Source organism: Flavobacterium sp. SORGH_AS_0622 (assembly GCF_030818825.1).
GTDB lineage: Bacteria > Bacteroidota > Bacteroidia > Flavobacteriales > Flavobacteriaceae > Flavobacterium.
The window spans coordinates 4,556,047-5,017,419 of the sequence record NZ_JAUTAX010000001.1 but is presented as its reverse complement, the minus strand read 5'-3'; the positions used below and the strand labels follow the sequence as shown (position 1 = coordinate 5,017,419).

At 33.8% G+C, this 461,373-nt stretch carries 375 protein-coding genes, 5 tRNA genes, 3 rRNA genes and 9 pseudogenes (2 of these 392 cut by a window edge); 219 read left to right on the top strand and 173 right to left on the bottom strand.

The genetic code is table 11. From position 1 onward, the window contains the following. Both QE431_RS21515 and QE431_RS21510 read right to left on the bottom strand, forming a co-directional pair. On the bottom strand, nucleotides 1-1,735 hold the 5' portion of the coding sequence (locus QE431_RS21515; protein ID WP_307300148.1) for an Nramp family divalent metal transporter. The gene continues 134 nt to the left of window position 1, outside the view; 1,735 of the gene's 1,869 nt are visible here — the first part of the coding sequence; it begins with the start codon at nucleotides 1,733-1,735; the stop codon falls past the left edge of the window. Nucleotides 1,736-1,809: 74 nt separating this feature from the next. Continuing rightward, complete coding sequence (locus tag QE431_RS21510; RefSeq protein WP_134138732.1) at nucleotides 1,810-2,202, bottom strand: Fur family transcriptional regulator; 393 nt, start codon at nucleotides 2,200-2,202, stop codon at nucleotides 1,810-1,812. Nucleotides 2,203-2,296: 94 nt separating this feature from the next. Between QE431_RS21510 and QE431_RS21505 the strand changes: the two genes are divergently transcribed. The 7 genes from QE431_RS21505 to QE431_RS21475 all read left to right on the top strand — a co-directional run bounded on the left by QE431_RS21505 (nucleotide 2,297) and on the right by QE431_RS21475 (nucleotide 9,119). Further along, nucleotides 2,297-2,650 carry a MerC domain-containing protein gene (locus QE431_RS21505; protein ID WP_307300145.1) on the top strand — a complete coding sequence of 118 codons (354 nt, stop codon included), beginning with the start codon at nucleotides 2,297-2,299 and terminating at the stop codon, nucleotides 2,648-2,650. A 10-nt stretch (nucleotides 2,651-2,660) separates the two neighbouring features. Beyond that, nucleotides 2,661-3,566: an NAD(P)/FAD-dependent oxidoreductase gene (locus QE431_RS21500; RefSeq protein WP_307300142.1), complete on the top strand. Its 906-nt coding sequence runs from the start codon at nucleotides 2,661-2,663 to the stop codon at nucleotides 3,564-3,566. A 303-nt stretch (nucleotides 3,567-3,869) separates the two neighbouring features. Beyond that, nucleotides 3,870-6,122, top strand: a complete 2,253-nt coding sequence (locus QE431_RS21495) for a TonB-dependent receptor (RefSeq protein WP_307300140.1) — start codon at nucleotides 3,870-3,872, stop codon at nucleotides 6,120-6,122. A 133-nt stretch (nucleotides 6,123-6,255) separates the two neighbouring features. Next, nucleotides 6,256-6,720 carry a thioredoxin family protein gene (locus tag QE431_RS21490; protein WP_307300138.1) on the top strand — a complete coding sequence of 155 codons (465 nt, stop codon included), beginning with the start codon at nucleotides 6,256-6,258 and terminating at the stop codon, nucleotides 6,718-6,720. 18 nt (nucleotides 6,721-6,738) lie between these two features. Then, on the top strand, nucleotides 6,739-7,902 hold the full coding sequence (locus QE431_RS21485; protein ID WP_307300135.1) for a lycopene cyclase family protein: 1,164 nt from the start codon (nucleotides 6,739-6,741) through the stop codon (nucleotides 7,900-7,902). 243 nt (nucleotides 7,903-8,145) lie between these two features. Further along, nucleotides 8,146-8,577, top strand: a complete 432-nt coding sequence (locus QE431_RS21480; RefSeq protein WP_134138724.1) for a helix-turn-helix transcriptional regulator — start codon at nucleotides 8,146-8,148, stop codon at nucleotides 8,575-8,577. Between the two features lie 131 nt (nucleotides 8,578-8,708). Continuing rightward, nucleotides 8,709-9,119: a BrxA/BrxB family bacilliredoxin gene (locus QE431_RS21475; protein ID WP_057115385.1), complete on the top strand. Its 411-nt coding sequence runs from the start codon at nucleotides 8,709-8,711 to the stop codon at nucleotides 9,117-9,119. A 1,284-nt stretch (nucleotides 9,120-10,403) separates the two neighbouring features. Here QE431_RS21475 and QE431_RS21470 read toward each other — a convergent pair. Genes QE431_RS21470 through QE431_RS21460 form a run of 3 tightly spaced genes read right to left on the bottom strand, consistent with a single transcriptional unit; the run spans nucleotide 10,404 to nucleotide 15,970 of the window. After that, complete coding sequence (locus QE431_RS21470) at nucleotides 10,404-11,768, bottom strand: efflux transporter outer membrane subunit (protein ID WP_134138722.1); 1,365 nt, start codon at nucleotides 11,766-11,768, stop codon at nucleotides 10,404-10,406. Continuing rightward, complete coding sequence (locus QE431_RS21465; protein ID WP_307300126.1) at nucleotides 11,765-14,911, bottom strand: efflux RND transporter permease subunit; 3,147 nt, start codon at nucleotides 14,909-14,911, stop codon at nucleotides 11,765-11,767. The genes QE431_RS21470 and QE431_RS21465 overlap by 4 nt, the downstream gene beginning before the upstream one ends. Nucleotides 14,912-14,914: 3 nt before the next feature. Further along, nucleotides 14,915-15,970 (bottom strand): efflux RND transporter periplasmic adaptor subunit, encoded by a 1,056-nt coding sequence (locus tag QE431_RS21460; RefSeq protein ID WP_166669255.1) that lies wholly within the window; start codon nucleotides 15,968-15,970, stop codon nucleotides 14,915-14,917. A 370-nt stretch (nucleotides 15,971-16,340) separates the two neighbouring features. Here QE431_RS21460 and QE431_RS21455 point away from each other — a divergent pair, with 370 nt between their 5' ends. Then, nucleotides 16,341-17,699 (top strand): rhodanese-related sulfurtransferase, encoded by a 1,359-nt coding sequence (locus QE431_RS21455; protein WP_307300122.1) that lies wholly within the window; start codon nucleotides 16,341-16,343, stop codon nucleotides 17,697-17,699. Between the two features lie 101 nt (nucleotides 17,700-17,800). Here the strand turns inward: QE431_RS21455 and QE431_RS21450 are convergent, their stop codons facing one another. The 6 genes from QE431_RS21450 to QE431_RS21425 form a co-directional block, all read right to left on the bottom strand. Further along, entirely contained in the window at nucleotides 17,801-18,343 is a 543-nt protein-coding gene (locus tag QE431_RS21450; RefSeq protein ID WP_134138717.1) for a hypothetical protein, read from the bottom strand. A 19-nt stretch (nucleotides 18,344-18,362) separates the two neighbouring features. Then, nucleotides 18,363-19,700 (bottom strand): ankyrin repeat domain-containing protein, encoded by a 1,338-nt coding sequence (locus tag QE431_RS21445; RefSeq protein WP_307300120.1) that lies wholly within the window; start codon nucleotides 19,698-19,700, stop codon nucleotides 18,363-18,365. Nucleotides 19,701-19,734: 34 nt separating this feature from the next. Next, nucleotides 19,735-20,916 (bottom strand): ankyrin repeat domain-containing protein, encoded by a 1,182-nt coding sequence (locus QE431_RS21440; protein ID WP_307300115.1) that lies wholly within the window; start codon nucleotides 20,914-20,916, stop codon nucleotides 19,735-19,737. Between the two features lie 208 nt (nucleotides 20,917-21,124). After that, on the bottom strand, nucleotides 21,125-21,877 hold the full coding sequence (locus QE431_RS21435) for a hypothetical protein (RefSeq protein WP_307300112.1): 753 nt from the start codon (nucleotides 21,875-21,877) through the stop codon (nucleotides 21,125-21,127). A 69-nt stretch (nucleotides 21,878-21,946) separates the two neighbouring features. Continuing rightward, nucleotides 21,947-22,378 carry a hypothetical protein gene (locus tag QE431_RS21430; protein ID WP_307300109.1) on the bottom strand — a complete coding sequence of 144 codons (432 nt, stop codon included), beginning with the start codon at nucleotides 22,376-22,378 and terminating at the stop codon, nucleotides 21,947-21,949. A gap of 148 nt (nucleotides 22,379-22,526) precedes the next feature. Next, a complete protein-coding gene (locus QE431_RS21425; RefSeq protein ID WP_307300107.1) occupies nucleotides 22,527-23,123 on the bottom strand; it encodes a hypothetical protein in 597 nt (198 codons plus the stop codon). 302 nt (nucleotides 23,124-23,425) lie between these two features. Here QE431_RS21425 and QE431_RS21420 point away from each other — a divergent pair, with 302 nt between their 5' ends. The 6 genes and pseudogenes from QE431_RS21420 (at nucleotide 23,426) to QE431_RS21395 (ending at nucleotide 29,818) form a co-directional block, all read left to right on the top strand. Further along, the gene (locus QE431_RS21420) at nucleotides 23,426-24,817 is read left to right on the top strand and encodes a regulatory iron-sulfur-containing complex subunit RicT (RefSeq protein ID WP_281866951.1); all 1,392 of its coding nucleotides are present in this window, start codon (nucleotides 23,426-23,428) and stop codon (nucleotides 24,815-24,817) included. Then, nucleotides 24,801-25,280, top strand: a complete 480-nt coding sequence (locus QE431_RS21415) for a gliding motility lipoprotein GldH (RefSeq protein ID WP_057115973.1) — start codon at nucleotides 24,801-24,803, stop codon at nucleotides 25,278-25,280. Before QE431_RS21420 ends, QE431_RS21415 begins: the two co-directional genes overlap by 17 nt. A 10-nt stretch (nucleotides 25,281-25,290) precedes the next feature. Beyond that, nucleotides 25,291-27,598, top strand: a pseudogene (locus QE431_RS21410) (penicillin-binding protein 1A). Nucleotides 27,599-27,763: 165 nt separating this feature from the next. Next, nucleotides 27,764-28,465, top strand: coding sequence for a CoA transferase subunit A (locus QE431_RS21405; RefSeq protein ID WP_134138710.1), 702 nt, complete (start codon nucleotides 27,764-27,766; stop codon nucleotides 28,463-28,465). Between the two features lie 94 nt (nucleotides 28,466-28,559). Continuing rightward, a complete protein-coding gene (locus tag QE431_RS21400; RefSeq protein WP_134138709.1) occupies nucleotides 28,560-29,213 on the top strand; it encodes a 3-oxoacid CoA-transferase subunit B in 654 nt (217 codons plus the stop codon). A 173-nt stretch (nucleotides 29,214-29,386) separates the two neighbouring features. Beyond that, on the top strand, nucleotides 29,387-29,818 hold the full coding sequence (locus QE431_RS21395; protein ID WP_307300102.1) for a hypothetical protein: 432 nt from the start codon (nucleotides 29,387-29,389) through the stop codon (nucleotides 29,816-29,818). A 100-nt stretch (nucleotides 29,819-29,918) separates the two neighbouring features. Here QE431_RS21395 and QE431_RS21390 read toward each other — a convergent pair whose 3' ends face one another. After that, the gene (locus QE431_RS21390; RefSeq protein ID WP_057115369.1) at nucleotides 29,919-30,449 is read right to left on the bottom strand and encodes a DUF6646 family protein; all 531 of its coding nucleotides are present in this window, start codon (nucleotides 30,447-30,449) and stop codon (nucleotides 29,919-29,921) included. A 51-nt stretch (nucleotides 30,450-30,500) separates the two neighbouring features. Beyond that, nucleotides 30,501-31,235 (bottom strand): metallophosphoesterase family protein, encoded by a 735-nt coding sequence (locus QE431_RS21385; RefSeq protein WP_057115368.1) that lies wholly within the window; start codon nucleotides 31,233-31,235, stop codon nucleotides 30,501-30,503. Between the two features lie 139 nt (nucleotides 31,236-31,374). On the opposite strand from QE431_RS21385, the gene dinB reads away from it, so the two are divergent. Further along, nucleotides 31,375-32,457, top strand: coding sequence for a DNA polymerase IV (gene dinB / locus QE431_RS21380; RefSeq protein ID WP_134138707.1), 1,083 nt, complete (start codon nucleotides 31,375-31,377; stop codon nucleotides 32,455-32,457). A gap of 98 nt (nucleotides 32,458-32,555) precedes the next feature. Further along, a complete protein-coding gene (locus QE431_RS21375; RefSeq protein ID WP_057115366.1) occupies nucleotides 32,556-33,056 on the top strand; it encodes a PAS domain-containing protein in 501 nt (166 codons plus the stop codon). Nucleotides 33,057-33,169: 113 nt separating this feature from the next. On the opposite strand, the gene QE431_RS21370 is transcribed toward QE431_RS21375, so the two are convergent. The 11 genes from QE431_RS21370 to QE431_RS21320 all read right to left on the bottom strand — a co-directional run bounded on the left by QE431_RS21370 (nucleotide 33,170) and on the right by QE431_RS21320 (nucleotide 45,967). Continuing rightward, nucleotides 33,170-34,774: a fumarate hydratase gene (locus tag QE431_RS21370; RefSeq protein WP_307300095.1), complete on the bottom strand. Its 1,605-nt coding sequence runs from the start codon at nucleotides 34,772-34,774 to the stop codon at nucleotides 33,170-33,172. Between the two features lie 73 nt (nucleotides 34,775-34,847). Next, entirely contained in the window at nucleotides 34,848-35,594 is a 747-nt protein-coding gene (locus QE431_RS21365; protein WP_281866947.1) for a hypothetical protein, read from the bottom strand. A gap of 18 nt (nucleotides 35,595-35,612) precedes the next feature. After that, on the bottom strand, nucleotides 35,613-36,290 hold the full coding sequence (locus tag QE431_RS21360; protein ID WP_307300090.1) for a hypothetical protein: 678 nt from the start codon (nucleotides 36,288-36,290) through the stop codon (nucleotides 35,613-35,615). 25 nt (nucleotides 36,291-36,315) lie between these two features. Continuing rightward, complete coding sequence (locus QE431_RS21355) at nucleotides 36,316-37,755, bottom strand: nucleoside recognition domain-containing protein (RefSeq protein WP_057115362.1); 1,440 nt, start codon at nucleotides 37,753-37,755, stop codon at nucleotides 36,316-36,318. A 348-nt stretch (nucleotides 37,756-38,103) separates the two neighbouring features. Then, on the bottom strand, nucleotides 38,104-39,177 hold the full coding sequence (locus tag QE431_RS21350; protein WP_307300087.1) for a winged helix DNA-binding domain-containing protein: 1,074 nt from the start codon (nucleotides 39,175-39,177) through the stop codon (nucleotides 38,104-38,106). Between the two features lie 89 nt (nucleotides 39,178-39,266). Beyond that, nucleotides 39,267-39,980, bottom strand: coding sequence for a 3'-5' exonuclease (locus tag QE431_RS21345; protein WP_057115360.1), 714 nt, complete (start codon nucleotides 39,978-39,980; stop codon nucleotides 39,267-39,269). A 92-nt stretch (nucleotides 39,981-40,072) separates the two neighbouring features. Next, a complete protein-coding gene (locus QE431_RS21340) occupies nucleotides 40,073-40,549 on the bottom strand; it encodes a methylated-DNA--[protein]-cysteine S-methyltransferase (protein ID WP_307300084.1) in 477 nt (158 codons plus the stop codon). 156 nt (nucleotides 40,550-40,705) lie between these two features. Next, entirely contained in the window at nucleotides 40,706-41,527 is an 822-nt protein-coding gene (locus tag QE431_RS21335) for an SDR family oxidoreductase (protein WP_307300082.1), read from the bottom strand. Nucleotides 41,528-41,686: 159 nt separating this feature from the next. After that, the gene (locus QE431_RS21330) at nucleotides 41,687-44,077 is read right to left on the bottom strand and encodes a M28 family peptidase (protein WP_307300078.1); all 2,391 of its coding nucleotides are present in this window, start codon (nucleotides 44,075-44,077) and stop codon (nucleotides 41,687-41,689) included. 16 nt (nucleotides 44,078-44,093) lie between these two features. Next, nucleotides 44,094-44,441 carry a hypothetical protein gene (locus QE431_RS21325; RefSeq protein ID WP_057115356.1) on the bottom strand — a complete coding sequence of 116 codons (348 nt, stop codon included), beginning with the start codon at nucleotides 44,439-44,441 and terminating at the stop codon, nucleotides 44,094-44,096. Beyond that, nucleotides 44,438-45,967, bottom strand: coding sequence for a bifunctional GNAT family N-acetyltransferase/carbon-nitrogen hydrolase family protein (locus QE431_RS21320; RefSeq protein ID WP_057115355.1), 1,530 nt, complete (start codon nucleotides 45,965-45,967; stop codon nucleotides 44,438-44,440). The genes QE431_RS21325 and QE431_RS21320 overlap by 4 nt, the downstream gene beginning before the upstream one ends. A gap of 177 nt (nucleotides 45,968-46,144) precedes the next feature. Here QE431_RS21320 and QE431_RS21315 point away from each other — a divergent pair, with 177 nt between their 5' ends. Then, nucleotides 46,145-46,477 carry a single-stranded DNA-binding protein gene (locus QE431_RS21315; protein ID WP_057115354.1) on the top strand — a complete coding sequence of 111 codons (333 nt, stop codon included), beginning with the start codon at nucleotides 46,145-46,147 and terminating at the stop codon, nucleotides 46,475-46,477. A gap of 262 nt (nucleotides 46,478-46,739) precedes the next feature. Here QE431_RS21315 and QE431_RS21310 read toward each other — a convergent pair whose 3' ends face one another. From QE431_RS21310 to metG, 10 genes are all read right to left on the bottom strand, one after another. After that, nucleotides 46,740-47,432, bottom strand: coding sequence for a DUF2461 domain-containing protein (locus tag QE431_RS21310; protein WP_307300074.1), 693 nt, complete (start codon nucleotides 47,430-47,432; stop codon nucleotides 46,740-46,742). An 88-nt stretch (nucleotides 47,433-47,520) separates the two neighbouring features. Further along, a complete protein-coding gene (locus tag QE431_RS21305; protein ID WP_029271150.1) occupies nucleotides 47,521-47,706 on the bottom strand; it encodes a hypothetical protein in 186 nt (61 codons plus the stop codon). A 79-nt stretch (nucleotides 47,707-47,785) separates the two neighbouring features. Then, on the bottom strand, nucleotides 47,786-48,304 hold the full coding sequence (locus QE431_RS21300) for a ferritin (RefSeq protein ID WP_057115352.1): 519 nt from the start codon (nucleotides 48,302-48,304) through the stop codon (nucleotides 47,786-47,788). A 213-nt stretch (nucleotides 48,305-48,517) separates the two neighbouring features. Continuing rightward, the gene (locus QE431_RS21295) at nucleotides 48,518-49,642 is read right to left on the bottom strand and encodes an OmpA family protein (protein WP_057115351.1); all 1,125 of its coding nucleotides are present in this window, start codon (nucleotides 49,640-49,642) and stop codon (nucleotides 48,518-48,520) included. 179 nt (nucleotides 49,643-49,821) lie between these two features. Further along, on the bottom strand, nucleotides 49,822-51,216 hold the full coding sequence (locus QE431_RS21290) for a hypothetical protein (protein ID WP_057115350.1): 1,395 nt from the start codon (nucleotides 51,214-51,216) through the stop codon (nucleotides 49,822-49,824). A gap of 32 nt (nucleotides 51,217-51,248) precedes the next feature. Further along, a complete protein-coding gene (locus QE431_RS21285) occupies nucleotides 51,249-51,878 on the bottom strand; it encodes a chloramphenicol acetyltransferase (protein ID WP_134138692.1) in 630 nt (209 codons plus the stop codon). Continuing rightward, on the bottom strand, nucleotides 51,878-52,585 hold the full coding sequence (locus QE431_RS21280) for an HAD family hydrolase (RefSeq protein ID WP_057115348.1): 708 nt from the start codon (nucleotides 52,583-52,585) through the stop codon (nucleotides 51,878-51,880). Before QE431_RS21280 ends, QE431_RS21285 begins: the two co-directional genes overlap by 1 nt. 141 nt (nucleotides 52,586-52,726) lie before the next feature. Further along, nucleotides 52,727-53,614 carry a DMT family transporter gene (locus QE431_RS21275; protein ID WP_057115347.1) on the bottom strand — a complete coding sequence of 296 codons (888 nt, stop codon included), beginning with the start codon at nucleotides 53,612-53,614 and terminating at the stop codon, nucleotides 52,727-52,729. Nucleotides 53,615-53,729: 115 nt separating this feature from the next. Then, a complete protein-coding gene (locus tag QE431_RS21270; RefSeq protein ID WP_057115346.1) occupies nucleotides 53,730-54,005 on the bottom strand; it encodes a hypothetical protein in 276 nt (91 codons plus the stop codon). A 333-nt stretch (nucleotides 54,006-54,338) separates the two neighbouring features. Next, a complete protein-coding gene (metG, locus tag QE431_RS21265) occupies nucleotides 54,339-56,474 on the bottom strand; it encodes a methionine--tRNA ligase (RefSeq protein ID WP_307300062.1) in 2,136 nt (711 codons plus the stop codon). Nucleotides 56,475-57,051: 577 nt separating this feature from the next. Here metG and QE431_RS21260 point away from each other — a divergent pair. The 3 genes from QE431_RS21260 to QE431_RS21250 all read left to right on the top strand — a co-directional run bounded on the left by QE431_RS21260 (nucleotide 57,052) and on the right by QE431_RS21250 (nucleotide 59,270). Further along, nucleotides 57,052-57,279: a CDGSH iron-sulfur domain-containing protein gene (locus QE431_RS21260; protein WP_057115344.1), complete on the top strand. Its 228-nt coding sequence runs from the start codon at nucleotides 57,052-57,054 to the stop codon at nucleotides 57,277-57,279. Nucleotides 57,280-57,414: 135 nt separating this feature from the next. After that, on the top strand, nucleotides 57,415-58,551 hold the full coding sequence (locus tag QE431_RS21255; RefSeq protein WP_057115343.1) for a DinB family protein: 1,137 nt from the start codon (nucleotides 57,415-57,417) through the stop codon (nucleotides 58,549-58,551). Nucleotides 58,552-58,703: 152 nt separating this feature from the next. Then, on the top strand, nucleotides 58,704-59,270 hold the full coding sequence (locus QE431_RS21250) for a hypothetical protein (protein WP_057115342.1): 567 nt from the start codon (nucleotides 58,704-58,706) through the stop codon (nucleotides 59,268-59,270). A gap of 44 nt (nucleotides 59,271-59,314) precedes the next feature. Here the strand turns inward: QE431_RS21250 and QE431_RS21245 are convergent, their stop codons facing one another. Further along, entirely contained in the window at nucleotides 59,315-59,764 is a 450-nt protein-coding gene (locus tag QE431_RS21245) for a protease complex subunit PrcB family protein (RefSeq protein ID WP_057115341.1), read from the bottom strand. A 213-nt stretch (nucleotides 59,765-59,977) separates the two neighbouring features. Further along, a complete protein-coding gene (locus QE431_RS21240; protein ID WP_307300053.1) occupies nucleotides 59,978-60,415 on the bottom strand; it encodes an SMI1/KNR4 family protein in 438 nt (145 codons plus the stop codon). 223 nt (nucleotides 60,416-60,638) lie between these two features. Here QE431_RS21240 and QE431_RS21235 point away from each other — a divergent pair, with 223 nt between their 5' ends. From QE431_RS21235 to proC, 9 genes and pseudogenes are all read left to right on the top strand, one after another. Then, nucleotides 60,639-61,178 (top strand): hypothetical protein, encoded by a 540-nt coding sequence (locus tag QE431_RS21235; protein WP_057115339.1) that lies wholly within the window; start codon nucleotides 60,639-60,641, stop codon nucleotides 61,176-61,178. Between the two features lie 132 nt (nucleotides 61,179-61,310). Next, nucleotides 61,311-62,228 carry a hypothetical protein gene (locus QE431_RS21230; RefSeq protein WP_307300050.1) on the top strand — a complete coding sequence of 306 codons (918 nt, stop codon included), beginning with the start codon at nucleotides 61,311-61,313 and terminating at the stop codon, nucleotides 62,226-62,228. A gap of 158 nt (nucleotides 62,229-62,386) precedes the next feature. After that, nucleotides 62,387-63,658 carry a serine--tRNA ligase gene (gene serS, locus QE431_RS21225; protein ID WP_057115337.1) on the top strand — a complete coding sequence of 424 codons (1,272 nt, stop codon included), beginning with the start codon at nucleotides 62,387-62,389 and terminating at the stop codon, nucleotides 63,656-63,658. A gap of 89 nt (nucleotides 63,659-63,747) precedes the next feature. Continuing rightward, nucleotides 63,748-64,608, top strand: a complete 861-nt coding sequence (lgt, locus tag QE431_RS21220) for a prolipoprotein diacylglyceryl transferase (RefSeq protein WP_307300048.1) — start codon at nucleotides 63,748-63,750, stop codon at nucleotides 64,606-64,608. 139 nt (nucleotides 64,609-64,747) lie between these two features. After that, nucleotides 64,748-66,529, top strand: coding sequence for a tetratricopeptide repeat protein (locus QE431_RS21215; RefSeq protein ID WP_307300046.1), 1,782 nt, complete (start codon nucleotides 64,748-64,750; stop codon nucleotides 66,527-66,529). A gap of 110 nt (nucleotides 66,530-66,639) precedes the next feature. Further along, on the top strand, nucleotides 66,640-66,951 hold the full coding sequence (locus QE431_RS21210) for a DUF4286 family protein (RefSeq protein ID WP_057115334.1): 312 nt from the start codon (nucleotides 66,640-66,642) through the stop codon (nucleotides 66,949-66,951). Between the two features lie 187 nt (nucleotides 66,952-67,138). After that, nucleotides 67,139-67,925: pseudogene (gene rsmA / locus QE431_RS21205) on the top strand (16S rRNA (adenine(1518)-N(6)/adenine(1519)-N(6))-dimethyltransferase RsmA). Next, complete coding sequence (gene mgtE, locus QE431_RS21200) at nucleotides 67,909-69,258, top strand: magnesium transporter (RefSeq protein ID WP_057115332.1); 1,350 nt, start codon at nucleotides 67,909-67,911, stop codon at nucleotides 69,256-69,258. The pseudogene rsmA and the gene mgtE overlap by 17 nt, the downstream one beginning before the upstream one ends. A gap of 112 nt (nucleotides 69,259-69,370) precedes the next feature. Beyond that, entirely contained in the window at nucleotides 69,371-70,147 is a 777-nt protein-coding gene (proC, locus tag QE431_RS21195; protein WP_307300041.1) for a pyrroline-5-carboxylate reductase, read from the top strand. Nucleotides 70,148-70,227: 80 nt separating this feature from the next. Here the strand turns inward: proC and QE431_RS21190 are convergent, their stop codons facing one another. From QE431_RS21190 to nhaA, 3 genes are read right to left on the bottom strand one after another with little or no spacing between them, the layout of a single operon-like run. Beyond that, nucleotides 70,228-70,644 carry a cytochrome c gene (locus QE431_RS21190; protein WP_307300040.1) on the bottom strand — a complete coding sequence of 139 codons (417 nt, stop codon included), beginning with the start codon at nucleotides 70,642-70,644 and terminating at the stop codon, nucleotides 70,228-70,230. Between the two features lie 40 nt (nucleotides 70,645-70,684). After that, on the bottom strand, nucleotides 70,685-71,191 hold the full coding sequence (locus QE431_RS21185) for a hypothetical protein (RefSeq protein ID WP_307300037.1): 507 nt from the start codon (nucleotides 71,189-71,191) through the stop codon (nucleotides 70,685-70,687). 10 nt (nucleotides 71,192-71,201) lie between these two features. Then, nucleotides 71,202-72,347: a Na+/H+ antiporter NhaA gene (gene nhaA, locus QE431_RS21180; RefSeq protein WP_057115328.1), complete on the bottom strand. Its 1,146-nt coding sequence runs from the start codon at nucleotides 72,345-72,347 to the stop codon at nucleotides 71,202-71,204. A 221-nt stretch (nucleotides 72,348-72,568) separates the two neighbouring features. On the opposite strand from nhaA, the gene QE431_RS21175 reads away from it, so the two are divergent. From QE431_RS21175 to QE431_RS21165, 3 genes are all read left to right on the top strand, one after another. Then, nucleotides 72,569-73,519, top strand: a complete 951-nt coding sequence (locus tag QE431_RS21175; RefSeq protein WP_307300033.1) for a 2-hydroxyacid dehydrogenase — start codon at nucleotides 72,569-72,571, stop codon at nucleotides 73,517-73,519. Between the two features lie 170 nt (nucleotides 73,520-73,689). After that, the gene (locus tag QE431_RS21170) at nucleotides 73,690-73,968 is read left to right on the top strand and encodes a TM2 domain-containing protein (RefSeq protein WP_281866923.1); all 279 of its coding nucleotides are present in this window, start codon (nucleotides 73,690-73,692) and stop codon (nucleotides 73,966-73,968) included. A 196-nt stretch (nucleotides 73,969-74,164) separates the two neighbouring features. Then, entirely contained in the window at nucleotides 74,165-74,536 is a 372-nt protein-coding gene (locus tag QE431_RS21165) for a DUF805 domain-containing protein (RefSeq protein WP_307300031.1), read from the top strand. A gap of 290 nt (nucleotides 74,537-74,826) precedes the next feature. On the opposite strand, the gene QE431_RS21160 is transcribed toward QE431_RS21165, so the two are convergent. Further along, nucleotides 74,827-76,629, bottom strand: coding sequence for a lysophospholipid acyltransferase family protein (locus QE431_RS21160; RefSeq protein ID WP_057115322.1), 1,803 nt, complete (start codon nucleotides 76,627-76,629; stop codon nucleotides 74,827-74,829). Nucleotides 76,630-76,747: 118 nt separating this feature from the next. Here QE431_RS21160 and QE431_RS21155 point away from each other — a divergent pair, with 118 nt between their 5' ends. From QE431_RS21155 to QE431_RS21140, 4 genes are all read left to right on the top strand, one after another. Then, nucleotides 76,748-77,509, top strand: coding sequence for an exodeoxyribonuclease III (locus QE431_RS21155; RefSeq protein ID WP_057115321.1), 762 nt, complete (start codon nucleotides 76,748-76,750; stop codon nucleotides 77,507-77,509). A 104-nt stretch (nucleotides 77,510-77,613) separates the two neighbouring features. Then, a complete protein-coding gene (locus QE431_RS21150) occupies nucleotides 77,614-78,558 on the top strand; it encodes an OmpA family protein (protein WP_307300026.1) in 945 nt (314 codons plus the stop codon). Between the two features lie 204 nt (nucleotides 78,559-78,762). After that, on the top strand, nucleotides 78,763-79,014 hold the full coding sequence (locus tag QE431_RS21145; protein WP_307300025.1) for a hypothetical protein: 252 nt from the start codon (nucleotides 78,763-78,765) through the stop codon (nucleotides 79,012-79,014). Between the two features lie 514 nt (nucleotides 79,015-79,528). After that, nucleotides 79,529-80,566 (top strand): aldo/keto reductase, encoded by a 1,038-nt coding sequence (locus tag QE431_RS21140; protein ID WP_307300022.1) that lies wholly within the window; start codon nucleotides 79,529-79,531, stop codon nucleotides 80,564-80,566. A gap of 69 nt (nucleotides 80,567-80,635) precedes the next feature. On the opposite strand, the gene QE431_RS21135 is transcribed toward QE431_RS21140, so the two are convergent. Together QE431_RS21135 and QE431_RS21130 are read right to left on the bottom strand one after the other, a co-directional pair. After that, nucleotides 80,636-81,616 carry an SIMPL domain-containing protein gene (locus tag QE431_RS21135; RefSeq protein ID WP_307300021.1) on the bottom strand — a complete coding sequence of 327 codons (981 nt, stop codon included), beginning with the start codon at nucleotides 81,614-81,616 and terminating at the stop codon, nucleotides 80,636-80,638. Between the two features lie 135 nt (nucleotides 81,617-81,751). Next, nucleotides 81,752-83,716, bottom strand: a complete 1,965-nt coding sequence (locus QE431_RS21130) for a biosynthetic peptidoglycan transglycosylase (RefSeq protein ID WP_307300020.1) — start codon at nucleotides 83,714-83,716, stop codon at nucleotides 81,752-81,754. Nucleotides 83,717-83,983: 267 nt separating this feature from the next. Between QE431_RS21130 and QE431_RS21125 the strand changes: the two genes are divergently transcribed. Beyond that, a complete protein-coding gene (locus tag QE431_RS21125; protein WP_307300017.1) occupies nucleotides 83,984-84,469 on the top strand; it encodes a DUF6252 family protein in 486 nt (161 codons plus the stop codon). 81 nt (nucleotides 84,470-84,550) lie between these two features. Here the strand turns inward: QE431_RS21125 and radA are convergent, their stop codons facing one another. The 4 genes from radA to panC form a co-directional block, all read right to left on the bottom strand. Then, nucleotides 84,551-85,912 carry a DNA repair protein RadA gene (gene radA, locus QE431_RS21120; protein ID WP_307300015.1) on the bottom strand — a complete coding sequence of 454 codons (1,362 nt, stop codon included), beginning with the start codon at nucleotides 85,910-85,912 and terminating at the stop codon, nucleotides 84,551-84,553. Then, nucleotides 85,912-87,066: an alpha/beta hydrolase gene (locus tag QE431_RS21115; RefSeq protein WP_307300013.1), complete on the bottom strand. Its 1,155-nt coding sequence runs from the start codon at nucleotides 87,064-87,066 to the stop codon at nucleotides 85,912-85,914. The genes radA and QE431_RS21115 overlap by 1 nt, the downstream gene beginning before the upstream one ends. A gap of 202 nt (nucleotides 87,067-87,268) precedes the next feature. Continuing rightward, nucleotides 87,269-87,619, bottom strand: a complete 351-nt coding sequence (gene panD / locus QE431_RS21110; RefSeq protein ID WP_008465481.1) for an aspartate 1-decarboxylase — start codon at nucleotides 87,617-87,619, stop codon at nucleotides 87,269-87,271. Nucleotides 87,620-87,633: 14 nt separating this feature from the next. Next, nucleotides 87,634-88,512, bottom strand: a complete 879-nt coding sequence (gene panC, locus QE431_RS21105; protein WP_134138659.1) for a pantoate--beta-alanine ligase — start codon at nucleotides 88,510-88,512, stop codon at nucleotides 87,634-87,636. A gap of 77 nt (nucleotides 88,513-88,589) precedes the next feature. Between panC and QE431_RS21100 the strand changes: the two genes are divergently transcribed. The 13 genes from QE431_RS21100 to QE431_RS21040 all read left to right on the top strand — a co-directional run bounded on the left by QE431_RS21100 (nucleotide 88,590) and on the right by QE431_RS21040 (nucleotide 104,326). Continuing rightward, nucleotides 88,590-89,396: a glycogen/starch synthase gene (locus QE431_RS21100; RefSeq protein ID WP_134138658.1), complete on the top strand. Its 807-nt coding sequence runs from the start codon at nucleotides 88,590-88,592 to the stop codon at nucleotides 89,394-89,396. A 21-nt stretch (nucleotides 89,397-89,417) separates the two neighbouring features. Beyond that, nucleotides 89,418-91,040 (top strand): DUF4270 domain-containing protein, encoded by a 1,623-nt coding sequence (locus QE431_RS21095; RefSeq protein WP_307299990.1) that lies wholly within the window; start codon nucleotides 89,418-89,420, stop codon nucleotides 91,038-91,040. Nucleotides 91,041-91,051: 11 nt separating this feature from the next. Then, complete coding sequence (gene glmS / locus QE431_RS21090) at nucleotides 91,052-92,902, top strand: glutamine--fructose-6-phosphate transaminase (isomerizing) (protein ID WP_307299987.1); 1,851 nt, start codon at nucleotides 91,052-91,054, stop codon at nucleotides 92,900-92,902. 307 nt (nucleotides 92,903-93,209) lie between these two features. Beyond that, nucleotides 93,210-96,041 (top strand): TonB-dependent receptor domain-containing protein, encoded by a 2,832-nt coding sequence (locus QE431_RS21085; RefSeq protein WP_307299985.1) that lies wholly within the window; start codon nucleotides 93,210-93,212, stop codon nucleotides 96,039-96,041. Between the two features lie 83 nt (nucleotides 96,042-96,124). Then, complete coding sequence (locus QE431_RS21080; protein WP_307299984.1) at nucleotides 96,125-97,651, top strand: SGNH/GDSL hydrolase family protein; 1,527 nt, start codon at nucleotides 96,125-96,127, stop codon at nucleotides 97,649-97,651. A gap of 237 nt (nucleotides 97,652-97,888) precedes the next feature. Then, nucleotides 97,889-99,400: a F0F1 ATP synthase subunit beta gene (atpD, locus tag QE431_RS21075; RefSeq protein WP_057115305.1), complete on the top strand. Its 1,512-nt coding sequence runs from the start codon at nucleotides 97,889-97,891 to the stop codon at nucleotides 99,398-99,400. A gap of 82 nt (nucleotides 99,401-99,482) precedes the next feature. Further along, on the top strand, nucleotides 99,483-99,764 hold the full coding sequence (locus QE431_RS21070) for a F0F1 ATP synthase subunit epsilon (RefSeq protein WP_057115304.1): 282 nt from the start codon (nucleotides 99,483-99,485) through the stop codon (nucleotides 99,762-99,764). Nucleotides 99,765-99,972: 208 nt separating this feature from the next. After that, entirely contained in the window at nucleotides 99,973-100,221 is a 249-nt protein-coding gene (locus QE431_RS21065; RefSeq protein ID WP_128414923.1) for a hypothetical protein, read from the top strand. Between the two features lie 201 nt (nucleotides 100,222-100,422). After that, a complete protein-coding gene (locus QE431_RS21060) occupies nucleotides 100,423-101,061 on the top strand; it encodes an NAD(P)-dependent oxidoreductase (RefSeq protein ID WP_307299978.1) in 639 nt (212 codons plus the stop codon). A gap of 77 nt (nucleotides 101,062-101,138) precedes the next feature. Then, nucleotides 101,139-102,275, top strand: coding sequence for a pyridoxal phosphate-dependent aminotransferase family protein (locus tag QE431_RS21055; RefSeq protein WP_307299976.1), 1,137 nt, complete (start codon nucleotides 101,139-101,141; stop codon nucleotides 102,273-102,275). A gap of 72 nt (nucleotides 102,276-102,347) precedes the next feature. After that, nucleotides 102,348-103,211, top strand: coding sequence for a TraB/GumN family protein (locus tag QE431_RS21050; protein WP_307299974.1), 864 nt, complete (start codon nucleotides 102,348-102,350; stop codon nucleotides 103,209-103,211). A gap of 79 nt (nucleotides 103,212-103,290) precedes the next feature. Next, nucleotides 103,291-103,722 carry an RNA polymerase sigma factor gene (locus QE431_RS21045; RefSeq protein WP_373428955.1) on the top strand — a complete coding sequence of 144 codons (432 nt, stop codon included), beginning with the start codon at nucleotides 103,291-103,293 and terminating at the stop codon, nucleotides 103,720-103,722. Further along, nucleotides 103,712-104,326: a DUF2975 domain-containing protein gene (locus QE431_RS21040; protein WP_057115298.1), complete on the top strand. Its 615-nt coding sequence runs from the start codon at nucleotides 103,712-103,714 to the stop codon at nucleotides 104,324-104,326. Before QE431_RS21045 ends, QE431_RS21040 begins: the two co-directional genes overlap by 11 nt. Before the next feature lie 46 nt (nucleotides 104,327-104,372). On the opposite strand, the gene QE431_RS21035 is transcribed toward QE431_RS21040, so the two are convergent. The 3 genes from QE431_RS21035 to QE431_RS21025 form a co-directional block, all read right to left on the bottom strand. Beyond that, on the bottom strand, nucleotides 104,373-107,453 hold the full coding sequence (locus QE431_RS21035; RefSeq protein WP_307299973.1) for a T9SS sorting signal type C domain-containing protein: 3,081 nt from the start codon (nucleotides 107,451-107,453) through the stop codon (nucleotides 104,373-104,375). 129 nt (nucleotides 107,454-107,582) lie between these two features. Next, entirely contained in the window at nucleotides 107,583-111,785 is a 4,203-nt protein-coding gene (locus QE431_RS21030; RefSeq protein ID WP_307299970.1) for an Ig-like domain-containing protein, read from the bottom strand. A gap of 405 nt (nucleotides 111,786-112,190) precedes the next feature. Continuing rightward, nucleotides 112,191-112,673, bottom strand: coding sequence for a regulatory protein RecX (locus QE431_RS21025; protein ID WP_307299968.1), 483 nt, complete (start codon nucleotides 112,671-112,673; stop codon nucleotides 112,191-112,193). Between the two features lie 278 nt (nucleotides 112,674-112,951). Between QE431_RS21025 and QE431_RS21020 the strand changes: the two genes are divergently transcribed. The 3 genes from QE431_RS21020 to QE431_RS21010 all read left to right on the top strand — a co-directional run bounded on the left by QE431_RS21020 (nucleotide 112,952) and on the right by QE431_RS21010 (nucleotide 128,214). Next, the gene (locus tag QE431_RS21020; protein WP_307299966.1) at nucleotides 112,952-117,802 is read left to right on the top strand and encodes a T9SS sorting signal type C domain-containing protein; all 4,851 of its coding nucleotides are present in this window, start codon (nucleotides 112,952-112,954) and stop codon (nucleotides 117,800-117,802) included. 154 nt (nucleotides 117,803-117,956) lie between these two features. Continuing rightward, nucleotides 117,957-121,814 (top strand): T9SS sorting signal type C domain-containing protein, encoded by a 3,858-nt coding sequence (locus QE431_RS21015; protein ID WP_307299963.1) that lies wholly within the window; start codon nucleotides 117,957-117,959, stop codon nucleotides 121,812-121,814. Nucleotides 121,815-122,262: 448 nt separating this feature from the next. After that, on the top strand, nucleotides 122,263-128,214 hold the full coding sequence (locus QE431_RS21010; RefSeq protein ID WP_307299962.1) for a T9SS sorting signal type C domain-containing protein: 5,952 nt from the start codon (nucleotides 122,263-122,265) through the stop codon (nucleotides 128,212-128,214). A gap of 46 nt (nucleotides 128,215-128,260) precedes the next feature. On the opposite strand, the gene QE431_RS21005 is transcribed toward QE431_RS21010, so the two are convergent. The 4 genes from QE431_RS21005 to QE431_RS20990 form a co-directional block, all read right to left on the bottom strand. Further along, nucleotides 128,261-129,127, bottom strand: a complete 867-nt coding sequence (locus tag QE431_RS21005; protein WP_057115287.1) for a cupin-like domain-containing protein — start codon at nucleotides 129,125-129,127, stop codon at nucleotides 128,261-128,263. An 80-nt stretch (nucleotides 129,128-129,207) separates the two neighbouring features. After that, nucleotides 129,208-130,296 carry a biotin synthase BioB gene (gene bioB, locus QE431_RS21000; protein ID WP_307299960.1) on the bottom strand — a complete coding sequence of 363 codons (1,089 nt, stop codon included), beginning with the start codon at nucleotides 130,294-130,296 and terminating at the stop codon, nucleotides 129,208-129,210. Nucleotides 130,297-130,469: 173 nt separating this feature from the next. After that, a complete protein-coding gene (locus QE431_RS20995; protein ID WP_057115285.1) occupies nucleotides 130,470-130,907 on the bottom strand; it encodes a hypothetical protein in 438 nt (145 codons plus the stop codon). A 117-nt stretch (nucleotides 130,908-131,024) separates the two neighbouring features. Then, nucleotides 131,025-131,954: a bifunctional riboflavin kinase/FAD synthetase gene (locus QE431_RS20990; protein ID WP_307299957.1), complete on the bottom strand. Its 930-nt coding sequence runs from the start codon at nucleotides 131,952-131,954 to the stop codon at nucleotides 131,025-131,027. Between the two features lie 243 nt (nucleotides 131,955-132,197). On the opposite strand from QE431_RS20990, the gene QE431_RS20985 reads away from it, so the two are divergent. Further along, nucleotides 132,198-134,831: a reprolysin-like metallopeptidase gene (locus QE431_RS20985; protein WP_307299955.1), complete on the top strand. Its 2,634-nt coding sequence runs from the start codon at nucleotides 132,198-132,200 to the stop codon at nucleotides 134,829-134,831. Between the two features lie 77 nt (nucleotides 134,832-134,908). On the opposite strand, the gene QE431_RS20980 is transcribed toward QE431_RS20985, so the two are convergent. Further along, nucleotides 134,909-135,592 carry a ComF family protein gene (locus QE431_RS20980; protein ID WP_307299954.1) on the bottom strand — a complete coding sequence of 228 codons (684 nt, stop codon included), beginning with the start codon at nucleotides 135,590-135,592 and terminating at the stop codon, nucleotides 134,909-134,911. Between the two features lie 98 nt (nucleotides 135,593-135,690). Here QE431_RS20980 and QE431_RS20975 point away from each other — a divergent pair, with 98 nt between their 5' ends. The 5 genes from QE431_RS20975 to QE431_RS20955 all read left to right on the top strand — a co-directional run bounded on the left by QE431_RS20975 (nucleotide 135,691) and on the right by QE431_RS20955 (nucleotide 141,595). After that, nucleotides 135,691-137,232 (top strand): glycine--tRNA ligase, encoded by a 1,542-nt coding sequence (locus tag QE431_RS20975; protein ID WP_281866897.1) that lies wholly within the window; start codon nucleotides 135,691-135,693, stop codon nucleotides 137,230-137,232. Between the two features lie 277 nt (nucleotides 137,233-137,509). Continuing rightward, the gene (locus QE431_RS20970) at nucleotides 137,510-138,328 is read left to right on the top strand and encodes a LytTR family DNA-binding domain-containing protein (protein WP_307299951.1); all 819 of its coding nucleotides are present in this window, start codon (nucleotides 137,510-137,512) and stop codon (nucleotides 138,326-138,328) included. Between the two features lie 175 nt (nucleotides 138,329-138,503). Further along, the gene (locus tag QE431_RS20965; protein WP_057115279.1) at nucleotides 138,504-138,755 is read left to right on the top strand and encodes a hypothetical protein; all 252 of its coding nucleotides are present in this window, start codon (nucleotides 138,504-138,506) and stop codon (nucleotides 138,753-138,755) included. 94 nt (nucleotides 138,756-138,849) lie between these two features. Continuing rightward, entirely contained in the window at nucleotides 138,850-140,907 is a 2,058-nt protein-coding gene (locus QE431_RS20960; RefSeq protein WP_307299949.1) for an ATP-binding protein, read from the top strand. After that, entirely contained in the window at nucleotides 140,897-141,595 is a 699-nt protein-coding gene (locus QE431_RS20955; RefSeq protein WP_057115277.1) for a response regulator, read from the top strand. The genes QE431_RS20960 and QE431_RS20955 overlap by 11 nt, the downstream gene beginning before the upstream one ends. A gap of 90 nt (nucleotides 141,596-141,685) precedes the next feature. Here the strand turns inward: QE431_RS20955 and thiL are convergent, their stop codons facing one another. Both thiL and QE431_RS20945 read right to left on the bottom strand, forming a co-directional pair. Beyond that, entirely contained in the window at nucleotides 141,686-142,732 is a 1,047-nt protein-coding gene (thiL, locus tag QE431_RS20950; RefSeq protein WP_307299946.1) for a thiamine-phosphate kinase, read from the bottom strand. Between the two features lie 89 nt (nucleotides 142,733-142,821). Next, complete coding sequence (locus QE431_RS20945) at nucleotides 142,822-146,874, bottom strand: T9SS type B sorting domain-containing protein (RefSeq protein WP_307299943.1); 4,053 nt, start codon at nucleotides 146,872-146,874, stop codon at nucleotides 142,822-142,824. 279 nt (nucleotides 146,875-147,153) lie between these two features. On the opposite strand from QE431_RS20945, the gene QE431_RS20940 reads away from it, so the two are divergent. After that, on the top strand, nucleotides 147,154-147,633 hold the full coding sequence (locus QE431_RS20940; protein WP_057115274.1) for a DinB family protein: 480 nt from the start codon (nucleotides 147,154-147,156) through the stop codon (nucleotides 147,631-147,633). A gap of 48 nt (nucleotides 147,634-147,681) precedes the next feature. Here the strand turns inward: QE431_RS20940 and QE431_RS20935 are convergent, their stop codons facing one another. The 5 genes from QE431_RS20935 to QE431_RS20915 form a co-directional block, all read right to left on the bottom strand. Beyond that, nucleotides 147,682-148,641 (bottom strand): YafY family protein, encoded by a 960-nt coding sequence (locus QE431_RS20935; RefSeq protein ID WP_307300587.1) that lies wholly within the window; start codon nucleotides 148,639-148,641, stop codon nucleotides 147,682-147,684. 118 nt (nucleotides 148,642-148,759) lie between these two features. Next, nucleotides 148,760-149,377 carry an outer membrane beta-barrel protein gene (locus QE431_RS20930; protein WP_057115273.1) on the bottom strand — a complete coding sequence of 206 codons (618 nt, stop codon included), beginning with the start codon at nucleotides 149,375-149,377 and terminating at the stop codon, nucleotides 148,760-148,762. A 262-nt stretch (nucleotides 149,378-149,639) separates the two neighbouring features. Further along, the gene (gene lepA, locus QE431_RS20925) at nucleotides 149,640-151,436 is read right to left on the bottom strand and encodes a translation elongation factor 4 (protein WP_057115272.1); all 1,797 of its coding nucleotides are present in this window, start codon (nucleotides 151,434-151,436) and stop codon (nucleotides 149,640-149,642) included. A 162-nt stretch (nucleotides 151,437-151,598) separates the two neighbouring features. Continuing rightward, a complete protein-coding gene (locus QE431_RS20920; protein WP_281866893.1) occupies nucleotides 151,599-152,300 on the bottom strand; it encodes an NUDIX domain-containing protein in 702 nt (233 codons plus the stop codon). A 53-nt stretch (nucleotides 152,301-152,353) separates the two neighbouring features. Further along, nucleotides 152,354-153,070, bottom strand: coding sequence for an NUDIX domain-containing protein (locus QE431_RS20915; RefSeq protein ID WP_057115270.1), 717 nt, complete (start codon nucleotides 153,068-153,070; stop codon nucleotides 152,354-152,356). A gap of 577 nt (nucleotides 153,071-153,647) precedes the next feature. Here QE431_RS20915 and QE431_RS20910 point away from each other — a divergent pair. The 12 genes from QE431_RS20910 (at nucleotide 153,648) to QE431_RS20855 (ending at nucleotide 176,943) form a co-directional block, all read left to right on the top strand. Further along, nucleotides 153,648-156,734: a TonB-dependent receptor gene (locus QE431_RS20910; RefSeq protein ID WP_281866892.1), complete on the top strand. Its 3,087-nt coding sequence runs from the start codon at nucleotides 153,648-153,650 to the stop codon at nucleotides 156,732-156,734. 12 nt (nucleotides 156,735-156,746) lie between these two features. Further along, a complete protein-coding gene (locus tag QE431_RS20905; RefSeq protein WP_307299936.1) occupies nucleotides 156,747-158,327 on the top strand; it encodes a RagB/SusD family nutrient uptake outer membrane protein in 1,581 nt (526 codons plus the stop codon). A 17-nt stretch (nucleotides 158,328-158,344) separates the two neighbouring features. After that, the gene (locus tag QE431_RS20900; protein ID WP_307299934.1) at nucleotides 158,345-159,199 is read left to right on the top strand and encodes a hypothetical protein; all 855 of its coding nucleotides are present in this window, start codon (nucleotides 158,345-158,347) and stop codon (nucleotides 159,197-159,199) included. Between the two features lie 136 nt (nucleotides 159,200-159,335). Further along, entirely contained in the window at nucleotides 159,336-161,834 is a 2,499-nt protein-coding gene (locus tag QE431_RS20895; protein WP_307299932.1) for a glycoside hydrolase family 2 TIM barrel-domain containing protein, read from the top strand. Between the two features lie 130 nt (nucleotides 161,835-161,964). Then, nucleotides 161,965-164,364, top strand: a complete 2,400-nt coding sequence (locus QE431_RS20890) for an alpha-xylosidase (RefSeq protein ID WP_307299930.1) — start codon at nucleotides 161,965-161,967, stop codon at nucleotides 164,362-164,364. Nucleotides 164,365-164,569: 205 nt separating this feature from the next. Further along, nucleotides 164,570-166,576, top strand: a complete 2,007-nt coding sequence (locus QE431_RS20885; protein ID WP_307299927.1) for a glycoside hydrolase family 97 protein — start codon at nucleotides 164,570-164,572, stop codon at nucleotides 166,574-166,576. Nucleotides 166,577-166,713: 137 nt separating this feature from the next. Next, entirely contained in the window at nucleotides 166,714-168,270 is a 1,557-nt protein-coding gene (locus QE431_RS20880) for a glycoside hydrolase (protein WP_307299924.1), read from the top strand. A gap of 88 nt (nucleotides 168,271-168,358) precedes the next feature. After that, entirely contained in the window at nucleotides 168,359-168,499 is a 141-nt protein-coding gene (locus tag QE431_RS20875) for a hypothetical protein (protein ID WP_307299922.1), read from the top strand. A 28-nt stretch (nucleotides 168,500-168,527) separates the two neighbouring features. Next, nucleotides 168,528-170,597: a glycoside hydrolase family 3 C-terminal domain-containing protein gene (locus QE431_RS20870; RefSeq protein ID WP_307299920.1), complete on the top strand. Its 2,070-nt coding sequence runs from the start codon at nucleotides 168,528-168,530 to the stop codon at nucleotides 170,595-170,597. An 87-nt stretch (nucleotides 170,598-170,684) separates the two neighbouring features. Further along, on the top strand, nucleotides 170,685-172,178 hold the full coding sequence (locus QE431_RS20865) for a cellulase family glycosylhydrolase (RefSeq protein ID WP_307299916.1): 1,494 nt from the start codon (nucleotides 170,685-170,687) through the stop codon (nucleotides 172,176-172,178). A gap of 112 nt (nucleotides 172,179-172,290) precedes the next feature. Next, nucleotides 172,291-174,237 carry a sialate O-acetylesterase gene (locus QE431_RS20860; protein ID WP_307299914.1) on the top strand — a complete coding sequence of 649 codons (1,947 nt, stop codon included), beginning with the start codon at nucleotides 172,291-172,293 and terminating at the stop codon, nucleotides 174,235-174,237. 309 nt (nucleotides 174,238-174,546) lie between these two features. Further along, nucleotides 174,547-176,943 carry a glycoside hydrolase family 95 protein gene (locus tag QE431_RS20855; protein ID WP_307299911.1) on the top strand — a complete coding sequence of 799 codons (2,397 nt, stop codon included), beginning with the start codon at nucleotides 174,547-174,549 and terminating at the stop codon, nucleotides 176,941-176,943. Nucleotides 176,944-177,192: 249 nt separating this feature from the next. Here QE431_RS20855 and QE431_RS20850 read toward each other — a convergent pair whose 3' ends face one another. Further along, nucleotides 177,193-177,744: a CvpA family protein gene (locus QE431_RS20850; protein ID WP_307299909.1), complete on the bottom strand. Its 552-nt coding sequence runs from the start codon at nucleotides 177,742-177,744 to the stop codon at nucleotides 177,193-177,195. A gap of 243 nt (nucleotides 177,745-177,987) precedes the next feature. On the opposite strand from QE431_RS20850, the gene QE431_RS20845 reads away from it, so the two are divergent. From QE431_RS20845 to QE431_RS20830, 4 genes and pseudogenes are all read left to right on the top strand, one after another. After that, on the top strand, nucleotides 177,988-178,344 hold the full coding sequence (locus QE431_RS20845) for a hypothetical protein (protein ID WP_057115259.1): 357 nt from the start codon (nucleotides 177,988-177,990) through the stop codon (nucleotides 178,342-178,344). Nucleotides 178,345-178,517: 173 nt separating this feature from the next. Further along, nucleotides 178,518-178,967 carry a hypothetical protein gene (locus QE431_RS20840; RefSeq protein WP_307299907.1) on the top strand — a complete coding sequence of 150 codons (450 nt, stop codon included), beginning with the start codon at nucleotides 178,518-178,520 and terminating at the stop codon, nucleotides 178,965-178,967. 83 nt (nucleotides 178,968-179,050) lie between these two features. Continuing rightward, nucleotides 179,051-180,072: pseudogene (locus QE431_RS20835) on the top strand (phenylalanine--tRNA ligase subunit alpha). 123 nt (nucleotides 180,073-180,195) lie between these two features. Further along, nucleotides 180,196-180,603 (top strand): hypothetical protein, encoded by a 408-nt coding sequence (locus QE431_RS20830; protein WP_057115256.1) that lies wholly within the window; start codon nucleotides 180,196-180,198, stop codon nucleotides 180,601-180,603. Between the two features lie 145 nt (nucleotides 180,604-180,748). On the opposite strand, the gene QE431_RS20825 is transcribed toward QE431_RS20830, so the two are convergent. The 3 genes from QE431_RS20825 to QE431_RS20815 form a co-directional block, all read right to left on the bottom strand. Continuing rightward, nucleotides 180,749-181,744, bottom strand: coding sequence for an NAD(P)H-dependent glycerol-3-phosphate dehydrogenase (locus QE431_RS20825; RefSeq protein ID WP_057115255.1), 996 nt, complete (start codon nucleotides 181,742-181,744; stop codon nucleotides 180,749-180,751). Between the two features lie 509 nt (nucleotides 181,745-182,253). Continuing rightward, nucleotides 182,254-183,411, bottom strand: coding sequence for an iron-containing alcohol dehydrogenase (locus QE431_RS20820; protein WP_307299903.1), 1,158 nt, complete (start codon nucleotides 183,409-183,411; stop codon nucleotides 182,254-182,256). Between the two features lie 171 nt (nucleotides 183,412-183,582). Then, nucleotides 183,583-184,344, bottom strand: coding sequence for a type 1 glutamine amidotransferase domain-containing protein (locus QE431_RS20815; RefSeq protein ID WP_307299902.1), 762 nt, complete (start codon nucleotides 184,342-184,344; stop codon nucleotides 183,583-183,585). An 85-nt stretch (nucleotides 184,345-184,429) separates the two neighbouring features. Between QE431_RS20815 and QE431_RS20810 the strand changes: the two genes are divergently transcribed. From QE431_RS20810 to QE431_RS20770, 9 genes are all read left to right on the top strand, one after another. After that, entirely contained in the window at nucleotides 184,430-185,335 is a 906-nt protein-coding gene (locus QE431_RS20810) for a LysR family transcriptional regulator (protein ID WP_134142760.1), read from the top strand. A gap of 77 nt (nucleotides 185,336-185,412) precedes the next feature. After that, the gene (locus tag QE431_RS20805) at nucleotides 185,413-185,769 is read left to right on the top strand and encodes a PKD domain-containing protein (RefSeq protein ID WP_307299899.1); all 357 of its coding nucleotides are present in this window, start codon (nucleotides 185,413-185,415) and stop codon (nucleotides 185,767-185,769) included. Nucleotides 185,770-185,880: 111 nt separating this feature from the next. Further along, nucleotides 185,881-186,573: an NUDIX domain-containing protein gene (locus QE431_RS20800; RefSeq protein WP_307299898.1), complete on the top strand. Its 693-nt coding sequence runs from the start codon at nucleotides 185,881-185,883 to the stop codon at nucleotides 186,571-186,573. 74 nt (nucleotides 186,574-186,647) lie between these two features. Continuing rightward, nucleotides 186,648-187,481, top strand: a complete 834-nt coding sequence (gene prs / locus QE431_RS20795; RefSeq protein ID WP_307299894.1) for a ribose-phosphate diphosphokinase — start codon at nucleotides 186,648-186,650, stop codon at nucleotides 187,479-187,481. 179 nt (nucleotides 187,482-187,660) lie between these two features. Beyond that, nucleotides 187,661-187,993 (top strand): hypothetical protein, encoded by a 333-nt coding sequence (locus QE431_RS20790; protein ID WP_057115248.1) that lies wholly within the window; start codon nucleotides 187,661-187,663, stop codon nucleotides 187,991-187,993. Nucleotides 187,994-187,995: 2 nt separating this feature from the next. Continuing rightward, nucleotides 187,996-188,865, top strand: a complete 870-nt coding sequence (locus QE431_RS20785; protein ID WP_307299891.1) for a hypothetical protein — start codon at nucleotides 187,996-187,998, stop codon at nucleotides 188,863-188,865. A 40-nt stretch (nucleotides 188,866-188,905) separates the two neighbouring features. After that, nucleotides 188,906-189,988 (top strand): adenylosuccinate synthetase, encoded by a 1,083-nt coding sequence (locus tag QE431_RS20780; protein WP_307299888.1) that lies wholly within the window; start codon nucleotides 188,906-188,908, stop codon nucleotides 189,986-189,988. A gap of 181 nt (nucleotides 189,989-190,169) precedes the next feature. Beyond that, nucleotides 190,170-190,712, top strand: a complete 543-nt coding sequence (locus QE431_RS20775) for an RNA 2'-phosphotransferase (protein WP_307299885.1) — start codon at nucleotides 190,170-190,172, stop codon at nucleotides 190,710-190,712. Nucleotides 190,713-190,747: 35 nt separating this feature from the next. Further along, the gene (locus QE431_RS20770) at nucleotides 190,748-192,217 is read left to right on the top strand and encodes a nicotinate phosphoribosyltransferase (RefSeq protein ID WP_307299882.1); all 1,470 of its coding nucleotides are present in this window, start codon (nucleotides 190,748-190,750) and stop codon (nucleotides 192,215-192,217) included. Nucleotides 192,218-192,509: 292 nt separating this feature from the next. Here QE431_RS20770 and nadD read toward each other — a convergent pair whose 3' ends face one another. From nadD to QE431_RS20750, 4 genes are all read right to left on the bottom strand, one after another. Continuing rightward, nucleotides 192,510-193,091 carry a nicotinate (nicotinamide) nucleotide adenylyltransferase gene (gene nadD, locus QE431_RS20765; RefSeq protein ID WP_307299879.1) on the bottom strand — a complete coding sequence of 194 codons (582 nt, stop codon included), beginning with the start codon at nucleotides 193,089-193,091 and terminating at the stop codon, nucleotides 192,510-192,512. Between the two features lie 110 nt (nucleotides 193,092-193,201). Next, a complete protein-coding gene (gene gmk, locus QE431_RS20760; protein WP_057115241.1) occupies nucleotides 193,202-193,774 on the bottom strand; it encodes a guanylate kinase in 573 nt (190 codons plus the stop codon). Nucleotides 193,775-193,860: 86 nt separating this feature from the next. After that, nucleotides 193,861-194,721, bottom strand: a complete 861-nt coding sequence (locus QE431_RS20755; protein WP_307299877.1) for a YicC/YloC family endoribonuclease — start codon at nucleotides 194,719-194,721, stop codon at nucleotides 193,861-193,863. Between the two features lie 93 nt (nucleotides 194,722-194,814). Beyond that, entirely contained in the window at nucleotides 194,815-195,162 is a 348-nt protein-coding gene (locus tag QE431_RS20750) for an arsenate reductase family protein (RefSeq protein ID WP_134142744.1), read from the bottom strand. 79 nt (nucleotides 195,163-195,241) lie between these two features. On the opposite strand from QE431_RS20750, the gene QE431_RS20745 reads away from it, so the two are divergent. After that, entirely contained in the window at nucleotides 195,242-195,697 is a 456-nt protein-coding gene (locus QE431_RS20745; protein WP_057115238.1) for a DinB family protein, read from the top strand. 31 nt (nucleotides 195,698-195,728) lie between these two features. On the opposite strand, the gene QE431_RS20740 is transcribed toward QE431_RS20745, so the two are convergent. From QE431_RS20740 to uvrC, 16 genes and pseudogenes are all read right to left on the bottom strand, one after another. Then, a complete protein-coding gene (locus QE431_RS20740; RefSeq protein ID WP_307299870.1) occupies nucleotides 195,729-196,220 on the bottom strand; it encodes a septal ring lytic transglycosylase RlpA family protein in 492 nt (163 codons plus the stop codon). 90 nt (nucleotides 196,221-196,310) lie between these two features. After that, complete coding sequence (locus QE431_RS20735; RefSeq protein ID WP_134142743.1) at nucleotides 196,311-196,733, bottom strand: hypothetical protein; 423 nt, start codon at nucleotides 196,731-196,733, stop codon at nucleotides 196,311-196,313. Between the two features lie 104 nt (nucleotides 196,734-196,837). Then, nucleotides 196,838-200,119 carry a carboxypeptidase regulatory-like domain-containing protein gene (locus tag QE431_RS20730; RefSeq protein WP_281866868.1) on the bottom strand — a complete coding sequence of 1,094 codons (3,282 nt, stop codon included), beginning with the start codon at nucleotides 200,117-200,119 and terminating at the stop codon, nucleotides 196,838-196,840. 319 nt (nucleotides 200,120-200,438) lie between these two features. Next, nucleotides 200,439-202,082, bottom strand: coding sequence for a glucose-6-phosphate isomerase (gene pgi / locus QE431_RS20725; protein WP_307299866.1), 1,644 nt, complete (start codon nucleotides 202,080-202,082; stop codon nucleotides 200,439-200,441). A 112-nt stretch (nucleotides 202,083-202,194) separates the two neighbouring features. Beyond that, nucleotides 202,195-202,527, bottom strand: coding sequence for a hypothetical protein (locus tag QE431_RS20720; RefSeq protein WP_281866866.1), 333 nt, complete (start codon nucleotides 202,525-202,527; stop codon nucleotides 202,195-202,197). A 29-nt stretch (nucleotides 202,528-202,556) separates the two neighbouring features. Beyond that, the gene (locus QE431_RS20715; RefSeq protein ID WP_307299864.1) at nucleotides 202,557-203,177 is read right to left on the bottom strand and encodes a hypothetical protein; all 621 of its coding nucleotides are present in this window, start codon (nucleotides 203,175-203,177) and stop codon (nucleotides 202,557-202,559) included. Between the two features lie 10 nt (nucleotides 203,178-203,187). Then, nucleotides 203,188-203,796, bottom strand: a complete 609-nt coding sequence (locus QE431_RS20710; protein WP_307299861.1) for a hypothetical protein — start codon at nucleotides 203,794-203,796, stop codon at nucleotides 203,188-203,190. Between the two features lie 13 nt (nucleotides 203,797-203,809). Continuing rightward, nucleotides 203,810-205,030 (bottom strand): peptidoglycan DD-metalloendopeptidase family protein, encoded by a 1,221-nt coding sequence (locus QE431_RS20705; RefSeq protein ID WP_307299860.1) that lies wholly within the window; start codon nucleotides 205,028-205,030, stop codon nucleotides 203,810-203,812. Between the two features lie 24 nt (nucleotides 205,031-205,054). Next, on the bottom strand, nucleotides 205,055-205,996 hold the full coding sequence (locus QE431_RS20700) for a tryptophan 2,3-dioxygenase family protein (RefSeq protein WP_307299857.1): 942 nt from the start codon (nucleotides 205,994-205,996) through the stop codon (nucleotides 205,055-205,057). Next, nucleotides 205,996-206,766 carry a DUF3108 domain-containing protein gene (locus QE431_RS20695; RefSeq protein WP_057115968.1) on the bottom strand — a complete coding sequence of 257 codons (771 nt, stop codon included), beginning with the start codon at nucleotides 206,764-206,766 and terminating at the stop codon, nucleotides 205,996-205,998. The genes QE431_RS20700 and QE431_RS20695 overlap by 1 nt, the downstream gene beginning before the upstream one ends. Before the next feature lie 298 nt (nucleotides 206,767-207,064). Then, nucleotides 207,065-208,226, bottom strand: a pseudogene (hppD, locus tag QE431_RS20690) (4-hydroxyphenylpyruvate dioxygenase). Nucleotides 208,227-208,311: 85 nt separating this feature from the next. Then, nucleotides 208,312-208,671: a four helix bundle protein gene (locus tag QE431_RS20685; RefSeq protein ID WP_307299853.1), complete on the bottom strand. Its 360-nt coding sequence runs from the start codon at nucleotides 208,669-208,671 to the stop codon at nucleotides 208,312-208,314. 129 nt (nucleotides 208,672-208,800) lie between these two features. Further along, the gene (locus QE431_RS20680; RefSeq protein ID WP_307299851.1) at nucleotides 208,801-209,958 is read right to left on the bottom strand and encodes a homogentisate 1,2-dioxygenase; all 1,158 of its coding nucleotides are present in this window, start codon (nucleotides 209,956-209,958) and stop codon (nucleotides 208,801-208,803) included. A gap of 313 nt (nucleotides 209,959-210,271) precedes the next feature. Continuing rightward, nucleotides 210,272-212,629 (bottom strand): patatin-like phospholipase family protein, encoded by a 2,358-nt coding sequence (locus QE431_RS20675; protein ID WP_307299848.1) that lies wholly within the window; start codon nucleotides 212,627-212,629, stop codon nucleotides 210,272-210,274. A 60-nt stretch (nucleotides 212,630-212,689) separates the two neighbouring features. After that, a complete protein-coding gene (locus QE431_RS20670) occupies nucleotides 212,690-213,157 on the bottom strand; it encodes a hypothetical protein (protein WP_307299846.1) in 468 nt (155 codons plus the stop codon). Between the two features lie 78 nt (nucleotides 213,158-213,235). Then, nucleotides 213,236-215,035, bottom strand: a complete 1,800-nt coding sequence (gene uvrC, locus QE431_RS20665) for an excinuclease ABC subunit UvrC (RefSeq protein WP_307299843.1) — start codon at nucleotides 215,033-215,035, stop codon at nucleotides 213,236-213,238. Nucleotides 215,036-215,170: 135 nt separating this feature from the next. On the opposite strand from uvrC, the gene QE431_RS20660 reads away from it, so the two are divergent. The 3 genes from QE431_RS20660 to QE431_RS20650 all read left to right on the top strand — a co-directional run bounded on the left by QE431_RS20660 (nucleotide 215,171) and on the right by QE431_RS20650 (nucleotide 218,663). Beyond that, entirely contained in the window at nucleotides 215,171-216,151 is a 981-nt protein-coding gene (locus QE431_RS20660) for a succinylglutamate desuccinylase/aspartoacylase family protein (RefSeq protein WP_057115224.1), read from the top strand. After that, on the top strand, nucleotides 216,138-216,707 hold the full coding sequence (locus tag QE431_RS20655) for a 5-formyltetrahydrofolate cyclo-ligase (RefSeq protein WP_307299839.1): 570 nt from the start codon (nucleotides 216,138-216,140) through the stop codon (nucleotides 216,705-216,707). The genes QE431_RS20660 and QE431_RS20655 overlap by 14 nt, the downstream gene beginning before the upstream one ends. 408 nt (nucleotides 216,708-217,115) lie before the next feature. Then, nucleotides 217,116-218,663, top strand: coding sequence for a VWA domain-containing protein (locus QE431_RS20650; protein ID WP_307299836.1), 1,548 nt, complete (start codon nucleotides 217,116-217,118; stop codon nucleotides 218,661-218,663). Nucleotides 218,664-218,744: 81 nt separating this feature from the next. Here QE431_RS20650 and QE431_RS20645 read toward each other — a convergent pair whose 3' ends face one another. From QE431_RS20645 to QE431_RS20610, 8 genes and pseudogenes are all read right to left on the bottom strand, one after another. Then, on the bottom strand, nucleotides 218,745-219,491 hold the full coding sequence (locus QE431_RS20645; RefSeq protein ID WP_307299834.1) for a tetratricopeptide repeat protein: 747 nt from the start codon (nucleotides 219,489-219,491) through the stop codon (nucleotides 218,745-218,747). A 105-nt stretch (nucleotides 219,492-219,596) separates the two neighbouring features. Then, nucleotides 219,597-221,342 (bottom strand): BatD family protein, encoded by a 1,746-nt coding sequence (locus tag QE431_RS20640; protein WP_057115220.1) that lies wholly within the window; start codon nucleotides 221,340-221,342, stop codon nucleotides 219,597-219,599. Between the two features lie 106 nt (nucleotides 221,343-221,448). Further along, nucleotides 221,449-222,222 carry a tetratricopeptide repeat protein gene (locus QE431_RS20635; RefSeq protein ID WP_307299828.1) on the bottom strand — a complete coding sequence of 258 codons (774 nt, stop codon included), beginning with the start codon at nucleotides 222,220-222,222 and terminating at the stop codon, nucleotides 221,449-221,451. Nucleotides 222,223-222,354: 132 nt separating this feature from the next. Beyond that, nucleotides 222,355-223,389: a VWA domain-containing protein gene (locus QE431_RS20630; RefSeq protein ID WP_057115965.1), complete on the bottom strand. Its 1,035-nt coding sequence runs from the start codon at nucleotides 223,387-223,389 to the stop codon at nucleotides 222,355-222,357. A 164-nt stretch (nucleotides 223,390-223,553) separates the two neighbouring features. Then, entirely contained in the window at nucleotides 223,554-224,555 is a 1,002-nt protein-coding gene (locus tag QE431_RS20625; RefSeq protein WP_057115218.1) for a VWA domain-containing protein, read from the bottom strand. Then, nucleotides 224,555-226,189, bottom strand: a complete 1,635-nt coding sequence (locus QE431_RS20620) for a hypothetical protein (protein ID WP_307299825.1) — start codon at nucleotides 226,187-226,189, stop codon at nucleotides 224,555-224,557. Before QE431_RS20620 ends, QE431_RS20625 begins: the two co-directional genes overlap by 1 nt. A gap of 64 nt (nucleotides 226,190-226,253) precedes the next feature. After that, nucleotides 226,254-227,118, bottom strand: a pseudogene (locus tag QE431_RS20615) (DUF58 domain-containing protein). A gap of 80 nt (nucleotides 227,119-227,198) precedes the next feature. Next, on the bottom strand, nucleotides 227,199-228,203 hold the full coding sequence (locus tag QE431_RS20610; protein WP_017497457.1) for a MoxR family ATPase: 1,005 nt from the start codon (nucleotides 228,201-228,203) through the stop codon (nucleotides 227,199-227,201). Between the two features lie 213 nt (nucleotides 228,204-228,416). Between QE431_RS20610 and QE431_RS20605 the strand changes: the two genes are divergently transcribed. The 3 genes from QE431_RS20605 (at nucleotide 228,417) to QE431_RS20595 (ending at nucleotide 231,492) form a co-directional block, all read left to right on the top strand. Further along, nucleotides 228,417-229,292, top strand: coding sequence for an aldo/keto reductase family oxidoreductase (locus QE431_RS20605; RefSeq protein ID WP_307299814.1), 876 nt, complete (start codon nucleotides 228,417-228,419; stop codon nucleotides 229,290-229,292). Nucleotides 229,293-229,484: 192 nt separating this feature from the next. Next, nucleotides 229,485-230,240: an SDR family NAD(P)-dependent oxidoreductase gene (locus QE431_RS20600; RefSeq protein ID WP_307299812.1), complete on the top strand. Its 756-nt coding sequence runs from the start codon at nucleotides 229,485-229,487 to the stop codon at nucleotides 230,238-230,240. Between the two features lie 106 nt (nucleotides 230,241-230,346). After that, nucleotides 230,347-231,492 (top strand): ATP-binding protein, encoded by a 1,146-nt coding sequence (locus QE431_RS20595; RefSeq protein ID WP_134142722.1) that lies wholly within the window; start codon nucleotides 230,347-230,349, stop codon nucleotides 231,490-231,492. A 125-nt stretch (nucleotides 231,493-231,617) separates the two neighbouring features. Here the strand turns inward: QE431_RS20595 and QE431_RS20590 are convergent, their stop codons facing one another. Next, on the bottom strand, nucleotides 231,618-232,361 hold the full coding sequence (locus tag QE431_RS20590; RefSeq protein WP_307299807.1) for a DUF3298 and DUF4163 domain-containing protein: 744 nt from the start codon (nucleotides 232,359-232,361) through the stop codon (nucleotides 231,618-231,620). A gap of 104 nt (nucleotides 232,362-232,465) precedes the next feature. On the opposite strand from QE431_RS20590, the gene QE431_RS20585 reads away from it, so the two are divergent. Beyond that, nucleotides 232,466-233,608: a cystathionine gamma-synthase gene (locus QE431_RS20585; protein ID WP_307299806.1), complete on the top strand. Its 1,143-nt coding sequence runs from the start codon at nucleotides 232,466-232,468 to the stop codon at nucleotides 233,606-233,608. Between the two features lie 87 nt (nucleotides 233,609-233,695). Here the strand turns inward: QE431_RS20585 and QE431_RS20580 are convergent, their stop codons facing one another. After that, the gene (locus QE431_RS20580; protein ID WP_307299803.1) at nucleotides 233,696-234,490 is read right to left on the bottom strand and encodes a glutamate dehydrogenase; all 795 of its coding nucleotides are present in this window, start codon (nucleotides 234,488-234,490) and stop codon (nucleotides 233,696-233,698) included. Between the two features lie 322 nt (nucleotides 234,491-234,812). Here QE431_RS20580 and gdhA point away from each other — a divergent pair, with 322 nt between their 5' ends. From gdhA to QE431_RS20555, 5 genes are all read left to right on the top strand, one after another. After that, nucleotides 234,813-236,156 carry an NADP-specific glutamate dehydrogenase gene (gene gdhA / locus QE431_RS20575; protein ID WP_057115210.1) on the top strand — a complete coding sequence of 448 codons (1,344 nt, stop codon included), beginning with the start codon at nucleotides 234,813-234,815 and terminating at the stop codon, nucleotides 236,154-236,156. A gap of 127 nt (nucleotides 236,157-236,283) precedes the next feature. Next, on the top strand, nucleotides 236,284-238,566 hold the full coding sequence (locus QE431_RS20570) for a T9SS type A sorting domain-containing protein (RefSeq protein WP_307300586.1): 2,283 nt from the start codon (nucleotides 236,284-236,286) through the stop codon (nucleotides 238,564-238,566). 105 nt (nucleotides 238,567-238,671) lie between these two features. Continuing rightward, nucleotides 238,672-239,385 carry a DNA repair protein RecO gene (gene recO / locus QE431_RS20565; protein WP_307299799.1) on the top strand — a complete coding sequence of 238 codons (714 nt, stop codon included), beginning with the start codon at nucleotides 238,672-238,674 and terminating at the stop codon, nucleotides 239,383-239,385. Between the two features lie 130 nt (nucleotides 239,386-239,515). Beyond that, nucleotides 239,516-242,917, top strand: coding sequence for an isoleucine--tRNA ligase (gene ileS, locus QE431_RS20560; RefSeq protein ID WP_307299796.1), 3,402 nt, complete (start codon nucleotides 239,516-239,518; stop codon nucleotides 242,915-242,917). Nucleotides 242,918-242,924: 7 nt separating this feature from the next. Next, nucleotides 242,925-243,305, top strand: a complete 381-nt coding sequence (locus QE431_RS20555; protein WP_057115206.1) for a TraR/DksA C4-type zinc finger protein — start codon at nucleotides 242,925-242,927, stop codon at nucleotides 243,303-243,305. 242 nt (nucleotides 243,306-243,547) lie between these two features. Here the strand turns inward: QE431_RS20555 and QE431_RS20550 are convergent, their stop codons facing one another. Beyond that, complete coding sequence (locus QE431_RS20550) at nucleotides 243,548-243,928, bottom strand: hypothetical protein (RefSeq protein WP_057115205.1); 381 nt, start codon at nucleotides 243,926-243,928, stop codon at nucleotides 243,548-243,550. Nucleotides 243,929-243,961: 33 nt separating this feature from the next. Further along, nucleotides 243,962-244,318 (bottom strand): roadblock/LC7 domain-containing protein, encoded by a 357-nt coding sequence (locus QE431_RS20545; protein ID WP_057115204.1) that lies wholly within the window; start codon nucleotides 244,316-244,318, stop codon nucleotides 243,962-243,964. A 180-nt stretch (nucleotides 244,319-244,498) separates the two neighbouring features. Here QE431_RS20545 and QE431_RS20540 point away from each other — a divergent pair, with 180 nt between their 5' ends. The 7 genes from QE431_RS20540 to QE431_RS20510 all read left to right on the top strand — a co-directional run bounded on the left by QE431_RS20540 (nucleotide 244,499) and on the right by QE431_RS20510 (nucleotide 255,248). Next, a complete protein-coding gene (locus tag QE431_RS20540) occupies nucleotides 244,499-244,714 on the top strand; it encodes a hypothetical protein (protein ID WP_057115203.1) in 216 nt (71 codons plus the stop codon). A gap of 120 nt (nucleotides 244,715-244,834) precedes the next feature. After that, a complete protein-coding gene (locus QE431_RS20535) occupies nucleotides 244,835-245,431 on the top strand; it encodes a lipoprotein signal peptidase (RefSeq protein WP_057115202.1) in 597 nt (198 codons plus the stop codon). A gap of 142 nt (nucleotides 245,432-245,573) precedes the next feature. Then, the gene (locus QE431_RS20530; protein WP_307299789.1) at nucleotides 245,574-248,732 is read left to right on the top strand and encodes an exodeoxyribonuclease V subunit beta; all 3,159 of its coding nucleotides are present in this window, start codon (nucleotides 245,574-245,576) and stop codon (nucleotides 248,730-248,732) included. Nucleotides 248,733-248,814: 82 nt separating this feature from the next. Beyond that, nucleotides 248,815-250,008, top strand: coding sequence for a glycine C-acetyltransferase (gene kbl / locus QE431_RS20525; protein ID WP_307299786.1), 1,194 nt, complete (start codon nucleotides 248,815-248,817; stop codon nucleotides 250,006-250,008). Between the two features lie 113 nt (nucleotides 250,009-250,121). Continuing rightward, the gene (locus QE431_RS20520) at nucleotides 250,122-251,585 is read left to right on the top strand and encodes an OmpA family protein (RefSeq protein ID WP_307299783.1); all 1,464 of its coding nucleotides are present in this window, start codon (nucleotides 250,122-250,124) and stop codon (nucleotides 251,583-251,585) included. 63 nt (nucleotides 251,586-251,648) lie between these two features. Continuing rightward, on the top strand, nucleotides 251,649-254,411 hold the full coding sequence (locus QE431_RS20515; protein WP_307299781.1) for a PD-(D/E)XK nuclease family protein: 2,763 nt from the start codon (nucleotides 251,649-251,651) through the stop codon (nucleotides 254,409-254,411). A gap of 297 nt (nucleotides 254,412-254,708) precedes the next feature. Then, entirely contained in the window at nucleotides 254,709-255,248 is a 540-nt protein-coding gene (locus tag QE431_RS20510; RefSeq protein ID WP_307299778.1) for an ATP-binding cassette domain-containing protein, read from the top strand. Nucleotides 255,249-255,388: 140 nt separating this feature from the next. Here QE431_RS20510 and QE431_RS20505 read toward each other — a convergent pair whose 3' ends face one another. Further along, nucleotides 255,389-255,532 carry a hypothetical protein gene (locus tag QE431_RS20505; protein ID WP_157848493.1) on the bottom strand — a complete coding sequence of 48 codons (144 nt, stop codon included), beginning with the start codon at nucleotides 255,530-255,532 and terminating at the stop codon, nucleotides 255,389-255,391. Nucleotides 255,533-255,819: 287 nt separating this feature from the next. Between QE431_RS20505 and QE431_RS20500 the strand changes: the two genes are divergently transcribed. Then, nucleotides 255,820-256,140: a hypothetical protein gene (locus QE431_RS20500; RefSeq protein WP_307299776.1), complete on the top strand. Its 321-nt coding sequence runs from the start codon at nucleotides 255,820-255,822 to the stop codon at nucleotides 256,138-256,140. A 19-nt stretch (nucleotides 256,141-256,159) separates the two neighbouring features. Continuing rightward, a complete protein-coding gene (locus QE431_RS20495; RefSeq protein WP_057115195.1) occupies nucleotides 256,160-256,534 on the top strand; it encodes a hypothetical protein in 375 nt (124 codons plus the stop codon). 81 nt (nucleotides 256,535-256,615) lie between these two features. On the opposite strand, the gene QE431_RS20490 is transcribed toward QE431_RS20495, so the two are convergent. Next, complete coding sequence (locus QE431_RS20490; protein ID WP_307299775.1) at nucleotides 256,616-257,392, bottom strand: alpha/beta fold hydrolase; 777 nt, start codon at nucleotides 257,390-257,392, stop codon at nucleotides 256,616-256,618. 194 nt (nucleotides 257,393-257,586) lie between these two features. Further along, a complete protein-coding gene (locus QE431_RS20485) occupies nucleotides 257,587-258,879 on the bottom strand; it encodes an aminopeptidase P family protein (protein WP_307299774.1) in 1,293 nt (430 codons plus the stop codon). A gap of 305 nt (nucleotides 258,880-259,184) precedes the next feature. Between QE431_RS20485 and QE431_RS20480 the strand changes: the two genes are divergently transcribed. From QE431_RS20480 to QE431_RS20450, 7 genes are all read left to right on the top strand, one after another. Further along, a complete protein-coding gene (locus QE431_RS20480; protein WP_307299773.1) occupies nucleotides 259,185-260,528 on the top strand; it encodes a polymer-forming cytoskeletal protein in 1,344 nt (447 codons plus the stop codon). Then, nucleotides 260,525-261,115 carry a hypothetical protein gene (locus QE431_RS20475; RefSeq protein WP_307299771.1) on the top strand — a complete coding sequence of 197 codons (591 nt, stop codon included), beginning with the start codon at nucleotides 260,525-260,527 and terminating at the stop codon, nucleotides 261,113-261,115. The genes QE431_RS20480 and QE431_RS20475 overlap by 4 nt, the downstream gene beginning before the upstream one ends. Then, nucleotides 261,084-261,515 carry a nuclear transport factor 2 family protein gene (locus tag QE431_RS20470; protein ID WP_241774310.1) on the top strand — a complete coding sequence of 144 codons (432 nt, stop codon included), beginning with the start codon at nucleotides 261,084-261,086 and terminating at the stop codon, nucleotides 261,513-261,515. The genes QE431_RS20475 and QE431_RS20470 overlap by 32 nt, the downstream gene beginning before the upstream one ends. 4 nt (nucleotides 261,516-261,519) lie before the next feature. Beyond that, nucleotides 261,520-261,960 carry a GNAT family N-acetyltransferase gene (locus QE431_RS20465; protein WP_057115191.1) on the top strand — a complete coding sequence of 147 codons (441 nt, stop codon included), beginning with the start codon at nucleotides 261,520-261,522 and terminating at the stop codon, nucleotides 261,958-261,960. 18 nt (nucleotides 261,961-261,978) lie between these two features. Then, nucleotides 261,979-262,536 (top strand): hypothetical protein, encoded by a 558-nt coding sequence (locus QE431_RS20460; RefSeq protein ID WP_307299769.1) that lies wholly within the window; start codon nucleotides 261,979-261,981, stop codon nucleotides 262,534-262,536. 814 nt (nucleotides 262,537-263,350) lie between these two features. After that, entirely contained in the window at nucleotides 263,351-264,613 is a 1,263-nt protein-coding gene (locus QE431_RS20455) for a hypothetical protein (RefSeq protein WP_307299768.1), read from the top strand. Beyond that, nucleotides 264,610-265,965 (top strand): hypothetical protein, encoded by a 1,356-nt coding sequence (locus tag QE431_RS20450; RefSeq protein WP_307299766.1) that lies wholly within the window; start codon nucleotides 264,610-264,612, stop codon nucleotides 265,963-265,965. Before QE431_RS20455 ends, QE431_RS20450 begins: the two co-directional genes overlap by 4 nt. 273 nt (nucleotides 265,966-266,238) lie before the next feature. Here the strand turns inward: QE431_RS20450 and QE431_RS20445 are convergent, their stop codons facing one another. Beyond that, nucleotides 266,239-267,600, bottom strand: a complete 1,362-nt coding sequence (locus tag QE431_RS20445) for a hydroxymethylglutaryl-CoA synthase family protein (RefSeq protein WP_307299765.1) — start codon at nucleotides 267,598-267,600, stop codon at nucleotides 266,239-266,241. Nucleotides 267,601-267,956: 356 nt separating this feature from the next. On the opposite strand from QE431_RS20445, the gene QE431_RS20440 reads away from it, so the two are divergent. From QE431_RS20440 to QE431_RS20425, 4 genes and pseudogenes are all read left to right on the top strand, one after another. Then, nucleotides 267,957-268,622 (top strand): succinate dehydrogenase cytochrome b subunit, encoded by a 666-nt coding sequence (locus QE431_RS20440; RefSeq protein WP_057115185.1) that lies wholly within the window; start codon nucleotides 267,957-267,959, stop codon nucleotides 268,620-268,622. A gap of 11 nt (nucleotides 268,623-268,633) precedes the next feature. Further along, nucleotides 268,634-270,634: a fumarate reductase/succinate dehydrogenase flavoprotein subunit gene (locus tag QE431_RS20435; RefSeq protein ID WP_307299764.1), complete on the top strand. Its 2,001-nt coding sequence runs from the start codon at nucleotides 268,634-268,636 to the stop codon at nucleotides 270,632-270,634. A 52-nt stretch (nucleotides 270,635-270,686) separates the two neighbouring features. Further along, nucleotides 270,687-271,434 (top strand): annotated as a pseudogene (locus QE431_RS20430) (succinate dehydrogenase/fumarate reductase iron-sulfur subunit). Nucleotides 271,435-271,741: 307 nt separating this feature from the next. After that, nucleotides 271,742-274,174 carry a hypothetical protein gene (locus tag QE431_RS20425; protein ID WP_307299763.1) on the top strand — a complete coding sequence of 811 codons (2,433 nt, stop codon included), beginning with the start codon at nucleotides 271,742-271,744 and terminating at the stop codon, nucleotides 274,172-274,174. A gap of 84 nt (nucleotides 274,175-274,258) precedes the next feature. Here QE431_RS20425 and QE431_RS20420 read toward each other — a convergent pair whose 3' ends face one another. Next, nucleotides 274,259-274,873 (bottom strand): PA14 domain-containing protein, encoded by a 615-nt coding sequence (locus QE431_RS20420; protein WP_307300582.1) that lies wholly within the window; start codon nucleotides 274,871-274,873, stop codon nucleotides 274,259-274,261. Between the two features lie 100 nt (nucleotides 274,874-274,973). After that, the gene (locus QE431_RS20415; RefSeq protein ID WP_307299762.1) at nucleotides 274,974-276,551 is read right to left on the bottom strand and encodes a beta-N-acetylhexosaminidase; all 1,578 of its coding nucleotides are present in this window, start codon (nucleotides 276,549-276,551) and stop codon (nucleotides 274,974-274,976) included. A gap of 158 nt (nucleotides 276,552-276,709) precedes the next feature. Here QE431_RS20415 and QE431_RS20410 point away from each other — a divergent pair, with 158 nt between their 5' ends. Next, nucleotides 276,710-277,486 (top strand): DeoR/GlpR family DNA-binding transcription regulator, encoded by a 777-nt coding sequence (locus QE431_RS20410; RefSeq protein WP_307299760.1) that lies wholly within the window; start codon nucleotides 276,710-276,712, stop codon nucleotides 277,484-277,486. A 91-nt stretch (nucleotides 277,487-277,577) separates the two neighbouring features. Next, nucleotides 277,578-278,345 carry an amidohydrolase gene (locus QE431_RS20405; protein ID WP_307299758.1) on the top strand — a complete coding sequence of 256 codons (768 nt, stop codon included), beginning with the start codon at nucleotides 277,578-277,580 and terminating at the stop codon, nucleotides 278,343-278,345. Here the strand turns inward: QE431_RS20405 and QE431_RS20400 are convergent. After that, nucleotides 278,342-280,030: an Ig-like domain-containing protein gene (locus QE431_RS20400; RefSeq protein ID WP_307299756.1), complete on the bottom strand. Its 1,689-nt coding sequence runs from the start codon at nucleotides 280,028-280,030 to the stop codon at nucleotides 278,342-278,344. The two genes, QE431_RS20405 and QE431_RS20400, sit on opposite strands and share 4 nt — an antisense overlap. A 287-nt stretch (nucleotides 280,031-280,317) precedes the next feature. Between QE431_RS20400 and QE431_RS20395 the strand changes: the two genes are divergently transcribed. The 5 genes from QE431_RS20395 to QE431_RS20375 all read left to right on the top strand — a co-directional run bounded on the left by QE431_RS20395 (nucleotide 280,318) and on the right by QE431_RS20375 (nucleotide 284,740). Then, complete coding sequence (locus QE431_RS20395) at nucleotides 280,318-281,208, top strand: hypothetical protein (protein WP_307299754.1); 891 nt, start codon at nucleotides 280,318-280,320, stop codon at nucleotides 281,206-281,208. Beyond that, nucleotides 281,168-283,525 carry a hypothetical protein gene (locus QE431_RS20390; protein WP_307299753.1) on the top strand — a complete coding sequence of 786 codons (2,358 nt, stop codon included), beginning with the start codon at nucleotides 281,168-281,170 and terminating at the stop codon, nucleotides 283,523-283,525. Before QE431_RS20395 ends, QE431_RS20390 begins: the two co-directional genes overlap by 41 nt. Before the next feature lie 11 nt (nucleotides 283,526-283,536). Then, nucleotides 283,537-283,941, top strand: a complete 405-nt coding sequence (mce, locus tag QE431_RS20385; RefSeq protein WP_307299751.1) for a methylmalonyl-CoA epimerase — start codon at nucleotides 283,537-283,539, stop codon at nucleotides 283,939-283,941. A gap of 146 nt (nucleotides 283,942-284,087) precedes the next feature. Next, nucleotides 284,088-284,161, top strand: a tRNA-Ile gene (locus QE431_RS20380). 159 nt (nucleotides 284,162-284,320) lie between these two features. Beyond that, on the top strand, nucleotides 284,321-284,740 hold the full coding sequence (locus QE431_RS20375) for a very short patch repair endonuclease (protein WP_307299750.1): 420 nt from the start codon (nucleotides 284,321-284,323) through the stop codon (nucleotides 284,738-284,740). On the opposite strand, the gene dcm is transcribed toward QE431_RS20375, so the two are convergent. After that, entirely contained in the window at nucleotides 284,737-285,723 is a 987-nt protein-coding gene (dcm, locus tag QE431_RS20370) for a DNA (cytosine-5-)-methyltransferase (RefSeq protein ID WP_307299748.1), read from the bottom strand. The two genes, QE431_RS20375 and dcm, sit on opposite strands and share 4 nt — an antisense overlap. A gap of 430 nt (nucleotides 285,724-286,153) precedes the next feature. Here dcm and QE431_RS20365 point away from each other — a divergent pair, with 430 nt between their 5' ends. Continuing rightward, nucleotides 286,154-286,420 (top strand): hypothetical protein, encoded by a 267-nt coding sequence (locus QE431_RS20365; protein ID WP_307299747.1) that lies wholly within the window; start codon nucleotides 286,154-286,156, stop codon nucleotides 286,418-286,420. Nucleotides 286,421-286,451: 31 nt separating this feature from the next. Here QE431_RS20365 and QE431_RS20360 read toward each other — a convergent pair whose 3' ends face one another. Beyond that, entirely contained in the window at nucleotides 286,452-287,042 is a 591-nt protein-coding gene (locus QE431_RS20360; RefSeq protein ID WP_057115168.1) for a riboflavin synthase, read from the bottom strand. 57 nt (nucleotides 287,043-287,099) lie between these two features. Between QE431_RS20360 and pdxA the strand changes: the two genes are divergently transcribed. The 12 genes from pdxA to QE431_RS20300 all read left to right on the top strand — a co-directional run bounded on the left by pdxA (nucleotide 287,100) and on the right by QE431_RS20300 (nucleotide 295,589). Further along, complete coding sequence (gene pdxA / locus QE431_RS20355) at nucleotides 287,100-288,149, top strand: 4-hydroxythreonine-4-phosphate dehydrogenase PdxA (RefSeq protein ID WP_134142668.1); 1,050 nt, start codon at nucleotides 287,100-287,102, stop codon at nucleotides 288,147-288,149. Between the two features lie 105 nt (nucleotides 288,150-288,254). Then, on the top strand, nucleotides 288,255-288,797 hold the full coding sequence (locus QE431_RS20350; RefSeq protein ID WP_057115166.1) for a DUF177 domain-containing protein: 543 nt from the start codon (nucleotides 288,255-288,257) through the stop codon (nucleotides 288,795-288,797). Between the two features lie 9 nt (nucleotides 288,798-288,806). Further along, a complete protein-coding gene (gene rpmF / locus QE431_RS20345; protein WP_008465217.1) occupies nucleotides 288,807-289,001 on the top strand; it encodes a 50S ribosomal protein L32 in 195 nt (64 codons plus the stop codon). 172 nt (nucleotides 289,002-289,173) lie between these two features. Next, a complete protein-coding gene (locus QE431_RS20340) occupies nucleotides 289,174-290,172 on the top strand; it encodes a beta-ketoacyl-ACP synthase III (protein ID WP_057115165.1) in 999 nt (332 codons plus the stop codon). Between the two features lie 23 nt (nucleotides 290,173-290,195). Beyond that, nucleotides 290,196-290,681, top strand: coding sequence for an acetyl-CoA carboxylase biotin carboxyl carrier protein (accB, locus tag QE431_RS20335; RefSeq protein ID WP_057115164.1), 486 nt, complete (start codon nucleotides 290,196-290,198; stop codon nucleotides 290,679-290,681). Between the two features lie 110 nt (nucleotides 290,682-290,791). Beyond that, on the top strand, nucleotides 290,792-292,138 hold the full coding sequence (gene accC / locus QE431_RS20330; RefSeq protein ID WP_057115163.1) for an acetyl-CoA carboxylase biotin carboxylase subunit: 1,347 nt from the start codon (nucleotides 290,792-290,794) through the stop codon (nucleotides 292,136-292,138). A gap of 358 nt (nucleotides 292,139-292,496) precedes the next feature. Beyond that, on the top strand, nucleotides 292,497-292,793 hold the full coding sequence (locus tag QE431_RS20325) for a hypothetical protein (protein WP_307299734.1): 297 nt from the start codon (nucleotides 292,497-292,499) through the stop codon (nucleotides 292,791-292,793). Nucleotides 292,794-292,869: 76 nt separating this feature from the next. Continuing rightward, complete coding sequence (locus QE431_RS20320; protein ID WP_057115161.1) at nucleotides 292,870-293,166, top strand: hypothetical protein; 297 nt, start codon at nucleotides 292,870-292,872, stop codon at nucleotides 293,164-293,166. Between the two features lie 29 nt (nucleotides 293,167-293,195). Beyond that, nucleotides 293,196-293,480, top strand: a complete 285-nt coding sequence (locus QE431_RS20315) for a hypothetical protein (protein ID WP_307299733.1) — start codon at nucleotides 293,196-293,198, stop codon at nucleotides 293,478-293,480. A gap of 25 nt (nucleotides 293,481-293,505) precedes the next feature. Beyond that, entirely contained in the window at nucleotides 293,506-293,799 is a 294-nt protein-coding gene (locus QE431_RS20310) for a PepSY-like domain-containing protein (protein ID WP_057115159.1), read from the top strand. 15 nt (nucleotides 293,800-293,814) lie between these two features. After that, nucleotides 293,815-294,111 (top strand): hypothetical protein, encoded by a 297-nt coding sequence (locus QE431_RS20305; protein WP_307299731.1) that lies wholly within the window; start codon nucleotides 293,815-293,817, stop codon nucleotides 294,109-294,111. 128 nt (nucleotides 294,112-294,239) lie between these two features. After that, on the top strand, nucleotides 294,240-295,589 hold the full coding sequence (locus QE431_RS20300; RefSeq protein WP_281866817.1) for a sigma-54 dependent transcriptional regulator: 1,350 nt from the start codon (nucleotides 294,240-294,242) through the stop codon (nucleotides 295,587-295,589). Between the two features lie 26 nt (nucleotides 295,590-295,615). Here the strand turns inward: QE431_RS20300 and QE431_RS20295 are convergent, their stop codons facing one another. Both QE431_RS20295 and QE431_RS20290 read right to left on the bottom strand, forming a co-directional pair. Next, entirely contained in the window at nucleotides 295,616-298,054 is a 2,439-nt protein-coding gene (locus QE431_RS20295) for a hybrid sensor histidine kinase/response regulator (RefSeq protein ID WP_307299730.1), read from the bottom strand. Nucleotides 298,055-298,230: 176 nt separating this feature from the next. Then, entirely contained in the window at nucleotides 298,231-300,132 is a 1,902-nt protein-coding gene (locus QE431_RS20290) for a S9 family peptidase (RefSeq protein WP_307299729.1), read from the bottom strand. Nucleotides 300,133-300,393: 261 nt separating this feature from the next. Here QE431_RS20290 and QE431_RS20285 point away from each other — a divergent pair, with 261 nt between their 5' ends. The 3 genes from QE431_RS20285 to QE431_RS20275 are packed head-to-tail and all read left to right on the top strand — an operon-like array spanning nucleotide 300,394 to nucleotide 303,237. Further along, a complete protein-coding gene (locus QE431_RS20285; protein ID WP_307299727.1) occupies nucleotides 300,394-301,506 on the top strand; it encodes an FAD-binding oxidoreductase in 1,113 nt (370 codons plus the stop codon). Beyond that, nucleotides 301,506-302,291 (top strand): monofunctional biosynthetic peptidoglycan transglycosylase, encoded by a 786-nt coding sequence (gene mtgA / locus QE431_RS20280; RefSeq protein WP_057115154.1) that lies wholly within the window; start codon nucleotides 301,506-301,508, stop codon nucleotides 302,289-302,291. The genes QE431_RS20285 and mtgA overlap by 1 nt, the downstream gene beginning before the upstream one ends. Next, nucleotides 302,278-303,237 carry a lipid A deacylase LpxR family protein gene (locus tag QE431_RS20275; RefSeq protein ID WP_307299723.1) on the top strand — a complete coding sequence of 320 codons (960 nt, stop codon included), beginning with the start codon at nucleotides 302,278-302,280 and terminating at the stop codon, nucleotides 303,235-303,237. The genes mtgA and QE431_RS20275 overlap by 14 nt, the downstream gene beginning before the upstream one ends. A gap of 522 nt (nucleotides 303,238-303,759) precedes the next feature. Here the strand turns inward: QE431_RS20275 and QE431_RS20270 are convergent. Together QE431_RS20270 and QE431_RS20265 are read right to left on the bottom strand one after the other, a co-directional pair. Next, entirely contained in the window at nucleotides 303,760-304,320 is a 561-nt protein-coding gene (locus QE431_RS20270) for a hypothetical protein (RefSeq protein WP_307299721.1), read from the bottom strand. Nucleotides 304,321-304,435: 115 nt separating this feature from the next. Beyond that, nucleotides 304,436-304,888, bottom strand: coding sequence for a hypothetical protein (locus QE431_RS20265; RefSeq protein ID WP_281866813.1), 453 nt, complete (start codon nucleotides 304,886-304,888; stop codon nucleotides 304,436-304,438). A gap of 160 nt (nucleotides 304,889-305,048) precedes the next feature. Between QE431_RS20265 and QE431_RS20260 the strand changes: the two genes are divergently transcribed. Next, the gene (locus QE431_RS20260) at nucleotides 305,049-305,225 is read left to right on the top strand and encodes a hypothetical protein (protein WP_307299720.1); all 177 of its coding nucleotides are present in this window, start codon (nucleotides 305,049-305,051) and stop codon (nucleotides 305,223-305,225) included. Between the two features lie 63 nt (nucleotides 305,226-305,288). Here the strand turns inward: QE431_RS20260 and QE431_RS20255 are convergent, their stop codons facing one another. The 4 genes from QE431_RS20255 to QE431_RS20240 form a co-directional block, all read right to left on the bottom strand. Beyond that, on the bottom strand, nucleotides 305,289-305,696 hold the full coding sequence (locus QE431_RS20255) for a hypothetical protein (RefSeq protein WP_057115150.1): 408 nt from the start codon (nucleotides 305,694-305,696) through the stop codon (nucleotides 305,289-305,291). A 169-nt stretch (nucleotides 305,697-305,865) separates the two neighbouring features. Continuing rightward, nucleotides 305,866-306,219: a hypothetical protein gene (locus QE431_RS20250; RefSeq protein ID WP_057115149.1), complete on the bottom strand. Its 354-nt coding sequence runs from the start codon at nucleotides 306,217-306,219 to the stop codon at nucleotides 305,866-305,868. A gap of 289 nt (nucleotides 306,220-306,508) precedes the next feature. Then, complete coding sequence (locus tag QE431_RS20245) at nucleotides 306,509-306,757, bottom strand: GIY-YIG nuclease family protein (RefSeq protein WP_307299718.1); 249 nt, start codon at nucleotides 306,755-306,757, stop codon at nucleotides 306,509-306,511. 66 nt (nucleotides 306,758-306,823) lie between these two features. Next, nucleotides 306,824-306,897, bottom strand: a tRNA-Ala gene (locus QE431_RS20240). A 441-nt stretch (nucleotides 306,898-307,338) separates the two neighbouring features. Here QE431_RS20240 and QE431_RS20235 point away from each other — a divergent pair. The 3 genes from QE431_RS20235 to QE431_RS20225 all read left to right on the top strand — a co-directional run bounded on the left by QE431_RS20235 (nucleotide 307,339) and on the right by QE431_RS20225 (nucleotide 309,534). Further along, nucleotides 307,339-308,103 (top strand): enoyl-CoA hydratase/isomerase family protein, encoded by a 765-nt coding sequence (locus QE431_RS20235; protein ID WP_307299716.1) that lies wholly within the window; start codon nucleotides 307,339-307,341, stop codon nucleotides 308,101-308,103. A gap of 155 nt (nucleotides 308,104-308,258) precedes the next feature. Further along, a complete protein-coding gene (locus QE431_RS20230; RefSeq protein WP_035653234.1) occupies nucleotides 308,259-308,711 on the top strand; it encodes a 6-carboxytetrahydropterin synthase in 453 nt (150 codons plus the stop codon). A gap of 79 nt (nucleotides 308,712-308,790) precedes the next feature. Continuing rightward, the gene (locus QE431_RS20225; RefSeq protein ID WP_307299711.1) at nucleotides 308,791-309,534 is read left to right on the top strand and encodes a UDP-2,3-diacylglucosamine diphosphatase; all 744 of its coding nucleotides are present in this window, start codon (nucleotides 308,791-308,793) and stop codon (nucleotides 309,532-309,534) included. Here the strand turns inward: QE431_RS20225 and QE431_RS20220 are convergent, their stop codons facing one another. The 7 genes from QE431_RS20220 to QE431_RS20190 form a co-directional block, all read right to left on the bottom strand. Continuing rightward, on the bottom strand, nucleotides 309,535-310,746 hold the full coding sequence (locus QE431_RS20220) for a cytochrome c3 family protein (protein ID WP_307299710.1): 1,212 nt from the start codon (nucleotides 310,744-310,746) through the stop codon (nucleotides 309,535-309,537). An 83-nt stretch (nucleotides 310,747-310,829) separates the two neighbouring features. Next, a complete protein-coding gene (locus QE431_RS20215; protein ID WP_134142652.1) occupies nucleotides 310,830-311,186 on the bottom strand; it encodes a hypothetical protein in 357 nt (118 codons plus the stop codon). A 170-nt stretch (nucleotides 311,187-311,356) separates the two neighbouring features. After that, complete coding sequence (locus QE431_RS20210) at nucleotides 311,357-312,640, bottom strand: MFS transporter (protein ID WP_307299709.1); 1,284 nt, start codon at nucleotides 312,638-312,640, stop codon at nucleotides 311,357-311,359. After that, nucleotides 312,627-314,339, bottom strand: a complete 1,713-nt coding sequence (recJ, locus tag QE431_RS20205) for a single-stranded-DNA-specific exonuclease RecJ (RefSeq protein ID WP_307299708.1) — start codon at nucleotides 314,337-314,339, stop codon at nucleotides 312,627-312,629. The genes QE431_RS20210 and recJ overlap by 14 nt, the downstream gene beginning before the upstream one ends. Nucleotides 314,340-314,421: 82 nt before the next feature. Further along, nucleotides 314,422-314,766, bottom strand: coding sequence for a HopJ type III effector protein (locus QE431_RS20200; RefSeq protein ID WP_134142649.1), 345 nt, complete (start codon nucleotides 314,764-314,766; stop codon nucleotides 314,422-314,424). An 80-nt stretch (nucleotides 314,767-314,846) separates the two neighbouring features. Further along, a complete protein-coding gene (gene rsmI / locus QE431_RS20195) occupies nucleotides 314,847-315,563 on the bottom strand; it encodes a 16S rRNA (cytidine(1402)-2'-O)-methyltransferase (protein ID WP_307299705.1) in 717 nt (238 codons plus the stop codon). A gap of 45 nt (nucleotides 315,564-315,608) precedes the next feature. Then, nucleotides 315,609-316,682, bottom strand: coding sequence for a hypothetical protein (locus QE431_RS20190; RefSeq protein WP_307299704.1), 1,074 nt, complete (start codon nucleotides 316,680-316,682; stop codon nucleotides 315,609-315,611). Nucleotides 316,683-316,917: 235 nt separating this feature from the next. Between QE431_RS20190 and QE431_RS20185 the strand changes: the two genes are divergently transcribed. Together QE431_RS20185 and QE431_RS20180 are read left to right on the top strand one after the other, a co-directional pair. Continuing rightward, nucleotides 316,918-317,508, top strand: coding sequence for a thymidine kinase (locus QE431_RS20185; RefSeq protein ID WP_057115959.1), 591 nt, complete (start codon nucleotides 316,918-316,920; stop codon nucleotides 317,506-317,508). Between the two features lie 44 nt (nucleotides 317,509-317,552). Then, nucleotides 317,553-317,972, top strand: a complete 420-nt coding sequence (locus QE431_RS20180) for a hypothetical protein (RefSeq protein ID WP_307299702.1) — start codon at nucleotides 317,553-317,555, stop codon at nucleotides 317,970-317,972. A gap of 900 nt (nucleotides 317,973-318,872) precedes the next feature. On the opposite strand, the gene rpoN is transcribed toward QE431_RS20180, so the two are convergent. The 4 genes from rpoN to QE431_RS20160 all read right to left on the bottom strand — a co-directional run bounded on the left by rpoN (nucleotide 318,873) and on the right by QE431_RS20160 (nucleotide 324,886). Then, entirely contained in the window at nucleotides 318,873-320,333 is a 1,461-nt protein-coding gene (gene rpoN / locus QE431_RS20175) for an RNA polymerase factor sigma-54 (protein WP_057115138.1), read from the bottom strand. Nucleotides 320,334-320,469: 136 nt separating this feature from the next. Beyond that, nucleotides 320,470-321,915 (bottom strand): asparagine--tRNA ligase, encoded by a 1,446-nt coding sequence (gene asnS / locus QE431_RS20170; protein WP_307299699.1) that lies wholly within the window; start codon nucleotides 321,913-321,915, stop codon nucleotides 320,470-320,472. Between the two features lie 282 nt (nucleotides 321,916-322,197). Continuing rightward, entirely contained in the window at nucleotides 322,198-322,479 is a 282-nt protein-coding gene (locus QE431_RS20165; RefSeq protein WP_134142641.1) for a hypothetical protein, read from the bottom strand. A gap of 40 nt (nucleotides 322,480-322,519) precedes the next feature. Then, a complete protein-coding gene (locus tag QE431_RS20160; RefSeq protein WP_134142640.1) occupies nucleotides 322,520-324,886 on the bottom strand; it encodes an RND family transporter in 2,367 nt (788 codons plus the stop codon). 247 nt (nucleotides 324,887-325,133) lie between these two features. Between QE431_RS20160 and QE431_RS20155 the strand changes: the two genes are divergently transcribed. From QE431_RS20155 to QE431_RS20145, 3 genes are all read left to right on the top strand, one after another. Beyond that, a complete protein-coding gene (locus tag QE431_RS20155; RefSeq protein ID WP_057115958.1) occupies nucleotides 325,134-325,895 on the top strand; it encodes a sensor histidine kinase in 762 nt (253 codons plus the stop codon). Then, nucleotides 325,858-326,577, top strand: coding sequence for a LytTR family DNA-binding domain-containing protein (locus tag QE431_RS20150; RefSeq protein WP_057115135.1), 720 nt, complete (start codon nucleotides 325,858-325,860; stop codon nucleotides 326,575-326,577). The genes QE431_RS20155 and QE431_RS20150 overlap by 38 nt, the downstream gene beginning before the upstream one ends. Before the next feature lie 214 nt (nucleotides 326,578-326,791). After that, complete coding sequence (locus tag QE431_RS20145) at nucleotides 326,792-329,062, top strand: cation:proton antiporter (protein ID WP_057115134.1); 2,271 nt, start codon at nucleotides 326,792-326,794, stop codon at nucleotides 329,060-329,062. Between the two features lie 308 nt (nucleotides 329,063-329,370). On the opposite strand, the gene QE431_RS20140 is transcribed toward QE431_RS20145, so the two are convergent. The 3 genes from QE431_RS20140 to pyrH all read right to left on the bottom strand — a co-directional run bounded on the left by QE431_RS20140 (nucleotide 329,371) and on the right by pyrH (nucleotide 333,335). Continuing rightward, a complete protein-coding gene (locus QE431_RS20140) occupies nucleotides 329,371-331,866 on the bottom strand; it encodes a DUF5686 family protein (protein WP_307299694.1) in 2,496 nt (831 codons plus the stop codon). Nucleotides 331,867-331,985: 119 nt separating this feature from the next. Continuing rightward, complete coding sequence (gene frr, locus QE431_RS20135) at nucleotides 331,986-332,549, bottom strand: ribosome recycling factor (RefSeq protein ID WP_057115132.1); 564 nt, start codon at nucleotides 332,547-332,549, stop codon at nucleotides 331,986-331,988. A gap of 78 nt (nucleotides 332,550-332,627) precedes the next feature. Then, nucleotides 332,628-333,335 carry a UMP kinase gene (gene pyrH, locus QE431_RS20130; RefSeq protein WP_057115131.1) on the bottom strand — a complete coding sequence of 236 codons (708 nt, stop codon included), beginning with the start codon at nucleotides 333,333-333,335 and terminating at the stop codon, nucleotides 332,628-332,630. Between the two features lie 131 nt (nucleotides 333,336-333,466). On the opposite strand from pyrH, the gene QE431_RS20125 reads away from it, so the two are divergent. Together QE431_RS20125 and QE431_RS20120 are read left to right on the top strand one after the other, a co-directional pair. Next, nucleotides 333,467-334,036, top strand: a complete 570-nt coding sequence (locus QE431_RS20125) for an SMI1/KNR4 family protein (protein ID WP_307299691.1) — start codon at nucleotides 333,467-333,469, stop codon at nucleotides 334,034-334,036. A gap of 112 nt (nucleotides 334,037-334,148) precedes the next feature. Next, complete coding sequence (locus QE431_RS20120; protein WP_134142634.1) at nucleotides 334,149-334,766, top strand: thioredoxin family protein; 618 nt, start codon at nucleotides 334,149-334,151, stop codon at nucleotides 334,764-334,766. A gap of 339 nt (nucleotides 334,767-335,105) precedes the next feature. Here QE431_RS20120 and truB read toward each other — a convergent pair whose 3' ends face one another. The 4 genes from truB to QE431_RS20100 all read right to left on the bottom strand — a co-directional run bounded on the left by truB (nucleotide 335,106) and on the right by QE431_RS20100 (nucleotide 337,918). Further along, nucleotides 335,106-335,795, bottom strand: a complete 690-nt coding sequence (truB, locus tag QE431_RS20115) for a tRNA pseudouridine(55) synthase TruB (protein ID WP_307299689.1) — start codon at nucleotides 335,793-335,795, stop codon at nucleotides 335,106-335,108. Beyond that, nucleotides 335,795-336,592, bottom strand: a complete 798-nt coding sequence (locus QE431_RS20110) for an undecaprenyl-diphosphate phosphatase (RefSeq protein ID WP_281866792.1) — start codon at nucleotides 336,590-336,592, stop codon at nucleotides 335,795-335,797. Before QE431_RS20110 ends, truB begins: the two co-directional genes overlap by 1 nt. A gap of 117 nt (nucleotides 336,593-336,709) precedes the next feature. Next, a complete protein-coding gene (locus tag QE431_RS20105) occupies nucleotides 336,710-336,973 on the bottom strand; it encodes a DUF3098 domain-containing protein (protein ID WP_307299686.1) in 264 nt (87 codons plus the stop codon). A gap of 69 nt (nucleotides 336,974-337,042) precedes the next feature. After that, complete coding sequence (locus QE431_RS20100) at nucleotides 337,043-337,918, bottom strand: ABC transporter permease (RefSeq protein ID WP_057115125.1); 876 nt, start codon at nucleotides 337,916-337,918, stop codon at nucleotides 337,043-337,045. Nucleotides 337,919-338,433: 515 nt separating this feature from the next. Here QE431_RS20100 and leuS point away from each other — a divergent pair. The 4 genes from leuS to QE431_RS20080 all read left to right on the top strand — a co-directional run bounded on the left by leuS (nucleotide 338,434) and on the right by QE431_RS20080 (nucleotide 343,608). Beyond that, the gene (leuS, locus tag QE431_RS20095; RefSeq protein WP_307299684.1) at nucleotides 338,434-341,298 is read left to right on the top strand and encodes a leucine--tRNA ligase; all 2,865 of its coding nucleotides are present in this window, start codon (nucleotides 338,434-338,436) and stop codon (nucleotides 341,296-341,298) included. A gap of 406 nt (nucleotides 341,299-341,704) precedes the next feature. Beyond that, a complete protein-coding gene (locus QE431_RS20090) occupies nucleotides 341,705-342,550 on the top strand; it encodes an alpha/beta fold hydrolase (protein ID WP_307299683.1) in 846 nt (281 codons plus the stop codon). Nucleotide 342,551: 1 nt separating this feature from the next. After that, entirely contained in the window at nucleotides 342,552-343,025 is a 474-nt protein-coding gene (locus tag QE431_RS20085; RefSeq protein ID WP_057115121.1) for an RNA polymerase sigma factor, read from the top strand. Beyond that, entirely contained in the window at nucleotides 343,012-343,608 is a 597-nt protein-coding gene (locus QE431_RS20080; RefSeq protein ID WP_307299680.1) for a hypothetical protein, read from the top strand. The genes QE431_RS20085 and QE431_RS20080 overlap by 14 nt, the downstream gene beginning before the upstream one ends. 73 nt (nucleotides 343,609-343,681) lie before the next feature. Here the strand turns inward: QE431_RS20080 and QE431_RS20075 are convergent, their stop codons facing one another. Then, nucleotides 343,682-344,083: an MmpS family transport accessory protein gene (locus QE431_RS20075; protein WP_057115119.1), complete on the bottom strand. Its 402-nt coding sequence runs from the start codon at nucleotides 344,081-344,083 to the stop codon at nucleotides 343,682-343,684. Between the two features lie 165 nt (nucleotides 344,084-344,248). On the opposite strand from QE431_RS20075, the gene QE431_RS20070 reads away from it, so the two are divergent. From QE431_RS20070 to QE431_RS20060, 3 genes are all read left to right on the top strand, one after another. After that, nucleotides 344,249-346,237: an ATP-binding protein gene (locus tag QE431_RS20070; RefSeq protein WP_307299677.1), complete on the top strand. Its 1,989-nt coding sequence runs from the start codon at nucleotides 344,249-344,251 to the stop codon at nucleotides 346,235-346,237. 15 nt (nucleotides 346,238-346,252) lie between these two features. Continuing rightward, the gene (locus QE431_RS20065; RefSeq protein ID WP_307299675.1) at nucleotides 346,253-346,882 is read left to right on the top strand and encodes a response regulator transcription factor; all 630 of its coding nucleotides are present in this window, start codon (nucleotides 346,253-346,255) and stop codon (nucleotides 346,880-346,882) included. 104 nt (nucleotides 346,883-346,986) lie between these two features. Next, nucleotides 346,987-347,673: a zinc metallopeptidase gene (locus tag QE431_RS20060; RefSeq protein ID WP_113676651.1), complete on the top strand. Its 687-nt coding sequence runs from the start codon at nucleotides 346,987-346,989 to the stop codon at nucleotides 347,671-347,673. A 142-nt stretch (nucleotides 347,674-347,815) separates the two neighbouring features. On the opposite strand, the pseudogene QE431_RS20055 reads toward QE431_RS20060, so the two are convergent. From QE431_RS20055 to QE431_RS20045, 3 genes and pseudogenes are all read right to left on the bottom strand, one after another. Next, a pseudogene (locus QE431_RS20055) lies at nucleotides 347,816-348,287 on the bottom strand (Lrp/AsnC family transcriptional regulator). A 242-nt stretch (nucleotides 348,288-348,529) separates the two neighbouring features. Further along, complete coding sequence (locus QE431_RS20050) at nucleotides 348,530-349,279, bottom strand: uroporphyrinogen-III synthase (RefSeq protein WP_012022647.1); 750 nt, start codon at nucleotides 349,277-349,279, stop codon at nucleotides 348,530-348,532. Between the two features lie 14 nt (nucleotides 349,280-349,293). Next, nucleotides 349,294-349,962, bottom strand: a complete 669-nt coding sequence (locus QE431_RS20045; RefSeq protein WP_057115115.1) for a DUF4271 domain-containing protein — start codon at nucleotides 349,960-349,962, stop codon at nucleotides 349,294-349,296. 106 nt (nucleotides 349,963-350,068) lie between these two features. Here QE431_RS20045 and QE431_RS20040 point away from each other — a divergent pair, with 106 nt between their 5' ends. Genes QE431_RS20040 through QE431_RS20030 form a run of 3 tightly spaced genes read left to right on the top strand, consistent with a single transcriptional unit; the run spans nucleotide 350,069 to nucleotide 352,642 of the window. Then, the gene (locus tag QE431_RS20040; protein WP_057115114.1) at nucleotides 350,069-350,794 is read left to right on the top strand and encodes a polyprenol monophosphomannose synthase; all 726 of its coding nucleotides are present in this window, start codon (nucleotides 350,069-350,071) and stop codon (nucleotides 350,792-350,794) included. A gap of 9 nt (nucleotides 350,795-350,803) precedes the next feature. Then, on the top strand, nucleotides 350,804-352,144 hold the full coding sequence (locus tag QE431_RS20035) for a dihydroorotase (protein WP_307299669.1): 1,341 nt from the start codon (nucleotides 350,804-350,806) through the stop codon (nucleotides 352,142-352,144). Between the two features lie 9 nt (nucleotides 352,145-352,153). Continuing rightward, nucleotides 352,154-352,642: a DUF4296 domain-containing protein gene (locus QE431_RS20030; protein ID WP_307299667.1), complete on the top strand. Its 489-nt coding sequence runs from the start codon at nucleotides 352,154-352,156 to the stop codon at nucleotides 352,640-352,642. Here the strand turns inward: QE431_RS20030 and QE431_RS20025 are convergent. Continuing rightward, on the bottom strand, nucleotides 352,637-353,635 hold the full coding sequence (locus QE431_RS20025) for an NAD-dependent epimerase/dehydratase family protein (protein WP_307299665.1): 999 nt from the start codon (nucleotides 353,633-353,635) through the stop codon (nucleotides 352,637-352,639). The two genes, QE431_RS20030 and QE431_RS20025, sit on opposite strands and share 6 nt — an antisense overlap. Nucleotides 353,636-353,834: 199 nt before the next feature. Here QE431_RS20025 and tyrS point away from each other — a divergent pair, with 199 nt between their 5' ends. Together tyrS and QE431_RS20015 are read left to right on the top strand one after the other, a co-directional pair. Continuing rightward, nucleotides 353,835-355,130: a tyrosine--tRNA ligase gene (gene tyrS, locus QE431_RS20020; RefSeq protein ID WP_307299664.1), complete on the top strand. Its 1,296-nt coding sequence runs from the start codon at nucleotides 353,835-353,837 to the stop codon at nucleotides 355,128-355,130. A 477-nt stretch (nucleotides 355,131-355,607) separates the two neighbouring features. Continuing rightward, on the top strand, nucleotides 355,608-355,952 hold the full coding sequence (locus QE431_RS20015; RefSeq protein WP_057115109.1) for a hypothetical protein: 345 nt from the start codon (nucleotides 355,608-355,610) through the stop codon (nucleotides 355,950-355,952). Between the two features lie 71 nt (nucleotides 355,953-356,023). Here the strand turns inward: QE431_RS20015 and QE431_RS20010 are convergent, their stop codons facing one another. The 4 genes from QE431_RS20010 to QE431_RS19995 form a co-directional block, all read right to left on the bottom strand. Then, nucleotides 356,024-357,004 carry an acyl transferase gene (locus QE431_RS20010; RefSeq protein WP_134142616.1) on the bottom strand — a complete coding sequence of 327 codons (981 nt, stop codon included), beginning with the start codon at nucleotides 357,002-357,004 and terminating at the stop codon, nucleotides 356,024-356,026. Between the two features lie 115 nt (nucleotides 357,005-357,119). Continuing rightward, a complete protein-coding gene (locus tag QE431_RS20005) occupies nucleotides 357,120-357,458 on the bottom strand; it encodes a T9SS type A sorting domain-containing protein (RefSeq protein ID WP_057115107.1) in 339 nt (112 codons plus the stop codon). A gap of 202 nt (nucleotides 357,459-357,660) precedes the next feature. Then, entirely contained in the window at nucleotides 357,661-358,788 is a 1,128-nt protein-coding gene (locus tag QE431_RS20000) for a hypothetical protein (protein WP_057115106.1), read from the bottom strand. A 206-nt stretch (nucleotides 358,789-358,994) separates the two neighbouring features. Further along, nucleotides 358,995-361,769, bottom strand: coding sequence for a TonB-dependent receptor (locus QE431_RS19995; protein WP_307299660.1), 2,775 nt, complete (start codon nucleotides 361,767-361,769; stop codon nucleotides 358,995-358,997). A 233-nt stretch (nucleotides 361,770-362,002) separates the two neighbouring features. On the opposite strand from QE431_RS19995, the gene QE431_RS19990 reads away from it, so the two are divergent. The 3 genes from QE431_RS19990 to QE431_RS19980 all read left to right on the top strand — a co-directional run bounded on the left by QE431_RS19990 (nucleotide 362,003) and on the right by QE431_RS19980 (nucleotide 365,474). After that, nucleotides 362,003-362,686 carry a response regulator transcription factor gene (locus QE431_RS19990; protein ID WP_017496206.1) on the top strand — a complete coding sequence of 228 codons (684 nt, stop codon included), beginning with the start codon at nucleotides 362,003-362,005 and terminating at the stop codon, nucleotides 362,684-362,686. A 228-nt stretch (nucleotides 362,687-362,914) separates the two neighbouring features. After that, nucleotides 362,915-364,000: a cell wall metabolism sensor histidine kinase WalK gene (locus QE431_RS19985; protein ID WP_057115103.1), complete on the top strand. Its 1,086-nt coding sequence runs from the start codon at nucleotides 362,915-362,917 to the stop codon at nucleotides 363,998-364,000. Nucleotides 364,001-364,163: 163 nt separating this feature from the next. Beyond that, entirely contained in the window at nucleotides 364,164-365,474 is a 1,311-nt protein-coding gene (locus tag QE431_RS19980) for a porin (RefSeq protein WP_307299657.1), read from the top strand. Between the two features lie 122 nt (nucleotides 365,475-365,596). On the opposite strand, the gene QE431_RS19975 is transcribed toward QE431_RS19980, so the two are convergent. The 5 genes and pseudogenes from QE431_RS19975 to QE431_RS19955 form a co-directional block, all read right to left on the bottom strand. Beyond that, a complete protein-coding gene (locus QE431_RS19975; RefSeq protein ID WP_057115101.1) occupies nucleotides 365,597-366,676 on the bottom strand; it encodes a glycosyltransferase in 1,080 nt (359 codons plus the stop codon). A 235-nt stretch (nucleotides 366,677-366,911) separates the two neighbouring features. Further along, entirely contained in the window at nucleotides 366,912-367,487 is a 576-nt protein-coding gene (locus QE431_RS19970) for a hypothetical protein (RefSeq protein ID WP_307299655.1), read from the bottom strand. 63 nt (nucleotides 367,488-367,550) lie between these two features. Then, nucleotides 367,551-370,986 (bottom strand): annotated as a pseudogene (locus QE431_RS19965) (hypothetical protein). A 417-nt stretch (nucleotides 370,987-371,403) separates the two neighbouring features. After that, nucleotides 371,404-372,663 (bottom strand): aspartate kinase, encoded by a 1,260-nt coding sequence (locus QE431_RS19960; protein ID WP_307299654.1) that lies wholly within the window; start codon nucleotides 372,661-372,663, stop codon nucleotides 371,404-371,406. Nucleotides 372,664-372,864: 201 nt separating this feature from the next. Continuing rightward, nucleotides 372,865-373,353: a GNAT family N-acetyltransferase gene (locus QE431_RS19955; RefSeq protein ID WP_057115096.1), complete on the bottom strand. Its 489-nt coding sequence runs from the start codon at nucleotides 373,351-373,353 to the stop codon at nucleotides 372,865-372,867. A gap of 263 nt (nucleotides 373,354-373,616) precedes the next feature. On the opposite strand from QE431_RS19955, the gene fbp reads away from it, so the two are divergent. Then, complete coding sequence (fbp, locus tag QE431_RS19950) at nucleotides 373,617-374,621, top strand: class 1 fructose-bisphosphatase (RefSeq protein WP_057115095.1); 1,005 nt, start codon at nucleotides 373,617-373,619, stop codon at nucleotides 374,619-374,621. Nucleotides 374,622-374,860: 239 nt separating this feature from the next. Here fbp and QE431_RS19945 read toward each other — a convergent pair whose 3' ends face one another. After that, nucleotides 374,861-375,292, bottom strand: a complete 432-nt coding sequence (locus tag QE431_RS19945) for a TerB family tellurite resistance protein (RefSeq protein ID WP_057115094.1) — start codon at nucleotides 375,290-375,292, stop codon at nucleotides 374,861-374,863. A gap of 169 nt (nucleotides 375,293-375,461) precedes the next feature. On the opposite strand from QE431_RS19945, the gene QE431_RS19940 reads away from it, so the two are divergent. From QE431_RS19940 to QE431_RS19920, 5 genes are all read left to right on the top strand, one after another. Continuing rightward, nucleotides 375,462-376,055: a HupE/UreJ family protein gene (locus QE431_RS19940; RefSeq protein WP_057115093.1), complete on the top strand. Its 594-nt coding sequence runs from the start codon at nucleotides 375,462-375,464 to the stop codon at nucleotides 376,053-376,055. Nucleotides 376,056-376,060: 5 nt separating this feature from the next. Next, nucleotides 376,061-376,492, top strand: coding sequence for a dCMP deaminase family protein (locus tag QE431_RS19935; RefSeq protein WP_008465062.1), 432 nt, complete (start codon nucleotides 376,061-376,063; stop codon nucleotides 376,490-376,492). Next, a complete protein-coding gene (locus QE431_RS19930) occupies nucleotides 376,492-378,069 on the top strand; it encodes a S41 family peptidase (protein WP_134142610.1) in 1,578 nt (525 codons plus the stop codon). The genes QE431_RS19935 and QE431_RS19930 overlap by 1 nt, the downstream gene beginning before the upstream one ends. A 17-nt stretch (nucleotides 378,070-378,086) precedes the next feature. Then, entirely contained in the window at nucleotides 378,087-378,452 is a 366-nt protein-coding gene (locus QE431_RS19925) for a nuclear transport factor 2 family protein (RefSeq protein ID WP_307299647.1), read from the top strand. Nucleotides 378,453-378,528: 76 nt separating this feature from the next. Beyond that, a complete protein-coding gene (locus QE431_RS19920; protein WP_307299645.1) occupies nucleotides 378,529-378,846 on the top strand; it encodes a hypothetical protein in 318 nt (105 codons plus the stop codon). Nucleotides 378,847-378,947: 101 nt separating this feature from the next. Here the strand turns inward: QE431_RS19920 and QE431_RS19915 are convergent, their stop codons facing one another. The 3 genes from QE431_RS19915 to QE431_RS19905 form a co-directional block, all read right to left on the bottom strand. Further along, a complete protein-coding gene (locus QE431_RS19915) occupies nucleotides 378,948-379,553 on the bottom strand; it encodes an FAD-dependent oxidoreductase (RefSeq protein ID WP_057115957.1) in 606 nt (201 codons plus the stop codon). A 1-nt stretch (nucleotide 379,554) separates the two neighbouring features. After that, complete coding sequence (locus tag QE431_RS19910) at nucleotides 379,555-379,758, bottom strand: hypothetical protein (protein WP_057115089.1); 204 nt, start codon at nucleotides 379,756-379,758, stop codon at nucleotides 379,555-379,557. A 107-nt stretch (nucleotides 379,759-379,865) separates the two neighbouring features. Next, entirely contained in the window at nucleotides 379,866-380,444 is a 579-nt protein-coding gene (locus tag QE431_RS19905) for a MarC family protein (protein ID WP_057115088.1), read from the bottom strand. Between the two features lie 371 nt (nucleotides 380,445-380,815). Here QE431_RS19905 and QE431_RS19900 point away from each other — a divergent pair, with 371 nt between their 5' ends. From QE431_RS19900 to QE431_RS19805, 20 genes are all read left to right on the top strand, one after another. Beyond that, the gene (locus tag QE431_RS19900; protein WP_057115087.1) at nucleotides 380,816-381,385 is read left to right on the top strand and encodes a DUF3109 family protein; all 570 of its coding nucleotides are present in this window, start codon (nucleotides 380,816-380,818) and stop codon (nucleotides 381,383-381,385) included. Between the two features lie 336 nt (nucleotides 381,386-381,721). Then, nucleotides 381,722-382,699, top strand: a complete 978-nt coding sequence (locus tag QE431_RS19895; protein ID WP_057115086.1) for a ribonucleotide-diphosphate reductase subunit beta — start codon at nucleotides 381,722-381,724, stop codon at nucleotides 382,697-382,699. Between the two features lie 264 nt (nucleotides 382,700-382,963). Continuing rightward, on the top strand, nucleotides 382,964-385,357 hold the full coding sequence (locus tag QE431_RS19890; protein ID WP_307299643.1) for a ribonucleoside-diphosphate reductase subunit alpha: 2,394 nt from the start codon (nucleotides 382,964-382,966) through the stop codon (nucleotides 385,355-385,357). Between the two features lie 120 nt (nucleotides 385,358-385,477). Next, complete coding sequence (locus QE431_RS19885; RefSeq protein ID WP_307299641.1) at nucleotides 385,478-385,729, top strand: histidine kinase; 252 nt, start codon at nucleotides 385,478-385,480, stop codon at nucleotides 385,727-385,729. 323 nt (nucleotides 385,730-386,052) lie between these two features. Beyond that, nucleotides 386,053-387,450, top strand: a complete 1,398-nt coding sequence (locus QE431_RS19880; protein ID WP_307299639.1) for a DUF1800 domain-containing protein — start codon at nucleotides 386,053-386,055, stop codon at nucleotides 387,448-387,450. 12 nt (nucleotides 387,451-387,462) lie between these two features. Further along, nucleotides 387,463-388,629, top strand: a complete 1,167-nt coding sequence (locus QE431_RS19875; protein ID WP_307299638.1) for a DUF1501 domain-containing protein — start codon at nucleotides 387,463-387,465, stop codon at nucleotides 388,627-388,629. A 544-nt stretch (nucleotides 388,630-389,173) separates the two neighbouring features. Further along, entirely contained in the window at nucleotides 389,174-390,010 is an 837-nt protein-coding gene (locus QE431_RS19870) for a prephenate dehydratase (RefSeq protein ID WP_134142596.1), read from the top strand. Nucleotides 390,011-390,082: 72 nt separating this feature from the next. After that, nucleotides 390,083-391,228, top strand: coding sequence for a pyridoxal phosphate-dependent aminotransferase (locus QE431_RS19865; RefSeq protein ID WP_307299636.1), 1,146 nt, complete (start codon nucleotides 390,083-390,085; stop codon nucleotides 391,226-391,228). 118 nt (nucleotides 391,229-391,346) lie between these two features. Then, the gene (locus QE431_RS19860) at nucleotides 391,347-392,207 is read left to right on the top strand and encodes a prephenate dehydrogenase (RefSeq protein WP_307299634.1); all 861 of its coding nucleotides are present in this window, start codon (nucleotides 391,347-391,349) and stop codon (nucleotides 392,205-392,207) included. Between the two features lie 12 nt (nucleotides 392,208-392,219). After that, a complete protein-coding gene (locus tag QE431_RS19855) occupies nucleotides 392,220-393,302 on the top strand; it encodes a bifunctional 3-deoxy-7-phosphoheptulonate synthase/chorismate mutase type II (protein WP_068842266.1) in 1,083 nt (360 codons plus the stop codon). Between the two features lie 316 nt (nucleotides 393,303-393,618). Further along, a complete protein-coding gene (gene rsgA, locus QE431_RS19850; RefSeq protein WP_057115076.1) occupies nucleotides 393,619-394,596 on the top strand; it encodes a ribosome small subunit-dependent GTPase A in 978 nt (325 codons plus the stop codon). Between the two features lie 119 nt (nucleotides 394,597-394,715). After that, complete coding sequence (gene dtd / locus QE431_RS19845) at nucleotides 394,716-395,168, top strand: D-aminoacyl-tRNA deacylase (RefSeq protein ID WP_307299632.1); 453 nt, start codon at nucleotides 394,716-394,718, stop codon at nucleotides 395,166-395,168. 64 nt (nucleotides 395,169-395,232) lie between these two features. Further along, nucleotides 395,233-397,140: a DUF3857 domain-containing protein gene (locus QE431_RS19840; protein ID WP_307299630.1), complete on the top strand. Its 1,908-nt coding sequence runs from the start codon at nucleotides 395,233-395,235 to the stop codon at nucleotides 397,138-397,140. A 21-nt stretch (nucleotides 397,141-397,161) separates the two neighbouring features. Further along, nucleotides 397,162-399,177 carry a DUF3857 domain-containing protein gene (locus tag QE431_RS19835; protein ID WP_307299628.1) on the top strand — a complete coding sequence of 672 codons (2,016 nt, stop codon included), beginning with the start codon at nucleotides 397,162-397,164 and terminating at the stop codon, nucleotides 399,175-399,177. Between the two features lies 1 nt (nucleotide 399,178). Beyond that, nucleotides 399,179-401,170: a DUF3857 domain-containing protein gene (locus tag QE431_RS19830; protein ID WP_307299626.1), complete on the top strand. Its 1,992-nt coding sequence runs from the start codon at nucleotides 399,179-399,181 to the stop codon at nucleotides 401,168-401,170. Between the two features lie 2 nt (nucleotides 401,171-401,172). Next, entirely contained in the window at nucleotides 401,173-401,499 is a 327-nt protein-coding gene (locus QE431_RS19825) for a nucleotide pyrophosphohydrolase (RefSeq protein WP_012022600.1), read from the top strand. A 134-nt stretch (nucleotides 401,500-401,633) separates the two neighbouring features. After that, complete coding sequence (aroA, locus tag QE431_RS19820; protein WP_307299603.1) at nucleotides 401,634-402,863, top strand: 3-phosphoshikimate 1-carboxyvinyltransferase; 1,230 nt, start codon at nucleotides 401,634-401,636, stop codon at nucleotides 402,861-402,863. A 410-nt stretch (nucleotides 402,864-403,273) separates the two neighbouring features. Then, nucleotides 403,274-404,323, top strand: a complete 1,050-nt coding sequence (queA, locus tag QE431_RS19815; RefSeq protein ID WP_057115071.1) for a tRNA preQ1(34) S-adenosylmethionine ribosyltransferase-isomerase QueA — start codon at nucleotides 403,274-403,276, stop codon at nucleotides 404,321-404,323. Nucleotides 404,324-404,697: 374 nt separating this feature from the next. Next, on the top strand, nucleotides 404,698-405,975 hold the full coding sequence (gene kynU / locus QE431_RS19810) for a kynureninase (protein WP_057115070.1): 1,278 nt from the start codon (nucleotides 404,698-404,700) through the stop codon (nucleotides 405,973-405,975). A 336-nt stretch (nucleotides 405,976-406,311) separates the two neighbouring features. Then, entirely contained in the window at nucleotides 406,312-406,752 is a 441-nt protein-coding gene (locus tag QE431_RS19805; RefSeq protein WP_057115069.1) for a YMGG-like glycine zipper-containing protein, read from the top strand. 56 nt (nucleotides 406,753-406,808) lie between these two features. Here QE431_RS19805 and QE431_RS19800 read toward each other — a convergent pair. Beyond that, nucleotides 406,809-408,621 (bottom strand): annotated as a pseudogene (locus QE431_RS19800) (hypothetical protein). Between the two features lie 165 nt (nucleotides 408,622-408,786). Continuing rightward, entirely contained in the window at nucleotides 408,787-410,343 is a 1,557-nt protein-coding gene (locus tag QE431_RS19795) for a hypothetical protein (RefSeq protein ID WP_307299601.1), read from the bottom strand. A 116-nt stretch (nucleotides 410,344-410,459) separates the two neighbouring features. On the opposite strand from QE431_RS19795, the gene QE431_RS19790 reads away from it, so the two are divergent. Continuing rightward, the gene (locus tag QE431_RS19790) at nucleotides 410,460-412,850 is read left to right on the top strand and encodes a penicillin acylase family protein (protein WP_307299600.1); all 2,391 of its coding nucleotides are present in this window, start codon (nucleotides 410,460-410,462) and stop codon (nucleotides 412,848-412,850) included. A 330-nt stretch (nucleotides 412,851-413,180) separates the two neighbouring features. Here the strand turns inward: QE431_RS19790 and QE431_RS19785 are convergent, their stop codons facing one another. The 4 genes from QE431_RS19785 to QE431_RS19770 form a co-directional block, all read right to left on the bottom strand. Continuing rightward, entirely contained in the window at nucleotides 413,181-413,630 is a 450-nt protein-coding gene (locus QE431_RS19785; RefSeq protein ID WP_134142583.1) for a hypothetical protein, read from the bottom strand. A gap of 150 nt (nucleotides 413,631-413,780) precedes the next feature. After that, nucleotides 413,781-415,241, bottom strand: a complete 1,461-nt coding sequence (locus QE431_RS19780; RefSeq protein ID WP_134142581.1) for a serine hydrolase — start codon at nucleotides 415,239-415,241, stop codon at nucleotides 413,781-413,783. 245 nt (nucleotides 415,242-415,486) lie between these two features. Further along, nucleotides 415,487-416,995, bottom strand: a complete 1,509-nt coding sequence (locus QE431_RS19775) for a serine hydrolase (RefSeq protein WP_307299597.1) — start codon at nucleotides 416,993-416,995, stop codon at nucleotides 415,487-415,489. Between the two features lie 75 nt (nucleotides 416,996-417,070). After that, a complete protein-coding gene (locus QE431_RS19770; RefSeq protein WP_307299595.1) occupies nucleotides 417,071-417,865 on the bottom strand; it encodes an AraC family transcriptional regulator in 795 nt (264 codons plus the stop codon). Between the two features lie 316 nt (nucleotides 417,866-418,181). Between QE431_RS19770 and QE431_RS19765 the strand changes: the two genes are divergently transcribed. After that, complete coding sequence (locus QE431_RS19765; RefSeq protein ID WP_057115061.1) at nucleotides 418,182-419,522, top strand: NAD(P)/FAD-dependent oxidoreductase; 1,341 nt, start codon at nucleotides 418,182-418,184, stop codon at nucleotides 419,520-419,522. Between the two features lie 77 nt (nucleotides 419,523-419,599). Here the strand turns inward: QE431_RS19765 and QE431_RS19760 are convergent, their stop codons facing one another. Beyond that, nucleotides 419,600-421,117 carry a helicase HerA-like domain-containing protein gene (locus QE431_RS19760; RefSeq protein ID WP_307299591.1) on the bottom strand — a complete coding sequence of 506 codons (1,518 nt, stop codon included), beginning with the start codon at nucleotides 421,115-421,117 and terminating at the stop codon, nucleotides 419,600-419,602. Nucleotides 421,118-421,498: 381 nt separating this feature from the next. Here QE431_RS19760 and QE431_RS19755 point away from each other — a divergent pair, with 381 nt between their 5' ends. The 8 genes from QE431_RS19755 (at nucleotide 421,499) to QE431_RS19720 (ending at nucleotide 427,972) form a co-directional block, all read left to right on the top strand. After that, entirely contained in the window at nucleotides 421,499-422,323 is an 825-nt protein-coding gene (locus tag QE431_RS19755; protein ID WP_008464979.1) for a MotA/TolQ/ExbB proton channel family protein, read from the top strand. A 43-nt stretch (nucleotides 422,324-422,366) separates the two neighbouring features. Then, nucleotides 422,367-422,978, top strand: coding sequence for a biopolymer transporter ExbD (locus QE431_RS19750; RefSeq protein ID WP_057115059.1), 612 nt, complete (start codon nucleotides 422,367-422,369; stop codon nucleotides 422,976-422,978). Between the two features lie 18 nt (nucleotides 422,979-422,996). Beyond that, nucleotides 422,997-423,554, top strand: coding sequence for a biopolymer transporter ExbD (locus QE431_RS19745; protein ID WP_057115058.1), 558 nt, complete (start codon nucleotides 422,997-422,999; stop codon nucleotides 423,552-423,554). A 39-nt stretch (nucleotides 423,555-423,593) separates the two neighbouring features. Then, a complete protein-coding gene (locus tag QE431_RS19740; protein ID WP_057115057.1) occupies nucleotides 423,594-424,397 on the top strand; it encodes an energy transducer TonB in 804 nt (267 codons plus the stop codon). Further along, on the top strand, nucleotides 424,397-424,627 hold the full coding sequence (locus QE431_RS19735; RefSeq protein WP_057115056.1) for a hypothetical protein: 231 nt from the start codon (nucleotides 424,397-424,399) through the stop codon (nucleotides 424,625-424,627). Before QE431_RS19740 ends, QE431_RS19735 begins: the two co-directional genes overlap by 1 nt. Nucleotides 424,628-424,629: 2 nt before the next feature. Beyond that, nucleotides 424,630-425,553 (top strand): PstS family phosphate ABC transporter substrate-binding protein, encoded by a 924-nt coding sequence (locus QE431_RS19730; protein WP_057115055.1) that lies wholly within the window; start codon nucleotides 424,630-424,632, stop codon nucleotides 425,551-425,553. Nucleotides 425,554-425,569: 16 nt separating this feature from the next. Beyond that, nucleotides 425,570-427,237, top strand: a complete 1,668-nt coding sequence (locus tag QE431_RS19725) for a tetratricopeptide repeat protein (protein WP_134142572.1) — start codon at nucleotides 425,570-425,572, stop codon at nucleotides 427,235-427,237. A gap of 102 nt (nucleotides 427,238-427,339) precedes the next feature. Next, the gene (locus QE431_RS19720; RefSeq protein ID WP_057115053.1) at nucleotides 427,340-427,972 is read left to right on the top strand and encodes a 7-carboxy-7-deazaguanine synthase QueE; all 633 of its coding nucleotides are present in this window, start codon (nucleotides 427,340-427,342) and stop codon (nucleotides 427,970-427,972) included. 75 nt (nucleotides 427,973-428,047) lie between these two features. Here QE431_RS19720 and QE431_RS19715 read toward each other — a convergent pair whose 3' ends face one another. Both QE431_RS19715 and QE431_RS19710 read right to left on the bottom strand, forming a co-directional pair. Continuing rightward, nucleotides 428,048-428,593: a YfiT family bacillithiol transferase gene (locus QE431_RS19715; protein ID WP_307299585.1), complete on the bottom strand. Its 546-nt coding sequence runs from the start codon at nucleotides 428,591-428,593 to the stop codon at nucleotides 428,048-428,050. A gap of 19 nt (nucleotides 428,594-428,612) precedes the next feature. Continuing rightward, a complete protein-coding gene (locus QE431_RS19710; RefSeq protein WP_307299584.1) occupies nucleotides 428,613-429,320 on the bottom strand; it encodes a bifunctional 2-polyprenyl-6-hydroxyphenol methylase/3-demethylubiquinol 3-O-methyltransferase UbiG in 708 nt (235 codons plus the stop codon). 73 nt (nucleotides 429,321-429,393) lie between these two features. Here QE431_RS19710 and QE431_RS19705 point away from each other — a divergent pair, with 73 nt between their 5' ends. The 9 genes from QE431_RS19705 to QE431_RS19665 all read left to right on the top strand — a co-directional run bounded on the left by QE431_RS19705 (nucleotide 429,394) and on the right by QE431_RS19665 (nucleotide 439,205). Continuing rightward, on the top strand, nucleotides 429,394-429,888 hold the full coding sequence (locus tag QE431_RS19705) for a YkgJ family cysteine cluster protein (protein WP_057115050.1): 495 nt from the start codon (nucleotides 429,394-429,396) through the stop codon (nucleotides 429,886-429,888). A gap of 107 nt (nucleotides 429,889-429,995) precedes the next feature. Then, complete coding sequence (locus QE431_RS19700) at nucleotides 429,996-431,231, top strand: ABC transporter permease (RefSeq protein WP_307299582.1); 1,236 nt, start codon at nucleotides 429,996-429,998, stop codon at nucleotides 431,229-431,231. 775 nt (nucleotides 431,232-432,006) lie between these two features. Continuing rightward, a 16S ribosomal RNA gene (locus QE431_RS19695) occupies nucleotides 432,007-433,520 on the top strand. 125 nt (nucleotides 433,521-433,645) lie between these two features. After that, nucleotides 433,646-433,719: transfer RNA gene (locus QE431_RS19690), tRNA-Ile, on the top strand. Between the two features lie 170 nt (nucleotides 433,720-433,889). After that, a tRNA-Ala gene (locus QE431_RS19685) sits at nucleotides 433,890-433,963 on the top strand. 128 nt (nucleotides 433,964-434,091) lie between these two features. Beyond that, a 23S ribosomal RNA gene (locus tag QE431_RS19680) occupies nucleotides 434,092-436,973 on the top strand. 181 nt (nucleotides 436,974-437,154) lie between these two features. Further along, nucleotides 437,155-437,264, top strand: a 5S ribosomal RNA gene (gene rrf, locus QE431_RS19675). The 16S, 23S and 5S rRNA genes sit together here with 2 tRNA genes alongside, the layout of an rRNA operon. Nucleotides 437,265-437,641: 377 nt before the next feature. Further along, nucleotides 437,642-438,235 (top strand): YdeI family protein, encoded by a 594-nt coding sequence (locus QE431_RS19670; RefSeq protein ID WP_307299580.1) that lies wholly within the window; start codon nucleotides 437,642-437,644, stop codon nucleotides 438,233-438,235. Between the two features lie 607 nt (nucleotides 438,236-438,842). Beyond that, nucleotides 438,843-439,205, top strand: coding sequence for a MerR family transcriptional regulator (locus QE431_RS19665; RefSeq protein WP_307299578.1), 363 nt, complete (start codon nucleotides 438,843-438,845; stop codon nucleotides 439,203-439,205). Nucleotides 439,206-439,534: 329 nt separating this feature from the next. Here QE431_RS19665 and QE431_RS19660 read toward each other — a convergent pair. Together QE431_RS19660 and QE431_RS19655 are read right to left on the bottom strand one after the other, a co-directional pair. Then, a tRNA-Val gene (locus QE431_RS19660) sits at nucleotides 439,535-439,612 on the bottom strand. A gap of 178 nt (nucleotides 439,613-439,790) precedes the next feature. Beyond that, nucleotides 439,791-441,017: a folylpolyglutamate synthase/dihydrofolate synthase family protein gene (locus QE431_RS19655; protein ID WP_307299574.1), complete on the bottom strand. Its 1,227-nt coding sequence runs from the start codon at nucleotides 441,015-441,017 to the stop codon at nucleotides 439,791-439,793. A 131-nt stretch (nucleotides 441,018-441,148) separates the two neighbouring features. Between QE431_RS19655 and QE431_RS19650 the strand changes: the two genes are divergently transcribed. Beyond that, the gene (locus tag QE431_RS19650; RefSeq protein ID WP_057114972.1) at nucleotides 441,149-441,841 is read left to right on the top strand and encodes a MotA/TolQ/ExbB proton channel family protein; all 693 of its coding nucleotides are present in this window, start codon (nucleotides 441,149-441,151) and stop codon (nucleotides 441,839-441,841) included. Nucleotides 441,842-441,844: 3 nt separating this feature from the next. Beyond that, nucleotides 441,845-442,240, top strand: coding sequence for a biopolymer transporter ExbD (locus QE431_RS19645; RefSeq protein WP_008464192.1), 396 nt, complete (start codon nucleotides 441,845-441,847; stop codon nucleotides 442,238-442,240). Nucleotides 442,241-442,602: 362 nt separating this feature from the next. Here the strand turns inward: QE431_RS19645 and QE431_RS19640 are convergent, their stop codons facing one another. From QE431_RS19640 to QE431_RS19630, 3 genes are all read right to left on the bottom strand, one after another. Beyond that, nucleotides 442,603-443,505 (bottom strand): energy transducer TonB, encoded by a 903-nt coding sequence (locus tag QE431_RS19640; protein ID WP_307299569.1) that lies wholly within the window; start codon nucleotides 443,503-443,505, stop codon nucleotides 442,603-442,605. A 704-nt stretch (nucleotides 443,506-444,209) separates the two neighbouring features. Beyond that, nucleotides 444,210-445,436 carry a Glu/Leu/Phe/Val dehydrogenase dimerization domain-containing protein gene (locus QE431_RS19635; protein ID WP_307299568.1) on the bottom strand — a complete coding sequence of 409 codons (1,227 nt, stop codon included), beginning with the start codon at nucleotides 445,434-445,436 and terminating at the stop codon, nucleotides 444,210-444,212. Between the two features lie 141 nt (nucleotides 445,437-445,577). Next, nucleotides 445,578-446,153 carry a chalcone isomerase family protein gene (locus QE431_RS19630; protein WP_057114969.1) on the bottom strand — a complete coding sequence of 192 codons (576 nt, stop codon included), beginning with the start codon at nucleotides 446,151-446,153 and terminating at the stop codon, nucleotides 445,578-445,580. A 487-nt stretch (nucleotides 446,154-446,640) separates the two neighbouring features. On the opposite strand from QE431_RS19630, the gene QE431_RS19625 reads away from it, so the two are divergent. The 4 genes from QE431_RS19625 to QE431_RS19610 all read left to right on the top strand — a co-directional run bounded on the left by QE431_RS19625 (nucleotide 446,641) and on the right by QE431_RS19610 (nucleotide 450,299). Continuing rightward, nucleotides 446,641-447,783, top strand: a complete 1,143-nt coding sequence (locus QE431_RS19625; RefSeq protein ID WP_134142812.1) for an acyl-CoA dehydrogenase — start codon at nucleotides 446,641-446,643, stop codon at nucleotides 447,781-447,783. A gap of 140 nt (nucleotides 447,784-447,923) precedes the next feature. Continuing rightward, a complete protein-coding gene (locus tag QE431_RS19620; RefSeq protein ID WP_307299567.1) occupies nucleotides 447,924-448,901 on the top strand; it encodes a M20/M25/M40 family metallo-hydrolase in 978 nt (325 codons plus the stop codon). Between the two features lie 35 nt (nucleotides 448,902-448,936). Next, nucleotides 448,937-449,614, top strand: a complete 678-nt coding sequence (locus tag QE431_RS19615; protein ID WP_134142815.1) for an SDR family oxidoreductase — start codon at nucleotides 448,937-448,939, stop codon at nucleotides 449,612-449,614. 76 nt (nucleotides 449,615-449,690) lie between these two features. Then, on the top strand, nucleotides 449,691-450,299 hold the full coding sequence (locus QE431_RS19610) for a SprT-like domain-containing protein (protein ID WP_134142816.1): 609 nt from the start codon (nucleotides 449,691-449,693) through the stop codon (nucleotides 450,297-450,299). Between the two features lie 112 nt (nucleotides 450,300-450,411). On the opposite strand, the gene QE431_RS19605 is transcribed toward QE431_RS19610, so the two are convergent. The 6 genes from QE431_RS19605 to gcvP form a co-directional block, all read right to left on the bottom strand. Next, on the bottom strand, nucleotides 450,412-451,173 hold the full coding sequence (locus tag QE431_RS19605) for an ABC transporter ATP-binding protein (protein ID WP_057114964.1): 762 nt from the start codon (nucleotides 451,171-451,173) through the stop codon (nucleotides 450,412-450,414). Beyond that, entirely contained in the window at nucleotides 451,173-451,919 is a 747-nt protein-coding gene (locus QE431_RS19600; RefSeq protein ID WP_053470782.1) for an ABC transporter permease, read from the bottom strand. The genes QE431_RS19605 and QE431_RS19600 overlap by 1 nt, the downstream gene beginning before the upstream one ends. Before the next feature lie 81 nt (nucleotides 451,920-452,000). Next, a complete protein-coding gene (locus tag QE431_RS19595; protein WP_307299565.1) occupies nucleotides 452,001-452,849 on the bottom strand; it encodes a glycosyltransferase family 2 protein in 849 nt (282 codons plus the stop codon). A gap of 126 nt (nucleotides 452,850-452,975) precedes the next feature. Beyond that, nucleotides 452,976-453,500, bottom strand: coding sequence for a methyltransferase (locus QE431_RS19590; protein WP_057114963.1), 525 nt, complete (start codon nucleotides 453,498-453,500; stop codon nucleotides 452,976-452,978). Nucleotides 453,501-453,652: 152 nt separating this feature from the next. After that, a complete protein-coding gene (locus QE431_RS19585; protein WP_057114962.1) occupies nucleotides 453,653-454,711 on the bottom strand; it encodes a 3-oxoacyl-ACP synthase III family protein in 1,059 nt (352 codons plus the stop codon). Between the two features lie 330 nt (nucleotides 454,712-455,041). Continuing rightward, the gene (gene gcvP / locus QE431_RS19580) at nucleotides 455,042-457,891 is read right to left on the bottom strand and encodes an aminomethyl-transferring glycine dehydrogenase (protein ID WP_307299564.1); all 2,850 of its coding nucleotides are present in this window, start codon (nucleotides 457,889-457,891) and stop codon (nucleotides 455,042-455,044) included. 195 nt (nucleotides 457,892-458,086) lie between these two features. On the opposite strand from gcvP, the gene QE431_RS19575 reads away from it, so the two are divergent. Then, the gene (locus tag QE431_RS19575; RefSeq protein ID WP_307299563.1) at nucleotides 458,087-458,893 is read left to right on the top strand and encodes a hypothetical protein; all 807 of its coding nucleotides are present in this window, start codon (nucleotides 458,087-458,089) and stop codon (nucleotides 458,891-458,893) included. Nucleotides 458,894-459,368: 475 nt separating this feature from the next. On the opposite strand, the gene QE431_RS19570 is transcribed toward QE431_RS19575, so the two are convergent. The 3 genes from QE431_RS19570 to QE431_RS19560 all read right to left on the bottom strand — a co-directional run. Then, complete coding sequence (locus QE431_RS19570; protein WP_307299561.1) at nucleotides 459,369-459,824, bottom strand: SRPBCC family protein; 456 nt, start codon at nucleotides 459,822-459,824, stop codon at nucleotides 459,369-459,371. A gap of 32 nt (nucleotides 459,825-459,856) precedes the next feature. Then, complete coding sequence (locus QE431_RS19565; RefSeq protein ID WP_307299559.1) at nucleotides 459,857-460,762, bottom strand: TIGR01777 family oxidoreductase; 906 nt, start codon at nucleotides 460,760-460,762, stop codon at nucleotides 459,857-459,859. Between the two features lie 61 nt (nucleotides 460,763-460,823). After that, on the bottom strand, nucleotides 460,824-461,373 hold the 3' portion of the coding sequence (locus QE431_RS19560; RefSeq protein ID WP_307299558.1) for a hypothetical protein. It continues 269 nt past the right edge of the window; only the last 550 of its 819 coding nucleotides appear in the window; its start codon lies off the right edge, out of view — the gene reads right to left on this strand; it ends in the stop codon at nucleotides 460,824-460,826.

Here is a 461,373-nt window from a genome sequence, read left to right as displayed (position 1 = left end):
TTTTCGGAATTACTTTGTTTGGTTTTCCAAAACCAAGTTCAGTTTTGATCTTGAAACCCTTCTGCGAAAGCATTTCCTGATATTCTAGTAATAATTTCTCATCAATTGTTGTCTCATGATCGTGAACGTGAACGCCGTACATTAATGCGCCAACTGTTTCTACAATGTGAATGAGGGTATATTCGGTGTCAATGCCGCCCAATTCGAAGGCTTTGTTTAATGCGGCTTCATCTGCATGAGAAAAATCTACAGAAACAGCTATGTGTTTAATATTTTGACTTTCTCTTGGAGAAAAATGCAGTTTGAGATTATGAGGAGAATGATTTACTGTTTTGTTTTTTGCTTTGGCAATAAAAGGTTTGAAAATGATATATAATAATAAAGCTGAAAAAGCGAAGGCTAACGGAACTACAGTAAGCCAAAGAATTATTGGATGATTTGAACTTGCAAGCCACGACGTGATTTCGTCATAAACCAATTTTGCGTTTAAAGAGACAATTATAGTCGCAATAATCCAAGAAACCACTTGAGTAAGTTTGGATATATGAAAACCATTCATTTTCGATTTGTCACTCACAAAATGGATTAACGGAATAATTGCAAATCCCAATTGCAGACTTAGAATAACCTGACTTAAAATTAATAGTTTTCCAGTTACGCTTTCGCCATAAATTAGAATTACGATTACAGCAGGAATAATAGCAATTAAACGGGTAATAATACGACGAACCCACGGTTGAATTCTGAAATGCAGATAACCTTCCATTACAATTTGCCCGGCAAGAGTTCCTGTTACTGTAGAACTTTGTCCTGCAGCAATAAGTGCAACTGCAAATAAAATTGGCGCCCATTTGGTTCCGAGCAAAGGTTCAAGAAATTGATGCGCATCTTGAATTTCGGCAACTTCAAACATTCCGTTTCTATGAAAAGTTGCGGCAGCTAGAATCAAGATTGCGGCATTTACAAAAAAGGCAAGGTTTAAAGCGATCGTAGAATCTATTAAATTGTATTTTAAAGCCTGTTTGATTCCCGCTGGAGTGCGATCAAATTTTCTGGTTTGCACCAAAGAAGAGTGCAGATACAGATTGTGCGGCATTACAGTCGCTCCAATTATCCCGATGGCAATATATAAAGCAGCCGAATTTGGAATTGAAGGAATAAGACCCTGCAATACTTTACCCATTTCTGGTTCTGCAAAAATCATTTCGAAAATAAAAGAAAATCCAATTATCGCTACCAAAGCTATAATGAAAGCTTCCATCTTGCGAATTCCTTTATTGATCAGGAAAAGTAGTAAAAAGGTGTCTAGAACGGTAATTAAAACTGCTTCCAGCAACGGAATTCCAAAAAGAAGATTAATTCCGATTGCCATTCCGAGAACCTCTGCCAAATCGCAGGCAGCAATAGCAATTTCGGCCAGAAAATATAAAATGTAGTTGATGTATTTGGAATAAGTTTCTCTCGAAGCCTGAGCCAAATCGCGTTGCGTTACAATGCCCAGACGCGCACTTAAACTTTGCAAAAGCAAAGCCATTAAGTTACTCATTAATAAAACCCATACCAAAGTATAACCAAACTGGCTTCCGCCGGCAATGTCTGTAGCCCAGTTCCCCGGATCCATATAACCAACGCTAACTAAATAGGCTGGGCCCAAAAAAGCTAATATTTTCCTGAAACCAGTTTTTTTATGTTGTGTAGCAACCGATTCGTTTACTTCTTCTAAAGATTTAGTCATTGTAAAAGTATTGTTTTCACAAATATATAGAAAAATTACATTCGCGAAACAATATTTTTAGACGAGTCTAAATGTTAAATGTTAGAATTTAAACATTTTGGACATAATCCTGATAAGGTGAAATTGATCTCGTTGACTTTGTAATTATGCGGCATTATATAACTCGGCTTCACATTCTCCAAACAAGTTATTTCATGACAGTTCTCACAGCTAAAATGAGCATGATTATGAATGTGTACACGCTGGTGTGAATGATTGCATTTTGCATATTTTACAGTTCCATCAAGATTCGAAATTTTATGAACAATATCATCGTTTACCAAGCGGTCTAAAATCCTGTAAATAGTAACTCGATCACACACATCATTCAATTGTTTTTGAATTTCGGCATGAGATAATGCCGTTTTTGATTTCTCAAAAACCTCTAATACAGCTGATTTTGCTGTGGTATTACGTGTAGTTTTCATTTTGTAATGAATTAAAAAATTAAACGCAACAATGTTGCAATTGAATTAAAATTGTATATTTGCAACAAAATTGCATTAAGCAAAATTACAAGAAATGAAGAAAACTACCTCACCCTTTTACGATATTTTAGGAATTTCAAGTGCGACTATCTGCCTGGTTCATTGTTTGATTTTTCCTCTTCTAACAATTTTGCCATTAGGCTTAAGTCATAATCCATTTATCGATTTAGTATTTGCTTCTATCGGTTTATTTGCAATTCTCAAAATTACGAAAAAATCAAGTCTTTTAGTTTCGTCAATTTTGATTGTTTCTATGAGCTTAATTTGGATTAGTATTTTGAGTGAACTCTTTTTAGAAATTCATCTGGATCTCATTTATTTTGGAGGAATCGGTATGATTATCGGGCATTTGATTAATTATAAATTACACAGAAAACAAAATCATTAAAATTATAATTATGGAACAGAAGACTTTTGAGGTGATTATCATTGGCGGAAGCTACAGCGGCTTATCTGCTGCCATGAGCTTAGGACGTTCTCTTCGCCAGGTTTTAGTAATTGACAGCGGTCTGCCTTGTAACAGACAAACGCCTCATTCGCATAATTTTATTACACAAGACGGGGAGAAGCCCGCAGTTATTTCGGCGAAAGCCAAATTACAAGTTGAACTTTATAAAACAGTTCATTTTTATAATGGTCTTGCGACAAAAGCAATCAAAAGTGAAGCTGGTTTTGAAATCTCAACAGAATCAGGTGAAATTTTCACATCCAGAAAAGTTTTATTCGCAACTGGTGTTAAAGATTTAATTCCAAAGATTAATGGTTTTGCAGAGTGCTGGGGAATTTCCGTTTTGCATTGTCCGTATTGTCATGGCTACGAAGTGAAGAATGAAAAAACAGCCATAATTGCAAACGGTGAAATAGCATTTGATTTTGCAAAATTGATTTCGAATTGGACAAAAGATTTGAGATTATGTACCAATGGAAAATCGACTCTGACTTTCGAACAAACTCAAATATTACAGCAGCACAATGTTCAGATTTTCGAGCAAGAAATAGATTCTTTCGAACATACAAAGGGATATATCGAGAACATCATCTTCAAAAATCAGGAAAAAGTTGCCGTAAAAGCCATTTATGCAAGACCGCCTTTTGAACAGCATTGTCATTTGCCTAAAGATTTAGGTTGTGAGATAAACGAACAAGGATTATTAAAAGTAGATGTTATGCAAAAAACAAATATTCCTGGAGTTTATGCAAGCGGCGATTGTACAACACAAATGCGCTCGGTTGCAATTGCAGTTTCTACAGGATCTTTTGCAGGAGCAGTGATTAATAAAGATCTAATTGATGAGGATTTTTAATTCTAAACCCGACAGGTTTTGAAAACCTGTCGGGTTTGCTTGACTTTTTGAATAGCCCCTAGTTTCAGCTAGGGGAAGAAGATTGGATTGAAAAGGACTTTAGCCGAATTAGGTTTGGCGAAAGCACTTTTAGTTTTTCGCCTATCTAGCTAAAGCTGGACGCTATTCAATCTTTTAAATTCATATTTCTATGTTTTTAAATAAATCTAACATATTGAATTAAATCAGTTTAAAAATTTATTCATTAGAATAATTATTTGTCAAATTTAATTTTTAGTTTTGTCTAAATTTAATTTTATAACAATGAAATATTTATTTTTGGCAATATTAATAATTTCAACTAAAAACCTTTATTCACAAAATATATCGGGAAAAGTAATTACAGATGTTCCGACGATTCAGGAAATTAATGTGATACTCGTAAATACAAATTTTAAAACGCAGATAGATTCACTTGGCTTTTACAAATTAGAAAATGTTCCGACCGGTTCTTATAAAATTGCAGTAACCTCGAGTGGATTTAAAACTATAACTCAAAAGATTTCTATAATTGAAAATCAAAACTTAAATCTTGATTTCGAATTAAATGAAGACCAAAACGAATTAAATGAAGTTGTTGTTTCGGGAACTTTAAAAGCTGTAAAACGATTAGAAAGTGCCGTTCCCGTTGAGGTTTACTCGCCTACTTTCTTCAAAAAAAATCCAACAGCGAGTATTTACGATGCGCTTCAAAATATAAATGGCGTTCGGCCACAGCTCAATTGCGGAGTTTGTAACACTGGAGATATTCATATAAATGGTTTGGAAGGTCCGTATACTTTGGTTTTGATTGACGGAATGCCAATTGTAAGCAGTCTTTCGACAGTTTACGGTTTATCTGGAATTCCGAATTCTTTGGTAGAAAGAATCGAAATCGTAAAAGGTCCCGCTTCTTCTCTTTATGGAAGTGAAGCGGTTGGTGGCCTGATCAATATTATCACAAAGAACCCAACAAATGCTCCAGTATTTTCTGCCGATTATTTTACTACTTCTTATTTTGAAAGCAATCTCGATTTGGGAATGAAATTTAATCCGACGAAAAAATCAACAACTCTTTTGGGAATTAATTACTTTAATTACGATCAGGTTATTGATAAAGACAACGACAATTTTACTGATGTGACACTTTCTGAAAGAATTTCGATTTTTAATAAATGGAGTTTTCAGCGAAATCATAAGCGCCTTTTTACGATTGCTGCCCGCGGAATGTACGAAGACCGCTGGGGTGGAGATGTGCGTTGGGAGAAAAAATACCGTGGTGGCAATGAAATTTACGGAGAAAGTATTTACACCAAAAGAGCCGAATTAATTGGAACGTATCAATTACCATTTGAAGAAAAATTGATGCTTTCGTTCTCTGGAAATGTTCATTACCAAGACAGCCGTTACGGAACGACATCTTATATAGCCAATCAAAAAATTGGTTTTCTGCAATTGACCTGGGATAAAAAAATCGGTCGAAATGATTTCCTTGTCGGAATCGCGAATCGATATTCTTATTATGATGATAATACAACCGCAACAAAAGAAGCCGAAAGTACTTGGCTTCCAGGGATTTTTGTTCAGGACGAAATTACATTTTCGCCTAAAAGTCAGGTTTTGCTTGGCGCGCGCTACGATTATAACTCGATTCACGGTTCGATTTTTACGCCGAGAATTGCTTATCGTTTCAAATCAAATGAAAATACGATTTTCAGATTAAACGCCGGAACTGGATTTAGGGTTGTGAATTTATTTACTGAAGATCACGCCGCGCTGACAGGTTCGCGAGATGTTGTGATTCAAAATGATTTAAAACCAGAGAAATCGGTAAACGTCAATCTAAATTATATTCAAAAAATCAATTTCGAAAATGGAACTTTTATGGGAATTGAAACGACGGCTTTTTATACGAGATTCAGCAATAAAATCATTTCAGATTACGAAACAGATCCTAATAAAATCATTTATGATAATATCGATGGTTATGCTATAAGTCAGGGAATCAGCACGAATGTCGACTTAAATTTCACAAACGGATTAAAGTTTATTCTGGGTGCAACAGTTTTAGATAATAAAAATGTTCAAGATGGAATTTCAGAACGACCTTTTCTAACCGAAAAATTTACGGGAACCTGGAGTGTTTCATACAAAATACAACCTTGGAATTTACTGTTGGATTATACCGGAAATGTTTACAGTCCGATGAAACTGCCATTGTTGAACGAATATGATCCAAGAAATCCGAATTCACCTTGGTACAGCATTCAGAATATTCAGTTTACGTATACAGGTTGGAAGAATTTTGAAGTTTATGGTGGAATCAAAAATTTGCTGAACTTTACTCCAAAGCAAAATAATCCGTTTTTGATTTCGAGAACAAATGATCCTTTTGATAAAAATGTACAATACGATTCGGCTGGAAAAGTAATGGTTACGCCAGATAATCCATACGGACTGACGTTTGATACGACTTATGTTTATGGGCAAAACCAGACTATTCGCGGGTTTATTGGATTGCGATATAGTTTGAGGTAAATTTATGAGGGCAAAGATTAAAATAATTATAAGGATTTTTCTTTTGCCACGAATTTCACGAATTTCCGCTAATTTTTAGATGAAGATTTACTATTCAATTCGTGCTAATTCGTGGCAAAAACTGAAAACACAAATGAAAAAGCTATTTCTCTTAATTTTCTGCATCGGAATAACTTCAACAGGATTCTGCCAACTAAAGAGCAGGACTTTTGAAGAAGTAGATAGTTTGCAGCAAATTCAAAAAAGAAAAATTATCGTTTTCATTCATACCGATTGGTGCCAGTTTTGCCAGAGAATGAAAGCAACGACTTTCAAAAATCAAGAAATCATTCAAAAACTAAACTCAGATTTTTATTTTATTGATTTCAATGCTGCCGAAAAACGAGATATTACTTTTAATAATCACACTTTTAAATACAAACCTTCCGGAAATAATGTTGGCGTTCATGAACTGGCTTTACAACTCGGAACAATGAACAATCAAATTGTATATCCGGTTTTGTGTGTTTTGAATGAGAAAAATGAAATTACACTGCAATACAACAGCTATTTAAGTCCGAAAGATTTTAAACTTCTTTTAGAAAAACTGAAAGAATAAAATTTCTTATTTTTGAGAATGAATTCTTCGCAAATCAAACACTTCGATTATATTTTTACCGGGACTGGACTTGCATCTTTGATGACGGTTTACAAAATGGTTATGTCTGGAAAATTTACCGATAAATCTATTTTACTTTTAGATCAGGATTCAAAAAAAGCAAACGACAGAACCTGGTGTTTTTGGGATAAAAACGAAAATGTTTGGAATTCTGTTATTTCTAAAAAATGGGATTTGGCTTTATTTGCTGATGAAAATTTTAAACGCGATTTAGCGTTGAAGCCTTATCAATACAATCAAATTCGGGGAATTGACTTTTATAATTTTGTTTTTGAATCCATTTCAAAACATTCCAATATTACTTTTTTGAATGAAAAAGTAACCGATATCAACGAACTTGAAACTCATGTTTATGTTGGTACAGAAGAAAATCGATATACAACCAATTACTTATTTAATAGCATTTATACAAAGGCTTTCGCCGAAAGTCAAACCAAATATCCGGTTTTACAGCAGCATTTTGTGGGTTGGTTTGTAAAAACAGAAAGAGAAATCTTTAATCCTGAAGAAGTAACTTTCATGGATTTTTCGGTAGAACAAAAAGGAAATACAAGATTTATGTACGTTTTGCCTACTTCTAAAACAGAAGCTTTAGTTGAATACACCTTGTTTTCTGAAAATCTTCTTTCGAAAGAAGAATACGAAAATGAAATCCAAAGTTACTTAAAGAATTTAGGTGCTGATCAATATAAAGTTCTCGAAAAGGAGCAGGGAAGTATTCCAATGACGTGTTATCCGTTTTGGAAAAAAAACACCAAACGCGTTTTAAATATTGGTACTGCTGGCGGATGGACAAAAGCAAGTACGGGTTATACGTTTAAAAATTCAGATAAAAAATCTTCAGAATTAGTGAGTTTTCTTCAAGCTGATTCTTCACCTAAAATGAATTCTTTTCACAAAAAAAACCGATTTTGGTTTTATGATTTGTTGCTTTTAGATATTCTGCATCGTCATAATGAATTGGGAAGTTCTATTTTTTCTTCCTTATTCAAAAAAGGAAATCCTGTTTTGATCTTTAAATTTCTAGATGAAGAAACAAGTCTGCTGGAAGATCTCCAAGTGATCTCAAAATGTCCAAAATTGCCCTTTGTTAAAGCGTTGTTTCGAGTAATATTCAGTTAGTTTTTGTTTCATGCAGATTCATTGTATTTATCTCAAATCTTAAATAAATCTGCACTTATCTGCTTAAATCTGCAAAATCTGCGTGCGATCTTAACCACATAGCTTATTTTACTAATCAGATTTAACAGCCGAAAAAATGTCTTATTCTTTCATTTTAATAATTTTTTGAGGCGGTAACGAAAATCTGCAACATTTAGATTTGCCTAATATAATCGGTTATTTACGATAATGAATTAATGGCAAATGGGAATTACAAAACGCTTAAAATTTGATATAGAGACAGAAGAGGTAGGAAGAATTTGCAAAGCACTTGGACATCCAACGAGAATTCAGATTATGACACTTTTATGGAAAAGAAACTATAGAACTTGTGGTGAGATTGTTGAATTAATTCCGCTGGCACAATCGACAATTTCTAAGCATTTGTTAGAATTAAAAAAAGCAAGTCTAGTTGATATAAAAAATGTCGGTAAAAAAACAATTTACTCTATAGAAGTCGAAAATATACAACTGCTCAAAAAGTACTTAACAAGTTATCTTTCTACCATTGAAATTTCGGAAGAAAAAAAGTCAACAGTATTAACAACAACGAATAAGGTAAGAAGAGGAAATAGTCACTTAAAACAGTATAATTATCAATTTCCTGCTAAAAAGATAAAAGAAACGGTGCTTTGACTTGTGGAAGGCTCGGAATATGCCTAAAAAATTAATATCGAACTATAACAAAACTTTATACTTCAAATTAAGTAGTTGCGAGTAAACTTTGTAACTTTGCAACTCAAAAGTAAAATTTAAAAGACAAGAATATGTATCCACAAGAAATGGTAAAACCTATGGAAGCTGAATTAACAGCTGCTGGTTTTCAAGATTTACATAGTGCTGAAGCTGTAGATAACGCTATCAAAGCTGAGGGTACCACTTTAGTTGTTGTAAACTCTGTTTGCGGGTGCGCTGCAAGAAATGCACGTCCGGGAGCAAAAATGAGTTTAGAAGGAGCTAAAAAACCAGATCACCTTATTACAGTTTTTGCTGGTGTTGACAAAGAAGCTGTTGATGCTGCAAGACAACATATGTTTCCTTTTCCTCCATCATCGCCATCTATGGCTTTGTTCAAAAACGGAGAATTAGTTCACATGTTAGAGCGTCACCACATCGAAGGTCGTCCAGCTGAATTAATCGCTGAGAATTTGCAGGATGCTTTTAATGAGTTTTGCTAATTAAGGAACTAAGGTTCTGAGTTGCTGAGGATCTAAGATTTTAGGTTCAAAGCAGCAAAGGTAAAGAGGTACAAAGATTTAAAAGAGGGCTGTTTCAATTTGAAACAGCCCTCTTTTTGTTATATAATATTTTTCCCTGTTCCGTTGGAACATCTCATTGGCAGCAAAATTGTATTGTTATCATTATTTTACGTTCCAGCGGAACATTTGATCGATGTTATTTTTATAATCCAACCATACCAGACGTTCCTCTGGAACGTAAACTCGGTCGATCGTTATTTTTTTTCTACCAATGAAACATTCCTACGGAATGATAACTCATTTCAAAATTTAAACTTCTCTTTTTTTTATTATATATGGCTTTTCTTGTTCCGTAGGAACATCTCATCGGTAGCAAAAAATTATATTGTTATCATTTTTACGTTCTGTAGGAACGTTTGATTTGCCTCATTTTTGATAATGTAATAACACCAAACGTTCCTACGGAACGTATATACGTGCGTTCGTTGTTTTTCTACCAATGAAACATTCCTACGGAATGATAACTGGTTTCAAAATTTAAACTGCTCTTTTTTTATTATATATGGCTTTTCTTGTTCCGTAGGAACATTTCATCGGTAGCAAAAATATATATTGTTATCATTTTTACGCTCCGTAGGAACGTTTGATTTGCCTCATTTTTGATAATGTAATAACACCAAACGTTCCTGCGGAACGTATATACGTGCGTTCGTTGTTTTTCTACCAATGAAACATTCCTACGGAATGATAACTGGTTTCAAAATTTAAACTGCTCTTTTTTTATTATATATGGCTTTTCTTGTTCCGTAGGAACATCTCATCGGTAGCAAAAATATATATTGTTATCATTTTTACGTTCCGTAGGAACGTTTGATTTGCCTCATTTTTGATAATGTAATAACACCAAACGTTCCTACGGAACGTATATACGTGCGTTCGTTGTTTTTCTACCAATGAAACATTCCGTCGGAATGATAACTCATTTCAAAATCTAAACTTCTCTTTTTTTTATTATATATGGCTTTTCTTGTTCCGTAGGAACATTTCATCGGTAGCAAAAATATATATTGTTATCATTTTTACGCTCCGTAGGAACGTTTGATTTTGATTTTTTATAATCCAATAACACAAACCTTCCTGTCGAACGTACATACGGGCGATCGTTATTGTTTTTTCTACAAACGAAATATTCCTACGGAATGATAACCTGATATAAAAAAAACTTAGAACCTCAGCATCAGAACCTTAGCAACTTAAAAAAAACTAATTCCACCCTCCGCCCAATGCCTTATACAATTGAACCATAGAGCTTAATTGTTTTTGGGTTAATTGAGAGAGACTTAATTGTGCTTCAAACAGCGATCGTTGTGCATCTAGAACTTCTAAATACGAAACATAGCCATTATAATATCTGGCGTTTGAAAGATCATAGTTTTTTTGTGCTGCTACGACCTGTCTGTTTCTTGCTGTCCATTCTTCTTTGTACATTTCCACATTTTGAAGAGAATTTTCTACTTCCGAGATAGCGGTTAAATAGGTTTTTTGGAAATTGAATTTTACTTCTTCCGCAATTTGTCGATTAACATCTACACGACGTTTGTTTTTTCCGAAGTTGAAAATGGGACCTGTAACTCCAGCGCCCGCATTCTGGAAATAAGAACCATCATTAAATAAATCTCCAACCGCAATACTGGTAAAACCTGCAACTGCGGCAATGTTGAATGACGGGTAGCGCATTGCCTGCGCAACGCCGATTCTTTCATAAGCGGCTTTATATAAATATTCCTGACGTTTCACATCTGGTCGATTTTCTAACAAAGCTGATGGAACAGAAGTTGGAAAATTGGTTAAAATCAATAATTCGCTATTTGTTTTTCCACGCGGAATTGGCTGCGGAACTTGTCCGACCAAAATCGAAATTGAATTTTCCAAAGCTGTAATTTGTCGTTTGATTGCGGGAATATTGGCTTCGGCAATGGCAACCTGCTGTTCAATTTGTACTTTGTCTAATTCTGCAACGTAACCGCTTATAAAACGTTCGTTGATAATGTCATATGCTTTTTGTCTCGTTTCTAAAGTATGAATGGTGATTTCCAACTGATTGTCATAATCACGGAGTTCAAAATAAGAAATGGCAATGTTGCTCACAATATCAGAGAGAATTACTTTTCGGGCTTCATCAGTGGCTAAAAGTTCATTTTGCAAAGCTTTATTCTGATGACGGTATTTTCCCCAAAAGTCCAATTCCCAAGACATATTGGCCAATGCAGATGATGGCTGCATAATAGTTTCGGCACTATTCACTTGACCAGAATATTGAAAAGAAGGATATAAATCTGCTTTAGCGATTCCGAGATTGGCTCTTGCTTGTTCTATACGTGCCAGTGCAATTTTGAGATCGTAATTGTTTTGAATTCCTTTTTCGATCAGGCCAATTAAGACATCATCGTTAAATATCGATGACCATTTTATAGTTTTTACAGAGTTTGTCGTATCTCTGCTTTGATCCCCATAACGGAAAGAATCTGCCTGAGGCTGTTCGGGTTTGACATATTTTGGTCCAACCATACATCCATAAGGAAAAACAGCCATCAAAAATAACGCTAAAAGTATTTTTAGATTTTTCATTTTTCTTCCTCTTTAGGTTCATCGATTTCCTCAGATTTTTTCTTTCCGAATGTTTCAATAAATACAAATAACACTGGAATCAGACATACGCCTAAAATAGTAGCAACAAGCATTCCGCTAAAAACCGTCATTCCCATTACTTTTCTGGCTTGTGCTCCAGCGCCGCTCGCCGTTAACAACGGAACAACGCCTAAAATGAAAGCAAAAGCCGTCATTAAAATTGGTCGGAAACGTAATTTAGCGGCATAGAGGGCAGCTTCTTTAGCGGGCATTCCTTTTTCATATTCTTCTTTGGCAAACTCTACGATTAGAATGGCATTTTTCGCCGCGAGCCCAATCAGCATTACCAGTCCAATTTGTGCAAAAACATTATTCACATAATCTGGACTTAATAATCGGCAGAGATATAAGCCAAGAAAAGCACCGAAAACGGCAAAAGGTGTTCCGAGTAAAACGCTGAAAGGCAGTTTCCAGCTTTCGTACTGCGCAGCAAGAATCAAAAACACGAAAAATAGTGCCATGATAAAAACAGTGTTCCCTTTTCCTTCGGCTTGTTTTTCCTGATAACTCATATTCGCCCACTCATAACCCATTCCTGCAGGGAGTACTTTCGCGGCAGTTTCTTGTAAAGCAGTCATGGCTTCTGCCGAAGTAAATCCTGGTGCGGGTGTTCCGCCAATTTCGGCAGCACGATATAAATTAAAACGAGTCGTAAATTCAGGACCACTTTCTTTTCTAATAGTCGCAATACTCGAAATCGGAATCATTTTATTATCACGGCTTCGGACAAAGATTTTATTAATGTCCTCAGGATTAACGGTAAAACTTGGATCTGCCTGAAGCAAAACAATATACTGTCGTCCGAATTTATTGAATTCGTTGATGTATTGTCCTCCCAAGCTGGCGCCAATCGCTAGATTGACATCGGATAAAGAAAGATTTAGTTCTGATACTTTTTCTCTGTCGATATCGAGACTAATCTGCGGCACATTCGGATTAAAGGTCGTTCGGATCGTTCCAATTTCGGGTCGTTTTTTAGCTTCGGCCATAAATTGCTGTGCATTCTGGAAAAGATACTGGGGCGTATTCCCTTCTTTGTCCTGAAGCATCATCGAGAATCCAGCTGCATTTCCAATTCCAGTAATCGGCGGAGGCCCAAAAGCAAAAACAGTAGCTTCGGGAATTCCAAAAACAACTTTTCCGTTTACTTCTTTTAAAATCTGGAAAACATCTTGTTCCCGTTCTTTCCATTCTTTCAAAGCCACAAAGAAAAATCCGTTATTTGTTGCTACTGAGTTTTTGATTAAACTAAAACCAGCAACAGAAGTGTAATATTCAACACCTTGATTTTTAGATAAAATATGTTCTACTTTTTCGATGACTTTGCTGGTTCTTTCTAGCGAAGAAGCGCCGGGAAGTTCAATATTGACAAACATGTAACCTTGATCTTCTTCAGGAACAAAACCGCCTGGAATTTTTGCTCCCAATAGAATAATAACTCCAACGACAATTCCGATAAAAATTAAACTTCGGGCTGTTTTTTTAATTAAAAAACCTGAGAAGCCAGTGTATCTATTGGTAAAAGCGCCAAACTTTACATTAAACCATTTAAAGAATTTCCCGAGCAAGCCTTTTGCTTCCTGATTGGGTTTTAATAAAAGTGAACATAAAGCCGGACTTAAGGTTAATGCACTTAAAGCAGAGAAAATCACAGAAATAGCAATCGTAATGGCAAACTGCTGATACAATCTTCCCGTAATTCCTGGTGTCAAAGCAACTGGAATAAATACTGCAGTTAAAACAATAGCAATGGCAATTACAGGACCTGAAACTTCGCGCATGGCTTGATTTGTAGCTTCTCTGGGTGACATTCCTTGTTCGATGTGATGCATTACAGCTTCTACAACCACAATAGCATCATCGACTACAATTCCGATGGCAAGTACTAATCCTAAAAGGGAAAGTACATTTATCGAAAATCCGAGCAATGGGAAAAGCATAAAAACTCCGACTAATGAAACAGGAACAGTTAAAAGCGGAATTAAAGTCGCGCGCCAGTTTTGGAGAAAGATAAAAACCACAATGATTACCAGAATAATGGCTTCAACTAAAGTGTGCATGATTTCGTTAATTCCTTCAGAAATGGCCAAAGTCGTGTCTAATGAAACAGCATATTTTAAATCTTGAGGAAATCTTTTGCTTAATTGTTCGATAGTGTTTTTTACATTTTCGGCAACTTCAAGAGCGTTTGAACCCGGCATTTGTTTTATTCCGATAGTTCCTGCGGGATTTCCATTTAATTTTGCGACTGAGGCATAACTTTCTGTTCCTAAAGTTACAGTTCCAATATCTTTAAGTCGGACTTGTTGATTGCTAATGTTTGATTTTAAAATGATGTTTTCGAAATCTTCTGGATTCACCAGACGATCTTTAAGCATGACATTGTAGGTGAATTCGTTATTATCTGTTGCTGGCGGAGCGCCAAATTTTCCTCCTGGGGCAATGGCGTTTTGTTCCTGAATTGATTTTATAATATCTGGAACTGTTAAGTTGTACTTTGCCATTATATCGGGCTTGACCCAAATTCGCATTGCATAATTACTTCCTCCGTAAAGGGTAACTTCTCCCACACCTTTGATACGGGCGAGTGCGTCTACAAGATTGATGCTCGCGTAATTGGTCAAAAAGTTATTGTCGAAAGTTTTGTTGGGAGAATACAAGGATAAAATCAACATGGGCATTGATAACGATTTTTTGGTCGTAACTCCAGTTGTCTTTACATCGTTTGGGAGTTTATTGGTGGCTTCGGCAACTCTGTTTTGGGTTAACATCGTCGCGTTGTCCAGATCTGTACCCATATCAAAAGTGATGGATAGCGTCATACTTCCGTCACCAGTATTAGTCGACTGCATGTAAAGCATATTTTCGACTCCATTTACTTTTTGTTCTATGGGCGTTGCAACGGCTTGTTCAACATTCAAGGCATTTGCACCTCGATAACTGGTAGAAACCTGTACTAATGGCGGTGCGATTTCGGGATATTGCGCAATTGGCGTTGACAAGATCGAAAGTCCTCCGATAAGAACAATAAATATCGAAAGTACGATGGCAACGATTGGTCGTCTTACAAAGAAATTATCCATAGCCTAGTCGTTTAGAGATGATGCAATCTGCTTTTTATCTTTATCTGCGACATAGGGAACTGGAACAACTGTCGATCCAGGCTGAATAAACTGATTGCCAATAATGGCAACTTTTTCGTTGGCTTTTAAACCTTTGGTAATAATCCAATCGACACCAATTTTCTGACCCACTTCGACCATTCTGGTTTGAATGGTGTTTTTGTTATCAATAACGGAAACCTGAAAAAGCCCTTGAATTTCGGTAACCGCTTTTTGTGGCACGACAATGGCATCTTTTTGTGTTCTGAGTAAGACACGAACTTTTGCAAATTGACCAGAACGTAAAGTACCGTCTGGATTTGGAAATTGGGCTTCTATAGTTACGGTTCCTGTAGTGGGATCGATTTTAGTGTCTGAGAAGTTCAAGCTTCCTTTGTACGGATGGGTGCTTCCGTCAGAAAGTATGAGTTGTAGGTCCGTAATACGTTCTCCGGCTTTGACCTGCTTTTGATATCTTAAATAATCAGATTCACTCACAGTGAATTGTACTCTTACTTTTTCTAATTTTGAAACAGTATTGAGTTTTGAGGCATTACCGACTTTGGTAATATAATCACCTAATCTAGCGTTCGAAAGCCCGATCACACCGTCAATGGGAGATTTTATATTAGCGTAGCTTCGCTCAATCTGCTGGTTTTTTAAACTTGCCAGCATGCTCGAATAATTAGAACGTGCCGCTTTTTCTTTAGCTACAGCCGCATCCAATTCGCGTTTACTCACGGCATTCATTTCAGCGAGCGGTCGAATTCGTTTTAATTCTTCGTCAGCGTTGGCTAGTGCACTTTGTGATGCCGCAACTTGTCCGCGGACTTGTTCTACTTTTGTATCATATTCCAGCGGATCTATGGTGTAGAGGAGTTGTCCTTTTTTAACCCGTTGTCCTTCTTTAAAGTGAATTCCAGTTAGAATTCCGTCAACTCTTGCGATTAATTCAATGTCTAAATCTCCAAAAGTCTGCCCGGCAAAATCTTTATAAATGGGCACATCTTCACTCTTGACCGTTACAAACGGAGCCTGCATGGGAGGCGGAGCTTTCGGTTGTTCTTTTTTGCAAGAGCAAAAGATTGTTAAAAATAAAAAAATGGGGAAGAGCGGTTTGGGTAGTTTTAAAGCATTCATAAGCATAAATGTTAAAATTGACTATATAAATATAGTGAATTAAATGTAATGCACTGATAAACAGTGTTTGTTTTTTATTAATGCAATTTTGTTGCTAATTAAAAATACTGACGTTTTCAACTAAATTAAATTATCTTATACTTCATATATTGTTTATATTCCATGATTTTTATCATTTTTAAAATTGAAAAGAAAAACCTACCTTTGCGCCCGAATTCACTCAGAAAAATAGAATTCAACTTTATATTCTTAACTTAAAACTGTTTATAGCATGCAACTGTACAACACTTTGAGCGCAGAAGAAAGAGCCATCATGATCGATGATGCGGGTAAACAACGACTAACGTTGTCTTTCTATGCGTATGCCAAAATTGAAGATCCCAAAAAATTTCGCGATGATTTATTTTTAGCCTGGAATAAGCTTGATGCTTTAGGCCGAATTTATGTTGCCCATGAAGGAATAAATGCTCAAATGAGTATTCCTGAAGAAAATTTGGAAGCTTTTAGAGCAACTCTTGAAGTTTATGATTTCATGAAAGGCATTCGTTTGAATGAAGCCGTAGAACATGATGATCATTCCTTTTTGAAATTAACTATTAAAGTGCGTCATAAAATCGTTGCTGACGGTTTGAACGATGAAACTTTTGATGTAACCAATATTGGCGTTCACCTGAAAGCCAAAGAATTCAACGAAATTCTTGATGATCCGAATACAATTGTAGTTGATTTTAGAAATCATTACGAAAGTGAAGTAGGACATTTTAAAAACGCTATTACTCCAGATGTTGAAACATTTAGAGAAAGTTTGCCTATCATCAACGAACAGCTTCAAGACCATAAAGAAGATAAAAATCTGGTAATGTATTGTACGGGCGGAATTCGCTGCGAAAAAGCAAGTGCTTATTTCAAACACCAAGGTTTTAAAAATGTATTTCAATTAGAAGGCGGCATTATTAATTACGCTAAACAATTGAAAGAAGAAGGTTTAGAAAGTAAATTCATTGGTAAAAACTTCGTATTTGATAATCGTCTTGGCGAAAGAATTACAGATGATATTATCTCACAATGTCACCAATGCGGAAAACCTTGCGACAATCACACGAATTGCGAAAACGACGGATGTCATTTGTTGTTTATTCAATGTGATGAATGTAAAGCTGCAATGGAAAACTGCTGTTCTACAGAATGTTTAGAAATCATTCATATGCCTTTGGTGGACCAAGTTCGTTTGAGAACGGGAAAACAAGTTGGAAACAAAGTGTTTAGAAAAGGAAAATCAGAGAATCTAAAATTTAAACATTCAGGCGAATTGCCAGAAACTGCTTTGGCAACTGCCCAAAAACAAGCGGATATTCGTCAGAAAGTAAAAGTAAAAAAAGTACTTCTTGGAAAAGCAGAACATTATTATGTAAAAGCTCAAGTGGCTCAATTTGCTATCGAAAATCAAGAATTAAACGCTGGCGATAAAATCTTAATTTCTGGTCCAACAACTGGAAATCAGGAAATGACTTTAGAAAAACTAATTGTAAACGGTGCAGAAACTCAAACTGCTAAAATTGGGGATAAAGTTACTTTTGAAGTTCGATTCCGTATTCGTTTATCAGATAAATTATATAAGATTTTAAATTAGCGATTTACAAAGCATTTTTAAAAATAAAAATAAACCCTACTTTGTTCATACAAAATAGGGTTTTACTTTTTTATTGAGAGTTAAAAATCAAGGTGTAATATTTAAACACCAATTTTAGCATCGATATTATGTTTTTCAGCATAGGCTTTGGCAGCATTCATCAATCTTGTAAACTTAGCGTCAATTTCATTTAGAGTTGAGGCGTCAAAATCGGCTATTGCTTTTTCGATCTGTTCTGGCGAAGCTTTTTCATCTTTCATTTTAGCAATTGGCAAATAACCTTCTTTTTCTTTAGCAATCGCATAGGTAAACAAGTCTTTTGATGCCTGAAGAAGTTCTCTATTGTCATCATCTTCATTTATCTCCTTAATTTTTTTAAATTGAGTTTCTAAGTTAGCGATGTCAAATTTAAAATAATCGTAATAAGAAGAAGGAATCATTTTCTTTTGAGTTTCATCATAAATCTGAGGCTCAGATTCTAGTTTATAGTTGATGTCCTTACTGCCAAATCGAGAAAGCAAATTTGTATTTAAAGCTGCTATTTCAAAAGTTTTTTCTGGCGAAGGGTTTGTACAAGAAGTGGAAACTATACTTGCAGCGATTAATACGAATGCTATAATTGAATTGTTTAAGATCTTTTTCATTTTTAATTTTGTTTGTTATTTATCCTTTTAAAATTTTAGTTTTCTCTGTTTCAAATTCTTCCGAAGTTAAAATTCCGGCATCCAAAAGCTCTTTCAAGTCTAATAATGCCTTTTTCTTGCCTTCCATTGAATTTCCTGAATCTGATTTTTGCGGTTCTTCTTTGTGAATTGGTGTTACTACAGTTCCCGAAGGAGCATATTTTAAAATCAATTCTGTAATTTCATTAAAGCCTTTTACATTCGAGTAATCGATCGCTTTTTGCTCTTTTACATTGACGATTGAAGCATCGGCTTTATTATCCAATAAATATTTTACGACATCTTTTTTTCCGTTTGCGGCGCTGTAATGTAAAGGCGTGTTTCCAGATTCGTCCTGAATATTGATATTGGCTCCAGCTTCAATCAGCAGTTTTACCATGCTTAGATTGCCTTTTTTGGTTGCAACGTGCAAAAGACTTTCTCCGCCATAGGTATAAGAATTGTTAAGCGTAAAACTAGATTCGTTAGAAATATTGGTTGCGCTCACAATCCAATCCAGATAATCATTCATTGAAGAAGTATCGCTTGCCAAAGGTTTGCTGTAATTCACATCAACACCGTTTTCTAAAAATAATGACACAATTTCCTTTTGATTATTCGCGCAAGCGTACCAAATAGGAGAGTAGCCATTATTGTTGGATGCGAAAACATCTGCACCTTTTTCTACTAATAATTTAGCGAGCATTCTATTTGTTTCATAACACGCAATTAAAAGCGCATTTTCGCCCGAATGATTTACGTGATTGATGCCTGCGCCATTGTCAAGAAGTAAAGTCACCATCGGAATTGATTTGGTGTAACAAGCATAAATCAAAGGTGTATTTCCTTGTTTATCGGTTACATTTATATCGGCTCCTTTATCTAAAAGCAGCTGAATAATTTCTCTGTTTAGTTTTGCAGAAGCCAATAATAGAGGAGTTTCTCCATTGTTATTCAGTAAATTAACATCTGCTCCGGCTTCAAGCAACTTTGTTGCAATTTCGATTTGAGCGGTCTGAGCAACTAAGTGTAACAGACTATTTCCGTATTTATCATTTTTGGTAATTTCCGCACCATTTTCCAACAGATACAAAGCCGTCTGTTTCTGTTTTTGAAGACAAGCAAAGAACAAAGGCGTTTCTCCCTGATGATCTTCGTAATTAATATCGGCTCCGTCTTCGGCTAAGATTTTCACAATATCCAGATAACCTCTGTGTGCGGCATAATGAAGAGCAGTTCTGCCTTTTTCGTCTGTATATTTTACATCTACTTCTTTATTCTGAAGCAGTAATTCGGCTATTTTTCTATTGCCATTTTCACAGGCAATTATAAATGACATTGACATATATGTGGTATTTTGTATAATTCAGTTATTATGATTTCATTAAAAGCTCGACCGTCTTAATTTTCAAATTATCTCCAGAAGCCAACATTAAAGCCGTTTCATCTTTGTCATTTGTGATCGAAATATCTGCACCCTGCTCTAATAATAATTTTACTTTTCGATAGGTTTCTTTGGCCATTTCAGCATCATAGTTCACATTGTAGGCACAGACTTTATGCAAAATAGTATTTCCCTGATTATCCTGTTCATTTACATCCAATGAAACATTTTCTAAAACTGATTTCAAAATATCCGATTTCTTTTCGACAATAAAATCAATTCCTGATTTCGGCTGACCGTAATATTGTGCGCAGAAATTGACATCGGCACCATCAGATAACAATCTTTCAAGGAATTTGATATCGCTTGGAGATCCCGAAACAGAACTTATAAAATTAGTGAATAAGGTTCGCCCGTCTTTGTTGACAATATTAAAATCAGGTGAAGAAACTGCTGCTAGTGCATCGTACATATCATACGAAAACTGTTCGGCAACAGCGTAATAAAAAGCAGTATTGTTGAGGTTGTCGGTTTCGTTGGCATCGGCTCCATTTTCTAGTAAGAAAGGAACAAAATCCTTTTTGCTTCTTTTAACCGCGCACATTAAAGGCGTTGTCCCCACAATATTTTTTTCGTTGATATCGACACCATTATCCAAAAGAATGGAAATATATTCTTTAGTTTTCTCAGTATCTGTGCTGTAGGTATTCAGAACGATGTAAATGAAATTTTCTCCGGCATTGTTTTTATATTGTGTATTCGCTCCAAAGTCATCAATAAGTATTTTTATGACTTTTGGTGAAGCACCTTTTTCAAAAAGATAACCAAGTAAAGTTTTATCGCTGATTTCATCATTGATGTTATCCATTTTTGACATCAATTCTCTGAAAAAAGCCAGTGATTCTTCATCGTCTTTGAGATAAAGTGCCAAAGGAGCAAAAATCGATTTGTCGAAACTGTCCAATTCGTAAATATCCGTTTCAATAAAGCCGGCTTTGATTAATTTTTCAATAAAATCAATTTCTTTGGCATCAATAATCTTTGCTGCTATTTGAGAAAAATTGTTTTTAAGATATTGTTCGTTAAAGGTTTCGCCGTTATTTAGGCATTCTCTGGCCTCGTCAAATTTTCCCTGAAAAAGGAAATTTTCAATCTGGTTTTGTGTTTGCATTTGAAGTGGTATTTATAAATGAAAGATTGTGCTTGATAAAACCAGTATCGATAATTGCTGGCTTCACGAACTATGTTGTAAGATAAAACATAAAATTGAGAAATATATTTTAGGATAAAAAGTAAAAAGTCTTAAAATATTCCCATATAAAAGCAAAACCCTATTCTAGATGCATAGAATAGGGTTTTTAAAATTTTATGGATTGATTTTACATTTCTAAAACTTCAAGTTCATCAAAATCTTTAATTTCAGATAACTTGGTTAGTTTGCTTTTGCTGATTTTGGTTTCGGTTTTCTCGAAAACTTCATCTCCGCCTTCATCCTCTTTGTTTGTGTTTTCGTTTGTTATTTTCTTTCGTGTTAAAAAGTTTATACTGACTTCCGTTTCCACGACAGGACCTCGATTACTGCTAGAATCATAACCAATAAGTTCAAAATCTGAATTTTGAAATCTAAATGTGTATTCCCAATATCCATATCTTCCGTGGCCGTAATGAATATGTAATTTGTTGTTTTTTATTTCAACAGATAATTCGGGAGCAAAATAAACGCCGCCATCTTCATTTTCAGAAGAAAAACAATCGTAGTTTTTAACTGCAAGTTCATAACTGTTATTTTTATTGAAGAGAACAATAATTCCTCTTCTGTTTCGGTCTAATTGGCCTCGATAATCGTCTTTTATAACTTTGCTTTTATCGGTGCCTTTTATAACAATTGCGCAGTCTTCTGCGCCGTCTTTATTCAAATCGCCATAAATGGTGTCAAAAATTACATAACCTTTTGGAACAAAATCTGCGGGATTTTTTTGGCTTTCAACTGTAGAAGCTGAGGTTTCAGCAACTTCTTCGGGGTTGGTTAAAGTTTCTACGGTTGTAGTTGTTTCTTTTTTGTTTTTCTCCGTGCAGCTAAAAATTCCTAGTTGCATTAAAAAAGCTCCAGCAATAATCAAGTATTTGTTCATAATGGCTTATTATTTTTCTAAGTCTAAACTTAGTAAAATAAGTTTATTGGACATACTTGTTGGCATCGATTATGATAAAACCATAAATTTCCAATTTTTAGGATATTCTTTTTCAATCATATTGAATAATAACCTAAAATTATTTGAATGATCTCGTTTTAAGATTGAATAGAAATAATTGTGGCATACACAACATGCTTTCTCTTTTGGAGAAGTAATGCAATAAAATGTTTCATCATCTGAATCCACATAAAACCATTGCCACCCGTATTCTTTTTGAATTATATTTCCAAACAAAGAACCTAACTCATATCCGTATTTTTCTAATTCTTCATAATCATTACCATTATAATTTTCCACAAATTCATTCATTATTTTTAGAATAAAAGAGTTATCATCACTGTAGTCTATTTTTAATGTAATTAATGCATTATTGGCTAATCTGTCTATTTCTTCTTTTTCTTGGTCATTAATGATTCTATAATTTTTTATGTTTTTCATCTTTGGATATATCTAATTTTCTTTGTTATTTTCAAATGTTTAGTACTTAATGTTTTTGAATTTATCATCTTAGATTTCATTAATTCTTTCTTGCAGAAATAGAAGAAAAGCAGTAGCATTAAAATCTAAAATGTCTCTAGTATAAAATTCATCCAAATTGTATTCCATATTGATCTAACATATCATGAAATTCTTGATCAACTTTCTTTCCGCCAAAAGCACCAGACATAAATTTAACCGTTGGCATTTTCATTATAAACTCGAGGTCGTGAGGTTTATGCTGTGTTTCAACTATGGAAAATGCTTCTAGATTTTTAATGTTTTTAATTTTATTGATGTCTTCAAGTTTTTTACAATTGAATAAATTAACTCTTTTTAAATTTTTACAATTAGTTAAATCAGGAAATGAAGTAAATAGTGCTGCATATCCAATACTCAATTTCTCTAAACTATCAAGATGGTTTAAGAAAGAAAAATTGTCATTTTCTTTTTTTACATTATTGATGAACAGTTTTGTTAATTTTTGTAGTTTACAAAGTGCACTAGGATCTTTTATGTCACAACGATAAATTCTCAAGTCTTCTAATTCTTTTAAAGACAATAAAAATTCTAGGTTATCAACTTTCAATCCTCGTAATGATAAAATTTTAGTTTTCTTATATTTTAATAATTGCTTGAGGTCTTCCATATTCATTCTTTCTTCAATGAAGTCTCCAAACTTAACTTTATTGAATCCGATATTCATAATTGTTTATTTTCTTCTCTCTTTTTATTTTTAACAACAAATGTAGTTTTGAAAACTATTGAAAATGACCTCAATAAGGTATAAAATAGATAGAATAAGTCTTTTGTTTAATCCTCATTTTAGAGAAAGAAAAAATATTAATACAGAAAATTTTAAAATGATTATTTTTTAAATCAAGACATTTTTTTATTTAACATCCCTTTAGTTTTAATCCTTAAATAGCCAAATAAAAAAAATACTATCTTTACCGATCAAACGTTTATGAACTTAAGCTGCGTTTTAGCAGCACTACATATATAATTATGGCATGTACAAGTTGTTCAACCTCAGATGGTGGCGCACCAAAAGGTTGTAAAAATAATGGGACTTGCGGCACCGATAGCTGCAATAAATTGACAGTTTTTGACTGGCTCGCAAACATGAGTCCGTCTAATGGAGAGGCGATTTTTGATTGTGTTGAGGTACGTTTTAAAAACGGACGTAAGGAATTTTTTAGAAATTCAGAGAAATTAACTTTAAGTATTGGTGATATTGTTGCAACTGTGGCTTCACCAGGACATGATATTGGAATTGTAACTCTTACAGGCGAATTGGTAAAAATTCAAATGAAGAAAAAAGGGGTGAATTACGAAAGTAATGATGTACCTAAAATCTATAGAAAAGCATCTCAAAAAGATATTGATATTTGGTCTGTAGCGCGTGATCGTGAAGAACCAATGAAGGTTCGTGCCCGTGAATTGGCAATTCAGCATAAATTAGAAATGAAAATTTCTGATATTGAATTTCAAGGAGACGGATCTAAAGCAACTTTTTACTACACAGCCAATGATCGTGTCGACTTTAGAATGCTGATTAAAGATTTTGCTAAAGAATTTAGCACAAGAGTAGAGATGAAACAAGTTGGTTTCCGTCAGGAAGCGGCTCGTTTAGGCGGAGTTGGTTCTTGCGGACGTGAACTTTGCTGTTCGACTTGGCTTACCGATTTTAGAAGTGTGAATACTTCGGCAGCTCGTTATCAGCAGTTATCATTGAATCCGCAGAAATTAGCGGGACAATGCGGAAAATTAAAATGCTGCCTAAACTATGAGTTAGATACTTACATGGACGCATTGAAGGATTTTCCAGATTACGATACCAAACTGGTTACAGAAAAAGGAGATGCTGTCTGCCAAAAACAAGATATTTTTAAAGGATTAATGTGGTTTGCTTACACTAATAATTTTGCAAACTGGCATGTTTTGAAAATCGATCAGGTAAAAGAAATTATTGCTGAAAACAAACAAAAAAACAAAGTTTCTTCTCTTGAAGATTTTGCTGTTGAGGTAGTTTCAGAGCCGGAAAAAGACTTTAATAATGCGATGGGACAAGAGAGTTTAACTCGTTTTGACCAGCCAAAAAGAAAGAAAAAACCAAACCGCAAACGTAAACAAAATACAGAAGCGGCTGGTGTTGCAGCTCCGCCAAAACCGCAGCAGGAAAAAAACAACAATATTATTAAGCCTGCCGGAAACAACAATCAAAATCCGAATAATCAAAACAAGCAGAACAAGCCTAATAACCCAAATAAGCAAAATCATAAGAACAAGCCAAATCCGAATAAACAAAACAATTCGAATAAGCAGCAGTCAAATGATAACAAATCTGCTGAACCTAGAAAACCAATAATTAATGCTAAAAATGAGAATAAAAAATAGCGGAATTCTTCTTTTGGCAGCGATACTTCTTTTTTCGTGTGATAAAAAAAGAGTATTCGACGAGTATAAATCTGTTGGGAGTGCTTGGCACAAAGACAGTATTGTAAGCTTTGATCTGCCAGTTTTAGATTCTACAAAAAAGTACAATTTATTTGTAAATATAAGAGACAACAACAATTATCCGTTTAATAATTTGTTTTTGATTGTCGCTATCGAAACGCCGAGTGGTTTTACAAAAGTAGATACTTTAGAATATCAAATGGCAGCACCGGATGGAACTTTATTAGGAAATGGATTTACTGATATTAAAGAAAGTAAACTGTATTACAAAGAAGACGTAAAGTTTAAAGGAACATACAAAGTTCATATCAAGCAGGCTGTTAGACAATCGGGTAAAATTCCTGGAGTTGAGGCTTTAGAAGGTATTACAGACGTTGGTTTTAGAATAGAACAAAAAGATTAGAAAAATAGTTATGGCTGCTAAAAAAAACAATCAATCAAATAGCGTTAAGGATATTAATTATTATAAAAAGAAATTTTGGAGGGTTTTTGCCTACTCAATGCTTGGCGTTTTAGCTTTCTTTTTATTTGCGTCTTGGGGATTATTTGGATCTATGCCTTCATTTGAAGATTTAGAAAATCCAGATTCTAACCTTGCAACAGAAATTATTTCTTCTGATGGAGTTGTAATTGGTAAATATTTCAAAACCAACAGATCTCAGCTTAAATATTCAGATTTGCCTAAAAATTTAGTGGAAGCACTTGTTGCAACCGAAGATGCACGTTTCTACGAACATTCGGGAATTGACGGGCGCGGAACTTTAAGGGCTGTTTTTAGTTTAGGAACAAATGGAGGAGCGAGTACGCTGACGCAACAGCTGGCGAAACAATTATTTCATGGTGAAGGATCTAAGTTTTTGCCTTTTAGAATTGTACAAAAAATAAAAGAATGGATTATTGCCATTCGTCTGGAAAGACAATATACCAAGAATGAAATTCTGGCGATGTACTGCAATGTTTACGATTTCGGAAATTATTCTGTTGGAGTAAGTTCTGCTGCGCAGACCTATTTTTCTAAAGAGCCAAAAGATCTGACAGTAGACGAATCGGCTATTTTGGTCGGAATGTTTAAAAACTCAGGATTATACAATCCAGTAAGAAATCCAGAAGGAGTAAAAAATCGTCGTAATGTGGTTTTATCACAAATGGCAAAAGCAAAAATGATTTCCGAATCAGAAAAAGAAAGACTTCAAGCTCTGCCTATTACTTTGAAATTTAAACTTGAAAGCCACCGTGAGGGTATGGCAACTTATTTTAGAGAATATCTTCGTGATTACATGAAGAAATGGGTTACAGAAAACAAGAAGCCTGATGGTTCTGAGTACGATATTTACAAAGACGGACTTAAAATCTATACGACTATAGATTCTAGAATGCAGATGTACGCAGAAGAAGCTGTTTCTGAACACATGAAAAACTTACAGCAGCAGTTTTTTATTGAAATGAAAACCAATAAAAATGCTCCGTTCGTAAATATTACGCAGGCTGAAACAGATCGAATCATGATGCAGGCAATGAAGAATTCTGATCGCTGGGCACAAATGAAAGATATGGATAAAAGTGAAGATGATATTATCGCTTCATTTAAAGTAAAAACCAAAATGGCGTGTATTTACTTGGAAAGGAGAGCGTGACACCATCATGACACCGCTGGATTCTATTCGCTATTACAAACACTTTTTACAATCTGGTTTAATGGCTATGGAGCCTCAAACTGGAGCAATTAAAGCTTGGGTTGGAGGAATTAACTACAAATATTTCCAATACGATCACGTAGGACAGGGAGCAAGACAAGTAGGTTCTACTTTTAAACCGTTTGTTTATGCAACTGCAATCGAAGAATTAAATATGTCTCCTTGTGATTCTATTCTTGATGGTCCTTTTATGATTCACAAAGGACGTCACCACGTAACTGAGGATTGGGAACCAAGAAATTCAGATAACAGATACCGTGGAATGGTAACTTTAAAACAAGGTCTTGCGAATTCGATCAATACAGTTTCGGCTAAATTAATTGACAGAACAGGTCCAGAAGCAGTTGTAGAATTGACTAAAAAATTAGGGGTAAAAACAGAAATTCCAGTTCAGCCATCAATTGCATTAGGTGCGGTAGATATTACGGTGGAAGATATGGTTGCGGCTTACAGCACATTTGCCAATCAAGGAGTTTATGTTAAACCTCAGTTTTTAAGCAGAATTGAGAACAAAAGTGGAGAGGTAATTTATGAGCCAATTCCAGAATCTCATGATGTTTTAAATAAAGATATTGCCTTTGCAGTAATTAAATTGCTTCAAGGGGTTACAGAAACTGGTTCTGGAGCACGTTTACGTACGCAGGGCGGTGGAAGCGGAGACAATCGTTGGACTGGTTATCCGTACATGTTTAAAAACCCAATTGCTGGTAAAACAGGAACAACACAAAATCAATCAGACGGTTGGTTTATGGGAATGGTTCCAAACCTAGTAACAGGAGTTTGGGTTGGATGTGAAGATCGTTCGGCACGTTTTAAAAGTTTAACTTACGGACAAGGTGCGACTGCAGCTCTTCCGGTTTGGGCTTACTTTATGAAAAAATGTTACGCAGATCCAGAACTTCAAGTTTCAAAATCTGAATTTGAGCGCCCAGCCAATCTTTCTATAAAAGTAGATTGTTATACTAGGCCGGCTATTGTAAAAGATACTACTCAGACAGAACAAAATACTGATGAATTCGAATTGTAACAATGTTGCATTAAATCCATCTAATTAAAAATCATCCCTTTATCATTCTTTTTTAAAAGAGTTGTAAAGGGATTTTTATTTCGGTTTTATTTTTACGAAATCGTTATAATTTAATCTAAAAATCTTATTTTTATCAAAATTATTCGGCAATAAAGACAGTTTGTTATGATAACAAAAAAAGTAAATAGTGTTCAGGATGCTATCAAAGGAATAGAAAGCGGCATGACCATTATGTTTGGCGGTTTCGGTTTATGCGGTATACCTGAAAATACAATTGCAGCTTTGGTAAATACACCCATTTCAGATTTAACTTGTATTTCTAACAATGCAGGTGTCGACGATTTTGGTTTGGGATTATTGCTTCAGAAAAAGCAGATCAAAAAGATGATTTCTTCTTATGTGGGTGAAAATGCCGAGTTTGAACGTCAGATGCTTTCAGGAGAATTAGAAGTAGAACTTACGCCTCAGGGAACTTTGGCAGAACGCTGTCGTGCGGCTCAGGCAGGAATTCCTGCTTTCTTTACGCCAGCAGGTTACGGAACTGAAGTTGCGGAAGGAAAAGAAGCACGCGAATTCAACGGTAAAATGCATATTATGGAAGAAGCTTTTAAAGCCGATTTTGCGATTGTAAAAGCTTGGAAAGGTGATGAAGCTGGTAATTTGATTTTCAAAGGAACAGCCCGAAACTTTAATGCGTGTATGGCGGGTGCAGGAAAAATAACAATTGCAGAAGTCGAAGAATTAGTGCCGGTTGGTTCATTAGATCCAAATCAAATTCATATTCCAGGAATTATGGTGCAGCGAATCTTTCAAGGAGAAAAATTTGAGAAGAGAATCGAGCAGCGCACAGTTAGACAGAGAGCTTAATTAGATAATTAGAAAATGTGATAATTAGATAATTAATTTAGATTGTGCTTAAGCATTATCTAATTATCTAATTTCCAAATTGACACATTCATTTATGTTAACAAAAGAAGATATAGCAAAGCGAATTGCGAAAGAAGTAAAAGACCGTTATTTCGTAAATCTTGGAATTGGGATTCCAACTTTGGTTGCAAATTACGTTCGAGAAGATATAGCTGTTGAATTTCAAAGTGAAAATGGAGTTCTCGGAATGGGGCCTTTTCCATTTGCCGGCGAAGAAGATGCCGATATAATCAATGCAGGAAAACAAACCATTACAACACTTCCGGGAGCGAGTTTCTTCGATTCGGCTTTTAGTTTTGGAATGATTCGCAGCCAAAAAGTAGATTTAACAATTCTAGGGGCAATGGAAGTTTCTGAAAATGGAGATATCGCGAATTGGAAAATTCCAGGCAAAATGGTAAAAGGAATGGGAGGTGCTATGGATTTAGTGGCTTCCGCCGAAAATATCATCGTTGCCATGATGCACGTAAACAAAGCAGGAGAGTCGAAAATCTTAAAAAGATGTACTTTGCCATTAACAGGCGTAGGCTGCGTTAAAAAGGTTGTAACTGAGCTTGCAGTACTAGAAGTAACTGAAAAAGGTTTTAAGCTCTTAGAACGAGCGCCAGGTGTCTCAGTCGAACACATCATTGCATCAACAGAAGCCGATTTGATTATTGAAGGTGAAATTCCTGAGATGATTGTTTAATTTTAGGTTCAAAGGGGCAAAGGAGCAAAGGTTCAAAGTTTAAGTGCTGAAAATAAATTTATATTAAGAGAACTTTCTTAAAGGAAGGTTCTCTTTTTATTTTCTGCTAGGGTTTGATAATTGAAACGTAATCTTTTTCTTTATATTTGCTGTGATTTTAAATAAAAACACATTTGGAAAAGTTTGAAATAGATATGAAATGGGGAAGTTATTTCTTCATTGTAAATACGTTAAGTTCTATTTTTATAGTTTTAATAATGTATTTAATTAATAGTTACAGCTTAATATATTTAAGTGATATTCTAATACCTGTTTTTATAATTCAATTATTATATTTTGTTATTAAAGCCGTTGCAGAAAATAAAAAACATGATTTAAGCAGAGGTTATCGAAAGTTCTTTGTTTTTATTAGGCTTTTAGTGTTCTATTTCATGTTAGTTTCATTTTCAAATGAAAGCACAAATATTTGGTGTTTTTCCCTATTGCTTCCCTATAGAAGAAAAGACATTTCAGAATTAGTAATAGAAGAGAACTCAAATGAAGATAACGGCATTACATTGAATGAGTTTATTGTTATCTTAAAAAGAAAGTTCAGCAGATTATAAATCAGCAATTATATAAAAAGAAAAAACCGCTTATAGCGGTTTTTTTTATGCAGTAAATCTCTGAACCTTTGTCCCTTTGAACCTTTGCTCCTAGAAAAAGCTATTGCAAATTAAAAGAAGCTCCTAAACTAAAAGTCGCTTGATTATTTAAATGGTAAAAAGGATCATCGTTTGTGCCATATTTTGCAATTGGGAATCCGATTTCTGTGAAAACACCAAATCCGTCAGTAAAGAAATAACGACCACCAACATGAGCTCCGAAATTATGTAAACCTAAACTTAATCCAGGGTAAATGTCTAATTGTTCAACACCAATTACACTTGATAAATTAGCATTAATTCTTGCTTTTGCATCAAAACGATCACCGAAATCTGGTTTTTCATCATTATAAGCGGTAGTGCTTCCGTGGTAGAAACCGTTAAAATTATCAACTCCTAACAAGTAGTTTGCAACAAAACCAAAAGAGAAATTTTCTCCTAAACCAAAATCAATTGATCCCTGAATTCCAGAACCACCATCTTGAAGATTAGCGCCAACGTTTACTCTAGTGTCACCTTTACCAGTGAAGGCTTGTTGTGCATTAATAAATCCGAATGATACTAAAAACAAGAGTGTAATAACCTTTTTCATAAAATTTTAAATATTAATTATTTTGAACGGCAAAAATAAATTTTAAATAAATTAATTCCTACCTTTTTCGTTAAAATAGAGTTCGTTCAATGGTTCGCTTTGCCAGTATTCTTTGGTGTCGACATTCATAATTGTAAGCGGACCTCGAAAGGCTGCCCCAGTGTCGACATTCCAAACACAGGCTTTGTTTACAGGAACTGTCTTTCCTATTCGTGTAACAGGAGTATGCCCTATGTAAACTTCTTTATAAACGCTAAATCTTTTGGGATAGTTTAAATCGTCTTCTTTTAATTTTGGGTCTAATGAAAGAGCTGTTTCCCAAAGTGTTCTATCCCAATAAAATAGTTTCGAAAAATATTCCCATTTTACGCCATTTAAATTGGTGAAGCCAGCGTGGACAAATAAACGATTTTGATCGTCAAGATAATAATCCTGAAGATTTTCTAAAAATTCGATATGTTTTCTCTTCTTATCCGAGGAAATTTTGGAATAGCCTTCAACTGTTGCTTTTCCGCCATGTTTGTACCACATTTCTTCATCAAAATCATCATGTCTGTTTTCCAGCCAGTCCAATGCCAGCTGATCGTGATTTCCTCGTATGCAGATGCAGTTTTGTTTACTTTTTAAATCAATCAAATAGTCGATTACTTCAACAGACTGACTCCAGCCGTCAACATAATCGCCCAAAAAAATTAGAGTATCTTCTGTAGTAACTTCGGCTCTCTTCATCACTTGTTCAAGTGCAAGTAACCCGCCGTGAATGTCACCTATAACAAATGTTCGCATTATTTAATTTTTCGAGTAGAAGAACAAAAATAGAAAGAATAATTGGTTTGAACTCATCGAATCTATATTCTTTAAAGATTGATATTATTTATAACTATTTGAAGCACTTTTTTATTGCTTTCCTTTTTAAATTTGTAGCATGTCTGAAACACCAACATATCGCAAAATTATTCATATCGATATGGATGCATTTTACGCATCGGTCGAGCAGATGGATAATCCGGAATTGCGCGGAAAACCTGTTGCGGTTGGAGGTTCAGAAAATAGAGGCGTCGTTTCGGCGGCAAGTTACGAAGCGAGAAAATTTGGTGTGCGGAGTGCCATAAGCGGCGTTCTGGCCAAGAGATATTGTCCAGAAATTATTTTTGTACGTCCACGATTTGACCGTTACAAAGAGATTTCATCTAAAATTCATAAAATTTTCCATGATTACACCGATTTGGTTGAGCCTCTTTCGCTAGACGAAGCTTATCTGGATGTTACCCAAAATAAAAAAGGAAATCCCAGCGCGAGTTTATTGGCGCAGGAAATTCGAACAAGAATTTTTAATGAAGTTGGTTTAACAGCTTCTGCGGGTATTTCTGTCAATAAATTTGTGGCTAAAATTGCAAGTGATTACAATAAACCAAACGGGCAAAAGACGGTAAATCCAGATGAAGTTGAAGCCTTTTTAGAAGACCTGCCAATACGTAAGTTTTACGGAGTTGGAAAAGTGACTACAGAAAAAATGTACCAGCTTGGCATTTTTACAGGAACTGATTTGAAAAGTAAATCGTTAGAATTTTTGGAGAAACACTTTGGAAAATCTGGAGCGTTTTATTACAATGTAGTTAGAGGTATTCATAACAGCGAAGTAAAATCCTCTCGAATCACCAAATCTGTTGCCGCAGAACACACTTTTGATGTAAATCTTTCTTCTGAAATCTTTATGATGGAGCAATTGGAACGAATTGCAGTTTCACTAGAAAAGCGTTTGAAAAGGCACGATATTTCGGGTAAAACCATAACACTTAAAATTAAATATAGTGATTTTTCGCAGCAGACGAGAAGTAAAACCCTGCCGTATTTTATTTCTGATAAAAGTTTGATTATGGAAAACATAGAAGAATTACTGTATCAGGAAAAAATGAAAGATTCTGTACGCCTCCTCGGAATTTCTCTAAGTAATTTAAATACTGAAATTAAAAAAGCAGTTGCTGTTCAGTTAAAATTTACTTTTTAATAAAAAGTTTAAGTGTATATTAATATAGTACTATAATCCCATACAGGAGTTTTTATCTATCTTTGATAAAGATTTGTCCATACTCTAAATCATTTAATATGAAAAATACAGGCTCTGATGATTTTTTACAACGAAATTCAGTTCCAATTTTAGCTTGGGATTTTCACTATGAATATCTAAATGAACTAAAAGGATTGGCTACAGATTTGGAGAAAGTAAATCAAATTTCAAATCAATATACTTGGGACGAAGAAAAACTCAATATACAAGAAAGGATCAAAGAAGAGGTAGTTGTAGTTACGGATCTAGATTTTAAAATAGTTTTCGCTTCAAGCGGTATCAAAAAAATGACAGGCTATAAACAGGAAGAAATTTTGGGTCAAACGCCAAAAATGTTTCAGGGACCTGCAACCTCTAAAAAAGATTTAAAAGAAATTAGAGAAGCCTTAAAAAAGAAGATTCCTTTTGAAAAAACACTGGAAAATTATAGAAAAAATGGACAGACTTATAAATGTAAAATAGATGCTTTTCCTGTTTTTAATCTAAATGGCGAAGTATCGCATTTTATAGCTTTCGAAAAGCAGGATTTAAGTGCTTGATTTGCCAGTAAGACGAAAAGTTTATAATAAAAAAAAACCGCTGAATTAGCGGTTTTTTTATTACTTAATATAATCTAGAACTTAGTGTCTTAGCGCCTTAGCGGCAAAAAAAGTTATAAGTTCGCAAAAAAATCATTTCCTTTATCGTCGGTGATAATGAATGCAGGGAAATCTTTTACGGTGATTTTACGAACCGCTTCCATTCCTAATTCTTCAAAATCAACTACTTCAACTTTTAAGATATTATCCTGAGCCAAAATCGCAGCTGGACCTCCAATAGAACCTAAATAAAATCCGCCGTATTTGTTGCAGGCATCTGTAACTTGTTTCGTACGGTTTCCTTTGGCCAGCATAATCATGCTTCCTCCATTTTTTTGGAATTCATCAACATAAACGTCCATACGGCCGGCAGTTGTTGGTCCGAAACTTCCAGAAGCCATTCCGTCTGGGGTTTTTGCAGGACCTGCATAATAAACAGGGTGATTTTTGAAATACTCCGGCATTGGTTTTCCAGCGTCTAACAATTCTTTGATTTTTGCGTGTGCAATATCTCGGGCAACAATAACAGTTCCGTTTAATTTTAAACGTGTTTTAACTGGATATTGAGATAATTTTGCCAAAATATCTGCCATTGGCTGATCTAAATCAATTTCTACAGGTGCTTCTAAATGCGGAGCTGTTTCTGGTAAAAATTGTTTTGGATTTATTTCTAACTGTTCAACAAAAATTCCGTCTTTGGTAATTTTTCCTTTAATATTTCTATCGGCAGAACAAGAAACTCCCAATCCAACTGGGCAAGAAGCTGCGTGACGCGGCAAACGAATTACGCGAACGTCATGCGTGAAATATTTTCCTCCAAATTGAGCACCAATCGCACTTTCCTGGCAGATTTTCTGAACACGTTCTTCCCACTCAAAATCACGGAAAGCCTGACCAGCCATGTTTCCTGATGTTGGAAGATTATCATAATATCCTGCAGATGCTTTTTTAACAGCGCTTAAGTTAGCTTCTGCAGAAGTTCCGCCAATAACCAAAGCTAAGTGGTATGGTGGACAAGCAGACGTTCCTAAATCTTTTATTTTTGTGCGGATGAATTCATCTAACGATTTTTCATTCAACAAAGATTTTGTCTGCTGGTATAAATAAGTTTTGTTTGCAGATCCGCCTCCTTTTGCCATAAACAAGAATTCGTAAGAAGTTCCTTTTTTAGCATAGATATCAATTTGAGCCGGAAGATTGGAACCTGAATTCTTCTCTTCGAACATCGAAATCGGGACAATCTGCGAATAACGTAAATTTCTTTTTTGGTACGTATTAAAAATTCCTCGGCTTAACCATTCTGCATCATCAACACCAGTAAAAATACTTTCGCCTTTTTTGGCCATTACAATTGCAGTTCCAGTGTCTTGACAGCTTGGTAACTGACCTTCGGCAGCAACAGATGCATTTTGAAGTAAATTGTACGCTACAAAACGATCGTTATCTGTAGCTTCTGGGTCATCAAGAATTTTTCTTAGTTTTTTCAAATGACTCGTTCGCAGCATAAACGAAACATCTGTTAAAGCTTCTTCAGCCAATAATTCTAAACCTTTTGGATCAACCGTTAAAACTTCACGTTCTCCAAATTGTTCCACTTTCACAAAATCTGAGGTGATTTTGCGGTACTGCGTATCATCCTTTAAGATCGGATAAGGATCTTGGTATATAAAATCAATCATTGTTTTGTTTTTTGACAAATTTAGAAATTATTTACCTAAGAAAGAATTTGAATAAGACTTCTGAGCACTTTTGTTATTGACTGTTAAATTGATCGAAAGTCATCTTTTTTTCAAAGTATGCTTTATCTTTTGCAGATAATAATCTCTTGCTCCATTGGTTTCCTTTTAACTCAAAAGAGATTGAATCTGAGTGTGTAAGGATTCCCATGTCAAGGTTTTCATCTTCATCAGCAGGGACAAATGCAACAGTTTTGCAATAAAAAGATTTTGGGTCAGAATTTTTAGAAGGGTTCGCAATTTCTACCCAGCTTCCCCAGCCGCTGTCGGTCATTGTATTCCATTGATGAACCAACTGCAGAGTATTGTTTTTTAAATAATACAAGTAATTATCGTGCGTATAACCACAAGCAGGATAACCCACTGAGATTTGTACAAATGGTGAATTTTTTGAAGTTTCTGAAGTTAATCCGTAAGAAGCAACCCATTCAGAACCTTTTTCAAAACCTTTGATTGTGATTTTAGATGAGGCAGTTTTATTTTTATTTTGATAGAAATCTAATCGATATTTTACCGTAACAATGCTGTCTTGATCTGCCTGCTGCTCTACAAGATTGGCTAAAATGTAGTCTTTAGAAGATTGTTCTTCATTTACGTAAATCGCAATAGTATCTGTTTTGATAACTTTATCGTTTGCTGAATCATCAGTTTCAACTGAAATTTCTTGAGCTGCAGGTAATTCTGCTACTATTTCTGTTTCTGTAGATTTTGTTTTTTGACATCCGATTAAAAGGATTGAAAAAAGAAGAAGTGGTATTTTCATGGGGATAGATTAATATTATTATTCTACTGATAAAACTAAAAGTTTCTTTTTTTGATATAGTTCGGCTAATGATATTTTTTCTCCGTTGAGATAGAAAAGCTGATCTTCGTACTTTACTTCTTTAGGATCGATTAAAAAGCAGTAATTATCGCGGTCATTTAAAACGCTGAGATTATCATAATTCAACTCTATAACTTTGACATATTTGATGATATTGAGTTTATGAACTTCTTCTAAGGTTACCGGAGTGCTTTCATCATATCTAAAAAAGAATTTTTCGCCGCCGCCCGGCATTCCAAACCAAGGCATGGCTTTTCCAGAAACGAGATCGATATAATCCGGAGCTTCATTGATAACGAATAATTTTTGATCCATAGTTTCAAAAAACTCGGGAAGAGATTTGTTTTCAAAAGCTTCATTCTCTTTCCAGAAATATATTCCTTGATTTTGCCAAGAAGGATTTTGAAGATCTTTCGCAGTAGCAGCATCAGAATAATGCATATACAACTCGCGTGGCATAAAAGTCAAAATAGAATCGTTTATGAGCCAGTCAATCTTATTGGGTTCAAATTTATTTTCTTCAGCTTTAGGCTCTTCAACAGCCGTTTGGTCTTCAGTAAAATGAATTTGTTCTTCAGATTCTTTTATACTTTCAACCTTCTGTTCTTTATTAAAAAGCTTCTTAAATAAATTCATATTTTTTTTTTTTGATTAAAATGAATTAAAAGAACCAAGTCGCAACAAAAATCGCAGTAATTACACAAATCAAATCAACTAAAAGCATTGTTCCTAATGCATAGCGTGTGTTTTTGATGTTTACAGATCCGAAATAAACTGCAATAACATAGAATGTACTTTCGGCACTACACTGAAAAATACTGCTTAATCTTGCTGTCAACGAATCTGCTCCAAAAGTATTCATAGAATCAATCAAAAATCCTCTTGATCCAGCCGAACTAAACGGGCGAAGCATTGCCACAGGAAGCGCATTTGTAATTTCTTTGCTTACACCTAAATTTGAAAATACAAATCCAATTCCGTCACTAATAATTTCGAATAAACCGCTATTTCTGAATAATGAGATTGCGACTAACATTCCTAATACATAAGGGAAAATAGTTACTCCAGTTTTAACTCCATTATTTGCTCCAACTACAAAAGTGTCAAAAACAGTAGTGTTGGCATCTTTAAATTTTTGCTCGTGTCTGAATGAAAAAATCAGCGTAAAAGCAATAATCGCCAAAAGTATTAAACCTGAAAGGTTAGAAGTGAAATAATTTTTTCCGATTAAATCCAAATGATTCACGTACATCAATAAACCAACAATTGCAGCGATTAAACCCATCAACCCAATTAAAAGCGAAGCACTTTTAAAGTTGATTTTTTGTTTGATTCCGACAATTAAGAAAGCGGCAATAGTACCAATGAATGAAGTAATGATACAAGGCAGCATTACATCGGCTGGATTCGTTGCATTTGCAGCCGCGCGGTAACCAATGATTGAAGTTGCAATTAAAGTTAAACCAGACGCGTGAAGGCACATAAACATGATCTGTGCATCGCTTGCTTTGTCTTTATCGGGGTTTATTTCCTGTAAACTTTCCATGGCTTTAAGTCCAAACGGAGTTGCAGCCGAATCTAATCCTAAGAAATTCGCAGCAAAGTTTAAGGTCATATAGGAAATCGAAGGGTGGTTTTTAGGAATAGTCGGGAATACTTTTACAAATACCGGACTCAAAGCTTTAGCTAATTTTCCTGAAGCTCCAGAAATAATCAAAAGTTCCATTAATCCGCAGAAAAAAGCCAAGTAAGCAATAAGCGGTAAGATTAAATCGACCAAAGTGCTTTTACAAGTAGGCAGTAAACCATCTGATTTCTGAAGTCCGCTAAAAATTTTTACAGTTTTGTTTTTATAAACGTAAGTTGTGTCGGCATTCAGCGTATCACGATTGATAATCATGGTTTGATCTGGTGCTTTTTGTATGCTGTCTTTGATAAAAGCAGGAAGTTCTTCAACGTATTTTTCAGATACTAAAACAGGATCATCTTTCTTTCCATTCAAAACAGAATCAATAGTATAAGTATTAGCAGTAAACAAACTGACTACAATAAAAACTATCGAAGAAATAAAAATCGTTAACCAAAATCTACTTAATACCATAATTACATTTTTTTGTAAATGTAATTATTTAGCGATAAAATGCATAAATATTTTATTCAGATGTCGCCCCGATAGGGCTAAAGATTTGGTACGTTTATCGTATTAGAGTAAATTGATGTTGATTAAGATGTTCTTAATAGAGCTTAAAGAAGTCTCAGCGAGGCGAAATATTTATAGAAAAAGAATGGAAAACAAAATTGAAAAAGCTCCAGCGGAGCGATATGATTATTATAATAGCATAAGTAATACGCTGCTAGCAGAACTAAAAAAGCCTCATCGAGGCGAAATATTTATAGAAAAAAGGATGAAAACAAAATAGAAAAAGCTCCAGCGGAGCGAAATAAAAACTTATTCAATAACAACTTTTGTTTCCAGATAATTTTCAAAAGCTTTAATTCCTTCAAATAAAATGGCTTTTTTCGAACTCTCCGTTTCATTAAAAAACTGTGTTTCTATTTTGGCGTGATCTTTTTTAATAGTTCGTTTCCAAGTTCCAATTACTTTTCCGTTCTCAAGAATAATAGGTTTAAAAATGCCATTATTGGTAAAAGCTAAACTTTGATGTTCTTGCAGGATAGAAGCTTCACGGGTTTTGTATGAAATAAGAATCTCATCAAATGCTGGGAGAAAATGCACGCTTTCGCGAAAGGTATCCAGATTTGAATGATCTTTTTTGAACCAATAAGTCTGATTATCAATAGGCATTGAGCTTAATTGCAAATCAATTGCATTTATTGCTTTGTTGCAAATTGTAGGCGGAAAGCCAGACCACCAGGAAAAATCTAATACTGTTGCTGGACCGTGACTTTCAAAATAACGCTGAGCTAATTTTGCCAAACCTTCTTCTTTTGTCAATTTGGTTTTAGATTTTGGAACTCTTTCTTCAAGCAAAGCATATGTAATTTGTTTACCCTTCATTTCTCCATTACACACTAAACCGTCTAGTTCTGCATTCATCATAATGGCCGCGCTAAGGAAATCTTCTTTCGAACTTTTTTTGATATCAAGTTCCTGCATAATTTCGTCGCGCGTTAAATGATTCTTTCCTGCCAATAACTTCTCGATAGAATTGTTAATCTGATCTAGTTTTTTAGCATCGAAACCATATTTTTTAGCCGCCGCCGCAGTAAAACGTTTCACCTGAGGGGCCGAAAGTTCTAACATCCAATAAATATCCTCAGCAGAAACAAAATGCCAGGTCGGACGAAGAATATGTGTTCTAATGATTTTTGCAGAATTTACCGCTTCTTCGATTTCTTTTTCAGTTGCATTGCATCGAGAACCAACAGCCCATTTTGCCATAGCATAATCCTGAGCCTGCATAGCACCCAAATGCTGTACAATTTCCTGCGGCGAAAGATTACTTGTTCTATACAGTTTCTGTGAAACAAGACGATGATGTGAAATCTCAGAATAAATCATTTTAGGAATTATTTTAAACCATAAAAGTTATATCAGTTCATGAAAAAAATCAGCATCTTAGAACCTCAGTACCTAAGCACCTTGAAAAACTACACATGAATAATCTCATCATCAATCAATAAATCTTCGCGTCGCAAACGAAGGAAAATCTGTGCTACAGCAATTGTATCTTTTTCGCAATAAGTTACAATTCGATCAATATCTTTTTCGACATAATAGACATGAGCAACTTGACTTCCGTCAATATCGCCTTTTGGCGATGGGACACCTAAAATCTTGGTTAATAGCTTTAAGGAAGTAAAATGTTTATAATCGCCAAACTTCCATAATTCTAAAGTATCTAAATGTGGAATTTCCCAAGGTTTTTTTCCAAATAAATTCAGTTTATCCGGAATTGGCATTTGGTTAATAATCATTCTTCTTGCAATAAACGGAATATCAAATTCTTTTGAATTATGACCGCACAAAAGATGCTGCGGCTGATTGAAATGATTATTAATGAGATTCGAAAAATCTTTCAAAATCTTCTTTTCTTCACCAAAAAAGGAAGTAACCCTAAAATTTCGAATATCACCTTTAATAGTAAAAAAGCCAACCGAGATACAAATGATTTTTCCAAATTCGGCCCAAATTCCAGCACGTTCGTAAAATTCTTCTGCAGAGAAATCGTCTTTTCGCTGATATTGCGTTTTCAAATCCCATAATGACTGCATTTCTGCGTCAAGCGAATTGAAATTTTCTTCTTCTGGAACGGTTTCTATATCAAGAAATAAAATGTTGTTAAGGTTTATTTTTTCAATCATTTTTAGACTTCTTAGATATTTAGAGGGTTAGACTTTTAGATTTTAGTATTGAAACTTGTACAAAGTTGCACAAAATTCTTACGATATGAAAGTTAGAATAAACTTTGTTGTGCAGATGGTTTTTCGTGTTCCAAAAGCCATTTCTTGCGGGACAATCCGCCGGCGTAGCCTGTTAGCGATCCATTTGTTCCAATAACGCGGTGACAGGGAACAACAATCCATAACGGATTTTTACCATTTGCCGAAGCTACAGCGCGAATCGCCTTTACATCTCCCAATTTTTTGGTTTGGTCCATATAACTTACTGTTTTCCCAAATGGAATTTCTAATAAAGATTTCCAGACTTTCTGCTGAAACTCGGTTCCTTTTGGATTTAGTTTGAGATCAAAATCCGTTCTTTTGCCTTCGAAATATTCATTCAACTGAGAAACGGCTTTTTGTAAAACTTCTGGAATTTCTTTTGAAACTTCATTTGAACCTACATCAGAAACTGAAATTACAGCAATACCATTTTCATCTCCAATAATTTTGGTGATTCCTAGAGGCGAATTGATGTAGACTGTTTCCATTTTTTAACCGCAGAGGTGCTTAGATTTATCGCAAAGTTCGCAAAGTTTTTTTAAACCATATAAGTTATTGAAGTAATTTAAGAATGATTGTCATCCCGAGCGAAGTCGAAGGCTTCTGAAGATGGCTTCAACTTCTCTCAGCCTGACATTCAAGTTTTAATATTCTTTTAAATCAAACTTATAGTTTAAAATAGTTTCGATTTTTTCACTCGAAATGACCTTTTTAATATTTGACTTTTCGGAGCTGAATTTCGGCAAAACTAAGTTTTGTTCTTTTGCTTTTTGTGTATAATATTCCTCTCTTGTTGGATGGAAAGGTGCAGCAGCATTAAAAACTTCATTCCACTTAGACTGTTTTATGATTTCTTCTATGATTGAAATGCAATCATTTTGATGAATTAAATTTACAGGCGCATCTGGATTTTCAAGGTTTTCTTTTCCAGCTAAAAACTTAACTGGATGACGGTCTTCGCCAATCAATCCGCCGAAACGTAGAATTGTAGTTTCGAAGTTTGGATTGTTTTGAAGAATTTTTTCTGCTAAAAGCAGTTGTCTGCCGCTTTCTGTTTCGGGATTTGCTATGGTTTCTTCTGTAATCAATTCGTTATCATCTCCATAAACAGAAGTTGAACTCACAAAAAGTACTTTTGAAACGCTCGATTTTTCTATAAACGGAATTAGATTTTGTATTTTTCTCACGAATGTCATTTCGAGCGTAGTCGAGATATCTTGATTTCCTCGCAATTTTGGTGGAATATCTATAATTAAGATTTCGCTTTCCGCTAAAAAAGTATCGATGTTTTCAGAAACTCCATCGGCTTCAATAGTAACCAAAAATGGATTGATTCCAGCAATTTCTAAAATTGAAAGCTTATTTTCTGAAGTTGTTGACCCTTTGACTGAATTTCCATTTTCAATTAACTTTTTTGCTAAGGGAAATCCGAGCCATCCGCAGCCTAGAATACTAATTTTTGTCATTTTTTCGAGGTTCAAAGGTTCAAAGGTACAGAGGTTTTTGTAACAGATTGAAAGATTAAAAAAAGATTTTTTAATACCATCTGAAGATCTTTGCCCAATAAGATTAGAAATATAAAAAATTGATAAAGAAAAAGGCAGATTTTGAATCTGCCTTAAATTTTATTGTGGTACTGCGACTGGTTTTATGCTGTCTTTTGGAATAGCTAGACTGTCTTTAACAATAACAGGTTCAATAGGTTTTATTGGTGCTACGTATCTTTTTATTTTCTGCTGTATTAAAACGGCATCATTTAAAACAAAAGGAGTCGGCATCATCCAGTTTTCCCTGGGTTTAATATTAAATAATGGATTGCTCATTAAATCAAATGAGCTTTCTATTAAATCCATATCAAAAATAGACGATTTGTTGATGTAAAAATCCATTACAAGCGGTTCATTTCCGACAACATAATAACGTAGAATTTTACTGTCTTCTCGTTGTAAACGATTGCCTTTCTCTCCTAAAGTTGAAACGCCGTTGGCTTTAAAGTTGTAAAAGGTCATTTTAGGGTTAGCATAAATATCGTATCGATTTACTTTTCGGTTAGGAGTAATTTTGATTTTCAAATATCTATTATTTCCAATAACGCTGTCTCTTAAGAATTGAATTGTTGGTTTCGGAATATCGACAACCGGTGCAATTGCACTATGAGTAAAAGTTGTATTGTATTTGCTGGCAAGAGGAAGTCTATTTAAACCAACGGCATTTTTATTCTTTTCGCCCAAATAAGATTTGGTCCATTCGTCTAAATTTGTGTCATAAGTTGTCCATACTGCAGAATTATTATCAGCATTGTAAACGTATAATAAGCTGTTAGATTTGGCTTTTCCGTATTCATAATCAGAATGATATCCTGCGTAAATGAAAAATGAGATCGAAACTAGAAAGAAAACAACTGTCCAAACACCTTTTCTTGCGAAATCTCCAAATATTGGCAGTAGCAATCCGAATAGTAAAACAGTTAAAACAGCACTTCCAAATAGAATTTTAAGTCCTAACCCAACTGGGAACATTACTATAAATGGAGCAACGATTGCTAAAGCAGGAATACTAAAAAGCAGATTGACGCCTAAACTGTAATGTTGTGTAAAAACAAATATTCCGAATAAAAGTACTCCGAAATAAACTGGAATAATTAAGAAACCAGCACCTGTCAAGCTGTTTGCTAAAAATGCATTGATGATAATCCAGAGCAGTAAAGGTGCCACAAAATGATTCATCGTGATTTTGGCCTCGGAGAAATGATGATAGAAAGCAAAACAAATTGCAATGCTCAAAGTTACAAATGCCCCAATATATGCGTGGCCATTGTAGGTAAAACCATTTAAAAGGTCAGAATACTGAGGGTAAATTTCTAAGATCAATTTCCATCCTAAAAATGTCACCAAACCAGCGATTATAATTGAACCTAAAAGCGGTACAAATCCTCTAAAAATTTCTCTAAAAGTGATTATTCTTTTTACTTTTCCAATAAAGATAAATAAAACTAATAATCCGAAAGCAATTAATGTCATTGGCATTACCCAAGCAAATGGGTAACTAATAAATGAAAATGGAGCACTGAAATAAACATCGTCTTGAGTAGATTCTGTCTGATTTAAATCAATATTGGTTAAGTATTTCAGCAAAGGCATTATGTAAGTACCTTGATGTGCTAAAGTCGTTTTGTTTAGATGCTGTACATCGTCTTGCTGTGTGTGATAGTTGAAATGCCCATCGATAAAAGCAAAATTGAAACCTTGAATATTGCCTTGTTCTCTAAAAACAGTTAAGTCAGTATCATTAGGAAGCATTTTGTAGATACTGTACATCAACGAATTGGAAACGGGATGAGAAGTTTTCGCTTTAGAAAATTCTCTAACCAGCGCTTCGTTTCCTTTATTGGTTTCCATTAACATATAACTAGGGCCAGAAGATCCTCGAGCTTCAAAGTTTAAGGCCAAACCAACATCTTTTGCCCAAGGATGCTGATTGACGAATAATGCAGCTCCATTTAAACCTAATTCTTCGGCATCAGAAAATAATATTATGATATCATTTTTTTGAGGATGTTTCGAATATAAAAAAGCACGAACTCCTTCTAAAATTGTGGCAACACCAGAAGCATCGTCACTTGCACCTTTTGAGAAAGAATGCGGTGCACTGTCATAATGTGAAAGCAATAAAAGGGCTTTTGTATTGTTAGTTCCTTTAATTCTGGCCAGAATGTTTTTGGACTTTACTAAAATACCTTTATCATTTAGAGTAAAACCTTCCTGAACGCTAGTTTCTAAGCCTATCCTGTTTAGTTCGAGTTTAAGGTAATTGGCAACTAATTCGTGATTGGTTGACCCGACATAATGAGGTTTCTGTGCAATAATTTCTACTTGGTTAAGCGCTCTCTCGGTTGAGAATTCCGCAAGCGCTTCATCGTCTTTAGAAATTCCTTGAGGCATCATGGTAATGTATATAATGCCTAATAAAGCTAAGACACAGGCTATGGCTAGAATTGAGGTTTGGTTTTTTCTCATGGTTAACAGATACTAACTATATTTCTTTTTTAACAAGCATAAAATAATCATTGTCCAAGGAACGATAACCTTGGTCGTACAAGAAATAATATGTATTTCCTGTTTTGGTTTGCAAAATATTGGTAAAAAACTCAAAATCAAAGCCTTTTGTCAACAATTTGTCTCTAGAAGCCTTTGATTTTCCATCTACATTTAGCTCTGCCAAAATACGGTAATTTTTGCGTAACTTGTTATTTATATTTCGCATGAAATTAGTACTATCTTTATTTATTTTATTATTGTACGCATTACGGCAGCTGTCTGAGCAGAATTTTTTGTCTTCGCGGCCGACAATTTTAGCTGAGCATTCCAGGCAAGTTTTCATGTATTCAATTTTTTAATTTCATAAAGATCTGTTCTACGGTCTTTTAATGTTTTTACGCTTCCATGTTCGTGAAGTTCTTTTAATAAATTCAGATCAACATCTACAATTAAAGTCATTTCTGTGTTTGGAGTTGCTTCTGCTTTAATTCCATTACTTGGAAAAGCAAAATCAGAAGGAGTAAAAACAGAAGACTGCGCATATTGAATGTCCATATTATTCACTTTCGGAAGATTTCCTACGCAACCTGCTATGGCTACATAACATTCATTTTCAATCGCGCGTGCCTGCGAACAATGTTTTACACGTGTATAACCATTTTGTGTATCCGTCAAAAACGGAACAAATAAAATATTCATTCCTTCATCTGCTAACAGCCTGGAAACTTCTGGGAATTCGACATCGTAGCAGATTAAAATTCCAATTTTTCCACAATCGGTATCAAAAGTTTTAAATTGAGAACCACCCTTCATTCCCCAATGAATCACTTCATTTGGCGTGATATGAATTTTAGTATACATTTCTGAAGTTCCGTCTCTTTTACATAAAAAACCAACATTGTAAAGATTTCCGTTTTCTAGATACGGCATACTTCCTGTAATAATATTGATGTTGTATGAAATGGCAAATTCCTGAAAACGCTTTCTAATGGGATCAGAGTGGCGTGCGAGTTCACGAATCGCTTCTGCTTCAGATAAATGATTGTAGTCGGCCATTAAAGGCGCAATGAATAATTCTGGAAACAGTGCAAAGTCAGATCCATATCCCGAAACGGCATCAATAAAAAATTCAGCCTGCTCAAACAATGCCTCAACATTATTTAGCGGACGCATCTGCCACTGAATCAATCCCAAACGAATAATATTCTTCTTCAGATTAATCAGTCTTGGACTTTCATCGTAGTAAATATTATTCCACTCCAGTAAAACAGCAAATTCTTTTGATTCTTCATCGCCTTCCAAGTAATTTTTGATGATTCGTATCACGTGAAAATCATTGCTTAACTGGAAAGAAAGCACTGGGTCATATAATTCTTTGGTGCGTACTTTTTCGATATAAGTTTTAGGAGACATTTTTTTGGCGTGTTCCCTGTAACTTGGAATTCTACCAGCAAAAACAATTGCTTTTAAGTTTAGTTGCTCGCAAAGTTCTTTTCTTGCATCATACAATCGGCGTCCCAAACGCAGACCTCTGTAGTTTGGGTGGATAAAAACATCTATTCCGTATAAGATTTCAGCATTTTTATTATGTGTAGAAAATTTATAATCACCGCTAATCTGCTGGTAATTGTGTTTTTTGTCTACTAATTTTTCATCGACAATAAGCGATAATGCAGAGCCCACAACCTTTCCGTCAACTAAAATTACCAATTGCCCTTCTGGAAAAATAGAAAGCAGTCTTTCAATATCATCAGATCCCCAATACGAATCGGCCATTTCTGGATACGATTCAATCATCGATTTTTTTAGTTGTTTATAGTCTTCAATTTCTAAATTTCGTAACTCGACTTTATTAATTTTTGCCTGCATATAGTAAGATTTATCTCAAATATACAAAAAAGAATTTCCATTTACAAACGCTTACAAATAGTTACAGTCGATAGTAAATAGTTACTAACCGACTGTAATTGTTGAGTTGTATCATCTTTGCACTGTTGAAGTTGACGAACAATTTCAATTTATAATAACAATAAAATAATATACGCCATGAATGCAATGAAAAACAGAGTACAATTAATTGGGAATGTAGGGAATAATCCAGAAATTAAAACATTAGAAAGCGGTAAAAAGCTAGCCCATTTAACAATTGCTACAAACGATGTTTACAGAAATGAGAAAGGGGATAAGGTAGAACAAACCGAATGGCATCGCGTAACTGCGTGGGGAAAAACAGCCGAAATTATCGAAAAGTTTGTTGTAAAAGGAAAAGAAGTTGCTATTGACGGGAAGTTAACGCATAGAAGTTATGACGACAAAAATGGAGAAAAAAGATATATTACAGAAGTTGTAGTAAATGAAATTTTACTGCTAAGTAAATAAGCTTTAGATTGATAATTAATAGAAAATAAACCCGAAAGGTTTTAAAAAACTTTCGGGTTTAAAGTATTTTCATTCCGTAGGAATGTCTCATCGGTAGAAAAAAATGTAGATTGCTCATATACGTTCCATAGGAACGTGTGATTAACGGTGCTATTTTCGTAAAAAACAGATGTCCCTACAGGACACAATGCACAACAAAATATATTTTTTCTACCGATGAGATATTCCTACGGAATATTAAATGTAGAAGTAATTCCCGATTTTATAAGATCGAAACGCCATTAGCATCCGTTGTAAGCACTTCGCTCATATAATCAAAAAAAGGTCTCATGTTTTTAAAAGCATCCAAAGCCTGTTCTAAAAAATTTGGACTCAAGACTTCTTTATCTGTAAATCGTTTGATGACCAAAAATTGTTTGAAACGCAGCAAATCGATCGCAGGATGATCTATATCAAAACCTTTTGGAGCTGTTTTCAATTGTTCGCCCTGTAAAGTTCCAAAGTTGCTGATAAAAGATTTTGAGTGGAGTATGTTCTGAAAAGTTTCAGGATCGTAGGCAAATTCTGTTCGTATTCGTTTTAAATCTGCAGCGTTTGGTCCCCAGAAACCTCCAGCAAAAAAGCTGTTGCCTTTTTCTAGATGAAAATAATAACCGCCGCGTCTTGCCGCTGTGGCACGTGTATAACTGCCGCCCCAAAAAGTTTTAAAGGGAGTTTTATCTTTAGAAAAACGAATGTCGCGGTAAATTCTGTAAACACTTTTTTTGCCTGAAGCATTTTCTAAAACATCGCTTTTAGAGAGTTCTTTAAGTAAAGCGCCTGCAAAATTTTCAATATGATTTAGTTCTATTAAGTATTGTGGCTTATTGATTTCAAACCAAGGTTTGTTATTATTTTCTTTGAGCTGAACCAGAAAATCAAGACTCGATTTCGGTATTGTAACGTGGTTTTCCATAATTGAATTAAAAAAAATCTGAAGAATTGACTGCAATTTAAAACTAAAAAACCCACCAGAGAAATCTAGTGGGTTTTTCTATATTTTGTTAAGCAGTTTTTTTGAATAAATCAAACATAGGACAGCGTGAGCAGCGTTTCTTTTCGCTCTTTTTATATTTCTCACAGCAAGAAGATTTGCAATTTTCAATCTTCTTAATTTTATCAAGGATATCTTTGTTTTTCTTTTTCTTTTTATCCTTTTTCTTGTCCTTGTCTTTTTCTTTCTTGCTCAATTTTCCTCGGTATTAAAAACAGAGGCAAATATAAAAGAAAAAAGTTATTTTTAAATATTCTAAATAAACTTTAACTTTTTTATTTAGGATTAATAGCGATCGAGCTAGTAACTGTTAACTGCTGAATATCACGGTCGAATAAATACAATCCGCCTTTATCTTCACCAATCAAGTTGATTTTATCTAAGATAGATTTAGCTGTAGCTTCTTCTTCAATTTGTTCAGAAACATACCACTGTAAGAAATTATGTGTTGCATAATCTTTTTCTTCAAAAGTTATGTGTACTAATTCGTTGATAGATTGCGAAACAAAAATCTCATGATTGTAAAGCTCCTCAAACATTTCCTTAAATGTAGAATATGTTATTCTAGGTGCTTTTAGGTCTGTAACCTGAGCATGTCCTCCGCGTTCGTTAACATACTTAACCAATTTAAGCATATGTGCGCGCTCTTCATCTGACTGTGTGTACATAAATTGAGCGATTCCCTCTAATCCGTGTACTTCAGCCCAACAAGCCATAGAAAGATAAGTTTGTGAAGATTCTGCTTCTATGCGGATTTGCTTGTTTAAAGCCGATTCAATATTTTTTGATAGCATAATACGTGTCTTTTTTGTAAAATTAAGAAAAAAAGACCAACAAAGAAATTGTTTAAATGCTTTCGGATCTATTCAGATTCAGACTAAATATAGAACAGTAATGCTTTTTACTTTTTTTAGTATTATGTAATGGTTTGAAAATAAGATTGTTGAAATTTTATAAAAATAAAAAGCCCGAATTAGAATTCGGGCTTTATTACTATTCAAAGTTGTTTATTTCACAATAAAAGTAACTCTTCTTGCTAATCTTCTAGCTTCATCAGAATCTTTTTGGATTGATGTATCAGCTCCGTTAGCAATAACATTCAAACGAGATGAAGCAATTCCTGCTTTCTCAAAAATTGTTTTTATATTATTTGCTCTAGCGTTTGATAATCTTTCGTTGTATTCTGCTTTTCCAACTTGATCCGCATAACCTACAAGGTCAAGTGATGCAGATGGATTTTTTCTCAAGTAATTTAAAACAACGTCGATGGCTGCAGTTGAGTTTTCGATTGGAGTTGTTTTGTTGAAATCAAAGTACACACTGTAGTACTTATCATTGATCATTCTTTTGATCAAATCATTATCAACTGGCTGTGCTTGTTTTTCGATAACTACTTCTTTTTGTGCAGGAATCTTTTTGATTTGTGACTCAAGATCTGCTATTTTGTTTTCTAATGCTGAAAGATCAGTATTATCTGTAGTCATTACAGTCCAATCTGCATGCTTAGCATTTTTACCCAAGTAAACATTCAAACCAATAGTACCATTGAAAATTAATCCAGAAAAACCTCTGTTTTGACCAACGTAAGCGCCGTCAAAAGTATGATCTTGTGTTGAATTTAAAATTGTAGAGAAATCTCCCGTTAATGCAACTCTGTTTGATAATCTAATCTGACCTGTAACACCAGCAATAAAGTTTCCAACGATATCTCTTTCAGTAAAATTATCTGATTTTAATTGACCTACACCAAAACCTGCATGCCCTAATAAACCAAATGTATTAGTCCATGTTTCAAAATTCATGATACGTCCTAAGTTTGCAACTGCTTGTAAATCTATTCTATAGTATTTTGAATCAAAATCTATAGAATTACTTTTCGCAGTAAAACTATTGTATCCAAAATCAGCTTTCAAACCAAATTTGTTATTAAACATATAACGAACTCCTAAATCACCAACCCAAGGGCTTGGCGTATCTGTAGAGTAACCCGCTGAGAATGGTCTCTGAGGTTTTGTCAAACCACCGTTTAACTCTATAGACCACTTATTAAATCTAGTAGCGTTGTTTTCAGTTTGAGCATGTAATCCTGTTAATCCAAGAGCAAATGCGAGGGTCATTACAACTTTTTTCATTGTTATTGATATTTTAAATTTGGGGTCAAAACAACGATAAATTGTAAGTAAATACTTCCTCTAAAAGTCAAAAAGATATTAGAATAAGGTATATAATGGTGCTTTTAATCAATTTAAAAAGCTTTTATAAAGCGCAGAAAAAAAAGCCTTTTTGTAGTAAGTAATTGAGATTGATTTGTTTAGTCAAATCCATCTGTGAATTTTCTTAAAACGTATTCTTTTGAAGTAATGTTATAATAACCCAAAATGCTGTAATTGTTTAATTTCAGAATGTTTGGGAGAGAGACTTCTTTATGAGTGTCCATAAAATAATAAATTTTATCTGAGGCGAGAGGTTCATGTTTTTCTGTTGTTAGTTCCAGTTTTTTAGTCCAGACACTTTCAAAAAAAACAGAATAATTACTTTCTATATAATAGTTACGAGGAGGAAAGTCTCCAAAAAAATCATCGAACATATTAAAACCATTCATAGATATGGCCTTTGAATCACTGCCAGTTCCACCTAATGTGATAAAAAGATTCTTTTTGTTTTTAAACACAGAAAGACCAGCATCAACAGAAGCTAATTCTTTTAAAAATTTACTTGTTTTCTTAATTTCTTTAGGCTGTCTATTTTCTATTTGCATTAATAAAGGAGAATTATTAAAGCGGATAGTGTCATTTTTTGAAACAGTAAATGTCTTTATTAATTCGCCAGAATCGTAATCTTTGATATCAAATAGAAGCTCATCAGAATTGACATTAAACTGATAAAGTTTGTTTTCGTGATAAAAAGAATTTGAGGTTCTTGCATTTTTATGACCGAGCGGCTGCATGAATGTCTTCTCTTTGATTTCCAGATTGTCCAAATTGATATCAAACAACTGCGTTTTCCTGAGACTTTGATCTAAAGTCAGAATTAAGCGATTTGGAAGCGTATATAATTTAGTTTTTGCAACCACTTTAAACAGCGGATTGTATTCCCCAGAATCCATTTTCTCAATCGGATTTTCATTCAAAATTTGATTGAATGTCTTTTGCTGTGTTTTTCGATCGCGAAAAATGAAAGGAGAGAAGTCGAGAAACCTTTCTTCGGCCATTCCATTTTTAAAGATATAAGCAGTTAATGCCTGCTTATCTTTATATTTCATCAATAAGTAAAAATTATTGTCTTTTTGATATTGAGTAACAATAGATTGATTGTCAACAGGCAAAGCAAATTTTAAAGCTCTGGTTGTTTTATTTTCAAAGTAGTATTTGATAACTATAATATCTTTTTGTTCAGGCGATAACCAATATACTGTTGGGTTGCCATCTTCACTAAAGCTGTATCCCAATAAAGATCTGTTTTCGACATATTGACGGCTAGTTACAAACTGATCTTTTAAAAAGAAAGCACTATTGTATTTTAGAATCGTAAAATTATTGGGAGATGCTATAAAAGCAAATACATCATGTGTAGTAGTGTTTTCTGCGTTTAAGAGCTCACATTGATCTTGTACATTTTTGAAATCTATAGGATAAGAAGTTAACACTGTTTGACTTATCGAAACAGTGCTAAAAATTATAGACAGAAAAAGAAAGATTTGTTTCATGTGTTTCTAGCGACAAAAATCATTCCATTAATTTATTGATTCATAAGCTCTTGAAAAAGATCTACAAATTGACCTACATGCATTCCGTCCATCAAACCATGATGTACATAAACCGCCATCGAGATGGTTCTTTTACCCGTTTCAGATACCATCATTTTTCCAAATGAAATTTTCGGACAGCTGTCAGGATATGTAAAACTTCGCGCATGCGTAAGTGATGTAAAATTCAACCACGGAATTGCAGAAAAATGTATGAGATTATCATCATCAAATGATCTGGTAAAAAGTCCTGTTGTATTTTGAATGCGTTCGATTTCTTTTAAAGCGATTTGCTCGAAAGTTTTAAAATCGGGATGATATTCGATTAATGAAAATCCGAAAGTTCCGTCTTCGCGTCCAATTGTTGCCGATGCATCTACGCGATCATTAATATAAATCTGCTCTCCTGAAATTCGATATTTAAAATTTTCAACTGCATTAACAGCGGCTAAAGTTTTGTGTAAATAGAAAATGAAAAAAGAAGCGTTCATACTTTTTGCGGTCTCATACGCTTTTGTACAATCGATTTCGACAGTTGCACCAAAAAACGGTTCTTCCATCTGTTTAAAATGAGCAAAATGCTCCTTTCTATTCCAGTTTTCTAAGTCTAAAAGTGTTTTCATTATAGTAAATTAGGAACAACTTCTGCAATAGTATCAAAGGAACTAAAATGCTGGTGTTCTACTTTGTGATTTATTTTTTCGTGTTCCCAAGTGGTGTGAAACGGAATGTGAACGGCATAACCGCCAATTCCCAAAACTGGAAGAACATCTGATTTTAATGAATTTCCGATCATCAAAAATTCATGTGCCTGAATGTCTAAACGGCCCAATAGTTTTTCATAATCAACTTCTTGTTTGTCTGACATTACTTCAATATGGTGAAAATAATGCCCTAAACCAGAACGATGCAATTTGCTGTGCTGATCTTTTAAGTCGCCTTTTGTAGCAACAACTAATTTGTATTTTCCGTGTAAAGCCTGTAATGTTTCTTCGATTCCGTCCAAAAGTTCAATTGGTTTTTCAAGTAATTCTTTTCCGTATTGAATGATTTTTTCGATTACTTCAACTGGAATTGTATTATTTGAAATATTCATTGCAGCTTCAATCATCGAAAGAATGTATCCTTTAATTCCGTATCCGTATAACGGTAAATTGGCAATTTCGATTTTGAATAATTCCTGAGAAATGCCTTGATGCGAAAGATAATCTTCCATCAAAGCACAGAATTTATGTTCGGTTTCCTGAAAGTAAGGTTCGTTTACAAATAAAGTATCATCGGCATCAAATGCGATTACTTTTAAATTTGGTATTTTGCTTTTATGTAACATAGTTTTTTTGTTTCAAGTTTGAGGTTTCTTTTCAAGTTTTTGCCACGAATTCCACTAATTTTCTCGAATTTTTGCCACAGATTATTAAAATGATTCTTTTTAAATCTGCTCAAATCTGCTGAATCTGCGTGAAAACTAAATCTAATTCTTTGAAAACAGTCTTTTTAAAGAAATTGTTTTATCGTAAAAAGTAATTCGGATTCCGAAAAGTAAAACGATTCCGCCGAAAACCATTTGTAAAGTTATTTTTTCTTCTAAAAACAACCAAGCTAAAATGGAGGTAATTACAGCCTGACTCAATAAACTTAAAGAAACGCGGGTTGCGCGCATATGTTGTGTTGCGTAACTTATCGAAAGCCAGGCACACAATTGACAAATTACCGCCTGAAGTATTAATACAAACCAGCCTGTATTGGTAAAACCTGTAAAAGGCTCGTTTAGCGAATAACACAAAATTCCCAAATAAATACTCGAAGCCATCAAACTAATCGTCATAAATGATAAAACATCAACTGTTGAAAGCACATTTTTGCTGACCAAAAGATAAATCGAATATAGAATTCCAGATAAAACGGCAAAAAGGAATGCTTTATCAAAGTTTAAATCGATAAAAAACTCAAATCCAACTAAAGTGATCATTCCGAATAAAGCGACCAATGTTCCGATCCAGAAATTTGTGGCAGGTTTTGCTTTCAGAAAAAAGAAAGAGCCAACACCAACCCAAACTGGAGATAAATTGGTCAACAAAGAAGCCTGAGTCGCGCTTGATTCCTGAATGGCGATATTCCAAACCGCAACATCCGAAGAAAACAAAATCCCGCAAAGCGCTGCTAAAAGTGTAAATTTAAGAGTCGGAAGTTTGAAGTTTTTACTTAAAAGTACGTAAGGCAATAACAGAATCACAGCAAAAAACATTCGGTAAAAAGCCGAAATTAATCCTGGTGTTAAACGTAATTTTACCAATATCGGGAAAATAGATATGCAGAGTATACCGCAGATTAAAGCTAATCTTGGTTTGGTGAGTTTCATTTAATGAATTTTAGTCGTGTATTATTTTTCAAAGATAACTGAGAAAACAACTATTTTGAAAGCAAAAAGCGTGAATCGATTAAAAATAATAATTGATTAACGCTTTTTTGTTGTTTTAAGCAGCTATAAATTTACTGCACGCTTTCTGAATTTGTTTATCCGAAAAAGGTTCGAGTGTTTTGGCAAGCATTTTGCTGATTTTGATGCACTCCATCATTTTTGATCTTAGCTCTTTGTCATCTCCCAAGTCTGTTTCAAGAATTCTCTTGAAAATTTCAGACAGATAATTGGGCTGTTCTCTAAAATCTCCTTCAAACCAAAGGTCTGACAGGAATTTTGCCATCGATGGCATTACATCGTGGTGTGTCGGTTTTTGATTTTCTCTTTGCATATCGAAAATATTAAACGCACGAAACCCTCGCTTTAGATGTGCAAAAATACCCCAGAAGGATAGATTTCCCGAGTTTCCATAGGGCCATCATGGCGAGGGTTCGCTTATTGTTAACTTTTAATAAAGTTCAGAATTACTTCTGAAGTATTTTTGCAAGACAAACTTACAAATATAAATTTATAAAAAGAAAGAAAAATCTTATTTTAATCTGGTGATATTGTCATTTCGAGGAACGAGAAATCGCACTAGAAACTCAACAAACATTGCATGAATCTCGCGTGCGATTTCTCGTTCCTCGAAATGACAAACGATATATTTACTGTCTAAATCAGTTTAATTTACTGTAGCTCCATTCGGCGCATCAGCATCTGGATTTACAAAAACCAATTTTCCTTCAGCATTTGTTGTCATCAAGATCATTCCTTGACTTTCAACGCCGCGTAAAGCTCTTGGCGCTAAGTTTGCTAATACAGAAACACGTTTCCCGATAATTTCTTCTGGAGAAAAACTCTCAGCAATTCCTGAAACAATCGTACGAACGTCAATTCCAGTATCAACTTTTAATACTAAAAGTTTGTTTGCTTTTGGCATTTTTTCAGCTTCCAAAATTGTTCCGATACGAATATCCATTTTCGCAAAATCCTCAAACTGAATTAAATCTTTTTGTGGTTCTGCTTGTTTGTTTTCAGCAATATTTGCGGTTTTTGTCGCTTCCAATTTATCTACTTGTTTTTGTATTTCTTCGTCTTCAATTTTAGCGAAAAGCAATTCTGCTTCACCAATTTTATGTCCTGCCGGAATTAAATCTGAATTCTCAGAAATGTCATTCCAGCCTAATGTTTTCTCAATTACAATGTCTTTTGCATCGCGGTCTTTCTCTTTCAAAAACTTACTGAATCCAGCAAAATGTTCTTTAAGATCACCTAAATTCAAGATTTTAGAAAGTTTAGAAGCTGTAAAAGGTAAAAACGGCTCAGCTAAAACGCTCAACGCAGCAGCAATTTGCAATGCCACATACATTTGAGTTTTTACACGCTCTGGATTGTCTTTCATTACTTTCCAAGGCTCTTCGTCTGCAAGGTATTTATTTCCTAAACGCGCAACATTCATCAATTCGCCTAAAGCTTCACGGAATCTGTAACGCTCAACAGAACTTGAAATTACAGCTGGATACGCTTTTAATTCGGCTAAAGTTTGTTCGTCAACTTCTGTAAATTCATTTGGCGTTGGAATAACACCATCGTAATATTTATTGGTTAAAACCACAACACGATTAATGAAATTTCCGAAAATAGCCACTAATTCGTTGTTATTTCTCGCTTGGAAATCTTTCCATGTAAAATCGTTATCTTTTGTTTCAGGAGCGTTTGATGTTAAAGCATAACGCAAAACATCCTGCTTATCTGGAAACTCTTCTAAATATTCGTGTAACCAAACTGCCCAGTTTTTAGAAGTCGAAAGTTTGTTTCCTTCCAAATTCAAAAACTCATTTGCAGGAACGTTGTCTGGTAAAATATAGCTTCCTTCAGCTTTCAGCATCGCTGGGAAAATGATACAGTGAAAAACAATATTGTCTTTCCCAATAAAGTGAACCAGTTTGGTGTCTTCATCTTTCCAATATGGTTCCCAATCTTTTCCTTCGCGCGCTGCCCATTCTTTCGTAGACGAAATATACCCGATTGGCGCATCAAACCAAACATATAATTTTTTTCCTTCGGCACCTTCAACCGGAACATCAATTCCCCAGTCAAGGTCACGCGTTACGGCACGAGGTTCCAATCCGCCGTCGATCCAAGATTTTACTTGTCCGTAAACGTTAGGTTTCCAGTCGTTTTTATGTCCTTCTAAAATCCATTTGGTTAAGAAATCAGAATAACGGTCTAAAGGTAAAAACCAGTGTTTTGTTTCTTTAAGAATTGGAGTTTCTCCAGTAATTGTCGATTTCGGATTGATTAAATCAGTCGCATTCAAAGTAGATCCGCAATTTTCGCATTGATCACCGTAAGCTCCTTCATTACCGCATCTAGGGCAAGTTCCAACCACAAAACGGTCAGCTAAAAACTGATCTGCTTTTGCATCGTACAATTGCTCTGTTACTTCTTCAATAAAATCACCATTATCATACAGTTTTCTAAAAAATTCCTGAGCCGTATCATGATGAATTTTCGCCGAAGTTCTAGAATAATTGTTGAATGAAATTCCGAAATCTGCAAACGATTTACGGATAATTCCATCATATTTGTCAATAACTTCTTGTGGTGTAATTCCTTCTTTTTTGGCTTTCATCGAAATTGCAACGCCGTGTTCATCGCTTCCGCAAATAAATGCTACATCTTTTCCCTGCAATCTTAAGTATCTCGAATATATATCTGCAGGTACATAAACCCCCGCCAAATGCCCAATATGAATAGGTCCATTGGTGTAAGGTAATGCCGCTGTGATCGTATATCTCTTTGGATTCTGTGTCATAACTCAATTTTATTGAGTGCAAAAATAAGCAATAGATTTGAGATTTTAATATTACATGAAGATTCGCACGTAATTTCGCAGAGTCACGGGAAGAAAAACACAGAGATTCGCTAAGTTTTTTAAAGTAAATCGAATTAATCTCGCAAAGGCGAAGAGTTTTTTTATGCCACAGATTAAAAGGATTATAAAAGATTTTAATTTTAAGTACTAATTGCCTCTAGCTTTAGCTGGAGGTTGTAATTCTATTAATTTATATGGCTTTAGCCAAATGCTTGTTTTGGGCTAAAGCCAATTTAGTGCGTTCTTATTATAATTACATCCAGCTAAAGCTGGACGCAATTCAAAAAAACTTTGCGGGACTTCTCCCCAAGTCTCGGGATCGCTCAGTCTGACAAAAGAATAAAACCTTTGCGACTCTGCGCCTTTGCGAGATTTTTTACCCTAACAATAAAAACCTTTGTGAATCTCTGTGCATCTCTGTGGTAAAACCAATTAAAATAGAACCAGTTTAAACTACGTTTACCACTTATAAATAAAGATATATTTCGCAATCTTTGCACTCGAAAAAAACAAGTTTATGAGCAAGACAAAATTAATCATCAATAAAAACGGATCTATTAAAATCGAAGGGGATTTTGAAATTATGGATCCAGAAGGAGTTCTTTACGGTTTACAAGGAAGATCTGCACTTGGACTTTGCCGCTGCGGATTATCTGCAAACAAACCATTTTGCGATGGAGGACACAGAAATAATTTCGAACACGATTCTGTTGCGTTTGACTTACCGCCAATGAAAACTAACTAAAATTCATTTAGGTTAAAATATCTTAAAACCGCATTCTATTGGGAGTGCGGTTTTTTTGTGCATTATTTTTTATAAAAGTAAGTTATTACTTAAAGAAACAAATATTACATTTACTGCAACTTTAATTTTCCAAAAATGAAAAAACTAATAATACCACTGTTGTTTTTGTTTTTCAGCGCCAGTTACGCTCAAACACAAAAAACGATATCCAGCGATTGGACGTCCTTCAATCAGACCATTGATATTCAGACTGCTGTTACGAAAAAATTTAAGGTAATTGCTTCAGTTAAAGCAGAAACTACAGAGCCAACGGCTTGGGCTGGAGTCTGGGCGAGAGTTGATACTAAAAATGATGAAGAAGGTTTTTTTGATAATATGCAGGACAGACCTGTAAAATCTAAAGAATGGAATTCTTATACCGTAGAAGGAACTTTAGATAAAAACAGCAAATCATTGAGTTTTGGAGGTCTTTGTATCAATAACGGAAAATTCTATTTTGACAAATTCGAATTATGGATTGAAAATGATAAAGGTGTTTTTGAACCTTTAACGGTTTTAAATTCAAGTTTTGAAACTGCTGTAAAGAATGGAGATATTCCGAAATGGAGTTTAGGAACCTCAAAAGATGCTATTGTTAAAGTAAAGGAATATAAAATTACCTCAGATAAATCGAGCGTCGACGGAAAAAGCAGTTTATTATTAGAAGGAAGCGGCATTAAACCAAGACCCGAAGCCAGAATAGGAAATGTTGAAGGAGCTTCACCAAAGATTGCCGACATGATTTCGATGCTGGAAGATCTTAAATCTCGTGTCGAAAGAACGGTTAAAAACATGAGTCAATATGAAATTGATTATCTTCATGATGAAGAGGCGAATCGAATTGGAGCTTTGGTTATGCATTTGGCTGCAGCCGAAAAATACTATCAGGTTTTTACTTTTGAAAACAGGGATTTTAATGAAGAAGAAAAGAAAATTTGGAACAACGCTTTAAATTTAGATCAAGGCGGACGTGACGAATTTAAAGGTCATGATATTCAATATTATTTGGATATTTATAATCAAGTCCGTGCCAAAACTATTGAAGAATTAAAGAAAAGAGACGATGCTTGGTTTGCCCAAGTTCAGTTAAAATATGATATGACCAATCAATATTGCTGGTTTCACGTAATGGAACACCAATCGAGTCATTTAGGTCAGATTTTATTTTTGAAAAAACGAATTCCGCCAGAGAAACCGCAACAAAAAACGCTTCCACAGGAAATTAAGAAGTAAATAGATGAAAGCTGCATTTTTTAAATGCGGCTTTTTTTTATCAAAAGAATTTGGATGAACTGGATAAATCGTTTAGAATAATTTTATTTCTAAACGCATGTTTTTAAATTAATTGATTTAATTTTAGTTCGGTATAAATAATACTGTTATTTATGGAAGAACTAACTCATGTCAAATCAATTATCGGAATCATTCTGGGTTTGAGTTTAACACATCTCATAAAAGGATCCGTAATTTTTATTCAGCATCCGGGACGGAAGAAATTTTACTTTGTACATGCCTTATGGGTGTTTTATGTATTCTTGATGCTGATTCATTTTTGGTGGTGGGAGTTTAATCTGAAATTAATTCACGAATGGTATTTTGTAGATTATTTCTTCATCATCTGCTATATTTTAATTTACTATCTTCTTTGTGCAATTCTTTATCCTGATGATTTGGTTGATTACACAGGTTACGAAGATTATTTTTATTCGAGGAAGAAGTGGTTTTTTTCGATTCTGGCGATAAGTTTTGGAGCCGATATAATCGATACCGCAATTAAAGGAGGAGATTATTTTTTATACAATCAAACCGAATATTTTGTTCGGGTTATAAGTCATATTATTTTATGTTTCGCGGCAATAAAAGTCGATAATAAAAGGTTTCATAGTATTCTAGTAGTACTTTTTATTGCTTACGAACTCTCTTATATTTTGAGATTGTTTAATGTTGAATAACGAACGTTGATGAGCTTCAATAATTAAAGAAATTACGATTTTGATTATTGCTCAAAAACAACTTTTTTGGTTGTTTTGGCCATTTTTACAATGTCATAAGGTCTAGATAATCTCGAACTAAGATCACCGTTTTTTAGTTTTTCGACCTTTACAATTATAGTGTTACGATTCTCAGACATTTCGACAACATCTATAGAATGTCCGCCACCTTTTTGGGTTTTGTCAATAATTGCAATAATTTGATATTTATTGAAATCAATATTAATTTCTTTCAAATCTTGGGTTAAGTTATTAGCAGCATCCATTTCATTGATTAGACTATTCCAAGTTTTAGCATCTTTAATAACTAAATGTCTTTGAGCGACGCTTTTGTCATTCGGAAAAGAATCTCCTTTACCCACCAATGAATATTGCACATCAGACTGCGGCAAATCGTCATTTTCGCAGCTTGTGAGAGCAAATAGAATCATTAAAATAAGTAAAATCTGTTTCATGGTTTTGGCTTTGGCAATAGAGTTTTGCTGTAAAGCTCTATTTATTAAACAGATGATTTTTTTCTAAAATGGTTGCGTTAAAGATGGTTTCTTTTTAAACCTATCACCTTATTTAATATAAATAACGTGAATTTTTGTGAAAGATTGTGTGTTTATCTAAGAATATTAAAATTAGTACAGCATCTCAATCAAAGTTTAAAATTTGAGTATGATCTACAATATATCTTTGCCATTTTCATCCATAAGCATTTGTTCTCTAATATAAGCTTGAAAAGGCTTATTAGTATAATAAAGTTCTCCACTTTCATGCCAAAATTCAACAACATTTCCGTCATTTTTATCAAAGTCAAAACCAGAGAAATCACCAGAATAATTATCTCCAAAGAACCAAACATTAGATTTCAATTCGTAATAATTATTAAGCCCTAAATCTTCTAAATCAAACAAAGATGATGCGATATTAAATTGACATTCTCTAAAACTACCCGAACCAATTTCTTGTAAATAGATCAGGTAATCTTGTGGTAGTTTTGGATATTTTAAAAGAAGATTTTTAATTTGATCTTTGTTTAAGATTTCTCTCTCATTTTGCTTATCGTTATTGTTTTCAACTTTTTTTAAGAATTCTTTTTCTAAAGTATAATTTGCCATCATATCAATTTTAAATAAATCAGTTTTAAGATTAATGCATATCTAAGGCTAATATTTAAATTAATTCTTTTAAAAATTCAAAGTTAGTGTTATTTTTCTTACTTATAATTACTCGGTAGTTTTTCTTAGAATGAAAGTATTTATGTAATTCGGCTGTAAATTATTGCTGTTTCTATTGTTTTTTCTCCGAAATTTGCAAACAATCTTTTAAATACAAACTCAAATGGAATTCGGTAAAATCATCATTTCAGAAACTGCGGCAAACAGTGAAAATCCTCAAGACGTTGTTAATTCGAATATCTCGGTAATCAATTTAATGCGTGAAGAAAAAATAGACGATGATTTGATTCACGAAGATGCATTGATGAGCTATTATTTAGACTTTTATGCTTCAAAATACGCCGAAGGAAATTTTTCTAAATTCGTGCACGATTCAGGCTGGAATAAAGAATTGAACGAATTGATAGAAGAAGGTTTGGCATTAATTGGCGCCGAAAAACATTTGGAATTATTTAAAGAACAATGCCGAAAACTGCGTTTACAAAGCAATATCAAACTGGGTAAATTCTTGCAGGCAAAATTCGATGTCGCAAGTCCGTTTCGTGATTTATTAAACAATAATGCTTATTTTGAGTTGGATGAAAATCTAGTCGAATTAAATGCTGCATTTTTAAAATCGCATCCTGATACAGAAGTACTTTCGGTGGAAGAAATGTTTAAAGTTTTAGAAGAATTTGTAGGGCATGAAATCAAAAGGGATTAAATATTAAAATCCTGTTTAGTTTTTAATATTTTACGGTTTTAGCATTTTGGTTTTGAAATTTTAATTTTCTTATCATCAATTGTAAGAAAATTATATATTTGAAGTGCCCGAAATTTTCTAAATAATTAACCTATGAAAAAAACTATTCTTCCGATTGTAGTTTTGATGTTTTTGCTTTCCTGCGGAAAAAGCGAAAAAAGTTCTAAAGAAGCAGAAATTCAGAATCAGGAGTTGCTTTCTCAAAATGAAACGAACAATGATTTAAACCAAAAGCAGTTTAAAAAACTCGTTTTTAAGAATCTGGATGATATCAAAGATTCAGAAGAATTAAATCTTAATCTGCTTTCTAAAGTCGCTTCTAACTTAAAAATCAAATATTCTAATATTAAAATAGACCAAACAAGTTCTATTAACTACGACGATAAAACTGCATTTTTTGTTCTTACGACTGTTGAACATAAAAAGAATAAGAAATCTGATGAGTTTGAAGATTTAGGAAATTATTTGCAGCGTAAATATTTATTCGTAAATAGAGAAGACGGAAGTATAATCGCAGAAGAATTTGATGATAATTTAGGTTATTATGATAATGAAGCAATTCGGTTTTCGAAATCACATATCTTAAAAGATTTGGTTTATTTAAATGAAAGTACGCCGGCAATTGCCTTTTATACAGAAGCCAGTGCAAGCAGCAGAATCGTACTATATTCTGAACAGAAATTTACATTGGTGACTTTAGCCGACAAAGAAATTAAAAAAGTGTTGTACGAATATCCAATTCGAATGACAAATGGAGATTCTAATGGAGGAGGAACTTATCAAATCGAAACTTTAGAAACAGGAATGAGTTTTGGAGATCATAAAACGAATGGTTTTTATGACTTAATTGTGACCAAAAATTTTTCATATGAAGAAGCTGTAGAAGCTGATTCAGAAAAAGCTTTGCCAGAAGAAATAAATCTGAAAACCAAAAAAGAATCTGAAAAATTAAAGTTTAACGGCAGGGAATATGCTTTTCATAGAGACGAAAGACATCGCTTTCTGGAGTAAAATTTAGAGATTTGAAATAATAACAAGAGCACTTTTATAGTGCTTTTGGTGTTTATAGGCGATTTCAGTTTTCCTTATAAACTTTGTCCTATTGTTAACAAACATTTCCTTAAATTTGCTTCCGTTATAAAAAATACAATAGTTATAAAAATCAAGCTATGTTACAAATTGCATTTATTAGAGAAAATCAAGAGAAAGTAATCAAAGCTTTAGCAAAACGAAATATCGATGCTAAAAGCGTTGTTGAAGAGGTGGTTCAATTAGACGAAAATCGTCGTGCTGCGCAGGTGGAATTAGACAATACTTTATCAGAATCTAATAAATTGTCCAAAGATATTGGTGAATTGATGAAAGCTGGTGAGAAAGCTAAAGCGGCAATCTTAAAGGAAAAAACGGTTTCACTAAAAGAAAAAAGTAAAGAACTGAGCGAAAAAGCAGAAGCTTTGGCTGTTGAGTTAACCAATAAATTATACACATTACCAAATCTACCAGCAGATATCGTTCCTGAAGGAAAAACGCCAGACGACAATTTGAATGTTTTTCAAGAAGGAGATATTCCTGTTTTGCACGAAGGCGCACAGCCGCACTGGGAATTGGTAAAGAAATACGATATTATCGATTTTGAATTGGGTGTAAAAATTACTGGAGCAGGATTTCCTGTTTATAAAGGTAAAGGAGCTCGTTTACAGCGTGCTTTAATCAACTACTTTTTAGATAAAAATACAGCTGCAGGATACAATGAAGTTCAGGTGCCGCATTTGGTAAACGAAGCTTCTGGTTACGGAACTGGACAATTACCAGATAAAGAAGGGCAGATGTATCATTCTACTATTGATGATTTATATTTGATTCCAACCGCTGAGGTTCCGGTTACGAATTTATTTCGAGATGTTCTTTTGACAGAAACAGAATTACCGGTTTTATATACAGCTTACACACCATGTTTCCGTCGTGAAGCAGGTTCTTACGGAGCTCACGTTCGCGGATTAAATCGTTTACACCAATTTGATAAAGTAGAAATCGTTCGTGTTGAACACCCTGAAAAGTCTTATGAAGCCCTTGACGGAATGGTAGAACATGTAAAAGATATTTTAAAAGAATTAAAATTGCCTTACAGAGTTTTACGTCTTTGCGGAGGCGATATGGGCTTTACATCTGCTTTAACGTATGATTTTGAAGTGTTTTCTACAGCACAAGACCGCTGGTTAGAAATTAGTTCTGTCTCTAACTTTGAAACTTTCCAGGCAAATCGTTTGAAACTACGTTTTAAAGACAAAGATGGAAAGAATCAACTGGCACATACACTTAACGGAAGTTCATTGGCGCTTCCTAGAGTTTTGGCCGGAATTATTGAAAATTACCAAACTCCAGAAGGAATCGTAATCCCAGAAGTTTTGCGCCCTTACTGCGGATTTGATATTATAAACTAGTTTTTTAGTTTTCAGTCGCAGTTTTCAGTCACAGTTAGATATTGTTACTGAAAACTGCGACTGTAACTGAAAACTAAAAACTACTACTTATGAAGAACGGAATATTAAACTGGAACGTAGATCCCGTTATTTTCTGGATTACAGATAGTTTCCCATTAAAATATTACGGAGCTCTCTTTGCCACCGGACTTCTTTTAGGTTTCTACATTGTTAGAAATATTTATAAGAAAGAAAATCTTTCGCTAGATAACCTAGATACTTTATTGATTTACGTAATTGTCGGAACCGTTTTAGGAGCAAGATTAGGACATTGCTTTTTTTATGAACCAGAGTATTTCTTCAAACATCCGATAGAAATTCTTTTACCGATTCAGAAAATAAAAGGAGTTTATCAATTTGTGGGTTACCAAGGTTTGGCAAGCCACGGAGGATCAATTGGAGTTATAACGGCAATGATTTTGTACTGCCGAAAATATAAAGTTCAGTTTTTAGGGCTTTTAGATAAAATGGCGGTTGCTGTTCCTGTAACGGGGACTTTTATCAGAATGGGAAATTTTATGAATTCTGAAATCTACGGAAAACCTACCAATGGAAATTGGGGAGTTGTCTTTCAAAGAGATGATTTAATTCCGAGACATCCAACGCAATTGTACGAAGTATTTGCTTATTTATTGATCTTCGGGATTCTATTTTACATGTACAAATCAGAAAAAATTAGAAATGCACAGGGATTAATCTTTGGAACTTTCTTAACTTTATTATTCTCAGCTAGATTCATAATTGAATTTTTCAAAGAAAATCAAGAAGCTTTTGAGAATAGTATGCTTATTAATATGGGACAGATTTTAAGTATTCCATTTATATTAATTGGTTTAGCTCTGATTTTTTGGAAAACTCGAAAAGTCACAGTTGACAATGGCAGTTTACAATTTAATGAGACTGAAAACTAAAAAAGTCACAGTTTACAGTCGCAGTTTACAGTTTACTAGACTGAAAACTTAAAAAAGTCACAGTTGACAGTTACAGTTTACAGTGTCCTAGACTGAAAACTGCGACTGAAAACTAATACAGGCTGAAAATTAAAAAAACATGAAAAACATCTTCATTTATATTGTTTTACTATGGTCTACTTTTTCATTCGCACAAAATGAACAATTAGCCCAATATTATTACGACAAAGGTGATTTCGATAAAGCCAAAATTAGTTACGAAGAGCTTTTAAAAAGTTCTCCTTCCAATACCCAGTATTTTTTAAGATTGGTCGATTGTTACCAGCAATTACAGCAGTTTGCCAATGCCGAAAAAGCAATTCAAGAGCGTTACAATCGCTACAAACAAGGTGTTTTTTTAGTTGAATTAGGCTATAATTTTCAATTGCAGAAAAACGATTCGAAAGCCAAAAATTATTACGAACAGGCAATTGAAAAAATAAAAGTAAATCCAAATGATGTTTACGGAGTTGCCAATTCATTCGAGAAAAAAGTATTGTTAGAATATGCTTTAAAAGCCTATCAAACGGCAATGCAGGTACAGCCGAACTTCAATTTCAATTTTCAAATTGGAATGTTATACGGTCAGTTAGGAAAAACTGATCAAATGATCGATCTTTTGCTGACAGAATCTTTTACAAATCCGCAGAATACCAATTTGATCCAGACGCAATTGTCCCGATTTATGAATGGTGAAACGGATAATACGGCTTTTAAAGATGCCATGCGAAAAGCTTTAATCTTGAAAACCCAAAAAGATCAAGACGTTTTCTGGAACCATTACTTAAGCTGGTTTTATGTACAGCAGAAAGAATTCGGAAAAGCATTTATTCAAGAAAAAGCAATTTACAAACGTGAGCCAGAATCATTGATGAGTATTGTCAATTTGAGTCAGTTTGCGATGAATGAAGACGATGATGAAACGGCTGTAGAAATTCTGAATTTCATTCTTCAAAACACCAAAGATTTAGATTTATTGATTCAATCGAATGCTTATTTGATGCAGATTAAGATTGATAACGCTCAGGAAAAAGATTATCCAGCCATCAATCAGGAATTGCAGCAATTGTTGGCAACTTACGAAATCAATCCTTTTAGTTTATCTTTGCAGCTTATTCAGGCACATTTTCTAGCTTTTAATTTAAAAAAACCTGAAGAAGGAAAGGCAGTTGTCAAAAAGGCTTTAGAATTAAATTTAAACGAATATCAAAAAGCCGATGCCAAAATGGAGCTGGCTGATATTCTGCTTTTGGAAGAAAAATACAATCAGGCGCTTATTTACTATTCGCAGATTCAATTGGATTTAAAGAATGATGTAATGGCGCACGAAGCCAGTTTGAAGGCGGCCAAAACGAGTTATTACAAAGGTGATTTTGAATGGGCTAATAAACAATTTAAAGAACTAAAAGCAGCCAATACGCAGTTAATTGCCAACGACGCTTTAGAATATTTTCTTTTAATTAATGATAATACCGCTGCAGATTCAACTCAAGTAGCATTGAAACAATTTGCAAAAGGAGATTTTTTAATTTATCAGAATAAAAAACAAGAAGCGGTAACGCAGTTTCAGAATATCTTGAAAACTTTTAAAGGACAAGAAATAGAAGCCGTAACATTATTGCGTTTAGGAAAAGTTTACGAAAGTCAGAAAGATTTTGCCTCGGCTTTAAGCCAATATCAGCAGATTATTGACAATCACAGCGACGGAATTTACGTTGATGAAGCGCTATTTTTCTCAGCTGAAATTTATAACGACGAACTAAAAGATACAGAAAAGGCCAAGCCTTTATATGAAAAGGTAATTTTTAACCATCAAGACAGTATTTACTTTGTTGATGCCAGAAAAAAGTACCGCGAGTTAAGAGGGGATAAGAATTTATAAATTCCAATATTTTAAATTCCAAATTCCAAACTGAAAAGAATTAATAATGAGATGATTTTAAGTTTAGAGAAAAAACTCAGAATCTTAGCATCTCAGAACCTTAGAAAAAAATGATTATTTACAACGTTACCACAAACATACACGAAAGCGTTCACGACCAATGGCTAAAATGGATGCAGGAAAAACACATACCAGAAATTCTGGCTACTAATAAATTTTCATCGGCTAGAATTGTAAAAGTTTTGGTTGAAGAAGAAATGGGCGGAATTACTTATTCTGTTCAATATGTAACAGACAGTAAAGAAACTTTAGATAAGTTTTATATCGAAGACGAACCAGAATTTCATAGAGAAGCTTTGGGGTTATTTGCAGATAAAATGCTTTCTTTCAGAACAGAATTAGAAGTTATTTCGGAACACTAGGTTTTAGTTTACAGTCACAGTCGCAGTTTTTAGTATTATAATTTAGAAGAAAAAACTAAATATTTGTGTCTTTGTCCCGATAGCTATCGGGATTGTGGCAAAAAAAGCACAAAAATAAAGCTTTGTTTCTTAGTGCCTTTACAGCAAAAAGAATACTTTTGCGCCCTCGCGGCAAACAAGATATAAAATGGAAAAAGTAAAAGCCAAAAAACATTTAGGACAGCACTTTCTTAAAGACGAAAGCGTAGCAAAAGCTATCGCTGACACTTTAAGTCTGAAAGGGTACGATGAGGTTTTAGAAATAGGACCAGGGATGGGTGTGCTTACTAAGTATTTGCTTGAAAAGCCAATTACGACGCATGTTATAGAAATCGATACCGAATCTGTAGCGTATTTGGACGCACATTATCCAAAATTAAAAGACAAAATTATCTCTCAGGATTTCCTGAAGTACAATATAAATGAAGTTTACCAAGACAAACAGTTTGCTATAATTGGAAACTTTCCGTACAATATTTCTTCACAGATTGGTTTTTAGGACTTTAGATCTTAAACATCAGATTCCAGAGTTTTCTGGAATGTTTCAGAAAGAAGTTGCTGAGCGTATCTGCGAAAAGAAAGGCTCAAAAACGTACGGAATATTATCAGTTTTAGCTCAGGCTTTCTATATTACAGAGTATCTGTTTACGGTTGATGAAAACGTTTTTATTCCTCCGCCCAAGGTTAAGTCGGGTGTGATGAGAATGACCCGAAAGGAAGATTACAGTCTTCCTTGCAGCGAAAGGCTATTTTTTACAGTTGTAAAAACCGCTTTTCAGCAGAGACGAAAAACATTACGTAACAGTTTGAAAACATTAAATTTATCAGACAAATTGCGAGAAGACACTATCTTTGATAAACGTCCGGAGCAGCTTAGCGTCGATGAATTTATTGAACTAACTCTAAAAATAGAAACCGATGGAGTTCAAAGTTAGTAGAGAATTTATACATCAGTTAGAAGAACTAATCAATAAGAAAAACGACAACGAACTTGAAGTTTTACTTAATGATATGCACCACGCTGATATTGCCGAAATCTTAGACGAATTAGATTTCGACGAAGCCACTTATATCTTTAAGGTTTTAGATAGTGATAAAACAGCCGAAATTCTTCTGGAATTAGAAGAAGATCTGCGTGAAAATATCTTAAGCCGACTTTCACCAAAAGAAATTGCAGAAGAGCTTGATGAGCTTGAAACCAACGATGCAGCCGATATTATCGCTGAACTTTCGCAAGAAATAAAAGCAGAGGTAATCTCAGAGCTGAATGACGTTGAACACGCCAAAGACATTGTTGATCTTTTGCGTTACGACGAAAACACGGCTGGTGGTTTGATGGGAAAAGAGCTTGTAAAAGTAAATGAAAACTGGAACGTCTTGACCTGCGTTAAAGAAATGAGAATTCAGGCAGAAAATGTCTCTAGAGTTCATTCTATTTATGTAGTGGATGATGAAAACCGACTGAAAGGAAGACTTTCTCTTAAAGATCTGCTGACTTCTTCTACAAAAACTCAGATTGGGGAAGTTTACATCCGAAAATTAAATTTTGTTAATGTTGATACAGAAGACGTTGAGGTCGCTCGTATCATGCAGAAATATGACTTAGAGGCGATTCCGGTTGTGGACGAATTAGGTCGTTTGGTAGGAAGAATTACTATCGACGATATCGTAGACGTAATTAAGGAAGAAGCTGATAAAGATTACCAATTAGCGGCGGGTATTACGCAAGACGTTGAATCGAATGACAGCGTTTACGAATTGACAAAAGCACGTTTACCTTGGCTTTTAATCGGAATGGTGATTGAAATTGTAGCTTCTTTTGTTTTAAAAGGAAACGAAGCAACGTTTCAAAAATATTCTACATTAATCATTTTTGTGCCTTTGCTTTCGGCAACCGCAGGAAATATCGGAGTTCAGGCTTCGGCAATTGTTGTGCAAGGTTTGGCAAACGGAACTTTAAAAGATTTCAGCCGTGCTTACTTTACAAAAGAAATTACCGTTTCTATGATTTCGGGAAGTATAATCTCATTATTGCTGTTAGGCTATCATTCTGTGATGTATCAGCAGTATTTAGTGGGATTTGCAATTTCGATTTCAATGATTGTAGTGATTTTGTTCGCAGCGACTTTAGGAACTTTGGTGCCGCTTTTCTTGAATAAAAATAAAATTGACCCCGCAATTGCGACTGGTCCATTTATCACAACCACAAACGATGTATTCGGAATTATGCTTTACTTCGGCGTGGCCAATTTGATTCTTGGATTTTAGATTTTTGCCACAAATTAGCCGTTTACAGTGATTTAAGATCTCTAAAAACTGCGTAATTTACAGGCGGAAAATATACTGTTAATCAGTTCATCATAAATTCAAACCAAGAAGAATGAAAGTACACATTATTGGAGGAGGAAACCTTGGGGTTTCTATTGCCTTGGGAATCGCTAAATTTTCAAAAAACAACCAAGTTACCGTTACAAGAAGAAACACAGCAAGTATTCAATATTTGACTGAATACGGAATTACAGTTTCTAACGATAACAAACACAATATTCAAGAAGCTGATGTAGTGATTTTAACCATTAAGCCGTATCAAGTCGATACTGTTTTGGCTGAAATTCTGCCAGTTATTCAAAATAAGACAATTGCTTCGGCAGTAAGCGGATTATCGCTTGATGTTTTACAGTCTAAAACAAATAATGAATATCCTGTTGTTCGAATTATGCCAAATATTGCAGCGCAGTTTGGAGAATCGGCAACTTGTATTTCTTTCCCAGAAAAATACGCAGCAAATGCTTCGCCAATAGTTGATTTATTTCAAGATTTAGGAACAGCTCCTGTTATCGACGAAAAATTAATGGATGCAGCAACTGTTTTAGGTGCGTGCGGTACTGCGTATGCATTACGTTATATTCGTGCTTCTATGCAGGCAGGAATCGAAATTGGATTTGATTCTAATACCGCTCTTGCAATTGCCGCTCAAACGGTAAAAGGCGCTGCGAAAATGCTTTTAGAAGAGAAAGTGCATCCAGAACAATTAATCGATCGTGTAACCACGCCTCAAGGCTGTACAATTGTCGGTTTAAATGAAATGGAGCATAATGGTTTCAGTTCTTCTTTGATTAAAGGGATTAAGACTTCTTTGAAGCAAATCAAAGGGTAGGTTTTAAAGAAATTCCAAATATTTTTAAATTCCAAATTCCAATTTTATCATTGGGGTTTGGGATTTTTTTGCTTTAGATATTAATAGTCTTTTTTCGTTGAACAATATTCTATTATTAAGGCGATTTCTTTTTCTTTTACGTATTCTGTGAATTTTGTTCTGTGATAATCTAATCCCAAATTTTCAATTTTTGCACTATCGATTTTATGATTTTTATTGATTATCCATTTCATAAAAACAATCGAATCTACATTACGTAGTGCTGGTCCAGCACTTCTGACATCAAGTTTATGACAAGCAGCACAGTTCGAATTGAATATTTCTTTTCCTTTTTCTTGATTTTCAGATAAGTTTGCAGTGCCACAAAAAGCAGGAATAGGTGTTTGACAATACCAGTTTTCAGATGCTTTATATGTCTTTATTTCATAGAAGATTATTCCAACCAATACAATTATAGAAGAAATTGAAATAAGTAATATTTGTCGAATTCTATTCACTCGCCTACATTTAAAATTGGAATTTGGAATTTAAAATTATTTACTTCTTAATAAGCTGAATATACTTCAAACTGCATTCAGAAATCTTGGTATACGAATTCATCGCATTCCCATAATTTTGAATCGTTAAAGTATCTTTCACATATAAAGCATCAATTCCAACTGGGATTTCTAATTCTTTCGGTGGAATCGAATCATTTTCGTTTTCATTACTAATGTCGCCTTCATATTCATCCCACTGAATTCCTTCTAGAGTTAAATAGTTTTCACCAGAACTACTATGTGAGTAAGTCGCTTTTCCTTTTAAAGTTCGAATACTTGTTTTAAAAACATATTGATAATCATTTTTAATTTTTGAAATGATCAACGATATATTACAATCGCCAGAATCTGTGTAAGTTCCTTCAATTTCATCTTTAGAATTTACTTTTGATACATTTATTTCTTCTTTCAAATTTTTCTCAGAAGAAATCTTTTCTGTTTTCTGATTGCAGGATAGCAGTCCAAAATAGAAAATCAGCAGGAAAAAAAAGCGAATTTTACTCATAACGATTAGATTAGATTGCTGTGTTTTTATTTAAAATATATTTTAAGTAAACAAAACCCAAAAGTCCAGCTAGAAAAGAGGCAATAAGAATCGCTATTTTAGAAAAAACAATTATTTCAGGATTTTTAAAAGCCAAAACAGTTATAAAGATCGACATAGTAAAACCAATACCGCCGAGCATTCCGGCACCTAAAATATGAGCCCATTTTAAGTTTTTGGGCAAAACACATAACCCCGCCGTTACACCAACAGAAGAGAAAAGTAAAATTCCCAGCGGTTTGCCAATTACAAGTCCAAGAATAATCCCGTAAGTATTCGCATGGTTCAATCCTTCATGCCAATTTTCGGTAATTGTGAGCGCAGTATTGGCTACAGCAAATAAAGGCAAAATAAAAAAGGCTACCGGCTTGTGCAGAAAATGCTGTAGTTTGTATGAAGATGTTTTCTCGCTTCCATCTCCAAACGGAATTACAAATGCTAAAATGACGCCCGTTATCGTAGCATGAACTCCAGAATTGAGCATAAAATACCACATTACAATTCCTCCAATGATATACGGAATCAAATTGTGAATTTTCATTCGGTTTAAAACAAAAAGAAAACCCCAGATTGCAAGAGCGATTCCTAGATTTAGAAATGAGATAGAGGTTGTGTAAAAAATGGCAATTACTATAATAGCGCCCAAGTCATCAATAACAGCAAGCGCCGTTAAAAATACTTTTAAGGAAGCAGGAACTTTATTTCCGAGAAGCGATAAAATCCCAATTGCAAAAGCAATATCTGTTGCCATCGGAATTCCAGCTCCATTTTGGGTTGTAGTTCCGTAATTTAAAACGAGGAAAATTGCAGCCGGAACAAGCATTCCGCCAAAAGCAGCCATTATAGGTAACGAAGCATTCTTTATGTTCGATAATTCACCGTGATAAATTTCGCGTTCCAATTCCAATCCGATTAACAGAAAGAAAATCGTCATTAAGCCGTCGTTAATCCAATCTGTTATTGAATGTCCGGCAATTTCTCTTTCCCAAAATTCTGTATAGTGTATTTGAAAAGAAGAATTGGCCAGATAAAGAGATAAAATCGTGACAAAGAGCAAGATAATTCCTCCTGATTTTTCATTTTCAAAAAAAGCTGTAAAGGTTTTGGTTAATTTCATTTCGGAGAATTCTGAAGATTTAGAGATGGATTTATGCAATCCTTGTATTTTCAAAGTTAGAAAAAATCTGACCAATAAAAAAGTTTAGTCGCCAAGTCACAAAAGACTCCAAGTTTATATTCCGTGTTCCAGAAAGAAATCAGTATAAAAAACTTTGCGCCTTTGGACGTTTGCGATATTAAATTAACCGTATTTTTGTTTAGTATAAAATTGGAAAAATAATGAGTGTAAAAATTCTTCATATCGACAGCAATAATCCAATACTTTGGAATCAATTAGAAGATGCAGGTTTCGAAAATCACGCTGATTTTAAATCTTCAAAAGAAGAAATAGAAGCAAAAATACAAGATTATAACGGTATTGTAATTCGCAGTCGTTTTAAGATTGATAAGACATTTTTGGACAGTGCAACAAAGTTGCAATTTATTGCAAGAGTGGGCGCAGGTTTGGAAAGCATTGATTGTGAGTATGCTTCTTCGAAAGGAATTCATCTTATTGCTGCTCCAGAAGGTAATCGCAACGCTGTTGCAGAACATTCGCTGGGCGTTATTTTATCGCTATTTAATAATCTAAACCAAGCCGATGCAGAAGTTAAAGCGGGTCAATGGAATCGAGAAAGCAACCGAGGTCATGAACTAGATTTAAAAACTGTCGGTATTATTGGTTATGGAAATATGGGAAAAGCTTTTGCTAAAAAGCTGAGAGGTTTCGATACTGAGGTTTTATGTTATGATATTTTGGAGAATGTGGGAGACGAAAATGCCAAACAAGTTTCATTAGCAGAATTACAAGAAAAAGCAGATGTTTTAAGTCTTCATCTTCCATGGACACCAGAAACGGATAAAATGGTCAATACAAATTTTATAAACGCATTTAAAAAGCCATTTTGGATTATTAATACTTCTCGCGGTAAAAATATAGTTACGGCCGATTTAGTTGAAGCTATGAAAGCAAAAAAGGTATTAGGAGCAGGATTAGATGTTTTGGAGTATGAGAAACTTTCTTTTGAAACACTTTTTCAAGATAAAAATACTCCAGAGGCGTTTCAATATCTTCTGGAAGCAAAAAATGTTTTATTGACTCCTCATATTGCAGGATGGACTTTTGAAAGCCACGAACGTTTAGCGCAGGTTATTGTCGATAAAATTAAAGCAGTTTATAAAGTTAAATAATTTGGTTGTTAAGATTAAATAACGAGTCTTTTCCTGTAAATTTTACTTTTGTTATTAGTTTTATTTGCTGATTTTTAATAATATTGTTTCAAACTTTAAAGAATGGATCTAAATTAATTCTTTGAATTTGTAAAAAGTTGGAATTAATAATTAATTAAATACTGTAAACAATGGAAACTACAAAACCAGAAAGTTGGAATACCCCGTCACAACCAAGACAAGAGAATAAAAAAGTATTAGCTGGAATTATGGGAATTATTTTTGGATATCTAGGTATTCACAAATTTATTTTGGGATATACTCAAGAAGGTATTATACAAATAGTAATTAGTGTAGTTACGTGTGGTGTTGGTGGAATAATCGGATTTATCGAAGGAATTATTTACTTAACAAAATCAGATGAAGATTTTTACCAAACTTACCAAGTTGGTAAAAAAGGCTGGTTTTAAGCTAAACATACATATTAAAAAATCCCATTCAGAAATGAGTGGGATTTTTTTATGTCAAAAAATGTCTTTTTCTATCATAAAAAAAACTTTTAGGTCCTGTACATAGATTCTTAAGTAGGTAATCTTGCACTTTGTTAAAATGATTAATGGAGTAACTGAAAATCCTTAAGAGTAGGGGAATTATAAAGATTTTATTATGTTAGAAATGTACAAAAAAGTAGTTCTGCAGAATTACGCAAATTTTAAAGGAAGAGCTAGAAGAAAAGAATATTGGATGTTCTTTTTGGTAAATATTATAATTGCTTCTATTCTTGGTTTTGTAACGGGATTAATCTCTGAAAATTTAAAAATTATTGGTAATATTTATAGTTTGGCAGTTTTAGTTCCTGGAATTGCTGTGGCGGTTAGAAGAGTCCAAGATGTTGGTAAAGAATGGTGGAATATTCTTATTCCATTTTATAATATTTATCTACTTTGTCAAGATGGTACTGTAGGACCGAACCAATATGGAGCAGATCCTAAAAACCGATTAGAAGATATTAGAGAGATTGGTAAAGATCTTAACTAGTTTTTTTAAAAATTGTAATTAAAAAAATCCCATTTGCTTCGGTTAATGGGATTTTTATTTATAAATCCCCTGCAAATGTGAGGATCCCATTGTTGATCAAAAAGATTTCTTGTAGTATTTATTATTGTAGAATGTAATTATAGAAGGTCTGTGGGATTTAAAATATATATTAAAAACTCAGCTATGAGAGGTTTTCCTCCTGTCCGCAAAGTTTTTAGCAAAAACTAAAAAATCCCATTTGCTTTTTAAAAACAAATAGGATTTTTTAATTTTTATATCAAAAGATTAACTTAATCTTCTTTCTCAGATAATTTACGCTCTAATTCAATCTGAAACTCTTCGATAACAGGTTTCATAGTGCTTTCTGGAATATCTGCGATTCTAATATACATTAAACCGTCTACAGCATTATTAAACAAAGGATCGACGTTAAAAGCTACAACACGTGCGTTTTGCTTAATATACTTTTTAATTAAAACCGGCAAACGTAAGTTTCCTGGTTCTAACTCGTCAATGATTTTATCAAACTTGTTTAAGTCAGATTCAGCTTCATCGAAGATAAAGTCTTTATCGGCATCTTTCAGTTTAACTTTATAGGCTTTTTTCGGGTGAATATACTGCGCAATATACGGATCGTAATAATTCGATTTCATAAACTCAATCATCAACGATTTTGAAAAATCAGAAAATTGGTTGCTGATACTTACACCGCCCAATAAATATTTATGTTCAGGATAGCGTAAAGTGGTGTGAATAATACCTTTCCATAACAAGAATAACGGCATTGGTTTCTGCTGGTATTCTTTTACGATAAATGCACGACCCATTTCGATCGATTTGTGCATCATATCGTGTAATTCTGGTTCAAATCTAAAAAGATCTGTCAAGTAGAAACCTTCAATTCCGTATTTCGGATAAATTTCAGCCCCTAATCCCATACGATAAGCACCCGCGATTCGCTTTGTCTCATCATCCCATAAAAACATATGGTGGTAATATTGGTCGTATTCGTCTAAATCTATAGATTCGTTTGTTCCTTCTCCAACTTCACGGAAAGTAATTTCGCGTAAACGTCCTATTTCATGCAAAATATTCGGAATTGATTTCGCTCTAGCGAAAAACACTTCGTAATTTTTACTTTGAAGCAAACGGCAGTCACTGTTTCGAAGAGCCTGAACTTCATCAATCATTTTTGATTCGTTGGCCGGCGTAACAATTTTTTTAGGCGCTTTGGTAATTTTTAAACTAGCAGTGTCGATCAATTTCGTGTCCTTTTCAAAAGGATTTGCCAGCATATAGGTTTTCTTTCTTAAGAATTCTGAATATTCTTCAAAAGATTCGATTTCGTTTTGCTCGTTTACCGAGATTGGTTTTCCAATACGAACTTTAATAACACGGTCTTTTTGAGTCAAAAGCTCAGATGGTAATTTGGCAGTACGTAAAGTATCGTCAATTTTAGAAAGCCAGTAAAATAGTTTACTGTTTTTGGCATGAAAATAAATCGGCACAACCGGAACTTTGGCTTTTCTGATTAATTTCAGCGCGCCTTCTTCCCAAGGTTTGTCAACCACTAATTTTCCGTCTTTATAAGTCGAAACTTCTCCGGCAGGAAAAATTCCTAAAGGTTTTCCGTCACTTAAATGACGTAAAGTTTCTTTAATACCAATTACACTAGATTTAGCATCCTTGTGGTTTTCAAAAGGATTAACCGGCATAATGTATTTTTTCATTGGAACAATTCTGTGTAACAAGAAATTGGCAATGATTTTGAAATTTGGCTCTCTTTCAAGCATCAATTTCAATAATAAAATCCCATCAATCCCACCCAGCGGATGGTTTGAAATAGTAATGTAAGCACCATCTTTTGGCAGACGTTTTAAATCTTCTTCTGGGATTTCGAACTTAATTTCCATTTCGTCCAAAATTCCATTTAAAAACGCAAGGTCTTCCAAATGTTTATTACGGTCATAAATTTTATTAAGGGTAGAGATCTTAAGAACCTTCATAAGAATCCAGCCAGAAAAGGTACCGAAAACTCCGTACTTTTCAACATTTATTGCCTTTGCAACTTCTTTCGCGGTAACTAAACCCATGTACTATTTTTAATTTATTCGAACAGCGAACAAAGATAACAAAAAAGTCTACTTTTCATTGTTTCCAAGATAAACTTTGCACATTTTTATTACATTTGAAATCCTAAAAAAAACACTGATGAAAATTATTTCTTATAATGTAAACGGAATTCGTGCTGCGATAAACAAAGGTTTTATCGAGTGGCTTCAACAAGCAAATCCTGATGTGATCTGTCTTCAGGAAATAAAAGCTACGCAGGATCAAATTCCGGTTGATGATATAACTGCCGCCGGCTATCCTTTTCAATATTACTATCCTGCGACCAAAAAAGGGTACAGCGGAGTAGCTATTTTATCTAAAACAAAACCGAACAATATTGTTTTCGGAACGGGAATTCATCATATGGATTTTGAAGGACGAAACCTTCGTGCCGATTTTGATGATGTTTCAGTAATGAGTTTATATCTTCCGTCTGGAACAAATATCGAAAGACTGGATCATAAATTTATGTTTATGGATGATTTTCAGACGTATGTTAATGAGCTAAAATTGACGATTCCGAATTTGATTATCTGCGGTGATTATAATATCTGTCACGAGGCGATTGACATTCACGATCCAGTTCGTAATAAGACTGTTTCTGGATTTCTTCCTGCAGAACGAGCTTGGTTAGATGGTTTTATGAAATCTGGTTTTATTGATAGTTTCCGTCATTTTAATAAAGATCCGCATCATTATTCGTGGTGGAGTTACCGCGCTGGTGCAAGAGGAAATAATAAAGGCTGGCGTATCGATTATAATCTGGTAAGCGAATCTTTAGAAAACCGATTAAAAAGAGCGGTTATACTTCCAGATGCCATGCATTCAGATCATTGTCCGGTTTTAGTCGAAATTGATTAAAGTTTGGTATTGTTCTTGCGGAAAGGATAGTTGTTTTAAAATTGACATTGAATTTTGAATTCAAAAAGTATTAAACGCCCAAAAATAAAACCAATTAAAGTAAGATGATTAAAAAAGCCTCCATCGGATTGCTAGTATTAGCCTTGTCCGCAACGTCATGCGTTTCGAAGAAAATTTACAATGATCTAGAAACAAAGTATTCAGACTTAAAAAAAGAAAACCGTTCTATTGCTGATGAAAATGAAAATTTGAAAGCAGCAAAAAATCAGTTAGAACTGGATCGCGATAAATTGACTAAAGACCTTGCCAGTACAAAAGACGACTTGGCAAAGCAAAAAGCTGATCTTGCCGCTGAGCAGAAAAAATATAAAGTATTGCAAGATTCGTACAATGCATTAGAGAAAAACAGCAATGATGCATTGGAAAAAAACATGGCTAAGAACCGTGAATTATTGGCACAGTTAGAAGCAAAAGGTAAAGCTCTTGCAGATGAACAAGCTCGTTTAGACAAAACAGGAAATCGTTTGAAAGAACTTGAAGATATGATTGCAGCTAAAGAAGAAGCAATGCGTAAACTAAAAGAAACTTTATCGAAAGCCTTAAACGGATTTGAAGGTAAAGGTTTGACAGTTGAACAGAAAAATGGAAAAGTTTATGTTTCTATGGAAAACAAATTGCTTTTCAACTCAGGAAGCTGGGCTGTTGGAACAGAAGGACGCAAAGCGGTTGTAGAACTTGGTAAAGTTTTGGGCGATAATCCAGATCTTTCGGTTCTTATTGAAGGCCATACAGACGATGATCCGTATGCTGGTTCTGGACCAATTGCAAACAACTGGGATTTATCGACTAAAAGAGCAACTGCAATTGTGAATATTTTGAGCGAAAATGCCAAAATCAACAAACAAAAATTAACGGCAGCGGGAAGAAGCGAATTTTCTCCTTTGGCAAGCAACGCCACTCCAGAAGGAAAAGCTAAGAACCGTAGAATCGAGATCATCTTAACTCCTAGATTAGATGAGATTGCTGAAATGCTTAATAGTATTAACTAAGATGCTAAGGTTCTGAGGAACTAAGTTTCTAAGGTTTTAAAAAGGTTCAAAGTTTTACTTTGAACCTTTTTTGTTTCCTGCAAGGTTTTTAAAACCTTGCAGATTTGTTTTTAGATTTGAAGTTTTAGTTTTGGCATCTTGATTTTTCAAATAGGAGCTTCTGTTTTATTATTTTCGTAACTTTGAATTTCTAAAATTTAAACGATGGGACTTCCAGAATTAAAAGAAAAAATAAGAAATCAACTGGATTTAGCTGATGAAAGAGTGTTGAGAATTGTTTCTTCCGTTTTTGATAATTATTTGAATGAAGTAGTTTCGTATGATTCAGATGGAAATCCTCTGTCATTATCAGAATATCATAATAAAGTTGAAGAAGGATTGGATGATATAAAATACAATCGAATAATTTCAAAAGAAGATTTGTCGAAAGAAACGCAAGATTGGGATAATGAGTAATACTAAATTTGAAATTTTTTGGACTTCAAACGCAAAAGAAGATCTAAAAGAAATTTATATTTCATTAAAAAATAGAATATCGAAAGAAACAGCACTTAAAATCAGAAATGAATTACTGTACCAATGAAATTGTTTTTGCAGAACAGTTTCAATTAGATGAATACAGATTAGATTGTCGAAGAATAGTAATAAGAAACTTTAAGGTTCTTTATCAAATTCGAGAAAATTCAATTTTTGTAATCAGGGTTTTTAATTCTTTTCAAAAACCTGTGAAAAGTTTGAAATAATAAAAGCTCAAAGTTTTATGCTTTGAGCTTTTTTGTTTCCTGCAAGGTTTTTAAAACCTTGTACATTTTAATCTTGATACGAAATGTTGATACCTACAAGGTTTTGGAAACCTTGCAGGAGAAGAAAGAAAGAGAAAATCTTGTGGTTTTTTTAACCTTTAACAAATTTCAATTTGAAAAATCCCTTTGTACCTTTGCCTCTTTGCAACTTTGAACCTTAGAAAAGAATGAAATACACAACATTACCCAACACCGACATAAAAGTTAGTAAAATCTGCCTTGGAACAATGACTTTTGGGCAGCAGAATACAGAAGCTGAAGGACACCAACAAATGGATTATGCTCTTGAAAGAGGCGTTAATTTCTTTGACACAGCCGAAATGTATTCTGTTCCTGCAAGCGAAGCAACTTACGGAAGCACAGAAAAAATTATAGGAACTTGGTTCAAGAAATCAGGAAATCGCGATAAAGTCGTTTTAGCATCAAAAATTGCGGGTCCAAATCCGAATTTTGGATACATGCGTGAGAAATTGGACTTTTCTCCAGCGAGTATTAAATATGCGGTTGAAAACAGCTTAAAAAGACTGCAGACAGATTATATCGATTTGTACCAAATGCACTGGCCAGAAAGAAAAACCAATAATTTTGGACAGCGCGCGTTTCACGGACATGATGATGTTTGGGAAGATAATTTTAGAGAAATCCTAGAAACTTTCGACGGATTAATTAAAGAAGGGAAAATCAAACATATTGGAGTTTCAAATGAAAATTCTTGGGGAATGATGCGCCTTTTAGAAGAAAGTAAATATCAAAATCTGCCAAGAATTAAAACCGTTCAAAATCCGTATTCTTTATTGAATCGTTTGTTTGAAGTGAACTCTGCAGAAGTTTCAAAATATGAAAATGTGGGATTGCTAGGATATTCGCCTTTAGCTTTTGGAGTTTTGACTGGGAAATTCTTAACGGGTGAAAGTCATCCAAAAGCGAGAATTAATCTTTTTCCGCAATACAAACGTTACAATAGCGACCAATGTACCGAAGCAACTAAATTGTATCAGGAAATCGCTAAAAAACACGGTTTAACGTTAACGCAATTAGCAATGGGATTTGTTTTAGCTCAGCCTTTCTTAACAAGTGCCATTATCGGAGCTACAACTTTAGAACAATTAAAAGAAAATATCGACACGATTGATGTGATGCTTTCTAAAGAAATCCTCGCGGAAATCGATGCTGTTCAGGTAATAATTCCTGACCCGGCTCCTTAAAAAAATAATGCCTAACAGATTTTTATTATCTGTTAGGCATTATATAAATTTAGATTAATGAATTAGCTTCTATCTAATAGGCCGCGCAGTTGTGTTTGTGTCTAATGCCTTTAATTCTCCATTAGGAGTTATAAGAACATAATTTTTATCCATCTTTGCTGGTTTGTTTGTTTTGATTGCAATTTTGACTTCATACTGTATCTGAATCGCAGGTTCTAGCAAGGTTGGGTTAATTACAAAATCAAATTCTTTGTTCAAAATGGGTTGATAATAAATTGTTGTAGATTTACTTACTTGATTTATAGCGGCAGTTTTTTTTAAATTTAATGAAGAACTATTGGACGCTTCATAAGATTTGTACATATCTATGGGATAGTTTACTGTATAACCATCAATTATTTTTTTTTCGGAATCTGCTAATGATTGTCCTAATAAAATCTCATAGTTCTTTATTTTTTCCTGAACAAGTAATTTTGCCTTATTCATCATTTCTTTCTTGATTGACTCTAATGAGTCGGAGTAATAATCATTTCTTGCTAAATCATAGATTTCGTTATTTGATAGTATCGAAATAATGTCATTTAACTGATTTGGGTCAGAATATTTGATTAGAATGTTTTTCTTTAGTTCAAAACCTGCCGGTATTTCATTATATGTTTTTCGGCTAAAATTTTTCTTTTCTGTTTCATATTCATAAACAGGAACAAATGAAATCATATCAATAAAAGTTTCAACATTTTTTTTAAGTTTGATTTCGCTTACGGATTGATTAATTCGTTTGTCTATTAGCTCGTTTACTTCTTGTGCAGTTTTTCCATTTTGAGTAACACTAAAAGTGGCGATATAAGTATCTGCTTTTATGTTTGCAAGACCTTTAATGTTTACAAACATATCATTTTCTGAATCTAATTTTACATCAAGAATATTTCTATTGGCATACTCATAATTATCATTATTCCTGTTATAAGATGCATTCGTTCCAACACCAACCTGACCAATCATAGCCTGACAAAAAATTAGGGCTAACAATTGAAAATTTATTCTTTTCATATTCTTATTTATTAAAAATTGGAAGCAAATATATGAAAGAAAAAACTTATATTTATTTGATGTGTTTGAAAATAACAAAGCCACAAAGTTCAATAAAAAAACTTTGTGGCTTTGTGCCGTGGCAAATTTGTAATCTTATAAATCAAATTCATCATCAGTTGCGAGAGAATCCAATTTCACAGCTGTCGAATCCGGAACTTTGATTTTTATAAATGAGCGAGCATTACCAGATATATAAACTGGCAATTGTCCTAATGTATCTTCTGGAACTAAAAGACCGCGGCGGAACATTAGATTTTTCAAGAATTTTTGGTTTTTAATGGCATAATCTTTCAAATTGCCTTGATCGTTAAATTGATACATGAATTTTCTTGGCTTCGGAATAATAGTTGCCAAATACAGACATTCATCAACATTTAGAGCAGAAGGACTTTTTTGGAAATAAAAATGGCTCGCTTCGCCAATTCCATACACGTTTGGTCCCCATTCGATAATATTGAAATATACTTCCAGCATTCTTTCCTTGCTTACAATTCGGTTGTTTTCTAAAATGTAAACTAAAAGGATTTCTTCAAGCTTTCGCGAAAGCGTTTTTTCTCTTGTCAAGAAAACGTTTTTAATCAACTGCATGCTTATTGTGCTGGCACCACGCGAGAATTTTTTGGTTCTGATGTTTTTTAGAATCGATTGTTTGAAGGCTTCATTAATGAATCCGCGATGCGAGAAGAATGACGGATCTTCTGTTGTTAAAACACATTTTCTTAAATAAGGAGAAATTTGGTCCAAAGGCGTATAATTCGGATTTGCATTTCCAACCAAAATTGGTCGCTGTAATACATTTTGAATAATCGCGCGGTACACAAATTCGCCGTTTAATTTATTTAAATCGGCTTCACCATATTTGGTAATTCTTAAATCTTCTTTATTCAGTTTGCTGTCAAAAACAAGTGTATTGGGTTTGTTTTGATTGAATTTGAAATCTAATTTGTAATCGAAATTCCCAGTTGCCTGCATGCCTTGAAAATGTGTAAATAAACCATCTGGAAGCGAAACGATGAAATCCTGCGCTTTCATTTGCGGAATATCAACTTTTAAAGTGTAAACCGTATCTTTTTCAGTATCATAAGAAATGTACGGACGTACTTTTATTTTATTCAACTGCATGGTCGAAGAGCTGTCAATAGAAATAAAACTGTCTCCCAATAAAAAGCGGTAATCAAAACGGGCATTTTTTATAACCACATCTTTACTGGCAATTTTTGGGTGATTGATTTTAAGATTGGCAATAGAAGTGTAGCCGTCTATATGGAGTTCGCTGCCGCTTTTGTCTATGTTTTGAACATTAAGGCGGATAGAATCGAAACTTGCTTTTAAGTTATAACGCTGATCGAGATATGGAACACGAATTGCTCCAGTGTCTAAATTGAAAAAACGAATATCAGCTTTTTTGTTTCTCGGATCAGCAAAACCTTTAATATTCCAGCGTTGATCAAAGTCTTTCGCTTGAACATGAAGATTAGTTTCTAATTGTTTATTATTTAAGATTAGTTTGTTTACTGCAATAGAAGTTTGTTTTCCGTTGTCATCGATTTTAAAATTGAAATTTTTCAAGTCCATGTCGGTCGGAACCAAATTCAAGAGTTTGGAAATGATTCTGTAAGCAAAAGAACCATATTTGCGCTTTTCGTTTGATTCTGTTTCTTCACGGTCTCTTTTTAAAAAAGCATCAAAATTTCGTTTTTTGCCTTTTTTGACCAATTGAATATAACCGTTATCAACTTTTAAAGTGCCAATTTGAACATCTCCGATTAATAAACTGCTTAAGCTAATGCTGGTTTCAACATTTTTAATTTTGCATAAAGTGTCGGCATTTATAGGTGCCAAAACTACATCGGTCAGTTTTATGGTAGACAATCCATCAAACGAAGCCGATTTTACAGAAAAATTACTATTATACTCAACAGCCATTTTATGGGTAACTTTTGCAATTGCCTGCTTTAAAAGTGAATTTCGGAAATAATACAAGCCGATGCAAAGCAAAATCACTACGACGGCTAGTACTTTTAATGCCTTGTATATTTTTTGTTTTGGAAAATTCATAAAATTAGTTTGCTTCGAAATTATTCAGTTTTCAAATTTAAATTTAAAATTACCAGCTTGGAGAGTTTTTCTTTTAAATTTTAAACAATGTGTCTAAAATGTTGATCTAATTCTGTTTGTACTTTAATACGCAATGCTTTTTTGTAAAGACATCATATGGATTAAGCTTGTTGAAGCTGTTTTCTTTTCTTAATTGTGGAAAACCGTATTTTTTTATAGTATTTATCCTATATATTTGTGCTGTTAAATAATAAAAAAACCAGTCAAATGAAAATTTTAAAAAAAATTATGTTTTTGTCTTTTGCAATTTGTGCATTAGTGTTGTCTTCATGTAGTAGTGATAATTCGTCAGATGATACAGATACTCCAAGCAGTCAAGAAGGATTTATGAAATTTAAGTATAATGAAACTGTTTATACTATTTCTGAACCTGCCTTGATAAGTTCAGGAAGTATCAATATAATGGGAAGTACAGGAATTGATAATACCTATAAAAAAATCTCTTTATGGACGCCTTTGAATATTACAACAGGAAGTCATCCCATAGTTTTTGATTTATCAAATCTTACTACTACGTACCACGCGTCCTTTAGTTTTATGCCAGAAATAGAGAATGCCGATGCTACATCTGGAACGATAAATATTACTGTTAATGATGATAAAAAAATTGAAGGTACTTTCAGTTTTTCAGGAACTTCAAAAGGAAAAACATTTACTGTTACTGAGGGAAGCTTTAGAATTATAAAATGGTAAGAACTTAAAAAGTTTAAAAAATCCTGCTCATAAGTATTATACTCGAGAGCAGGATTTTTTTATAGTAGATATTCTAAAAAATCAACCAAAAAGAATGCTTGCAACATCTTCAATTTTAGCAACCAGTTCGATTTTAATTCCAGTGTTTTTTAAAGCAATTTTATTGTATTTAGAAACAAAAATAGTATCAAATCCTAGTTTTTCTGCTTCCTGAATGCGCTGGTCCACACGGTTTACAGGACGAATTTCGCCCGAGAGCCCAACTTCTCCAGCAAAACAAAAACCTTTACCAACCGGAATATCTTCGTTGGAAGATAAAATGGCAGCGACAACCGCTAGATCAATTGCAGGATCATCAACAGAAATTCCGCCTGTAACATTTAAGAAAACGTCTTTTGCGCCTAAACGAAATCCAGCTCTTTTTTCTAAAACTGCCAAAATCATATTTAGCCTTTTGGCGTTGTAACCAGTTGTACTTCGCTGCGGAGTTCCGTAAACTGCGGTACTAACCAAAGATTGTATTTCGATCATTAACGGGCGCATACCTTCAAGAGTTGTGGCAATTGCAGTTCCAGATAATTCTTCGTCTTTGTGCGAAATTAAAATTTCAGAAGGATTGCTTACTTCTCTAAGTCCGCTTCCAAGCATTTCGTAAATTCCCAGCTCGGCAGTAGATCCAAAACGGTTTTTTAAGGAACGTAAAATTCGGTACACATGATTTCGGTCGCCTTCAAATTGCAAAACGGTGTCAACCATGTGTTCTAAGATTTTCGGACCAGCAATATTTCCGTCTTTTGTAATATGTCCGATTAAAATTACGGGAATATTACTTTCTTTAGCAAACTTGATTAGTTCGGCGGTAGTTTCTCGAATCTGAGAAATGCTTCCAGCCGTAGATTCGATATAGTCTGTATGCAAAGTCTGAATCGAGTCAATTATGACAACTTCAGGTTGAATAGTTTCAATTTGTTTGAAAATATTCTGCGTCTTGGTTTCCGTTAAAATATAGCAGTTATCGCTATTTGGCGTTATTCTTTCGGCACGCATTTTTATTTGTTTCTGGCTTTCTTCTCCAGAAACGTATAATGTTTTATAAGGTAATTTTAGCGAAACCTGAAGCAAAAGTGTACTTTTCCCAATGCCGGGTTCTCCGCCCAAAAGCGTTAATGAGCCAGGAACAAGTCCACCGCCTAAAACACGATTTAATTCGCTGTCGGTTGTGTCCATTCGGACTTCCTGTGCAGAGTCAATTTCGTTTATTTTTAAAGGTCTTGGTGCTTTACCAATTGGAGTTGGTTCACTCTTCCAGGCTACTTTTTCCTGTTTTTGAATAATTTCTTCGGCAATCGTATTCCATTCTTTGCAGGCATTACATTGTCCCTGCCATTTGGAATATTGCGTTCCGCAGTTTTGACAAAAAAAGGAAGTTTTAACTTTTGACATTATTTACTTTTTTTCGCGAGCGTATTCATTTCGTCGATTTTCTCATACATCAAATCTTTGTTCAAATCACCAATTGGCTCCATTTGCGAAGCATTTTGGTATTTTTTTGATGCATGTTTAGGATCGCCTTGTTTTTCATACATTAATCCTAACTCATATTCTCCTAACATGGCTTTTGGATAATTTACATTTCCTATTTCAGCCATTTTTCCTAGTTCGCTGTAAGCGTTATTTTTTAAAATTATATTTTCTATTACTTTAAAATCACTCATACGAACAGGAATTTGAACGCCTAAAACTTTAGACATTTCGTTGTATTTGTTCTCTAAATATTCGGCATAACCAGATTGAAGAACGGCAATTTTATTATTGTACTCCGCAGAATTAATTGGTCTGTAAACCTCAAAAATCTGGTACAACGCACTCGGAATCGAATGCAGTACTTCTGTATAATGTGTTGTGCCTTTAAATAATTCGTATTTATAATTTACTAACGGATTATTGGCAATTTTAATATTACTGTCTAATTTTTCTATTGGTTCTTTTATTTTTTTAATATCGCCGTCGGCAGCAGATAAATAATAGAATATAGGTTCTTTAATTTTAGCAAATTTTTCTGGAATACGAACTTCCATTTTTGGTGCCAATTCTGGACTGAAACAGATATAAGCATTAAAAAGTGGATTTTCTTTATATAAATAAAAATTAGCAAAACTGGCTGTTAAATCATGTCCCGCAATTATTCTAAATGGAGATGTTCTGTATTTTTTTTCGATATACGGAATCAATTCTGCTCCTATAAATTCGAAAAATTGTGCTCCTTTTTCAAAAGGAAGTCCGTTGTTTTGATCGATAGTTGTATCATCAAAACGTTCTCCGTCTTTGTTTTGATGAATTCCTATAATAATCATTTCTGGAATATCATCCCAATAAGAACCATAACTTACAGCTCCAGAAAAAGGATCAAATAAGTAATCTCCATCCAATAAATAAAGAACAGGATATTTTTTGTCTTTGTTTGCTTCGTAAGAAGCAGGAAGTCCAATCGTAATTCTGCGTTCTTCTCCCAGTTTTTCTGATTTAATATTATCGAACGTTTTTTGGGCAAACGACGAAAATGAAATCAAAAGTGTTAGTAGGTAAACTTTTTTCATGATTTGTGGCATTTCAGTGAATTAAAAAAGTATTGAAAATAGTGTAGCAATATACTATTTTATTTGCTTCTTTGTTAAGCAGGTTTGAAATTGAAGCACAGCAGTTTAGGCTCAAAATCATTTTTGATTGAGGCAAAAGAAGCTTTTTTTGTACAAAATTTGGGTTTTGACAAAGAAGGGAAATTCTTAGAAAAAGAAAAGATTAGGTTAATGAATTGTCATTTTCATTAGGGAAAATAATCCATGGTTTGAAGGTTTTTGCTTCTTCAAAATCTAAAGTTGCATAAGAAATGATAATAATGATATCATCTTTCTGAACTTTTCTTGCTGCAGGACCATTCAAAGTGATTTCACCTGAATTTTTTTCACCTTTAATAGCGTAGGTTTCAAAACGTTCGCCATTATTAATGTTTACAATTGATACTTTTTCGCCTTCAATAATGTTTGAAGCCTCTAGTAAAGTTTCATCAATAGTAATGCTGCCAATATAATTTAAATCGGCACCCGTTACTTTAACGCGATGAATTTTTGATTTTATAACTTGAATTTGCATGCTGCAAAGTTAGATTAATTTAATGAAATGGTATCAATCAGTCTTATAGAATTAACAAATACCGCTATAAATGCACGATATTTTTTGTCTTTATCTTTCTGATCGATAGGTAAAAGTGTAGATTCGTCAGCAATAACAAAATATTCAAGTTCAAACTCTTTGTTGTCTTTGAAAGAATTTTCTACAAATTCAACAGTTTCTTGTGGAGTATGAGTTTGAAAAATATCTTTTGCCTCAGTCAATGTTTTGTAGATTATAGAAGCATCTTTGCGTTCTTGTGCCGTTAAACGTTCGTTACGAGAACTCATTGCAAGCTGGTTTTCTTCTCTAAAAATTGGACAGCCAACAATATTTACAGGTAAATTTGTTTTCTCGACCATTTTTTTAACAATTTGAAGTTGCTGAAAATCTTTTTCTCCAAAATAAGCATTTGTCGGAGTTACAATTTCGAAAAGTCTTTTTACAATTGTTCCAACTCCATTAAAATGTCCTGGTCTGAATTTTCCTTCCATCTGATTTTCTAATCCATCAAAATCAAAAGTTTGAGAAATGGTATTTCCTTCATAAATATCCTCAACAGAAGGTGCGTATAAAATGATTTTGTCACTTAATGTACGCATTTTCTTAATATCCTCTTCTAAAGTTCGCGGGTATTTTGCTAAATCTTCAGGATTGTTAAATTGTGTTGGATTGACAAAAATGCTCACAACTGTGTCGTCGTTTTCTTTTAACGAACGTTGCATTAAGGCCAAATGTCCTTGGTGTAAAGCGCCCATTGTTGGTACAAATCCGATGGTTGAATTTGCGGTTTTGATAGTTTTAATATAAGCTATCAAAGCTGCTTTACTGTAGAAAATATGCATCGAGGTATTATTAAAATTTAGTGCAAACATAATATATTAGTTATAAACTGCATAAATTTTTGTAATTTTGCGACGTTTTTATTACCAAAATTAAGTAAAATACTATTATGAAAGATAAGAGGATATTATATGTATCATCTGAAGTCGTGCCTTATTTGGCTGAAAATGAGGTTTCTTTAATGTCTTATGACGTTCCGAAAATGATTAATGATCAAGGCGGTCAGATAAGAATTTTCATGCCAAGATACGGGAATATCAACGAGAGAAGACATCAACTGCATGAAGTAATTAGACTTTCTGGGATGAATTTGGTAGTGAATGACTTAGATATGCCATTGATTATCAAAGTAGCATCAATTCCAAAAGAAAGAATTCAGGTTTACTTTATTGATAACGATGAATATTTTAAACGTAAAGCAACTTTCGCAGATGAGGAGGGAGTTTTATACCCTGATAATGATGAGAGAGCAATCTTTTTTGCTAAAGGTGTTGTTGAGACAGTTAAAAAATTAAACTGGGTTCCAGATATTATTCACGTTCATGGCTGGCTGGCTGCAATGCTTCCAATCTACATGAAACATTATTACAAACACGAAGCATTGTTTTCTGAAACTAAAATTATAACTTCTGTTTACGGACAGTCTTTTGATGAAAATTTAGATTTGGAGATGATAAATAAAGTTAAATTTGACGGTGTTCCTCATGAGGCTGTATCAGATTTAGAAGTTCCAAATTACGAGAATGTTTTAAAAGCTAGTATATTACATTCTGATGGAGTAATAATAGCATCAGAAAATGTTTCTCCAAGTTTAACAAAATTTATAGAATCTTCAGGAAAACCTTTTTTACCTTTCGCCACGAAAGATGCATTTGCTGACGCTTATACAAATTTCTACAGAACGTTTGGACTTTAAATTTTAACTTTATTATAAAACATGTATAATACTTCTTTTATTAAGAAAATTCTTTTAGCTTTAATTGTTGTTTTTTTATATTCTTGCGATAAAGATTTTAATGCAATTGGTGATGGTTTAATTGGAGATGATCATTTTGGTCTTGAACCAGAGAAATATAATGTTTTAGCATTTAATCAAGAAGTAACTCCTGTTCAGTCCAATAACTTGGCTATTAATGCTTTAGGAATTTATGATAATCCAGTATTTGGTACTACAACAGCTAACTTTGTTACGCAATTGGCACTTTCTGCTTATGCTCCTACAATTGGTGAAGCCCCAGTTATTGATAGTGTTAAGCTTGCGATTCCTTATTTTAGTCATGTAAAATCAACAGATACAAACGGAAATAATACGTATGTTCTAGATTCTATTTATGGAGATCAAAATGGAAAAATTAAGCTGAGTGTATATGAGTCAAAAATGCAGATGAGAAGCAGCTATTTTAGTGGTGGGTCTCAATTGCCGCAGTTTTATTATACAGATCAAAACACTGATTTTTTTAATCAAAAAGGAGATGTGCTTTTAAATGATGCACAAATTAAAGATAAATCTGGTAATTTGTTAGAAAACGATCAATTCTATTTTGATCCAGCCGAAATTAAAACTAAAACGATTGATCCAGATACTAAAAAAGAAACTGTTACTAGATCAGTTCCACAGATGACTTTGCATCTTAATAAAGATTTTTTCCAAGCGAAAATCCTAAATGCTGCAGCATCAAAACTTTCTACTGAAGATCTTTTTCAAGAATATTTTAGAGGATTGTATTTTAATGTAGAAAAATCAGGATCTTTTCCTAGTAATATGGCCTTGATGGATTTTTCTAAAGGTGTAATTACTATTTATTATAAAGCTAAAACAGCTTCAACAACAGATGGTGATGCTACAGAAAGCAAACAAATTCTTTTAAATCTTAAAAGCAGTATAACTGGTGGTATAGTAAATACAGCCAGCTTCCTGCAGGATGTTAGAAAACCTGATTATGAAAGTGCCATAACTACAAATGTTAATAAAACAGATGGAGATGAAAGGCTTTATTTAAAAGGAGGTCAAGGTGCTCTGGCGGTCATTAGTCTTAATGATTTTGGGGCGCAGCTTGAAACAATTAGAGCTAACAAATGGATGGTAAATGAGGCAAATCTAGTTTTCTATATCGATTCTGATAAGATGACTGGAGCAGATGAGCCGAAAAGAGTTTATTTATACGATTTAGATAATAATACAATTATTACGGATTATTCGGATGGGACTTCTGGAGCATTGAACCCGTTAGATCCTAAAACAACTCGATATATTTATGATGGTATGATAAATGTTGATGCTACCACTAAAAGAGGTAAAACATATAAAATCAGATTAACCAATCATATACGTAATATTATTAAAGACGCAACTGTGAAAAATGTACGATTAGGTTTAGTAGTAACAGAAGATGTAAGCATTATAGCTTCAAATGTACTAAAACTAAAAAACGAAACAATATCACAAGCACCGAGAGCATCGGTTATGAATCCTCTAGGTACAATCTTATATGGCGGAAAAACTTCTGTTCCGGATGATAAAAGATTGAGACTTGAGGTTTACTACACGAAACCAAATTAATAAATATATATATGTGTGGAATTGTTGGATATATCGGCCATAGAGACGCTTATCCTATTGTAATCAAGGGGCTGAAGCGGCTTGAGTACAGAGGGTATGATAGTGCCGGTGTTATGTTATATGACGATGAGTCAGGCATAAAAGTGTGTAAAACAAAAGGTAAAGTGTCAGACCTTGAAGCTAAAGCTAATGAAGGTTTTACAACAAACGGAAATATTGGAATTGGACATACACGCTGGGCAACCCATGGTGTTCCAAATGATGTAAACTCTCATCCGCATCTTTCAAATTCTGGAGATCTTGTAATTATCCATAATGGAATTATAGAGAATTACGCACCTCTAAAAGAAGAATTGATAAAAAGAGGATACACTTTTAAATCAGATACAGATACTGAGGTTTTAGTTAATTTAATTGAAGAAGTTCAAAAGAAAGAAAACATTAAGTTAGGTAAAGCTGTTCAAATTGCATTGAATCAAGTTGTTGGTGCTTATGCAATTGCTGTTTTTGATAAAAAGAATCCAAACGAGATTGTTGCGGCAAGATTAGGAAGTCCGTTGGCAATTGGAGTTGGAGAAGGCGAATATTTTATTGCTTCTGATGCATCACCATTTATTGAATATACTTCTAATGCAGTTTATTTAGAAGATGGAGAAATGGCAAATATCAGACTGCACAAGCCAATCAAAATTAGAAAAATTAAAGATGACTCTTTGGTAGACCCTTATATTCAAGAGCTTCAAATGAATTTGGAGCAAATTGAAAAAGGAGGTTATGACCATTTTATGCTAAAAGAGATTTACGAACAGCCAAGTGTTATTAAAGATACTTATAGAGGTAGACTTAATGCGAATCAAGGAATTGTTCAAATGGCAGGTGTTGAAGATAATATTGAAAAATTCTTAAACGCTAAGCGAATTCTAATTGTAGCTTGTGGAACTTCTTGGCATGCAGGTTTAGTTGCAGAATATATTTTTGAAGAGTTTACTCGTATTCCTGTTGAAGTAGAATATGCTTCTGAGTTTAGATACAGAAATCCAATTATCAATAAAGATGACATTGTTATTGCTATCTCGCAATCTGGTGAGACTGCAGATACCATGGCGGCTATCAAATTGGCTAAAGAAAACGGAGCGTTTGTATTTGGTGTTTGTAACGTTGTTGGATCTTCTATTTCAAGAGAAAGCCATGCAGGTGCTTATACACATGCAGGACCAGAAATCGGAGTTGCTTCAACAAAGGCATTTACTACTCAGATCACAGTTTTAACGATGATTGCTTTAAGATTAGGAAAAGCTAAAGGAACTTTATCAAATACAGATTTCCATACTTATCTTCAAGAATTAGAAATTATTCCTGAAAAAGTAGCTGAAGCATTAGAAACCAATGATAAAGCAAAAGAAATTGCTGCTGCCTTTAAAGATTCGCCAAACTGTCTTTATTTAGGTAGAGGATATAATTTCCCAGTTGCTTTAGAGGGTGCTTTAAAGTTAAAAGAAATTTCATATATCCACGCTGAAGGTTATCCAGCTGCCGAAATGAAACACGGTCCAATTGCTTTAATTGATGAATTTATGCCAGTAATTGTTATTGCGCCTAAACAAGGACATTACGACAAGATTGTAAGTAACATTCAGGAAATTAAATCAAGAAGCGGGAAGATCATTGCGGTTGTTACCAAAGGTGATACTCAAGTTCGTGAATTAGCAGATTATGTAATCGAAATTCCAGAAACTTCAGACGCATTGTCTCCATTAGTTACTACAATTCCATTGCAATTGCTTTCTTATTACATTGCTGTGATGAGAGGTTGTAATGTGGATCAGCCTCGTAACCTAGCGAAGTCAGTTACAGTAGAATAACTTCTATTTAAAATACAAATATGTTAAAAAAGCGAGATTTATGTCTCGCTTTTTTTTATTGTCGAATTTTTTTTTCAACACCTGTATTTTTATGAATTTTTCATTTTTTTAATCAAAAATTGTATGTATGCATAGTAAGTAAGATTTTCTTGTGGTCTTCTTTGATTTTATTTTAATAAAACTCATTGATGAATAGTTAAAATATTGATTAAAATAGTGCTAAATATTAATTTTATTTAACGTTTTTTTATACATATGAAAATATTTATGTATTTTGGCTATATATACTAACGAAAAAACTAACCCAATGAGAGTCTACTTGCTAATTATGTTGTTATTCAGCGGAATATCCTTTGCGCAGAATACAATAACAGGTTCGGTTACAGATGGTAACAAACAATCTATTCCAGGTGCTAATGTTATTGTTGTCGGTGAAAATAGTGGTGCGTCTACTGATTTCGACGGATCATTTAAATTGACAACCAATTCAAAACTTCCTTTTTCTGTAAAAGTTTCTGCAGTAGGATTTGCGTCAAAAACGATTAATGTAACCACGGCTAATCAAAAGTTGAATGTAATTCTAATTGATGAAGAAACTAAATTAGATGAAATTGTAGTTTCAGCATCCAGAACACCAGAAAGAGTTTTGGAATCTCCTGTGACAATTGAAAGAATGGGAATTCAGGAAATAAAAAGGACGGCTTCTCCAACTTTTTATGATGGTCTAGAAAATATGAAAGAGGTACAGATGAATACCAGTAGTATGTCTTTCAAGTCAATCAATACAAGGGGATTTGCGACTGTTGCAAATACTCGTTTTATGCAGTTGGTAGATGGTATGGATAACTCATCTCCGTTATTAAACTTTGTTCTAGGAAACATGATCGGAGTTTCAGAGATTGATGTTCAAAGTGTAGAGTTGCTTCCAGGTGCTTCATCTGCATTATATGGGGCGAATGCATTCAATGGAATTTTGTTTATGACAAGTAAAAGTCCATTTACAAATCAAGGAATTTCTACTTATTTTAAATATGGAGCAACTTCACAAGAAGCTGCAGGCACAAATAGTTATTACGATTTTGGTATTCGCTTCGCGCATGCTTTCAATAAATATTTTGCTGCAAAAGCTAACTTTACCTATATGCAGGCTACAGATTGGTATGCTACAAATTATGATGACAAGACAAGGACGGGCATTGATAGAACGAATCCAAGTTATGATGGAATCAATGTTTATGGTGATGAGGCTTCTACAAACATCAAAGGAGTTGGTCAGAAATTAGAGGCTATGGGATTGATTCCCGCAGGAGCATCAAACCTTCTTCCAAGTACAATTGTAAGTAGAACTGGGTACAATGAAATTGATTTGACCGACAATAAAGCGGCAAATAAAAAAATCGACTTCTCTCTTCACGGAAGACCTTTTGGAGATGAAAGACTAGAAATTATTTGGCAAAGTAAGTTTGGTACTGGTAATGCGGTTTATCAAGGAGCAAATAGATATTATTTGAACGACTTTTTTATGCAGCAGCACAAATTAGAGTTTAAAGGGAAAAACTTTTTCCTAAGAGGTTATATGACTTCAGAAGACGGAGGTCATTCTTATGATATGGTTTTTACAGGTATTAATGTGAATAGAAAATGGAAAGATGATAACACTTGGTTTGGTCAATATGCGGGAGCATATATTCAAGGTACTTTGGCAGGTATGACACCTGAGCAGGCACATGCGGCAGGAAGAGCTACAGCTGACACAGGTCGTTTTTTACCTGGAACTGCTGAATTTAAAAATGCTTTTAGCCAAGTTGTAAACGAAGCAGATGTCCTTTCTGGTTCTAAATTAGTTGATAACTCAAAAATTTACCATTCTGATGCAAACTATAACTTTAGAGATCTAATAAAATTTGCAGAAATTCAAGTGGGAGGTTCTTTTAGGGCTTATGAGCTGAATTCTCATGGAAGAATTTATACGGACGCAAATGGTCCGATTAATTACAATGAGTATGGAGCTTATGCTCAATTGATGAAAAAATTCATGGATGACAGATTGAAGTTTACAGGATCTCTTCGTTATGACAAATCTAAAAACTTTGATGGAAACTTTTCACCGCGTTTATCTTTAGTGTATTCAGGAGGAGAGAAGAGAAATCATAATTTTAGAGGATCTTTCCAAACAGGTTTTAGAAACCCTTCTACTCAAGATCAATATATTGGATTTAATATTGGAAGTGCTGTGTTGATTGGTTCTGCTCCAGATAACTTGACAAGATTTAGTGAAACATTTCCGCTAAGTGCTGAAGGTCAATCTTACAGCAACGGAAGTGCTACTAAAAATATGACTGGTGTTGATGCTTATAATAATTCTTATTTAGCAAGTTCTGTAAATGCTTTTTCAGCTATGGCAGGAAGTAATCCAATTGCTGCAGCAGCTTTATTGAAGAAATCGAGAGCGAACTTAGTAAAACCTGAGGAAGTAAAAGCTTTTGAAATTGGATATCGTTCTATTTTTGAAGGTATGTCTATAGATATCAACGGTTACTATAATATTTATAATAATTTCATTGGTACTTTAAATGTAATTTCTCCTTACTACGGAACAGCACAGGATAATCCAAATCTTGCGGCAGGAACTACAGATGCAGGAGTGCAGTCTGTAAGAGCTATTCAAAATGGAGAATATAGAGTGTATCAATTGTATACCAATTCAGATGTAGAAATACATTCATTAGGATTTGGGGTTGGACTTTCTAGAAAAATAATTTCTGATTTCGAATTAGGGGTGAATTATAACTATGCTCAATTCGATTTTGATCAAGAAAAAGATCCAAGTTTTGAAGCTGGATTTAATACTCCAAAACATAGAGTTAAAATGTCACTTGGAAATGATAAACTGTTCAAGAATTTTGGCTTCAGTGTTAGTGGAAGATGGAACAGTGAATATCTGTGGCAGGCAGGTTTTGCTGATGGTGTGATCAAATCTGCAACTGTAATCGATGCGCAGATAAATTATGGAATTCCAAAATTGAAATCAGTTGTAAAATTAGGAGCGGCTAACATTGGTGGTAAAGAATATTATCAAGTTATTGGAGCGGGATTAATTGGACAGCAGTATTTTGCTTCTTGGACTATCAATCCATAATAGAATATAACTCTAAGTCAAATTCATTATTGATGTTTCTAAAGATATAGTTTAGAAGCAAATAATTATAAAAATTATAAATTATGATAAAAAATTTCAAATGGCTTTTATTGGTTTCGTTAACCTTTATGGCTTGTAATAGTGATGACGATGTGACTGTTCCTGTGGAATCGTCTGATGGGAAGCCTTTGACAGCTGGAAGTGCAGATTTTTCTAAATATGTGGCATTAGGAGATTCTTTTGCGGCAGGTTTTAGTGATAATGCCTTATTTATTAAAGGACAAGAAGGTGCTTATCCAAACATTTTGGCACAGCAATTTGCTTTAGTTGGCGGAGGAGAGTTTAAAACGCCTTTTTCAAATGATAATATTGGGGGGTTGTTATTAGGAGGGAATGTTATTTTTGGGCCTCGTTTATATTTTAAGAGTGCACCAGTTCCAGTCGAGGGAACACCAACGACAGAAGTTACAGCGCATTTGTCTGGGACTTTTGGTAATTTAGGAGTTCCTGGAGCTAAAAGTTTCCATTTGTTAGCGCCTGGTTATGGTAATCCAGCGGGAGTTGTTGCAGGAACAGCAAATCCTTATTTTGCTCGTTTTGCTTCAAGTACAACAACTACAGTTCTGGCCGATGCTTTAAGTCAAAATCCTACTTTCTTCTCTTTGTGGATAGGAGGTAATGATGAGTTGGGCTACGCAACTGCTGGTGGTGATCCGACAGTAAATCCGTTAACGCCGCCGGCTACTTTTGCGGCAGCATATAACGCCTTGGTTACACAGCTTGTTTCTGGTGGAAGAAAAGGAGTTGTGGCTAATTTACCTGTAATTACTACTCTTCCTCATTTTCATGTGATTGCCTACAATCAGTTAACTCAAGCGAATTTAAGTGCTGGAGGAGTGAGTTTGGTTGGTACTTTAAATGCTCAATTATATGGTCCGTTGCATAATGCATTAGCATTTTTAGGTCAGGGAAGCAGAATTAATCTTTTGTCTGCAACAGGAAATAATCCATTATTAATTGTAGACGAGACCCTGCCTGATCTTTCAGCAAATTTAAAAGCAGTATTAATGGGAGGTGGATTAGATGCTACAACTGCTACAGTAATGGGACAGATTTTTGGAAGAGCTAGACAAGCACTGCCTACTGATTTAATTGTTTTGGGCGCTTCATCTAGAATAGGTAAAGTTCCAACAGTTGCCGCTGATGGAATTGCTTCGCCTTCGCCTTCTTTGTCACAATTAGGAGTGACCTTTCCGTTGCCAGACAGATATGTTTTACTGCCTTCTGAAGTTGCTGAAATTGAAACGGCTACGAATGCTTATAATTTAACGATTAAAGCTGTAGCAGATGCGAATGGATTGGCAATTGTTGATGCTAAATCAATTATGGATGATCTAAATAAACCAAACGGAATTACAATGAACAACTTTACACTAAAAGCTACATTTGTTACTGGTGGAATGTTCTCTCTAGATGGAGTTCATCCTTCTCCAAGAGGATATGCTTTTATTGCAAATAAATTTATTGAGGTAATAAATGCTAAATATGGTTCAAATCTAAAAGGGGTGGATATTGGTAACTACCAAGTTTTATTTCCAGCTACATTATAATTGAAAACTATTTTTAACTTCAAAAAACCGCTCATTTTTAGGATGCAGCGGTTTTTTTTCTTTTATTAAAAAAATGCCGATTTTGTGATTTTATAGGTGAGTTTTATGAATCAAACAAAATCATGGTATTTTTTATGAAAAAAAAATTGATTTTATATTTTAAAAAATTATCTTTGCGCTCTGAAAAAAGAGGTATTTTCGATAAACCTAAATAGCTATTTAATAAATACATAAGTAATGTCAAAAGTAATAGGAAAAGTTGCTCAAATCATTGGACCAGTAGTAGACGTAGTTTTCAACGGTAAAGATGTTGAACTTCCAAAAATTTATGATTCACTAGAAATCACTAAAAAAGATGGAACTATTTTAGTTCTAGAAGTACAATCTCATATTGGCGAAAACACTGTTCGTACCATTTCTATGGATTCAACAGATGGTTTAAGCAGAGGATATGAAGTAGTTGGAACTGGAAATCCAATCCAAATGCCAATCGGTCCAGACGTATATGGAAGATTATTTAATGTTGTTGGAGATGCCATTGACGGTTTAGGTGATTTGCCAAAAACTGGAGAAAATGGTCTGCCAATTCACAGACAAGCTCCTAAATTCGAAGATTTATCAACTTCATCTGAAGTTTTATTCACAGGTATCAAAGTAATCGATTTGATCGAGCCTTACGCAAAAGGAGGTAAAATTGGATTGTTTGGTGGTGCTGGTGTTGGTAAAACAGTATTAATTCAGGAGTTGATCAACAATATTGCAAAAGGTCACGGTGGACTTTCAGTATTCGCTGGAGTAGGTGAAAGAACACGTGAAGGGAATGACTTACTTCGTGAGATGTTAGAGTCAGGAATTATTAAATACGGTGATGATTTCATGCACTCTATGGAAAATGGAGGATGGGATTTATCTAAAGTAGATATGCCAGGAATGAGAGAGTCTAAAGCTACTTTCGTTTTCGGACAAATGAATGAGCCACCTGGAGCTCGTGCACGTGTGGCACTTTCAGGATTATCTATCGCTGAGTATTTCCGTGATGGAGCTGGATCTGATCAAGGTAAAGATGTATTATTCTTCGTTGATAATATCTTCCGTTTTACACAAGCAGGTTCTGAGGTATCAGCACTTTTAGGTCGTATGCCATCTGCGGTAGGTTACCAACCAACATTAGCAACTGAAATGGGTGCTATGCAAGAGCGTATTACATCTACAAACAAAGGATCTATTACATCTGTACAGGCGGTTTACGTTCCTGCGGATGACTTAACTGACCCGGCGCCGGCAACAACGTTTGCTCACTTAGATGCTACAACTGTATTGTCTCGTAAAATTGCTGAGTTAGGTATCTATCCTGCGGTTGACCCGTTAGATTCTACTTCAAGAATTTTAACTCCACATATCTTAGGAGATGAGCACTACAACTGTGCACAAAGAGTAAAAGAGATTCTTCAAAAATACAAACAATTACAAGATATCATCGCGATTCTTGGTATGGAGGAGTTATCTGAAGAAGATAAACTTTCAGTATCAAGAGCACGTCGTGTACAACGTTTCTTGTCTCAACCTTTCCACGTTGCGGAGCAATTTACAGGTATCCCAGGTGTATTAGTTGATATTAAAGATACTATCAAAGGTTTCAACATGATTATCGATGGTGAGTTAGATCACCTTCCAGAGGCTGCTTTCAACTTGAAAGGTTCTATTCAAGATGCAATCGAAGCTGGAGAAAAAATGTTAGCTGAAGCATAAAAATAAAGTTAAAAGTTAGAAGTTAAAGGTTATACGTTTCGTAACTTTTAACTTTTAACAAATAACTTCTAACTTAAAAAATATGATTTTAGAAATAGTATCACCAGAAGCTAAATTATTTTCAGGAGAGGTAACTTCGGTTACTTTGCCAGGAGTTGATGGAAGCTTTCAGATTTTAAATCATCACGCACCAATTGTTTCTATCTTAGAAGAAGGAACAATTAAAATTGCAGCTCCTAGCTTTAATTTTTCTAAGGAAGCCGTTGATAAATTCAAGAGAGTAAATGACCAAACTTATACTTTAGAGATTAAGTCAGGAACAATCGAGATGAAAAATAATAAAATTATTGTTTTAGTAGACTAAAACAAATTTTAAAATAAGTAGAAAAACCAGACAGTATTTGTCTGGTTTTTTTTATTTGTAGATAAACGTAATTAAAGTAGCTGTTTGTTTTATTTGTAATAAAAATAATATATTTTAAAAAATAAGTAAGAAAATTACTTAATACAATATATATTTGTAGCTCTATTAACAAATTAAACCACTTATTATGAAAAGATTTTCTGTAGTAATGCTAGTACTAGCATTAGGATTTGGGACAATGTCCCTAACTTCGAGTTCTAATTGTATCAATGAGATTTCAGCTGAAGCAGCAAATGTTGTAGTTGGTCCAACATATACAGCCCCTTGGCTAGGTGTCTGTTGCGAATCGCCACTTACTGCGGTTGAACGTGATATTGCAAAACGTGGCTATCCTGCTACTACTCAATACTTAATTAACAGCACAACAAGTAATACGGTAACTTACACAATTAATTAAATTCTTTAAAAAATTATAGTTTTCGTAAATGTATTTTATGGCCAGATTTAATATCTGGCTTTTTTTATTTTCGTACTTTTGAAATATTAAAATCTCTTTATAAAATATTTGATCATTTGTAAAAGCTCAGTAAGCTTTTATGTTTTGTTTCATCAACGATGAAGCACAATCTTTTATTATCAAATTTTATAAAGAATACTTATGAAAAATATATCAAAAGTTGCCGTTCTTGGAGGCGGAGGAAGAACTGGAAATTATCTTGTGAAGCAGTTATTAAAAAAGGAATTCAGCGTAAAACTTTTGCTGAGAAATCCTGAAAGTTTTGAAATTGTAAATCCCGATATTGAAATTGTCAAAGGTGACTCATTAGATCTTGAAGCGATTAAATCAGTAATGCATGATTGTCAGGCAGTACTTAATACAATTAGTCAGAGAAAAGATGAACCTCTTGTGGCATATGGAACCACCAAGAATGTCTTAAATGCCATGAAAGAATATAATATAGATCGTTATGTTCTTTTAGCTGGTCTTAATATCGATACACCATTCGATAAAAAAAGTCCAAAAACTATTATGGCAACCGACTGGATGAAAACTAATTTTCCGTCAATTCAGATCGATAGGCAAAATACCTATAATCTTTTGACTGAAAGTGATGTAAACTGGACGCAAGTTCGAGTTCCTTTTATTGAATTTAAAAATGAAACTAATGCAATAGATGTAAATCTCGAAGATTGTTTAGGAGATAAAATTACTGCATTAGATATTTCGGATTTTATGATTAATGAAATGGTTGAATCACAATATAGCAGGAAGTCACCTTTCATTAGTGCTAAATAATTAGTAAATTTAAAACAACGGACTTAATACAAGTCCGTTGTTTGTTTACTGTAATTTCAATTTTATACTTTTGTTTTATGAAACTACCTGAAAATCTTGGCGAGAAAATAGAAAATTGTAGGCAGGATAATTCCCTTAAAAAATTGCCTGTATTTAAGAACGTAGTTGATTTTTCTTCCAATGATTATATTGGTTTTTCAAAATCTGAAATAATTTTTAGAAATGTCCATGCTTATTTGGTAGAAAATGAAATTTTTCAAAATGGGGCAACTGGTTCTAGATTGGTTTCTGGGAATCATTCACTTTATCACATTGCAGAAAACTTTATAGCGCAGTTTCATGATGCAGAAGCTGCTTTAATTTTTAATTCGGGTTACGATGCCAATATTGCTTTTTTTAGCGCTGTACCCCAAGAAAATGATGTTGTTTTGTATGATGAGCTATGTCATACTTCAATGAAAGACGGAATTTCGATTTCTAGTGCCAAATCTTTTAAATTTAATCACAATGACTTAGAAGATTTAGAACGTTTAATTCTAGAATTTCCAAATCAATTGGTTTGTATCGTCACAGAAAGTGTTTTTTCAATAGACGGCGACAGCCCAAATCTAGAAGAATTAATTGCGCTTTCAGAAAAATACAATTGCTATGTAATTGTTGATGAATCCAACACGTTAGGGGTTTTTGGCGAAAGAGGAGAAGGTCTTAGTCAGTATCTTCAATTACATGATAAAATTTTTGCACGAATCATGACTTTTGGAAAAGGTTTAGGATGTTATGGTGCGGGGATTCTTGGTTCCGTTGAACTGAAAGAATATCTCATAAATTTTGCAAAAAACTTTATTTACTCAACGGGTTTGTCTCCTCATTCAGTTGCAACTATTTTGATAGCTTATCAACATTTGGAAATTGAAAAAGAGGCTATTGAAAAACTTCGCCAAAACATCATATATTTTAATCAATATAAAAATTTATTAGGCTTAAAACCAATGTTTGTTCGTAGTAAATCTGCTATACATTGTGCGATTGTTCCTGGAAATGAAAATGCCAAAAAGCTGGAGCAGGAACTTCAAGATAAAGGATTTGATGTGCAGTCAATTCTGTCGCCAATTGTACCACAAGGGCAGGAACGTCTTCGTTTTTGTATTCATAATTACAATTCACAAGAACAAATTAATCAAGCTTTAGAGTTGCTAAGAGATTTTATTTTCTGAAAATTTTAAAATTTCTTGTAACGTTTTAATGATTCGATTACTTACCAGTCGTAATCAAATAAACCCATAAACATGAAAACAATATTTCGATTTGCAGGAATACTATTTATATTCTTTTTTTCTTCAACTATTTCAGCACAGGAAAAATCACCTAAACTAGAAAATTCACTTTTGTGGGAAGTTTCAGGAAAAGGACTTGAAAAGCCGTCTTATTTGTATGGAACGATCCATATGATTTGTTCAAAGGATTATTTTTTATCTGAAAAAGCAAAAAAAGCATTTGAAGCCTCAAATAAATTATATTTAGAAATCAATTTTACAGATCCAAATGAAATGAGCCAAATGCAGCAGTTGGCAATGGGAAAAGAACCACTAAGTAAAAAATTAAGTCCAGAACAATTGGCAAAACTAGATTTAATTTTAAAAAAGAGCACAGGAATGAGTGTGCAGCAAGTAGATAGTTTCAGTCTTTTAACAGTCTTAAGTTTGATTAGTATGAAAAGTTTTGGCTGCACAGATCTTAAGTTTTATGAAATGGAGTTTTCTGATGCCGCTAAAAAAAGAAATGTCTCAATTTCTGGTCTTGAAACCGTAAAAGCTCAATTTGAAATTTTGGAAAATGCTTATTCAAATGATGAAATTTTAAAGCTTTTAGAAGAATCAACTTCTGAGGAATCAGAGCAATTAGTTACTGCATACAAAAATGAAAACATTGATAGCATGTATGCTTTAACAACTGATGAAAAATTTACAAGTGAAAAAACAAAGAAGCAGATTCTTGACAATAGAAATTTGAACTGGGTAAAAGCAATGCCAGAGTTAATGAAACAAAATAGAGTTTTCTTCGCTGTTGGCGCTGGGCATTTGGGAGGTGAATTTGGAGTTATTAATTTATTGAGAAAAGAAGGATATACTGTAAAACCGATAATGAACTAAATCTGTTTTGAAAGAGAAAGAACAAGAATTTTTGAATCGGATACAAAGCCATAAAGGAATTTTATATAAAGTTTCTAAAATGTATATGGATAATTCTGATGATCAGCAGGATTTGTTTCAGGAAATCGTCTGCCAGCTTTGGAAATCATATGATTCTTTTCGAAATGAAAGTCAGTTTTCGACTTGGATGTATAGAGTAGCAGTAAATACAGCAATTGTATTTTTAAAGAAAGAAAAGAGAAAGATAGATAAATATGAAATCGATTCGGATAATATTAAAGAAGACGAAAATGATTCTCATATAAAAGAAAGTCAGCTGGATCATTTTTATAAAGCGGTACAAAAGCTGGATAAAATTGATAAAGCCATAATCTTCTATCAATTAGAAGGCTTCTCTCATAAAGAAATTGGTCAGAACCTCGGAATTTCTGAAGGAAATGCCAGAGTAAAATTGAACAGAGCCAAAGAAAAATTAAAAGAAATTATTAAAAATCAGGGATATGGATTTTAACGATATACAAAATGCATGGAATAATGAAAAACCCGAAAATATTATTCTGCCGGAAAATTTAGAGAAGATTCAATCTGCGAATACTCCATTAGATAAAATTAAAAAAAATCTAAAAAACGAATTCATTTATCAAATCCTGTCTATTGTTTTGATAGGGACAGTTCCTTTTATATGTGATTTTCCACCCAAGATGACTTTTCTGTATTATTTGCTGTACAGTCTTTTTGTAGCAGTTTGTGTTTATTATTTGACGAAGCTTTACTTTTTTTATAAGCGGTTGAATAATATAACTCTGAGAACAAAAGACAGTTTGTATGAAACCTATTTTGATATTAGGCTAAATATGGAATTGTATAAAACTTTTGGATTTGCTTTGACGCCGTTTTTAGTTTTATATTTTTTAGGCTTTTATTATTATGCGTTTACCAAGATACCAGGGTTTGTTGATCATGAATTTTCTAGCGGCCAACTCATCGGATTCTTTCTAGTGGTTGTTTTTACGATGCTCTTTATGGGAATTTCTCTAGAATGGTGGGTTCATAAATTTTATGGAAAGTTTGCCAAAGAAATAAAGAAGGTGATTGATGAATTGAAAGAGGAATAAAAAACAAGAAACCCATCATAATTTGATGGGTTTCTTGTTTTAGGAATTAATCCATTATTATTTTTTTTGATGTGCTATGACCATTCTGTAGATTAATCTTTAGCAGTAAAACTTGATTTCCTGTCTGCAAATTCGAAATTTGAAATTCTGTACTATTAATTTTTTTCTTATTGAATATTTCCTGACCCAGTACATTATAAATAATAACATCATTGATAGTTTCTTTTGAAGAAGAAATTCTAACTATTTTATTTTTAACTGAGACTAAAATTCCATCTGAAATATTTTCAAAGTCATCTGTTCCTAAAGTTTTAGAAGTATAACGAAGGACAAAACGGTCTGTAAATGTTCCAATTGCAGTTTTAAAAGTATAATTTTCTTTGCGAAGATCTGTTATTTTTCCTGTTGTTTTATCTTCTAAATAAACAGCCTGCGTGTCGAAGAATCCGTCTGCATGGTCAATTGCAATGGTAAAATCACCTTCAATTGTAGATTTATATCCTACCGGCACTAGGTCGCTGCTGTCAAACGGCAGCCCGCGTCCCTGAATTGACAATTTACTGGTTCCATTAACGGTATAAAAATCTATAAAACTGTTGCCTGAGATTGTTGCCGCATCAAAGTTATAATCAACGTTGTTTGTGGCTCCCTCAATATATCCAAGCAGTGCCTGTTTATAAGCTCCCTGTGTATTTGTTAAAGTGAGCCATAAACGATTCTTTTCTCTTGTGTTTGTTTTGGCAGTTTTATAGAACTGTGTATTATTCCCTCCTACACGCAGATTGTTGTTGAAATTTACCGTAGATGTGGTTGGTTTTGCAATGAATGCCTGTCCCGCTGCAATATAACCTTTAAATGGTCCGCCGACCTGAGGCCCTTCAACCTGTCCAGTTCCGTTAATTACGGCAAAATCATCACTTGCATAATAATAGGTCGTGCTTCCCGGTGCCAGGGCAGGAAGTAAATTATGCGTCCATAAGTAAACGGCGCCCAGATTATTATTAAAAATTAAATCTTCGGCATCAATTGCAGACGGATAAGGGTTGCCGATAAAATTCCACTTGTTTGCTGTAACAGCTACATTTATATCTCCGTTATTCGGCACACCTGTAAAAATACCTGTAAAAGTACTCGGCGTATTGATGTCAAAACTCTGCGGGCCTCTTATGCTGTATCCTTTTCCGACTTCCATATCCATGTTTCCATAAAGACTCGTCTGCCATTTAGCATTGACGGCATCCCAGTAAAAAAACTTATCGTACAATGTCCCCGCTGAAAACTGATTCATTTTAAATCCTGTTTTCGTAACCGGCATTGACCAGTATGTTAAATCATATCGTCGTACTGACGTTTCTCTTTTGTAAATAATATCTCCTGTGTTTATTGCATTTGTTGTTTGTAATAAGCTTGAGCCGCTTTCAAAAGTTAACTGACCGTTTGTTGTAATGCTGTTAGTAACGGTTAAAGTCACTCCACTAGGTATTACAACAGAAGCTCCAGAATTAACAAGCAAAGAACAAATAGTTGTATTGGCTGTAAACGGCTGATTTGGATTTGTGGAGCTAATAATTGCTCTTCGAGTTATAGTCGGAAGACCACTGGACCAACTAGATCCATTCCAAGTAGTTGAAGAATCTTCGCCAATAGCCGTGCTTGATGTTAATGGTGAATTACAGCCTCCGATACTTACCCTGAAAAAATAAGAACCTACAGCTAAATTTGGTACAGTAAACGTAGATCCAGTTCCGCTATAAGTAGCAGAAGCAGTTCCTGTCTGTGTAATCTGCCAAGTTCCTGAAGCAGGTAAATTTGTTAAATCAATACTTCCTAAGCTTGCACAGGTAACAGGATGTACCGCACTAATTGTTGGAGGTGCAAGCAGGATGGTAATTGTTGCATTATTATTGTTATAATCATCCCCAGAAATATCTGTGACAGTATTTAAAGATGGATCAGTTCCTGTAACTGTAGCAGAATTAACAATTCTTCCTGCAGCAACATCTGCTGGTGTAACTGTGTAAGTTGCCGTTATTGTTGCTGTTTGATCGACAGCTAAAGAAGAAATTAGATTACTTGAAAACACCATTCCAGGCATTGGGTCAGAAACACTGATATTTGTAATTGGAACTTGTCCTGTGTTTTTTATATCAAAATTGTAAGTGATGACGTCGCCTGCTTTACCACATGATGATAGTGTTGCTTTTTTAATCATACTCAAATCTGCAATTTTTAAAGATTTTGTATTGAAAGCTATAAAAGCACAATCTGAGCTTCCTGAAAAAACTACTACAAAACGATCGACCTGAGCCGCATTTGCAGAAGTGATGCCAAAAGAACTAGTCTCGATTCCCAGCATTCTAATGTCTCTTGTAGCTGCTGGTGTAAAAGCCGTTACGCCATCTGTCGCTCTAAATAAATCTAAACTGTAAGTTCCAATAACCGAAACAGAATTAAAACTAACGGATATTTGATTACCTACAGTGTTTCCTGCTGCATCAACAAATTTAAATATATCTTCAGTTCCTGTTCCTCCTGGTTCGGCAACTTGGGTAACGAGTAAATCTGGAATATTGTCATTTATGCCTAGTAAATTTAAATTGTTTGTTCCGATTTTAAATTCCGCAGTACCATTTGGAATGTTGGCGATTCCAGTTCCTAAGCTTAATCCATTCTTGCCATCTGTAAGTCTTGAAGCCCTTTCGCTTCCAGTTGATACAGCTCCTGCTAATGGTGGAATTAAGGTGGTTCCCGTTGCTGAGCCATCTATCATCGATCCTTGTAAAAAATAGGTACTTGTGTTTGCTCCTAAAGTTTGAATTTTTAAGGCTCTAAAGTTTTGCGCATTATAAGAAACAGAATTTGTGTTTAATTTATTATCCTCTACACCTGTCGAGAAAGTTTGGCCTCTCCATTCAAATGCTAATAAATTATTGACATTGTCAGGACGATTTCCTACGCCTGTGGCTGCATTTGATGTCCAGTAACCAGTTCCTGTTTTATTCCAGTCAGTATGAATTCTGGTTATTGTATTACTTTGGCCTGTAATTTTTAATGATATCAGAAAAAAGAAAATAATTGTTTTTTTTAATGATAAAGAACGGAAATTCAATAGCTTTTTTGTGCTCATGAAATTTGTGGTTAAGATTGGTTGATAATGGGCTTTTTGGGTATGCTTTTAAATATTTTATATAAATTTTCTAACACGCAAAAATCCGACATTGATTAGGTGTCGGATTTTGTTATGAGTATAATCTCATTAATTAAAAATTATCTTTTTCGTGACTGTATGGTCATTATCTAAAATAACTTTAGCTAATAAAACTTGATTGCCAGACTGTAAATTTGATATCTGGAATTCGTTTAAATCAATTTTGTTTTTAGTATAAATTAATTGACCTCCAATATTATAAATCTGTACTTCTTTTATATTTTCAGTAGTAGAATTTACTTTTATAACTTTTGATTGTACAGAAACTAAAACCCCGCTTTCTGAATTTTCAAAATCATCTGTTCCTAAAGTTTTAGAAGTATAACGAAGGACAAAACGATCTGTAAATGTTCCTATTGCAGTTTTAAAAGTATAGTTTTCTTTGCGTAGATCTGTCATTTTTCCTGTTGTTTTGTCCTCTAAATAAACATTCTGCGTTTCAAAAAAACCGTCGGCACGGTCAATTGCAATAGTAAAATCACCTTCGATTGTAGATTTATATCCCAACGGGACTATATCGCTGTTCTCAAATGGAAGTGCACGTCCCTGAATTGACAATTTACTGGTTCCGTTAACAGTATAAAAATCTACAAAACTGTTGCCCGAGATTGTTGTTGCATCAAAGTTGTAATCAATACCATTTGTTGCTCCCTCAACATATCCAAGCAATGCTTGTTTATAAGCTCCCTGGGTATTAGTTAATGTCAGCCATAAGCGGTTTTTTTCTATTCCGTTTGTTTTGGCAGTTTTATAGAACTGTGTATTATTACCTCCTACACGCAGATTGTTTTTGAAATTTACCGTCGATGTGGTCGGTTTTGCAATGAATGATTGGCCCGCTGCGATATAACCTTTAAATGGTCCGCCAACTTGAGGTCCTTCAACCTGTCCTGTTCCGTTAATTACTGCATAATCATCACTTGCATAATAATATGTCGAGCTTCCTGCTACAGTCTGGGCTGGAAGTAAATTATGCGTCCATAAATAAACAGCGCCCAGGTTATTATTAAAAATTAATTCTTCGGCATCAATTGCAGACGGATAAGGGTTACCGATAAAATTCCACTTGTTTGCTGTAACAGCAACATTTATATCTCCGTTATTTGGGGTACCAATAAATTTTGCTGTATAATCAGAAGGATTAACGGTGTCAAAAGTTTGTGGTGCTCTTATACTGTATCCTTTTCCAACTTCCATAGGCATAGCTCCGTAAAGACTAGTCTGCCATTTTGCAGTATCAGGATTCCAGTAAAAATATTTATCATATAAAGTGTCTGGTGACAAATCATGCATTGTAAAACTAGAATTGGTAACAGGCATTGACCAGTAAGTCAAATCGTAACGACGTACTTTGGTAGTTCTCTGCATTTCAAAAGCAGTTGAATTTCCACTAAACATAGTTTTACTATTAGATGTTTGAATTAACGATCCGCCGCTAAGTATTAGTAATTTTGCTCCTGTCCCTACTGTTATATCTTCATCAACAGTTAGCGTAACATCTTTAGGAACTGTTAAAGTATAATTTGGGTTGACAGTACAAGAACAAACTGTAACATCTGAACTTAATGTTGTGTTTGAATTGATAACTATTGAACTGTTCGTTGCAGGAGTACCTGTTCCGTTGTAGGGTGTAGTTACTCTTAGGAAATTTACAGCAACATTAGCATTTCCACCATCTTCTCTTAAACGAATTTCTACACGAGAATTACTATTTAATGCATAAGTAGTTGGATTATTAATTATAGTAGCAGTATTGGTATATCCAGACTGAGTAAATACTAAATTACCATCAATATATATTTGAGTTGCATCATCAGAATTTACAAGTTGTATTTGATATTGACCACAAGGAAAACCGCGGCGTTTAAATGAAACTGTAAAATTATCATCTGGCATTGGTGCTCCCTGCCAAATTGTTGCTGCAGAAGGCGATTTTGTAACACCCCAGTAAGTTTTTGAGTCAACGTTTAAGTTTGGATCTACATAATTTCCTGCATACACTGTATTTGCAAGGTTTAGATCATTTTTAACGTAACCGTAAACATTCCAAACTTTATCTCCATAAACTGTCGGGTCTCCTTTTATTAAACCAAATGATATAGCTGCTCTAGATGAACCATCAAATTCAAAATATTCAAGAACAAATTGATGTGTACCAGCAGTCAAATTTTGTAAAACAGAATCTACAGTGTAACTATGCTGATTCCATCGTTCCAAAACTTTTGTTCCATCTATATAAAGTCTAATACCGTCATCACTTCCAAGCATGAAGTTATAACTACCAGCTTCAGTTATATTTGCAGTCATTTTGTATCGAACAAAAAACCTGTCAGCTGGTGCTGTTTCACAAGGGATATTAGTTGTAACGCCACTAACGGCCCCTTCTGCAACATTTCTGTCAAAATTTTTATTTTCTGTTACTGTTCCAATGTAAGTTGCTATGCTCGTGTCTGGTGTAGTAGTTGGAGTTGCTGGATTTGGAGCAGTATTTCCTGTCCATTTGTAAACATATCCAATCCAAGACTCATTGCCAAAAGTTGTTTGATCACCAGGAATTGTACAAGGAGGAGCAGTGACATTGACAGTTACAGTTGTAGTAGAATAATTTGTTCCGTTTGAAATAGTGTATTCAAAAGTTGTAGTTCCTACAAATCCAGCAGTTGGTGTAAATGTAACATTTGTTGTACCATTAACGACAACAGATCCTCCAGTAGTAGGCTGTGTTGCTGTGATAGAAGCCAGTGGTGTATAATTTTCATCATTTGCTAAAATTGGAATATTGACAGCAGTATTAGAATTTGTTGATGCAATGTCTGGATTAGCAGTAATTAAGTTTGAAGGCTCTACAACACCCGAAAGAGTTGGTCCAACTTCTCCTCCATAGTTATGTTTTATTTTGAAATATCCATTATATAGATTTTGAACCGCATAAGGATATATTCTGATATAAAATGTTTGATTAGTATTGCTTGAAACAGTTGTTCCAGTTGGAAAATTTAAAATAACCTGAGTGTCAACACCTTTCACTGCTGTTGTTGGACCGGCAAGTACTGTTCCTCCACTAGCGAAAGTAGGATCAGTTGAATAATGCACTTCAAATTTAGAAGCACCTTCAGTTCCTGTTGGAGAATTATATATAAAACTAAATTGTGTAAGAGTTAGTTTATAGTTTGTTTTGGGTGTAACACTTAGTTGAATATATCTATCTAATTTTATTGCCGTTGAACCACCATTTTCCAATTTACTAATATTAAAATAGTTTGGGTTACTGTTCGTAACAAAATTAAGATTATTACCAGTAATATTATTTCCAGTGATATTTGGGTCGGTTACTACTGCTTTTGGTTGGTCTAATGCACCATTCCAAATGATTAATTTGGGAGTAAGATCTGTAACATAAACGACTACAGTTGCAGTAGAAGTTTTGGTTCCATTTGTCAGGGTATAGGTAAATGAAGATGTTCCTTTAAAATTCGTAGAAGGAGTAAATGTGAAAATATTTCCATTTCTGGTAACTGTTCCTTCTGCAACTGATGGTTGCGTAAATGTTATAGTTGTGCCACTTGTATTAGTATCATTCGTTAATGGATTAAATGAAATAGCTCGTTTTTCTTGGGTTGTGATTAGATCGTCATTTGCATTTAGATCTGTTGGGTTATAAGTGGAAACTGTTCCAGTAATAGTTGGAGTTGTATTTCCTGCTTCAGTAGCGGTTCTAAAATTAATTAAAAAAAGAGGAGAATTATTGTCTGTGTTTGATTTTAGTTTATAACCATAAATACGGAGCGTTAATTTTTCTCCTGCATAAATAGTGATTTTAGATAAATCTATTGATTTATTTACTTTACCAGTTTGTGTTGCTTCATCTAGTAATAGAGTACTAGTAGCGAAGTTGTCTTTAGAATAACGTACTTGATATCTTTGTACATAAAGATTTGAATCACCTCTATAGGTGAAATTATAAGCTCCAAGTTTAATTTTGTATCCAGTTTTCGCGGACACTTCAACTTGAAAATATTTATTCTCATCTATGCTGAAAGAAGTTGTCCAAGGGCTTCCTTTGAAACCTTCCCATTCTGACGGGGTTAAAGTTATGCCGCTTCCACCAGTTAAATTTTCAGCTGCGACTGCATTAGTATAAGTAGCATTAACAACAGGAAGTGCATTTGTTGGATTATCCCATTTTACTAGATTGACTTGAGCAAACCCTAAAAAAGGCAACAGTAAAAATAAAAGTAAAGTTTTTTTCATGTTAAATGTTTTCTATCAGTTTGTTATGCTGGCATAGGAGTTTTATGCGTCGCAAAGATATATACATCTACGTGCTGCAAATCAGGACGGTTTTGATAACCTATATATATTCGATGAATTGTTAAAAAAGTCGACGAAATACATATTAAAAAATAACAACTGGCGGGATTTCTTATAAAACAGTAAAAAAAAATATAAGAATAATCGTAAAATTTAACGTTTTTTGAGGTCGTTTTTTGAGATTTTAGACTGAAAAACGTCAGGTTTGGCATAAAATCCGCAAAAACGGAATATTTTACAACCAAAAGTTATTTTGTGTTAAATAAGGAATTTAATACAATTTTTGTGCAAGAGAAGTGATTTTGAAATAGTTGAAAAAATCATTTGTTAGAGGGAAAGACCGTTCTAATTTTCTTCCAATTCTTTTACTTTTTCGTAAACCAAATTACTTTCATATCCTCTTCGAAGCATATAATCACAAAATTTTTTGCGTTTTTTTAAAAGATTACCTTCTGATATATTATTCCAAGATCTTTCGGCTAGATTTTCAAAAGTTTCAAAATATTCTTCTGGAGAAATTTCCTTTAAAGCTAATGTGATATTTGTTGACGAAATATGTCTTGCTTTCAATTCGTTTGTAATCCTAATCTTTCCCCAATGTTTAATACGATGCTTACCACGAGCAAAGCTGCAGGCAAAACGAGTTTCATTAAGAAAGTTTCCTTCAATTAATTGTACGACAATACTGTTAACTTCATCAGAAGTCATTTTTAAGCTGTACAATTTAGCAACAACTTCATCATGACAACGTTCTTGATAAGCGCAAAAATGCTCTAGTTTTTGTAAAGCTTCTTTGATAGTAAAAGTACACTTCGTCGGGTTTTTCATTCTTTTTAACGTTTAAATGTAATAATTGTCAATTAGTTATAAAATAATTCTAAAATTTGTTAATATATTCTGAAAAGAAATAAATTATAACCTTGTGGATTAGGCTAATTTAAATATTTTTGTACGGAAATTTTAACATTTTGATTTCTGATAAAAGTCAGGATTTTAACATTTTAGATTTCAGTAAATACCAAAAGACATTTACTTTTTTTTGAAAAGAATGCCCTTTTTGCTTTAAGCAAACCAAAAACAAATTTAAAACAAATACCTACTGTTATATGATGAGAAAACTACTTTACTCGTTTTTATTATTTATTCTTTCTAAATTTTCTTCCAAGAGAACATTCTCGCCAAGTTTAGGATTGCTTTGTGTTGGGATGTTTTTTGTATTTAGTCCTGGGTTTTCTCAAAGTGCATATATTACACAACGTGGTAATTCAAGTACAAATCAAACTTCGAATACATCATTAACGATTAATAAACCAGCTGGTGTAGTGATAGGAGATGTAATGTTAGTTAACATTGCTCAAATTGGTAGTGGTAATTTGTCTAATCCAACTTCAGCAGGTTGGACTTTGATTGCTGGTGCCAATCTAGGTACCAATGATAGATGGGGAGCAGTATTATACAAAATAGCAACAGCAAGTGAACCAGCATCATATACTTTTACATTAAATTCCAATATTACTGGAGGAGTAGGTTCTATTGTAGCATTTACGGGAGTTGATGTTTCTGGACCGAATCCATTCGATGTTACTTCGCCAACAATTCAGGCTACTAATAACACTACTGTGAATGCCACACAAATTACGACTGTAACAAACAATACAGCAATAATTATGTTTGGACAAGTAGCAAATTCATCTCCTAGTTGGAATGACAATGCTTGGCAAACGGCTAACTCACCAGGAACATTGAGTGAATTGTATGATGATCGCAAAACAACTGGAGGGAATGTTTCCGTTGGTGCAGCTTGGGCTATTAAAACTAATACTGGATCTACAGGAGCGGGTAGAGCAACTTTGAGTTCTTCTCAAAGAAATGGAGGTGTTTTAGTGGCTTTAAAGCCTTATACATACAAAAGTCAAATTATCGGAGTTAATACCGGGTCAACAAATTGGTGTCCTGGAGAAACAAGAAATGTTAGTGTGACAATAAAAAACACAGGAACTGCTGCTTGGTCAGATGGACAATCAAGAGATTTTAATATTGGCATTAAATGGAACACTAATGGAACAAGTTGGACTGATTATAATGTGCGAGTAGATGCTGAAAATTTGACTCCTGGTGATACTAAGACATATAATTTTTCAATAACAGCTTCTAATAATGCAGGATCATATGGAACTCCTTTAGTTGCTGGAACAAACAATCTAACATTTGACGTTGTTTATGAAGCTGTTGCATGGTATGGGAATAATAATAATGGAGTCGGTTCAGGAAATTCTGTTTACACTACTCCAAATCAAACAATATTAGGTTCGCCTGCAATAAATAAAACAATTTCTACGACAGCTTCAACTATTTGTTCAGGCACAGGTACAAATATTACTGTTGCTGCAGCAGAGCTTGGTGTTAGTTATCAATTAAGAAATTCAAGTAATGTTAATATAGGAACTCCAGTTGTTGGAACAGGAGGAAATATTAGTTTGCCCACAGGAAATTTAACTGCAACAACAACTTTTAATGTGTTAGCAACATCTTGTGGAAATTCAGTGCAAATGACGGGAACTTCTACAATAACTGTAAATCCACTCCCAACAGTCTCAAATGCAGGCCCAGATCAAAATGGTAATACTACATTTACATTGGCAGCAAATACCCCGACAGTTGGTACTGGAGTATGGACAATAGCGAGCGGGCCAAGCACTTCATTAAGTCAGTTTAGCAGTACTTCCAGTCCAACCGCTACATTTACTCCTTTTGGAACAGGAACATATGTATTAAACTGGACAATAAGTAATAGCTGTGGAACATCTACAGATCAGGTTGCTCTTGTTACGAATTGTGTAACTAATTTAATAAAAAATGGTGATTTTAAAAATGGAACCGCAGATTGGTCAGTAGCGACAGCAGGAGGATGGAAAACTGAGGTTTTAACTGAAGGCGTATATTTTGGTAATGGTGGTAATGATAATACAGCAGAATTAGATTCAGAAGCATCACTAAGACAACAAGTAACAGTTATTCCAGGGGTTCAATATACCTTAAATTTTCTTTACACTAGAAGACCATCTTCTCCCACTAATGTTGCGGTCGATGTTAGAGTATTGGGTGGAGCAACTACTCCTTCAGTAAATTATACTACTAATAACAATACAAGTACTCCATTTATTGGGACTCTTACATTCACACCAACGACATCTACTATATATATTGAATTTTACAATTCCTTAGGAACAACAACCCTAGGTTCGATCATAGATAATATTGTTTTAGTTCCAAGCTCTCAAGTGACTCCAATGGCTACAACAGTGCCAAAAGGTCCTTTTAAAACCTTAACTGCCTGTGCGGGTGTACCTGTTCAATTAGACGTGGAAAATGTTCCTGCTTCAGGTGTAACTTATTCTTGGTCAAGCACATCTTTAGGTGCAGTATTTTCATCAACTACAATTAAAAATCCTACGGTAACCTTTTCAGCAACAGCAACAGGAGCCCAAGAAGCAACTGTTATAGTAACTTCAACAGGCGGCTGTGCTGGAACTCCTTCAAGTACATATGTTAATTTAATTGCTGCACCAACAGTTTATAATGTTACTGGAGGAGGCTCGTACTGTTTTGGCGGTACCGGACTTGCTGTTGGTTTGGCTAATTCGACTTTAGGTGTGAGCTACCAACTGAAGTTAGGTGGGGTTGATAATGGGGCTGCAGTTTTAGGAACTGGCGGTGCAATTAATTTTGGTACTAAAACGGCAGCGGGTACCTATACGGTAGTTGCTACAAATCCTTCTCCCAATGGCTGTGCTTTAAACATGAACGGAAATGCAGTGATTACAGTGAATCCAACCTCTGTTGGAGGCAGTGTCACAGGAGGAACAGCAGTTTGTACAGGGACTAATAGTACCTTACTAACTCTAAGCGGGCATACAGGATCAGTAACACGCTGGGAATCATCATTGAATAATTTTGCTACAGCAGGTACACCTATTGCTAATACTACTACCACTTATACAGCTACAAATTTAACAGCTACAACATCTTATCGTGCAGTTTTGACTAGTGGAGTTTGTTCTGCGGCTACTAGTAGCTCTACAACAATAACAGTAAATCCAGCTCCAACTGCACCGACAATTACAAAAAATAGTGATTTTACTTGTGGTAGTTCAGGAAGTGTTACACTAACAAATCTCCCATCAGGAAATTGGACAATTAACCAAACAGGAACAGCATCACAAACGATTACTGGCACTGGAAGTTCTCACAACATTACTGGATTAGCAGCAGGAAATTATAATTTTACTGTTACAAATGCTTCAAACTGTACATCCAGTCCAGTAGCAGCAGTTAATATAATAAATCAAACGTCTACAACAACTTGGAACGGTTCAGGATGGTCTAATGGAACTCCAGATGGTAATAAAAGCGTAATAATTGCTTCTGCTTCTGGAAATCCTTTTCCAACAGATATTGTAGCTTGTTCGTTAACGATAAGTGTTTCTAATGGAGCAGCAGACCCATTTGTTACAGTTCCAAAAGGGATAACTTTAACAATTACCAATCAAGTGATCTCTAATGGGAAACTGGTTTTTGAATCTGGAGCAAGTTTAATACAAAAGACAAATATTCAAAATACAGGAGATATTGTTTACAAAAGAGAAACATCAATACGACGATATGACTTAACATACTGGTCAATGCCGGTTACGAAAACAGGATTTAAAATGAATCAGTTTTCAGCGGGGACATTGTACGATAAGTTTTTTTACTGGGATGCCGTCAATGCTAAATGGCAGACGAGTCTTTACGGAAACATGGATATGGAAGTCGGAAAAGGATACAGCATAAGAGGTCCGCAGAGTTTTGACACCACTACGCCGAGTACTTTTACGGGTGTTTTTACAGGTGTGCCGAATAACGGAGATATAAATGTCGCTGTTACAGCAAACAAGTGGAATTTTATCGGCAACCCTTATCCATCTGCAATTGATGCTGAAGATTTAATTTTTAATAATAATCTGGGTGCTGTTTACTTATGGACGCATAATTTACTTCCTGCCCTGGCATCGGGAAGCTCAACATATTATTATGCAAGCGATGATTATGCCGTAATTAACGGAACTGGGCAGGTTGAAGGACCTCAGGTCGGCGGACCGTTTCAGGGGTATATTGCAGCGGGACAGGCATTCATTGCAAAGCCAACCACATCGACAGTAAATTTCAACAACAATCTGCGTGTAGGAGGAAATAATACACAGTTCTATAAAACTGCCAAAACAAACACAAGAGAAAAGAACCGTTTATGGCTCACCTTAACAAATACACAGGGAGCTTATAAACAGGCACTGCTTGGATATATTGAGGGAGCAACAAACAACGTTGATTACAACTTTGATGCGGCAACAATATCGGGCAACAGTTTTATAGATTTTTATACCGTTAATGGAACCAGTAAATTGTCAATCCAAGGACGCGGGCTGCCGTTTGACAGCAGCGACCTAGTGCCGGTAGGATATAAATCTACAATTGCAGGTGATTTTACCATTGCAATTGACCATGCAGACGGATTCTTTGATACCCAGGCTGTTTATTTAGAAGATAAAACAACAGGAAAAATAACAGATCTTCGTAAAGAAAATTATACTTTTAAAACTGCAATTGGAACATTTACAGACCGTTTTGTCCTTCGTTATACTTCTAAAACATTAGGAACAGATGACTTTGAAAATCTTGAAAGCAGCATTTTAGTTTCAGTAAAAAATGGAATTGTACAAATTACCTCTTCAAAAGAATTATTAAAGGAAGTAAATGTTTTTAATATAGGAGCACAGTTGCTTTATACTAAAAATAATGTGAATTCATCAGAAATGCAGATTTCTAGTTTGCATTCTTCTGATCAAGCATTATTAGTTAAAATAACTTTAGAAAACGGATCTACTTTTACTAAGAAAATTATTTATAGCAACTTATAATTTACATTCAATAAAATTTTTAAAAGTCCATTCTTTTTAAAGAATGGACTTTTTTATTACGTTGAAATATCCCTAAATCTTGGTATTGTATGCCTTATTTAAACTTTATAATTTTAGTCCAATTCTTACAAATGCTAACTAAAATTATATTGTTTTGATTAAAAAATTACTTTTAATACCAATTTTGGCTTTTTCATTGTCTACACCTGGAAAAATTTTGGCACAACAAGGTAAAGTAGACAATAGCTTTAATACGCTCGATGATGGACAAATCGGTGATGGATTCAATGCTACCGTTAGAACGCTTCTTTTACAAGAAGATGGAAATTTGATTGTTGGCGGAGATTATCTAAGCTTAAATGGAATTCCTGCTTCATACCTAACTCGTCTAAATCCCGATGGATCAATAGATGAAAGTTTTAATACAGGAACGGGTTTTAATGGTAAAATTTATGCATCTTATCTCCAGTCAGATGGAAAAATTATTGTTGGTGGAAGTTTTACCACTTATAACGGAATCAGTGCTGGAAGACTTATACGTTTAAATCCAGACGGATCTTATGACCCGAGCCTTAATACAACTGTAGGCGCAACAACTGGAATTATCCATGACATCGCAATGCAGTCAGATGGGAAAATAATTATTGTTGGAAGTTTTACGAAATATACTAATAGTACAGTAAATAGAGTGGCACGTTTATTACCAAACGGAACACTCGATTCTTCTTTTTTAACGGGTTACGGATCAGCTTTAAATATTACAGATGTTAAAATTGATTCAAACGAAAAAATAATTCTCACCGGTAATTTTACCGAGTTCAATAGAACTTCGACAAATCATATAGTTCGTTTAAACACTAATGGAAGTATTGATTCGAATTTTAATATTGGAGCTGGATTTGATGACGATGTAAATGCGATTGTTTTGCAGCCTGATGGGAAAATCATTCTAGGAGGCAGTTTTACAAATTACAATAACATGTCTGCCAATAGAATTATTCGTTTAAATGAAGATGGAACTAAGGATGAAAGCTTTATTAATGGATCCGGTTTTACTAAAGAAGGAGTTGAAGTTCTGAAGATTAATGGGGTTGGAGAAATAATGGTTGGCGGATCTTTTACTGGTTTTTACAATAATGTTGAAGTGAATAGATTAGTTTTTCTTAATTCAGACGGAAGTGTTAAACCAAATTTTGACATCGGGTCTGGTCCATCTTCTAATGTCATTTCAACTTTAGAGTTTGATAAAGATGGATCTTGGTTTGTTGGAGGATCATTCTCTATTTTTAATGGACAAAATCAAGGGAGGCTGGCAAAAATTAATAACGAAGGAGAACAAGACATTGCCTATTTAGCTTCTGGAATTGGATTTGATAATTCAGTATTAAGTATTTTACCTTTATCAAATAACAAAATAATTGTTGGAGGTAATTTTAAGAAATTTAACAATACAGCTGCGTCAAAGATTACCTGCCTTTTAGGAAATGGTTCAATTGATCCCTCTTTCAATGTTGGAAATTCTGGAGCTAATAATCTCATAAAAGCGACTGCATTACAACATGATGGAAACATAATCTTAGGAGGAAATTTTACGAAATATAATGATGTTACTACTAACAAAATTGTCAGGATTTTTTCAAATGGTGAGATTGATAATTCTTTTTATACTGGAGAAGGATTTGATGGGCAAATTTACACATTGGCAATTCAGTCTGATCAAAAAATAATTGCAGCAGGTTCATTTACAAGGTATAATAAAATTAATGCTGGAAAAATTATCAGACTGCTTCCAGATGGCTCAAAGGATATGAATTTTAACATTGGTTCAGGTGCTGATTCAACTATTGATGCCATACTTATTCAGCCCGACGGAAAAATTCTAGTAGGAGGGCATTTCAAAACATTTAATGGTTTGCCTTTTGCTGGTTTAGTACGTTTAAATGTTGATGGAAGTATTGACCCCAGTTTTAATATCCTAAAAGGTTTCGATAAATATGTTTATGCGATAGCCTTGCAGTCTGATCAAAAAATTATTGTTGGAGGCTCATTTTTAACCTTTGATGAAATATCTAAAAAAAGGATAGTCCGTCTAAATAGTGACGGAAGCATTGACGCAACATTTGAGTCAGGAACAGGTTTTAGCAAAGGGGATGTTCGTACTATATTAACTCAGCCAGATGGCAGGATTTTAGTTGGAGGTGCCTTTTCTGGAACATATAAAAATATTTCATCTTCCAGACTTATTCGGCTATTAGCCGACGGATCTTATGATAAATCTTTCTCCGCACCATTAAACAATACTCTCTATGCAATGAATTTCACAGAAGATTATAAATTGCTAATAGGAGGAAATTTTAATTCTATTTCTGGAATTTCAAAACATAGAATTGCGCGCTTAAAATTATGTGTAAATACAACAACTTGGAATGGAATTTCATGGTCGAACGGTTTTCCTTCACCTGGAAAAGATGTTTATTTTAAAGAAGATTATCCGAACCTAACCACAACTCAAGTTTGTGGTTGTAATATCGATCAAGATAAGACTGTCACACTATTAGAAAAAAACAATTTGGGAATTGATTTTGCATATACCGGTTCTGGAACTTTGGTTCTAGAAAATTCTGCAAGTTTATATCAAAATGATGACGATATGGTCAATACTGGAATTGTCCAGGTAAAAAGAAAGACAAGTCCTGTGATAAGATTTGATTTGACGTATTGGTCTTCACCTGTTGATAAACAGAAATTGTTTGACTTTTCTCCAGAAACTCTTTCAGATAAATTCTATTGGTTTGATCCCATTTCTGGATGGAACACAAGTTACGCTGGGACAGCCAACATGATTCCAGGACAGGGTTACAGTATTAGAGCCCCCCAAAGTTTTTCAACGACAGAAAGATCAATATTTGAAGGTGTCTTTAAAGGAATTCCTAATAATGGTAAAATAGAAGTAAAATTAGAATTTGCAGACCGTTACTACTTAATAGGAAATCCATATCCATCGGCAATCACTGCAGATGCTTTTTTAATAGGTAATTCTTCAAAGATAAAAGGAGCTCTTTATTTTTGGACACACAATACTCCACCTGCTCAAACTGTGCCAGGAAATGCAACTTATTATTATAATAGTGACGATTTTGTTGTATATAATCTTTTAGGAGGTGTTGCAACAAGTTCTTCATTAAATGGCAATCTTAGTCATTTCATACTAGATGGTACCATATCTTCTGGGCAGGCTTTTTTTGTAAAAAGTAATGTTGTTGGCTCTTTAGAATTTAACAACAGCATGCGTGTTTTAGGTAATAATAGTACTTTTTTGAAACCTGCCATAAAAGAAAGTACAAAACATCGTTTTTGGTTAAATCTTAGTAATGAAAATATATTTAAACAAATTTTGCTAGGGTATACAGATGAAGCTTCTAATTCTCTAGATTTAAATTATGATGCAGAACTTTTAAGTTCAAATTCAACAGCGGATTTTTACAGTATTACTGAAAATAAGCGCTTAGTGATTCAAGGCAGGGGAATGCCGTTTACTGATAATGATTCGATACTGCTAGGATATAGAACTGCGGCTAAATGCACTCTTAAATTAGAGATTGATCATCAGGATAAATTTTTTAATGATATAGAAATTTTTGTAGTAGATAAAACATCAAATGTGGTACACAACCTTACCGAAAGTTCTTATCAGTTTAGTAGCGATGCTGGAACTTTTAATGATCGTTTCTCCATTATTTATGCCAATAAAAACTTAGGAATTAAAACTAATGAAAAAGATTTGAATCAGGTTTTGATAAACGTAAGCCACCATATTATTAACATTGAATCTTTTAAAGAAACTATTAAAAAAGTAGTCATATTTGATATTTCAGGAAATCAATTATTTCAAAAAGATATGTTTGAGACAAAAAAAATTTCCATTCAGAATTTATTTTCCTCACACCAGGTTTTATTGGTTAAAATAGACTTTGAAAATGGCAATTCAATATCCAAAAAAGTAATTTTTTAAACAAAATTAAATATTTAAAAAGCCGTATGCTAAAAATGAGTATAAGGCTTCTTTTGTTTTTAAAAAAATGTAAGTAATTGTTTATTATTGAGTTAAATGGCTAATTAACAGTTTTTTCTTATTTTTTGGTATATTTTATATTTTAGTGTTAAAATTATATGTTTAATACTACAATATTAATTTGTATGTAAATAAAATCGTACCTTGGTGTGGTATTCAATCGATAAAAAGTAATATTTATCGATAATTGTAATTTTTCTACAAGCCTTTTTTGATTTTATCTTTTTTTCAACAAACAGTTTTACTGTATTACTACCTGCCATAAGATTATTGTAAAATTTTTGGGTAATCATTTTTGAGTTTTATTTATTATTAAAGCCTTTGTCATTTTGCAATCAATCTTGTTTGAGTTTGAATTTTATTTTTCAATTATTTAAAATGCCACAAGATGAAGAAAGATCTACTAACAATGCTGAATTTTTTCAGCTTTTTAAAATCACGCAAAAATTCTAAAAGACGATTAAAAATATTTTTGATTTTAATAATATCAATATTTTATACTACTGCAAATGCCCAAACATTTACACATCCGGTAATTACTAGTGGTTCATTCGCTCTTCCAGCAGGTATAGATGAGGTAACTGTGGAAGCTTGGGGAGCTGGAGGAGCTGGAGGTGCTGCTTTAACTGGAGGAGGGCTAGCAAGAGGCGCGGGCGGCGGCGGCGGCGGCGCTTATGCAAAAGGGAAGATTTCTACAATAGGAATACAAAGTCTGCCTGTTGTGGTTGGAGCAACTAATGCAGGAGGAACAGGGAATGGAAATGCTGGGGGCGCATCTTATATAACTGGGTTTACTAGTATATTTAATGCACCTGGGGGACCTGGGGGTATTGCTAATCTTTCATCTGGTTCTGCGCCAAGTGGTGTATCTGGAGCTACAGGTGCAATAGGCAGTATATCTACAGCAAACGGTGGAGCTTCAGGAGGTGGATCAAATTCCTTATTAAGTTTAGGACTTTCATCAGGTAGTGGTGGTAATGGAGCGAATTTCGGAGCTGGAGCTGGAGGAGCTGGGGGAGCTGGAGTTGTTAGTTTGATAGGTGCAAACAATAGTGGAAATCCTGGAAACATATATGGAGGAGGAGGTGCAGGAGCTGCAAGTTCTAGTAATCTACAAAATGGAGGAAGCGGTGCCAGAGGCCATGTAAATATTACTTATACTTGTAAAACTTATAGCTTAACGGGGATATCAGCTGCAAATGTTTGTGCTGCTACAGGAAATACTTCATTAGTACAATTAACAAGTAGTGCCGCTGGTTTACCGATAGGTACATATTCAGTAACTTACAATAGAAGCAGTCCAGCTGGGAATGGTTTGACAGCAACAATGACGGTCACTACTGCAGGATCAGGTCAATTTACTGCCAGTGGTCTTAATGTTGTCGGCAATAGTACAATTACTGTTACTGGTTTAACATCAATAGATTGTTCGACAACAAATTTGAATAACCAGACAACAATTGTAGTTGGTACAACACCAACTATAACATTAGGAGCCACAACCGCTAAATGTTCAAGTTCCAGTGCGCAAAGCACAACATTGCCTTACAGTGCAGTAACTAATGCACCAACTACTTACAGTATTACATGGAATGCATCTCCTTCAAATAGTTTTGTCTCAGTTAATAATGCATCTTTGACTTCTAGTCCAATAAATATATCAATACCTGCAAATACTCAACCAGGGACGTATACGGGAAATCTTACTGTTAGGAATGTTGCAGGTTGCCTATCAAGCGTTTATCCTTTTACAATTCTTATCAATGCTAATCCAACAATTGCAACAACAGGAACTGTAACAGCAGTCTGCCAAGGAACTTCAGCCCAGATTGCTTCTCTTGCATATACAGCGACCACTAATTCACCACTAAGTTACTCAATTGACTGGGCGACATTGACAGATCAGGGAACGACTGCTTTCGCTTTTGCTGCTGGAGGAGGAACTATTAATACGATCAATGTTCCTGCAAACACGGCACCTGGAACTTATACAGGTGTAATGACGATTCTCACATCCAATGGATGTTCTTTTAATCAAAATATATCTTTAACAATTAATGCTCTTCCAACAATTGCAACAACAGGAACTTTAACGGCAGTCTGCCAAAGTGCTTCCGCACAGCTTGCTTCTCTAACATATACCGCAACCACTAATTCACCAATAAGTTATTCAATTGACTGGGCGACATTGACAGATCAGGGAACAACTGCTTTCGCTTTTGCTGCTGGAGGAGGAACTATTAATACGATCAATGTTCCAGCCAATACAGCACCTGGAACTTATACAGGAGTAATGACGATTCTCACATCTAATGGATGTTCTTTTAATCAAAATATATCTTTAACAATTAATGCTAATCCAACAATTACGACTTCAGGAACTTTAACGGCAGTCTGCCAAAGTGCTTCCGCACAGCTTGCTTCTCTAACATATACCGCAACCACTAATTCGCCAATAAGTTATTCAATTGACTGGGCAACATTGACAGATCAGGGAACGACTGCTTTCGCTTTTGCTGCGGGAGGAGGAACTATTAATACGATCAATGTTCCTGCCAATACAGCACCTGGAACTTATACAGGAGTAATGACGATTTTGACATCTAATGGATGTTCTTTTAATCAAAATATATCTTTAACAATCAATGCTAATCCAACAATTGCAACAACAGGAACTTTAACGGCAGTCTGTCAAAGTAATTCTGCACAGCTTGCTTCTCTAACATATACCGCAACCACTAATTCACCAATAAGTTATTCAATTGACTGGGCTACATTGACAGATCAGGGAACAACTGCTTTCGCTTTTGCTGCTGGAGGAGGAACTATTAATACGATCAATGTTCCTGCCAATACAGCACCTGGAACTTATACAGGAGTAATGACGATTCTCACATCCAATGGATGTTCTTTTAATCAAAATATATCTTTAACAATTAATGCTAATCCAACAATTACGACGACAGGAACTTTAACGGCAGTATGCCAAAGAGCTTCCGCACAGCTTGCTTCTCTAACATATACCGCGACCAATAATTCGCCAATAAGTTATTCCATTGACTGGGCTACATTGACAGATCAGGGAACAACTGCTTTTGTTTTTGCTGCTGGAGGAGGAACTATTAATACGATCAATGTTCCTGCAAATACGGCACCTGGAACTTATACAGGTGTAATGACGATTCTCACATCCAATGGATGTTCTTTTAATCAAAATATATCTTTAACAATTAATGCTAATCCAACAATTACTACGACAGGAACTTTAACAGCAGTCTGTCAAATTAATTCTGCACAGCTTGCTTCTCTAACATATACCGCAACCACTAATTCGCCAATAAGTTATTCCATTGACTGGGCTACATTGACAGATCAGGGAACAACTGCTTTTGTTTTTGCTGCTGGAGGAGGAACTATTAATACGATCAATGTTCCTGCAAATACGGCACCTGGAACTTATACAGGTGTAATGACGATTCTCACATCCAATGGATGTTCTTTTAATCAAAATATATCTTTAACAATTAATGCTAATCCAACAATTACTACGACAGGAACTTTAACAGCAGTCTGTCAAAGTAATTCTGCACAGCTTGCTTCTCTAACATATACCGCAACCACTAATTCACCAATAAGTTATTCAATCGATTGGGCGACATTGACAGATCAGGGAACAACTGCTTTCGCTTTTGCTGCTGGAGGAGGAAGTATTAATACCATCAATGTTCCTGCCAATACAGCACCTGGAACTTATACAGGTACAATGACGATTTTGACATCTAATGGATGTTCTTTTAATCAAAATATTTCTTTAACAATTAATGCTCTTCCAACAATTACGACTTCAGGAACTTTAACAGCAGTCTGTCAAAGTAATTCTGCACAGCTTGCTTCTCTAACATATACAGCAACTACTAATTCACCAATAAGTTATTCAATTGACTGGGCAACATTAACAGATCAGGGAACGACTGCTTTTGCTTTTGCTGCGGGAGGAGGAACTATTAATACGATCAATGTTCCAGCAAATACAGCACCTGGAACTTATACAGGTACAATGACGATTCTCACATCTAATGGATGTTCAGCAACTCAATCAGTTTCTTTAACAGTGAATGGTAGTCCAACCATAAGTACATCGGGAATATTTGCTGCTGTTTGCCAAAGTGCATCTGCACAAACAACGACTTTAAATTACAATTCTACAACGGGATCCCCAATTAATTATGCTATAGATTGGATTGCATTAACAGATCAGGGAACAACGCCATTTTCTTTCAGTTCTGGATCCGGAACCGTTATTAATGTTAATGTTCCGGCCAATACAGCAGCAGGGACATATAGTGGTGTGATGACAATTTCTACGGCAAATGGATGTCCAGTAAATCAGGGAGTTTCCTTAACTGTAAATGCAGTTTCTGCACCAACTGCCTCTGCGACACAACAGCCAAGCTGCGAAAATAATACAGGTATAATAACGGTCACTTCGCCTGCACCGGGAACAGGATATTCATATAGTATAAATGGAGTTGATTATAGTAATACTTCTGGTATATTTACAGGTTTGGCTCCTGGGCCTTATAATGTAAAAGTTAAAAATAATACCTCAGGTTGTGAATCTCCATCAACGCCTATTACAATAAATGTGTTAATTACTAAGACTTGGAATGGTAGTGTTAATGCTAATTGGGGAAATGCATCAAACTGGACTCCATCTGGGGTTCCTTTGGCTTCTGATTGTGTTAATATTCCTGCCTTGGCAACAAGTCCAATTATTTCGGGAACTAATGGCAGTTTTTTCGCAAATAGATTAACAATAGAAAATAATGGATCGCTAATTGTACAAAGTTCTAATACAATTACAGTGACAAATGAGGTAAACGTAGTAGGCAATGGGATTTTCATTTTTGAAAATAATTCCAGTTTAGTGCAAGTTTCAAATGCTGTTAATACTGGAAATATTATTTATAGAAGAAATACACAGCCACTAAGACGCTACGATCTTACCTATTGGTCTTCTCCAGTAACACGAGTACCAGCATTTACATTACATGATCTATCTCCACAAACATTAGGAGATAAATATTTTAAATTTGATCCATTAACACGATGGATAACAATTTATAATGGAGCGGAGGAAATGGTTAAAGGAAATGGTTATAGCATTAGAGGACCTCAACCTTATGATACAAATTTAACCCAAGTTTATCCTGGAGAATTTGTTGGAGTTCCTAATAATGGACAAATTACAGGACCAGCTGCCGTTGCTGAGCAGTATAATTTACTTGGTAATCCATATCCGTCAGCAATTTATGCTGACCAGTTTATTCACGATAATGCAACAAATCTTTATGGCACATTATATTTCTGGGTGCATAATGTTGCTCCAGCTCAAACTGTACCTGGAAGTAGTACTTATTATTATAGTAATGATGATTATGCAATTTATAACCTATCGGGAATTACTACAGTTGGCAGTATGACTGGAATTGGAGCCCCAACGCCTGGAAATCAACAGGCGCCTCAAGGTTATATAGCTGCGGGACAAGGATTTCTTGCGAAATCAAAAACAGGTCAAAGTGTAGTTTTTACTAACTCTATGCGAGTGCCTGGTTATAACAGTCAATTTTATAAATCTGCAGCAACTGAAAAACATCGTATATGGTTAAACTTGACAAATACACAAGGAGCTTTTAAACAATTACTAATTGGATATGTAACTGGTGCTACAAATTCTTGGGATAATAACTATGATGCGATTACTATAAACGCAAATCCTTATATCGATTTTTATAGTATAAATGAAGATATAAAACTTGTAATTCAAGGGCGTGCAATTCCTTTCGTTGCATCAGATACAATTCCGTTAGGATATCGATCTGCTTTAGAAGGAGAATTTACAATTGCTATAGATCATACAGATGGGAATTTGGATAATCAGGTAATTTACTTGCAAGATAATGTAACTAAAACGATACACAATCTTAAAACAGGAGGTTATAAATTTACTACAACAATTGGAGTTTTTCCTGATCGCTTTGTGCTTCGATATACAAATCCTAACGATGCTGTTTTAGGTAACGAAAATTTTGAAAACCTTAATGGAAATATTTCTGTCTCAGTTAGAGAAAAAAATATTAAACTGCAGTCTTTTTCAGATAAAGAAAATCTACAAGAAGCAGCTGTTTATGATGTTGGAGGAAAACTACTATATCATAAAAAAGAAATTGATGATAAAGAATGGCTCATTACAAATCTGCATTCTGGACCTCAAGTGCTACTGGTAAAAATTACATTGGATAACGGAAAAACTGTAACGAAAAAAATAGTCTATAACTAAAGTAAAAAATCGGTTGGGAATTAAAACTCAACCGATTTTTTTATTATTAAGCGCTACGGCGTAAATTTTCGTTTGTATTTGTAATCGCCTTTTCGTTTTTATAATCAATCCATTTCTGGCCTTTAATTTTTCGCATCATAATATCAAAGTGACGCATAATAAAAACATTATAGGCGGCTTTAGATAGATTGGCAATATTTTTAGGAAAAGCACGAAGACTCATAGAAAAACCAGGTGTCAAATACTTCATATAATGCCAATATCCTTCTGGCATATATAACATTTCTCCATGTTTTAGATTCGTAATATATCCTTCAGCATTTTTTAGAGCAGGAAATTTTTCATAATCAGGATTATCAAAATCAATATCTTCTCTCGAAATTAAAGCATGAGGTACTTTATACATATATTTTGACTGGTCTGGTGCGAAAATCATACATTGCTTTTCTCCATGAAAATGAAAATGAAGAATATTAGAATAATCAATATCATAATGCATAAAAACCCTTGCATTTTCTCCGCCAAAAAATAACATTGGTAATTGTTTGACCAATTTTAGACCAATATCCGGCCATAAAAAATCATTTTTTAGCGTCGGCACATCTTTCATTAAATTATAAAGAAAAATGCGGTAATTGGTAGGTTTTGATTCTAAAAGATTAATATAATCACTCATTTTCATTTTCATATGAGCTTCATTAAATCCTTCTTCATGGTTTACAGGCCTATCATCGTACAAAGGAACGGTGATATCACCTGCGATATCATTAATATAGGATAATTTCCATTTTTGATAAGCCGGCCAGTCTTCGGTCAGTTCTTCAACAACAACTGGAATTTGTTTTTTTACATATTGGGAAATAAAATCTTCTTTAGAGATTTTCTTAACCCTTTCTATTTCTTTTAATTTCATTTTTATAAATAAAAAAATTGCTTATAACTCTGTGCATAAGCAATTTAATAATATTTATTGAAATTTATTAACTCTTTTAATTATTTTTTTGATCTGATCGAAGCATCAATATTTCTTTCTATTGTATGATTTGGTCGTGACCATTTAGGTTTTTCTCCCAAAGAATTAAATTGAGAATCGGAAGCTTCAACTGTTTTGGGCTGCATTATTTTAATAAAAGGTTTTTGCGCCATCATTCCCAAAGTTTCGAACATTTTCATATCCTCATTTACATCAGGATTTGGAGTAGTAAGTAATTTATCTCCTGCAAATATCGAATTTGCTCCTGCAAAAAAGCACATTGCCTGACCTTCACGTGACATATTTGTTCTTCCTGCAGACAAACGAACTTGTGTTTCTGGCATTACAATTCGTGTAGTGGCAACCATTCGAATCATTTCCCAGATTTCTACTGGTTTTTCATCCTCCATTGGAGTTCCTTCAACAGCGACTAATGCATTAATTGGAACAGATTCTGGCTGTGGATTTAAAGTAGAAAGAGCTACAAGCATTCCAGCTCTGTCTTCAATACTTTCTCCCATTCCGATAATTCCTCCGCTGCAAACTGTAACATTTGTTTTGCGAACATTTTCAATAGTTTGTAAACGGTCCTCAAAACCACGAGTTGAAATTACATCTTTATAATATTCTTCAGATGTATCTAAGTTGTGATTATAAGCATATAAACCTGCTTCTGCCAAACGATGCGCCTGATTTTCTGTAAGCATTCCTAAAGTGCAGCAAACTTCCATATCAAGTTTGTTAATCGTACGGACCATTTCTAAAACCTGATCAAATTCTTCACCATCTTTTACATTTCTCCAAGCTGCTCCCATGCATACACGAGAAGATCCATTAGATTTAGCTCTTAAAGCTTGAGCTTTTACCTGACTTACAGTCATTAGATCATTTCCTTCAACTCCCGTATTGTATCTTGCAGCCTGCGGACAATAGCCACAATCTTCTGGACATCCGCCTGTTTTTATAGAAAGTAAAGTGGAGACTTGAACTACGTTTGGGTCATGTTGCTGTCTATGAATTGTAGCTGCTTCATAAAGCAGATCCATCAAAGGTTTATTGTAGATGGCAATTATTTCGTCTTTTGTCCAGTTGTGTTTTGTAATGCTCATGGATAAATTGTTTTTTGGAGCATTAAAAGTAAGTAAATTATGATAACAGATTTATTAGCTTATTAAAAATGAAGATTTTCAACTTTTTTTCAAAAAAGAAACACCCTAAAGTCATAGAATTAAGAATTTCTATGATTTTTAGAGTGTCAAAGTGTGTTTTTATTTTTGATTATTTAATCAGCAGCATATTTATTATTCCAGTACAGCATCATCATTAAAGTGACGATTACAGATGAAGCAATTCCTTCAAACAATAAACAAATACAATAAGTTGGTACTGATGGATTTCCTCCGAACAGAAATGTTTCAGATAGAGTTCTTACATATGCGTCTCCGCCTCGAGCATAACTGTAAACCAATAAGCCAAATACACTCATCGATACGCCGACTACAGACGTAGCCATTGCAGAAACAGCATTAGATACAAAATTGGTTTCTCCTTCACGAAGGTTCATCTGCATTGTTCTGTTTACACCATAGAATATAAAGAATACGTTAAGTGTTCTTAGATAAAACAAATTTGCTAACCCTAGTACATTCATCAATAAAAAATAAATGCCGATTCCGAGAAAAATCAAAAAACCGTTGGTAATTTCTTTAGGTAGTTTCATAGTGCTTATTTTTAAAGAAGTTAATAGTAAATATTTGAAAAACAGTCTTCTATCAAATTTACTAAAAAAATAACTACGATGATTTAAAAACAGCAAAAACTATAAGATGCGATTTTTTTAAAGAAGATTTATGAAAGCCAAGGCCTCAATTTGATCTTGATGAAGCTGCGCTTTTAACGCATCTACAGAACCAAATTTTTGTTCTTCGCGAATATAATGCAGCAACGAAACTTTAATATTTTGATCGTAAATGTCTTTGTCGAAATTAAAAAGATGAACTTCTATAGTCTGTTTATCACCATTAACCGTAGGGTTAAAGCCAATATTCATCATTCCATAAACAATTTCTTCATTTACTACAGCTTTTACAACATAAACACCAATTTTTGGAATTAGTTTATAATCTTCTTCGATGTAAATATTTGCAGTAGGAAAACCAATAGTTCTTCCCAGTTGTTTTCCTTTTACCACCGTTCCGTTTAAAAAGTAATTGTATCCTAAATATTCGTTGGCCAAAGCCATATTTCCTTCTTTTAAAGCATTTCTGATTTTAGTAGAACTTACCGAAACATCTTGAATTTCTTCGGCAGAGATTTGTTCTACTTCAAAATCATACTCTTTTCCAAAAGCAATTAAATCATCAATGTTAGCAGTTCGATTGCGTCCAAAACGATGATCATGTCCAATAATAATTTTCTGAATCTGGAATTTATCCACCAAAATAGTATGAACAAACTCTTCTGCAGTCAATCTTGAAAAACTTTCGTTAAACGGATGAACAATTAAGTTTTCTATACCAGTTGCCTCAAGGAGTTCGGTTTTTTCGCTAATAGTATTCAGCAATTTGATCTCTGATTTTTCCTGCAGAACCATTCGCGGATGCGGAAAAAAAGTAAGTACAAGACTTTCGTATTTTCCGTTTTCAGTATTTTGTGTAATTCGTTCCAGAATTTTTTTATGACCAATATGCACGCCGTCAAACGTACCAAGAGTTAAAATTGTTTTCTTGGTTGACTGAAAATCGTTTATAGAATGAAAGAGCTTCAAAACAAATTATTTAAGATGCTGCAAATTTATACTATTCTGTTTTAAATTTAATACTCTGATAAATTGAATTTTCGTTGAGTTATGCTTTTCTTTTTGTGAAAATAAGCTGACTCGTCGATTAAATAACATTAATTGTCTTATATATTGTACAATTTAAATTAATTGAAGTAATTTTGATATTATATCTTACAGAGTATGAAAAAACTATTACTTTATATATTTCTTATTTTTTGCTGCGTAAACATGAAAGCTCAAAACAATGTTTTATGGCAAAAAGTAACTTCTTCATCATCGCTTTCGCGAAAGGCAAACGTTTTAGATTCGGGAAAACTGTATTATAAATTAAATGCAGATCTGCTTAGTGCCAAACTTGCCTCAACTACAAGTAAATCGGCTTTAAGCAATACAACCGAAATAACGATTCCTAATACGGAAGGAACTTTAGAACGTTTTTCGGTTTGGGAATCCTCTAATTTTGATCCTGAATTGCAAGCCAAATATCCAGAAATTAGAGCTTATGAAGGAAGAGGAATAGATGATAAAAATGCTAAAATACATTTTAGCGTTGCTCCAATCGGATTGCAGACCATGGTTTTTCGTGTGGCAAAACCAACAGAATATATTGAACAAAATCCAGATGATAAATCAGAATATGTTGTGTTTAAATCTGCAGATAATGCAGATTCGAAAATGCGATTGGATTGTAAAACAGCCAATTTAGTTTCAGAAAATAAAGCATCAAATACAGCAAAAACAACTTCTAATGCCAAACAATTTAAAACATTTCGTTTAGCATTATCGTGTACGGGAGAATATACAGCCTTTTTTGGCGGAACAAAAGCCGGAGCATTAGCAGGTATGAATGCAACCTTAACTAGAGTGAATGGTGTTTTTGATAGAGATCTTTCTGTAAAAGTTGTTTTGATTGCTAATAATGATGCAGTTATTTATACAGATGCTTCTACAGATCCTTATTCTGTTCCATCAGTTGGGGCAGCAGATCCTGGAGGAACTTGGGGGCAAGAAGTTCAGACTACTTTGACGAATGTAATTGGTAATGCCAATTATGATATTGGACATTTGTTCGGAGGTTCGGGCGGAGGCGGTAATGCAAATTGTATTGGCTGTGTGTGCGTAAACCCAACTTCTAGTGTTCCTTTAGGAAAAGGGAGTGCCTATACTTCACCATCTGATGCAAAACCTCAAGGAGATACTTTTGATATCGATTTTGTTGCTCACGAAATGGGGCATCAATTGGGAGGATCGCACACTTTTTCTCATGCCGGAGAAGGAACAGGAACACAATATGAACCAGGAAGCGGTTCTACAATTATGGCCTATGCTGGAGTAACAAGAAATTATGATGTTCAAAGTAATTCTGATGATTATTTTTCTTACGGAAGTATCAATCAAATACAGAATAATTTAGCGGGGAAAACTTGTCCGGTAACTACTGCTATAACTAATAATCCGCCAATAATAAACGCAGGAGCAGATTACACAATTCCTATAAGTACACCTTTTGTTTTAACAGGAACGGGCTCAGATTCCGAAGGTAATTCTATAACCTACACTTGGGAGCAGTTTGACAGTGCAATTACCACTTTTGGATCTAATAGTATTGCTTATCCAACAAAACCAGACGGACCAATGTTTAGATCACTCCCGCCCACAACTTCACCAGTTCGTTATATGCCAGCTTTAAATTCTGTGCTCAATAATCAGTTGACGACAACTTGGGAATCTGTTTCGTCTATAGCAAAAACAATGAATTTTACTTTAACAGGAAGAGATAACGCGCCAGATGGAACAGCTCAAACCAATACAGATGCAATGGTTGTTACAGTAAGTGCTTCTGCAGGACCGTTTGCGGTAACTTCTCAGAATATTGATAATGTTGGCTGGGAAAAAGGATCAACACAAACGGTTACTTGGAGTGTCAATAATACCAATACACTTCCAGGCTCTACAAATGTCAATATAAAATTATCTCTAGATGGAGGTTTGACGTTTCCGATTACACTAGCAGCAAATACTTTAAATGACGGTTCTGAGACTATATTAATTCCATCGAATATTGAAGCGTCTACCAATTGCAGAGTTTTGATAGAACCTGTAAATAATATTTATTATGCTGTAAATAGTAATCCATTTGCAGTTGGTTATACTGTTTCTACAAGTTGTTCTACATATAACTTTGAAGGTGGTTATTCTACTGGAAACGGAAGCACTTTTATTAGCAAGACAGTTGCAGTACCAGCTTCAACAGGAACTATCTCAGATGTAAATGTATCTGTGAATGTTACGCACGCAAGATTTTCAGATCTTGAAATTCAGATTGTAAGTCCAAGTGGAACAGTTGTAAGTTTATTTAATAAAAGCTGCGGCAGTACAAATTCAACTCTAGCACTTCAGTTTGATGACAGCGGAACTGCTTTAAATTGTAATGCGACTACAAGTCAAATTGTAATTCCAGCTAGTTTATTAAGTGCTTTTAATGGAGAAAATCAACAAGGAAATTGGACTTTTAGAGTGCGAGATGCAGTTCTTGGAGCTTTAGGAACAATAAATTCTGCTTCAGTAAACATCTGCAATAGAACGTATACACTTGGAAATTCAGATTTTGAAAATATAGATTTTGCCTTGTATCCAAATCCAAACAAAGGAAATTTTACCATTCAATTTAACCGAGATTCAGTAAAAGAGATAAAAATTTATGTTCATGATATTTTGGGAAAATACGTTTACAGTAATACCTTTCAAGGTTCAGGATATTTTATTCAAGATATTCAATTACCAAATGTACCAAATGGAGTATATCTAGTTACGGTTATTGATGGAGATAAAAGAACAATCAGGAAAATTTTGGTGAATTAAAATTTTAAAAACCAAAGATTTAAAATCCAAATTCCAACTATTATTGGAATTTGGATTTTTTTTATTGAAATTTTACGCTAAGAGTTCGCCATCGCCATGCAGACAATACTGATTTTTGTTCCTGGAATTTTTAGTAATGCTCTAGAACAAGCTTCGAGTGTTGCGCCAGTTGTCAGGACATCATCAACAATTAAAAAATGTTTATTGCGATTTTCTTCTGTCAAAACTGCATCAAAAATATTTTCGATGTTTTCAGATCTTCCCAAAAGATTCTTTTTAGATTGTGTTTTAGAATATTTTTTTCGGTATAAAACCGAATCGTTATAAGGAATTTTTAAACCTTCGGCTAAAGCCTTTCCAAAAGTCGTAACCTGATTATAACCACGTTCCTTAAATTTTTTTGGATGTAAAGGAACTGGAATTACAGCATCAAAAGGAATTTCCAATTGAATTTCTTTTAAATCTCCGGCATACCAGTTTCCTAAAACAGTTCCAATTTCTTCATGACCTTTATATTTTAGGTTGTGAATTAATTCCTGAACCATTCCCTTTTTATTAAAATATAAAAACGTCGACGCAAATTGAATATCAATCTTGCCGTAAAACTTTTTTACAGCTTGATTTTTTGGGTCTAAATGATATTGAGTAAGAGGCATTTCGTGACGGCAGGAAGTACAGAAAACAATTTCATTCTGTAGTAAAATAGCTCGGCATCCATCACAGACTTTAGGGAAAAATAGATTTATTAGGTAATTAATCACAAAAAGAGAGATTTTATTTACAAAAGTAACAAAATCAATACTTCAATCTTTATTATTTTTCTTTTTTTTAAAGGTACTTTTTATATTTTTGCATCACTATGGCAAAACAAGAAGATATATTTAAGAATGTGGTTTCGCACGCAAAAGAGTACGGATTTATTTTTCCGTCAAGCGAAGTTTACGACGGACTGAGTGCTGTTTATGATTATGCACAAAATGGTGTCGAATTAAAAAAGAATATCCGTGAATATTGGTGGAAATCAATGGTTCAGATGAATGAGAATATTGTCGGCCTTGATGCTGCAATATTAATGCATCCAACAACTTGGAAAGCTTCTGGACACGTTGATGCATTCAATGATCCATTAATTGATAATAAAGATTCTAAAAAAAGATATAGAGCTGACGTTTTGGTTGAAGATCATGCTGAAAAAATTCACCAAAAAGCGCAAAAAGAAATTGACAAAGCAAAAGCTCGTTTTGGCGATGCATTCAACGAACAAGAATTTGTAACTACAAATGCTCGTGTAATTGAATATTTAGCTAAAGAAAAAGAAATCAGAGAGCGTTTAGGTCGTTCTTTAGGAAACGGAGATTTAGCTGATGTTAAAGCTTTGATCGAAGAATTAGAAATTGCTGATCCTGAGACTGGTTCTAAAAACTGGACAGAGGTAAAACAATTTAACTTAATGTTCGGAACAAAACTTGGAGCTTCTGCAGAAAACGCAATGGATTTATACTTACGTCCAGAAACGGCGCAGGGTATTTTCGTTAACTTTTTAAATGTTCAGAAATCTGGTCGTATGAAAGTTCCTTTCGGAATTGCTCAAACGGGTAAAGCTTTCAGAAATGAAATTGTGGCAAGACAATTTATTTTCCGCATGCGTGAATTCGAACAAATGGAAATGCAGTTTTTTGTACGTCCAGGAGAAGAAATGAAATCATACGAATACTGGAAAGAAACTCGTTTGAAATGGCATTTATCTTTAGGGCTAGGAAAAGAAAATTACCGTTTTCACGATCACGAAAAATTAGCGCACTACGCAAATGCAGCAGCGGATATCGAATTTAATTTCCCATTCGGATTTAAAGAATTGGAAGGAATTCACTCTCGTACAGATTTCGATTTAAAAGCTCACGAAGAATATTCTGGACGAAAATTACAATATTTCGATCCTGAACTAAACGAAAACTATGTTCCTTATGTAGTAGAAACATCTGTTGGTTTAGATCGTATGTTCCTGGCTGTTTTTGCAACTTCACTAAAAGAAGAAACATTAGAAGACGGTTCTACAAGAACAGTTTTAAAATTGCCGTCAGTTTTAGCGCCAACAAAAGCAGCAGTATTGCCTTTGGTTAAAAAAGATGGTCTGCCAGAAGTTTCAAGAAAAATCATTGAAGATTTGAAATGGGATTTCAATGTGGCGTATGATGAGAAAGATGCTGTAGGACGTCGTTACAGAAGACAAGATGCTTTAGGAACGCCATTCTGTATTACAGTAGATCACCAAACACTTGAAGACGAAACAGTAACAATTCGTCATAGAGATACAATGAAACAAGATCGTGTAAAAATTACTGAATTAAGAGCTATTATTGAAAATGAAGTTTCGATGAAAAACTGGTTAATGAAAATGTAATCTTTACATGTTATACTCTAGATCCCAAATTCCGTCCCGAAACCTCGGGAGAATTTGGGATTTTTGATTTTAAAAAACAGGTATTTTATCGATCTTTTTTGCATTTCAACTTTATGTATCAACATTTTGGCGTAATGTGTTAACAATGAAATGATTAAAATATTTAAATCCGTAATTTTAAATGCGGATAAATGCCAAAACCAAACTTTTCTTCATTACATCAAATTGAATTTTTTTGAGTATGACTGCGAAGTAAGAAAATCAACAAAACCAAAAATTGAAGAAGTATTCGTATATCATAATTGACGATGATGCTGAAAGTGTTTTGAAAACCAAAACAACCGCTGCAGGTTTTTCAGAATTATCTTTTACCGCATCGGCGTCAAATTTTCAAGATGGTTTAAATTTGATTTTAGAACATAAACCTGCTTTGGTTTTCCTAGAAATTGAACCTAAAGATTTATCAAGCCAATTATCTCTTGCTTTTATCAGCGAGCTGCATCGATTTTTTCAAGAAATTCCCAAAATTATCGTTACCACTAATCAAAAAGACAAGGCTTTTGAAGCCATTCAATATAATGTATTTGATTATCTTTTAAAACCTGTTGCCCACCTAGACCTCCTAAAGACAGTTTTGAAGCTTAAAAAAGCAAATTTAGAGTCAAAAACTCCGCCTTTTATAGAAGAACCAACTTCTATTGTAATTGACAATGTAAATAATGTAACGATTCCTCAAAACGTTGAAAAGCCATTAACGATTTGTATTAAATCTTATGGAGATTATCGATATTTAAACGCAGCTGACATCTGTTACTTTCAGGCTGATAATAATTCGACCGATATTTATTTGAATACTGGCGAAATGATTACAGCATTTAAAACGTTAAAGCATTTTGAAAGTGTTTTAACGTATCCTTTTATTCGTATTCATAATAGTTATGTAATTAATAGAAATTATATTTCGAGAATTCATAGCGGAAACTCAATCTGTTACATAAAAAACTCCTCCAAAAAGATTCCTTTTTCTAAAACATACAAAGCAAATGTCGACTTGATAATTGCTGATTTTGCTGCAGGAAATTACTTAGAAATCTAAAAACCAGATGTTTACACAGATTTGCTATCCGTTGACTATCAATTGGGTATGATCTACCACAAACTCAATTTTTTATATAAATTTTTTTCGATTCTGGTGTTAGTTTTACACTCTGATTCACAGCAATTGTGATTCATTCTCCAAAAATTAGACAAACATTAAAAAACCTCAGGTCATGAAAAAAACAGCGTTGACAATCGGATTATTCTCTTTAGTAATGGCAATTGCTTCTTTTGCTAAACCAGAAACTCAAACTTATTTAGCAGTTAAAGATACTATTATTAATTTGCCTATTGATGGTGGTGCAGCAGGTGGAGTACTTAAAAAACCAGATCGTTTTGCTTTGAATACTGAATCATCTAAAACTAGAAATTTAAATTTTGCTAGTGTAAATCAATCTGTTGGAAATGATAAAAAAGTAGATTAAGCTACATTCAAAATAAATATTTAAAGCTGCCAGGATTGGCAGCTTTTTTTTGTGTCTAAAGTTTTAGTATTTTTGGTAAAACTCAAAAATACAATTGAAAGAAATAAGTAAAATAACATTGATAATACTCTTAGTTTTGTTGGGATGTACCAATAAAACAGGTTCAAATGATGATGCAATTTCTTCAATAGATAGTCTTCCTGTCTATCTTTCTCTGGCAAACGAGAATAATATTCCTCTTAAATTCAAACAAAATTATAATCTTAAGGCACTAAATATAATTTTAAGTCAGAAAGATGACTCACTTAATAAAGTAAATCTCTTCAAGGTTGCCAATCGTTATTATAATATGAGTGATTGGAAAGCGTATTTCAATACTACAAAGTTAATTCTTGAACGCTCAGAAAAATCAAAAGATTCAGTAAATATGGCTAAGGCCTATACGTACTTAGGAGATTATTATTTATCTCAATCTATTTCTGATAGTGCTTTTATGAATTATTATAAAGCGGAGAAAACTTATTTAAAAATAAACGATCAATTAAATTTGGCGAAAACATTTTTAAATAAAGCTAATTTACAATACAATGAAGGTGATTTTTTTGAAAGCGAAATAGCCGTTTTTAAGACTTTAAGTATTTTGAAAAAGCAGAAGAATGTAAATGAGCTTTTATATGAGAGTTACAATTTATTGGGAGTATTATACAATGAAAGGGAAGAATATAAAAAGGCTTTAGAGTTTCAGAATAGCGCATTAGAGATTTTGCAAGATAAAACTATACCAGCAGAACTTCAATATAAAGCGGCCTCATTAAATAACATTGGTTTCATATATATGAATATGGGCAATTATAAACAGGCTAAAAGCTTCTTCGAAGATGCATTGAAACAGAAAAATCTTTTTGAAGACAGAGCTAGTTTATATGCAATTTTGCTTGATAATCTAGGGTATACTAAATTCAAATTGAATGATTCGGAACAATTGCCAAACCTGTTTTATGAATCACTTAAAATTAGAGATAGTCTTGATTTAGTTTCTGGTGTCGTGTCCTGTAAAATTCATTTGTCTGAATATTTTGCTTTCCATAAAGACACTGCTAAAGCATTAGAATTATCCAAACAGGCTTTGATACTTTCCCGCACAACTACCAAGTTTGTCAATACACTAGAGGCTCTTAAACAAACTGCAGTCGTTGATCCTAAAAATGCATCCATTTATTCTAAAGAGTACATTCGACTTAACGATCAGATGTTGAAAGCAGAGCGTAAGATGGGAGAAAAATTCTCTCGTATCGAATACGAAACCAACGAGATAAAAGACCAAAACTCCAATCTTCAAGAAAAAAATAAAACCTTGGTTTATGTCTTTAGTATTTGTACATTGCTCGGATTGTTTTTTTACGTTTATAAAACACAGCAGGCTAAAAACCGTGAATTAATTTTTAAACAGCAACAGCAGATTGCGAATGAAGACATTTATAATATGATGATCTCACAGCAAAATGAAATTGAGCTGACTAGAATTAAGGAAAAGAAAAAAGTTGCGCAGGAATTACATGATGGGGTATTAGGCCGTATGTTTGGAATTAGAATTAGTTTGGACAGTTTGGATAAGGTTGATGAAGTTGAAGCGGCGTCTAAAAGAAAAAAGTATTTAGCAGAACTTAAAAATATTGAACAGGATATTCGAGAAATTTCTCATGATTTGAATAGGGAAAAATCAGAATTAATTAATAATTTTGTTGCTATCCTAAATAAACTATTTGAAGATCAGAGAAATACGTATAGCTCAAAATTGATAACTTCTTTTGATCCTAATATCAAATGGGAATTAATAAGCAATATTGTCAAAATCAATTTATACCGAATTATTCAAGAAGGACTTCAAAATTGTAATAAATATGCAAAGGCAGATATTATTAAAGTGGAGTTTGAAATTGAAAATGATAATTTGATTTTAACTATCGCAGATGATGGAGTCGGATTTAATACTAAAAAAACCAAAAATGGAATTGGTTTGCATAATATAGAATATAGAGCAACAGAATGTAAGGGGACAGTTACCATAAAATCTGCCAAATCGGAAGGAACCGTCCTTATTGTAAAAATCCCAATAGATCCAAATAATAACCTGCAATATAATGACATTTGATTTAACAGCTCCAGTTCCGGAATTGGTTCAAAAAAATATTCTAATAGTAGATGATCATCCATTTATTATTGAAGGATACAAAAATGCAATAACGCGTTACAAACCAAAACAATATGAATTTTTAATTTCACAAGCACATGATTGTCGATCAGCTTATGATATAATTGAAAGTAATGACACGCCTGCATTTGATATTGCTTTTTTAGATATCAGCATGCCAGCTTATGAAGAAAAAGAAATTTTTTCGGGCGAGGATCTGGCGAAACTGATTTTAAACAAAATGCCTTCTTGCAAGATTGTTCTGCTTACGATGTATACTGAACTTCTAAAAATTAAAACAATTATTAGAACAATTCAGCCCAATGGTCTAATAATTAAAAACGACCTTACTTTTGAAGAATTGCTTTTGGCATTTGATAAAGTAATGAAGAGCGAAAAATATTACAGTCAATCGGTCGTTAAAATGCTGAATCAGTCGACTCATAATGCTATCGAAATTGATCAGTATGATAAACAGATATTAGTTCATTTATCAAAAGGAGCGAGTATTAATGAGATGCTTCAAAACATTCCAATCTCTTTAAATGCAATTGAAAAAAGAAAAAAACATCTGAAAGAACTGCTCAAAATTAGAAGCGGATCTGATGAAGATTTGATTAAAGAAGCTAGAAGCAAAGGGCTTTTCTAAAAAAATGAAATTCGAAAAATAAAAATTCCAAATTCCATTATGTTGATCGGTAGTGGAATTTGGAATTTTTTATTTGAATTTTTTAAAAATTTATTCGGTCAAAGCATCCCATCCGCGCGCTTTTAAAGGGATTTTGGTATTGGCACGAGTTACAAGATGTATTCCTTCATTTTCCTCCGTCATATGTCCGATAACAGAGAAATTTGGGTTTCCTTTTATTTTGTCAAAGTCATTAATATCAATTGTAAATAAAAGTTCATAATCTTCACCGCCATTTATGGCAACAGTTGTGCTATCGATATTAAACTCTTCGCAGGTAGAAATAAACTGAGGATCCAATGGCAGTTTATCTTCATATAAATTACATCCTACTTTTGATTGTTTACAAATATGAATAATCTCAGACGAAAGCCCATCCGAAATATCGATCATAGAAGTTGGTTTAATATCTAAAGCATGAAGCAGTGTTCGAACATCCTTTCGGGCTTCTGGTTTTAACTGACGTTCTACTAAATAAGTGTAAGGATCTAAATCTGGCTGATTGTTTGGATTAACCTGGAAAACCTGTTTTTCACGTTCCAAAACCTGCAGTCCCATATAAGCGGCACCAAGATCTCCCGTCACAACCAGTAAATCAGTTTGTTTAGCTCCATTTCTGTAAACCAATTCGTTTTCATCAGCTTCGCCAATTGCAGTGATACTGATAATTAAACCTTTTTGAGATGAGGTTGTATCACCTCCAATAACATCCACTTTATATTCTTTTGCAGCATGTGTAATTCCAGCAAACAACTCTTCAAGAGCTTCAAGTGGAAAACGATTTGAAACCGCCACAGAAACAGTAATTTGGGTCGGTTTTGCATTCATGGCGCAAATGTCTGAAACATTTACCACAACAGATTTGTAACCTAAATGTTTTAAAGGCATGTAAGCCAAATCAAAGTGAACGCCTTCTATCAATAAATCGGTCGAAACTACAACTTTTTTGTCTTTAAAATCAAGAACAGCTGCATCATCGCCTATACTCTTTAATGTTGATTCCTGAGTAACATCAAAATTTTTGGTTAAATGTTCAATTAAGCCAAATTCGCCCAATTGAGCTATACTAGTTCTTTGTTGATTTTTATCTTCAATCATTTTTTTAAGGTACAAAGGTTTTTAAGTTGCAAAGGTACAAAGTTGAGGGCTTAATAACTATAAACGAAGTTTTTTTCTCTTTCCAGTAATTATCGTTTCATGCTAAAATGAGCTTTGAATTCTTGAATCATACCATTTTGTGTATAAGTAACCCGAAACCAATAATCAGAAGAAGGAAGTGCACTGCCGTCAAAATTACCATCCCAGCCAGCACCAGAAGGTTTAATCATTTTTAGTAATTTGCCATAACGGTCGTAAATCGTGATGACCGCCTCTGGCTGATAAGCTAGATCTGGAATATTCCAAGTGTCATTGTACCCATCGTTGTTTGGGGTAAAAAATTTAGGATATTTAAGCACTTTGGCAAATAAAATAAGGTTGTCACAATTGGCTTTTATGTCTCTTATTGTAATAGCGTGCTCTCCGGAGTCAACATTCTGAAATATATTACTGGTTTGAAAATCACCATCGTCCAGCTGATATTCATAAGTTCCGAAACCGTTAGTGAGGTTTACAATGATATCAATATTATCTTCAAATTCATCCGACACGGTTACGGTTGCAATTGCCGGACTGGATTTTTCGACAATTACAGTAGCTGGATTATAACCGCAGTCGTTACCAACATTTGGTATGTTTTTAACGGGTACAACGGTATACGTTCCGTCCTGAATAGCGGTATAAGTTGGTCCTGTGCCTACTTTATTTCCGTTAAAATACCACTCTACAGTATAATCGGTTGAAGTGATTCCTGAATTCAATTGTGCCGAATGCTGTAATGTTCCCGTTTGATAATCAACGCAAATGACTGCATTTTGTAAAGAGAAATTTTTTAACGGATAAATAGTAATGTAAAAATCATCCTGAGCAAAACAGCTGGAATTTGTGGCTGAGGCTGCGTAGATATACATTTTTTGACTCATACTTATTTTCTGCCCAGCTGCATATTGAGTTCCCGCCGCGTTGGGTTCACTGTAATAATTTCCCAAAGTTAAAGGAGGCAAAGTATAGCTTTCGCAAATAGCCACATCAGGAGTATTGGCCAATACAGGAGTTTGGGAAATCGTAACTGAAAAATTTTTCTCACTAACGCAGGTCAGACGTGTACCGCTAACAGCATAAACATAAACAGTCTGCGAGGTTGTTAAAATAGTTCCAGCCGGAATAACAGCGCCTTTTCCTCCTGGCTGTGCATAATAATTACCCAATTTTAGCGGAGGCAGAGTATAACTGTCGCAGACATTTATATTGTTGAAACTGCCAACATCAATTCCGTTGTAATTAACTTTAAAAAACGTTTCATTGCTGCAGGAAGTAAAATTGCCCCATTCATTATAAATATAGATGGTCTGTGTGGTGTTGATAACTGTTCCCTCTGCAAGTTGCATTCCCGAACCATTTGGTCCTCCCGTGGCTGTATAATATTTTCCATTTTTTAATTTCGGAAGTTTAAAATCGGTGCAGGTAACTACATCAGTAAAACTGTCAACAAGAGGAAGAGGTCTGATTTCGATAGTAAAACTATGCTCATTTGTACATTCAGGCCCTACCGAAAAAACATATATAGTTTGTGTTGAGGTAATGATGTCACCTGCCTTTAGTCGTGTTCCTCCACCGTTAGTTTTTGTAAAATAGTTACCATTTGTCAATGGAGGCAAAACATATCTTGCACATTCGAGTCTGTTGGCAGGAGTGTCTACCAATGGGAGCGGTTTTATAGTAATAACATATTTGAGATTTTCTGTACAGTTGGGCGAAGTTGTAGTTGCAGCATAATAATATACGGTTTGCGAAGTGGTAATAAAAGTTCCAGCCGGAATGTTTTTTCCTTGGCCCCCAGGGCTTTCGAAATAACCGCCAATGGCAACTGGAGGCAGCGTAAAACTTCCGCATCGTGAAATCGGAACAAAAATTGGAGAATTGACAATATCGATTTTAAAAGAATGTTCATCGGTACATCTCCCGTCATTTGCAAAAACAAATACTGTCTGACTCGAAGTGATTTGGTCACCCGCCTTTAGGGCTCTTCCTAAACCTCCTGATAATGTAAAGTAATTTCCGTTTGACAAAACAGGCAATGTATATGAATCGCAAGTTACTACATTGGCAGGTTTATCTATTGCGGGTAAAGGATAGACTGTAAAAGGTACCGCTATGTCGCGACACACCGCTCCATTAATTACCGCATAATAATAAATAGTCTGACTGCTTGTAAATACAGTGCCTTCGGGAATAGCATTTCCTTGTCCTCCTGGCTGAGTGAAAAAACCACCCGCAGGTAACTGTGGAACAACATATTGACCGCATGCTTCTTTTTTAAAACCAATTTCATAGATTAGGGTTACATTAAAGCTGGTCTCATTAGTACAGTTATTTGTCGTGGGACCTTGATAAATATAGTAACGGCCTCCTTTCGTAATAACATCTCCAGCATTTAATTTAGTTCCCGTTCCATTTGGAGCTGTATTATATGTACCGTTTGAAATTGGAGGTAAAGTATAGCTGTTACAGGCGATAACATTTGGAATGGTATCTACTGGCGGCAGCGGGTTAATAACGATATTGAAATTAACTGTTGTGTAACAAACCGAGCTCGCAATATTCTCAATCCGTACCCAGATAGTTGTCGAAGATTGCGTAGACGTAGTAAATGTTTTAGGTTCAGCAATGTTATTTCTGGCATTGTTAGCGTCTATTTCGCTGTTATAATACCTTATTCTGTATTCGGAAGCATTTAAGCCGTTTAGAATGATTGGTTCCTGAGTAGTTAAATCAACAGTTATATTTTTAGAAATATTATCGCAGACCTTTAAGTCGGGTGGTTTTACAACATTGATTGGAGCGGTTGTCAATAAATTAAATGAAATTATATTTTCACAAAAAAGGGTTTTGTCATAAACAGGCACCACTTTTATGTATATGGTTTGGTTACCAGAACTTATAAAAGATTTTAATTGATTTTCTGGTATCATTGGTCCGTTCGCATTGGCAGAAGCTAAGGAATCAAAATAATAAATAGTGTGTTTAGCCGGATCAATACCTAATGAAGTTAGATTATTCTGGGTTAAATCATATTGATAAGAACCAGTTGCACTGTAACAGGCCGTTAAGTTTTGGGGAGTTTTAATAATTAACTCGTTAACTACAACTTCGTCTTTAACCACACAACCAGAAAGTGTTGCCGTAACTCCATACGTGCCTGCTTTATTGACTGTCAAAGAATTCGTGGTTTCATTAGGAATTACCGTTCCATTTAATGTCCATGTATAAGCAAAATTTTCTGCAAGATCGGATTTGATTGTAATTTTTTCACCTTGACAAAGTGTTCTGTCGGGGCCTAAATCCATTGTTGTCATAAAACTGCCGCCTTTTATAAAAACTGCCGAATCATAATTACTGTCGTTGTAATCGCCAATAGCAAGTTTTATGCGATAAGTTCTGTTTGGAATCACCGTTGAAGAAGCCGTTAGAACTTTCGTCTCGCCTCTCATATTGATGGACGACTGCGAAGGATTTGTGACATTATAACGATCAAATAAATTAGCATTGGCAGATAAACACGACGAATTATACTGCTGATCTCTAATATTTTTAACTGAAACTGGAGTATTTGTTCCCGGCAGAACGGCAAGATTTGTTGAAATTCCTGTTGTTAAATCAGTCAGTATGAAGGCAAATACATCACTGAATCCGCATTGAAATTCACCATATTCATTGGACGCAAAAAGAAAATCAAAACTAAAATTACTTGACAGCGGTGTAAAATCAAATTGAAGAAAACTGACATCTGTTACAGGTACAACTTGTCCGTTATTATCGCTGATAATCTGTAGATCACTATCAGTAGCATTGTTCAGCTGGCTGCTTTCATTAGTACCGCTGTATGATCCTTCTGTATATTTGGCGATTCCGTTTCTTATAATGATTCCGCTTGAAATAGGAAAGTTTGGATTTGTGCTTGTGAATTTACCGATACCTTGATGTGACGAGAATTTAAAATTACTTTCGTTTGAACAGCCATTTTGCATTAATTCTGCTCGTACCAGTTCAGGTATGCCCAAAGTTGTAGTGTCGACTACGATTCCTTGTGATGAAGATAGGGTCGAATACAATAATAAAAGTAGAAGTAGAGCAGATCTCATAATTCATATTCTATTTGTTCGGTTATTAAAGTTACGGAATTATTTCTTTATAAATTTTTGATTGTCAGTATTTTATGGTTATTTGTGAGTGATTGAACAAAAATGTGTGATAATTTTAATTTTTGTTAAATTCCAAAAAAAATAAACAATTGATGAATCTCATTGTATGGTTAAAGAATGAATAATAGAATATTTTTAAAAATATTTTTCCTGCTGACAAACTGTTGTCACCAGCCCATTTTACTTTTGAAGTATTAAAAATATTTAAACTTTAAAACCATGAAAACACTAGAAGCACAAGTTATTACATCAGAAGATTTATTGAAACACTGGCAAGGACACCGCGCTCTTACACGCCGATTAATTGAACTTTTTCCTGAGAAAGATTTCTTTGAATTTTCAATTGGAGGTATGCGCCCTTTTGCCAAATTAGTGGATGAACTTTTGGCTATAGCAGTTCCAGGACTTAAAGGAATTGTAACGAAACAAACCGAAGCATTTTCGGAAGGATCAGAAAAATTGATTTTTAAAGCACAATATCTTCAAAAATGGGACGAAGCGACAGAAGAAATAAATAAATATTGGGAACAATTAGCAGTCGAAGATTTCAGCGAAACTTTTAATTTGTTTGGGCAGTATGAATTTCCAGTCATTCAGAATATTTTGTATTTCATTGATAATGAAGTGCACCACCGTGGACAAGCTTATGTATATTTAAGAGCTTTAAACATTGAACCGCCATTTTTCTGGGAAAGATAAATATTCAAATTAAAAAAACTCCTGATGATAATTCTTTCAGGAGTTTTTTTATAAAAGTCTTTTTTTGTTGATTTCCAAAAGTTCTAGAACTTTAGTCTTTAATATTTGGGGCTCCAGGATTTCTGCATAATCTCCAAACATAAGAAACCATCTTGGAAAACCATTTTCGATATCACGGCACATAAAATGCATTTCGATTTTATCACCTATTTCTTTTTCTGAAACAAAGCCATGATATTTTCTTTCATGGGTCAAATATCTTGCGATTTTTTTTTCAATTAAGATTCTCACTTTTGTCCTAGGACAAGTTTCCGTTTTAGTCAAATAAGTTTCCAATGCATCGTGTTCAATAGTAAAATCAAATTCGGTTTTTTTGATTTCCTGAATGCGATCGGTTCTAAACTGGCGATAATCTTTTCGCAAATGGCAATAACCTAGAAAATACCAATTATTATTATCATGAAAAACCCCAACGGGTTCTAGATTTCGCTGTGTTGTTTCGTCTTTATCAAAAGTTTTGTAGGTTAAGAGAATTTGTTTTTTCTCTGCAATTCCTTCAAAAAGAACAGCTAGTGTATTCGGAGAATTGTCATTAAACATTGGCTCCGCAGTCTGCATAACTACTCTTGATTCAATGTTGGACAGCCAGTCTTTGTCTGCACTTCTTAAAACCGACTTGAGTTTGTACATCGCCGATGCGTGATGTGTTCCCAAAGAAGGATCTGTAAATTTCTGCATTAGTTTTTCGGCAGCAATAAAACTGCTTATTTCTTCTCGCGTAAACATTACGGGCGGAAGTCTATAACCTTCCATCAATGCATAGCCAACTCCTGCTTCACTATAAATAGGAACCCCAGAAGCTTCAAGCGTTCTAATATCCCTGTAAATAGTTCGTAAACTACAGTCAAAACGGTCTGCCAGTTCTTGTGCCTTTACAATCTTTTTTGACTGTAATTGAATAAGAATCGCAACAATTCGGTCAAATCGTTTTGGAGTTTCGTCGAGCATTTTTTCTTTTAAGTTCAAAAGTTTAGATGCTCAAAGTTACAAAGGTTTAGGGTTTAAAGAAATAAAAAAGCTGTCCCAAATTGAGACAGCTTTTTTATAAGTAAATAGCAGGAAAGAATTAAAATCTATATAAAAGACCAAATTGAGGTTGGTCAAAAATATTTTCAAATAAATTAATATTTAATTGGAAAGTATCAGATGAAGGACCATTTTCTGGAGAAACACTGTTGTAAGACAGCATATTTGCTAATACAAAAGTTACAGCAATATTTTTGGTTACAAAATAATTTAATCCCACAGTGATATCAGCAGTTAAACTGTTGTCAGTATCGCTTCCAACATTTGGTATATCTGTTTTGTTTCTTCCAAATCCTAAACCAGCTTCAGCATAAGTTTTTAAACGTTTTTTATCCAATTCCAAGAAATAGTAACGTGCAAAAGCTCCAACCCCAAATACATTAGTTTCTACTTGAGTCGTTTCTACTTTGTTGCTAGAATAGTTTAATTTTGCTCCTACAGCAAATTTATCATTTAATAAGTACCCAAATTTTGGACTAAAACCATAATAATCTGCATCACCGCCTGTGCTAATTTTGATAGAACCTTCTAAGAACATATCACCGCTTTGAAAGGTTACTCCCTTTGCTGAGTTCATTTCCGAATCAACTTCTTCTTGTTGTGCATTAGCAAATGAGAAAGTTAACATCGATAAAAGAATAAAAAATTTAGTTTTCATAATAATAATTTTAAGTTGTAGGATTAAAGTTATATTTTAAAATCTAGAATTTTTAAAATCTAAATCGAATGCATCAATAATGAATCAATAGAGTTAAAAAAGATATAATTTTATAAGTATTTACTTGTTTAATTATGACCTAAAATTTAAGTTTTCAGGTGTCAATCTGAGTGTTTACTGAGAATTAATTCTTAAAAAATAAAAAACCCGATAACTTTTGTTATCGGGTTAATCTATATTCTCTATTCTATTTTCTAAAAAACTAGTCGTTCAGTTTCAAAACAGCCATAAATGCTTCTTGCGGAATCTCAACGTTTCCTACTTGACGCATACGTTTTTTACCTTTTTTCTGTTTTTCTAGCAATTTACGCTTACGCGAAATATCTCCACCGTAACATTTTGCGGTAACGTCTTTACGAAGTGCCTTAATCGTTTCACGAGCAATAATTTTCGCTCCAATTGCAGCTTGAATCGGAATATCAAATTGTTGTCTCGGGATTAACTCACGTAGTTTCTCGGTCATTTTTTTACCGATATTGTAGGCGTTGTCTTCGTGGATTAATGCAGAAAGTGCATCAACGGTTTGTGCATTTAAAAGAACGTCCAGTTTAACTAATTTCGAAGTACGCATCCCGATAGGAGAGTAATCGAAAGAAGCATACCCTTTAGAAACTGTTTTTAAACGATCGTAAAAATCGAATACAATTTCAGCCAAAGGCATGTCAAAGTTTAACTCAACACGCTCTGTTGTTAGGTAAGTTTGATTCGTAATTAAACCGCGTTTTTCAATACATAAACTCATTACGTTTCCTACGAAATCAGCTTTTGTAATAATAGTAGCTTTTATATAGGGTTCTTCAACTCTGTCCAGTTTTGAAGGTTCTGGTAAATCTGATGGGTTGTTTACAATTAAAGGAGTTTCTGGATCTTTTTTGGTGTAAGCCAAATACGAAACGTTAGGAACTGTTGTAATTACAGTCATATCAAACTCACGCTCTAAACGCTCTTGGATAATTTCCATGTGAAGCATTCCTAAGAATCCGCATCGGAAACCAAATCCTAAAGCCGCAGAACTTTCAGGCGTAAAAACAAGCGAAGCATCATTCAATTGCAATTTTTCCATAGAAGAACGCAAATCTTCATAATCTTCTGTATCAACAGGATAAATTCCAGCAAATACCATCGGTTTTACATCTTCAAAACCAGTAATCATATTAGTTGTAGGCAATTTGGCATCAGTCAGCGTGTCACCAACCTTTACTTCTTTTGCTTCTTTAATTCCAGAAATCAAATAACCAACGTCGCCGGTAGAAATTACATTTTTAGGAACTTGATTTAATTTTAAAGTTCCAATTTCATCAGCAAAATATTCATTATCAGTTGCCATGAATTTAATTTTCTGACCTTTCCTGATTTCACCATTTACAACTCTAAAGATTACTTCAATACCACGAAACGGATTGTAAACCGAGTCAAAGATCAAAGCCTGTAAAGGTTCGTCTGGATTTCCTTTAGGAGCAGGAATTTTTTCGATAATAGCAGCAAGAATGTTCTCAACTCCAAAACCAGTTTTTCCAGAAGCATGAATAATATCTTCTAATTTACATCCTAATAAATCGATAATATCATCACTAACTTCTTCTGGATTGGCACTTGGCAAATCGACTTTGTTTAAAACCGGAATAATTTCCAAGTCATTTTCAAGTGCTAAATATAAATTTGAAATCGTTTGTGCCTGAATACTTTGAGCAGCATCAACAATTAATAAAGCTCCTTCGCAGGCTGCGATAGATCTCGAAACTTCATACGAAAAATCTACGTGACCAGGAGTATCAATTAAATTCAAGATGTATTCTTCCCCTTTATAAGTATATTCCATCTGAATGGCATGACTCTTAATGGTAATTCCACGCTCACGCTCCAGGTCCATGTTGTCAAGCAATTGTGCTTTTTCCTCACGAGCTGTAACGGTTTGTGTTGCGCTTAATAATCTGTCCGCCAATGTACTTTTACCGTGGTCAATGTGTGCAATAATGCAAAAGTTACGTATCTTCTTCATTTTTATATATCAGTTCTCTTAACGAGTTTAAGTATTTTTGGGTCATAAATAACACTAAAGCAATAGCTTTAAAGCATGTTATTAAGGCGCAAAGATAGCGCAAAGTTTTGGATTCTGGAATGTTGATCTGCGATAGTTGATAGTTGTGAATTAAAAAGAAGCCTAAAATTCAAAATTGAATCCTTTTTCTGTTAATTTCTTGTACATTTCAGCATCAAATTTATAAAGTTTAGCTGCTCTGTGCGAAACGTCTTTTTGTTTTTCGTCGAGTTCTGTCAGCAGTTTCATGTGAAGAATTTTTCGTCTGAAATTCGATTTATCCAATTCAATTCCTAAAATTTCTTCGTACAAATGCATCAACTGCAATAACGTAAATTTTTCTGGAAGTAAATTGAAACCAATCGGAGCCTGACGAACGCGATTTCGCAGCTGCAGTAAGCTAAAATCTAGAATTTCGTTATGGTCAAAAATCAAATCTGGAATTTCATTTATTTTATACCATTTGGCTTCGATAACTCTTAAACTGGCTTTAATATTATAATCTTCTCGATTGACTAAAGTATAGTAACCAATGGTAACAACACGTCTTTCTAAAACACGTTTCGGATTTGTAAAGGCTTTTAACTGCTCCAAATAAATATTTTCGAGACCCGTAAGTTCTTGTAAAATACGCTGGGCAGCATCATCTGCACTTTCGTCTATTTGAAGCCATCCGCCAAGAAGTCCCCATTTTCCTTTACTTTCACCTTGGGCATGCTGCACCAAGAGAACTTCGAGACTCTCTTTATTAAATCCGAAGAAAACACAGTCAATTGTGATTCCGTCTACGGCTGGTTTGTGATGATTAGTAGTTGTTTCTGTCAATTTTATTGTTGTGTTTCGAAGTGCAAAAAGTATTTTTATATCTCAATTGAAAATCAGAATTCAAAATTGAAACCTTTCTCCGTTAATTTCGTGTAAATTTCTGGATCAAACTTGTACAATTGAGCCGCTCGATGTGAAACGTCTTGTTGTTTTTCGTCTAAAGCTGCCAAAAGTTTCATGTGAAGAATTTTTCTCCTAAAATTCGGTTTGTCCATCTCGATTCCTAAAATTTCCTCATAGAGTTGCATTAACTGTAATAAAGTAAATTTTTCAGGTAATAAATTAAATCCAATTGGAGTCTGGCGAACTTTATTTCGAAGGTGTTTCAAGCTATACGCTAAAATCTCATTATGATCATAAATCAAATCTGGAATACTGTTTATTTTGTACCATTTAGCATCCGAAGCTGTAAAACCTGCTTTAATATTGTAATCTTCTCTTTTGACCAAAGCATAATAACCAATCGTAATTACTCGTCTTAGCGGAAAACGATCTGGATCGCCAAATGCTTTCAGCTGTTCCAAATAGATATTATCCAGTCCAGTAAGTTCGTTCAATAAACGGTGTGCAGCATCATCTGTGCTTTCTTTTTTATAAATCCATCCCCCAGGAAGACCCCATTTTCCCTTACTGATTCCTTCTCCATGCTGTACCAAAAGCACCTCGAGACTGCCTTTGTCAAAACCAAAGATGACACAGTCAATCGTGATCGCATTCATGGCACTTTGTTCGTTTTTTGGAACAGTTCTGTCATCTACATTTTCAACCATATTCGAGATAAATTTTGACAAATTAAATAAATAAAATGATTATTAGCCTTCTTAAAAGCTTTATATTTTTTTTAACGAAACAAGATTTTGATAATCAGTGAATTAAAAATGTGCTAAAAAATGTATTAAAATACTCTAATTCTTAAACGACTGATTGTCAATTTTATAAAACGTTGATTTTTCTATATTTTTTATTTCAATTTTATTTCTCTTTTTACAGCATTGATAAAAATGAAATCGTATTTATTAGAATAGAAAAAAAATAACCCTAATATTTTGTTAATATAGAAAATTTGTTTTACACTTGTAGTCAAATTTACCATAAGATAAATTCAAATTGACTATAAGTAAAAAAGGCAAAGCTACAACTTAACTTAAACTTACCACAAATGTTTTTTTAGAAATTGATTTTTAATCGATTTTGATGTTTAAAAACCTCTGCCTATAGTCTGCAAGTACTAAATGTTGGAGATGAGATTCAGGCCCTCATTTTTGGCATGACCTGCTTGGGAAGTTTTCCAGATTTCTCTTAGGGTAAAAATTACTAACTATAACTTAAACTTAATCAATTCTTACTATGAAAAGCAAAAATTGTATTACAACAAAGCTTCCATATTTTATGGCGGTGCTGCTTAGCGTATTTATGATGCAGTTTGGATTTGCACAAGAATCCAAAACTGTAAGTGGAACAATCACTTCTGCCGAAGACGGATTTGGAGTTCCCGGAGCAACTGTACAAGTACAGGGAACAAAATCGAGTACTGTTACCGATTTTGATGGAAAATATAAAGTAGAAGCTAAAACAGGAGATGTTTTAGTGATCACTTTCGTGGGATTTAAAACACAAAAAATTACTGTTGGCGCTCAGAAAGTTGTCAATTTAGTGCTGCAGCCAGAAACTGCAGAACTTAAAGAAATTGTAGTAATTGGTTATGGTACTCAAAAGAAGAAAGTGAATACAGCTGCAACTTCTTTGGTATCTGGAAAAGACATTCAGCAAGTAGCGAGTCTTGATGTTGTAAATGCTTTGCAAGGTCAGGCTTCTGGAGTTTCTGTAACTTCTTCTTCTGGTCAGCCGGGTGCGAATATGGTGGTAAATATTCGTGGTGCAGGTACAGCAGGAAACAGTGATCCGCTTTATGTTGTTGATGGTGTTGTAGTAGATAACGGAATTGGATACTTAGATCCTTCTGTTATTGAAAGGGTTGACGTTTTAAAAGATGCTTCTGCAGCTTCTATCTACGGAGCAAGAGCAGCAAACGGAGTTATTTTGGTTACAACTAAAAAAGGAAAAGATGGTAAAATGAATGTGTCTTTCAGTTCTTACACAGGTTTTCAGCAGATTGCAAAAAAACTGGATTTGATGAATACACAAGAATATACAACAATTATGAACGAAGCTCGTGTAAATTCTGGATATGCTCCATTATACACGAAAGAGCAAATTGCTGCATTTCCTGATCATGACTGGCAGAAAGATTTGTTTAATGAAGGTGCAATGAAACAAAACCACTCCCTTTTGATTACAGGTGGTGACGAAAAATCTACAATTGCAACTGGTTTATCGTACTACGGACAAGAAGGTATGATTGGCGGAGCAAATAATCAGTCTCAATACGATCGTGTTACTTTTACAGTAAACTCTACTTCAGAAGTTATTAAAGGATATTTGAAAATTGGTGAAAACTTCACTTTATCAAACATTAAATCAAGCGGTGTTGCAGATGATGGAATTTACAGCAACGCAATTAGAAGCTTCTTAAATGCTGCTCCAATTGATGCAGCGTATGATGCAAATGGAGATTTTGCCAGCTCAATTATCTCTGCAGATATTAGTAATCCAGTTGGATCTTTATACTATAACAACTTCAATCAAACAAAAACAAACCGTTATGTAGGTAATATTTTTGCTGAATTGAAATTTGCCAAAAACTTTACTTTCAGAACCAGTTATGGTGTTGATATGACAGATAGTAACTACCGTTCTTTCAGACCTGTTTATTCTCTTTCTTCAAATGATAATAATACAGTTTCTAGTGTTACTCAAAGCTCAACAAAATCAATGGGATGGATTTTTGAGAATACACTTCAATACAAATTCAACATTGCTTCTGCTCATAATTTTGATGTGTTAGTGGGTACTTCTGCTAAAAAGAACACGGCAGATTACATGGAAGGACAAGGAAGAAACTTAATTTTTGATGATTTTGAACATGCTTATTTGGATAATGCAAAAGATCCAACATCAAATGTGGTAAAAGGAAACCGTAGAGATTACGCTATTCAATCGTACTTCGGACGTTTATTGTACGATTATGATAATAAATATTTATTCTCAGCTACAGTGCGTCGTGACGGATCTTCAGAATTTGGTCCAGACAACAAATATGCTATTTTCCCATCGTTCTCTGCTGGTTGGAATTTAGACAAAGAAGCTTTCTTTAAAGAAAATAAAGTATTAAATACTTTCAAATTAAGAGCAAGCTGGGGGCAAAATGGTAACGATCAATTTGCAAGAAGATTTGCTTATATGTCGGTTGTAAACTCAACAGATAAAACGTATCATTTTGGAACAGGTGACGAGACTTTATTAGTAGGTTCAAGCCCAGATCAGTTAGCAAATAGAAACTTAAAATGGGAAACTTCTGAGCAGTTGGATTTAGGTTTTGATGCTACTTTATTTACCAACTTTACTTTAACTTTCGATTACTATGATAAGAAAACGAAAGACTGGTTAGTTCTTGCTTCTATCCCGGCTTATGCTGGAGCTACCGCACCTTATATTAATGGTGGAGATGTGAGTAATAAAGGTTTTGAAATTGGATTGGCTTATCGTACACGTTTTGGAAAAGATTGGAATTTTGGAATCAATGCAAACCTTTCTCGCAACCAAAACGAAGTATTACGAATTGCAAACAACGAAGGAATTATTCACGGAGAATCAAATGTTTTATTCCAAGGTTTAGACGAAATGAACCGTGTTGAGGTGGGTAAACCAATGGGTTATTTCTACGGATTAAAAACAGCTGGAATTTTCCAAAATGCTGCAGAAGTTGCTGCGGGAGTTCAGCCAAATGCACAACCTGGAGATGTTCGTTTTGTAGATTTGAACACTGACGGAAAAATTGATGCAAATGATAAAACACAAATCGGAGATCCAAACCCAGATATTAACTACGGTGTTAATTTAGAATTATCATATAAAGCTTTTGATTTATCTATTAATACTTATGGTACTGCTGGAGGACAAAACGTTTTTGGAATTCACGATTATACTCGTGCCTACACAAACAACACTACAGATGTTTTAAACAGATGGACAAGCGAAGGAACTTCAAACACAGTTCCAAGAGTAACATACGGAACAGATGATAATGGTAACTATACTAAATTCTCTGATTTGTATATTCAGGATTCAGATTTCTTCAGAATTAAAAATGCTACAATTGGATGTGATTTGACAAAGTTAACAGACAAGTTGAAATTCTTCTCTAAATTCAGATTGTACGTTGCAGGAAATAACATTTACACATTCACGAAGTACAAAGGAATGGATCCAGAAATTGGTTTCGGAAACGTAAATCAATCTTGGGCTAAAGGAATCGATGTTGGATATTATCCGCAGCCAAGAACCTACATGATGGGTCTAAATGTTAACTTTTAAATTTTGAACACGATGAAAACATATATAAAATTATTTGCACTTTCAAGCTTACTAACCTTAGGCGCTTGTTCGGAAGATTTTTTGGAGAACGAACCATATACAGATAAAGTAACGGAGAATTTTTATAAAACTCCTTCTGATGCTTTTGAAGGTTTGGTAGCCGTTTATGATGTATTGCAAAGAGAAGCTTACGGTACTCAATTGATCGTAAGTGAGCAGGCATCTGACAACTGTTTTGGAGGATTTGGTATTGCAGATCCAACAGTAGATTTGCAGTGGGACCGCTTTCAATATACTACAGATAAAGATATGAATGCCCTGACTTGGACAAACTCTTATCTTGGAATTTACAGAGCAAACATTTTATTAGAAAACCTAGACAAAGTAAACTGGGGATCTGATACAGCTTTGAAAACGCGTTACGAAGCTGAAGCACGTTTCTTAAGAGCACATTTTCATTTCCAAGCGGCAAAAATGTTTGGAGATATTATTCCGTTAGATCATACGGTAACGACAAGTGAATTTGAATTACCAAGACAAGCACCAGAAGTTACTTATGCTTTAATTGCAAACGATTTAAAATTTGCTGCAGATAACTTAGGTCCAGAAAATTACTCACAAGCAGGAAATGCAAATTACGGACGTATTACAAAATGGGCTGCAGAAGCTTATTTAGCTAGAACATTCTTGTTTTACACAGGAGCTTACAACAAAACAGATTTAGCAGGTGTAGTTACAAAAGCGCAGGCTGTAAATTACATTAACGATGCTGTAAATAATAGCGGACACGGTTTAGTAGCAGATTTTGCTAATCTTTGGTTAGCAGCTTCTTTTGAAAATTTTGCTGGAGAAGATAATACAGAAATGGTTTGGGCTGTTCGTTTCAACGGTTCAGGGAAAGGAAACTGGGATCTTCACGAAGGAAACCGTTTTCAGGTAAACATTGCACCGCGTGGAGGTTCAATTGGAAAATATGCAACAGGATGGGGAGGAGCAACAGTAAACCCAAAATTGGTTGAAGCTTATGAAGCAACAGATACTAGAAAAGCAGCTTCATTTATTGATTATGCAGGTGAGAATTTAAATTTTGATGCTCAAGCTAGAGAACAGCGTCAATACACTGGATATTCTTGGAAAAAATATTGTCCAATTACGAATGCAGCGGGAACAGCAGTTGTAGAAGCAAATGGAGGAAATTTCCAAATTGATAACTATCAGGATTATGCAATTATTCGTTTTGCAGATGTTTTACTAATGGCTGCCGAATTGAATTTAGGAACAAATGCAGCTTTGGCACAAGCAGATCTAGACAGAGTTCGTGATCGTGCTTTTAAAAGTACAACACATAGAATTCCTGCAACTCAAGCCAATATTATGCAAGAGCGTCGTTTAGAATTGGCATTGGAAGGATTACGTTATTTTGATTTAATGAGACAAGGAATGCCTGCAATGAAAGCAGCTATTGACAACAATACTGGAGATTCTCAGTTTGCCGTAACATTTAGACCAGAAACTCTCGGATGGTTTCCTTTACCACAATCACAAATAGTACTTTCAAATGGTACTATTCAACAAAATCCAGGTTGGAATTAACTTTAAACAAATTGATTATGAAACGTATATTATATATAGTATTAACGGCTGTAACAATCAGTTCGTTTTTATTCTCTTGTGAGCCTGTTGAAGATCGCGAAAGTTTGCCAGCAATCACAGTAACACCAGAAACACTTAAATATTCTATCACTCAGGATGCAGTAAACAAAAATGTTTTAATCCTTAAAAGTGAAGATCCAACTGTAATTCCATATTGGAAATTTGTAGATGCATCAGGAAATGAATTAGGGCATTCAAACAAAAGCGATGATCGTGTAACATTACCTTTCGCAGGAAAATACAATGTTTATTTTACAGCCTATACAAGAGGTGGTTCAGTAGACGCGGTTCCAACTGTAGTTGATGTTCCTGAAAACGATGATACTTATTTCAGCGATCCAAAATGGGAGATGCTGACCAATGGTGTTGCAGGAAAAACATGGGTATTAGATTTTGTTGATCCTGTTGGATGGGCTGGTTTAGATTATCCTTCAACATCTGGAGATAACTGGAGCTGGCTTCCAGATTATGCAAGCAATTCATGGGTTATGCCAAATAAAAATTGGGGTGAAATGTATTTTGATTTAAATGGAAATTACAATACAACTGTTACTCAAACCGCTATTGCAAATAACAATCAGACTACTAAGAAAAACACATACAAATTTGATATTGCAAACAATAGAATAATTTTTAATGGAGGAGTAGAAATGCTTTACGGTGGTGATTACTATCTAGATTGCAACAATTGGTACAATGTAAAAGTGGTTGAGCTTACTGCAACCTCTTTACGACTGGCTGTTATAAGAGATAAAAGTAGAACCGGCGAAGGTGTTTGTTTAATTGTATTCCATTACAAACCAAAATCATAAGTTAGTTAGTTTTGAAGTCTCAGTTTTAAACATGTTTCTAACGTGCTTTAAGACTGAGACTTAAATTATTTAAAGAAGAAATATTCGAAATCGATTTTTATTTCTATCTTCCAATTCCAAAAACACAAAAGTAGCTATGCATATTAGAAAAAACATAAAAAGCATATGTTTGTTGGCAGTAGCAGCAGGAGTAATTTTACTCAATTCCTGCGCTAAAAAAGAGGATGCATTTATAAATAGAAAAGTTTCTTTTAATACAGATTGGAGTTTCCATCTAAACGATAGTATTATTGATAAAGATACCATTGGAAGTACCACTAAATGGAGAAAACTAGACGTTCCTCACGATTGGAGCATCGAAGGAAATTTTGATGAAAAAAGTCAGGCTGGTTATGGCGGAGGAGCATTAAACGGAGGTTTAGGCTGGTACAAAAAAACATTCAAAGTGGCTGCAGAAGATAGCACAAAAGTTACTTCAATTACTTTTGACGGCGTTTACAAAAACAGCGAAGTCTGGCTAAACGGACATTATTTAGGAAAACGTCCAAACGGATATATTGGTTTTCAATATGAAATCTCCAAATATTTAAATTACGGAGATAAAAACAACGAAATTATTGTTAAGGTTGACAATTCAAAACAACCCAATTCAAGATGGTATTCAGGTTCTGGAATTTTTAGAAATGTCTGGATTGAAACCACAGATAAACTGCATGTTGCACAGTGGGGAACTTACGTGACAACGCCAAAAGTTACTGCTGACACAGCTTCGGTAAATATTGAAACTACAATTCAGAATCAATATTCGACTTCAAAGAAAGCAACAGTAACAACAACTATTTTTTATGGTATAGGAAATGATCTTAGAAGAATAAAATCGACTAGTCAAAATATAACAATTGGTGCAAATGCCAATCAAACAAGTAAACAACAAATACAAGTACCAAATCCTGTTTTATGGTCTGTTGAAAAACCAGAATTGTATACAGCTGTTACGGAAATTTCTGTTGACGATAAAATCATTGATCAATACAAAACCAATTTCGGAATCAGAGATTTTAAATTCGATTTGAACAAAGGTTTTATTTTGAATGGAAAACAGGTTAAAATAAAAGGAGTTTGTTTACATCACGATTTAGGCCCGTTGGGATCTGCAATTAATACTCGCGCCATTGCACGTCAATTGGAAATCATGAAAGAAATGGGTGTAAACGGAATCAGAACTTCTCATAATCCACCCGCTCCGGAACTTTTAGACCTTTGCGATAAAATGGGTTTCATTGTCATGGATGAAGCTTTTGACATGTGGAAACAAACCAAAACCAAATACGATTACGGAAATGATTGGGACAAATGGCATAAAAAAGATCTAATCGATCAATTGCTTCGCGACCGAAATCATCCAAGTATTTTTGTTTGGAGTATTGGAAATGAAATCCCGGAACAATGGAATGAAAAAGGTGTTGAAATTGCCAAAGAATTAGCAGCAATCACCCGCCAATACGATAAAACACGTCCGTTAACCGCAGCAATGAATCCGCCGGTAAATATGAATATTGATGCCGTGACTTTACAATTTGAGAAAAAAGATGTTTCGATTAATCCGCTTGCTGGATCAGGTGTTTTAGATTTAATTGGATACAATTATGCGCATCAAACATATGAACATCATCTGAAGAATTTCCCTAATAAACCTTTCATTGCAACAGAAACGACTTCAGGTTTACAGACAAGAGGTTATTATGATGCCGTTTCAGACACCATAAAAAAATGGCCGGTAAGATGGGATCTTAAATTTACAGAAGGAAATCCAGGAAATACCGTTTCAGCATACGATCAGGTACAGACACCTTGGGGATCTACACACGAAGCAACTTGGAAAGTCATTAAAAAACACGATTTCCTTTCTGGAATGTACATTTGGACAGGTTTCGATTATATCGGAGAACCAACACCGTACGAATGGCCGTCTATCAGTTCTTATTTCGGAATTGTAGATTTGGCCGGTTTCCCGAAAGATGTCTATTATATGTACCAAAGCGAATGGACAGACAAAACGGTTCTTCACATTTTCCCACATTGGAACTGGAAAGCCGGACAAACTGTTGACGTTTGGGCATACTACAATAAAGCCGATGAGGTCGAACTTTTTGTAAACGGAAAGTCGGTTGGAAAAAGAAGCAAAAAAGGAGACGATCTTCACGTAATGTGGAGAATTCCTTTTGAAGCAGGAACCTTAAAAGCAGTTTCTCGAAAAGACGGAAAAGTAGTTTTAGAAAAAGAAATTAAAACTGCTGGAAATCCATCTCAATTAAAATTGACTGCGGACAGAAGCACGATAAAAGCAGACAAAAATGATTTGTCGTTTATTACAGTTGATATTTTAGACAATAAAGGGACTTTAGCTCCAAATGCCAATAACGAAATCAATTTCTCTTTAAAAGGAAACGGAAAAATTGTTGGAGTTTGCAGCGGAGATCCAGTAAGCCACGAACCGTACAAAGGAACTAAACATACAGCTTTGGCTGGAAAATGTTTGGTAATTGTACAATCAGGAAATACATCTGGAAGATTGGAATTAACCGCAAAAGCAAACGGATTAAAGCAATCGACAATTGTAATTACAGCAGAATAATAAGTTACGTTCCTAACAGGTTTCTAAAACCTGTTAGGTATCAATAGATTTTTATCAAGATATAAAATAAAATACCTAACAGGTTTTAAAAAACCTGTTAGGATAAACTAACATCTAGAATTATTAACCAATGAAAAACTCAAAACTAACCGCATTATTTTCTGCCTTAATGTTTGGATTTATTGCAGTGCCAAAAGCCTCAGCACAAATTCAAAATGCAGAAGTGTTAAATGCACCAATTGATATCAGTAAAGATTTTCAGAATTATCTGAACACTTTTTATTTCGCAGATGAATTGGCATCTTTTGATCCTGCAACGGGAAAAGGAACTATAAAATATTTGAGATACAATTATAAAACACGTCAGGCATTCAACAATATGATGATGAAACCAGATGTGGAAAAAGCAAACGAATTTCCAACCACAGAATATGAAGAATCTCCTGTTTTGCCATTCGAAATTCAGTTTGTTTCTGATCGAACAGTTAGAATCAAAACGACTTCTGGACCGCAATTTCATCCGCAAAAGGAATCATTGATGCTGGTTGACGGCGTTGCGCCAAATCACCCGGAATTATGGAAATATTCTAAAATCGAAGGCGGTCACAGTTATACAAGCAAACACGGAAGAGTTGAAATTTTGACAAAACCTTGGCACGTAAAAATTTACGATGAAAAAGGAAAATTGCTGACAAGCACGCTTCATGATACCGATTTTAAAAATACGTATACACCAACACTTCCGTTTTCTTATGTTCGCAGAAATAGCGATTACTCCAGAAGTATGGGCGCGGCGTTCAGCTTAGAACCGGACGAAAAAATATTTGGCTGTGGAGAATCATTCACACAATTCAATAAACGCGGTCAAAAAGTAGTTTTATGGACAGATGACGCAAACGGAATCCAAAATGAAACGATGTACAAACCGATTCCGTTTTACATGAGCAGCCGCGGTTACGGCGTTTTCATGCACCATTCTACACCAATTACAGTTGACTTTGGAAAGTATTTTTCTAGTGCCAACGAAATGTATATTGGCGATGACGAAGCTGATTTGTTTTTCTTTATCGGAGAACCAAAAGACGTTTTAGATCAGTATACTAATTTGACTGGAAAAGCTGCGATGCCGCCTCTTTGGTCTTTCGGTTTCTGGATGAGCCGTATCACGTATTTCTCAGAAAAAGAAGGAAGAGATGTAGCAAGAGATTTGCGTAAATACAAAATCCCAACCGATGTTATTCATTTCGATACAGGATGGTTTGATGTAGATTGGAGAAACAACTACGAGTTTGCAAAATCTCGTTTCCCAGACGCAACAAAAATGATGTCTGATTTAAAGAAAGACGGTTTCCAAGTTTGTTTATGGCAATTGCCGTATTTCACGCCAAAGAATACTTTGTTTCCAGAAATCATGGAAAAAAACTTAGCCGTAAGAGATAGAAAAGGAAATCTTCCTTACGAAGATGCGGTTTTAGATTTCTCAAATCCAGAGACGATTTCTTGGTATCAAGGCAAATTGAAAAAATTATTTGATGAAGGTGTTGCGGTTTTCAAAGTTGATTTTGGAGAAGCGGCACCGCCAGACGGAATTTACCATTCTGGAAGAACTGGTTTTTACGAGCACAATTTATACCCGTTACGTTACAACAAAGCCGTTGCAGAAATTACACAGAAAGAAAAAGGTTATACTTTAATCTGGGCGAGAAGCACTTGGGCAGGATCGCAGCGTTACCCATTACATTGGGGAGGAGATTCTGAAACTTCAAACGGAGCAATGTCGGCAGAATTACGCGGCGGACTTTCATTAGGTCTTTCTGGTTTCAGTTTCTGGAGTCATGACGTTGGAGGTTTCGCAACAAAATCTCCTGAGAATATTTACAGAAGATGGACGCCATTCGGAATGTTTACATCTCACGTAAGAAGCCACGGAGAACCTCCGCGCGAGCCTTGGCTGTACAGCAAAGAGTTCTTAGAAGGATTTAGAAAAGCAGATAATATGCGTTATGAATTAATGCCATATATCTATGCTCAGGCAAAAGAAAGTTCTCAAAAAGGATTACCAATGATGCGTGCTTTATTTGTAGAATATCCAAACGATCCGGGAGCTTGGTTAGTTGACAATCAATATTTATTTGGTTCAAGTATTTTAGTGGCACCGCTTTTTGAAGAGGTTGAAGAAAGAGACGTTTATCTTCCAGAAGGAACTTGGATCGATTACCAAACTAAAAAAGTATACCAATCGGGATGGCATAAAATTAAAGCTGGCGAAGTGCCAATTGTAGTTTTAATTAAAGACGGAACAGCAATTCCACACATCGGTTTAGCGCAGTCTACAAAAGATATGGATTGGAGCAAGCTGACATTAAAAGTTTATGTAAGCGATAAAACTACTTCGGCAACAGCTAAAGTATTTTTACCAGAAGGCGATGCAGTACAAGAAATAAAAGTGACTAAAAACGGAAACAATTTTGATGTAACTGCAAATCCATTAAACGGAAAAACCACTTTTAAAACAGAGTGGATTAAATAAAAAAGTTAGCCACGAATTACACGAATTTCCACGAATTAAATTGGTGATAATTGGTGTAATTAGTGGCAAAAAAACCACAGATTAAAGGATTAAAAAGATTAAAATAAAATCTGCAAAAATCTGCAGAATCTGCATGAAAAAATCATAAAGAAAAATCCTTTTTAATCCTTTAAATCAGTGGCAAAAAAATATAATACCAAAAAACATGAAAAACTATCTAATTCTCCCAGCCGTTTTGTTTTCAGTAGCAATGGGCTATAGTCAGAAAAACAAAAACGCTTACGAACTGGCATCGCCAAACGGACAAAATAAAATCAAATTTGAGTTAGTAAAAAACGCTCCAAAATATGCCGTTTCACACGGAAAAACCGAAGTAATAACACCTTCTGATTTAGGGTTTTTACTAAAAGGAAATGAAGATTTAAGTTCAAATTTTGAAATTAAGGGAGCAAAAACTTCTTCGTTTGATGAAACTTGGGAACAAGTTTGGGGAGAAAAGAAAAATATCAGAAACAATTACAATCAGTTGGTTGTTGATTTACAGCAAAAAACTGGAAACAAAAGAAAATTACAAATCCAGTTCCGTGCTTTCGACGATGGAGTGGCGTTTCGATATGTCTATCCAAAACAAAATGTAAAAGACAGTATTTTCATCATGGATGAAAAAACAACATTTAACCTAAAAGAAGATGGAAAAGCATGGTGGATTCCGGCAAACAGAGAAAACCGTGACGAATATCTTTTTAAAGATGCGCCGGTAAGCACACTAGATACCGTTTTAACTCCATTAACAATAGAAAGTAAAAGCGGATTGGCTCTAAGTTTTCACGAAGCAAACTTGATCGATTTTGCAAGTATGACTTTGGTAAACAATAAAGGAACAGAATTAAAATCGGATTTGGTGCCATGGCCAGATGGTGTAAAAGTTCGTGTAAAAGATACTTTCACCTCTTCTTGGAGAACCATTCAAATTGGAGAAAATCCAGGTGAACTGATCACATCATATTTGGTTTTAAACTTAAACGAACCAAACAAATTAAAAAACACAAACAGTTATTTCAAACCTTATAAATATTTAGGAATCTGGTGGGGAATGCACATTGGAAAATACACGTTCTGGGAAAGCGACAAGCAAGGTGCAACAACAAAACATGCCGAAGAATACATCGACTTTACAGCAAAAGAAGGTTTCAACCATTTATTGATCGAAGGATGGAATAAAGGATGGACGCCAGGATGGTACGAAAACCGTATGCACATGTTCAGCTTCACGAAAAGCGCGGACAATTTCGACCTTGAAAAAGTTGTAGCATATGGAAAAAGCAAGAACATCGAATTAATTGGATATCACGAAACAGGTTCAAACTTAATTAACTACTTAAAAGAAGTTGACGAAGGTTTTGCTTTATACAAAAAACTAGGAATTCATACCGTAAAAATCGGTCACGTAGGTTCTAAATTGAATATGAAACAAATGCACTTCGGACAATTTGGAGTAAACTATTTCAGATACATTTTAGAAAAAGCAGCACAATATGATTTAGCAGTTTTATACCACGAGTCAATAAAAGATACAGGAGAAAGAAGAACTTTTCCGAACATGGTTTCCAGAGAAGCAGCACGCGGACAAGAATATAACGCATGGAGCGAAGGAAATCCGCCAAACCATTTAAGTATCATTCCATTTACAAGATTACTTTCTGGGCCGATGGATTTTACACCTGGAATTTTCGATGTTGAGGTAAAACAAGGTTACCCAGGAAAAAGAATCCAAGGAACGGTGGGTCAGCAATTGGCATTGTATGTAGTGCTTTATTCTCCAATTCAAATGCTGGCAGATCTTCCAGAAAATTACGAAGGAAAACCAGCTTTACAATTCTTAAAAGATGTTCCAACTGATTGGGAAGACACTAAAATTGTAGAGGGAAAAATTGGCGAATACATTACAACAGCAAGAAAAGACAGAAACAGTGCCGATTGGTATTTAGGGACTTTGACCAATGAAAAACCAAGAAATGTAGAAGTTTCATTATCATTCCTAGATCCAAATGCAACTTACGAAGCACAGATTTATGTAGATGCTGAAGGAACAGATCAAACACACAATCCAGAAGCAGTGGCAATTTCGAAGAAAACAGTAAAAGCTTCAGATAAATTACAATTGAAATTAGGCGGAGCTGGCGGTGGTGCAGTAAGATTCAAAAAATTATAATCATTATGTTATCCTAACAGGTTTTCAAAACCTGTTAGGTATCAATATTATATCATAACTAAACGCTTTTTAGATTGGTTGAAATATACCTAACAGGTTTTCAAAACCTGTTAGGATAGTAAAAAAAACATTTCCAGATGAAAAAACTTTTAATAGCAGCAGTTTTAATTACTTCAGTCCATTTGATGGCTCAAGACCGAACGATAAAAGTAGATTACAACAAATCGGCTGGAAAATTAAACACCATGTTTAAAGAATGCATCGGTGCGGGAAGAGCAAACGAAGGTTTGAGAGCCGACTGGCAGCAGCAATTAGCATTGGTTAAAAAAGAATGCGATTTTAAATACATTCGTTTTCATGGTTTGTTGTCTGATGATATGGCGGTTTACCGTGAAGATTCAAAAGGAAATCCAGAATACAATTACCAATACGTAGATGTTTTGTTTGATTATATTGTGAGTCTGAAAATGAAACCTTTTGTTGAATTAGGCTTTATGCCGAATGCATTGGCAAGCGGAAAAGAAACTATTTTTTGGTGGAAAGGAAATGTGACACCTCCAAAAGATTATAAAAAATGGGAAGATTTAATCAAAAATCTAACTGCACATTTTACAGAACGTTACGGAGTTGAAGAAGTAAAAACATGGTATTTTGAAGTTTGGAACGAACCGAATTTATCTCCAGGTTTTTGGACAGGAACTCAGGCAGAATATTTCAAATTGTACGATTACGCAGCCCGCGGTGTAAAAGCAGTAAACAAAGATTACAAAGTCGGCGGACCAGCAACAGCAGGAGCAGGATGGGTTCCTGAAACAATCGATTTTTGTGCTAAAAACAACGTGCCGATGGATTTTGTTTCGACACATACTTACGGTGTAAACCAAGGATATTTGGATGAATTCGGGACTTCTGGAACCGTTTTAAGTCCAGACGAAAACAGTATTAGCGGAGACGTTATTAATTCGCGTAAGCAGATTACCAATTCGGCTAAACCCAATTTAGAACTGCATTACACAGAGTGGAGTTCTTCTTACACGCCAGCAGATCCAATTCACGACAGTTATCATTCGGCAGCTTATATTCTGCAGAAATTAAAACAAGTCGGCAATGCAGCAAACTCCATGTCGTATTGGGTTTTTACGGATATTTTTGAAGAACCAGGGCCAAGATTTACGCCTTTTCATGGCGGTTTCGGATTGTTGAATACGCAGGGAATTAAAAAGCCAGCTTATTTCTCTTATCAGTTTTTGAATAAATTGGGAGAAACAGAACTTCAAAATTCGGATAAAGCTTCGTGGACTTCTAAAAATGCAAAAGGCGATGTACAAGTTTTACTTTGGGATTTTACCAATACACATCCGGGCGAGAAAGTTTGGAATCAAACCTATTACGTTCAGGATCTTCCATCAAAAGAAAAAGGAAAAGTAAAGGTTGAAATTGACGGAATGCAGAAAGGAAAATATACTTTAGAAATCTATAAAGTAGGTTACAAAGTAAATGACGTTTATGCAGATTATCTGGCCTTAAATAAACCAAGTCAGTTGACGCGTGAGCAGGTAAATTCTATGAAAAAGAAAAATAACGGCAATCCAATTGCAACAGAAAAAATAACAATTGATGCAAAAGGAACGTTCAGCAGAGAATTCAAAATCAATGAAAACGACGTTGTTTTTCTAAATTTGATAAAACAATAGACAAAAAACCACAAACATAATATTAACGGTATTTAAAGATCATGTGTGAGGAATCAAAAATCTTTAAATCTAAAACACCTAACTATCTATGAAAAACAAAATGATATTCCTTTCGGCAGCTCTTGTTTTTGCATTGTTTACTTCTTGTAAAAATGATGCGCAGACAACAGCGTCAAATACAGCAGAGACAGAAGAATACGTAGGAAAAAGAAATAAGCACAGATCATGATGCTGAAATCGACAAACTGATTTCGCAGATGACATTAGAAGAAAAAATCGGAATGCTTCACGGGAACAGTATGTTTGCTAATGCGGGCGTAAAACGTTTAGGAATTCCAGAATTAAAAATGGCCGACGGTCCGTTAGGAGTTCGTGAAGAAATTTCACGCGACAATTGGGCTCCAGCGGGATGGACAAACGACTTTGCAACTTATTATCCTGCAGGAGGAGCTTTGGCAGCAACTTGGAACGCAGAAATGGCGCATACTTTTGGAACCAGTTTAGGAGAAGAATTACGTGCAAGAGACAAAGACATGTTACTTTCGCCGGCCATCAATATGGTGAGAACACCGCTTGGAGGAAGAACATACGAATACATGTCTGAAGATCCGTTTTTGAATAAAAAAATCGCCGTGCCGTTGATTGTTGGTTTACAAGAAAAAGATGTAATGGCGTGTGTAAAACATTACGCAGCAAACAATCAGGAAACGAATCGTGACTTTGTCGATGTACAAATTGACGAGCGTACACTTCGTGAAATTTACCTTCCAGCTTTTGAAGCTTCAGTAAAAGAAGCAAAAGCATATAGTATAATGGGCGCTTACAATAAATTCAGAGGCGAATATTTATGTGAAAACGATTATATGCTGAATAAAATCCTTCGGGACGAATGGGGATTTAGAGGAATCGTAGTTTCAGATTGGGCAGCGGTGCATTCTACAGCAAAAGCCTTAAAAAATGGTTTGGATATTGAAATGGGAACACCAAAACCATTCAATGAATTTTTCTTAGCCGATAAATTAATTGCAGCCGTTAAATCGGGAGAAGTTTCTGAAAAAGAAATTGATCTTCACGTAAAACGTATTTTAAGAACGCTGTTTCAAGTAAAAGCAATGGGCGGCGGAACTCGTGCAAAAGGAAGCATCGCAACAGAAGAACATTACCAAGACGCATATAAAATTGCTGCAGAAGCAATCGTGTTGTTGAAAAACGATAATAATGCATTACCATTAAAACTAGACGGAGTAAAATCTATTGCTGTTATTGGAAACAATGCAACAAAGAAAAACGCTCTAGGCGGATTTGGTGCTGGAGTGAAAACAAAAAGAGAAGTTACGCCTTTAGAAGGTCTAAAAAACAGACTTCCTTCATCGGTTAAAATCAATTATGCTGAAGGATATTTAGAGCGTTACGATGAAAAAAACAAAGGAAACTTAGGAAATATTACAGCTAACGGTCCAGTAACCATCGATAAATTAGACGATGCAAAAGTACAAGAAGCAGTAGAAGCAGCTAAAAACTCTGATGTGGCGATCATTTTTGCAGGTTCAAACCGTGATTACGAAACAGAAGCATCAGATAGAAGAGATTTGCACTTGCCTTTCGGACAAGAAGAATTAATCAGAAAAGTTACTGCTGCTAATCCTAAAACTATTGTAGTAATGATTGCCGGTGCTCCTTTTGATATTAACGAAGTAAGCCAAAAATCTTCTGCTTTAGTTTGGAGCTGGTTCAATGGTTCTGAAGGTGGAAATGCTTTGGCAGATGTAATTTTAGGAAAAGTAAATCCGTCAGGAAAATTGCCTTGGACAATGCCTAAACAATTGAAAGATTCTCCTGCACATGCAACAAACAGTTTCCCTGGAGATAAAACGGTAAATTATGCTGAAGGAATCTTAATTGGATACCGTTGGTTTGATACTAAAAATGTGGCTCCTTTATATCCTTTTGGTTACGGATTATCATACACAACTTTTGCGCTTGATAATGCAAAAGCAAATAAAGAATCTTACGCTCAAAATGAGGTAATTGAAGTTACTGTTGATGTTAAAAACACTGGAAAAGTAGACGGAAAAGAAGTAGTGCAATTATATACTTCAAAATCAGATTCTAAAATCACTCGTGCAGCACAGGAACTAAAAGGTTTCAAAAAAGCTTCTGTGAAAGCAGGAGGTTCTGAAAAAGTAACTATTAAAGTACCAGTAAAAGAATTGGCTTATTACGATGTTGCATCTAAAAAATGGACAGTTGAGCCAGGAAAATACACTATTAAATTGGGAACTTCTTCAAGAGATATTAAAAAAGAAATTCAAGTAACAGTAAAATAACCGCTGTTTCTTTTTGATAAAATCTAACTATAATTAACGCCAGCCCTTTTAAAGCTGGCGTTGATTTTAACCACCAAACCAAATAAGATGAAAAATACAATTAAAGATTACTTGTTAAGCTTCGCCATGTGTTTTGCTTTTTTAGGAGTTTTAGCCTGTAGTTCTGAGAAAGAAGATACAAATCCTGTATCCATAAAGACAGTTGTTTCGAGCATTAATAAAATTGATTTTGAAAGTAAAGAAACTACAGTTGAGATTACTATTAATTCTAATGCAACAAATTGGACTTTAAGTAATCCCGCAAGTTGGATAAAATTAAGTCAAGCAGTTGGGACTTCAGGAAGCACGATTGTAAAAATTACGGCTTCAGAAAATGTAGATACAGCAGTACGAAATACAGTATTGAAATTAACTTCTACAGAAGGGAATGCTTCAGAAATTTTGATTTCTCAGGCAGCAGGAAGTTTGTACCCAAGTTATAATACGAATCCAATTGCGGCAGATGCCTCTGGAATGGGAAGTTCAGCAGTTGAATTGGCAGCTAAGATTAAACTCGGATGGAATATCGGAAATACTTTGGAAGCAACTGGAGGTGAAACCGCTTGGGGAAATCCAAAAGTTACCAAAGAGCTGATTGATGCTGTAAAAGCAAAAGGTTTCAATGCGATCCGTATTCCGTGTTCTTGGAATCAGAATTTAGAAAATGCTTCAACGGCAAAAATTAAAACCGAATGGCTGAACAGAGTGAAAGAAGTAGTGCGATACTGCGTGGATAATGATATGTATGTTTTGGTTAATATTCATTGGGACGGCGGATGGCTGGAAAACAATATTACCGAAGCTAAAAAAGTAGAAAACAACGCCAAACAAAAAGCTTTTTGGGAACAAATCGCAACACATTTAAGAGGTTTCGATGAGCATTTGCTTTTTGCAAGCGCCAACGAACCAGCGGTTGAAGATGCTGCTCAAATGGCGGTTTTAACTTCTTACCACCAAACTTTTATTGATGCAGTTCGTTCAACTGGAGGAAAAAATGCTTCTCGTGTTTTAGTCGTTCAAGGGCCGACAACAGATATCGAAAAAACAAACAAATTAATGACTACATTGCCAGTAGATAAAGTAACTGGCAGAATGATGGTCGAAGTGCATTATTATTCGCCTTGGAACTTTGCTGGTTTAACCAAAGATGAGACTTGGGGTAAAATGTTTTATTATTGGGGAACTGGTTTTCACTCTACAACCGATACAGAACGAAATGCCACTTGGGGAGAGGAAGCAGATTTGGAGAAAAACTTCAAATTAATGAAAACGCAGTTTGTAGATAAGGGAATTCCAGTTTTATTGGGAGAATTTGGAGCAATCCGAAGAACAACTTTAACGGGAGACGCTCTGACTTTGCACTTAAATTCAAGAGCTTATTATTTAAAAACAGTGGTAAAAACAGCAAAAGCAAACGGATTATTACCATTTTATTGGGATGAAGGAAGCATGGGAAACAACGGTTTCGGAATTTTCAATAGAAGCAATAATACTGTTTTTGATACTCAGGCTTTAAACGCCTTAATAGAAGGATTACAATAATAAATGTAGTTAACCACATAAGTGATATAAGTAAATTTAAACACAATATTAAATTAAAACTTAAATAACTTATATCACTTATATGGTTCAAAAAATATTTAAATTAGAAAAAATGAAAAAGAGTTTACTATTTATTTTTCTGATAATTAGTGTTTTGTCAAATGCTAATGTGAGAATGCCTTTAATATTCTCTGACGGAATGGTGCTTCAAAGAGACAAGCAAATCCCGATTTGGGGTTTTGCAGATCCAAATGAAAGTGTAGAAATTCACTTCAACAAACAAATTAAGAAAACACAAGCCGATAAAAACGGAAAATGGACAGTAAATTTAAGTCCAGAAAAAGCTGGTGGACCATTTGAATTAATCATTATTGGAAAAAATAAAATCACAATCAAAAATGTTTTGGTCGGCGAAGTTTGGATTTGCAGTGGTCAGTCGAATATGGAATTTCAGGTTTATAAAACCATGAATGCCGAAAAAGAAATTGCAGATTCTAATTATCCAATGATTCGTCATTTTGGTGTCGCCCAAGATTTAAGCGGCACTCCAAAAGACGATTTGAAACAAGGAAAATGGGAAGCAGCAAATAAAGAAACGGTTGGCAATTTTACAGCAGTGGGTTATTATTTCGCTAGAAAATTGTATGCAGAATTAAAAATCCCAATCGGAATCATCAATACTTCTTGGGGCGGAACAAACGTAGAAACCTGGACAAGCCGTGAAGCTTTTCAAAACAGCCCAGAATTCAAGGCCATGATTGCAGATGTTCCAGTGGTAGATATTTATTCGGTTTTTGAAATTTATAAGAAATCGGTTTTAGACAATCTTAAAAAGGTACAAGGTTTTGATGTTTCTCTTGAAAATGAAAATCAATTCAAAGATCTAAATTTTCAGGATAAAAACTGGCCGGAAATAAAAGTGCCTTCGCTTTGGGAAAATCAGCAGATTGGAAATATTGATGGAATTGTGTGGATGCGAAAAACAATTGTTTTAACAGCAGAACAAGCCAAAAAGGAAGCTGTTTTGCATTTAGCAAAAGTTGACGACGAAGACAAAACTTATGTCAATGGAGTTGAAGTTGGAACGAATAATCTTTGGGACAAACTACGAGTTTATAAAATTCCTGCAAATGTCTTGAAAGAAGGTACCAACGTAATAGCAGTTAGAATTACAGATTACAGCGGCGGCGGCGGAATCTATGGCGATCCAACTGATTTAAAAATCGATTTTAAAGACACAAACCTTCCGCTTGACGGACTTTGGAAGTTTAATGTTGTACAGGTAAAAATTGCAATTTCGCCAAACAGTTATCCTTCATTATTGTACAATGCCATGGTAAATCCGTTGGTTCCTTATGCGATGCAGGGCGTTTTGTGGTATCAGGGCGAAGCTAATGTTTGGAGAGCAGCAGAATATAAAAAGTCATTTCCGTTAATGATCAACGATTGGAGAACTAAATTCAAACAAGGAGATTTTCCTTTTTACTTTGTTCAATTGTCAACTTTCGACGAATTTGGGGGTAACAGTCAAAAAGGAAGCCGTTGGGCAGAACTTCGCGAAGCACAATCTGAAACTTTAAAATTGAAAAATACCGGAATGGTGGTTACAACCGATATTGGTAACGCAAAAGACATTCACCCAACAAACAAACAAGATATCGGTTTGCGTTTGGCGGCAGTTGCGATGAACAATATTTACGGTAAAAAGCAAGTTCACAGCGGGCCAACTTATAAGTCTCAAGAAATAAAAGGAAATCAGATCATTTTGACTTTTGATAACATTGGCAGTGGGCTATCAACGCCAAATAACGATGAATTAAAAGGCTTTGAAATAGCGGGTGCAGACAAAGTTTTTCATTCAGCGAAAGCGATAATTAAAGACAACAAAATCATTGTTTCAAGCGATAAAGTTCAAAATCCTGTAGCAGTTCATTACGGCTGGGCAGATGATGATACGGCAATCAATCTTTTCAATAAAGAAAAATTCCCTGCATCACCTTTCCGAACCGATAATTGGGAAATGATTACGGCGAATGAAAAATATAAGGTGAGTAAATAGTGATTAGTACTTAGTGAATATTAATTACTCCTTAGTAATTAGTGAGAAGTAAAAGGTAATTTGAACGGTTTTCGAAACTTGTTTGAATGAAAATAAATTAAAATGTTCCGTTAGGAACAATTCATCGGTAGAACGGATGAAATCCGTTGTAAAAAATTAACAATGCAATATTGTTCCGTAGGAACATCTGATTTCTATCCTAACAGGTTTCCAAAACCTGTTAGGTATGACATAGATTTTTATTAGTTTTAGATATTCAATAAATACCTAACAGGTTTTAAAAACCTGTTAGGATAAGATAATACAGATATGATAAAAAAAACATTTCTCATCTTACTTCTCACATCTTACTTTACAAACGTTTCTGCGCAATCTAAAAATGTTTTATGGTACAAGCAGCCTGCAGAATTCTTTGAGGAAAGCTTAGTTTTAGGAAATGGAAAAATGGGAGCAACCGTTTTTGGAGGCGCCAATTCGGATAAAATTTATTTGAATGATATTACGCTTTGGTCGGGCGAACCCGTAAATGCTAATATGAGTCCAGATGCGTATAAAAACATTCCAGCAATTCGGGAAGCTTTAAAAAACGAGAACTATAAACTGGCTGAAGAATTAAATAAAAAAGTTCAGGGAAAAAATTCAGAATCTTATGCTCCTTTGGGAACATTAGAAATCAATAATTCCGAAAAAGGAAAAGCAGTAAATTATCATCGGGAACTGGATCTTTCGAACGCGATTTCAAAAGTAAGTTACGAAATGGCCGGCATAAAATATACGCGTGAATATTTTGTTTCGGCTCCAGATCAAATAATGATCATCAAATTGACAGCCGATCAAAAAGGCGCTTTGAATTTTGATGTCAATTTAAAAAGTCTCTTAAAGTCAAATGTTGAAGTAAGAAACAATATTTTGGTTCTAACAGGTTCTGCGCCAATTCATGAAAATGCTGGATATACCGTTTTACCAAAATATTTAGACATAAAAGAAAGAGGAACAAGATTTACGACTTTAATCCAAATCAAAAAAACTGATGGAAAAGTTACAAGTTCGAGAGAATCTTTAAGTTTAAAAGATGCAACAGAAGCTATTATTTATGTTTCTGTTGCCACAAGTTTTAATGGTTTTGATAAAAATCCCGCAACAGAAGGTTTAGACGATGTGTCAATTGCATTGCAAAATTTAAACAAAGCGTATGCAAAACCATTCGATAAACTAAAAGAATCCCATATTGCCGATTATCAAAAATTCTTTAATCGTGTAAATTTAGATTTAGGAAAAACAACCGCTCCAGATGTACCAACAGACGAACGTTTATTGCGCTACGCTGACGGAAAAGAAGATAAAAATCTAGAAATTTTGTATTTCAATTTCGGACGTTATCTGCTAATTAGTTCGTCAAGAACTTTGGGCGTTCCGGCCAATTTGCAAGGACTTTGGAATCCGCATTTGAGTCCGCCTTGGAGTAGTAATTATACCATGAATATTAATCTGGAAGAAAATTATTGGCTGGCAGAAAACACCAATCTTTCCGAAATGCATTCGTCACTTTTGAGTTTCATTAAAAATCTTTCGGTAACAGGAAAAATTACGGCTAAGACTTTTTATGGAGTAAATAAAGGCTGGGCAGCGGCACATAACTCAGATATTTGGGCAATGACCAATCCAGTTGGGCAATTTGGAAAAGAAGACCCAATGTGGGCTTGCTGGCCAATGGCGGGCGCTTGGTTGAGCACACACATTTGGGAACATTACACTTTTACACAAGATTTAGCCTATTTGAAAAAAGAAGGATATCCGTTAATGAAAGGCGCAGCCGAATTTTGTTTGGGCTGGCTTGTAACAGATAAAAACGGCAATCTTATTACATCGCCTTCGACTTCGCCAGAAAATCAATATAAACTGGCAGATGGTTTTGTCGGAGCGACTTTATACGGCGGAACAGCCGATTTGGCTATGATTCGTGAATGTTTTGATAAAACGATAAAAGCTTCAAAAGTACTGAATACAGATGCTGATTTTAGAGCAAAATTAGAAACAGCGCTTGCAAAGCTTTATCCGTATCAAATTGGTAAAAAAGGAAATCTTCAGGAGTGGTATTTTGATTGGGATGATAATGATCCAAAACACCGCCATCAATCGCAGTTATTTGGACTTTTCCCTGGCGATCACATTACGCCTATAAAAACACCTGATTTGGCTGAAGCTTCAAGAAAGACTTTAGAAATAAAAGGCGATGAAACTACAGGCTGGTCAAAAGGCTGGAGAATTAATCTTTGGGCGAGACTTTGGGACGGAAATCGTGCTTATAAAATGTATCGTGAATTACTTCGCTATGTTGATCCCGATGGAAAGAAAACAGAAAAACCAAGAAGAGGAGGAGGAACATACCCGAATTTATTCGACGCGCATCCGCCATTTCAAATTGATGGTAATTTTGGAGGCGCAGCGGCGGTTGCCGAGATGTTGGTGCAGTCTGATGAAAATGAAATTCGATTATTGCCTGCTTTACCAGATGCTTGGTCAGAAGGTTCTGTAAGCGGTATCTGCGCAAGAGGAGGATTCGAAATTGAAATGACTTGGAATAATAAAAAACTGGAAAAAGTAATTATTTCTTCTAAAAATGGAGGAAAAACAACTTTGATTTATGGAGATAAAAAACAAGAAATTGTTTTGAAAAAAGGAGAAAACCTAGAAATCAAATTCTAAATAGTATTTTTAGAAAAGTTTCGGAGAAGCGAAATATTTATAGAAAAAATATTATCTAGATTGTAAAAAAGCTCCAGAGCAGCGAAATATATGGTCGCTCCGCTGGAGCTTTTTTACATTCGCACGATTTAAATTTCTATAAATATTTTGCCTCTCTGAGGCATTATTGAAATCAGTAAATTATTAAAAAATAAGAAACCCGACAGTCTCGAAGCCTCGGGATAAAACCTGTCGGGTTTGAGATATGAATTATTCTTTTTCAGATTCAGAAGTTTCTTTTTCTTGTGGTTTTTCAGAATGTTCCTTTTTAAAAGTCTCGTACCATTTTTCAATCGACGGATAAACAAAAGCAGCAACTTTCTTTACTGGATTATAAAAAATATAATTGTCTAAAGTTTCTTTTTTAGCGAAAGTATTATTGAAGTTTATTTTTTCAAACAAAGCGATAAAAATACTTAGAATAAGAATGGTTTTTAAAACCCTGAAAAGACCTCCTCCTAATTTGTTCATCCAGCCAAGCATGGCAAAATCGGCAATTCCGGTTAATATTTTGGCTAGAAAATAAACACCAATTACAACTAGAATAAAAGTTAAGATAAAAGCCGTAAGCTGAATATTTGTTGGATTCCAAGAAACATGTTTTGAAATCATTCCAGTCATTAAAGAAGAAAATTTAATGGCAAGATAAATTCCTAATAATAGCGAAATAAAAGAAGCAACTTCTACAAAAAGTCCATTTTTAATTCCTTTGTATAAACTAAAAGCCAGAAGTGCGGCAACAATAATATCAAAAAAACTCATTATTTTGGTGTATTAAATAAAGGCGCAAATATATGTTTTTTTAAGGTTCAGAGGTGCAGAGAGACAAAGGTTCATGACTTTGATGGCAAATGTAATTTTATGTGTTTAATTTTTTTTAGGCACATTGAATTTGAACTATGTATCTTTGCAAATCAAATTTAGAATACAGATTGTAATTCTGCCCCCCTTCAGAATTGAATTTTTGAGCAATCTTATCTAAAATCAACAATCTAAAATCATACAATGTCTAGAGATACACAATTAAAAGAGCGATGGGAAAAGCTCGTTGAAATACTATCTAATCAGTTTTCGCAAGGCGAAGATTTAGATTTGGATGCCATTATTTACCTAATAGGAGTTCAGGAGCTCGGAAAATTGCACCGCGAATTCAAAAAAGATGAAAAACTCAACCTAATGCACATCGCCATCTGCAGACTGCTTGAGCCTTACGGATTTTATGAATTCGATTTTTTTGACGCTGAAGGATGGCCGCATTACAAAGTAAAAGAAGAATTGCCGCCATTAAAAGCAGGAGAACAATCGGTTTTAATGAAGGAAGCAATTGTAAATTATTTTTTAGAAAGAAAACTTATTGAATAGTCCCGACACTTCGGGATTAGTTTACAGTTGCAGTCTCAGTTTTCAGTGTTTGAGACTGTAAACTGTCACTGAAAACTGAGACTAAAATTAAAAAAATGTGCAGATACGCTATGACATCTTATAAACCTCATTATGCTTGTTTTAATTGTCGAAAAACATTTAAAAGAAGATTGATGAGTGATATTAAAAAAGGAGAAAAATCCGTTTTTGAAGCCAAATGTCCAGAGTGTGCAGAATTAATGGCGAGTATGGGACTAGATTTTGAATCGCCTAAAAAAGACGATGTCAAAAAATGGAAACATCTTAAAAGCTTATATTCAGTTGGAATTACATTTCATTCCTGTGGCTGCAGCGGCCCAGGTTATATTCCGAATTCAAAAGAAAAAATAATTGAATATTTTGAAGAGATTAAAAAAAGATATCTTGAAAATATGGATTTTTGGCGCACTAGAATCGAACCCACAACAAAACAAGAAAAAGAACGGGATTTAAATAAAAACGGGCATAAATTAAGCAGTATTTCTCCTAATTACAAAAAGGAAATAGTAACCAATCAAGAAGGTTTAGATTATTGGCATGTAAAGATTAAACAAGTTGAAGAAAAGTTAAATCTCATAAAATAATTTACGGAAAACCTAAAACTGCGACTGTGACTGCACACTTTAAACTAAAAACACTAAATTTGTATCTCAATTATTGAAGGAAAATGATAGATAAGATAAAACAACATATAGAGGAAGCCAAAGCCTTTAATGATAAAAATAAAGAATCTTTAGAACAATTCCGTATTAAATATTTAGGCAGTAAAGGTTTATTGAAAGAACTTTTTACTGAATTTAAAAATATTCCAAACGATCAGAAAAAGGATTTTGGACAGGTTATAAATACTTTAAAAGCGGTTGCCGAAGAAAAAGTAAGAGTTATTCAGGAAGAACTTGAAAGCAAAGAGGAATCAAAAGGTATTTTTGGTGATTTGACTCGTGCTGCAGAACCAGTAATTATTGGTTCGCGCCACCCGATTTCTATCGTTAAAAATCAGATTATAGATATTTTTGCTAATATCGGATTCAATGTTTCTGAGGGACCAGAAATTGAAGACGACTGGCATAACTTTACGGCATTAAATTTACCAGAATACCATCCGGCGCGTGATATGCAGGATACATTTTTCATTCAGACTAATCCTGATGTGTTATTGCGTACGCATACGTCATCAGTTCAGGTGCGTTATATGGAAAATCACAAACCGCCAATTCGTACAATTTCTCCAGGACGTGTTTTCCGTAACGAAGCAATTTCATCTCGTTCTCATTGTATTTTCCATCAAGTGGAAGGATTGTACATTGATAAAGATGTATCTTTTGCCGACTTGAAACAGACATTACTTTATTTCACAAAAGAAATGTTCGGAAAATCTAAGATTCGTCTTCGTCCGTCTTATTTCCCATTTACAGAGCCAAGTGCTGAAATTGATATCTATTGGGGTTTAAAAACCGAAACCGATTACAGAATCACAAAAGGAACTGGATGGCTTGAAATTGGAGGCTGCGGAATGGTAGATCCAAACGTTTTGAAAAATTGTGATATCAATCCAGATGAATTCAACGGTTTTGCTTTCGGAATGGGAGTAGAGAGCGTATTGCAATGCTTTTATACCAAATTGGAGATATCCGTATGTTCTATGAAAACGATGTTCGTTTCTTAGAGCAGTTCAAATCAAATATATAATTTGCAATTTTAGATTTTAGAATGTAGATTTTAGATTATTCTGTTGTCAAATGTAATGTCATAATATAATAAACCTTTGTTGAAGTTTAGGCTTTGACAAAGGTTTTAAAGCTTTTAATAAAAATGAAAAAAGATATAATAATTCCAGAAGTTGAAAACGTATTTCTTGCCGCAGTGCAGGAATGGAGCGACGATTTTATGGAAAAAGTATGGTACGCTTATTTAGTTAATGATAGTGACTTTAACTTAGACAGCGTTATGGTGGTTTCAAAAGCATTTGGAACTATCGATGGCGAAATGAAAAAAACTTCAATTCTACGTCATGCTTTTGTTGAAGTTCCCGCTGTTTCTGTGGTGAAAATCGAAATGATAGAAAAAAGTCTTTTAGTTTTGAACAACGAATTTATGGTGACATTCTTCATTGGAAACACTTTATACGATAAGAAATTCATTTTCAAATCGAACTTAATCAACGAAAACAATACGGAAGAAGTGCCGATTCTTTTTGTTGAAGGTGTGATGGTGAAGTAGAGTGCTAAAGAAGCAAGAAGCAAGAGGATAGAATTAAGAGAATAGAATAAAGAAGAAAGAGCCAAGACTGAAATTCAGTTTGGCTCTTTTTTATTTCAGTATTTTTTTCTTTTGCCTCTTTATTCTTGCTTCTATTTTCTAAAATTTAATCTAAAGATTCCGTTAATTTCTTGAAAACCGTTTTTGCATCTTTCCCTTCGTACAGAACAGCGTAAACAGCGTCGATAATTGGTGTTTTTGCTCCGTAGCCTTGATTTAGTTTATACGCACTTTTTGTTGCATAATAACCTTCTGCAACCATGCTCATTTCCATCATGGCACTTTTTACAGTATATCCTTTTCCAATCATATTTCCGAACATTCTGTTTCTAGAGAAAACAGAATAACCTGTAACTAATAAATCGCCTAAATAGGCAGAGTCATTAATGTTACGTTTCATTTTATGTACTTTACGGATGAATTTTTTCATTTCACGGATTCCGTTACTCATCATTACCGATTGGAAATTGTCTCCATATCCTAAACCGTGAGCGATTCCGGCAGCAATTGCGTAAATATTTTTTAGCATTGCCGCATATTCAGTACCAATAATATCATCTGAAATTTTGGCTTTAATATAATTTCCTGAAAGTGATTTTGCAACAATGCAAGCTTTTTCTGGATCTCCGCAGGCAATTGTTAAGTACGAAAGTCTTTCTAAAGCAACTTCTTCTGCGTGGCAAGGACCAGTGATAACTCCAATATTATAATAAGGAATATCATATTGAATATGAAAATGCTCACCTACAATTAAACTTGTCTCTGGAACAATTCCTTTAATAGCAGAAAAAATAATTTTATCAGCCAAAGAAACAGTCATATTTTTTAATTCCGCATCTAAAAAAGCAGATGGAATGGCAAAAATGATATAATCTGCGTATTCAATTGCTTCATTTATGTTATTGGTCAATTTAAGCTTATTGGTGTCAAATTCAACAGAACTTAAATAATTTGGATTGTGTTTGTATTTCTGAATATGTTCGATCGCAGAATCATTACGCATGTACCACGCAATTTCTGAAAGATTAACGCATAACATTTTTGCAATTGCCGTTGCCCAGCTTCCTCCTCCAATTACTGCAAATTTTAATTTTTCGCTCATTATTTTAATAATTTAAGACAAAAGTACTTAATAATGTGCTAATAAAGCAAAGACTGATTTAAGAAATTTATCAAATGATTCTTCTGTACATTTTGAGATAACATTAAAAGAGTTGAATTTCAGGATATATTTCGTCTCTTAAAATTAAAATTCCTCTAAAAATATTTTTTTAAAGTAAATTCTTTCAATTTAAATGTATGGTTAAAGAAAATTAAAAAAGGTAAATAATCGAAAAGCCTGAATATAAAGGGAATTAGTATTGTGAATCTAATTTAAATGAAAAAATATTTTGATCCTACACAATAAAACATGAAAAGGCACGTTGTAAGTTTTTATAAATTAGAATTTTAATGAATTTAAAAAGAATTGAGTTAGTTAGTTTTGTTTTAGTATTTTAAAAAGGCGTTCCTAAACTTGTTAAGAACGCCTTTTTTAATGAAATTCCAATAAAAAAATCCAAATTCCAAAAGTAGATTGGAATTTGGATTTTTTTAAATTTGGATTTATCTTTAGTAAGAAAGCTCCACAATCGATTTTACTTTATCTAAAGTTACCAATTGGTTTTCGCCTAAGCCTTTCCAGCCTCTTTCGTCAAAACGATTTACGATAAAATCTGCAGTATTGGAATAATCTTGTGTGTATTGAGAAAGTTTGGTATCCATTCCCATTGTATGGAAAAACTCAACTGTTTTGTTAATTGCTTCTTTTGCCACTTCTTCATCAGAACCAGAAAGATTAAAAATACGTCTTCCGTATTGGGCTAATTTTCCTTTTTTAGTTTCAAACATTACATTGTACAAACTTGGACCAATAATTGCCAAAGTTCTTGCGTGATCAATTCCATAAAGTGCTGTTAATTCGTGGCCAATCATGTGAGTTGCCCAATCGCTTGGAACGCCTTTTTGAATCAACCCGTTTAGAGCCATAGTACAGCTCCACATAAAGTTAGAAGCCAAAGTATAATCTGTTGGATTTTCGACAACTCCTGGGCCAACTTCAATTAAAGTCTGTAGAATTCCCTCTGCAATTCTGTCTTGGAGAAAACCTTCGTGTGGATAAGTTAAATATTGCTCCATTACGTGGGTATAAGCGTCTACAACTCCGTTCTGAATTTGTCTTTTTGGTAAAGATGCAATTACATTTGGATCGCAAATTGAGAATACTGGAAATAAAGCACTTCCGCCAGAAGCTAGTTTTTCTTGAGTAGCTTCGATTGTTACCACGTATCCAGAATTCATTTCGCTTCCTGTTGCTGGGAGAGTCAAAACAGTCCCAAAAGGCATAGCATTTTCTTTAATTAGAATACGTTTTAGCAGAATATCAATCGGGTTTCCTTCAAAATTAACTGCTGCTGAAATAAACTTTACACCGTCAATAACAGATCCTCCACCTACGGCCAGAATAAAGTCGACTTTTTCTGCTTTGATAACATCAACCGCTTTCATTAAAGTTTCAAAATGCGGATTTGGTTCAATGCCGCCAAATTCAACAATTTCAAAACCTTTTAAGTTAGCGATTACTTGATCGTAAATTCCGTTTTTAAAAATACTTCCGCCACCGTACGCCAAAAGAATTTTAGCGTCTTTTGGAACTAAAGTCGAAAGTTTCGCAATTTGTCCTTTCCCGAAGATTAAATTCGTCGGATTATATAATTCAAAGTTGAGCATTTTTTTTAGGGTTCTAAGTTGCTAAGATTCTGAGGTTATAAGGTTTTCCTTTTTAGGCTTAGCAGCATGTTATTTAATTTTTTTAACATTCTGGGTTGCAAAGATTCTGAGCTGCTAAGCCCCAAAGTTTGTAAAACCTTAGCATCTTAGCACCTCAGAATCTCAGAACCTTTATTTCAATTCTTGTAATAATTTTCCAGCTACTAGTTTAGACGATGCAGGATTTTGACCTGTAATCAAAAGTCCGTCTGCAACTGCATAAGGCTGCCAGTTTTCACCTTTAGAAAATTTAGCACCATTTTGTGTTAAAGCATCCTCCAATAAAAACGGAACCACTTTTGTCAAACCAACCGCTTCTTCTTCTGTATTGGTAAAACCAGTTACTTTTTTACCTTTTACCAAGTATTCACCTTTAACTTTTACGTTTTTCAAAACCGCAGGAGCATGGCAAACAAAAGCTACTGGTTTATTATTCGTATAAAAAGCTTCGATTAAAGCGATAGAGTTTTTGTCTTCAACTAAATCCCAAAGCGGACCGTGTCCTCCAGGGTAGAAAACAGCATCGTAATCTTTTTGGTTAACGGTTGAAAGTTTTAAAGTATTTTTTAATTTTTCCTGTAAAGTTTTATCAGCGCCAAAACGTTTCGTGTCTTCAGTTGCTGATGCAGGATCTGCACTTTTCGGGTCAATTGGCGGCTGTCCTCCAAGCGGAGAAGCAATTGTAATTTCAACTCCTTGATCTAACAATTCATAGTAAGGCGCAGCAAATTCTTCTGACCAAAATCCTGTTTTTTCTCCTGTATTGCCCAGTTTATCGTTACTGGTTACAACAAATAATACTTTTTTCATACTTTTTTTATTTGATTTTTGCGCCACAGCAGAAATGCCTGTCGCTGTAAATGCAATTATTGCGAGTAAAGCTATTTTTTTCATAATATTAAATTTTAAACAAATTTACGGCTTAAGTGATATCAGTAAAAATAAAATAAACTATGTTTGTTATAAATAAATTTATGTCATGGTAAATCTAGAATGGTACAGAACATTTAAAGCAGTTTATAAAAACGGTAATTTTTCGGTAGCGGCAAAGGAGTTATTTATGAGCCAGCCTGCCGTAAGTCAGCAGATTTCAATGCTCGAAGCGCATGTTGGTAATAAATTGTTTAATAGAAAATCAAAAGGCGTTGAACCAACCGAATACGCTAAGTTACTGAATAATTTGATTATAGATGCGCTAGATCGCCTCGAAAGTGTCGAAGCTGGTTTCAGGGCAAAAGCCGAAGATGCGAATAGATTGATTTCGGTTGGAATTTCAAAACATCTTTTTAATTGCGTTGGAGATCTTCTTATTTCAAAGTTTGATTTGATCGATTTTACTTTTGCAGAAAACGATGAACTTTTTGCCTTAGTAGACGCCAAAAAACTTGATTTTGCCATTACCACAAAAAGGTTTGATACATTTGATACGACTTATGAAATTGTCGGAAAAATTAAATTGATAATGGTTGCCCCGACAAATTTGGACATAACAGATTTCCGCCAGAAATTAAAAGCAGACAATTTTACCGAAATAGAACAATGGCTGAACGGACAGAAATGGTACAGTCATGATGCTAGAATTCCGCATATAAAATTATTTTGGCTTCATGCTTTTAATAAAAAAAGACCGTCTATGGTGCCTAATTATATTATTCCATCAGAATCTGAGATGTTGAAACTTCTCTCTAAACATGATGGAGTAGCAGTAACATGGAATTGTAATGCGAGAAAATTAATAAAAGAAAATAAATTGCAATTGTTATGGAACAGTTTTCACGTTCCAGAGGAGTTTGTGTATTTATTAGCGCCCAAGAATAATAATTTGAAATCTTTTTTTGATATTATTGAGAAAGAACTCAAAATGTTCTTCGGCAATAGAATGTAGTTTTTTGTTTGCGATTTCGAAGTATTCAATAAAGCAATAACTTTGAGTAAATTAAACTCCTATAAATAAGATTGATTATGAGAAAGATAACAACCATTTTAGTACTTGTTACAGTTTTGTTTATTAGTAATTCATGCAGTAAACATGACGATGAAGTAATTATTGATTGTCTAGCGGAATCTATTTACATTAAAATACATAATTCTACAGATACTAGTAATCCGAAATTAATGAATTATTCCGTTGAATATACTGGAACAGGAACGCTAAGTTCTGTAAAATGGAGCTTTGGAGATGGAACTGTGGCAACAGGAGCTGCGGTTACGCATACTTATGCTGCTGCTGGCGAATATACAGCAACGGCTGCGGTAACAATTAAAAAAGACGGTTCAGAATGTACTTCCAGTCCAAAACGAACGGTTACAATAAATTAGAATAAGAAGATAAAAGATACTACTTATGAGCCAATTTTATAATTTAAGCTTTTGCATTAGATTATAAAATTGGCTCTCATTCGTTATATTTGTTCGATATGATTTTATAATATGAAAGAATTACAAAATATTAGAATAGCTGTAGATGCTATTGTTTTTGGTTACAAAAGCAATGGTTTGTATGTGCTTTTAATCCAGCAGCAATTTGGTTCTTCAGAAAAATATTGGGCTTTGCCAGGCGGTTTAGTTCAAGATAATGAATCTTTGAGTGATGCAGTTATTCGGGAATTGCATGAAGAAACAAATGTACAGCTAACTTTTATGGAGCAATTGTACACTTTTGGAGATGATATTAATCGAGATTCTAGAAATCGTGTTATTTCTGTTGCTTATTATGCATTGGTTGACGCTTCAAACTTAGAAATTAAAGCTAATACTGACGCCGAAAAAGTGCAATGGTTTAAAATTGATGAAATTCCGCCTTTGGCATTCGATCATAATTTAATCTTAGAAAAAGGAATTCAGAGACTAAAAGCAAAGCTGACTTACGAGCCAATTGGTTTCGATTTACTTCCTGAAGAATTCTTGTTTTCTGATCTCGAAAATCTGTATTGTACCATTTTAGAAAAAGAAATTGATCGACGAAATTTCAGAAAAAAAATACTCAGCTACGGTATTTTAGAACAAACAGAAAATTTTTCGCCCATAAAAACAGGTCGTCCTGCCAAACTTTTTAGGTTTAATAAGTTGAAATATAACGAATTAACTAAAGAAGGTTTTCACTTCGAAATAAAGTTTGCGTAATTTTTACACAAAATAAATTGTTTATTTAAAATTTAATCCTACATTTGCGTATAATTAACGCAAACTAAAAAACTATGATACTAAATCTCGACCCCAAATTCGCTCCTTTTCAAAATCAGGAAGAAATCAAATTTCAAAGTTTTACTTTCTCTGGAGGAGAACCACACATTAAAATCAATCCGGATTTCGACAGAAATCAGAAAATAACAATCACGCACCGATTAAATTCATTCAATGATTTAGGTTTATTGTGCATTACAGTTGATGCATTGCGAAGAATGGACGTAAAAATTATCGATCTCTTTATTCCGTATTTTCCAGCTGCGAGACAAGATCGTGTTATGATTCCGGGCGAACCTTTATCTGTAAAAGTGTATGCCGATATCATAAATGCTTTACAATTGAATAAAGTTTTTGTTTTTGATGCACACTCTGAAGTGACTCCAGCCTTATTGAATAATTCTACTGTAATTCCAAACTATACTTTTATTAGAGAAGTATTAAATAGAATTGGTGAAAACGTAAAACTAATTTCTCCAGACGGTGGCGCACTTAAAAAAATCTACAAAGTCTCTGAATTTTTAGGAGGTGCTGAAGTTGTAGAATGCAGTAAAAGTCGCGACGTAAAAACCGGAAAACTATCTGGATTTAAAGTCTATGAAGACGATTTAAACGGAATCGATTGTTTAATTGTAGATGACATTTGCGACGGTGGCGGGACTTTTGTTGGTTTGGCTGAAGAATTAAAAAACAAAAATGCCGGCAAATTATACTTAGCCGTAAGCCACGGAATTTTTAATAAAGGTTTTGAAGTTTTAAACTGCTTCGATGCCATTTTTACAACCAATTCAGTAAAAGACTTTGAAGGCGAAAGCGTTCACGTGATAAAGTTAGATCAACTAATTTGAGAAGTTTCAAGTTTCAGGTTTCAAGTTCTTGACGTAACCTGAAACTTGAAACCTGAAACCTGAAACAAAAAAACTAAAAAAATGCTATTAACCGTTTCAGATTTAATTTCAAAATTTCAAGTCCAGCATGCAACTTGAAACATGAAACAAAGAAAACCTGAAACAAAAACCACAAAACAATGAGCGATTTAAAACCAAGATTTATTGAATCTTTAAAAAGAAACAATGATCAGATAAGAGAAGACAGGGCCAAAACGATTGGCGAAGATTCTGAATTAATATACAGACGTCGAGTTGAAGACATTGAACTTAAAATAAAAAGACTCGAAAGGGAACAAGAAGGATTGATAGATATTAGTCCGCTGGATAAAAACAGTTTAACCTTTGCCGATTTTCAGCCAGAAGCTTTTGTACAGAAAGATATGGAACTTTCGCTGACCATCAGAAATTTGAATATCCAGTTTGAAGTAACAAAAAAGAGATTTGAGTATTTATTTGGTAAAACATTTTAGTTATGGGAGGTACAAGATATGATTTCGGTGCTCGTGAAGACAGAGCAAAAAAAGTAGGTTATGCCAGCAAATCAGCTAGTGAGATATTTACACAGAATGCTTTACGAATGGCGCATGAGTCTATGAATCCGAATGGCGTGATTTTTAGAGAAGCAAGAGATTCTGATGTTCATCCAAACACAGTCCCAATTATTTTAGGATTGGATGTTACAGGAAGTATGGGACATATTCCGCACGAACTGATAAAAGAAGGACTTCCAAAATTAATGGGAGGAATTATTCAGGGCGGCGTTCCTGATCCGGCACTTTTATTTTTAGGAATCGGTGATCACGAATGCGACAGATATCCGCTTCAGGTTGGACAATTTGAATCTGGAGATGAAGAACTCGATATGTGGCTTACGAGAACTTACATTGAAGGTGGAGGCGGAGGAAACGCTGGAGAAAGTTATCTTTTAGCGTGGTATTTTGCCGCTTTTCATACTAAAATAGACGCTTTCGAAAAAAGAGGTCAAAAAGGATTGTTGTTTACTGTTGGCGATGAACCAGGTTTGAAAACACTTCCAGCGTCAGCAATAAAAGAAATTATGGGTCAGGGACAACAGACTTATACACATCTTGAATTATTAGCAGAAGCCCAAAAAAGATACGATGTATACCATATAAGTGTACTGCATTCCGGACAAGCGATTAATGCCGATGTAGAATGGAAAGAACTGTTAGGACAAAATTGTTTGTCTATTGAAGATCACAGAGAAATTCCAAACGTAATTAAAAAGATTATCTGTGATAAACACAAAAGTTCTGGTTTAGGAACCATACCAGTTTCTGATGCAAATGATACAGGTTTAAATAATATCGAAATGCTTTAAAAAACTCTGCGTCTTTGCGAGATTAAAAAATAAATAAAAAATGAAAACAGCGCAAATAGTTATAGGTTTAGGATTTGGTGATGAAGGAAAAGGCATAACAACAGATTTTCTGGCAAAACAAAACCCTGAATCTATAGTTATTCGCTTTTCAGGAGGACAACAAGCCGCGCATACGGTTATGATTGATGATAAAAAACACGTTCATTCGAGTTTTGCGAGCGGCGCACTTCGCGGTCTTCCGTCTTATTACAGCGAACACTGTACAATTCATCCGCTTTTTTTATACAATGAAAAAGAAGAATTAAAAGAAAAAAATGCTAATCTGGATTTGTATATCCATCCGTTAGCAAAAGTTACAACTCCGTTTGATGTTTGGCACAACCGTGGAAACGTAAGAAACATAGATCACGGAACCTGCGGAAAAGGCATTGGTTCAACCATGAAAAGAAACGAAGGACCGTACAAATTATTTGCGATTGATTTGATTGCGCCGCGAGAAATGCTTTTAGAAAAATTAAATCAAATTGCCAATTACTACGGCTTTTTAAACGAGCCCGATATCGATCAGGAAGTTCAGGCATACCTTGAAGCAGTCGATAAAATAAAATGGAATATTGTTGATTATAGTTTTCTTTCAAAATATAATAATTTAATTTTTGAAGGAAGCCAGGGAATTCTTCTCGACATGGATCATGGTGTTTTCCCGAATGTTACTTATGCGAATACAACTTCAAAAAATGCAATTGAAATCTGCAATAAACTAAATATTGATGAAGTAAACATTTTTTACGTAACCAGAAGTTATACCACAAGACACGGTCACGGCTGGATGCCTAATGAAGGAGAAATACAATTAAAAAACAATGAAGAAGAAACTTGTGTTTTCAACGAATATCAAAAACACCTGAGATTTGGGAATCTTGATTATGATTTGCTGAATTACGCTTTGAAATTAGATGCTGCTTATAGTCAAATGGCAAAAAGAAATTTGGTTGTAACCTGTATGGATCAATTAGAAAAGGATTATGAATTTGAAAACCTGACAACAGATTTCGAGACCATTTACGGATCATTTTCACCAGATTCAAAAGATTTTAAAGAGATCACTTCTTTGTTTCAATAACAGAAAAATGAAATATAAAAATGAAAGTCTAAATTTTTGTAGGATCGAAGTTAGGGATGAATTGATATAAAATTAAAGAAGAACCAATGTTTGGTAGGAACATTTCATTGGTAGAAAAAATATCGCTCGCTAGCAGTTACGTTCATTCGAACGTTTAAGGGTCGGAATAAAAAAAATGAAAATGAATGAAAAAGAAACAAAAAGCATCAGCAAATTTTTAAGTCTGGTGCTTAGACATTCTCCAGAAAAAATCGGATTAAAATTAGATGAAAACGGTTGGGCAGATGTCAACGAATTAATAGAAAAATGTACTAAAAAAGGAAACCGTCTCGACGCTGAACTTTTAGATTACGTAGTAGAAAATAACGATAAAAAGCGTTTTGCATTTAATGAAGACAAAACGAAAATCAGAGCAAGTCAGGGACATTCTATTTCAGTTGACTTAAATTTAACAGAAACAGAACCTTCAGAGTATTTATACCACGGAACGGTTGGGAAGTTTATAGAAAGTATTCAGAAAGAAGGTTTACAAAAAATGAGCCGTCAGCATGTTCATCTTTCAAAAGATAGAGAAACAGCTGTGAAAGTAGGAAGTAGAAGAGGAATTCCTCAAATTTTGAGCATAAGAAGCGGTCAAATGCACAGAGATGGATTTAAATTTTATTTATCTGAAAATAATGTTTGGCTTACTGATGAAGTTCCCACAAAATATATCGATTTTTGATGTCATTATAATTAATTAAATTAACTAAAAAATATATGAACCCACTATTATTAACCGACGGTTACAAAGTTGACCACAGAAGACAATACCCAGACGGAACAACATTAGTATATTCTAACTGGACACCACGAAAATCAAGAATTGAAGGTCTTGATGAGGTTGTATTTTTCGGATTGCAATATTTCATCAAAAAATATATTATTCATGACTTTGAAGAGTATTTCTTCAAAAAATCAAAAGAAGAAGTAGTTCAAAAATACGCACGCAGAATCAATAATTATTTGGGCGAAAACCAAGTTGGTACAAAACATATTGAAGATTTACACGACCTAGGATATATTCCGATGGTGTTTAAAGCTTTGCCAGAAGGAGCAAGTGTTCCTTTGAGAGTTCCAATGTTTACGATGTACAATACAATTCCAGAGTTTTTCTGGCTGACGAATTATTTCGAAACATTACTTTCAGCAGTTGTTTGGCTTCCTTGCAATTCAGCTACAATTGCAAAAGAATACAGAAAAGTTTTAGACAAATATGCAGCAGAAACTTCTTCTGTTCCAGAATTTGTAGATTGGCAGGCACACGATTTCTCAATGCGAGGAATGGGTGGAATAGAAGCCGCAATAACATCAGCAGCTGGACATTTATTAAGTTTTACAGGTTCTGATACGATTCCGGTAATCGATTTTTTAGAAGAATATTATAATGCCAATTCAGATTTAGAACTTGTAGCAGGTTCAGTTGCCGCAACAGAACATTCTGTAATGTGCATGGGAACTACAGAAGGCGAGTATGAAACATTTAAAAGATTAATTACAGAAGTATATCCAAAAGGAATCGTTTCTATCGTTTCTGATACTTGGGATTTATGGAAAGTTTTAACCGATTATCTTCCGAGATTAAAAGAAGAAATTGTTTCAAGAGAAGGTAAAGTCGTAATTCGTCCTGACAGCGGTGATCCAGTTGATATTATCTGCGGAAATCCGAACGGAAAAACGGAACAAGAGAAAAAAGGCGTTATCGAATTGCTTTGGGATGTTTTTGGAGGAACTACAAATACTAAAGGATTTAAAGAATTAGTTCCGCAAATTGGAGCAATTTACGGCGACAGTATTACGGTGGCGAGAGCGACTCAGATCTGCGAAAGATTGAAAGCAAAAGGTTTTGCTTCTACCAATGTAGTTCTAGGAATCGGATCTTTTACTTACCAATATAATACACGAGATACTTTCGGATTTGCCATGAAAGCAACTTACGGAGAAGTAAATGGTGAGGGAAGAGCAATCTTCAAAGATCCAATTACAGATGACGGAACTAAAAAATCTGCCAAAGGATTAATGAAAATTGATTTAATCGATGGCAAGTATCATTTAACAGATAATGTTTCTTGGGAAGAAGAAAAACAGGGCGAATTGAAGGAGGTTTTCAGAGACGGAAAACTTTTGGTAGATCAATCGCTAAGCGAGATTAGAAGCCGAGTTAAAAGTGAAGTTAATGTTGAAGCATAATAATAAGCAAAAGCCTGAACGTAAGTTCAGGTTTTTTTGTGTAATTAATTTTATCAAAAACAATATTTTATATTCCGTAGGAATATCTCATCGGTAGAAAAAAATAGTATCTTTTTTGCGTTGTGTCCTGTAGGGACACTTGTTTTTATGGAAATGGCAAACCTCATTAATCAAACGTTCCTACGGAACGCATCATCATAATTCAAATTTAATTCTACCGATGATACATTCCTACGGAATGATTTTTTAAAATAAAAAACCTCCAGTTAAAACTGAAGGCAATTCAAGTTGTTTATTTTTTATAAAAATTATTATGGTCAATATATTCCCAAACTTTCGGTAGTAATAACGGCTGAATATTTTTACCTTCTTTTATGCTGTTTCGAATAAAAGTCGAAGAAATCTCTACAATTGGCGCATCGATTACATGAATTTTTGGATGCGATTTTAATTCCGTATTCTCAGGTTCATCAGAAATACGCGGATAGACATAGATGTCATGGTTTTCGAGAATCACTTCATAGTTTTTCCACTTATGAAGCGTTTTCAAATTATCTTCGCCCATTATCAAAGAGAATTCATGATTGGCATATTTCTCTTGTAAATGAGCTAAAGTAATTACCGTATAATTCGGCTGAGGTAACTTGAACTCAATATCTGATGGTTTAATTTTTGGATAATCTTCTGTTGCGAGATAAACCATTTGCAAACGATGATGATCATCTAGAAGAGTCGCTTTCTTTTTTAACGGATTATGAGGTGTAACCACCATCCAAATCTGATCTAAATCTGCAAACTCAGCCATGTGATTGGCAATGATCAAATGACCAACATGAATTGGATTATACGTTCCGAAGTAAAGGCCTATTTTCATTTTATAGAGTTTCACAAAGATTCGCTAAGATAGCACAAAGATTCGCAAAGTTTAAAATAATACTTTTGCGAATCTCTGTGTTTTTCTTTGTGTATCTCTGCGGAATAAAATTATTTATTTACAAAATCTTTTACCAATTGATACGCTTCTTCCTTCGCTGTATCTAAATCGTAGTTTTTGATAATAGTATCAAATTGAGGAGCTGTAGCTAATTCTACCGAAGCTTTTGCAATTCGCATATTGATTTTGTCTTCACTCTCAGTAGAACGTTCTTTTAATCGGCGTTTAAGTTCGTCAACACTTGGAGGTTTTACAAAAACGGCTAAAGTCTGGTCTGGAAATTTATGTTTAATGCGAAGACCGCCTGCAACATCAATATCAAAAATTACATTTTTTCCCATTGCCCAGATTCTTTCGATTTCAGCTTTTAAAGTTCCGTAGAAATTATCACGGTATACTTCTTCCCATTCTAGGAACTCTTCGGCTTTGATGTGTTTTTTGAATTGTTCTAACGAAATAAAATAATAATCTTTTCCGTGTTCTTCTTCTCCGCGTGGGTCGCGTGAAGCCGCTGAGATCGAAAATTCTAAGTTTAAATCTTCTTTCCCTAGTAAATGTTTTACTATAGTTGTTTTTCCTGATCCAGACGGTGCTGAAAAAACAATTAATTTTCCTTTGTTCATTAGTTTATGCTTTAGGCTTTAAGCAATATGCTTTAAGCTTTAATGTTGTGCGGTATTCTGTGCCTATAGCTTATTGCTTAAAGCTTTTATAAAACGTTTAAAACCTGTTCTTTAATTTTTTCCAGCTCATCTTTCATCATCACAACCAATTTCTGCATTTGAGCATGATTTGATTTAGAACCCATTGTATTGATCTCGCGACCCATTTCTTGAGTGATAAAACCAAGTTTACGGCCGTTAGCTTCAGTCCCTTTTATAGTTTCTAAGAAATAATCTAAGTGATTGGTTAATCGCACTTTTTCTTCTGTAATATCTAATTTCTCCAGATAATAGATTAATTCCTGCTCAAAACGGTTTTCATCAACATTAACCTGTAATTCAGAAATTGCAGTTTGTAAACGATCTTTAATCGCTTGTACACGTTCTGGATCTAATGCCAAAGCATCGTTCATGTACTGACGAATATTTCCAATTCGTAAATTGAATTCTTTTTCAAGAGATTCTCCTTCGTCTTTACGGAAATTTAGAATATTTTGAAGTGCTTCATCAATAATTACCTGAATCTGCTCCCAGTCGTTTTCATCGATTTCTTCGCGTTCTGTTTTTAATGTGTCTGGCATGCGGACAGCCATTTTCATTAATTCAGTTTCATCAGCATCAGGATTAACTTCTTTTAACTGTGCAATATAATTTTTTACGACAGGAACATTTACTTTAGTCGAAGTTTGTTCTGCAGTGCTTTCAATGTAAATCGCAAAATCAATTTTTCCCCTTTCCAATTTTGTTGAGATTTGAGTTCGTAAGCCTAATTCCATTTCGCGGTAAAGCGATGGCATTCTTACATTTAAATCTAAACCTTTGCTATTTAAGGATTTTACTTCAACGGTAATTTTTCTTGTAGGCAATTGCAAAGAAGCTTTGCCAAACCCTGTCATAGATTGTATCATATAATTGAGTATAAAGGCGCAAAGATAAATAAAAGTTTGCTGGTTTGTGTTGTAAATTGTTAATCAGTTTCGTACATCAAACTTTTAGTATTCTTACGATAATGCTTTTATAACTTCAGCAACATTTTTTTGGCTGTTGCCAATATAAATTTTCCCATCAATTATAAAAACCGGGCGACTTAAGAAAGTATAGTGTTCTAAAATATATTTTTTAAAATCAGCTTCAGACAAAGATTTGTTTTTTAAATCCATCGATTTGTACAGTTGCGCTTTTTTGCTGAATAAGGCCTCATAACTTCCAGAAAGTTTATACATTTCTTCAAGTTCAGCTTCAGTAATCGGATTTTGTCTGATATCTTGAAAAACCAAATTGTTTTCTGGTAAACTTTTAATGATTTTTCTGCACGTGTCGCAAGATGCCAAATAGTATATTTTGTTCATGACCTTTGAATTTTATTAGAATACAAAGAAAATTCATTTGAAACTTAAAATTGTCTAATTTTAGAAAAAAAATAATAATATGAGTTCCGTTTTTGAAACACAGAAAACTATAAGAGAAATTCTTTTAAAAATTTTAGAAAGCCATTCTTTAGAGCAATTAAACAAAATTCCGCAAAGTTTTAGTAATAATATAATCTGGAATGTGGCACATTGCGTAGCGGCACAACAGACATTAGTTTATAAACTATCAGGACTTCCAGCGATGGTTTCGGAAGATTTTATTTTAAAATATCGTAAAGGGACAAAACCCGAAGGAGATGTTTCTCAAGAGGAAGTTGATGAGATTAAATCAGTTCTTTTGAGCACATTTGAAAAAACAAAAAATGATTTTGAAAGTGGACTTTTTGTTGATTATAATGAATATACAACCAGCATGGGATTTACTCTTAGAAATGTTCAAGATGCATTAGACTTCAATAATTATCACGAAGGAATTCATACTGGAATTGTAATGAGTATTCGAAAATTTGTATAAATAAAAATCCCGCTTCAAAAGCGGGATTTTTTTATTCTACTATAGTTTCAATGGTAACCTTCATAGCGCCGGCACCCTTACTTTTTGTGATGTCCATAAAAGCCCTTTTGGACAAATCGATTTCACGTGTTTTTACAAAAGGACCGCGATCAGTAATTTTTACAATTACAAATTTTCCGTTTGCCTCATTTGTTACTTTTACCCTAGTTCCGAAAGGAAGTTTTTTGTGAGCGGCAGTATAACTGTTGTTGTTAAATCGGCTTCCGTTGGCAGTTCTTTTTCCATTAAAACGATCAGCGTAATAAGAGGCATGAGCATTTTTTTTGTATGGTCTTAATTTTAAACCTTTGTCTGTAAATACTGAATCTATAGGTAATGCAATAATATTTGGTTTTGCATTTTTTATGGTATCTTGAATGATTTTAGGTTCTGTTGTAGGTTTGGTTTGGCTTATAACATAACTAAAGCCGCTAATTAAAGTCAAAGCAATCGTGGCGAATAAAATGTTCTTTTTATTTCTCATGGGTTATTTTTTTTCAGACTTGGGGGAGTTTGTACAAATAATATGCCGAGATAAAAAAAGCCCTGGTAAGGGCTTTTAATTTGGTATTTTTTAGAACCAAAGGTTCCAAGGAATTCTACTTAAAATAAGTAATAATCCTAATCCGTAAAATATAGCAAAGGTTTTAAACTTAGCTTCGCTATTGATTAATTTTTTATGTTTAGACCATCCGATAGTGATTAGGATGATAGCGATAATATTAATTAGTGGGTGTTCTAATGATGTTAATCTAAGTTCTGCATTTGACATTTGGCCAAAAGCTGCTTTTCCAAGTGGAGAAACAAAATATAGTATTAAACCGATCAATAATTGAGTATGGGTTCCAATTAAAGCAAATAAAGCGATTTTACGGTCTTTACCTGTAAACTCTTTTTTTGATGTTACTCCGATGATTGCATTAACAACTGCAACAAGTAAAAGAAGCAATGCTAAGTAAGCCCAGCCAGAGTGAAATTTTTGTAGAAAATTATACATAAACTGTGTTTTTTGTTTGAAACAAATATAACAAAAAAGGGTAAAAAAAAACGGCATTAAACTTAAAAGTCTATGCCGTTTTAATTATTTAGGATGGTTCTTTATTAGTTGAAAGAGTATCTAGCTCCAACTTGCATCTGCCATCTTGCTGACTGTAAACCTACGTCATCAATTTGGTTAACACTGTTTGCAACATTCGGGTTGAAGTTGAATGTTGGAGTAGTTCCGTTAGCTAAGAAACCAACTTGTTGAAGTAATAATACTTGGTCATTTGTAGCAAAGTATCTTCTTCCCCAGTTTTTGTTTAACAAGTTTGTGAAGTTGAAAACATCAGCTGTAAACTCTAATTTGTGGCTTTTGTTACCTACGTTTATTTTGAATTCTTGAGCTAATTTTAAGTCAATAACGTGGCTCCAGTCTAAACGGTCTCCGTTACGTTCTGCATATTTACCTCTTCTGCTGTTTAAATATTTGTTGCTAGAGATGTAAGCATCTAGAGCTTGCCATTGCTGATCAGGAGTCAAAGCATTACCTGTAGCTGTAACTAAAGTAATTTCACTTCTGTTAGCTGGAATATAAACTAAAGCTGAGTTTTGGTTGGTATCTTTCATGATTCTTCCAAGGTCATTATAAATATAACTGATTGGAGTTCCTTGAGCACCTTCGTAGAATAGACCAATAGTAGTTTTCATATTATTGTTCCATTTGAATTTGATAGATGAGTTAGCCATAACTCTTGATCCTTGATCAAAATCTGATCTAGATACACCAGAAATTGCATTTGAACCGTTAACAGTTTCGATGTATTGCCATTGAGAACTGTTTTGAGAACTTGTAGCATCCATCCAAACATTAGATTCTCCATAAGAATATGTTGCAGAGATGTTTGCATCAATAAAGTCAGATGTGAAATATTTAGTCAAAGTCAAGTTCGTGTTCCAAGCACTACCAGCTTTTTTATTTGAACCTAAGTAAATACCAGAGTATGTTTTATCAACAAGTACGTTATTGTACATTGGTCTAACATCAGCACCAGTAGTGTAATTCTGAGGACCTGCTAAGTTTAAGTTTTGATATTGAATTGAATTCAAGTTTTCGTTAAAGATAGCTTCTGCAGATAAAACTAATCCACCTGGAAGTTTACGATCAAAACCAATACTTGTTTTTAAAACTTGAGGTAATTTGAAATCTTTAGCAAATAAGTCAATGTTTCCACCTACTTTTCCACTTCCAGGAACTGGTCCTAGCGCTACACCATTGTAATAAAGCTGGCTGTTAACATCTGTATTAGGATTGAAAAGAGGTTTTGTACCACCTAAATTTGTATCAATAAGGTTTTGTCCCATACCATAGTTGTTATAAGCTCCACCTGGCCATACTAAAGGTACTCTTGATGTAAATACACCAATACCCCCACGTACTTGAGTTTCTTTGTCTCCGTTTACATCGTAGTTGAATCCAATTCTTGGAGAGAAATGTACAGTGTTTTTAATTGGCTGACCAACTTTTGCACCTTTAAGATCTTTTCCAGCAGCTTCTAATAATGGTATAGTTCTGTCATTGAAATCATTATTTACAGTTCCAGTTTCCCATACTGGCATATCAGCACGTACACCTACAGAAAATCTAAAGTTGTCTGAAACTCTGATGTTATCTTGAACATATAATCCAAATTGGTTCATGTTGAACTCAGCAGCTCCTTGTGACTCGTCACCTGAACCTCCAATTAGAGAATATCCTAAACGGTATCTGTTTGGCACAGCATTGTTTAAGAAATCATTAAGGTTGTTGTATACATAAGAACCGAAGTTTCTTTGAATAAATACGTTTTTAGCGTAAGTTAACTCATTATGAGTACCAATTAAGATATTGTGTTTACCTGCGTTAATTTCGAAATTATCAGTAATTGTTAAAGTTCTTTGTTTTAATAAGTTTGCTGTTGAGCTAGCTTCTGCACCAAAGTAAATTGTTCCTGAACCATCTCTAATTTCAACTGTAGGGAATGGATTTCCTGATGCATCTCTGTCATCATTTACAGTTGTAAAACCTACTACAAGGTTGTTTGAGAATTTATTGTTAAATCTAGTATTTAACTCTAAAGCCGCAGAGTTTGTGATAGATTCGAAGTCTTGAGCACCATTAACAAAGTTCAAAGAAGTTGCTGTTGAGCGGTAAGGTGAGAAGTTTGTTGCTTTAACGTAACTGTTTTTAACAGAAAGTTTGTTGTTATCGTTGATGTTCCAGTCTACTTTAGCGATTAATTTATCAGATACTAAAGTTTGAGTATTATTGTTGTAAACTCCTGGATTGTAACCGTAAGCTGTTTGCAAAAAGTTAGTCAAAGTATTGATTCTATCTTGTGCTACTGCTCCACTGTATGGGTTAGTACCGCTGATTCCAATGTTACCAGTATAGTTGTTAATATCAAACGGAGCTGGTGTCTCGTTATCTTGTCTTTCGTAGTTGATGAAGTAGAATAATTTATCTTTTAAGATTGCTCCTCCAGCTCTTACACCGTAAGTTTGAGCTGTAAAATCAGATAATTTTTTTCTCTCAGCAGTGCTGCTTGATCTTTGTGGAGTTTTTCCAGCTAAAGATTGATCTCTGTATAAGAAATAAGCAGAACCATCAAAGTTATTTGTTCCAGAACGTGTAATAGCACTAATTGCTCCTCCAGCGAATCCTGATAATTTAACATCATAAGGAGAAACACTCACTTGGAATTGCTCAATTGCATCTAATGAAATTGGAGAAACTCCTGTTTGCCCACCATTTGTACCGTTTGCAGCTAATCCAAAAACGTCATTGTTTACAGCTCCGTCAATGTAAATTGCGTTAAATCTGTTATTTTGTCCGCCAATTGAGATTACATCATCTCCACGTAATTGTGCTTGTGGTGTAAGTCTTGCAAAATCAGCAATGTTTCTTGATAAAGATGGTAATTCATTGATCTTGTCGTGATCAATAATTGTTTGAGCCCCAGTCTTTTTTGAATTAAAAGTTGGATCTTTTTTACCTACAACTACAACTTCGCTAAGTTGGTTAGTTTCGTCTTTTAAGACTACTTTTAAGCTTTTAGAATCACCAAGTTGTAAATAAACTCCTGACTCTGTGTAGGTTGTGTAACCAATAAAAGTCACTTCAATTTTGTAAGGACCACCAACACGCATGTTAGAAATTCTAAAGTGACCATCAAAATCCGTTGTTGTTGAGTAACGGCTACCTGAAGCCTCATGAACTGCAAGAATCGTTGCTCCTGGAAGGGACTTGTTTTGCGAATCGTAAACAACTCCATTGATAGAAGAAGTTGTGTTACCTTGTGCATAAATATCTCCTGCATAAATAAACGCTAAAAGCAGTAAGAGAAACTTTGACAATTTTTTCATCTGTTTTGTTATTTGTTTTTGGCAAAATTATAACAATTAACTCAGATAATGTTATCGAAATGTTAAGAAAAGTAAGTTTTGTCTTTTGTGTTGCGCATTAAAATGAATTTTTCTCTTTTATTTAAAAAAAAGTTTGTTTTATTGAATTTATACCAGCTTTTTTTGTTAAAAATATAATTTTTCAAGCTGTCTTGTAAGTGTAAACGTGCAAATTGACTGTTATTTTATACTTTTTGTCGGTTTTTTACATCTAAAAAACGCCTTAATCTTGATTAAATTAAGGCGTTTCAAATTGTTATGAAATTTTTAAATAAAAAGTTTATTTGCTTTTCAAAAAGTGATTTAACAGAAATGAAGTTGAACTATCATGACTTTTTACATTCTTAGAATTGATTTCATCTAATATAGAATTAGCCAATTGTTTTCCTAATTCTACACCCCATTGATCAAAGCTGAAAATGTTCCAAATAATTCCTTGAGTAAAAATTTTATGCTCGTATAAAGCAATTAAAGATCCTAAACTTTTTGGTGTAAGCTTCTGGATTAAAATTGTGTTAGTCGGTTTATTTCCAGTGAAAACTTTAAATGGTAATAAGTAAGAAGCTTTTTCTGCAGAAAGTCCTTGTTTGTCAAATTCTGCTTGAACCTGCGCTTCTGTTTTTCCATTCATTAATGCTTCAGTCTGTGCGAAAAAATTAGACATCAATTTATCATGGTGATCTTCGTTTCCGTAAAGCGGTTTTACGAATCCGATAAAATCAGTTGGAATTCTTTTTGTTCCTTGGTGAATCAATTGGAAGAAAGCATGCTGCGAATTTGTTCCAGGTTCTCCCCAAATAATTGTTCCCGTTTGGTAGTTAACTGGTTTTCCGTCGCGGCCAACACTTTTACCGTTACTTTCCATAGTAGCTTGCTGCAAATAAGGAGCTAATTTTGATAAATATTGCGTGTACGGAATCAAAGCTTCGCTTTCTGCACCATAAAAATTATTGTACCAAACGCTTAATAAAGCTAAAATTACTGGAATATTTTCGTCAAATTCTGCCGATTTAAAATGCTCGTCCATTTCATTTGCTCCAACTAATAATTGGTTGTAATTATCAAAACCAATTGCCAAAGCGATGCTTAGACCAACCGCGCTCCAAAGAGAAAATCTTCCTCCAACCCAATCCCACATTGGGAAAACATTGTCTGGATTAATTCCGAATTCTGTTACTTTTTGAATATTAGTAGAAACTGCCGCAAAGTGCTTCGCGATATCTTCCTGCGTAGCCGATTTCAAAAACCATTCTTTGATAGTTTCTGAATTTGAAAGTGTTTCTTGAGTCGTAAAAGTTTTAGAAACAATTATAAATAAAGTGGTTTCAGGATTTAATTTTTTGATGACTTCATTAACATGATCACCGTCAACGTTTGAAACGAAATGAAGATTTAAATGATTTTTGTAAAATTGTAAAGCTTCAACCGCCATAACTGGGCCAAGGTCAGAACCGCCGATTCCGATATTTACAACATCAGTAAAAGCTTTTCCTGTATAACCTTTTCTTTGCCCAGAAATTACTTCTTCTGTAAAGTTTTTGATTTTATTTTTTACTTCGTAAACTTCTGGAATTACATTTTCTCCATCAACTTTAATAACTGCCGATTCTGGAGCACGTAAAGCTGTATGAAGAACTGCACGATTTTCTGTTTTATTAATTAATTCGCCTCCGAAATAATCAGCAATTGCTTTTTTCAATTCAATTGAATTTGCCAATTCTAATAAAAGCGAAATAGTTTCCTGACTGATATTGTTTTTAGAATAATCTACTAAAAAGTCATTCCATTGCAGGTTGAATTTTTCAACGCGGGCACTATCTTGTTGAAACAATTCTTGTATAGTGGTTTCGTGAATTGCGTTATAGTGGTTTTGCAGATTTTTCCACGCTTCAGTCCCAGTTGGGTTTGTTGTGTTTAAAGCCATTTTTATCTATAATTGAGTTTGTTCTTTGAAACACAAAAATACTGAAATAACTTTTAAAAGAATAAAGGTTCGAGATTATATAACAATTAGTTACGAAAACGTTTTTTGGATTTTAGTTTTGAACTTTTGAAGTTATGATGATAGCGCCATCATTTTCTTTTTCATTGTAAATTATGCGGCTGCTATTCTGGTTTAAAAAATCCAAATCAACAATCTCAGATTTTTTTAAAGGTAATAATATTGTGTCTTGTTCTTTATTGTATTTAAAAGGAATTCCATTTATAACAATCAATGGTGACTTTCCAATTAAATCTTTTTCAAAAGCAGTGTTGACTAATTCTTGAACAAAATATTTGCCTTCTTTACTATCATTTAATATGAAAACTTTTGGACTGGAACATCCAATTACTATTAATGATGAAAAAAGTAGAAAAATTTGTTTCATTATTTAGTGAGATTATGAAATGATAATTTTTACCAAAACTTCCACCAAGGTTTTTTATTAATCTCTATAACTTTCTTCGTAATATCAACATCAATTCTTTTCGGAGATTCTGTTTTAATTTTAGAATCATCAAAAAATAATTCGCCATTTTCGCTCATTCCAAGTGGAGATTTTGTTCTTTCTCTCCAGTTTTCTGTTTGTAACTCCGGAATTAAGTCAGCATTAATTTTTTCGCGAAAGCGTTTTTGAGCTTTTTCTATAATTTCTTCTTCCAGATTTGAAGAGGAATTTTTAAAGAGTGAAATCGAATTGTCTGGAATGTTTAAAAGGAAAATTTGTGTTTTACCTTCAATTCTCTGAATATCCAAGACTTTAAAATAAGCAATTGAATCTAAAAGGAAATGACCGTTTTTTGCCGAATCAGGATTAAATTTTGACAAATCTTTGGGGTGAGAACTTGCAATTAAATATCTCAAATTTCCAAAAATACCACCGCCAATAGAACTCATATCGGTAAAGCCTTTTTCTTGGATGATTTGACCAATTTTATATTTTGAAATTAAATCTTCTGAAAGATTAGTATCTCTGTAAAATAATTTTAAACCAGAAAAAGTTTCATGATACATGGTTTTGAGACGCGAATTTTTCATGACCTAATTTTTACTTAAATAGTATCGTAACTAAAAAATAATGTGGAATTTTAAAATGTGTTCCAAGGTTTTCTGGCTTGATATCCGACTGAACTACTTCGCAATAAGAACTAGAACCATCTTCATGTTTAGTGGGAGTTAAAATGGCAAAAACTGCTGTCTCTTGGTTTGGGTCAATATTTAATTCATTCTTGCTGCCAAAAAAATCCTTTAAGGCATATTCATCTGAATTGTCTTTTAGTTTGAAGTAGGATTTTTTGCTTCCAAATCGAGCACCTCTTATGTATATTTTTAATTTTCCGTCAGCCATCTTAAATAAAAATTTTAAAGATTCTTTGTCTGACTTTATCTTGAAATACTCATCTTCTAATCCATCAAAAAGTATCGATTTACTGATTAGCTTGCCGTTTTTAAATTCTTGAAGAGAAATTTTATATTGTTTTTCTTTTATTTCTTTTCCTTCAAAGTTTAGTTGTTCAAAATGAATGTTCTCAAAATCAATTAAATTTTGAATATCAGTGTTTTCACTCCCGTAATAACTGGTTACTTTAACGCTGTTTTGTCCAAAAGAAAAATTTGCTGCTAAAACAAGTAATAGCAATGAAGATTTAATTTTCATAAAATAAGTTGATTTACAAATTTCCAATACTATCCAATTCTCTTTTCAATGGTTCAATCTGTTTCATGAAACGAGTCCTGTCGTTTCCTGTCAAAGATTCTCCAGTTGGAAGATTCAATCGAAGTGCATCTACTTGAACGCCATTTTTCCAAAAACGGTAACAAACATGAGGTCCAGAAGCTAAACCTGTACTGCCGACCAAACCAATTGTCTGTCCTTGAGTAACACGCTGTCCGCGGCGAACCAAGATCTTAGACATGTGTAAATATTGAGTCGAGTAGGTGCCGTTGTGTTTTACTTTTACAAAGTTTCCGTTTCCTGCAGTATATCCAGTTGCTTCAACAACTCCTGAAGCAGTTGTCGAAATTGGTGTTCCAGTCGGAGCTGCATAATCAGTTCCTTTGTGCGCTTTCCAAGTGTGTTGCACCGGGTGAAATCTATTCATCGTAAATCTAGAAGTGATTCGGCTGAATTTGATTGGAGTTTTTAAGAAGAAGTTTTTAAGTGTTTTTCCTTCGTCATCATAATATTCTATTTTTCCGGAAGTTGTATCTCTTTCGAAAGGGAAAGCATAAATAATTTTACCTTTATATTCAAAAAATGCAGCTTCTAGTTCTTCAACTCCGTCGTAAGTTTTTCCATTGATAAAGCGTTCCGTAAAGATTAATCCGTAACGATCTCCTTTTTTAAGTTTAAAGAAGTCAATAGACCATGAAAATACTTTTGTGATTCTGCTGGCTAATGCCGTTTCTACACTTTCGTTTCCTAAAGTTTCAGATAATGAACTTTTTAAAACACCACCAATTATTTTTCTTTTTAAAGTAACTGGTTTTACTTTTTTATAAGCTTTAGCAATACTATCTCTTAAATCAATAACATAGTAGCTTAAAGCATCGGGCTGATAAATAAAAACTTCCAGATTATTAGTTTTGTTTTTGGCACGAAGCAAAGTAAAAGGTTTGCCATAACGAATACTTCTAACGTTGAAAGAATCTTTTACTTGTTCGACAATATCGTGTACTTTTTTGTCTCCGATATTTTGACTTTGAATGATTGAGCCGAAAGAATCTCCTTTTGAAATTGTATCATTTACAACATTGAAATCTGCGTAATTAAAACCGAATTCTATTTTTTTGGTTGTTGGTTTAGTAATTTTGGTTTCAACTTTTTCTTCTGCTTTTTTGCATGAAAAAATAGAAAACAAGACAATTAAAATTACGACTGCTTTTTTCAAACTTTTTGCTTTTTTGTGGTGAAATTATTCTGCGGTTTCATTTCCCCAATTGGACAATTCTTCTTCGGTCCACAATTTAGGAAAAAAGATGCGTCTTTGGTATTTTGGATGCATATATTTTTGCCAGTCACTTCCGCCAGTCGCTTCTCCATTACCTTTTCCACTTTCTAGTATATATTTTCTTGCAGTATTTAGGTGCTGCATAACCCAAGTGATATTCACTGTTTTGTCGTAATGACGCATCGCTTGAACTAAGTCTTCATTCTGCTGGTCTTCAGCTGGTAATTGCGTGAATTTCTGCCAGATATTTTTAGTCTTAAAAGTAGACATTTGTCTCAAAAACTGATCTTTATATTTGGTTTCGAATTCTTGAAGTAAATAAGATTTTGCACCAGTATGATAATCTTTTCCGGCAGCCTGCCAGTACAAATGTTCGAAACTAGTTTCTAAATCTGTGTTTTCGTCAAAGTTTGCTTTGTACCTGCGATCTGCTAAATTGATTACATCCGTAGAAGCAAATTCAATCATTCTATATTGCGCGCTCTGAAAACCGCTTGCAGGAGTAAGCGTGTTTCTAAATTTCATATATTGATCTACTTCCATACCGTTTTCCATAATACTGAAAGAGTTGGTGAGCATGTCAAAATATCTAGTAATTCTTGATAATCTTTCGCTGAAAAAATCAACCTGAATATTTTCTTTTTCAGCAATTTGATCAATTTCCCACAAAATCATTTTAAAGATTAATTCATTTACCTGATGGTACATAATAAAAACCATTTCGTCAGGAAGAGTGGTGCGTTGTATTTGTAAATTCAACAATGCATCGGTTTGAATATAATCCCAATAAGTAATTGGTTTAGCCCAAAGCAATCCTTCCAATTGAACATCAGTTTTTTGATTTATGGCTTGAAATTTAAGATCAATTTCTTTTAAGATTGCTTCAGAATTATCTGTAGGGTTCATTATTTTTTTGCTTTAAGTGGATATTTTAATCCTTTATATTCATCAAGATCTGCTTTAAGCGATCCTACTGCAAGATCTGCTTTAATTCTTAATGGAACTTTGTTGTTGTCATCTGATATCCAGAGTGTAACACTTTCTTTTTCTTTAAAAACGCGACCTGTTTGTACCAATGGTTTAAACATCATGGTAGAAACGGTTCCAAATTTAGTTGTAATATCCTGACGACCTACATATTTTAACTTAAATTTTGTGATTTCTTCGTCAAAAAACATGTCGATAGAAATAGATTCGCCAGATTTTAATTTGTCAATGTTTGGATGATTTCTCAAATAATAAAAAGAAGAAATTATATCTTGCACATTGTCTGTTACTATAATTGTCTTTTCTGTTTTGCGCTTATAGTCTTTAACCAAAACCCTGTCTTCATTTTGATTAAAAAAGCCTTCCTGATTTTTGGTATAACCGCCTTCATCAATTTTTCGGACATAGCGGTAAGGTCTTCCTGTTTCCTTGTCAAAATAGCTTTCATATAAATCTTCAACTTTAAAGAAAAATTTTGACATACCTGTTGTGTAACCTTTACCAATAGCATGGTATACTTTTTTGTTGCTTATAGTGGCATCTTTAACTTCTAAAGTTGCATATCCCGCATTTACAATTCCGTAGTGAATTCTAAATTTGAAATATTCTCCAGTATCGAATGCGTCCTCTTTTTGAGTATCAAACGCCAGTGTTGTTAGTGCTAATATGATGAGGATGAATTTTTTCATAGTACAATTTTTACATTTCATTATAAAGATAAATAAATGCAAATTCTATTCCAAATGTACCAAAACAAAAAAACTCAGTCAAAGATGACTGAGTTTTTATGCTATTAACTAACCAAAAAACTATAAATTATGAAATTTATATCAATTCGGAAGGAAACCACCCCTTCCTGATTTGCGAGTGCAAAGATAGATAGAAAGTTCAAAAAACAAATAGCCAAAGTCAAGTTTAACATAACATTTGCAAAAAAAGCATCGTTTTTTAGAGAATTGTGCTGTTTTGTATATGAAATTTAACGTTTTATAGCGTTCCTCTCAATTCTTGCTCTCTTTCAATCGACTCAAAAAGTGCTTTAAAGTTACCTGCACCAAACCCTTTTGCCCCCATTCTTTGAATAATTTCGAAGAAAAGTGTAGGTCTGTCTTGAACTGGCTTCGTAAAAATCTGCAATAAATAACCATCTTCATCAGCATCTACCATGATGGCTAGTTTTTCAATTTCGTTGATATCTTCTTTCATCATGTCCATATGAACACCTAATCTTTCAGGGATTGCTTGGTAGTAAGTATGCGGAGGAGCTGATAGAAATTCAACGCCGCGTGCTCTTAGTTGAGATACTGTTTTAATAATATCATCGGTAGCAATTGCGATGTGCTGAATTCCAGGTCCGCCGTAAAAATCTAAATATTCTTCAATCTGAGATTTTTTCTTTCCCTTCTGCCGGTTCGTTGATTGGGAATTTAATTCTTCCGTTTCCATTAGACATTACTTTGCTCATCAAAGCAGAATATTCTGTGGTAATTTGTTTGTCATCAAAAGATAAGAAATTTACAAATCCCATTACATCTTCGTAGAATTTTACCCACGTATTCATTTCGTTCCAACCCACATTTCCAACCATGTGATCAATATATTTTAATCCTGTTGGTTCTGGATTGTAATCAGATTTCCACTCTTTGTAACCTGGAAGGAAAACACCATTATAGTTTTTTCTTTCTACAAAAATATGAACCGTTTCTCCATAAGTATAAATTCCAGAACGAATCACTTGTCCAAACTCATCTTCTTCAACAGTTGGTTCCATAAAAGAACGCGCACCGCGTTTCATAGTTTCTTCGTAAGATTTTGTAGCATCTTCAACCCAAAGTGCAGCAACTTTTACACCGTCACCATGTTTTTTTAAATGATCGTTTATTGGAGAATCAGCTGTTAAAGGTGTAGTCAAAACAATTCTGATTTTATCCTGCTTCAAAACATAAGATGCTTTGTCTTTTACTCCAGTTTCTAATCCGGCATAAGCCAATGACTGATATCCGAAAGCGGTTTTATAATAATGTGCGGACTGTTTTGCATTCCCTACATAAAATTCTACATAATCTGTTCCTAATAATGGAAGGAAATCTTGTGCTCCTTCAAAGATTTTTTCTAATCCGTATTCTACTGATTTAACTTGTTTCATAATTAGATAATTTGATAATGAGAAAATGAGATAATTTTTGAAATGCTTCAATTGGATCAATTTTCGAATTGACACATTTTCTAATTTTCTAATTCCTCTTAGATGTTGATATTATTTTATTTAAAATTTTTAAAATTTCAGAAAGATCATTTAATAAACGTTTACAATTAGGATACTCTTTATGGGCGTCGCATAGAAACAACCAATATTCAGTTTCGTCTGCTTCCTTAATAGCAATTTTTAGTTTATGAATAAAATCTGCTTTACTTTCTGCGTTCTGTGATTCTTTTGAATTTGCTCCAATTGATGTTCCGCTTTTTAATAGTTGATTGGCAATTACGAATTTCTTTTGTCCTTGAAGTTCATTTGTATAATCAATTATGTTTAATGCGAAATTGAATGTTTTAATTAAAAGAGCATTGTCTTTATACTTTTCGTTAAAAGTCATTTGTTTAATTTGATAATTAGAAAATGTGATAATTAGATAATTTATTTTGTAGGTTTAAAATTACAATTTTTAATTGTCTAATTTTCGAATTAAAATATTATCTAATTATCAAATTGGCACATTGACTAATTATTCACACCAAGATTTGTAATATTGACCATCATCCAATCCCATAGCTTCTTCCGTAACCATAAGCGGACGGAAAGTATCAACCATAACGGCTAATTCTTGGGTTTCTTTGTGACCAATACTACGTTCCATCGCGCCTGGCGCTGGTCCGTGCGGAATTCCTTTTGGGTGTAAAGTGATATGACCCTGCTCAATATTATTACGGCTCATAAAATCGCCATCGACATAATATAGTACTTCATCAGAATCTATATTGCTGTGATTGTATGGCGCCGGAATTGCTTTCGGATGATAATCATAAAGTCTTGGGCAGAATGAGCAAACGACAAAAGCAGCCGTTTCAAAAGTTTGGTGTACTGGAGGCGGTTGGTGAACACGCCCAGTTATAGGTTCGAAATTGTGAATGGAAAATCCGTATGGAAAATTATATCCGTCCCATCCGACAACATCAAAAGGATGTGTTGCATAAACCACTTCGTGGATCATGCCTTCTTTTTTGATTTTAATTAAAAAATCACCTTTTTCGTCGTGGGTTTCCAATTCATTTGGCAAAATAAAATCACGCTCGCAAAATGGAGAATGTTCTAAATGCTGACCCGATTGGTTTTTATATCGTTTTGGAGTATAAAATGGAGAATACGATTCTACATAAAATAGTCGGTTTTCTTCGGTTTCGAATTCAATTTGATAAATAATGCCTCTCGGAATAATCAAATAATCGCCATATTCAAACGGAATGTTTCCTAACATGGTTCTTAATTTTCCTTTTCCTTTATGGATGAAAAGCATTTCATCGGCATCGGCATTTTTGTAGAAATAATTACGAAGCGATTCTTTCGGCGCAGCCAAACCAATAATGCAATCTTTATTGACTAACATGGCTTTTCGGCTGTCTAAAAAGTCATTTTCTGGTTTTAATTCAAAACCTTTAAAAAGTAATGATTTTATGTTTTTTCCGATTGCAATTTTTGGTTCAACCGAATAAGAGTTTAAAATTTCTTTAACCTGCGTAGGTCTGTGTACGTGATACGACAGCGACGAATGTCCGTGAAAACCTTCGGTTCCAAACAATTGTTCGTAGTAAAAACCTCCGTTAGGTTTTTCAAATTGGGTGTGTCGCTTTTGTGGAAAGTCTCCGAGTTTGTGATATAATGGCATGGCTTTTCAATTAGATAATTTGTAAATTAGATAATTCGAAAATTGAATTGTGTGAACAGATAATCCAATCATCTTGTGAATGATTTAAATTATCTCAATTCTATAGCTTACTCAGGATTTCTCTTGATGAGGAATTGAAGATACTCTAATAAACCTGTCCATTTTGTTTTCATTATAACAAATGTCGTAATTTTTTCCGAGTAAAATTAAAAATTATATTAATTATAACTATAAGATATTTTAATTTTTTTGATATAATTTTTGCATAGCAAAAAAATACCGCGATTTTATTGAATTATTCTTTGATAAAAGGCTAAAATAAAAATCCAATACTAAACCAAGTAAAGCTTTTTGACATTTCTGGAGACCATGATTGTTTGATCTCAATTGGGCCAATTATAGTTTCCAATCCGTAACCCAAAGCATAACCTGTATATTTTGGCATTGAGATCCAGTCGACTGTGCTGAAAATGTCGTTTCCTAAATTGGCGAAATTGGCAGAAAAATTAATATGGTTTTTTCTGATGATTTCGTAATCCAGCGTAATTCCTGTCTTGATATAACTGTTTCCGGCAATACTTAAAAAGTCGTAACCGTAGAAATAATTAAAATTATTGATTTTACTGTAGCCGTAACCTCCTAAAATGTAATCAAAAAACGGAACGCTGCTGCTTCCAAAAGTAAAACCTGCATCGGCATCAATCTTAAAAGTTGCTTTTGGGAATAATGTATTTACAAAAGACAACTCGGCTTTTGCCATCGAAAAAGGTTTGAATGTATTCGTATAATCTGACGATGCCAAGTACGTTTGTAAATCTGTAGAAAAATACAATCCAGAACTTGGATAATATTTGTCGTCAAAAGAGTCATATTTTAAGTATGCAAATGCACTGAAGTAATTGCTTTTGTCAATTATGTTGTCTTCATTTGAAAGTGTCGGCGAATTTATCTTAAGATATTTGTATTCTAAACCACCGCCCATTAAAAACTTCTGTACAAAAATCGTTTGAAAATATGCTTGGTTATTAATATCCATAAAATCAACATTGATTAAATTGACACCAGGATTATCATAAACCAGATTACTTAGACTTGTTGTTACATTTCGATTAAATTGATTGAGCCTTGAACGGAAACCAAAGCTGATATTAAAACCATTTTCGACGTAATAATTAAAATCATACCTAAAATTATCCCCAAGAATAATATCTACGGAAGTAACGTCATTTTTTAGAAATGTTTTTTTGTGCGTAAGGTTTAATAAAATACCACTTTTATAAAGTCCGTCATAATGAAGACCAAGTTTTAAATAAGTCTGCGTTGGATTTTCACGAAGAACTAAATCTAAATCATCTTTATCTCCATCTGGCTGCAAACAATAAGAAATTGTACTGAAGTTCTGCGTTGCATTTAAATTGTTTATTCCCGTTTTTAAATCATTATATGTAATCGTACTTCCTGGTTTAAAACGAAGTTTACCACGAATATATTCTTTAGTATAATTGTCTAATTTATCAGTGTTTATTTTCTGAATTTGAATGGTGTCTGTCGCAACTTTTAGTTTTGGTTTTTTGTAAAAAGTAGTTTCATCAGACAAAGCTTTAATTTTTTCGTAAACAGCAAAAGCTGCTTCTTCTCCTTTTCGAATAATTTCTTCCCCTTTATCAAATGAAATTACGCCATAATCGCGAATGTCTGGTTTTATGTAAACGTCCGTATCTTTTATTTTGTTTTTCATTTTGTCGATAGACTGGAGATTGGTAATCTGAACCAAAATACGCGTAGCATTTTTTAGGTTTTTTCTCTTCATCAAATCGTCCTGAACATCAACACCAATAATAATATCTGCTCCAAGATTACGAACTTCTTGAATTGGGTAATTGTTTACAACACCGCCGTCGACCAATAAATTTCCGTCGATTTCTACTGGAGTAAATAGGGAAGGGAAAGCAGCACTCGCCATCATGGCCTGAACTAGATTTCCTTTGTTAAGTAAAACTTCTTCGCCTGTTTCAATATTGGTTCCGATACATAAAAATGGTGTTGGCAGTTTATTGAAGTCACGAATATGACGAACATTTCTGGTCAAACTGCTGAGTAAATTGTAATTGTACATGCCTTTTGAGAGTGCTTCTGGAATACCCACTCTAAAATTACTGAACGGTAAAACAATCGCATACAATTCGTCATTCTTTTTTCCGTAAAAGTTTTTAGACGAACGCGGAATATAATCATTTATTAATTCGTCGAAATTGGTCTTTTTGAAAATCGAATCAATTTGAGAAGCATTGTAACCAGAAGCGTAAAGTCCGCCGATTACAGATCCCATGCTGGTTCCGCCAATAAAATCAATTTTGATTCCGGCTTCTTCTAAAACTTTAAGAACTCCAATATGAGCAAAACCTTTCGCGCCGCCGCCACTTAAAACCAAACCAATTTTAGGTCTTTTTACACTGTCTTTTTTGATTTCTTGTGAAAATGATTTTTCTGGGAAAAGTAAAAAAAGTGTAAAAAGCACCGATGCCACGCCCCAGATGGAAATGGAAAACTGCGAGAGACAAAAGCTTATTTTTTCCTGCCAAAAAAAAGCGACCCAAGAAGCTCCTTTTTTGGGATTGGAAAAAAATCCTTTTGACCGAGTATTTGAAATGGACAGCTGGCTTAGGCGCATAAAAATTAACTAATTGGTTTTGTAAAAGTCGGCAATTTTTTTTGCTTTTAATAGATTATCTTAGTAGGATTCTGTTTTTGCAAGTATTAATTTTTTGTTTCGATCATATTTCCAAATATCCGTATGGGTTCTCGCGCCGCCTCTGCAGCTTGAACTTAGTGTTTTTTTAGTTTTATCGACTTTTATATCGCAAAACATATCACATTTCGGATTGAAATGGGTTGGAAATTTTAAAGTCTCAAAATTTTTAGTTTTCTGATTAAAAATAAAAATCTGGTAAATCGTATAAACTCCCATTCCGTCATCGGTATGAAAAACGGCGAAGTCTGTGAAACCATCAAAATTATAATCGTTAACTTCCAAATGAGTTGGTTTTCCCGTAATAGACGTTTCGATATTTTTAATGATTTGGGTTATTCCATTTTGAGAATTTTTGACTTCTATTGTCTGTTCGATTTCTTCGTTATCCGTGGAACCAGAATTGGTTTTCAAACTTATCTTGAATTTGCTTTTGTCTTTTTGTACCAAAGAAATATCATTTTGACTATACAAAATAGAGCAAAATAAACTTAAACAGATATGTAAAAAGTATTTTTTCAAAGTGAATTAGTTTTCTTTTGGATGATAAAAATCTACAATTTTTTTAGCCCTTGATGCCCCAACAACGGCCGAAATTTCTTTTTCTGTTGCTAGTTTCAATCTTTTAACACTTTTAAAATGTTGTATTAACGCGAGCATAGTTTTTTCGCCAATTCCAGGAATGCTTTCTACAGAAGAATTAAGCGCAGCTTTACTTCGTTTATCTCGGTGAAAAGTAATACCAAAACGGTGCGCCTCATTTCGTAATTGCTGAATGACTTTTAAGGTTTCAGATTTTTTATCCAGATATAACGGAATAGAATCGCCTGGATAAAAAAGTTCTTCCAAACGTTTTGCAATTCCGATAATGGCAATTTTACCGCGTAGACCCAATTCATCAATACTTTTTAAAGCAGATGACAATTGTCCTTTTCCACCGTCAATAATGATCAATTGCGGTAAAGGCTGATTTTCATCTAATAATCTTTTGTAACGGCGGTATACAATTTCGGTCATCGAAGCAAAATCGTCTGGACCTTCAACGGTTTTTACATTAAAATGGCGATAATCTTTTTTACTTGGTTTTCCATCTTTAAAAACCACGCAGGCAGCAACAGGATTTGTTCCTTGTATGTTAGAGTTATCAAAACATTCTATATGTCGAGGCTCAACAGGAAGACGTAAATCTTTCTGCATCTGTGCCATAATTCTATTTACGTGACGATCTGGATCAACAATTTGTAATTGTTTCAATTGTTCGATGCGGTAGAATTTGGCATTTCTTATTGATAAATCTAAAATCTGTTTTTTGTCTCCGAGCTGCGGAACGGTTGTTTTAATATTTTGGCCCAAATCCATTTCAAATGGAACAATGATTTCTTTTGATAATAAATTAAAACGTTCACGAAGCTCTACAATGGCCAATTCTAATAGTTCTTCATCGCTTTCGTCGAGTTTTTTCTTGATTTCTAAAGTATGAGAACGAATGATGGAACCGTGAGAAATCTGCAGGAAGTTGACATAAGCTGCACTTTCGTCAGACACAATCGAGAAAACATCAACATTGGTAATTTTAGGATTTACAATCGTTGATCTGGATTGATAGTTTTCAAGAATTTCGATTTTTTCTTTGATTTTCTGCGCTTCTTCAAATTGTAAATTCTGCGCATAATTATTCATTAATTTCTTAAAATCCTTTAAGCTTTCTTTGAAATTTCCTTTTAGGATTTCGCGAATTGCGTTGACTTGTCTCTGGTATTCCTCTAAAGGTTCCAAACCTTCACACGGACCTTTGCAGTTTCCGATATGATATTCCAGACAAACCTTAAATTTTCCAGACTCAATATTCGATTTGCTCAAATCGTAATTGCAGGTTCTTAACGGATACAATTCTTTGATTAGATCCAAAATCGTATAAACCATCTTAAAATTGGTATAAGGGCCAAAATATTCAGAGCCGTCTTTTACCATTCTTCGAGTTAAAAATATTCTCGAAAAAGGTTCTTTTTTAATACAAATCCAAGGATAACTTTTGTCATCGCGGAGCAAAACATTATATCGTGGCTGTAAAGTTTTAATTAAATTGTTTTCTAATAAAAGCGCATCAGTCTCTGTAGGAACAACAATATGTTTTATGGTCACAATTTTTCTAACCAAAACATTTGTTTTCTTAGTGTCGTGGATTTTATTGAAATATGAAGAAACCCTTTTTTTTAAATTTTTGGCTTTGCCAACATACAATATTTTCCCGTCTTTATCATAATATTGATAAACACCGGGGTTGTCTGGCAAGGTTAAAATTTGAAGATCTAAGGCTGGTTTTTGCATTCTATTGTGTTTCTGAAGATGTTCGAAAAGCTTTTCAAAAACCATTCCGATTTCTAAATAAAGCTTAACATTGATTTAGTTTCAAATTTACAAAATCAAAAGAATAATTTCTATATTTAGATTTTATAATTCTAGATGAAAAATAGTACTCCATTGGTTATTTTTGGCGAATCGATTTTGCCGGGAGAACACAGAACGATAAACGTCGAAATTGCTCGATTACACACTACGACCAAACTGAACATCCCGGTTATTGTGCGCCGTTCCAAGGTTGAAGGCCCAACGGTTTTGTTTTCTGCAGGAATTCACGGCGATGAAATAAATGGTGTCGAAATTGTCCGTCAGATCATCAGTAAAAAAATTAACAGACCTACTCGAGGAACAATAATCTGTATTCCGGTGATCAATATGTATGGTTTTGTGAATAAATCGCGCGAATTTCCAGACGGCCGTGACTTAAACCGCGTTTTTCCCGGAAGTAAAAAAGGTTCGCTTGCCAGTAGATTTGCGTATCATATTGTCGAAGAAATTCTGCCAATTCTAGATTATGCAGTCGATTTTCACGCAGGAGGAGCAAGTCGTTTCAATGCGCCTCAGATCAGAATCACCGAAAATAATCCCGAATTGAAAATTTTGGCAGACGTTTTTAATGCGCCTTTTACGTTATACTCTAAAAATATAAACGGTTCTTTTAGAAATACGTCTGAAAAAGCCAATGTCAAAATGCTTCTTTTTGAGGGCGGAAAATCATTGGATATTAATAACGAAATTGCCAATCAAGGTGTACTTGGAACCAAACGTTTATTGCATTATTTAAATATGCTCGATCCGAAACAAATAGTTGAGCCATCTCATGAGCCATCTATTTATATTAAACAATCGGTTTGGCTTCGGGCAAAATGTTCGGGGTTGCTGCACGATTTTAATTTGATCGGAAAATTTGTAACCAAAGGCACTATCTTAGCTATTATTACAGATCCATTTGGTAAATTTGAGCAAAAAGTAAAAGCACCGCATGATGGTTTTGTAATTAATGCGAACCATTCTCCAATTGTTTACGAAGGCGACGCTATTTATCATTTATCTAAAAGTAATCCTGAAAATGTCTACGACTAAAAAAGAACTTCGAATTGAATATAAAAATTTCCGTAAAGCGCTTTCTTTTGATGAAGTAGAAGAAAAAAGTCTGGCAATTGCCAACCAATTGATTCAAATGCCAATTTGGGATAAAATTTATTATCATGTTTTTCTTCCTATTGAAGAACATAAAGAAGTCAATACCGAATTTATCCTGCATTTACTTTCTGGAAAAGACAAAGAAATCCTGATTTCTAAAAGTGACTTTGAAACTAGAAAGATGAATCACTTTTTATTGACTGATAATACCAAAATTAAAAAGAACGAATACAATATTCCAGAACCTGTTGACGGAATAGAAGTGCCTTCTTCTAAAATAGAAGTTGTTTTTGTGCCACTTTTGGCTTTTGATATTTTTGGAAACCGAATTGGATACGGAAAAGGTTTCTACGATAAATTTCTTGCCGAATGCAAACCCGAAACCATCAAAATCGGCCTTTCTTTTTTTGAAGCTGTAAATCAAATCGATGATGTCTTCGAATCTGATATTAAATTGGATTATTGCGTTACGCCTGAGAGAATATATCAGTTTTAAATTTTACATTCTAATATTCTGTAGAGACGCACCGCAGTGCGTCTACACACAGAAATATAAAGTAATGCCACACATTAAAAGATTAAAAAGGATTAATCATTTCAAATCCATTAATCTGTGGCAAAAAAATATCTCCAGTGCATCTAATATAATCTTTGTCGATCTACTTGACTTAGACGCACTGCGGTGCATCTCTACAATTTACACGGAAAAGAAAAAAATATTTCACAGTAAATCCCTTTAAAAATCAAGGTTTTTAATTTTATTTCCACGTAAGAAAAACATTTGTAATTTTTTTGGCACGATTTTGCATACTCGAAAATTGCAAATAATTACTTCTAGTACATCCGGAATGCTAGTCCTTATTTGAAGCCTATAACCTTTTATTAATTTTTAAAAATTTACTTTATGAGAAATCTTAATTTCTTTATGATGGCATTCCTTGTACTTACTATTTTCAGCTGTAAGAAAGTTGATTCAGCAGACCAAAGTTATGAGACAGTTGATTCTGCTGCAGCTGTAGTAGATGAAATTCCAGAGGAAATGTATATTGAACCGAACACAGAAAGCTACGCAGGATTAGAAGAAAATCCGTTTGAATCTCCGCTTAAAGAACCACTTTCTACCTTTTCTATAGATGTTGATAATGCATCATACACTAATATTCGACGTTTTATTAATGAAGGGCAGAAAGTTCCAAAAGATGCCGTGCGTGTTGAAGAAATGATTAATTTCTTCAAATATAAATATCCACAGCCAGATGGGCAGCATCCTTTTGCTATAAACACAGAATACAGCGACTGTCCGTGGAATACAAACAGCAGACTGCTAAAAATTGGTTTGCAGGGAAAGAACATTCCCATGGCAAATTTGCCCGCTACTAATCTCGTTTTTTTAGTAGATGTTTCTGGTTCTATGGATGAATCGAACAAACTGCCCTTGCTAAAAGAATCAATGAAAATTTTGGTAAAAGAGCTTCGCAGTATCGATAAAGTTTCTATTGTCGTTTATGCAGGTTCGGCTGGTGTTGTTTTAGAGCCAACTTCTGGTGACAATAAAAATGAAATTATGGATGCTTTTGATGACTTGCATGCAGGAGGAAGTACAGCAGGAGGCGAAGGAATTGAATTAGCTTACAAACTAGCACAGGAAAATTTCATAAAAGAGGGAAATAATAGAGTAGTGATAGCTACTGATGGTGACTTTAATGTTGGCGCTTCAAGTGATGATGATATGCTGAAATTAATTGAAGAAAAAAGAAACTCTGGTGTGTTTTTAACTGTTTTAGGTTTCGGAATGGGGAATTACAAAGATTCTAAAATGGAAATTCTAGCTGATAAAGGAAACGGAAATTACGCTTATATTGATAATATTCAAGAAGCGAATCGTTTTCTAGGAAAAGAATTTAAAGGTTCGATGTTTGCTATTGCGAAAGACGTAAAAATTCAAATTGAATTTAACCCTAAACACGTTCAAGCATATCGATTGATTGGTTATGAAAACCGAAAACTCAATGCAGAAGATTTTAAAAATGATAAAATTGATGCGGGCGAATTAGGAAGCGGGCACTCCGTTACGGCTTTGTATGAAATTATTCCAGCTGGAGTAGAAAGTAATTACGTTCCATCTGATTTGAAATATACTAAAACACAAAAAGGAGATGGAAATTACAGTGATGAATTGGCAACCGTAAAATTCAGATATAAAAAACCTGATGGCGATAAAAGTATTGAAATAGTAAATGTAATAGCAGATAGGAAAACAGACCTTCAAAACAGTTCTCCTGATTTTAAATTTACAACCGCAGTTTCTTGGTTCGGACTAAAATTACGAGAGTCAAAATACATTACCAGCAGTTCTACTTCAGACATTAAAAAATTAGCAAAATCTGGTTTGTATAATGATGAAGATGGTTACAGAGCAGAATTTATAAGATTGGTTGATGCTGTAAACTAATTAGAAATTCCAAAAAATAAAAATTCCAAACTCCAACTTAAAATTGGAATTTGGAATTTTTTATTTGAATATTTTTAAATTTTACTTTACTTCTTTAATAGTTGAAGAATCAATCCAGCCTTGAGTTCCGTCTGTTAATTCTACTTTTTTCCATCCTGCAACACTTTCTATTACATAAACTTTTGCTCCTTCGTGTAATAGAATAATACCATTTGCTGATTTTTGTGGTTCCTTTCTAACTTGGCTTAATTCAGAAAAAACAATGGCAACACGATCATTGTCAAAATGACTTTTTTCAGACATGCCAGCTGAAATACTTAAACCTAAAGCAATCAAAACAACAAACATTCCAACAAAATAGATTCTTTTAGCGAGTGTAGCGGTTGAAAAATAATAACCAATAAAGCTCAATAAAAATACAAATCCAATTGCGATGGCAATTTTTGCCCAAGTATTATAATCAAAAATCGATGTGAAGTTTTGAATCAGTTTTGCAAAACCAACTTTAGGAACTTCTTTAATTTCATCGATTGTCAGCTTTTTGGCAAACTTTAAATTGTTTAAAGTCTCAGGATCGTTTGGTTTTAAAACCAAAGCTTTTTCATAATTATAAATAGAAGGTGCAACTTGATTTAGTTTATAGTAACAATTTCCAAGATTAAAATACAATTCGGCCGAATGTAATTTATCCTCTTTAATGATGTTTTCATAAACCTGTGCAGCTTCTTTATATTGCCCCTTTTCGTATAAAGCATTTCCTGCTTCAAAGCGCCCCTGCGCAAAGAAAACCTGTGAGATTAACAAAAAGAAATATAATATGTTTTTCATTTTCAAAATATGTAATAAGATTTTCAACTTTGCGAACTTAAATTCATCGAAATCTAAATCAATTTTCTTAGCTCCCGATAGCTATCGGGATTGCGGTAAAAAAAATTAAACAATCTGTTTTTCTAACTCAGAAATAATTAAAACCGCCTTATCATAATCCTGCTGAATCGAAGCGCTTGATGCTGGTGCATAACGTGCAAATTCACAGTTTTCTGTCAAAGCAATAAAGTTTTGTACTGTTTCTGGATTTGCATTTCTAGACAACAACAATTCTCTAATATTGTCTTTACTCATTTCTGAGGTTTCAATATGCAGTTTGGCTTTCAAGAAATTATGCATTGCTTTTTCCAGTGCGATATAGAAAGGCTCTTTATTGTTAAGATGTTTCTTCGCCTGCGATAAATATTTCTTCGCCAGTTTATTGTTCATTCTAATTCTATTTCCAGTAACGTCACTGTCAATAGCTTCTTTTTTCTTCTTAGCTAAAATAATCAGCGGAATGATGATGAACGGAGCAAATAATAATCCTAAATATAAATCGGAACCATAAAAATCATTTTTAGCGATACCAACTAATATTGTTTTAGGTTTGATGTTTTTAAATTGTTCTGTTTTGACAGCTATATTTTTAGCAGTACTTCCAGTATTTGCTTCTGCAGGTGTTGGACCATCTAAAACATCCACCATAATCTCTTTTGAAGTGATGGTTTTATAAGTGCCCGAACTCAAATCAAAGTATGAAAACTGCATTGGCTTAATAGCATACTTTCCTTTGTACTGCGGAATGATGGTATATTTATCTGTGATTCTTCCAGACATTCCAGCTAATGATGTTGTTACTTTTTCATCATGAACAGGATCATACATTTCTAATGCATTTGGAACAACTGGTTTAGGAAGTGTAAACAACTTCATGTTTCCGGTTCCCTGTGCACTTACAATTAAGTCGAGACTTTCGCCATTTTTAAGTGTTGTTTTAGAAGGCGTAACTGTAAAGTTCAGTCTTCCAACAGCACCAGTAAATCCTTCTGGTTTTGTGCTTTCAGGAAGCGGTCTTACATTTATTGTTTTAGCTCCTGCTGAAACTACTTTATTATCCTCCGTAATAATCATTTGTCCAAACATATCACGGCGATTTGTTGGTAATTGCACGCCAATATCAAGTGAAAGAGGTTCAATTGTTAGTTTTCCAGCTTTTTGAGGATACAAAATCGCTTTTTTCAGGATTACATAATAACATCTCTGTCCTTGGTAATTTCCTTCTTCAATAGACAATTGTTTTATGTCAATATTTTGATTCCAGAAATCATTGTATTTTGGTTTTGCCAGTTCTTTAAATCCAGTAACACCAATGTTGTTGAAATACAGTTTGTAAACAACTGTAATTGGTTCATTTAGATATGGATTTGTTTTTGAAATTTCAGCAACTAAATTCAACAATTCGTTTCCAGATCCTGGAGGTCTGTCGCTTGGATCTCTTTCCTGAGCTACAGCATTGGTAACCGTAACCTTAATCGGATTTGTTTTATAGATCTGTCCGTTGTATTCTATTGCGGCTTGTTTGATCGTTACAGCGCCTTTTCTCTCAGGCTGTAAAATATAAGAGTAAATTTTCTGAAAAGAGCTTCGACCATTGATCCAAGATTGGCTAATCTGCTGGCTTGGTCCCGCAACAAGTTTAAAACCGTCAAAAGAAGGCTGTTCGAAATTATCTCCGTCAACATTCATAATGAAGTCTATACGAAGTCTTTCGTTCAGTCCAAGCGTATTTTTGCTGACTCTGGCTTCAAATTGTACTTGAGCCATAAGTCCTTGAAAAGCGAGTAGAAATAGAATTAAATATCTTTTCATTTAATTGTTTAATCGTTTTTTTATGTTAAATCGTTTAATCGTTATTTGTTTAATCCGTTTTACTTGATCAAATAAACAAATTAACGGTTAAACGATTAAACTTATTTTACCAGTCTTTTTCTGTTTTCTTAGGATTGCCTTTTACTTTCTGCGCGTTTACTTTATCCTGAATTTTCTTTTCTTCATTGTTAACGGCATCTAATAAATTTTGGACACGTTCTTTTGATATTCCTCCAGGCTGCGGTTTTGGCTGTCCTTGATTGTCAGACTTGTCGTCTTTCTTCGGATCGTTTTTACCGTCTTTTTTGTCTTTATCTTTGTCGCCTTTATCGTCTTTTTTATCCTTGTCTTTGTCCTTATTATCTTTATTCTTGTCCTTGTCTTTATCTTTGTTTTTATCCTTGTCTTTGTTCTTATCCTTATTCTTGTCTTTGTTTTTATCGTTTTTCGGCGGATTCTCTTTTAGTTTTTGTTTCGCGTAAGCATAGTTATAACGTGTTTCATCATCTGTCGGATCATTACGTAAAGCTTGTTTGTATGCTTCAACTGCCTGCGTATAATCTTTCTCTTTCATGAAAACGTTTCCAAGATTATGATAAGCTTTGTGTTTTTCAGGTCTGGTTTTGGCATTTTTTATCGCTTTCGCGTAAGCAAACTTAGCCTCTGAAACTTGATTTTGTCTATAAATAGTATTTCCTAAATTATATGGTGCTGTTGATCTTTTAGGAAATTTTGATTCCGAAATTCTATAGTTTGCCTCAGCATCAACAAATTTATTCTGTTTATATTCTTCATTGGCAGCAGGCAATGATTTGTCTTTCTCTTGGGCAGAAACCGCCAAAGAAACCGTGAGTAAAATATAAAGAAGTAAATTTTTCATTCTTGTTTTTTATTTTTGTTTGCCATGAATCTCAGTAATTGACACTAATTAGTTTTGTTTTTTTGTGTTTGAATTTCACAAAATAACCAATTTGTTTTCGTGTAAATTCGAGCAATTTGTGGCTAACTTTTTTTATTTCTTTTCGTTAAATAAATCCAATTCTTTGATCCAGCTTGTTTTTCTTTCTAATAAGAAAATGTCTAGAAACAGTAATAAAAATGCAAATCCGATAAACCACTGAAACTGCGATTGAAATTCGGCCATTTGCGTTGCTTCAAATTCTGTTTTCTGAATATTGTTCAAAGCATTTTTTACGTATTCTAAAACTTCTTTAGTACTTCCACCGTAAACATAACCGCCTTTAGTTGCTTTTGCAATCGTTTTTAAACCTTCTTGATTTAATTTTGTGGTTACGGTTTGTCCGTTTTGATCTTTTTGGTAACCTCTGACAACACCATTTTCTTTTAAAGGAATTGTTCCTCCTCGTTCTGTTCCAACACCAATTGTAATGATTTTCATTCCTAATTTATTGGCTTCTTCTGCAGCAGCGGCAGCACCTTCAGAATGATCTTCTCCGTCAGAAATTAGAATTAATAATTTGCTGGTTTTACTTTTTTCATCAAAATAAGTTGAAGATAATCGGATTGCTTCATCTAACGATGTTCCTTGTGAGGAAACCATATCTGGACTCATACTTTGCAAGAACATTTTGGCAACACTGTAATCTGATGTTATCGGTAAAACAGGAAAGGCGCTCCCCGCGTATGCCACAATCCCAATCCTGTCACTTCCTAAGTTGTTAATGATCTGAGAGACTAATTGTTTACTCTTATCTAAACGGCTTGGTGCAATGTCTTCGGCAAGCATACTTTTAGAAACATCGACTGCAAAAACAATATCAATACCTTCTCGTTTAACAGTTTCCATTTTGGTTCCAATCTTTGGGTTAACCAAACCAATAATTAGGCAGGTAAGCGCCAAAAGAATCACAACTATTTTTAAAACAGGTTTAAAAACTGATTTCTCTGGACTCAATCTTTTTACCATTTCCAAATCACCAAATTCGCGTTGTTTTCTTCTTTTCCAATACATATTGAAAAGGAAAATACACACCACAATTGGGAGTAGTAATAAGAGATATAAATATTTTTTTTCGTCTAATTCCATAAATTTTCTTAAATTCCAATATTGAAAATCCAAATTCCAAACTTTGGAGTTATTAAATTTCAATCTTTCAAATTTTAACTTTTGCTTTTATTATTTAAGTATCCAATTTTAGATTCTCAATTTCAACTTTGAATTTGGAATTTTAAAATTTGGAATTTTTGATTTTAAATAAAGCTTCTGTAAACTGTATTTCTTAAGCCAACTTCCAGCAATAATAAAAAGGCTGCAAATAAAACAAAACCTCTGTATTTTTCATCATAATCATAGAACTTCAATTCCTGAATTTCCGTTGTTTCCAGTTTGTTGATAGACTTATAGATCTCAGCTAATCTATCGTTGCTTGTTGCTCTAAAATAGGTTCCGTCTGTTTTGCGGGCAATATTTTTCATCAGTCTTTCGTCGATTTCAACTTTTTGCATTTTGAATAAGAAACCTCCGTTTGGTGCGTATGCGTATGGAGATTCAGCCATACCGTTTGTACCAAGACCAATTGTATATACTTTTATTCCATATTGTTTGGCAATGTCGGCAGCAGTTTCCGGCTCGATAAATCCGGCATTGTTTACACCATCGGTAAGTAAAATAATTACACGGCTTTTGGCTTTACTATCTTTTAAACGATTTACCGCAGTTGCCAATCCCATTCCAATTCCAGTTCCGTCTTGGAGAACTGTATCGTATTTAATACCTTTTATGGCTTCAAGAATAATTGCTTTATCGCTTGTAACAGGAGTTTTAGTATAAGCTTCAGAAGCATATAAAACCAATCCGATTCTGTCATTTGGTCTTTCTTCAACGAAATCGGCAGCAACTCTTTTCAAAGCTTCCATACGATTAGGCTTTAAATCTTTTGCCAGCATAGATCCAGAAACGTCAATTGCCATTACAATATCAATACCTTTTGTTGTTTTGGTTTGATTGCTGATATCTACAGTTCTTGGACGTGCCAATGCAATGATTAATGAGCTTAAAGCTAAAATTCTAAAAACATATAAGCACGGTCTTAATTTGACCAATAAAGATTCGCTGTTTTGAAAACCTGCGGTCGAGCTCATTTTTAAAGTAGCCAACTGCTGGTTGCGTTTCAATAAAAACCAAATTATAGCAATCGGAATTAAAAGGAACAACCAAAGAAATTCTGGATTTAAAAAAGTGATCTTACTCATTAGTTGTTTGCTCTTTGAAGTTCAACAGAATTTAATACTCGGGTTGTGATTTCATTAGCATATGTATCACCTTCTTCATGTAAAATCAGGATTTGCTGTAAACCTTGATCTTGCTTGAAAAGCAATAACTCATAATATGCTTTTGTACTCGTTTTAGTTTCTGGGTTCAGAATAGTCATTGTTCCGTAACCTTTTACTCCCTGAATACCTTCATTAGTTTGAAAATCTTCTTGTTTTACAATAATATTTTGTCCGCCTTGAGCTTCAATAATTTTTAATGAACCTTCAAGCGCTTTAGATAAATCTATATCTGTTGGCTGTTTAAATTTACTTGTAGAAACTGCAATATAGAAATTGTCAATCATACTTCCATATACAAAAAGCTGCATTTCTTTAATTAATGCCATTGCTTCTTTTGGCAGTACTTTTTCTGTATCAACTCGTTTTAAAACTTTTGGAGTTTCAATAAGAACGGCTGGATTTCCATATGCACTTTTTACCCATTCGCCTTCTAATAATTCTTTAGAAGGATGACCAATTATATTGTCTTTTACATAATTGAAACCTTTAGTAACCACGAAATAAGTTGTCGTTGCCGTTAATAAAAACACAACGGCAGCAACGGCATAACCAATTCGTGCATTTCGTTTTTTACGAAGCTGTGCTTGAATTTGTTTTTGTCTTTGCGCTTCATTCAATAATTGATCTTCAACATCTTCTGGAACTTCTGTCGGGATTGCATTATCCAGCGTTAAAATTACTTTCTGAATTTTGTTTCTGTCTTCTGTAATTTCAAATTCTAATGGTTTAGATTTTGCAAATTTTACCAAATCGGCTTGACGTAAAACACGTTCTAAATTCTCAACCGTTTCCGGCGTAAGCGTCATTTTCTTTTGAGTTGAGGCTGTTCTAATTGCCTGAATCAATTCAGAAGTTGTACTTTCCATTGCTGGAATATGGATAGCTTCTTCGATATAATTTCTAGCGATATCTGTTAATTCGCTGTAGTATTCTTTAATTTCTCCTTTTTGAACAAGTTCTTTTTTCTCTAAGCTGTTTAATAAACTTGTCGCTTTTTCGATAGGGGTTTTATAAACTTCCTCTTCAATTTTTTTCAGCTGGCGTTTTTTAACGTACCAGTAAACAAAAGCCCCAATTCCGATAATTACTAAAAGAATCAAAACATAAATCCACCAATTTCCCATTCCTTCATCTACAGAAGAAATATCTTTAATATCATACATTTTCTGCTGTAAAGTATCCACTTTTACATTGGCTACTTCAACTTTGATAGAATCTGTAAAGAAAGGTTTTTTATCAATTAAAATTTTGATGCTTGGAATTGTATAACGACCAGAATCAAACTGCGTTAAACCATATTTTTTGATTAACTCGTAAGTGTCATCTTTCTTAACCGTATCAACTGGATAAGACTGAATTACTTCTAAAGCACCAATATTCTTAAGTTTCGGAAATTCAACTTTTGATTTTGAGTTTACAACAGTTTTAAGTGTCAGTTTAAACTCTGCACCAATTTTGTTTTTTGTGGTATCAATGCTTGTTTCTACAGGTTTCTGCTGCGCAAAAATCATGGTAGAAAAGAACAATAAAAATATATAAAGTTTAAATTTCATTTGATTAACGATTGTTGATTTTAGATTAACGATTTTTGATTTGTTAATCAAAATTGCCAGATTTTTATCGTGATTTGAAATAGCCTAATAGTTTAGTAACGTAATTTTCGTCTACTCTGGTATTTACAATTCCTGCTCCAGATTTACGGAATGTATCTTTAAAGTAATTCAATTTGTCTTGATAATGTTTCTCATAATTTAGACGAACTGTTTTTGAACCTGTATCAACCAATTGTATTTTTCCAGTTTCAGCATCCAGCATTGGTACCATTCCTAAATTTGGAATTTTGTTCTTCGCGGATATCGTATACTCGAACACCTGTAATGTCGTGTTTTTTGGAAGCAATTTTTAAAGTATGCTCATAAGAATCAGACATGAAATCTGAAATCATGAAAATAATGGCTTTCTTTTTTTGAGTTCCAGATAAAAACTTCAAGGCTTGTGCAATGTCTGTTTTATTGCTTTTTGGTTCAAATTCGATTAATTCACGAATGATGCGAAGCACGTGCGAACGTCCTTTTTTTGGCGGAATATATAGTTCTACAGTATCAGAAAATAATATTAAACCAATTTTGTCATTATTCTGTGTAGCCGAAAAAGCCATCGTTGCCGCAATTTCGGTTACGATGTCTTTCTTGAATTGATTTTTAGAACCAAAAGATTCCGAACCCGAAATATCAACCATTAAAACCATGGTCAATTCGCGTTCTTCTTCAAATACTTTAACGTGAGCTTCGTTATAGCGTGCGGTCACATTCCAATCGATGTTACGAATATCATCTCCGTATTGGTATTGACGCACCTCGCTAAACGTCATTCCTCGTCCTTTAAATGAAGAGTGGTATTCTCCCGAAAAGATATGATTACTCAATCTTTTGGTCTTGATTTCTATTTTCCGTACTTTTTTTAAAAGCTCTTTTGTATCCATTTTATTTGTTTAAAGTTTAAAGTTTAAAAGTTTCAAGTTAGTCTTGCAACAACTTGAAACCTGAAACTTTAAACAAATTTTTAAGGTACTTCAATCTCGTTAACGATTTTGTTGATAATGTCTACAGAAGTAATGTTTTCTGCTTCTGCTTCGTAAGTAATTCCAACTCTGTGACGTAAAACATCGTGAACAACAGCACGAACGTCCTCTGGAATTACATATCCGCGGCGTTTGATAAAAGCGTAACATTTTGCAGCATTAGCCAAATTGATACTTCCACGAGGAGAAGCCCCAAAACTAATAAGCGGTTTTAAGTCGGCTAATTTATATTTTTCAGGGTAACGCGTTGCGAAAATAATATCTAGGATGTATTTTTCAATTTTTTCGTCCATGTAAACTTCACGAACTGCTTCTTGCGCACGTAGAATCTGTTCAACAGAAACTACTGGATTTACTTTTTCGTAAGATCCTTTTAGGTTTTGACGAATTACAAAACGCTCTTCATCAATTTTTGGGTAGTCAATAACTGTTTTCAACATGAAACGGTCAACTTGTGCTTCTGGAAGCTGGTATGTTCCTTCTTGTTCCACTGGGTTTTGTGTTGCAAGTACTAAAAACGGACGATCTAATTTAAAAGTAGTGTCACCAATGGTAACTTGTTTTTCCTGCATTGCCTCTAATAAAGCTGATTGAACCTTTGCCGGCGCACGGTTAATCTCATCGGCAAGTACGAAATTAGCAAAAATAGGTCCCTTTTTAATAGAGAATTCATTTGCTTTAATATTGTAAATCATGGTTCCGATAACATCGGCAGGTAATAAATCCGGCGTAAACTGGATACGGCTGAAAGAACCTTGAACCGCTTGTGATAATGTATTTATAGCTAAAGTTTTTGCAAGACCTGGCACTCCTTCCAGTAAAATATGTCCTTGGCCAAGCAATCCGATTAATAAACGCTCGACCATATGTTTCTGGCCCACAATAACTTTGTTCATTTCCATTGTAAGAAGGTCTATAAAAGCACTTTCTCTTTCAATTTTTTCATTTATCGCTCTAATGTCTAAAGTCGTTGTATTTTCTTCCATATAAATATTTTTAAAAACCTTGATTTGTACGCCTGTTTTTTGAGAGTGCAAATTGAATATTTTTTAAGAAGTAAGATGTTAAAGAATGGTTAAAACTTCGACCAATGACCTAATTTTAAGGACTAATTGTGAATCTATTTTTATATTTTTAAGAACTTTGATGATTATGTTTTATTAAAGCATAATTATTACCAAAAATAACGCATAACTATTATGAGCAAAACGGTCTTATCGCCTATAATTTCGGGCACTATGAATTGGGGAGTTTGGGATAAAAACCTTACAACCAAAGAAATGGAAAACATGATACAAGTGAGTATCGAAAACAAAATTACGACTTTTGATCACGCGGATATTTACGGATCTTATACGACCGAAGCCGATTTTGGAAAAGCCTTTCACGCCAGTAAAATTGATCGTGAAAAATTACAATTAATTACCAAGTGCGGTATTCAAATGATTGCTGAAAAACGCCCTGAAAACAAAATCAAACATTACGATTATTCGAAAGACTATATTATTAAGTCGGTTGAAGGATCTTTGAAAAAACTGAAAACAGATTATGTAGATGTTTTTTTACTGCACAGACCAAGTCCGTTAATGCAGGCAGACGAAATCGCAGAAGCGGTTGAAAAATTAAAAGGTGAAGGAAAAATAATTGATTTTGGACTTTCGAATTTTACCAGTTCACAAACCGAATTAATTCGTCAGAAAACAGAAGTAAGTTATAATCAAGTACAATTTTCTGCAACACATTATGACGCAATGTTAGATGGAAGTTTAGATTATATGCAGACACACGGAATTCGTCCGTTGTCATGGAATCCGCTTGGAACTGTTTTTAGAGAAGATACAAAACAGACTCGCCGTTTGAAAAAACTGTTTTCTACTTTGTTAGAAAAATATCACTTAGGAGCAGATACACTTCTGTTAGCATGGATTTTAAAACATCCGGCAAAAATAATTCCAATTGCAGGTACTGTTAACGTTGCGAGAATTCAATCTTTATCAAAAGCAATAGAATTGAATATGGATACAGAAGATTGGTTCGCGATCTGGACAGAAAGTATGGGTGACGATGTACCTTAATTTTAGTTTTTAGTCGCAGTGACAGTATTCAGTTTTATCTGAGTAGAAAAAAAATAAACACATAGAAACATAGATTTATGATTGCTTTGGAAAAGAGAATTTAGCATTTCACATACACATAATTATGAAAATGAAATGCCTTTCAAAGTACAATATGCCTATGCCTCTATGTGTTAAAACAAAATATTTAAAATGAAAAAAACAGTTTTAATTACTGGTGCAACAAGCGGAATTGGAAAAGCAGTCGCTCAAATTCTGGCAAAAAATAATTATAAAGTAGTGCTTTGCGGAAGACGCCAAGACCGTTTAAAAGATCTTGAAAAAGAACTTTCAGCTTTTACTGAAATACATTCTTTAGCATTTGATGTTCGAGATAAAGAAGATGTTCTTCAAAAAATAAATGCTTTGCCAAGCGATTTTGCAACAATTGACGTTTTAATTAATAACGCTGGAAATGCCCACGGTTTAGATCCGATTCAAAATGGAGATTTAGACGATTGGGATGCTATGATTGACATTAATGTAAAAGGTCTTTTGTATGTTTCAAAAGCGATAATTCCGCAAATGGTTGAAAGACAATCTGGACATATTATTAATATTGGTTCTACTGCTGCGAAAGAAGTTTACCCAAACGGAAACGTATATTGCGGTTCGAAACATGCCGTTGATGCTATAACTGCTGGAATGCGAATTGATTTAAATCCGTTCGGAATCAGAGTTGGAGGAATTCATCCGGGAATGGTTGCAACAGAATTCAGTGAAGTTCGTTTTAAAGGAGATGTCGAAAGAGCCGCAAACGTGTACAAAGGATTTGATCCGCTGCAGGCCGAAGATATTGCTGATATTATTCATTTTGTAGTTTCAAGGCCTTATCATGTTAATATCGCAGACTTGGTAGTTATGAGTACGGCGCAGGCATCTTCTACGATTGTGAAGAAAAATATTTAAATTAGATTGATAGACTTCTTAGAAAGTTAGATCTTTAGATTAATTTAGAAATCTGAAAACCAATATCTAAGAAGTCTAAAATCTAACTTTCTAAGGAGTCTAAATAATGATTAATAAACGCCTTTTGATAAAGAATTTGCTTGCTCACAATGATGAGAGCAGTTTTTATGATAAAAAAAGGCAGCTGAATCTTCATTCTCGAGAAGGAAAAGGCAAGTTTCTCAAACACATTTGCGCATTATCAAACTCAAATCCCAATAATAATTCTTATATCGTTGTTGGAGTTGAAGATCAGGATAATGAAATTGTCGGCGATGATTTTTTTGATGACAGCCGAATTCAGAATCTTGTAAATGCTTTTTTAGAAAATCCGCCTAAAATTCAATACGAAAATGTCCCTTTTCCAAATCTTCCAAAAGATAAAGTGATTGGTCTGGTTACTATAAAACCAAAAAGTAAAGTTTCTTATTTTAAAAAAGGAATTCATACCATTCTTGCTAATAGTGTTTTTATAAGGCGAGGCAGTAATTCGATTCCGCTGGAAAGTGGGGAAGAGGTTGAAAAAAACTATCAGAATACAGAAACTGTAATCGGAATTGAAAATAGTTCTCGAAACAGCATTCAATATACTTTAGACGGTGTTATTGATTTTATGAATTTCAGGCATAAAGATATGTCGCCGAAATATCATGTTTTTAAAGAATTATTTGTGATTTGCTGGGCTGGTGTTCCCAAAAAATTACGGGATAAAACGTATTTGTCACGAGTTGATATCGAACTAATTAATGAGCAAATTAAACTTTTCTATTCTGCGCAGGATGTTGTCACCATTTTTTATGATGATGATAGTTTTACGATTACAGAATATGTGCCGCTTGGCTTAAATGATAAAACGAGTTATTATCCGCTGGAAGAACAAACTATTCATTTTTTTGACAATGGTTACTATAAAATAGACCGTCAAATGCTTTTTCAGCCGCCAGAATTCAACAGAAAAATGTTGTACCATATATACAATGCGAATATGGCTTTGTTGGCTAAACTTCAAAAAAATATCATATTGTCTGAACGTGAAATGAAGGATTTAGAAAACCTGCCTTCTACGTTTATGATTTGTCATTTAAATGGTTTTGAAGAGGCAAGACAAAAGCTGATAGATGCCAAATTGCTTTTAAAACCTTATAAAAATGTTTATTCTTCCTTTAAAGAAGCACTTCGTGTTTTACGTAAAATGAAGTATGATGTTCAATAAAGAGGTGCAGAGGTTCAGAGAAACAAAGTGACAAAGGTTTTTCTGTAGAGACGCACTGCAGTGCATCTACATCCAGCATATCTACAAAAATTGTGTAGATGCTGAATTTATTTAATCTAAAATATTTAATGAAAATTCAAGTACTTATTGACTTCATCATAAGGGAACAAAATTTCTTTTGGACCATCTGCATATGAAGCGGCTTCATATGAGTTGTAATATAAGAGCAGACCTTCTGAAGTATAAAATATGTTTTGCGGCAGCTGAAATTTATCATTTTCAAACATTAAACCTGTTGCATTAATATTCGCTTCTGCTGGTATTTTGTATTTTGCCCGAAATGCTTTTTCGGCGAAGGCCTTAAAATCTTTTTCGTTTTTAAATAATTGATTGTTGAATATTGTTTTTCCAGTCTTCGCATTAAATAATATCGAACGATAACCTTGATAACCATGTGCACCGCCGGTAAAGGTGTAATGATCAATTTTAAGATTTAAAATCGAATCAGATTGAAATTCAACATTGCCAATTATTTTCGCCTCCCATCCAAAAGTGTCATTTGGAAATTTTTGACGCATTTCTTCATACGAAGCAATAAAAGATTTAGACAATGATTTGTAGTCATTGACTTTTGTTGAATCTTCACCAAAAAAAACAATCTCCTTTATTACAGAGAAAACTTTCTTATTAATGCTGTCTGATATTACTTTAATATTTTTGGCAACTGGAACTTCTATTGTGATTTCCGGACAATCAGTTTTGCACGGAATATTAGATTTTTCTTCAAACCTTTCATTCTCAAATGAAAGCTCTTTTTTGCAACTTGTAAAAATCAAACACAAAAAGATTATAAATATGTAATTTTTCATATCAAAAAGTGTTAATTATATACAAAGGTAAGAAGTTGTGTCGCGATAAAATAAATTAAGCGGTAAATTTGTACAACAATTATAGATTTAAAACTTATAACTATATGAAATTTAATACAAAAGTTATACATGGAGGACAGCACCATGATCCATCTACAGGAGCAGTTATGCCGCCAGTATACCAAACGTCAACTTTTATTCAGACAAGTCCAGGGAAACCTTTGGCAGATTACGAATACAGCAGAGCATCAAACCCTACGCGTACGGCATTGGAAGAAGCTTTGGCAAGTATCGAAAACGGAACTCGCGGATTAGCATTTTCGTCTGGTCTTGCAGCGACAGACTGCGTTTTAAGATCGTTTAAGGCTGGTGACGAAATTATTGCAATGGATGATTTATATGGTGGGACTTATAGAATGTTCTCTCGAATTTATAAAGATTCGGGCATTAAATTTCATTTTGTGGATATGACTAATATCGAAAAATTCAAAAGTTTAATCAACGAAAACACAAAATTGATCTGGGTAGAAACGCCGACAAATCCATTGATGAAATTGGCTGATATTCAAGAAATAGCAAAAATTACTCAAGAAAAGAAAATTCTTCTTGCGGTGGACAATACTTTTGCAACACCTTATTTGCAAAAACCATTAGATTTAGGAGCAGATATTGTTATGCATTCAGCAACAAAATATTTAGGAGGACATTCTGATGTGATTGCAGGAGCTTTAATTGTAAAAGACAAAGAACTTGGAGAACAACTGCATTTTCAGCAATTTGCAACTGGTGCGACACTTGGACCGATGGATAGTTTTTTAGTTTTAAGAGGAATCAAAACTTTGGCTTTAAGAGTACAAAGACATTGCGAAAATGGTGAAAAAGTAGTTGAATATTTAAGTAATCACCCTAAGATAAAAACAGTTTATTATCCAGGTTTAAAAAGTCATCCTTTTCACGAAATTGCTAAAAAGCAAATGAAAGCTTTTGGCGGAATGGTTTCGTTTGATTTTAAATCAGGCAAAAAAGAAGATTCAATAGCATTTTTAGAGAAATTAAAAGTATTCACTTTGGCAGAATCGCTGGGAGGAGTTGAATCACTAGCCAATCATCCAGCTTTAATGACACACGCATCAATTCCTGCTGATAAAAGAGCAGAAGTAGGTATTACGGATGATTTAGTTCGATTAAGTGTTGGTATTGAAGATGCTGATGATTTAATTGCTGATTTAGAACAGGCTTTATCTTAGAGAGAAATTCCAAAAAAAAAAATCCCAAATTCCAATTGTAATATTTTGGAATTTGGGATTTTTTATATTTTGAGATTTAAAATTTTGTTAGAATTCTAAGTAATAAATATATCCAAAGTTAAACCAAACCTGCCAGTCATTTGATTTGTTTTCTTTGTAAATGTCTTTGTTTGGGTTTAATCCATCAATCCAATCTGAGTTATACATTTGAAAACGAGTTTCAAACATTAAATCACTCATTGTAGTTAATTTATAATGTACTCCAATTGCTGCTGTTGCAGATAATACTACTCCGCTCTCACTACAAAAACCATGTGCACGACCATCAGATGGAGTCAGGTATTTTCCTGGAGTTACATTTGGAAGAGTGATGTCTCCTAAATGTGAACCGATTTTTGTAGAATAATAGCTTACTTGAAAACCTACACTACCATACGGGCTGAAACTACCAATTGTGTTTTCGAAGTCATGAATTTTCATAAAAGGAGAAAATTCTAATTGAGCTCCAAGACCTAAAGTAGTAGAACTTGCGTGCATGTTTTTAAGCTGCTGGGCAAATAGTCCGTCAGGCTTTCTTTCCACCCACTGGCCATAATGTTTCAAATTAGTTCTGCTGAAAGCAAGTTCAGAGCGCACTTTAAAATGTTCTGTAAAGAAACTTTCTCTGTTATTCGCAGCAGAAAAGTTGATAAAGTGCATAATTCCGATACCAAAACCTGAGTTTCCAACGTTGGTGTCGAAGTTGCTTCTTTCGCCAAAATCGGACTGTAAAGTAACAGGTCCTGCATAGACTCCTATCTCTTGGGCTAGGTTTGATTGCGCTGATGCCGCGGTTGATATACCAAAGAAGGCAAATAATGTGATAAATAGGTGTTTAGACATTTCGTAGGGGCTTACAAATCTCGGCAAATATATAAAAAACCTAATCGATTCAAAATATTAAATCGGTCTATTGAAAAATAACTAGCAAAATACTTAATTTACTAACTTTTAAAAGGCGATTTGCATGTAAACACCTACATGTAAAATGAGTTTTTTTGGAATGCTTGAAAAAAACACAAATCGATTCAAAAAAGTGAAAAATATAACTTAGAATCAGAATTTGATATATCTTTGTGTGTTAAAACGAAAACGTTTTCTTAAACTGAGATTTAGGTTGGAAAACTGAAAATTAAATCAAATTATCTGAAAATTTATTTCAAATATGGAACAAAAAATAAATGAATTTATGGCTCTAGTTGAGTCAAAAAATCCAAATGAGCCAGAATTTCTTCAAGCAGTTAGAGAATTTGCAGAAACAGTAATTCCCTTTATATCTGAGCGCAAAAAATATGATGGTAAAAATATACTTCTTAGAATTGCAGAACCAGAACGTTCTATAATTTTTAGAGTTCCTTGGGTAGATGACAAAGGGGAGATCATTGTAAACAGAGGTTTTAGAATTCAAATGAACTCTGCAATCGGACCTTATAAAGGTGGAATTAGATTTCATCACTCTGTAAATTTATCAGTTTTGAAATTCTTGGCTTTCGAACAAGTATTCAAAAACAGTCTTACTACACTTCCGATGGGAGGTGGAAAAGGTGGTTCTGATTTTGATCCAGAAGGAAAATCTGATGCAGAAATTATGCGTTTCTGTCAATCATTTATGACAGAATTATGCCGTCATATTGGTCCAGATCTTGATGTTCCTGCTGGAGATATTGGTGTTGGAGCAAGAGAAATTGGATATTTATTTGGACAATATAAAAGAATCAGAAATGAATTTACAGGAGTTTTAACTGGAAAAGGTTTAGCTTACGGAGGTTCATTAATTAGACCAGAAGCTACAGGATACGGAGTAGTTTATTTTACAGATCAAATGTTACGCACAATTGGCCACGAAGTAAAAGGTAAAAGAGTAGCAATTTCTGGATTCGGAAATGTGGCTTGGGGAGTTGCCTTAAAAGTTAACGAACTTGGAGGAAAAGTTCTTACGATTTCTGGTCCTGATGGATATATTTATGATGAAGAAGGAATCTCTGGCGAAAAAATTGACCATATGCTTGAAATGAGAGCGACTGGAGACAATAGAGCAGAGCGATATTTGGAGAAATATCCAAATGCTGTATTCCATAAAGGAAAAAGCCCTTGGGAAGTAAAAGTAGATATCGCAATTCCATGTGCTACACAAAATGAGTTAAATGGAGATGATGCTCAAAAATTAATCGATAATGGTGTTTTATGTGTTACTGAAGCTGCAAATATGCCTTCTACATTAGATGCTATTAAACTTTTCTTAGATAATAAAGTATTATTTGCTCCAGGAAAAGCGGCAAATGCTGGTGGTGTTGCTGCTTCTGGATTAGAAATGACTCAAAACTCTATCCGTTTAAACTGGACTAGTGAAGAGGTTGATTTGCGTTTGAAAGATATCATGGTTGGAATTCACAACCAATGTAAAAAATACGGTGCAGAAGAAGACGGATATGTAAACTACGTAAAAGGAGCGAACATTGCCGGATTTGTTAAAGTTGCCGATGCTATGCTTGCACAAGGTGTAGTTTAAAAATTTAATTGCAATGTTAAAATGCCTTCGATTATCTTTTAGAAGATATTCGGAGGCATTTTTTATTCCACCAAAAATTAAATAATCTCGTTTGTAGTATATTTGTCTATCCGAATACATTATAATGATGAAGAAAATAGCTTTCTGCGTTTTATTTTTAGTACTAATACAATTTTGTCAGGCGCAGAATAAATCGTCTTGGCTGGGATATTTTTCTTTTAATGAAATAAAAGATGTTGCAGAATCTTCAACAACTGTTTTTGCAGCTTCAGAAAATGCATTGTTTTCAAAAAACACCACAACAAATGTTTTAAAAACCACAACTACAGTTGACGGATTATCGGGGCAGACTATTGCTGCAGTTTATTATAGTGAAACATTCAAGAAAACAATAGTCGGTTATGAAAATGGTTTGATGATTTTAATTAACGAAACTGACGGAAGTATATTAAAAATTGTAGATATAATTAATAAGCAGCTGCCGGCAAATTTGAAAAAAATCAATCATTTTATGGAACATAATGGTTTGGTTTATGTTTCGTGCGATTTCGGAATTGTTCAGTTTAATTTAAATACTTCTCAGTTTGGTGATACCTATTTTATTGGTGATAACGGAGCCGAAATTAGTGTCAAACAAACCACTTTTTTTAATGGATTTATTTTTGCCGCAACTTCCAGCGGTATTAGAAGAGCCGATAGTACAAATGCAAATCTTATAGATTACAATCAATGGACAGTTGTGAATACAGGAAATTGGTCTGGTGTAGAAGCTCTGGATACAGAACTTATTGCTGTAAACGATTCTGGATATATTCATCGATTTAATTCCAATACTTTTATAGGTTTCTCCCAGTTGCCTCAAGCTGCAGTTGATGTGAGGGCAAAAAATCATAATTTGTTTGTTACAACTGCAAATACAGTGTATGTGTATAATAATCAAATGGTTTTAAATCGACAGATTATAAATACCCAAGTTTTAGATAATACCTTAAATTTTAGCTGTGCGACAGCAGTTGGAGATCAGATTTTCATTGGAACAAAAGAAAAAGGATTGTTTGTTTCTGCACTCAGTAATGCAGCAAGTTTTGAAAACAATACACCAGCAGGGCCAGTAAAAAATAATATTTTTTCAATAGATGTAAGTCCAAATACTTTGTGGGCTGTATATGGGGATTATGACACATCATATGATCCGTATCCTTTAGATAGTTACGGAATTAGCCGATACAATGTTTCAGGATGGCTGAATATTCCATATTCTGAAGTTTATGATGCGAAATCAATTACGAGAGTTATAATAAATCCAAATAATGAAAAGCAAGTTTATGCCAGTTCCTTCTTTTCTGGATTACTAAAGATTGAAAACGAAGTGCCGAATTTTTTATATGATGAAAAAAACAGCGGCTTAGAATCAATTACAAATGCTGGCACAGATTATATAGATGTTCGTATAAATGCAAATGCTTTTGATAAATCTGGAAATCTTTGGATTACGAACAGCCGAATCAAAAATGGACTGAAGGTTTTAAAAACAAACGGTCAATGGGGAAGTTACCCAATGACTTCAATTTTTGGTAATGCCGAAAATATTAGTTATTCAAGCATAGCTGTGGATCGAAATAATGTAAAATGGATCGGAACTAATAGAGATGGTGTTGTAGGTTTTAATGAAACTACAAATACATTTAAAAAAATGACTTTCGGCACCGACGTCGGCAATCTACCAATTGCAGACGTTAGAAGTATAGCGATAGATACAAAAAACCAGCTTTGGATAGGAACTACAAAAGGTTTACGAGTTTTATCTAATGTTGGGAACTTTCAGTCGGAAAGTCAGTTAAAAGCAAATCCGATAATTATTGAAGAAGATGATTTAGCGCAAGAATTACTTTATGAGCAGTTTATTACTTCTATAGCAGTTGATGGAGCCAATAATAAATGGATAGGAACAGCAGATTCGGGAGTTTTTATGGTTTCTCCAAATGGTCAGGAAACCAAATATCATTTTACGATAAATAATTCTCCCTTGCCGAGTAATTATGTAAACGACATTAAAATAAATAGCAAAACGGGAGAAGTCTTTATTGCGACCAATAAAGGAATGGTTTCGTTTAATGGAATAGCAACAGGAGCAAATGATAATTTGAATAATGTTTACGTTTATCCAAATCCAGTTCGTCCTGCTTACTCAGGAACAGTGAAAGTTGCTGGTTTAATTGATAAAGCCAATGTCAAAATCACAGATATTGAAGGGAATTTAGTTTTTGAAATAACATCTTCTGGGGGAACAATAGAGTGGGATACAACCGCTTTTGGTAAATATAAAGTAGCTTCTGGCGTTTATATGGTTTTTATATCAGCACAAGACGGCAGTGAAACTAAGGTTAAGAAAGTTATGATTATTCGTTAGTCTGAAAGTGAAAAGTGAAAAGTCAAAAGTGAAAAGTAAAAAGTGAAAAGTGAAAAGTAAAAAATCTAAGAAGTCTAATATCTAAGAAGTCAAAAAATCTAAAATTTGCTCGTCAAAACCAAAGCCATAGTAATTTCGTCTTTAAAATTTCAGGAAAAAAGCTTGATAGTGAAATGCTTTACACTTTCCAGCGGACTGAAATCTTATTTTGTGCGCGATGCTTTTTCAAGCAGAAAAGCAAGTCAGAAGATTGCTTACTTTCAGCCGTTTTCTATCTTAGAAATTGAGGCTGTTCATAAGAATAAAGGAACTTTAGAAAATTTCAAAGAAATAAAAAGTGCAGTTCCTTTTCAGAGCATTCACACAGATATTGTCAAAAGTACAATGGTAATGTTTCTTTCAGAAATGCTTCATTATTCTATTCAGGAAGAAGAAAAAAACGAACCTCTTTTTGTTTTTTTAGAAACGGCGCTGACATGGCTGGATCATAATGATGAAATTTCTAACTTTCATTTAATAATGCTTTTAGAAATTACAAAATACCTTGGTTTTTATCCTGAACTTTCAGAAGTTGATCTGCCATTTTTTGAAATGAATGAAGGTGTTTTTACGCTTTTCCAAAAAGGAAATGTGCTATCTGAACACGAAACCAATTTGTTTAAAAAACTACTCGATTTAAAATTTGATAATGATCAAAAAGTCTTTAATGTTACAGAGAGACAACTACTGCTGAAAGTTTTAATTGACTATTATAGTCTGCATTTAGAAGGATTCAAAAAACCTAAATCTTTAGAGATTTTAAAAGAAGTTTTCTCTTAAATCAATAAAAAGGCTGTTTCTTGTTGCGGAATCTACTCGAAATTTCTTTAAACCAGTCTTTTTTCCGTTATCTTTTATCTATTTTCCTCAAAATTCCTTACTTTCGCACCTCGTTTAAGAAAAGGATAAAATGAGTACAAAATTTACTGAATACAAAGGACTTGACTTGCCAGCTGCAGCATCAGAAGTTCTTGATTTTTGGAAGAAAGAAAATATATTTGAAAAGAGTGTTACAACTCGCGAAGGTGCTGAGCCTTTCGTATTTTTTGAAGGTCCGCCTTCAGCAAACGGATTACCAGGAATTCACCACGTAATGGCGCGTGCGATTAAAGATATTTTTTGCAGATATAAAACTCAAAAAGGTTTTCAGGTAAAAAGAAAAGCCGGCTGGGATACTCACGGTTTACCTGTAGAATTGGGTACCGAAAAAGAACTTGGAATTACAAAAGAAGATATTGGTAAAACGATTTCTATCGAAGAATATAACGAAGCGTGTAAAAAAACCGTTATGCGTTATACTGACGTGTGGAATGACTTGACCGAAAAAATGGGTTATTGGGTTGATATGGAAGATCCATATGTAACTTATAAGCCAAAATACATGGAATCTGTTTGGTGGCTTTTGAAACAAATCTATGATAAAGGTTTGTTGTACAAAGGATACACAATTCAGCCGTATTCTCCAAAAGCGGGAACAGGATTATCTTCTCACGAAGTAAATCAGCCTGGAGCTTACAGAGATGTTACCGATACTACGATTGTTGCACAATTCAAAACTTTACCGGAAACGCTTCCGAGCTTTTTACAAGGTTTTGGAGATATTCACATTTTAGCGTGGACAACAACTCCTTGGACATTACCGTCAAACACAGCTTTAACCGTTGGACCAAAAATTGATTATGTTTTAGTAAAAACTTTCAATCAATATACTTTTGAGCCAATTAATTTGGTTTTGGCTAAAAACTTAGTTGGAAAACAATTCGGTAAAGGATTTTTCTTAAGTGAAGACGATGCTGATTTTGATAACGTTAAAAACGGCGACAAAAAACTTCCATACAAAATCTTAACCGAAGCAAAAGGGGAAGATTTAGTAGAAATCCGTTACGAGCAACTATTGCCTTATGTATTGCCATATCAAAATGCTGAAAATGCATTTAGAGTAATCGCTGGAGACTTCGTAACAACAGAAGACGGAACAGGAATTGTACACACAGCGCCAACTTTTGGTGCAGATGATGCCAAAGTAGCAAAAGAAGCAAAGCCAGAAGTACCGCCAATGTTGGTTTTGGATGAAGAAGGAAATGCAGTTCCGTTAGTAGATTTACAAGGAAAATTCACTTCTCATTTAGGAGATTTAGCTGGTAAATACGTTAAAAACGAATATTACGATGCTGGACAAGCTCCGGAGAAATCTGTAGATGTTGAAATTGCTATTCGATTAAAAGAAGAAAATAAAGCCTTTAAGGTTGAAAAATACGTACATAGTTATCCACACAGCTGGAGAACTGATGAGCCGTTATTATATTATCCGCTAGATTCTTGGTTCATTAAAGTAACCGATGTAAAAGATAGAATGTTCGACCTGAACGAAACTATCAACTGGAAACCTAAGTCTACCGGTGAGGGGCGTTTTGGAAATTGGTTGAAAAATGCCAACGACTGGAACCTATCTCGTTCTAGATATTGGGGAATTCCGTTGCCAATCTGGAGAACAGAAGATAAAAAAGAAGAAATTATTATCGGCTCTGTTGAAGAATTGTACAATGCGATTGAGAAATCTATCGAAGCTGGTTTTCAAAAAGAAAACCCATTTAAAGGTTTCGAAATTGGAAACATGTCTGAATCAAATTATGATTTAATCGATTTACACAAAAATGTAGTCGATCAAATTACTTTGGTTTCGGCTTCTGGCCAGCCAATGAAACGCGAAAGCGATTTAATTGACGTTTGGTTCGATTCTGGAGCAATGCCTTATGCACAATGGCATTATCCTTTTGAGAACAAAGACAAAATCGACGAGAACAAAGATTTCCCAGCGAATTTTATCGCTGAAGGAGTAGATCAGACTCGTGGATGGTTTTATACGTTACATGCTATCGGAACTTTGGTTTTTGATAAAGTAGCTTATAAAAATGTCGTTTCAAACGGTTTGGTTTTAGATAAAAACGGAATAAAAATGTCTAAAAGTAAAGGAAATACTATAGACCCGTTTAAAACCATTGAAGAATACGGTCCTGATGCCACACGCTGGTACATGATCATGAATGCCAATCCGTGGGATAACTTAAAGTTTGACCTTGAAGGAATTGCTGAGGTTCGTCGTAAATTCTTTGGAACATTATACAACACCTATTCATTCTTTTCGTTATATGCAAATATCGATGGATTTAAATACGCTGAAGCGGAAATTCCGTTAAACGAAAGACCAGAAATCGATCAATGGATTATTTCTGAACTTCATACTTTAATCAAATTTGTTGATGAATGTTATGAAGATTACGAGCCGACAAAAGCTACAAGAGCAATTTCTGACTTCGTTCAGGAAAACTTAAGTAACTGGTACGTTCGTTTATGCCGTCGTCGTTTCTGGAAAGGTGAATATGCTAAAGATAAAATTGCAGCTTACCAAACGCTTTATACTTGCTTGTTAGCAATCAGCAAATTAAGCGCTCCAGTCGCTCCTTTTTTCATGGATAAATTGTACAGAGATTTAACAGCTTCGACGGGAACCGAGGATTTTGCTAGTGTTCACTTGGCTGAATTCCCAAAATTTGTCGAAAACTTTGTTAATAAAACGTTGGAAAGCAAAATGCAGAAGGCGCAAACCATCTCATCTTTGGTTTTATCACTTCGTAAAAAAGAGATGATCAAAGTACGCCAGCCTCTGCAAAAGGTAATGATTCCAGTACTTGACGAGAATCAGAGAGTTGAAATTGAAGCAATTTCTGACTTAGTAAAAGCTGAGGTAAACGTGAAAGAAATTGAACTTTTAGACGATGCTTCTGGTATTTTAGTAAAGCAAATTAAACCTAATTTTAAGGCACTTGGGCCACGTTTTGGAAAAGATATGGGCTTGATTTCTAAGGAAATACAAGGTTTTTCTGCAGATCAGATCAATCAGTTAGATAAGCAGGGAACGTTGGATATTGTTATTTCTGGAAATAATGTAACTTTATCATTAGAAGACGTCGAAATAACATCACAGGATATTGAAGGATGGCTGGTTGCTAATTCAAACGGAATTACAGTTGCGCTTGACATAACAATATCTGAAGAATTAAAAAATGAAGGCATTGCAAGAGAATTAGTAAATAGAATTCAGAATATCCGTAAAGATTCAGGATTTGAGGTTACTGATAAGATTAAAGTACAAATAAAAAGAGATGGTAATTTAGAAGAAGCCGTTTCAAAAAATGAAGACTATATTAAGTCTGAAACATTAACAGACGACTTGGTTTTTGTAGACGCTTTAGAAAACGGCACAGAAATTGAGTTTGATGATATTAAAACAATGATATTAATTTCAAAATAGTTATAAAATGATAGATGAAATTACAAGATACTCTGATGCAGATTTAGCAGAGTTCAAAGAGATAATCCAAGCAAAAATACAAAAAGCGCAAGCAGATCTTGATTTAATTAAGAGTGCTTATATGAACGACTTAAATAACGGAACAGACGATACTTCTCCAACTTTCAAAGCTTTTGAAGAAGGAAGTGAGACTATGTCTAAAGAAGCAAACTCTCAGTTGGCTATTAGACAAGAGAAGTTTATCCGTGATTTAAAAAACGCGCTTTTCCGTGTAGAAAACAAAACTTACGGTATTTGCAAAGTAACAGGTAAATTGATTAGCAAAGAAAGGCTTAAAATAGTTCCTCATGCAACAATGAGTATCGAAGCTAAAAACTTGCAAAGATAAAATTCACTGAAATAAAAAAAATAAGCGCTCCTTTTAGGGGCGTTTTTTTGTTTAATCTTTTTAAAATCAATCTAAGTAAGTAGTAGTTTGTGATTTGAAAGAAATGTATTATTTTTAAGATGTCTGCTTTAAAAAGGGTGGGTTTGAATTTTGTAAGAATAAAATAGGCAGACGATTTGGGGCTGTGAAAAAGAAAATTAGAACTATCTCGATTAGAGATAGTTCTAAAATAGAGTAATAATTTATGCTAGATTTTTTTCAACTTCAGCCTTGTGTTTTCTTAAAATAGCTCTAGTCATACCTAGATTTGCTTTTGAAGCATCTGCAGCAAGGTAGATCATAAATTTTTTGTTTGGAGAAATATCGATAATGTGAATTTGATTCGATAAAGTAATCAAAATATCTTCGATGTCTTGGTTTAAGTTTAAGGCTTTTACAGCGCTTAATTTAGCTTTTACAACTTCTAAGTTATAAGCAGCAGCAAGTTCTGGGTCAAAACTTGGATCGATTGTTAAGTTTCCAAAACTTAATCCAGATTCAATTTCTGTTACAGCGACAGCGATAAAGCCGTTTACGTTGGTTTTCATTTCATTTAAAAACACGTTTAAAAAATCATTACTCATAATTTAGTGGGTTTGTTTGTTAATAGATTTATGTTATTTCAATAGGGAATTTTTACTTAATTCAGCAGATACTTCTTCTGTTGAGCGCATCAACAATGCAAGGTTGCTTCCTTCTTTAGAAAAAGCAACAATAAAATTGGAGCCGCTTATTTTGTTTCCGACGATAACGCCTTCTGAGCTTTTTAGATATAATTGTTTTAAAGAACCTTTTTCTAAATCAATTAAAAATTTTTCGCTCATTGATAAAATTGCGGCACTCATCGCTGCAATACTGTCTCCGTAGTCTAAATTTAAGGAAGTGATTAATTTTCCCTTTCCGTTTAAAATTAATGCTGCGGTCGATTTTGTGCTGACAAGAAAGTCATTTAGAATAGTGGTGATTTCATTCATGATTTGTAGGATTTTGGGAGGAATGTTAAATTCAGTTCATTTTGGTATTTGTTTTTTAAATTAATAGCTAATTTTCCTAAACAACTGTTAATTTTATTTAACAAATATAAATTAATTTATGTATCATTGTAATACCAAATCATTAATAATTTAAATTATTTACTGTAAAAAACTTACATTATGGCTAAAGTGTTGAAATTCAAAGATGTAAATTCTGATGTAGAGCGCAGAATGAAAGATTTTGAAAAACTGCGTATCAAGTTTAAAGCAGATGTAAAAAAAGGGGAAGCTAAAAAGCTTGCTGCCGGAAAAGAGAGCAAAGGAATATTCAAATCTATTTCTGATTTTTTCTCCGACAGTCCAAAAACTCCAGCGAAAGCTCCTGTAAAAAAGTAAACTTTATTAGGTTTAGATTAGCAGATAAACTTTGTTTAGTTTCTTAGAAAAGAATTAACGCTCCATTAGGAGCGTTTTTTTTGATTTAATTGTTATTTTTGCCCATCAAAAATTCATAAAATGTCATTACGAAAAGCGTATTTCCTTATATTTTTAGTTTTAATCGTTGATCAGCTTTCTAAAATCTATGTCAAAACAAATTTCATTCTTGGAGAAGAAGTAGTTATTTTTGATTGGTTTAGAATTCATTTTATTGAAAATGAAGGTATGGCTTGGGGAACAAAAATACCTGGAGAATACGGAAAATTAATTTTAACTGTTTTCAGGATTTTTGCAGTTTTCGGAATTGGCTGGTGGCTTTCTGATGCCATAAAAAAACGTCATTCGACTTATTTGATAGTTGCTATTGCATTAATCTTTGCAGGTGCGGCAGGAAATATTATTGATTCTGTTTTTTACGGAGTTATTTTTGATGACAGCACTCATAATTTAGCAACCATTTTTTCTCCAGCTCCATACGGAACTTGGTTTCATGGTTTGGTGGTAGATATGTTTTATTTTCCTATTTGGGAAGGAAATCTTCCAACTTGGCTTCCAATTTTCGGTGGTAAACATTTTGCTTTTTTTAATGCTATTTTTAATGTTGCCGATATGGCAATTTCTACAGGAGTAGGTATACTTTTGGTTTTTAATAAAAGAGCTTTTCCAAAACACTAATTATTTTTAAAAATACAATATAAAAAATTCCAAATTCCAATTTTTGAAGCGCTAATTGCAAACAAAAATTGGAATTTGGAATTTTTCATTATTGGGATTTAATATTTAATTATACTATTTTTACAATACTAAAACCAAACTTATGCAAAGTCCGTCTTTCTCCATTTATGATGCTTCTGCGGGATCAGGAAAGACATATACATTGGTTAAAGAATATCTCAAAATTATTCTTTCCTCTCCAAAAAACGATGCATATCGAAATATTCTAGCGATAACATTCACCAATAAAGCGGTTCATGAAATGAAAAGCCGTATTGTTGGAAGTTTATCTGAATTTGCAAAAGACGATCCGTCTCCAAAGGCAGCCGATTTGATGGAAGATCTTTCGCGTGATACGGGACTTTCAATTATTAAAATCAAAACCAAATCGCAGCAAATCATAAAGCACTTAATTCATAATTATGCAGCTTTTGATATTTCTACCATTGATAAATTTACGCATAAAGTTATCCGTGCCTTTGCGCATGACTTAAATCTTCCTATGACTTTTGAAGTGACGCTGGATACCGAAAATTTATTGGTAGAAGCTGTTGATGCAATTATTGCTCAAGCCGGGGAAGATGAAACGTTGACCAAGTTACTCATCGATTTTACAATGGAAAAAACCGATGATGATAAAAGCTGGGATGTCTCGCGTGAAATTCTGGATACTGGAAGATTGGTTTTAAATGAAAACAATCGAAATGAGATTCTGCATTTTCAAGACAAAACAATTGGAGAGTTTGTTGAGATTAAACAAAAAATGCAGGCGCTTTGCAAAGAATTAGAATCTAAGAATGCAGAACTAGCTTCTAAAGCAATTGAATTAATTGATAAAAACGGAATTGATCCAAAATCATTTTCTCGAGGAACTTTTCCAAATCACTTAGAAAGTATTCGAGACGGAAAATTCAATCCGAAAAATAAAACTTTTCATGAGTTTGATGATATTGCGATTAATAAGACTGCAAAAGACAGAGCGTTAATAGAAAATATTATTCCAGAGCTGCTTCAAATTTTGAAGGAGGTATATAAAAACTTTGAGAAAAGGGATTTTTGCAAAGCCTTTTTAAAAAATATCACACCGCTTTCGCTTCTTAACACTGTAAGTAATGAATTGGCTAAAATTCAATCTGAGCAAAATATCTTGTCTATTTCAGAATTCAATGCCATTATTCACCGCGAAATTCAGAATCAGCCCGCGCCATTCATTTACGAACGTTTAGGAGAACGCTATCGTCATTTTTTTATTGATGAATTTCAAGATACTTCCGAAATGCAATGGCAGAATTTAATTCCGCTAATTGATAATTCGCTTTCTGGTCTAGATGATTTGGGAAATAAAGGAACATTGATGATTGTTGGCGATCCTAAACAGTCGATTTATCGCTGGCGCGGCGGTAAAGCAGAGCAGTTTATTGAATTAAGTAAAGATGTAAATCCGTTCAATAACCCAGATAAGGCAATTAAGCATTTAAATACCAATTATCGAAGCTACAGCGAAGTTATTGAATTTAATAATGCATTTTTTAAATTGATTTCGGCTGAATTTTCAAACGATGATTATAAAGATTTATACGAAAATCATAGTTTTCAGAATATAAATTCAAAAAACGGAGGTTACGTCAATATTTCATTTCTTCCTGTCGTTGATAAAAATGATTTTGCTGATGATGAAGAAGTTGTAGAGAAATCTGATTTGTATGTCTTAGCGACTTTAAATACCATTCAAGAAGTGGTAAAACAAGGTTTTGAATATAAAGATATTGTAATTCTGACCCGAAAAAGAGATCAGGGAATTGCAGTTGCTAATTATTTAACCGAACAAGGAATTCCGCTTTTGTCTTCAGAAACTTTGATGATACAAAATGCGGCAGAAGTTCGATTGATAGTTCATTTGCTTCGATATTTGAATAACAGTGCAAATTTAGAATCAAAAGCTAATTTTCTTCATTTCTTATCTTCAACAAAAGATTTGGCGATGCCAGTTCATGATTTTATTGCTAAAGGTATGAGTTATAGATCTGAGAAAGAATTTGAGGAATGGCTTTTAACTTTTGATGTTTCTTTTTCTTTTGAAGATGTTCGAAAAAAATCTCTTTACGAGGCGGTTGAAATTATCATTTCTAAATTTATTCTTCCTTCAGAAGGAAATGCTTATGTTCAGTTTTTTCTGGATATCGTTTTAGAGCGTGATATTCGAAATCAATCAGGAGTGGCAGATTTTTTAGTTTTCTGGGATAAGAATGCAGAGAAATTTAGTATTCCGTCGCCGGAAGGAAATAATGCGGTTCGTATTATGACAATTCATAAATCGAAAGGTTTGGAATTTCCAGTGGTAATTATGCCTTTTGCTGATGAAGATTATAATCGTAAACCAAAAGATAAATTATGGCTCGATACAGAAGAGATTGATCTTGGTGTCCCAAAAGCACTAGTTGACAACAGTAGTGTTGTGGAGAGTTTTGGTGAAAGTGCTTCTGCAGTTTTCAACTTGAAAAAGCAAGAAGAATTATTGGACAATATCAATGTTTTGTACGTTGCGTTAACTCGTGCTGAAGAACAATTGTATGTGATTTCTCAATCGCTGAAAGCAAAAAATGACGGTGAATATCCAAATAATATGGCTTCATTCTTTATTAAGTATTTAATTAATGAAGGGATTTATGATGAAGAGAAACTGAATTATGAATTTGGGAATAAATTAAGACTTTCAAAAAACACAAAAACGGTTGATTTAGTAAAATCAATTCCAGTCGTAAAAGAAGTTTTAAATCCTAAAAATATTAAAATTGCCCAGCGTGAAGCTTTAATGTGGGGAACGCATCAACAAGAAGCGATTTCGTATGGAAATATTGTACATGAGATTTTGGCTTTTGTTAAAGATAAATCAGACATTGATCTGGCGGTAACAAAATCACTCGAAAATGGGTTAATTACTTTTGATCAAGTCGAGCAAGTATTGAAGACTTTAAGAGAAATTGTAAATCATCCTGAATTATCCATTTGTTTTAATGGAAATGATACTGTTTTGAATGAGCAGACCATTGTTCAAAAAGAAGGAAGAATTTTAAAACCAGATCGTATTGTATTTTTAGAGAATAAAGAAACTTATCTTTTGGATTATAAAACGGGCGCAGTTAATGCGAAATATCAAAATCAAATTCAAGAATATCAGGATGCAATTGAAGATTTAGGATACAAAGTGTTAAAAAAGGCATTGGTATATATCGGTTCGGAAATTGAAGTGGTAAATTTGTGAAAAAATTAATCAGATGTTAAAGAAATAACGAAGCTTTAATTTTGTTAAGTTGTTAATTTTTAACGTTTTAAATATATAAAAAATGTACGGTAAAATTAAAGAGTATCTGCAAAGCGAGCTGCAGACAATCGAAGAAAATGGAATTTTTAAAAAGGAGAGAATTATTACATCTCCTCAAGGTGCTGAAATTAAAATTTCAACAGGAGAAACAGTTTTAAATTTTTGTGCCAATAACTATTTGGGACTTTCGTCTCATCCAGAAGTTGTGCAGGCAGCCAAAGATGCAATGGATACTCATGGTTTCGGAATGTCATCTGTTCGTTTTATCTGTGGGACGCAAGATATTCATAAGACTTTAGAAAAAAAGATTGCTGATTTTTATGGTACAGAAGATACTATTTTATATGCAGCTGCATTCGATGCAAATGGAGGTATTTTCGAGCCTTTACTTGGTGAAAATGATGCAATTATTTCTGACAGCTTGAATCACGCTTCTATTATTGATGGTGTTCGTCTTTGTAAAGCAGCACGTTACCGTTATGAAAATAACAATATGGAAGATTTAGAGCAACAGCTAATTAAAGCTAACGAAGCTGGAGCTCGTTTTAAACTTATTGTGACAGATGGTGTGTTCTCTATGGACGGCTTAGTTGCGCCTTTAGATAAAATTTGTGATTTAGCAGATAAATATGATGCGATGGTTATGGTTGATGAATGCCATGCAGCCGGATTTATTGGTGCAACAGGAAAAGGGACGCTTGAAGCAAAAGGAGTGATGGGAAGAGTCGATATTATCACAGGAACCCTTGGAAAAGCCTTAGGTGGTGCAATGGGCGGATATACAACGGCTAAGAAAGAAATAATTGAATTACTGCGCCAAAGATCGAGACCTTATTTGTTTTCAAATTCTCTAGCGCCGGCAATTGTTGGAGCTTCAATAAAAGTTTTTGAATTATTAGAAAAAGATACAACGCTTCGCGATAAATTAGAATGGAATACTAACTATTTTAAAGAAGGTATGAAAAAAGCGGGTTTTGATATTATCGATGGAGATTCTGCTATTGTTCCAGTAATGTTATACGATGCAAAATTGTCACAAACGATGGCAAATGAACTTTTAAAGCAAGGAATTTATGTTATTGGTTTTTTCTTTCCTGTTGTTCCTAAAGAAAAGGCTAGAATACGCGTACAGCTGTCTGCAGCGCATGAAAAAGAACACTTGGATAAGGCTATAAATGCGTTCACAGTTGTCGGTAAAATGTTAAAAGTTATATAATTACCACTTTGGTCAAATTTTTGTAGGTTTTTTTTAACATTTCATTTTGTATTTAAAAAATTTGGTGTTACTTTTGCTTGTAATTAACTAAATTGTAATTAAAAAAATTAAGTATGAAACATCTTAACAAACTTTTAGTTGCTGTATTGATGGCGATGGGTTTAAGTTCTCACGCACAAGACAGTAACAATCCATGGGCGATCTCTTTCGGGGTTAATGCTGTGGATACAAGGACTAGTTCTGGAGCTGGTAGTGGATTTTTTGATCAACACTTCTCTCAGCCATTCGCAGTAAAAGACAACTGGAATATTCTTCCTTCTCTATCTTACATTGGTGTAAATAGATATGTAGGTAGTGGTTTCTCTGTTGGTTTACAAGGATCTGTAAACAAAATTGATAAATATGTGACATTTGATCCAAGTAATCCTGCACATGACAGTAGAGGAAATGTAGTAACTAATCCTGGTGATTTAATGTACTACGGAATTGATGCTACTATTAAATATAGCTTCCAAGAATTAATCAAATCTAAAGTGATTGATCCTTCGTTATCTGTTGGTGGAGGTTATACTTTCTTCGGCGATAGCAGCTATGGTACAGTTAATCCTGGTGCAGGTATTACTTTCTGGTTTACAGATGCTATTGGTCTTGAGCTTGCTACAAGATACAAATGGGCTGTTAGTGGAGATAGAGAAGATGCTGCTGGTGTTCCAGATGCTCCATCTCACTTCCAACACACTGCCGGTTTAGTTTTCAAATTCGGAGGTAAAGATACTGACGGAGACGGAATCTATGACAAAGACGATGCTTGTCCAGATGTTGCAGGTTTAAAACAATTCAACGGATGTCCTGATACTGACGGTGACGGAATCGTTGATGCTTCTGACGCTTGTCCAGATGTATTTGGTTTAGCTGCATTAAACGGATGTCCTGATACTGACGGAGATGGAATTGCTGATAAAGATGATGCTTGTCCAGATGTTGCTGGTTTAGCTGCTTTAAAGGGTTGTCCTGATACTGACGGAGACGGAATCGCTGATAAAGATGACAAATGTCCTACAGTTGCTGGTCCTAAAGAAAACGGTGGTTGCCCATTCTTAGACGCTGACAAAGATGGTGTTGCTGATAAAGATGATGACTGTCCAACAGTTTATGGTCCTGCTAGTAACAGAGGATGTCCAGAAGTAACTTCTGAGGCATTAGAAGATCTTAAAGTTCAAGCTAGAGCAATCTACTTCAACTCAGGAAAAGCTACTTTCAAAACTGGTGACAAAGAAACTCCAGCTAGATTAGATGCTATTAAAGAAATCCTTAAAAACTATCCAAACGCGAAATTCTCTATTGAAGGACACACAGATAGTACAGGTTCTGCAAAAATCAACCAAAAATTATCTGAAGACAGAGCTGCTGCTGTATTAAACGCTTTAATCCAAAGAGGTGTTAATCCAGAGAACTTAGAGTCTAAAGGATTTGGTTCTAGCCAACCAGTTGCAAGTAACAAAACTGCTGCAGGTAAAGCTCAAAACAGAAGAACAGAAATTAGACACATTGGTTCTAAATACCAAGGTAAAATCTAATTTACTTTCTAAATAAAAAGGAAAAGCCATTCTTAATTGAATGGCTTTTTTTATTTTTATACTATGATAAATACTTCTTTTCTTCAAAAAATAGCTGGTGTTGTAATTCAAGATTACGCACTGAAACTTTCAGAAATAACTATAATTCTTCCAAATAAAAGAGCTAAAGTTTTTTTGATTGATGCTCTTAAAAAAGAAACTGATAAAACTATAATTGCACCTGAAATTACAAGTATTGAAGATTTTGTACAAGATGTCGCTTCAATTCGCTCTATTGATTCAATTGAACTTTTATTTGAATTTTATGAGGTTTATTTATCGGTTACAGAGAAAAAGAATCAGCAGTCATTTGAATTGTTTGCAAATTGGGGGAAAACGCTCCTTCAAGACTTTAATGAAATTGATCGATATCTTTTAGATCCTTCACATGTTTTGTCTTATTTAAAAGATATTGAAGACATAAAAAAATGGGGATTAGAAGTGGATCAAAAAACAAAACTTTTAGAAAATTACATTGATTTCTGGAAGCTTCTTCCTTTGTATTATGATTCGCTTTATAATCATTTGTTGTTTAAATCTATTGGGTACCAGGGACTAGTTTATAGAGAAGCGGTCAATAATTTGAATCATTTTTCAAATACTATCGGTAATCGAATTTTTATTTTCGCAGGATTTAATGCTCTCAATGCTGCTGAAGAAAAAATTGTACAGCATTTATTAGCTTTAGGTCAGGCTAAAATTTATTGGGATGCCGATCAAACTTTTCTCAATGATCCATATCATGATGCGGGACTTTTTTTAAGACGTTTTAAAGAAAGTTGGAAACATTACAAATCAAATATCTTTGAATGGATTGTGGATGATTTTTCGCAATCAAAAAATATCCAGATTATTGGAACTCCTAAAACTATAGGGCAGGCAAAATTAACAGGAAGTATAATTGAAGATTTAATAAACAATGATCCTGCGGCGTCTTTAGACAAAGTAGCCGTTGTGCTAGGTGAGGAAAATTTATTGATTCCAGTTTTATATTCACTACCTTCTTCTGTTGGATTTTTAAACATTACCATGGGATATTCGGGTAAAAATAATCCATCTCAAATTTTAGTTGCCAAGTTGTTTAAAATGCATACTAATGCGCTTTCGCGTAAGGGAGGCAGTTATGTTTTTTATTATAAAGATGTATTGGATGTTTTAACACATCCATTAGTAGAGCCTTATGCAAATGCTCAAATGTTGGTAAAAATTATCAAAGAGAATAATTATACTTTTATTACGCATCATAAAATTTTAGAGCTTCATCCAAGTCCTTCTCATTTTTTTAATTTGTTGTTTGAAAAATGGGAAAATGGTTCTGTTGCAGTTTTAAAGAATATTTCGGCATTGCTAATTGTTATAAAGGAACATTTCAGTAATGATAATGAACAGGAGAAAATTGCAAAAGCATTTGTTTACGGAGTTTTTAAAGTCATAAATAAACTAATAAATTACTATTCCAAACATTATCATATCGATAATATAGATACGCTTCACGCCATTTACAAACAGATTATAGATTTAGCAGAAGTATCTTTTGAAGGTGAGCCTTTAAGAGGTTTGCAGATTATGGGAGTTTTAGAAAGCCGTGTTTTAGATTTTGAAACAGTTATTATAACATCAATGAATGAAGGAAAATTTCCAGCAGGAAAATCTCAGAATTCATTTATTCCGTATGATGTAAAACGAGAATTAGGGCTGCCGACTTTTAAAGAGAAAGATGCGATCTACACCTACCATTTTTATCATTTATTACAAAGAGCTAAGAACATATATCTCATTTATAATACTGAAAATGATGGTTTAGATGCTGGTGAAAGAAGTCGTTTCATTACACAGTTAGAAGTTGAAAAACAGAGAAATCATAATCTTACGTTTGATATCTATAATCCGGTACTTCCTAATACGGCTTACGAACCTATTTCGGTTGCTAAATCGGAATCAGTAATGGAGCGTTTAAAGGAAATAGCAATAACAGGTTTTTCACCGTCGGCATTAACAAGTTACATCCGAAATCCGATTGAGTTTTATTTTCAGAAAGTCTTGAGGATCCGAGAAGTGGAGGAAGTGGAAGAAAATATCGCTTTAAATACTTTAGGAACTATCATTCATGAAACTTTAAAGGCACTTTATGAACCTTTTATTGGTAAATTTATTTCAGAAAATGATATTTTAAACTGCTTTAAATTATTGGATGATGAAGTTCTTAAGCAGTTTAAATTGGTTTATAAAGAAGGAGAAATTAAGAAAGGACGAAATCTGCTGGCTTTTGAGGTCGCCAAACGAAATGTTTCTAATTTTTTAAGAATGGAATTAGAATCTATTAAAAATGATGAAGCGATTCAGATTATTGCCCTAGAGCAGACTTTTGAGCGTGAATTTGTTCATCCGAAACTTCCATTTCCTATTTTGATAAAAGGAAATGTGGATCGTATTGAGAAACGTGACGGGAAAATTAGAATTATCGATTATAAGACAGGAAAAGTTGAGAAGTCGAATGTTGTGCTGAAAACATGGAATGGATTGACACAAGAGCTTAAAAATGATAAAATTATTCAAGTATTAGCATACGCTTTCATGTTTGAGAAAGAAGCTGGAGGGCTTCCGATCGAAGTCGGGATTATTTCTTTTAAAAATCTCAAATCTGGTTTTTTACCTTTCGGGTTTAAAGAAGATAAAGATTTAAAAGCTATTGTGACATCAGAAATACTGAATTCTTATTTAGATGAAATTGCGAATTTGTTAAGTGAGATTTTTGATATAGCTATTCCATTCGAAGAAAAAATTTAAACGGCTTATCAGAAAAATTTGGAACATATTTGAGTTTTATAAAACAACTTTAATTATAAATTTAGTTGTTTCTATTCCTGCAATCCTTTTTGGAAGCGTTAATTATTTTCTGTTTATTCTCGCTACAATTGGGTTTTTATCCAGTATAGGATTTAAGGAATTGTATCGTAAAAGCGAATATTTATTTTATGCTAACAACGGAATTTCAAAAAATAAACTTCTCTTTTATAGTTTTTTAATGAATATTTTCTTCATTGTTCTATTTGGAATTGTAGTAATCTTTATTCAAAAAATATATTGAAAAAACATATTTTAGAAGTTAGCGGTATTCAAAAAAAGTTTAGTGATAAACTTGTACTTTCAGATATTTATTTGAAAATTGGAACAGGTGAAATAGTAGGTCTGCTCGGACATAACGGTTCTGGCAAATCGACTTTATTAAAAATTATCTCTTGTAATTTAACTGCTTCGGATAAAAGTATATTTATTGATGGAGTTTCAAGGAATAATTGTTCAGAGGTGGTCAATGAAATTAGTTATATGTGTCAAGATCAATTTATTCCAAACCATTTGTCCGTATTAAGGACAATTGAATTATCAGTCGCTAAACAAAAATTGAATCTTTTTTATGAAGATGACTTCCTAAAACCTTTTTTAAGACAAAAAATCAAAAACCTATCATTTGGAGAATTGCGATATCTTCAAGTAAAATTAGTCCTTTTTAATTCGTCGAAATTTATCCTTTTAGATGAACCGTTCATCGGATTGTCACCAAAAATGATTGAAATTATAGTTCAGTTAATTAAAGAAAATTCTCGAGAAAAGGAATTCTCATAACCGATCATCAATACGAAAATGTGATGAAAATTTCAACAATATTGTTATTGTTGAAAGGCGGTAAGTTGCATAAAATCAATGAAAAAGCCGAACTAGTAAAAAATGGTTATCTAACACGTCCGGCTGATTTTTAAAAGCTATTAGCTAAATATTTTTTTAAAGAAACCTTTTTTAGTATTTTCTTCTGCATTTGTAGTATTGATGTTTCCGTTTTCAATACGAAATCTTCTAAACTTCATCAATTTTACATTTAGGTCAAAGCGTAATTCGTCAACAGTTTTCATTTGTATAAATTTTTTGCAAATCTATATAAAAACTTTTGGGTAATGCAACAATCTCTATATGTTAATTTTAGAATTGAGTTTTATCAAATGAAATGTTACGATTTTAGTATAATATGTTTTTTCTGTTAATTTTTTTTAAATATTTTATCCGAAAAAAGACGATTAATTATGCTATAAATAAAAGTGGCTCAGGATGTTATATCGGCTGTTTTTTTAACAAGTGTTTAGGCGACAATTGTTAATATTGAAATATCTTTGACGCTTCCAAAACATGACAAATAAAGAATATGATTGATTTACAAACACTAGTAGAAGAGACTGGAGCAGAATCTGGATTGAGTTTTAATATTGATGGAATCTTAAACGAGTCGGTTAATTTAGAATACGACGGGAATATTGCTGCGATGATCGGAATGATCTTGAAAATGTGCCTCGAAATGTCTGAAGACATTAACAACGGAGATCTTAAACAAGTAATGATTAAGAATAATGACGGAATTGTAGTGGCAAGCAAAAATCAAGAAGATAATTGTATCGCGTTGCTTTCTAAAGATTTGAGTAAAATGGGACTATTACTTCGAAAAATGGACTCTATTTTTAATAATTAATTTAAAACCAATATTATACATGTCAGATTTTTTACAAAATTTTCAAAACGATTTAAAAGAGAATGTTAACGGATTTATCGCTGTTTCAGTAACTGAAGTTGAAACAGGGATGTCTTACTGCTCACTTACTGTAAATCCTAATTTTGATCCAGAATTAGCATCTGCTTACAATTTAGAAGTAGTTAAAGCAAAACTAAACGCTATTAAAGCTTTAGGATTAAACCAAAAAATCAATGATATTTTAATTACACTTACAGATCAAATACATATAATTGACGTGTCTGAAGACGGAAGGTATTTTATCTATTTAGCTGTAGACTCAACTAAAGCAAATCTTGGATTAACAAGAGCTACTTTATCTAAATACAAAAAAGATATTACTTCAAAGTTATAATAACATTTTGCCCCCAGAATGATAAAAAGGCTATTCCAACCTCGGTTAGAAATGGCCTTTTTTGATTTTGTAAAGTTCAAATTATTCGAAGAAATCGAACAAAATAGTTTTCAAATCTTCCTTGTTTTCAATATGGCTCATGTGTCCATCTTCAAAAGAAACTAATTCTGCTGTGGTGTCATCAATCTGAGCAAGATTTTCTTCGTAATTTAAAACTGGGTCTTTTTTCCCTAGAATTAATAAAAGAGGAAAACGATTTTCGTGTAAAAGCCATTCTCTATCTTTTCGTATCTTCATTCCTTCAAGAGATGCTACGATTCCTTGTAATGGTGTTTTTAAAGCCTGCTCTTTTACTTTTTCAATTTCGTCAGCCAAGCGGGTTCTATTATTTTCACTAAATAAATTAGCGATTGCTAAACTAACAAAACTTACATAATTCTGTTTTACGGCTTTTATGGCACGGGTTCTATTTAATTTTTTTTCAGCATTATCTTCTTTAGAAGTTGAATTCTGTAAAACTAATTTTTGGATTTTCTGCGGATATAATTCGGCGAAAGCCAAAGCAACATAACCGCCCATAGAATGCCCGACGATTGTAGCTTTTTCAATTTTTAAATATTCTAAAACTTCGTTAACAGCTTGAGCATTTTCTTCCATTTCGTGAACATAGCCTAAAGAATCAGATTCGCCGTGGCCTAATAAATCGATGGTTACAACACGATATTTTTCTGAAAAAAAAGAAGCATATTCTGTCCACATTTTTTTGTTTTCCAGAAAGCCGTGAAGAAAAACTATTGTATTTCCCTTTCCTGAATCATTAAAAGAGATCTTGGTGTTTTTATAAAGAATATTTTCCAAAATAATGTTTTTTAAGTGTAAAGTACAAAGATAAAAAAGGTACAACCATATAAGAAATTATAAGTTCATTTGAGTTAAAAATAATGTTTAATCGGTTTAGTTTTGGATCAACTAAACTTCTTAGTAAATAAAACGGCCTTCATTTATGAAAGCCGTTTATCTTTATTCTATAATCTGTTTTCTGTTCTTCTTTTTTAAGAATTCATTAAAGTTTCGATTTCGTCAACTTCAACAGGAATGTTTCTCATTAAGTTAAAAGGTTCACCTTTTTCCTGAACTACAACATTATCCTCCAGACGAATTCCGAATTTTTCTGCTGGAATATAAATTCCTGGTTCAACCGTAAAGACCATATTTGGTTTCATTGGTTCGTGAAGCAATCCGTAATCGTGCGTGTCCAATCCCATGTGGTGAGAAGTTCCGTGCATGAAATATTTTTTGTAAGCAGGCCATTCTGGATTTTCATTCTGAACATCAGCTTTGTCTAATAAACCTAAACCAAGTAACTCAGAAGTCATAATTTTACCAACTTCGATATGATATTGTTTCCAAAGCGTTCCTGGAGTCAACATTTTTGTAGCTTCGTTCTTAACTCTCAAAACAGCATTGTAAACTGCTTTTTGTCTTTCAGAGAATTTACCAGAAACAGGAATTGTTCTTGTCATATCGCTTGAATAGTTAGCATATTCTGCTGCAACGTCTAACAAAATCAAATCGCCGGTTTTACATTGCTGATTATTTTCGATATAATGTAAAACATTTGCATTATTTCCAGAAGCAATAATTGGCGTGTAAGCAAAACCTTTAGAGCGGTTACGGATAAATTCGTGCGCTAATTCAGCTTCGATTTCATATTCAGTAACATTTGGTTTTACAAATGAAAGCAATCGGCGGAAACCTTTTTCTGTAATATCGCAGGCGTGCTGAATCAAATCGATTTCTTCGCTTTCTTTTACAGAACGAATGCGTTGCAAAATTGGGTTGCTTTTTGCTACATTATGCGCAGGATAACGCTCTTTCCACCATTTTACGAAACGAGCTTCGCGGGTTTCAGTTTCAACTGTTGCGCGGTAATGTTCGTTGGTGTTGATGTACATCGTATCTGCATACGTCATCATTTCGTTCAAAACTTTATGAAAATCCTGTAACCAATAAACCGTTCTAATTCCTGAAACCTGAAAAGCACGTTCTTTAGTCAATTTTTCACCTTCCCAAACGGCAATATGGTCGTTGGTTTCTCTCAAGAAAAGAATTTCTCTCTGACTTTCATAAGGCGCATCTGGAAACAAAAGCAAAACGCTTTCTTCCTGATCAACACCGCTCAGGTAAAAAATATCTCTATGTTGTGCAAACGGTAAAGTACTATCGGCACTAATTGGGTAAATGTCATTAGAGTTGAAAACGGCAACCGAATTAGGTTTCATTTCTGCCGTAAATTTTCTGCGGTTTTTTACAAAAAGAGCGCTGTTTATTTGATGATATTTCATAATTATTTCGTTTTTGAACTTCGAATTTCAAAATTAGTGATTTTTGAAGAAGTGGCACAAGATTGATTTATTAAAGTTTTCTTATTTGTTTTGGTTCTAATTTTTTAGCCACAGATTTGAGGGATTAAAGAATTTTTCTCAATTTATGTCATTGCGACAAAGGAGAGATCACGGTAGTAATTCGACAAAGATTGATATGAGGAAGTTGTTATAAATTTTGTAAGAAAAGAACTGAGTATGTGAGAATATGTCAGTAAGATGATGTTAATTTGTACTTACTAAGTTTAATTTTCTTTTTAGATATAATGACCACAATCAATTTCAAATTAATCACAATAGCCGAAATCAAAACAAAATATCCTTTTTTAACAGAAGATGAAAAGTTCGATTATTTTGAAGAATGGGAAAATAAAGATTTTTTTCTCATTGCAGACGAAGATGTAAATTTTGATGACAATTTTTATTTAGATCTTTATGAAGAGAAAGAGAGAAAATGGCTTGCCAATTTGCTAAACCTCTCAGTTAAAAAGATAGAAGGAATAAGAATAGAAGGCATTTTTATAAATGGAAATTTTTCTATCAGCGGTTCGATTATTAATGCAGAAGGCGATTATGGTCCGTATGTTTTTATTAACGGAAATGTAAAGTGTCAAAGTCTTTTACTTGGCGGCGCTAATGTTGAAATAAAAGGGAAAATTACAGTAAAAGAAGTTGTGATGACTTATTATAATCATGGTAATTTTAATTGTTCGGGTTTAATTGATTCTCCAGTTTTTATTGTTAATGATCATAATACAACATTTGCAGAAAGAAAAAATGATTTGTTCTATTATAATGACAGAGCCGATGATGTAGATCCAAAAAATGAATGTGAATATGATGATGAAACAGGTGATGAAATTATTTCAAACGAAATCCGAAAATTACTTGATAATCCGCTAATTGAAACTTTTGAAGAATTAGAAAGAGAGCTGGCAAAAGGCGAATTGGTTTTAAAACAAAATAATCCACCCGCTAAAACTTATGAATACTGGCGTAATAGTGTTTTAGAAAATTATAGAAATCTAAAACTAGTTCCAAAAGAATTTAAAACCGAAGAACTTTGTAATTTTGCATTGAATAAAACCTTCCACGCTCTGCCATTTATCGATCAGGACTTAATAACATATGAACTCTGCGAAAGATTAGTCAGTAAAGATGGTTTTGCAATTCAGGTTATTCCAGACGAGTTTATCACAAAAGAATTATGTTTTAAAGCTGCTGAAAGCGGTACAATGCTAAGATTAATTCCGTCAGCATATTATTCTGAAGAATTGATTCTATTAGTTTTCAAAAACGGAAAACATGAACCAGATATTAATGATGTTTCTTCTCAATTTATAACAGAAAACCTTCTTGTAGAATATGTGAAAATTGGAAAAGGATTATGGCTTGATAAAGCCTGTAAAGGAAGTGGGATTGATAAATTACAAATTCTAAAAAAAGTAATTGATTCAGGAATTGAATATTTAAATAATATTTTTGGAAATCATTTTAGCCAGGAAACAGTTGATTATGCTGCTTTAGTTTATGATAATGAAGTTTTTAAAGAAACATGGAATAATTATGTTCAAAAGTATAAACAGAAATTTGAACGACTTGAGAAATGAAAGAGCTATTAATTGAAAGTAAAGGAATAAAAACTAGCGAGTATTTTATACCGGCTTTTGAACTTAGAAAAGGAGAACTGCTTCTCATTCATATACATGGAACAGTTTGTTTTTATGAAATGAAAGCAGAGTTAACAGATATTTTTACAGGAAAAACACAACATGAGAATGTAAAGATATTACATGCCTTAACTTTTGCTGAGAATTTTAAAGAATCAAGATTTGAACGTATTTTTAATTCTATAACAGTAAGTAGATACTTAAAAAGAAATACAAATTTGCATGAAGACTCAGTTCCAAAAATCTTTAAAGAAAATGGTATTTCTAAAAATGATAAAGTAAAAAGCCTTGATTATAGTCAAAAAAAGTTACTTTCTTTATATTCAGTTTTTACGAAAACAAAAAATATAGTTTTTGATTTAAGTGGAGAAGGTTCTGTTGGAGCTATAAAAACATTTGATTTTGTTAAAAATGAAATAAAAAATGATGGTGCCGCAATTTTAATTGATTGGGCGGGAAGTGACGTGAAAGATAAATGTTCAAAATTTATTGCTATTGAATGGCTTATTGAGCCGAAAAAGAGGTAATAAAAACATTGAAGGAAATATTATGAACAACAAAGAAAAAATAATTCAAAATTATATCGAAGGATATAATCAATTTGATATTGATAAAATGATTGCTGATTTTGACGAATCGGTTATTTTTGAAAACATTCAAAATGGCGAAATCAACTTGACTTTGACTGGAATAAAAGAATTTACAGTCCAGGCCGAAAAAGGCAAAGAATATTTCTCAGCACGAAAACAAACTATTACATCAATTAAGCAAGATGAGATTACAGCAATAATTGACATTGATTATTATGCTGTTCTAGCAGTAGATTTCCCAAACGGATTAAAAGCTGGTCAAGAATTAAATATGAAAGGAAAATCGATTTTTCAATTCTTGGACGATAAGATTGTAAAACTGATTGATATTAGTTAGAGTTATGAATCTAAAAGTAAACATCAGAAAAGTAGAAAATTACGACTTAGATTTCGTTTACAAAGCAATTTGCGAACTCGAAAACGAAGTTTTAGATTTTAAAATGTTCGAAACACTATTCAATGAAAACATATCTAACCCAAAAAATCTTTATCTAATCGCCGAAAATGAAAATGAATGTTTGGGATTTATTAGTTTCCACACCCAAAATCTTTTGCATCATTGCGGATTGGTTGGTGAAATTCAGGAGTTTTTTATTCATCAAAAATACCGAGGTCAAGGCGTTGGAAGATTACTAATTAGTGAGATTTTAGATTTTGCTACTCAAAATGATCTAAAAAGTATTGAAGTTACAACAAATAAAAAGCGAGTAGAGAATGTGGCAATTTATGAAAATCTTGGTTTTACTTTGAGTCATAATAAGTTTACGATTTATAAACAATAAAAGTTGAGAAAATAAACTATGAATACAAAACAACGTTGCTTGATCGGATTAGTGTTTTTTCTAATCAGTTATTTATTCTTTTCCAAACTTTTGCCAAGTTTTAGCGACTCAGTAGATTTTGCACATTGGTTTAACTTAATTGGAGCTTGTTTTTTGTTGTCATTTAATGATGTATTTCGTAAAAACAAAATAAATTCTGTTGCTTCTGTACTGACAACTTTAGGTGTTATTGCTCATATCGGACTTTGTACAATCGATTTTATAATGTCAAGTTATGGAAATAATGAAATTGCAAAAGAACAGTTAAGCCAGCATATCAGTAATTCACCATTGATTTTTTATCCGTTTGTGGCCGTTGGTCCGTCTTTGCTTTTTCTTGGTTTGGCTTTGCATGCATTTGCTTATATAAAGACCGAAACTCTAAAATCTTTAATGGTAATTGTTGGTTCTGTCGCTGTTGGAATTTCTTTTTTTGCTTTGAAAAATGGGATTTTGATGGTTTTGAGCTGTCTGGTTTTTGTTTTGGGATTGGGACTTTTGCTGTTCGCAAAAGAAGAAAATGAACTGAAAAAGTAGCTTAAAAAAAATATTTTAGTTCGTATTTTTGTCTCACAAAATAAAATGATCCATAAATAAATTGAAAAAACATATAAAATACTTAATTGCACTCTTTCTGACTTTTGTTGTGATTGCGGGTGATGGTACTTTATATTCTCAATCTAAATCGGCAAAATATTACGAGTCTTAATTTGTAGTTTTAAGAAGAGAATTAAATCTTAAAAGCTCTCGTTATATAAGTTCGGACAAATTGCTTCTTGGAATAAAACGAGATTCTCAATTGTTTTAAATTTTCTTAAAACAAAAAATGCCTTTACTTTTCAAATTAAAAAACTGCAAGATCTGCTTCATCAAAAACTAATTTCATTTATAAATCAATCTGTTTTTATGAATGAAATAATCACTTCAAAACACTTCAGTAAAAGTTTATACAGCGCTTAAGAAAATTTATTTCTGAGCATAGAATGATTAAATAATGTCTAATCATTTATCATTTTCAAAATGTATAAACAAAATAAATAAACACGTTTAGAGCGATCTAAGCGACCACTTCTTCATTGGATAAAAAGAAAATTTATAATTATAATTACAGCCTTTATGTTAGGAATGGCAAACGGAATGCATACTGAAGATACTCGAATTAAAGGCAATCAAAAATATACTGAACAGCATAAAAAGGATTGATTGCTTGTTAGTGCTGTGGCCTTTATCAAGGTTTAAAACTTTTACAAAGGTTTTGAAATGCTGAAATTCAAAAATCATTTTTAGCAATATTTTTCGAGTTAAATTTTTTTTAATAGTTTTGAGCAAATTCCTACATCAAAAGTTTAATATGGATCGTAAAACCAGATTTTTTAAAAATGCCGTAATATTACAATTTATACCCCTTCTTTTACTTTGTCTTTTTATTGTTTCCAATTTTAGAGAGCAAAAAATACTGAAAATTAGACAACTTCATCCTTACGAATTTAATTATGGCGAATTGTTGCCTTTAATTTTTTTTGCTGTCTGCTGTATGGTTGCCCTTTTTACTTTGTTTCCAAAAACGCCAGATGCTCCAGAAGATGATGAAGAAATTGTGAAAAGGAAACGTAAACAGAACTTTTGGAAATTTGCCTTCTATTGCAACGTTTTTTTATTGTTCGTTATTGGTATGTTTTCAGTATTGGTTTTTCAAAAAGATGCTTTAATTATTGATCAGCCGATTCATTTTTATGCAATAATTTTTTCTAGATTCCTGCTAGTTATTATAATCAGTTTGGTTGTGGCCTCTTTTTTATTAGCGGCTGGTCTCTATTGGAAAATAAATAAATCATTGGCTACGGTTATCTTGATATTTAGTTTCTTAATCCTAACTGTTTCGACTGTTTTTGAATTGGTTTTTGTTTCAGTATTTATAGAAAATTCAGAAAGACATTTTATTGCTAAAGCACAAAAACAAACTGGAAATCAAGAAGAAGTTTATGAAGATTATGGCGAAAGCGAAGAAGCTGACGGCGAAAGCGAAAACACTGCCACTTTGTTGTATGAATCTTGGATTTCTTTAATTGAGAATTGTGGTGGAACCGATGGTAAAGAACAATTTTTTAATATTAGAAATTTGATCGAAATAGCACAGCAAGAACAAATTTCTTATAAAGATGATTATTATCTCCTCAATTTCATAGATAATTTAAGAAATAAACCTGATGAGATTTATTCTGAATTTGAAACATTTAAACCTGTATTCTACAGCGCTGTATCCGAAAATACCTATCGCAGGGCTCATTTTGATAAAATTGTAGAAGGATTATTATTGGCTCACGAAGATATTGGTGGTGAAAAAGATTTGCTTAGTGAAATGTACAAAGTAATGAAGTCCAATGCAAAAGACGAAGAAGATAACACTGATTTTTTTGAAACCTTTGAATATAATTTTTCTGAAGAAACGGTTAGAAAACTTTATGCTTTAAAAGTTTCCAACGATTTTTATTTATCATCCGATATGAGATGGTTCTATGGCTTTTGGGCCAGAAGAAATAATGAAGGGAATTTGAAAGAGGTAGCCTTGATTTTAAAAGAAATAAAAGAACATTATGAAAATTCTGAAGAATGATAAAATCGTATAAAATAATTTTAATAGTTCAGTTTTTCATACTTGTCGCACTAGGTTTTACCTTTTATAAGGTAGAGTATGACGAATATTTTTCGATAATTACAAAAATCCCATTATTCTTAATTGGCTTTTTTCCTCTTATTTTATTAGGTATCTCTATTCTAGTACAGCGATTAGTATTAACAGTTATTTATTCTGATTCATCAAAAAATCATTCTGAAAAAGAAGATGAAGATAGATTTTGGACCATTTCTTTTTTTACATATGTAATTTTTGGGAGTTTTATGTTTTTAACTTCTCTCATTGCTTTTGCTTTAAGTTTCAGAAGTGCAGCAGAAGAGTATAAAGTTTTTATTTTAAAGCTCTGTATTTTCATAGTTCTTTTAATAGCAGTAAGCTTAATTATTGGTCTTTTTTTAAAGGTAAAAGAAAAGGTTAATGAGGTAAGTAAAATGCTCAGTGCTTTAATGATTTTTCTTTCGCTAATTCTTTTTGGAGGTGCTTTCTTTATTGGGGTTGGAAACATGGCTACTTCGGAACTTTATTTAAATGTAATGTTTGACGCTATAAAAGTAATGCCGTTAGTAGATGAAAGACTGGCCGTAATTGATAGCAGTACTGTAGAAGACACTGAAGTAATTGGATCAGGAATGAAATATGTAGAGGATTATTATGGTTTTAGAGATATGAATACCTCTAATATAAAATCTACTGGATTTTTGAGGAATCGATATGATGAAGAATATAGCGATTCTAGAATAAGTAACGAGATAAAATTTTTTTTCGCAGATTTTTTGTATTTAAGGAAAAACCAGTCTTTAACAGGTTATAGAAATGAAACTAAAATTGGGTTACATGCTGATGAATATGTATATGAAACGAAGTTTCTCGCGGATAAGTTAAGAGAGAATCCTGATGTACTTAGAGATGCATATGAAAGTTACAGACCAATTTTGTTTGCGCTCTTGTCAAGAAGTATATATAACGATTCAAATGTAGATTTACTTATAGAGGTTTTGATTTCGAGCAGAGATGATATTTCGCGTGCTGAAAATGAAAATAAAGGTGAAATTGAAGTACTAGATATGATTTATAAAACAATGACTTCTGATGCTGAAAAAGAGTTTCCAAATGATCATTTTAGTCAAATTAGTCCTTTTGTTTCAAAAAAAACATGGGGTTTGATCAAGAGAAATTCTAAGCAAAATAGAAAAACTGAATATAATACTAAAGCGACAGCAGTTTGGATTTACAGCTTTTGGGCAAGAAGAAATCAGGAAGGAAATATGGATGTCACTTATGCGATATTAAAAGATGTTAAAAAACATTATGAAGTTATTGATTCTCAATGATTTTTATAAAAGACCGCTCTATGGAATAAAAAAAGGGTTCTGTAGTTTTTGACAAAATTTTTAGCGTAATCTTGTCATTTCGACTGAAGGAGAAATCACACTAGAAATTCCGCATGTAAAATCGCCAATCTTTTTAGAGCTACTAGCGTGTCCTTCGACTTCGCTCAGGATGACAAACTGTATGGTATAAAAACAAAAAACCGAAGCAAATCGCTTCGGTTTTTTTTATTGGAATCTGGTCCCGAAGCCTCGGGATAAAAAATTTAGAATTTCTTAATCAACCCATTTATAATATCTCGCCCCAATCAAAACTGGAATCTCTTTTTCGATTCGATCTAAAACCCATTCGTTTTTTGGAGTTCTTACACTTTGTTTTTGTTCTTTTTTATGAAGACTTTCATAAGTATTGAAATCAATTTCTACGCTTTCAGCTAAATTTTCAAAAAGCTTTACATTGTCCAAAGCCGATTTCCATTCTGGCTGAATTGTTCCTTCAAAAACTTTCGATTTCGATCCGCTTCCGTAAGCCAGGAAACCGAATTTAGTTCCGGCAACTTCTTTATTTGTATTATAAAAATGAGCTAAAGTAGATAACAGTCCCATGAAAATAGAACCAGTATAAAGATTTCCGATTAAAGAAGAAGCCAATTCTGCAGGTTGTAATTTCTCAGTTACAAAACTTTTGTAATCGTCAGATTTTGCTACTTCCTTAATTTTAACTTGATAATCTGCAGGTGCGATATCATCGGCTATGATTTTTTCAGCACTATCTAAAGCATAGATTTCAGATAACATTCTTCTTCCTTGGAAAGAATATGGCAAGTGCATCACAATACTGTGCCAAGTGTTGTATAAAGTTTCGGTCGTGTTTTTTAATTTTTTAAATGAAAAGTAAGCATTACGAGTACGATCCATATAACATTGGTTTGAATATTGACCGTCAAAAACGGGCTGGTCTTTGTGGATTTCGATTTCGGCTTCTAAATTGTCAAACCAAGAATCATTGTTAGTGTTTTGAGTAATTTCTTCTTTAGAAATAGTTCTGTAAGGTTTAAAGAAGTCAAAAACACCTTTTGTGCTCGTCGCCCAATTATCATCAAAAGCAATAATTTTTGGATTTGCAGTAATCAGCATTGCAACTGCACCGGCTCCTTGAGTATATTCTCCGCCTGAATTCAAATCGTATTTGGCAAAATCAGTTGTAACTACAATTGCTTTTTTCGTCGGGTTTAACTTTACAAAGTCCAGACAGTTTTGTAATGCGTCTACACCGCCAATGCAGGCAAAAGTAAAATCGACAACATCGCATTCTGCTAATGAATCTTCACCAAATTTTTGCTCCATTAAATTAATCAAATAAGAAGCGATTGGTTTTGAACTGTCAATACCGCTTTCGGTACCAACATAGATTCTGCTTATTTCGTTTAGATTGATTTTATTATCAGTAATAAGTCTGGTTAAAGCGTTTGCTCCAAAAACAACCGTGTCCTGATGAACGTCTGGGAAAGTCATTTTTAGTAATCCGAGACCTTTTTCTAATTTTTCTGGTTCAATATTTCTGGCAGCCGCCAAAGTTTTTATGGGTAAATGTATGTTTGCTACATCAAAAGAAATAGCATCAATTCCTGTTTTCATTCTTATTTTTTTGAGCCGCTAAAGGTAAAACTATGTTGCGGAATGACAATTTTTTACTCAGACAAAATTTATGCGCAGTGAAACTTTTAAAGAAAACAAATCAAAACTTTGAATAAAATAGCAATATGATAATTTTTGATAATCTACTTAGAATTGATTTCTCTCCATTTTACTTAGAAAACAGTGGTTTGAGAATTGCTATAGTGAATTATTTTTTAGCAGTATATTTTTTGTACGTAAAAATACGTAGAACTAGGCTATTTTAAAATCATTATAAATAACAACGAAATGGTTGTAGTTCTTTTGTAATTGAGTTATTTTTGTCTAATTTTTTAAAACAAACTACTTAAACACTTATGGCACAATCTGCACAGTTGAATGCTTCCATCTTAAAGAAAGTAGCTATGGCTCTTTCGGGAATATTCTTAATCACGTTTTTAGCGCTGCATGTTTCCTTAAATTTTATTTCTATTATTAGTGAAGACGTTTTCAATGAAGCTTCTCACTTTATGGGATACAATCCGCTGATACAATATGTAATGCAGCCAGTTTTGGCATTCGGGGTAATTTTCCATTTCGTAATGGGATTTGTTCTTACAGCTCAAAACAGCGCAGCAAGACCAATTGCGTATGCAAAATACAACGGAGCGGCAAATGCTTCTTGGAGTTCTAGAAATATGATTATTTCTGGATTGGTTATCTTGGCATTCTTAGGATTGCATTTTTATGATTTTTGGTTTCCTGAAGTTAACTATAAGTATATAGCAGGAGAAGTACCAAATGCTACAAGGTATTATGGAGAGTTAGTTCATAAATTTCACGATCCAATCCGTACAGGATTATACTGCGTGTCTTTTGTCCTTTTAGGATTCCACTTATGGCACGGGTTCGCATCTTCTCTTCAATCAATGGGGATGCACAACAAATATTCAAGATTTTTAGCAAAAGTAGGTTACTGGTTCGCAGTTGTGGTTCCAGCACTTTTCGTAATTATCGCATTATTTCATCATTTCAATAATTAATATCAATTATAATGGCATTAGATTCAAAAATTCCAAATGGTCCTATAGCGGACAAATGGACAAATTATAAAGATCATATTAATTTAGTAAACCCTGCTAACAAACGTAATTTAGATATTATTGTAGTTGGTACAGGTTTGGCTGGAGGTTCTGCTGCGGCTACTCTAGCTGAGTTAGGATATAACGTAAAAGCATTTTGTTTCCAAGATTCACCACGTCGTGCGCACTCTATTGCTGCACAAGGGGGTATCAATGCGGCAAAAAATTATAAAGGTGACGGTGACTCAGTTTACAGATTGTTCTACGATACTGTAAAAGGAGGTGACTACCGTGCACGTGAGGCAAACGTTCACCGTTTGGCTGAAGTTTCTGCAAATATTATTGACCAATGTGTGGCTCAAGGGGTACCATTGGCTCGTGAATATGGCGGACTTTTAGATAACCGTTCATTTGGAGGAACTTTGGTTTCTCGTACATTTTATGCGCAAGGACAAACTGGACAGCAATTATTGTTAGGGGCTTATTCTGCAATGAACCGTCAGATTGGTCGTGGAAAAATTAAAATGTACAACCGTCACGAAATGCTGGATTTAGTAATCGTTGACGGAAAAGCGAGAGGTATTATCGCTCGTAACTTAATCACTGGAGAAATAGAAAGACATTCTGCTCACGCGGTAGTAATTGGTTCTGGAGGATACGGAAACGTATTTTTCCTTTCAACAAATGCTATGGGAAGTAACGCAACAGCAGCTTGGAAAATTCATAAAAAAGGAGCGTTTTTCGCAAATCCTTGTTACACACAAATTCACCCAACATGTATCCCAGTTTCTGGAGATCACCAGTCAAAACTGACTTTGATGTCTGAGTCTTTACGTAATGACGGTCGTATTTGGGTTCCTGCAAAATTAGAAGATGCTCAGGCAATTCGTGAAGGAAGAAAAAAAGCAACTGATTTATCTGAAGAAGAAAGAGATTATTTCTTAGAAAGAAGATATCCTGCTTTTGGTAACTTAGTACCTCGTGACGTTGCGTCTCGTGCAGCTAAAGAAAGATGTGATGCTGGTTTTGGAGTTAACAAAACTGGAGAAGCAGTTTACTTAGATTTCGCTGCAGCGATCAAACGTTACGGAACTGAAGAAGCTTACGTAAAAGGTTTAGATGCTAATGATGCCACTTTGGTTACGAAATTAGGAACTGCAATTGTGAAAAGTAAATATGGAAACTTGTTCCAAATGTACTTGAAAATTGTAGACGAAGATCCTTATGTAACACCAATGATGATTTACCCAGCGGTACACTACACAATGGGTGGAACTTGGGTTGATTATAACTTAATGACTACAATTCCTGGATGTTTCTCAATTGGAGAGTCTAACTTCTCTGACCACGGAGCAAACAGACTTGGAGCTTCTGCTTTGATGCAGGGATTAGCTGATGGATATTTCGTATTACCATATACTATTGGAGATTATTTAGCTCCAGATATTAAAATGGGTCCAATTTCTACAGACTTACCAGAATTCGTTGAAGCTGAAAAAAATGTAAAAGATCAAATCGACAGATTTATCAACAATAACGGAAAACATTCTGTAGATTATTTCCATAAAAAATTGGGGAAAATCATGTGGGATAAAGTAGGTATGGCTCGTAACGCTAAAGGTTTAACTGAGGCTATCGAAGAAATTGCTGCTTTACGTGAAGAGTTTTATAGAGATGTAAAAGTTCCTGGAAGCGCTAACGAATTTAATCAGGAATTAGAAAAAGCGACTCGTGTTGCCGATTTCCTAGAATTAGGAGAATTGTTCGCGAAAGATGCTTTACACCGTAACGAATCTTGTGGTGGTCACTTCCGTGAGGAATATCAAACAGAAGAAGGAGAAGCACTTCGTGATGATGAAAACTTTGCATACGTTGCAGCTTGGGAATACAAAGGAAAACCAAGTGACGCCGTATTACACAAAGAACCTCTTAATTACGAAAACATTAAATTAGTTCAAAGAAGCTATAAATAGTATTTGAAAAAAGTCTTGATACTTATTTCTTAATACTTAATACTTATACAAAATGAAACTTACATTAAAAATATGGCGTCAAAAAAACGCCCAAGATAAAGGGGGAATCGTTGAATACCCAATCGACGGAATCGAACCAGATATGTCTTTCCTTGAAATGCTTGATGTTCTTAACGAACAATTGATCAATAGAGGAGAAGAGCCAGTAGCATTTGATCACGATTGTCGTGAGGGAATCTGCGGAATGTGTTCATTATTCATTAATGGAGAAGCGCACGGACCAGACAGAGGTGTTACAACTTGTCAATTACACATGCGTATGTTTAAAGATGGTGATACAAATTTTTATCGAGCCATTTAGAGCAAAAGCTTTCCCAGTAATTAAAGATTTAGTTGTAGACAGAAGTTCTTTTGACAGAATTCAACACGCAGGAGGATTTATCTCTGTAAATACTTCAGGAAATACAATAGATGCGAATACAATTCCAATTAACAAACACGATGCAGATAAATCTTTTGATGCTGCAGCTTGTATTGGTTGTGGAGCATGTGTTGCAACTTGTAAAAACTCATCGGCAATGTTATTCGTTGCTGCAAAGGTTTCTCAATATGCATTATTGCCACAAGGTAAAGTTGAAGCAGTTGATCGTGTTTTAAACATGGTTCACCAAATGGATCACGAAGGTTTTGGTAACTGTACAAATACAGGAGCTTGTGAAATCGAATGTCCAAAAGGAATTTCTCTTGAAAATATTGCACGTATGAACCGTGAATATTTAGCAGCAAGCTTGAAAGGATAATAAAAATCCAATTACTATATAAAAAAACGCATTCATTTTTGAATGCGTTTTTTTTTGTGATCTATTTGAATGTCAATCCTGCTTAAGGTAATATGTTCTACCCTAGTAATTTTTATAATGGTGCAGTTTTTTTGTAGCATTTTATAATTTGAAACCAACTAGCATTCTCAAATTTTGATTTTTTGTAAGTCAAAGTCTAATTTTAACCAACAGATTTACAGTGTAACAGCAGTGTTTTTAATCCACGTGCTGTTTTGAGGAGTAAAAAGATAATTTTCAATTTATAAAGCAATCTAATTCTAATATTATGAAAAAGATTTTAGTACTAATTACATGCTGCGCCTACATTCTTTTATCTTGCAAAAAAGAGAAAGATGTCGATGATCAAAAAATGGCTGTAGCCGATCAGAAAGATTCTACAGATATTGCTGATAATGGCTGGCCGCGCGAGATAACAAATAATGGGACAAAACTGGTTTATTATCAGCCGCAGGTCGATAGCTGGGATGACCACAAGGAAATTAAAGCAAGACTAGCTTTTTCATTAACTCCTAAGGATGGAAAGCAAGTTTTGGGTGTTGCATCTTTACAAGCGTCAACTTTAGTAGATAAAGACAGTCGAAGTGTTTTCTTTAAAGATATTAAAGTAACCGATGTTCGCTTTCCATCTCTTGATGAAAAAAAGATTCCCGAAATGGAAAAGCTATTCAAAGAAACACTTCCGAAAGGAGGTGATCCCGTTTCTGTGGATCGTATCCTGGCAGATTTAGATAAAACTACAAGTCCTGCGAAAGGAATTGCTGCGCAAAATACTCCACCGCCAATTTTTTACAGTTCAAGTCCAGCAATATTGCTAATTGTTCAGGGAGAACCTGTTTTGGTTCCTGTAGAAAAATCAGAGATCCAGTATGTGGTAAATACAAATTGGGATTTGTTTTTTGATAAAACTACTAGTGATTATTATTTACTTGCCGAGAATATTTGGCTGAGCTCTAAAAAACTTGACGGTAAATGGATAAAAGCGACAAAACTTCCAGATGGTTTGAAAAATCTGCCATCGGGACAAAATTTCGACGAAGTTAAAAAAATGATTCCGCCTCCAGAATCAGGTACTGCGCCAAATGTTTTCTTTAGCAAAGTACCTGCTGAATTAATCTTAGTAAATGGCCCTCCAAAATTTGAAAAAATACCAGGCACTCAATTATTGTATATTGATAATACAGAAAATGATGTTTTTGCCAATGAAGCGCAGGGACAATATTATGTGCTTTTATCAGGAAGATGGTTTGGTTCTAAAAGCTTGGACGGACCATGGAGTTATGCAGGGAATAATCTTCCTGAAGATTTTGCCAAAATTCCAAGAGATTCTCCAAGAGCAAGTGTTTTGGCTTCTGTTCCTGGAACACAGGAAGCAAAAGATGCCGTAATGTTAGCGCAGGTACCCACAACTGCAATTGTAAACAAAGCAGATGCAGAAGCAAAAGCAAAAGTGGTTTATGATGGTACGCCTCAATTTAAACCAATCGAAGGGACAAAAATGCAGTATGCCAGCAATACGCAAGAAAAAGTCATAAGAGTAGGTGATATGTATTATTTGTGTTTTCAGGCTGTTTGGTTTATGTCTACAAGTCCAAACGGACCTTGGAAAGTGACAAATTCTGTTCCTAAAGAAATTTATACCATTCCGCCAACTTCGCCTGTTTATAATGTAACATATGTTACACAAACCAATGTTACCGATACAACTGTCGAAAGTAATACAACTGCAGGTTATTTTGGAGCCTTTATAATAGGAGCAACTGTTGGTGCAATCTTAACTTATGGTACAGGATATTACTACCCGCCTTATTATTACTACGGAGGATTGTATCCAATTTATCGACCATGGCCATGTACCTATGGAGCTGGAGCCGTTTATAATCCGTGGACAGGGGGCTGGGCAGCCGGAAGAAGGGTTTACGGACCTTACGGTGCTGCTGGAACATCTGCTTGGTATAATCCAGCAACAGGCAGATACGGACGTTCTGCAAGTGTGCAAGGGTGGTACGGAGGTAGGACTGCGGCCAATACTTATAATCCGTGGACAGGAAATTACGGGCAAACTATTCAGGGACATAATGCTTACGCACAATGGGGTCATTCGGCTGCAACGAACGGACGTGATTGGGTTCAAACTGGACATGTCACTACAAGACGAGGCACCGCGGTTGGGTATGAAACTTCTGGTGGAAATAAAGGCGTTATCACTCATAGAAGAGGCGGCGGAACGACTATTCATACTAATAACAATATGTACGCAGGACATGACGGACATATTTATAAAAGAGATCAAAATGGAAATTGGAGTCATTATAATAATGGAAACGGAGGCTGGACTCAAGCTGGAACTCTCGGTGGATCACAGCGTAAAGCTGATAAACCAGATCTTAATAACTTACCGAAAAGGGATAGAGAATCGGGACTGGCAAATAAACCTTTAGGAGAAAACAATCGTCTTGGCGATCGTGCTGATAATTTTCCAAAAGCAGATCAGACATTGGGCAGACCAGAAAAACCTTTAGGTGAAGCTGGAAGACAAAATGTAACAAGAGATCTAGATCATTTTGAAAATTCCAGATCGGAGGGTGAAGTGAGAAATCAAAATTTCCAAAACTTTAGAAACAACAGTAATTTTAGAAATAACGGAGGCCAATTTGGCGGCGGCGGTTTTAGAGGCGGTGGTTTCAGGGGTAGAAGATAATTCTATTCTAATATAAAAAAAAAGGGCTGTTACTGGATTAGTAACAGCCTTCCTTTTTTTAATTTATTGAATATTATGTTTTGTCTATTCATAAAATAATTGCGATGCGGTAATTTCTTCTTTCTTTTTTCCTTCTTTCTGAATGAAACAATTTAAAATTGTGCCACCGGTTAAGTCAAAATAACTGATGTTGATTTTATGAAAACCTTTTTCTAGTTTAACTGCTCCGTAAGCTTCATTTGCCCAATGAATACCGTCATTATCAACAATCAATTCATCATCAATAAAAAGCTTCGATCCGTCGTCTGAAAGGGTCGAAAAAGTATAATTTCCAGTTTCAGGTACAAAGATGTATCCGTTAAATTTTAAGCCGATATAACGTTCTAATTTCGTTTTCCATTTTTCAACGCTGATTTTGCCTTCAAAAATTCCTGTCGCTGCAGGTTTTGAAAGCTCCAAATCCAGAACTTGTTTAAATGTTCCTGTATAATATTCATATTTCAAACCATTTTTCTTAGGCTGAATGGCCAAGGCTGATTTTAAATCTGGATTTCGAACTATGATTTTATTAATAGAACTTCTTTTACCGCTTTCGCTGATTTGAATCGTTTTGATGATTCGATATTCTCCTTTTGGAATATTTATGGGCACTGGATTTTGATACATTTCTGCCGTTTCATCAGGATTATAACCGTCAATTGTATAAAAGATCTTTCCGTTTTTTATAGTTGGTTTTAAATCTAAAATATATTTTGATGCAATTAAGGCCGTTTCTTCTGCACCAAATGGCGTCGGAACTTTAATACAATCTATTTTCCAATTCTAGTTTTTCTAAATGATGCGGAAGTTGATTTTGAATAAAATGACTGTAATTTTTATTCGGAGTTTCTGCCCATGCTATTTCAGCCAGAGCGAAAATTCTAGGATAAAGCATGTAGTTTAATTTTGCAGGACTGGTTAAATATTCTGACCAAAGATTGGCTTGAACTCCGATAATATATTTTTGTTCTTCAACCGATAAACTGTCAACCGGAGTTGGGTTGTAGTTGTATACTTTTTCTAAAGTACTTAATCTGCCAACGGTAAGCGGTTCGTTTGGAGAATATCCCTGATTGTAATCAAAATAAACCGTTCCTTCTGGTGTCATTACAACTGGGTGTTTCAGTTTTGCTGCATGAATTCCGCCCGATTCTCCACGCCAAGACATAACGGCAGCGTTTGGGGCGAGTCCACCTTCGAGGATTTCATCCCAGCCAAAAATCTGTCTTCCATTAGCATTCAAGAATTTTTCAATTCTTTTAATAAAATAACTCTGTAATTCATGCTCATCTTTTAAACCTAAAGCTGTAATTCTCTTTTGGCAATTTGGGCAGGTTTTCCATCTTGTTTTTGGGCATTCGTCTCCGCCGACATGAATATTTTTACTTGGAAATAATGCCATGACTTCGGTTAAAACATCTTCTAAAAAAGTAAAAGTTTCATCTTTTCCCGCACAAAATACATCTTCAAAAACACCCCAAGATTCTATAACTTTATAATTTCGATCTGGAAAACAAGCTAAATTTGGATATGCTGTAACGGCGGCAGAAGCATGGCCCGGCATTTCGATTTCTGGAATAACATTCACGTAATTTTCTTCGGCAAATTTCACAACATCTTTAATTTCTTCCTGAGTGTAAAATCCTCCGTATGGATTTCCGTCGAAAAAAAATGGCGATCGTTCAAATTTATTTCCCACTAAAGTTTGAGCTCTTTTTGAACCAACTTCGGTCAGTTTCGGATATTTTTTTATTTCGATCCTCCATCCTTGATCGTCGGTTAAATGCCAGTGAAAATTATTTAATTTATAGCTGGACATTTGTTTGATAAAATCTTTTATGACAGCAACAGAGAAAAAATGACGGCAGACGTCTAAATGCAGGCCTCGGTAAGAATATTGGGGTTGATCTTCAATAATTAGACAAGGAAGTTTGATTTCTTTTGAAATTTTGTTTGGAAGAAGCTGAAGTAAAGTTTGAACTCCATAAAACAACCCTTCTTCTTTTCCTGAAACTATAATTTTTTTGGAAGTAATTTCAATTTTATAAGCTTCTTTTGATGTGAAATTAGCATTCGTATTAAAGTCAATTTTTACATCTGATTTCTTTGAAGCAGTTTTAGAATTGAAAGCCGTTTCTAAAATTTGAGCCGATTTAAATTCCCTTTCACTGTAATTTTTATTCACAAAATTGATTTGAACTTTTCCAATTATACGAATACTGTCTCCTGTTAATTTGTAGAAATTTGGAGCTGGAATAATAGAGTTATTCTGCTGGAAATTTTGTGCGGTTCCATTTAAAAAAGAAAGAACAAAAAAGAGGTAAAGGAATTTTTTCATAAAAGAAAAACTTTAGAATTTATTAAAATAGAGTTTTAAAGATAGTAAATGGTTTTAAAATCAGATTTTTAAATTTTTTTATTAATAATCGAGCTTTTGGTTTCAATGAATTATTTACTGAAATGTTTATTTTTGTAATAAGAAAAAAAACAATCGGCATGAGTACTGAAAATGAAGTTTTAAATTATAGTAAAGAAGAACGTAAAAATCATATTCTAAAAGAGATCAATCTGCACACGCGTGTAAGTTTTGAAACTCTCTCAGCTAAACTTGGTGTTTCTGAAGATACTATTCGCCGTGATATTAATGAACTCGACGCTGATGCACTTTTGATTAAAGTAAAAGGCGGCGCAATGACCAAAGGATATCACTATTCTTCATCTAACCAGACTTATGCAGTAGAAGCCAAACAGGTTATTGCTCAAAAAGCAGTCGGACTACTTCATGACGGAATGGTTTTGATTGTTGACGGAGGAACTACCATTCGTGAATTCATCAGATTAATTCCAAACGATCTTAATTTAACCGTTTTTACCATTACAGCTTTAACGGCCGTACAACTTTTAGATAAACCCAATATTAAAACGATCATGATTGGCGGAAGTATTTCTTCTTACAGTCAAATGTGTGTTAGTGGAGAAGCTTTTCATCAATTGGCCAATATAAAAGCGGATCTTTTGGTTTTAGGAACAAATGCTTTAGACGTAGACGGCGGTTATTCAGATTCTGATTGGGAAACCGTTCAGGTAAAAAAAGCAATGATTCAAGCTTCTAAAAAAACGGCAGTTTTGACTATTACAGAAAAATTAAATACAGTACTTAAAATGAAAATTGCGAGTTTGTCTGAAGTAAATTATGTTATTACCGAAGAAGATCCAACTCACGAAAAACTACAGCCATATAAGAGCGCAGTTCCCAGTCTGGTTGTGATTTAATGTCAATTTTTTATTAGAAAAACACTTCAGGTTTGATAAAATTAAATCTTGAAATTTTCAGTACTTGTTTTCAATCTAAAATATATTTCAAATGAAAATTGCTTTAATCCAAACCGATCTTTTCTGGGAAAATGCTGCTGCAAATCGAGAAAATTTTGATTCAAAAATCGATGAGATTGCTTCTGAAGTAAATTTAATTGTACTTCCAGAAATGTTTTCGACAGGATTTACAATGAATCTATCTGCAATTGCCGAAACGATGGAAGGAGAAACAATCGAATGGATGAAAGTAAAAGCAAAACAAAAAAATGCTGCAATAACAGGAAGCTTAGTTATTACAGAAAATGGAAAATATTACAATCGAATGTTTTTTGTTTTTCCGTCAGGAGATTTTCAATATTATGATAAAAGACATTTGTTTTCGCTGGCGGGAGAAGACCAGTTTTACACTGCTGGAAATCAGAAAGTAATTGTTGAATATTTAGAATGGAAAATTTGTCTTCAAATTTGTTACGATCTGCGTTTTCCTGTTTTCGCTAGAAATGTCGAAAATTATGATCTTCTTTTGTATGTTGCAAATTGGCCAAAAGTTAGAATAAACGCTTGGGACACTTTGTTAAACGCGCGCGCCATAGAAAATTTAAGTTATGTTGCCGGCGTAAATAGGGTAGGTTTTGATGATAATAATTTTGAACATAATGGTCATACCCAATTAATTGATTTCTGGGGAAATTATATAATAAAGCCACAAGAAACAGCAGGTGTTTTTGTGGCTGAATTGGATAAAAATATAATGTTAGAAACCCGAAGAAAACTTAATTTTCTAGGTGATCGTGATACTTTCGAAATTAAAATCTAGAAAGCTTTCCGTTTCTTTTCTTCATCTTTTTTCTTTTTCTCGTCTTGTTTTTTCTCGACTTCTGGATTAAACGGAACACTTAAATCGATAGTTTCGTTTCGATCCCAATTGGCGCGGACATCAAATTCTTCCTGATTGTAGAATACTTCTTCAGAGTATCGTTTTTCTAGGAAACTACCCGTGTCATACATCTTGTTTTTGTTGTCATCGTAAATAATACGCACCGTAAAAACTTCTGGCTGGAGCAAATTAAATTCTAAAGTTGTTGCACCTTCAGAATAATCGCTGGCTAAAACAACATCTCCTTTTTTATTCGTCAATTCGACAATTATAGGAAAACGTTTTACATTTTTTAGATTTAAAATGATGTTTCCATAATCTGCTGCTTCTTTGGTGCTGAGTTTATAAGATAATGTATCGTTTGTTTTTTCATAAAAATCAGTCAAAGCGCCTGGCAGGAAAGTAAAATTGTATTTTTCTAAAGGCTCTTTTTTGAAATCAATATATAGTTTTTGATCAAATTCGTCATATTCAGTCGTATACGGAACTGCTACAGAATCTTTATTGACTAAAGTGATTTTAGATTTGTCAAATTTTACCAAAGGAGTTTCGGTCTCCAATGTAAAGCGCTCTCTAAAATTAATTTGGCCATTTTGTACCGCTTTGATATTAAGAGTATCCTTTTTTAAAGCTTTGATTTTAAAAGAAAACTTCTTGTCGTAGTTTTCTTTTGAAACTTCAAGCGATAATGAATCTGCTTTTATAGGTTTGTACCAAACTTGCAGGGAATCCTTTTTAGGAAACTGCGTAACTATAGTTTCTAGAACTTCGCTTCCGTTTTTAAGGACAATTTTCGGTTTCGAATTCTTAAAATTCTGTTTTCCTTCATAAGGAAGAAACAATCTATTTCCAGAAGCCTCAATAGGTTTAAAAGTTTTTAAAGGCAATGTTTCTTTAAATAATTCTACTTCGTAAACAGTGTCAGTCGGAATCGTAACATAATTTTTAAGAAACCCAATTTTATCATCTTTCGGATTAAATTTATTGTTGCTTCCCTTATCCTTTAATGCCACTAAAAGATATTTTCCTTCTTTTAGATTTTCAAACTGGAAAGTTCGCATACTATCCAAAGTGTTGGTGATATAACGCGGAAATTCTTTGTAAATAGTAGAATCTTTAAATTTATCATTTACTTCATAAAGCATTACCGAAACAAAATTATCTACATGTTTTTCGTATGAATCTTTAATTCGTCCGTTCAGTTTAAGCGAATCAATATGAGATCCTGTGGAGAAAATATATTTGAATTGGTTTAAAGCATTTCCTTCATTATTATCCGTAATAGCCTGCCCGAAATTTAAACTGTAAGTTGTGTTGGGCTGTAAAGTATCTTTAATTTCAATCTTAATAAATTTACTAACCGTACTTGGTGTAATTAACGGTTCATTCTTTAATGGCGGAGAAATAATCAACTGTTTATTGGTGTTTTTCAGCTTAATATATTCGTCGAAATTTAAAGTGATAGTGTTTCCTTTAAAGTTTGTACTATAATTTTCAGGATAACTTGATACCAAAACCGGTGCTAAAGTGTCTTTTAAACCACCTGTAATACTGCCTCTTTTAGCGCAGCTTATCATTGATATTAAAATTATAAATGAAATATATTTTAGAGTGTTTTTCAACATAACGGGTTTTCAATTTGATTGCACAAAATAACGATTATATTTGCTTTAATTGAAATTTTTTATCCATTTATTAGGATTTAAAAAAATTACATTTCTGTTTATTTTTTATGGTTTCGAATATTTTAAAGAGCCATAATTTCTTACTTTTGGGTTTAAATGTAATTTTCCAAGTTTTGTTAAAGCGACTTTTTCCAATTTTATTTCTCTTTTTACTCTTCTCCTGCAGTAAAAACGAAAAGCCTGTTATTTGTTTTTATTATTGGAAAACAATATTAAAATTTTCAAAAATGGAAAAAGAAGTTTTGAGTGAAAACAAAGTTCAAAAAATTTATGTAAGATATTTTGATATTGGACTTCATCCAGAGACAAAAAATCCAATTCCTGTTAGTCCAATTCGATTTGACGAAAATCTTAATCAATATGCTGTTGTTCCAGTTGTTTTTATTCAGAATAAAGTAATGCTGCAACCCAATCTGGATGTCAATGATTTGGCTGAGAAAACATTTGATTTTATTGAACAAATCAACCAAAAGAATAAAATATCTTGTGACGAAATTCAAATTGACTGCGATTGGTCGTTGGACAGTAAAGACAATTATTTGAAGTTTGTGGAAGTTTTTAAAAAATTATCGAAGAAGAAACTTTCGGCAACAATTCGACTGCATCAGGTCAAATATTTCAAAAAAACAAAAATCCCAAATGTCGATTCTGGAGTTTTAATGTACTACAACATGGGATCGATTGCGCCAGATTCCCTAAATTCTATTTACGATCAAAAAGCAGCTTCAAAATATTTGAAGAGTTTGAAGAAATATCCGCTTCATCTTGATTTGGCACTTCCCATTTATTCTTGGGGAGTTCACATTAGAAATAATAAAGTAATCGGACTTCGTTCGAAAATGAATATAAAAGACCTGCTTCAAGATTCGAATTTTGAAAAAATAAGCCCGATTTTTTTCAGAGTAAAACAATCTAACTATAAGAATGGTATTTTTTATGAAGAGAAAGATTTATTGAAAATAGAAGAAATCAGCACAAAAGATTTAAAAGAAATGGCAGACGATCTGGATGAAAATCTGCCACAAAAACCAAAAGAAATTATATTTTACGATTTAGACGAATTCAATTTAAACAATTATGAAAAGAATATTTTTGAACAAGTTATTTCTGAGTTTTAGCCTCGCTTTACTTTCGATATACGGAATTATTTATGCCTGTGCCGGCGGAGACGACTGGGATTTCTTTGGTTATAATTCTAATTTTACGCCAGAAACTTTTGCAGACAAATCCTATTCTCCTCTATTTTTATCAGGAGGAATTTTTTACGGAATTGGTTTTGATACGCAGCACAATTCCCGTTTTAATGGAAACATAAAATCGGATTGGGCGAATTACCTTAAAGGAAAAGTTGACACAACAACAGTAAATTATTTTTTGATTGGTGACGAAAAGCCAAGATACTATTCTGACGATAAAAATGCGATTAAAAACAAAGAAGAAATTACAGATCTTCATGTTTTTTATAAAAGCAAAAAAGAAAATAAGAGTTCGCAGAAATGGGGAAAAAAGATTAATTTGAAAGACGAGAAGATTAAGGATTTTATTGAATTCTTGTACTTAGCTCAAAAAATTGAAACGGTTTCTATTGGAGAAGATTACTGGAGTTACGATCCAGTGGTGGCAAAAACATTCAATGATGCAAAGATGATTCAATCTATCGAAAATGTGTACAACACTTTATCAGATCCATTTTTGAAAAACAGATATTGGTTTTTAACGATGAAGGCTCGTTTTTATAGTAATGATAAACAAAAAGCAATTGACTTTTTTAATAAAACAGAAAGTTCTGTAGCAAAAAACACTTTGTATTACCGTGCTTTGGCGTATGTTGCAGGAATCAATTACCAACAGAAAAAATATGCGGTTTCTAACTATTTATATGCCCAGGTTTTTGATAAATGTCCAGAATTACGCGTGGTAACTGCGTATAGTTTTCACCCCAAAAATGAATCGGATTGGACCAAAGCTTTAGCAATGGCTAAAAATAATAGTGAGAAAGCAGCGCTTTGGGCAATCCACGGTTATTATAAAGATGAAAAACAAGCGATCGAAAAGATTTATGAACTAGATCCAAAAAGCGAACATTTAAATTATCTAGCAACAAGATTGGTGAATTCGCTGGAGCAAAAAATCAATAATTCTTTTCAGCAGAATGCAGGTGAAAATCAACCTGCCAAACCTCAGACAATCGCAGAAAATAAAAGTGAAAATCAAGCAAAGATTGACAAAAGTGCATTTGATTTAATTGCTAAAATTTCTGCAGCGGGAAATACAGAAAAACCATATTTGTGGGATATTGCAGTAGGCTATCTTCAAACGCTAAAAGGCGATTATGCAAATGCAGACAAGAATTACACTAAAGCAGTAAAAACGCTGCCAAAAACCGAACTGGCAAGTTATCAAATTCGATTATTGCGTTTTGTAAATAACTTGAGCAAAATAGATAAACTAGATGACAACAATGTAAAAACCGTTTTAGCAGACCTAAATTGGATTTATTTTGAGCTGCCAAAAAATTATAAAGGAAGTGAGTTTCGTTATCAAAATGCTTTTCAATGGAGTAAAAATTATTTGGCAGCTTTATACAAAGCAAAGTCAAATCCAGTAATGGCAGAATTGTTTAACGAATCGCGTTACAGCTATTGGAACGATGGAAATTCATTTTATGATAATGAAAAGGAATTGCTGGCAATGAAAGCTTTTTTAGAAAAAACCAATAAAACCGAAATCGAGAAAATTGGTGCTGGAATTTATAGTTTGAAATTGAAAGATATTAATAATTTTCAGGCAGTTCAGGCGACTTTCAAAAACAAAATTCCTGAAGCGATCGAATATTTGAAGCAGACAGATTCAGTTCAATATTATAAATTTTTAGGAAATCCGTTCAACGGAAGCATTAAAGATTGTCACGATTGTGATCATGTCGCTTATCAAAAAAGAAAATATACCTACATGGATTTTCTGACTACGATAAAATCGATGAAGGAAAAATTGGCGCAGAAAGAAGATGTTTATACCAATAGTCTTTTGTTAGGAAATGCATTTTATAATATTTCTCATTTCGGGAACGGAAGAACTTTCTACGAAATTAATATTGTGGGTTATGGCTCGAGTCCGTATTCGTTTAGAAATGCAATGAAAGAAATGATTACCAATAATTCAGTTTCGAAAATGTATTACCAAAAAGCTTTTGAAGCTGCTTCGAACAAAGAACAAAAAGCAAAATGTCTGTATCTGATTTCAAAATGCGAACGAAATGATTATTACAATAAAAAGTATAATAACATAAACAGTTACTGGGAAATTCAAGATGATAAAGTTAATTTTATTGCTTGGAATTCTTTTAAAGCTTTAAAGAAAGACTATTCAGATACAAAGTATTATCAAGATGTAATTGCAGAATGTGGTTATTTTAATACTTATGTAAATCAATAAAATTTGAAACAATGGTAAACAAAATAGAACATATTGGAATTGCAGTAAAAAATATGGATGATGCCAATGTTTTGTTCGAAAAAATGCTGGGCGTTCCATCCTATAAAATGGAAGCTGTAGAAAGTGAAGGCGTGCTGACTTCTTTTTTTCAAACCGGTAATAATAAAATCGAACTTCTAGAAGCAACAAATCCAGAAAGTCCGATTGCTAAATTTTTGGAAAAAAAAGGAGAAGGAATTCACCACATTGCTTTTGACGTTGATGATATCGAAGCAGAAATTATTCGCCTAAAAGGTGAAGGTTTTGTGTTGATAAATGAAATTCCGAAGAAAGGTGCCGACAATAAATTGGTTGTTTTTCTGCATCCGAAGAACACAAATGGTGTTTTGGTGGAGCTTTGTCAGGAAATTAAATAAAAAAATGTCATTTTAATTTTTAAATAAGACATTGAAAATCAATTTCGTTTTTGAAATTCAGCAAAAGATTTAAAATTAAATACAAATGATGTCTTAAAATATTTGGAGTGAATCAAAAATAGTAGTAATATTGCATCCTCTAAACCGGTCCTATAGCTCAGCTGGTTAGAGCACCTGACTCATAATCAGGTGGTCCCTGGTTCGAGCCCAGGTGGGACCACTTCTTTAGAAATAAAAGCCTTTACAGCAATGTAAAGGCTTTTTTTGTTTTTCTTCCTATTTTAAAATGAAAATAATACAATATTTAACCTCAAATAATTGAATTTTCATTTCCGTTAAATAACTAACTTTATCTGTAAGAAACAAATTTAATCTTACGATGGATAATTTAACTCCCGAACAAAGGAGGAAAAATATGCAGGCGATAAAAAGTACTGCTACAAAAGACGAAATAAGGCTTGCTAAAGCTTTGTGGAATCTCGGTTACCGATATCGAAAAAACAATAAAAAGATATTTGGCAAACCGGATATTACTTTTGCCAAATATAAAATTGCCATTTTTGTAGACAGTGAATTCTTTCACGGAAAAGATTGGGAAGTTCAGCAATTGAGAATTAAATCAAATCGCGAATATTGGATTCCGAAAATTGAAAGGAATATGAAAAGAGATGAAGAAGTCAATGCTTTTCTAGTTTCAGAAAATTGGACAGTTCTAAGGTTTTGGAGTCAAGAAATTAGAAAAAACTTAGATGTGTGTTTGGCTAAAATTGAAGGAACAATAATGCTTTTAAGTATTTAAACCTTTTGAGCTTTTGCTTTCTTAGTTTCAATTTTTTCAATGCACTTAAATATTTCCGAGGCCAATCTTTCAATCACGGGCATGCTTACGGAATTTCCAGCCTGCTTATAAAGACTAGAATTTGAAATAGAAGGTAGTTTATAAGTGTCGGGAAAACCTTGAAAACGAAAACATTCTCTTGGGGTTAATTTTCTAAAACCAAAATCTGTCGTTATAATAGGAACATTATGTCCGCCGGTTCCCATATTTGCAGTTAGCGTGGGGCAGACTTTAGATTTATTTTCTCTTACGTATTGTCTTCTAAACTGGTAAATTCGGTCTTTACTCACAACAGCTTGTTTCAGCATGTTGTACATATATTTCTCTTGCGTGTAATAGAATTTTTTATCGACTTTTTCTTTTGTGATTAAATCGGTAATCTTTTTAGTTAACGGTTCTTTTTCAGGAAAGGTAAATTTAAAGCCTTTTTTTACGAAACTTTTATCGAAAGCAACCATGAATATCCTTTCACGACTATGCGGAATGTTTCCAAAATCTTTGGTATTCAAAATAGCGCTGTCAAAAGTATAATTGCGTTTTTTTATTTCGCTTTGAATTACTTTCATTGTATTTCCGTTATCATGACTTTTTAAATTTTTTACATTTTCAAGAAATACAACCTTCGGCCTCATCTCGTCAATGAAATCCAATATTTTAAAAAAATGATTTCCCCTGCTGTCATTAAAGCCTTTTCTATGACCAGCAAGAGAAAATGGCTGGCAAGGAAATCCTGCGGTAAGAATGTCAATTTTTTTAAGATTTTTAACATCAATCTCCATTACATCAACTTCTATAAGAGTATGGTTGAAATTGTTTCTGTAAGTGATACAGGCTTTTTTATCAAATTCATTCGCCCATTCTAGTTTAAAACCTGCATTTTCAAAGCCTAAACAAATACCGCCGACACCAGCATATAAACTTCCAACTGTATATTTGTTTTTCATTGTTTTTTGGTTTTTAAAAAAGAGCTTGTTTTTTTATTGATAGCCAATGCAAATATATTAATTCAAAAGATTGTTCCCGTGTAAAAAAATAAGATCCAAGGTTTAAGTTTTTACGTAACTTTTAATAAAGAAATTTTGGTTACAGTTACTGTTCTTTTTTTAAAATCAGGAAATTCTTATAAGCTTGCTGAATTAGTAAATAGTAATGAAAATGAGCTTTTTATGAGCTACAACGTTTTCTAAAAAGGGATTAAGCTATTTGTTGAAAAAAGTGTTAAAATTTGTTTTATGTTTTTTGTTTTAAATATTGCTTTTGTGCAAAAAACTTATACTTTTGTCCAAGATTTTGCAAATAGGAATGTATTTATGCAAAATTTCTATTAAAGAATATTTGTTAATAATTATAGCTTGCTTTAGCAGCTTGAATTTTATGAAAAATCTAAAAGCCCCATTTTTAGCAGTTGCTTTAATAATTTTAAATGTTTCCTTTATGGCAGCTGGATCAAGTAATCCTCCCCCTCCAGATATGGCAGGGAAAAGTACTGAAAGTATGACCACAATGAGTGAGGATGATTGTGAGCCATTTTGTAACCCGCCATTTCCAATAGATCAAAATATCGTGTTTTTACTAATTGGCGGTTTAGCATTAGGTGCGACCGTAATATATAAAAATCAAATAAAAAAAGCTTCAATTTAAATTGAAGCTTTTTTTATAGGAAATCAGTAAGTTATTTATTAATAGAATATAGTCTTGAAATGTATTTTCCAACTACATCAAATTCTAAATTGATTTTTGTTCCAACTTTGAAGTCTTTAAAGTTAGTGTGTTCATAAGTATAAGGAATAATTGAAACACTAAATTCATGAGTTTTAGAATTCACAACTGTAAGACTTACTCCGTTTACAGTAATCGAACCTTTTTCTATTGTAATGTTATTTAAATCTTTATCGTATTCAAAAGTGTAATTCCAGCTTCCGTTGGCTTCTTCAATTTTAATACACGTTCCTGTTTGGTCAACATGGCCTTGAACAATATGTCCGTCAAGACGATCGCCAAGTTTCATGCCTCGTTCTAAATTTACAATATCGCCTGCTTTCCAATCACCAATATTGGTTTTTGAAATTGTCTCATCGATTGCTGTTACGGTATAAAGAGAATCTTTAATGGCTACAACGGTAAGACAGATTCCGTTATGCGAAACGCTTTGATCTATTTTTAATTCGTTAGTTATCGAAGAGTCTACTGTTACGTGAAGATTGTTAAGGTCTTTTTTGATTTCGTGAATCGTACCAAGGGTTTCTATAATTCCTGTGAACATTGTGGTTTTATTTTACTAAATTTGCACATCAAAATTAGTAATAAATAAACTGAGCTCATGAATAAAAAAGCAGAAAATATAATTGTTGGAATTTCAGTAGGAGATTTAAACGGTATTGGAAGCGAAGTTATATTAAAAACATTCGAGGATTCTCGCATGTTAGAATTGTGTACGCCGGTTATTTTTGCAAATGCTAAAATTCTTTCTTTCGTAAAAAAAAGTTTTACCTCTACAGTTCAGTTTCACGGGATTGATAAATTAGATCAAGTTGTACCTGGAAAAGTAAATGTTTTAAATCTTTGGAAAGAAAGTATTGATGTAAATTTTGGTGTAAATGATCCAAAAATAGGGGAGTATGCGATAAAATCTTTTGCAGCAGCAACAAAAGCTTTAAAAGATGACGAAATAGATGTTCTGGTAACAGCACCTATTAATAAGTATAACATACAATCTGAAGGTTTTAAATTTCCAGGACATACAGATTATCTAAATCAGGAATTAGAAGGCAATGCGCTTATGATGATGGTGCAGGATAACTTAAGAGTGGGTTTAATTACAGATCATGTGCCTTTAAATGAGGTGGCTTCTCATTTAACAGAAGAATTGATTACTAAAAAAATTGAAACGATTAGAAAATCTTTAATTCAAGATTTTAGTATAGTGAAGCCGAAAATTGCAGTTTTAGGATTAAATCCGCATGCAGGTGATGGTGGTGTCATTGGAAAAGAAGATGATTTGGTTTTGAAGCCAGTTTTAAAGAAGCTATTCGATTCTGGAACAATGGTTTTTGGTCCATTTCCTGCGGATGGTTTTTTTGGAAGCGGTCAATACGAAAAATATGATGCTATTGTGGCAATGTATCACGACCAAGGATTGATCCCGTTTAAAACATTGTCATTTGGAAAAGGCGTGAACTATACAGCTGGTTTGAATAAAGTTAGGACTTCTCCAGATCATGGTACAGCTTACGATATTGCTGGAAAAGACATGGCAGATCACAATTCGTTTACAGAGGCAGTCTATCTTGCAATAGACATTTTTCGCTCGCGTAATCAGTATGAGGAGATTAGCCAAAAACCTCTTAAAATAAAAGAAAAACAGTTATAAACAAAAAAAGGTGAATAAGATTATTAGATTTATAATAATTTTATATCTTTGCACCCCAATTCAGACATCTAGTTATAGAACTGAATTGATCAAATTGATGTTGAAATGAGCAAAACAAAAGAATTTTTAATTCCTTTCGTAGGATTAAAACTAGGAAAACACCATTTTGAGTATCAAATAAATAACACGTTCTTTAAGGACTTTGACTATGAAGAGTTTCAAAGTTCAGATATTAAAGTGAATTTGGTTTTCGAAAAGAAAAGCAACATGTTAGAGTTAGAATTCAAACACAAAGGAACTGTAAATGTGCCTTGTGATCTAACAGGCGAAGATTTTGATCTTCCTATAAAAGGGAAAATGAAATTAATTGTTCGCTTTGGAGACGAGTTCAATAATGATAATGAAGAATTGTTGATTTTGCCGCATGGAGAACATGAATTAGATGTGTCACAATACATTTATGAAATGATTGCACTTTCGGTGCCTCAAAAAAGAATTCATCCAGGTGTTAAAGACGGAACATTACAAACCGAAGCTTTGACAAAATTGAATGAATTAAGTGTAAAAGAACAAAAGGAAGAGAGTAATAAAGAAGAAGATATTGACCCGCGTTGGGAAAAATTAAAGAAACTATTAACGGATAAATAATATAGTAAAATGGCACATCCTAAGAGAAAAACCTCGAAAACAAGAAGAGATAAGAGAAGAACACATTATAAAGCTACTGTAGCTCAAATCGCTACATGTCCTATTACAGGTGAAGCGCATTTATACCACAGAGCTTACTGGCATGAAGGTAAAATGTACTACAGAGGGCAAGTTGTTATCGATAAATCTGAAGCGGTTGCTTAATACGTTTTTGTAAATTATACTAGAACTCTCACATAGTGAGAGTTTTTTTTGTTGGTTATAATTTTTGTTTTTTAAGAAAATATAGACAAAATCGCTTCGTTTTTTTTTGTAATTTTCAAGTCTTTTAAAAATTTTTCAAATCGCAGTATTTGAAAGGAAATAATAGAATATAATGAATAAAATCACAGCCGCTATTACCGCTGTTGGCGCTTACGTTCCTGACTTTGTACTTTCTAACAAAGTTTTAGAAACAATGGTTGATACCAATGACGAGTGGATTACTACTCGAACAGGAATTAAAGAGAGAAGAATTCTTAAAGATGCTGATAAAGGCACATCTTATCTTGCTATAAAAGCAGCGCAAGATTTAATTGCAAAAGCAAATATTGATCCTTTAGAGATTGATATGATTATAATGGCAACAGCAACACCAGATATGATGGTGGCTTCTACAGGAGTATTTGTTGCAACAGAAATTGGGGCTACAAATGCATTTGCATACGATCTGCAGGCTGCATGTTCAAGTTTCTTATACGGAATGTCTACTGCTGCAGCTTATGTTCAGTCAGGACGTTACAAAAAAGTACTTTTAATTGGTGCAGATAAAATGTCATCAATTGTAGATTATACAGACAGAGCAACTTGTATTATTTTTGGTGATGGAGCTGGTGCAGTTCTTTTTGAACCAAATTACGAAGGTCTAGGTTTGCAGGATGAATACTTAAGAAGTGATGGTGTAGGACGCGATTTTCTTAAAATTCCAGCTGGAGGATCTTTGATTCCGCCTTCTGAAGAAACTGTAAAAAACAGACAGCACAATATTATGCAAGACGGAAAAACTGTTTTCAAATATGCTGTGACTAATATGGCCGATGCCAGCGAATTGATTTTACAAAGAAATAATTTGACAAATCAAGATGTAGATTGGTTAGTGCCACACCAAGCTAACAAACGTATTATTGATGCTACTGCCGGAAGATTGGAATTGGATGATTCTAAAGTATTAGTAAATATCGAAAGATATGGTAATACTACTTCTGGAACTTTACCATTAGTATTGGCAGATTTTGAAGATAAGCTTAAAAAAGGAGATAATGTTATCTTTGCTGCGTTTGGTGGTGGATTCACTTGGGGATCTATCTATTTAAAATGGGCTTACGATAAGAAATAAATTAAAACTAAAAACGAATCATTATGGATTTAAAAGAAATTCAAAACCTAATCAAATTTGTTGCAAATTCGGGCGTTGCAGAAGTGAAGTTAGAAATGGATGATGTAAAAATCACGATCAGAACAACTTTAGAAACAAATGTAACTGAGGCAACTTACGTGCAGCAATTACCAACTCAGGCAGCTTTACCTCAGGTAACAGCTCCACAAGTTACTGCTCCAACAGTTGTAAATGTAACTCCAGAAGCACCAGCTGCTAACGATTCTAAATACATAACTATAAAATCTCCAATCATTGGAACTTTTTATAGAAAACCATCTCCAGACAAACCAGTTTTCACAGAAGTAGGAAGCACTATTTCAAAAGGAGATGTTCTTTGTGTAATTGAAGCAATGAAATTATTCAACGAAATCGAATCTGAAGTTTCTGGTAAAATTGTAAAAATTCTTGTTGACGATATGTCTCCAGTAGAATTTGACCAGCCTTTATTCTTAGTAGATCCATCATAAATAAATTTAGATTTTAGATTTTAGATTTTAGAATGGTTCATAATATAAGTTTTGTTAATCATCTAAAATTATCTAATTATCAAATTGTCTAATTATCTAATTAAAATAAGATGTTTAAAAAAATATTAATTGCGAATAGAGGAGAAATTGCACTTCGTGTAATTCGTACATGTAAGGAAATGGGAATCAAAACTGTTGCAGTTTACTCTACAGCCGACGCAGAAAGTTTACATGTTAAATTTGCTGATGAAGCGGTTTGTATTGGTCCTCCTCCGAGTAACTTATCGTATTTGAAAATGTCAAATATCATTGCAGCTGCAGAAATTACAAATGCAGATGCAATACACCCAGGATACGGTTTTCTTTCTGAGAATGCTAAATTCTCTAAAATTTGTCAAGAGCACGGAATTAAATTTATCGGTGCTGCTCCAGAAATGATTGACAGAATGGGTGATAAAGCTTCTGCAAAAGCTACAATGAAAGCTGCAGGAGTTCCTTGTGTGCCAGGTTCAGACGGATTATTAGAATCTTACGAACATGCACAAAAAGTAGCTAAAGAAATTGGTTACCCAGTTATGATGAAAGCTACTGCTGGTGGTGGTGGAAAAGGAATGCGTGCTATCTGGAAAGAAGAAGAGCTTTTAAAAGCTTGGGAAAGCGCGCGTCAAGAAGCTGCTGCTGCATTCGGAAATGACGGAATGTATATGGAGAAGCTTATTGAAGAACCACGTCATATTGAAATTCAAGTTGTTGGAGATTCTTATGGAAAAGCATGTCACCTTTCTGAAAGAGACTGCTCTGTACAACGTCGTCACCAAAAACTTACTGAAGAAACTCCTTCACCTTTCATGACAGATGACTTACGTACGAGAATGGGAGAAGCTGCTGTAAAAGCTGCTGAATTCATTAAATACGAAGGAGCTGGAACTGTAGAGTTTTTAGTGGACAAACACAGAAACTTCTATTTCATGGAAATGAATACTCGTATTCAAGTTGAGCACCCAATCACAGAACAAGTTATTGATTATGATTTGATCCGTGAGCAGATTATGGTTGCTGCTGGAATTCCAATTTCTGGTAAAAACTATCTTCCAGAATTACACGCTATCGAATGTCGTATTAATGCTGAAGATCCTTATAACGATTTTCGTCCTTCACCAGGAAAAATTACTACGCTTCATATGCCAGGAGGACACGGAGTACGTTTAGATACTCACGTATATTCAGGTTATAGTATTCCGCCAAACTACGATTCTATGATTGCTAAGTTAATTACAACAGCGCAGTCTCGTGAAGAAGCTATCAGCAAAATGCGTAGAGCTTTGGACGAGTTCGTAATTGAAGGTGTAAAAACTACAATACCTTTCCACAGACAATTAATGGATGATCCACAATATATCGCAGGAGATTATACAACTGCATTTATGGATACATTTAAAATGAAAGATCCAGAATAATTATAAAGGCTGTCAATTTTTTTGACAGCCTTTTTTCTTTTATATGCACTTTATTTAAAATTCCAATAAATAAACTCCAAATTCCAACTTGGAGTTATAATTTGAATCTCAAACATTGGAATTTGGAATTTGGAATTTTAAAATTTGAAATTTCTTCTTAGGTTACACTTTAAGTGTTTACTTATTACACACTTTTTTTAGCTTTTACACACTTTTTTCTTTTTTCTTTTTTTTGGCATATTTAAGCAAACCCTTTAAATATAGGGCTTTGTAGGGTTTGGCACACTTCTTTTTCATTACGGCATAATAATTTCATTACCTAAAGCGTAAACAACTATTAATATTAAATATATACGTTATGAAAAATTTATTTTTATCAGCCGCAATTGTCTTAGGAAGTTTAACTTCATTCGCTTCAAATACACAAGTAACAAATACAATCGTAAAAACGATTTCTATTGAAGACGAATACACAGAGATCAAATTAGAAGAATTACCAGCTGCAATTACAGAAGCTTTGAAAAAAGCATATCCAGAAGCAGTAATTACAAAAGCATATAAAAACGAAAAAGCAGAGTACAAACTTGACGTTACTGTTGGTGACAAAGTTGGAAATCTTTTCGCTAATGCAGACGGAACTTGGATTAAAAAATAATCTAAAAATTAGATTGGTGTGAAAATCCAGTTCAAGAATACTAAAATCAAATTAACAACATTAAAATATAACTATCATGAAAAATTTATTTTTATCAGCCGCAATCGTTTTGGGAGGTTTAACATCATTTGCTTCAACTTCGCCAATTTCAAATACTATCGTAAAAACAATCTCTATCCAAGATGATTATACAGAAATTAAATTGGAAGAGCTTCCAACAGCAGTAACAGATGCTCTTAAAAAAGCATATCCAGATGCTGTGCTTACTAAAGCATTTAAAAACACAAAATCTGAGTACAAGTTAGAAGTAACTGTTGGAGATAAAACAGGAAATCTTTTTGCAAACGCAGACGGAACTTGGATTAAAAAATAATCTAAGACTAACCCTTAAAAACTATTACTATGAAAAAGTTGATTCTATCGGCAGCAATTGTTTTAGGCAGTTTGTCGATGCACGCAGAAACCACTGCTGTAACCAGCCCAATGGTACAGACAGTTAATGATCAGGATGGATATAAAGAAGTAGACGGAGTTCCGGCAGCTGTAAAGAAAGGCTTAGACGAGGCTTATCCTGGTGTAGTGCTTGAAAAAGCATGGGTAAATGACAAAAAGGAGTACAAAATTGAGATCACTGTTAGAGGTGAAAAGTCAATTGTCTTTACAGACGCTTCTGGTAACATTCTTTAAAAAATAATTTTTAAACCACAATATTATGAAAAAGTTAATCTTATCAGCAGCGATTGTTTTAGGAAGTTTATCGGTAAATGCCGCTATACTGCCAGCAATTTCGATTTCTCAATCAGTACTAATTCAAGATGAATTTACTGAAGTAGCTGCAGACGCCGTTCCAGCAGCAGTAAAGTCTACAGTTGAAAAATCTTTCCCGAAAACTAAGCTTGAAAAAGCTTATAAAAACGAGAAAAACGAGTACAAACTTGAGATTTCAAATGGAGACAAGAAGTATACTATTTTTACAGATGCTTCTGGTAATATCATTAAAAAATAATTAAAAATCAGCATCATGAAAAAATTAATGTTATCAGCAGTTATCCTTTTTGGAACAATGTCAATTCATGCAAATGTATTGCCGGTTTCAGAAGATAGTAATACTACTGTGCTTGTTCAGTCAGAATACACAGAAGTTGCTGCAGATGCTGTGCCTGCAGCTGTAAAAACAGCCTTGCAGACAGCTTATCCAGGAGCAAAACTGGAGAAAGCATTTGTAAACGAAAAAAAAGAGTATAAACTCGATATATCAGTTGGAGACCAAAAGGCTACTGTTTACTCAGATGTCAATGGTAACTGGTTGAAAATATAATTAGGTGAATTTAGATTTATGTTTTTGGTGAAAAAGAGATTGCAGCGTGCAATCTCTTTTTTTTTGCATAATTTTGTGAAAATACAATTTTAATAGTCTTATTTTAGCAAAAAACTCCCTAAACTCAAATGCCGAAGATATTATTGATAGAAGATGACATCGCGTTTTGTAAATTATTAGAAAAATTTCTAATTAAAAAAGCTTACGATGTAACAATAGCTTTCTCTGCTGCAGAAGCGCGTACAGCAGTTAAAAACGAATCTTTCGATTTGATTTTGACAGATCTTCGTCTGCCTGATTTTGACGGTATTGCTTTAATGTCAGAATTCAAAAATTCATACCCCAATATTCCAGTCATTTTGATGACGGGATATTCGGATGTAAATACTGCAGTCAAAGCCATTAAAAATGGTGCGGCGGATTATATTTCTAAACCTTTCAATCCCGATGAGGTTTTATTAGTTATTACTAACGCTCTAAAATCGCAAGAGCTGGAAGACGAAACCGAAACTCCGGTTAAAGAAAAAAAGAAAGTCAAAAAAACAGTTTCTACAGAAAATGAGTTTGTAAAAGGAATTTCTGTTGCTTCTAAAAAACTGTTAGATCATATTGAATTAGTCAGTCCTACTGATATGTCGGTTTTAATTATCGGCGAAAGCGGAACTGGAAAAGAAATTATTGCAAAAAGTATACATCAGCAAAGCCAGAGAAAAAACAATAATTTTATAGCAGTTGACTGCGGTGCTATTCCGAAAGAATTAGCTGCGAGTGAATTTTTTGGTCATTTAAAAGGATCTTTTACAGGAGCGATCAGTGATAAAATGGGTTATTTTGAAGCAGCAAATGGTGGAACATTATTTTTGGATGAAATTGGAAATCTTTCATACGAAAATCAAATTCAGTTGTTAAGAGCACTTCAAGAAAGAAAAATTAAACCCGTTGGAAGTAATAAAGAAATAAACGTCGATATACGCATTATTACAGCTACAAATGAAGATTTGCGCGAGGCAGTAAAAAACGGCGATTTTAGAGAAGATTTATATCATAGAATCAACGAATTCTCTATTCAGTCACCATCTTTAAAAGATCGTGACGAAGATTTAATGGTTTTTGCAGATTATTTCCTAGAAAAAGCCAATCAGCAATTAAATAAAGATATTATTGGGTTTTCTCCAGAAGTAGTTACTATTTTTCAAAACTACAATTGGCCAGGTAATTTACGTGAACTGCAAAATTGCGTAAAACGTGCAACTCTTTTATCTCGTGGTAATTTTATTGAAAGTGATGTACTTCCAGCAGAATTTTTTCAAATTCAAAAACAACAGCCTGCAGCAGGAATGTCATTATCTGAAAATGAAAGAGAGACTATTATTCACGCTTTATCAAAAGCACAGAATAATAAATCGGAGGCAGCGAAGCTCTTAAAAATTACTAGGAAGACGCTTTATAATAAATTGAAACAATACAACATAGAGTAAAGCATTTTTTAAATGCTTTACTTTTTTTATACCTCTTGTTTTAATTCTTCAAAAAGGTCATTCATTTTTTCTTTTAAATCGATAAACATACTTTCCAGATCTAAAGTATTCAAATTGTCTTTTTCTAATTTCTTTAAAATTTCACCAATTTCATTCGCCTGAATTTGTTTAAACATTGGTGCAATACGATGTGCAATCGATTTTATTTCGTCGTGATTGTTTTCTTGTATAGCCGTGCTCAAAAGACCTATATTTTCTATACTGCTGTCTATGAAAGATTTTAGAACCTCTTTCAAAGCGGATTCATCTTGACCAAGAAAATCTTTTAAAGTATCTAAAGAATACATTTGAGAAGAATGATTTTCTGCAGTTTCTGAAAATTCAGTATCTGGAATTTCTTCATTGTCTAAAATATGCTGGATAGTTTCGAGCAAAATTTTTGGCGAATATGGCTTTTTGACAACAGTAGAAAAACCAGCTTCTTTATAAACCGAAAGGTCCAAATCTGTTCGACCAGTTAACGCTATTACGGGCTGATTTTTGAAAACAGAATCAGGAAGTTCACGAAGCTTTTCTAAGAACAAAAATCCGTCGATTTCTGGCATCTGAATATCAGTAATCACAAAATCAAAAGGCGTGTTTTGAATGGTTTCTAAAGCCTTTGCAGGATTGCTAAAAGATAAAACCTGATGTTGTTCTTGTTTTAAAACACCACTCGTTAGATTCAACAGATTAATGTCATCATCAACAACAATAAAAGTTTGTTTTTTAGTGCTTTTTAATGGCTTGTTTTTGACTTCAGTTGTAGTTGGCTGGCTACTATTATCAAAAATTAATGGCAGTTCAACTTTAAAGGTGCTTCCTTTGCCATAAATACTTTCTAAACTCAAAGTTCCGCCCAAAATAGAAATAATCTTTTGGCAAATCGATAACCCTAAACCAGTGCCGCCATATTTTTTCTCGATATTTTCATTTGCCTGCGCAAATTCTTCAAAAACTAATTTTTGATTTCCTTTTTCAATTCCAATTCCGGTATCTTGAATAGAAATAGTAAAAGTCTGGTCTTCATTCGCGTAAGCGGCAATTCTAATGTGTCCTTCCTCTGTAAATTTATAAGCGTTTCCAATAATATTGGTTAAGATTTGTTTTAGTCGAAAAGGATCGCCAACAATGCGTTTCTGAAACTTTTCATCGACATTAATAATCAGGTCAATATTTTTTTCCTTGTAAACAGTTTGAATGTTTTTGGCAACATCTTCAATAATTTCGGGAAGTAAAAACGGAACTTTTTCGATGGCAATTTTTCCCGCTTCGATCTTCGAAAAGTCCAATAAATCCTGTACTAGCTGTGTAATATATTCAGAAGAATTTTTAATGTTTTTTACAAAATAAGACTGCTTGGTATTAATATCTGAATTTCCTAAAAGTTCAGAATATCCCACAATCGTACTCAAAGGAGTTTTTAAATCGTGGCTTACAGTCGAGATTAATTGCTCGCGGCTTTTAAGAAGGTTTTTGGTTTTGAAATTGGCAATTTCCAGTTGTTTTTTATAAACCTGTGATTTAGAATAATCACTCACAATTAAAATAGAGAAAAACACTGTCAGCAATAAACCAATAACAGCAGAAGCCGTCACGATTTCATTGACTCTTTTTAGTGATTTTTCTTTTAGTGAATTGTTTTTTATCGAATTGATAATGATTTCTCGTTCAATAATTCGAAGTACTTTTCGCAGCTGATCTGAAATCGCCATTTCGTTTTGAAGCAGTTTGTTTTCTTCAAAATTTAGGGATTCTTTTTTCTTTTCAGCTTTCATTTTTACGGTGCTCAACAGCTTTTTAGAATTTGCTAAAATAGAATCCGAAGCTTTTTTGCTCAACGTATTGGTGCTGTCGTCTGGAATATTTTGATTGAGATAATCTACATATCGCTGTAAAACACCACGCTGATAACTTCCCAATTGATTTGGGTTTTTAGTAAAATCCTGAAGTTCGAGTTTTCTCAAATTAAACTCCATTTTCGTGATTTCGTCAATAGCATTATTTACAGAAGTTTCGTCATCTGCTTTATTTTTTATTTCTTTTAACTGCTTGATGTTTTTAGTCTTTTCAGATAAAAGATAAGTCACACTATCCAGAAGTGTTTTTTGGTATTCTGTAGTAACAATTTGTTTTAAAGTATCAATGCGAAGACGAAGCGAATCTGTCTCTATCAAATAATTTTTAAAATCTTTTTCGGAGTTATTTTGAATAGTCTGTCTTGCTAAACTTTCTGTTTTATAAACGTTTGAGAAAAGTTTACTGACTCTAAGAATTTTGGTTTTTTCGAAAGCGATTTTGTCTTCCAATTTGTTGTAAACGACATTTTCAGAATATAAAAACCATCCAACTGTAACAACCAAAGCCAATAATGCAACATAGCTGAATAAAACTTTGAGTGCCGTGTAACTTCTTTTGCTCTCCATATTTTGCTGAAAATGTTTTTAAATTTGGGATGAATCTAAACTCCTGCAATTTATCTAAAAAAATCTGTTTACCGAAAAGTAAATCTCTTCAATATGTTACATAATTGTAAGGTTTACAAATAAAAACAGCCGTAGATTATGTAAAATCTACGGCTGTAAAATTGATCTTTTATAAATTATAGCGTTTCATCTAACCATTTAAAAAATTCACCTTGCCAAACCTGAGCATTTTGAGGTTTTAACACCCAGTGATTTTCATCTGGAAAATAAACAAAACGGCTTTTAATGCCCCTTAACTGCGCTGCTTGAAAAGCTTCTTGTCCCTGCCCGATCGGCACACGGAAATCTTTTCCTCCTTGGAAAATTAAAATTGGTTTATTCCAATTCTGAACCAGAGTTGCAGGATTAAAAGTAGTATAAGCTTTTTGAGCTACAGCATTATCTTTTTCCCAGTAAGGCCCGCCGAAATCCCAGTTGTTAAAGAAAACTTCCTCAGTAGTTCCTAACATTGAAACAGTATTGAAAACACCATCGTGAGCAATAAAAGTTTTGAAACGGTTTTTGTGAATTCCAGCTAAATAAAACACAGAATATCCGCCGTAACTAGCACCAACACATCCTAAACGAGTTTTGTCAACGTATTTTTCTTTAGCAACATCATCAATTGCCGAAAGATAATCATCCATAACTTGTCCGCCCCAATCTTTACTAATTTGCTCGTTCCATTCAACACCATGTCCTGGCATTCCACGACGGTTTGGAGCAACCACGATATAACCTTTTGCGGCCATCAAAGAGAAATTCCAACGGAAAGAATACGATTGTGTCAACGCACTTTGCGGCCCGCCTTGACAGAATAGTAAAGTTGGATATTTTTTAGAAGCATCAAAATTTGGAGGCAAAATTACCCAAACCAGCATTTTTTTGCCATCTGTAGTTGTAACGTAACGTTTTTCGGTTTTGCTTAAAGTTAAAGATTTGTACGTTTCTGTATTCACATTTGAAAGCTGTTTCCAAGTATTTTTCTTCAAATTAAAAGAAAAAATTTCACCAGCATGATTCATATCTGTTCTGGTAACAATAATATCATCTCCAGAAAAACCTACTAAATCATTTACGTCAAAATCTCCGTTTGTCAATTGGCGAACGTTGATTGCGATTTTAGCTAAACCAGGAAAATTAACAGAGAAAAGTTGTTTCGTTCCGTCAATTGGAGCCACAAAGAAAACTGTTTTTCCGTCTGTACTCCACATAAAATTATCTACAGTTCCGTCCCAGTTTGCCGTTAAGTTAGTTTTGATTCCTTTAAACTCAACAATGATATCGTTTTTATCAGACTCATAACCGTCGCGTTTCATTTGCAGCCAAGTTAAATTTCCTGTTGGAGAAAATTGCGGAGCCGTATCGTAACCCAAATTACCTTCAGTTTTATTAATGGTTTTTTGAGTTTCTAAATTGTACTCATAAATATCTGTATTGGTAGAAATCGCGTAAGCAGTTCCTGCTTTTTTCTTGCACACATACAAAATGCTTTTGCTATCTGGCGACCAGATATAATCCTCGTCACCGCCAAAAGGTTTTTGCGGAGAATCAAAATTTTCTCCTTTTAAGATGTCGATTCCTTTTGAGCCGTCTTTGTTTTCTTTATAAAAAACATGGTTAAATTTTCCTTCGTTCCAAGTATCCCAATGACGGTAATCTAAACCATCATAAATTTGCGCATCAGATTTGGTTAATTTTGGATAAAAATCTTTTCCTAAAACTTTGTCAATTTTTACTTCTTCATTGTAAACGATAAATTTTCCATCTGGCGAAATATTTTTATCTGCCAAAATATCTTTTGTATCTTTAATTTCAACTGCATTTCCTCCATTTACAGGAATCGTATAAATTTTAGAAGTCGACTTATTTTCTTCTACAGAAGGCGTAGAAACTTTAAAAACAACATTTTTTGCATCTTTAGAAATGCCAAGAGGTGTCACTCTTCCTAATTTCCATAACAATTCTGGTGACATAACATTCTGTCCGATAGCGTTTAAACTCATCATTATTAAGGTTGTTAATAATACTTTTTTCATAATCAAATTATTCTATTTTTTGTGGCGCTAAAAATACAACAATAAAATTCCAATATTTTAAATTCCAAATCCCAAAAAATGTTAAAAGTTCTAATTTTTATCCCGAGGGTTCGGGAACAAATTCCAAAAATTGTGGTGATTGAAAATTTAAAAAGAAAACTCGAAATTTGGTCCCGAACCCTTGGGATAAAATATTGGAATTTATTTAAAATTTGGAATTTAAAAAATTGTAATTTAACCCAATATTGGAATTTAGAAAAGATGGAATTAAGTTATTGGGAATTAAAAAACTGGTTCACGAATATAGATTATACAATTGTGGGAAGCGGAATCGTTGGCCTGCATACGGCATTGCGCTTACGCGAAAGATTTCCGACAGCTAAAATTCTTGTTCTCGAAAGAGGAATGCTGCCTCAGGGTGCAAGTACAAAAAATGCTGGTTTTGCGTGTTTTGGAAGCCTTTCTGAAATTTTGGAAGATTTAAAAACACATTCAGAAGATGATGTAGTAAATCTTATAGAAAAACGTTGGAGAGGTTTGCAGCTGCTTCGAAAAAGATTAGGAGATTCTGCGATCGATTTTAAACCTTACGGAGGATATGAATTGTTTTTGAAAGAAGATGAATTCGGATTTAATGAATGTGTTTCTAAAATTTCTTTTATTAATGAAGTACTAAAACCACTTTTCAAAGCTGATGTTTTTTCTAAAGAAATAGACCGTTTTGGATTTGGAAATATTCAGGAATATTTGATTTTTAATCCGTTTGAAGCGCAGATTGATACTGGAAATATGATGCAGGAATTATTGAAGCAGGCAGTTGCTGCCAATATTTTAATTCTAAATCAGCAAACGGTAACTTCTTATGCAGATGCGGGAAATCATGTTGAAGTTGTTCTGAACAATTTTAATTTTACAACCCATAAATTGCTTTTTGCAACAAATGGTTTTGCGGGATCTTTAACCAGCGGAGCTGTAAAACCCGCAAGGGCGCAAGTTTTAATTACAGAACCCATTCACAATTTAGATATAAGAGGAACGTTTCATTTAGATCGCGGTTATTATTATTTTAGAAATATTGATAATCGAATTTTATTAGGAGGAGGACGAAATTTAGATTTTGAAGCAGAAACCACGATCGAATTTGGACAGACGAAAATTGTACAAAATAAATTGGAAGATTTGCTGAAAAATGTAATTTTACCAAATCAGGATTTTCAGATCGCGCACCGATGGAGCGGCATAATGGGAGTCGGAAACAGTAAAAACCCTGTTGTTTCTCAACTGTCTGAAAACGTGTTTTGTGGAGTGCGTTTAGGCGGAATGGGAGTAGCAATAGGCAGTTTAATAGGAACAGAATTAGCAGATTTAATATAATGGCAGCACCCAAAAAACCAGTACCAAAAAAAACAACCGCAGCGAAACCAAAACCAAAATCGTCTCCTAAAAAAGGAAATCGATCTTTAGGAGAAAAAATAAAGTGGTTTTTTATAAAAGCAGCTTTATGGTTTTTCGGACTATCAATTGGGTCGGTTATATTTTTTAAATATGTTCCCGTTCCTTTTACACCCTTAATGATCATTCGAGCTATCGAAAATAAAATGGGAGGAAAGGAAGTTTATTTTGATCACGATTGGGAACCAATTGAGAAAATCTCAATGAATTTGCAAAAAGCAGTAATTGCTAGTGAAGACGCTACTTTCTTAACGCATAATGGCTTTGATTTTAAAGCACTTCAAAAAGCCTATAAAAGCAATGAACGCGGACGCCGAATTCGCGGTGGAAGTACTATTTCGCAGCAAACCGCCAAAAACGTCTTTTTATGGCAGGGAAAAAGTTATTTGCGAAAAGGTCTCGAAGCTTATTTTACGGTTTTAATAGAATTGATTTGGGGCAAAGAACGTATTATGGAAGTTTATCTAAACAGTATCGAAATGGGTGATGGTGTTTATGGAGCTTATGCTGCAACAGAACATTGGTACCGTCGCGATGCTTCAAGTTTAACGCCAATGCAGGCGGCAGGAATTGCGGCCATTCTTCCAAATCCAAGAAAATTTAAGGCTACAGGTTCTTCAAGTTATATCAACAGAAGAAAAGAACGAATTGTGCGCGAAATGCGATACGTTGGAAAAATCAATTATAAAGGTGATGGGAAAAAGTAAAAAGACTTTTTTTGCTTTTCTGATATTAACAGTAACGTTGACTTTTGGACAAGGAAAAACTTCAGAAATAGGTTTTATATCGGATAACGATTTGTATACTTCGTCTAAAAATGACATGTATTACACTAACGGATTGGAGATTTTTTATCGTTTTTTATCAAAGAATGAAAATCCGAAAATCAATAAAAAAGTAACAGAGTTCCGTATCGGACAATATATTTATAATCCGAGATTTATAAATAAAGAAGCAGAGTATGTAAGCGATAGGCCCTTTACTGCCTATCTTTTTGCAGAAGCAGGGAGAAGCTTTTTTTATCAAAGTGAGTCAGTTTTAAAAACCGATTTTCAGCTGGGCTTTATGGGACCAAACGCGTTAGGAGAAGAAACACAGGTAGGTTTTCATAATTTAATTGGCTATAAAAAAGTATACGGCTGGGAACATCAACTTCACAACGCTTTTGGAATACAAGCGCATGTAATGTATGCTAAAAAAATGTTTCCTTCAAAACACAACGATTTTATTGATCTGTACTTTCAATCAGAAGGCAGGCTGGGAACAATTTATACAGGTGTTTCAACAGGTTTTATGGCAAGATTTGGTTTTAAAAGACTGACACCAATTTACAATTCTAATATGTATCATGCTTCTGTAAATTCAGAAGCACAGCCTAATATAAGGGAGTTTTATTTCTACATGGCACCAAGTGTAAATTACCAATTTTACGATGCCACAATCGAAGGCAGCTTGTTTAATCATACCAACCCAATTACCTTCGATTTGGTTCCACTTCGTTTTAATGGTGAAGCAGGTTTAAAATACCGTCACAATAATTTCAATATTTCGTATTCTTTCCTTTACCGTGGACGCGAATCAAAAGGTGATGTTAATGATACAAATCGCGGTTATTTTTATGGATCGATTCGAATGGGGTTTTTGTTGAGGTAGATTTTCTATGCACAAAGGCGTTAAGACGTGAAGATTTTTTTAAAATGAAAGTTTAAAAGTTATTTGGAATTATTTTTTCTTGTTCTTCTTTTTTGTCTTTTATGCTTTTATGAGCTATAAATGGGGATCGTTTTTGATTCCAAACTTTGTCGTTGGATATTTTATTACTATTCTTAACCTATTTTTATTACAAATACAATGATAGAGGATTGATTCTGATTTCTATGTTTAATCTGTTCTTGTATGCCCTTTTATTCCTTTCGTCAATATTTATTTATTTTGATAGAGAAAACGAAAAAAGAACTTACTACATATTTCCTATTCTTATCTCTATTTTATTAATGATTGTACAAAAGCAGACTATGAATTATGAGGCTCTTTGGGGTATAAACATACCAGTTGCTGGGGCATTTTTTCCTTTGTATTTTTTGAAGTATTACTTAAAATACATGAAGGAAGAAGTTTGATAATAAGTGAAAATTTTTTACAAATCCACGCTATCTACTTTAAATGCTTTCGGATTTAATCCATTTCCATGTTTTTAGACAAATCCTCCCATTTTTGATCCAGACAAACTATAGTATTTTCCATTAGAGCGACATTTACATCAGAAGTGCTTTTTACTTGCGGACTTAATACTGCTTTTCCATTTTCGAAATAAATATAAGCATCAACATTGCTGTCTCCCCAAAAGTATGGGTAAACTATTGCTCTGTTTTCCGTGCTTTCGGTAACGAATTTTTCCATACTAACGATAAAAGCAAGCATGGGCAGCATTTCAACATAATTTTCACTGAAAAACAGCAATCCCCATTGCCATTCTTCTTTCGCTTCATCATAGTCTGAAAAAGCCATTGCTTGTTTGTATTCCATCCATCCATCAAGAACTTCCTGATTGGTTTTTTCATTGTAGTAACGAAGATATTCTGGCGTTAAATCCATTTTAGAATACATTTCACGGCTGTCCCACCATTTTTGCCAGTTGTCGTTTAAGGTTGGTTTTTCGGGAGCGCTTTTTAAAAAATTTTCTAGCTGCGCTTTTGTGATTTTTAATTTAGAGAATAAAGAACTTAATTCAGACATTATTTAAGATTTTAATGAAACATAATTAAACAATCAGCGGTTTGTTTTTAACGATTATTTTGAAATTTATATAAAGAAATATACTGATAATGAGATCGAATCTCAATACTATTTTTTATTTCGACTCATGCTTTTTTAGAATATAATGTAATGTAAATACTGTAATTATAGATAAAATGGAAATAGGTAAAAATGACAATGTAAGCGTATGAAGCAATTCTTCTGTAAATAGAAATGTGCTCCACGAAGATTCTCGATCAACAAAAATGCTGTAATTCCAGAAAAACCATATTGAAATTAAGAATAATAATTGAAGAAAAACTATTGAATAGCTGTTTTTAAGGAAAGAAAGAAACCGAAAAACTATTGATAATAAAATTGAACAAATGAAAGACATTAAATAAGCGTCATAAGAAAAAGAACAGTCGAGACAGCTGCTTGAACTTCTTTCAGAAAGGCTTCCCATTGCCCAGTAAATTTGTATAAAAGTAACAATGAAAATTGTAATCGCAGTTATAGAAAGTTTTAGTAATAAAGGGAATAATTTAATTTTTAAGGTTTGCTCCATTTGTTTTTATTGTCCGAAAGGTTTACTTGTTTAGATTTTGACAAAAATAAAAATAAAGAAATATTTCGGGAATTGGCATTGTTTAACTTTAAAGAAACACTTAACCTTTTGATAATATGCTTAATAATTAAAATCTTTACATTTAATTAAAATTCAAACTATGAAAATTAATTGGATTGTAATAGGAGTTGTAGCACTATTAGTTATCATCTTGGTTATTTTGACACTCAGAAAAAACCAAAAAGAAAAAAGGAAATTGGAAAATTTGCTGAATAATGATTTCAAAAAAACAGACAAAGACGACGTAGATGCTGAAGATTCGGCAAATGAAAAATAAAAATAAAACCGCATAACTAGTTGCTATGCGGTTTTTATCGTTTATTTTATAAAAAGGTAGATTTTATTTTTTAGTATAAATTCCTTTAAAAGCTCCTTTGGATTCTATTTCTGTATCTGATATTTTGACAAAACTATAAGTTCTTTTGGAAGAAGCAGAATTTTTATATTGTAAAATATAAGAATCATCGGTTTGTGTTTGCGTAATTTCTGGATCTTCATCCTGAATGATGTAATACTGTACTTCTCCTTTAGCCGAATAAAGATTTCCATAAGAGTTACAAGTAATATCAGATTTTGTAAATTCAAATATTTGACCTTTAGAGTCAATCCATGTTCCTTGAATCCACTGAGGAGGATTAATTTTAGCATTGATATTATAACCACCATCAATACTCATACCATCTTGACTTTCGTCAGATGAACATGAATACATAAAAACTAGACTTAGTAAAACTATTAATTTTTTCATCATTAAATTTTTTTACAAAATTGATTCGATGAAATTTGAACGAGATACTGGTTTAGTTTTAAATATAATAAATTAGGACATTTTTTTAGAAAAAAAATGATGCCATAAAAGAATTCTTTGGTCCAAAACTTCTAAATAATAATTTTGATAATAATGCTTAATTATGGTTTTATTCTGAAATTATTATTACAAAATAAATAACAGATACAATTAAGAGAACTAATCCGATTATTAGTAATATGTCATCTTCCGCAGAACTAATGCTTTTTTTGACTAGATAATAACGATCGATCAACATTCCGATTTCGTAAAATAATAGAAAACCAATTAAGGTTAATAAACCATATACTTTTTCTAATCCGCCGCTTCCGCTAAAAGCGCCTTCATGAGCAAACCAGCCAATAATTAAAGCTAGCGGAATAATTAATAATGTTGATTTTATAAGAAGCGGACTTCCTTTCCAGAATAATAATGCAATCAAAGCTATTATTGGTAGTAATAACCATCGTAATAATAATGTCATTTTTAAGTTGATTTTACAGATTACTAATTTGTATGGTAAAGCTTAAATTTTGCTAAGGTTATAATTTAATGTAAGTTACTTAAAAATGTTTTTATTTGTGCAGGTTGTCTTTTAAAAGCTGTAATTCTGCTATTAGATATTAATGCAAAAGGCTATTGTTGAAGTTTAAATTTCCATTCTACGTTTTTTGTCGCTATCTAAATAAAAAACCGTATCACAACTAAGTAATACGGTTTCTGGGGAGAATATCGGATTCGAACCGATCACCTTCCCGATCCATCGGGATACTTTAGCCTTTTGTAGCTATAAGATTCTCAATGTATTTTCTACTTTTCATTTTTTTAATTTGCATTTCTCTTTGGTAAGCTTCACTTCTTGTATGAAAAGTTTCGAAATATTTTATTTCCCAATCCTTAGCTGTTCTTGTAAATTTACTTCTGCTGTTTAAATGATCATTTAGACGTTGTTCGATATTTTGGCAAGATCCAATATAATATTTATTCAGTGAAGAAGAATATAAAATATAAGTGTAAAACATAGTTTTATATAAATGAAAATACCCAAACCGAATCAATATCTGTTTGGGTATTTTTTTAATTATTAGTGGAGAATACCGGATTCGAACCGGTCACCCCTTGCCTGCCAGGCAAGTACTCTAGCCAAATGAGCTAATCCCCCTTTTGTTTTGTGAAGAATATCGGATTTGAACTGTCACCTTCCCGATTTTCATCGGGATACTCTAGCCAAATGAGCTAATCCCCCTTTTGTTTTGTGAAGAATATCGGATTTGAACTGTCACCTTCCCGATTTTCATCGGGATACTCTAGCCAAATGAGCTAATCCCCCTTTTGTTTTGTGAAGAATATCGGATTTGAACTGTCACCTTCCCGATTTTCATCGGGACGCTCTAGCCAAATGAGCTAATCCCCCTTTTGTTTTGTGAAGAATATCGGATTTGAACTGTCGCCTTCCCGATTTTCATCGGGACGCTCTAGCCAAATGAGCTAATCCCCCAAAAGCATAACAAATAAAGTCAAATAATTCTCAAAAAACAAATTTAGAAATCAATCAGACAAAATATTTTGCAAAAGCGTAACTTTACGTTTAAATCTATTTTTTATGAGTTCAGAAAATCTAAATGGAAGTTTAGAAACTTCTTTTCAAAATACAATTGCAACGGTTCAGTTTGGTCATCCTGCAAGTAATTCTTTTCCGCGTCAATTACTAGATCAGCTTACCGCCGAAATTAATTCGTTAAGCCGAAATGAAAATGTTTCGGTTATTATTTTAAAAAGTGAAGGTGAGAAAACCTTTTGTTCAGGCGCTTCTTTTGATGAACTTTTAAAGGTTGAAGATGAAGAACAGGGAACTGAATTTTTTTCTGGTTTTGCCCATTTGTTGAATGCAATGCGAAATTGCAATAAAATTATAATCGGTCGTGTACAAGGGAAAGCTGTTGGCGGCGGTGTCGGAATTATTGCTGCCTGCGATTATGTTTTTGCGACTCCACAAAGTGATATTAAATTATCTGAATTGGCAATCGGAATCGGACCTTTTGTAATTGAGCCTGCGGTTTCTCGCAAAATAGGGAAAACAGCAATGACAGAAATGACCTTAGCAGCACATGAATGGAAATCGGCAGATTGGGCTTTTCAAAAAGGACTTTATTCTGTTTTAAAAGATATTCGTGATCTTGATGCAGACGTTGAAAGTTTTGCTCGAAAATTAAGTTCATACAATCCTGAAGCTTTGCAGGAAATGAAAAAGATTATTTGGGAAAATACAGAAAACTGGGAATCGCTTCTTTTCGAACGTGCTGCAATTACGGGTAAACTAGTTTTATCTGATTTTAGCAGAAATGCTTTGCTTCAGTTTAAAAAATAGATAAGGGAAATTCCAACTGGAGAAATTCTAAGTGGAGAAATTCCAAATTCCAATTACATTAAATTCGTAATGGATTTTGGAATTTTTCTTTATTTGGAATTTATTATTTAAACGGTTATTAATTCGTAAATTTGCATCCTTAAAATTAAACATCGATGAGTAATATCAGAATTACAAAACAATTTAGTTTCGAAACTGGACATGCATTGTACGGTTACGACGGAAAATGCAAGAACGTTCACGGACACAGTTATAAATTATCGGTAACTGTTATTGGTTCGCCAATTACAGATCGATCGAATGTAAAGTTCGGAATGGTAATTGATTTTTCGGATCTAAAGAAAATTGTAAAAGAAGAAATCGTCGATCAGTTTGACCATGCAACTGTTTTTAACCAAACAACGCCGCATATCGAATTGGCTAATGAATTGAAAAATCGTGGTCATCATGTTATTTTGGTAGATTATCAGCCAACAAGCGAAAATATGGTGGTAGATTTTGCAGAAAGAATTGTGGCAAGACTTCCAAAAGGAATTTCTCTTTTCTCGCTAAAACTTCAAGAAACAGAATCTTCTTTCGCAGAATGGTACGCTTCTGATAATTTGTAAAAAAGTTAAAAGTGAAATGTGAAAAGTAAAATGCTTTTCATTTCACATCTTACATCTCACAATTCACATCTCACATTAAATGAAAAAAATATATTTTGCTTCAGATCAGCATTTTGGTGCGCCTACTCCAGAATTGAGTTTGCCACGTGAAAAGAAATTCGTGGCTTGGCTTGATGAGGTTAAAGAAGATGCAGAAGCGATTTTTTTATTGGGTGATTTATTTGATTTTTGGTTTGAATACAAAACGGTGGTTCCAAAAGGATTTGTACGCATTTTAGGCAAACTGGCTGAAATTCGCGACAGCGGCATCCCGATTTATTTTTTCGTTGGAAATCATGATTTATGGATGAATGATTATTTTGAAACCGAATTGAATATTCCCGTTTATCACGATAACAAAGAGTTTACTTTTAACGGAAAAACCTTTTTAATTGGTCACGGCGACGGAAAAGGTCCTGGTGATAAAGGTTATAAAAGAATGAAAAAGGTATTTACGAATCCGTTTTCAAAATGGCTTTTTCGATGGCTTCATCCAGATGTTGGTGTAAGTTTGGCGCAATATTTATCGGTTAAAAACAAATTGATTTCTGGAGATGAAGACATTAAGTTTTTAGGCGAAGAAAAAGAATGGCTGATCTTGTACGCAAAGCGCAAACTAGAAACCAAACATTATAATTATTTTATTTTCGGACATCGCCATTTACCAATGATTCGTACCGTTGGAGAAGATTCCCAGTATGTTAATCTGGGCGACTGGATTGGTTATTTTACATATGGTGTTTTTGACGGCGAAACTTTTGAATTGAAGGAATTCAAGAACTAATTACTTTTTGCTGTTTGGATAAATTGCAATTTTGTGTGTTCTCAAAATATAATTTGAAAGTTGTTTACTGTTCGAAAGCTGAAAACTAATTGCATTTGAAGCTTTCTTAGGCATGTGGCACTCTACACAATTGTCGGCTAATAATTTTTCGGGCATGCTTTTAAGCGTTGTTTCGTTGTGTTTTAAGCCTTGATGACAGGTCATGCAGATTTTAGAATATGACACCATGTTTTTAGATGCATTTTCATGTGGATTATGACAAGTAATACAATCCATTTTTTCGCTGTTGATAAAACATTTACTCTGAGCCATTAATCTAAATTGATTTCCATGAACATCAAATTGTGTTGTATCATTTATACTTCTGGTTTCCCGAAAGAAGTCTGAAAGATTATCTCCAGGCTTAAATTCAAAACGAGATTTTAATTTCATTCCATCATTTCCTGCATGACATAATGCACAGGCATCTAGTTTTTGTTGTCGGTTCAGTGTTTTAAAACTGGTAATACTGTTTGCGACTTTCACATTTGGATTTTTTAAATGAAATTCCACATGTTTTTTTGCTGGTCCGTGACAGCGCTCGCAGTCAATTCCGTAAACAATAGTTTTTTTATTGATAACATCTTCAATGTCCATAGACATAAAGTTTTTTTCTGCAGAACTTTGGTCAACTGTTCTAGAACTGATATTAGAACTATGGCAGGCGTAACAATCTTTTACGACCATTCGATCAAAATAAGGTTTATCGGCAGGAAAACCAGGACTTGTAGCCCAGTTATTTACAGAATGATAATAGGAAAGAGGTAATTCGTAAGTATTATTATTTCTCCAGTAAACTGATGTTTGGGCGTGTTTGGTTCCAAAAACAATTTCGAATTTATATTTGGCTGTTTCTTTTCCATTTTTATACAAAACTTGGTACAAACTGTCGCCATGTTTTTCCATGACCAATTTGGTGTTTTTATCATAAATGAAAGTATGATTTTTAGAATCAAAATCGCCAGAAACATTTTCTAGTATTGCCGGCGCTGTAGCTTTGAAGTGTGAACTATGAAACACCATTTCCGACTGCGTTTTATGGCATTGAACGCAGCTTTCAGAACCTGCGTAATCAGTTCCGCGCGGGTCAATATATTCTTCTGGTTTATTGTTGCAGTTGACAAATAAGATTGCCAAAAGAATATTGGTAATTAGAAATACAGCTTTTTTCATTGCTGTAAATATACTTTTTTTTGAATTGAATCAAAATATATTTCAATAATGAACAAATGTTGTTAAAATATTTAGAATGCTTCTTAGTTCATGCCTACTCCGTAAACATATTCATCCAATTCAATTTTGAATAAAGAACCTTCAACCAAATCTTTGATTGATTTTAGTTCGGTCATATTTACAGCTAAATCAATAGAGTTACATGGAGTTTTAAGTAGAAATTTATGGCAGGAATATTTCATTTCACAAGCTTCACAACAGCCATTTTCAACCATACTGTCTTCAATTAAATCACAAAAAAGATTTAATTCCTGAATGGTAAAATAAAAGCCGGTTTCTTTAAAAACCAATTGTACTTTGTCTGAAATTGTCGTATTATGATCTTTCCAGTAAAAAGCTATTCCAAAGTTGTTATGGTATATTTGTTCAATTTCTCTCATCGTAAAACCTTTTATGTCAACAAATATAAATATTATTTATATCAATTCTAAATAAAAAGTTCGTAAAAACTAGAAAAAATATTATGCCATGTAAGTGATATAAGATAATTTAAATTGATTGTTGATAGATTTGAAAATTAACTTATAGCACTTCTATGTTTCTGTAAGTATTATTCCAACTTTTGATGATCTTCCATATCTTTATGAAGATCTAAATTTCTGAATGTCGGCGATTTTAATGCTGTTACCACAACAGTCAAAAGAGTCACACTTCCTCCAAAAACAACAGAGGTTACAGCTCCCATTAATTTAGCAGTTGCACCACTTTCAAAAGCACCTAATTCATTAGAAGATCCAACGAAAATTGAGTTTACAGCACCAACACGCCCACGCATATGATCGGGAGTTTTAAGTTGTAGAATCGTTTGGCGGATTACTACAGAAATTCCATCAGCCAAACCGCTTAAAAATAAAGCGAAAACAGAAAGCCAGAAATAAGTAGAAAGGCCAAATAAGATAATTGATAATCCAAAAACAAATATGGCAGCTAAAAGTTTTTTCCCTGCATTTTTATACAAAGGAACATAGGCAGAAATAATCATAGTAATAAAAGCTCCCACTGCAGGGGCAGCTCTTAAAATTCCAAAGCCTTCAGCACCAACTTTTAAAATGTCCTGAGCAAAAACAGGCAATAGTGCAACTGCTCCTCCAAAAAGTACAGCAATCATGTCTAGTGATAAAGCGCCTAAAACAACTTGGTTTCTGAATACAAAAGTCAAGCCTTCGGTTAAACTATCTTTGATTGATTCTCCAATTTTTGGATTTATGATTGGTTTTTTACTGATTTGTGATAGCGCAACTAAAGAAAGAATTGAGAATCCAAATACCAGACACATTGACCAGTGAACTCCTATCCAGTTAATAGAAAATCCAGCAATTGCAGGTCCCATAACAGCTCCGATCTGCCAAACCGAACTGCTCCAAGTTGCAGCATTTGGATATACTTTTTTAGGAATAATCAAGGACAAAAGAGAGAAAATAGTAGGCCCAAGAAAAGCACGTACTAAACCTCCCAAAAACACTAATGCATAAATGGAATACAGAATTACAGTCGAAGACCAGCCGCCAACAACTGTAGGCCAAGTCAGTAAAAATAATCCAAAACTAATTACTGAAAAACCTAAAATACATTTTACTAATAATCCTTTTTTCTCTCTTTGATCGACAATATGACCGGCAAATAATGCCATCGAAACGGCAGGAATAACTTCCATTAAACCAATAATTCCTAACGAAAGCGGATTTTTAGTTAAACTGTAAACTTCCCATTCGATTATAATAAACTGCATAGACCAGGCAAAAACCATCGCAAAACGCAATAATAAAAATACATTGAATTCTTTATAACGCAATGCCTGATACGGATCTGGCTTATTGGATTTAATCTCTTCCATTTGTTCTAATGTCTTTCAGCATAAGCTGTGTTGAAATATTTCCGTTCCATTCATTTTCGGCAATACAGTATGCCAATTGAAACAGATTTTGATTTTGTACAATATTGAGTTTTTTTCCCAGTCCAAAGCCAATTGCGGCTATTCCGTCGGTCCCGAGACCTCGGGATTGTTTGACGAAAAGTCTTAAATGTTCTTCTTCTGAACCCAGCGTTTTGGCATACCCCGTATCCTTTACATCAGAAGTCATAAAAACTGGAGTCATATTTTGAGGACCAAAAGGTTCAAATTGTTTTAAAATTCTAATCAATTTTGGAGTGATGTCTGAGAAGTTTATCTCTGCATCAATTTCAATTTCTGGAGTGCGCATTTCGGGTTGAATGGTTTCTTGCACACATTTCTCAAAAGCCTCTTTAAAAAGCTGATAATTTTCGGCTTTTAAAGTCATTCCAGCTGCATACATATGACCTCCAAATTGTTCTAGGTGTTCGGAACAAGCATCAAGCGCATTATACACATCAAAACCTTTTACAGATCGGGCAGAAGCAGCATATTTGTCACCGCTTTTGGTAAAAACTAAAGTCGGTCGATAATAAGTTTCAATCAATCTTGAAGCTACGATCCCGATTACGCCTTTGTGCCAGTCTTCCTGAAAAACAACAGTCGAAAAACGTTCTTCTTCATTATTTTGTAAAATTTGCTGAAAAGCTTCCTTGGTAATTTTTTTATCTAAATCTTTTCGGTCTGCGTTGTACTGTTCAATTTCTGAAGCGAATTGCTGTGCTTGTTCAAAATCAAATTCAGTTAATAATTCAACCGCATGATTTCCGTGTTTGATTCTTCCTGCAGCATTAATTCTCGGTGAAATAATAAAAACAACATCGGTAATATCGAGAACTTTCTTTTTTACCTGATGCACCAAAGCTTTAATTCCAGGTCTCGGTTCGCTATTAATAACTTTCAATCCGAAATAAGCCAAAACACGATTTTCTCCCGTAATCGGTACAATATCTGCCGCAATTGCCGTAGCAACCAAATCGAGATAAGCAACTAAATCTTCAATAGTTTCATTTCGGTTTTGACCTAAAGCCTGAATCAACTTAAAACCAACACCGCAGCCGCATAATTCATCATAAGGGTAGGAGCAGTCTTCTCTTTTAGGGTCAAGAACTGCAACAGCATCTGGGAGAAATTCTCCAGGACGGTGGTGATCGCATACAATGAAATCAATGTTTTTCGCTTTCGCGTAAGCGATATGATCAACCGATTTGATACCACAGTCAAGTGCGATAATTAAGGAAATTCCATTGTCGTCTGCATAATCAATTCCTTTATACGAAATGCCGTAACCCTCGTTATAACGATCTGGAATATACGTGGCAATGTTTGGATAATGTGATTTTAAGTAAGAAGAAACCAAAGAAACCGCTGTTGTTCCGTCAACATCATAATCGCCGAAAACCATAATATTTTCCTGGTTTTCAATTGCCGCTTCGATTCGAGCAACAGCTTTGTCCATATCTTTCATCAAATACGGATCATGTAGATGTTCTAAAGACGGGCGAAAGAAGTTCTTCGCATCTTCAAAAGTTTCAATACCACGCTGAATCAAAAGTGTTGCTACAAAATCTTCTACATTTAGGGCTTGCGCCAAATGTTTGATTTTATCTTCAGAGGGTTTTGGTTTTAAGGTCCAACGCATGGGTTGATTTTAGATTTTAGAGTATAGATTTTAGATTGTTGATTTCTGAAATCAAAAATCGTTAATCAAAAATCTTAGATAATTATTTTGCTTCTAAAGCATTTCCTTCAAACTGAATTCCGTCCCAGCCTAAGTTGATGAAGTTTCTAATGTTCTGGTGATTTGTCCCGTTTGGATCTCCAAGAACTTCTTCAAAATAAAAAGCTCCGAAACACGCCAAAGTTTCTTCTTTGTTCAAATTCTGCAATTTTGCGAAAGAAAATAATTTACAAGAACCAGAATTTTCGCCGGCAGCATTATGCTGTGTTCCGTTTTGAAAAGCGGTTGGAGTAAAGTTGTAATTTTCCTCGATTACGGCAATAGTTTCAGGAAATGTGATGTGAGTTGGAGTTTGTTTTACTTTTTCTAAAAAGGCTTGTATGCTCATATTGTTATGTTTTTTTGCCACAAATTTCACGAATTTCCACTAATTTAATTCGTGCTAATTCGTGAAATTCGTGGCTATAATTATTCTTCATCCTTAGGAAACTTACTTTTCTTAGGTTCTTTTATTATTGTTTTTCCAGCAACGACCACAACGATTTCGCCGCGTGGTGCTGTTTTTTCGAAGTGTGCTAAAACCTCTTTTGCAGTTCCGCGTACATTTTCTTCGTGCATTTTTGATAATTCTCGCGAAACGCAGACTTGTCGGTCTTCGCCAAAATATTGAACAAATTCTGCTAAAGTTTTAACGAGTTTATGCGGCGAAACGTATAAAATCATTGTTCGCGTTTCTTCGGCTAAAGCCAAAAAACGAGTCTGACGTCCTTTTTTATCGGGCAGAAATCCTTCAAAAACAAATTTGTCATTTGGGAGTCCGCTGTTTACCAGCGCAGGCACGAAAGCAGTTGCGCCTGGAAGACATTCAACTTCGATTTTATTTTCGACACAAGCTCGGGTCAATAAAAATCCAGGGTCTGAAATTGCTGGAGTTCCAGCGTCCGAAATCAAAGCAATCGTTTCGCCAGCTTTCAAACGGGCAATTAAATTTTCGGTTGTTTTGTGCTCGTTATGCATATGATGGCTGTGCATGTGCGTGCCAATTTCAAAATGCTTTAAGAGTTTACCGCTTGTTCGGGTGTCCTCCGCCAAAATCAAATCGACTTCTTTTAAAACCCGAATGGCTCTAAAAGTCATGTCCTCAAGATTGCCAATTGGCGTTGGAACGATATATAATTTTGACATAATTGTTTATTCGTGAAATGTAAAATGTGAGATGTGAAAATGTCTTTAAGCGAATTTCTTCTCCACAATTCCAAGGAAACGTTCTGCGTAATCGTCTTTTCCTTCCCAATTGTTATAATCTGGTTTTACCATGTTTTCAATAAATTCTTTTGCTTCATCATAAGAATCAAAAGTCATTAATTGGTTTAAAACTCGGCTGTAATCTTCTGTGCTGTTGCCGAAAAGATTTTTAGTAAATGCAATTCGATCGTTCAGATCAATATGAAAACCTCTTGCCAGTTTTTCATTTAAACTAACCGCTTTTGGCTGTGCAGGAGTTTCAAGAACCGCAGTTTCAACTTTTTTCTCTTCTTTAAAATCATTAATTGAAGGAGTTTTAGCTGGAGGAACAGCCTCAAAACTATCAACTTTTACAAATTGGGCATCGGCATAATTCACTCCAAAATCTTCAAATAAAATGGTAGGTATTGGAGAAGTTTCTGTTTTTGGTTCTTCTTTAACTTCCTCTTTTATTTCTTCAGTTTCTAATTCGAAAGCAGGTATGAAATCTGGAATTGGTTTTAATTCGTTTACGGTTGTAAATGAAAATTCTTCGATATTCTCCTTTGGTTCTTCTATCTTTTCACTTTCTTTTTCTGCTTCGACTTCAATAATTTCTGAAACAACTGGTTCCTCAATTTTTTCTACTTCAGGTTCTATAATTTCAGCAGCAATTGGCTCTGGAGTTTCCTCAATAATTGGTTCAGTAACTTCTGCAGCTATTGGTTCTTCAGTTTCTTCTGTAATCAGTTCAGGAATTTCAGCAGTGATTTCTTCGTTAACTTCTGGTTCGTAAGATTCCTCAAGTTCAATGACTGCTGAAGCGGCAGGAGTTTCTATTTGAGCGGCAGCGGGAGTTATTTCCTCTTTATCAAAAATTGTTTCTAATTCTGAAGTAATATCATTTTGTCCGATTGTTGGTTTTGCAGCATCAAAATTTTCTTCTACAAACTTTAATACCGCTAATTTCTCATATAATTTCTGAGTTTCAAGATACAATTGATTGATATCGGACTTGTTTTTAAGTTTCAAAATTCGATGTGCAATGCTGATTAAATCGGCTTCCAATTTTTTTTTCATAACTGTTGAAATTATAGTGAATAAGGTATTTTAGTGTATTTAATGTCTGAATGTCTTTATTCTGAAAGAAATCCAAAAGATATTTTTTTATTTCTGTTAATAAGCGTTAGCTAATCTCCGATTTGATAAAAATTTTCTACTTTTGAAAAAATGTAAAACAGCACATTTTTACGTCGATTTATTACCAGTACAAAGTAATAAAAACTATTCATTTTTAAAGGCAGAAAAATACAAAATGTTTCTCGAAAATACAGTAAATCACAAAGAACAATTTGGTTGGATTGAAGTTATTTGTGGATCAATGTTTTCGGGTAAAACCGAGGAATTAATCCGCAGATTAAAACGTGCTCAATTTGCCAAGCAAAAAGTCGAAATTTTCAAACCCGCAATCGATACCCGTTATCATGACGAAATGGTAGTGTCGCACGATGCTAATGAAATTCGTTCCACTCCAGTTCCCGCAGCGGCCAATATTTTAATTTTGGCGCAAGGCTGTGATGTGATTGGTATTGACGAGGCTCAGTTTTTTGATGATGAAATTATCACGGTTTGTAATGATTTAGCCAATCAGGGAATTCGTGTAATTGTTGCCGGACTTGATATGGATTTTAAAGGAAATCCGTTTGGACCAATGCCCGGACTTATGGCAACAGCTGAATATGTAACCAAAGTGCATGCAGTTTGTACCAGAACTGGAAATTTGGCCAATTATAGTTTTAGAAAAACAGATAATGATAAATTGGTTATGCTGGGTGAAACTGAAGAATACGAACCACTTAGCCGTGCAGCGTATTTTAATGCAATGAAGAAAAATGAGGAAAAATAATTAATTCCATTTAATATTTACTTAGCAATTCGAGAAAAGAAATTATGAGAAAACAGAATCTTTTATTATTAATTATAATTGGTGTTGCTTTGGCTGCTGCTGCTTTTTTTCAATTTTATCTTTCTGAAAATGCTGATGAAGTAAATACCGAAGTAAAGGAATTAGTTGAAAAATACAATAAGAATTGCCCGCTGACAATTCAGCAAGGAATTCGCCTAGATAGTGTGACTTTACCGGAAGAGAGAATCGTGCAGTACAATTTAACATTAATGAATGTGGTAAAAGAAACCGCAGAAGTCAATGTAATTCAGGAAGAAATTGAAAAAAGTCTCGTAAGTACTGCAAAAGCAAATCCTGGACTTCAGGTTTTTAGAGATAATGACTATACGTTGGTTTATAGTTACAGTGATAAAAAGAAAGCATTTTTATTTACTGTAAAGATATTACCAGATCAATATAAATAATTTAGCGTTCTAGAGACGTTACTAAACCCGACAGATTTTTAGAACCTGTCGGGTTTCGTGTTTTAAAGAAACAGCAATATATCATTCCGTAGGAATGTCTCGTCGGTAGATATAATTTGATATGGGTGGTTTACGTTCCATAAGACGTTTGATTAGAGAACAAATTATTATTGAGGTTAATTTCGTAAAAACAGGTGTCCCTACGGGACACAATGCAATACACTGTTTTTTTTTGCTACCGATGAAATATTCCTACGGAATATAAACAATATAGGGATATTATTTTTGGTTAATTGATAAAACCTGTCGGGTTTGCTGCTTTAAAGAAATAGTAATATTTCATTCCGTAGGAATGTCTCGTCGGTAGATATAATTTGATTTGGGTGGTTTACGTTCCATAGGAACGTTTGATTAGAGAACAAATTATTATTGAGGTTAATTTCGTAAAAACAGGTGTCCCTACGGGACACAATGCAATACATTGTTTTTTTTGCTACCGATGAAATATTCCTACGGAATATAAACAATATAGGGATATTATTTTTGGTTAATTGATAAAACCTGTCGGGTTTGCTGCTTTAAAGAAATAGTAATATTTGATTCCGTAGGAATGTTTCATCGGTAGATTATAATTTGATCTGGGTGAGTTTACGTTAGGAACGTTTGATTATAGCATAAATTATTGTTAAGGTTAATTTCGTAAAACAAGTGTTCCTACTGAACACAATTTATCAAGTTAATTTTTTTAGACCGATCAAATATTCCTGACGGAATACCGAATACAATATCATTTGAAATAATAAACAAAAAACCTAACAGGTTTTAAAACCTGTTAGGTTTGCTATTCTTATAAAACTTTATTTTTCTTAATCTCTTAATGGTTAGAAAAAACAAAAAAACCTAAATTTTCTTTCTCATTCTCGCAACCGGAATATCAAGCTGCTCACGATATTTTGCAATCGTTCTTCTTGCAATGGGATATCCTTTTTCTTTCAAGATTTCCGCCAATTGATCGTCTGGAAGCGGTTTCTTTTTGTCTTCTTCTTCGATTGTATTCTTCAGAATTTTTTTGATTTCCAAAGTCGAAACATCTTCACCTTGATCATTTTTCATCGCTTCAGAGAAAAATTCTTTGATTAGTTTTGTTCCGTATGGTGTTTCAACATACTTGCTGTTCGCTACACGCGAAATTGTCGAAATATCCAAACCAACCATATCCGCAATATCTTTCAAGATCATTGGTTTTAGTTTGGTTTCGTCACCATCTAAGAAATATTCTTCCTGATAATGCATAATGGCATTCATCGTTACAAATAGTGTTTCCTGACGCTGTCTAATTGCATCAATAAACCATTTTGCAGAATCTAGTTTTTGTTTGATAAATTGAACAGCATCTTTTTGAGCCGATGATTTATCACGAGAATCTTTATACGTCTGCATCATTTCCTGATAATCCTTAGAAACATGCAGGGAAGGAGCATTTCTCCCGTTTAAAGTCAATTCAAGTTCGCCATCAACAATTCTGATTGCAAAATCAGGAACTACATTTTCAGTTACTTTATTGTTTCCAGTATAAGATCCGCCCGGTTTCGGGTTTAGTCTTTCAATTTCGTGAATTGCTTTTTTAAGCTGTTCGTTAGAAACGCTGTATTTCTGTAGTAGTTTATCGTAATGTTTTTTCGTAAAAGCATCAAACTGATTTTCGATAATATCGATCGCTAGATCAACATATTCAGTTGGTGTTTTGTGTTTTAACTGAAGCAGTAAACATTCCTGTAAATCTCGTGCGCCAACTCCAGAAGGTTCTAATTCGTGAATCACGGTCATCATTTTTTCGACCATTGCTTCATCAGTATAAATTCCCTGAGTAAAAGCCATGTCGTCTACAATATCTGGAACGCTTCTGCGGATGTAACCCATATCATCAATACTTCCAACAAGGAATTCGGCGATTTCGCGTTCTTCATCATTTAAAATAAAAGTATTTAACTGATTGATTAAATCCTGATGAAAACTAATTGGAGAAGCAAATGGAGTTTCACGTTCTTCGTCATCACTGTAATTATTCACCTGAGTTTTGTAATCAGGTGTATCGTCGTCGCTTAGATATTCATCAATATTAATGTCGTCTGCTTCGATTCTGTCAGATTCTGCATCATCATAATCGTCGTAGTCTTCATTGGCAAATTCATCTGCTTCGTATTCATCTTCTTTTCCAGCTTCCAGAGCCGGATTTTCGTTCATTTCTTCTAATAAACGTTGCTCAAAAGCTTGCGTAGGCAATTGAATTAACTTCATCAGCTGAATTTGCTGTGGAGATAATTTTTGGGATAATTTTAAATTTAAAAATTGCTTTAGCATAAAAAAAGTTGCTAAGATACTAAGGCACTAAGGTGCTGAGTATCTTATATTGGCGAATTAACTCGCGGTTGAATTATTTTTTATTTATATTTTAAAAACTTAGAATCTTAGCACCTTAGTACCTCAGAATCTTAGATTAAAATTCCGCACTACCAGGAGTTCTTGGGAAAGGAATTACGTCTCTAATATTTGTCATTCCTGTTACAAACAATACCAAACGCTCAAATCCTAATCCGAAACCTGCGTGAGTGGCAGAACCAAATCTTCTGGTGTCTAAATACCAGTATAATTCTTCTTCGTCGATGTTTAAAGCTTTCATTTTTTCAACCAAAACATCGTAACGCTCTTCTCTTTCAGAACCTCCAACGATTTCTCCAATTCCAGGGAAAAGAATATCCATTGCACGAACAGTTTCTCTTCCTGGTTCTGTGTTGTCGTTCAAACGCATGTAAAACGCTTTAATATTTGCTGGGTAATCGTATAAAATTACAGGGCATTTAAAGTGTTTTTCAACCAAGTAACGCTCGTGTTCAGATTGTAAATCAGCTCCCCATTCGTTAATTAAGTAGCTGAATTTTTTCTTTTTATTTGGAGTTGAATCTCTTAAAATATCAATTGCCTCAGTATAAGAAACACGTTTGAAGTTGTTTTCTAAAACGAAGTTTAGTTTTTCCAACAAACTCATTTCGCTTCTTTCAGCCTGTGGTTTTGATTTTTCTTCTTCTAAAAGCCTTCCTTCTAAGAATTTCAAATCGTCTTTACAGTTGTCTAAAGCATATTTAATTACGTACTGAATAAAATCTTCAGCCAAATCCATGTTGTCATCAAGATCATTGAAAGCAACTTCTGGCTCGATCATCCAAAACTCAGCCAAGTGACGAGAAGTGTTTGAATTTTCTGCTCTAAAAGTTGGTCCAAAAGTATAAATCTGACCCAAAGCCATTGCGAAAGTTTCACCTTCTAATTGTCCAGAAACCGTTAAGTTCGTATGTTTCCCAAAGAAATCTTTTTTGAAATCAATGTTTCCTTCTTCGTTTTTTGGAAGATTATCCAAAGGCAGAGAAGTTACCTGAAACATTTCTCCAGCACCTTCAGCATCAGCACCAGTAATAATTGGCGTGTTTACATACACAAAACCTTTATCTTGAAAATATTTGTGAACTGCATAAGACAATACCGAACGCACACGCATAATTGCTCCAAAAGCATTTGTACGTACACGTAAATGTGCATTTTCGCGTAAAAACTCCAAAGAGTGTTTTTTAGGCTGCATTGGGAATTTCTCGGCATCAGAATCTCCAAGGATTTCAATTTTAGAAACCTGAATTTCGTATTTCTGACCTGCACCTTTACTTTCGACCAAAGTTCCAATTACAGAAACCGCAGCTCCAGTTGTGATTCTTTTTAAAATCTCTTCTGGTGTATTTTCAAAATCAACAACACATTGTATATTATTAATGGTAGAACCGTCATTAAGCGCGATGAACTGATTATTTCTAAAAGTTCTCACCCATCCTTTTGCATTAACCTCCTGAAGCGTCGTAGTACTGTTTAATAAGTCTTTAACCTTTGTGTGTCTCATTTTAATTTTAGATTTATAGATTGCTGATTTTAGATCAAAATAAAACCAGTGTTTTTTATATCGAATTGCAAATATAAACGATAATAATTAATTTTTGAAGCTGTTTCCTGCTCTTCGCTGTATCTTTCTGTTTTTAAAGAAAAAACAGAAAGGATGCCGCTTCGATCAGGGCTAGGGCAGTCGTTTTTAAAAGAACTTTTTGTTTCTCATCTTTGTCATTTTGATCCAAAGGCTTCGGTATGGAAATGACAAACGATTCTGAGATTAAGTGTTATTCCATAACTAAGAGATAAAACCGTCTCCAAAAAACATTGTTGCTAAAATTGCTATTAATAATGAAATGGCAAATGCATTACGAGTTTGGTTTTTTACCAAAAGATTAGATTTTTGTAAAATGAATTTTATTATAATTCCTCCAATCATTGTGTAAATAAAAATTGACAAAAAAAGAAATATGATATGAATGAACGTTACAAATCGCGCTAATCCATATTGTCCTTCGGCTAAACAATTGCTGCTATATAAAAGAAGAAATGCAATTGCTGTAATTCTTTTTTTTAACATTGTAATTCGTGTCAATTTGTGAAATTCGTGTCAAAAAAAATTACTTCTCTAAACTCTCCAATTCCTCTTTCTTAGTTTTCTTCTTTTCAAAAGTCAAAACCAGCGAAGGCAATACAACTAAATTAGCAAACATTGCAAAAGCCAGCGTACAAGAAATTAATCCTCCAAGAGCAATGGTTCCGCTGAAGCTTGATAATGTAAAAGTTGCAAAACCTAGAATTAAAACTACAGATGTGTAGAAAGTACTAATTCCAGTTTCTCTTAAAGCACTAAAAACTGATTTTTTTACTTTTCCATTACTTTGAAGCAAGTCATGTCGATACTTCGCCATAAACTGAATTGCGTTATCAACCGAGATTCCGAAGGCGATACTAAATACTAAAATCGTAGACGGCTTTAACGGAATTCCCAAATAACCCATTAGTCCAGACGTAATACAAAGTGGCAAAACATTTGTAATTACCGAAGCCATTACCATTTTGAACGAACGGAATAAATATAAAATTAGAACCGCGATCGTTAAAATTGCAAAGATTAAGGACTCGATTAAGTTTTCAACCAGATAAGAAGTTCCTTTTTGGAAAACCAATGCTTTTCCGGTAACAGTAACTTCGTAACGATCTTTTGGGAAAATTTCATCAATTTTAGAATGTAATTTTTTCTCGACTTTCGCCATTTCATCCGTTCCGATATCCTTCATGAAAGTTGTGATTCGCGCATATTGGCCAGTCGAATCAACGTAAGCTTTCATTAAATTTTCTTTACTGTTTTTAGTTGCATTTTTAGCATAACTCAAAATAAAAGTCTGCTCCTGCGAAGTCGGCAGTTGATAATATTCAGGATTTCCATTGTAGAAAGCCTGTTTAGAATATTTAACCAAATTTACAATTGAAACTGGTTTTGCTAATTCTGGAATCTCAGAAATTGTATTTTGCAATTCGTCCATTTTACGAATAGTCGAAGCTTTCATAACACCTTTTTTCTTTTTGGTGTCAATCATAATTTCTAATGGCATCACACCATTAAACTCTTTTTCGTAAAATAAAATGTCTTTAAAGAAAGAAGCGCTTTTTGGCATTTCACCAATCAAACTTCCTGAAACTTTCATTTGAGAAACACCGATTACACTAAAAACCAAAAGCAAGCCATAAATGATATAAACATATTTACGTTTTGTTCTCACTAAATCTTCTACAACATTCAGCAAAGTCGAAATGTAGGTTTTAGTCAAATGGTATAAATGTTTTTCATTTGGCAATGGCATAAAACTGTATACAATTGGCACAATGAAAAGCGTCAATAAATAAACAGAAATTACGTTGATTGAAGTTACCAAACCAAATTCAAAAAGTAAATCGTTCCCAGTAATCATAAACGTTGCAAAACCAATCGCTGTTGTTAAATTCGTCATTAAAGTCGAAACCCCAATTTTTGAAATAACACGCTGTAACGCTTTTGCTTGATTATTGTGTAATTTAATTTCCTGCTGGTATTTATTGATTAAGAAAATACAGTTTGTAATTCCGATTACAATAATTAACGGCGGAATAATCGCAGTTAAAATTGTGATTTTATAACCAAATAAGCCAAGCGTTCCAAACGACCAGATTACTCCAACAATTAAAATACAAATCGAAATAAAAGTCGCTCTAAACGAACGGAAAAAGAAAAAGAAAATTAAAGAAACAGTAAATAATGCCGCGCCAATAAACAATCCGATTTCGCCTTTCATATCGGCAGCATTGATCGTTCTGATGTATGGCATTCCTGAAACCTTAAGATCAATTCCAGTTGTTTTTTCGAATTTATCGATTTTCGGAACTAAATTTTCAAGGATAAAAGTCTTTCTTTCTGCGGTATTTACCAGTTTTTTATTGATGTAAATCGCAGAACGAACACTGCCGCTTTCTTTATTAAACAAAAGTCCTTCGTAAAACGGCAAATTATGAAACAAATCGTATTGAACGCTTTTTAAATAAGCTGGATCTAAAACTTTGCTTTGATCGATAAAAGGCGTTAAAACGAATTTTTCGTTAACTGTATCTTTTTCAAGCTTTTTTAAATCATTTAAGGAAACTACCAAATCAACTTCTTTAGATTTTTTTAAACCTGTCATCAATTCATTCCACGCCGCATAATTTTTTGGCGTAAAGAATTTAGGATCTTTAAAACCAATAACGACAAGGTTTCCTTCTTCACCAAACTTATCCAAGAATTTTTGGTATTCTTTATTCGCAATATGATCTTTAGGAAGCAAGTTTGCTTCGGTATAAGTCATAGCTAGGTTTTTCCATTGAAAACCAAGGAAAATCGTTAAAGCTGATAGGACAACTAGAATTGTTATTCTGTTCTTAAGTATAATTCGGGCCAATTTCTCCCAAAATCCAACTTGAATCGCGTTTTTCATAAAATCTTTAAAAATGGTTGCAAATGTAGTGAAAAGTGCTCGAAATCATAAATAATCGATTGTATTTTACTTAACGTTAACACAAAAACTCCAATTTATGATTTGTGATATATTTCTTTCTTTTTGCGGTTTACTCATAAGCTTTTCTCATATTTGCACTAATTAAAACGAAGAATTTAAAAATTAGTATAAGTGCTCAACCTGTTCAATATTGTTCTGGTTGCTGAAAAATAAAAACGATAACAAAATGCAGGATAACAATACCACAACTTTTATTTTCTTAGCAATTCTGTTGCTCTTGATCGTCATAATTTGTTTTATGATGTATCAATTAATGCAGACTAAAAAAGCAAAAGAAGATGCAGAAAAAAGTTTTTATGCTTTAGAGGTAAAGGTGAATGATCTGCAGCTGGAGAATCTGGAGTCAAAATTAAATCCGCATTTATTCAAGAATATTCTAAATTCAATTCAGTCGCATGCATATCAGACTTATTTTGCTTTAGATAAACTCGCCAATGTTTTGGATTATATTCTATACGAAAGCAAAAAGAAATTTGTAACGGCAAAAGAAGAGATTGATTTTGCGTTGAATTTAATCGAAATCAATAAAATCAAAATCAGTCCACTTTTTGAATTAAAAGTTAAAACTAATATTAATCAAGATGATAAATTATACGATCAGCCACTATTGGCGCCGTTAATTTCAATTGATTTAATCGAAAATGCTTTTAAACATGCCGATCTTCAAAGTGCAGATGCTTTTATTTCTGTTGTTTTTGAGTTTAAAGACAATGCTTTTTTTATGACGGTTTCGAATAAAATCTCCGATAAAAAAGTGCTCAAAAAGGAGCGAAGCGGTTTTGGACATGCCACTCTGGAGCATCGTCTTCGAATTATTTATAAGAATAATTTCAAACTCGATAAGTTTATAGAAAACGATGTTTATATTGCTCATCTAAAAATTGATTTACTTGAATACAAAACTGAAATGCTTGCTTCTGGACGATGAGCTTCCTGGATTAACGTACCTTAAAATGCTTTGTGAACAAATTCCTGAACTGGAAATTGTAAAAACGTATAATAATCCGCAGAAACTTTTGTCTGATATTTCAGATCTGGATTTTGATCTCTTAATTTCTGATATCGAAATGCCAGGCATGGACGGTTTGCATTTGGCTGAAATGCTCGATGATAAATTGGTCATTTTTTGTACGGCTTATAAAGATTATGCCGCAGATGCTTTTAATATAGATGCAGTAGATTATATCACAAAACCTGTAAAATTGGAACGTCTGCAAAAAGCAGTTTCAAAAGCTTTTGAACGTTTTGATAAACCAGATTCGGCTAAAAAATTCATACAGTTGAATACAGATAAAGGAAAAACTTTGCTGTATTTTAATAAAATTCAATATATCAAAACGGCTGTAAGCGACAGCCGTGACAAAACGGTTCTGCTTTCTGACGGAAGTTTTCTGAATTTAAAAAACGTAAAATTCGACACCCTTTTAAACGAATTACCCGAAGCCGATTTCTGCAGAATAAATAAGAAAGAAATTGTGGCAGTAAAGGCAATAAAATTCTTTAATCATAATGAAATTGTATTGCATCATCTAGAAGAAAAAAATAAAAACACGACTTTAATTTTAAGCGAAACCTATCGTTCTGATTTTTTGAAGAAAGTGAAGATATAGAGTTATTTATGTGTCAGGCTGAGCGAAGTCGAAACTTTGTTCTCGAAATAAAGCCTTAGATTCCATTCACATTGCTAGTAGATTTTTGTTGAGCTTTAGAACTTATTACAAAGTTTTTCCGACTTGTTACATACATTGAAAATTAGCAGGAAATTTGTTTTTTCACTTGAAGCTCACTTCTGATATTTGCGGCAATAAATTAAAAGAACGAGTTATGAATAACATTAAAAACTCTTTATTCTACGTAACAATTATTGGAGGTTTTACCGCTCTAATATATTGGATAATTTCAAAAGGCGCAGCATTAGAAGTTGGGCGCGATATCGTCAAGAAAAAAATAGAAAGTAATCATTGGAATGATTTCCTTCATTCTATGGTCGAAAATTTACAGCATCCGCTGGCTATTTTATTAGCACAAATAGTGACTATTATTTTAGTAGCACGTTTATTTGGATGGTTTTTTAGAAAAATCGGACAGCCATCTGTAATTGGAGAAATGATTGCCGGAATTGTTTTAGGACCGTCTTTGGTCGGAATGTACTTTCCAGAATTCTCTGCGGCTTTATTCCCAAAAGAATCATTAGGAAATTTACAATTCTTAAGTCAGATTGGTTTAATTCTTTTCATGTTCGTTATCGGGATGGAGCTGGATTTGAAAGTGCTTAAAAACAAAGCACATGATGCAGTTGTTATCAGCCATGCCAGTATCGTAATTCCGTTTGCTTTAGGATTAACATTGGCCTATTTTATTTATCACACTTTTGCCCCAATTGGTGTTGAGTTTTCTTCTTTCGGATTATTTATGGGAATTGCCATGAGTATTACTGCGTTTCCGGTTCTAGCGAGAATTGTTCAGGAACGCGGTATGCAGAAAACAAAACTCGGAACTATTGCCATTACTTGTGCCGCTGCAGATGATATTACTGCTTGGTGTATTCTTGCCGTTGTAATTGCTATTGTAAAAGCAGGCTCATTTACAAGTGCATTATACGTGATTGGATTGGCGATTTTATACGTGATCATAATGTTGAAAATCGTTCGTCCGTTCTTGAAACGTGTTGGAGATTTAAATTCAACTCGCGAAAGTTTAAATAAACCAGTTGTTGCTATTTTCTTTATCACACTTTTAATTTCAGCTTATGCTGCAGAATTAATTGGAATTCATGCTTTATTTGGAGCTTTCCTTGCAGGAGCAATTATGCCTGAAAATAATAAATTCAGAAACATATTTATTGAGAAAGTAGAAGACGTTGCCATAATTGTATTATTGCCTTTATTCTTTGTGTTTACAGGTTTGCGTACGCAGATTGGGCTGCTTAATGATCCTGAATTATGGAAAATTACTGGATTAATTATAGCGGTTGCTGTTGCCGGTAAATTTTTCGGAAGTGCGTTGGCAGCTAAATTTGTCGGACAAAATTGGAAAGATAGTTTGGCAATTGGAGCTTTGATGAATACAAGAGGTTTAATGGAACTTGTAGTTTTAAATATTGGATATGATCTTGGAGTTTTGTCAACAGAGATTTTTACCATGATGGTAATTATGGCTTTGGTAACTACTTTTATGACAGGCCCGGCTTTAGATTTTATAGGCTTTATTTTTAAAGACAAAGCGACGAATGTACCGCAGGAAATTGGAAGTAAGAGCAAATATAAAATCCTGCTTTCGTTTGCAACTCCAGAAAGAGGGAAAAAACTTTTAAAAATTGCCAACAGTTTGGTTAAAAAACAACCAGACAATTCGATTGTAACAGCAATGCACTTGTCTTTAAGTACAGAAATTCACTCTTTTGATGTAAAAGATCATGAGCGTAAAATGTTAGTTCCGATTATCGAGGAATCCAACCGATTGAATCAAAATATTGTGAGTCTTTTTAAAGTTTCTAATGATATAGATACGGATATTATTGATTCGGCAAACCAAGGAGAATATGACTTATTATTGGTTGGTTTAGGACAATCTATTTTTGATGGAACTCTACTTGGAAAGATTCTTGGTTTTACAACCCGAATAGTAAATCCAGATCGTTTAATCGATAAATTCACAGGAAAAGAAGGATTGTTTGAAAATTCTCCTTTTGATGAAAGAACCCGTCATATTATTGCAAAAACCAGAATGCCGGTTGGTATTTTTATCGATAAAGATTTTGAAGAAATAAATCAGGTTTTCATGCCTGTATTCAGTAGAGAAGATGCTTTTTTAATTGATTATGCTAAAAAACTAATCAATAATAACGGTTCGCAGATTACAGTTTTAGATGCCAGCGGTGAAGTAAAAAATACTCGCGATATTCAGGAAACTATCCGATCTATAGAACAGATTGCGCCAAATCATATTATGATTATGCATGACAGAACCATTAAAAAAGAATTTTTAGATGGTCAAGACTTAATGATTATAAGTTTAGACAGCTGGAAAAAATTAATTGAATCTCAAAGTACTTGGCTGAACAATACACCTTCAGTCCTGATTTTGAAACCATAAATTTTTTAATAAATATCAATTCTTTGAAATTCCAAATTCCAATTTTATGATTGGGGTTTGGGATTTTTTTTTGGATTAATTGCGCTCAAGCCTTTATCAAAGTTTAAAACTTTGATAAAGGCTTTTTTGTTATTTCGACGAAGGAGAAATCTCCACGAGTAACTCCATAACGAATATCCAATCTTTGTAGAGGTTAGCGATTCGGCCAAGTAATTTCACATAAAGAATTGCCAATCTTTGTCGAGTTACGAGTGTGATCCTTCCTTCGTCAGGATGACAAACCTATCGTAAAATTTGGAATTTAATTCTTAAAGTCCAAGATCAAGTACATAAGAAATCTTAACCGCAATATTATCTTCAAACTTCAATAATTGGTTTGGGCCATAACGATAGAATCCGCCAAGACCGAAACCTTTGTAGATTTTGTTTAGCTCAATTCCCGATTCAAAATAGCCTTTATCAAGTGTTTTGTAATCGGGTCCAACATGTTGTTCTGGTTTTTCCATATTTCCCCAAGCCATTCTGGTTACTAAAACCAGCGACGGACGAACTTTTCTCATAATTTTAATACGGTCAAAACCATGCTTGATCTGAAACATAAGATATTGACTAGAGAAGAATTCATTAAAATACATGGTTTCAAAGGCATTTCTTCCTGCAAAAGTAATACGCTGAATAACAGTTTCTTTAGTTAAATTATTTGGAGAAGTATTATACAAATGAGTAATAGGAACATCTCCCATTGCATAACCTGCCTGCAAAAGCAAACTTGTTTTCTGGCGATTTAAATATTGTTTTTCGTATTCGGCTTTAAAATCTATTTTGCTGAAAGTAAAATCATTATCAAATACATTTGGTAATGACTGTGTGTATTGAAACGTAAACCTTGGAAATTTTTTATCTGTTTCATTTCTTCCCGTTGGAGTCTGCATAAACTCGCTGAAAGGCGCCCATACAATCGACAGCATTGCTGTAGTCATTACATAGCTGGAATATAATTTTCCGTCATGATTAAAAAGATAATCAAATTTAGGTTCAATATAATTTCGCGAAACTTCTAAAACTGCTTCAGTTTTCGGAATAAATTTAGTCTGGATATTACCTCGCCATCCTGAATATTCGTAAAAAGTACTAATATTAATTGGCCGCGGGTCATAAATTTTAAACACACGTTTGTCTACACTGAAAACGGTACTTGCAATTTCCCGTACATCATCAGCATAATAACCATTCAGCCAGGTATTGGTATATTTATCTAATAAAACGCCGGCTCCCACACTGTATTTAAAAACACCATCTTTGGTTCCGTACGCCGTATAACTTTCAAGTCTAAAGTTTTTCGAAAAGCGATCATTTGTAATTCCGCCTAAACCAATTCGGAAACCTTCATAATTATTAAAACTTATAATCTTTTTTAAATCCAGATCAACAGGACCAATAGGATAGAAGCCATTAATAATTTTTCGGCCTATTCCTAAACGCTTTTCAACTCTATTGCTCACCGAAAGACTGTCTAGTAATAAATATGTTTTTTGGCTTTTTAAGTCAAGATTTTCTTTGCGGTAAGCTTCCCAAAACGATTCAGGTTTTTTGGCCGCATCGTCTTTAATTTCGATATAAAGCGATGGATTTTTTATAGCAGTATTGGTGTTGACACGAATATCGAAACTATTACTTTCTGAAAGTAAATAGGTGAAATCTGAAGCCACTTTTTTTCTGGGTTCAAAATTTTCTTCAACATCTCCGTCAAACTGAATTGTTCCTCCTAAAATTCTAATATCATCGTCATTTTTTCCTTTTACAATTTTGAATGTCGTATTGCTTTGAAACCAAATTTTTTCTTTCGGAATATATTCAAATTCGTGAATGCCGCTAATATCCAAAACACCTTTAATTCGCATTACCGCTTTCGCGACAGCAAAATTTTCTTTATCAATATACAATACGCCTTCTAAGCCAGAAGATTTTCGCTTGAGTTTATTTTTGAAATAAATCATATACGTGTCGCGGCCTTTGATGCTGACAGTATCTAATAATTTATAATTATAACTCGATGGCGCTTGATTAGAAATCGGATTTTCATATTTCGTTTCAAACAATTCGTACTTCGGATCGTAAATGGAAATCGACTGGAGGTTAAATGCCAAAACTTCGTAAATAGGCTGTTTAAAACCAGCTATTTTGGTGCCAAGAACAGTTTCTTTTAATTTGTTATTTCCAAATTGATATTCCGAAACTTTCTCGGTTTGAAATAAATGCTGTCTGCTTACAATTTCTTTAAACTTATAATCAGAAGAATCAACATTGATGATTTTTTTATTTAAATCTTTGTAAGACGCAGTAGAGTCGATTCTGCCGTCTATCGAATCTGGATTAGCGGTTACAATAAGTTTGTTGTATGTTTTGTACTCAAAATTATTGAGTTTTTTCTGCGGATCATTTAGCGGTTTATTGGCAATAACTTTTCGAATTATTGTCAAAGCAGGATTTTCATTAGAAACCACAACTTCTTTCAAATCATCTGTCTGCTGTGCAAGCGAAACGGCATAAAAAGTTTTATTGCTGATTAATGCAATGGTTTTGGTTTGAAAACCAACATAAGATACTGATAGAGTTGTAGCAGATGTGCTGATTTTAAAAATAAACTTCCCGTCAACATCTGTAATAGTATTGTTGTTTTCTGAGGTGGTTATTGTGGCAAACGGAAGAGGTTTATTATTTGAATCGGTTACGATTCCGTTTATTTGAAATTGCGCTTGAAGAGTAAGCGTAAAAAACAAAGTCAAAAAACAAAATAGCTTCATACAGAATGATATAGTTTCAAAAACGAAAAGAATTTAATTTTCGTATGCAAAAATAACAATAAAAAAATCCGTCTGGTACTATTCACCAGACGGATTTTTTAAATATCTCAGATCTTTGATTACACTTTCATGATTTCGGCTTCTTTTAAAACCAATAATTCATCAATTTTTTTAATAAAAGCGTTTGTCAAGTTTTGAACTTCTTCTTCAGCAGATTTGCAAATGTCTTCAGAAGTTCCTTCTTTTTCTAATTTTTTGATTTCAGTATTTGCATCTTTACGAGAGTTACGAATACCAATTTTAGCATCTTCAGCCTCAGATTTTGCTTGTTTAGCCAAATCACGACGACGCTCTTCTGTCAATGGCGGTACGCTGATGATTACCATATCGCCATTGTTCATCGGGTTAAAACCAATGTTTGCAATTAAGATAGCCTTTTCAATTGCTTGCAGCATATTTTTTTCAAAAGGCTGTAATGTAATTGTTCTAGCATCTGGAACGCTGATTTTAGATACCTGAGAAAGCGGTGTTGCAGATCCATAATAATCTACAAAAACACCTCCAAGCATTGCTGGAGAAGCTTTTCCTGCACGAATATTAAGAAATTCTTTCTCTAAGTGTGCAATAGTACCATTCATCGATTCTTCAGTACTTTCTAAAATAAAGTCTATTTCTTCAGTCATTGTTTTTTTAGTTTTCAGTTTTCATTCTCAGTTTTCAGTTAAAGTCTTATTTATGCGACTGTAAACTGTTACTGATGACTATATATTAACTACAGTTCCTATGTTTTCGCCTTCGCAGATTTTCAACAAGTTTCCAATTTTATTCATATCAAAAACTACGATTGGTAATTTGTTTTCTTGACTAAGAGTAAATGCAGTAGTATCCATTACATTTAATCCTTTTTTGATTACATCGTCAAACGAAATAAAGTCAAATTTTACTGCAGAAGCATTTTTCTCAGGGTCAGAATCATAAACACCATCAACACGAGTTCCTTTTAAGATAACATCAGCATTAATTTCGATTCCTCTTAAAACTGCTGCAGTATCTGTTGTAAAATATGGATTTCCGGTTCCGGCACCAAAAATTACGATTCTGCCTTTTTCTAAGTGGCGGTCTGCTCTTCTTTTAATGTATGGTTCTGCAATAGATTCCATTTTTAAAGCAGTCTGCAAACGCGTTTTCATTCCTTTATCTTCAAGAGCACCTTGTAAAGCCATTCCGTTAATTACAGTTGCAAGCATCCCCATATAATCACCTTGAACTCTATCCATTCCAGAACTTGCTCCAGCAACTCCTCTAAATATATTTCCTCCTCCAATAACAATTGCAATCTCTACTCCTTTACTGTGAATCTGCTTAATTTCATCTGCATATTCGGCTAATCTTTTTGGGTCTATACCGTATTGCAAATCACCCATTAGCGCTTCGCCGCTAAGTTTTAGAAGAATTCTTTTATATTTCATGTGTGTGTCGCGTTAATTTGTGCAAATATAGACATATTCTGATTTTTAGAAATAATGTTTGTAAAATAATTTTGGGTTCACTTTATTATTCAGATTTTTTATTTTTGTAAGAAAAAACTAAATATAGAAAGATGTTAATATCAGGATTCGATAATGATGATGTTGAGAGAGATATCAAAAATATTCAAAATCAATATGGTTTTGAATTTCCGGAGCAATACAATAATTTTTTACTAAAATATAATGGTGGAAAAACACCAGAAACAAGTTTTAGAATTAATAAAATCTCATCAGATATTAAGGGATTGTATGGAGTTGCTAAAGCAGATCCATTTTATAATTATAATTTTTATTTAGATAAACCATTTTTTTTAAACTTTTTAGCTGATGGTTTTGTTCCAATTGGTCATAATAGTTTTGGAGATTTTATTTTGATTGGAATTGGAGAAAATAACATGGGTAAAATATTTTTTTTTTACCACGATAGAGCAGGGAAATATATTGAATTAACTCAAAATTTTATACAATTTATTGAGAAATGTAAAAGTACTAAAATAGGGAAAATAAGATCAATTGAAGAACGGATAGAAGACATGAGAATACTTGGAAAAGAGGATAAAATTACCCCTGAAAAACTTCAAGGCTGGCAGGATGAAATAGATAATTATGCTAACCTAAAACAAATAGAATTGGTTATTTAAAAGTTTAATTATTTTAGAATTAAGATTAAATATTGTTTGAAATCTGACAATTGTCATTATCCCCGTCTTTCTAAATTTTGTATTTTTATTCTATCCTAAAAATCAAACCAATATGAAAAGCATCGTAGCCAAAGCATTATTCAACAGTCATTCTTATGCTGAATACAGAAAATTAGTAACCGATTTATTGTCTGAAGGAAAGTCGACAGGAAACGAACAATCGGAAAGTTTGACTAATTATTCCAAATTAAACGAAGCGAGAATGAACAGACTGGAGAAAACCATACAAATTGCAGAACCTATTATTGATAAACTACAACATTTAGATAATCATTACATTTGGCTGGTACTTTCTGAAGGCTGGTGCGGCGATGCAGCGCAGATTCTTCCCATTTTAAATAAAATGGCTTTGGCTTCAAACAAAAAAGTGGATCTAAGAATAGCTTTGCGTGATGAAAATGATGATTTAATGAATCAATATCTCACAAATGGCGGAAGGGCAATTCCTAAAGTAATTGTTATTTGTAAAGAAGCCGGAATTGTTCGTGCCGATTGGGGACCAAGACCAAAAGGTGCCGCTGAATTAATGGCAAATCACAAAAGAGAGGTTGGCCCAATTGATGAAAAGATAAAAACAGATTTACAATTGTGGTATTTGGCAGACAAAGGAATCTCGGTTCAAGAAGAATTGCTTGAAATTATGGAGAATATTAAATATAATCGACTTTGATTTTGGTAATGTGTTGATAACAAATAATTTGGTTGATAAAATTATCTTAAAGTGTTTTTATTTTACTTCTTATTTTGTAACTTAGTAAATATAATCCCACTTCTATTATAACTTTCTGATTTACTCTTTTTATTGGTGTTTATTTATTGTCTAACATTAAAATACACTATTATGAAAAAGTTATTTGAAAGATTTTATGATTTCTTTTCTCAATTTTTATTTGGAGGGAAAAATGTGCCTCACTATTAACTCAATGAATCAGTATGAGATAATTGTACTATTTGTTTAAAGAGTTGGCACATTACTATTTTCAAATTTGTAATGTGCTATTTTTATTTTTTACTGCAGGCTTTCCTCGAAAAGAGTAATATCAATCGCATTTTTTACATCGTAATTGCCAATTTTGGTGCGGCGTAATACAGTTAAATGTGAACCTGAATTCATCGCTTTTCCGAAATCGTAAGCTAGAGAACGAATGTAAGTTCCTTTACTGCAAACTACTCTAAAGTCGATTTCTGGCAGTGCAATTCTTGTAATTTCAAATTCATGAATAGTAGTTTTTCTACTTTCAATTTCTACAGATTCTCCAGCACGCGCATGCTCGTATAAACGAACTCCGTCTTTTTTAATAGCCGAAAAAATAGGCGGTTTTTGATCTATTTCTCCTAAAAACTGCTTTACCGTTTCGTGAATCAAAGCTTCATCGATATGATCTGTTGGGAAAGTCTGGTCGATTTCTGTTTCTAAATCGTACGACGGAGTAGTGGCTCCGATGTAAAAAGTTCCAGTATATTCTTTTACCTGACCTTGAAGCTCCGAAATTCTTTTGGTGAATTTTCCAGTACAAATCAATAAAAGTCCAGTCGCCAGCGGATCTAAAGTTCCGGCGTGACCAATTTTGAACTTTTTAGGAAGTCCAATTTTATTAATTAAAAGGTATTTTAATTTATTGACAGCTTGAAACGAACTCCATTTTAATGGTTTGTCAATCAATAAAACTTGTCCGTCTAAATATTCTTCAGGTGTCATTATATGATGGTAAGCGGGTGAATGAAAAAGTGAATCAATAATAAAATGATTCCAGCTAAGATTCGGTAATAACCAAAAACTTTAAAGCCATTTTTAGTTAAAAATCCGATGAAAGTTTTAATGGCCAAAAGTGCTACAATAAAAGCAACAATGTTTCCGATAACAAGCATATTAATTTGCTCGTGAGACAATTCAAATCCTGCTTTGTAATAATCGTAACATTTTTTTGCTGTTGCCCCTAACATAGTAGGAACTGCTAAGAAAAATGAAAATTCAGCAGCAGAAGTTCTTGTTAGTTTTTGTGACATACCACCTACAATACTAGCACCGCTTCGTGAAACTCCAGGAATCATTGCCAGACATTGAAATAGTCCAATTTTAAAAGCTTTTGCGTAAGTAATCTCAGTTGAAACTTCAGGATCATTTGGTTTGTTGAACCATTCGTCTACTTTCAATAAAATAATTCCTCCAATTAGAAGTGAAATAGCAACCGTAACGGGATTTTCTAATAAACCATCAATAAAATCACTTAATAGTAATCCTAAAACAACTGCAGGAATAAAAGCAACTAGAAGTTTAAAATAGAAATCAAAAGTTTGAAAGAAACGTTTGAAATATAAAATTACAACCGAAAGTATAGCACCAAGTTGAATTACAATGGTAAAAAGTTTAGTGAAATCGTCATGAGCGATTCCAAAAAATGAAGAGGCAATAATCATGTGTCCAGTTGAAGAAACAGGTAAAAATTCTGTAATTCCTTCAATAATGGCAAGAACGATAGCTTGTAATGTATTCATTTAAATTAGATTTTTAGATTTTAGTCCCGAAGCGTCGGGATAGACTTTTAGACTTTTTTAGAAAAGATTAATCTAATAATCTAAGATGTCTGAAAATTCTAAGTAGTCTAAGAAAGTCTATTTAGATTTTTTGAAAATAGAATAAATCGTAATTCCAAAACCGATTAAAACAGTTGTCGGCGCTAAACGGATACGTCTAAAACTAAAAATATCTTCGTTAAAAACATTCGGATCTTTACTTCCTCCGCCAGACATTAGAATAAATCCTAATGCAATAACAGCAATACCAATTAGTAAGATTTTATAATTGATGCCGTCAAAAAGGAATTCCTGTTTTGGCTGTGCCTGAGCTTGTTCTTTGTTATTGTTGTTGTTTTTCATTTTGTCATTGCGAGGTACGAAGCAATCTCACCCTCTTTTGAGTTTATTTTTATCTAAAGCAATCTAAAATTAATAAAGATCGTCAGTTCTTAAATTCAAGAAACGTTGTGTTGCAAAATGTGTGCTGATCCAAGTAATCAAAACACCTAATCCGAAAACAGCAACTAAAACCAAAGCGATTAAAACTTTGTCTTCTAAAATTCCTAAACCAGGGAAATTAGTTTCTACATAAATTAAAAGTGCAATCAAGGCGATAATTGCCAAACCAGCGCCCAGCATGCCTAATTTTACACTTCGCATTACAAATGGTTTACGAATAAATGCTTTGGTTGCTCCAACCATCTGCATAGTTTTGATGATAAAACGATTAGAGTGAATTGATAAACGCAGTGAACTATTGATTAATAAAACAGCAATTATAGTAAGGAAACCACTGATTATTAAAATCCACATACTAACTTTTTTGATGTTGTCATTTACCAGATTTACCAATTGTTTGTCATAAACAATATCTTCAATCATGGTATTTTTTTTTAAATTACTTTCAATCTCTAAAATGCTGTCTCTTTCAACATAATCAGCTTTTAAGTGAATGTCGTATGAATTTAATAACGGATTTTCTCCTAAAAAAGTTAGAAAGTCTTCACCAATAATGTCAGTGTGTTCTTTAGCTGCTTTTTCTTTAGAAACATAAGCAAAAGATCTAGCGAATGGTGCTCTTTTCAATTCGGTATTAAAAGCCTTTATGACACTGTCATTAGCTTCATTTTTAAAGAAAACGGTCATTGCGATTTTTTCTTTAAAATCGTTGGCCAGTTTTTTAGAATTAATAATGAATAATCCCAGTACTCCCAAAAGGAATAAAACCAAGAATACACTTAATACAACCGAAAAATAAGAGGAAATTAACCTGCGCTTTTGAAATTTATCAAAGTTAGAACTCATAGTTTGCTTAAATTATGTGGTAAAAATAATAAAGAATTTCTTTATTTAAAGTTAATAACGAACTTTTATACTATAAATGTACAATTTGATATTGAATAAAAGTTTATTTAACTGCAAACAAGAATAAGTTTTTTTAAGATTACTTATCTGAGGGCATAAAGCAGATTTTACCGCAAAGTGCGCAAAGTAATTTAAATTGTATAAAACACAAAGCTGCGCAAAGTTATAGCGGCATAAAGCTTTGTGAACTTATATGTTTTGAATCTACCGCTAAATAAAAACCTTAGCGAACTTTGCGGTTGAAAAAAACGGTGAACCTTAAAATTTACTTTCAAAAACTACATGAAATGCGACTCAATATTAAGTATTTTTAATAATTTGAATAAGTATTTTGATATTTTATTTGTTTGTCTATGAAATGCTTTGGTACAAACCACAATAAATGTAAATTTGCGGCTAATTAACTAGTGAAAAGCCTTAGAACCTTAGTCACTTAGAATCTTAGTCACTTAGAAATGAAATACAATCCAAACGAAATTGACGCCAAATGGCAAAAATATTGGGCAGAAAATCAAACTTTTGCAGCAAAAAATAACTCTGAAAAACCTAAACATTATGTACTCGATATGTTTCCTTATCCATCTGGAGCGGGATTACACGTTGGGCATCCGCTGGGTTATATAGCTTCAGACGTTTATTCTCGTTTCAAAAGACATCAAGGTTTCAATGTTTTGCACCCAATGGGTTACGATAGTTTTGGATTACCTGCAGAACAATATGCAATCCAGACAGGACAGCGTCCAGAAGATACAACACGCGTAAATATTGACGGTGGTGTAGACAAAGAAGGAAAACAAATCGCAGGATATAGAAAACAATTAGATAAAATCGGGTTTTCGTTTGACTGGAGTCGTGAAGTGCGAACTTCAAATCCTGATTATTACAAACATACACAATGGATTTTTATTCAATTGTTCAATTCTTGGTATTGCAAAAAACAAGGAAAAGCATTTGATATTTCAGAATTGATAACTGTTTTTGAAGAAAGTGGAAACGCATTAGTTGAGGCAGTTTGCGATGATAACGTAGTAATTTTTACTGCTGATGAATGGAATTCTTATTCTGATGATCAAAAAGAAAAAATCTTGTTGCAATACAGAATGACGTATTTGGCAGAAACCGAAGTAAACTGGTGTCCAGGCTTAGGAACTGTTTTGGCAAATGACGAAATTGTAAACGGAGTTTCAGAACGTGGAGGCTTTCCTGTTATAAGAAAAAAAATGACACAATGGAGTATGCGAATTTCTGCTTATGCCGAACGCTTGCTTCAAGGTTTGAATGATATTGATTGGAGTGAGTCTATAAAAGAATCACAAAGAAACTGGATTGGAAAATCAGTTGGTGCGTTGGTGACTTTTAATGTGAAAAATCATAACGAAGTTATAGAAGTGTTTACGACAAGACCTGATACTATTTTTGGAGTTACATTTATGACTTTGGCGCCAGAACATGATTTGGTGGCTAAAATTACAACTCCAGAACAAAAAGCTACTGTTGAAGCCTATATAGAAAAAACAGCAAAACGTTCTGAGCGTGAGCGTATGGCGGATGTAAAAACTATTTCGGGAGTATTTACAGGTGCTTATGCTGAACATCCATTTACAAAAGAAGCAATTCCAGTTTGGATTGGGGATTATGTTTTGGCAGGTTACGGGACAGGTGCTGTAATGGCGGTTCCTTGCGGAGACGAAAGAGATTACGCTTTTGCTAATTTCTTTAAAGGTCAAAACGGAATGCAGGAAATCAAAAATATCTTCGCTAATGTTGATATTTCAGAAGCTGCGTACGGATCAAAAGACAACGTTGAAATCGCAAATTCTGATTTTTTAAACGGATTAAATTATAAAGAGGCAACTCAAAAAGCAATTGCTGAATTAGAAAAAATTGGTCAGGGAACTGGTAAAACAAATTACCGTTTGCGTGATGCTGTTTTCTCTCGTCAGCGTTATTGGGGCGAACCATTCCCAGTTTATTATGTAAACGGATTGCCAAAAATGATTGATGCACAACATTTACCAATTATTTTGCCAGAAGTAGAAAAATATTTACCAACAGAAGATGGTCTGCCTCCATTAGGAAATGCAGCAGTTTGGGCTTGGGATACAAAACAAAATAAAGTTGTCGATACTGATTTAGTTGATAATGTTTCGATTTTTCCTTTAGAATTGAACACTATGCCAGGTTGGGCAGGAAGTTCATGGTATTGGATGCGTTACATGGATGCACACAATGAAAACGAATTTGCAAGCAAAGAAGCTTTGGCTTATTGGGAAAATGTAGATTTATATATCGGAGGAAGCGAGCACGCAACAGGTCACTTATTGTATTCTCGTTTCTGGAATAAATTCTTAAAAGATAAAGGTTTTGCTCCAACTGAAGAGCCATTCAAAAAACTGATCAATCAGGGAATGATTTTGGGAACTAGTGCGTTTGTTTACAGATTAGAAGGAACAAATACTTTTGTATCTAAAAATAAAATTGGAGATCAAAAAGTACAGCCAATTCACGCTGACGTTTCAATGGTAAATTCATCAGATGAATTAGATGTTGAAAAATTCAAAGCTTGGAGAGAAGATTATGCTGATGCAGAATTCATTTTAGATGATAACGGAAAGTATATCGTTGGACGCGAGGTTGAGAAAATGTCAAAATCAAAATATAATGTGGTAACTCCAGATGATATTTGTGATGAATACGGTGCCGATACATTGCGTTTGTATGAAATGTTCTTAGGTCCGTTAGAGCAGGCAAAACCTTGGAATACAGCTGGAATTTCTGGTGTATTTGGTTTCTTGAAAAAATTATGGAGATTGTATTTTGATGATAATGGTTTAATCGTAAACAACGACGAACCGACAAAAGACAACTTAAAATCATTGCATAAAACAATCAAGAAAGTGGCTGATGATATTGAGAATTTCTCTTTCAATACTTCGGTTTCTCAATTTATGATTTGTGTAAACGAATTGTCTTCTCAAAATTGTCATTCAAGAGCGATTTTAGAGCCGTTAGCAATTTTAGTTTCGCCATATGCGCCTCATATTGCAGAAGAATTATGGTCGCAGTTAGGACATACAACTTCTATTTCTGAAGTTGCTTTTCCAATTTTTGATGAGAAACATTTAATCGAAACCAATAAAGAGTACCCAGTTTCTTTCAACGGAAAAATGCGTTTCACAATCGAATTACCTTTGGATTTAACCAAAGAACAAATCGAAGAAATCGTAATGAAAGACGAAAGAACTCAAAAACAGTTAGATGGAAAAACTCCAAATAAAGTAATTATTGTTCCTGGGAAAATAATTAACCTAGTCGGTTAATTATTTTAAAATTCCAATATTAAAAATTCCAAATTCCAATTTTACGATTGGGTTTGGGATTTTTTTTATGCTTGTTTTTCTCGCCACGAATTCACGAATTTTATTTTTTAAAAACATATAGTTTGTCATTTCGACGAAGGAGAAATCTTCACAAGTAACTCTACAAAGATTGGCGATTTCACAAGTAACTCTACAAAGATTGGCGATTTTGATTGCGGAGCTACTCGCGAAGATTTCTCCTTCGTCGAAATGACAAGATTGAGGAAAAACTTTGCGGTTAAAAACCCGCGCAAACATTGGCGTTTTAAATTTTTTTATTAAAAATTTAAAAACTTTTGTAACATTTTAATAGTCGTCGTATCAAAAGCATGGATCCGATTTAATTAACAACTTAAAACTATTAAAAATGAAAAAGTATATTTTAATTATCGCCCTTTTATTTTCTGCATTATGCGTGAATGTTTTTGCACAAACAAAATCATATCCTTTTGAAGTTATTAAAACAGGAAAAGGAAAACAATCTATAATATTCATTCCAGGATTTGCTTCTTCAGGGGAAGTTTGGAACGAAACCAAAGCAGTTTTCGAAAAAGATTTTACTTGTTACACACTTACAATGGCTGGATTTGCCGGAGTAAAACCACAACCTAATCCTTCATTCGAAAACTGGAAAGCAGGAATTGCCGATTATATCAAAGACAATAAAATCGAGAAGCCAATTTTAGTTGGCCACAGTATGGGTGGCGGATTGGCGCTTGCAATCGCATCTGATTATCCGGATTTAATTGGTAAAATTGTGGTTGTCGACGCGCTTCCGTGTTTGGCAGCTTTGAGCGATCCTTCTTTTAAATCAAAAGAAAATAATGATTGTTCGCCAATGGTTACTCAAATGGCAGCAATGAATGAAACGCAGTTTTATGATATGCAGAAACAAACGATGCCGAGACTTTTGCAAGATTCATCAAAATTAGAAATGGTTGTAGACTGGAGTGTAAAATCGGATCGAAAAACTTTTTCGGAAGTGTATTGCGATTTCTTTAATATCGATTTGAGAGAAAGAATCTCGGCGATAAAATGTCCGTCATTAATTTTATTAGAATCTTATTTTATAAATTTAAAACCGGCAATCGAAGGGCAGTATAAAAACTTGAAAACAGCTAATTTTCAATATGCGGATAAAGGTTTACATTTTATAATGTACGATGACAAAGATTGGTATTTGGCACAATTAAACTCTTTTATAAAATCTTAAAATGGAATTCGAAGATATCTACAAAACATATTGGGATAGAATTTTTAGGCTTTGCATGGGTTTTGTAAACGATTATGACGCCGCGCAGGATTTGACTCAGGAAACGTTTATAATTGTCTGGCAGAAACTGGAAACCTTTAGAAATGAATCTTCTATTGGAACCTGGATTTTTAGGATTGCTTCTAACAATTGCCTGAGGCAGATCGAAAAACAGAAGCGTTTTCCGAAATCAGAGCTGCCTGTTCATCTTTCAGAAGAAAAACAAACCTCATTAGAACCTCAAATTCAGTTTTTATACAAATGTATTGCTGAATTACCCGAAACAGAACGTATTATTATTTCGCTGGAATTAGAAGATGTAAAGCAGACAGAAATTGCCAAAATTGTTGGACTTTCTGATGCAAATGTACGAGTAAAAATTCACAGGATAAAAGAAAAATTGACCGAAAAATTTAAAGAAAATGGACAACGATAACAATATAGATTTTAAAGACTTATGGAAAAAACAATCTGTAAGTCAGCCAGATATGAAGGATTTGCTGGCAAGAGTAACCAAGTTCAAAAAGGCAGGATTAAGAAGTTTATGGATTGTTAATATATTGCTTTTGGCTACCTGTATGTTTATTGTTTGTATTTGGATATATTATCAACCACAATTTATTTCGACTAAGATCGGAATTATTATAACGATTCTGGCCATGGTGATTTATTTATTCACCTATAATAAATTACTGAGCAAGTATAAAAATATTGAAGCCACACAAACCAATCAAGAGTATCTTCAAAATTTAATTATAATTAAAAAGAAACAACAATTTCTGCAGACCAAAATGATGACTTTTTATTTTCTGGCGCTTACAGTTGGTATTTGTTTATATATGTATGAATATGCCAGTAGAATGACGCTTTTAGGAGCTGGTTTAACGTATGGTATTACTTTATCATGGATGTGGTTCAATTGGTTTTATCTTCGCCCGAAACAAGTCAAAAAACAGCAGGAGAAAATAAATAGTCTAATTGAGAAGTTTGAAGAAGTGAACAATCAATTAGAGTTATAAAAAAAGAAGCTTCGTAATATTACGAAGCTTTACTTTTTACCAAAAAACTAAAATCTAAATTTTAAAGTAAGATTTATAGAGGAAAAACGTAAGGAGTAAGAGATAAAACAATTATTCCGTCGCTAGTTGCTGTTGCAGTTAGTTCGTTTTGCAATTTTCCGCCAACATAAATTTTACCAGTTAAAGTTTGTCCAGCAACTCCGCCATATCCGCTTGCGCTTAATGATGCTCCCATAGATTTTGCTTCAGCTGTAAATTCTTTAGTCCAAGGAAGCTTAGTAATGTCTTCATTTAGTGCGTTCCCGCCTTTTTCAAAATAAACAGTAGATAGTGTTCCTGTATAATTTCCAGTTATTTCATATTTTACATCTCTTGAAGCTGTTCCAGTGTTATTATCGTCATTGTCGCTGCTGCAAGAAACTGCTGTAAAAGCAAGAGTCAATACAATTGCTAAAGTTTTTAAAATCGATTTCATAATAAAATTCTTAAATTAATATTCATAGTCAAACAAAATTAGACCCTTACTAAAGAGATATCAATACCTGATAAAATGTATTTTTTATTACCTGATATCAGGTAAAAGAGCGGATTTTTTTTCGAAAGTCATTAAGCTTTAATAACTTTGAGTAAATACCCATTTATGAAGAAAATCTACGCCTTTATCTTTTTTTTATTTTTTTCTGCTATTTCCAATTCACAAGTAATTCTTTCATTAGATGACGATACGGTTTACATTGACAGTATTGTTAAGTTTACAAAAAATGTAAAGTCCGACAGCATTAAAAGTTTGAACAGTTTTAGACTGTCCAAATTATTTTTAATGGTTCAGGATGCCAAAAAATCCAAAGAATATCTCGAACAAGGAAATCGATTAAAAGCAAAATTTCCTTTCTTACGGGATATTTCGCTTTATTATAATGCTTACAGTTTTATTGAAAAAGGCGATATAGATGGTTTCGAAAAAGCCTTATTAGAAGCTAATGAAAAACTTAAAAAATACCGCTATAAGGAAGCATATAGAATTCGGGCAATTATACTTCAGAATTATGGCATTATGCAGCAACGCAAGAATAATGAAAATGCTTATATGCGTCTGTTGGTGAATGAAGCAATTCCTATTGCCAAAAAAAGCGGTGATTATGAGTTAATCAGCGGTTTAAATAAAGCCGTTGCCATTATTTTCATGAATAATGGCGAAAGGGAAAAAGCTGCAGAATATCTCGATCAAGCCCAAAAATATATCGAAAATACTACTAAAAAGTCTCCGACGCTGGCAGAGTCTAAAATGGAAACTTATATCATAAATGCAGAGAATTTGGTAGAACTTAAACATTTTTATGATGCTAAAAGTATACTCGATAAAGCCTTTTTGACTTTAAAAAATTATCCAGAATCAAATTTGAATGATTCTTATTTTTATGCAGAAGGGATTTATTATGCTAAACAAAATAAACACAATGAAGCATTAATAAGTTTTGAGAAAGGCATAAATTCTTCTGTAAAACATGGTAACTCTATCGCATTAAACAGATTAAAATTTGCGGAGTATGAAGTGCTTTTTAAACTCAAAAACTACGATAAAGCCAAAAGTAATCTAGAATATTTGGTGCAAAACACACCATTTATTGTTGACAAAAAAAATTATTATAAAGAATTATCTAAAGTTTATAATGCGACAAAAGAATACTCCAAAGCTTATTTGTACTCGCACAAATACAATGTTATAAATGATAGTTTGAACGATGCCAATCTGAAAAACGAAATTATAGAACTCGAGGCAAAATATAAAAAAGCAGAAAGTGAGAAAAAAATCTCTTTACTGCAGTCAGAAAATGAAAAAGCAGTTTTACAAGTCAATAATAATCGATTAAACACAATGCTTTTTGCGGCGCTTTCGTTTCTGTTGTTCCTTACAGTTTTGTTTTTATGGATTTATAATAACTATCAAAAAAAGCTGAGCTTTCAGAAAGAAGTCAATTTGCAGCAAGAATTATCAGCGCTGGAAAATCAACAGAAATTATCGATTTCAAATGCATTGATTCAAGGTGAAGAAATCGAACGAAAGAGAATTGCCAGAGATTTACACGATGGATTAGGAAGTATGCTTTCTGGCTTGAAAATGCATTTGAGTCTTGTCAACCGAGAAAATAACGAAAACAGTCCGAACATTAATGAAATGCTAAACGACTCGATTAAAGAGCTTCGTAATATTTCTCAAAATTTAATGCCCGAAAGTTTAATGAAATTGGGGCTGGAACATGCGTTGAAAGATTTGTGTGTTTCTCATTCTACTTTAGAAACTGCAGTTGAGTTTCAGTATTTAATTAAAAAATCAAAATTTCCGCAGCATTTTGAAATTATGATTTATCGAATAATTCAGGAACTTCTAAATAATGCTTTAAAATATGCTAAAGCTTCACAAATTTTAGTTTCCTGTTCGCAGAATAAAGATGTGTTCTTTATTACTGTAGAAGACAATGGAGTAGGATTTAATGTAAAACACGCCGAAAAAAGAGAAGGTATGGGATTGAGAAATATTAAAAACCGCGTCGCATTTTTGAATGGGAAACTAGAAATTGATTCGGTTGTCAATAAAGGGACTTCAGTATATATTGAATTAAAAATTTAAATCCAGACAATATAAATGACACATAAAACAGTAATTGTAGACGATCATCCGATTGTAATTTCGGGAATAGCAGGTTTGTTGTCGGATTTGGATGCTATTAAGATCGTAGAAAAATTTGAGTCGGGAGTATCTCTTTTAGAATATATCGAAGACAATAAAGTTGATCTCATCTTAATGGATATTTTCCTGCCGGTTATAAATGGCGTTGACTTGTGTAAAACCATTAAACAAAAACATCCTAAAATTGTAATTATCGGTATGAGCAGTCAATCTGAAAGAAGTCTGGTAATGCAGTTTATTCAAAATGGAGGGAATGGCTATATCTTGAAAAATGCCTCTTTTGATGAATTTAAAAATTGTATTTATAAAGCTATTGAAGGCGAAATTGTTTTTAGTGAAGAAGTAAAAACCATAATCAGCCAGCCTTTGTCTGAAGATTTAGAGCGTATTCCTGCTTTAAGCAGAAGAGAGCGCGACATTGCATTACTGTTGTCTCAAGGAAAATCGACTCAGGAAATTGCAGATGATTTATTTTTGAGTTTCTTGACGGTTCAAACGCATCGGCGCAATATTCTTCAAAAATATAAAATGAAAAACGTAGCAGAATTGATTGCTTTTCTGCTTAAGAACAATATGTTAAACTGAGACAAATTCGGTAAATAAATGTCAAAATGACATTTTGTTAAAATGGTTCATAATTTGCAGTTTGTTTTGTAAATTTAAAAATCAATCTAAAAACACTAGAAAATATGGGATCTGGATATCTAATTATTGCTGGAGCTATAATGTTGTTCAGCTGGCTGGTAAGTTCTCAGCTAAAGAGTAAATTCGAATTATATTCAAAATTGCAACTAAGAAACGGAATGAGCGGTGCTGAAATTGCCGAAAAAATGCTTGCTGATAACGGAATTACAGATGTTCGTGTTATTTCAACACCAGGTCAGTTAACAGACCATTATAATCCTTCAGATAAAACAGTAAATTTAAGTGAAGCCGTTTATAATCACAGAAACGCCGCAGCTGCAGCAGTTGCAGCACACGAATGCGGTCACGCCGTACAGCATGCAATTGGTTACGAATGGCTGACAATGCGTTCGAAATTAGTGCCAATCGTAAGCGTTGCTTCAAACTACGTACAATGGATTTTAATTGCGGGAATCTTAATGATTAAAGTTTTTCCACAATTACTATTAGTTGGGATTATCGTTTTCGCGGCAACAACCTTGTTTTCGATTATTACACTACCTGTAGAATACGACGCAAGTAACCGTGCGCTGGCTTGGTTAGAAAATAAACACATGCTGACACAAGAAGAACAGGCAGGAGCAAAAGATGCTTTAAAATGGGCTGCAAGAACTTATGTAGTGGCTGCAATTGGTTCTATTGCCACGTTGCTGTACTATATCTCGATTTATTCGGGAAGCAGGAGAAATTAATTAATTTAAATTTTCAATATTTTAAAATTCCAAATTCCAAATCTGTTAGGTTTGGAATTTTTTTATTCTTTCCGATAACGAATGAATCAGTAATACTTTTCGAATTTGGAATTTGGATTTTGAAAATTGGAATTTTAGATTGCTAAAGCTGAATCTGTCTATCAATCTGCTGATCTAAAGAAATAAAAGTTTCCGTTCTAGAAACACCTTCAATAGCTTGAATTTTGGTATTTAGCAACTGCATTAAATGTTCGTTATCACGACAGATGATTTTAATTAAAACAGACCAGTTTCCAGTAGTATAATGGCATTCTAAAACTTCAGGAATTTTTCTTAAGTTCTTTGACAGCTTCCGAATTTCGGGAAGCTTTATCCAAATAAACTCCAATAAACGCCATTGTGTTGTAACCTAAAACCTTTGGGTTTACAGTAAATTTAGACCCAGAAATAACGCCGGATTGCTCTAGTTTTTTTAATCTCTGATGAATTGCAGCACCAGAAATTCCGATTTTATTGGCGATTTGCAAAATTGGTTTTCGGGCATCGTCCATTAAATATCGAAGGATTTCTTTGTCGATACCGTCAATTTCAATTAAGAGGGAGTTGATTTTCATAACTTACAATTTGAAACTATTTTTTGTGATTTGGGTTTAGAATAGAAATCAAATGTAATTAAAATGGCTTGTAAATAGAAATTCCAATGCAAAAAATCCAAATTCCAATTTAAGAAAATCCAAATGCGTTCCAGTGGTTGAAACCACTTATTGTGTTTGATTTATGAAGTCGTTAAAACAAAAAATCCAAATCCCAGTGATTAGTTGGAATTTGGATTTTTAAAATTATATATTTCTTAAGGTTATTTTCCTTTGTTTGCTTCGGCAACGTATTTTTCTAGAGCCATTGTCATAGAAGGTGTTTCAGGAGTTGGAGCAAGAATATCAATTCTTAAACCATGATCTAAAGCTTCTTTTTGAGTTGTGCTTCCAAATACTGCGATTCTGGTGTCGTTTTGTTTGAAATCTGGGAAATTCTTAAACAGCGATTTAATTCCAGTTGGGCTGAAAAAAGCTAAAACGTCATAATAAACATCTGCCAAATCAGACAAATCGCTCATTACAGTTCTGTAAAAAATAGCTTGTGCCCAATCTACTTTAAGACTGTTTAATGTTATAGGAGCATCTGCATTTAATTGATCAGATGCAGGAAGTAAAAACTTTTCGTCTTTGTACTTCTTAATCAGCGGAGATAAATCCGCAAAATCTTTTGCTCCAACGTAAATTTTACGTTTTCTGTACACAACATACTTTTGAAGGTAAAACGCAACAGCCTCAGATTGACAGAAATACTTCAATCCTTCAGGAACTTTATAACGCATTTCATCAGCAACTCTAAAAAAATGATCTACAGCATTTCTACTTGTTAAAATGATCGCAGTGTAATGATTAAGATCGATTTTTTGTAATCGAATCTCTTTTGCGCTAACCCCTTCCACATGAATAAATGGTCTGAAATCAATTTTTATTTTGTGTTTTTGTTGGAGCTCAAAGTAAGGAGAATTCTCCACTTTAGGTTCAGGCTGTGACACCAAAATTGTTTTCACTTTCATATTATAAACATTTTCTAAGCACTCCCTTTTGTTATCCAATAATAAAGAAAATAATAAGGGGCTATTTCAAGAGCGCAAAGATATAAAATAAAATAAAATAACTTGCTGATAATTGCGTTTTGATATGTTTTAATTGAAATAAAGTAAGAGTATACACTAATACACAGGGAAATACCTATGATTATTATCGGTATGATTTGTGGAATATTATTGTAATAGAACAAAATAGCATTGATTGGAAGGATTAAAACGCCAATATATGTTCTGTAAGTTACTTTTTGTAAGTTAAAAAGTTCTACAAATTCATCAATGTTGAATGAAGTTGCTACGATTTTCTCGATTAAATACTTTCCTAAAATGAAATAAAGAAGGAAAGTTGCGATCTGAATAAACAAAACCCAATCAGTTTTAGAGGCCTGTCCAAAAATGTTCATCGTAAGCAAAATGAAAAATGCGTACGAAACAATTTGTACAAAAAATAAACCAACTGTAAAACTGCTTTTTAAATGGTTGTTGTCGCGATAAATTTTAGCATATTTATCAGAAAAAATAAGTTTACTAAATTCACTAAATCTAGTTTCATAAGCAGATTTTGTCATGGCAACAACAGCAAAGGTCAGCACAAACAAAAGTGTTGCCCAGTCTTTGTTTTCCAGAATTCGAGGATGAAGTTGTTCAATCATAGCGTTACAAAATTAGTAATTTTTTGATGCAATACTTTTATTATATATTTATTATGAATCAAATGCTATAAAAAGTTTACTTTTGCGGTGAAATTACCGAGAAAAAATGAATGATAGTATTGTCATAATTCCCACATATAACGAAATTGAGAATATAGAAAGTATAGTAAGAGCAGTACTTTCGCAGCATAAATCTTTTCATCTGCTGATTATTGATGACAATTCTCCTGATCATACTGCAAAAAAAGTGATTGCATTACAGGAAGAATTTCCAGATAAGCTTTTTTTAGAACAAAGAACCAAAAAATCAGGTTTAGGAACAGCTTATGTTCATGGCTTCAAGTGGGCTTTAGAACGCAATTATCAATTTATTTTTGAAATGGATGCCGATTTTTCCCATAACCCAAATGATTTAGAAAAGCTGTACGATGCCTGCCATTTTGGTGGCGCAGACCTTGCAATTGGTTCTCGTTATGTAACGGGTGTAAACGTTGTAAACTGGCCTCTAAGCCGAGTTTTGATGTCTTATTTTGCATCGGTTTACGTGAAATTTATCACAGGAATGAAAATTCATGATGCCACTGCAGGTTTTGTATGTTACAAACGAGAAGTTCTAGAAAAAATCAATTTGAATAAAATAAAATTTGTTGGGTATGCGTTTCAAATCGAAATGAAATACAGAACATATTGTGCAAAATTTCAAATTACAGAAGTTCCTATTATCTTTACAGATAGAACAAAAGGAGTTTCTAAAATGAGTAATGCCATTATTAAAGAAGCTATACTAGGCGTAATTTCACTTAGATTAAGAAAATTAGTCAATTCATTATAAACCAACATCATGAATAGGATTTTAATAAAAAATGCCAAAATTGTAAACGAAGGGACAATTTTTGAAGGAGATGTTTTAATAGAAAATGATTTGATTGTTGAAATTGCCGACAGCATTTCGTTAAAAACATCAGATTGTATAGTAATCGATGCCGAAGGAAGTTATTTAATGCCGGGAGCAATTGACGATCAAGTACATTTTAGAGAACCGGGTTTAACGCATAAAGGAGATATCGAATCTGAATCTCGAGCTGCTATTGCTGGAGGGATTACTTCTTTTATCGAGCAACCAAATACGGTTCCTAATGCAGTAACACAAGAAATTTTAGAAGATAAATATCAAATTGCATCTCAAAAATCATTTGCGAATTATTCGTTTATGATGGGTGCAACAAATGATAACTTGGAAGAGGTTTTAAAAACAAATCCAAAAAACGTTGCCGGAATTAAAATTTTCTTAGGTTCGTCAACAGGAAATATGCTGGTGGATAACGAAGCAGTTTTAGAAAAGATTTTTTCGAGCACACCAATGCTAATTGCGGTTCACTGCGAAGATGAAACTACAATTCAAAATAATCTTGCTGCTTTTAAAGAGCAGTATGGAGAAGATGTTCCCGTAACTGCGCATAATTTAATTAGAAGTGCAGAAGCGTGTTATATTTCTTCTTCAAAAGCAGTTGCTTTAGCAAAACGCACAGGAGCAAGACTTCATATTTTCCATCTTTCAACTGCAAAAGAAATGGAATTGTTTACGAATAAAATTCCGTTAGAAGATAAAAAGATTACTGCTGAGGTTTGTGTACATCATCTTTGGTTTACTGACGAAGATTATAAAACAAAAGGTAATTTCATTAAATGGAATCCAGCCGTAAAAACTGCCGAAGATCGTGCTGAACTTTGGAAAGCTTTGAACGACGGGCGAATTGATGTAATTGCTACAGACCACGCACCTCATACAAAAGAGGAAAAAATGCAGTCGTATTTAAAAGCTCCTTCTGGTGGTCCGCTTGTACAGCATGCTGTTGTAGCTATGTTTGAAGCACATCATCAAGGTAAAATAAGCGTGGAGAAAATAGTGGAAAAAATGTGCCACAATCCAGCTAAAATTTTCAAAATTGAAAAAAGAGGATTTATCAGAGAAGGCTATCACGCTGATTTAGTTATTGTAAATCCGAGCCTGCCTTGGAGTGTAAAACCAGAGAATATTTTATACAAATGCGGATGGTCGCCTTTTGAGAATTTTACTTTCAAATCAAGAATTACACATACTTTTGTAAACGGAGAATTGGTTTATAATAATTTCAAAGTAAAAGATACGAGAGCCGGAAAACGATTATTATTTGACAGATAAAAAACGACTATGAAGAATTTTATAGTAATAGTATTGGTTTTGTTTCTTTCTATAAGCTGCAAAAAAGAGCTAGTAAAACAGCCTGCGAAGCTTATTGAAAGAGAAAAAATGGTTGATATTATGTACGATTTGTCGCTTCTTGAAGCAATGAGGTATCAAAAGCCATTGTCTTTAGATTCGATAAACAGTGATCCAACAAAGTTTATTTTACAAAAATATAAAGTAGACAGTCTGCAGTTTGTTCAGAATAATATGTATTATGCTTCTGATTATGAAAGTTATAAAGATATGTTCGATGAGGTAAACAAGAGATTGGCTAAAAATCAAAGAGCAGCAGATTCTCTTGCAAAAATCGATGAGAAAAAAGCAGTAAAAGAGAATAAAAATAAGCCAAAGGAATTGAAGGAAGTTTCGAAAGATTCTGTCAAAAAAAGCATTCCAAAAATCAATATTGATTCTATAAAAATGGCGCAAAGAAAAAATAGAAGACAATTATAATTTTGAACTGTCTTTAATATACTGATGAATATCTGTAAAAACCGTTCCTAGAGCGGTTTTTATTTTTTCATTACTATACAAATTCTTAGAGTACGAAGCTTTTGCAGTTGCTTTGGTAATACTTCTTTCTCTAAAAAATAAGGTCGAAAATATTCCATCAGCAATCCATAAGAAATTCATAAAAAATGGTTTAGCATGAATATTTGGTCTTTTTGCATTTAATGCATCTGCAGCGGTATTTAAAAGATCTCTAAAAACAATGTTATCTGCAATTAATGTAAAACGTTCATTTATAATGATGCTTTTCATTAATTCAATAGTAGTTTTTATTACATCATCCACAGAAATAAATCCAGTACTTCCGAGTGTGTAAAACGGAAGACCGTTAGAAACTTTTTGGTAGATTTTACTGCTTCCTTCTTCAAAAATCGTCATTTTGGGCGGGCCTAAAATTACTCCAGGATTTACAATAATAACTTTTAAGCCTTCTTGTTGTCCGCGCCACACTTCCATTTCAGCACCATATTTAGAAATGGCGTAATCGCTATGTGGTTTTTCGGGATTCCAATCTGTTTCTTCGGTAATATGCGTTTCGTGTGCTGCAATATCGCCCAAGGCAGCGATTGAACTTATAAAACAAAATTTTTCTACGTTTTTGGCAATAGAAAAATTAACCATGTTTGCCGTTCCTTCGATATTTGTTTTTCTGAGTTTTTCCTCGTCTTTTGGATCAAACGAGATCAAGGCGGCGCAGTGATAAACCTGACTTATGTCGAGAAAAGCATTTTCTAAGGAAGGAACATCTAAAATATCAGCCTCAATCCAATTTATTTTTTCAAATAAATCTGGTTTTTTATAGAACTCAAAAACCGATTTTGTTTTTTCGATTTTACTTTTTGATCTATAAACAGCCCGAACATTTTCTCCATTTTCAATTAAATGAAGTAATAAATGTGCGCCGACTAAACCAGTTCCTCCAGTTACTAATACCATTTTGTAAAGATAAGTTTTTTGGTTTAAGGTGCAAAGAGACAAAGGTTCAAAGTTGCAAAGGTTTTGGTGTCGAAATAGATTTTGTAATTGACTTTTGCGATTGAAATTGATGTTGAAATTGAGTTTTACGATTGATATTGGAATTGCTTTTTGATATTGCCATTGCCATTGATTATATTTGCGCAAATTATTTTAAAAAATGAAGAATCTAGTTGAAGAATTAAAATGGCGCGGGTTATATCATGATAGTATGCCTGGAACGGAAGAACAATTACTAAAAGAGGCTACCACTGCGTATATTGGTTTTGATCCAACGGCAGATTCACTGCACATCGGAAGTATGGTTCAGATTATTTTATTGGTTCACCTAAAGAATTTCGGGCACAGACCTATCGCTTTAGTGGGTGGAGCAACAGGAATGATTGGTGACCCTTCTGGTAAATCTGATGAAAGAAATTTGCTTGATGAAGAAGCTTTGGCTAAAAACGTTGCAGGAATTAAAAGTGTCTTGTCTCGTTTCTTAGATTTTAGTTCGACCGAAGCAAATGCACCAGTAATGGTAAATAACTACGATTGGATGAAAGAATTCTCTTTTATCGATTTTGCACGTGAAGTTGGAAAAAGAATCACTGTAAATTATATGATGGCTAAAGATTCTGTAAAAAAGAGATTTAGCGGTGAAGGTGAGGGAATGTCTTTTACAGAGTTTACATATCAGTTAATTCAAGGTTACGATTTTTATCATTTATATAAAAACAACAACTGCATCTTGCAAATGGGAGGTTCTGACCAATGGGGTAATATTACCACGGGTACAGAATTAGTGCGCAGAATGGGAGGTGAAAATGCAAAAGCTTACGCTTTAACAACGCCTTTGATTACAAAATCGGACGGATCTAAATTTGGAAAATCTGAAGGAGGAAATGTTTGGTTGGATGCTGATAAAACTTCGGTATATAAATTTTACCAATTTTGGGTAAACACTACAGATGTTGATGCTGAGAAATATATCAAAATCTTTACTTTCTTAGATAAAGATACTATTGATGCATTAATTGAAGAGCATAAAACAGCTCCGCATTTAAGAGTTTTGCAAAAGAAACTGGCAGAAGAAATTACTGTTTTTGTTCACAATAGAGAAGAATTAGAAAAAGCGATTCAGGCCTCCAATATCTTATTCGGAAACTCAACTGCAGAAGATTTAAAAAAATTGGATGAAGCTACTTTTTTAGAAGTTTTTGACGGAGTTCCGCAAGCTGAAATCGCAAAAGCTGATTTAGAAAACGGATTGGAAATTATTACTGTTTTGAATGAAAAAACAGGTTTTTTTAAATCGAATGGAGAAGCTAGAAGAGCTTTAACAGCAAATTCTATTTCTGTAAATAGAGAGAAAATAAAAGAAGATTTTGTATTAACATCAAATGATTTGATTAATAATCAATTTGTTTTATTACAAAGCGGAAAGAAAAATTATTTTGTGATTCGCGTTGTTTAATCGTTTAATCGAGTAGTTGTTTAATTGTTTAATCGGAATTTTGCGATTAAATAAGAGACATTTTTATAATATCAGAAATCCGAATATTCGAAAAGAATATTCGGATTTTTTCGTTTAACGAACGATTCGTTCCGTAGGAATGTCTCATCGGTAGAATAAAAATTTGGATTTCGTTTTACGTTCCGTAGGAACGTTGACTAACAGAGAGAGTATTGTATAATAACAAGTGTCCCTACAGGACACAATGCTAAATAATATTCTTTTTTCTACCGATGAGATATTCCTACGGAATATTAAAATTATGGTTGTTATGTACTGACCAAGTAAAAAGAGATTATTAGGACTGTATTTGTTCTGGATTGGTTAATTTATTCACTGAACCAAATTTATTTTTTTGGGACTTTTGCTCTTTAACTTCTACTATGAAAAAGTATATGTTTTTTTACTAAGTTTATCATCTTAAAACAAACATAAGATATGCTTCTAATTTTATTTATTTACTGGATTTGGAAAGGCTTTACTAATCTGGCCTTAGAATATGATAAGAACAAATGGGGTTATTTCGCTATTGGAATAATATCTTATTATGCAGGAACTCTTCTTGCTGGATTTGTTGTAGGGCTTCTATCTGTTTTTATTGGAGGTTTGGATAGTATTGATGACAGTAGTTTTAGCAGTGCAGGATGGAATATACTTTTTGTACTTTGTGGAGTTCTGACTTGTTATGGAGTTTATAAATTATTAGAACACAAAGGTCAAAAAGAAAAACTACTACAGAAAAAAGAAGGTATAGAAAGTATTGGTGTAAGTGACGAAAATTAATTTTTGATTACGAGTTAATTGTTTAATCGAAAGTAAATATGATTAAACGGTTCAACAAATCAACGATTAAACTATAAAACCATCAAATTACAACCGCGAATATCAGAATTATCAAAACGTCCCAAAACCTCGAAAGAGTTGTTGGGATTTTTTTTGCCTAAATCCTGCGTAGCGATAAAAGAGCATGAATTAATATTCGCCAAGTCAATCACGTTGATGCCGCCCGTTTTTCCATCTTTCACATAAGTGAGAGCATCTTCTGGATCGCGAATTAAAATATTCATCCAAGACGGACATTCGAAAACACCTTCTCCTAAAGAATAAGCCTGCGCTAAAAGTTCTGTCATTCCGTATTCTGAATGAATAGAAGAAACGCCGAAACCTTTGCAAAGCTGTTCGTGCAATTCTTCTCGGATCATTTCTTTGCGTTTTCCTTTCATACCTCCAGTTTCCATTATAATGGTATTTTGAAGATTGAATTGATGTTTTTCGATCAAATCTAATAAAGCGTAAGTCACGCCAATTAAAATTACATTTTGACCCGAATTGTCCAGTTCAATTAGCTTTTGGGTAAGTTCTCCGTAGTTGTGTAAATAAAACCCACTTTCTGGCTGATTAGAGAGTTTAATTAAGTCATCGACCATATAGATTAAAGAAGATCCTTCACGTTCCAAATAAGACGGCAAAAGGGCTAAAACTACATAGTCTTCTATATTGCCATAAAACTGAGAAAATCCTTTGCGATAACTTTCTTCGTAAAGCGTAACATCTGTTACCAAATGCCTGCTTGTAATCATTCCAGTAGTACCGCTGCTGGTAAAAGTTACTTGCGCGGGATCATTGTTTGAAACTACTTCGTGGCTTTTAAAAAATTGAATAGGTAAAAATGGAATTTGCTGTAATGATTTTACCTGTTGCGGATTAACTTTTAGGAAATCACAAAAATCGCGATAAACCTTATTGTTTTCGTGCTGAAAACGAAACACTTTTAGAGCTATTTTTTCAAATTGTTTCTGACTCGAAATCGTAAATATATCGCTGGCTGTGATCAAAACTTTTTTTTTTGCAAAGATATTTATTTTTTAGTCGCAGTCACAGTTTTCAGTTGCAGTTTGTAAACTGAGAACTGTGACTGGGACTGGAAACTAAAAAAGCTCCAATGGAGCTTTATCTTATAATGAGTTTTCGGGTTGCAGATGCGTTTTGTTCGCTTATCTTAATGATATAAACCCCTGAAGGTAATTCGGCAACATTTAATTCTCTAGAGGTTAAATGTGCTTGCAGTACTTTTTTGCCTAAAATATCAAACACAATAATTTCTTTCTCTAAATCGTTTTTAGAGGATATGTACACTTTACCATTAGTAACAGGGTTAGGGTACAAGCTTAATCCCTCAATAGAAGTCGATTCTTGAGTTTTTGGTAATTGCTTGCTGTCTTGCGCCGAGACGCTCACAGTAAAGAAAAATGCCAATAAGAAAGTAATATAAAAGTAGTTTTTTGCCATCGCGTATATTTGGATATTGTAAATATACAAAAAAAATTACAAAAAGTGCGCCAAAAAAAAACATCCTAAATATTTAGGATGTTTTTAACATTATGTGTTCGAAGTTATTAAGAATGTTATTTTGATAATAACTTGATTTAGCAAAAAAAGCTGTCTGAAATATTTCGGACAGCTTTTTTGTTTTTTATGATCTAAATTTGGATTATTTAGTCCAGTTAGCCCAAGTTGGTAAGTCAGCACCAGCACCAGCACCAATTGCACCAGTAGTTGTTCCAGACAATTTAGGACCAGTTACATCAGTGATCTGAGCTCCAAAAGTATAGTTTGTGATAGTAAAGTTACCAGCAGCAATATTTGCAGTTGCACCAGCATCTGTAGATAATTTAGCAAGAGCAGCAGGCATATCGTTAGCAACATATAAGTTTGTGTAAGCTTGTTTGCCACCACCTTCTTTGTAGTTGATTGCTTTTTCGTCAGCTGTAAAAGTAGCACCACCTTTAATGATAGAGATGTTAGTTATTTTAGCGTTAGTCATTGGAACAGCCCCACTTGGATCTTTAGCGTTAGTAGATCCTTCAACTCCTGCTTTACTTACACCTTTAATGTAAACGTTTGTAGCAGTACCTTGCCATCCGTCAGCAAAATCTAAAGAATCATCATAAGAGTTTATGATTGTTAAGTTAGTAGCATTTACTGCTCCACCGAAAAATTCGATTCCGTCATCACCACTTTCGAAAGTGTAGATGTCAGACACTATAGTTCCAGAACCTACTCCGAAGAAAGAAACTCCATTGTATTCTTTTTCAGAAGTGTATTTAGAACCTGTGTAAGAAATTTTCAAGAAGTTAATATTTCCAGAAGAATCTGAATTGTCATTTCCTCCGTAGCTTAAACCACCTACTTCAGAAGTACCATTGTCTCCAGTATTTACTTTACCATTACCAGCGATAATTAATCCACCCCAGTCACTTTGAGCAGGAGTTGCTTTTCCAGATGTCATAATAACTGGTTTCGCAGCTGTACCATTGATGTTAATTTTAGCGTTTCTTTCTACAGCAATATATAAAGAAGTTGCTTCTGCAGTAGGAGAACTTTTAATTACTGTCCCAGCAGGAATTACTAAAGTAGCTCCACCTTTAACAACTAAACCTCCAGTTAAAGTATAAGTTTGAGTAGGATCTAAAGTTACAGTACCGTCTTTAATCTCTCCTTTTAAATCGTCAACTTTTAAAACAAAAGAACTGTTGTTTGTGTCTTTGTTATCATCAGAACTACAGCTTGTTAAAGCAAGTCCTAATATTGCAGCCATTGCAAATAAACTTTTTTTCATTTTTGTTGTGTTTTATTGTTTTATTTATTTAAGGCAAAGTAAATGAACATATGTTTTTGCTGAGTTAAGACGATATTAACAATCTATTAAGTATGATGGGGTAAAACCGTACCGTCTTAATATAAAATTTACATTGCAATTTTGGATAAAAAAAAGGTGATTAGTATTGTCTAATCACCTTTTATAATTTATTGAAAATATCTCTCTTAGAAAGTGTAGTTTAAAGTAAGTCTTAGATCTGAACCAGCTTTGTATGAAGTCACTATAATGTCACCAATAGCTTCTTTTCCTGGTACTTTCCCTTGCTCTTGTACACGCTCGAAAGTTGGGTTTAAAATGTTGTTGTAAATAAGACCTAATTTTAAGCTTTTAGTCAAACTTGTGTTCAAGATAAAATCTAATTTATTCACAGCTTTGTCAACCATGTTTCCAACTCTTGAAGTTCCAATTACAGCAAGTTTATCTGAGAAATAAGAGTAAGATACTGTTGCTGAAATATCCTTACTTTCTGTAAATTGATTTAAGAATGAAATGTTAGCATTTGCTAAGAAGTTAGAAGCTCCGGTTAATTTACTTTCAGTAAATGTAAAGTTTGCTCCAAAATCATTTTCATTGTTTACTTTATCATTGCTTAGATCTTGGTTTGTGTATAAGTATGATCCGTTTGCATCAAAAGAAAGTTTTGTTTTTAAGTTATCATTTTTTTCAATTTCAAAAATGTCTTTTCTAAATTCTACTTCAACCCCTGCTACTGTTCCTTTATCTCCTGTATTTGCATATGAAATGTCATTTGAAGACGAATTCAAGAACATTTCGTTGATTGGATTTTGAATGATTTTTCCAAATGCAGTTACGGAGATTAACTCACCTGCTTTCGGGAAAAATTCCCATCCTAAATCGAAATTATAATTTGTTGAAGCATATAAATTAGGGTTTCCTTCGTATGCTTGTGCTACATCTTCGTAAATAATTGGCACTTTTTCTTTAAACTGAGGAAGCGTATATGTTTTACTAGCAGAAAACTTTAAGTTTTGCTTGTCTGTTAATGTATACTTTGAAATTAAACTTGGTAAGATATTAAATTTAGAGTCATTTGAACTGTCTCCGCCTGGAACTGTTGTTGTGATATAGTAAACATTCTGAGTCAGTTGCTCTAATCTTGCACCTAATATCACACTCAATCTTTCAGTTAAAGAATATTGAACATTCAAGAATGCAGCATTGATATCTAAGTTTCCATTATATTCTTGGTGGATTCTATTTGAGTAAGATGAACCCCAGTGTGCAGGATCTAAATAGTTGTCTACGTGGTGAATATCTTCTTTAGGAAAAGAAATTGTGCTTCGGTCTGGGAAGAACGAATATTGTTCCATGTCGTAATCTACATCCTTAAATTTTCCTGAATAACCAACAGTTACCTTTCCCTTATAAGTATCATCACTGCCTTTTTTGAAGTTATAAGTAAGCGCAACATTTGCAGCGATTTCATTTTCCTTTAAATCTTGAAAAAATCGGTGATTATTGATGTTCGAATTAGTAAAGAAAGTATAGTCTATCGCATTTGGAGCATATACAAAAGAGTTTTGCATACGATCTGGAATTGCACTGTTAGAAATACTGTATCCTACTCCCCAATTTAAATTCCACTGATCGTTGAATTTGTTTTTTCCTGTTAATTGGTTTACAATTAATTGAGTTCTTTCAAAAGTTCCACGTTTAATAAAACCAGTAATTTGTTGAGTAGCATCTCCGCCACCGTCAAAATTTTGATTTGTTCCTTCGTACTCACTGTAATCCTGATCACTTGAATTTAAGAATAAAGAAGTAAAGAAGATCGAGTTTTTATTATTGATTTTATAATCAGCTGTACCCATAACAGTTGTTGTAGTGTTATGTTTGTAAGCCGTTCTAACAAAGTCAGAAAAGATATCTCCGTCAGAAGTAATTCCTCCTCTGCTGTAACCTTCAGTATATTTGTTTTTTGCACTGAAAGATCCTGTGACAAATGTACCAATTGAACTTTCGTCATTGATATTAAATTTCTTTCCTCCAGATAATGTGTAAAAAGCATTTAATACATTTTTGTTCTCTTGTCTATCCCAGCTTGTTGTATAACTATAAGGAAGTAAAGGAGCATCAGGAATACCTACTTTTTTAAATCCAGTGTAAGACGGTCCGTCTTGCAGGTAAAAATGATCTTGTCCTAAAACATTTGTGTTTGCTCCAGTACCGATAGAAAAAGTAATAAAAGGGCTTCCGCTGAATTTTTTAGCGCTGATGTCAATATTAGCTCCTCCAAAATCGGCATAGTTTTGAGCTTCAAAAGTTTTGCTGATTCCAATATTATCTACAATGTTTGTAGAGAAAATTTCTAAAAGAATGTTTTTGTTTGCCGGATTGTTTGATGGTAACGGAAGACCATTTAAAGTAGTTACATTGTAACGGTCACCTAAACCTCTAACAAAGACATTTCCTGAGTCATCTTGTTTAGAAACTCCACTAACTTTTGCAACTGCATTAGCCACATCATTAACTCCTTTTCTAGCTATTTCCTCAGCACCAATTGCAGCTTTAAAAGAAACTGCGTTTTTTTGATCTAATAATAATGCCGATTCTTTTTGTTTGTTTACTGTTGCAGATTTTACTACAACATCCTTAAGTGTATAACTTCCAGAAGAAAGAGTTTGATTGATAACTACAGTTTCATTTGCTTTTACAGCAACTGGAGTTTCTACAGATTCATATCCTAAAAAACTAAAAATAAGAGTATAATTTCCTGGATTTACGCTCAACGAATATTTTCCGTCTACGTCAGTGTTTACGCTAATATTTGTACCTTTAACTAAAACATTAGCAAATGGTAAAACTTCATTGTTCATTTCTTTGTCGGTTAGAACTCCAGAAATTGTACCTTTGTTTTGCGCGATCGAAATCGTACAGATAAATAATGCAATAAAGAGAAATCTTAAATTGAATTTCATTTCAGTGTTGTGTTTAATTTATTTTTGTGCAAAGAAATAACTGCGCCGTGAAGTCCATGTTACGAACTTGTTATGTTTTTGTGTGCTAAAGATTATCAAATTGTTACCAGATTAAATTACCGTTAACACCAATTTTTAAAGGTTCTTTTGTTAGTATATTTACCCTGTGAAATAAAAAACATCGGATAAATAATTAAAAAGATTTGATGTAAAAATCTCAATTTTTGCTATTTATGAAAAAAACACAAACTAAGATTTTATTAGTTGACGACGAACCGGATATCTTAGAAATCGTTGGCTATAACCTTGCTCAAGAAGGCTACCAGATTGTTACAGCTTCTAACGGAAAAGAAGCTATAGCAAAGGCTCAGAAAGAATTGCCAGAATTAATTATTATGGATGTGATGATGGCAGAAATGGACGGAATGGAAGCGTGCGAGCATATTAGAAAAATTCCTGAATTAAATAATGTTATCATAACATTCCTTACAGCAAGAAGTGAAGATTATTCTCAAGTAGCTGGTTTTGACGCTGGTGCTGATGACTATATTACTAAACCTATTAAACCAAAATTATTGGTATCGAAAGTAAAGGCTTTGTTAAGAAGGTTAAAAGAACAAGAAGTGGTTTCAGATACTTTAAATGTAGGCGGAATCGAGATTAACCGTGAAGAATATAAAATCATAAAAGGCAATGTAGAAATTGCTCTGCCAAGAAAAGAATTCGAATTATTTTATTTGTTAGCTTCAAAACCTGGAAAAGTTTTTAAAAGAGATGAAATTCTGGATAAAGTTTGGGGTAACGAAGTTGTAGTTGGAGGAAGAACAATTGATGTTCACATCAGAAAACTGCGCGAGAAAATAGGCGAAGACCTTTTTAAAACTATAAAAGGAGTTGGTTATAAATTTGAAGTATAAACAGTCAATAAAAATTTGAACCATATAAGTGATATAATTTCATTTAAATTATAGAACGTACTTTTGGTTATACTATACTAAGTTCATCTTTGTCAAAGTTCAAACTTTGATAAGATGAACTTTTTAAATTCTTATTTTTATGGTAAGAATTATGAGCTTTGAATTTAAATGAACTTATATCACTTATATGATAAAACATAATAATCTCTTAATGGTTAAATATTATCAATGAAAATTAATTTTAAAAAAACATACAAATTTGCTATAAAATCGGCATTGTATATTAGTCTCTTCTCGACTGGATTTGTGCTGATTCTAATGTCTTTATTTTATAAAAACCAACTGAAACATCAAGTAGCTTTTGGAATAATTTTCATTATTGCGATTTACATATTCTCGTTCTTGGTTATACAATATCGCGTAGAACGTTTCATTTATAGAAGAGTAAAGAAAATTTACGATGAGGTTTCGTTATTAGAATCAACAACGCTTATCAATCAGCCAATTAATACTGATATGGAAACGCTTTCGCGGGAAGTGAAAAAGTTTGCAACCGATAAAAAACTCGAAATCGAAATGCTCGAAATTCGCGAACAGTACCGAAGAGAGTTTTTAGGAAACGTGTCGCACGAACTTAAAACGCCTTTGTTTACCGTACAAGGTTATGTTTCAACTTTACTTGATGGCGCAATGGATGACAAACACATTCGTAAAAAATATTTAAAACGTGCCGAAAAAGGTGTAGAGCGTTTGATATATATAGTTGAAGATTTGGATATGATCACCAAATTAGAATCGGGCGATTTAGATCTAAATATGACCGATTTTGATATCGTTGAGCTCATTCAAAATGTTTTTGATTTATTGGAAATGAAAGCCGATAAAAAGAAAATCAAATTGGCATTTGAAAGTAAAAATGTGCAGTCAGTTATCATTCGCGGAGATCAGGACAGAATTCAGCAGGTTTTAGAAAACCTAATTGTGAACTCCATTAAATACGGAAAAGAAGGCGGTTTAACAGAAGTCGGAGTTGTAAACTTAACCAAGAAAAAAGTCTTGATTCGTATTAGCGATAACGGAGAAGGAGTTGAAAAACAAAATATTCCAAGACTTTTTGAACGTTTTTACCGAGTTGATAAAAGCGGAACCCGTTCTGAAGGAGGTTCTGGTTTAGGATTAGCGATTGTAAAACATATTATTGAAGCGCATAAAGAGAAGGTTTATGTAGAAAGTGAGTTCGGAATTGGTTCAGAATTCTCTTTTACGCTCGAAAAAGCATTTAAAAATCAAAAAACAGACGTTAAAAAATCGTAACGTCATTTTTGCTGAAAGCCCTAAAATGAAGGTGTTTAACAATAAATCAACATTTCGTTTTGGGCCATAACATTAAATTTTTATTATAGTAACATCTGGTTAATGATTTCTTAACATAGGTGCTCCATCTTTGCATCCTGAAATTAAGGGAATTACAGAACTAATGATAAAAAGAAAAATAGCAGCCATTTTATTGCTGATAACTTGTGCCGCTAATGCGCAGGAAACAAACAAACAAGAACTAAATAAACAGGATGTAAAAAACGAAGTAATGCGTATTTTAGATTCTATCAACAAAGCAAAACTTCCGGAGACTAAATCTGGAGGAGGAGTTGAAGAACATTGGTATGACAGAATCTCTTTAAGAGGTTATGCGCAAATCAGGTACAACGGACTTTTTTCTACAAACGACAAAGTTTCCTGCGATCAATGCGATAAATCCTGGGGAACAACTTCTACAGCTCCAGATGCAAAAGCAAATAATGGACTTTTTATCCGCCGTGCGCGTTTAGTGTTTTCGGGTCAGGTTCATCCAAATGTATTTTTCTATTTCCAACCCGATTTTGCGAGTTCGCCAAGTACAGGAATTCAAAATTTTGTACAAATTCGTGACCTTTATTTTGATCTTTCTTTTGATAAGAAAAAAGAGTACCGAGTTCGTGTTGGGCAGAGTAAAATTCCATATGGATTTGAAAACATGCAGTCAAGTTCACAGCGTTTGACTTTAGACCGTGCCGATGCTATAAATAGTTCAATAGCAAATGAGCGTGATTTAGGGATATTTTTTTACTGGGCACCAGCCGAAATTAGAGAGCGTTTTGCGATGCTGGTTAGAGATGGCTATAAAGGTTCGGGTGATTTTGGTGTATTTGCTTTTGGAGTTTACAATGGGCAGATTGCAAATAAACTGGACGGAAATAGAGATCTAAATGTGGTTGCAAGAGTAACGTATCCATTTGTAATTGGAAGTCAGATTATCGAACCAGGAATTCAGGCTTACACAGGGAAATGGGCTTTTACGGGAGAAATATCATCTGGAGTTATAGTAAACGATCCGCAGTATGTAAAAGACCAAAGGGTAGGAGCAACATTTGTTTTATATCCAAAACCATTCGGAATCCAGACAGAATATAACATCGGAACAGGACCTCGATACAATCCACAAACCAATACAGTTGATGAAACAGATTTGAACGGAGGATACGTTTTATTAAACTACAAATGGGACATCGAAAAACAACATGTTTATCCTTTCGCCAAATTTCAATATTATGACGGAGGAAAAAAATACGAGAAAGATGCCAGAAGTTATGTGGTTAGAGATTATGAATTAGGTGTCGAGTGGCAGCCAATTAAAGCTTTCGAATTAACAGCATCTTATGTAATTGCAGACAGAACTTTTGAAGACAGTGCACTCCCAATAAACAGACAGAAAGGAAACGTTCTAAGATTACAAGTGCAGTTTAATTTCTAAAAGAATAAAAATAAATCCCTGTTAATCAGTGATTGCGAATAAAAATCCGTTTAATCTGTGTTCTAATTTTGACGCATATTAAACGGATTCTCTATAGTAAAGACATGGATAAATACGGATTTTTAATGAGAATTATTCTCGAAAACAGTAAATAAGGAATCCCAGTCGATATTATTTTCAAATTGGGACAATCCTTTAAAAGACTTTACTTTTGATAAATCTTCAATAGTAAAGTCGTCCTGCATGGCATACGGTACTAAATTTTCCTCTTGAAGTTTTATCGCCAGATATTCTTGTTCATATTGACCAGGAGTTGGAATAAAAAAAGCTTTTTTACCCAATTTGGCTAAATCCATTACAGTAGTATAACCCGAGCGGCATAATACAAACTCACTTTCGTTAAAAGTTTGTTCCAGCTGTTTTGAGTTCATGAAATTATAATACGTTATATTTCCTGCCTGCCATTTTTCCTGTGATTTTTGAATAATTCCCTGTACAAAAACTACTTTACCAGGATATTTAGCTGCTTCTTTCTGCAGCTTTTCATCTAAGTAAGTACGCTGCGGCTCAGGTCCCGATAATATAATCATTAGATCATATATTTTAGGAGTATCCTTTTTCTTCATGCGGCTCAGCGGTCCAATATATTTTAAATTGAGTTCGTTGCTTTTAAGATGACCTAAATCTCCAGTAAGATTTACTTCATCATTTGTATCAGGAACCCAGCATTCAGTATATTTTTTAATAAAATGCTGATGACATTTACTCGTAAACCAAGTAGTATTGCCAGTCATCACATTCAATTGATGCGTCATAAAAACAGAAGGCACTTTTTTGCTGAAAACCCCTAATCTGTTGTCTGAGATTATACCGTCAATACCGTATTTTTTGATCCAGCTATTGACCATTTTTTTCTCATCTAAAATAGCAGTAATCATTTTAGGAAGATTTTTGATCAGCTTCCATTTAAAGTTTTTACCATTCTTTGCATATTCAATATGATAAGAAGGCAGTTCTAAAGTTTGTATATAAGGAAACTCTTTTCGCAGCAAAGCCAAAGCAACACCATCTGAAGCGATAATGGGAATATAATTATTCTCCTGAAGCGCTTTAATGATGGGAATGCATCGAGTTGAATGGCCAAGTCCCCAATTTAATGGAGCTACTAAAATAGTTTTATTCGCAGAATAATCAATGCTCATTTTTAACGCTTTTTAAAAACGAAGATAAAGAAATATGTTTTCTATGTTATTTTAAGGATATTACTAAATTATTAACTCAATATTTTTTTTAAGGTTCTAAGATGCTGAGGTACTAAGGTTCTGAGTATTTTTTTTATGAAAAAAAAAGCCGAACAATAGTTCGGCTTCAAATAGTGTTTCTTAGATTCTCAGAACCTTAGTGCCTCAGCACCTTAGTCTCTCAGAACCTTTTAAACTAATCCTGAATATAAGTTTTATTACCATTTTTGTTAATATAGTATTTACCGCCTCTTGGTCCAGTATATACTTTTTTGCCATTATATTCACCTGTAACTTTATCTGGAACAGCTGGTGCTTTTTCATTTGTTTCCTTCAAAGTCTTTGCAGCTGATTTTTTTGTAGCGTCAGCTTTTGCCTTAGTTTTCTTTGCATCAGCTTTTACATCGTCAGCTTTTGCAGCTGTTTTTTTAGCATCAGATGTAGCTTTGTCTGCTGTTTTTTTAGCTTTGTCAGATTCAGTTGTTGCTTTTTTTGCATCGCTTTTAGCTTTAGCAGCTTCCTTGTCTGCAGTCTTTTTTGCTTTATCGGCAGTTTCTTTTTTTGCTTTTGCCGAAGCTTCTTTCGCATCGTCTGCTGCTTTTTTAGACTTTGAAGCTTCTTTTTTTGCATCAGCTGAAGCTTTATCTGCAGTTGATTTTGCTTTTTTTGCTGAAGCTTCCGTTTTGCTTTTCGCAGTTTTTGCTGTTGTTTCCTGAGCGTAGAAATTAGAGGAGAAAACAACTAAAAAACAGATTATTACTAATTTTTTCATAAGGTTATATGTTTAAATTCAAACTAAAATTAAACAATTTTTTGTCATCTTTTTCGCAGGTCATTAAAAATATGCACGAAGCTGAACATTTCCTGTATGAATCGTATTTCCTGTTTCGCTTTTACGGCCCTGATAATTTAAATTAACATCTAAGAAAGACGTAATATTCTTTTGCAGAAGAAGTTTCCAAACTAAATTTGATCCAGCCTGCAGTCCTTCAAGCATCTGAAAACCGACAGATGAAAATTCATTTCCATTAAATTTATTTTCATAAAAAGAAAATTCTCCATTTACGGTTACTTTCTTTTCGCCTGCATAAGAAAAAGAAGTTCCAATTCTATTTTGTTTTAAAGTTTCAAAATTGCCAATTTGATTCTTCTTGTTTTGAAGCTCATAAAAGAAATCCAATTTGGTGTTTTTAGAAAACAAATAACTAATTTTTGGGGCGAGCTGCCAGCCATTAATGTCGTAATTCTTCTCAGTAAAATCTTCAGAAACCAAATCAGTTTTTATGGTTTTGCTTAAAAAGATTAAACAGCCAGCTTTTTTGATACAAATGAGTATATTGAAGCTGATGCGAATAATTGCGGACATTTTGCGAACCTATAGAAAGCAGACTTTTGCCTTTATTTACCAGATAAGAATATGTAACAGAATGTTTTTGCCGGCCTCGATTGTAAAACAAACTGTTTCTAAAACTCGAATTCAATCCTAAAATATTTTCTTCTGAAGAGTCAAACGGATTAAGTTCCAGCTTTTCGCCTTCACTTTTTATTTTTCGATCCATTATAAAGGACGTTTGATTATAAAAATAAGACAAAAGCTTTTTAAAACCTTTTTCATTCTGCCATTGCAGCGGATTCAATGTCAAAGACTGCGAAAACTTATTTTGGTTGGTTTTAATATAAATCTGGTTCGGTAAAAAGATTCGGACATATTTTGCCTGATCTTGAAAAACTGCAACTTCAAATTCCTGTAATTCCTGAATTCCGTTTCCGTTATAATCATTCCAAGTATAAACTCCCTGTCCGGTTGGAACTTCAACATACGTAAATTCCTGTTGTGCAATAGTTCCAGAACTTGTTTCGTAAGCTGTTCCAATCTGCATTAATTGATTGAAAAAACGATCATTATATAAAACTCTAGAATTTAATGAAGGCTCATTTTTTCTTGTGTTGTCTGTAAAATCTAAATTTCGATAACTTGCATAAACTGCTAAATCAGTTTTTTTGTTTTGAATCAATTTCGACTTTAAATAATACGTCTGCGAATTATTAACGTGCTGCAGAAATCCGTTTTGTAAACTATCATTTCTCCTTTGCAAAAAGCCTATTTCCACAAAAACTTTAGTACTGTCGCCTCTTCCTGTAAAAACGCCATATTCTGAGAATCTTTGGCTTAAAGCCGAAAACTGATTGGTAATTTTATCTTTTTCCTGATTGTCTTCTAATTGCATACTGCCTCCAATCCAGTTTTTACCAAAATGATATTTGGTTCGGGTTTGGTTTCGAATGAATTTTGAGGTTGAAGCAGTTGCATCAGAATTTAAAAAACTCCCATTGTTTTCGATCGTCCAGTTTTTTATTTTAAAAAGAGCCGTTGTTGTATGTCTGGATCCCGTGTAACTTTCGCTGAAATCTAATTTCTCAAACTGATAATTTATTAATCCTATATTAGAAGTTTCCTTTTTAGAATATAAATCAAAATTTAAACCTGTAACCAGCAGACTTTGATTGCCCAAAAGTGTTCCCGTTAAGTTCCAGTCGCGGTTAAATTCAATATTATATAAACGCTCAACCGATTTGAAATTTTGCTGCACATATTGATAATTTCCAAAAACATCTAAATTCCAGCTTTTGGAGAAAAGACGTTTTTTAATATTTGTTTTAAAAGCAACGCCTTCATTATTGCCATCATCAATTTTAGAAAATAAATTTTGATCGTTATTGCTCACAGCCAATTCAAAATCGACTAAAGTTTTCTCGTCCGGATTATATTTTCCTAAAAAAGTAGCAACCTGAAGTTTAATTGGTGCTACAAGCTGTACAATTGGCTCATAATTTCCTTGCAGAACTCCATTAACAGGCGCAACATATTGATAAATTCGTTCGACAGAATTGTTGTTTTGAATGATATAATTTCCAGCATTTGCACCAACAAGACTAAATCTTACATTGTACAGAACATCGGCTGGATTATTAGAATATTCATAAACTTCCACTGAATTTACCAATGTTTTTTTATACAAGATTTTGTTGTCGGCATAACTATCTTCGTAGGCAGAAGGCGCTTTCATTAAATTGATGTTATCTCCAGCTTCACTCAAAATCTGGACTTGTGCTGTAGAAAGATTTTGCTGCAAAGGCTGATTTTTCATGTCATTTTCAGAATAGACATAACCGCCAAAACTCCAGTTTTTATTTTCGTGTGTGGCGCCGGCGTATGTTACCAATCGATTGTAATTTCTTTCAGAATACTGGTATTCTACATTAATCCTCATTTCAGAAGTTATGGTGAAAAGAGAAGTAAAAACAATTTCTCCCGCATTATAATCAATTACATAATCGTTGTTTTCGCCGCGTTTTAACAAAACACCGTTTACGTAAACACGTTCTGAACCTGAAATAACCAAAACATATAATTCACCATTTTGACCTTTTAATTTATACGGACCTTGATTTCCTTCCTGACCTATAAAAGTACTTTTAGCATATTGTCCTTTTACAAAAGCAACTGATGCAAAAACATTGGTTTTACTTTTTTCGGTATCAAAATCAAAGCTGGCAGAAATTCCCTGAACCTTTTTATTGAAACTTAAAAATTGTGTTTTCCGATTCTCTAAGAAAACATCGCCTGCGCGAATATTCCAATCATCACTGAAAAGTTCCATGAAAATATTATCGAACTGATCCAGCTTTTGCGAATAACCGCCATCCTGCAGGGGAATATTATTGTCTTGAAGAGAAGCTCTCAAGCTGACTTTATCTGAAATTTTACCCGTAATCTGTAAATCTAAATTGGAATTTAAAACCGTGCTCTGATTATTCCCAACTGTAATGCCTCGCGTAATGCTTCCAGAAGTGTTCAAACCATCAAAAGGCGTTACTTTTTTAGCATTTGCATTATTATCAATTCGGTACAATTTTTCGGTTCCAACGTCGCTGCTTACAATCTGATCCGATTTGTAAAGACTGTATTCTTTGGTTAAGAAATCTGGATATTTTAGATAATTGACAATTAAAGTGTCAGAAGCAGATTGGAATTTTTCATTTAAAAGTAAAAAGCCTTTTTGAAAATCAATTTTGTAGAAAGTCGAATCAATCGGTTCGTTTTTGGTATTTAAAAGCTCGAAGAAACTGGAATTAATACTCACTTTTTCCAGCCGAATGGTGTCTTTTGAGGTTACTATTTTTTTGGTTTTGTACAGCGATTCAGTTTCCTGAGCCTGAAGCGCAGAAAAACAGATGAAAACCGTCAAAAACAGTAATTTTTTCAACATAATACTTTAACTCTGAAAAGTCAAAAGTAGTATTTATAATTGGGAAAAATAGAAACAGAAATTTTGAGTTTTTAAAATGATGAAGTGCTTTGTTTTTCTTCATTTTTTTCGTTTCTCAATAGTTTCTTATAAGTTATAAAAACTGCAATAAATGTTAAGAAAGGACCAATTGAATTTCTGAAATCTGAAAATGAAATGTCATTTACATTTTCTTTTTTTAATATAGGACTTAAGTCTATACCAATGAATATGATAATGAAAACAAGTAAAAGGACTATTGTGAATTTTTTGGTTATCATATGATGAGATAAATTACTTTATACTTTGTGATAAAACTACTAAATATAATTAAAAAAAGGCTTCATCAATTAAGATGAAACCTTTTATAATGAATTGAAATAATTAACGCTTAGAAAATTAATTTAGTTCTTTAGTCACAATCTGCATCGTTTCGCGGCTGACTTGTTTTAATAAAACTTCTTTGTTGGCCTCAACAGTATGAGCAGCGTCTTCATTAAAGTGACGGATAGTGTAAAGTGTTACATTTTCATTGAAATCAACTTTGAATTTTTTCGAAAGAATCGCATTCAAATCGTTGAAATTTCCAAATTTATCTTCCACACAAACAGAGAAACTAATCGCAGAATTCTGAATCAAGTTCACTTTGATTTTAAATTCATGGAATAATCCAAAGATCTCACTGATATTTTCTTCCATTATAAAAGAAAAATCAATTGATGAAAGCGAAATTAAAAGCTGTTCTCTTTTTACAATAAAACATGGATATTGTGGTTCCAAATCAACTCCTTTAGAAACACAAGTTCCTTTTAATAACGGATTGATAAAAGATTTAACGTATAACGGAATTTCTTTTTTCTGTAATGGCTGTAATGTTTTTGGGTGAATTACCGTCGCACCGTAAAACGCTAATTCGATAGCTTCACGATATGAAATTTGGTTTAATAAACTCGCATTTTCAAAATAACGAGGGTCGGCATTCATAACTCCAGGAACATCTTTCCAAATTGTAACACTTTCAGCATTTAAGCAGTAAGCAAAAATTCCCGCAGTATAATCAGAACCTTCACGGCCTAAAGTTGTAGTGAAATTATTTTCGTCTGCACCCAAAAATCCCTGAGTAATATTTAATGTTTTTCTAGGAACATTTTTGCTGATAAGCTGTTGTGTAGTTTCCCAATCTACTTCTGCATCTCTATAATTTGCATTTGTTTTGATGAAATTACGAACGTCAAGCCATTGCGTCTGAATTCCCATGAAATTCATGAAATGACTTAAGATATTAGTCGAAATTAATTCACCAAAACTTACTACTTGATCGTAAACAAAGTTATAGTTTGGAGATTTATTATGCGATAAAAAATATTCCAATTCAGCAAACTGCGCATTTACGGCAGCAAAAACCTCATGTTTTTCGTCTTCAAATAAATCTAATAATATTTGATTGTGATATTTTTTTATTTCTTGTACAGAAGAACTTAATTCTGCCGATTTGTCAAAATAATTTTTGATAACAACTTCAAGAGCATTTGTAGTTTTACCCATCGCCGAAACTACCAAAATTACATCTTCATAACCCACTTTCTGTAAAACGTCGTATACGTTTTTAATTCCATCTGCATCTTTTACCGATGCTCCACCAAATTTAAATACTCTCATTTTTAATTAATAGATTTTTAGATTTTAGATTTCAGATTCAAATCGAAACCTAGTATTTTTTAATTTTTTTGCCTGAATTATTTCAATTAAAAGGATTTAAATCTTTGTTAGTTCGCCACGAATTTCACAAATTGACACGAATTAATTAGTGAAAATTAGTGAAATTCGTGGCAAAAACCTTTTAAAATGTGCAAACTACTTTTATAATTTTTCTAAGAACGAATTAACTCCAGCTTCATCCATTTGCACCACTTGCCAGTCTTCTAGAATTTTTGCGCCAGAATTCTTGTAAAAATTAACTGCAGGTGTGTTCCAGGCTAAAACATTCCATTCTACTCTTCTCACTCCATCTCTTTTACCTTGCTTCATGATTTCGGCATACAGAGCAGAACCTAAACCAGTACCGCGCATTTTCTCTTTTACAATTAAATCTTCAAGGTGTATTGTTTTTCCCTTCCAGGTAGAGTAGCGGTAATAGTATAAAGCAATTCCAACAATTTCTTTTTGTTTTTCGTCGTTTTCGATCTCTGCAACAAAAACATGAAAAAGTGGTTTTTCCCCAAAACCATCACGCACTAAATCCTCTTCTGTAATAACAACCGCTTCGGGTTCTTTTTCGAATATTGCCAGCTCCTGAATTAGCCCCAACACCGATTTCATATCTTCAGGATTTCCTTTTCTAATATTCATAATTGGTAAACGTTATTTTTTTGTCCTTTATAGTATTGCTTTTTCCTAATGCAGCATTTGTTTTCACAAAGATATGCAAGAGGCAATTTCATGTATTCGTATTTTTATCTACATATTATCAAAGAAAACAGAGCTTTGATTGTTGCTTTATGTAAAATATTAGCAAATATACAATAGTAGCAAACTAACAAAATAATTTTTAAATCATTCTCACAAAATAAGCGATATTTGTGACTTAAAATTAAAACTATAACGATTTAGCAATGGAAGAACGCAATAAAACACTGGGAGAGTTTATTATTGAGAACCAAAAAGCATTTCAGTATTCGTCGGGAGAGCTCTCGCGAATTATCAACTCTATTCGATTGGCAGCAAAGGTGGTCAATCATAAAGTAAACCAAGCGGGTTTAGTGGATATTATCGGCGCTGTAGGCGAGCAGAATATTCAGGGCGAAGACCAGCAAAAATTAGATGTCTATGCAAACGAAGTATTTATCCAGACGTTAATAAACCGTGAGATTGTCTGTGGTATTGCTTCTGAAGAAAACGACGATTTTATTACAGTTCAGGGGAGCGACAACTGTCATAATAATAAGTACGTGATCTTAATGGATCCGCTTGACGGATCTTCAAACATTGATGTTAATGTTTCTGTGGGAACTATTTTTTCTGTTTTCAGAAGAATTACTCCAATAGGAACTCCGGTAACTAGCGAGGATTTTTTACAACCGGGAATCAATCAAGTTGCAGCAGGCTACGTAATTTATGGAACTTCGACAATGCTGGTTTACACAACAGGTTATGGAGTAAATGGGTTTACGTTAAACCCGGCGATTGGAACATTTTATCTTTCACATCCGAATATGAAGTTTCCGAAAGACGGACATATCTATTCGGTCAACGAAGGTAATTATGTTCATTTTCCGCAGGGAGTAAAAAATTACATTAAATACTGCCAGCGCGAAGAAGGGGACAGACCTTATACTTCTAGATATATAGGAAGTCTGGTTGCCGATTTTCATCGAAATATGATCAAAGGCGGAGTATATATTTATCCGACAAGTTCAAAAGCGCCAAAAGGGAAATTACGTTTATTATATGAATGTAATCCAATGGCATTTCTTGCAGAACAAGCTGGAGGAAAAGCCACAGATGGTTTTGGAAGAATTATGGAAATCCAGCCGACAGAACTGCACCAAAGAGTTCCGTTTTTCTGCGGAAGCTATAATATGGTAGAAAAAGCTGAGGAGTTTATGGCAGCTGAATAAAGTATTCAGTTTTCAGTCTCAGTCACAGTCACAGTTTTTAGAGACTGTTTAACTCTAGCTTACATTTCAAACCCGACAGGTTTTTAAAACATGTCGGGTTTCTTTTTTCGGTATGTTAAGTTTTAATTTAAAAAAGAAAACCCGAGAGATTTTTAAATCTCTCGGGTTTTTTATTTTATTTCAATTTAAGCGTAAGTTAAAAAGCTGTAAACTGCTACTGTAAACTGAATACTAAAAAATTACTTGTTCATATTTTCCATTTCGAAAAGGAAAGTATCTAAGTCTACTTTTTTGTCAACTAAAGAAAGAGCTTTAGCAACAATGTAGTTTACGTTTCCTGGAGTGAATCCTAATGCTAATCCCATACGAGTTAACATAACTTCTTGCTGGTCTCCTAAATGATGATCTACGTGAACCATTCTTGCTAAATCATATAAACGCTCCAAACGTTGAGTATATAAATAAGGTGGGTTTATCGGATGTTTCCACGGATCTTTAAGAATTTCTGTATATTCTTCTGCTGAAATTTCTAGTCTTGAAGCTAATTTGTCCAAAAAGTCTTTTTCTTCTGGACTTACATGTCCGTCAGCGAAAGCTACACGCACAATTGCAGAGAAATGACCTCTGTTTCTTTGTTTGAATTCGTTATCAAATAATTCTGAAAATGGCATAATTAAATCGGTTTTTATGCAACAAATATAATCCTATTTTTAAATTATTGTTTTTAAATTTCTCATAAAATTTAACTTATTTTTATTGAATGAATTAAGTGCTTAGATCTTTAATTTTGAAAATTAATCGTAAGTTTACAACCCCTAATTATTTAATTATAGAATACCTATGTCACAATTTTGGATTTATTTTCAAATAGGATTAAAACACGTTTTGGATATTAATGCCTACGATCACGTTCTTTTTTTAATCGCCTTAACCGTTCCGTATTTATTTAAGGACTGGAAAAGAATTTTTCTCTTAGTTTCCTTGTTTACAATTGGACACACATTAGCTTTAATTCTTTCCGTTTACGGCATAATAGCGATAAAAGTAAATATTGTAGAATTTCTTATTCCAATTACAATTTTAGTAACCGCTCTGTATCATTTGTTTACAGCAGGAAAGACTTCTAAAAATGATGGCGTGAATCTGGTATTTTTCATAACTTTATTCTTTGGAATTATTCATGGTTTAGGTTTCTCTAATTATTTCAAAACAATATTAGGAGGATCTGCAACATCAAAATTGTTACCTTTGGGAGAGTTTGCTTTAGGAATCGAAGCTGCTCAGTTGGTAGTTGTTTTTGTTGTGCTGGTAATTTCATATATAGTGCAGACTGTTTTCCGTTTTTCAAAACGCGACTGGGCACTAGTAATGTCGGCTTTTATTATTGGAGTTGTAATTCCGATGATTATTGAAAGTCCGATTTGGAACAGATAATATAAATGGAAGTAAAAAAACTGAATAAATACGATAAAGCTTATCTGCGAATTGCAAAAGAGTGGAGTCTGCTTTCGTATTGTAAACGAAAACAAGTTGGTGCCATTATAGTAAAAGACAGAATGATTATTTCTGATGGTTACAATGGTACGCCATCTGGATTTGAAAATTGCTGTGAAGATGAAAATGGTCTGACTCGCTGGGACGTTTTACACGCAGAAGCAAATGCAATTCTAAAAGTAGCAAGATCGACACAATCTTGCGAAGGTGCAACCTTATACATTACACTTTCACCTTGCAAAGAATGCAGTAAATTAATACATCAATCGGGAATAAAAAGAGTGGTGTACAAAGACGGATATCGTGACGATTCTGGAATTCAATTTTTAATAAAAGCAGGTGTTGAAGTAGAACATATTCCTGTTTTAGAAGAGTAATGAAATTTAACTCAAAATATTTACCAATAGTTATAGGAGCGACTTTTGCTCTTGGAACAATTGCGGGCAGCCTTATGAATGCTCCTGCAAGCGACCAGCTTTTGGCTAAAAATTACTCTAAAACTAAGCTTAACAAATTAATTGATTTTATCAATACAGAATATGTTGATAGTGTCAATACAGATTCGATTGTAAATCTTACAGTCGATAATATTCTTTCTAAATTAGATCCGCATTCTGTTTATATTCCGCCAAGCGAACAAGCAGAAGTTGCTGAAAGTATGAAGGGAGATTTCGTCGGAATCGGAATTAATTTTTATATGTATAAAGATTCTGTTGCGATTATAAAACCAATCGAAAATGGACCTTCAGCGAAAGCGGGACTCAAATCTGGAGACCGAATTTTATTTGCTGGGAAAACCAAATTATACGGTAGAAAATTACCTTCAGACAGCTTATTCTCAAAATTAAAAGGTTTGCAAGGTTCGGAAATCGAATTGACAGTTTTTAGAAAATCAGAACAAAAGAAATTAAAGTTTAAAGTAAAACGAGATATTATTCCAATTAAAAGCGTTGATGCTTCTTTGATGATTGGAAATAATGTTGGATACATCAAAATCAATCGTTTTGCCGAAACCACTTTTAATGAATTTAAAACTGGTTTAACAAGACTCAAACAAAAAGGAATTCAATCACTTGTAATTGATCTTCGTGACAATGGAGGCGGTTACATGGAAGAAGCAATAGCAATCGCAGATGAATTTCTAAAAGACAAACAGCTGATTGTTTTTACGAAAAGTAAAAATGGTACAACTGAAAAAACGTATGCAACAAAAGCAGGTAGTTTTGAAACTGGAAAAGTATATGTTTTAATTAATGAAAACAGTGCTTCTGCCAGCGAAATTTTAGCTGGAGCAATCCAAGATAATGACCGCGGTACAATTGTAGGCCGACGTTCATTCGGAAAAGGTCTAGTACAGCGTGAAATGGATTTTAACGATGGATCGGCTGTAAGGTTGACGGTTGCGCGTTATTATACTCCAACGGGAAGATCAATTCAGAAACCCTATAAAAAAGGAAACGAAGAATATTTCAAAGAATCAGAATCTAGAATCGCTACGGGAGAATTATATGCAAGAGACAGTATAAAAGTTGCTGATTCTTTAAAATTCAAAACTCCTAAAGGTAAAATCGTTTACGGCGGCGGCGGAATTGTTCCCGATGTTTTTGTTCCGATGGAAGCTGAACATGGAAATGAAAATGTTGGTTATCTATTACAAACTGGAATTGTAGGCCATTTTGTTTTTGAAGAATTAGATAAAAATAGAGATGCTTTTGCAGGACTTAGTTTTGCTGCGTTTTTAAACAAAATGAAAACCTCTGATGTGTATTTCAAAAAATTCAAAAACTATATCCTTATGACAGGTTTGGATTTAAAATTAGATAAAACCAAATCGCTTGTAAACCGATATATTACTGCCGAATTTGCGAGACAGTTGTATGGAGAATTGTATTATTATGATGTGATTTTAAAAGATGACGCGATGATTAAAACAATTCTGAATCCTAAGAAGTAACTTCAATTTTTTATACGATGAAAATAGAAACCGTTATTAATGCAGAAATAGAACTTCTAACTGCTATTAAAAATTCGGATGTTTCTGCTTTGGAGACAATCCTGCACGATGATTTATTATTCAATCTTCCAGATGGACAAACAATCACTAAAGAATTTGATTTGAATTCCTACCGTTCAGGAAAAATGAAAATTGATTTTTTAGAAGCTTCAGATCAAATTATAAATGTGATAGATGATTCTGCCGTGGTTGCAGTTACTATTTCATTAAAAGGAACTTATGATAGTAATCCAATAAATGGCGTTCTTAAATATATCAGGGTTTGGAAACAATTTGAAAGTAATTTAAAAGTGATTGCAGGAAGCTGTATCCAGCTGGCATAAATTTTGAAAAGAAATTTAATAATAACATAAAACAAAGCTTCGTAAACTTGACTTACTTTGTGACTAAAACTCAAATATGAAAAATTTAAAAAGAATAAGCCTTCTAGGGCTTCTAATGGCTTTTGTAATCTCTTGCACAACTATGAAAAATGATACAAATGGTGCAGTTTCAGGAAAAGTAGAATCTATAGAATCTGGAAAAGACGGTTATACAGCAAAAATTATTACTGACAAAAAAGAAGTATATTTTGCAACAATCAGTATCGTAAACGTGGGCGGACCGCAAAACTATAAGCAAGTAAAAATTGGCGACGTAGTTTCTGTCAAGGGAGAAAAATGGAAAACCGATGATGAAAATCACATTAAAGTCACAGAAATCGTTTCGGTTAAATAAAAAGATAAACCATATAAGTTATATAAGTTCATTTAATATAGATGCGTAAAGCATTATATTTACTTATATAACTTATGTGGTTTATAATTTTGTAAATGTTTTTAACGAATACTATCGTGCGCATGAGTCTGCACGCCGTTATTCCATAAAGTTAGAATATCAGTTGCAACAGCAGCACCACTTCCGGCAGCAATTGCCAATTGGCTTCTCCAGCCGGCTAAAGTTCCAATCACATAAATGCCGTCGGCAACTTTATGGTCGTCGTTTTTAAGCTGAATGCGCTGTTTTTCTGGAAGTGCTTTTTTATGGGGTTCAACATATTGCATTAAACCTTCAATATCAAAAGTATTAGCAGAACCAATTCCGACAACTATATTTTTTGTTTTATAAGAATTTTTGTTGGTAACTACAGTAAATTCAGGATAACTGCCTTCAAGTCGAATTACTTTCTCATTCGGAATTTGAGTAATATGCGGATAAGTTATCGCCAAATCCTGTGTGCTTTCAATTAGCAATTCAGAGCCTAATTTGCCTGGTGAAATACCATAAGCATTGTAAAAGATTGCCTCTTGTAAAGAAGAATTTTTCTGATGAGTAAAAATCCCGATTTTTTTGTCAGTAACAAAAGTTTTGTTTTTTGCGGATCCTAAGACAAGAGCACAAGACATACCTGAAACTCCACCGCCAATAATTAAAACGTCAAACATGTTATCTGTTTTCATTCATTTTTTCCTCAATTCTTTTTGAAATCCTAAAGATCAAAAGAATAAGAACAGCGCAAAATGAAGCTGCGATTCCAATAAAAGCTACAATACTGTCTCCTTGAAAAGGATTTTTAAAGTCTAGCAGCGTAATATTAAAAACAATTAGAGCTAATGCTAAAAGCACTAAGATTGAAGTGAAAATTTTCATATGATTGTCTTTGTTTGTCTAAAATAATAAAAGTAGAACTTAAAGTGAAAATGAACTCCAAGTTGTATTTTAGAATATTTTACGGGGTAAATTTATAAAAATAAAATTTAGACAAACAAACCTTTAACATTAGCAGCGAATAATTTAACAGCAATTGCTAAAAGTATCACGCCAAACGTCTTACGAACTACTCCAAGTCCGTTTTCTCCTAACAAAGTTTCAATCTTTTTAGACGATTTTAGAACAACATAAACCAAGATTATATTCAATAAAATCGCAATGATAATATTAATAGTGTGAAATTGAGATCGAAGAGATAATAAAGTCGTCATAGTTCCTGCACCGGCAATTAGAGGAAAGGCTAGGGGAACAATAGAAGCAGAACCGGGTTCTTCGTCACGATAAATTCTAATTCCTAAAATCATTTCTAATGCCAGAAAGAATAAAACAAAAGAACCTGCCACGGCAAACGAATGCACGTCGATACCTATAAGGTTCAATAAGCCTTCTCCAACAAAAAGAAAAACAATCATAATAGCACCAGCTACAATAGAAGCTTTTTCAGATTCGATGTGTCCCACTTTTGCGCGTAGATTGACAATAATCGGAATTGAACCGACAATATCAATTACGGCAAAAAGTACCATACTAACTGTAATGATTTCTTTGAAGTCTATATCTAACATATCGCTTTGATTTTAAGGTATTAAAAACTGCTGCAAAAGTAGATAATAAAGTTAGGTGTTTTTTCAATACAATTCACTTTTGTTATAAAAACACGTTTTAGTTGTTAAAAAAGTGATATTTGTAACAAATGATTCTTTTTACCACAGAGATTCGCAAAGATTTTCCACAGAGTTACACAAAGATTTTAAAGTTAGATCTTGAAACCTTGTGAACTTAAAAAGTTCTGCTCCATAAAACTTTGTGTAACTCTGTGGAAACCTTTGCGTCCTCTGCGTTAAATTTTCCTTCAAACCTGTAGAAAAATTTGAAAGTATTTTATCTGCTTTCTTTGACTATCTTTGCACTTTATAAATTAGACTATTTTAATATCATGTTTCAGTTAGGTAAAACTATTATTTCAGAAGATATTCTGGAGAAAGAATTTGTGTGCAACTTGTCTGCTTGTAAAGGGGCTTGTTGTGTTGATGGAGATGCGGGCGCGCCTTTAAATGAGGCTGAAACGAAAATCTTAGAAGAAATCTATCCAAAAGTAAAACCCTTTTTACGAAAAGAAGGAATTGCAGCAATCGAAGCACAAGGAACTTGGGTAACCGGAACCGATGGTGATCTTGAAACACCGCTTATTGATAATAAAGATTGCGCTTATGTGATTTTTGATGGAAAAACTGCGCTTTGCGGAATCGAGCAGGCTTACAACCAAGGAATTGTAGATTGGAAAAAACCAGTTTCTTGTCATTTATATCCAATTCGTGTAAAAGACTTCACAGAATTTGCTGCGGTGAATTATGATAAATGGGACATTTGCGATGATGCTTGTTCGTTAGGAAAAGAATTGGAAGTTCCAGTTTATAAATTTGTCAAAGAAGCGTTGATAAGACGTTTTGGAGAAGACTGGTATTTGGAGCTTGAAAAAGTGGCTGAAGAACATAAAAATTCTTAGAAAATCGGCTATTCTTATATAGTCTTTTTGACTATATATTTTGACTCAAAAAAATAAAGTTTTGACTCAAAAAAAACTTTTTAAAACTATTTTAAATCTCTTGCTTTTTATATTAAAAAGTCTATATTTTACGGGGCTTCACGAGACAACTGGTGTATTTAAATCATTCATTTACAGTAAATTAATTATTTGTATGAAAATGTTTGGAAAATTTAACGTTGTTAAAAACTACCTCAAATTGTGAATAAGTTTGGCTTTCATTTTTGACGTTAAATGACAATCTTTGTAGTCTACTGAATAAGTAAAAATTCAATAAAAAAATTAACAGAATCTGTCATGTCACAAATCGAACCAATATTACAAGAAAATAAAAACCGCTTCGTTATTTTTCCGATTAAACATCATGATATTTGGGAATGGTATAAGAAAATGGAAGCAAGTTTTTGGACTGCTGAGGAAATTGACTTACACCAAGATTTGACAGACTGGAATAATAAGCTGAATGATGATGAAAGATATTTCATTAAGCATATTTTAGCATTCTTTGCTGCTTCTGACGGAATCGTAAATGAAAATCTTGCTGAGAACTTTGTAAATGAAGTTCAATATGCAGAAGCAAAATTTTTCTATGGATTCCAAATTATGATGGAGAATATTCACAGTGAGACTTATTCTTTATTAATTGATACTTACGTTAAAGACGAAGCAGAAAAAGCAGAATTATTTAATGCTTTGGAAGTTTTCCCTGCAATTGGTAAAAAAGCAGAATGGGCTTTAAAATGGATCGAGTCTGATTCGTTTGCTGAAAGACTTATTGCTTTTGCCGCAGTTGAAGGAATCTTTTTCTCAGGTGCTTTCTGTTCAATTTATTGGTTGAAAAAACGTGGTTTAATGCCAGGTTTAACTTTTTCTAATGAATTGATTTCGCGTGACGAAGGCGTACATTGTGATTTTGCAGTTCACTTGCATAATCACCATTTGGTAAACAAAGTGCCAAAAGAAAGAATTAAAGAAATTATTGTTGATGCACTAGATATCGAAAGACAGTTTGTAACAGAATCTCTTCCGGTAAGTTTAATTGGTATGAATGCTGGTTTAATGACGCAGTATTTGGAGTTTGTTGCCGATAGACTTTTGGTTGAATTAGGATGCGAGCGCGTTTACGGATCAGCGAATCCATTCGATTTCATGGACATGATTTCTCTTCAAGGAAAAACTAATTTCTTTGAAAAACGTGTTGCCGAGTATCAAAAATCTGGTGTCATGAACACAGACAGCGATGCTCAGAAAATTTCATTTGATGCAGATTTTTAGACAACAAAAATACTTTTAGCATCTACTCTTCTAGAGGTGCTGAAAAAAAAGATTAACAGAATATTTTAAGGTTGAATCTCTTTCCCAAATCGCAGATTCAATGACAATTTTTGACGTATTTAAATTCGATTTTCGAATTTGAAACGAGTAACTATTGAGAATTCGGTAATTCTCAAAAAATAATTTAAAAACACGCAATGTTTAAGTGCTGGAATCGTTTTTCTAGTGTCTTTCATTTTTTCAATAACTAAATTTAGTAAGCTTATGTATGTAGTAAAAAGAGATGGCCACAGAGAGCCCGTAATGTTTGATAAGATTACAGAAAGAATCAAAAAATTGTGCTACGGCTTGAATGAGCTTGTAGATCCGGTAAAGGTAGCGATGAGAGTTATCGAAGGATTGTATGACGGAGTTTCTACTTCTGAATTGGATAACCTTGCGGCAGAAACTGCAGCATCTATGACTATTGCTCACCCGGATTATGCACAATTGGCAGCTCGTGTGGCAATTTCAAATCTACATTCTAATACAAAAAAATCTTTCTCAGAAACGATGAAAGATATGTATCACTACGTTAATCCAAGAAATGGACAAGACGCGCCATTAATTGCAGATGACGTGTTTAAAGTGATTCAGGAAAATGCTGCTTTTTTAGATTCTCACATCATTTACACAAGAGATTTTAATTACGATTACTTTGGTTTTAAAACCTTAGAGCGTTCTTATCTTCTTAAAATAAACGGAAAAATCGTAGAAAGACCGCAGCATATGTTGATGCGTGTTTCTGTTGGTATTCACTTAGACGATTTAAAATCGGTAATTGAAACTTACGATTTAATGTCTAAAAAGTTCTTTACGCATGCAACGCCAACATTGTTTAATGCAGGAACTCCAAAACCTCAAATGTCTTCTTGTTTTCTTTTGGCAATGCAGGATGATAGTATTGATGGTATTTACGATACATTAAAACAAACAGCAAAAATCTCGCAGTCAGCGGGAGGAATTGGACTTTCTATTCATAACGTTCGTGCAACAGGATCTTACATTCGCGGCACAAACGGAACTTCAAACGGAATTGTTCCGATGTTGCGAGTTTTCAATGATACCGCTCGTTATGTAGATCAAGGTGGAGGAAAACGTAAAGGAAGTTTTGCAATTTACATCGAAACTTGGCATGCTGATATCTTCGATTTCTTGGATTTAAAGAAAAATACAGGAAAAGAAGAAATGCGTGCGAGAGATTTATTCTTCGCGATGTGGACATCAGATTTGTTTATGAAACGTGTTCAGGAAGATTCGACTTGGACTTTAATGTGCCCTAACGAATGTCCAGGATTATATGATGTTTACGGAGATGAATTTGAAGCTTTATATACAGATTACGAATTTAGAGGAAAAGGTAGAAAAACAATCCGTGCTCGTGAATTATGGGAGAAAATCCTAGAATCTCAAATCGAGACTGGAACACCATATATGTTGTACAAAGATGCGGCAAACCGTAAATCGAATCACAAGAATTTAGGAACAATTCGTTCTTCGAACTTGTGTACAGAGATTATGGAGTTTACATCTAAAGATGAAATTGCAGTTTGTAACCTAGCTTCTATTTCGTTGCCAATGTTTATTGAAAACGGAAAATTCGACCACGAAGCACTTTACAATGTTACAAAACGTGTAACTCGTAACTTGAACAAAGTAATCGACAGAAACTACTATCCAGTAAAAGAAGCTGAAAACTCAAACATGCGTCACCGTCCGGTTGGATTAGGAGTGCAAGGTTTAGCAGATGCTTTCATTATGCTTCGTATGCCGTTTACAAGTGATGAGGCTAAAAAATTAAACCAAGAGATTTTCGAAACTTTATACTTCGCTGCTGTAACTGCTTCTATGGAAATGGCAAAAGAAGAAGGTCCATATTCTACATTTGAAGGTTCTCCAATGTCTAAAGGAGAATTCCAATACAACATGTGGGGAATGAAAGATGAAGAATTATCTGGCCGTTGGGACTGGGCTTCATTAAGAAAAGAAGTGGTTGAACATGGAGTTCGTAACTCATTATTGGTTGCGCCAATGCCAACTGCATCAACTTCTCAAATTCTTGGAAACAACGAAGCTTTCGAACCATATACATCAAACATTTACACACGTCGTGTATTGTCTGGAGAGTTCATCGTAGTAAACAAACATTTACTAGAAGATTTAGTAAAATTAGGTTTATGGAACGAAGATCTGAAACAAGAAATTATGCGTCATAACGGATCTGTTCAAAATATAGATAAGATTCCGCAAGACTTGAAAGATCTTTATAAAACAGTTTGGGAAATGTCGATGAAAGATATTATCGATATGTCTCGTCAAAGAGGATATTTTATTGACCAATCTCAATCGTTGAACTTGTTCATGCAGGATGCCAACTATTCTAAATTGACGTCAATGCACTTCTATGCTTGGCAATCTGGTTTAAAAACAGGAATGTATTACTTAAGAACAAAAGCGGCTGTAGATGCGATTAAATTCACATTAAACAACGACAAAAAAGAAGAAACAGCTCCATCATTAGTGGCAGAAACTGAAGCAATCAGCGTTGAGGATTATAAAGCAATGCTTTTAAAAGCACAAGCGGCAGATCCTGAGGATTGTGAAATGTGTGGGTCTTAATAATTTTATAGTTTAGATTTGAGATTTTAGATCTTTAAAAATATAAAAGCAGTTATTGTAGTGATAACTGCTTTTTTTTATTTTATATTTGTTTTTTTTAATAGTAAAAATAATACAAATATGAAAGTGAAAATTGATACGTATAATGGAATTGCAAAACAATTAAAAGAAGAATATTCAAAACTATCAGATTTTGAAATTTTATCATTAGCGATTCAAATACAGAGAAATCAAATTTTAGAAAATGGATTGGTAGTCAGCTCATCGGATAAATATCCCAGTGCGCTAGAGGCAATAGCTATTGCACTAGGATATGAAGAAAGTAATTCAGTAACGATTACTGATATTTTACGAAATATGGTAAATAAATAAAGCATATATTGTTTATGAGAATTACTAGGTGCAGTTATTGTAATAATAACTGCTTTTTTATTTTATTCTCAATTTAGAGACATAGCCCGTGGTTTCAACCACGGGAAACGCATTTGGGAAACGCATTGTATTCCCGTGGTTGAAACCACGGGCCATGCTGATTATGATTGCTCAATAAATAAAACAATATCTCAAAAAATTCCCCGTTCTAATTAATACCAAAGACTTTTAAAACTTAGCACCTCAGAATCTTAGCGACTTAGCCTCTTTTAAAATTAAACCTTTAAAAGAAAGTCAAGTCTTATTGTAATAATTTCTGAATTATGAAAAAAAGCAGTCTTTGGTCCTTACGATTAGGTTTTTCAGGAAAACAAGCTTCAACAATTGAAAGACTCGGATTAGAAAAATTTCTAAAACATTCTTACGATTCAGAATTTGATACAGAATTTCCAGTGTTTCTGCAAGATCAACCTAAAACTGCTTTAGAGTTGAAACAAGTTCGGGAAATAATCAAAACTTCAGATCCCGAAACCAAAAAGGAAATTCAGAAAAAAGAAAATCAAGCAACCGCTGCACTTAAAAAGTGGTGGATTGCCAAAATGCGAAATGACGAATTTCCATTGCGCGAGAACATGGTTTGTTTTTGGCACAATCATTTTGTTTCTACTTCTCAAAAAGTAAAAGTCAATTACTGGATTTATCAGCACAATATGATTTTGCGCGAAAATGCTTTTGGGAATTTTAAAGAATTAACCAAGCAGATTCTGAAATCAAATGCAATGGTGCGCTACCTCGATAATGGCGATAATAAAAAAGGCAAAATCAACGAAAACCTAAGCCGTGAATTGCTGGAATTATTCACTATCGGAATTGGTAATTATACTGAAGATGATATTAAAAACGGCGCAAAAGCTTTAGCTGGTTTGAATATTGGTGATGATGGCGCCGTCTACAGAAAAAACATTGAAGATAATAGCGATAAAATCTATTTCGGCAAAACCGGAAATTGGAAAGCAGATGACTTAGTCGATATTATTTTCGAACAGAAAAACATTCCATATCTTATTACTAGAAAAATTATAAAATGGTTTATTTATGATAATCCGCCAGAAGATCTGGTTGTGTATTACGGAGATTATTTTAGGAAGCAAAAGTTTGAAATCGAGCCTTTGCTGACAAAGATTTTTACAGAAGAATTTAAAAAAGAGAATTCGGGAAATAAGATTAAAAATCCGGTGGTTTATATTTTACAGCTTTGCGATGAATTGCAGATTGAGAATGTTGATGATGCCGCAATTATGGCATTTATAAAACAGCAGGGAATGGATTTGTATAATCAGGTCAATGTAAAAGGCTGGGACGGCGGTAATTCATGGTTGACTTCCCAGATTTATCTCCAAAGAAACAATACATCCGATTTATTATGCAGTGGCAAAAGTCTTAATAGAAAGGTTTTGAAAACCATGATAAACGGAGTTGAAAAAGAAAAATCAGAATATGAAAAAACTGCGGTAAAAGTCGTTTTTGATTCAAATGGAAATAACAAAACCATTATTTCCGAATTGTCAGACAGATTGTTGTTTTCTGTCGGCGATGCAGCTCAAAAAGACATGGAAAATCTGTTGAAATATGATTTCGATCCAAAAGATCCTCATGCTGATTTTGCTGTGGTCAGAGTTTTCAATTACATCACAAAACTGCCCGAATATCAATTAATCTAGAAAATAAGAATCATGAACAGAAGAAATTTTCTAACGTTGACAGGAACATTTACAGGCGGGATGCTTGTACTTCCTAGTTTTTTGCACGCTTTTGGTTCGCAGCAAAATTTAGTAATTGGCGAGCAATGTATTGTTTTTGTTCAGTTGAATGGCGGAAACGACGGTTTAAATACTTTTATTCCGTATGATGATCCATTGTATTATGAATTGCGAACAAAAATTGCATTAAATAAAGATGCCGTTGTGGGAAAAAATAAAGGAATGGCATTTCATCCGTCGCTAAAAGATTTTGCTCAAATGCAGCAAAATGGAGATTTAACTGTGATTCAAAATGTAGGTTATCCAGAACCTATTCGTTCGCATTTTAGAAGTCAGGAAATCTGGCAGACCGCAACCGATTCTAATAAATATATAAATGAAGGCTGGTTGGGAAGATTTTTAGATCTGCAATGTAACGGACATCAGGCAACGGCGGGAATTAATTTAGATTCGATTGATAATTTAGCTTTAAAAGGAGTAGAGCCTAATTTTATCACGGTAAAAGATCCGGATCGCTTTAAGGTAAAATCTAAAGAAGAAAATGTGACTTTGTCTAAAAATCCGCATTTAGATTTTGTTCGAAAAATTGCTAATTCGGTTACAGAAGGTTCAGATGAAATTCAGAAAGCGTTAGCAAAATCTAAAACGGAAATCAGTTATCCAAAAACGGAATTATCTAAAAACCTAGAATGGATTGCTAGACTAATGAAAGGAAACTTAAATTCAAAAGTGTATTACACTTCACTTAACGGATTTGATACGCATGATAATCAGCTTTCAATTCACGAAAGAAAATTGACAGACTTAAACAATTCCATATATAGTTTTTATTCAGATCTAAAAGAAGCGCAGTTATTGCAGAATGTTACAGTTGTAGTTTTTTCAGAATTTGGGCGACGTGTAAAAGACAACGGAAACGGAACGGATCACGGAACTGCAGCTCCAATGTTTATCATCGGAGGAAATAATAAAGGAACTATTTTAGGAAAAAATCCAAATTTAGCCGACTTAGACAATGGTGATTTAAAACACGAAATAGATTTTAGAAGCGTATATGCTTCTTTATTAAAAGAAAAAATGAATTTCGATTATTCTAAAATTGGGATTGCTAATAAGCCGGTTTCGGGATTGTTTGCATAATCGCAATCTTGTCATTTCGATCCCGAGGCTTCGGGAGAGAAATCTCCGTTAGAAACTCTACAAAGATTGGCGCTTTTGATTACGGATTTACTTGCGGAGATTTCTCTCCCGAAGCCTCGGGATCGAAATGACAAATAAACCGAATTTTGCTGGTAAATCATCTTCGAAATACTATTTAAATATAAAAAAACTTAGAACCTTAGCACCTCAGAATCTCAGAACCTTAAAAAAAACCATTGTAAATATCTCATTTCAAGCCGATATTTTTATATTATCCTACAAAACCTCCTAAATTTGTTAAGAAATCCTTTTTTGTTTCATAAAATGCATTATTTTTTTTGGTGCGGTAAAAATAATTTATACATTCGCAGAGAATTTATTGAAAAACACAAACAAAATGTCTAATAACCGTTTTTATTTTAGCAACTCTTTTTATTTCTTCTTTAGTAGAAGTAAGGATTGTGCTATGGTTATTTGAGAAATATAAAATACAAATAAAACTAATATACAATCCTGATGCAAATCAGGATTTTTTTTTGAATATATGACAACGAAAATTGCAATACAAGGTATAAAAGGTTCTTTTCATCATCAGGTTGTGAAGGAGTATTTTTCTGAAAATGTGGCTATTGATGAGTGTTTGTCTTTTGAAGAATTAGTCGACAGCCTTCTTTCTGGAAAATCAGACCAAGCAGTTATGGCGATTGAAAATTCGATTGCAGGGCCAATTATTCCAAATTATGCTTTGATTGACAAGAATAATTTACACATTATTGGAGAGCATTATTTGAGCATTCACCAAAATTTAATGACTTTAAAAGGTCAGAAAATCGAAGACATAAAGGAAGTTCATTCGCACCCAATGGCACTTTTGCAATGCATGGATTTCTTAAAGCAATATCCAAACATCAAATTGGTTGAAGATAAAGATACAGCCGAAACAGCAAGAAGAATTCAGGAAAAACAATTAACCGGAATTGCTGCAATAGGAAGTAAAGTAGCTTCAGAAATGTATGATTTAGAAATCATTGCGCCGGAAATTCAAACGATCAAAAACAATATGACCCGTTTTGTGATTATCAAAAAGCAAAATTCATTTTTGCCAGAAAACGAAATCAACAGAGCTTCAATCAAATTTGAATTAGATCATAAAAGAGGAAGTTTAGCAGCAGTTTTAAACGTAATGAGCGACTGCAAACTGAATTTGACAAAAATTCAGTCACTTCCAAAAATCGAAACACCTTGGAAATATTCATTTTTCGTAGACGTAACATTCGAGAAATATGAAGACTTTGCAAAAGCAAAAGCATTACTGAATATAATGGCAGAATATTTAAAAGTTCTGGGTGAATACAAGAATACAAAACCTTTTATAGGTTAAATGTTATTAGTTAAAAGTTAGAAGTAAAAAAGAGCCTAAAGCCTAGAGCTTACGGCCTAAAGCAATATAGAAATGATTACAACAGCAAAACGATTAGATACAGTTGAAGAATACTACTTCTCATCAAAATTGAGAGAAGTTCGTCAATTGCAGTCTGAAGGAAAATCGATCATCAATATGGGAATTGGAAGCCCTGATTTGAGTCCGTCAAAAGCAGTAATTGAAGCAGTCGCTGCAGCAATTCAAGACGAAAACGGGCATGGTTATCAAAGCTATCAGGGATTACCAGAAATGAGGCAGGCGATGGGAGATTTTTATAAAGATCAGTTTGGTGTTGAAGTGAATCCGAATAATGAGATTTTACCTCTGATGGGTTCGAAAGAAGGAATTATGCACATTTCGTTAGCATTTTTAAATGAAGGCGATCACGTTTTAATTCCGAATCCAGGTTATCCGACTTATACTTCGGTAACCAATTTGGTTCAGGCAGTTCCTGTTTATTATGATTTGAAAGAAGAAAATGGCTGGGAACCTGATTTCGAAGCTTTAGAAAAATTGGATCTTTCGAAAGTAAAAATTATGTGGTTGGGTTATCCGCACATGCCAACAGGAGCGAGAGGAAGTTTAGCGTTATTTGAAAAATTGGTTGCCTTTGCTAAAAAACACAATATATTATTGATCAACGACAATCCGTATAGTTTTGTTTTGAATGATAATCCGATGAGTTTATTGCAGGTTGAAGGCGCAAAAGAGGTGGCTTTAGAATTGAATTCACTTAGTAAAACCTTCAATATGGCAGGCTGGAGAGTCGGAATGGTTTTAGGAAATCCTGAAATTATCGATGCGGTTTTAAAAGTAAAAAGCAACATGGACAGCGGAATGTACTACGGAATTCAGAAAGGTGCGATTGCAGCTTTAAAATGTGATAAATCGTGGTTTGAAGATCAAAACAAAATCTACAGACGCCGAAGAGAATTAACAGAAAAACTAGCAGAAAAATTAGGCTGCGAAGTGTATAAAGAAGGAGTTGGATTATTTGTTTGGGCAAAGCTTCCTGAAGGAATCGAATCATCAGAAAAGTTCATTGACGAAATATTATATGAGAAACACATTTTCATCACGCCGGGAACAATCTTCGGAAGCAATGGTGAAGGATATATTAGATTCTCATTGTGTGTGAAAGAGGAAAAAGTACAGGAAGCGATAGATCGATTTTAGTAATTGTAGATATCAGATTTTAGATTTTAGATTTTCAGGCTGAGCGTCTCGAAGCTTCGGGAAAAGCCTTTTTTAATTGGAATTTGGAATTTAAAATTTTGGAATTTAAAGAAATAGTATGAAAGTATACGTAATAGGAATAGGATTAATAGGCGGTTCGATGGTGCTGGACATCAAAGACCAACATCCTGATTCGACAATTTTTGGAATTGATAATAACGAAAAACATTTGCAGGAAGCAATTGATTTAGGAGTTATCGATGAAGCAGGAAGTTTTGAATATTTGGCTGAAGCCGATTTTGTAATTGTTTCGGTTCCGGTTGATGTGGCGCTGACAGTTTTGCCTAAAGTTCTGGATTCGGTTGGAGATAAAACGATTGTTTTTGAAGTAGGTTCAACGAAAAAGCCAATTTGTGAAGCAGTAGCTAATCATCCGAAAAGAAGAAATTTTATCGCTACGCATCCGATAGCAGGAACGGAGTTTTCGGGACCTTCGGCAGCGATAAGAGGTTTGTTTAAAGGAAAAACAAATATTATCTGCGAAGTGGAAAAAACCACTTTTAAATTGCAGGAAAAGGCATTAAAGCTTTTCAGCGAAATCGGAATGAGGATTCGATACATGGATCCGACTTCGCATGACAAACATATTGCTTACGTTTCGCATTTGTCGCACATAAGTTCGTTTATGCTTGGAAAAACGGTAATGAACAAAGAAAAAGACGAACAGGATATTTTTGATATGGCGGGAAGCGGATTTGAAAGTACCGTTCGTTTAGCAAAAAGCTCGCCGGCAATGTGGACGCCTATTTTTAAGCAAAACAAGGAACACGTTCTGGAAACATTAGAAGAATATATTTCAAATCTCAGTCGGTTTAGGGATTTGCTGAAAGATGAAAATTACAATGCCATTTTTGAAGAAATGGAAAGCACAAATAAAATAAAAGAAATACTAAACGGATTAACAACAACTAAAAAGTAAATTAGAATTAAGATGGAAAATAAGAAAGAAATGAGAAAGTGGTTAGAAGATTTCAATTTAAATCACCCACTTGTGATAGCTGGACCTTGTAGTGCAGAAACTGAAGATCAGGTTTTGAAAATTGCTCACGAATTAAAAGATTCAAAAGTTAGTGTATTCAGAGCTGGAATCTGGAAACCAAGAACGCGTCCGGGAGGATTTGAAGGTGTTGGAGAAATTGGTTTAAAATGGTTACAAAAAGCAAAAGCTGAAACTGGTTTATTAATGGGTACTGAAGTTGCGACTGCGGCTCACTGTAAACTGGCTTTAGAACACGATATCGACGTTTTATGGGTTGGTGCACGTACAACTGCAAACCCTTTCGCAGTTCAAGAAATTGCTGATACTTTAAAAGGAACAGATAAAATCGTTTTAGTGAAAAACCCAGTAAACCCAGATTTAGCTTTATGGTTAGGTGGTGTTGAGCGTTTACACATGGCTGGAATTGAGAAATTAGGAGTTATCCACAGAGGTTTCTCTACTTACGAAAAAACAAAATACAGAAATATTCCAGAATGGCAGATTGCTATCGAATTGCAGAATAAATTCCCTGATCTACCATTGATCATTGATCCATCTCACATTACAGGAGATCGTAAAATGATTTTCGAAGTAACGCAAGAGGCTTTAGATTTGAACTACGACGGTATGATTATCGAAACACACTACGATCCAGACAACGCTTGGTCTGATGCTGCGCAGCAAGTAACTCCAGACGCTTTGAAACAAATCATTAAAGATTTGACTATCAGAAAAACGGATGATACTACAGATGAGTACAGCCAAAAAATGACAAAATTAAGAGCTAACATCGACGTTCTTGACGCTAACTTATTAGAGTTATTAGGGAAACGTATGAAAGTTGCTGACGAAATTGGTCAGGTGAAAAAAGATGCAAACGTAGCGATTCTTCAAAACAACCGTTGGAACGAAATCTTAGGAAAAATGATTTTAGAAGGTGAGAAAAAAGGTCTTACTGAAGAGTTTGTTTTGAGAATGTTCAAAGCAATTCACCAAGAAAGTATAGGCCACCAAGAGAAAATTTTCAACGCATAATTTTGCTGAACCATATAAGTGATATAAGTTAATTTTAGTTTTTGAAAACAAGATCCCTAAATTTTCTTATAACATTAATTGAAGATAGATTGTTTTTTAAAATCTCCATTACTTTGAAAGAAGTTTTGGGGATTTTTGTTTTTAGATTATATCAACCAACGTTTGAATCTTAATGGCGGAACGTTTTTCTCAATCAATTCAGAAGGTTGAAACCTTGGGCTATGTTTAAAATTATTCATTTATCTTTGCAGGGATTTAGTTTTCAATTCTGAAATCTAATCCCGAAGTTTCGGGACAAACAATCTAAAATTAAAGAATGACAGGAATCGTATATAAATCTACAGGAAGCTGGTACACCGTAAAATCTGAAAAAGGCGATTTTATAGAATGCCGTATGAAAGGAAAGTTTAGGATGAAAGGTATCAAAAGTACTAATCCTATTGCTGTAGGTGATATTGTCGATTACGAATTAGAAGAAACTTCAGATGCTGTTACGGGAACGATTTATAATATCCATGAAAGAAAAAATTATATCGTTCGTAAATCAGTTAACTTATCTAAGCAGATTCATATTATAGCATCGAATATTGATCAGGTTTTTTTATTGATTACTATTGATAATCCGCCGACAACGACGAGCTTTATAGATCGTTTTTTGGTTACGGCAGAAGCATACGGAATTGAAGCTATCCTGATTTTTAATAAAATTGATACACTCAACGAGCAAACTTTAGACGATCAATTGTATTTGCAGCATATTTATACCGAAATTGGATATAAATGTCTTAGAATTTCATCAACAGAAAATAAAGGCGTTGACCAGTTAAAGGAAATGATGATTGGAAAAGTAAGCATGTTTTCCGGACATTCTGGAGTTGGAAAATCAACTTTGGTCAATGCAATGGAACCAAGCCTGCATTTAAAAACTACTGTAATTTCAGAACAAAGCAAACAAGGACAGCATACGACTACTTTTGCCGAAATGTATGATTTATCTTTTGATGCCCGAATTATTGACACACCTGGAATTAAAGGTTTCGGAATTGTAGATATGGAGCCATCTGAAATCAGCGGTTATTTTCCAGAATTCTTCAAACTGAAAGACCAATGTAAGTTTAACAACTGTTTACACAAAGAGGAGCCTCATTGTGCGATTAAAGCAGCTTTAGAAAAAGACGAAATCGCTTGGTCACGTTACAATAGTTATCTTAAAATCCTTGAAGGAGATGACGAGCATTATCGAACCGATACTTATGGTGAAGATCGTGCAGCTAGTGATGAAACGAGAAAATAAAAAATCAATTTTAAAATTCCAAATTCCAATTGTAAAGATGTACTGCTGTGTATCTAACGTCCAGAAATAAAATCCAAATAATCTTTTAATCATGGTTTAAAAGCCACTCCAGATAAATAATGAAAATAATAATCCAAAGAGTTTCAGAAGCATCAGTAACGGTAGAAGGTCAAAAAACAGCAGACATTAAAAGGGGTTTACTAGTTTTAGTTGGAATTGAAGACGCCGACACTCAGGAAGATATTGACTGGCTTTCTGGAAAGATTATTAAAATGAGAATTTTTGGAGATGAAAATGATGTTATGAACTGCTCAGTTCAAGATATTGACGGCGATATTATTGTAGTAAGTCAGTTTACACTTCATGCTTCGACTAAAAAAGGGAACCGTCCATCTTATATAAAAGCAGCAAAACCAGATTTTGCAATCCCTATGTATGAAAACTTTGTAAAATCTCTAGAAAAAGAATTGGGCAAAAAAGTTCAAACAGGAATTTTCGGTGCCGATATGAAGGTTAATCTCTTAAATGATGGACCAGTTACCATAATAATGGACAGCAAAAATAGAGAGTAAAATTTTATTAAACATTTGTTAAGGATTTCTGAAAATAATATATATTTGACGAAAATACCTACTAATGAAAAACCTCTTTTGCGCGTTATTTTTTGTTATAATCACGGTTAATTCATTTGCTCAAAAGAGCGATTATTCCATTTTAAAAATTTCTGATAGTCTTAAAGAAAACGCCAATGCTGTTCTTCGTTTAGACCAGATGGATATTGTTATTGCTTCGCAACGAAGTATGAATATAAAAGTACAAAGAGTTGTTTCTGTTTTAAATAATAAGGGTTTAAACGATATTGACGCTTTTCAGCATTATGATAAAACCACTTCCATAAAAAGTATTGAAGCCGTTGTTTATGATGCCTTCGGAAACGAAATAAAAAAAATCAAACGAAAAGATTTTAAAGATCAAAGCGCCGTAAGCGGGAGTACCCTTTTTTCAGATAATCGAGTACTTTATTTAGATTATACTCCTATTTCTTATCCTTTTACAATTGTTTATACTAGTGAGGTGGAGACTTCAAACACTGCATTTATACCACAATGGTATTTTTTAGGCGGTTATTATTTAAGTGTAGAAAAATGTGCGCTGAATGTTACTTTCCCTAAAGAACTGGGGTTTAAAAAGAAAGAGTTCCGTTTTTCTGATTTTAATATAACAAAAACAGTTGATACAGATACCAAACTGAGTTATACAGCTGTTAATATCCTAGCTCAAAAGCAAGAAGATCTCAGTCCTTCTCAAACAGATCTTTTTCCTAAAGTAATGATGGGACTCGAACATTTCCATTTAGAAGGAGTCGATGGCACGGCTACCACTTGGGAAGCTTTTGGTAAATGGTATGGAGAAAAAATCCTAACCGGAACTACAACTTTACCAGAAGAAACTAAAACAAAAATAAAAGCACTTGTTGGCAATGAAAAAGATCCTGTCAAAAAAGCAAAGATTATTTACGATTATGTTCAAAAGAAATCTAGATATGTAAATATTGCGGTAGGCATTGGCGGCTGGAAACCAATGCTGGCAACAGATGTAGATCGTTTAGGTTATGGAGATTGTAAAGCATTGTCAAATTATACAAAAGCACTTTTACAGGCTGTTGATGTTCCTTCATACAATACAATTTTATACGGAGATCGCTATAAATCAGATATTCAATCGGATTTTGTTTCCATGCAGGGGAACCACATGATTCTTGCTGTTCCAGATAAAGATAATTATATCTGGCTGGAATGTACCAGTCAAGATGATCCTTTTGGTTATCAAGGAACTTTTACAGACGATAGAAATGTTTTGGTAGTAAAGCCAGAAGGCGGGGAAATTGTTCGAACTAAAATTTATGACGATAAAGGAAATACTCAAACAGGAAAAGGAACTTATACAATTGATGAGAATGGAAATTTTTCTGGTACTTTAAAAATAGCTTCCCAAGGAAGTCAATATGCTGCTAAATCCAGAGTTGAGAATTTACAGCCAAACGAAAAAGAAGAACATTATAAAGAATATTGGGATAACATCAATAATTTAAAATTAGGTAAAATAACTTTTACGAATGATAAAGAAAATATTCTTTTTACCGAAGATGTTCAGTTAAGTGCATCAAATTATGGTGCTGTTTCTGGAAATAAAATGATTTTTGTTGTTGATGCATTCAACCAATATACCGGAAATGTAAAGCGCATTAGAAACCGTAAAAATCCATTTCAAATTCAGCGTGGCTATTTAGATACAGATGAAATTGAGATAAATCTTCCAGCAGGTTTTAGTGTCGAATTTCTGCCTCAAAATTATGAGCTAAAAGGAAAATTCGGAGAATATAAAACAGAAATCCTTAAAAAAGAAAACAACAAAATAACCTATAAAAGATCTATGTTCTTAAACAAAGGAAAATATTCAAATAAAGAATATGACGAATACCGTTTGTTTATGGAGCAGGTTTCTAGAAATGATAACGCCAAAATAATACTAACCAAGAATTAAAACTATAACCAAAAACAACCAATGAAAATTATTAAACTTTTTAGCCTGTCTGTGATTTTATTAATCGCTCCCAAAGCGATTTCACAGGATTTTAGATTAGGGAAAGTTTCTGTTGCAGAATTAGAACAGAAAGCACACCCAAAAGATACTTCAGCCGTAGCGGCAATTTTGTATAAAAAAGGAGTGTCTAGAATGGAATTTGACCAAAACGATGGTTTTTACATGCTGACTGATGTAGAAACTCGTGTCAAAATTTATAAAAAAGAAGGATATGACTGGGCCAATCAAGCAGTTTGGTACTACAATACTAACAATCTAAAAGAAAGAGTGTTTTTTTCAGACGCAGTTACTTACAATTTGGTAAATGGTAAAATTGAAAAAACAAAATTAAAAAGTGACGGATCTTTTGATGAAGTCCTTTCGAAATATAGAGGGCAAAAAAAGATTACAATGCCTAACATTAAAGAAGGTTCTGTAATAGAATTTCGATATACGGTAAGATCTCCGAGTGATGCAATGATTCGTGATTGGGATTTTCAATCTTCAGTTCCTGTAAATTATTCTGAGTTTAAAGTAGCATACCCAGAATATTATGTTTTTAAACCAAGACAGAAGGGATATATATTTCCTAAAATCACAACATTAAAAAATCCTAAATCGATAACTATTACTAGTAAAGAAAGAGGAGGAAATGGAATGGCAGCAAAAACTGAGTTTTACTCCGATAAAGTAGATTATATAGAAACAGAAGTTACTTATGTAGCACAGGATTTTCCGGCCTTAAAAGATGAAAGTTTTGTCAATAATATTGACAATTACAAATCAAGTGTAGAACACGAACTTTCATTAACTCATTTTCCAAATAGACCAATTAAAGAATATTCTACCGATTGGAATTCTGTTGTTCGAACAATTTATGAATATGAGGATTTTGGTCCAGAGTTAAATAAAACAGGATATTTTGAAGAAGATCTAAAAAAATTATTGGCAGGAATTACTACGCCTGAAGAAAAGATGTGGGTAATATTAAACCATGTAAAATCAAACGTAAAATGGAATGGTTATACAGGTTATGGCTGCGATAGCGGAGTTAAAAAAGCGTATAAAGAAAAAACGGGTAATATTGCTGATATTAATTTAATGCTTACGGCTATGCTGCGTCATTCTGGACTAACAGCAAATCCAGTTTTAGTAAGTACCCGCTCTAACGGAATTGCATTGTTCCCGAACAGAACAGCTTTTAATTATGTAATTGCTGCAGTCGAAACTCCAAATGGTTATATTTTACTAGACGCAACCGATAAATATTCAACACCAAACGTTCTTCCTTTTAGAACCTTGAATTGGCTTGGAAGATTGATTCGAAAAGACGGAAGTTCAGAAGAAATAGATTTAATGCCTAAAAAAGCATCAAATGATATTGTTTTTATGAATTATGATATTGATGCCGAAGGACATGTTAAAGGGAAAACCAGAAGACAATGCTCAGATTATAATGCAATGATTACCAGAGAAAATTTCGAAAAATTGAAAGAAGAAGAGTATTTAGAGAAGCTTGAAAATAATAGCGGTAAAATCGAAATAAGTGAATATTCAAGAACCAATGAGAAAGATTTATTAGCTCCTGCTATCGAAACTTATTCATTTACCGGAAATAATTTGTGCGAACTTATTGGCGGTAAAATTTATGTGAACCCAATGCTGTTTTTTGCTAAAGACAAAAATCCATTTAAGCAGGATGTTCGCGAGTATCCAGTAGATTTTGGTTATCCGTTTTTAGATAAATACAATATTACAATTAAAATTCCAGAAGGTTATACGGTAGAAACGCTCCCAGCGGCAGTTGCTTATAATATGGAAAATAATTTAGGAAGTTTTAAATTTAATATTGCCGCAAACGATAATGTACTTCAATTAAGTATAGCACATCAAATAAATGAAGCAATCGTTACCACAGAACAATATGAAATGCTGAAAGAATATTACAAAGGCATGATTGAAAAACAAACAGAAAAGATTGTTTTAAAACGAATTTAAAATGCTGTTTAGATCTCTCTTAATTTGTATTGCTTTATTTTGGAATACTATAAATATCCAAGCTCAAAATTATGAGCTTGGAAAAGTAACTATTGCCGAATTACAAGAGAAAATACATCCTGTAGATTCTTCTGCGCCAGCTGCAATTTTATTTAAAAAAGGCAAAACTGTATTTAGTTACAATGATAAAACAGGATTTTCTGCCATTCACACTTATGAGTTCAAAATTAAAATTTATAAAAAAGAAGGCTTAAAATGGGCCGATCAAAAAGTGCATTACTATGTTGGTTACCAGAATTTGAATGAAGATTTATTAACATTTTCAAATGCAGTTACTTATAATTTAGAAAATGGTAAAGTAGAAAAGACAAAGTTAGAAAGCCAAGGATCGTTCAAAAAGAAAATTAATGAATATTGGAATGAAAAAGGAATAACGCTTCCTAATGTAAAAGTCGGTTCTATCATAGAATATAAATATGTTTTAAAATCTGAAAATATCAGCGAGTTTCCTGATTTTGATTTTCAATTTAGCATTCCATTAAACTATTTTGAGTATAAGACAGAATTCCCAGAGTTTTACATTTACAAAACTATTTTAATTGGCGGACACACGATAGAAAATAATTCTAAACTTGTTAATGGAAGCCAGAATTTCACCAATGAATATGGACAAAGCCGCTGGATGTCTTACAAACAAATTGATGCATTTTATTCTGGTAAAAATATTCCAGCTTTAAAAGAAGAACCTTATGTAAATAATATTGAAAACTATAGAGGATCTATTCAGCACGAATTAGAGCGTGTTCGCATGCCAGAACAGCCAGTTAAAGATTTTACTATTACTTGGGAAGGAGTGGCTTCAACAATTTATAAAGAAGATCATTTTGGAAAAGAACTTAATAAAAACAATTTCCTTTTGGCAGATGTTCAAAAATTATTAGTCAATGTTGAATCTCAAACAGAAAGAATGAACATTATTTTTCAATTCGTTCAAAATAAAATGAACTGGAATGAAATTAATAGCTGCCTTACTGATAAAGGTGTCGAAAAAGCATACACAGATCAGACAGGAAACATTGCCGAAATTAATTTTATTTTACTTAATATGCTGAAATGGGCAGGTATAGAAGCTAATCCTGTTTTAGTAAGTACAATTGAAAATGGAGTGCCAGTTTATCCAACAAGAATGGGATTTAATTATGTAATTGTTGCAGCCGAAATAGACGGAAAACAAATCCTGTTAGATGCTTCTCGTAAATTTACATCACCCAATATACTTCCATTAAATATCTTAAATTGGAAAGGCAGATTAATCAAAAACGATGGTACTTCTAAAGAGATTGATTTAGTCCCTGTAAAACCTTCAAGAGAAGTTTCAAATTTGACTTTCAAAGTAAATGAAAATGGAAAAATAGACGGCAAAATTAGAATTCAGAAAACAGATTATGAAGCTTATAAGTTTAGAGTTCAAAACGGAAACAGAAATCAAAAAGATTATATTGAAAAACTAGAACAGAAGCTTGGCGATTTAAAGATTTCCGATTATCTCGTAACCAATAAAATTTCCAATTTATCCGATCCAATTGTGGAAACCTTTAGTTTTGAAACCGATAATTTTGTTGAAAATATAGGAGGAAAACTTTATATAAACCCAATGTTGTTCTACACACCATCTAAAAATCCTTTTTTACAAGAAACTAGACAAATGGGCATTTATTTCGGATATCCAAAACAAGAAAAAGTTCTAGTCAATGTAGAGATTCCAGAAGGTTATGTCGTAGAAACACTTCCTTCTCCTGCTAGGTTTTCACTCGAAGATAATTCTATAACTTTAGTGTTAAATGTTTTAAATGAAGGAAACAAAATTCAATTTAGCTTTTCAAAAGACATTAACAATAGTATTTTTGCAGCCGAGCACTACAATACATTGAAAATTCTTTTTCAGAAAATGATTGCTAGTCAAAACGAAAAAATTGTTCTAAAAAAAGCTTAAAGATGGATTTAAAAAATGCCCAATTAGATGTTGATACCTGGATAAAAGAACATGGTGTTCGTTATTTTAACGAATTAACAAACATGGCTCAGTTAACAGAAGAAGTAGGTGAAGTAGCAAGAATTATTGCGCGCAGATACGGAGAACAATCAGAAAAAGAAAGCGATAAAAATAAAGATTTAGGCGAAGAACTAGCCGACGTTGTTTTTGTAGTTTTATGTCTGGCAAATCAAACGGGAATCGATTTACAAGCCGCTTTTGATAAAAAAATGGACTTAAAATCGGTTAGAGATAAAGATCGTCACAAAAACAACGATAAATTGAAATAATTGTGAAATATCACTCATAAGTTTTGAATTATGAGTTTTGAATTTTGAATTATGAATGGGGAGTGGTAAATTGCGGGGCTGAATTATGTTTCTAATCATTCATAATTCAAAATTCACAACTTACAATTAAAAAAATGAATTTAAAATTAAGCACGAATTCAATATTCACTATTGAGGATTCGCATCTAAATATCACCGGTTCTAAAAGTGAAACGAATCGCTTACTATTACTAAAAGCATTATTTCCAAATATCACTTTAGCCAATACTTCAAATTCCGATGACAGCGAAGTAATGCAGAAAGCACTTGCAGGAAATGACGAAATTGTAGATATACATCACGCAGGTACGGCAATGCGTTTTCTAACCGCTTATTTTTCGGTTAACGAAGGCAGAGAAGTGGTTTTGACAGGATCAAGCAGAATGCAGGAACGACCAATCAAAATTTTGGTGGAAGCTTTGGCTCAATTAGGAGTTGAGATTTCATACGAGAAAGAAGAAGGTTATCCGCCAATCAGAATCAAAGGGAAAAAAGTTACTGCTTCAAAAGTAAAATTAGCTGCAAATGTAAGCAGTCAATATATTTCGGCACTTTTATTAGTTGCTTCAAAACTAGATAATGGTTTAGAATTGACTTTAGAAGGAGAGATCACTTCAATTCCATACATTAAAATGACTTTGGCTCTTTTGAATGATTTAAATATTCAAACTAGTTTTGAAGGAAACGTAATCAAAGTTTTTCCAAAAGAAGCAGTCGAATCAAAAGAAATGGTTGTGGAGTCCGACTGGAGTTCTGCTTCTTATTTCTTTAGTTTAGTGGCGCTGTCGGATGCTGCCAAAATAACATTAAGCAGTTATAAAGAAAACAGCCTTCAGGGAGATTCAGAATTAGTTTCTCTTTATGAAAAAATGGGTGTGAAAACTACTTTCCAAAATAACAAAATGACTTTGGAAAAAGTAGCTGGATTCAATTATCAAGACGTAAATTTTGAATTGAACAATACACCAGATATTGCGCAGACAATTGTAGTAACCTGTTTAGGTTTAGGAATTGGATGTCACTTAACGGGTCTTCATACTTTAAAAATCAAAGAAACTGATAGATTGGAAGCATTACGAATTGAGCTTACAAAATTAGGAGCCAATATTTCTGTAACCAATGACAGCTTGACTTTAGAGCGTTCTGGAAATATTAATCACGATGTACATATCGCGACATACAACGATCACCGTATGGCAATGGCTTTTGCTCCTTTAGCAATTAAAGTTCCAATTATTATTGATGATGCAGAAGTTGTTTCAAAATCCTACCCAGATTTCTGGAATGATTTGAAAGCTTTGAACTTCCAAGTTTCAGAATTGTAGAAATAATTGAACCATATAAGTTATATAAGTTCATTTAAATAAAAGTGCAATAAAACATAGCCTCTGGTTTCAACCAGAGGTTTTTTTATGTTCGAATTTGAGTATAATCGTAAAGTTTGTCATTTCGACGAAGGAGAAATCTTCGTAAGTAACTCCGCAACGAAAATCCAATCTTTGTCGAGCTACTTCCGAAGATTTCTCCTTCGTCGAAATGACAATAATACGTTGAACAGGTTTGTGTAAGAAAAAAAACATTTTTAATGCTTCCCGAAACCGCACAAAATCAAGGACTTTTGAAAATAAACGTCAAAACACTTGACAACGCCTATCTCACAATCGTATATTTGCAGGCGATTTAAAATTTTAGATAAAAAAGTCTAAGATTGATATTTTAAAATCTAACTTCAAATATGAAATTATCACACTTCAATTTCAATTTACCGAAAGAACTTTTGGCTGAATTTCCAGCAGAAAACAGAGATGAATCTCGTTTAATGGTAATTGACCGTAAAAAAAACACTATCGAACATAAAATGTTTAAAGACGTTATCAACTATTTTGATGATGGAGACGTTTTAATTCTTAATAATACAAAAGTTTTCCCTGCACGTTTGTACGGAAACAAAGAAAAAACTGGAGCTAGAATTGAGGTTTTCTTATTAAGAGAATTAAATTCAGAGCAACGCCTTTGGGACGTTTTAGTAGATCCTGCTAGAAAAATCCGTATTGGTAACAAACTTTATTTTGGTGACGACGATTCATTAGTTGCTGAGGTAATTGATAATACAACTTCTCGTGGTAGAACTTTACGTTTCTTATACGATGGTTCTTACGAAGAATTTAGAAACAAATTGACAGAACTTGGAGAAACTCCAATTCCTAAATACATCAACAGAGAAGTAACTGCCGAAGATGCTGAAAGATACCAAACTATCTACGCAAAAGAAGAAGGAGCTGTAGCAGCGCCAACTGCTGGTTTACACTTCTCAAAACACCTTTTGAAAAAATTGGAAATCAAAGGAGTAAATTTTGCTGAGGTAACTTTGCACGTTGGTTTAGGAACTTTCAATCCAGTTGAGGTGGAAGATTTATCTAAACACAAAATGGATTCAGAGGAATTGATTATCAATCAACAAGCTTGTGATATTGTAAATGAGGCAAAAGCAAAGAAAAAACGTATTTGTGCAGTAGGAACAACTTCTATGCGTGCAATCGAAAGTTCTGTTTCTTCTCAAAATACTTTAAATCCGTACGAAGGATGGACAAATAAATTTATTTTCCCTCCTCATGATTTTAGTATTGCAAACTGTATGATTACAAATTTCCACACGCCAAAATCAACATTATTAATGATGATTTCTGCTTTCTGTGGTCATGATTTAATGAAAAAAGCATACGACGAAGCGATCAAAGAAGGATACAAATTCTATTCTTACGGAGACGCGATGTTAATTCTTTAATTAGAATTTATCTTATAAAGAGACCCGACAAGTTTTTAAAACCTGTCGGGTTTTCTGTTTTTATAGTTTTATTTCATGTTTCATGTTTCATGTTGATATGCTTTGTGTGGTTGACCGCAAAGTGCGCAAAGATTTTTATCAAGGTTGACGTTTACAAACGCTAAGTTCGCAAAGCTTTGCGTTCTTCTCTTGGCAAACACAAACTGAGCAAAAAATCTTTGCGCACTTTGCAGTTAAACTGCAGAACGAACTTGAAACCTGAAACATGAAACCTGAAACATGAAACCTGAAACATGAAACCTGAAACATGAAATTTTGAAACTTGAAACAAAACAAACAAATTTTGTTATTTTAGCATCCAAAACAAAAACACAATGACTTTTCAAAATACACGCGAATTCGCGAAACAACTTGATGCTCAAGATGCATTAAATCATTATCAAAACGAATTTATTTTTCCAAAAGTGAATGATAAACGTGTCATTTATTTTACAGGAAACTCTTTAGGATTACAGCCAAAACGTACAAAAGCTTATGTTGATGAAGTAATGAATGACTGGGCAGAATTGGCTGTCGAAGGTCATTTTTATGCACAAAAACCTTGGTGGGATTATCAGGAAAGATTTGCAGAACCGTTGAGTAAAATTGTCGGCGCCCTTCCGTCAGAAGTTACTGTAATGAATACTTTGACGGTAAATCTCCATTTACTAATGGTTTCTTTTTATCAGCCAAAAGGAAAGCGTTATAAGATAATCTGCGAAGAAAAAGCTTTTCCATCAGATCAATATATGTTTCAGAGTCAGGTTCATTTTCATGGATATAAACCAGAAGATGCTATCGTAGAAATTAAACGCCGTGAAGGCGAACACAATATTCGTCTTGAAGATGTTTTAGCAAAAATTGAAGAAGTTGGCGATGAACTGGCTTTGGTTTTAATTGGAGGTGTAAATTATTATACGGGACAAGTTTTTGACATAAAAACTATTACTGCTGCCGGACAAAAAGCGGGTGCAAAGGTTGGATGGGACTTAGCACATGCTGCTGGAAATATCAAATTAGAACTGCATGATTGGAATGTAGATTTTGCCGCTTGGTGCAGTTATAAATATATGAACTCAGGACCTGGAAATGCTTCTGGAGTTTTTGTTCACGAAAGACATCACAACGATCCAGATTTACCTCGTTTTGCAGGCTGGTGGGGACACAATAAAGAACGCCGTTTTAAAATGGAACCTAACTTTGATCCAGTTCATGGAGCAGGAGGATGGCAGATTAGTAATCTTCCAGTTCTTTCTTTAGCACCATATTTGGCTTCTGTAGAAATGTTTGCTGAGGTTGGAATGGACGCTTTAATTGCTAAACGTGATCATATTACCTCTTATTTAGAATTTATTCTGCACGAAATTGACAAAGAAGTAAAAGGGAATTTTGAAATTATTACGCCTTCAAACCCTGCAGAGAGAGCTTCACAATTATCAGTTTTTCTTCATGGAGAAGGAAGAAGTTTGTTCGATTATTTAATGAAAAATGGAGTAATTACAGACTGGCGTGAACCAAACGTAATTCGATTAGCTCCAGTTCCATTATATTGTTCTTATGAAGATATGTACGATTTCGGACAAATTCTAAAAACAGGAATTTTAGGGAAGTAAAAGTTGATGAATCTCGCAAAGGCGCAGAGTCGGAAAGTTTAATCTTAAAGTTTGAATAGCGTCCAGCTTTAGCTGGATGACAATAAAACATAAATCAAAAAGGCTTTAGCCAAACTATAAAAGTTTGACTAAAGCCTTTTTTTATATTCCGCAAGAAAGTAGTGATGAGAAAAAAACTTTGCGGCTCTGCGCTTTTGTGCGATTAATAAATCAACTACAATAATTAATAATTAAGTATCAAATCTTCTAATCTTATAAACTTTCGAAAAAATTCTGTAACAATCATTATGGCGGATATTCCGTATTTTGTAATGTATAATTATTAAAACTACAATCATGAAAGGCTTATATATAATAATGGCGGCAATTCTTTTAACTTCTTGTCAAAATCAAAGTAAACAAGATTTAAATAAAGCCAAGCAAGCCAGTATTGATTCAATGAAAGTTGAGATTAATAAACAACGCGTTATCGATTCAATGAAGACAGAAATGGCTAAGATAAAAGAAGAGCAAAAAGTTGAATCTGAAAAAGAGAAAGTTGTAGTGGTGCATCAGCAAGCTGCAAACGGAAATACAGCAACAACAACGACTACAACGAAAAAGAAAGGCTGGAGTGCAACTGCTAAAGGTGCTGTAATTGGTGCTGGAGTTGGTGCCGCAACCGGAGCAATCGTCAGCAAGAAAAAAGGCGAAGGAGCTATTATTGGAGGTTTGGCTGGTGCTGCTTTAGGAACAGGAACTGGTGCTGTTATTGACAGCAAAAATAAAAAAGAATAGATATTAAATCTTTATAATAAGAACGCCGATTTAGAAACCTAAATCGGCGTTTTGTTTTATGCTAATTCTAATGTTGGAATTTGAATGGCATTCAATTCTGATTTATAGAAATTGAATTGATTTCGTATTTTCTCTTCTTCTTTCTTAAAATACAAAGTAGATGAAAGTAAATTTTGATAATATTCAATTCCTTCTAGAATATTTGTTTTAAAAGAATTCCATTTTTTAAGCTGATTGGCCGTTACTTCGCCAGAAATAGTTTCGATTTCATTTCTAAAATAATCAACATACATTTTTAATTCCTTCACAAATAAATTCGGACGGTCATTAGTTCTCAAAATCGATTTTCCTTGATAAATGTGCTGCAGCATATCTTTTAAAGAAACTTCTTGATCAAAATAAGCCAGATTAGGTCCCGGACAGATTACCACACCCTGCGACTGGCCTTTTATTTTGATATCATTTTCGAGATAAGAAGCATTTGCTAAACCAACGCACAGACAAGATTTCTCTGTTATTTTAATTTTGCTTTTTTCGAATTCTTCGATAGTTAGAGAATCTTTTTTTGCTTCTAATTCTTGTAGTTTAATATCCTGATATTTTTTGGATGCCGTACAAATTCCGTGTGGATCGTATTCTTTACTTAGAGCCAAAAATTTCTTTGGGCAGGAACTTCCAGCTTTATTTTCTTCGATGCGTTTTTGTTTTAAGATTTCGTTTGACGTGCCACGCAAAGTATTAAAAGGAACTCCTAAGGGGCGAAATGTGACTTAGGTAAAAATCGTCTTCTTTGGCATTTTTTAATAAACTTCTTGTTTCCTGATCTACAGATGTTGCTTCGGGAACTAATAAAAATGGAGATCCCCAGCCAACAGAATCGACTTTATATTCGTATAATAAAAATTCATGTTCTTCTGCAGTTCCAACACCGCCTTGAACTGTAATTTTTAATTCTAAAGGTGTTTCTGGAAAAACTTGATTTTTGAGCTGTAAAGCTTTAATCATTAAATCGTGAGCCGATTGTACCAATTGTTCTTTTTTCTGCTTGAATTCTTCTAAAATAGTGCCTAATAAGAGTCCATCAGTGGCAAAGGCGTGACCGCCGCAGTTTAAACCCGATTCGATTCGGTATTCAGAAACCCAAAGTCCTTTTTTGGCCAAGAAATTTCCCTGAATCATTGCCGATCTAAAATCGCTCACTTTTAAAATGATTTTCTTTTTAAGTTCGTTTTTTTCGTTTGGGAAAAAATCTTGAAAGTTCTCAAAGTAACCGAATAATCTCGGATTCATTCCAGCAGAAAGAATCACAGAAGATTCTAAATTACTTTTTGCAAAACCTCTTAAAGCGGCATGAGCATCGTTAAATTCTATTGGAAGCTGTTCATTTTTAACAAAATTATCTTTATCTAATTTTGTCATAATGTTAACGTCGATTTCGCCGGGAAAAAGATGCGTTTCGATATAATTCTGAATATTTTCTTTAAAAGCAATTCCATCATCCAGCAAATTTTGAAATCCTTTTTTAATGTCGGAAGTATTCGGCAGCATCGACATAAAATTTTCAAGCGCAGTTTTGCTTTCGGCTAATTCTGTTTTAAAACTTTCGAATTTTTCTTTTACAATTTTGTCAACTAGATTTAAGTAAGATGTAATTCTTTCGGCGCGGTAATCGTGAAATTTCTGGGTAATTTCTTCGTAAGGAATATTGAATTTAGTGCTGTAGAAATTACGCATCTTTTCAATTAAATCGTCATCGGCAATAGAAATAACAGACGAAATACCATATTGTGCAACACGAATTGGACTGTCAATCGTGTAAGCAAGACCCATTACAGGAATATGAAAAGTATGTAAAGGTGTTTTTGTCATTTGTCTTCGGGTTAAAATAAAGACAAATATTGAAAAAAGGATTTTTCTAAAACCTGATAATTGTCAGGTTTAATTTGTTGCTGCGAATTACACGAATTTCCACTAATTTTTATTCGAAATATTTTAAAAATAATTCGTGAAATTAGTCTAATTCTTGGCAAAAAACTATATCAAAATCTTCTTCAAAGATTCTGCAATGCTTCTCCATAAAAAGTTGTAGAATGATTTTTCCTGAATTCTTTCCAGTTCAACTTCAGCAGTTTTTGCTTTGTCTTTTGAATCATTTTTGACTAATAAATTGACAATTGCCGATTTGAGCTTGGCTTCTTTTTTAGGATCTTTTTTCTTGTAAAGTTTTACTTTTAGATCATCATAATCTAAAGAGGCGTTTCCTTTAGAAATATTATCATTTCCATAAAAATTAAATCGGTACTTATTAAAAACTCCTGTAAAAGAGGCATTCATATAAGGCTTGCTGAATTGTCCCATAGCCCGAACATCAAAATTGGAAATTACACCTTGAATGTGAAATCCGTCATTTTTATCCAGAACGTTAAAACTCCAATCTACATCGAGAGGAGAGGTTTTCATGAAAATACATTTTACTTTAATTTTTACATCATTCGTTTTTTTCAAACCAAAACCACTTCGCAGATTGGTTGCCTGCAGATTGAATTTGTCAAAATTTAAAACTCCCGGACCTTTAGAAAAATCAATTTCTTCTTCGTAAACCAATTTCGATTTAAGAACTTGCAAAGTATCAATTTGAAGTGGGAATTTTATATTTCGCAATAAATGATTGTACAGGTATTTTTTACTCAAATCATCTTTCGGCATTTTTCCACGATAAATATTCGCATCAAAATGATTGATTACAACTGAATTTGCTTTAAAGAAAAAACGATCATTTTTAAAACCCCAATCCATTTTTGAAACTTGTGCCGAATCGAATTTTAGCGTATAAATATCTTTTTCTTTATCTAAACGTTTGATAAAATTTGGGCGGTTAAATTGCGGAATATTAGAAAAATTATTAATTTTTAGAAAGTTTTTCTCGGTGCTTAATTTGCCAATATTAATATGATAAAAAGCACTTGGTCTGTAAAATAAACTGTCAATTACTAAAGTGTAGCTTTCATATTGCAGTGGAATTTTTTCTTTTAAAGTCGCATCCGTCAGCAAAATCCCCTCTAATTTCAAAATGATTTTCTTGATGCTGAAAATAGGTTTTTCGGTATCCAAAGAAACCACATCGACAGTTCCGTCATTGAGATAAATATTCGAAACTGCAATAATCTTACGAAAAGGTTCAAGAATTTCGCTTTTAATACTTTTGCTGTTATTGATAAGTTTCTCGCCTTTTTTATATAAAATCACTCGAGGTTTATTGATAATAATACTTTCGGCCTGAATAATATCACGGAAAGCTAAATCCCAAACATTAAAATGTTTGATTGTAATAGATTCTATTTTAGAAAAAAGTCCGTTTTTACTGTCTTTAGGCTGGTTTTTCGGGCTTACCAATAATGTCTGAGCATAGATATTTCGAGAAAAAAGAGAGACTTCAATTTTTTCGTAATTGATATTGTACGCTGTTTTATTTTTCTCGTGAATAATAATCGGAAGCTGTTTTTTAATCCAGTAATTCAAACCTAAATTGGCAAAAACCACTAGCAGAAAAAGAGAAATTACACCGATTGCTATTTTTTTATATATGGACATTTATAGGATTGGTTTTAAATACATAAATTTAGGCTTTTAAAAAGAATGATTTTTACATTATTCTTCTTTTCGATTACATCATTTTACCAACTTATCGTTTATACCTTTTGCAAAATATGAGAAGATTTAAAAAATTTCTGCTGGTTTTATTAGTACTTATAATTATAATTGGAGTTGGTTTATGCGCTTATATTTTTCATTTAAAACCCAAGTACGAAGGAGAATTGCAGCTGAAAAATATCCAAGAAGAAACTACAGTTTATTTTGATGAATTTGGTATTCCTCACATATATGCCAATTCTGAAAAGGATGCCATGACAGCGCTCGGCTACGTTCATGCGCAGGAAAGACTATGGCAGATGGAATTACTTCGCAGAATTGCACCAGGAAGATTGTCTGAAATCTTTGGTTCTGTTGCACTTAAAAATGATGAATTTTTTGCTGGAATTGGTATTGAAGAAGCTTCTGCGAAAGCGATTGCCAAATTAGACAAAAACAGTGAAAGTTATAAATTGGCAGAAGCTTATCTGGATGGAATCAATCAATATTTGGACGAAGGAACAACACCAATTGAATTTACGTTGGTTGGCGTAAAAAAGCAAAAGTTTACTATAAAGGACGTTTATAATATTTTTGGTTATATGTCCTTCAGTTTTGCGATGGCGCAAAAAACAGATCCTTTATTGACAGATATTAAAAATAAATATGGTGCCGAATATTTAAAAGATTTAGGAATTGAAGGTGAGTTTAATACTACCCAAATTAAAATTTCTAAAGAAAATACAGAAGAATATTCAGAGATTGCAAAATCGGTTACAGCAATGCTGGATCAATCACCAATTCCGCCTTTTATTGGAAGTAACAGCTGGGTTGTTGGTCCTCATAAATCTAAAAGTGGGAAAGTGATTTTTGCAAATGATCCGCATATTGGATTTTCGCAGCCTGCCACTTGGTATGAAGCTCATATTGTAACACCAAAGCATGAATTATATGGTTGTTATCTTGCAGGAACTCCATTTCCGTTACTGGCGCACAATCGTGATTATGCTTACGGTTTAACAATGTTCGAAAATGATGACATCGATTTTTATCAAGAAAAGAATAAAGTTGGAGATCCCACTCAATATCAAACACCTACTGGTTTTGCAGCTTATGAAACCAGAAAAAAAGTAATCAAAGTTAAAGATACTTCAGATGTGGTCTTGACAATTAAATCAAGCCGACACGGACCAATTATGAATGATTTTTTGGAACGTTTGGAAAAGAAAACTCCAATTGCAATGTTGTGGACTTACACCCATCAGCCAATTCAGATTCTAGATGCAGTTTACGGACTTTCGCATGCGAAGAGTAAGGACGAATTTAAAAATGCCGTAAAACTTGTCGCGGCGCCGGGACTTAATGTAATGTATGGAGATGCTAAAGGAAATGTGGCTTGGTGGGCAACAGGAAAATTGTATAAACACAAAGAAGGTGTAAATACGCATTTGATTTTAGATGGATCGAGCGGAAATCATGATATTACCGAATATCTAGATTTTGATAAAAACCCGTCATCAGAAAATCCGAAATGGGGTTATGTTTATTCTGCTAATAATCAGCCTGAAGCTATAGATAATGGATATTTGTATCCAGGATATTACCTGCCTGAAGATCGTGCAAAAAGAATTGCAGGATTAATGGATGCAAAATCCGATTGGGATAAAGAAGCAGTGAGTAAAATGATTTATGACAATACTTCTGATGTTGCCGTTGATGTGGTTAAGAATTTGATTTCTAACATCGATCTTAACACAATTTCAGCAACAGAAAAAGAAGCCATAAAGGTTTTAAAATCATGGAAAGGAACCAACAATTTAGAGGATACTGCGCCAACGATTTATAATAAATGGATTTATTTATATCTAAAAAATACTTTTGAAGACGAAATGGGGGAGGAAAACTTCAATCTCTTTTTAGGAATTTCTGTTGGGAAACAAGTTATTGCCAATCAAATTAAAAATGAAAATTCGGTTTGGTGGGATAATATTAAAACTAAAAATGTAAAAGAAACTAGAAAACAAATTGTTTCAAAATCTTTTCACGATGCAATTATATCATTACAAAATCAATTAGGAAATACTGTTTCTAATTGGAAATGGGGAGAAGTACATACCGTTGAGTACGAACATCCTTTAGGAAAAGTGGCGGCACTTCGAAGATTATTTAATGTCGGACCATTTAATTCGCCAGGTTCAGATGAAGTAATCAATAATTTATTCTTCGGATTTAACGACGAAGGAAAGTATTATACAAAAGGAGGACCTTCAACCAGAAGAATTGTAGATTTCTCTGATGTCGAAAACAGCTGGAGTATTCTGCCTACGGGACAATCTGGAAATCCGTTTAGTAAACATTACGATGACCAAGCCGAAATGTACAACGCTGGAAAATTCAGAAAAATGAAATTGAATAAAGAAGAGATTATAAAAACTTCAACAAAATTGGTTTTTAAACCGAAGGAATAGTTTTGTTTCAAGTTTCAAGTTTCAGGTTTTTTTACTCTTTGTAAAAGTTTAAAACCAAAATTTTAAAGAAATTTGTATTAAACAAAATAACCAGAATATTGTCAGTTCGACGAAGGAGAAATCTCCGTAAGTAACTCCGCAAAGAGAGTTTAATCTTTATAGAGCTTCTCGCGGAGATTTGCTCCGCCAGTCACTATCGCTCGAGTCTCCTTCGTCGAAATGACAAAAATGAGAAGACAACTTAAAATTGAATCTTTGAGTCAAAGTTTAAAACTTTGACAAAGAGTACAAAAACTTAGAATCTTAGCATCTTAGAACCTTAGCACCTTTTTATTTAGAAATATACTTCCCCTTCACAATATCAGCAGCAAAAATATTCAGATTATTGATAAGCACTTTATTATTAGTCATTACATTTTTAGTCTGGTAAGCCGTGTCTTTTTCATATGCTTTTAATAAAGTTTCCAGTTCTACTTCATCAAAAACAACAAAACTGTTGTAAATCGCATCCCTAAAATTTTTATAATTAATGCTTTGACTGATCTCCATTGTTTTCTGGTCATTCCAGCCTTCTTTTGCCGAAGTTTCGTTTATTTTCGATAAACAAAAATCAATCACATAATTTTTATAATGTGCTGCTTCGACGATTTTATCAATTATAATTCTGTTTTGCTGTGAAGGCATTGCTGGAGCTTGCGAATTGTTTTGTGATAAACAGTTTAAAGAAATAAATAAACATAAAAATACAGCCAGAAAGCCTTGTTTCTTAAAATTTTTCATAGGTTAAATTGTTATTTTGGGTCTGGCTAAAATAATATTTTTAAAGCTAAATTATCCAATTTGAATGTTAGAAATTGTAACAAAAAAACTCCGATAAAAAAGATTTGAATCTATTTTATCGGAGATAATTTTAAAAGGATTTTTTAAATGTTATTTAGTTTTACTTTTTGAAAGTTCATCTAATACTTTTTTCCCGTTTTCATTTGAAGGATCTAATTCGACTGACTTTTTGTAATTCGCGATAGCTAATTTTTTATCACCATCTGCTAGATAAGCTTCACCTAAACTATCAAAAGCATTTCCTGATTTTGGGAAAGTTTCAACGTTAATTTTGAAAACTTCAATTGCTTCTTTCTTTTTTCCGTTTTGTAATAACTGATATCCAACTCGATTCATATCTCCTTCTTTAATAGCGTATGTAGGATCATTTTTCAGTTTTTTATAAGTTTCGGTTCCAGTCGCTGCGCCTTTTTCATTATAGATATCCAATAAATCTAATGCCAGCGATTTTTTAGGCTGATCAAACGGCTGATTGTATAAAATAGCACGAATAGCAGTGTTCATTTCGCCTAAAACGGTTCCGCCTGTATTGTTTAATAAAACTACAAGATTCTTATCTGCAGGAATACGAGAAATGATTGTATTAAATCCGTTAATACCGCCTCCATGCTCAATAATATTCAATTTACTGGTTTCTCCATTCGGAGCTTCATAAGTTGACCATCCATATCCATAAAAACCGCCCCACGCTTTAATATATGGTTTGTATAAAGATTCTATGGATTTTTCTGAAAGCAGTTTGTTTGTATAAAGCGCCTGATCCCACAAATACAAATCTTCTACCGTTGAGTACAAGGATCCAGCGGCATACGGAATGCTCATGTCAAGATATGCAGCGTTTACAATTTTTTTCCCCTGTTTTTCGTAACCAGCCGCTCTGTTTTTTAAAATGACATCGCTGTGGTCATAACCAGAATTAACCATTTTTAAAGGCGTAAAAATAATTTCCTGTAAATATTGTTCGTATGTTTTCCCTGAAATTTTTTCAATAATATAACCCAATAGAAAATAACCAGAATTGCTATAATTGAATTTTTCGCCAGGAGTAAATTCAAGCGGCAGACTTGAAAACGTTTTTACGAATTCTTCTGGAGTATACGGATTTCGAGCTTTATCTTTAAAAAAGTTTGGCGCACTGGTATAATTCGGAATTCCAGACGTGTGTGTCAATAAGTGATGAATTGTAATTTTACCACCATTTTCTTTTGGATAATCTGGCAGATAAGTTGTGATTGGAACATCTAATTTCAGTTTTCCTTCTTCAGCTAGTTTTACTATTAAAAGTGCTGTAAATTGTTTGCTGATAGAACCTAATCTGAATTTAGTATCAGGCTGATTTGGAACATCCCATTCCATATTGGCCAAACCAAAACCTTTTTTAAAAATTACTTTCCCATTTACGGCAACGAGAGCGGAGCCGTTAAATTGTCCATATTCGTTGTATTTCGCTAAAAGTTGTTCAATTTGCTGTGCTTTATCTTGTGCAAAAGTGCTTAAAGCCGAGATTTGAAAAACTACAAAGAGTGCAATAAGTTTGATTGATTTTTTCATAATGATTGATAATTGGTTGAAATAAATGATTCGTTTTTAATTGATGATTGAAACCTGCTAACCATTAGATATTCAGTGTTTTGTGTCGAAATTACGATTTTTTACTGAAATAAATGTAAGGTCTTAAAATGTTAGACGAGCGATTTTCGATTTGGTTTCACAATTAATCAATTTTTTTTCATTTAATTTAAAAAACGAATTCGAGCATAGACTAAAAGCTACTCTTTATACGGTCTATATTGGCTTTATTTCGTTTCGATATCGACTATTTTTCTTCCATTTTTTCCTAGGTAATGCACAACGATATCTTCATAAATTTTATAGCCGTCATCAACATTGGTAAAAATTACTAATCCTTGTTTTGTTTTTGGCAACAGTAAAAAAATAGTCTGAACACCTTTGTCTGCACCACCATGCGATAAAGCATAGTTTTCATTTCCTAAATCATAAATTTCAAAACCCAGACCAAAGTATTTGTCTTTTTTTGTTGAAACCTGATGTGATTTCATTTCTTCAAAAACTTTTTTGCTTAAACCGTCACCGTTCATAACGCTGCACAAAAATGTTCCGTAATCTTCAATAGTTGTTAGTAAATCGTCTGCGGCACTGGCAGTTTTATTTTTTGTTGGTTCATAGGCATTTCCTTTGTTGTCATAATTAATTGCATATCTCAAAAGATCGATTTTATCATTCCAAATAAGTTGAGAGTCATTCATTTTCAACGGCTCAAAAATTAATTCTGAAGCCAGCTGATCTAATGTTTTGTGAAATTTTTTCTCCAAGGCTTTTCGTAAATACTCAAAACCTTCTCCAGAATATTGATATTGAGTTCCAGGTTTAAATTTAAAATCCAGTTTGTTAGAATCATTAAAAGACCTCCAATTCGGAAAACCAGTCTGATGACTTAAAACAATTCTAGTCGTCAATAATTTTAAATAGGGATCTTTTGCAATATCTGGATCTGTCCAATATTTATAAAGAGGTTCATCTAAATTCCATTTTCCAGAACTTACTAACTTTAAAGTTACAACAGCCGTAACCGGTTTAGTTAAAGATGCGACATTCCAAATCGTATTGTAAGGTGCCGAAACACCTTTTTGAAGTTCGCCAAAAACTTTTACCTGTTTTAGTTTACCATCCGTAATAATGCCGATTCCTAAAGTTGGAACATTATTTTCTTTAAGCCATTTTTCTGTTTCTTCAACATTGTCAAAAAGGCCTGCTTTATTAACTGTAGAACTCGTCATTTGATGATTGTAACTCAGAGATCGGGCTAATTTCCATTCTTTATTTTTTAAAAGCCAAAGATGAGTAAACTTGGCAAAGCTTCCTGCTTCTTCGGGTTTTTCAGCAGTGCTTTCAAAAAATCGATGCGTGCCCATTTGTATGGCGCCATACAAAACGCCTTTTTTGTAAAGCGGATAAATTTCAGTACTTCCATCAACTAATTCTCTGCGGTAATTGTATTTTCTGGGCGTTGCACAAATTCCATTTTTTAAGTTTTTTAAAAATAGCGCCTTGTCCGAAATACTGTCTTTGTCGTGAAAAAACTCAAAATCGTCCGTGTATAAGTTCTCAAATTGTTTAATGTCGCAAGTATTAAAGCCAATATTAAAAAGAAGACTGTCTTTTGACATAATGGTCTTGTACAAAGCCGAGCTTTTTTCTTCCTGCGAGAATGCGATTTGAATTTGGATGAGAAGTACTCCAACTAAAAAAGTTTTTAGTTGAAAAAAAGTGTGATTGATTTTCATTTTGATTGATGGATAATGATTGATTTTGCAAAAGTAAGTCAATCATTATTCGCAAAATTGTACAAATGCGAATACTTATCTTTTTTGAGAAAGAAAATACGAATCGGGATCGAACGTTTTTGGAGTCGTTTTGGTCACATCTTTAAACTTTTTTATAAAATGCGACTGGTCAAAATATTTATTGTAAAGCGCGACATCAGTTAGTTTTAATTTTTCTAAATCAGAATTCACCATTTGGTCAACCGATTTTCTGAACTTCAAAATCTGAATGTATTTTTTAATTGTAAGTCCAGTTGCGGTCTTAAATTTGATTTGCAGTAATCGCTGTGATAAATTTAATGTTTTGCTAATTTCCGAAACCGAAATTTCTTCGTTATTAAGTTTAATGATTTCACATATTTTTTCAACTAGATCTTTGTCTGGATTTGAAAAAGTCAATTCTTCAAAATATACATTAATTGTATCTAGCAAAGTTTTAATATCTAAATAAGTATGAATTTTAAAAGGTAATTCTTCGCCATTAATATGAACAATAGAATCTGTAAAATCGCCTAAATCATATTTCGGAAACATCGAAAGCGTCCAGCCATGAAACTGTATAATTGTAACTTTAGTTTTGTGCTGGATATTGACCAAAACTTTATTGGTCATTTGCGAACAAAAGTAAATGCCTTCGTTCATCTCGTATTTCTTTTTACTCGTATGAACTTCTATTGCATTTCCGCTTACAATGGCGAGATTAAAACAGCCGTTTGGTAAAACGAGTTTGTTTTCGATCAGGCTTTCGCCGATGCTGTTGTCCAGACACCAAATTTTATTAACGAACCTTTCCGTTTTTTGAGTTACGTAATGTTCTGAGTAGAGGTTCATTTTTTTCGATTTGCCAATATTTTGTTTAATAATTCTAATTATACTAAAGTAGTATTTTTAATTAAGATTTTTATTGACATTTTAAATCCTATAAAGTATATTATACATGATTTAGTTATGAAAACAGATGCCGCATGAGGGATAGAGGCGGTATCCTTTTATGAAGAGAAACGGAATAAAAGATATAGCCGAAAGCCCGGCCCGAAGGGACATGCCCAAGTAAATATTAGACTTGATGGGCAAATATTTGGTTTATTTTAAAGCTTATGTGTAATTATTACTTATTTTTACGTTCTTATATATTAGATTTTCCCTGATGCAAACTTCACTAAAAATTGCAGTTGTAGGTTCTGGACTTGTAGGATCACTGCTGGCAATTTATCTTAAAAAAGCTGGTCACACCGTTCATGTTTATGATCGTAGTCCTGATATTCGAAAAATTAATTTTTCTGGTCGCTCTATTAATCTGGCAATGTCTAACAGAGGCTGGAAAGCGCTCGATGCAGTTGGAGTTGGAGATTCGGTAAGAGAAATTGCAATTCCGATGGACAAACGTGCAATTCATCTAGTCGACAAACTGAATTTTCAGAATTACGGACAAGAAGGCGAATCTATTTACTCAATTTCCAGAGGAAAGCTAAACCGAAAAATGATTGATCTTGCTGAAGAAGCTGGAGCCGAATTTCATTTTGAGCAGAAAGTCTGGGATGTTACTTTAAGCGATGCAACCCTACATATTGGCGAAAGTGAAAGAGGAGAGTGGGAAGAACGAAAGTTTGATATGGTTTTTGGTGCAGATGGTGCTTTTTCAAGAATCCGCCACAGAATGCAGCGTCAGAGTATGTTTAATTATTCGCAGGAATTTTTAAACATGGGTTACAAGGAATTAAACATTCCCGCAAATGCAGACGGAACACATAAATTAGACAAAAATTCTTTTCATATTTGGCCGAGAGGTGAGTACATGTTAATTGCGCTTCCTAATCTTGACGGAAGTTTTACCTGTACTTTGTTTATGCCTTTTGAAGGTCAAAATTCTTTTGAATCACTTGTTGATCGAAAAATGGTAGAAGACTTTTTTGAGAAAAATTTCCCAGATTCGATTGAAGTAATTCCAGAACTGGCCAATGATTTCTTTAAAAATCCAACCAGTACTTTGGTGACCATGAAATGTTTTCCGTGGACTTACGAAGATAAAATTGCTTTGATTGGAGATGCCTGCCACGCAATTGTTCCATTTTACGGACAAGGAATGAACGCAGGTTTTGAAGATATTACGGTTTTAAATGAAATGATAGAGAAATTTGGAGACGACTGGAAAAAGATCTTTACCGAATATCAAATTTCCCGTAAACCAAATGCCGATGCAATTGCAGAACTTTCATACCGAAATTTCATGGAAATGAGCACAAAAACGGCAGATGAAAAATTCTTATTGCAAAAGAAAATAGAAAAAGTCTTTTCAGATAAACATCCAGATAAATGGATTCCGCTTTACAGCCGTGTAACTTTTAGTGATCGTCCGTACGCAGAAGCTTTGGCGATTGGAGATTTCCAAAACGGAATTATGGAAGAAGTTTTAAAGCTGGATAACATCGAAAATATCTGGAATTCTACCGAAGTCGAAAATAAAATTCTTGAATTGTTATCTAAATAATTTTAACAACAATGTCAATATCAATTACAATTTTCAATATTGTAATTGATATTTGTTTTTTGACATTGTGGTATTGTTTATTTCTTAAAGATTTTGGTTAAAACTCCAAAAACACCTCTAATAAAAGTAGCGCTCGTCACAACTTTTAAAACCGATTTTCCAACAACACTTGCTGTACTTGGTTCTGCTTTTGAAGATCTTGTAGGTGCTTGTTCTTCTTGTTCTGCTGCAGCTTGATTAGCGCTTTCAATTTTCTTGGTCAGTATTTCGTAAGCACTTTCTCGGTCTATTTCTTCAGCATATTTTTTGACCAATTTCGATTTGTTGTTTATTTCATCAATTTCAGAAGCAGATAAAATATCCATACGGCTTTGTGGCGCACGCATCATTGTCGCAACAAGCGGAGTTGGAACACCTTTTTCGTTGAGTGCTGTAACCAAAGCTTCTCCAATTCCGAGACTTGTCAGTAATTCATCTGTTTTATAAAATTCAGAAGTTGGGTAATTGTCCGCTGTTTTTTTAATTGCCTGACGATCATTTGCCGTGAAAGCCCTAAGCGCATGCTGAATCTTTAATCCTAATTGAGCTAAAACGCCGCTAGGAACATCCATTGGATTCTGAGTTACGAAATAAACACCTACACCCTTAGAACGAATTAATTTTACAATAGTTTCAATTTGCTCTAACAATGCCTTACTGGCTTCATTGAAAATTAAATGTGCTTCGTCAATAAAAATCACTAATTCAGGTTGTTCTGCATCTCCTTTCTCAGGCATTTTTTGATAAATTTCCGCCAAAAGGCTTAACATGAAAGTAGAAAATAATTTAGGTTTGTCCTGAATATCCGTCAATCGGATGATATTTACGTAGCCTTTTCCATTCTCATCAATTCGCATTAAATCATCAGTTTCAAATGATAATTCGCCAAAAAATATGTCGCCGCCTTGTTGCTCTAATTCGATAATTTTTCTAAGAATTGTTCCAGTAGTTGCAGTTGAAATTTTACCATAACTTGCAGTAATTTCATCCTTGCCTTCTTCTGTAATATAATTGATAACTTTCTTAATGTCTTTTAAATCTAGTAAAGGCATTTGGTTATCATCACAATATTTAAATATAACCGCTACAACTCCAGCCTGAGTATCATTAAGATCCAATATTCTAGAAAACAAAACAGGTCCAAATTCAGAAACCGTGGCACGCAGACGAACACCATTTTGTTTAGACAAAGACATTAGTTCAACTGGAAATGAAGCTACATTATAAGGTATGTTTATTTTTGCATGCCTTTCTGTAATAAAACCCTCTTCTTTTCCTTCTTTAGCAATACCACTAAAATCACCTTTAATATCCATCATTAAAACGGGAATTCCCGCATTCGAAAGCTGCTCAGAAAATACCTGGATTGTTTTGGTTTTTCCTGTTCCCGTTGCACCGGCAATTAATCCGTGGCGGTTTAAAGTTTTTAATGGAATTTTCACATGCGCTTCTGCAATTGGCTCACCGTCAAGCATTGCGCCTCCAAGGATAATGCTATCTCCCTTAGAAGAGTACCCTGTGTTAATAGCAGCAATAAAATTATCTTTTTTATTCATGTTTTTATTTGTAATTTAGATGGTTATATGAGTATTGCTTTGTTTTTGGGCATTTTTATTGTGGTTTTTTTTAGTAAGAAAAAGCTTTTTTTGATTGAAAATTTAATAAAAAAAAAATTCGCAGCTTTTTAAGAAGATATCAATGGAATCTTTGAATATTTACTAAAACGTTGTAATTTTTCTAATTATCTACCTTTTTTTTGTTTTATCTAAAAAATGATGGTGGCAATTTAATGAGATATTTTTTAAATTGAAGTTAAATTTCGGTCAATAAAATTAAAAAAAGTTTTTTTATTTAAACTAAACGTATAAATTTGCTCCTCTACAAGTTAAATATAACTAAAAAATAAAAATTATTTAAAACTATTAAAATTAAAAAAAATGGCAAACGTTAAAGTTAAAAAAGAAAGCACTTCAAATGGGGGAGGAATGATTACAGGAATCATTATTGTAGCGTGTATCTTAGTAGGGGTGTTTATTTGGAAAGTAATCATGGGGGATTCTGCTAACTTCGAAGGAGGTAATCCAGAAACAGGACATCCAATCAATACATTAGGACAAGTATATAAAGGAGGTTTCATCGTACCAGTATTATTAGGTATGTTTTTAATGGTTGTTGTTTTTTCTATTGAAAGATTTATTGTTATCGGTAAAGCTGCTGGAAAAACTAATCTTGACAAATTCATGAAAAGTGTTCAAGGTAGTATTAAAGAAGGAAACATCGAAGCTGCTATCGCTTCATGTGACAAACAACAAGGTTCAGTTGCAAACGCAATTAAATCTGCTTTGGTAAAATACCAAGATGTTAAAAAAGAAGGATTCAACAGCGAAGAAGCTTCAGAAGTAATCCACAAAGAAATTGAAGAGGCAACTTCATTAGAAATGCCAATGTTAGAGAAAAACATGACTATTATCTCTACTTTAGTATCTTTAGGTACATTAGGAGGATTATTAGGAACTGTATCTGGTATGATTAAAGCGTTTGGTGCGTTAGCTTCTGCTGGTACTCCTGACCAAGCTGCTCTTGCAACAGGTATCTCTGAGGCACTTATCAACACTGCAACAGGTATCTCTACTTCTATCTTAGCAATTGTTTCTTACAACTTCTTTACTGCTAAAATTGACGATTTAACTTACTCTATCGATGAGGCTGGTACTACAATCGTGAATACTTACAGAAAATTCAGAGGAAGTTTAAGACAATAATTAATTTTTGATATTTATATCAAAAAAATAAAATAAAAAGATAATGGCTAAAATAAAAATGAAAAAAAAGTCGACATCGACAGATATGACTGCGATGTGTGATGTTGCATTCCTTTTGCTAACGTTCTTTATTTTGACCGCTACTGCTAAAGTGCCAGAAGCACTTCCTGTAGATACTCCAGCATCTACTGTACAAACTAAATTGCCAGATACAGATTTGGCGATTATTACAGTAGGAAAAGGAAAAGTATTTTTCGACATCAAAGGTAGAGAGGTTCGTAAAAGAACTCTTGAAGGAATTGGTGCAAAATATGGTATTACTTTCTCTGAAGAAGATAAAGCCAAATTTGCATTAATGGACGATTTTGGTGTGCCAGTTACAGGTTTAAAGCAAATCATTGACATGAAAGCGGCGGACAGAACCAAAGCAAATCAGCCTGGAATTCCTTTGGATTCATTAGATAATCAATTAAAAGAATGGCTTCTAATCTCTAGAAGAGCTACAATTGATTTAGATGATAAAGAATTGCAGATTGCTATTAAAGGAGATGCGAAGGAAGAATATCCAAGAATTAAAAAAATTATGGATATTTTACAAGATCAGAAAATCAATTCCTTTAACTTAGTTACTGGTACGAGAGGAAAAGACTTTTAATTAAAAAATATACACTAAATGGCTGAATTAAATACCGGCGACGGCGGTGGTGGTAAAGGTGGTAAAGTAAGAAGTAAAAAGCAGAATTCTAAGGTCGATTTAACGGCGATGGTGGATTTGGCATTCTTATTGATCACATTCTTTATGTTGACTACTTCGTTGTCAAAACCTCAATCGATGGATTTGTCTCTGCCAGATAAAGATCCAAAAAATGAAGACGTTAAGGATACCAAAGTAGACGAGAATCGTACAATGACAGTAATGTTAGGTGGAGATAATAAAATCGTTTATTACATGGGATTGTTAGCAAGTCCTAAGGTGGGACCAAAAGATATTACTTATGGTAAAGATGGTATCCGTAGAGAATTGTTAGTGCAAAAAAAGAATGTTCTAGCTTATTCTGCTGCTTTAGGGAAACCTAAAAACGGTATCATAGTGATCATTAAACCAACTAAAAAATCAAATTACCGTAATTTGGTTGATATATTGGATGAGATGGCAATTTCAGGAGTAGATACTTATGCTATTGTTCCTGAGTTTTCACCAGAGGAAACGAAATTGATAGATAAAAAATAAGAGCAATCTTAAGTTTTATCAACTTAAAAATCAAGAGATATGAAATTAGATATTATAAAAAATCAGTGGCTTGATATCGTATTCGAAGGACGTAATAAGATATATGGAGCATACGAGCTGAGAAAATCGAACGGTAAAACAACTGTGAAAGCACTTGTGATCGGTTCACTTATTTTTAGCTTCGCAGTTGCTGCCCCTCTTATTGCAAGTTTCTTACCTGATTCTTCTGAAGAGGAAGTAAACAACGATATTAAGATTGCAACGGTAAAATTACCTCCAAAGAAAAAAGAGGAAATTAAACCAAATACACCACCACCTCCGCCACCTCCACCAAAAGTGGATCAAGTTAAATTCGTAAAACCAGTGGTTGCGAAGGCAGAGGAAGTTACTGAAGATCCACCAAAAATTGTGGATTTGAAAGATAAAAAAGTTGGTGCTGAAACTATCAAAGGAGATCCAGATGCAGTTTTAACTGTTGATGAACCAGTTGGTAAAGGACCAGTATCAGAGGTTGTACAAGAAGATAACACTGTATATAATACAGCAGGTATCGAAGTAAAACCAGATTTTCCAGGAGGAATTGATAAATTCTACAAATTCGTAGGAAACAATTATAAAACTCCAGAAGAAGAAGGTCTTAAAGGTAAAGTTTACGTTACGTTTGTAGTTGAAAAAGACGGTTCATTAACCGACATTAAAGTTTTAAGGGATATCGGTTACGGTACAGGAGCAGAAGCAATTCGTGTTCTTAAAAAATGTCCAAAATGGACTCCTGGCGAGCAAAATGGTAAAAAAGTTAGGGTACTATACTCTCTACCTATTACTATTCAATCTGCAGAATAATGTTAAAAGATATGCTTAATAATATTCAGAAGAAATCGCTCAAAGAGCGATTTCTTCTTGTTTTAGGAATACTGTTTTTTTTAATTTATCTTGTACTCGGTTTAATGATTATGTTTTGGAAAAAGCTGCCGCTTAACATGGAGCCAAAATATAGATATGCTTTCGGTGGATTATTGATTGTATATTCGGGAATAAGATTTTTAAGATTAATTAATTCAAAAGAAGAATAATTATGTTGAAATATAGTAAGGCTTTAGGTTTGATTATTTTTGTCTTTTTGTTTGCCATGTGTAACCAAAAAAACAAGAGTGAAGCTGAAAAAGAAACCATTTTAAAAGGATCGCTTGATGTTGCTGTCGATGAAACAGTTAAACAAATAGTAGACGATCAGGTGGCTGTTTTTGAAGGCACTTACTATGAGGCAAAAATTACAGTTAAACCAAAGTCAGAAGCAGAAGTAATAAATGATTTGTTGAATCAAAAAGCTAAAGTCGCGATAACGACCAGAGATTTAACAAGAGAAGAAAAAGCTCGTTTTGAAAAAAGCAAAATTAATCCGCGTGTCACACCTTTTGCGCACGATGCGATTGCATTTATTTCCAGCAAAAACAATAATGATACACTAATTGCGTTGAAAAGTGTAATCGATTTTATACAAGGAAAGCCAGATTCTAAAATCAAGGGATTAGTTTTTGATAATCCTAATTCAAGTACAGTTCGCTATATGAAAGAATTAGCGAAAGTTAATGAAGTTCCTAAGACAGGAGTTTTTTCTTTTAAAACAAATAATGAAGTAATCAAATTTGTTTCTGAGAATGAGGGAATGGTGGGTGTTATTGGTGTTAACTGGTTGTATCAGCCGACACCTGATATGACGGAGGTCATCAAGAAAATAAATGTTTTAAGTGTAAAAGGATTAAATAGTGATAAATATTATAGTCCGACTCAAGATGACTTAGCATTAGGGAAATATCCTTTGGCACGTGATTTGTTTATTATCAATTGTCAAGGCTATTCAGGTTTAGGAATGGGATTTGCTTCATTTGTAGCCGGAGATATTGGTCAACGTATAGTTTTGAAGTCAGGATTATTGCCATACAAGACTCCTGGGCGTAAACTTAAAATAAGGAATGAAATTATAAAAGATAACGAATAAATTAATTACGATAAAGATGAATAAATTTAAAATTTTTAGTCTTGCATTAGTAGCTTCGGCGACTGCGGCAACAGCGCAAGACATCAACCAAGCAAAAAAAGCGATTGATGCAGAACAATTTGATAAGGCAAAAACAATCCTTAAATCAATCATCAAATCTAAACCTTCAGATGGTGAAGCAAATTTTGTTTTAGGAAATGTTTATTTAAATCAATCTGTTGTAGACTCTGCTAAAATCTATTATAATAATGGATTACAAGCTTCGGATAAGAAAAACTTAAACTACATTGGTTTAGGACAATTAGATTTAGATGCTAAAAATGCAGCTGCAGCTCAGGCTAATTTTGCTTTAGCAACTAAAGACATGAAGAAAAAGGATGTAAATGAGTTTATTTATATCGCTAGAGCTTACATGAATTCTGATAATCCTGATTATAAAAGTGCTGTTGACGTTTTAAAACGTGCTTTACTAGTTGATCCTCAAAATGCTCAAGCACTTTTAGCTATTGGTGATGCATATTATGGATCTAATAATCAAAATGATGCTTATAAAGCTTATCGTGATGCTTTTACAGCTGACAATACTTTACTAAGAGCAAAAATGCAGTTAGGAGTTTTATTAAAAGGTGCTAAATCATATGATGAGGCAATTAAATCTTTCAATGAAGTTATTGCATTAGATGCTAATTACGGACCAGTTTACAGAGAACTTGCTGAAACGTATTACAAATGGGCAAGAAACAAACCTTCTACTGCTAAAGTTAATTTGCAAAATGCAATTACAAACTACGAGAAATATTTAAGTTTAACTGATTATTCTCTAGATTCTAAAATGCGTCATGCAGATTTCTTAATCTTAGTGAAAGATTACAAACAGTTAGAAACTGTTGCAAACAAAATGATTGCACAAGATAAAGTTAATCCTAGAATTTACAGATATTTAGGATATGCTGCTTACGAAAATGGTAACGTTGATGTAGCTATAAAATCTATCGAGGATTTCATTAAAGCTCCAGGAAATAAAGTAATTGGAAGAGATTACTACTACTTAGGGTTAGCAAAAATTAAAAAAGGAACTGCTGCAGATGGTACAATTGATCAAGCTGCGTTTGATGCTGGTTTAGCTGATATTAAAAAAGCAATTGAATTAGAGCCTTTAGTAGTTGAGGAATTTGCTGATTTTGGAAAAGAATTGTTTGGTAAAAAACAATATAATCAAGCAGCATCTATTTTTGAACTGGGAGCAAATAATAAAGAATCTAAAAATTATTTGGATGATGCAGTTTATTATGGAATTTCTGTTTACTATGGTAATGCTGGTAAACCTCTAGAAAGCCGTGATAAAGTTGCTTTAGAAAAAGCAAATGCTACGTTTGATAAAGTTCTTGAAGCGTCTCCAACATACGATGAGGCTTATTTGTACAAAGGAAGAATCAATAGTGCATTAGACAAAGATGATTTGATTATTAAAAACTATGAAGAATACGTAACTAAAATTACTGCAAAAGGTGCAGAGGAAGTGGCTAAACCTGCAACGGCTAAAAAAATCGTTGAGGCTTACAATGCAATCGGAGCTGCTTATGCAAATACTGATAAAGTAAAAGCTTTGGAGTATTTTAATAAAACTTTAGTTTTAGATCCAGCAAATACTTACGCTGCACAATCAATAAAATCTTTAAAATAATCTAGATTTTTTAAAATAAATAGAAAACCGATAGTTCAATAAACTATCGGTTTTTTTTGTTCCGTATATTATTGACTATCTTTGCATTCTTAAAATAATAAAATGTTACCAAAAGAAATACAATTAGAAGTAAATAAAGGAGCAATGCTTCCTTTGATGGAGGAATTTTATACCATTCAAGGTGAAGGCGCGCATACAGGCAGAGCTGCTTATTTTATTAGAATTGGAGGATGTGATGTGGGATGTCATTGGTGTGATGTAAAAGAAAGCTGGAATGCAGCAATTCATCCGCCAACAAGTATTGATTTAATTGTTGAAAATGCAGCAAAATATGCTGATACGGTTGTTGTAACTGGAGGTGAGCCTTTATCTTGGGATATGACGCTTTTGACAGAACGCTTAAAAGAAAAAAACTTAAAAGTTCATATAGAAACTTCAGGCGCTTTTGAATTATCTGGAACATGGGATTGGATCTGTCTTTCTCCGAAAAAGAATAAATTACCAACTCAGACTGTGTATGATAACGCTCATGAATTAAAGGTGATTATTTATAATAAGCACGATTTTATCTTTGCGGAAGAGCAGGCAGAACTAGTAAATGATGATGCAATCCTATTCCTTCAGCCAGAATGGAGTAAAAAAGAGGAAATGACTCCTCTTATTGTTGACTATGTTATGAATAATCCAAAATGGAGAGTTTCATTGCAAACACATAAATATTTAAATATACCATAACAAAAAGCCTCTTCATATGAAGAGGCTTTTTGTGTACATGAAGTAAACAAATGTATAAATGATATACATTTTGTGTTATTTCCAGTTTTTATATTTTTTTAAAGTTGTAATATGTGCTAAATGATGATTCCCATGCCAAGCATATGATCCGATAATCTTTTTGATTTTATTTTCTGAATTATCTGAAGGATGAACAAAAGTTTTCTCCAAATCAGATCCTGATAAATTTTTCATTATATAAGCTAATCTAAAATGAAGTCCTTTTAATAAATCAAGTGTTGGCTGTATTGGCATCGTTAGATTGTCATTCAATTCAGACCAAAGAACTTCATCATAAGCTTTAATCACTGGATTGTTTTCTGTTAAAGCCCATTTAATTCGAATGTAACAATTCATATGACTTTCTGCACAATGATGAATAACTTGTCTCACTGTCCATCCGTCTGGACGATATGGTGTGTCTAATTGTTCGTCGGTTAAATGAAGTGTTTCATTTTCTAATCTCTTTGGGAAACTTTCTATTTCTTCAATTTTTTCTGAAAGATATGTTACAGAGTAATCATTAGGAGCTATAAATTTTCCAATCGGATATTTTAATTTTTCTAAATCTAATTCGGTCATATTTTAATTGGTTTATTTTTTAAATAGAAAGTTTAGCTAAATAATCGTAATGTTCACCTTCGAGAATCAGCTCACAATTTAATCCATTCGCAATCGCAGCATTTTGAAGTGTGTTATAATCTAAATATAACCAATTAAAAGCTTCTTCTTTTTCGTTTTTGTAACTTAAATTAAAAACAAGTTCTCCATAATAATCATTTTCAGAGGGTATCCATTTACCGCCATCTTCATCCTCATCAAACATATAAATGATATCGGAGCTGTCAATTAAAATTTGTCCGCCAGGATTTAGAAGCGATTTTAATTTTCCAAGATATTTATTGCAGTCCTTTAATTTACCAAAAATTCCAGTTCCGTTCATTAGAAGTAAAATGGTATCAAATTTTTCACCTTCAAAATCTAAAATGTTTTCAACTTTAGCATTTTTAATTCCTCTAAGAAGACAAGTTTCGATTGCTTTTTCCGAAATATCGATAGCAGTTACATCTAGATTACGTTCATTTTGTAATGAGAGAGCATGGCTTCCTGCGCCGCAACCCACATCGAGTGTTTTTCCTTTTGCCAGCTGGAGTGCTTTTTGTTCAATTAATGGCATTTCATTATAAGAGCGAAAAAGATATTCAATGCTCATTTCATCTTCTTCAGAAATCGAAGTTTCTGTAATAATATCTTCAGGCGAATTATTGGTATAGAAATCAAATATCGCTTTTCCAAAAAGATCTTTCATTGTTTTTATTTCAAAGTTTAAGGTTTCAAGTTTAAAGTTGTTTAATTTTGCATATCAACTTTAAATTCTAAACTTGAAACAGATTTTAAATAACTTAAGTAAGTTAGCCAAAGATAAGCATATCGAGAATAAAAAGTATTTCGATAAGCTCAAAAAGAAACAGCCGAAGAATTTAGATTACATTATGCAGGATTTGCACAATGCAGAATTTAAAAGAACCGATTGTTTGAAATGCGCTAATTGTTGTAAAACAACAGGCCCATTATTTACTTTGGCTGACATTGAGCGTATCTCAAAACACTTAAGACAAAAGCCACAGCAGTTTATTGAGCAATATCTTCGAATTGATGAAGACAAAGATTATGTTTTACAAAGCGTTCCTTGTACTTTTCTGGATAGCGAAAACTATTGTATGATTTATGATGTTCGCCCAAAAGCCTGTAGAGAATTTCCACATACTGATAGAAATAAGTTTCATCAAATATCTCACTTAACATTAAAAAACGTTGAAATTTGTCCAGCAGCATTTAATATAGTAGAAGAGATGAAAAAGAAAATTCCGTTGTAGTAGAATTAAAAAAAATGGTAATTGTTTTCAAGAGAATCTAGTTTTCTCTTTTTAAGATGTACTTTTGAAAAAGGAATAGTTGTAATAATTAAAGAAACATTTGTAATTTGAATTTAGAATATTTTATAGCTACAAGACTTATTACTGCCAAAAACTACAAAAGCAGTATTTCAGCTCCCATAATAAAAATTGCTATTTCTGCAATTGCAATAGGAATTATTATGATGATTGTTTCGGTTGCAACTGGAATAGGATTGCAGAAGAAAATCCGTGATAAAGTTTCGGCATTTAACGGACAGATTATAATTTCTAATTATGATAATAATAATTCTGAAGTTACTATAATTCCAATTTCAAAGAAACAAGATTTTTATCCAAATTTTAAATCAGTTCCAGAAGTTAGTCATATACAAGCGATAGCAAGTAAAGCAGGAATTATTAGAACTGAAAATGCATTTGAAGGAATTGTATTTAAAGGAGTAGGTGCCGATTATGATTGGAATAATATTAATGAATACATTGTAGAAGGAAAACTACCTGATTTTTCAAAAGTATTAAATGAAGATGTTATTATTTCTAGATTTCTGGCAGATCGATTAAATTTAAAAGTAGGAGATCAATTCAATACATTCTTTATTAAAGAAGAGCAAGGAAAACTGCCTAATAGTCGTCGATTCAAAATCGCAGCCATATTTAATTCAGGATTCCAGGATTTCGATGCAACATATATAATAGGAGATATTCGTCATATTCAGAGAATCAATAAATGGAATGAGGATCAAATTGGAGCATTTGAAGTTTTTGTAAAAGACTTTAACGATATAAAATCTGCAGGTGATCAGATTTATGAGCAGACGTCTTCGAATCTAGATACCAAAACCATTATAGAAAAGTATAGTTATATTTTTGATTGGCTTCAGTTGTTTGATTTCAATATCGTAATCATCTTGGCAGTAATGATTCTAGTTGCTACAATCAATATGGTTGTTGCTTTATTAGTACTTATTCTAGAGAGAACTCAAATGATTGGAATTTTAAAATCGATGGGAGCAAATAATTGGACAGTTCGCAAAATATTTCTTTACAATGCATTCTATTTAATCCTTCGCGGATTATTCTGGGGAAATTTAATTGGGATTTCAATTTTATTAATCCAGCAGCACTTTGGAATAATTCAGCTTAATCCTGAAAATTACTATGTAAATCAAGCTCCAGTTTATCTAAATTGGATTTATATACTTTTATTGAATTTACTAACTATTGCTATTTGTTTTTTGGTATTATTAATACCATCATACATAATAACCAAAATATCTCCAGTAAAAGCGATTCGTTTCGATTAAATTATAAATTAAAGTATTCATACAGCCCGATAGGTCTTAAAACCTGTCGGGTTTATTTTTTTTATACATATATATATAAGAGAGAAAAAAAACATCTGTCAGGCTGAGCGCTTGGAAATATTTTTGATAGATCATCGAGTAAAAAGTGCCAGAAAAAGGTGCTGAAAACTAAAAACTCTGCAAAAATGGAATGCAAAATTGGGGTTAAATTGAGGAAATACAAACCGTAAGAAGAAAAAACTGACAATGGCTCAAAAAAGCTGATAATGTAAATGGAGAGTTATCAGTGTGTTAAGAAAAACTTTCAAAAAAGATGGAAATTATATAAAAAAAAGTCTTGCAGATGTAAATAAAGGTGGTACTTTTGCACCCGCAACAACGCAATGTTCACAGACATACCGGCAGGAAAAACTAATTAAAAGAGAAAAGAAATTTTCAAAAAAAGATTAGAAAAAGCTTGTGGGAATGGAAAACGGATATTACATTTGCACCCCGCAAATACGGGAAGTTCCTTGAGATACTGAGAGAAGAATTAGAGAAAAAGAGATTAAAAATTTCAAAAAAAACTTTAATTTTTTCTTGCAGGAAACAAAAAGAATTTTTAGTTTTGCACCCGCTTTGAAATACAGGCGGAATGATAAAGAAGACACGTTCGTAGACATATTGAATTGACAGCCGTTTTAACAGAGATGTTAGAACAAAAGAATAAGAGTAATAGAATTGTAAGATTCGAAAAGAACCGATAGATGATCATCGCGATATAATATTACAATATACGATGAAGAGTTTGATCCTGGCTCAGGATGAACGCTAGCGGCAGGCTTAACACATGCAAGTCGAGGGGTATAAGTCTTCGGATTTAGAGACCGGCGCACGGGTGCGTAACGCGTATGCAATCTGCCTTTCACAGAGGGATAGCCCAGAGAAATTTGGATTAATACCTCATAGTATTACGACCCGGCATCGGGATGTAATTAAAGTCACAACGGTGAAAGATGAGCATGCGTCCCATTAGCTTGTTGGTAAGGTAACGGCTTACCAAGGCAACGATGGGTAGGGGTCCTGAGAGGGAGATCCCCCACACTGGTACTGAGACACGGACCAGACTCCTACGGGAGGCAGCAGTGAGGAATATTGGACAATGGGCGCAAGCCTGATCCAGCCATGCCGCGTGCAGGATGACGGTCCTATGGATTGTAAACTGCTTTTGTACGAGAAGAAACACTGATTCGTGAATCAGCCTGACGGTATCGTAAGAATAAGGATCGGCTAACTCCGTGCCAGCAGCCGCGGTAATACGGAGGATCCAAGCGTTATCCGGAATCATTGGGTTTAAAGGGTCCGTAGGCGGTCTTGTAAGTCAGTGGTGAAAGCCCATCGCTCAACGGTGGAACGGCCATTGATACTGCTGGACTTGAATTATTAGGAAGTAACTAGAATATGTAGTGTAGCGGTGAAATGCTTAGAGATTACATGGAATACCAATTGCGAAGGCAGGTTACTACTAATGGATTGACGCTGATGGACGAAAGCGTGGGTAGCGAACAGGATTAGATACCCTGGTAGTCCACGCCGTAAACGATGGATACTAGCTGTTGGGAGCGATCTCAGTGGCTAAGCGAAAGTGATAAGTATCCCACCTGGGGAGTACGTTCGCAAGAATGAAACTCAAAGGAATTGACGGGGGCCCGCACAAGCGGTGGAGCATGTGGTTTAATTCGATGATACGCGAGGAACCTTACCAAGGCTTAAATGTAGATTGACCGTTTTGGAAACAGAACTTTCGCAAGACAATTTACAAGGTGCTGCATGGTTGTCGTCAGCTCGTGCCGTGAGGTGTCAGGTTAAGTCCTATAACGAGCGCAACCCCTGTTGTTAGTTGCCAGCGAGTCATGTCGGGAACTCTAACAAGACTGCCAGTGCAAACTGTGAGGAAGGTGGGGATGACGTCAAATCATCACGGCCCTTACGCCTTGGGCTACACACGTGCTACAATGGCCGGTACAGAGAGCAGCCACTGGGCGACCAGGAGCGAATCTATAAAGCCGGTCACAGTTCGGATCGGAGTCTGCAACTCGACTCCGTGAAGCTGGAATCGCTAGTAATCGGATATCAGCCATGATCCGGTGAATACGTTCCCGGGCCTTGTACACACCGCCCGTCAAGCCATGGAAGCTGGGGGTGCCTGAAGTCGGTGACCGCAAGGAGCTGCCTAGGGTAAAACTGGTAACTAGGGCTAAGTCGTAACAAGGTAGCCGTACCGGAAGGTGCGGCTGGAACACCTCCTTTCTAGAGCCTCAATTGTTAGCTGAAAGGCACGATGAGGAAAAAAGATGGTTATCTGCAGGTATCTGAATTGGAGATTGTATTACTCTTGCTGTTAATTTAAAAGAAATGAAAATTAAGTAAAACAGAGTCTCGTAGCTCAGCTGGTTAGAGTACTACACTGATAATGTAGGGGTCGGCAGTTCGAGTCTGCCCGGGACTACTTTTTTAAGATTGTTAATTGTAAATTATGAATTATAAATTACAAAAGACAGAATAAAAAAAGACTGTAAGCTTGATTAAAGGAAATTCTGGAAGCTGGGATTCACCAAAGGAAATTAGAGAAGAATTAAGAAATCTAAAATCTGAATTCTAAAATCTAAGATTTAAAATGGGGGATTAGCTCAGCTGGCTAGAGCGCCTGCCTTGCACGCAGGAGGTCAACGGTTCGACTCCGTTATTCTCCACAGGTCCGAAAGGACAAAAGTTCATTGACATATTGAGATAAGAAAATAATAAGAAAGTAGAAAGCGTTTTTTACAATTTTATTGTAAAAAACAAAAAAAAACGGTCATAATTGATTTTAGGACTGGTACAATAAGCAAAATAAGGGCGTATGGGGGATGCCTAGGCTCTCAGAGGCGATGAAAGGCGTGATAAGCTGCGAAAAGCTGCGGGGACGGGCACACACCGACTGATCCGCAGATACCTGAATGGGGCAACCCGCTATGCTGAAGGCATAGCACACCGATAGGTGGGCAAACCCGCTGAACTGAAACATCTAAGTAGGCGGAGGAGAAGAAAACAAAAGTGATTCCGTAAGTAGTGGCGAGCGAACGCGGATTAGCCCAAACCGGTGCTGTTACGGCAGTGCCGGGGTTGTAGGACCGCGGTATTTTATGTACAAGGAACCGGAAGCTTCTGGAAAGGGGCACCATAGAGGGTGACAGTCCCGTACGGGCAACGAGTATAATAGATAGCGGTATCCTGAGTAGGGCGGGGCACGTGAAACCCTGTCTGAATTTGGCGGGACCATCCGCTAAGGCTAAATACTCCTGAGAGACCGATAGTGAACCAGTACCGTGAGGGAAAGGTGAAAAGAACCGTGAATAACGGAGTGAAATAGATCCTGAAACCATACGCTTACAAGCGGTCGGAGCCCTTTCGTGGGGTGACGGCGTGCCTTTTGCATAATGAGCCTACGAGTTAACGTTGCTGGCAAGGATAAGTGTTTAAGACATGGATCCGCAGCGAAAGCGAGTCTGAATAGGGCGCTTTAGTCAGTAGTGTTAGACGCGAAACCGTGTGATCTACCCATGGGCAGGTTGAAGCTGTGGTAACACACAGTGGAGGACCGAACCGGTTGACGTTGAAAAGTCTTCGGATGACCTGTGGGTAGGGGTGAAAGGCCAATCAAACTCGGAAATAGCTCGTACTCCCCGAAATGCATTTAGGTGCAGCGTTATTTTAGTTATACAGAGGTAGAGCTACTGATTGGATGCGGGGGCTTCACCGCCTACCAATTCCTGACAAACTCCGAATGCTGTATAATGATTGATAACAGTGAGGGCTTGGGTGCTAAGGTCCAAGTCCGAGAGGGAAAGAACCCAGACCATCAGCTAAGGTCCCCAAATATATGCTAAGTTGAAAGAACGAGGTTTGTCTGCCCAGACAGCTAGGATGTTGGCTTGGAAGCAGCCATTCATTTAAAGAGTGCGTAACAGCTCACTAGTCGAGCGGACGAGCATGGATAATAATCGGGCATAAGCATATTACCGAAGCTATGGATTTACAGTTTACTGTAAGTGGTAGGGGAGCATTCTGACAGGGCAGAAGGTGTATCGTAAGGTATGCTGGACCGGTCAGAAAAGAAAATGTAGGCATAAGTAACGATAATGCGGGCGAGAAACCCGCACACCGAAAAACTAAGGTTTCCACAGCTATGCTAATCAGCTGTGGGTTAGTCTGGTCCTAAGGCGAACCCGAAAGGGACAGTCGATGGCCAACGGGTTAATATTCCCGTACTGCTTATTACTGTGATGGGGTGACGGAGTGATGAAAGCGCCGCGGACTGACGGAATAGTTCGTTAAAGTACCTAGCTATATTCTCTGCAGGCAAATCCGCAGAGAATGGTGAAATACGATAGTACTCGGAGTCTTCGGACAAAGAGATAGTGCGCCTAAGGGCTTCCAAGAAAAACCTCTAAACTTCAGGTAATAAGCACCAGTACCGTAAACCGACACAGGTAGTTGAGGAGAGAATCCTAAGGTGCTCGAGAGATTCATGGCTAAGGAATTAGGCAAAATAGACCTGTAACTTCGGGAGAAAGGTCGCCCCGAGCAATCGGGGCCGCAGTGAAGAGGTCCAGGCGACTGTTTATCAAAAACACAGGGCTCTGCAAAATCGTAAGATGAAGTATAGGGCCTGACACCTGCCCGGTGCTGGAAGGTTAAGAGGAGATGTTATCTTCGGAGAAGCATTGAATTGAAGCCCCAGTAAACGGCGGCCGTAACTATAACGGTCCTAAGGTAGCGAAATTCCTTGTCGGGTAAGTTCCGACCTGCACGAATGGTGTAACGATCTGGACACTGTCTCAGCCATGAGCTCGGTGAAATTGTAGTAACGGTGAAGATGCCGTTTACCCGCAGTGGGACGAAAAGACCCTGTGCACCTTTACTATAGCTTAGTATTGACCTTGGATAAATGATGTGTAGGATAGGTTGGAGACTTTGAAGGGGCGTCGCCAGGCGCTTTGGAGTCATTGTTGAAATACAACCCTTTGTTTATCTGAGGCCTAACCCCGCAAAAGCGGGGGACATTGCTTGGTGGGTAGTTTGACTGGGGTGGTCGCCTCCAAAAGAGTAACGGAGGCTTCTAAAGGTTCCCTCAGTACGCTTGGTAACCGTGCGTAGAGTGCAATGGCATAAGGGAGCTTGACTGAGAGACATACAGGTCGATCAGGTACGAAAGTAGAGCATAGTGATCCGGTGGTTCCGCATGGAAGGGCCATCGCTCAAAGGATAAAAGGTACGCCGGGGATAACAGGCTGATCTCCCCCAAGAGCTCATATCGACGGGGGGGTTTGGCACCTCGATGTCGGCTCGTCACATCCTGGGGCTGGAGAAGGTCCCAAGGGTTGGGCTGTTCGCCCATTAAAGTGGCACGCGAGCTGGGTTCAGAACGTCGTGAGACAGTTCGGTCTCTATCTACTGCGGGCGTTAGAAATTTGAGTGGATCTGATTCTAGTACGAGAGGACCGAATTGGACAAACCTCTAGTGTATCTGTTGTCCCGCCAGGGGCACCGCAGAGTAGCTACGTTTGGAAGGGATAAGCGCTGAAAGCATATAAGCGCGAAACCCACCACAAGATGAGATTTCTTTTAAGGATCGTGGAAGATGACCACGTTGATAGGCTATAGATGTAAAGGCAGTAATGTCATAGTCGAGTAGTACTAATAATCCGTAAGCTTATGTACACCCTTTTCTCTCCCGCCGCAAGACGGGAGGGAAGAAACTTTCTAAACAAATTTACTTTTCTTTATCTCAGTATGTTAAAATATTTGCCCGTCGCGGGCAGTTATGACTCTTGGGTTATAAGTGAGGAGTTGAAAAACAATAAACTCTGAACCAAAATCCAAAAAACATAACTAAAAACCTTAAGGTGGTTATTGCGGCGGGGCTCACCTCTTCCCATCCCGAACAGAGTAGTTAAGCCCGCCTGCGCAGATGGTACTGCAGTATTGTGGGAGAGTATGTCGCCGCCTTTTTTTAAAGAATCCTCATCATTTATTTGATGGGGATTTTTTTGTTTTGTATGCATTTTATTATTCTATCTTTTATTTTCTTTTGTTATTCAATAATTTTTGCATTATCTATCTCTAACTTTGTTTTGTTAGGAATTCACTCTTAAATCGCTTAAAATTTCGATCTAGTAATGGAGTCAATTGATAATGCTTTTTAGATTTTATTGGATGTTAAACTTAAATTAGATTTTAATAAATACTAAATTTGCTCTGCAATTAATTTAAATTGGATTTAAAGCAGTCTCTAGAACGCGATAAAATTATAAACTTCATTAATGATTCCAAAAGACGGATTATATGAATATCGATTTTAATTTTAGTAAACTAAATTTTTAGGTATTATGACTAGTTACAGTGCAAATTCTAAAGTTGATTTTTATTTTGAGAAAGAAGAAAAATGGAAAGCTGAATTAGAACAATTGCGTGCTATTGTTTTGAATTGTCATTTAGCTGAAGAGTTAAAATGGGGAGTTCCTTGTTATACTTTCGAAAAGTCAAATATTGTTTTGATTCATGCGTTCAAGGATTATTGTGCTTTACTGTTTTTTAAAGGTGCTTTGATGAAGGATCCAGATAAGATATTAATTCAGCAAACGGAAAATGTTCAAGCAGCACGTCAAGTTCGTTTTACTAATCTTAAAGAAATAGAAAGTAAAAAAGAGGTGCTTATACAATATATTTATGAAGCTGCTGAAATTGAAAAAGCTGGTTTAAAAGTAGAACTGAAAAAAGTTTCTGAATTTGAGATTGCGCAAGAGTTTCAAGTTAAACTAGATAGCGATCCTGATTTGAAAAAAGCTTTTTATGCTCTAACTCCAGGCAGACAGAGAGCTTATTTGCTCCATTTTTCGCAGCCTAAACAATCTAAAACAAGAGAGGGAAGGGTAGAGAAGAATATCCCAAATATTCTTATTGGAAAAGGTTTAAATGACTAGAGAAAATCTTAAAAAAAATAAAGAGAAACGACCTTGATTAAAAGTGCTTTTTTTTGATTGTCATATGAATTTTAATAAAAATAAAGTGGCCGCGAACTTATAATTGTTTGTGGCTTACTAAATCTTATTTAGATTTGAATGTTAATTTGTAGAATTTGGGATGCTTGACTACTTAATAATTGGGTCTAATACTAATAGCAAAGAATATTATTTTAATGAATGCTGTCAAAACTGACACAGCCATTCTCTAAACAAAACAACATTTTGAAATTCTTGACGGATCACGAGGAGTAGCTACATTTGCTGTATGGAATAGTATATATAGTAAGAATTTTATAGGTCATGGTTTTTTAGTGGTAGATTTTTTCTTTTGTCTCTCTGGTTTTGTGATAGACTACGCTTACGATGATCGCATGCTAAAATGGGAATTTTATAAATTTTTTGTATCCAGAATTTTCAGATTATATCCTTTTGTAATTGCAGGTTCTACTATAAAATTTTTAATTCATTTCTTATGTTTTAAATGCAAAAAGAATTAGTATATTTGAAAGCGTAAAGTGTAGACTATACTCTATACTTTGTTGTTTTCTTTTAAAAAAATAGAACTATGCTTGTAAACGAATTATCAAAAAAAACGGGATTATCAATTCATACTATTAGATACTACGAAAATTTGGGAATGATAAAGGGATTGACTAACGAAAAGGTGACATCTAATAACTATAAACACTACGATGCTAATACTATTGAGCGTTTAGAAATTATCATAGAAGCAAGAGAAGTGGGATTTACTCTAGCAGAAATAAAAAAAATATTGAAAAGCTGGTTCGAAAGCACTGATTCAAAACCGGAAACATTAGAACTTTTTCAAGCCAAAATAAAAGAGATTGATGATAAAATGAAATATTTCAAACAGACTAAAAGTCTTCTTGAAAAAGTATGCGAGAAAATAAAAAGGAATAAAGATTGATGGTTAAAGTTTAAAATGTGTAGAAAACTCCTTAAGAGCTTAAGGAGTTTTTTTTCGGATTTGATTTTTATCGTAAAATGATGAACTACTGTAAAGAGCACCATTTGATTAATTCGGGATACAATTTATCAATCTTATTTTCTTGTTTTTCTTTCTGAGACTTTTTAATTCCGTGTTAAATTCTTTCATTTTAACGAAACCTCTTTCAATCATTACGGCTTCTACTTCATTATTAATGTCCAAAAGTAGTTTAGTCATTCTTATAAATTTCCTCAGCATACAGTATAAAAACGGCAAAAAAAAACTCCTTAATTTCTTAAGGAGTTTCTTGGTGGGCGATGAGGGGTTCGAACCCCCGACCCCCTCGGTGTAAACGAGGTGCTCTGAACCAGCTGAGCTAATCGCCCTATTTTACTAGGCTGCTATCGTTTGTGATTGCGAGTGCAAATATACGCTAGTTTTTGAGTTCTGCAAAGAAAATCGAATAAAAAATAAAAGTTTTTTTAAAATAATTTATATCTCGCTGTTTATGAATTTGTTATTAAAATGATTTTTTTAAAGTTTTTTCTAGATCCAAAGTATATTTTAGTTCAAAGGCAATTCGGCAACAACAAAAGTGCTTCCTCCAACATAAATAAAATCATTTTCAGAAGCATTTTTCTTTGCTTCCGCAAAAGCGATGGCGACAGAATCGTATTTTTCTCCAATCAAATTGTGTTTTTTTGCTTCACTTTGTAAAGTTTCGGCTGGCAAAGCCCGTGACGAATCTGGATGGCAAAAATAATATTGCGCTTCTTTTGGGAAAAGTGGCAAAATAGAATCTAAGTCTTTATCATTTACAACACCGAAAACAATATGAAGCTTTTCAAATGCTTCATTTTTAAGCTGATTCATTACAACTTCTAATCCGTGTTTGTTATGCGCAGTATCACAGATTATTTTCGGGTTTTCTCCCAATTGCTGCCATCTGCCTTGTAAACCAGTATTTTTCACAACATTTAATAAGCCTTGTTTTAATTCTTCATTCGAAATCTTAAAACCAGTTTCATTGTTAAGAATTGAAATAGTCTGCTGCACCGTTTTTTTATTATGAAATTGGTAATCACCAACCAAGTCAGACAAATAAATTTGATCAATTAAATCAGAAGCAAAATAGATGGGAGCACGTTTCTCTTCAGCTTTAGCTAAAAAAACAGGTTTGGTTTCTTCGGTATATTCTCCAATTACAACTGGAACATTCGGTTTAATAATTCCCGCTTTTTCACCTGCAATCGCTTCGAGTGTATTTCCTAAAAACTGCGTGTGGTCTAAACCTATATTGGTAATTACCGAAACCAAAGGTGTAATGATATTTGTTGCGTCTAATCTTCCGCCAAGGCCGACTTCAATAATAGCAATATCAACTTTTTCAGCTGCAAAATAATCAAAAGCCAATCCAACCGACATTTCGAAGAAGCTCATATCATTGGCTTCAAAAAAAGATTTGTGCTTTGCAATGAATCCGCAGACAAAATCTTCGGAAATTTCTCTTCCGTTTATTTTAATCCTTTCTCTAAAGTCTTTTAAGTGTGGAGAAGTATACAATCCTACGTTGTAACCTGCCTCCTGTAAAACCGAAGAAAGCATATGCGAAGTAGAACCTTTTCCGTTTGTACCCGCAACATGAATGCATTTCAAATGATCCTGAGGGTTGTCAAGGTGAGCTGCTAATAACTTAATATTAGTCAAATCTTCTTTGTATGCTGAAGCACCTTGCAATTGGTACATTGGAAGTTGATTAAACATCCACTCGGTAGTCTCTTGATAGTTCATTTATTTTGGATAAAATGGTTGTTGATTGAAATAAATTTCGATTTTTGTAGTTTAATATTACAGCGAAAATTATCTTTATTGCAAATTTCAAATATTTTTTAGAATTAATTATTAAAAACCAGAATTAATATATGTTTAGTTTTATTCAATTACAAACAGATACAATCGCACAGGCTTCAAATGTAGTGATCGAAAAGATCGCACCGCAAAATGAAATTTCAATGTTTGGCTTTATTATGAAAGGAGGAGTCTTCTTGATTCCGATTGCGATTCTATTGTTTTATACTATTTATGTAATCTTTGAACGTTATATGTACATCAGCCGAGCTTCAAAAATTGACGGCAGATTAATGCAGGATGTTGGAGATAAATTGCATTCTGGAAATATTGAATTGGCAAGAACAATTGTAGAACGAAATAATACGGCTGCTGGAAATATTTTAAAAGAAGGAGTTTTGGTAATTGGACGACCAATTGCAGAAATCGAATCTAATATGGACCGAGCCGCAGATATCGAAATTGGTGAAATGGAAAGACGTCTTGGGCATCTTGGACTTATCGCTGGTATTGCGCCAACTCTTGGTTTTATCGGAACAATTTCTGGGGTAATTAAAATTTTCTACAGTATTTCGGTTACAGAAAATATTAGTATCGGAAACATTTCTGGAGGTTTATATGAAAAAATGATCAGCTCTGGTTCTGGGTTAATTGTTGGTATTATTGCCTATAGTGCATACCACTTATTAAACGGAAAAATTGATGATTTTGCTTTAAAAATTCAAAAGCAGATTTTAGAATTTGTCAACATAATTCAAAGAGCATAAACTATGTCTATTAAACGAAAAAGAAGATTTCACGCCGAAGTAGCGACTTCATCTTTGAGTGACATTATGTTTTTCCTGCTGTTGTTTTTCCTAATTATCTCAACACTGGCAAATCCGAATGTTATTAAGATGACATTGCCAAAAGCGAAAGCGAATGAAAAAACCAATAAACAATTAATTAGTTTGTCGGTTACAGAAGATAAAAAGTTCTACATTGACAAACAAGAGGTTGATTTTGAAAACCTGGAAACAAGTTTAATGTCTAAAATTGGAACAGATAAAGAACAAACAGTTGTTGTTCGAATCCCTTTTAATTTGCAAGTACAAGATTTAGTAGATGTTTTGCAGATAGGAGTGAAGAACAACTTAAAGTTTGTAATTGCGACAAGTCCGAAGTAGATTTACAATTAGGGCGTGACCCCAATAAAAAAATGGGCAAATCATCATCACGTTGATTCGCCCATTTTTTTATTGAGGTCGGGCTATCCGCGCTACTTCGGTAGCTTGCTTCTATCCCTCACGCAAACACAACATAAATTTTACATAACAATATGTCATCCTGAGCGAAGTTGAAGGACATACAAGTAATTCCTCAAGGAGAATCACCAATCTTTGTAGAGCTTCTTGCGTGTCCTTCAACTTCGCTCAGGATGACAAACTAATTGTAAGTAATTAGATAGAAACTAAAAAAGGCTTTCTGAATTTTCAGAAAGCCTTTTTTATGTTAATTATAATTTTTGTAAATCTGTGCAATTCGTGTTTTAATCCAAACTAAAATTATAAATAATTTTTCCCACTTGTTTGGCCGCAGCATTTGCATCTGCCGACCATTTTGTGTTTAATGCTGCAATTTTAGCTTGTTCTAATAAACAACTTGCAGTGTTGGTTGTTCCTTTTACTCCAGCTGTAGCGCTTATCGTTTTTCCATTTTGATCAACAGTAACTTCTACAACGACTTTTCCTTCTTCATTGCAGGTATATTTTGGAGCAGGTTTAGATAATGCCTTTCGTCCGTTTAAAGAATATCCAGATCCACCGCCAGAACCACCGCCGCTTCCAGCTCCATAACCGCTTCCTGAGCCGATACCACTTCCAGTTCCGTTACCGCCTCCAGTTCCTCCGCCAGAACCACCACTTCCATAATAACCGTTAGAGTTTAAGCTTCCGTTGGCTTTTCCTTTATTTCCAGCTGCTTTATCATCTCCGTCACCACCTTTATTTGAACCTTTCATAATGCTTGCTAATGCATCGTTTGTTGAATTAGAAACTTTTGGTTTTTCTGGTACAGGTTTTTGTACAGGTTTTTCAACAGGAACAGGTTTCTTAGGTTTTTCTTTTGTTGGAATTACTACATCATTATCGGCAGTCGTATTTTCCTGCGTAATGATAGCTTCCTCTGGAGTTGATTTTGCTGGAGCTTGTTTTACAGTATTTTTGACATTCAAAACTTCACTTTTATAATTAGCACCAGAACCAAGATCACTATCGCCAAAATTTACAGTAACGCCACCGCCACCTCCGCCGCCATCTGCAAGTGCTACATTATTTTCTGGATTGTAAGGAGGCCAAAAACGTATGAATAAAAGCAATAGAATTAGTACAGCATATATTGCTGTGGTGAGTAGTAATGATTTCTTTTGATCTGAAGAAATAGTGGAACTCATTTTGATTCTGAATTTTGAAATGTATTATTTTAAAAACGTTTAAAAGTACTAAAAATTGTTTAGAATGTGCGAGAGAATTTGACCGCAAAGTTCGCAAAGGTTTGCGCAAAGAAACGCAAAGTTTAATTTATCTCAAATTTGAGTAAATCTCCGATTGAAGTTCGCAAAAGCTAGATGTACACAAAGCTTTACGAACTTAATATTTAGATATTGCTTGCGCTGTGAATTAAACTATCTTAGCGTGCTTTGCGTTAAAAAAAGCCTTGTAATTATAACGCAAAATTCGCAAAGGTTTACGCAAAGAAACGCAAAGTTTTATTTGTCTCAAATTTGAGTAAATCTCCGATTAAGTTCGCAAAGCTAGATGTACACCAAGCTTTGCGAACTTAATATTTAGATATTGCTTGCGCTGTGAATTAAACTATCTTAGCGTGCTTTGCGTTAAAAAAAGCCTTGTAATTATAACGCAAAATTCGCAAAGGTTTACGCAAAGAAACGCAAAGTTTCATTTGTCTAAAATTTGAGTAAATCTCAGATTGAAGTTCGCAAAAGCTAGATGTACACAAAGCTTTACGAACTTAATATTTAGATATTGCTTGCGCTATGAATTAAAATATCTTAGCGTGCTTTGCGTTAAAAAATCTACGAGAAACAAAAAAAGGACCAAATTTAAATTTGATCCTTTTAATATTATAATAGAAAAACTACACTAATTGTTTCAATGCAATTTCAAAAGCAGTTGCACTAATATTTGTTTTTGACGAATTCAAAGCGTGAGCTTTTACAATCGCATTTTTTATAATTTCAGAAGTATCGTTAAAAATAGCTTCGTCTGTCATTTGAACTTTTTTCTCCATGAAATAAGCAAAAACTCTCGCCATTCCGCAGTTTGAAATAAAATCCGGGATCAAACTTACTTTATGATCTACTTCTTCCATAATAGAACCAAAGAAAATTTCTTTATCAGCAAAAGGAACATTTGCACCGCAAGAAATAACTTCTAACCCATTTGCAATTAAGCTGTCAATTTGAGTTTGAGTTACCAATCTTGAAGCAGCACAAGGAGTGAAAATTTCAGCACCAATTGTCCAGATTTTTGAATTAATTTCTTCAAACGGAATCATATTATCAGCAACTAATTTATTTCCATCTTTATTTAAAAACAAGGTTCTGATTTCTTCAAAAGAAAAACCGTCTTCTTTAATCAATCCACCGTCGCGATCAATAATTCCGATAACTTTCGCTCCCATTTCAGCTAAATAAAAAGCGGCAGCAGAACCTACATTTCCAAAACCTTGAACTATTGCTTTTTTACCTTTTATGTCTCCGCCATAAGTCGCGTAAAAATGACGAACAGCTTCTGCAACACCAAAACCAGTAATCATATCTGCAACTGTATATTTTCTGGTAACGTCTGGAGAGAATTTTGGATTTTCGATTACTTTAATTACACCTTGGCGTAATTGACCAATTCTGTTGATTTTATCAGCTTCAGTTGGTTTAAAATGTCCGTTGAAAACACCTTCCTGCGGATGCCAAACACCACATTCTTCTGTCATCGGAATAACTTCGTGAATCTCGTCAACATTTAAATCTCCTCCAGTTCCATAGTAACTTTTTAATAAAGGAGAAACCGCTTTGTACCAACGCTGCAAAACACCTTTTTTACGCGGATCGTTCGGGTCAAAATTTATTCCAGATTTAGCACCGCCAATTGCAGGGCCGGAAACAGAGAATTTAACTTCCATAGTTTTAGCCAGTGACAAAACTTCGTTCATGTCTAAACCTTTTCTCATTCTTGTTCCTCCACCCGCAGCTCCTCCACGAAGTGAATTAATAACAGTCCACCCTTCGGCTTCTGTTTCTGAATCTTTCCAATTGAAAACAATTTCAGGTGCCTTGTTTTCAAATTGTTGTAATAAATCTTTCATTTTGTTGTGATATGTTTATTTTGCGTAAATGTATAAAATAGAATAATGCGAATAATGTATTTGGATCCAAATTTATAAAACAAAAAAATAAAGCCGAAAACAAATTGCTTTCGGCTTTAGGATTATATTCTATTTTGGAAATTACATTCCTAATAAATTCTTTTTCAAAGTTTCATCAACTGGTTTATCAGAAAGCCAGATTCCAAATAATGCTTTTTTGAAATCAAATCCCTGGATTTTTCCCTTTAAAACTTCATTTTTATAAACATTTAAAGTTTGATCAAGCGGATTGTAAGCTAATATAAACACATCTTTTTCTGTAATAGCATCGCTTAAAAATGACTTGAAAGTTTCAATTCGAGGACGAAGTTGGTCAAGATTTGCACCAGCAGATTTTTCAAAACCTGCATTCATGGCTTTTGTTAATTTATTAGAAGAAACCATAGAAGATGTAATTTCAATTCTGATAGCCATTTCTGTGTCGCTATCAATAATAAATTGAGGATCTTGACTTAGTTGAGATAGATACAGTGCTTGCACGTAAACTTCTAACCACATTTTTGATCTTCCGCCTGCTCCATTAAGTTGTAATGTTTTGCCCTGATATTCTATTTTTCTAGGAACTGTTACACCATTAACATCGATTTGGGTTTGTGCCGAAACGGTCGAAAATTGTAAGCTTAAAAGGAGAGTAAGTAATAGTAAAATCTTTTTCATGTTCTGTCAATTTTTTATTTTTTGGGTAAAAATAATGCTAATTTGTCAATTTTTGATGTATGTAGAGAATGTTTTTTTCGAGAAAAGATTTCGTTTGAAATTTGTATAGTATTAAAAATCAAATTAGTAAGAGATATTTTACGTAGTTTTACGTATTTTAAGGATTGTTTAATCTTTCTTTCGGGAAGATTTGTCGATTTTTCAGTTGTTTTTTCGATTTAAATGGTAGAATTTGAATTTTAAATTTTAGAAAATTTGCTGCAATATTAATGCTCATTTGAAAGAAAACCTAAATTATTACGAAAACGTTATCGTTATCTTTGTAGATCTATTAATTTTATATGCGTGCATTGTAAAATTGACTTTTAAAAAGTATCTTTGGAAGCCTTGAATTAAAAATTCAGGCTCCGAAAAAACAAAAACAAAACTAACATCATCAACTAAAATGCATTATTTTTTGGTTGAAAAACATTTAAAGTAAACTACTATGGATTTTAATCTTACCGAAGAACATTTAATGATTCAGCAGGCAGCAAGAGATTTTGCTCAAAATGAATTACTGCCAGGAGTTATTGAACGCGACGAAAAACAAATTTTTCCAACAGAGCAAGTAAAAAAAATGGGAGAATTAGGTTTTATGGGAATGATGGTTGATCCTAAATACGGCGGAAGCGGCTTGGATGCTATTTCATACGTTATTGCAATGGAAGAAATTTCTAAAGTTGATGCATCTGCTTCAGTAGTGATGTCAGTAAACAATTCTTTGGTTTGCTGGGGATTGCAGGAATTTGGTACAGAAGAACAGAAACAAAAATATTTGCCAGGTTTGGCATCTGGAGAAATTCACGGGGCTTTTTGTTTAAGTGAGCCAGAAGCAGGAAGTGATGCTACTTCTCAAAAAACAACGGCAATTGATATGGGGGACCATTATTTGGTAAACGGAACTAAAAACTGGATTACAAACGGAAACACAGCATCGGTTTATTTAGTAATTGCACAAACACATCCTGAATTAAAGCATAAAGGAATTAATGCTTTGATTATGACTAAAGATATGCCAGGTTTCTCAGTTGGTCCTAAAGAACAAAAAATGGGAATACGTGGTTCTGATACACATTCGCTAATGTTTTCTGATGTAAAAGTTCCAAAAGAAAATAGAATTGGAGAAGATGGTTTCGGATTTAAATTTGCAATGAAGACTCTCGCGGGAGGTAGAATTGGTATCGCTTCTCAAGCATTAGGAATTGCATCTGGAGCTTATGAATTAGCATTAAAATATTCTAAAGAACGTAAAGCATTTGGAACAGAAATTTGCAATCACCAAGCAATTGCTTTTAAATTGGCAGATATGGCAGTTAATATCGAAGCAGCACGTCATTTATGTATGAAAGCGGCTTGGGATAAAGACCAAAATAAAAATTACGATGTAAGTGGTGCAATGGCAAAATTATTTGCTTCACAAGTTGCAATGGATACAGCCGTAGAAGCAGTTCAAATTCATGGTGGAAACGGATACGTAAAAGAGTATCATGTTGAGCGTATGATGCGTGATGCAAAAATTACCCAGATTTACGAAGGAACTTCAGAAATTCAAAAAATTGTAATTTCAAGAGCAGTTATTGCTGGATAGATTTTCGATGCATATATTTAAATACCCTTTCTGCTTTTAGTTTGAAAGGGTTTTTTTATGATTATTCTTTTAGTTTTCATAAGTTTATGCTTTCAAGTAAATCTCATTCTTTTTCAATACTAATTCAACACCAAAATATTATGAAAAAACTATACTTTCTACTTCCTTTTATTTTTTTAGCTTGTAAAACGAATACTATTACAACGGTTGAAAAAGGATCTCAGTCAAATTCAAAACCAATTGCGGTTAACTATAAAGTCAGCGAAACTGAAATTTCAGATTTCTTAAAATATCTTTCTTCAGATGAATTGGAGGGACGTGAAACAGGAACTAAAGGAATTGAAAAAGCAGCCGTATTTTTAGAAGATTTTTTAAAGAAAAATAATATCAAGCCCTATTTTAAAACCTATCGCGATATGTTGACTAATTTTAAAAGCCCAGCCTTTAATATTGTTGGAGTTATTGAAGGAACTGATCCTGAATTAAAAAAAGAATATGTTGTTTTAAGTGCTCATTACGATCATATTGGTATAGAGAAAAAAGAACAGGCAGATAAAATAAATAATGGAGCTAATGATGATGCTTCGGGTGTGACTTCTGTTGCAGCGATGGCGAAATATTTTAGCGAAACCAAATCTAATAAAAGAAGTATTTTAGTCGTATTTTTTGCTGGAGAAGAAAAAGGTCTGCTGGGGTCAAAAAGTTTAGTTGAAAAATTGAAAAAACAGAATTTTAATCTTTACACGCAATTAAATATCGAAATGATCGGTGTGCCGATGAAAAGAGATTATCTAGCTTATATTACAGGTTTTGATAAATCGAATATGGCAGACAAAATAAATGAATACACAGGAAAAAAGACAATCGGATTTTTGCCAAAAGAAGCAGAATATCAATTGTTTTATAGATCTGATAATTATTCTTTTTTTCAGGCTTTTGGAAAACCATGCCAATCCATAAGTACCTTCGATTTTAAAAACTTCGATTTTTATCATCATGTTTCAGATGAATTTAAGTTAATGGATATTCCACATATTACAGCATTTACTCAGGAATTATTGCCGGCAGTTACCAAAATAGCAGTTACTGAAACGCAAGAAATAACCATGAATAAATAAGAGGTCATTTTACTGCATTTGATTATTTTTGCTTCATGAAAAATATTATTGTTACCGGAACGAGTAGAGGGATTGGTTATGAACTAGCGTTGCAGTTTGCAAATGCAGGAAATCAGGTTTTGGCCATTTCAAGAAAAATACCAAAAACACTTTTGGAACACCAAAATGTAACTTGTTTGTCGATTGATTTAGCCGATGAAAAAGCTTTAGCAGAAGTAGATCAATTTCTTTCTTCGACTTGGAAAAAAGTAGATGCAGTTGTTCATAATGCAGGAGCTTTACTTTTAAAACCTTTTGCAGAGACTACACAAGCGGATTTTGAAAGCATTTACAAAGTGAATGTTTTCGCAGTTGCTAATCTTACTAGAATATGTCTGCCTTATTTGCAAAAGGGAAGTCACGTTGTCACGATAAGTTCAATTGGCGGCGTACGCGGAAGCCTTAAATTTGCAGGATTGGCTGCTTACAGTTCAAGTAAAGGAGCTGTTATTACTTTAACGGAGTTATTAGCAGAAGAATATAAAGAGCAAGGTATTTCGTTTAATGTACTGGCTCTAGGTTCTGTTCAAACTGAGATGTTAAACGAAGCTTTCCCTGGTTATCAGGCTCCAATTTCTGCTGAAGGAATGGCGACATATATTTATGATTTTACTCTTAACGGAAATAAATACTTTAACGGAAAAGTGCTTGAAGTTTCATCAACAAATCCGTAAATTAAATTCCAAAATAAAAAAAACAAATTCCAATTTTAAAACGTCTAACATCTAACAAATAACATTTAATTTTAAATTGAGCGACACTCTAGCTAAATATATTCCCGAACATGCGGTAAAACCTGTTTTTGATTTGATAGTTGCCAATCAGGTGCACTTGAAAATTGTAAACGAACGTCAGACTCGTCATGGTGATTATAGGAGAGGACCGAGCGGGAAACATGAAATTACAGTTAATGCGAGTTTAAATAAATATAGGTTTTTAATTACGCTAATACATGAAATTGCACATCTCGTAGCTTTTGAAAAATTTGGGCGAAATATAAAACCTCATGGAAATGAATGGAAATATACGTTTCAGCGCTTAATGGTTCCGTTTATAAGACCAGAAATATTTCCAGGTCACATTTTGCCTTTACTGGCAAGACATTTTAAAAACCCATCTGCAAGCAGCGATACGGATACCACTTTATCTTTGGCTTTAAAGCAATACGATAAAGAAAATGATAAAAATTATGTTTTCGAAATTCCTTACGGAAGTATTTTTAGAATCAAAAACGGTAAAGTTTTTAAAAAAATAGCTGTTAGAACAAAACGTTTTGAGTGTTTAGAAATCAGTTCTGGGAAAACTTACCTTTTTAATCCAAATGCAGAAGTTGAGTTGATTACTTTAAAATCTCAATAAAAAAAACAAATCCCAATCATAGGGAAGAAATTTCAATAAAAAAATTCCAAATTCCAATACTGATCTACAGTTGGAATTTGGAATTTTTTTATTGGAATTTTAAATAAAGGTTTTAACCCTTCAAATAAGCTTCTCTTACTTTTTTGAATAAGTTTGAAGAATAAACAAACTTCACAATATCTTTATTATCAGTTCTAAAGATTTCCTCTTTTGTTCCCTGCCAGGCTTTTAATCCTTTTTTTAAAAAAACAATATTCTCTCCAATTTCCATTACAGAGTTCATATCGTGAGTATTAATTACGGTTGTAATATTGTATTCTCTCGTAATTTCCTGAATCAAATTATCAATCAAAGTTGATGTATTTGGATCAAGACCTGAGTTTGGCTCATCGCAAAACAAATATTTTGGATTATTTACAATCGCGCGGGCAATAGCCACACGTTTCTGCATACCACCTGAAATTTCAGACGGCAATTTTTTATGTGCTTCAACTAAGTTTACTCTTTCTAAAACAAAATCAACACGTTCTTTGATTTGTGCCTTAGAGTTATTTGTGAACATTCGCAATGGGAAAGCTACGTTTTCTGCAACTGTCATCGAATCAAACAAAGCACTTCCTTGAAAAACCATTCCGATTTCTGTTCTTAATGCTCTTTTTTCATCTGGATCCAAGTCAGAATAGACTCTTCCATCGAATTCAATTGTTCCAGAATCTGGTGTATGAATTCCTAATAGCGTTTTAAGTAAAACCGTTTTTCCAGATCCACTTTGTCCAATAATCAAGTTGGTTTTTCCAGTTTCAAAAACGGTCGAAACGCCTTTTAAAACTTTACTATCACCAAATGATTTTTCTATGTTTTTTACTTCTATCATTATCCTAATAATAATTGAGTTAATATATAATTAAAAAGAATGATACAAACTGATGTCCATACAAACGATACCGTACTTGCTTTACCTACTTCTAATGCCCCGCCTTTCATGTAATATCCGTGAAAAGATGGAATAGTAGCCAATAACATTGCGAAAATTAAAGTTTTAATAAATGCATATGTAATATGAAACGGAATAAATTCCATTTGAGCACCCTGAATAAAATCCTGACTAGTCGAGAATCCTCCATAAGCACATGCAAGCCATCCTCCAAAAATTCCTAAAAACATACTAATCCCGATTACAAAAGGGTACATTAATAAAGCTACGATTTTAGGGAAAACAAGATAGTTTAATGAATTAACACCCATAACTTCTAAAGCATCAATCTGCTCTGTAACACGCATTGTTCCGATACTTGAAGTAATGTAAGATCCCATTTTTCCAGCCATAATAACCGAAATAAAAGTAGGAGCAAACTCCAAAATTACAGATTGACGTGTAGCAAAACCAATTAAATATTTTGGAATTAAAGGATTAGTTAAATTAAGAGCAGTTTGAATGGCTACAACTCCACCAATAAAGAAAGAAATAAAGCAGACAATCCCAAGAGAATCAATAATTAAATCATCGATTTCTTTGAAAATCAAATTTTTCATAACAGGCCATTTGGTCTGTTTATTGAAAATTTCTTTAAGCATTAAAAAATATCTTCCTATTTGGGATAAATAACGAATTAGCATCATAAGTTTTACAAATATTGGCTAAGGTAAAAAGAAGTTACGAGTTTTGGGTTATGAGTTCAAGTTTTTCGGTCGTTTTAGGGATCAAATTAACTTTTCTTTCATTTTTTGCAAACGATAATTTCTAATAAATTTAGCTTGTTCAGGGTTAACGAGTAAAGGAGTTTTTGCTTTTTTTGCTTTCAAAAAACCTTTAATATAATCTAAAAACAGGAATGGTTTTTTCTTCATCATCGCTAATTTTGCCGATGCAATTGCAGTAATCCAAAAACCATATCCTAAAGTATAAAAAGCTTCGCCTTGTTTATAACGAGCTGTTTTATTGTAATTTGCACCAGTCGGTTTTAGATGTTTTACATGTAAAGATTGGTCTGTAACAATTTTCCAGTTATAAAATTTACACAATAATTCATCTACAGTGTCCCAGCCCATTGCAGGTTTTAACCCGCCAATTTGCTGAAAAGTTTCTTTTCTGTAGGCTTTCAGCGCGCCGCGAATGTGATCTTTATCGGTAAGGTTTTCTAAAACCCATTCGCCGTTTTTATCGATATAACAAAATCCGCCAACCATTCCGATTTTAGGATCAGACTCGAAATGTTTGATGATAGTTTCGAAATAATTGGGTGGAAAAATTAAATCGCCGTCTATTTTTACAATAATATCATAATTAGAATCCAAAGTTTCAAAACCTTTTTGAAAAGCCTGAATGACTTTGCTTCCCGGAAGATGAATCGCATCTGAAGTTTTATTCACAACAGAAATAAACGGATTCTCCTTTGCAAAACTCAATACAACTTCTTCTGTTTTATCCGTAGAATTGTCGTTTACCACAACCACTTTTGACGGTAAAACAGTCTGCGAAACCAAAGATTGTAAAGTCAAGCCAATTAAATCTTGTTCATTATGTGCGGGAATGACGATGTAATACTTCATTTTAAATTCCAATTTTTTTAAATTCCAAATTCCAATTGATGAGAATAAATCCCAACTTTCTAAAATTCCAAATTCCAATTTTAACCATGTCGGTAAAATTGGAATTTGGAATTTAATATTGGAATTTTATTTTATTTTTTCAGCAGCAACAATATAATATCTTGGAGTGAAATATCTTAACAGGGGTCTGAATCCAAATTTTTTCACAGGGTGTGTAAATTGCAGACGATCTGTGATTTTCCATCCTGTTTTTTCTAAAAGCCAGTCTAACTGCCAGTCTTCAAACTCATGATAATGTCTGTCCCACATATCTGTTTTAGAGCGATAAGCTGGTGAAAACCATAAACGTAACGGAATTGAAATTAAAAGTTTATCACATTTTACGTTTTGTAAAATTGTATATGGATTTAGCAGATGTTCGAAAATTTCAAATGCTGTAAAAACAGTATATTCTTCTGTTTGTAAAGCCGTTTGATCGTTGTCTAAATCTTCTCCTTTTGTATTTTTTACCGTATATCCATTTTCTTCCATTATTTTAGAAAACGGATTTGGTACGCCAAAATCAAAAATGGTTTCTGATGTGTTAACGTGCTTTTGTAAAAATTCTAAAGTAAGTTTGAATCTTTTATTCGGAAACGTTTTTTCGTACATAGTAATGCGAGGAACGAAACAATCTCTCGTTCTTGATTTTAATTAGGTCGCAAATATACTAAAAAGTCCGCATTTTAAGATGCAGACTTTTTTAAGTTTTCAGTTTTGAGTCGCAGCTTACAGTTTGTCGGACTGATTACTGTGACTGAATACTAGTATCTATAAACAAATGCATTAACATTCATTCCAGCTCCAACAGAAGCAAAAATAACAACGTCTCCTTTGTTTATTTCGTGATTTTCTATTTTTCCCTGCAGAATCAAATCGTATAAGGTTGGAACGGTGGCAACACTACTGTTTCCTAAATCGTGAATGCTCATTGGCATAATATCTTTAGGTGATGTTTTATCGTATAGTTTGTAAAAACGTTCGATAATAGCTTCGTCCATTTTTTCGTTTGCCTGATGAATCAAGATTTTTTTAACATCGTCAATTCCAATACCGCTTTTGTCTAAACAGCTTTTCATAGCCAATGGAACCTGACTTAATGCAAATTCGTAAATTTTACGACCGTACATTTTAATGTATTTGATATCTGGATCTAAATCTGGATTATACGATTTTCCGAAATAAAGATAATTCGCTTCATCGTTGGCAAAAGTGGCGCTTTCATAAGATAATAAACCAGCTTCATCAGTAGAAGCTTCTAAGATTGAAGCACCAGCACCATCAGAGTAAATCATCGAATCACGATCATGATCGTCTACAACTCTAGATAAAGTTTCGGCTCCAATTACTAAAACTCTTTTTGCCATACCAGATTTGATAAAAGCATTTGCCTGTAGAACACCTTCAATCCAGCCCGGACATCCAAAAAGAATATCATAAGCAACGCATTTAGGATTTTTAATACCTAATTTATTTTTAACACGAGTTGCTAAACTTGGTAAAATATCCGTTTGATGTGTTCCAGTTTTAACATCACCAAAATTATGGGCAAAAATAATATAGTCTAGAGTTTCAGCATCAATTCCTGCACTTGCAATTGCTTTTTCTGCAGCAAAAAAGGCTAAATCAGACGCATTATATTGTGGTTCGGCGTAACGGCGATTTTCAATTCCAGTAATACCTTTAAACTTTTTTATAACAACTTCGTTAGGGTAACCAAATGGAGTTCCATCTTCATTTAAAAAAATATGTTTATCAAAATCTGTATTCTTTACTTCTAAATTAGGAATGTAACTCCCAATACCAATAATTTTTATTTTCATTTCTTTCCTTAAATTATCCGATAAATTTCATGCTAAAGTATAAATAAAAATATGATAACTATCATAAAAAATACTATGCATGCATATAATTATGAATAAATGATTTTTTACAAGATATATTGTTTATTTTTTAATGATTTTTTAATTTTTCCGAGATTTCAAACGATTGAAGAAAATGTTAAAAAAAAAATGTTTCAAGTTTAAGGTTTCAGGTTTCTGTAGAACTTGAAACTTGAAACTTGAAACTTGAAACTTGAAACCTGAAACAAAAAACAAAACCCGACAGGTTTTGAAATCTGTCGGGTTTGAATATGTAAAGAAAACTTATTTTTAGCTTTCCATGTAAGCTTCAATAGGAGCACAGCTGCAAATTAAATTTCTGTCTCCGTATGCATCATCTACACGACGAACAGATGGCCAGAATTTATTTTCAGCAATGTACTCTAATGGGTAAGCCGCTTTTTCTCTAGTATAAGGGAAATCCCAAGAATCAGTAGTTAACATTGCCAATGTGTGAGGTGCATTTTTCAGTACATTGTTTTTATCATCAGCAGTTGCAGCTTCAATTTCTTTTCTGATTGAGATAAGAGCATCACAAAAACGGTCTAATTCTGCTAAATCTTCAGATTCAGTTGGCTCAATCATTAAAGTTCCAGCAACTGGGAAAGAAACCGTAGGAGCGTGGAAACCGTAATCCATCAAACGTTTTGCGATATCACCAACTTCAATTCCGTTTTCTTTAAATGCACGACAATCTAAGATCATTTCGTGAGCCGCTCTGCCGCATTCTCCAGTATAAAGAATTGGGTAGTGACCTTCAAAACGAGATTTCATATAGTTAGCATTCAAAATCGCGTGCTCTGTAGCGCTTTTTAATCCTTCAGCACCCATCATTGTGATGTAACCGTAAGAGATTAAACATACTAAAGCAGATCCGTAAGGCGCAGATGAAATAGCTGTAATAGCTTGTTCACCGCCAACTTTTAAGATTGGGTTTGTTGGTAAAAATGGAACTAGTTTTTCGTTCACACAGATAGGACCAACTCCAGGTCCGCCGCCGCCATGAGGAATAGCGAATGTTTTGTGTAGGTTTAAGTGACAAACGTCAGCGCCAATTGTAGCAGGATTTGTTAATCCAACTTGCGCGTTCATGTTTGCACCATCCATATATACTAATCCGCCGTTTTCGTGGATTAATTTTGTGATTTCAATAATTGAAGATTCGAAAACTCCGTGAGTAGAAGGGTACGTTACCATCAAACAAGATAAATCATCTTTATGTTCAATTGCTTTTTCTCTTAAATCTTCTACATCAATATTTCCTTCCGGAGTAGTCTTAGTAACAATGATTTTCATTCCCGCCATCGCTGCAGAAGCAGGGTTTGTTCCGTGAGCAGATGAAGGAATTAAACATACATTACGGTGACCTTCGTTTCTTGATAAGTGGTAAGCACGAATCGCCATTAAACCAGCATATTCTCCTTGAGCTCCAGAGTTAGGCTGTAAAGTTGTTCCAGCAAAACCTGTAATTACATTTAATTGTTGCTCTAATTTTTTAAGCATCGTGATATAACCTTCAGCTTGCTCAACTGGTGCAAACGGGTGAATGCTGTTCCAGTTTGGCATTGAAAGAGGTAACATTTCTGAAGCTGCGTTTAATTTCATCGTACAAGAACCTAATGAAATCATCGAATGATTCAAAGATAAATCTTTACGTTCTAATTTTTTGATGTAACGCATAATCTGACTTTCTGAATGATGATTGTTGAAAACATCATGCGTTAAGAAAGAAGATGTTCTTTCTAATGAAGCAGGTAATTGACTTGCAGTTGCTAATTCAGAAACAGTAAAAGTTTCTTTTCCTAAAGCTTCAGCAAAAATGGCAATAATTTGGTTGATGTCAGCAATTGAAGTCGTTTCGTTTAATGAAATCGAAATCGTGTCAGCATCAACATAAAAGAAGTTTACTTCGTTTTTCTCAGCAACAGCCTTTACTTTTTGAGCGTCAGCTTTTACCAAAATAGTATCAAAGTAAGCAGTGTTAGTTTGGAAAACGCCCAATTTATTTAAAGCTTCAGCAGTAGTAACTGCAGATGCGTGAACTTTGTTTGCAATATATTTCAAACCTTCTGGTCCGTGGTAAACCGCGTACATTCCAGCCATAACTGCTAATAGAACCTGAGCAGTACAAATGTTTGAAGTTGCTTTTTCACGTTTAATGTGCTGCTCACGAGTACCTAATGCCATACGTAAAGCACGGTTTCCATTTACATCAATAGAAACTCCGATAATACGACCTGGCATAGATCTTTTATATTCATCTTTAGTTGCAAAAAAAGCAGCGTGAGGACCTCCGTAACCCATTGGTACACCAAAACGCTGTGAAGTTCCAACAACTACTGCAGCTCCCATTTCTCCTGGAGAAGTTAAGGCAGCAAGTGACAAAATATCAGCAGCAAAAGCTACTTTAATTTCGTTTTCTTTTGCTTTAGCAACAAAAGCACTGTAATCGTTTACCTGACCATATTTTCCAGGATATTGCAAAATAGCTCCGAAAAACTCATTTGAAAACTCAAAATTTTCGTGGTTTCCAACCACTAATTCAATTCCAATTGGAGTTGAACGTGTTTGAAGTACAGATAAAGTTTGTGGTAAAATTTCTTCAGAAACGAAGAATTTATTTGTGTTGTTTTTCTTTTGATCACGAGTACGAACATCAAATAACAAAGCCATTGCTTCTGCAGCAGCTGTACCTTCGTCAAGTAAAGAAGCATTTGCAATTTCCATTCCTGTCAATTCAATAACAGTAGTTTGGAAATTTAAAATCGCTTCTAAACGACCTTGGGCAATTTCTGCTTGATAAGGTGTATAAGCTGTATACCATCCTGGATTTTCAAAGATATTTCTCTGAATCGGAGCAGGAACAATAGTTGGATGATAACCCAAACCAATATAAGATTTGAATACTTTATTTTTCTTTCCTAACTCTTGAATGTGATTTGCGAATTCATATTCCGTCATTGCAGGATCTAAATTCAAAGGCGCTTTTAAACGAATATCGTCCGGAAGGGTTTCATAAACAAGTTGTTCAATCGAATCAACTCCAATAGTTTTCAGCATGTGCTGAAGATCAGTTTCTCTTGGACCAATGTGTCTTAAAGCAAAAGCATCTGTTTTCATGTAGCTATCTAATGTTTTTAATTGATGTGTTCGTGCACCATTTTGCTGTACGAATCACATTTAAAAGTAAATGTGTTGTTTTTTTGTGGCGCAAAATTAAGTATTATTAATAATTTAATGGGTATTTTTAACTTCAATTTTTATCAAATTTCCAACTAAAGAGTTGATTTGTTACCAATTGATTAGATTTGAGGCATGAAACTTTTAAAACAAATTTTCGATTTTTATTTAAACAGCAGTATTCACGTGGCTTTATCGTGTTATGCATTGGTTCGAATTACGTTTTATTTCTTTCATCTTCAATATGATGAGCCAATGGCTTTGTTTGTTTTTTTTGGAACAATTGTAGGATATAATTTTGTAAAATACGATGCATTAGTTCGAGTAAAGAAAAAACCAATCGGAAATCAGTTAAAAATTATTGCTCTTTTAAGTTTCATTTCGCTGCTTTTAGTCGGCTATTATTTTTTCCATCTAAAGCGAATAACTCAAATCGTTTCTGTTGTAATTTTTGCGATAACGGCACTTTACACTCTGCCATTTTTTCCCAACAAAAAAAATGCACGAAACTGGGCAGGTGTAAAAATTTATATTGTTTCACTTTGCTGGGTAGGAGCTACTTTAGTTTTACCCTACATAAATGCAGAAGTTCCGTTTACAGCCAACTTTTTTATAAAATGCATTCAGCGTTTTGTATTAGTTTTTGTGCTGATTTTAGTTTTTGAAATTTTAGATTTAGCCAACGACGATCCGCATTTGCAAACCGTTCCGCAGACAATAGGCGTAAAACGAACAAAGATTTTAGGATTTTCGCTTTTAGTTCCGTTTTGGGTTTTAGGAGTTTTGACTTTTACACTTCACGATCTTATTATCAACCTCATTATGGTTGTCACTTTAATGTTGTTTATTCTGTTCGCCAATACAAATCGCTCCAAATATTACACTTCTTTTTGGGTCGAAAGCGTACCGATTTTTTGGTGGTTAATGATTGCCTTTTTATAAAAAGACGAATAAAAATTTCGTAAATAATTTGGGCGTGCCCCTCTGGGTCGGGCTATCCGCTCCAAGTCCTCGCACTTCCTTCGTCAGGCTGTGGGCTATCCGCTTCTATCCCTCACGCAAACCGTAAAACAAGAAAATTCATTTTCAAAATTAGTATTTTCATTTAACGTTTCCCACGTTGAAACCTCGGGCTATGTTTGAAATGAATTGATTTAAAAATAAATTTCCATTTATCCTTTTTGAATTGCCTCCAGCTTTAGCTGGAGGTAAAAAGTGTCTCCAGTCTGGCTTTAGCCAAATGATAAAGTTTGGCTAAAGCCAAAAGTATTCAACCTTATTTCTCCTCCAGCTAAAGCTGGAGGCAAGTCACTAGCTTCAAAAATCTGCTAAATCTGTGTGAAAAATAACTCTTCGATTATTTCAAGTCCAACTAATCTATTTTAGTTTTTTGCTTAGCAAGACCCTTTTTTTATTTTCAATTCTGTTTTTCAGAAACCTGTTTCAGAACTTTATTTCTTTCTAAGAGAAAATTTATTAAGTGCTTTTTCAAAAATAAAACATCAAATAATTTCCCGAAAAAACAAAACGGAGTTTCATATTGCAATTTATCTTTCATGATCGTAATTCCATTTTCTTCTTCAAAAAAATGTTCATGTTTGAACGATTTGAATTTGCCTTGCTCCATTTCATCCACAAAATAATCATAAAAATTCATTGCAGTAATTCTGCTTTTATGCGTGAGATAAAAACCGAAATGTTTGCCTCGCCAAGTTACCGTTTCGTTTAAATTTATCAAACCAGATGTCACGCCAGCAATTGCTTTTTCGTTTGTAGGACTAGCAGATTGTTGATGAATATCGATATTTCTTGATGCATCAAAAACGATTTGTTTGGATGCGTTTATTTTGGTAATTAAGTTTATAGTTATCATATTGATTAATTTTGTTTTATGACAAATAGTGCTTAAATTAAATTTTCAAAAGCCTCATCAATATCTCCAAACTTAAACTGAAACCCATTTTCCAAAAGTCGTTTCGGAATCACATTTCTACTTTTCAAAACCAATTCAGTTTCTGTTCTAATAAGAAAAGATCCAATTTCAAGAAAAAAATTACTCATCGGAATTCCGAAAGGAAAACCAACTGCTTTTCTCAGTTTCTGCATAAAATCAGTATTTCTGATTGGCTTTGGAGAAACGATATTGATAATTCCGTCAATTTTTTTCTGAAGAATAAAATCAACAGCATTCGCAAAATCTTCTTCATGAATCCAGCTTATAAATTGATTGCCGCGTCCTTGTTTTCCTCCAAAACCAATTTTTGCCAAAGTCTTTAACGGAATAAAAGCACCGCCCTCTTTCCCTAAAACAATTGAAGTTCGCAAAGCCGTTTTTACGGTTTTTGGAGTTTCGGTTTTAAAGAAAGCTTTTTCCCAAGAAAGCGCCACATTTATAGAAAAATCATTTCCAATTTCGCCGTCAACTTCATCCATTTGTTTGTCTAATGAAAAACGATAAATAGTTGAGGTTGATGAATTCAGCCAATGTTTCGGCGGATTCTGGCAATTTAAAACAGCTTTATTTAAAATCTTTGTGCTTTCAATTCGAGAAAGTAAAATCTCTTTTTTATTTTCTATAGTATAACGACAATCAACAGATTTTCCTGCAAGATTTATTAAAACCGCTGCGTTCTCCAATTCCTTTTCCCAGCCAGAAAAAGTTTTGGCATTCCAGTTTACGTATTTAATTCCGTTAGTAATCTGAGATTTTCCTCTGGTCAGAATTACAATTTCTTCAAATTTATTTTTGAAATGATTGACTAAAACTTGTCCTAAAAATCCAGTTCCGGCGGCGATGATAAGTTTACTCATTTTGATAGTTTTTCGGGTTAAACCTAACAGGTTTTTAAAACCTGTTAGGTTTCTGTAGAAATTAATTTAAAATAAAAAGCAAAGCAAGAATTCGATATAAAATCCAGGTGTAAGATAAATAAAAGGGAAGTTTTAAAACTTTTACCCTTCTAAAATGTTCTGCACACATAATGAAAACCGTAATTCCAAACCAACCTAAAACCAACATTTCCGGAAGATTGATAAACTGATTCAGAATCAAAATCGGAACTAAAATCAAAGATCCCATTAAAGAAACAGTCATCAGATTCCCAGCATAATTGATTATGGTTTTTCTATCGAATTTTAAAAGAAGCAGACTTTGAAAAACAATTTGTCCAAAAGCCAAAATAATTTCTCTCGTAATATTTGATTTTGGTAAAATCGGAATCAAATGAGAATATCCAAATAAAACCAAACTAGTAATAGTTAATGCGAATCCAATAAAAAGGAATCTGTATTTGTAATTAAAATCAGGCGTGCATTCTAATTTATTTTCTTCTTTTACAGTTCCCGGAATGATTACTTTTCGGTTATAAGAAACAAAAGAATACATTTTTTTTAGAACAAAATGAATCGGTTTTACCGTTGCA

Coding starts and splice junctions, on each gene's coding strand:
- QE431_RS21510 (WP_134138732.1), bottom strand. CDS start 2,202: ATGAAAACTACACGTAATACCACAGCAAAATCAGCTGTATTAGAGGTT.
- QE431_RS21505 (WP_307300145.1), top strand. CDS start 2,297: ATGAAGAAAACTACCTCACCCTTTTACGATATTTTAGGAATTTCAAGT.
- QE431_RS21500 (WP_307300142.1), top strand. CDS start 2,661: ATGGAACAGAAGACTTTTGAGGTGATTATCATTGGCGGAAGCTACAGC.
- QE431_RS21495 (WP_307300140.1), top strand. CDS start 3,870: ATGAAATATTTATTTTTGGCAATATTAATAATTTCAACTAAAAACCTT.
- QE431_RS21490 (WP_307300138.1), top strand. CDS start 6,256: ATGAAAAAGCTATTTCTCTTAATTTTCTGCATCGGAATAACTTCAACA.
- QE431_RS21485 (WP_307300135.1), top strand. CDS start 6,739: ATGAATTCTTCGCAAATCAAACACTTCGATTATATTTTTACCGGGACT.
- QE431_RS21480 (WP_134138724.1), top strand. CDS start 8,146: ATGGGAATTACAAAACGCTTAAAATTTGATATAGAGACAGAAGAGGTA.
- QE431_RS21475 (WP_057115385.1), top strand. CDS start 8,709: ATGTATCCACAAGAAATGGTAAAACCTATGGAAGCTGAATTAACAGCT.
- QE431_RS21470 (WP_134138722.1), bottom strand. CDS start 11,768: ATGAAAAATCTAAAAATACTTTTAGCGTTATTTTTGATGGCTGTTTTT.
- QE431_RS21465 (WP_307300126.1), bottom strand. CDS start 14,911: ATGGATAATTTCTTTGTAAGACGACCAATCGTTGCCATCGTACTTTCG.
- QE431_RS21460 (WP_166669255.1), bottom strand. CDS start 15,970: ATGCAGGCTCCGTTTGTAACGGTCAAGAGTGAAGATGTGCCCATTTAT.
- QE431_RS21455 (WP_307300122.1), top strand. CDS start 16,341: ATGCAACTGTACAACACTTTGAGCGCAGAAGAAAGAGCCATCATGATC.
- QE431_RS21450 (WP_134138717.1), bottom strand. CDS start 18,343: ATGAAAAAGATCTTAAACAATTCAATTATAGCATTCGTATTAATCGCT.
- QE431_RS21445 (WP_307300120.1), bottom strand. CDS start 19,700: ATGTCATTTATAATTGCCTGTGAAAATGGCAATAGAAAAATAGCCGAA.
- QE431_RS21440 (WP_307300115.1), bottom strand. CDS start 20,916: ATGCAAACACAAAACCAGATTGAAAATTTCCTTTTTCAGGGAAAATTT.
- QE431_RS21435 (WP_307300112.1), bottom strand. CDS start 21,877: ATGAACAAATACTTGATTATTGCTGGAGCTTTTTTAATGCAACTAGGA.
- QE431_RS21430 (WP_307300109.1), bottom strand. CDS start 22,378: ATGAAAAACATAAAAAATTATAGAATCATTAATGACCAAGAAAAAGAA.
- QE431_RS21425 (WP_307300107.1), bottom strand. CDS start 23,123: ATGAATATCGGATTCAATAAAGTTAAGTTTGGAGACTTCATTGAAGAA.
- QE431_RS21420 (WP_281866951.1), top strand. CDS start 23,426: ATGGCATGTACAAGTTGTTCAACCTCAGATGGTGGCGCACCAAAAGGT.
- QE431_RS21415 (WP_057115973.1), top strand. CDS start 24,801: ATGAGAATAAAAAATAGCGGAATTCTTCTTTTGGCAGCGATACTTCTT.
- QE431_RS21405 (WP_134138710.1), top strand. CDS start 27,764: ATGATAACAAAAAAAGTAAATAGTGTTCAGGATGCTATCAAAGGAATA.
- QE431_RS21400 (WP_134138709.1), top strand. CDS start 28,560: ATGTTAACAAAAGAAGATATAGCAAAGCGAATTGCGAAAGAAGTAAAA.
- QE431_RS21390 (WP_057115369.1), bottom strand. CDS start 30,449: ATGAAAAAGGTTATTACACTCTTGTTTTTAGTATCATTCGGATTTATT.
- QE431_RS21385 (WP_057115368.1), bottom strand. CDS start 31,235: ATGCGAACATTTGTTATAGGTGACATTCACGGCGGGTTACTTGCACTT.
- dinB (WP_134138707.1), top strand. CDS start 31,375: ATGTCTGAAACACCAACATATCGCAAAATTATTCATATCGATATGGAT.
- QE431_RS21375 (WP_057115366.1), top strand. CDS start 32,556: ATGAAAAATACAGGCTCTGATGATTTTTTACAACGAAATTCAGTTCCA.
- QE431_RS21370 (WP_307300095.1), bottom strand. CDS start 34,774: ATGATTGATTTTATATACCAAGATCCTTATCCGATCTTAAAGGATGAT.
- QE431_RS21365 (WP_281866947.1), bottom strand. CDS start 35,594: ATGAAAATACCACTTCTTCTTTTTTCAATCCTTTTAATCGGATGTCAA.
- QE431_RS21360 (WP_307300090.1), bottom strand. CDS start 36,290: ATGAATTTATTTAAGAAGCTTTTTAATAAAGAACAGAAGGTTGAAAGT.
- QE431_RS21355 (WP_057115362.1), bottom strand. CDS start 37,755: ATGGTATTAAGTAGATTTTGGTTAACGATTTTTATTTCTTCGATAGTT.
- QE431_RS21350 (WP_307300087.1), bottom strand. CDS start 39,177: ATGATTTATTCTGAGATTTCACATCATCGTCTTGTTTCACAGAAACTG.
- QE431_RS21345 (WP_057115360.1), bottom strand. CDS start 39,980: ATGATTGAAAAAATAAACCTTAACAACATTTTATTTCTTGATATAGAA.
- QE431_RS21340 (WP_307300084.1), bottom strand. CDS start 40,549: ATGGAAACAGTCTACATCAATTCGCCTCTAGGAATCACCAAAATTATT.
- QE431_RS21335 (WP_307300082.1), bottom strand. CDS start 41,527: ATGACAAAAATTAGTATTCTAGGCTGCGGATGGCTCGGATTTCCCTTA.
- QE431_RS21330 (WP_307300078.1), bottom strand. CDS start 44,077: ATGAGAAAAAACCAAACCTCAATTCTAGCCATAGCCTGTGTCTTAGCT.
- QE431_RS21325 (WP_057115356.1), bottom strand. CDS start 44,441: ATGAAAACTTGCCTGGAATGCTCAGCTAAAATTGTCGGCCGCGAAGAC.
- QE431_RS21320 (WP_057115355.1), bottom strand. CDS start 45,967: ATGCAGGCAAAAATTAATAAAGTCGAGTTACGAAATTTAGAAATTGAA.
- QE431_RS21315 (WP_057115354.1), top strand. CDS start 46,145: ATGAATGCAATGAAAAACAGAGTACAATTAATTGGGAATGTAGGGAAT.
- QE431_RS21310 (WP_307300074.1), bottom strand. CDS start 47,432: ATGGAAAACCACGTTACAATACCGAAATCGAGTCTTGATTTTCTGGTT.
- QE431_RS21300 (WP_057115352.1), bottom strand. CDS start 48,304: ATGCTATCAAAAAATATTGAATCGGCTTTAAACAAGCAAATCCGCATA.
- QE431_RS21295 (WP_057115351.1), bottom strand. CDS start 49,642: ATGAAAAAAGTTGTAATGACCCTCGCATTTGCTCTTGGATTAACAGGA.
- QE431_RS21290 (WP_057115350.1), bottom strand. CDS start 51,216: ATGAAACAAATCTTTCTTTTTCTGTCTATAATTTTTAGCACTGTTTCG.
- QE431_RS21285 (WP_134138692.1), bottom strand. CDS start 51,878: ATGAAAACACTTTTAGACTTAGAAAACTGGAATAGAAAGGAGCATTTT.
- QE431_RS21280 (WP_057115348.1), bottom strand. CDS start 52,585: ATGTTACATAAAAGCAAAATACCAAATTTAAAAGTAATCGCATTTGAT.
- QE431_RS21275 (WP_057115347.1), bottom strand. CDS start 53,614: ATGAAACTCACCAAACCAAGATTAGCTTTAATCTGCGGTATACTCTGC.
- QE431_RS21270 (WP_057115346.1), bottom strand. CDS start 54,005: ATGCAAAGAGAAAATCAAAAACCGACACACCACGATGTAATGCCATCG.
- metG (WP_307300062.1), bottom strand. CDS start 56,474: ATGACACAGAATCCAAAGAGATATACGATCACAGCGGCATTACCTTAC.
- QE431_RS21260 (WP_057115344.1), top strand. CDS start 57,052: ATGAGCAAGACAAAATTAATCATCAATAAAAACGGATCTATTAAAATC.
- QE431_RS21255 (WP_057115343.1), top strand. CDS start 57,415: ATGAAAAAACTAATAATACCACTGTTGTTTTTGTTTTTCAGCGCCAGT.
- QE431_RS21250 (WP_057115342.1), top strand. CDS start 58,704: ATGGAAGAACTAACTCATGTCAAATCAATTATCGGAATCATTCTGGGT.
- QE431_RS21245 (WP_057115341.1), bottom strand. CDS start 59,764: ATGAAACAGATTTTACTTATTTTAATGATTCTATTTGCTCTCACAAGC.
- QE431_RS21240 (WP_307300053.1), bottom strand. CDS start 60,415: ATGGCAAATTATACTTTAGAAAAAGAATTCTTAAAAAAAGTTGAAAAC.
- QE431_RS21235 (WP_057115339.1), top strand. CDS start 60,639: ATGGAATTCGGTAAAATCATCATTTCAGAAACTGCGGCAAACAGTGAA.
- QE431_RS21230 (WP_307300050.1), top strand. CDS start 61,311: ATGAAAAAAACTATTCTTCCGATTGTAGTTTTGATGTTTTTGCTTTCC.
- serS (WP_057115337.1), top strand. CDS start 62,387: ATGTTACAAATTGCATTTATTAGAGAAAATCAAGAGAAAGTAATCAAA.
- lgt (WP_307300048.1), top strand. CDS start 63,748: ATGAAGAACGGAATATTAAACTGGAACGTAGATCCCGTTATTTTCTGG.
- QE431_RS21215 (WP_307300046.1), top strand. CDS start 64,748: ATGAAAAACATCTTCATTTATATTGTTTTACTATGGTCTACTTTTTCA.
- QE431_RS21210 (WP_057115334.1), top strand. CDS start 66,640: ATGATTATTTACAACGTTACCACAAACATACACGAAAGCGTTCACGAC.
- mgtE (WP_057115332.1), top strand. CDS start 67,909: ATGGAGTTCAAAGTTAGTAGAGAATTTATACATCAGTTAGAAGAACTA.
- proC (WP_307300041.1), top strand. CDS start 69,371: ATGAAAGTACACATTATTGGAGGAGGAAACCTTGGGGTTTCTATTGCC.
- QE431_RS21185 (WP_307300037.1), bottom strand. CDS start 71,191: ATGAGTAAAATTCGCTTTTTTTTCCTGCTGATTTTCTATTTTGGACTG.
- nhaA (WP_057115328.1), bottom strand. CDS start 72,347: ATGAAATTAACCAAAACCTTTACAGCTTTTTTTGAAAATGAAAAATCA.
- QE431_RS21175 (WP_307300033.1), top strand. CDS start 72,569: ATGAGTGTAAAAATTCTTCATATCGACAGCAATAATCCAATACTTTGG.
- QE431_RS21170 (WP_281866923.1), top strand. CDS start 73,690: ATGGAAACTACAAAACCAGAAAGTTGGAATACCCCGTCACAACCAAGA.
- QE431_RS21165 (WP_307300031.1), top strand. CDS start 74,165: ATGTTAGAAATGTACAAAAAAGTAGTTCTGCAGAATTACGCAAATTTT.
- QE431_RS21160 (WP_057115322.1), bottom strand. CDS start 76,629: ATGGGTTTAGTTACCGCGAAAGAAGTTGCAAAGGCAATAAATGTTGAA.
- QE431_RS21155 (WP_057115321.1), top strand. CDS start 76,748: ATGAAAATTATTTCTTATAATGTAAACGGAATTCGTGCTGCGATAAAC.
- QE431_RS21150 (WP_307300026.1), top strand. CDS start 77,614: ATGATTAAAAAAGCCTCCATCGGATTGCTAGTATTAGCCTTGTCCGCA.
- QE431_RS21145 (WP_307300025.1), top strand. CDS start 78,763: ATGGGACTTCCAGAATTAAAAGAAAAAATAAGAAATCAACTGGATTTA.
- QE431_RS21140 (WP_307300022.1), top strand. CDS start 79,529: ATGAAATACACAACATTACCCAACACCGACATAAAAGTTAGTAAAATC.
- QE431_RS21135 (WP_307300021.1), bottom strand. CDS start 81,616: ATGAAAAGAATAAATTTTCAATTGTTAGCCCTAATTTTTTGTCAGGCT.
- QE431_RS21130 (WP_307300020.1), bottom strand. CDS start 83,716: ATGAATTTTCCAAAACAAAAAATATACAAGGCATTAAAAGTACTAGCC.
- QE431_RS21125 (WP_307300017.1), top strand. CDS start 83,984: ATGAAAATTTTAAAAAAAATTATGTTTTTGTCTTTTGCAATTTGTGCA.
- radA (WP_307300015.1), bottom strand. CDS start 85,912: ATGTCAAAAGTTAAAACTTCCTTTTTTTGTCAAAACTGCGGAACGCAA.
- QE431_RS21115 (WP_307300013.1), bottom strand. CDS start 87,066: ATGAAAAAAGTTTACCTACTAACACTTTTGATTTCATTTTCGTCGTTT.
- panD (WP_008465481.1), bottom strand. CDS start 87,619: ATGCAAATTCAAGTTATAAAATCAAAAATTCATCGCGTTAAAGTAACG.
- panC (WP_134138659.1), bottom strand. CDS start 88,512: ATGTTTGCACTAAATTTTAATAATACCTCGATGCATATTTTCTACAGT.
- QE431_RS21100 (WP_134138658.1), top strand. CDS start 88,590: ATGAAAGATAAGAGGATATTATATGTATCATCTGAAGTCGTGCCTTAT.
- QE431_RS21095 (WP_307299990.1), top strand. CDS start 89,418: ATGTATAATACTTCTTTTATTAAGAAAATTCTTTTAGCTTTAATTGTT.
- glmS (WP_307299987.1), top strand. CDS start 91,052: ATGTGTGGAATTGTTGGATATATCGGCCATAGAGACGCTTATCCTATT.
- QE431_RS21085 (WP_307299985.1), top strand. CDS start 93,210: ATGAGAGTCTACTTGCTAATTATGTTGTTATTCAGCGGAATATCCTTT.
- QE431_RS21080 (WP_307299984.1), top strand. CDS start 96,125: ATGATAAAAAATTTCAAATGGCTTTTATTGGTTTCGTTAACCTTTATG.
- atpD (WP_057115305.1), top strand. CDS start 97,889: ATGTCAAAAGTAATAGGAAAAGTTGCTCAAATCATTGGACCAGTAGTA.
- QE431_RS21070 (WP_057115304.1), top strand. CDS start 99,483: ATGATTTTAGAAATAGTATCACCAGAAGCTAAATTATTTTCAGGAGAG.
- QE431_RS21065 (WP_128414923.1), top strand. CDS start 99,973: ATGCTAGTACTAGCATTAGGATTTGGGACAATGTCCCTAACTTCGAGT.
- QE431_RS21060 (WP_307299978.1), top strand. CDS start 100,423: ATGAAAAATATATCAAAAGTTGCCGTTCTTGGAGGCGGAGGAAGAACT.
- QE431_RS21055 (WP_307299976.1), top strand. CDS start 101,139: ATGAAACTACCTGAAAATCTTGGCGAGAAAATAGAAAATTGTAGGCAG.
- QE431_RS21050 (WP_307299974.1), top strand. CDS start 102,348: ATGAAAACAATATTTCGATTTGCAGGAATACTATTTATATTCTTTTTT.
- QE431_RS21045 (WP_373428955.1), top strand. CDS start 103,291: ATGTATATGGATAATTCTGATGATCAGCAGGATTTGTTTCAGGAAATC.
- QE431_RS21040 (WP_057115298.1), top strand. CDS start 103,712: ATGGATTTTAACGATATACAAAATGCATGGAATAATGAAAAACCCGAA.
- QE431_RS21035 (WP_307299973.1), bottom strand. CDS start 107,453: ATGAGCACAAAAAAGCTATTGAATTTCCGTTCTTTATCATTAAAAAAA.
- QE431_RS21030 (WP_307299970.1), bottom strand. CDS start 111,785: ATGAAAAAAACTTTACTTTTATTTTTACTGTTGCCTTTTTTAGGGTTT.
- QE431_RS21025 (WP_307299968.1), bottom strand. CDS start 112,673: ATGAAAAACCCGACGAAGTGTACTTTTACTATCAAAGAAGCTTTACAA.
- QE431_RS21020 (WP_307299966.1), top strand. CDS start 112,952: ATGATGAGAAAACTACTTTACTCGTTTTTATTATTTATTCTTTCTAAA.
- QE431_RS21010 (WP_307299962.1), top strand. CDS start 122,263: ATGAAGAAAGATCTACTAACAATGCTGAATTTTTTCAGCTTTTTAAAA.
- QE431_RS21005 (WP_057115287.1), bottom strand. CDS start 129,127: ATGAAATTAAAAGAAATAGAAAGGGTTAAGAAAATCTCTAAAGAAGAT.
- bioB (WP_307299960.1), bottom strand. CDS start 130,296: ATGAGCATTACAAAACACAACTGGACAAAAGACGAAATAATTGCCATC.
- QE431_RS20995 (WP_057115285.1), bottom strand. CDS start 130,907: ATGAAACTACCTAAAGAAATTACCAACGGTTTTTTGATTTTTCTCGGA.
- QE431_RS20985 (WP_307299955.1), top strand. CDS start 132,198: ATGAAAGCTCAAAACAATGTTTTATGGCAAAAAGTAACTTCTTCATCA.
- QE431_RS20975 (WP_281866897.1), top strand. CDS start 135,691: ATGGCAAAACAAGAAGATATATTTAAGAATGTGGTTTCGCACGCAAAA.
- QE431_RS20965 (WP_057115279.1), top strand. CDS start 138,504: ATGAAAAAAACAGCGTTGACAATCGGATTATTCTCTTTAGTAATGGCA.
- QE431_RS20955 (WP_057115277.1), top strand. CDS start 140,897: ATGACATTTGATTTAACAGCTCCAGTTCCGGAATTGGTTCAAAAAAAT.
- thiL (WP_307299946.1), bottom strand. CDS start 142,732: ATGATTGAAGATAAAAATCAACAAAGAACTAGTATAGCTCAATTGGGC.
- QE431_RS20945 (WP_307299943.1), bottom strand. CDS start 146,874: ATGAGATCTGCTCTACTTCTACTTTTATTATTGTATTCGACCCTATCT.
- QE431_RS20940 (WP_057115274.1), top strand. CDS start 147,154: ATGAAAACACTAGAAGCACAAGTTATTACATCAGAAGATTTATTGAAA.
- QE431_RS20935 (WP_307300587.1), bottom strand. CDS start 148,641: ATGCTCGACGAAACTCCAAAACGATTTGACCGAATTGTTGCGATTCTT.
- QE431_RS20930 (WP_057115273.1), bottom strand. CDS start 149,377: ATGAAAACTAAATTTTTTATTCTTTTATCGATGTTAACTTTCTCATTT.
- lepA (WP_057115272.1), bottom strand. CDS start 151,436: ATGAAGAAGATACGTAACTTTTGCATTATTGCACACATTGACCACGGT.
- QE431_RS20915 (WP_057115270.1), bottom strand. CDS start 153,070: ATGGTTGAAAATGTAGATGACAGAACTGTTCCAAAAAACGAACAAAGT.
- QE431_RS20910 (WP_281866892.1), top strand. CDS start 153,648: ATGAAAAGCAAAAATTGTATTACAACAAAGCTTCCATATTTTATGGCG.
- QE431_RS20905 (WP_307299936.1), top strand. CDS start 156,747: ATGAAAACATATATAAAATTATTTGCACTTTCAAGCTTACTAACCTTA.
- QE431_RS20900 (WP_307299934.1), top strand. CDS start 158,345: ATGAAACGTATATTATATATAGTATTAACGGCTGTAACAATCAGTTCG.
- QE431_RS20895 (WP_307299932.1), top strand. CDS start 159,336: ATGCATATTAGAAAAAACATAAAAAGCATATGTTTGTTGGCAGTAGCA.
- QE431_RS20890 (WP_307299930.1), top strand. CDS start 161,965: ATGAAAAACTCAAAACTAACCGCATTATTTTCTGCCTTAATGTTTGGA.
- QE431_RS20885 (WP_307299927.1), top strand. CDS start 164,570: ATGAAAAACTATCTAATTCTCCCAGCCGTTTTGTTTTCAGTAGCAATG.
- QE431_RS20880 (WP_307299924.1), top strand. CDS start 166,714: ATGAAAAAACTTTTAATAGCAGCAGTTTTAATTACTTCAGTCCATTTG.
- QE431_RS20875 (WP_307299922.1), top strand. CDS start 168,359: ATGAAAAACAAAATGATATTCCTTTCGGCAGCTCTTGTTTTTGCATTG.
- QE431_RS20870 (WP_307299920.1), top strand. CDS start 168,528: ATGACATTAGAAGAAAAAATCGGAATGCTTCACGGGAACAGTATGTTT.
- QE431_RS20865 (WP_307299916.1), top strand. CDS start 170,685: ATGAAAAATACAATTAAAGATTACTTGTTAAGCTTCGCCATGTGTTTT.
- QE431_RS20860 (WP_307299914.1), top strand. CDS start 172,291: ATGAAAAAGAGTTTACTATTTATTTTTCTGATAATTAGTGTTTTGTCA.
- QE431_RS20855 (WP_307299911.1), top strand. CDS start 174,547: ATGATAAAAAAAACATTTCTCATCTTACTTCTCACATCTTACTTTACA.
- QE431_RS20850 (WP_307299909.1), bottom strand. CDS start 177,744: ATGAGTTTTTTTGATATTATTGTTGCCGCACTTCTGGCTTTTAGTTTA.
- QE431_RS20845 (WP_057115259.1), top strand. CDS start 177,988: ATGTCTAGAGATACACAATTAAAAGAGCGATGGGAAAAGCTCGTTGAA.
- QE431_RS20840 (WP_307299907.1), top strand. CDS start 178,518: ATGAGTGATATTAAAAAAGGAGAAAAATCCGTTTTTGAAGCCAAATGT.
- QE431_RS20830 (WP_057115256.1), top strand. CDS start 180,196: ATGAAAAAAGATATAATAATTCCAGAAGTTGAAAACGTATTTCTTGCC.
- QE431_RS20825 (WP_057115255.1), bottom strand. CDS start 181,744: ATGAGCGAAAAATTAAAATTTGCAGTAATTGGAGGAGGAAGCTGGGCA.
- QE431_RS20820 (WP_307299903.1), bottom strand. CDS start 183,411: ATGCTCAACTTTGAATTATATAATCCGACGAATTTAATCTTCGGGAAA.
- QE431_RS20815 (WP_307299902.1), bottom strand. CDS start 184,344: ATGAAAAAAATAGCTTTACTCGCAATAATTGCATTTACAGCGACAGGC.
- QE431_RS20810 (WP_134142760.1), top strand. CDS start 184,430: ATGGTAAATCTAGAATGGTACAGAACATTTAAAGCAGTTTATAAAAAC.
- QE431_RS20805 (WP_307299899.1), top strand. CDS start 185,413: ATGAGAAAGATAACAACCATTTTAGTACTTGTTACAGTTTTGTTTATT.
- QE431_RS20800 (WP_307299898.1), top strand. CDS start 185,881: ATGAAAGAATTACAAAATATTAGAATAGCTGTAGATGCTATTGTTTTT.
- prs (WP_307299894.1), top strand. CDS start 186,648: ATGATACTAAATCTCGACCCCAAATTCGCTCCTTTTCAAAATCAGGAA.
- QE431_RS20790 (WP_057115248.1), top strand. CDS start 187,661: ATGAGCGATTTAAAACCAAGATTTATTGAATCTTTAAAAAGAAACAAT.
- QE431_RS20785 (WP_307299891.1), top strand. CDS start 187,996: ATGGGAGGTACAAGATATGATTTCGGTGCTCGTGAAGACAGAGCAAAA.
- QE431_RS20780 (WP_307299888.1), top strand. CDS start 188,906: ATGAAAACAGCGCAAATAGTTATAGGTTTAGGATTTGGTGATGAAGGA.
- QE431_RS20775 (WP_307299885.1), top strand. CDS start 190,170: ATGAATGAAAAAGAAACAAAAAGCATCAGCAAATTTTTAAGTCTGGTG.
- QE431_RS20770 (WP_307299882.1), top strand. CDS start 190,748: ATGAACCCACTATTATTAACCGACGGTTACAAAGTTGACCACAGAAGA.
- nadD (WP_307299879.1), bottom strand. CDS start 193,091: ATGAAAATAGGCCTTTACTTCGGAACGTATAATCCAATTCATGTTGGT.
- gmk (WP_057115241.1), bottom strand. CDS start 193,774: ATGAACAAAGGAAAATTAATTGTTTTTTCAGCACCGTCTGGATCAGGA.
- QE431_RS20755 (WP_307299877.1), bottom strand. CDS start 194,721: ATGATACAATCTATGACAGGGTTTGGCAAAGCTTCTTTGCAATTGCCT.
- QE431_RS20750 (WP_134142744.1), bottom strand. CDS start 195,162: ATGAACAAAATATACTATTTGGCATCTTGCGACACGTGCAGAAAAATC.
- QE431_RS20745 (WP_057115238.1), top strand. CDS start 195,242: ATGAGTTCCGTTTTTGAAACACAGAAAACTATAAGAGAAATTCTTTTA.
- QE431_RS20740 (WP_307299870.1), bottom strand. CDS start 196,220: ATGAGAAATAAAAAGAACATTTTATTCGCCACGATTGCTTTGACTTTA.
- QE431_RS20735 (WP_134142743.1), bottom strand. CDS start 196,733: ATGTATAATTTTCTACAAAAATTTCACTCTGGCTGGGCTTACTTAGCA.
- QE431_RS20730 (WP_281866868.1), bottom strand. CDS start 200,119: ATGAAAAAATTGTCAAAGTTTCTCTTACTGCTTTTAGCGTTTATTTAT.
- pgi (WP_307299866.1), bottom strand. CDS start 202,082: ATGGCTTTAAACACAACAAACCCAACTGGGACTGAAGCGTGGAAAAAT.
- QE431_RS20720 (WP_281866866.1), bottom strand. CDS start 202,527: ATGAAACAAATTTTTCTACTTTTTTCATCATTAATAGTAATTGGATGT.
- QE431_RS20715 (WP_307299864.1), bottom strand. CDS start 203,177: ATGAAAAATTCGCGTCTCAAAACCATGTATCATGAAACTTTTTCTGGT.
- QE431_RS20710 (WP_307299861.1), bottom strand. CDS start 203,796: ATGAAAATTAAATCTTCATTGCTATTACTTGTTTTAGCAGCAAATTTT.
- QE431_RS20700 (WP_307299857.1), bottom strand. CDS start 205,996: ATGAACCCTACAGATAATTCTGAAGCAATCTTAAAAGAAATTGATCTT.
- QE431_RS20695 (WP_057115968.1), bottom strand. CDS start 206,766: ATGAAAAAATTCATCCTCATCATATTAGCACTAACAACACTGGCGTTT.
- QE431_RS20685 (WP_307299853.1), bottom strand. CDS start 208,671: ATGACTTTTAACGAAAAGTATAAAGACAATGCTCTTTTAATTAAAACA.
- QE431_RS20680 (WP_307299851.1), bottom strand. CDS start 209,958: ATGCCATTATATCACAAACTCGGAGACTTTCCACAAAAGCGACACACC.
- QE431_RS20675 (WP_307299848.1), bottom strand. CDS start 212,629: ATGCGCCTAAGCCAGCTGTCCATTTCAAATACTCGGTCAAAAGGATTT.
- uvrC (WP_307299843.1), bottom strand. CDS start 215,035: ATGCAAAAACCAGCCTTAGATCTTCAAATTTTAACCTTGCCAGACAAC.
- QE431_RS20660 (WP_057115224.1), top strand. CDS start 215,171: ATGAAAAATAGTACTCCATTGGTTATTTTTGGCGAATCGATTTTGCCG.
- QE431_RS20655 (WP_307299839.1), top strand. CDS start 216,138: ATGTCTACGACTAAAAAAGAACTTCGAATTGAATATAAAAATTTCCGT.
- QE431_RS20650 (WP_307299836.1), top strand. CDS start 217,116: ATGAGAAATCTTAATTTCTTTATGATGGCATTCCTTGTACTTACTATT.
- QE431_RS20645 (WP_307299834.1), bottom strand. CDS start 219,491: ATGAAAAACATATTATATTTCTTTTTGTTAATCTCACAGGTTTTCTTT.
- QE431_RS20640 (WP_057115220.1), bottom strand. CDS start 221,342: ATGAAAAGATATTTAATTCTATTTCTACTCGCTTTTCAAGGACTTATG.
- QE431_RS20635 (WP_307299828.1), bottom strand. CDS start 222,222: ATGAAAAATTTACTTCTTTATATTTTACTCACGGTTTCTTTGGCGGTT.
- QE431_RS20630 (WP_057115965.1), bottom strand. CDS start 223,389: ATGGAATTAGACGAAAAAAAATATTTATATCTCTTATTACTACTCCCA.
- QE431_RS20625 (WP_057115218.1), bottom strand. CDS start 224,555: ATGAGTAAGATCACTTTTTTAAATCCAGAATTTCTTTGGTTGTTCCTT.
- QE431_RS20620 (WP_307299825.1), bottom strand. CDS start 226,189: ATGAAATTTAAACTTTATATATTTTTATTGTTCTTTTCTACCATGATT.
- QE431_RS20610 (WP_017497457.1), bottom strand. CDS start 228,203: ATGGAAGAAAATACAACGACTTTAGACATTAGAGCGATAAATGAAAAA.
- QE431_RS20605 (WP_307299814.1), top strand. CDS start 228,417: ATGAGCAAAACGGTCTTATCGCCTATAATTTCGGGCACTATGAATTGG.
- QE431_RS20600 (WP_307299812.1), top strand. CDS start 229,485: ATGAAAAAAACAGTTTTAATTACTGGTGCAACAAGCGGAATTGGAAAA.
- QE431_RS20595 (WP_134142722.1), top strand. CDS start 230,347: ATGATTAATAAACGCCTTTTGATAAAGAATTTGCTTGCTCACAATGAT.
- QE431_RS20590 (WP_307299807.1), bottom strand. CDS start 232,361: ATGAAAAATTACATATTTATAATCTTTTTGTGTTTGATTTTTACAAGT.
- QE431_RS20585 (WP_307299806.1), top strand. CDS start 232,466: ATGAAATTTAATACAAAAGTTATACATGGAGGACAGCACCATGATCCA.
- QE431_RS20580 (WP_307299803.1), bottom strand. CDS start 234,490: ATGTCTAAACACCTATTTATCACATTATTTGCCTTCTTTGGTATATCA.
- gdhA (WP_057115210.1), top strand. CDS start 234,813: ATGGAACAAAAAATAAATGAATTTATGGCTCTAGTTGAGTCAAAAAAT.
- QE431_RS20570 (WP_307300586.1), top strand. CDS start 236,284: ATGAAGAAAATAGCTTTCTGCGTTTTATTTTTAGTACTAATACAATTT.
- ileS (WP_307299796.1), top strand. CDS start 239,516: ATGAGTACAAAATTTACTGAATACAAAGGACTTGACTTGCCAGCTGCA.
- QE431_RS20555 (WP_057115206.1), top strand. CDS start 242,925: ATGATAGATGAAATTACAAGATACTCTGATGCAGATTTAGCAGAGTTC.
- QE431_RS20550 (WP_057115205.1), bottom strand. CDS start 243,928: ATGAGTAATGATTTTTTAAACGTGTTTTTAAATGAAATGAAAACCAAC.
- QE431_RS20545 (WP_057115204.1), bottom strand. CDS start 244,318: ATGAATGAAATCACCACTATTCTAAATGACTTTCTTGTCAGCACAAAA.
- QE431_RS20540 (WP_057115203.1), top strand. CDS start 244,499: ATGGCTAAAGTGTTGAAATTCAAAGATGTAAATTCTGATGTAGAGCGC.
- QE431_RS20535 (WP_057115202.1), top strand. CDS start 244,835: ATGTCATTACGAAAAGCGTATTTCCTTATATTTTTAGTTTTAATCGTT.
- QE431_RS20530 (WP_307299789.1), top strand. CDS start 245,574: ATGCAAAGTCCGTCTTTCTCCATTTATGATGCTTCTGCGGGATCAGGA.
- kbl (WP_307299786.1), top strand. CDS start 248,815: ATGTACGGTAAAATTAAAGAGTATCTGCAAAGCGAGCTGCAGACAATC.
- QE431_RS20520 (WP_307299783.1), top strand. CDS start 250,122: ATGAAACATCTTAACAAACTTTTAGTTGCTGTATTGATGGCGATGGGT.
- QE431_RS20515 (WP_307299781.1), top strand. CDS start 251,649: ATGATAAATACTTCTTTTCTTCAAAAAATAGCTGGTGTTGTAATTCAA.
- QE431_RS20505 (WP_157848493.1), bottom strand. CDS start 255,532: ATGAAAACTGTTGACGAATTACGCTTTGACCTAAATGTAAAATTGATG.
- QE431_RS20500 (WP_307299776.1), top strand. CDS start 255,820: ATGATTGATTTACAAACACTAGTAGAAGAGACTGGAGCAGAATCTGGA.
- QE431_RS20495 (WP_057115195.1), top strand. CDS start 256,160: ATGTCAGATTTTTTACAAAATTTTCAAAACGATTTAAAAGAGAATGTT.
- QE431_RS20485 (WP_307299774.1), bottom strand. CDS start 258,879: ATGAAATATCATCAAATAAACAGCGCTCTTTTTGTAAAAAACCGCAGA.
- QE431_RS20480 (WP_307299773.1), top strand. CDS start 259,185: ATGACCACAATCAATTTCAAATTAATCACAATAGCCGAAATCAAAACA.
- QE431_RS20475 (WP_307299771.1), top strand. CDS start 260,525: ATGAAAGAGCTATTAATTGAAAGTAAAGGAATAAAAACTAGCGAGTAT.
- QE431_RS20465 (WP_057115191.1), top strand. CDS start 261,520: ATGAATCTAAAAGTAAACATCAGAAAAGTAGAAAATTACGACTTAGAT.
- QE431_RS20460 (WP_307299769.1), top strand. CDS start 261,979: ATGAATACAAAACAACGTTGCTTGATCGGATTAGTGTTTTTTCTAATC.
- QE431_RS20455 (WP_307299768.1), top strand. CDS start 263,351: ATGGATCGTAAAACCAGATTTTTTAAAAATGCCGTAATATTACAATTT.
- QE431_RS20450 (WP_307299766.1), top strand. CDS start 264,610: ATGATAAAATCGTATAAAATAATTTTAATAGTTCAGTTTTTCATACTT.
- QE431_RS20445 (WP_307299765.1), bottom strand. CDS start 267,600: ATGAAAACAGGAATTGATGCTATTTCTTTTGATGTAGCAAACATACAT.
- QE431_RS20440 (WP_057115185.1), top strand. CDS start 267,957: ATGGCACAATCTGCACAGTTGAATGCTTCCATCTTAAAGAAAGTAGCT.
- QE431_RS20435 (WP_307299764.1), top strand. CDS start 268,634: ATGGCATTAGATTCAAAAATTCCAAATGGTCCTATAGCGGACAAATGG.
- QE431_RS20425 (WP_307299763.1), top strand. CDS start 271,742: ATGAAAAAGATTTTAGTACTAATTACATGCTGCGCCTACATTCTTTTA.
- QE431_RS20415 (WP_307299762.1), bottom strand. CDS start 276,551: ATGAAAAAATTCCTTTACCTCTTTTTTGTTCTTTCTTTTTTAAATGGA.
- QE431_RS20410 (WP_307299760.1), top strand. CDS start 276,710: ATGAGTACTGAAAATGAAGTTTTAAATTATAGTAAAGAAGAACGTAAA.
- QE431_RS20405 (WP_307299758.1), top strand. CDS start 277,578: ATGAAAATTGCTTTAATCCAAACCGATCTTTTCTGGGAAAATGCTGCT.
- QE431_RS20400 (WP_307299756.1), bottom strand. CDS start 280,030: ATGTTGAAAAACACTCTAAAATATATTTCATTTATAATTTTAATATCA.
- QE431_RS20395 (WP_307299754.1), top strand. CDS start 280,318: ATGGAAAAAGAAGTTTTGAGTGAAAACAAAGTTCAAAAAATTTATGTA.
- QE431_RS20390 (WP_307299753.1), top strand. CDS start 281,168: ATGAAAAGAATATTTTTGAACAAGTTATTTCTGAGTTTTAGCCTCGCT.
- mce (WP_307299751.1), top strand. CDS start 283,537: ATGGTAAACAAAATAGAACATATTGGAATTGCAGTAAAAAATATGGAT.
- QE431_RS20375 (WP_307299750.1), top strand. CDS start 284,321: ATGGATAATTTAACTCCCGAACAAAGGAGGAAAAATATGCAGGCGATA.
- dcm (WP_307299748.1), bottom strand. CDS start 285,723: ATGAAAAACAAATATACAGTTGGAAGTTTATATGCTGGTGTCGGCGGT.
- QE431_RS20365 (WP_307299747.1), top strand. CDS start 286,154: ATGAAAAATCTAAAAGCCCCATTTTTAGCAGTTGCTTTAATAATTTTA.
- QE431_RS20360 (WP_057115168.1), bottom strand. CDS start 287,042: ATGTTCACAGGAATTATAGAAACCCTTGGTACGATTCACGAAATCAAA.
- pdxA (WP_134142668.1), top strand. CDS start 287,100: ATGAATAAAAAAGCAGAAAATATAATTGTTGGAATTTCAGTAGGAGAT.
- QE431_RS20350 (WP_057115166.1), top strand. CDS start 288,255: ATGAGCAAAACAAAAGAATTTTTAATTCCTTTCGTAGGATTAAAACTA.
- rpmF (WP_008465217.1), top strand. CDS start 288,807: ATGGCACATCCTAAGAGAAAAACCTCGAAAACAAGAAGAGATAAGAGA.
- QE431_RS20340 (WP_057115165.1), top strand. CDS start 289,174: ATGAATAAAATCACAGCCGCTATTACCGCTGTTGGCGCTTACGTTCCT.
- accB (WP_057115164.1), top strand. CDS start 290,196: ATGGATTTAAAAGAAATTCAAAACCTAATCAAATTTGTTGCAAATTCG.
- accC (WP_057115163.1), top strand. CDS start 290,792: ATGTTTAAAAAAATATTAATTGCGAATAGAGGAGAAATTGCACTTCGT.
- QE431_RS20325 (WP_307299734.1), top strand. CDS start 292,497: ATGAAAAATTTATTTTTATCAGCCGCAATTGTCTTAGGAAGTTTAACT.
- QE431_RS20320 (WP_057115161.1), top strand. CDS start 292,870: ATGAAAAATTTATTTTTATCAGCCGCAATCGTTTTGGGAGGTTTAACA.
- QE431_RS20315 (WP_307299733.1), top strand. CDS start 293,196: ATGAAAAAGTTGATTCTATCGGCAGCAATTGTTTTAGGCAGTTTGTCG.
- QE431_RS20310 (WP_057115159.1), top strand. CDS start 293,506: ATGAAAAAGTTAATCTTATCAGCAGCGATTGTTTTAGGAAGTTTATCG.
- QE431_RS20305 (WP_307299731.1), top strand. CDS start 293,815: ATGAAAAAATTAATGTTATCAGCAGTTATCCTTTTTGGAACAATGTCA.
- QE431_RS20300 (WP_281866817.1), top strand. CDS start 294,240: ATGCCGAAGATATTATTGATAGAAGATGACATCGCGTTTTGTAAATTA.
- QE431_RS20295 (WP_307299730.1), bottom strand. CDS start 298,054: ATGGAGAGCAAAAGAAGTTACACGGCACTCAAAGTTTTATTCAGCTAT.
- QE431_RS20290 (WP_307299729.1), bottom strand. CDS start 300,132: ATGAAAAAAGTATTATTAACAACCTTAATAATGATGAGTTTAAACGCT.
- QE431_RS20285 (WP_307299727.1), top strand. CDS start 300,394: ATGGAATTAAGTTATTGGGAATTAAAAAACTGGTTCACGAATATAGAT.
- mtgA (WP_057115154.1), top strand. CDS start 301,506: ATGGCAGCACCCAAAAAACCAGTACCAAAAAAAACAACCGCAGCGAAA.
- QE431_RS20275 (WP_307299723.1), top strand. CDS start 302,278: ATGGGAAAAAGTAAAAAGACTTTTTTTGCTTTTCTGATATTAACAGTA.
- QE431_RS20270 (WP_307299721.1), bottom strand. CDS start 304,320: ATGTCTGAATTAAGTTCTTTATTCTCTAAATTAAAAATCACAAAAGCG.
- QE431_RS20265 (WP_281866813.1), bottom strand. CDS start 304,888: ATGGAGCAAACCTTAAAAATTAAATTATTCCCTTTATTACTAAAACTT.
- QE431_RS20260 (WP_307299720.1), top strand. CDS start 305,049: ATGAAAATTAATTGGATTGTAATAGGAGTTGTAGCACTATTAGTTATC.
- QE431_RS20255 (WP_057115150.1), bottom strand. CDS start 305,696: ATGAAAAAATTAATAGTTTTACTAAGTCTAGTTTTTATGTATTCATGT.
- QE431_RS20250 (WP_057115149.1), bottom strand. CDS start 306,219: ATGACATTATTATTACGATGGTTATTACTACCAATAATAGCTTTGATT.
- QE431_RS20245 (WP_307299718.1), bottom strand. CDS start 306,757: ATGTTTTACACTTATATTTTATATTCTTCTTCACTGAATAAATATTAT.
- QE431_RS20235 (WP_307299716.1), top strand. CDS start 307,339: ATGAGTTCAGAAAATCTAAATGGAAGTTTAGAAACTTCTTTTCAAAAT.
- QE431_RS20230 (WP_035653234.1), top strand. CDS start 308,259: ATGAGTAATATCAGAATTACAAAACAATTTAGTTTCGAAACTGGACAT.
- QE431_RS20225 (WP_307299711.1), top strand. CDS start 308,791: ATGAAAAAAATATATTTTGCTTCAGATCAGCATTTTGGTGCGCCTACT.
- QE431_RS20220 (WP_307299710.1), bottom strand. CDS start 310,746: ATGAAAAAAGCTGTATTTCTAATTACCAATATTCTTTTGGCAATCTTA.
- QE431_RS20215 (WP_134142652.1), bottom strand. CDS start 311,186: ATGAGAGAAATTGAACAAATATACCATAACAACTTTGGAATAGCTTTT.
- QE431_RS20210 (WP_307299709.1), bottom strand. CDS start 312,640: ATGGAAGAGATTAAATCCAATAAGCCAGATCCGTATCAGGCATTGCGT.
- recJ (WP_307299708.1), bottom strand. CDS start 314,339: ATGCGTTGGACCTTAAAACCAAAACCCTCTGAAGATAAAATCAAACAT.
- QE431_RS20200 (WP_134142649.1), bottom strand. CDS start 314,766: ATGAGCATACAAGCCTTTTTAGAAAAAGTAAAACAAACTCCAACTCAC.
- rsmI (WP_307299705.1), bottom strand. CDS start 315,563: ATGTCAAAATTATATATCGTTCCAACGCCAATTGGCAATCTTGAGGAC.
- QE431_RS20190 (WP_307299704.1), bottom strand. CDS start 316,682: ATGAAAAAAAAATTGGAAGCCGATTTAATCAGCATTGCACATCGAATT.
- QE431_RS20185 (WP_057115959.1), top strand. CDS start 316,918: ATGTTTCTCGAAAATACAGTAAATCACAAAGAACAATTTGGTTGGATT.
- QE431_RS20180 (WP_307299702.1), top strand. CDS start 317,553: ATGAGAAAACAGAATCTTTTATTATTAATTATAATTGGTGTTGCTTTG.
- rpoN (WP_057115138.1), bottom strand. CDS start 320,333: ATGCTAAAGCAATTTTTAAATTTAAAATTATCCCAAAAATTATCTCCA.
- asnS (WP_307299699.1), bottom strand. CDS start 321,915: ATGAGACACACAAAGGTTAAAGACTTATTAAACAGTACTACGACGCTT.
- QE431_RS20165 (WP_134142641.1), bottom strand. CDS start 322,479: ATGTTAAAAAAAAGAATTACAGCAATTGCATTTCTTCTTTTATATAGC.
- QE431_RS20160 (WP_134142640.1), bottom strand. CDS start 324,886: ATGAAAAACGCGATTCAAGTTGGATTTTGGGAGAAATTGGCCCGAATT.
- QE431_RS20155 (WP_057115958.1), top strand. CDS start 325,134: ATGCAGGATAACAATACCACAACTTTTATTTTCTTAGCAATTCTGTTG.
- QE431_RS20145 (WP_057115134.1), top strand. CDS start 326,792: ATGAATAACATTAAAAACTCTTTATTCTACGTAACAATTATTGGAGGT.
- QE431_RS20140 (WP_307299694.1), bottom strand. CDS start 331,866: ATGAAGCTATTTTGTTTTTTGACTTTGTTTTTTACGCTTACTCTTCAA.
- frr (WP_057115132.1), bottom strand. CDS start 332,549: ATGACTGAAGAAATAGACTTTATTTTAGAAAGTACTGAAGAATCGATG.
- pyrH (WP_057115131.1), bottom strand. CDS start 333,335: ATGAAATATAAAAGAATTCTTCTAAAACTTAGCGGCGAAGCGCTAATG.
- QE431_RS20125 (WP_307299691.1), top strand. CDS start 333,467: ATGTTAATATCAGGATTCGATAATGATGATGTTGAGAGAGATATCAAA.
- QE431_RS20120 (WP_134142634.1), top strand. CDS start 334,149: ATGAAAAGCATCGTAGCCAAAGCATTATTCAACAGTCATTCTTATGCT.
- truB (WP_307299689.1), bottom strand. CDS start 335,795: ATGACACCTGAAGAATATTTAGACGGACAAGTTTTATTGATTGACAAA.
- QE431_RS20110 (WP_281866792.1), bottom strand. CDS start 336,592: ATGAATACATTACAAGCTATCGTTCTTGCCATTATTGAAGGAATTACA.
- QE431_RS20105 (WP_307299686.1), bottom strand. CDS start 336,973: ATGAAAAACAACAACAATAACAAAGAACAAGCTCAGGCACAGCCAAAA.
- QE431_RS20100 (WP_057115125.1), bottom strand. CDS start 337,918: ATGAGTTCTAACTTTGATAAATTTCAAAAGCGCAGGTTAATTTCCTCT.
- leuS (WP_307299684.1), top strand. CDS start 338,434: ATGAAATACAATCCAAACGAAATTGACGCCAAATGGCAAAAATATTGG.
- QE431_RS20090 (WP_307299683.1), top strand. CDS start 341,705: ATGAAAAAGTATATTTTAATTATCGCCCTTTTATTTTCTGCATTATGC.
- QE431_RS20085 (WP_057115121.1), top strand. CDS start 342,552: ATGGAATTCGAAGATATCTACAAAACATATTGGGATAGAATTTTTAGG.
- QE431_RS20080 (WP_307299680.1), top strand. CDS start 343,012: ATGGACAACGATAACAATATAGATTTTAAAGACTTATGGAAAAAACAA.
- QE431_RS20075 (WP_057115119.1), bottom strand. CDS start 344,083: ATGAAATCGATTTTAAAAACTTTAGCAATTGTATTGACTCTTGCTTTT.
- QE431_RS20070 (WP_307299677.1), top strand. CDS start 344,249: ATGAAGAAAATCTACGCCTTTATCTTTTTTTTATTTTTTTCTGCTATT.
- QE431_RS20065 (WP_307299675.1), top strand. CDS start 346,253: ATGACACATAAAACAGTAATTGTAGACGATCATCCGATTGTAATTTCG.
- QE431_RS20060 (WP_113676651.1), top strand. CDS start 346,987: ATGGGATCTGGATATCTAATTATTGCTGGAGCTATAATGTTGTTCAGC.
- QE431_RS20050 (WP_012022647.1), bottom strand. CDS start 349,279: ATGAAAGTGAAAACAATTTTGGTGTCACAGCCTGAACCTAAAGTGGAG.
- QE431_RS20045 (WP_057115115.1), bottom strand. CDS start 349,962: ATGATTGAACAACTTCATCCTCGAATTCTGGAAAACAAAGACTGGGCA.
- QE431_RS20040 (WP_057115114.1), top strand. CDS start 350,069: ATGAATGATAGTATTGTCATAATTCCCACATATAACGAAATTGAGAAT.
- QE431_RS20035 (WP_307299669.1), top strand. CDS start 350,804: ATGAATAGGATTTTAATAAAAAATGCCAAAATTGTAAACGAAGGGACA.
- QE431_RS20030 (WP_307299667.1), top strand. CDS start 352,154: ATGAAGAATTTTATAGTAATAGTATTGGTTTTGTTTCTTTCTATAAGC.
- QE431_RS20025 (WP_307299665.1), bottom strand. CDS start 353,635: ATGGTATTAGTAACTGGAGGAACTGGTTTAGTCGGCGCACATTTATTA.
- tyrS (WP_307299664.1), top strand. CDS start 353,835: ATGAAGAATCTAGTTGAAGAATTAAAATGGCGCGGGTTATATCATGAT.
- QE431_RS20015 (WP_057115109.1), top strand. CDS start 355,608: ATGCTTCTAATTTTATTTATTTACTGGATTTGGAAAGGCTTTACTAAT.
- QE431_RS20005 (WP_057115107.1), bottom strand. CDS start 357,458: ATGGCAAAAAACTACTTTTATATTACTTTCTTATTGGCATTTTTCTTT.
- QE431_RS20000 (WP_057115106.1), bottom strand. CDS start 358,788: ATGAAAAAAAGTTTATTTGCAATGGCTGCAATATTAGGACTTGCTTTA.
- QE431_RS19995 (WP_307299660.1), bottom strand. CDS start 361,769: ATGAAATTCAATTTAAGATTTCTCTTTATTGCATTATTTATCTGTACG.
- QE431_RS19990 (WP_017496206.1), top strand. CDS start 362,003: ATGAAAAAAACACAAACTAAGATTTTATTAGTTGACGACGAACCGGAT.
- QE431_RS19985 (WP_057115103.1), top strand. CDS start 362,915: ATGAAAATTAATTTTAAAAAAACATACAAATTTGCTATAAAATCGGCA.
- QE431_RS19980 (WP_307299657.1), top strand. CDS start 364,164: ATGATAAAAAGAAAAATAGCAGCCATTTTATTGCTGATAACTTGTGCC.
- QE431_RS19975 (WP_057115101.1), bottom strand. CDS start 366,676: ATGAGCATTGATTATTCTGCGAATAAAACTATTTTAGTAGCTCCATTA.
- QE431_RS19970 (WP_307299655.1), bottom strand. CDS start 367,487: ATGAAAAAATTAGTAATAATCTGTTTTTTAGTTGTTTTCTCCTCTAAT.
- QE431_RS19960 (WP_307299654.1), bottom strand. CDS start 372,663: ATGAGAGTATTTAAATTTGGTGGAGCATCGGTAAAAGATGCAGATGGA.
- QE431_RS19955 (WP_057115096.1), bottom strand. CDS start 373,353: ATGAATATTAGAAAAGGAAATCCTGAAGATATGAAATCGGTGTTGGGG.
- fbp (WP_057115095.1), top strand. CDS start 373,617: ATGGAAGAACGCAATAAAACACTGGGAGAGTTTATTATTGAGAACCAA.
- QE431_RS19945 (WP_057115094.1), bottom strand. CDS start 375,292: ATGCCATTTTCAGAATTATTTGATAACGAATTCAAACAAAGAAACAGA.
- QE431_RS19940 (WP_057115093.1), top strand. CDS start 375,462: ATGTCACAATTTTGGATTTATTTTCAAATAGGATTAAAACACGTTTTG.
- QE431_RS19935 (WP_008465062.1), top strand. CDS start 376,061: ATGGAAGTAAAAAAACTGAATAAATACGATAAAGCTTATCTGCGAATT.
- QE431_RS19930 (WP_134142610.1), top strand. CDS start 376,492: ATGAAATTTAACTCAAAATATTTACCAATAGTTATAGGAGCGACTTTT.
- QE431_RS19925 (WP_307299647.1), top strand. CDS start 378,087: ATGAAAATAGAAACCGTTATTAATGCAGAAATAGAACTTCTAACTGCT.
- QE431_RS19920 (WP_307299645.1), top strand. CDS start 378,529: ATGAAAAATTTAAAAAGAATAAGCCTTCTAGGGCTTCTAATGGCTTTT.
- QE431_RS19915 (WP_057115957.1), bottom strand. CDS start 379,553: ATGTTTGACGTTTTAATTATTGGCGGTGGAGTTTCAGGTATGTCTTGT.
- QE431_RS19910 (WP_057115089.1), bottom strand. CDS start 379,758: ATGAAAATTTTCACTTCAATCTTAGTGCTTTTAGCATTAGCTCTAATT.
- QE431_RS19905 (WP_057115088.1), bottom strand. CDS start 380,444: ATGTTAGATATAGACTTCAAAGAAATCATTACAGTTAGTATGGTACTT.
- QE431_RS19900 (WP_057115087.1), top strand. CDS start 380,816: ATGTTTCAGTTAGGTAAAACTATTATTTCAGAAGATATTCTGGAGAAA.
- QE431_RS19895 (WP_057115086.1), top strand. CDS start 381,722: ATGTCACAAATCGAACCAATATTACAAGAAAATAAAAACCGCTTCGTT.
- QE431_RS19890 (WP_307299643.1), top strand. CDS start 382,964: ATGTATGTAGTAAAAAGAGATGGCCACAGAGAGCCCGTAATGTTTGAT.
- QE431_RS19885 (WP_307299641.1), top strand. CDS start 385,478: ATGAAAGTGAAAATTGATACGTATAATGGAATTGCAAAACAATTAAAA.
- QE431_RS19880 (WP_307299639.1), top strand. CDS start 386,053: ATGAAAAAAAGCAGTCTTTGGTCCTTACGATTAGGTTTTTCAGGAAAA.
- QE431_RS19875 (WP_307299638.1), top strand. CDS start 387,463: ATGAACAGAAGAAATTTTCTAACGTTGACAGGAACATTTACAGGCGGG.
- QE431_RS19870 (WP_134142596.1), top strand. CDS start 389,174: ATGACAACGAAAATTGCAATACAAGGTATAAAAGGTTCTTTTCATCAT.
- QE431_RS19865 (WP_307299636.1), top strand. CDS start 390,083: ATGATTACAACAGCAAAACGATTAGATACAGTTGAAGAATACTACTTC.
- QE431_RS19860 (WP_307299634.1), top strand. CDS start 391,347: ATGAAAGTATACGTAATAGGAATAGGATTAATAGGCGGTTCGATGGTG.
- QE431_RS19855 (WP_068842266.1), top strand. CDS start 392,220: ATGGAAAATAAGAAAGAAATGAGAAAGTGGTTAGAAGATTTCAATTTA.
- rsgA (WP_057115076.1), top strand. CDS start 393,619: ATGACAGGAATCGTATATAAATCTACAGGAAGCTGGTACACCGTAAAA.
- dtd (WP_307299632.1), top strand. CDS start 394,716: ATGAAAATAATAATCCAAAGAGTTTCAGAAGCATCAGTAACGGTAGAA.
- QE431_RS19840 (WP_307299630.1), top strand. CDS start 395,233: ATGAAAAACCTCTTTTGCGCGTTATTTTTTGTTATAATCACGGTTAAT.
- QE431_RS19835 (WP_307299628.1), top strand. CDS start 397,162: ATGAAAATTATTAAACTTTTTAGCCTGTCTGTGATTTTATTAATCGCT.
- QE431_RS19830 (WP_307299626.1), top strand. CDS start 399,179: ATGCTGTTTAGATCTCTCTTAATTTGTATTGCTTTATTTTGGAATACT.
- QE431_RS19825 (WP_012022600.1), top strand. CDS start 401,173: ATGGATTTAAAAAATGCCCAATTAGATGTTGATACCTGGATAAAAGAA.
- aroA (WP_307299603.1), top strand. CDS start 401,634: ATGAATTTAAAATTAAGCACGAATTCAATATTCACTATTGAGGATTCG.
- queA (WP_057115071.1), top strand. CDS start 403,274: ATGAAATTATCACACTTCAATTTCAATTTACCGAAAGAACTTTTGGCT.
- kynU (WP_057115070.1), top strand. CDS start 404,698: ATGACTTTTCAAAATACACGCGAATTCGCGAAACAACTTGATGCTCAA.
- QE431_RS19805 (WP_057115069.1), top strand. CDS start 406,312: ATGAAAGGCTTATATATAATAATGGCGGCAATTCTTTTAACTTCTTGT.
- QE431_RS19795 (WP_307299601.1), bottom strand. CDS start 410,343: ATGTCCATATATAAAAAAATAGCAATCGGTGTAATTTCTCTTTTTCTG.
- QE431_RS19790 (WP_307299600.1), top strand. CDS start 410,460: ATGAGAAGATTTAAAAAATTTCTGCTGGTTTTATTAGTACTTATAATT.
- QE431_RS19785 (WP_134142583.1), bottom strand. CDS start 413,630: ATGAAAAATTTTAAGAAACAAGGCTTTCTGGCTGTATTTTTATGTTTA.
- QE431_RS19780 (WP_134142581.1), bottom strand. CDS start 415,241: ATGAAAAAATCAATCAAACTTATTGCACTCTTTGTAGTTTTTCAAATC.
- QE431_RS19775 (WP_307299597.1), bottom strand. CDS start 416,995: ATGAAAATCAATCACACTTTTTTTCAACTAAAAACTTTTTTAGTTGGA.
- QE431_RS19770 (WP_307299595.1), bottom strand. CDS start 417,865: ATGAACCTCTACTCAGAACATTACGTAACTCAAAAAACGGAAAGGTTC.
- QE431_RS19765 (WP_057115061.1), top strand. CDS start 418,182: ATGCAAACTTCACTAAAAATTGCAGTTGTAGGTTCTGGACTTGTAGGA.
- QE431_RS19760 (WP_307299591.1), bottom strand. CDS start 421,117: ATGAATAAAAAAGATAATTTTATTGCTGCTATTAACACAGGGTACTCT.
- QE431_RS19755 (WP_008464979.1), top strand. CDS start 421,499: ATGGCAAACGTTAAAGTTAAAAAAGAAAGCACTTCAAATGGGGGAGGA.
- QE431_RS19750 (WP_057115059.1), top strand. CDS start 422,367: ATGGCTAAAATAAAAATGAAAAAAAAGTCGACATCGACAGATATGACT.
- QE431_RS19745 (WP_057115058.1), top strand. CDS start 422,997: ATGGCTGAATTAAATACCGGCGACGGCGGTGGTGGTAAAGGTGGTAAA.
- QE431_RS19740 (WP_057115057.1), top strand. CDS start 423,594: ATGAAATTAGATATTATAAAAAATCAGTGGCTTGATATCGTATTCGAA.
- QE431_RS19735 (WP_057115056.1), top strand. CDS start 424,397: ATGTTAAAAGATATGCTTAATAATATTCAGAAGAAATCGCTCAAAGAG.
- QE431_RS19730 (WP_057115055.1), top strand. CDS start 424,630: ATGTTGAAATATAGTAAGGCTTTAGGTTTGATTATTTTTGTCTTTTTG.
- QE431_RS19725 (WP_134142572.1), top strand. CDS start 425,570: ATGAATAAATTTAAAATTTTTAGTCTTGCATTAGTAGCTTCGGCGACT.
- QE431_RS19720 (WP_057115053.1), top strand. CDS start 427,340: ATGTTACCAAAAGAAATACAATTAGAAGTAAATAAAGGAGCAATGCTT.
- QE431_RS19715 (WP_307299585.1), bottom strand. CDS start 428,593: ATGACCGAATTAGATTTAGAAAAATTAAAATATCCGATTGGAAAATTT.
- QE431_RS19710 (WP_307299584.1), bottom strand. CDS start 429,320: ATGAAAGATCTTTTTGGAAAAGCGATATTTGATTTCTATACCAATAAT.
- QE431_RS19670 (WP_307299580.1), top strand. CDS start 437,642: ATGACTAGTTACAGTGCAAATTCTAAAGTTGATTTTTATTTTGAGAAA.
- QE431_RS19665 (WP_307299578.1), top strand. CDS start 438,843: ATGCTTGTAAACGAATTATCAAAAAAAACGGGATTATCAATTCATACT.
- QE431_RS19655 (WP_307299574.1), bottom strand. CDS start 441,017: ATGAACTATCAAGAGACTACCGAGTGGATGTTTAATCAACTTCCAATG.
- QE431_RS19650 (WP_057114972.1), top strand. CDS start 441,149: ATGTTTAGTTTTATTCAATTACAAACAGATACAATCGCACAGGCTTCA.
- QE431_RS19645 (WP_008464192.1), top strand. CDS start 441,845: ATGTCTATTAAACGAAAAAGAAGATTTCACGCCGAAGTAGCGACTTCA.
- QE431_RS19640 (WP_307299569.1), bottom strand. CDS start 443,505: ATGAGTTCCACTATTTCTTCAGATCAAAAGAAATCATTACTACTCACC.
- QE431_RS19635 (WP_307299568.1), bottom strand. CDS start 445,436: ATGAAAGATTTATTACAACAATTTGAAAACAAGGCACCTGAAATTGTT.
- QE431_RS19630 (WP_057114969.1), bottom strand. CDS start 446,153: ATGAAAAAGATTTTACTATTACTTACTCTCCTTTTAAGCTTACAATTT.
- QE431_RS19625 (WP_134142812.1), top strand. CDS start 446,641: ATGGATTTTAATCTTACCGAAGAACATTTAATGATTCAGCAGGCAGCA.
- QE431_RS19620 (WP_307299567.1), top strand. CDS start 447,924: ATGAAAAAACTATACTTTCTACTTCCTTTTATTTTTTTAGCTTGTAAA.
- QE431_RS19615 (WP_134142815.1), top strand. CDS start 448,937: ATGAAAAATATTATTGTTACCGGAACGAGTAGAGGGATTGGTTATGAA.
- QE431_RS19605 (WP_057114964.1), bottom strand. CDS start 451,173: ATGATAGAAGTAAAAAACATAGAAAAATCATTTGGTGATAGTAAAGTT.
- QE431_RS19600 (WP_053470782.1), bottom strand. CDS start 451,919: ATGATGCTAATTCGTTATTTATCCCAAATAGGAAGATATTTTTTAATG.
- QE431_RS19595 (WP_307299565.1), bottom strand. CDS start 452,849: ATGAAGTATTACATCGTCATTCCCGCACATAATGAACAAGATTTAATT.
- QE431_RS19590 (WP_057114963.1), bottom strand. CDS start 453,500: ATGTACGAAAAAACGTTTCCGAATAAAAGATTCAAACTTACTTTAGAA.
- QE431_RS19585 (WP_057114962.1), bottom strand. CDS start 454,711: ATGAAAATAAAAATTATTGGTATTGGGAGTTACATTCCTAATTTAGAA.
- gcvP (WP_307299564.1), bottom strand. CDS start 457,891: ATGAAAACAGATGCTTTTGCTTTAAGACACATTGGTCCAAGAGAAACT.
- QE431_RS19575 (WP_307299563.1), top strand. CDS start 458,087: ATGAAACTTTTAAAACAAATTTTCGATTTTTATTTAAACAGCAGTATT.
- QE431_RS19570 (WP_307299561.1), bottom strand. CDS start 459,824: ATGATAACTATAAACTTAATTACCAAAATAAACGCATCCAAACAAATC.
- QE431_RS19565 (WP_307299559.1), bottom strand. CDS start 460,762: ATGAGTAAACTTATCATCGCCGCCGGAACTGGATTTTTAGGACAAGTT.